This is a genomic window from Actinoplanes derwentensis (assembly GCF_900104725.1).
Taxonomy (GTDB): domain Bacteria; phylum Actinomycetota; class Actinomycetes; order Mycobacteriales; family Micromonosporaceae; genus Actinoplanes; species Actinoplanes derwentensis.
In genome coordinates, this window is record NZ_LT629758.1 from 3,879,867 (window position 1) to 4,290,000 (window position 410,134).

The 410,134-nt window shown below is 69.2% G+C and carries 362 protein-coding genes, 1 tRNA gene, 2 rRNA genes, 7 pseudogenes and 1 riboswitch (2 of these 373 only partly in view); of the genes and pseudogenes, 170 read left to right on the plus strand and 202 right to left on the minus strand.

Annotation, left to right across the window (positions count from 1 at the left end; genetic code table 11):
• Both BLU81_RS17175 and BLU81_RS50700 read left to right on the plus strand, forming a co-directional pair.
• Window positions 1-1,511: the 3' portion of a carbon-nitrogen hydrolase family protein gene (locus tag BLU81_RS17175; RefSeq protein ID WP_092545599.1), read on the plus strand. Its footprint begins 190 nt before the window's first position; only the last 1,511 of its 1,701 coding nucleotides appear in the window; its start codon lies beyond the left edge, outside the window; it ends in the stop codon at window positions 1,509-1,511.
• A 334-nt stretch (window positions 1,512-1,845) separates the two neighbouring features.
• A pseudogene (locus BLU81_RS50700) lies at window positions 1,846-2,159 on the plus strand (integrase core domain-containing protein); the annotation flags it as partial.
• Here the strand turns inward: BLU81_RS50700 and BLU81_RS17185 are convergent.
• The 4 genes from BLU81_RS17185 to BLU81_RS17190 form a co-directional block, all read right to left on the minus strand.
• On the minus strand, window positions 2,156-2,542 hold the full coding sequence (locus BLU81_RS17185) for a hypothetical protein (RefSeq protein ID WP_157751649.1): 387 nt from the start codon (window positions 2,540-2,542) through the stop codon (window positions 2,156-2,158). The pseudogene BLU81_RS50700 and the gene BLU81_RS17185 overlap by 4 nt on opposite strands.
• 280 nt (window positions 2,543-2,822) lie before the next feature.
• Window positions 2,823-2,951, minus strand: a tRNA-OTHER gene (locus tag BLU81_RS48345).
• A 99-nt stretch (window positions 2,952-3,050) separates the two neighbouring features.
• Entirely contained in the window at window positions 3,051-3,344 is a 294-nt protein-coding gene (locus tag BLU81_RS50705; protein WP_231954601.1) for a hypothetical protein, read from the minus strand.
• Entirely contained in the window at window positions 3,341-5,044 is a 1,704-nt protein-coding gene (locus BLU81_RS17190) for an elongation factor G (RefSeq protein ID WP_231954603.1), read from the minus strand. Before BLU81_RS17190 ends, BLU81_RS50705 begins: the two co-directional genes overlap by 4 nt.
• 205 nt (window positions 5,045-5,249) lie before the next feature.
• Here BLU81_RS17190 and BLU81_RS17195 point away from each other — a divergent pair, with 205 nt between their 5' ends.
• From BLU81_RS17195 to BLU81_RS17210, 4 genes are all read left to right on the plus strand, one after another.
• Entirely contained in the window at window positions 5,250-5,708 is a 459-nt protein-coding gene (locus tag BLU81_RS17195) for a hypothetical protein (RefSeq protein WP_092545601.1), read from the plus strand.
• A gap of 3 nt (window positions 5,709-5,711) precedes the next feature.
• Entirely contained in the window at window positions 5,712-6,974 is a 1,263-nt protein-coding gene (locus tag BLU81_RS17200; protein WP_269461106.1) for a putative acyl-CoA thioester hydrolase, read from the plus strand.
• 46 nt (window positions 6,975-7,020) lie between these two features.
• A complete protein-coding gene (locus BLU81_RS17205; RefSeq protein ID WP_092545603.1) occupies window positions 7,021-7,638 on the plus strand; it encodes an alpha/beta hydrolase family protein in 618 nt (205 codons plus the stop codon).
• A gap of 198 nt (window positions 7,639-7,836) precedes the next feature.
• Entirely contained in the window at window positions 7,837-8,259 is a 423-nt protein-coding gene (locus BLU81_RS17210; protein ID WP_231954607.1) for a hemerythrin domain-containing protein, read from the plus strand.
• Between the two features lie 71 nt (window positions 8,260-8,330).
• Here the strand turns inward: BLU81_RS17210 and BLU81_RS17215 are convergent, their stop codons facing one another.
• From BLU81_RS17215 to BLU81_RS17225, 3 genes are all read right to left on the minus strand, one after another.
• Window positions 8,331-9,152 carry a CPBP family intramembrane glutamic endopeptidase gene (locus BLU81_RS17215; protein ID WP_092545605.1) on the minus strand — a complete coding sequence of 274 codons (822 nt, stop codon included), beginning with the start codon at window positions 9,150-9,152 and terminating at the stop codon, window positions 8,331-8,333.
• Between the two features lie 78 nt (window positions 9,153-9,230).
• Complete coding sequence (locus tag BLU81_RS17220; RefSeq protein WP_197686261.1) at window positions 9,231-9,887, minus strand: response regulator; 657 nt, start codon at window positions 9,885-9,887, stop codon at window positions 9,231-9,233.
• The gene (locus BLU81_RS17225) at window positions 9,884-10,999 is read right to left on the minus strand and encodes a sensor histidine kinase (RefSeq protein WP_092545606.1); all 1,116 of its coding nucleotides are present in this window, start codon (window positions 10,997-10,999) and stop codon (window positions 9,884-9,886) included. The genes BLU81_RS17220 and BLU81_RS17225 overlap by 4 nt, the downstream gene beginning before the upstream one ends.
• Window positions 11,000-11,101: 102 nt before the next feature.
• Between BLU81_RS17225 and BLU81_RS17230 the strand changes: the two genes are divergently transcribed.
• Entirely contained in the window at window positions 11,102-11,803 is a 702-nt protein-coding gene (locus tag BLU81_RS17230) for a carbonic anhydrase (protein WP_092545607.1), read from the plus strand.
• 123 nt (window positions 11,804-11,926) lie between these two features.
• Here the strand turns inward: BLU81_RS17230 and BLU81_RS17235 are convergent, their stop codons facing one another.
• Entirely contained in the window at window positions 11,927-12,937 is a 1,011-nt protein-coding gene (locus BLU81_RS17235; protein ID WP_092545608.1) for a serine hydrolase, read from the minus strand.
• A gap of 141 nt (window positions 12,938-13,078) precedes the next feature.
• Between BLU81_RS17235 and BLU81_RS17240 the strand changes: the two genes are divergently transcribed.
• Window positions 13,079-15,733, plus strand: coding sequence for a TIM-barrel domain-containing protein (locus BLU81_RS17240; RefSeq protein ID WP_092545609.1), 2,655 nt, complete (start codon window positions 13,079-13,081; stop codon window positions 15,731-15,733).
• Window positions 15,734-15,758: 25 nt separating this feature from the next.
• On the opposite strand, the gene BLU81_RS17245 is transcribed toward BLU81_RS17240, so the two are convergent.
• The gene (locus BLU81_RS17245) at window positions 15,759-16,502 is read right to left on the minus strand and encodes a FadR/GntR family transcriptional regulator (protein WP_197686262.1); all 744 of its coding nucleotides are present in this window, start codon (window positions 16,500-16,502) and stop codon (window positions 15,759-15,761) included.
• Window positions 16,503-16,625: 123 nt separating this feature from the next.
• Here BLU81_RS17245 and BLU81_RS17250 point away from each other — a divergent pair, with 123 nt between their 5' ends.
• From BLU81_RS17250 to BLU81_RS17275, 6 genes are read left to right on the plus strand one after another with little or no spacing between them, the layout of a single operon-like run.
• Window positions 16,626-18,002: an MFS transporter gene (locus BLU81_RS17250; RefSeq protein WP_231954608.1), complete on the plus strand. Its 1,377-nt coding sequence runs from the start codon at window positions 16,626-16,628 to the stop codon at window positions 18,000-18,002.
• A 25-nt stretch (window positions 18,003-18,027) separates the two neighbouring features.
• Window positions 18,028-19,767 carry a dihydroxyacetone kinase family protein gene (locus tag BLU81_RS17255; RefSeq protein ID WP_092545611.1) on the plus strand — a complete coding sequence of 580 codons (1,740 nt, stop codon included), beginning with the start codon at window positions 18,028-18,030 and terminating at the stop codon, window positions 19,765-19,767.
• Window positions 19,768-19,775: 8 nt separating this feature from the next.
• Window positions 19,776-20,228, plus strand: coding sequence for a ribose-5-phosphate isomerase (locus BLU81_RS17260; RefSeq protein WP_092557226.1), 453 nt, complete (start codon window positions 19,776-19,778; stop codon window positions 20,226-20,228).
• Window positions 20,225-20,986 (plus strand): triose-phosphate isomerase family protein, encoded by a 762-nt coding sequence (locus BLU81_RS17265; RefSeq protein WP_157751650.1) that lies wholly within the window; start codon window positions 20,225-20,227, stop codon window positions 20,984-20,986. Before BLU81_RS17260 ends, BLU81_RS17265 begins: the two co-directional genes overlap by 4 nt.
• On the plus strand, window positions 20,983-21,768 hold the full coding sequence (locus tag BLU81_RS17270) for a sugar phosphate isomerase/epimerase family protein (RefSeq protein ID WP_092545612.1): 786 nt from the start codon (window positions 20,983-20,985) through the stop codon (window positions 21,766-21,768). The genes BLU81_RS17265 and BLU81_RS17270 overlap by 4 nt, the downstream gene beginning before the upstream one ends.
• A complete protein-coding gene (locus tag BLU81_RS17275; RefSeq protein WP_092545613.1) occupies window positions 21,765-22,613 on the plus strand; it encodes a phosphogluconate dehydrogenase C-terminal domain-containing protein in 849 nt (282 codons plus the stop codon). The genes BLU81_RS17270 and BLU81_RS17275 overlap by 4 nt, the downstream gene beginning before the upstream one ends.
• A gap of 3 nt (window positions 22,614-22,616) precedes the next feature.
• On the opposite strand, the gene BLU81_RS17280 is transcribed toward BLU81_RS17275, so the two are convergent.
• Window positions 22,617-23,678 carry a sensor histidine kinase gene (locus BLU81_RS17280; protein ID WP_092545614.1) on the minus strand — a complete coding sequence of 354 codons (1,062 nt, stop codon included), beginning with the start codon at window positions 23,676-23,678 and terminating at the stop codon, window positions 22,617-22,619.
• Window positions 23,675-24,334, minus strand: a complete 660-nt coding sequence (locus BLU81_RS17285) for a response regulator transcription factor (protein ID WP_092545615.1) — start codon at window positions 24,332-24,334, stop codon at window positions 23,675-23,677. The genes BLU81_RS17280 and BLU81_RS17285 overlap by 4 nt, the downstream gene beginning before the upstream one ends.
• A gap of 152 nt (window positions 24,335-24,486) precedes the next feature.
• Between BLU81_RS17285 and BLU81_RS17290 the strand changes: the two genes are divergently transcribed.
• The 3 genes from BLU81_RS17290 (at window position 24,487) to BLU81_RS17300 (ending at window position 26,505) form a co-directional block, all read left to right on the plus strand.
• A complete protein-coding gene (locus BLU81_RS17290) occupies window positions 24,487-25,356 on the plus strand; it encodes a S1 family peptidase (protein ID WP_231954609.1) in 870 nt (289 codons plus the stop codon).
• A gap of 25 nt (window positions 25,357-25,381) precedes the next feature.
• Window positions 25,382-25,810, plus strand: coding sequence for a VOC family protein (locus tag BLU81_RS17295; RefSeq protein ID WP_092545617.1), 429 nt, complete (start codon window positions 25,382-25,384; stop codon window positions 25,808-25,810).
• Between the two features lie 122 nt (window positions 25,811-25,932).
• The gene (locus BLU81_RS17300) at window positions 25,933-26,505 is read left to right on the plus strand and encodes a GIY-YIG nuclease family protein (RefSeq protein ID WP_231954610.1); all 573 of its coding nucleotides are present in this window, start codon (window positions 25,933-25,935) and stop codon (window positions 26,503-26,505) included.
• 55 nt (window positions 26,506-26,560) lie between these two features.
• On the opposite strand, the gene BLU81_RS17305 is transcribed toward BLU81_RS17300, so the two are convergent.
• Window positions 26,561-27,394, minus strand: a complete 834-nt coding sequence (locus BLU81_RS17305; RefSeq protein WP_092545619.1) for a transporter substrate-binding domain-containing protein — start codon at window positions 27,392-27,394, stop codon at window positions 26,561-26,563.
• A 12-nt stretch (window positions 27,395-27,406) separates the two neighbouring features.
• Window positions 27,407-28,060: a hypothetical protein gene (locus BLU81_RS17310; RefSeq protein ID WP_092545620.1), complete on the minus strand. Its 654-nt coding sequence runs from the start codon at window positions 28,058-28,060 to the stop codon at window positions 27,407-27,409.
• 218 nt (window positions 28,061-28,278) lie between these two features.
• Between BLU81_RS17310 and BLU81_RS48350 the strand changes: the two genes are divergently transcribed.
• Window positions 28,279-28,968 (plus strand): outer membrane protein assembly factor BamB family protein, encoded by a 690-nt coding sequence (locus tag BLU81_RS48350; protein WP_157751651.1) that lies wholly within the window; start codon window positions 28,279-28,281, stop codon window positions 28,966-28,968.
• 618 nt (window positions 28,969-29,586) lie between these two features.
• Here BLU81_RS48350 and BLU81_RS17320 read toward each other — a convergent pair.
• The gene (locus BLU81_RS17320) at window positions 29,587-30,414 is read right to left on the minus strand and encodes a DeoR/GlpR family DNA-binding transcription regulator (RefSeq protein ID WP_092545622.1); all 828 of its coding nucleotides are present in this window, start codon (window positions 30,412-30,414) and stop codon (window positions 29,587-29,589) included.
• Between the two features lie 298 nt (window positions 30,415-30,712).
• On the opposite strand from BLU81_RS17320, the gene BLU81_RS17325 reads away from it, so the two are divergent.
• The 6 genes from BLU81_RS17325 (at window position 30,713) to BLU81_RS17350 (ending at window position 36,866) form a co-directional block, all read left to right on the plus strand.
• The gene (locus BLU81_RS17325; RefSeq protein ID WP_092545623.1) at window positions 30,713-31,996 is read left to right on the plus strand and encodes an ABC transporter substrate-binding protein; all 1,284 of its coding nucleotides are present in this window, start codon (window positions 30,713-30,715) and stop codon (window positions 31,994-31,996) included.
• A 64-nt stretch (window positions 31,997-32,060) separates the two neighbouring features.
• Window positions 32,061-32,966: a carbohydrate ABC transporter permease gene (locus BLU81_RS17330; RefSeq protein ID WP_092545624.1), complete on the plus strand. Its 906-nt coding sequence runs from the start codon at window positions 32,061-32,063 to the stop codon at window positions 32,964-32,966.
• A gap of 3 nt (window positions 32,967-32,969) precedes the next feature.
• The gene (locus BLU81_RS17335) at window positions 32,970-33,812 is read left to right on the plus strand and encodes a carbohydrate ABC transporter permease (protein WP_092545625.1); all 843 of its coding nucleotides are present in this window, start codon (window positions 32,970-32,972) and stop codon (window positions 33,810-33,812) included.
• Between the two features lie 36 nt (window positions 33,813-33,848).
• Window positions 33,849-34,712 (plus strand): ketose-bisphosphate aldolase, encoded by an 864-nt coding sequence (locus BLU81_RS17340; protein ID WP_092545626.1) that lies wholly within the window; start codon window positions 33,849-33,851, stop codon window positions 34,710-34,712.
• A 1-nt stretch (window position 34,713) separates the two neighbouring features.
• Complete coding sequence (locus BLU81_RS17345; RefSeq protein ID WP_092545627.1) at window positions 34,714-35,922, plus strand: ADP-dependent glucokinase/phosphofructokinase; 1,209 nt, start codon at window positions 34,714-34,716, stop codon at window positions 35,920-35,922.
• Window positions 35,919-36,866 (plus strand): class I mannose-6-phosphate isomerase, encoded by a 948-nt coding sequence (locus BLU81_RS17350; RefSeq protein WP_092545628.1) that lies wholly within the window; start codon window positions 35,919-35,921, stop codon window positions 36,864-36,866. The genes BLU81_RS17345 and BLU81_RS17350 overlap by 4 nt, the downstream gene beginning before the upstream one ends.
• A gap of 6 nt (window positions 36,867-36,872) precedes the next feature.
• Here the strand turns inward: BLU81_RS17350 and BLU81_RS17355 are convergent, their stop codons facing one another.
• The 4 genes from BLU81_RS17355 to BLU81_RS17370 all read right to left on the minus strand — a co-directional run bounded on the left by BLU81_RS17355 (window position 36,873) and on the right by BLU81_RS17370 (window position 40,671).
• A complete protein-coding gene (locus tag BLU81_RS17355) occupies window positions 36,873-37,160 on the minus strand; it encodes a hypothetical protein (protein WP_092545629.1) in 288 nt (95 codons plus the stop codon).
• A gap of 240 nt (window positions 37,161-37,400) precedes the next feature.
• A complete protein-coding gene (locus tag BLU81_RS17360) occupies window positions 37,401-38,144 on the minus strand; it encodes an SDR family oxidoreductase (RefSeq protein WP_092545630.1) in 744 nt (247 codons plus the stop codon).
• Window positions 38,145-38,213: 69 nt separating this feature from the next.
• Window positions 38,214-39,008 carry an SAM-dependent methyltransferase gene (locus BLU81_RS17365; protein WP_092545631.1) on the minus strand — a complete coding sequence of 265 codons (795 nt, stop codon included), beginning with the start codon at window positions 39,006-39,008 and terminating at the stop codon, window positions 38,214-38,216.
• 52 nt (window positions 39,009-39,060) lie between these two features.
• Window positions 39,061-40,671, minus strand: a complete 1,611-nt coding sequence (locus BLU81_RS17370; RefSeq protein WP_092557228.1) for a lysyl oxidase family protein — start codon at window positions 40,669-40,671, stop codon at window positions 39,061-39,063.
• 161 nt (window positions 40,672-40,832) lie between these two features.
• On the opposite strand from BLU81_RS17370, the gene BLU81_RS17375 reads away from it, so the two are divergent.
• Window positions 40,833-41,975 carry a GH12 family glycosyl hydrolase domain-containing protein gene (locus tag BLU81_RS17375; protein ID WP_092545632.1) on the plus strand — a complete coding sequence of 381 codons (1,143 nt, stop codon included), beginning with the start codon at window positions 40,833-40,835 and terminating at the stop codon, window positions 41,973-41,975.
• Window positions 41,976-41,985: 10 nt separating this feature from the next.
• Here BLU81_RS17375 and BLU81_RS17380 read toward each other — a convergent pair whose 3' ends face one another.
• From BLU81_RS17380 to BLU81_RS50710, 4 genes are all read right to left on the minus strand, one after another.
• Complete coding sequence (locus BLU81_RS17380; RefSeq protein ID WP_092545633.1) at window positions 41,986-44,829, minus strand: DUF4132 domain-containing protein; 2,844 nt, start codon at window positions 44,827-44,829, stop codon at window positions 41,986-41,988.
• Between the two features lie 22 nt (window positions 44,830-44,851).
• A complete protein-coding gene (locus BLU81_RS17385) occupies window positions 44,852-45,583 on the minus strand; it encodes a GNAT family N-acetyltransferase (protein ID WP_092545634.1) in 732 nt (243 codons plus the stop codon).
• An 82-nt stretch (window positions 45,584-45,665) separates the two neighbouring features.
• Complete coding sequence (locus BLU81_RS17390; RefSeq protein WP_157751652.1) at window positions 45,666-45,902, minus strand: DUF4229 domain-containing protein; 237 nt, start codon at window positions 45,900-45,902, stop codon at window positions 45,666-45,668.
• Window positions 45,903-45,936: 34 nt separating this feature from the next.
• Window positions 45,937-47,418 (minus strand): family 43 glycosylhydrolase, encoded by a 1,482-nt coding sequence (locus tag BLU81_RS50710; protein WP_231954611.1) that lies wholly within the window; start codon window positions 47,416-47,418, stop codon window positions 45,937-45,939.
• A gap of 1,424 nt (window positions 47,419-48,842) precedes the next feature.
• Here BLU81_RS50710 and BLU81_RS48355 point away from each other — a divergent pair.
• Entirely contained in the window at window positions 48,843-49,649 is an 807-nt protein-coding gene (locus BLU81_RS48355) for a TRADD-N-associated membrane domain-containing protein (protein ID WP_157751653.1), read from the plus strand.
• A 301-nt stretch (window positions 49,650-49,950) separates the two neighbouring features.
• Here the strand turns inward: BLU81_RS48355 and BLU81_RS17400 are convergent, their stop codons facing one another.
• Window positions 49,951-50,670, minus strand: a complete 720-nt coding sequence (locus tag BLU81_RS17400) for a PP2C family protein-serine/threonine phosphatase (RefSeq protein WP_092545637.1) — start codon at window positions 50,668-50,670, stop codon at window positions 49,951-49,953.
• A 2-nt stretch (window positions 50,671-50,672) separates the two neighbouring features.
• Window positions 50,673-51,518, minus strand: a complete 846-nt coding sequence (locus BLU81_RS17405) for a GntR family transcriptional regulator (protein ID WP_092545638.1) — start codon at window positions 51,516-51,518, stop codon at window positions 50,673-50,675.
• A gap of 84 nt (window positions 51,519-51,602) precedes the next feature.
• On the opposite strand from BLU81_RS17405, the gene BLU81_RS17410 reads away from it, so the two are divergent.
• The 13 genes from BLU81_RS17410 (at window position 51,603) to BLU81_RS17470 (ending at window position 61,769) form a co-directional block, all read left to right on the plus strand.
• On the plus strand, window positions 51,603-52,481 hold the full coding sequence (locus BLU81_RS17410) for a hypothetical protein (protein WP_157751654.1): 879 nt from the start codon (window positions 51,603-51,605) through the stop codon (window positions 52,479-52,481).
• Window positions 52,482-52,535: 54 nt separating this feature from the next.
• The gene (gene ssb, locus BLU81_RS17415; RefSeq protein WP_092545640.1) at window positions 52,536-52,991 is read left to right on the plus strand and encodes a single-stranded DNA-binding protein; all 456 of its coding nucleotides are present in this window, start codon (window positions 52,536-52,538) and stop codon (window positions 52,989-52,991) included.
• The gene (locus BLU81_RS17420; protein ID WP_092545641.1) at window positions 52,991-53,329 is read left to right on the plus strand and encodes a hypothetical protein; all 339 of its coding nucleotides are present in this window, start codon (window positions 52,991-52,993) and stop codon (window positions 53,327-53,329) included. The genes ssb and BLU81_RS17420 overlap by 1 nt, the downstream gene beginning before the upstream one ends.
• Complete coding sequence (locus BLU81_RS17425; protein WP_092545642.1) at window positions 53,329-54,183, plus strand: FtsK/SpoIIIE domain-containing protein; 855 nt, start codon at window positions 53,329-53,331, stop codon at window positions 54,181-54,183. Before BLU81_RS17420 ends, BLU81_RS17425 begins: the two co-directional genes overlap by 1 nt.
• Before the next feature lie 72 nt (window positions 54,184-54,255).
• Window positions 54,256-54,642 (plus strand): hypothetical protein, encoded by a 387-nt coding sequence (locus BLU81_RS17430; RefSeq protein ID WP_092545643.1) that lies wholly within the window; start codon window positions 54,256-54,258, stop codon window positions 54,640-54,642.
• A 104-nt stretch (window positions 54,643-54,746) separates the two neighbouring features.
• Window positions 54,747-55,604, plus strand: a complete 858-nt coding sequence (locus BLU81_RS49880) for a DUF6197 family protein (protein WP_157751655.1) — start codon at window positions 54,747-54,749, stop codon at window positions 55,602-55,604.
• Window positions 55,601-55,897 carry a hypothetical protein gene (locus tag BLU81_RS17440; protein WP_157751656.1) on the plus strand — a complete coding sequence of 99 codons (297 nt, stop codon included), beginning with the start codon at window positions 55,601-55,603 and terminating at the stop codon, window positions 55,895-55,897. Before BLU81_RS49880 ends, BLU81_RS17440 begins: the two co-directional genes overlap by 4 nt.
• Window positions 55,894-56,559 (plus strand): hypothetical protein, encoded by a 666-nt coding sequence (locus BLU81_RS49885; RefSeq protein WP_197686265.1) that lies wholly within the window; start codon window positions 55,894-55,896, stop codon window positions 56,557-56,559. Before BLU81_RS17440 ends, BLU81_RS49885 begins: the two co-directional genes overlap by 4 nt.
• Window positions 56,556-57,056 carry a Pycsar system effector family protein gene (locus tag BLU81_RS17450; protein ID WP_092545645.1) on the plus strand — a complete coding sequence of 167 codons (501 nt, stop codon included), beginning with the start codon at window positions 56,556-56,558 and terminating at the stop codon, window positions 57,054-57,056. Before BLU81_RS49885 ends, BLU81_RS17450 begins: the two co-directional genes overlap by 4 nt.
• Before the next feature lie 13 nt (window positions 57,057-57,069).
• Window positions 57,070-58,428 (plus strand): hypothetical protein, encoded by a 1,359-nt coding sequence (locus tag BLU81_RS17455; protein ID WP_092545646.1) that lies wholly within the window; start codon window positions 57,070-57,072, stop codon window positions 58,426-58,428.
• A gap of 104 nt (window positions 58,429-58,532) precedes the next feature.
• Window positions 58,533-60,299 carry a replication initiator gene (locus BLU81_RS17460; protein WP_231954612.1) on the plus strand — a complete coding sequence of 589 codons (1,767 nt, stop codon included), beginning with the start codon at window positions 58,533-58,535 and terminating at the stop codon, window positions 60,297-60,299.
• 52 nt (window positions 60,300-60,351) lie between these two features.
• Window positions 60,352-60,540: a helix-turn-helix domain-containing protein gene (locus tag BLU81_RS17465; RefSeq protein WP_092545647.1), complete on the plus strand. Its 189-nt coding sequence runs from the start codon at window positions 60,352-60,354 to the stop codon at window positions 60,538-60,540.
• A gap of 2 nt (window positions 60,541-60,542) precedes the next feature.
• Window positions 60,543-61,769: a tyrosine-type recombinase/integrase gene (locus tag BLU81_RS17470; protein WP_092545648.1), complete on the plus strand. Its 1,227-nt coding sequence runs from the start codon at window positions 60,543-60,545 to the stop codon at window positions 61,767-61,769.
• A 1-nt stretch (window position 61,770) separates the two neighbouring features.
• Here BLU81_RS17470 and BLU81_RS17475 read toward each other — a convergent pair whose 3' ends face one another.
• From BLU81_RS17475 to BLU81_RS17495, 5 genes are all read right to left on the minus strand, one after another.
• Window positions 61,771-63,576 (minus strand): rhamnogalacturonan lyase, encoded by a 1,806-nt coding sequence (locus BLU81_RS17475; protein ID WP_231954613.1) that lies wholly within the window; start codon window positions 63,574-63,576, stop codon window positions 61,771-61,773.
• A gap of 138 nt (window positions 63,577-63,714) precedes the next feature.
• Window positions 63,715-64,257 carry a hypothetical protein gene (locus BLU81_RS17480; protein ID WP_157751657.1) on the minus strand — a complete coding sequence of 181 codons (543 nt, stop codon included), beginning with the start codon at window positions 64,255-64,257 and terminating at the stop codon, window positions 63,715-63,717.
• Window positions 64,227-64,610, minus strand: coding sequence for a hypothetical protein (locus tag BLU81_RS17485; protein WP_092545651.1), 384 nt, complete (start codon window positions 64,608-64,610; stop codon window positions 64,227-64,229). The genes BLU81_RS17480 and BLU81_RS17485 overlap by 31 nt, the downstream gene beginning before the upstream one ends.
• A gap of 189 nt (window positions 64,611-64,799) precedes the next feature.
• Complete coding sequence (locus BLU81_RS51545) at window positions 64,800-66,419, minus strand: acyltransferase (protein WP_092545652.1); 1,620 nt, start codon at window positions 66,417-66,419, stop codon at window positions 64,800-64,802.
• A gap of 14 nt (window positions 66,420-66,433) precedes the next feature.
• Window positions 66,434-67,138, minus strand: a complete 705-nt coding sequence (locus tag BLU81_RS17495; RefSeq protein WP_092545653.1) for an SDR family NAD(P)-dependent oxidoreductase — start codon at window positions 67,136-67,138, stop codon at window positions 66,434-66,436.
• An 87-nt stretch (window positions 67,139-67,225) separates the two neighbouring features.
• On the opposite strand from BLU81_RS17495, the gene BLU81_RS17500 reads away from it, so the two are divergent.
• Window positions 67,226-68,203, plus strand: coding sequence for a helix-turn-helix transcriptional regulator (locus BLU81_RS17500; RefSeq protein WP_092557232.1), 978 nt, complete (start codon window positions 67,226-67,228; stop codon window positions 68,201-68,203).
• A 4-nt stretch (window positions 68,204-68,207) separates the two neighbouring features.
• Here the strand turns inward: BLU81_RS17500 and BLU81_RS17505 are convergent, their stop codons facing one another.
• The 5 genes from BLU81_RS17505 to BLU81_RS17525 form a co-directional block, all read right to left on the minus strand.
• Window positions 68,208-69,569: a permease prefix domain 1-containing protein gene (locus tag BLU81_RS17505; RefSeq protein ID WP_092545654.1), complete on the minus strand. Its 1,362-nt coding sequence runs from the start codon at window positions 69,567-69,569 to the stop codon at window positions 68,208-68,210.
• The gene (locus BLU81_RS17510) at window positions 69,566-69,916 is read right to left on the minus strand and encodes a PadR family transcriptional regulator (RefSeq protein ID WP_092545655.1); all 351 of its coding nucleotides are present in this window, start codon (window positions 69,914-69,916) and stop codon (window positions 69,566-69,568) included. Before BLU81_RS17510 ends, BLU81_RS17505 begins: the two co-directional genes overlap by 4 nt.
• 107 nt (window positions 69,917-70,023) lie before the next feature.
• Window positions 70,024-71,397 (minus strand): cellulase family glycosylhydrolase, encoded by a 1,374-nt coding sequence (locus BLU81_RS17515; protein ID WP_092545656.1) that lies wholly within the window; start codon window positions 71,395-71,397, stop codon window positions 70,024-70,026.
• Window positions 71,398-71,524: 127 nt separating this feature from the next.
• Window positions 71,525-72,544: a glycoside hydrolase family 5 protein gene (locus BLU81_RS17520; protein WP_231954614.1), complete on the minus strand. Its 1,020-nt coding sequence runs from the start codon at window positions 72,542-72,544 to the stop codon at window positions 71,525-71,527.
• A 12-nt stretch (window positions 72,545-72,556) separates the two neighbouring features.
• Window positions 72,557-73,411, minus strand: a complete 855-nt coding sequence (locus tag BLU81_RS17525) for a glycoside hydrolase family 43 protein (protein WP_092545657.1) — start codon at window positions 73,409-73,411, stop codon at window positions 72,557-72,559.
• A 125-nt stretch (window positions 73,412-73,536) separates the two neighbouring features.
• Between BLU81_RS17525 and BLU81_RS17530 the strand changes: the two genes are divergently transcribed.
• The 3 genes from BLU81_RS17530 to BLU81_RS17540 all read left to right on the plus strand — a co-directional run bounded on the left by BLU81_RS17530 (window position 73,537) and on the right by BLU81_RS17540 (window position 77,419).
• The gene (locus tag BLU81_RS17530; RefSeq protein ID WP_172890566.1) at window positions 73,537-75,150 is read left to right on the plus strand and encodes a sensor domain-containing diguanylate cyclase; all 1,614 of its coding nucleotides are present in this window, start codon (window positions 73,537-73,539) and stop codon (window positions 75,148-75,150) included.
• A 115-nt stretch (window positions 75,151-75,265) separates the two neighbouring features.
• Window positions 75,266-76,042, plus strand: coding sequence for an NPP1 family protein (locus BLU81_RS17535; protein ID WP_092545659.1), 777 nt, complete (start codon window positions 75,266-75,268; stop codon window positions 76,040-76,042).
• 15 nt (window positions 76,043-76,057) lie between these two features.
• Complete coding sequence (locus BLU81_RS17540; RefSeq protein ID WP_092545660.1) at window positions 76,058-77,419, plus strand: family 43 glycosylhydrolase; 1,362 nt, start codon at window positions 76,058-76,060, stop codon at window positions 77,417-77,419.
• A gap of 65 nt (window positions 77,420-77,484) precedes the next feature.
• Here the strand turns inward: BLU81_RS17540 and BLU81_RS17545 are convergent, their stop codons facing one another.
• The 4 genes from BLU81_RS17545 to BLU81_RS17560 all read right to left on the minus strand — a co-directional run bounded on the left by BLU81_RS17545 (window position 77,485) and on the right by BLU81_RS17560 (window position 81,720).
• Entirely contained in the window at window positions 77,485-78,540 is a 1,056-nt protein-coding gene (locus tag BLU81_RS17545; protein WP_231954615.1) for a glycoside hydrolase family 26 protein, read from the minus strand.
• Between the two features lie 162 nt (window positions 78,541-78,702).
• Window positions 78,703-80,046, minus strand: a complete 1,344-nt coding sequence (locus tag BLU81_RS17550) for a sensor histidine kinase (RefSeq protein WP_092545661.1) — start codon at window positions 80,044-80,046, stop codon at window positions 78,703-78,705.
• The gene (locus BLU81_RS17555; RefSeq protein WP_092557236.1) at window positions 80,047-80,718 is read right to left on the minus strand and encodes a response regulator transcription factor; all 672 of its coding nucleotides are present in this window, start codon (window positions 80,716-80,718) and stop codon (window positions 80,047-80,049) included. It lies immediately after the preceding gene.
• A gap of 54 nt (window positions 80,719-80,772) precedes the next feature.
• A complete protein-coding gene (locus tag BLU81_RS17560; protein WP_092545662.1) occupies window positions 80,773-81,720 on the minus strand; it encodes an intradiol ring-cleavage dioxygenase in 948 nt (315 codons plus the stop codon).
• Window positions 81,721-81,839: 119 nt separating this feature from the next.
• Here BLU81_RS17560 and BLU81_RS17565 point away from each other — a divergent pair, with 119 nt between their 5' ends.
• On the plus strand, window positions 81,840-83,021 hold the full coding sequence (locus tag BLU81_RS17565) for a LolA family protein (RefSeq protein ID WP_092557238.1): 1,182 nt from the start codon (window positions 81,840-81,842) through the stop codon (window positions 83,019-83,021).
• A gap of 23 nt (window positions 83,022-83,044) precedes the next feature.
• Here the strand turns inward: BLU81_RS17565 and BLU81_RS17570 are convergent, their stop codons facing one another.
• Genes BLU81_RS17570 through BLU81_RS17580 form a run of 3 tightly spaced genes read right to left on the minus strand, consistent with a single transcriptional unit; the run spans window position 83,045 to window position 85,994 of the window.
• A complete protein-coding gene (locus BLU81_RS17570) occupies window positions 83,045-83,710 on the minus strand; it encodes an HAD family hydrolase (protein ID WP_092545663.1) in 666 nt (221 codons plus the stop codon).
• Complete coding sequence (locus BLU81_RS17575) at window positions 83,707-84,705, minus strand: tetratricopeptide repeat protein (RefSeq protein ID WP_172890567.1); 999 nt, start codon at window positions 84,703-84,705, stop codon at window positions 83,707-83,709. The genes BLU81_RS17570 and BLU81_RS17575 overlap by 4 nt, the downstream gene beginning before the upstream one ends.
• Complete coding sequence (locus BLU81_RS17580) at window positions 84,702-85,994, minus strand: ATP-binding protein (RefSeq protein WP_092545665.1); 1,293 nt, start codon at window positions 85,992-85,994, stop codon at window positions 84,702-84,704. Before BLU81_RS17580 ends, BLU81_RS17575 begins: the two co-directional genes overlap by 4 nt.
• A gap of 382 nt (window positions 85,995-86,376) precedes the next feature.
• Here BLU81_RS17580 and BLU81_RS17585 point away from each other — a divergent pair, with 382 nt between their 5' ends.
• Window positions 86,377-87,075, plus strand: a complete 699-nt coding sequence (locus BLU81_RS17585; protein WP_092557240.1) for a DivIVA domain-containing protein — start codon at window positions 86,377-86,379, stop codon at window positions 87,073-87,075.
• A gap of 25 nt (window positions 87,076-87,100) precedes the next feature.
• Here the strand turns inward: BLU81_RS17585 and BLU81_RS17590 are convergent, their stop codons facing one another.
• The gene (locus tag BLU81_RS17590) at window positions 87,101-88,159 is read right to left on the minus strand and encodes an epoxide hydrolase family protein (RefSeq protein ID WP_092545666.1); all 1,059 of its coding nucleotides are present in this window, start codon (window positions 88,157-88,159) and stop codon (window positions 87,101-87,103) included.
• 53 nt (window positions 88,160-88,212) lie between these two features.
• Between BLU81_RS17590 and BLU81_RS17595 the strand changes: the two genes are divergently transcribed.
• The gene (locus BLU81_RS17595; protein WP_092545667.1) at window positions 88,213-88,695 is read left to right on the plus strand and encodes a MarR family winged helix-turn-helix transcriptional regulator; all 483 of its coding nucleotides are present in this window, start codon (window positions 88,213-88,215) and stop codon (window positions 88,693-88,695) included.
• An 83-nt stretch (window positions 88,696-88,778) separates the two neighbouring features.
• On the opposite strand, the gene BLU81_RS17600 is transcribed toward BLU81_RS17595, so the two are convergent.
• From BLU81_RS17600 to BLU81_RS17610, 3 genes are all read right to left on the minus strand, one after another.
• Window positions 88,779-89,735 carry a C40 family peptidase gene (locus tag BLU81_RS17600; protein ID WP_092557242.1) on the minus strand — a complete coding sequence of 319 codons (957 nt, stop codon included), beginning with the start codon at window positions 89,733-89,735 and terminating at the stop codon, window positions 88,779-88,781.
• A 26-nt stretch (window positions 89,736-89,761) separates the two neighbouring features.
• A riboswitch (cyclic di-AMP (ydaO/yuaA leader) is annotated at window positions 89,762-89,891 on the minus strand.
• A gap of 123 nt (window positions 89,892-90,014) precedes the next feature.
• On the minus strand, window positions 90,015-90,926 hold the full coding sequence (locus BLU81_RS17605; RefSeq protein ID WP_092545668.1) for a M56 family metallopeptidase: 912 nt from the start codon (window positions 90,924-90,926) through the stop codon (window positions 90,015-90,017).
• Window positions 90,923-91,276: a BlaI/MecI/CopY family transcriptional regulator gene (locus tag BLU81_RS17610; protein WP_092545669.1), complete on the minus strand. Its 354-nt coding sequence runs from the start codon at window positions 91,274-91,276 to the stop codon at window positions 90,923-90,925. Before BLU81_RS17610 ends, BLU81_RS17605 begins: the two co-directional genes overlap by 4 nt.
• A gap of 73 nt (window positions 91,277-91,349) precedes the next feature.
• On the opposite strand from BLU81_RS17610, the gene BLU81_RS17615 reads away from it, so the two are divergent.
• Genes BLU81_RS17615 through BLU81_RS17630 form a run of 4 tightly spaced genes read left to right on the plus strand, consistent with a single transcriptional unit; the run spans window position 91,350 to window position 98,170 of the window.
• On the plus strand, window positions 91,350-92,783 hold the full coding sequence (locus BLU81_RS17615; RefSeq protein WP_092545670.1) for a cytochrome ubiquinol oxidase subunit I: 1,434 nt from the start codon (window positions 91,350-91,352) through the stop codon (window positions 92,781-92,783).
• A gap of 9 nt (window positions 92,784-92,792) precedes the next feature.
• A complete protein-coding gene (gene cydB / locus BLU81_RS17620) occupies window positions 92,793-93,773 on the plus strand; it encodes a cytochrome d ubiquinol oxidase subunit II (protein ID WP_092545671.1) in 981 nt (326 codons plus the stop codon).
• On the plus strand, window positions 93,770-97,585 hold the full coding sequence (gene cydC / locus BLU81_RS17625) for a thiol reductant ABC exporter subunit CydC (protein WP_092545672.1): 3,816 nt from the start codon (window positions 93,770-93,772) through the stop codon (window positions 97,583-97,585). Before cydB ends, cydC begins: the two co-directional genes overlap by 4 nt.
• A 21-nt stretch (window positions 97,586-97,606) precedes the next feature.
• The gene (locus BLU81_RS17630) at window positions 97,607-98,170 is read left to right on the plus strand and encodes a TetR/AcrR family transcriptional regulator (RefSeq protein WP_092545673.1); all 564 of its coding nucleotides are present in this window, start codon (window positions 97,607-97,609) and stop codon (window positions 98,168-98,170) included.
• 61 nt (window positions 98,171-98,231) lie between these two features.
• Here the strand turns inward: BLU81_RS17630 and BLU81_RS17635 are convergent, their stop codons facing one another.
• From BLU81_RS17635 to BLU81_RS48365, 3 genes are read right to left on the minus strand one after another with little or no spacing between them, the layout of a single operon-like run.
• Window positions 98,232-98,594, minus strand: coding sequence for a hypothetical protein (locus BLU81_RS17635; RefSeq protein ID WP_092545674.1), 363 nt, complete (start codon window positions 98,592-98,594; stop codon window positions 98,232-98,234).
• 47 nt (window positions 98,595-98,641) lie between these two features.
• Window positions 98,642-99,082: a hypothetical protein gene (locus BLU81_RS17640; protein WP_092545675.1), complete on the minus strand. Its 441-nt coding sequence runs from the start codon at window positions 99,080-99,082 to the stop codon at window positions 98,642-98,644.
• Between the two features lie 10 nt (window positions 99,083-99,092).
• Window positions 99,093-99,257 carry a hypothetical protein gene (locus BLU81_RS48365; RefSeq protein WP_157751658.1) on the minus strand — a complete coding sequence of 55 codons (165 nt, stop codon included), beginning with the start codon at window positions 99,255-99,257 and terminating at the stop codon, window positions 99,093-99,095.
• Between the two features lie 34 nt (window positions 99,258-99,291).
• Here BLU81_RS48365 and BLU81_RS17645 point away from each other — a divergent pair, with 34 nt between their 5' ends.
• Window positions 99,292-100,026 carry a class I SAM-dependent methyltransferase gene (locus BLU81_RS17645; RefSeq protein WP_092545676.1) on the plus strand — a complete coding sequence of 245 codons (735 nt, stop codon included), beginning with the start codon at window positions 99,292-99,294 and terminating at the stop codon, window positions 100,024-100,026.
• Window positions 100,027-100,036: 10 nt separating this feature from the next.
• A complete protein-coding gene (locus BLU81_RS17650; RefSeq protein ID WP_092545677.1) occupies window positions 100,037-100,699 on the plus strand; it encodes a hypothetical protein in 663 nt (220 codons plus the stop codon).
• Window positions 100,700-100,850: 151 nt separating this feature from the next.
• On the opposite strand, the gene BLU81_RS17655 is transcribed toward BLU81_RS17650, so the two are convergent.
• The gene (locus tag BLU81_RS17655; protein ID WP_172890569.1) at window positions 100,851-101,135 is read right to left on the minus strand and encodes a hypothetical protein; all 285 of its coding nucleotides are present in this window, start codon (window positions 101,133-101,135) and stop codon (window positions 100,851-100,853) included.
• 157 nt (window positions 101,136-101,292) lie between these two features.
• On the opposite strand from BLU81_RS17655, the gene BLU81_RS17660 reads away from it, so the two are divergent.
• Window positions 101,293-102,012 (plus strand): hypothetical protein, encoded by a 720-nt coding sequence (locus tag BLU81_RS17660; protein WP_092545679.1) that lies wholly within the window; start codon window positions 101,293-101,295, stop codon window positions 102,010-102,012.
• Here the strand turns inward: BLU81_RS17660 and BLU81_RS17665 are convergent.
• The 3 genes from BLU81_RS17665 to BLU81_RS17675 form a co-directional block, all read right to left on the minus strand.
• The gene (locus tag BLU81_RS17665; RefSeq protein ID WP_092545680.1) at window positions 101,970-103,166 is read right to left on the minus strand and encodes a GDSL-type esterase/lipase family protein; all 1,197 of its coding nucleotides are present in this window, start codon (window positions 103,164-103,166) and stop codon (window positions 101,970-101,972) included. The two genes, BLU81_RS17660 and BLU81_RS17665, sit on opposite strands and share 43 nt — an antisense overlap.
• 16 nt (window positions 103,167-103,182) lie before the next feature.
• Window positions 103,183-103,767 carry a TetR/AcrR family transcriptional regulator gene (locus BLU81_RS17670; protein WP_092545681.1) on the minus strand — a complete coding sequence of 195 codons (585 nt, stop codon included), beginning with the start codon at window positions 103,765-103,767 and terminating at the stop codon, window positions 103,183-103,185.
• A 79-nt stretch (window positions 103,768-103,846) separates the two neighbouring features.
• A complete protein-coding gene (locus BLU81_RS17675) occupies window positions 103,847-104,800 on the minus strand; it encodes a TIGR03557 family F420-dependent LLM class oxidoreductase (protein ID WP_092545682.1) in 954 nt (317 codons plus the stop codon).
• Window positions 104,801-104,913: 113 nt separating this feature from the next.
• On the opposite strand from BLU81_RS17675, the gene folP reads away from it, so the two are divergent.
• Entirely contained in the window at window positions 104,914-105,711 is a 798-nt protein-coding gene (folP, locus tag BLU81_RS17680; protein WP_092557244.1) for a dihydropteroate synthase, read from the plus strand.
• Window position 105,712: 1 nt separating this feature from the next.
• Here the strand turns inward: folP and BLU81_RS17685 are convergent, their stop codons facing one another.
• The gene (locus BLU81_RS17685) at window positions 105,713-106,261 is read right to left on the minus strand and encodes a TetR/AcrR family transcriptional regulator (protein WP_092545683.1); all 549 of its coding nucleotides are present in this window, start codon (window positions 106,259-106,261) and stop codon (window positions 105,713-105,715) included.
• Window positions 106,262-106,330: 69 nt separating this feature from the next.
• Between BLU81_RS17685 and BLU81_RS17690 the strand changes: the two genes are divergently transcribed.
• Window positions 106,331-107,758: a DHA2 family efflux MFS transporter permease subunit gene (locus BLU81_RS17690; protein ID WP_231954617.1), complete on the plus strand. Its 1,428-nt coding sequence runs from the start codon at window positions 106,331-106,333 to the stop codon at window positions 107,756-107,758.
• 13 nt (window positions 107,759-107,771) lie between these two features.
• Here BLU81_RS17690 and BLU81_RS17695 read toward each other — a convergent pair whose 3' ends face one another.
• From BLU81_RS17695 to BLU81_RS17705, 3 genes are all read right to left on the minus strand, one after another.
• Window positions 107,772-109,073: a WD40 repeat domain-containing protein gene (locus BLU81_RS17695; protein ID WP_197686267.1), complete on the minus strand. Its 1,302-nt coding sequence runs from the start codon at window positions 109,071-109,073 to the stop codon at window positions 107,772-107,774.
• A gap of 261 nt (window positions 109,074-109,334) precedes the next feature.
• Window positions 109,335-111,146 carry a LamG-like jellyroll fold domain-containing protein gene (locus tag BLU81_RS17700; protein ID WP_231954618.1) on the minus strand — a complete coding sequence of 604 codons (1,812 nt, stop codon included), beginning with the start codon at window positions 111,144-111,146 and terminating at the stop codon, window positions 109,335-109,337.
• A gap of 119 nt (window positions 111,147-111,265) precedes the next feature.
• Window positions 111,266-111,814 (minus strand): TetR/AcrR family transcriptional regulator, encoded by a 549-nt coding sequence (locus BLU81_RS17705; RefSeq protein ID WP_197686268.1) that lies wholly within the window; start codon window positions 111,812-111,814, stop codon window positions 111,266-111,268.
• Between the two features lie 49 nt (window positions 111,815-111,863).
• On the opposite strand from BLU81_RS17705, the gene BLU81_RS17710 reads away from it, so the two are divergent.
• Entirely contained in the window at window positions 111,864-112,784 is a 921-nt protein-coding gene (locus BLU81_RS17710) for an NADP-dependent oxidoreductase (RefSeq protein WP_092545685.1), read from the plus strand.
• Here BLU81_RS17710 and BLU81_RS17715 read toward each other — a convergent pair.
• Window positions 112,773-113,264: a TetR/AcrR family transcriptional regulator gene (locus BLU81_RS17715; RefSeq protein ID WP_092545686.1), complete on the minus strand. Its 492-nt coding sequence runs from the start codon at window positions 113,262-113,264 to the stop codon at window positions 112,773-112,775. The genes BLU81_RS17710 and BLU81_RS17715 overlap by 12 nt on opposite strands.
• A 91-nt stretch (window positions 113,265-113,355) precedes the next feature.
• Here BLU81_RS17715 and BLU81_RS17720 point away from each other — a divergent pair, with 91 nt between their 5' ends.
• A complete protein-coding gene (locus BLU81_RS17720) occupies window positions 113,356-114,081 on the plus strand; it encodes an SDR family NAD(P)-dependent oxidoreductase (protein ID WP_092545687.1) in 726 nt (241 codons plus the stop codon).
• A gap of 51 nt (window positions 114,082-114,132) precedes the next feature.
• Here BLU81_RS17720 and BLU81_RS17725 read toward each other — a convergent pair whose 3' ends face one another.
• The gene (locus BLU81_RS17725; RefSeq protein WP_092545688.1) at window positions 114,133-114,783 is read right to left on the minus strand and encodes a DUF4360 domain-containing protein; all 651 of its coding nucleotides are present in this window, start codon (window positions 114,781-114,783) and stop codon (window positions 114,133-114,135) included.
• Window positions 114,784-115,126: 343 nt separating this feature from the next.
• Here BLU81_RS17725 and BLU81_RS17730 point away from each other — a divergent pair, with 343 nt between their 5' ends.
• Complete coding sequence (locus tag BLU81_RS17730; protein WP_157751660.1) at window positions 115,127-115,744, plus strand: DUF4360 domain-containing protein; 618 nt, start codon at window positions 115,127-115,129, stop codon at window positions 115,742-115,744.
• 114 nt (window positions 115,745-115,858) lie between these two features.
• Entirely contained in the window at window positions 115,859-116,629 is a 771-nt protein-coding gene (locus tag BLU81_RS17735; RefSeq protein WP_092545690.1) for an LLM class F420-dependent oxidoreductase, read from the plus strand.
• A 224-nt stretch (window positions 116,630-116,853) separates the two neighbouring features.
• Here BLU81_RS17735 and BLU81_RS17740 read toward each other — a convergent pair whose 3' ends face one another.
• The 5 genes from BLU81_RS17740 to BLU81_RS17755 all read right to left on the minus strand — a co-directional run bounded on the left by BLU81_RS17740 (window position 116,854) and on the right by BLU81_RS17755 (window position 120,379).
• Window positions 116,854-117,213, minus strand: a complete 360-nt coding sequence (locus BLU81_RS17740; protein WP_092545691.1) for a hypothetical protein — start codon at window positions 117,211-117,213, stop codon at window positions 116,854-116,856.
• Complete coding sequence (locus BLU81_RS17745; RefSeq protein ID WP_092545692.1) at window positions 117,210-118,577, minus strand: M48 family metalloprotease; 1,368 nt, start codon at window positions 118,575-118,577, stop codon at window positions 117,210-117,212. The genes BLU81_RS17740 and BLU81_RS17745 overlap by 4 nt, the downstream gene beginning before the upstream one ends.
• Before the next feature lie 31 nt (window positions 118,578-118,608).
• Window positions 118,609-118,734 (minus strand): hypothetical protein, encoded by a 126-nt coding sequence (locus tag BLU81_RS51550; RefSeq protein ID WP_269461055.1) that lies wholly within the window; start codon window positions 118,732-118,734, stop codon window positions 118,609-118,611.
• Window positions 118,721-119,089 (minus strand): hypothetical protein, encoded by a 369-nt coding sequence (locus BLU81_RS17750; protein ID WP_092545693.1) that lies wholly within the window; start codon window positions 119,087-119,089, stop codon window positions 118,721-118,723. The genes BLU81_RS51550 and BLU81_RS17750 overlap by 14 nt, the downstream gene beginning before the upstream one ends.
• A 315-nt stretch (window positions 119,090-119,404) precedes the next feature.
• Complete coding sequence (locus BLU81_RS17755) at window positions 119,405-120,379, minus strand: SMP-30/gluconolactonase/LRE family protein (RefSeq protein ID WP_092545694.1); 975 nt, start codon at window positions 120,377-120,379, stop codon at window positions 119,405-119,407.
• 139 nt (window positions 120,380-120,518) lie between these two features.
• Between BLU81_RS17755 and BLU81_RS17760 the strand changes: the two genes are divergently transcribed.
• Entirely contained in the window at window positions 120,519-121,385 is an 867-nt protein-coding gene (locus BLU81_RS17760) for a helix-turn-helix domain-containing protein (RefSeq protein WP_092545695.1), read from the plus strand.
• Window positions 121,386-121,388: 3 nt separating this feature from the next.
• Here BLU81_RS17760 and BLU81_RS17765 read toward each other — a convergent pair whose 3' ends face one another.
• From BLU81_RS17765 to BLU81_RS17775, 3 genes are all read right to left on the minus strand, one after another.
• Window positions 121,389-125,477, minus strand: a complete 4,089-nt coding sequence (locus BLU81_RS17765; protein ID WP_092545696.1) for a hypothetical protein — start codon at window positions 125,475-125,477, stop codon at window positions 121,389-121,391.
• Window positions 125,474-125,872 (minus strand): hypothetical protein, encoded by a 399-nt coding sequence (locus BLU81_RS17770; RefSeq protein WP_092545697.1) that lies wholly within the window; start codon window positions 125,870-125,872, stop codon window positions 125,474-125,476. Before BLU81_RS17770 ends, BLU81_RS17765 begins: the two co-directional genes overlap by 4 nt.
• Window positions 125,873-125,961: 89 nt before the next feature.
• On the minus strand, window positions 125,962-126,678 hold the full coding sequence (locus BLU81_RS17775) for an LLM class flavin-dependent oxidoreductase (RefSeq protein ID WP_197686270.1): 717 nt from the start codon (window positions 126,676-126,678) through the stop codon (window positions 125,962-125,964).
• A gap of 41 nt (window positions 126,679-126,719) precedes the next feature.
• Here BLU81_RS17775 and BLU81_RS17780 point away from each other — a divergent pair, with 41 nt between their 5' ends.
• The gene (locus BLU81_RS17780; protein WP_197686272.1) at window positions 126,720-127,202 is read left to right on the plus strand and encodes a GNAT family N-acetyltransferase; all 483 of its coding nucleotides are present in this window, start codon (window positions 126,720-126,722) and stop codon (window positions 127,200-127,202) included.
• A gap of 21 nt (window positions 127,203-127,223) precedes the next feature.
• Here BLU81_RS17780 and BLU81_RS17785 read toward each other — a convergent pair whose 3' ends face one another.
• The 7 genes from BLU81_RS17785 to BLU81_RS17810 form a co-directional block, all read right to left on the minus strand.
• Complete coding sequence (locus BLU81_RS17785; RefSeq protein WP_157751661.1) at window positions 127,224-128,387, minus strand: serine hydrolase domain-containing protein; 1,164 nt, start codon at window positions 128,385-128,387, stop codon at window positions 127,224-127,226.
• 80 nt (window positions 128,388-128,467) lie between these two features.
• Window positions 128,468-128,818 (minus strand): hypothetical protein, encoded by a 351-nt coding sequence (locus tag BLU81_RS48370; protein WP_157751662.1) that lies wholly within the window; start codon window positions 128,816-128,818, stop codon window positions 128,468-128,470.
• On the minus strand, window positions 128,815-129,390 hold the full coding sequence (locus BLU81_RS17790; protein ID WP_092545699.1) for a hypothetical protein: 576 nt from the start codon (window positions 129,388-129,390) through the stop codon (window positions 128,815-128,817). Before BLU81_RS17790 ends, BLU81_RS48370 begins: the two co-directional genes overlap by 4 nt.
• Window positions 129,391-129,590: 200 nt before the next feature.
• On the minus strand, window positions 129,591-130,211 hold the full coding sequence (locus BLU81_RS17795) for a hypothetical protein (protein WP_157751663.1): 621 nt from the start codon (window positions 130,209-130,211) through the stop codon (window positions 129,591-129,593).
• 350 nt (window positions 130,212-130,561) lie between these two features.
• Entirely contained in the window at window positions 130,562-131,296 is a 735-nt protein-coding gene (locus BLU81_RS17800; RefSeq protein WP_092545701.1) for an SDR family NAD(P)-dependent oxidoreductase, read from the minus strand.
• Window positions 131,293-132,267 carry a DUF418 domain-containing protein gene (locus tag BLU81_RS17805; protein WP_092545702.1) on the minus strand — a complete coding sequence of 325 codons (975 nt, stop codon included), beginning with the start codon at window positions 132,265-132,267 and terminating at the stop codon, window positions 131,293-131,295. The genes BLU81_RS17800 and BLU81_RS17805 overlap by 4 nt, the downstream gene beginning before the upstream one ends.
• Before the next feature lie 78 nt (window positions 132,268-132,345).
• On the minus strand, window positions 132,346-132,834 hold the full coding sequence (locus tag BLU81_RS17810) for a hypothetical protein (protein ID WP_092545703.1): 489 nt from the start codon (window positions 132,832-132,834) through the stop codon (window positions 132,346-132,348).
• A gap of 787 nt (window positions 132,835-133,621) precedes the next feature.
• On the opposite strand from BLU81_RS17810, the gene BLU81_RS17820 reads away from it, so the two are divergent.
• Window positions 133,622-134,866 (plus strand): magnesium transporter MgtE N-terminal domain-containing protein, encoded by a 1,245-nt coding sequence (locus tag BLU81_RS17820; RefSeq protein WP_092545705.1) that lies wholly within the window; start codon window positions 133,622-133,624, stop codon window positions 134,864-134,866.
• Window positions 134,867-134,974: 108 nt separating this feature from the next.
• Window positions 134,975-135,580: a hypothetical protein gene (locus tag BLU81_RS17825; protein ID WP_092545706.1), complete on the plus strand. Its 606-nt coding sequence runs from the start codon at window positions 134,975-134,977 to the stop codon at window positions 135,578-135,580.
• Between the two features lie 43 nt (window positions 135,581-135,623).
• On the opposite strand, the gene BLU81_RS17830 is transcribed toward BLU81_RS17825, so the two are convergent.
• The gene (locus BLU81_RS17830) at window positions 135,624-136,883 is read right to left on the minus strand and encodes a glycosyltransferase family 39 protein (RefSeq protein ID WP_092545707.1); all 1,260 of its coding nucleotides are present in this window, start codon (window positions 136,881-136,883) and stop codon (window positions 135,624-135,626) included.
• A 168-nt stretch (window positions 136,884-137,051) separates the two neighbouring features.
• Between BLU81_RS17830 and BLU81_RS17835 the strand changes: the two genes are divergently transcribed.
• Both BLU81_RS17835 and BLU81_RS17840 read left to right on the plus strand, forming a co-directional pair.
• Window positions 137,052-137,816 (plus strand): VOC family protein, encoded by a 765-nt coding sequence (locus BLU81_RS17835; protein ID WP_092545708.1) that lies wholly within the window; start codon window positions 137,052-137,054, stop codon window positions 137,814-137,816.
• A 203-nt stretch (window positions 137,817-138,019) separates the two neighbouring features.
• Entirely contained in the window at window positions 138,020-138,358 is a 339-nt protein-coding gene (locus tag BLU81_RS17840; protein WP_092545709.1) for a DoxX family protein, read from the plus strand.
• A gap of 166 nt (window positions 138,359-138,524) precedes the next feature.
• Here BLU81_RS17840 and BLU81_RS17845 read toward each other — a convergent pair whose 3' ends face one another.
• From BLU81_RS17845 to BLU81_RS17855, 3 genes are read right to left on the minus strand one after another with little or no spacing between them, the layout of a single operon-like run.
• Window positions 138,525-139,976 carry a GntP family permease gene (locus BLU81_RS17845; RefSeq protein WP_092545710.1) on the minus strand — a complete coding sequence of 484 codons (1,452 nt, stop codon included), beginning with the start codon at window positions 139,974-139,976 and terminating at the stop codon, window positions 138,525-138,527.
• A 10-nt stretch (window positions 139,977-139,986) separates the two neighbouring features.
• Window positions 139,987-141,510, minus strand: a complete 1,524-nt coding sequence (locus tag BLU81_RS17850; RefSeq protein WP_092545711.1) for an alpha/beta hydrolase — start codon at window positions 141,508-141,510, stop codon at window positions 139,987-139,989.
• 57 nt (window positions 141,511-141,567) lie between these two features.
• A complete protein-coding gene (locus BLU81_RS17855) occupies window positions 141,568-142,239 on the minus strand; it encodes an SDR family oxidoreductase (protein WP_092545712.1) in 672 nt (223 codons plus the stop codon).
• 72 nt (window positions 142,240-142,311) lie between these two features.
• On the opposite strand from BLU81_RS17855, the gene BLU81_RS17860 reads away from it, so the two are divergent.
• Window positions 142,312-142,878 (plus strand): TetR family transcriptional regulator, encoded by a 567-nt coding sequence (locus BLU81_RS17860; RefSeq protein ID WP_092545713.1) that lies wholly within the window; start codon window positions 142,312-142,314, stop codon window positions 142,876-142,878.
• Here BLU81_RS17860 and BLU81_RS17865 read toward each other — a convergent pair.
• Both BLU81_RS17865 and BLU81_RS17870 read right to left on the minus strand, forming a co-directional pair.
• A complete protein-coding gene (locus tag BLU81_RS17865; RefSeq protein ID WP_092545714.1) occupies window positions 142,832-143,446 on the minus strand; it encodes an acyl-CoA-like ligand-binding transcription factor in 615 nt (204 codons plus the stop codon). The genes BLU81_RS17860 and BLU81_RS17865 overlap by 47 nt on opposite strands.
• A 59-nt stretch (window positions 143,447-143,505) precedes the next feature.
• Window positions 143,506-144,981 carry a DHA2 family efflux MFS transporter permease subunit gene (locus tag BLU81_RS17870; protein ID WP_092545715.1) on the minus strand — a complete coding sequence of 492 codons (1,476 nt, stop codon included), beginning with the start codon at window positions 144,979-144,981 and terminating at the stop codon, window positions 143,506-143,508.
• A gap of 170 nt (window positions 144,982-145,151) precedes the next feature.
• Between BLU81_RS17870 and BLU81_RS49235 the strand changes: the two genes are divergently transcribed.
• Window positions 145,152-145,310: a hypothetical protein gene (locus tag BLU81_RS49235; protein WP_172890570.1), complete on the plus strand. Its 159-nt coding sequence runs from the start codon at window positions 145,152-145,154 to the stop codon at window positions 145,308-145,310.
• A gap of 3 nt (window positions 145,311-145,313) precedes the next feature.
• Entirely contained in the window at window positions 145,314-146,132 is an 819-nt protein-coding gene (locus BLU81_RS17875) for a PfkB family carbohydrate kinase (RefSeq protein WP_092545716.1), read from the plus strand.
• 71 nt (window positions 146,133-146,203) lie between these two features.
• Here BLU81_RS17875 and htpG read toward each other — a convergent pair whose 3' ends face one another.
• The 4 genes from htpG to BLU81_RS17895 form a co-directional block, all read right to left on the minus strand.
• Window positions 146,204-148,039 carry a molecular chaperone HtpG gene (gene htpG / locus BLU81_RS17880; protein WP_197686274.1) on the minus strand — a complete coding sequence of 612 codons (1,836 nt, stop codon included), beginning with the start codon at window positions 148,037-148,039 and terminating at the stop codon, window positions 146,204-146,206.
• Window positions 148,040-148,152: 113 nt separating this feature from the next.
• Window positions 148,153-149,064 (minus strand): endonuclease/exonuclease/phosphatase family protein, encoded by a 912-nt coding sequence (locus tag BLU81_RS17885; RefSeq protein WP_231954620.1) that lies wholly within the window; start codon window positions 149,062-149,064, stop codon window positions 148,153-148,155.
• 38 nt (window positions 149,065-149,102) lie between these two features.
• Window positions 149,103-149,999 carry an alpha/beta fold hydrolase gene (locus tag BLU81_RS17890; RefSeq protein ID WP_231954621.1) on the minus strand — a complete coding sequence of 299 codons (897 nt, stop codon included), beginning with the start codon at window positions 149,997-149,999 and terminating at the stop codon, window positions 149,103-149,105.
• A 105-nt stretch (window positions 150,000-150,104) separates the two neighbouring features.
• Window positions 150,105-150,467, minus strand: a complete 363-nt coding sequence (locus BLU81_RS17895; RefSeq protein WP_092557258.1) for a hypothetical protein — start codon at window positions 150,465-150,467, stop codon at window positions 150,105-150,107.
• A gap of 163 nt (window positions 150,468-150,630) precedes the next feature.
• Between BLU81_RS17895 and BLU81_RS17900 the strand changes: the two genes are divergently transcribed.
• Window positions 150,631-150,912 carry a hypothetical protein gene (locus tag BLU81_RS17900; protein WP_092545717.1) on the plus strand — a complete coding sequence of 94 codons (282 nt, stop codon included), beginning with the start codon at window positions 150,631-150,633 and terminating at the stop codon, window positions 150,910-150,912.
• Between the two features lie 3 nt (window positions 150,913-150,915).
• Here BLU81_RS17900 and BLU81_RS17905 read toward each other — a convergent pair whose 3' ends face one another.
• The gene (locus BLU81_RS17905; RefSeq protein WP_172890571.1) at window positions 150,916-151,683 is read right to left on the minus strand and encodes a CDP-alcohol phosphatidyltransferase family protein; all 768 of its coding nucleotides are present in this window, start codon (window positions 151,681-151,683) and stop codon (window positions 150,916-150,918) included.
• Between the two features lie 84 nt (window positions 151,684-151,767).
• Between BLU81_RS17905 and BLU81_RS17910 the strand changes: the two genes are divergently transcribed.
• From BLU81_RS17910 to BLU81_RS17930, 5 genes and pseudogenes are all read left to right on the plus strand, one after another.
• Window positions 151,768-152,730: a zinc-dependent alcohol dehydrogenase gene (locus BLU81_RS17910; protein ID WP_172890572.1), complete on the plus strand. Its 963-nt coding sequence runs from the start codon at window positions 151,768-151,770 to the stop codon at window positions 152,728-152,730.
• A gap of 57 nt (window positions 152,731-152,787) precedes the next feature.
• Window positions 152,788-153,186: a 6-pyruvoyl trahydropterin synthase family protein gene (locus BLU81_RS17915; protein ID WP_092545718.1), complete on the plus strand. Its 399-nt coding sequence runs from the start codon at window positions 152,788-152,790 to the stop codon at window positions 153,184-153,186.
• Window positions 153,183-154,184: pseudogene (locus BLU81_RS17920) on the plus strand (glycosyltransferase family 4 protein); the annotation flags it as partial. The gene BLU81_RS17915 and the pseudogene BLU81_RS17920, both read left to right, overlap by 4 nt.
• A 252-nt stretch (window positions 154,185-154,436) precedes the next feature.
• Window positions 154,437-155,174, plus strand: a complete 738-nt coding sequence (locus tag BLU81_RS17925) for a class I SAM-dependent methyltransferase (RefSeq protein WP_231954784.1) — start codon at window positions 154,437-154,439, stop codon at window positions 155,172-155,174.
• A 57-nt stretch (window positions 155,175-155,231) separates the two neighbouring features.
• Window positions 155,232-156,338: a lysylphosphatidylglycerol synthase transmembrane domain-containing protein gene (locus BLU81_RS17930; protein ID WP_092545719.1), complete on the plus strand. Its 1,107-nt coding sequence runs from the start codon at window positions 155,232-155,234 to the stop codon at window positions 156,336-156,338.
• Here the strand turns inward: BLU81_RS17930 and BLU81_RS17935 are convergent.
• Window positions 156,314-157,024, minus strand: a complete 711-nt coding sequence (locus tag BLU81_RS17935) for a RibD family protein (RefSeq protein WP_092545720.1) — start codon at window positions 157,022-157,024, stop codon at window positions 156,314-156,316. The genes BLU81_RS17930 and BLU81_RS17935 overlap by 25 nt on opposite strands.
• Window positions 157,025-157,137: 113 nt before the next feature.
• Between BLU81_RS17935 and BLU81_RS17940 the strand changes: the two genes are divergently transcribed.
• Both BLU81_RS17940 and recQ read left to right on the plus strand, forming a co-directional pair.
• On the plus strand, window positions 157,138-157,806 hold the full coding sequence (locus BLU81_RS17940; RefSeq protein ID WP_092545721.1) for a GTP cyclohydrolase II: 669 nt from the start codon (window positions 157,138-157,140) through the stop codon (window positions 157,804-157,806).
• A 69-nt stretch (window positions 157,807-157,875) separates the two neighbouring features.
• Complete coding sequence (gene recQ / locus BLU81_RS17945; RefSeq protein WP_231954622.1) at window positions 157,876-160,005, plus strand: DNA helicase RecQ; 2,130 nt, start codon at window positions 157,876-157,878, stop codon at window positions 160,003-160,005.
• A 148-nt stretch (window positions 160,006-160,153) separates the two neighbouring features.
• Here the strand turns inward: recQ and BLU81_RS17950 are convergent, their stop codons facing one another.
• On the minus strand, window positions 160,154-160,831 hold the full coding sequence (locus tag BLU81_RS17950) for a YceI family protein (protein WP_231954785.1): 678 nt from the start codon (window positions 160,829-160,831) through the stop codon (window positions 160,154-160,156).
• A gap of 418 nt (window positions 160,832-161,249) precedes the next feature.
• Here BLU81_RS17950 and BLU81_RS17955 point away from each other — a divergent pair, with 418 nt between their 5' ends.
• Window positions 161,250-161,663 carry a DUF4259 domain-containing protein gene (locus BLU81_RS17955; RefSeq protein WP_092545723.1) on the plus strand — a complete coding sequence of 138 codons (414 nt, stop codon included), beginning with the start codon at window positions 161,250-161,252 and terminating at the stop codon, window positions 161,661-161,663.
• A gap of 58 nt (window positions 161,664-161,721) precedes the next feature.
• Here BLU81_RS17955 and BLU81_RS17960 read toward each other — a convergent pair whose 3' ends face one another.
• The 3 genes from BLU81_RS17960 to BLU81_RS17970 form a co-directional block, all read right to left on the minus strand.
• Window positions 161,722-162,126 (minus strand): VOC family protein, encoded by a 405-nt coding sequence (locus tag BLU81_RS17960; protein ID WP_092545724.1) that lies wholly within the window; start codon window positions 162,124-162,126, stop codon window positions 161,722-161,724.
• A 150-nt stretch (window positions 162,127-162,276) separates the two neighbouring features.
• Window positions 162,277-164,955: a pyruvate, phosphate dikinase gene (gene ppdK / locus BLU81_RS17965; RefSeq protein WP_092545725.1), complete on the minus strand. Its 2,679-nt coding sequence runs from the start codon at window positions 164,953-164,955 to the stop codon at window positions 162,277-162,279.
• A 297-nt stretch (window positions 164,956-165,252) separates the two neighbouring features.
• A complete protein-coding gene (locus BLU81_RS17970) occupies window positions 165,253-165,945 on the minus strand; it encodes a hypothetical protein (RefSeq protein ID WP_092545726.1) in 693 nt (230 codons plus the stop codon).
• A 119-nt stretch (window positions 165,946-166,064) separates the two neighbouring features.
• Between BLU81_RS17970 and BLU81_RS17975 the strand changes: the two genes are divergently transcribed.
• The 10 genes from BLU81_RS17975 (at window position 166,065) to BLU81_RS18015 (ending at window position 176,052) form a co-directional block, all read left to right on the plus strand.
• Window positions 166,065-167,525 (plus strand): FAD-linked oxidase C-terminal domain-containing protein, encoded by a 1,461-nt coding sequence (locus BLU81_RS17975; protein ID WP_092545727.1) that lies wholly within the window; start codon window positions 166,065-166,067, stop codon window positions 167,523-167,525.
• A 217-nt stretch (window positions 167,526-167,742) separates the two neighbouring features.
• Complete coding sequence (locus BLU81_RS17980; protein WP_231954623.1) at window positions 167,743-168,957, plus strand: FAD-binding oxidoreductase; 1,215 nt, start codon at window positions 167,743-167,745, stop codon at window positions 168,955-168,957.
• A 233-nt stretch (window positions 168,958-169,190) separates the two neighbouring features.
• Window positions 169,191-170,450 carry a (Fe-S)-binding protein gene (locus BLU81_RS17985; protein WP_231954624.1) on the plus strand — a complete coding sequence of 420 codons (1,260 nt, stop codon included), beginning with the start codon at window positions 169,191-169,193 and terminating at the stop codon, window positions 170,448-170,450.
• A 227-nt stretch (window positions 170,451-170,677) separates the two neighbouring features.
• On the plus strand, window positions 170,678-170,800 hold the full coding sequence (locus tag BLU81_RS51555) for a hypothetical protein (RefSeq protein ID WP_269461056.1): 123 nt from the start codon (window positions 170,678-170,680) through the stop codon (window positions 170,798-170,800).
• Between the two features lie 247 nt (window positions 170,801-171,047).
• The gene (locus tag BLU81_RS17990) at window positions 171,048-172,160 is read left to right on the plus strand and encodes a cellulose binding domain-containing protein (RefSeq protein WP_231954625.1); all 1,113 of its coding nucleotides are present in this window, start codon (window positions 171,048-171,050) and stop codon (window positions 172,158-172,160) included.
• A gap of 297 nt (window positions 172,161-172,457) precedes the next feature.
• Window positions 172,458-172,889 (plus strand): DUF1801 domain-containing protein, encoded by a 432-nt coding sequence (locus tag BLU81_RS17995; RefSeq protein WP_092557268.1) that lies wholly within the window; start codon window positions 172,458-172,460, stop codon window positions 172,887-172,889.
• Window positions 172,890-172,916: 27 nt separating this feature from the next.
• Entirely contained in the window at window positions 172,917-173,204 is a 288-nt protein-coding gene (locus BLU81_RS18000) for a hypothetical protein (protein WP_092545731.1), read from the plus strand.
• A complete protein-coding gene (gene smpB, locus BLU81_RS18005) occupies window positions 173,197-173,676 on the plus strand; it encodes an SsrA-binding protein SmpB (RefSeq protein ID WP_092557270.1) in 480 nt (159 codons plus the stop codon). Before BLU81_RS18000 ends, smpB begins: the two co-directional genes overlap by 8 nt.
• A gap of 26 nt (window positions 173,677-173,702) precedes the next feature.
• Complete coding sequence (locus BLU81_RS18010) at window positions 173,703-174,707, plus strand: LLM class flavin-dependent oxidoreductase (RefSeq protein WP_092545732.1); 1,005 nt, start codon at window positions 173,703-173,705, stop codon at window positions 174,705-174,707.
• 220 nt (window positions 174,708-174,927) lie between these two features.
• The gene (locus tag BLU81_RS18015; protein WP_092545733.1) at window positions 174,928-176,052 is read left to right on the plus strand and encodes a sugar ABC transporter substrate-binding protein; all 1,125 of its coding nucleotides are present in this window, start codon (window positions 174,928-174,930) and stop codon (window positions 176,050-176,052) included.
• Window positions 176,053-176,076: 24 nt separating this feature from the next.
• Here BLU81_RS18015 and helR read toward each other — a convergent pair whose 3' ends face one another.
• The gene (helR, locus tag BLU81_RS18020; protein ID WP_269461058.1) at window positions 176,077-178,179 is read right to left on the minus strand and encodes an RNA polymerase recycling motor ATPase HelR; all 2,103 of its coding nucleotides are present in this window, start codon (window positions 178,177-178,179) and stop codon (window positions 176,077-176,079) included.
• A gap of 200 nt (window positions 178,180-178,379) precedes the next feature.
• Between helR and BLU81_RS49240 the strand changes: the two genes are divergently transcribed.
• Window positions 178,380-178,535, plus strand: coding sequence for a hypothetical protein (locus BLU81_RS49240; RefSeq protein WP_172890574.1), 156 nt, complete (start codon window positions 178,380-178,382; stop codon window positions 178,533-178,535).
• 2 nt (window positions 178,536-178,537) lie between these two features.
• On the opposite strand, the gene BLU81_RS18025 is transcribed toward BLU81_RS49240, so the two are convergent.
• Window positions 178,538-178,990: an NUDIX domain-containing protein gene (locus tag BLU81_RS18025; protein WP_092545734.1), complete on the minus strand. Its 453-nt coding sequence runs from the start codon at window positions 178,988-178,990 to the stop codon at window positions 178,538-178,540.
• A 23-nt stretch (window positions 178,991-179,013) separates the two neighbouring features.
• Here BLU81_RS18025 and BLU81_RS18030 point away from each other — a divergent pair, with 23 nt between their 5' ends.
• Window positions 179,014-179,646: an L-threonylcarbamoyladenylate synthase gene (locus tag BLU81_RS18030; RefSeq protein ID WP_092545735.1), complete on the plus strand. Its 633-nt coding sequence runs from the start codon at window positions 179,014-179,016 to the stop codon at window positions 179,644-179,646.
• On the opposite strand, the gene BLU81_RS18035 is transcribed toward BLU81_RS18030, so the two are convergent.
• The 5 genes from BLU81_RS18035 to BLU81_RS18055 form a co-directional block, all read right to left on the minus strand.
• Window positions 179,627-182,410, minus strand: coding sequence for an AfsR/SARP family transcriptional regulator (locus tag BLU81_RS18035; RefSeq protein ID WP_172890575.1), 2,784 nt, complete (start codon window positions 182,408-182,410; stop codon window positions 179,627-179,629). The two genes, BLU81_RS18030 and BLU81_RS18035, sit on opposite strands and share 20 nt — an antisense overlap.
• 178 nt (window positions 182,411-182,588) lie before the next feature.
• The gene (locus tag BLU81_RS18040; RefSeq protein ID WP_092545737.1) at window positions 182,589-183,788 is read right to left on the minus strand and encodes an SGNH/GDSL hydrolase family protein; all 1,200 of its coding nucleotides are present in this window, start codon (window positions 183,786-183,788) and stop codon (window positions 182,589-182,591) included.
• 215 nt (window positions 183,789-184,003) lie between these two features.
• Complete coding sequence (locus tag BLU81_RS18045; protein ID WP_092557274.1) at window positions 184,004-185,074, minus strand: lytic polysaccharide monooxygenase auxiliary activity family 9 protein; 1,071 nt, start codon at window positions 185,072-185,074, stop codon at window positions 184,004-184,006.
• A 2-nt stretch (window positions 185,075-185,076) separates the two neighbouring features.
• Window positions 185,077-187,995 (minus strand): glycoside hydrolase family 48 protein, encoded by a 2,919-nt coding sequence (locus BLU81_RS18050; RefSeq protein WP_231954626.1) that lies wholly within the window; start codon window positions 187,993-187,995, stop codon window positions 185,077-185,079.
• A 69-nt stretch (window positions 187,996-188,064) separates the two neighbouring features.
• A complete protein-coding gene (locus BLU81_RS18055) occupies window positions 188,065-190,785 on the minus strand; it encodes a cellulose binding domain-containing protein (protein WP_092545738.1) in 2,721 nt (906 codons plus the stop codon).
• Window positions 190,786-191,097: 312 nt separating this feature from the next.
• On the opposite strand from BLU81_RS18055, the gene BLU81_RS18060 reads away from it, so the two are divergent.
• From BLU81_RS18060 to BLU81_RS18075, 4 genes are all read left to right on the plus strand, one after another.
• Window positions 191,098-192,462: a UDP-glucose dehydrogenase family protein gene (locus BLU81_RS18060; RefSeq protein WP_092545739.1), complete on the plus strand. Its 1,365-nt coding sequence runs from the start codon at window positions 191,098-191,100 to the stop codon at window positions 192,460-192,462.
• A 357-nt stretch (window positions 192,463-192,819) separates the two neighbouring features.
• Entirely contained in the window at window positions 192,820-194,187 is a 1,368-nt protein-coding gene (locus BLU81_RS18065) for an ABC transporter substrate-binding protein (RefSeq protein WP_092545740.1), read from the plus strand.
• Window positions 194,188-194,304: 117 nt separating this feature from the next.
• Complete coding sequence (locus BLU81_RS18070; protein WP_092545741.1) at window positions 194,305-195,282, plus strand: carbohydrate ABC transporter permease; 978 nt, start codon at window positions 194,305-194,307, stop codon at window positions 195,280-195,282.
• Window positions 195,282-196,199, plus strand: a complete 918-nt coding sequence (locus BLU81_RS18075) for a carbohydrate ABC transporter permease (protein WP_092545742.1) — start codon at window positions 195,282-195,284, stop codon at window positions 196,197-196,199. The genes BLU81_RS18070 and BLU81_RS18075 overlap by 1 nt, the downstream gene beginning before the upstream one ends.
• A gap of 236 nt (window positions 196,200-196,435) precedes the next feature.
• On the opposite strand, the gene BLU81_RS18080 is transcribed toward BLU81_RS18075, so the two are convergent.
• The 12 genes from BLU81_RS18080 to BLU81_RS18135 form a co-directional block, all read right to left on the minus strand.
• Window positions 196,436-197,878: a DHA2 family efflux MFS transporter permease subunit gene (locus tag BLU81_RS18080; RefSeq protein ID WP_092545743.1), complete on the minus strand. Its 1,443-nt coding sequence runs from the start codon at window positions 197,876-197,878 to the stop codon at window positions 196,436-196,438.
• Between the two features lie 90 nt (window positions 197,879-197,968).
• Window positions 197,969-198,772 (minus strand): hypothetical protein, encoded by an 804-nt coding sequence (locus BLU81_RS18085; RefSeq protein WP_092545744.1) that lies wholly within the window; start codon window positions 198,770-198,772, stop codon window positions 197,969-197,971.
• A 135-nt stretch (window positions 198,773-198,907) separates the two neighbouring features.
• Window positions 198,908-200,794, minus strand: a complete 1,887-nt coding sequence (locus BLU81_RS18090; protein ID WP_092545745.1) for a zinc metalloprotease — start codon at window positions 200,792-200,794, stop codon at window positions 198,908-198,910.
• 61 nt (window positions 200,795-200,855) lie between these two features.
• The gene (locus tag BLU81_RS18095; RefSeq protein WP_092545746.1) at window positions 200,856-201,497 is read right to left on the minus strand and encodes an immunity protein YezG family protein; all 642 of its coding nucleotides are present in this window, start codon (window positions 201,495-201,497) and stop codon (window positions 200,856-200,858) included.
• Between the two features lie 123 nt (window positions 201,498-201,620).
• Window positions 201,621-202,049, minus strand: coding sequence for a hypothetical protein (locus tag BLU81_RS18100; protein WP_157751664.1), 429 nt, complete (start codon window positions 202,047-202,049; stop codon window positions 201,621-201,623).
• A gap of 174 nt (window positions 202,050-202,223) precedes the next feature.
• Window positions 202,224-203,558 (minus strand): nitrate/nitrite transporter, encoded by a 1,335-nt coding sequence (locus BLU81_RS18105; RefSeq protein ID WP_092545748.1) that lies wholly within the window; start codon window positions 203,556-203,558, stop codon window positions 202,224-202,226.
• A gap of 2 nt (window positions 203,559-203,560) precedes the next feature.
• Window positions 203,561-203,857 (minus strand): Rieske (2Fe-2S) protein, encoded by a 297-nt coding sequence (locus BLU81_RS18110; protein WP_092545749.1) that lies wholly within the window; start codon window positions 203,855-203,857, stop codon window positions 203,561-203,563.
• Window positions 203,854-206,364 carry a nitrite reductase large subunit NirB gene (gene nirB, locus BLU81_RS18115; RefSeq protein ID WP_092545750.1) on the minus strand — a complete coding sequence of 837 codons (2,511 nt, stop codon included), beginning with the start codon at window positions 206,362-206,364 and terminating at the stop codon, window positions 203,854-203,856. The genes BLU81_RS18110 and nirB overlap by 4 nt, the downstream gene beginning before the upstream one ends.
• A 124-nt stretch (window positions 206,365-206,488) precedes the next feature.
• Complete coding sequence (locus BLU81_RS50725) at window positions 206,489-207,280, minus strand: sirohydrochlorin chelatase (RefSeq protein ID WP_092545751.1); 792 nt, start codon at window positions 207,278-207,280, stop codon at window positions 206,489-206,491.
• Window positions 207,281-207,728: 448 nt separating this feature from the next.
• On the minus strand, window positions 207,729-208,829 hold the full coding sequence (locus BLU81_RS18125) for a uroporphyrinogen-III synthase (protein ID WP_092545752.1): 1,101 nt from the start codon (window positions 208,827-208,829) through the stop codon (window positions 207,729-207,731).
• 129 nt (window positions 208,830-208,958) lie between these two features.
• Window positions 208,959-209,147: a hypothetical protein gene (locus tag BLU81_RS18130; protein ID WP_092545753.1), complete on the minus strand. Its 189-nt coding sequence runs from the start codon at window positions 209,145-209,147 to the stop codon at window positions 208,959-208,961.
• Between the two features lie 161 nt (window positions 209,148-209,308).
• Complete coding sequence (locus tag BLU81_RS18135) at window positions 209,309-210,775, minus strand: alpha/beta hydrolase (protein ID WP_092545754.1); 1,467 nt, start codon at window positions 210,773-210,775, stop codon at window positions 209,309-209,311.
• A gap of 200 nt (window positions 210,776-210,975) precedes the next feature.
• Between BLU81_RS18135 and BLU81_RS18140 the strand changes: the two genes are divergently transcribed.
• Complete coding sequence (locus BLU81_RS18140) at window positions 210,976-211,890, plus strand: DUF4253 domain-containing protein (RefSeq protein ID WP_092545755.1); 915 nt, start codon at window positions 210,976-210,978, stop codon at window positions 211,888-211,890.
• A 12-nt stretch (window positions 211,891-211,902) separates the two neighbouring features.
• Here the strand turns inward: BLU81_RS18140 and BLU81_RS18145 are convergent, their stop codons facing one another.
• Complete coding sequence (locus BLU81_RS18145; protein ID WP_092545756.1) at window positions 211,903-212,418, minus strand: hypothetical protein; 516 nt, start codon at window positions 212,416-212,418, stop codon at window positions 211,903-211,905.
• A gap of 96 nt (window positions 212,419-212,514) precedes the next feature.
• Window positions 212,515-213,408 (minus strand): AurF N-oxygenase family protein, encoded by an 894-nt coding sequence (locus BLU81_RS18150; protein WP_092545757.1) that lies wholly within the window; start codon window positions 213,406-213,408, stop codon window positions 212,515-212,517.
• Between the two features lie 56 nt (window positions 213,409-213,464).
• On the opposite strand from BLU81_RS18150, the gene BLU81_RS18155 reads away from it, so the two are divergent.
• The 5 genes and pseudogenes from BLU81_RS18155 to BLU81_RS18175 all read left to right on the plus strand — a co-directional run bounded on the left by BLU81_RS18155 (window position 213,465) and on the right by BLU81_RS18175 (window position 218,577).
• Window positions 213,465-214,160, plus strand: coding sequence for a TetR family transcriptional regulator (locus BLU81_RS18155; protein ID WP_092545758.1), 696 nt, complete (start codon window positions 213,465-213,467; stop codon window positions 214,158-214,160).
• Window positions 214,157-214,777, plus strand: coding sequence for a DUF4873 domain-containing protein (locus BLU81_RS51560; RefSeq protein WP_092545759.1), 621 nt, complete (start codon window positions 214,157-214,159; stop codon window positions 214,775-214,777). Before BLU81_RS18155 ends, BLU81_RS51560 begins: the two co-directional genes overlap by 4 nt.
• A 112-nt stretch (window positions 214,778-214,889) precedes the next feature.
• Window positions 214,890-216,272, plus strand: a pseudogene (locus tag BLU81_RS18165) (flavin-containing monooxygenase); the annotation flags it as partial.
• Window positions 216,273-216,862: 590 nt separating this feature from the next.
• The gene (locus BLU81_RS18170; RefSeq protein ID WP_092545760.1) at window positions 216,863-217,741 is read left to right on the plus strand and encodes an SDR family NAD(P)-dependent oxidoreductase; all 879 of its coding nucleotides are present in this window, start codon (window positions 216,863-216,865) and stop codon (window positions 217,739-217,741) included.
• Window positions 217,738-218,577, plus strand: a complete 840-nt coding sequence (locus tag BLU81_RS18175) for an alpha/beta fold hydrolase (protein ID WP_092545761.1) — start codon at window positions 217,738-217,740, stop codon at window positions 218,575-218,577. Before BLU81_RS18170 ends, BLU81_RS18175 begins: the two co-directional genes overlap by 4 nt.
• 314 nt (window positions 218,578-218,891) lie before the next feature.
• On the opposite strand, the gene BLU81_RS48375 is transcribed toward BLU81_RS18175, so the two are convergent.
• From BLU81_RS48375 to BLU81_RS49900, 3 genes are all read right to left on the minus strand, one after another.
• Entirely contained in the window at window positions 218,892-219,752 is an 861-nt protein-coding gene (locus tag BLU81_RS48375; protein WP_157751665.1) for a hypothetical protein, read from the minus strand.
• Window positions 219,753-220,234: 482 nt separating this feature from the next.
• Window positions 220,235-220,411 (minus strand): hypothetical protein, encoded by a 177-nt coding sequence (locus tag BLU81_RS49895; RefSeq protein ID WP_197686276.1) that lies wholly within the window; start codon window positions 220,409-220,411, stop codon window positions 220,235-220,237.
• Between the two features lie 1,610 nt (window positions 220,412-222,021).
• Window positions 222,022-223,365, minus strand: a complete 1,344-nt coding sequence (locus BLU81_RS49900) for a citrate synthase 2 (RefSeq protein ID WP_197686278.1) — start codon at window positions 223,363-223,365, stop codon at window positions 222,022-222,024.
• 67 nt (window positions 223,366-223,432) lie between these two features.
• Here BLU81_RS49900 and BLU81_RS18205 point away from each other — a divergent pair, with 67 nt between their 5' ends.
• Both BLU81_RS18205 and BLU81_RS18210 read left to right on the plus strand, forming a co-directional pair.
• Window positions 223,433-224,782, plus strand: a complete 1,350-nt coding sequence (locus BLU81_RS18205) for a citrate synthase family protein (RefSeq protein WP_092545764.1) — start codon at window positions 223,433-223,435, stop codon at window positions 224,780-224,782.
• 243 nt (window positions 224,783-225,025) lie between these two features.
• Window positions 225,026-225,661: a nitroreductase family protein gene (locus BLU81_RS18210; protein WP_092545765.1), complete on the plus strand. Its 636-nt coding sequence runs from the start codon at window positions 225,026-225,028 to the stop codon at window positions 225,659-225,661.
• A gap of 474 nt (window positions 225,662-226,135) precedes the next feature.
• Here BLU81_RS18210 and BLU81_RS18215 read toward each other — a convergent pair whose 3' ends face one another.
• Both BLU81_RS18215 and BLU81_RS18220 read right to left on the minus strand, forming a co-directional pair.
• Window positions 226,136-226,555, minus strand: coding sequence for a hypothetical protein (locus BLU81_RS18215; RefSeq protein WP_092545766.1), 420 nt, complete (start codon window positions 226,553-226,555; stop codon window positions 226,136-226,138).
• A 36-nt stretch (window positions 226,556-226,591) separates the two neighbouring features.
• Window positions 226,592-228,364, minus strand: a complete 1,773-nt coding sequence (locus tag BLU81_RS18220) for an ABC transporter ATP-binding protein (RefSeq protein WP_269461107.1) — start codon at window positions 228,362-228,364, stop codon at window positions 226,592-226,594.
• A 117-nt stretch (window positions 228,365-228,481) separates the two neighbouring features.
• Here BLU81_RS18220 and BLU81_RS18225 point away from each other — a divergent pair, with 117 nt between their 5' ends.
• Complete coding sequence (locus BLU81_RS18225) at window positions 228,482-228,892, plus strand: MarR family winged helix-turn-helix transcriptional regulator (protein ID WP_092545768.1); 411 nt, start codon at window positions 228,482-228,484, stop codon at window positions 228,890-228,892.
• Window positions 228,893-229,014: 122 nt separating this feature from the next.
• Here BLU81_RS18225 and BLU81_RS18230 read toward each other — a convergent pair whose 3' ends face one another.
• From BLU81_RS18230 to BLU81_RS18245, 4 genes are all read right to left on the minus strand, one after another.
• The gene (locus BLU81_RS18230) at window positions 229,015-229,776 is read right to left on the minus strand and encodes a hypothetical protein (RefSeq protein WP_092545769.1); all 762 of its coding nucleotides are present in this window, start codon (window positions 229,774-229,776) and stop codon (window positions 229,015-229,017) included.
• Window positions 229,773-230,468 (minus strand): RNA polymerase sigma factor, encoded by a 696-nt coding sequence (locus BLU81_RS18235; protein WP_092545770.1) that lies wholly within the window; start codon window positions 230,466-230,468, stop codon window positions 229,773-229,775. Before BLU81_RS18235 ends, BLU81_RS18230 begins: the two co-directional genes overlap by 4 nt.
• Window positions 230,469-230,684: 216 nt before the next feature.
• Window positions 230,685-231,527: a tetratricopeptide repeat protein gene (locus BLU81_RS18240; RefSeq protein ID WP_092545771.1), complete on the minus strand. Its 843-nt coding sequence runs from the start codon at window positions 231,525-231,527 to the stop codon at window positions 230,685-230,687.
• 249 nt (window positions 231,528-231,776) lie between these two features.
• On the minus strand, window positions 231,777-232,262 hold the full coding sequence (locus BLU81_RS18245; RefSeq protein WP_092545772.1) for a MarR family winged helix-turn-helix transcriptional regulator: 486 nt from the start codon (window positions 232,260-232,262) through the stop codon (window positions 231,777-231,779).
• A gap of 93 nt (window positions 232,263-232,355) precedes the next feature.
• On the opposite strand from BLU81_RS18245, the gene BLU81_RS18250 reads away from it, so the two are divergent.
• The 4 genes from BLU81_RS18250 to BLU81_RS18265 all read left to right on the plus strand — a co-directional run bounded on the left by BLU81_RS18250 (window position 232,356) and on the right by BLU81_RS18265 (window position 241,944).
• A complete protein-coding gene (locus BLU81_RS18250) occupies window positions 232,356-234,404 on the plus strand; it encodes an MMPL family transporter (protein WP_092545773.1) in 2,049 nt (682 codons plus the stop codon).
• Between the two features lie 136 nt (window positions 234,405-234,540).
• Window positions 234,541-235,113, plus strand: a complete 573-nt coding sequence (locus tag BLU81_RS18255; protein WP_231954628.1) for a molybdopterin-dependent oxidoreductase — start codon at window positions 234,541-234,543, stop codon at window positions 235,111-235,113.
• A gap of 145 nt (window positions 235,114-235,258) precedes the next feature.
• The gene (locus BLU81_RS18260; RefSeq protein ID WP_092545774.1) at window positions 235,259-240,031 is read left to right on the plus strand and encodes a diguanylate cyclase; all 4,773 of its coding nucleotides are present in this window, start codon (window positions 235,259-235,261) and stop codon (window positions 240,029-240,031) included.
• Window positions 240,028-241,944: a putative bifunctional diguanylate cyclase/phosphodiesterase gene (locus BLU81_RS18265; RefSeq protein ID WP_092545775.1), complete on the plus strand. Its 1,917-nt coding sequence runs from the start codon at window positions 240,028-240,030 to the stop codon at window positions 241,942-241,944. The genes BLU81_RS18260 and BLU81_RS18265 overlap by 4 nt, the downstream gene beginning before the upstream one ends.
• On the opposite strand, the gene BLU81_RS18270 is transcribed toward BLU81_RS18265, so the two are convergent.
• A complete protein-coding gene (locus BLU81_RS18270) occupies window positions 241,945-242,751 on the minus strand; it encodes an SAM-dependent methyltransferase (protein ID WP_092545776.1) in 807 nt (268 codons plus the stop codon).
• Between the two features lie 107 nt (window positions 242,752-242,858).
• Window positions 242,859-246,104, minus strand: coding sequence for a hypothetical protein (locus BLU81_RS18275; protein ID WP_172890576.1), 3,246 nt, complete (start codon window positions 246,102-246,104; stop codon window positions 242,859-242,861).
• Window positions 246,105-246,180: 76 nt separating this feature from the next.
• Here BLU81_RS18275 and BLU81_RS18280 point away from each other — a divergent pair, with 76 nt between their 5' ends.
• Window positions 246,181-247,200 (plus strand): hypothetical protein, encoded by a 1,020-nt coding sequence (locus BLU81_RS18280; protein WP_092545777.1) that lies wholly within the window; start codon window positions 246,181-246,183, stop codon window positions 247,198-247,200.
• Here BLU81_RS18280 and BLU81_RS18285 read toward each other — a convergent pair.
• From BLU81_RS18285 to BLU81_RS18295, 3 genes are read right to left on the minus strand one after another with little or no spacing between them, the layout of a single operon-like run.
• A complete protein-coding gene (locus BLU81_RS18285) occupies window positions 247,187-248,356 on the minus strand; it encodes a sensor histidine kinase (RefSeq protein ID WP_172890577.1) in 1,170 nt (389 codons plus the stop codon). The two genes, BLU81_RS18280 and BLU81_RS18285, sit on opposite strands and share 14 nt — an antisense overlap.
• An 8-nt stretch (window positions 248,357-248,364) precedes the next feature.
• Entirely contained in the window at window positions 248,365-249,039 is a 675-nt protein-coding gene (locus tag BLU81_RS18290) for a response regulator transcription factor (RefSeq protein ID WP_231954629.1), read from the minus strand.
• Window positions 249,036-250,424, minus strand: coding sequence for a ferredoxin reductase family protein (locus BLU81_RS18295; RefSeq protein WP_092545780.1), 1,389 nt, complete (start codon window positions 250,422-250,424; stop codon window positions 249,036-249,038). The genes BLU81_RS18290 and BLU81_RS18295 overlap by 4 nt, the downstream gene beginning before the upstream one ends.
• 116 nt (window positions 250,425-250,540) lie before the next feature.
• Here BLU81_RS18295 and BLU81_RS18300 point away from each other — a divergent pair, with 116 nt between their 5' ends.
• Window positions 250,541-251,422, plus strand: coding sequence for a phosphatase PAP2 family protein (locus tag BLU81_RS18300; protein WP_092545781.1), 882 nt, complete (start codon window positions 250,541-250,543; stop codon window positions 251,420-251,422).
• Here BLU81_RS18300 and BLU81_RS18305 read toward each other — a convergent pair.
• Together BLU81_RS18305 and BLU81_RS18310 are read right to left on the minus strand one after the other, a co-directional pair.
• The gene (locus BLU81_RS18305) at window positions 251,400-252,059 is read right to left on the minus strand and encodes a response regulator (protein ID WP_092545782.1); all 660 of its coding nucleotides are present in this window, start codon (window positions 252,057-252,059) and stop codon (window positions 251,400-251,402) included. The two genes, BLU81_RS18300 and BLU81_RS18305, sit on opposite strands and share 23 nt — an antisense overlap.
• Window positions 252,056-253,300, minus strand: a complete 1,245-nt coding sequence (locus BLU81_RS18310) for a sensor histidine kinase (protein ID WP_092545783.1) — start codon at window positions 253,298-253,300, stop codon at window positions 252,056-252,058. Before BLU81_RS18310 ends, BLU81_RS18305 begins: the two co-directional genes overlap by 4 nt.
• Window positions 253,301-253,389: 89 nt before the next feature.
• Here BLU81_RS18310 and BLU81_RS18315 point away from each other — a divergent pair, with 89 nt between their 5' ends.
• The 3 genes and pseudogenes from BLU81_RS18315 to BLU81_RS52075 form a co-directional block, all read left to right on the plus strand.
• Window positions 253,390-254,172 carry a DedA family protein gene (locus tag BLU81_RS18315; protein WP_157751666.1) on the plus strand — a complete coding sequence of 261 codons (783 nt, stop codon included), beginning with the start codon at window positions 253,390-253,392 and terminating at the stop codon, window positions 254,170-254,172.
• Entirely contained in the window at window positions 254,088-255,305 is a 1,218-nt protein-coding gene (locus BLU81_RS18320) for a glycosyltransferase (protein WP_092545785.1), read from the plus strand. Before BLU81_RS18315 ends, BLU81_RS18320 begins: the two co-directional genes overlap by 85 nt.
• 186 nt (window positions 255,306-255,491) lie before the next feature.
• Window positions 255,492-255,905 (plus strand): annotated as a pseudogene (locus tag BLU81_RS52075) (DUF998 domain-containing protein); the annotation flags it as partial.
• Window positions 255,906-256,517: 612 nt separating this feature from the next.
• Here the strand turns inward: BLU81_RS52075 and BLU81_RS50740 are convergent.
• Window positions 256,518-257,066 carry a glutathione S-transferase C-terminal domain-containing protein gene (locus BLU81_RS50740; protein ID WP_157751667.1) on the minus strand — a complete coding sequence of 183 codons (549 nt, stop codon included), beginning with the start codon at window positions 257,064-257,066 and terminating at the stop codon, window positions 256,518-256,520.
• Window positions 257,067-257,277: 211 nt separating this feature from the next.
• On the opposite strand from BLU81_RS50740, the gene BLU81_RS50745 reads away from it, so the two are divergent.
• Window positions 257,278-257,478 carry a hypothetical protein gene (locus BLU81_RS50745; RefSeq protein WP_092545788.1) on the plus strand — a complete coding sequence of 67 codons (201 nt, stop codon included), beginning with the start codon at window positions 257,278-257,280 and terminating at the stop codon, window positions 257,476-257,478.
• A 44-nt stretch (window positions 257,479-257,522) separates the two neighbouring features.
• Here BLU81_RS50745 and BLU81_RS18340 read toward each other — a convergent pair whose 3' ends face one another.
• Genes BLU81_RS18340 through BLU81_RS18350 form a run of 3 tightly spaced genes read right to left on the minus strand, consistent with a single transcriptional unit; the run spans window position 257,523 to window position 260,105 of the window.
• Window positions 257,523-258,191, minus strand: coding sequence for a response regulator transcription factor (locus BLU81_RS18340; RefSeq protein ID WP_092545789.1), 669 nt, complete (start codon window positions 258,189-258,191; stop codon window positions 257,523-257,525).
• Window positions 258,188-259,708, minus strand: coding sequence for a sensor histidine kinase (locus tag BLU81_RS18345; RefSeq protein ID WP_157751668.1), 1,521 nt, complete (start codon window positions 259,706-259,708; stop codon window positions 258,188-258,190). Before BLU81_RS18345 ends, BLU81_RS18340 begins: the two co-directional genes overlap by 4 nt.
• 22 nt (window positions 259,709-259,730) lie before the next feature.
• Window positions 259,731-260,105: a hypothetical protein gene (locus tag BLU81_RS18350; RefSeq protein ID WP_092545791.1), complete on the minus strand. Its 375-nt coding sequence runs from the start codon at window positions 260,103-260,105 to the stop codon at window positions 259,731-259,733.
• Between the two features lie 180 nt (window positions 260,106-260,285).
• Between BLU81_RS18350 and BLU81_RS18355 the strand changes: the two genes are divergently transcribed.
• The gene (locus BLU81_RS18355; RefSeq protein WP_092545792.1) at window positions 260,286-261,182 is read left to right on the plus strand and encodes a CPBP family intramembrane glutamic endopeptidase; all 897 of its coding nucleotides are present in this window, start codon (window positions 260,286-260,288) and stop codon (window positions 261,180-261,182) included.
• Window positions 261,183-261,329: 147 nt separating this feature from the next.
• Here the strand turns inward: BLU81_RS18355 and BLU81_RS18360 are convergent, their stop codons facing one another.
• Window positions 261,330-262,307, minus strand: coding sequence for a LysR family transcriptional regulator (locus BLU81_RS18360; RefSeq protein WP_092545793.1), 978 nt, complete (start codon window positions 262,305-262,307; stop codon window positions 261,330-261,332).
• A gap of 140 nt (window positions 262,308-262,447) precedes the next feature.
• On the opposite strand from BLU81_RS18360, the gene BLU81_RS18365 reads away from it, so the two are divergent.
• On the plus strand, window positions 262,448-264,451 hold the full coding sequence (locus BLU81_RS18365; RefSeq protein ID WP_231954630.1) for a prolyl oligopeptidase family serine peptidase: 2,004 nt from the start codon (window positions 262,448-262,450) through the stop codon (window positions 264,449-264,451).
• Here BLU81_RS18365 and BLU81_RS18370 read toward each other — a convergent pair whose 3' ends face one another.
• Genes BLU81_RS18370 through BLU81_RS18410 form a run of 9 tightly spaced genes read right to left on the minus strand, consistent with a single transcriptional unit; the run spans window position 264,452 to window position 275,008 of the window.
• Entirely contained in the window at window positions 264,452-265,681 is a 1,230-nt protein-coding gene (locus BLU81_RS18370; RefSeq protein WP_092545795.1) for an MFS transporter, read from the minus strand.
• Window positions 265,682-265,704: 23 nt separating this feature from the next.
• Complete coding sequence (locus BLU81_RS18375) at window positions 265,705-266,712, minus strand: L-histidine N(alpha)-methyltransferase (RefSeq protein WP_092545796.1); 1,008 nt, start codon at window positions 266,710-266,712, stop codon at window positions 265,705-265,707.
• Between the two features lie 37 nt (window positions 266,713-266,749).
• Window positions 266,750-267,862, minus strand: coding sequence for an LLM class flavin-dependent oxidoreductase (locus BLU81_RS18380; RefSeq protein WP_092545797.1), 1,113 nt, complete (start codon window positions 267,860-267,862; stop codon window positions 266,750-266,752).
• Between the two features lie 2 nt (window positions 267,863-267,864).
• A complete protein-coding gene (locus BLU81_RS18385) occupies window positions 267,865-269,139 on the minus strand; it encodes an NtaA/DmoA family FMN-dependent monooxygenase (RefSeq protein WP_092545798.1) in 1,275 nt (424 codons plus the stop codon).
• The gene (locus tag BLU81_RS18390; protein WP_092545799.1) at window positions 269,132-270,079 is read right to left on the minus strand and encodes an LLM class flavin-dependent oxidoreductase; all 948 of its coding nucleotides are present in this window, start codon (window positions 270,077-270,079) and stop codon (window positions 269,132-269,134) included. The genes BLU81_RS18385 and BLU81_RS18390 overlap by 8 nt, the downstream gene beginning before the upstream one ends.
• Window positions 270,076-271,608, minus strand: coding sequence for a nickel ABC transporter ATP-binding protein NikE (gene nikE / locus BLU81_RS18395; protein ID WP_092545800.1), 1,533 nt, complete (start codon window positions 271,606-271,608; stop codon window positions 270,076-270,078). Before nikE ends, BLU81_RS18390 begins: the two co-directional genes overlap by 4 nt.
• The gene (locus BLU81_RS18400) at window positions 271,605-272,453 is read right to left on the minus strand and encodes an ABC transporter permease (RefSeq protein WP_092545801.1); all 849 of its coding nucleotides are present in this window, start codon (window positions 272,451-272,453) and stop codon (window positions 271,605-271,607) included. The genes nikE and BLU81_RS18400 overlap by 4 nt, the downstream gene beginning before the upstream one ends.
• Before the next feature lie 3 nt (window positions 272,454-272,456).
• The gene (locus BLU81_RS18405) at window positions 272,457-273,371 is read right to left on the minus strand and encodes an ABC transporter permease (RefSeq protein ID WP_092545802.1); all 915 of its coding nucleotides are present in this window, start codon (window positions 273,369-273,371) and stop codon (window positions 272,457-272,459) included.
• Entirely contained in the window at window positions 273,368-275,008 is a 1,641-nt protein-coding gene (locus BLU81_RS18410; RefSeq protein ID WP_092545803.1) for an ABC transporter substrate-binding protein, read from the minus strand. The genes BLU81_RS18405 and BLU81_RS18410 overlap by 4 nt, the downstream gene beginning before the upstream one ends.
• 106 nt (window positions 275,009-275,114) lie before the next feature.
• On the opposite strand from BLU81_RS18410, the gene BLU81_RS18415 reads away from it, so the two are divergent.
• A complete protein-coding gene (locus BLU81_RS18415) occupies window positions 275,115-277,055 on the plus strand; it encodes a sulfatase-like hydrolase/transferase (RefSeq protein ID WP_269461061.1) in 1,941 nt (646 codons plus the stop codon).
• 64 nt (window positions 277,056-277,119) lie between these two features.
• On the opposite strand, the gene BLU81_RS18420 is transcribed toward BLU81_RS18415, so the two are convergent.
• Together BLU81_RS18420 and BLU81_RS18425 are read right to left on the minus strand one after the other, a co-directional pair.
• A complete protein-coding gene (locus BLU81_RS18420; RefSeq protein ID WP_092545804.1) occupies window positions 277,120-279,075 on the minus strand; it encodes an AMP-binding protein in 1,956 nt (651 codons plus the stop codon).
• A 153-nt stretch (window positions 279,076-279,228) separates the two neighbouring features.
• Complete coding sequence (locus BLU81_RS18425; protein WP_172890579.1) at window positions 279,229-279,828, minus strand: TetR/AcrR family transcriptional regulator; 600 nt, start codon at window positions 279,826-279,828, stop codon at window positions 279,229-279,231.
• Between the two features lie 140 nt (window positions 279,829-279,968).
• Between BLU81_RS18425 and BLU81_RS18430 the strand changes: the two genes are divergently transcribed.
• Window positions 279,969-281,132 carry an acyl-CoA dehydrogenase family protein gene (locus BLU81_RS18430; protein ID WP_092557282.1) on the plus strand — a complete coding sequence of 388 codons (1,164 nt, stop codon included), beginning with the start codon at window positions 279,969-279,971 and terminating at the stop codon, window positions 281,130-281,132.
• Window positions 281,133-281,315: 183 nt separating this feature from the next.
• A complete protein-coding gene (locus tag BLU81_RS18435; protein WP_092545806.1) occupies window positions 281,316-282,386 on the plus strand; it encodes a CaiB/BaiF CoA transferase family protein in 1,071 nt (356 codons plus the stop codon).
• 1,006 nt (window positions 282,387-283,392) lie between these two features.
• Here BLU81_RS18435 and BLU81_RS18445 read toward each other — a convergent pair.
• The 6 genes from BLU81_RS18445 to BLU81_RS18470 form a co-directional block, all read right to left on the minus strand.
• Window positions 283,393-284,772 carry a cellulase family glycosylhydrolase gene (locus tag BLU81_RS18445; RefSeq protein WP_092545808.1) on the minus strand — a complete coding sequence of 460 codons (1,380 nt, stop codon included), beginning with the start codon at window positions 284,770-284,772 and terminating at the stop codon, window positions 283,393-283,395.
• 146 nt (window positions 284,773-284,918) lie between these two features.
• A complete protein-coding gene (locus BLU81_RS18450; protein WP_157751669.1) occupies window positions 284,919-285,968 on the minus strand; it encodes a GGDEF domain-containing protein in 1,050 nt (349 codons plus the stop codon).
• Window positions 285,969-286,059: 91 nt separating this feature from the next.
• On the minus strand, window positions 286,060-287,118 hold the full coding sequence (locus tag BLU81_RS18455; RefSeq protein ID WP_092545810.1) for a GGDEF domain-containing protein: 1,059 nt from the start codon (window positions 287,116-287,118) through the stop codon (window positions 286,060-286,062).
• 135 nt (window positions 287,119-287,253) lie between these two features.
• On the minus strand, window positions 287,254-288,813 hold the full coding sequence (locus tag BLU81_RS18460; RefSeq protein ID WP_092545811.1) for a methyl-accepting chemotaxis protein: 1,560 nt from the start codon (window positions 288,811-288,813) through the stop codon (window positions 287,254-287,256).
• Between the two features lie 89 nt (window positions 288,814-288,902).
• Window positions 288,903-289,253, minus strand: a complete 351-nt coding sequence (locus BLU81_RS18465) for a UBP-type zinc finger domain-containing protein (protein ID WP_092545812.1) — start codon at window positions 289,251-289,253, stop codon at window positions 288,903-288,905.
• Window positions 289,254-289,265: 12 nt separating this feature from the next.
• Window positions 289,266-289,634, minus strand: coding sequence for a winged helix-turn-helix transcriptional regulator (locus BLU81_RS18470; protein ID WP_231954631.1), 369 nt, complete (start codon window positions 289,632-289,634; stop codon window positions 289,266-289,268).
• 174 nt (window positions 289,635-289,808) lie between these two features.
• On the opposite strand from BLU81_RS18470, the gene BLU81_RS18475 reads away from it, so the two are divergent.
• Complete coding sequence (locus BLU81_RS18475) at window positions 289,809-290,663, plus strand: SDR family oxidoreductase (protein ID WP_092545814.1); 855 nt, start codon at window positions 289,809-289,811, stop codon at window positions 290,661-290,663.
• 100 nt (window positions 290,664-290,763) lie between these two features.
• Here BLU81_RS18475 and BLU81_RS18480 read toward each other — a convergent pair whose 3' ends face one another.
• Window positions 290,764-291,225: an aminoacyl-tRNA deacylase gene (locus tag BLU81_RS18480; protein WP_092545815.1), complete on the minus strand. Its 462-nt coding sequence runs from the start codon at window positions 291,223-291,225 to the stop codon at window positions 290,764-290,766.
• A gap of 16 nt (window positions 291,226-291,241) precedes the next feature.
• Between BLU81_RS18480 and BLU81_RS18485 the strand changes: the two genes are divergently transcribed.
• From BLU81_RS18485 to BLU81_RS18495, 3 genes are all read left to right on the plus strand, one after another.
• Window positions 291,242-291,604 (plus strand): DUF427 domain-containing protein, encoded by a 363-nt coding sequence (locus BLU81_RS18485; RefSeq protein WP_092545816.1) that lies wholly within the window; start codon window positions 291,242-291,244, stop codon window positions 291,602-291,604.
• Window positions 291,605-291,669: 65 nt separating this feature from the next.
• Window positions 291,670-292,488 carry a MerR family transcriptional regulator gene (locus BLU81_RS18490; protein ID WP_092545817.1) on the plus strand — a complete coding sequence of 273 codons (819 nt, stop codon included), beginning with the start codon at window positions 291,670-291,672 and terminating at the stop codon, window positions 292,486-292,488.
• Window positions 292,489-292,491: 3 nt separating this feature from the next.
• Window positions 292,492-293,769, plus strand: coding sequence for an MATE family efflux transporter (locus BLU81_RS18495; RefSeq protein ID WP_092545818.1), 1,278 nt, complete (start codon window positions 292,492-292,494; stop codon window positions 293,767-293,769).
• On the opposite strand, the gene BLU81_RS18500 is transcribed toward BLU81_RS18495, so the two are convergent.
• A complete protein-coding gene (locus BLU81_RS18500; protein WP_092545819.1) occupies window positions 293,755-294,618 on the minus strand; it encodes a P1 family peptidase in 864 nt (287 codons plus the stop codon). The genes BLU81_RS18495 and BLU81_RS18500 overlap by 15 nt on opposite strands.
• 94 nt (window positions 294,619-294,712) lie before the next feature.
• Between BLU81_RS18500 and BLU81_RS18505 the strand changes: the two genes are divergently transcribed.
• A complete protein-coding gene (locus BLU81_RS18505; protein WP_092545820.1) occupies window positions 294,713-296,779 on the plus strand; it encodes a catalase in 2,067 nt (688 codons plus the stop codon).
• A 15-nt stretch (window positions 296,780-296,794) separates the two neighbouring features.
• On the opposite strand, the gene BLU81_RS18510 is transcribed toward BLU81_RS18505, so the two are convergent.
• Window positions 296,795-296,998: a hypothetical protein gene (locus BLU81_RS18510; RefSeq protein WP_092545821.1), complete on the minus strand. Its 204-nt coding sequence runs from the start codon at window positions 296,996-296,998 to the stop codon at window positions 296,795-296,797.
• Window positions 296,999-297,211: 213 nt separating this feature from the next.
• On the opposite strand from BLU81_RS18510, the gene BLU81_RS18515 reads away from it, so the two are divergent.
• The 3 genes from BLU81_RS18515 to BLU81_RS18525 all read left to right on the plus strand — a co-directional run bounded on the left by BLU81_RS18515 (window position 297,212) and on the right by BLU81_RS18525 (window position 300,999).
• Complete coding sequence (locus tag BLU81_RS18515) at window positions 297,212-298,090, plus strand: LLM class F420-dependent oxidoreductase (protein ID WP_092545822.1); 879 nt, start codon at window positions 297,212-297,214, stop codon at window positions 298,088-298,090.
• Window positions 298,091-298,232: 142 nt separating this feature from the next.
• A complete protein-coding gene (locus BLU81_RS18520; RefSeq protein ID WP_092545823.1) occupies window positions 298,233-299,837 on the plus strand; it encodes a substrate-binding domain-containing protein in 1,605 nt (534 codons plus the stop codon).
• A 124-nt stretch (window positions 299,838-299,961) separates the two neighbouring features.
• Window positions 299,962-300,999 carry a LacI family DNA-binding transcriptional regulator gene (locus BLU81_RS18525; protein WP_092545824.1) on the plus strand — a complete coding sequence of 346 codons (1,038 nt, stop codon included), beginning with the start codon at window positions 299,962-299,964 and terminating at the stop codon, window positions 300,997-300,999.
• Here BLU81_RS18525 and BLU81_RS18530 read toward each other — a convergent pair.
• The 3 genes from BLU81_RS18530 to BLU81_RS18540 are packed head-to-tail and all read right to left on the minus strand — an operon-like array spanning window position 300,964 to window position 304,092.
• Window positions 300,964-301,857: a carbohydrate ABC transporter permease gene (locus tag BLU81_RS18530; protein ID WP_231954633.1), complete on the minus strand. Its 894-nt coding sequence runs from the start codon at window positions 301,855-301,857 to the stop codon at window positions 300,964-300,966. The genes BLU81_RS18525 and BLU81_RS18530 overlap by 36 nt on opposite strands.
• A gap of 1 nt (window position 301,858) precedes the next feature.
• Entirely contained in the window at window positions 301,859-302,761 is a 903-nt protein-coding gene (locus BLU81_RS18535; protein ID WP_231954634.1) for a carbohydrate ABC transporter permease, read from the minus strand.
• A 17-nt stretch (window positions 302,762-302,778) separates the two neighbouring features.
• Window positions 302,779-304,092, minus strand: coding sequence for an extracellular solute-binding protein (locus BLU81_RS18540; RefSeq protein WP_231954635.1), 1,314 nt, complete (start codon window positions 304,090-304,092; stop codon window positions 302,779-302,781).
• A 257-nt stretch (window positions 304,093-304,349) separates the two neighbouring features.
• Between BLU81_RS18540 and BLU81_RS18545 the strand changes: the two genes are divergently transcribed.
• The 5 genes from BLU81_RS18545 to BLU81_RS18565 all read left to right on the plus strand — a co-directional run bounded on the left by BLU81_RS18545 (window position 304,350) and on the right by BLU81_RS18565 (window position 310,807).
• Window positions 304,350-306,689 carry a glycoside hydrolase family 3 N-terminal domain-containing protein gene (locus BLU81_RS18545; protein WP_373873366.1) on the plus strand — a complete coding sequence of 780 codons (2,340 nt, stop codon included), beginning with the start codon at window positions 304,350-304,352 and terminating at the stop codon, window positions 306,687-306,689.
• Window positions 306,690-306,716: 27 nt separating this feature from the next.
• Window positions 306,717-307,490, plus strand: a complete 774-nt coding sequence (locus BLU81_RS18550) for a PP2C family protein-serine/threonine phosphatase (RefSeq protein ID WP_231954636.1) — start codon at window positions 306,717-306,719, stop codon at window positions 307,488-307,490.
• 58 nt (window positions 307,491-307,548) lie between these two features.
• Window positions 307,549-308,985 (plus strand): gamma-aminobutyraldehyde dehydrogenase, encoded by a 1,437-nt coding sequence (locus BLU81_RS18555; RefSeq protein WP_092545827.1) that lies wholly within the window; start codon window positions 307,549-307,551, stop codon window positions 308,983-308,985.
• A gap of 88 nt (window positions 308,986-309,073) precedes the next feature.
• On the plus strand, window positions 309,074-309,529 hold the full coding sequence (locus tag BLU81_RS18560; protein WP_092545828.1) for an Lrp/AsnC family transcriptional regulator: 456 nt from the start codon (window positions 309,074-309,076) through the stop codon (window positions 309,527-309,529).
• 6 nt (window positions 309,530-309,535) lie between these two features.
• Window positions 309,536-310,807, plus strand: a complete 1,272-nt coding sequence (locus BLU81_RS18565; RefSeq protein ID WP_092545829.1) for an NAD(P)/FAD-dependent oxidoreductase — start codon at window positions 309,536-309,538, stop codon at window positions 310,805-310,807.
• Between the two features lie 4 nt (window positions 310,808-310,811).
• Here the strand turns inward: BLU81_RS18565 and BLU81_RS18570 are convergent, their stop codons facing one another.
• A complete protein-coding gene (locus BLU81_RS18570; RefSeq protein WP_092545830.1) occupies window positions 310,812-312,443 on the minus strand; it encodes a sensor histidine kinase in 1,632 nt (543 codons plus the stop codon).
• Between the two features lie 6 nt (window positions 312,444-312,449).
• Window positions 312,450-312,878 carry a response regulator gene (locus tag BLU81_RS18575; RefSeq protein ID WP_092545831.1) on the minus strand — a complete coding sequence of 143 codons (429 nt, stop codon included), beginning with the start codon at window positions 312,876-312,878 and terminating at the stop codon, window positions 312,450-312,452.
• Window positions 312,879-312,987: 109 nt separating this feature from the next.
• On the opposite strand from BLU81_RS18575, the gene BLU81_RS18580 reads away from it, so the two are divergent.
• Window positions 312,988-315,048, plus strand: coding sequence for a glycoside hydrolase family 3 protein (locus BLU81_RS18580; protein WP_231954637.1), 2,061 nt, complete (start codon window positions 312,988-312,990; stop codon window positions 315,046-315,048).
• 172 nt (window positions 315,049-315,220) lie between these two features.
• Here the strand turns inward: BLU81_RS18580 and BLU81_RS18585 are convergent, their stop codons facing one another.
• From BLU81_RS18585 to BLU81_RS18620, 8 genes are all read right to left on the minus strand, one after another.
• Window positions 315,221-315,472, minus strand: coding sequence for a hypothetical protein (locus BLU81_RS18585; protein WP_092545833.1), 252 nt, complete (start codon window positions 315,470-315,472; stop codon window positions 315,221-315,223).
• 196 nt (window positions 315,473-315,668) lie between these two features.
• Window positions 315,669-317,027 (minus strand): aspartate aminotransferase family protein, encoded by a 1,359-nt coding sequence (locus BLU81_RS18590; RefSeq protein ID WP_269461062.1) that lies wholly within the window; start codon window positions 317,025-317,027, stop codon window positions 315,669-315,671.
• 87 nt (window positions 317,028-317,114) lie between these two features.
• On the minus strand, window positions 317,115-317,900 hold the full coding sequence (locus tag BLU81_RS18595; RefSeq protein WP_092545835.1) for an ABC transporter permease: 786 nt from the start codon (window positions 317,898-317,900) through the stop codon (window positions 317,115-317,117).
• Complete coding sequence (locus BLU81_RS18600) at window positions 317,897-318,760, minus strand: ABC transporter permease (protein WP_092545836.1); 864 nt, start codon at window positions 318,758-318,760, stop codon at window positions 317,897-317,899. The genes BLU81_RS18595 and BLU81_RS18600 overlap by 4 nt, the downstream gene beginning before the upstream one ends.
• A 4-nt stretch (window positions 318,761-318,764) precedes the next feature.
• Window positions 318,765-320,015 carry a polyamine ABC transporter substrate-binding protein gene (locus tag BLU81_RS18605; RefSeq protein ID WP_092545837.1) on the minus strand — a complete coding sequence of 417 codons (1,251 nt, stop codon included), beginning with the start codon at window positions 320,013-320,015 and terminating at the stop codon, window positions 318,765-318,767.
• Entirely contained in the window at window positions 320,015-321,118 is a 1,104-nt protein-coding gene (locus BLU81_RS18610) for an ABC transporter ATP-binding protein (RefSeq protein WP_092545838.1), read from the minus strand. The genes BLU81_RS18605 and BLU81_RS18610 overlap by 1 nt, the downstream gene beginning before the upstream one ends.
• A gap of 3 nt (window positions 321,119-321,121) precedes the next feature.
• Window positions 321,122-322,552, minus strand: a complete 1,431-nt coding sequence (locus tag BLU81_RS18615; RefSeq protein ID WP_092557290.1) for a gamma-aminobutyraldehyde dehydrogenase — start codon at window positions 322,550-322,552, stop codon at window positions 321,122-321,124.
• A gap of 231 nt (window positions 322,553-322,783) precedes the next feature.
• On the minus strand, window positions 322,784-324,274 hold the full coding sequence (locus tag BLU81_RS18620; protein ID WP_092545839.1) for a CoA-acylating methylmalonate-semialdehyde dehydrogenase: 1,491 nt from the start codon (window positions 324,272-324,274) through the stop codon (window positions 322,784-322,786).
• Between the two features lie 58 nt (window positions 324,275-324,332).
• On the opposite strand from BLU81_RS18620, the gene BLU81_RS18625 reads away from it, so the two are divergent.
• Window positions 324,333-325,727: an aminotransferase class I/II-fold pyridoxal phosphate-dependent enzyme gene (locus tag BLU81_RS18625; RefSeq protein WP_092545840.1), complete on the plus strand. Its 1,395-nt coding sequence runs from the start codon at window positions 324,333-324,335 to the stop codon at window positions 325,725-325,727.
• A gap of 100 nt (window positions 325,728-325,827) precedes the next feature.
• Entirely contained in the window at window positions 325,828-326,394 is a 567-nt protein-coding gene (locus BLU81_RS18630) for a Uma2 family endonuclease (RefSeq protein WP_231954638.1), read from the plus strand.
• 91 nt (window positions 326,395-326,485) lie between these two features.
• Here the strand turns inward: BLU81_RS18630 and BLU81_RS49905 are convergent, their stop codons facing one another.
• From BLU81_RS49905 to BLU81_RS18645, 3 genes are all read right to left on the minus strand, one after another.
• Complete coding sequence (locus tag BLU81_RS49905; RefSeq protein WP_231954639.1) at window positions 326,486-329,170, minus strand: serine/threonine-protein kinase; 2,685 nt, start codon at window positions 329,168-329,170, stop codon at window positions 326,486-326,488.
• A 193-nt stretch (window positions 329,171-329,363) separates the two neighbouring features.
• Entirely contained in the window at window positions 329,364-331,610 is a 2,247-nt protein-coding gene (locus BLU81_RS18640) for an ABC transporter permease (protein ID WP_092545842.1), read from the minus strand.
• On the minus strand, window positions 331,604-332,329 hold the full coding sequence (locus tag BLU81_RS18645) for an ABC transporter ATP-binding protein (protein ID WP_092545843.1): 726 nt from the start codon (window positions 332,327-332,329) through the stop codon (window positions 331,604-331,606). Before BLU81_RS18645 ends, BLU81_RS18640 begins: the two co-directional genes overlap by 7 nt.
• Window positions 332,330-332,462: 133 nt before the next feature.
• Between BLU81_RS18645 and BLU81_RS18650 the strand changes: the two genes are divergently transcribed.
• The 3 genes from BLU81_RS18650 to BLU81_RS18660 all read left to right on the plus strand — a co-directional run bounded on the left by BLU81_RS18650 (window position 332,463) and on the right by BLU81_RS18660 (window position 335,086).
• The gene (locus tag BLU81_RS18650; protein WP_092545844.1) at window positions 332,463-333,614 is read left to right on the plus strand and encodes a sensor histidine kinase; all 1,152 of its coding nucleotides are present in this window, start codon (window positions 332,463-332,465) and stop codon (window positions 333,612-333,614) included.
• A gap of 93 nt (window positions 333,615-333,707) precedes the next feature.
• Window positions 333,708-334,385 (plus strand): response regulator, encoded by a 678-nt coding sequence (locus BLU81_RS18655; RefSeq protein ID WP_092545845.1) that lies wholly within the window; start codon window positions 333,708-333,710, stop codon window positions 334,383-334,385.
• Between the two features lie 281 nt (window positions 334,386-334,666).
• Window positions 334,667-335,086 (plus strand): phage holin family protein, encoded by a 420-nt coding sequence (locus BLU81_RS18660; RefSeq protein WP_092545846.1) that lies wholly within the window; start codon window positions 334,667-334,669, stop codon window positions 335,084-335,086.
• A gap of 94 nt (window positions 335,087-335,180) precedes the next feature.
• On the opposite strand, the gene BLU81_RS48385 is transcribed toward BLU81_RS18660, so the two are convergent.
• The gene (locus tag BLU81_RS48385) at window positions 335,181-335,756 is read right to left on the minus strand and encodes a hypothetical protein (protein WP_157751670.1); all 576 of its coding nucleotides are present in this window, start codon (window positions 335,754-335,756) and stop codon (window positions 335,181-335,183) included.
• Window positions 335,757-336,180: 424 nt separating this feature from the next.
• Between BLU81_RS48385 and BLU81_RS48390 the strand changes: the two genes are divergently transcribed.
• The 7 genes from BLU81_RS48390 to BLU81_RS18695 all read left to right on the plus strand — a co-directional run bounded on the left by BLU81_RS48390 (window position 336,181) and on the right by BLU81_RS18695 (window position 343,173).
• Complete coding sequence (locus tag BLU81_RS48390) at window positions 336,181-336,687, plus strand: hypothetical protein (RefSeq protein ID WP_157751671.1); 507 nt, start codon at window positions 336,181-336,183, stop codon at window positions 336,685-336,687.
• Between the two features lie 298 nt (window positions 336,688-336,985).
• The gene (locus tag BLU81_RS18670; protein WP_092545848.1) at window positions 336,986-338,014 is read left to right on the plus strand and encodes an autoinducer 2 ABC transporter substrate-binding protein; all 1,029 of its coding nucleotides are present in this window, start codon (window positions 336,986-336,988) and stop codon (window positions 338,012-338,014) included.
• A gap of 4 nt (window positions 338,015-338,018) precedes the next feature.
• A complete protein-coding gene (locus BLU81_RS18675; RefSeq protein WP_092545849.1) occupies window positions 338,019-339,521 on the plus strand; it encodes a sugar ABC transporter ATP-binding protein in 1,503 nt (500 codons plus the stop codon).
• Window positions 339,518-340,507 (plus strand): ABC transporter permease, encoded by a 990-nt coding sequence (locus tag BLU81_RS18680; protein ID WP_092545850.1) that lies wholly within the window; start codon window positions 339,518-339,520, stop codon window positions 340,505-340,507. The genes BLU81_RS18675 and BLU81_RS18680 overlap by 4 nt, the downstream gene beginning before the upstream one ends.
• Window positions 340,504-341,568, plus strand: coding sequence for an ABC transporter permease (locus BLU81_RS18685; RefSeq protein ID WP_092545851.1), 1,065 nt, complete (start codon window positions 340,504-340,506; stop codon window positions 341,566-341,568). Before BLU81_RS18680 ends, BLU81_RS18685 begins: the two co-directional genes overlap by 4 nt.
• Window positions 341,565-342,716, plus strand: a complete 1,152-nt coding sequence (gene rhaI / locus BLU81_RS18690) for an L-rhamnose isomerase (protein ID WP_092545852.1) — start codon at window positions 341,565-341,567, stop codon at window positions 342,714-342,716. The genes BLU81_RS18685 and rhaI overlap by 4 nt, the downstream gene beginning before the upstream one ends.
• Before the next feature lie 49 nt (window positions 342,717-342,765).
• Window positions 342,766-343,173 (plus strand): Hpt domain-containing protein, encoded by a 408-nt coding sequence (locus tag BLU81_RS18695; RefSeq protein WP_092545853.1) that lies wholly within the window; start codon window positions 342,766-342,768, stop codon window positions 343,171-343,173.
• Window positions 343,174-343,181: 8 nt separating this feature from the next.
• Here the strand turns inward: BLU81_RS18695 and BLU81_RS18700 are convergent, their stop codons facing one another.
• Entirely contained in the window at window positions 343,182-344,351 is a 1,170-nt protein-coding gene (locus BLU81_RS18700) for a response regulator (protein ID WP_092545854.1), read from the minus strand.
• Between the two features lie 194 nt (window positions 344,352-344,545).
• On the opposite strand from BLU81_RS18700, the gene BLU81_RS18705 reads away from it, so the two are divergent.
• Window positions 344,546-345,730 carry a GAF domain-containing sensor histidine kinase gene (locus tag BLU81_RS18705; RefSeq protein ID WP_092545855.1) on the plus strand — a complete coding sequence of 395 codons (1,185 nt, stop codon included), beginning with the start codon at window positions 344,546-344,548 and terminating at the stop codon, window positions 345,728-345,730.
• 70 nt (window positions 345,731-345,800) lie between these two features.
• The gene (locus tag BLU81_RS18710; RefSeq protein ID WP_092545856.1) at window positions 345,801-347,405 is read left to right on the plus strand and encodes a methyl-accepting chemotaxis protein; all 1,605 of its coding nucleotides are present in this window, start codon (window positions 345,801-345,803) and stop codon (window positions 347,403-347,405) included.
• On the opposite strand, the gene BLU81_RS18715 is transcribed toward BLU81_RS18710, so the two are convergent.
• The gene (locus BLU81_RS18715) at window positions 347,373-347,792 is read right to left on the minus strand and encodes an ATP-binding protein (RefSeq protein ID WP_092545857.1); all 420 of its coding nucleotides are present in this window, start codon (window positions 347,790-347,792) and stop codon (window positions 347,373-347,375) included. The genes BLU81_RS18710 and BLU81_RS18715 overlap by 33 nt on opposite strands.
• A 98-nt stretch (window positions 347,793-347,890) precedes the next feature.
• On the opposite strand from BLU81_RS18715, the gene BLU81_RS18720 reads away from it, so the two are divergent.
• From BLU81_RS18720 to pflA, 3 genes are read left to right on the plus strand one after another with little or no spacing between them, the layout of a single operon-like run.
• Window positions 347,891-349,861 (plus strand): hybrid sensor histidine kinase/response regulator, encoded by a 1,971-nt coding sequence (locus tag BLU81_RS18720; RefSeq protein ID WP_092545858.1) that lies wholly within the window; start codon window positions 347,891-347,893, stop codon window positions 349,859-349,861.
• A gap of 8 nt (window positions 349,862-349,869) precedes the next feature.
• Window positions 349,870-352,110 carry a formate C-acetyltransferase gene (pflB, locus tag BLU81_RS18725; protein ID WP_092545859.1) on the plus strand — a complete coding sequence of 747 codons (2,241 nt, stop codon included), beginning with the start codon at window positions 349,870-349,872 and terminating at the stop codon, window positions 352,108-352,110.
• Window positions 352,107-352,841, plus strand: coding sequence for a pyruvate formate-lyase-activating protein (pflA, locus tag BLU81_RS18730; protein WP_092545860.1), 735 nt, complete (start codon window positions 352,107-352,109; stop codon window positions 352,839-352,841). The genes pflB and pflA overlap by 4 nt, the downstream gene beginning before the upstream one ends.
• A 286-nt stretch (window positions 352,842-353,127) precedes the next feature.
• On the opposite strand, the gene BLU81_RS18735 is transcribed toward pflA, so the two are convergent.
• Both BLU81_RS18735 and BLU81_RS18740 read right to left on the minus strand, forming a co-directional pair.
• Window positions 353,128-354,765: a CocE/NonD family hydrolase gene (locus BLU81_RS18735; RefSeq protein ID WP_092545861.1), complete on the minus strand. Its 1,638-nt coding sequence runs from the start codon at window positions 354,763-354,765 to the stop codon at window positions 353,128-353,130.
• A 19-nt stretch (window positions 354,766-354,784) separates the two neighbouring features.
• Window positions 354,785-355,240, minus strand: coding sequence for a MarR family winged helix-turn-helix transcriptional regulator (locus tag BLU81_RS18740; RefSeq protein ID WP_092545862.1), 456 nt, complete (start codon window positions 355,238-355,240; stop codon window positions 354,785-354,787).
• Window positions 355,241-355,414: 174 nt separating this feature from the next.
• On the opposite strand from BLU81_RS18740, the pseudogene mraY reads away from it, so the two are divergent.
• Window positions 355,415-356,518 (plus strand): annotated as a pseudogene (gene mraY / locus BLU81_RS18745) (phospho-N-acetylmuramoyl-pentapeptide-transferase).
• Window positions 356,519-356,643: 125 nt separating this feature from the next.
• Here mraY and BLU81_RS18750 read toward each other — a convergent pair.
• Window positions 356,644-357,291, minus strand: a complete 648-nt coding sequence (locus BLU81_RS18750) for a response regulator (protein WP_092545863.1) — start codon at window positions 357,289-357,291, stop codon at window positions 356,644-356,646.
• 104 nt (window positions 357,292-357,395) lie between these two features.
• On the opposite strand from BLU81_RS18750, the gene BLU81_RS18755 reads away from it, so the two are divergent.
• The 4 genes from BLU81_RS18755 (at window position 357,396) to BLU81_RS18770 (ending at window position 361,600) form a co-directional block, all read left to right on the plus strand.
• On the plus strand, window positions 357,396-359,054 hold the full coding sequence (locus BLU81_RS18755; RefSeq protein WP_092545864.1) for a GAF domain-containing sensor histidine kinase: 1,659 nt from the start codon (window positions 357,396-357,398) through the stop codon (window positions 359,052-359,054).
• 73 nt (window positions 359,055-359,127) lie between these two features.
• Window positions 359,128-360,087 (plus strand): Acg family FMN-binding oxidoreductase, encoded by a 960-nt coding sequence (locus tag BLU81_RS18760; RefSeq protein ID WP_092545865.1) that lies wholly within the window; start codon window positions 359,128-359,130, stop codon window positions 360,085-360,087.
• Window positions 360,088-360,104: 17 nt separating this feature from the next.
• Window positions 360,105-360,845, plus strand: coding sequence for a cobalt ECF transporter T component CbiQ (gene cbiQ / locus BLU81_RS18765; RefSeq protein WP_092545866.1), 741 nt, complete (start codon window positions 360,105-360,107; stop codon window positions 360,843-360,845).
• A 5-nt stretch (window positions 360,846-360,850) separates the two neighbouring features.
• Window positions 360,851-361,600, plus strand: coding sequence for an energy-coupling factor ABC transporter ATP-binding protein (locus tag BLU81_RS18770; RefSeq protein WP_092557292.1), 750 nt, complete (start codon window positions 360,851-360,853; stop codon window positions 361,598-361,600).
• Window positions 361,601-361,674: 74 nt separating this feature from the next.
• On the opposite strand, the gene BLU81_RS18775 is transcribed toward BLU81_RS18770, so the two are convergent.
• Together BLU81_RS18775 and BLU81_RS18780 are read right to left on the minus strand one after the other, a co-directional pair.
• A complete protein-coding gene (locus BLU81_RS18775; RefSeq protein WP_092545867.1) occupies window positions 361,675-362,127 on the minus strand; it encodes a peptidoglycan-binding domain-containing protein in 453 nt (150 codons plus the stop codon).
• 210 nt (window positions 362,128-362,337) lie between these two features.
• Window positions 362,338-364,746, minus strand: coding sequence for a phosphoketolase family protein (locus BLU81_RS18780; protein ID WP_231954640.1), 2,409 nt, complete (start codon window positions 364,744-364,746; stop codon window positions 362,338-362,340).
• Between the two features lie 149 nt (window positions 364,747-364,895).
• Between BLU81_RS18780 and BLU81_RS18785 the strand changes: the two genes are divergently transcribed.
• The 3 genes from BLU81_RS18785 to BLU81_RS18795 all read left to right on the plus strand — a co-directional run bounded on the left by BLU81_RS18785 (window position 364,896) and on the right by BLU81_RS18795 (window position 368,943).
• Window positions 364,896-365,243 carry a hypothetical protein gene (locus BLU81_RS18785; RefSeq protein ID WP_092557294.1) on the plus strand — a complete coding sequence of 116 codons (348 nt, stop codon included), beginning with the start codon at window positions 364,896-364,898 and terminating at the stop codon, window positions 365,241-365,243.
• Between the two features lie 7 nt (window positions 365,244-365,250).
• On the plus strand, window positions 365,251-368,502 hold the full coding sequence (locus BLU81_RS18790; RefSeq protein ID WP_092545869.1) for an NACHT domain-containing protein: 3,252 nt from the start codon (window positions 365,251-365,253) through the stop codon (window positions 368,500-368,502).
• Window positions 368,503-368,646: 144 nt separating this feature from the next.
• Window positions 368,647-368,943, plus strand: coding sequence for a hypothetical protein (locus tag BLU81_RS18795; protein ID WP_092545870.1), 297 nt, complete (start codon window positions 368,647-368,649; stop codon window positions 368,941-368,943).
• Here the strand turns inward: BLU81_RS18795 and yicI are convergent.
• The 6 genes from yicI to BLU81_RS18825 form a co-directional block, all read right to left on the minus strand.
• Entirely contained in the window at window positions 368,930-371,191 is a 2,262-nt protein-coding gene (gene yicI / locus BLU81_RS18800) for an alpha-xylosidase (protein ID WP_092545871.1), read from the minus strand. The two genes, BLU81_RS18795 and yicI, sit on opposite strands and share 14 nt — an antisense overlap.
• Before the next feature lie 9 nt (window positions 371,192-371,200).
• Window positions 371,201-372,055 (minus strand): carbohydrate ABC transporter permease, encoded by an 855-nt coding sequence (locus tag BLU81_RS18805; RefSeq protein ID WP_092545872.1) that lies wholly within the window; start codon window positions 372,053-372,055, stop codon window positions 371,201-371,203.
• Complete coding sequence (locus tag BLU81_RS18810) at window positions 372,052-372,951, minus strand: carbohydrate ABC transporter permease (RefSeq protein WP_092545873.1); 900 nt, start codon at window positions 372,949-372,951, stop codon at window positions 372,052-372,054. The genes BLU81_RS18805 and BLU81_RS18810 overlap by 4 nt, the downstream gene beginning before the upstream one ends.
• A gap of 57 nt (window positions 372,952-373,008) precedes the next feature.
• The gene (locus tag BLU81_RS18815) at window positions 373,009-374,319 is read right to left on the minus strand and encodes an extracellular solute-binding protein (protein WP_092545874.1); all 1,311 of its coding nucleotides are present in this window, start codon (window positions 374,317-374,319) and stop codon (window positions 373,009-373,011) included.
• Window positions 374,320-374,425: 106 nt separating this feature from the next.
• Window positions 374,426-375,442 (minus strand): LacI family DNA-binding transcriptional regulator, encoded by a 1,017-nt coding sequence (locus BLU81_RS18820; protein ID WP_092545875.1) that lies wholly within the window; start codon window positions 375,440-375,442, stop codon window positions 374,426-374,428.
• Between the two features lie 297 nt (window positions 375,443-375,739).
• Window positions 375,740-378,646, minus strand: a complete 2,907-nt coding sequence (locus BLU81_RS18825; protein ID WP_092545876.1) for a glycoside hydrolase family 3 protein — start codon at window positions 378,644-378,646, stop codon at window positions 375,740-375,742.
• A gap of 174 nt (window positions 378,647-378,820) precedes the next feature.
• Here BLU81_RS18825 and BLU81_RS18830 point away from each other — a divergent pair, with 174 nt between their 5' ends.
• Complete coding sequence (locus BLU81_RS18830; RefSeq protein ID WP_092545877.1) at window positions 378,821-380,200, plus strand: FAD-dependent oxidoreductase; 1,380 nt, start codon at window positions 378,821-378,823, stop codon at window positions 380,198-380,200.
• Here BLU81_RS18830 and BLU81_RS18835 read toward each other — a convergent pair.
• Entirely contained in the window at window positions 380,197-380,955 is a 759-nt protein-coding gene (locus BLU81_RS18835; protein WP_092545878.1) for a DUF4037 domain-containing protein, read from the minus strand. The genes BLU81_RS18830 and BLU81_RS18835 overlap by 4 nt on opposite strands.
• Entirely contained in the window at window positions 380,952-381,563 is a 612-nt protein-coding gene (locus BLU81_RS18840; RefSeq protein WP_092545879.1) for a CG0192-related protein, read from the minus strand. The genes BLU81_RS18835 and BLU81_RS18840 overlap by 4 nt, the downstream gene beginning before the upstream one ends.
• Window positions 381,564-381,619: 56 nt before the next feature.
• On the opposite strand from BLU81_RS18840, the gene BLU81_RS18845 reads away from it, so the two are divergent.
• Complete coding sequence (locus tag BLU81_RS18845) at window positions 381,620-381,886, plus strand: sensor histidine kinase (RefSeq protein WP_092545880.1); 267 nt, start codon at window positions 381,620-381,622, stop codon at window positions 381,884-381,886.
• A 130-nt stretch (window positions 381,887-382,016) separates the two neighbouring features.
• Here the strand turns inward: BLU81_RS18845 and BLU81_RS18850 are convergent, their stop codons facing one another.
• Window positions 382,017-383,018, minus strand: coding sequence for an ornithine cyclodeaminase family protein (locus BLU81_RS18850; RefSeq protein ID WP_172890581.1), 1,002 nt, complete (start codon window positions 383,016-383,018; stop codon window positions 382,017-382,019).
• 34 nt (window positions 383,019-383,052) lie between these two features.
• Between BLU81_RS18850 and BLU81_RS18855 the strand changes: the two genes are divergently transcribed.
• A complete protein-coding gene (locus BLU81_RS18855) occupies window positions 383,053-383,349 on the plus strand; it encodes a hypothetical protein (protein ID WP_157751672.1) in 297 nt (98 codons plus the stop codon).
• Between the two features lie 57 nt (window positions 383,350-383,406).
• Complete coding sequence (locus BLU81_RS18860) at window positions 383,407-383,829, plus strand: hypothetical protein (RefSeq protein ID WP_157751673.1); 423 nt, start codon at window positions 383,407-383,409, stop codon at window positions 383,827-383,829.
• A 205-nt stretch (window positions 383,830-384,034) separates the two neighbouring features.
• On the opposite strand, the gene BLU81_RS18865 is transcribed toward BLU81_RS18860, so the two are convergent.
• Genes BLU81_RS18865 through BLU81_RS18875 form a run of 3 tightly spaced genes read right to left on the minus strand, consistent with a single transcriptional unit; the run spans window position 384,035 to window position 387,123 of the window.
• Window positions 384,035-385,192, minus strand: a complete 1,158-nt coding sequence (locus BLU81_RS18865) for an acyl-CoA dehydrogenase family protein (protein ID WP_092545884.1) — start codon at window positions 385,190-385,192, stop codon at window positions 384,035-384,037.
• A gap of 18 nt (window positions 385,193-385,210) precedes the next feature.
• Window positions 385,211-385,960: a 3-oxoacyl-ACP reductase FabG gene (gene fabG, locus BLU81_RS18870; protein ID WP_092545885.1), complete on the minus strand. Its 750-nt coding sequence runs from the start codon at window positions 385,958-385,960 to the stop codon at window positions 385,211-385,213.
• Between the two features lie 14 nt (window positions 385,961-385,974).
• Complete coding sequence (locus BLU81_RS18875; protein WP_092545886.1) at window positions 385,975-387,123, minus strand: acyl-CoA dehydrogenase family protein; 1,149 nt, start codon at window positions 387,121-387,123, stop codon at window positions 385,975-385,977.
• A gap of 86 nt (window positions 387,124-387,209) precedes the next feature.
• Between BLU81_RS18875 and BLU81_RS18880 the strand changes: the two genes are divergently transcribed.
• Window positions 387,210-387,833: a TetR/AcrR family transcriptional regulator gene (locus tag BLU81_RS18880; RefSeq protein WP_092545887.1), complete on the plus strand. Its 624-nt coding sequence runs from the start codon at window positions 387,210-387,212 to the stop codon at window positions 387,831-387,833.
• Between the two features lie 13 nt (window positions 387,834-387,846).
• On the opposite strand, the gene BLU81_RS18885 is transcribed toward BLU81_RS18880, so the two are convergent.
• Window positions 387,847-388,596, minus strand: coding sequence for a hypothetical protein (locus BLU81_RS18885; protein WP_092545888.1), 750 nt, complete (start codon window positions 388,594-388,596; stop codon window positions 387,847-387,849).
• 152 nt (window positions 388,597-388,748) lie between these two features.
• Here BLU81_RS18885 and BLU81_RS18890 point away from each other — a divergent pair, with 152 nt between their 5' ends.
• Window positions 388,749-389,507 carry a siderophore-interacting protein gene (locus BLU81_RS18890; RefSeq protein WP_092545889.1) on the plus strand — a complete coding sequence of 253 codons (759 nt, stop codon included), beginning with the start codon at window positions 388,749-388,751 and terminating at the stop codon, window positions 389,505-389,507.
• Here BLU81_RS18890 and BLU81_RS18895 read toward each other — a convergent pair.
• Entirely contained in the window at window positions 389,449-390,453 is a 1,005-nt protein-coding gene (locus BLU81_RS18895) for an LLM class flavin-dependent oxidoreductase (RefSeq protein WP_092545890.1), read from the minus strand. The genes BLU81_RS18890 and BLU81_RS18895 overlap by 59 nt on opposite strands.
• A gap of 69 nt (window positions 390,454-390,522) precedes the next feature.
• On the opposite strand from BLU81_RS18895, the gene BLU81_RS18900 reads away from it, so the two are divergent.
• Window positions 390,523-391,386, plus strand: coding sequence for a L,D-transpeptidase (locus BLU81_RS18900; RefSeq protein WP_231954642.1), 864 nt, complete (start codon window positions 390,523-390,525; stop codon window positions 391,384-391,386).
• 103 nt (window positions 391,387-391,489) lie between these two features.
• Here the strand turns inward: BLU81_RS18900 and BLU81_RS50750 are convergent.
• Window positions 391,490-391,729, minus strand: a pseudogene (locus tag BLU81_RS50750) (helix-turn-helix domain-containing protein); the annotation flags it as partial.
• Between the two features lie 196 nt (window positions 391,730-391,925).
• Here BLU81_RS50750 and rho point away from each other — a divergent pair.
• Window positions 391,926-392,945: pseudogene (gene rho / locus BLU81_RS18910) on the plus strand (transcription termination factor Rho); the annotation flags it as partial.
• 154 nt (window positions 392,946-393,099) lie between these two features.
• On the opposite strand, the gene BLU81_RS18915 reads toward rho, so the two are convergent.
• The 7 genes from BLU81_RS18915 to glnII all read right to left on the minus strand — a co-directional run bounded on the left by BLU81_RS18915 (window position 393,100) and on the right by glnII (window position 398,377).
• A complete protein-coding gene (locus BLU81_RS18915) occupies window positions 393,100-394,584 on the minus strand; it encodes a PP2C family protein-serine/threonine phosphatase (RefSeq protein ID WP_092545893.1) in 1,485 nt (494 codons plus the stop codon).
• Window positions 394,585-394,742: 158 nt separating this feature from the next.
• A complete protein-coding gene (locus tag BLU81_RS18920; protein ID WP_092545894.1) occupies window positions 394,743-395,024 on the minus strand; it encodes a TM2 domain-containing protein in 282 nt (93 codons plus the stop codon).
• A complete protein-coding gene (locus BLU81_RS18925) occupies window positions 395,021-395,764 on the minus strand; it encodes an alpha/beta fold hydrolase (RefSeq protein WP_092545895.1) in 744 nt (247 codons plus the stop codon). The genes BLU81_RS18920 and BLU81_RS18925 overlap by 4 nt, the downstream gene beginning before the upstream one ends.
• An 11-nt stretch (window positions 395,765-395,775) precedes the next feature.
• A complete protein-coding gene (locus BLU81_RS18930) occupies window positions 395,776-396,168 on the minus strand; it encodes an ATP-binding protein (RefSeq protein WP_092545896.1) in 393 nt (130 codons plus the stop codon).
• Window positions 396,161-396,490, minus strand: coding sequence for an STAS domain-containing protein (locus BLU81_RS18935; protein ID WP_092545897.1), 330 nt, complete (start codon window positions 396,488-396,490; stop codon window positions 396,161-396,163). Before BLU81_RS18935 ends, BLU81_RS18930 begins: the two co-directional genes overlap by 8 nt.
• 42 nt (window positions 396,491-396,532) lie before the next feature.
• On the minus strand, window positions 396,533-397,327 hold the full coding sequence (locus BLU81_RS18940) for an N-formylglutamate amidohydrolase (protein ID WP_092545898.1): 795 nt from the start codon (window positions 397,325-397,327) through the stop codon (window positions 396,533-396,535).
• 39 nt (window positions 397,328-397,366) lie between these two features.
• On the minus strand, window positions 397,367-398,377 hold the full coding sequence (gene glnII / locus BLU81_RS18945) for a glutamine synthetase (protein WP_092545899.1): 1,011 nt from the start codon (window positions 398,375-398,377) through the stop codon (window positions 397,367-397,369).
• 335 nt (window positions 398,378-398,712) lie between these two features.
• Here glnII and BLU81_RS18950 point away from each other — a divergent pair, with 335 nt between their 5' ends.
• On the plus strand, window positions 398,713-399,579 hold the full coding sequence (locus tag BLU81_RS18950) for a universal stress protein (RefSeq protein ID WP_092545900.1): 867 nt from the start codon (window positions 398,713-398,715) through the stop codon (window positions 399,577-399,579).
• A gap of 21 nt (window positions 399,580-399,600) precedes the next feature.
• Here the strand turns inward: BLU81_RS18950 and BLU81_RS18955 are convergent, their stop codons facing one another.
• Window positions 399,601-400,071, minus strand: a complete 471-nt coding sequence (locus tag BLU81_RS18955) for a response regulator (protein WP_092557298.1) — start codon at window positions 400,069-400,071, stop codon at window positions 399,601-399,603.
• Window positions 400,072-400,224: 153 nt separating this feature from the next.
• Between BLU81_RS18955 and BLU81_RS18960 the strand changes: the two genes are divergently transcribed.
• Window positions 400,225-401,148, plus strand: coding sequence for a siderophore-interacting protein (locus BLU81_RS18960; protein ID WP_092545901.1), 924 nt, complete (start codon window positions 400,225-400,227; stop codon window positions 401,146-401,148).
• On the plus strand, window positions 401,142-401,849 hold the full coding sequence (locus BLU81_RS18965) for a nucleoside/nucleotide kinase family protein (RefSeq protein ID WP_197686282.1): 708 nt from the start codon (window positions 401,142-401,144) through the stop codon (window positions 401,847-401,849). Before BLU81_RS18960 ends, BLU81_RS18965 begins: the two co-directional genes overlap by 7 nt.
• On the opposite strand, the gene BLU81_RS18970 is transcribed toward BLU81_RS18965, so the two are convergent.
• The gene (locus tag BLU81_RS18970; RefSeq protein ID WP_092545902.1) at window positions 401,794-403,293 is read right to left on the minus strand and encodes an alkaline phosphatase D family protein; all 1,500 of its coding nucleotides are present in this window, start codon (window positions 403,291-403,293) and stop codon (window positions 401,794-401,796) included. The genes BLU81_RS18965 and BLU81_RS18970 overlap by 56 nt on opposite strands.
• A gap of 155 nt (window positions 403,294-403,448) precedes the next feature.
• Between BLU81_RS18970 and BLU81_RS18975 the strand changes: the two genes are divergently transcribed.
• From BLU81_RS18975 to BLU81_RS18985, 3 genes are all read left to right on the plus strand, one after another.
• Complete coding sequence (locus BLU81_RS18975; RefSeq protein WP_092545903.1) at window positions 403,449-404,000, plus strand: hypothetical protein; 552 nt, start codon at window positions 403,449-403,451, stop codon at window positions 403,998-404,000.
• 224 nt (window positions 404,001-404,224) lie between these two features.
• The gene (locus BLU81_RS51565) at window positions 404,225-406,192 is read left to right on the plus strand and encodes a polysaccharide biosynthesis tyrosine autokinase (protein WP_172890582.1); all 1,968 of its coding nucleotides are present in this window, start codon (window positions 404,225-404,227) and stop codon (window positions 406,190-406,192) included.
• A 155-nt stretch (window positions 406,193-406,347) separates the two neighbouring features.
• On the plus strand, window positions 406,348-406,602 hold the full coding sequence (locus BLU81_RS18985) for a hypothetical protein (protein WP_092545905.1): 255 nt from the start codon (window positions 406,348-406,350) through the stop codon (window positions 406,600-406,602).
• 85 nt (window positions 406,603-406,687) lie between these two features.
• On the opposite strand, the gene BLU81_RS18990 is transcribed toward BLU81_RS18985, so the two are convergent.
• From BLU81_RS18990 to BLU81_RS19000, 3 genes are all read right to left on the minus strand, one after another.
• Window positions 406,688-407,125 (minus strand): CBS domain-containing protein, encoded by a 438-nt coding sequence (locus BLU81_RS18990; RefSeq protein WP_092545906.1) that lies wholly within the window; start codon window positions 407,123-407,125, stop codon window positions 406,688-406,690.
• A 385-nt stretch (window positions 407,126-407,510) separates the two neighbouring features.
• A 5S ribosomal RNA gene (gene rrf / locus BLU81_RS18995) occupies window positions 407,511-407,627 on the minus strand.
• A 160-nt stretch (window positions 407,628-407,787) separates the two neighbouring features.
• Window positions 407,788-410,134 (minus strand): 23S ribosomal RNA (locus BLU81_RS19000) (it continues 768 nt past the right edge of the window).

Genomic DNA, 410,134 nt, shown 5'->3' on the forward strand with positions numbered 1-410,134 from the left:
AAGACCTCGACGGAGAATTCGTCACCACCCTGCGCGCTGCCTGCGCCCGCCTCGGCATCTGGTGCGTCGCCGGCGTCGACGTCCGCGCCGAGGCCCCGGACGTGCACATCAGCTCGCTGCTCATCGACGACCGCGGCGAGTTGCGCCACGTGCACCGCAAGCACGTTCTCTGGGACTACGAGTACACCCTGTTCGTGCCCGGCGACGAACCGCTGACCGTCGTGCACACCGAACTCGGCCGTCTCGGGCTGCTCATGTGCGCCGACGGCATCGTGCCTGACGTGCCCCGTCTGCTCGCCCTGCAGGGCGCCGAGGTCCTGCTCAACTCACTCAACTCCCGCGGTCCCGACGAGATGCGTGTACACGTGCCGCTGCGCGCGATGGAGAACCGGGTCTGGCACGTCTCCGCCAACACCGTCGGCGGACCGGCCGACGCCTGGCCCTGGATGGGCGGCTCGCAGATCGTCGCCCCTGACGGCACCGTCGTCGCAGCGGCCGACGAGGAGACCGAACAGATCATCTGGGCCGACATCACCCCGGCTGTGGCACGCGACAAGACCGTGCCGGGACTCGCGGACGTCTTCGCCTGGCGGCGCCCCGACTTGTACGCCGACCTGCTGGCCGATCTCGCCGACGTGCCCGTGGCCGCGATGTACGGACCGGCGCCCGCCGATATGGCGCCGATGCCGCTCGACGTGGCCACCCTGCAGGTCTCCTGGTTCCACAACCGCGACTGGACGGTGACCCGTGCCCTGAGCCAGGTCAAGTACGCGGCCGGACGGGGCGCGAAGCTCGGCGTCCTGCCCGAGCTCTTCTGCTTCCGCCCCGGCGAAGTGGCCACCGACCCGGCCGCCGCGGCCCGGTTCTCCGCGCAGGTGCTCGCCCGGCTCGGCGAAGCCGCCGCCGAGCATGGCATCTGGCTCGTCGCGCACCTGGTCGAGAGCGACGGTGAGCGCTTCTACTCCACGGCGTGGCTGCTCGATGACACCGGCGCTGGCGCGCTGCGCTATCGGCGTACTCATCTGAGCGACGACGACCGGTCCTGGGCAACCCCCGGTGACGACCTTCCGGTAGCCGACACGACCATCGGCCGGATCGGCCTGATGATCGGCACCGAGGTCTGGGTTCCCGAGGTCGCCCGCGTGCTCGCCGTGCGCGGCGCCGAGATCATCGCGCACCCGTGCTCGTGGGACCGTCCCGAGGCCGCACATATCGCCGCCACAGAGCGCACCGAGGAGAACCGAGTGCACCTGGTGTCGGCAGCACGTCTCGACAACCCCGCCGGCGTGGGCAGCCAGATCCTGCGGGCCGACGAGTTCGGCCCCTACCAGCCCATCGCCCTTATGCGCTACCCGAGCGCGGTGTGGAGCCGCCACGGCTTTGAGGAACAACTCCTCGTCCGTCTCGACCGCCGCGAGGCCCACAGCAAGATGATGGGCCACCACCTCGACCCGGTTGCGTCCCGCCAACCGGCGATCTACGGACCCCTGGCGGGACTCAGTCTAAAGTAGACCCTCACTGGCGGTAGCCGGCTCACCAAGGGCCGTACGCGGCAGAGACGTCACGCCAGGCGATCCGATCCGGTGGATCAGCTGCCGCTTCTCTCACTTCGGCGGACGACCTTCACCCGACGCGGCAGGCAGATGACCACGGCCCTCCGACGTCCCGCACGCTGACGTCAGAGGGCCGGTCATGGCATGTCACGGCCGGGTCAGTCCCCGTCGGAAACGTAGATGTAGTAGCGCGCCGGGTCGGTTGCGGTGCCGTCCGCCAGGTGGCCGGTCACCGACAGGGTGTGGGTCTCGAAGTTCGCCGACGGGGTGTAGGTGATCGATGCCTTTCCGCATCACGATCATCCAGGTGCTGACCGACAACGGCTCCTGCTACAAATCCCGGCTCTGGGCACACCACCTGCGCCCAGCTCGGCGTCACCGTGAAGAAGACCCGGCCCTACCGGCCCCAGACCAACGGCAAGGTCGAACGTTTCCATCGCACCCTCGCCGACGAATGGGCCTACGCCAAGGCCTACACCAGCTGAAAACGCCAGAAGAAGAGCACTACCCCGGTTCCTGCACACCTACAATCACCACCGGCACCACTCCGCCAGCCGCGGCCCACCCGCCAGCCGCGTTCCCGACCTGTCTGGGCAGAACATCTAGGTCGTGATGGAGAATGACTGATCGAGGATGTTGTTTCCGTAGGTGAAGACCTTGACGCCTGGGTCGGTCTGTGTGCTGGCCCCGAACCGCGTCAGCGGCCACTTCAGCGGCTTCGTGGCATCAAAGATGGCCCACACCTTGATCGCGTAGGTGCCCGACGGGATGGTGGCCGCGATGCACTTGCCGGGCGCCGCGAGGTACGTCGCCTGGTATTCGAGCCCCCCTTCGAACTCGAGCCAGGACTGGTATGTCCCCTTGGAACAGATCTGCACCCGCCCCTTACCCATGGCCGCGGCGGCTGACCCGGGATTCACCACCACAGCGGCCGCGGTGAGCGCAACCGCTGTGGTGACAGCGCCGATTACCCGTTTCACCATGTTCAACGAAGCTCCAGAGACTCGATCCACCCGAACATTCCACGAAGGACGCTACTGACGCCCACTGAATAGGCAGTTGATGACCACTTGATCGCGACCCAGACATGACTGCCCAGTCAGGCGCCACGCAAGGCGTTCGGCGCCACCGACCCGGCGCAGAACCAAGAGACTCAAATCCCTCGGCCGCGAGGTTCGCCACAGGACCTCAAAACGGCGACCCGCCACCGATCAACCCCACCGCCACCACCGTGACGTGGGGTCTGGGGGCGCTCCCAGACCGGCAAAGGTGGGCCGCCGGGGACTCGAACCCCGGAACCTTCCGGTCCAGAAAGGAAGAAAAGGCGACCCCCGTGCCCGCGAGACGGAGAGCGAACGCGCTACCAAGCCCGATGCTCTGCCGTTGAGCTACGACCCGCGCAGATCATGGCACGCCCCTCTCCACCCTCGCCAACGGATCTCAGCGGGCTTTCAGCGAGCCACCGCCCGGCTGTTCAGCGCGGCGCCCCCGGGTCTTTCAGCGGGGCACCGCCCGGAAGTAGACCTCGCGGTCGGCCGGGTCGGGGCCGCGCCGGGGCAGGACCGGCGGTTCCTCGCCGGTGATCGGCGCGTAGTGGTCGAAGTGAGCGGTCAGCACCGCCTCGCCGCCGGTCAGGTCGGGCAGCGCGGCCACCACCGCCGGGATCCGCGCCGACGGCAGGGTGCCGCCGACCTCCAGATAGCCGCCCGCGGAGGTGGTGTCGTCGATGATCGCGCCGGCCCGGCCGAGCAGCCCGGTGACCGTGTCGGCGACGTGATCCGGCAGGTTCACGTCGAACCGTTCGACCGGTTCGCACACCCGGGTCCCGGCTTCCCGCAACGCCGCGGCCACCACCACCTGACCGAGGTTGCGAAGTCGGCGGCGATCGTCGAGACCGCCTTGTTGAACTTCTGGTGGGGGCGGCTCTGCCGGGGCCAGTACTGCGACGACGTCATGGTGATCACGCAGTCGGTGACCGGCCAGCCGTGCCGGCCCTGCCGCAGCGCCGCACGCGCCCCCTCTTCGGCGGCGGCGACGAACGCCGGTGGCAGCCGCCCGGGTTCGAGACCGGGCCGGAACTCGATGCCGTGCCCTACCGGGGCGGCTTCGATCCGCAGACCTAGCCCGGCCAGGTACGGGTTGCCGCGCTCCTTGACTCGTTCGTCAGCCAGCCCGGTGCCGGTGACCCGCTCGATGCAGGCGGTCAGCGTGCCGGAGAACCGCACCTCGACGCCGTACCGTTCGGCCAGCAGTGCCGCGATCACCTCTTTCTGCACCTCGCCGTGCAACCGGATCACCGCCTCCGCCCGCATCTCGTCGAGGCGCAGGTCGACCAGCGGGTCCTCGTCGGAGAGTTCGGCGAGCCCGGCGAAGAGGGCCAGCCGCCGGGCCGGGTCGACCGGTTCGACCAGGGCCTGCCGGGTCGGTGGCGGGAAGCGGTAGAGGTGCCGTCGCGGCGGGTCGCCGATGTGCTGGCCGATCCGGGCGGACAGGCCCCGGACCGCCACGATCTGACCGGCCGACGCGGACGGGCGCACCAGCACACCACCGGGTTCGCTGACCGCGATCTGGGTGATCGTCTGCGGGCGGGCCCCGCCGATCTCCACCCGGTCGCGCACCCGCAGCTCCCCCGACCACAGCCGCACCCAGGCCCGGCGGCCGTGACCGTCGCGGTCCACGGCGAAAACCGTGCCGGTCGGTGGGCCTGCGCGGTCCACTGCGAAAACCGTGCCGGCCGGTGGGCCGGCGTTCTCGGCGCAGCGTGGCAGCAGGTCGGCCAGGACGTGGCGCAACTGGGGGACGCCGGTGCCGGTGATCGCCGACCCGGACACCACCGGGGTGAGGTCGCCACGGCGGACCGCCCGCCGGATGGCCCGGCGCACGTCACGGGTCCGGGCCTGTTCGCCGGCCAGCCAGCGCGCGGCCACCGCGTCGTCGACCTCGGCCACGTTCTCCACGACCGGTTCGGCGTCCAGCGCGAGGGCCCGCACCCGGGCCTGCCGATCGCCCTGGCCGGTGACGGTGGTGAGCATGACCGGGCGGGCACCGAGCCGTCGCCGGATCTGGGCCACCACCCGGTCCACGTCGGCGCCCCGGCGGTCCACCTTGTTCACGAAGAACATCGTGGGTACGCCGATGCGGCGCAGCGCCCGCCAGATGACGACGGTCTGCGGCTGGACACCCTCCACACCCGACACCACCAGCACGGCGGCGTCGAGAACGGCGAGCGACCGCTCGACCTCGGCGATGAAGTCCGGGTGGCCCGGGGTGTCGAGCAGGTTGACGGTGAGGTCGCCGAGGCTGATCGAGGTGACAGCGGCCCGGATGGTGATGCCCCGGCGCCGCTCGAGGTCCATCGAGTCGGTGCGGGTGGTGCCGTCGTCGACACTTCCCGGCTGGGACACCGCCCCGGCCTCGAAGAGCAGCCGCTCGGTCAGGCTGGTCTTGCCGGCGTCAACATGGGCGACGATTCCGAGGTTCAACAATGACAAAGCAGGTCTCCACGGTCAGACGGTTCGGGGTCCGGAGCGTGGAAGCTGCTCGCATGGTCTCTCCTTGACGACAGGTGACAGGTCTACGGCCCACCCTGGCACCGCATCAGCCACTCCGCCACCGATTTTGCACACCGGCGGACTCGTGTCACCGGTAGCGGCGAGAACGGCGAAGGCGGCCACCGGCGGACCTAACCTGAGTGGCATGTCGTTCGTCCCCGCCCGAGACGGCCGTAAGAACCGCAGCGCCGCCACCCGGGCTCCCGCCATCCCTGACCGGATCGAGAACCTGCACGGCCACAGCCTCGGCGTCCTCGAAGTGCCGCACCACATGGCCCCCGGACATCCGAGCCGCCGCCGGTACGAACTCGACGACCCCGCCCAGTTACGGCACGCCTACGAGCAGGTGCTGCGCGAGGCGGCGGACCCGCACGAGGTGGAGGACCTGATCAACCCGGGCATGTTGCGCCGGGTGTGGCGGGACCTGCATCTGCCGTCCCGGATCCGGGAGGCCTGGGAGACCCAGCATCCGGGCCTGCGCCGCACCGTCAACCGCACCAAACCCGGCTCCGACGACGTCATCACCCGGTCCGGGAACTCCCGGCCGGCCGCGCCCGGGTTCGCCCGCCGCAGCCGACGGCAGATCGCTCGCGCGGTTTCTTGACGCATCGACGTTCTTCGAACCTATCATTCCTTCAGGAAAGCGCATTCCTGGAGGATGACGATGAGTCTCACCGCAGTCCTGACCGCTGTGACCCTGGCCCTACTAGCACCGGGTACCCCGGCGCGGCCGATCCTGTCGACAACAGAGGCCGCGCCGTTCGTACCGGCGAACTATCTGGGTTTCTCCGGCACCTACGCCGATCCGGTGGCCGACCCCTGGCGCCCCGCCCCGATCCGCACGCCCGCCCGGCCCGGGTTCACGGTCGGGCCGCAAGGCTTTGCCACCGTGCAGGACGCCGTCGACGCCGCCTACCGGGCCGGCGGGACGGCGCGGCGCTGGATCGCGGTTCGCCCCGGCACGTACACCGGCACGGTCTTCATCCCGGAGGGCTCGCCGCCGCTGACGATCTACGGCACCGGCCGCGCCGAGGACGTGAAACTGCAGTTCACCATCGACGCGACGGTCACTCCGGCCCAGTGGGCGGCCCAGGTCAACCCGGGCGGCCGTTACGCCGAGGGCGACCCCGCGTGGCCGATGTTCCAGTCCTGCGCGACACGCACCAGCGCCACCGCCGGGCTGTGCGCCACCGTCGTCTGGGCCCGCAGCACCGATCTGCAGCTCAAGAATCTGACGATCACCAACACCCTGCTGGATACGGTGGATCGTGGCACACATCAGGCCCTGGCTCTGCGCACCGACGCGGACCGCACCCAACTGGAGGGGCTGCGGCTGATCAGCCGGCAGGACACTCTGCTGACCAACGCCGACGACGTCGCCCGGATCGCCCGGGTCTCGGTGCGTGACACCTACGTCGAAGGCGACACCGACTTCGTGTTCGGCCGGGCCGCCGCCGTCTTCACCGGCTGCACGTTCCGCCTGGTGTCCAGTCGCAAGGATTCCGGCGGAGTGATCTTCGCACCGAACACCGCACCCGGTTTCCGGTACGGGTTCCTGGTCACGCGTTCGCGCATCGTCGCCGACGACGGTTACGTCACCGCGCCGACCGGCCGTCTCGGCCGAGCCTGGGACCAGGGCGCGAGCGCCACCGGCTATCTGCCCGGCATCACTCCCAACGGCCAGCTGGTGATCCGCGACAGCTACATCGGCGCCGGTTTCGACACGCTGGCCCCCTGGGCCCCGGCGGCCACCACGGCCCGCCCGTTCAGCGCCTCGGTCGCCGAGGGCCGCGACGTGAACGACGTCGACTTCAACCGCCTCTGGGAGTACGCGAACCACGGCCCCGGGTCAGCGCTTCAGCCCTGGTGACGGCCCGGTTGATCGATGGTCGGGAGGGAGGTGCGGAGAATCGGTCATGCGGCGTCGGGTCGTCGTCCTGGGTGTGTTGCTGCTCGTCGCGGCAGGGCTCGGCGGGCTGGCCGTCCGGGGCCACGACTTCGTGATGAAGGAGCAGGCGATCACCCTGCCCGGCCCGGACGGTGTGCTCAACGGCGTGCTGGCGCTGCCCGAGAAGCAGGCCGGCCCGGTTCCGGTGGTCGTCTTCGTGCACGGGGACGGGGCGGTCGACGCCACCCGCGACGGGCAGTACCGGCCCTCGTTCGAAGCTCTCGCGAAAGCCGGCGTGGCCTCGGTGTCGTGGAACAAGCCCGGGGTGGGCGGGTCCGCCGGGAACTGGCTCGAACAGAACCAGGCCGACCGTGCCCGCGAAGTGGCCACGGTGGTGACGAACCTGCGGCAGCGGGCCGAGGCGTTCGCCGCCCGCGAGCGGGTGACGCCGGTGCTGCTGATCCTGGCCGGTCACGACCGCGACGTGGACGCCCACGAGACGGAACACGTCTACCAGGCGGTCCTGGGGAGAAGCAGCTCACTGTGCGCTGGTTCCCGGACGCCGGCCACTGGATGGTCCGCTCCGACGTGGAGGACAACCGGGTCCGGTGGTGGCTCACCGCGCTCTTCACCCCCCGCGACCTGATGCCACCCGACTATCTGGAGGCCGTGGCGGCGTTCGCGGCGAAGTCGCGGTAGGGTCGTCCCCAGCGTCGCGTGCCGGTGGCAGACCGTGTCAGGCATGGAGGCGCCGAACCGAAGGAGACCGGCGTGCTTTCGTCGCGACCTTCGTCCGCGCGTGTCTGAGCGCGAGACGACCAGGCTGGTGGCCTGGAGCCAAGAGATGCGCGGAGTGCATTCCCGTCTGCGCAAAGCCCTCCGACTCGTCCAGCAGTCCCTGGACGACGCCGAATCAGACGGCGCTGATAACGCCCTGAGTGATCTGCTGCTGTACTGCCGTGGCTTCTGCGCGGCACTCGACGGCCATCACCGGAGCGAGGACCACACCCTGTTCCCGGCGATCGCCGCCGCCCACCCGGAGCTACGCCCGGTGCTGCGAAAACTGGAACAGGACCACTCCATGATCGCCTACCTGATCGGCACCCTGGAGAACGCCGTCCGGCAGAACGTCGATCCACGGCCACACCTCGACGGACTCGGAGCGATCATGGAAAACCACTTCCGATACGAGGAACGCCAGCTCCTGACCGTCCTGGAGACCCTCGACCTGACCGCTGACCCCGCCGACGCCCTCGGCCCCCTCTAACCGACAGCGTGGTGAGTTGCGGTTCGCATCGGAGCGCAAGTCACCACGCTGCTTCGGGTGCGGGCCAGGCGTCAGGCGGTGGGCTGCCTGGCCGGGCGGGGGCGCAGGTGGCCGCGGCTGCGGGCCAGGCGCAGGAACCACCAGGCCGCGGCCAGGCTGATCAGGACGGCGAAGACGCTGGCCTCGGGGCCGAACGAGCCGCCGGTCAGGATCGCCGGGCCGTCGAAGACGCCGCGCAGCAGGCCGAGCGTGGCGTTGTCGGAGCCGGACACCTCGACGCCGAACAGGCCGCCTTCGGCGAAGTTCCAGCCCAGGTGCAGGCCGATCGGCACCCACAGGGCGCGAGTGGCTACGTAGGAGGCGGCCACCATCAGACCGGCCGCGATGATCGCCACCCCGCCGAAGATCGCGGTCGGGTCGTTGACCAGGTGCAGCAGGCCGAAGATCGCGGCGGAGACGGCGAGTGCGGTCCAGGTGCCCCGGCGGTCCTCGATCATCCGGAACAGTAGTCCGCGGAACAGCACCTCCTCGACCGTCGCCACCGCCATCATCAGGCCGAAGACCGAGAGCATGCCGCCGAACGACCCCCACCCGTCGAGGCCGAAACCGCCGAAGATCGCGATGGCCAGTACGGTCGTGGTGAACAGCCCGATACCGCCGAGGGTGCCCCGGGTCAGGGCCCGCCACCGGCCCGCGCGGGGAACGTCGTCGGGGTCCCGGTTCTCGATACGGCGGGAGGCCCACCCGTACAACCAAATGGTGGCGACCGCGGCCAGAAGGCCTGCCGCGAGTGACAGGATCGCGCTGCCCGCGACCGCACTGACGACCGCGACCACCGCGATGTCGACGATCAGGAACAGTGGCAGGAGCAGAAAGGGCCGGATCGATCTCATGGGTACGACGGTAGAAAGAAAAGCATCACCGATCGTCGCCCCGCAGTGGACATTCGGGATGGCTCGCCCGGGGGATGGTCAAGAGACCAGTCCCGTCTGATAGGCGAGGATCACCGCCTGCACCCGGTCGCGCAGCGCGAGTTTGGTGAGGATCCTCGAGACGTAGGTCTTGACCGTCTCCGGGCTGATCACCAGTCTCGCCGCGATCTCCGCGTTGGACAGGCCCTCGGCGATCAGCCGGAACACCTCGATCTCCCGCGCGGTCAGCACAGCCAGCCGCTGATCGGAACCGGACGCCGACGGCCGCACCCGGTCACCGAACCGCCCGACCAGCCCGCGGGTGACGGCCGGCGCGAGCAGCGACTCGCCTCGGGCGATCGTGCGGATGCCCTCGATCAGTTCGGCCGGTTGCGCGTCCTTGAGCAGGAAGCCGCTGGCCCCGGCCCGCAACGCCTCGTAGACGTAACCGTCCAGGTTGAACGTGGTCACCACCAGCACCCGGATCGGCTGGTCGACGCCGGGCCCGGCCAGCCGGCGGGTCGCCTCGATGCCGTCGAGCAGCGGCATCCGGATGTCCATCACCACCACGTCAGGCCGCAGGCGCAACGCCTCCCGGACGGCCGCCTCACCGTCGGACGCCTCGCCGACCACGTCCAGGTCGTCCTGCATGCCGAACACGGTCACGAACCCGGCCCGGATCAGCGCCTGGTCGTCGCAGACCAGCACCCGGATCACGCCACGCTCCCACGGGGCAGGAACGCTCGTACCGTGAAATCGCCGTCCCGTTCACCGCCGGCGTCGAACGTACCGCCGAAGACCTTGACCCTCTCCCGGAGACCGGTCAGGCCGCGACCGGGCCGCACGTCGCCGCGCAACGACCCCGCCGTCACCACCTCGATCTCGGTGCCGGTGCCGCTGTGCCGCACCCGCACCCGAGTCGGCCGCCCACGGGCGTGTTTGACCGCGTTGGTCAGGCTCTCCTGCACCACCCGGTGCACGGCGAGGCCGAGGCCACCGTCCGGGCCGGGACCGCCCTGTTCACTGAACTCGACCGGCTGACCCGCGCGGCGCATGCGGTCCACCAGGTCGGCGAGGCGGCCTCCGGCCGGTTCCGAGGACATTTCACCGCTTTCCAGTACGCCCAACAAGAGCCGCAACTCGCTGAGCGCCTCCCGCCCGGCCCCACTGACCGCGGCGACCGCCTCGCCGGCTCGCTCCGGCTGCGGCCCGATCAGGAACCCGGCGGTGTCGGCCTGCACCACCATCGCGGTCACGTGGTGAGTGACGACGTCATGCAGCTCCCGCGCGATCCGGGACCGTTCCTCAGTGATCGCCGCGCCCACACTCGCCTGTCGTTTGCGCTGCTCCTCGGCCTGTCGTGCGCGGATCCAGGCACCGGCGCCCCAGCAGGCGGCGAGGAACGCGAAGAAGGTCACGAAGTCGACCGGCTGCTCACCGGAGCCGCGCAGGTGCAGCCCCACGGCCAGTCCGGTGTAGGCGGCCGTCACGGCGGCCACCACCGTCCATCGCTGCTGGTAGGCGCCCGCGCTGTAGAGGGCGACGACAAGCGCCATGGTGGCCACGTTCGCCGGGTAGCCGAGCAGTTGGTGAACCACGTACGCGCTGCCGACGATGGCCAGGCAGACGGCCGGCCAGCGGCGGCGCAGCGCCAGCCCACCGGCTTGGAGCAACAGCAGCGTCAGGCTGAGCGGGTCGTCGGCGCGCTGATGCAGTTCGCCGATCTCCAGCCCGAGTTCCGCGACCCCGGGCACGAACGCCGCCACGATCAGCAGGACCGCTCCGGCGGCGTCCCTGATCAGCGGGTCCAGGCTTCTCCACCAACGCACGCCGGGAGCTTAATGCCGACCCGCCACCAGCCATCGCCCGGCCTTTCGGCAGCCGCCATCGAAGGAGGATGATCCTACGGTCGTCAATGATTAGGAGACTCGATGATCGACGTTTCGCTCCGCCGTCGAGCGCTGTTCACCGCCGGAGGAGCCGTCGCCGGTTCGATCGCGATCGGAGCGGCACCCGCCGCCGCTTCCCTCCCGCCCGAACCGTCCCCCGCCACCCCGCGCGCCGCACTGAAGGCGCTGCTCGACGGCAACCGCCGGTTCGTCACCGGCCGGTCCCGGCACCCGCATCAGACGGTGGCCCGGCTGCACGAGGTGGCGGCCGGGCAGCATCCGTTCGCGGTCCTGCTCGGCTGCGCGGATTCCCGGGTGTCCCCGGAACTGTTGTTCGACCAGGGCATCGGCGACCTGTTCGACGACCGGGTGGCCGGCAACATCGTCGACGACCTGCTACTGGGCAGCATGGAGTACGCGGTCGAGGAGTTCGAACCGCCGCTACTGATAGTGCTGGGCCACGAGCGCTGCGGCGCGATAGCGGCGACGTTGAGCACGATCGCGAACGGAACCACCGCCCCCGGCCACATCCAGACGATCGTGAACGCGCTGACCCCGATCGTCGAGCCGTTCGTGAACGACCCGGACGCCGTGGAGAAGGCCGTACGAGCCAACGTGCTGGCCCAGGTGGCAGCCCTGAAAGCCGGCAGCGACATCATCCGGGAGCGTGTCGAACACGGGAAACTGGCAGTCGTCGGAGCCCGCTACGACCTGGACACCGGAGTGGTGACGCCGCTGTCATAACCCCGAGAAGAGCCGCCACCAGCGTGGTGACTTCGGGTTCGATTCGCACCCGAAGTCACCACGCAACTCGCGCACCCGGCATGCGTGCCGACTTACGGCTCGCACCCTGGGAAGGGCGGGTGGTCAGCCGCCGTTGACCGGGCTGAACGGCTTCGGCAGGGTGCGGGGCACCGACGACGTGCGGGCCGTCGACAGGGTGGCCGGGACGGCCGGAAGGTTGTCGAAGAGGGTCCGGCCGATCTTGGCGTGGGCCTCGACCGCCGGGTGGGTGGCGCCGTAGTTCAGCGGCTCGCCCAGGCCCTCGGCGAACATCGCGTAGGTCAGCAGCGGCAGCCCGTCTGCGCTGAACATGATGCCGGCCTCGTGCCGGGACTCGCCGAGGGTGTTGAAGTCGGCGCCGTACTTGGTGGCGACCCGCTCGCGCTCCTTCGACGACATGACGCGGCGGACCCCGTCGTGGTAGCCGTTGAGCCAGCGGGTGATGCTCAGCAGGAAGTCACAGGACTCCGGGCTGAGCAGGGTCTTGTTGGCGAGACGCCAGAGCATGTCGTGCGTCTCGCGCGGGGTGGTGGTGCCGAGGAAGAAGCGGTTCGGGTTGGCGACCGGCTCGACCCGGGTGTGCACGAAGCCCTTGGCGGCCAGGATCTCGTTGAGTTCCAGGGCGGGCACGACCCGGCCGCACATCCGGACCGCGGTGTTGTCGGAGACCAGCAGCATCGCGGTGAGGAAGTTCGCGACGGTGATGTCGTCGCCCCACACCCGGTGCAGGTGGTAGATGCCGGAGCCGCCGAGGATGATGCCGGCGGTGAGGTCGAGCTTGGTGCCGAGGGTCAGCTCACCCCGGTCGATCTTGTCCATCACCGCGGTGGCGACGAACAGTTTCTGCACGCTGTAGCCGTAGGTGACGTGGTCGGCGTCGTCCTCGATGATCGGCGCGATCGTTCCGGTGGCGTCGATGGCCGCGATGTGCGTGTGCCACACGCCGCCGGCCTTCACCTTCTCCTTGTTGTAGACCTTGCGGATAGCGGCCGGACCGGAAAGCGCGGCCTGGGCGGGACTACTCACTCCGGCTCCGGCGACAGCTGCTGCGGCACCGATCCCGAGGGCGGCGCGGCGGGACATGCTGGTAGACAAAGCTCCCCCTATGTGGATGGACAGTCGATCTCGCGGCAACGTACACCACATCCGCACATGCAGATCGATCATTGACTTCCGTTACCGGCGGATGACAGCTTGATCATCGTCAAGTTTCCTTACGATCGATGAGGTACAGGCGTGCGCCATCGCTTACTCCGGGGGCTCGCCGTCACGGCCGCCCTCATCCTGGTCGCGCCGGTCGCTCCGGCACAGGCCGCGGCCCGGGACGTCGTCTCGGGCAACGCCCGCTTCCAGGTCCTCTCCCCCACCCTGATCCGCACCGAGTTCTCCCCCACCGGGCGGTTCACCGACGCGGACACGTTCAACGTGATCGGCCGCGACGACTTCAAGCGGACCCCCTTCACCTCCCGGGTCTCGCGCGGCTGGCTGACCATCGAGACCAGCGGGGCGACGCTGCGTTACCGGGTCGGTTCCGGTCCCTTCAACCAGGACAACTTGCTGGTACGGGTGAAGAACGTGACCGCCTCCCCCTGGACCGGTGGTCCCGTCTGCACGCCCGGCGCCCTGTGTGAGGCCGAGTCGCTCACCCTCGACGGCCCGAGCGTCGCCACCAACCACCGGGACTACACCGGGCGTGGTTTCGCGGCCGGGTTCGAGAGCACCGGTGCCTCGCTGAAGTTCGCCGTCACCGCGGCGGCCGCGGGCGCTCGGCAGCTCAGCGTCCGTTACGCGAACAGCACCGGCGGGGACGGCCAGAACGTCACCCGCACCCTGACCGTGACCGTCGACGGTGTCGCGGCCGGCACCCTGAGCCTGCCGCCGACCGCCGACTGGGACACCTGGGGCCTCGCCGCGGTGCCGCTGACCTTGAGCGCCGGCCGGCACGACGTCACCCTGGTCCGGACGGCCACCGACTCGGGCAATGTGAACGTCGACAGCCTGGCGCTTGTCGCACCGGGCGCCGGTTACCCCGCGCCGACTCCGCCGGCTGCCGTGCCCTGCGTGTTCGCAGAGCTGTGCGAGGCGGAGAAGGGGCAGTTCAGCGGTCGCGCGAAGCTCGCCGACGACCACAACGGGTATGCCGGTGAGGGCTTCCTGGCCGGGCTGGAGGGCATCGGCGACGGGACTGCGTTCACCGTGACCAGGGTGCCCGCCGACGGCGTCTACCAGGTGCAGTTGCGGTACGCGAACGGGCCGGCCGGAAGTCAGCCCCTGCAGACCCGCACCGTGACCGTGGGGACGGCCACCGCCGAGTTGCCGCCGACCAGTGGGTGGGACTTCTGGCGTACCCAATCGGTGAAGTTGACCTTGAAGGCCGGAACGAACACCGTCGCGCTGGGCTGTCCCACCGAACAGAGCTGCCACGTCAACGTGGACACGATCGCCGTGACCGCCGCCCGCTCGAAGCTTCTCGCCCCGCACGCGCCGCTCGGTGGCTACCGGCGTGGCCTGGACGGCGTCGACGGCGGTGCGCGCACCTACGCGGGGCTGCTCTACCAGGACGGATGGTCGCTGCTGGACGATTCCGGGGATCATCAGGACGGTTACGTCTTCGCCTACGGGACGGACTACCGTCGGGCGCTGCGGGAACTCTCGGTGCTGACCGGGCCGACGAAACTGCTGCCGAAGTGGGCGTACGGCGTCTGGTACTCGCAGTATTTCGACCGCACGGCCGCCGAGTTCGACAGCATCGTGGCGCGGTTCAAGAGTGAGGGTGTGCCGCTGGACGTGCTGGTGGTGGACACCGACTTCAAGGCGCCGGACAAGTGGAACGGCTGGTCGGTCGACGAGTCCCGGTTCCCGGACTGGAACGCGTTCGCCGCCAATCTGCACAAGAAGGGCATCCGCACCGGGCTGAACATCCACCCGAGCATCTCCGAGTCCGACCCGCACTACGCGAGGGCGCAGGAGATCGCCAAGGGCAAACTGAAGCCGTCCAGCCGCGGTCGCGTCTTCGACTTCGACGACCCGGACCAGCTGAAGGCCTACTTCTGGTTGCACGAGCAGATGGGTGCCGACGTCGACTTCTGGTGGCTGGACTGGTGCTGCGACGACTCCCGCGGTTCCGACGCCCGGATCAACCAGGAGTACGCCGACCGCACCGGCTTCGCCTTCTCTCGCGCCTACGGAGCGTTGCAGACCGGCGGTTACGGCAACCCCGGCCCGGTCGCCGGTGGCCCGTGGGCCGACAAGCGCACCACGCTGCACTTCACCGGTGACACCATCTCCAACTGGGAGACGCTGCGGTACACCATCGGTTACACGCCCGCCGAGTCGGCGGCGACCGGTCTGGCCGCGATCAGCCACGACATCGGCGGGCACACTCGCGGCCTGCAGGAGCCGGGCGCCGAGCCGGGTTCCACAAAACTGCCCGACGATCTGTACGCCCGGTGGGTGCAGATGGGCACGTTCCAGCCGATCGACCGGCTGCACTCCGACCACAGTGACCGTCTGCCGTGGCAGTACGGCCCGGCGGCGAACGCGTCGGCGAAGAAGTTCCTGAACCTGCGCAAGAAGCTGCAGCCCTACACGTACGCGGCGGCCGCCGAGGCCACCCGCACCGGAACACCGATCGTCCGCGCCATGTACCTGGCGTACCCGAACGAACAGGAGGCGTACGCGACGGCCGGCAGCCAGTACCTGTTCGGCCCGGACTTCCTGGTCGCCCCGGTGACCACCCCGGGCACCACCGCGTCCACCACGGTGTGGTTCCCGCGCGGCAACACCTGGGTCGACTACTTCACCGGCAAGCGCTACAAGGGCGGCACCACCGCCACGGTCACCACGACCCTGGACACCATGCCGGTCTTCGTCCGGTCACCCGGACGCTGATCATCGCGCACTCCACTCTCCCCGGTCATTCACCACCGGGGAGAGTGGGCCGCAGCCGGGCTCCGGCGCTGTCCATGTGGCGGCTCATCGCCTGGGCGGCCGCCTCGGGATCGCGGGCTCGCACACCCTCCAGGATGGCCCGGTGCTCGGCGATCGTGATCTTGGCGTGGTCGGCGTCGTTCAGGGCGCGCTCGACCCAGACCCGAATCAGCGAGCGGACACTCTGGAGGATGTCCCGTAGCAGCTCGTTACCCGCGATGACGGCGAGTTCCTGATGGAACAGCATGTCCGCGGTGACGAAATGGTGGAAGTCGCCGAGGCTGTGCTCCATCGTGTCCAGATGGTCGGCCAGCCGGCGCAGCGAGCCGTCGGTGACGTTCCCGGCGGCTAGACGGGCGGCCTGGGTCTCCAGACCGTGCCGGACCTCGATCAGTTCGCGGGTCTTGTCCGCGTGCAGCAGGATGCCCCAGGACAGGGTCTGCGGCAGCAGCTCTGACGTGCTGCCGCGCAGGTAGGTGCCGGAGCCGGGGCGGACCTCGACGATGCCGAGGATCTCCAGAGCGGCCAGCGCCTCCCGCACCGCGGACCGGCCGACGCCCATCAGGGTGGACAGCTGACGCTCGGCAGGCAACCGATCACCTTCGGCCACGGCCCCGCTGTGAATGTAATCCAGCAGGCGGCGGGCCACCTCGGCCATCGCGGTCGGGCTCTTGATCGTGCCGCCGAGCGCGGCACTCAGCTCGGCGTCGAAAGCCGGGGGCGTCACCATGCGCTGAGCATACCAACTGGTCAACCAAAAAATTGGTCAACCGGTTGACAGGTGCGATGCAAATCATGACGATGGCGTTACCGCTTCGTTCCACCAGGAGTCATGTCATGTAAGGAGTTCCTCTTGACCAGCACGTCGACCGCCTCATCGGCGCCGTCCGCAGTCGAGAAATCAGCGATCCGCAAGGTCGCTGTTCGCCTGGTCCCCTTCGTTGCACTCATGTTCTTCATCAATTACCTCGACCGCACCGCGATCGGGTTCGCAGCACCCAACGGGATGAACGACGACCTGGCCCTCACGGCAGCTCAGTACGGTTTCGCCTCGGGTGTCTTCTTCATCGGCTACATCCTGCTGGAGGTCCCCAGCAACCTCGCGCTGCACAAGTTCGGGGCCCGGCGCTGGCTCGCCCGGATCATGGTCACCTGGGGCATCGTCGCGGTGCTGTTCACCTGGGTCGGGTCGTTCACCCAGCTGAGCTGGCTACGCTTCCTGCTCGGTGTGGCCGAGGCCGGCTTCTTCCCCGGCGCGATCCTGTTCCTCAGCCTCTGGGTCCCGGCCCGCTACCGCAGCCGGATCCTCGGCCTGTTCTACCTGGCACAGCCGCTCACCAGCGTGATCGGCGCACCGCTGGCCGGCTGGCTGATGAGCCACGACGGCGCCTTCTTCGGCCTCGAGGGCTGGCGCTTCATGTTCCTCGGCGTCGGCCTGCCGGCCATCGTCATCGGCGTGGTCGCCTGGTTCTACCTGGCCGACTCCCCCAAGCAGGCCAAGTGGCTCACCCCCGCCGAGCAGGAGTGGCTGACCACCGAACTGGCCGTCGAAGCCAGGAGCAAGGGCGCCGACGACACCGGCGGACACGGCCTCGCCGGGCTGAAGGCCGCGTTCAGCAGCGGCCGGGTCTGGACTCTCAGCTTCATCTACTTCGGCTTCATCTACGGCCTCTACACCCTCGCGTTCTTCCTGCCGACGATCATCGCGGACTTCCAGGAACAGTTCGGCGTGAAGTTCGACCTGATCGACAAGGGCCTGATCACCGCCATCCCGTACGTCCCGGCGGCGATCGCGCTCTACCTGGCCACCCGGCACGCCACCAAACACGGGGTCAAGCCCGGCCACATCGCCATCCCGGCAGCCGTCGGCGCGGTCAGCATCCCGCTCGCGCTGTTCGCCGGCTCGCCGACCCTGACCATCGCGGTCCTCGCGATCACCGCCTGCTCGATCTTCGCCGCTCTGCCCAACTTCTGGACCGTGCCCACGCAGTTCCTCGCGGGTGCCGCCGCGGCGGCCGGTATCGCCCTGATCAACACGATGGGCAACCTGGCCGGTTTCGCCGCCCCGTACATCACCGGCGAACTGGCCGACCTCAACGGCGGCGACTACAAGGTGGCGTTCTTCGTCGTCGGCGCGTTCATGCTGCTCAGTTCGGTGCTGATGGTGGCGCTGAGCCGCCGGGGCCGGATCGCCGCCGACGACCAGGCCCCGGTTCCGGCCGGGCACTGAACCCACTCCCCCTGGAAGGACCGTAATGACCCGTCTGTTCAACGACCCCGCGGCGTTCGCCGACGAGATGACCGAAGGCTTCGTGGCCGCCAACGGCCGCTGGGTGCGGCACACCTCCGGTGGAGTGGTCCGCAGCACGGCCACCCCGCCCGGCACCGTCGCGGTGGTCGTGGGCGGCGGGTCCGGGCACTACCCGGCCTTCGCCGGCCTGGTCGGCCAGGGCCTGGCCAGCGCCGCCGTGATCGGCAACGTGTTCGCTTCACCGTCGGCGCAGCAGGTCACCGCGGTCAGTAAGGCCGCCGACCACGGGGGCGGCGTTCTGCTGGCGTACGGAAACTACGCCGGCGACTGCCTCAACTTCGACGCCGCGCAGGAACGCCTGCGCGGCGCCGGGATCCGGGTGGAGACCGTCCGGGTCACCGACGACATCTTCAGCGCCCCCGACGCCGAACGGCACAAACGCCGTGGCATCGCCGGTGACCTGGTCGTCTTCAAGGTCGCCGGAGCGGCCGCCGACGAAGGGATGCCCCTGGAGGTGGTGTCCGCGCTGGCGAACCGGGCCAACGACCGCACCCGCAGCATGGGCGTGGCGTTCTCCGGGTGCACGCTGCCCGGCGCCGGCACCCCGCTGTTCACCGTGCCCGACGGCAAGATGGCGATCGGCCTGGGCATCCACGGCGAACCCGGATTCGCCGAGGCCGACCTGCCGACCGCCGACGAACTGGCCACCCTGCTCGTCGAGCGGCTGCTGACCGAACTGCCCGACGGTGTCGTGACGGCGTCCGGCGCCCGGGTGGCCGTCCTGCTCAACGGGCTCGGCTCGGTCAAACAGGAAGAACTGTTCGTGGTGTACCGCCGGGTGAACCACCTGCTCGGCGCGGCCGGCCTGACCGTAGTGGCGCCCGAAGTCGGCGAACTGTGCACCAGCTTCGACATGGCCGGTGTCTCGCTGACCCTGACCTGGCTGGACGACGACCTGGAACGGCTCTGGACCGCACCCGCCGACACTCCGGCCTTCCACCGGGGCGCGATCCACTCGACCGTCGCGGACACGACCGAGACGCTCTCCGAACTCGCCGCCGAACTACCCCAGGGCAGCCCCGCCTCGCAGGCGGCGGCCGCCCGTGTCGTCGCGGTCCTGACCGCCGCCCGGGACGTCGTCGACGCCAACGTCGACGACCTCGGCCGCATCGACGCGGTAGCCGGCGACGGTGACCACGGCATCGGCATGCAACGCGGCATCAAAGCCGCGGTCGACGCGGCAGCGGACGCCCAGCGGCGACGGGCCGGTGCCGGAACCGTCCTGATCGAAGCAGCCGACGCCTGGTCCGACCGGGCCGGCGGCACCTCCGGCGCGCTCTGGGGCATCGCCCTGCGGCGCATCGGCCAGGCCCTCGGCGACCAGGACCACCCCACGCCTGAGGTGATGGCCGCGGCGGTCCGCGCGGCCCGCGACGGCATCTGCGACATCGGCGGCGCTCAGCTCGGCGACAAGACCATGGTCGACGTGCTGATCCCGCTCGACGAATCCTTCGCCGCGGCAGTCGCCGACGGCGCGTCCGTGACCGGCGCCTGGGGTGTCGCCGCGGACGCCGCCGAGAGGGCGGCCGAAGCCACGAAGAACCTGCTTCCGCGGATGGGCCGGGCCCGGCCCCACGCGGAGAAGAGCCTGGGCACCCCCGACGCCGGCGCGGTCTCGATGAGCCTGATCGCCCGCACCGTGCACACCGTGCTCAGCACCCCTGCGACAACGACCGGAGAGTGAGCACCCCGATGAGCAAGTTTCGTATCGTAGTCGGCGCCGACGAGGCGGGCTTCGCCTACAAGGAGGCCCTCAAGGCGGACCTGGCCGCGAACGACCTCGTGGAGACCGTGGTCGACGTGGCCGACACGCCGGATCACTCGTACCCGAGCGTGGCGATCGCCGCCGCCGAGATGGTCGCCGCCGGTAAGGCCGACCGGGCGCTGCTGGTCTGCGGCACCGGACTGGGCGTGGCGATCGCGGCCAACAAGGTGGCCGGCATCCGGGCCGTCACCGCACACGACAGCTTCTCGGTCGAACGCTCGATCCTGTCGAACAACGCCCAGGTGCTCACGTTCGGGCAGCGTGTCGTCGGCCTGGAACTGGCCCGCCGGCTGGCCCGCGAGTGGCTGACCTACACCTTCGACGAGACCTCGGCCTCGGCCGGCAAGGTCGCGCTCATCGAGAAGTACGAGTGCGCATGACCCGGACTCTCGGTGTCAGCCTGAAGATGTACTTCGGGTACGACCAGACACTGCGCTGGTCCCGCACGGTCGCCGACCTGCTCGGCAACCACCCGGCCCTGGTCGCGGGCGACGTACGGCTGTTCCTGCTCCCGTCGTTCCCGGCCCTTCCAGCAGTTGCCGGCATCCTGCGCGGCACGCCGATCACGGCGGGCGCGCAGAACCTGGCCGCCGCCGACAGCGGCGCGTGGACCGGTGAGGTCAGTGGCGTCTTCCTGCGCGAGGCCGGCGCCCGCTACGTCGAGGTCGGTCACGCCGAACGGCGCACCCACTTCGGCGAGACCGAGGAGGTGGTGGCCGACAAGACCGCCGCCGCCCTGCGCGCCGGGCTGACCCCGGTGCTCTGCCTCGGTGAGCGGGATCGGATGCCGGTCGCCCAGGCCGTCACCGAGTGCCGTCGTCAGCTCATCGACGCACTGCAGACCAGCCGGCGGTTCGGTCTCGGCGGTTCGCTGATCCTCGCCTACGAGCCGTTCTGGGCGATCGGCGCTGCGCAACCCGCGTCGGACGAGCACATCACGGGGGTGTGCACGGCCCTGCGGGACACGGTGGCGCAGGAGTCGGCGCACCCGGACAGCTCGGTCATCTACGGCGGCAGCGCGGGACCGGGCCTGGCCACCCGCCTGGGCGGCGGCGTCGACGGGCTGTTCCTGGGACGGTTCGCCCACGACCCGGAGGCCCTGGTCAAGGTGGTCGAGGAGACGGCGGCCCGGGCATGACGATCGGGCTGAGCACGTACGCGTTCTTCTGGCAGTGGCACTCGACCGCCCCTGATCCGATCAGCCTGGACACGATGCTGGAGCGGACCGCGGCACTCGGCGTGGAACTGTTCCAGATCTGCGACTACCCGTTGATCGAGGAAGCCGACTTGGCCTCGGTCAAACGTACGGCCGATGGCCTGGGAATTGCTCTTGAGCTGGGAACGCGGGGCCTCTCACCGGAACATCTCCAGAGATATCTGGACATCGCGCAGCGGCTGGACGTCACCGTGGTCCGCAGCATGTTCAACACGGTCGGTCACCGGCCGAGCTTGGACGAGGCGATCGACCTGCTCGGCGCGGCGATTCCGGACTACGAGCGGGCCGGCGTGACAGTGGCGCTGGAGACCTACGAGCAGGTCCCGACGCCGACCGTGGTCGCCGCCGTCGAAGCCGTCGGATCGGCGAACCTGGGCATCTGCCTGGACCCGGCGAACAGTGTCGCCGCGCTGGAGCATCCGCGGGACACCATCGAGCGCACCAGAAATCACGTCAAGAACATCCACGTCAAGGACTTCTCCTTCACCCGTAGGAACGGCTGGGTCGGCTTCACGCTGGCCGGCTGCCCGCTGGGCGAAGGGCTCCTCGACTACGACCACATGATCGACGCGGTCCGCCCGGCGGACGGCGTCAACCAGATCATCGAGCACTGGGTGCCCTGGCAGGGCGACCCGGAGACCACGAGTCAGCTCGAGAACCGCTGGACCGACCACAACCTGGACTACCTGAGGAGCCGGAAATGAAGCTGACCATCGCTGTAGTGGGTGCCGGCGGCAAGATGGGCATGCGCGTGTCCAACAACCTGATGCGCAGCGAGCACACCGTCTTCTACGCGGAGAACTCCCCCGCCGGCCAACAGCGCACCGTCGACGCCGGCCGGGTCGTCACCGCGACCGACGAGGCCGTCAAGGACGCCGACGTGGTCATCCTGTCGGTGCCGGACATCGCGCTCGGCCCGGTCTCCGCCGCGGTCGTGCCGCAGCTTCGGCCCGGTGCGATCGTGCTGACCCTGGACCCGGCGGCCGCGTACGCGAACCTGCTGTTCCAGCGCGAGGACGTGGAGTACGCGGTGGCCCACCCTTGTCACCCGTCGGTCTTCCTGCAGCGCAAGACCAAGGCGGAGCTGGAGGACACCTTCGGTGGCATCGCCGCGCCGCAGGACGTGGTGGCCGCGCTGGAGTCCGGCTCCACGGAAGTCCAGCAGACGGCCGAAACGGTCATCAAGCTGATGTACGCGCCGGTCCTGGACGTGCACTGGGTGACCGTCAAGCAGCTCGCCTACCTGGAGCCGACCCTGGTCGAGGTGGTGGCCTGCATGATCGGTTCGCTGCTGAACGAGGCTCTGCGGGAGACCGTCGACACCGTCGGCGTGCCGGAGCCGGCCGCCCGCGCCATGCTGATGGGTCACGTGCAGGTGGCGCTGGCCAACGGCCTGCGCGGCGACAACCCGTTCTCGGACGCCTGCCTGATCGCGATGGACTACGGCCGCGACAAGATCATCAAGGACGACTGGAAGTCCATCTTCAACGACGCCGAGCTGGACAGCGTCCTCAAGAAGATGCTGCACCTGGACCACATCGACCGCTGATCTTTATTGGGGGAACGCGACCTCCACCGTCAGGCCGTCCCTGCCGGTGGAGGTCGCGGTGATCAGCCCGTCGTGGGCCTGGGTGATGGATCGGGCGATGGACAGGCCCAGCCCGGCCCCGCCGCTGTGATCGATACGGGTACCCGCCCGCCGCCGGAACGGCTCGAACAGGGCGGCCACCTCTTCCGGCGGCACGTCCTCACCGGTGTTGACCACGGCCAGGGCCGGATCGGCGCCGACCCGCACATCGATCGTTCCGCCCGGCCGGTTGTACTTGATCGCGTTCTGCACCAGGTTCGTGACCAGCCGTTCCAGCAGGATCCGCTCGCCGAGAACGGTCCGCGGCGTCAGCTCGCTGGTGACCGTCACTCCCGCCTCGGCGGCCCGGCCCCGGTGCGCCTTCAGCACCTCGGCGGTGATCTCGTCGAGCCGCAGCGGAGTCCGGGCCATCAGGCCGCGGTCGCTCTCGCTGAGCACCAGCAGGCCCTCGATCAGGCGTTCGTTGCGCACGTTGGTGTCCAGCAGCTGCCCGGTGAGCAGTTCCAGCTGTTCCCCGGTCAACTCCTCGGCCATGCTCACCTCGATCAGGGTGCGCTGCACGGCGAGCGGAGTGCGCAGTTCGTGCGAGGCGTCGGCCGCGAACCGGCGCTGCGCCTCGTAGCCGACGGCGATCCGGTCCATCATCTCGTCGACGGCCCGGCCGAGGGCCGCCAGTTCGTCTCGGCTCTTCCCCGGCCGCAGCCGGTGGCCGAGGTTCTGCGGCCCGGCGGCGGCGATCACCGGGACCAGGTCCCGCAGCGGGCGCAGGCACCACCTCACCAGCGGATAGCAGAACGCCAGGATCGCCGCGAGCACCAGCACCAGCAGGACCAGGCCGGGAAGACTCGGGAACCGGTAGAGCAGCGTGCACCCGAGTGGCGTGTCCGCGTCCGGCGCCCACAACGGTTCCGGGCAGGAGAAGGTCTGGTACTGGTCGAGCAGCCGCAGAAGCTGGTCCGCGGCCCACGGCGCGGCCTGTGCCACGACCAGGACGATCGCGCAGAGCAGCAGCACCCGCCGTCTCATGCGCCCAGCCGGTATCCGGCCCGGCGGACGGTGTGCAGCAGGGGCGGGTCGCCGAGTTTGCGGCGCAACGTCATCACCGTCATCCGTACCGTGTTGGTGAACGGGTCGGCGTGTTCGTCCCACGCCTGTTCCAGCAGGTCCTCGGAGCTGACCACCCGGCCGCCGACCCGCAGCAGCACGTGCAGGACCGCGAACTCCTTCGACGACAGCGCCAGCACCCGCCCGTCCCGCGACGCGGTGTGCCGGGTGCTGTCCAGCACGACACCGTCCTGTTCCAGGATCGGCGGCAGCGCCGGGGTGGACCGCCGGGACAGCGCCAGGACCCGGGCGGCCAGTTCCGCGAACGCGAACGGCTTGGTCAGGTAGTCGTCGGCGCCGAGCCCGAGCCCTTCGACCCGGTCCCGGATGCCGGCCGCGGCGGTCAGCAGCAGGATCTTGGTGGTCGCGCCGGAGTCGACGATCCACCGGCACAGCTCGTCACCGGTGCGGCCGGGCATGTCCCGGTCGAGCACGGCTACGTCATAGCGGTTCACCCCGAGACGATCAAAGGCCGCTTCGCCGTCGTACGCCACGTCAACGGCCATCGACAGCCGCCGCAACCCCTGCGCCACCGTGTCGGCGAGCAGCCGTTCGTCGTCCGCCACCAGCACCCGCATTCTCTCGCCCCCGTCGGCTCCCGGCTTCTCGCCGTCGGCCAGGTTCGCACACCGTTCGTCAACGGTGGATAAAGACGCCGATGACGGTCACCGGACACGCCGGTGGGAACTATGAGGCTGATTCTGCCCAGCGAAGGTACGGACGGTCCCCCTTGATCAAGAAATGTCTCCTGGTTCTCTTCGCGGCGGCGGTGGCCGTTCCCTGGGGAGCCCGGCCCGCCGCCGCGATCGCCAACGGCCAGGACGCCGCCCCCGGCGACTACCGGTTCTCGGTCCGGCTGACCATGACCGGCCTGCCCGCCGACGACGGCGGCAGCCGGGACAGCTCCTGCTCCGGGGCCCTGATCGCGCCGCGCTGGGTGATCACCGCGGGCCACTGTTTCCGCGACGCCGACGGCCGGCGGGTGAGCCGCACGGTGGCCGAGCGGACCACGGCGGTCGTCGGCCGGGCCGATCTGTCGAGCACCGACGGCGCCGAGACCGAGGTGGTCGCCGTGCACCAGGCCGACGACACCGACGTGGCCCTCGCCGAACTGGCCACCGACATCACCGGGATCACCCCGATCCGGCTCGCCACCACCGGACCGGTCGCCGGCGAGATCCTGCGCCTGACCGGTTTCGGCCTGGTCACCGGCGATTCCGGGTACGTGGCCCCGACCCGGATGCAGACCGGACTGTTCACCGTCGGGTCCGTCGGCACCACCCTGGTCGAGGCCTCCGGCCGCTCTCCCCGGCCGGACACCAGCCCGTGCCCGCACGACTCCGGCGGCCCGTACTTCCGCGAGTCCCCCGGCCGCGAACCCGTCCTGGTGGCACTGGTCAGCACCGGCCCCGGCTGCCCGCATCCCGGCCCGGACTTCAGCGCCCGCGTCGACAACCTGAACGACTGGGTGACCGCCACCATGTCCGGGCGCCCCACCGTCCGTGCTCTGGGGATGGCCGCGGCCGCCCTCGCCACCCTGACTGTCCTGGCCGTCCTGTTCGTCCGGCGGCGCGCCGCGACCGCAGCGGACAGGCGATGACCGCAATTGCGGGCACGCTGGGACCATGACTCCTGATCGCTCCGGGTCCCGTATCGACCACCTGAACGTCGCCGTTCCCGACCTCGCCGCGGCGGTGGCCTTCTACGAGCCGGTGCTGGCCAGCATCGGTATCACGAAGATGCTGGAGATCCCGCCGAACGCCACCCCGCGCCAGCCGACGGCCATGGTCGGGTTCGGGCTGGCCCAGGTCAAGCCGTACTTCTGGCTCATCGACGGCGGCACCGTGGGCACCAACATGCACCTGGCCTTCACCGTCGACACCCGTGCCGCCGTGACCGATTTCCACCGGGCCGCGCTCGCCGCCGGCGCCACTCCCCTGTTGCCGCCGGCGGTCCACCCGGAATACCACGACGACTACTTCGGGGCCTTCGTGCTGGACCCGCACGGCATCAACCTCGAAGCCGTCTGCCACCACCGTGCCTCCGACGGGTGAGACGGCGCCGAGTCCCGCGGAGTGGGCGCCGTCACGAGGTCGTTTGCGGCAGAGTGCGGGAAGGCGACCTGTGACGTCCCTGCCGCCCGGGCCCGATCAGGCGACGGCCTAGCATGGCCTCGATGACTAACTTCTCAGAGCGACCCGTGCACGTCTCCCCCGCCCAGGCTCGGGCGGAGGAGGCTCTGCGGCTGCTGTCCGGTCCGCCGTTCGCGCTCGACGTCGCCGCCAAGCGGCTCAGCCGGGGTGGCGGTGTCTACGCGTGGTGGGCCGGCCCGTCGGTCTTCCCCTGGCTGGACGGGGTCCCGAACGAGAACGTTCCGTCGCTGCGGATGCTGTACCTGGGGCGCGCGTCCAGTCTGCGCGGCCGGATCCTGCGTAACCATCTGCGGCGTTCCGGTAGCTCGACGCTGCGCCGTACCCTCGCCGGGCTTCTGTTGTCCGAGGGCTATCGGACGACCTGGACCGATCGGGTGGTCCTGGTGCCCGAGGACGAGGAGCGGCTGACCAGCTGGATGCACGCGAACCTGCGGCTGACCTGGGCCGAGGACGCGGAGCCCGGATCCATCGAGGCCGCCCTCGTCCAGCGCCTGCACCCGCCGCTGAACGTGAGTGGCGTCGATCCCGCGGACGTCCAGCCGTCGGTGGTCGAGGCCAAGAACGCGTACAACACGTCCAGCGGCCCGGACGCTTAGCCGCCAGTTCCCCGTCGCTTCCGGGCCGCCGCGACGCGATCGTGACCGGTCCGGGCTAGGACGGGACGGGCTTTTCGCACGGGTCGAGCGCCGCCGAGTTCGGTTTGCGGTCGGTCGGGATCACGTTCGGCAGGTTGTTCGTGAAGGTCTGGTCCCATTCCTCGTTGATGAACTTGACCAGCTTCTTCGACAGGTAATCGCACAGTTTCGGGCTGTTGTTGTGGATGCCGATTCCGTACCGTTCGCTGCCCACCCTGATGCCGGGCACCAGCCTGAGGTCGCGGGCGGTGTCGTGGGAGATGAAGCCCTCCAGGATGGCCCGGTCGGAGGAGACCGCGTCCGCCTCGCCGGCCCGCAACCTCTGCAGGCAGCGTTGCAGGGTGTTCTCCGACAGCGGATTGATGGTCATGCCGAACAGCCGCACCTCGGTGGTGGATCCGAGTGCCGTACAGATGGTCTTCCGCTCGATGTCCTCCACCTTCATGATCTTGCTGGTGGTGAGGGTCAGCAGACCCTGCGAGTCGGCGAAGTAGGGTCCCACCTGGTCGATGGTCTCGCGGCGCTTGTCGTTGATCGAGAAGTTGGAGATGACGAGTTTCACCTCGCTGTCCGCGTCCTGGAGTGCCGTGAGCCGTTCGTTGGTGGTGAGATTGACGTATCGGGGACGGAACCCGAGTTCCTCACCGAGCCAGTTGCTCAAACTGATGTCGAAGCCCTGCCACACGCCGTTCGCGTACTCGCTCCAGCCGGGCAGGTCCGTGTTGATGCCGATCAGAACCTCGCCGGAGAGATATTCGGCGGGATCGGGCTCCAGTTCGGAGTCCTGGCATCCGGCGGTCGTCATCAGGGTGGCAGCCAGGACGGCGGCCAGCAGCGGGCGAAAACGCACGTGTGCTCCCTTCTATCGGCGTAGCTCGCCGTGGCCGAACGTCGCCGACACCACACAGTTCTGATCGCCCGGAGCTTCGAGCTTCAGCCCGAGGTCGACGCGCCGGGTCCCGTCCGGGATGTTGATGGAGACCGGCACGTCGTGGCGGGCGGCGATCACCGTGCCGGACCGGCCGTCCAGTTTCGGCTCGACGTGCAGGACGGCCGGGATGACGCAGTCGCTCAGGTCGCTGAGCGCCGCCAGCGACGGTGTGAACACCAGCTCGCCGCCTTGCCATCCGGTCACGACGTCCGGGGTGACCGCGCTGACCTGGTCCTCTCGGACCTCGACCGCCGCCGGGAACCGGACGTCCAGGTCAGCGAACCAGCGGTTCCAGACCCACGCCGACGCCGGCACCAGCAGGGCGACGGCCAGCACCGCACCCGTCCAGAACTTGGCCGGCCCGCTCAGCTCGTAGTGCCGCCACGGCGACGCCGCGGCCTGCTGCCCCATCCGGTTCGCGGCGTGCACGGCGAGCGCCGTGCTCACGATCGTCAGGGTGAGGCTGAGAATCGCGGCGGTGTTGGCGCCACGTTCCGGATTCCAGAACAGGTAGACCGTGACCAGCACGGCGACCAGAATCGATCCGCCGATCCACTTGCGGGTGCTGCTCGGTAGCTCGTCCATGCACCCTCCCCATGAGTGACACGCCCCGCCGCGCCTACGCATCGATACTCATGCACGCGCCAAGGTCATAACCTCATCACACGAACAGCCCCTCGGAATCGGATGATCGGATATTTCCGGTCCAGCATGGACGGAGCGGGCGGTTCCCGTCGGTTATCGATCGACGTCTCTCCGGGTACGATGCCGTGTTCGTATCAGGCCAGCCAGGAGGTCGTGTCGTGTCGCGAGGCGGGATTCTGGCGCTGTCGTCTGTGCTGGTCGTGGTGTGTGCCGCCGCGGTGTTCGGGGTTGTCACGACCAGGCGGGGGACGACACCGGCGGGTCTCGACGGTGACGGTGGCACGATCGCCTGGACGCTGGACACCACGAACGGGAGCGGTGCCGCCCACGTCATCGGGGACACGGCTGTCGTTCTGGACAGCGAGTCGCTGCGGGGTCTGGACGTGGCCGACGGCAGCTCGCGGTGGCGGCTGCCGGTCCCGGACCAGGACAGTGTGCTCACCGTGGCCGGCGACATGCTGGCGGTACAGAAGGGTTCGGACGGGCCGGTCGACGTGGTCGAGGCCGCGACCGGGCGGATCGCCTGGTCGACGCCGGGGCCGGTGCACATGGTCGCCCGGCAGGACGCGCTCTACCTGGATTCGTGCCCGGATCGGCGTACACCGGCCGCGGTCTGTGCCACCGTCAAGCGCCGGGGCCGTCCTCTGGTCCGTCGACGAACCGGACTTCTATCTTCAGGACGACGTGATCGGTGGACAGCGGACGCTGGCAGCGGACGCGAGCGCGTTTCTGCCGGTCACGACCTCGTCCAGTGGCCCGGCGGCGGGTGCGCTGCTGGACACCGCGACCGGGCGGTTGCTCACCGGGCGGCTCACGACGCTGGGCTGGTACCTCGTCGCGGCCGGTGACACCCTGGTCGCCACCGAACACGACACACCCGGCCGGGACTGCGCGGTGACGGTCACCGCGGTCGACGGCCGGACCGGGACATCGGCGTGGAACGGCACCCTGTACAGCAGGCTCCGTGCGGACGGGGAATGCCAGAAGACCTTGGGCCGGCCGTACGACGGTGGGCCTGTGCTTTTCGGGTCCGGCAGTGCGGTGGCCTCGGTGACCCGGACCGGACGGACGACCTTGACCGACGTCACCACCGGGACGGTCCGCTGGACCGCGGATCAGGCCGGAACGCCGATCGCCGGTGACGATCGGCGTCTGCTCGTCCGGGACAACGCCGAGTCCGGGCCGGTCGCGTTGCTGGATCTGGCGGACGGCCGCCGACTCTGGACGGTGCCGGATCCGGGGCTGCCGGGGACGTCGGCGAGCTGGGACTCCGCGGTGGCGGGCGACCTGGTCGCGGTGATGGGCGCTACCGGTGACCGGCCGTACGTGCAGATCCACGACGCGGCGACCGGCCGGCAACTGGCCCGGCGCGGTGGGTGGCTGACCGGCCTCGGCGACGGCTGGGCCATGGTCTCGACCAGCGTGGATGCCGCGGCGGGCCGCCTGACCCTGCACATGCTGAGGTTCTAGCGCGGGCGGGGCGCCGACGACGGGGTGATCACTTCGACGCCGGCGGCTTCGAGGGTCTCCAGCAGTGGCGCCGGTGGGGGCGCGTCGGTGATCAGGTAGTCGGCGGCGCTCAGGTCGGACACCTGGGCGAACAGCCGGCGGTCGAACTTCGAGGAGTCGGCCAGTATCGCCACCCGGGCCGCGCGCGCGATCATCGCCTGCATCATGGCTGCCTCGGCGAGGTTGCTGGTGGTGAATCCGGCGTCGGCGGAGACCGCGCCGACGCCGATCAGCGCCAGGTCGCAGGTGATGTCCAGGTCGGCGCCGTCGGCGGTGCGGAAGCTGACCGGGCCGTATGTCGCGAGCGTCAGCTGGCGGACCGTGCCGCCGAAGAAGTAGATGTCGCGGATCGCGCTGATCGGCAGCGCCCCCGGGATCAGCAGGTTGTTGGTCGCGATGGTGAGATCGCGGTGCCCGCTGAGGCGGCGGGCGGTGGCGAGCGTGGTCGTCCCGCCGTTGATCATGATCGTCGAGGCGTCCTGGACCAGTTCGGCGGCCAGGGTCGCGATCGTCTCCTTCTCCTTCTCCATGAACGCGAGCCGCTGCTCGACGGCGCTGTCGACGCGGTAGGCGGTGGCGAGGCTGACGGCGCCCCCGTAGGTGCGCACGAGAGCGCCTTCGGAGGCCAGCCGGTCGAGATCGCGGCGCACGGTGTCGATGGAGACCTTGAAGCGTTCGGCCAGCTCGGCCACGGTGACCTGGCCGGCGTCGGCGACGAACGCCACCAGCTGAGCCTTGCGCCCCGCGGGCAGGTGACGCTGACGGTCATCTTTATCGACGGCCACGGTTCCCCCTTCGTCAGTGCGGCAGTATGCCACAACTTCGCACACGATACGCACACTACCCGCACAAAGCTGCAAAGAACCGCAACCTCAGGCGAGCGCCTGCTAGATACCGGTGCAGGCAGCACATATTGCAGCACAATGCCCCTATGTGGAAGCCCTGGTCAGGCCGCTTGACGCAGCAGTCTGCCGTACTCCGCAGTTTTCTGCAGTTCTTCTCTTGTTCTCGTCTGTAACACGCTGCTAACGTGGCGCCAACACAGCAGAGAACAGAAAGACTTAGATATAGAAGGAGCTGGCCATGGCAGTTCGTTCCACCCGGCTGAAGAAGCTGATGGCGGCGCTGGCAGTGACCACTTTGGTCGGGTCGGTTGCCGCGTGCGGCGGCTCCAGCGAGGAGAGCTCGGACGGCACCGTCACCCTCGAGTTCGCACAGTGGTGGGGAGCCGAGCTCCCAGCCGGAGATTTCGACAAAATCATCAACGACTTCACCACCGCGAACCCCAACATCAAGATCAAACTGCTGAGCGCGCCGTACGCGTCGACCAAGCAGCAACTCGTCACCGGAGCTGCCTCCAAGACCCTGCCCGACGTGGTGGGACTGGACGGCGCCTGGGTCAACGACTTCGCCAAACAGGGCGCTATCGCTGACATGTCCGCGCTGATGACCGAGGCCGGTTACGACCAGAGTCAGCTCGCGAGCCAGATTCAGCTCGACGGCAAGACCTACATGGTCCCGGTCGTCAACTTCGTCTATCCGCTCTTCGTCAACAAGGACCTGCTGACGAAAGCGGGAGTCACCGCGGTGCCCACCACGCGCACCGAGTTCTCCGACGCCGCCAAGAAGATCTCCGCGACCGGCTCCGACGTGAAGGGCTGGGCACTCCCACTCGACACCGCGGTCCCGAACGGAATCCAGAACGACGTGATGTCCTGGCTGTGGGCCTCCGGCGGCAGCATGCTGAAGGACGGCAAGCCGAACCTGACCAGTCCCGAGGTCAAGGCCACCGTCGAATACGTGAAGAGCCTCAACGACGCCGGTGTCATCGCCCCCGGATCGCTCACCATGAAAGAGCAGGACAAGGTCGAGAAGTTCACCAACGGGCAGGTCGGCATGATGATCGACTCGCTGGCGCACATCAACCTCATCAAAGAGGGCAAGCCGGACCTGAACTTCGAGGTCGCCGCCCTGCCGGCGGTGGACGGCTACACCGGCAAGCGCGGTATCCCGTACGCCTCCTGGGGCATCGGCATCTCCAACTCGACCGAACACAAGGCCGAGGCCTTCAAGTTCGTGTCGTACCTGATGAGCCAGGAGACCAACGCGAACCTCGCCACGATCGCGAACGCCTTCCCCGGTAACAAGAACGCCGAGCCGGACTTCAGTAACTCCGACCCGCTGTTCAAGAAGGCCTTCGAGATCTACCAGGCGGGCACCCCGGCGAACGAGTTCGTCGGCCTGCCGAAGTCCGAGGAACTGATGCGCAGCTTCGACGAGCAGCTCCAGCTGGTGCTGACCGGTAAGACGACGGTCGACGAGGCCCTGGCCAAGTCGCAGGAGAACTGGTCCTCGGTCATCGGTTAGGTAGTCGTTCGGGAGGGCGCCGTATCGCCGGCAAGCGGTGCGGCGCCCGATCTAGGAGACAGCAATGACAATGAAGGCCGCCCCTGCCGGGCCTCGTGCCGGCCGGTTCCGGAGCCTGATCCCGTACGGCTACCTGTCGCCGACCGTACTGCTGATCTTCGTCCTGATGGTGATCCCCATCGTCATGGTGATCAGCTACTCGCTGCGCGACAACGTGATCGTCAACCAGAACCCGGTCTTCACCGGCTTCGCCAACTACACCAAGGTCCTCACCGACCCCGACTTCCTGGCCGCGCTGAAGAACACCGCCGTCTTCATCTCGGTCAGCACCGCGGCCCACCTGCTCCTCGGGCTCAGTTTCGCGATGATGCTGAACACCAAGCTGCTCAGCGGCGTCACCAAGGCGATCTTCCGGATCGTCTACATCCTCCCGTGGCTGTTCACCATCGCGGTCATCGCGGTGATCTGGCGGCTACTGCTCGACCCGTCCGGCGTCGTCAACTACATCCTTCAGACCCTCGGCGTCGTTCAGGAGGGCGTGGGCTGGTTCAGTGATCCGGACATCGCGCTCTGGGCGGTCACCTTCGTCAACGTCTGGTCCGGCTACCCGTTCTTCATGATCAGCCTGCTGGCCGGTCTGCAGGGCATACCCGCCGACCTGTACGAGGCCGCCTCGGTGGACGGCACGACTTGGTGGCAGCGGTTCCGGCACGTGACCCTGCCCCAGCTGCGGCCGGTGATCATCAGTATGGCGGTGCTCGACCTGATCTGGACGTCCCAGCAGTTCGCCCTGATCTGGATGACGACCGGCGGCGGCCCGCTGAACACCACCGAGATGCTCAGCACCTACGTCTACAAGCAGGCCTTCAGCGAGTACGAGTTCGCGACCGCGTCGGCGGCCGCCGTGATCGTCCTGCTCCTGACCATGGTCCTGGCCTTCTTCTACGTTCGTTCACAACGGGAGCGGTGAGACATGGCCTCCGTCAAGACCCGCCGCACCCTCGCCAAGGCCGGCGTCATCACCGGGCTCCTGCTCGGCGGCCTCTTCGCCGGCCTGCCGGTGCTGTGGATGCTCTCCACCTCACTGAAGAGCAACGGCGAGGTCTTCCAGAACCCGCCGCAACTGATCACCGACAGCTTCTCGTTCGACGCGTACACCGCGATCCTGGGCGACCCCGCCCAGCTCAGGTTCTTCCTCAACAGCTACATCGTCGCCGGTTCGGTCACCGTCCTGACCCTGCTGGTGGCGATCCTGGCCGGGTACGCGTTCAGCCGCTTCACCTTCCCCGGTTCGAAGACCATCAACGCGATCATCGTCAGCGTCCAAGCGGTGCCACCGATCACCCTGGTCATCCCGTACTTCGGGCTCGTCGTCGCGCTCGGCCTGTACGACACCTACGCCGGACTGATCCTGACCCACATGGTGTTCACGCTGCCGTACGCGATCATCATGATCACCGCCTATCTGAACACCCTGCCGAAGGAACTCGACGAGTCCGTCAAGGTCGACGGCGGCAACGGCTGGACCGCGCTGTGGCGGATCCTGGTGCCGATCTCGGTTCCCGGCCTGATCGCGGTCGGCGTCTACACCTTCATGATCTCGTGGAACGAGTACCTGTTCGCCCTCTCGCTGACCAGGACCGATGAGATGCGCACCGTGCCGATCGGGATCCAGATGCTGATGGGCCAGCACTCGTACGAGTGGAACCAGATGATGGCGATGAGCATCCTCGGATCGATCCCCGTCCTGGTCCTGTTCCTCATCTTCCAGCGGCGATTCATCGGCGGCCTGACCGCCGGCGCCGTCAAAGCCTGACCCCACACCCCTTTAGTTCCAAGGAGAAACCCGAAGATGCTGACCACCGGCAAGGCGATCCTCGACGTCGCCAACGAGCACGGCTTCGCCGTACCCGCCTTCAACATCAGCGACTGGGCGATGTTCAAGGGCATCGTGGAGATCAGCGAGGAGACCAACGCTCCGCTGCTCGTCGCGATCCACCCCGACGAGGTCAGCCACATCGGCCGTGACCTGATCAAGGCCATCGCCGAGCGCGCCCACCGCTCGAGTGTGCCGATCGCGATCCACTGGGACCACGGCGCGACCTATGAGCAGATGCTGGAGGCGTTCCAGTTCGGCTTCACCTCGGTGATGATCGACGCCTCGATGAAGCCGTTCGACGAGAACGTGGCGATCTCGAAGAAGGTGGTCGACTCGGCGCACGTGCTGGGTGTCTCGGTCGAGGGTGAGCTGGGCACGATCGGCGCGAACGACAGCTACGCCGAGGGCGGTTCCGCCACCATCATCTACACCGACCCGGACGACGCGGTCACGTTCGTCGAGCAGACCGGCGTGGACAGCCTGGCCATCGCGATCGGCACGTTCCACGGCTTCTACCCGGCACACCTCAAGCCGGAGCTGAAACTGGACCTGCTCAAGGAGATCAAGAGCCGGGTGCAGATCCCGCTCGTCCTGCACGGTGGCTCGAACAACCCGGACGACGAGATCCGGGAGGCCGCCCGGATCGGCATCAACAAGATCAACATCTCGACGGACATCAAGGTCGCCTACCACCAGAAGATGCGCGAGATCCTCGGCGACGACCCGAAGACCCGCGAGCCCAACGCCATCCAGCCGGCCTGCATCGCGGCGATGAACGAGGTCGCCGCCCACAAGATCGAACTGTTCGGCGCCGCCGGCAAGGCCGCGCTGTACTGACATGACAGACGCGTCCCGTGTAGTCCTGGGCCTCGGCGGCTGTGTCGACTACGAGCTGAAACTGACCGCCGAAGTCCTGGAACAACTGGTCACCGAATACGGCGTCACCGCCGCGGAGCTGTCGTCGCCGGCCACGGTGACCAGTGAACGGGACCTCGTGGTGTCGATCCTCTCCTACGTGGCCCGCGGTGGCGGCGGCGAACACTACGTCGCCTCCGCCGCGTCGTGTGAGACCTTCGCCAACCGTTACCCGCACCGCGCGACACTCGGGGGCACGTCGGTGCGAGCCGGAATCCTGATGAGCAAGCTCGGCGTGCCGTCGACGTTGCACCTGGTCAGTGTCAACGACACCATCCGGCGGCTACTGCCCGCCGGCACCGAGTGGATCAACAGCGGCACCGCCGACACCACGTACCCGCACCTGATCGTGCAGTACGACCGGGACCTGCGGATCCGGGCCGGCGACATCGACGTCACCGCGCCCTTCCCGAACCGGCTGATCTACGTCAACGACCCGGCCAACAGCGCGATGCTGCTCACCGGCGAACTCGGCGACCGGCTGGCCCGGGCCGGCGTCTTCCTGATCTCCGGCTTCAACGCCATGCGCGACCAGCGTGAACTCGACACGCGGATGGCCGAGCTGCGCGACCACATGCGGCGGCTGCCGCCCGGGGCGGTGACCTACTTCGAGGACGCCGCCTACCACGTGCCGGCCTTCAGTCAGCGTGTCCGTCACGCTCTTCTGGACAGCATCGACGTCTACGGGCTGAACGAAGACGAAATGCAGGACTACCTCGGCCGTACGATCGACCTGCTCTCGCCCGTGGAGATCGCCGGAGCACTCACCGAACTGGCCACGCTCATCCCGGCACCGACCCTGGTATTGCACACCAAGTATTGGGCCCTCGCCTACGGCGACCATGCCGCCACCTGGGCGAACGCCCTCGACAGCGGCACGGTGATGGCCGCCGTCCGCTACCGCCACGGCGACGACTTCACCGACGACGACGTGGTCGAACTGCGCCGCCGGGCGCGCCGACCGGAATCGGTGGTGTTCGCCCGAGACCTGGAGAACCTGGTGGGCAACCGGGTCCACTGTGCTCCGGCATTCGCCCTGGACGTACCGAACCCGACCACGGTAGGCCTGGGTGACACGTTCGTCGGCGGATTCCTCACCGCCCTGGCCCGCTCGTCGGAGGACACCCTGTGACAGTCGTGAAACTGCCGGCCAACCAGCCCGAGACCTTCTACCGCGGCGCCGGCCGGATCGCCGCGTTCCGGGACGAACCCGGACTGCCGGACCGCCCCGAGGACTGGGTCGGCTCCACCACCGCCCGCTACGACCTGCACCCGTCCGGGCTGACCACGCTGCCCGGCGGTGACCTGCTCACCGACGCGATCACCGCCGAACCCGGCCGCTGGCTGGGCCCCGGCCGCACCGACACCGGCGTCCTGGTGAAACTCCTGGACGCCGGCCAGCGGCTGCCCCTGCACGTCCACCCCGGCCGGCGCTTCGCGACCGATCACCTGGCCAGCCCGTACGGGAAGACCGAAGCCTGGGTGATCGCCGACGCCAAGCCGGACGCGTACGTCCATCTGGGTTTCGCCCGTGACGTGGAACCGGAGGAGCTGGCCGGGTGGGTGACCGCCCAGCGGAGTGCCGAGATGCTGGCCGCCACCAACCGCGTCCCGGTCGCGTCCGGCGACGCCATCCTGTGCCCCGCCGGAGTCCCGCACGCCATCGGCGACGGCATCCTGCTCGTCGAGGTCCAGGAACCCACCGACTTCTCGGTACTGCTGGAATACCAGGACTTCGGCCTGACCGGCGGCCACCTCGGCCTCGGCTACGACCTGGCCCTGCAATGCGTCGACCGCAGCGCCTGGAGCCCCGCCCGCCTGGAAACCCTGCGCGGCACCGACCATCTGCTCCCACCCGACGCCGACCCGTTCTTCCGAGCCCACCGGTTCCACGACGGCGACCCGATCCCCCCGGGTTTCGCGGTCGCAGTGACCCTCTCCGGCCAGGGCCGCTTGACCGGCCCCCATGACAACCTGCAGATCAAGAGCGGAGACACACTGCTCATCCCGTACGAGTCAGGCCCTCTCCACGTGCACGGCCCCGTCGACCTGATCCACCTGTCCCACGCGGCCTGACCCGCACTACTGCACCGGCCAGAGATCCAGGCGCACGTCAGCCCACCCACCGATCGACTGCTCCAGGAAGCGGTGTAGTTCCCGGCCCTCCCGGGCATAGGCGGCGGCGTCCTCAGCCGTCTTCCACCCGTCCTCGTAGTGGAACCGCACTTCGAAATGCTCCTGCCACGCACTGATCCGGTCAGCGAGTCCCACCGGAAGATCGAAATCGGCCGGATCCATGGCGCCGTCCTCCCACAACGGCCAGCCGACGCCATAGTCACTCATCAGCCGAATCAGCCGCCGCTCCGTCACCCGGCCAGGCTATCGCCGCCACGCCCGCGCGGCGTCACCGAGTGGCATCCCGGCCGGACGGCTGAAGCCATCGAGACGCATGTGTCTTTACCGTGCCCACATGCGGCTTGCACCGATCCTCGCCGAGATCCTGGCCGGTCAGCGTGCTGATCACCAGGAGAGGATGCCACGCGGGTCCGGGGCCGGTGGGACCGCATCGGGGACTCCGGAGGGTCCCCCGGCCCTCGGTGACCCGGCTGGTCAGGCCGGGGCGAACGACTGCGCGGCGAGCCAGTCGCTGAAGGTGACCGTGCCACGGGGGCCCGGTCCGGTCGGCAGGAGACCGCCGCTGCTCATGCCGCCGGGGAGGTACACCGGCAGCACCGGGCGACGGCGGGCTCCACCGGCGGCGATCAGGCGGCGGGCCATGTCGGTCAGGGCTTCGGTGCGCGGTCCGGCCAGTTCGGGGGCCATTCCCTGGGGCCGATCCTGAGCGATGTCGGCCAGGGCGGCCGCTGCCTCACGTACCGCAACGGGCTGGATCTTGCCGGACGGGACCACCGCGACCGGACCGGGAACCCCGGCCAGAAGCTGCCCGGCGAAGTCGTGGAACTGGGTGGCCCGCAGGATCGTCCACGGCACCGGGCCGCTGCGGACGATCTCCTCCTGCCGCAGCTTGCCCGCGTAGTAGGGGTTCTTCACCCGGTCCACACCGACGATCGACAGGGTGATCAGGTGCTGGACCCCGGCCCGGTCCGCGGCGGCGAGCAGGTGGCGGCCGGCCTGGTCGAAGAAGGCGATCGCGGCGGCCTTGTTCATGGTGTTCACATTGCTGGCGTCGATGACCGCGTCCGCTCCGGCCAGTGCCGCGTCCAGCCCCGACCCGGTCTTCAGGTCGACCCCGGCGGCGCGGGCCAGTGTCACCGCTGTGTGCCCGCCCGCTTCGAGCGCCGCCACCACCAGCCGTCCGGCCAGGCCCGTGCCACCGGCAACCGCAATCCTCATGGTCGTTCCCATCCTCGTAGACGCTGTACGAGAAGAAGACGACGTGGCCCGCCGCATTGTGACGACGGTTTACGGCTTTCGCGCCACCACCCCGAACAGCGAGGCCTCGACCGGGGTCGGCTGCTCGTCGTCGGTGGGGTCGGGGCGCCACTCGCTGATCGCCGAGATGCCCGGTTCGACCAGTTCCAGGGCAACGACGAATTCTTCGACCTGGGTACGGGTACGCGGGTGTACGTCCGAACGCCCGGACCGTAACGCCTCGTCCCAGTTCGCCTTCAGTTCCGGCGTCAGCAAGTCGGTGGTGGCGAGTGTCATCACCAGGTGACTGCCGGACGGGAGGGCGTCGAGCAGAGTGCGGACCGCGGTGACCGCCTGTTCCTGCGACGGCAGGAAGTGCACCACCGCCACCAGGATCAGCCCGACCGGTTTCGACAGGTCGAGGATCTCCAGCCCGGCCAGGATCCGCTCCGGTTCACGCAGGTCCGCCTCGATGTACCGGGTCTGTCCCTCGTCCGCACTGGTCAGCAGCGCCCGCGCGTGCACCATCACCATCGGGTCGTGGTCGACGTAGACGATCCGGCTGTCCGGGGCGATCCGCTGCGCCACCTCGTGGGTGTTGTCGGCGGTCGGCAGCCCGGTGCCGACGTCGAGGAACTGCCGGATCCCGGCCTCGGCGGTGAGGTACCCGACGGCGCGGCGCAGGAAGGCGCGGTTGGCGCGGGCCGCGATCCGGGCCGCGGGGTACGACTTGGCCAGCAGGTCACCCGACTCGCGGTCGGCGGCGAAGTTGTCCTTGCCGCCGAGCCAGTAGTTGTAGCGGCGGGCCGGATGCGCCACTCCGGTGTCGAGCCTGTCGAAGGTCACGGCGGAGATCCTAATCAGACGGGCGGGGGTGTGAACCCCCGCCCGTCCACTACTAACCGTCGATGCCGTGGACCGGCGGAACCGTCAGGGTCCGCTGCTCCGGGGTGCCGCCGAGGATGACCTCACGCAGCGCCGTGTTGTTGGTGGTGCTCAGCTCGGCGAGCTTGCGCTCCGGGTTGGCCAGCACCTCGATGTAGTAGGTGCCGTTCGGCAGATCGGTGATCTCGAACGACTGGCCGGGACGATCCTGGGTGTACGTGTCACCGCTGCCGATGTCGAGCACCTCCCGGACCGCGACGACGGTGTCCGCGCCGCAGGACGTCTCGAGGGAGGTGTTCTCCGGCCGCCACTTCGCCCCGGTGATGGTGTAGTCCACCGAGTCGGTGTTGGCCAGGCAGAACGCCTCCTTGCCGCTGCGCACCGCGAGCACCTTGTCGGCGGCGAGCAGGTTGTACTGGGCGAAGTCGGTGAAGTGCCAGTGCTTGTGGCCCTCCCGCGCGTCCCACTCCATGGTGCCCGCCTGTTTCGAGCCGACCTGGTTGCCCTTGGCGTCGAAGAAGTACTGGTAGGCGTCCATCAGCCCGGCGTCGGTGCCGGACCGGCGGAAGCCGTCGACCAGCAGCGGGGAGGTTCCGGCGTTCCAGACGGTGGCGCCGAAGTTGATGAACGTCTTCCCCTCCTCCTCCGACAGCGAGATGCCCCAGGCCGGCAGTGACCGCAGGTCCGGCTTCGGGCCGGCGGCCGGGGCTGCCTTCAGGGTGTTCGCCGGGCGCTTCGCAGGCGCGCGGAACTCCGGCAGGTACGACGACACCTGGCGGGCGGCGTCACCCTGACCTGCGTGCAGGGCGTGCTCGTCCTCCAGCGGCGGGGCCGACGACGGCTCCTGAGTGGTGTCCGCCTTGCGGGCCGCGAGCAGGCCCGCCTCACCGGAACGGGACTCGTCGACGACCGTGACGGCCACGGTGGCGGTGGACGAGGCGGCCGGAATGCCGAACAGCTGCTGGTACGCCGGGTTCACGGTGGCCGTGGCGGTGTACTTGCCGGGCGCCAGGTCGAACTCGGGGATCTTGCCGTCGTACTCGGGCTGGTCCGGCACGTCGGAGCTCCAGCCGGCCTGCACACCCCAGACCTGGCCGAGCGTGAACGGGTTGTAGCCGCCGCAGCTGGTCGGGTACGGGTTGGTGGCCGGGGCGTCCGGCCGGGTGCGGGCGGACCCCCACGAGTTGCCGCAGAACGCCGTCGTGTACTCGGTGACCGGCTTACCGGCCTCGTCCACGATGGTGATCTTCGTGAAGTCCTTGAGACCCCAGAAGTCGGTGACGGTGCCGGCCGGCAGAGCCACCTTCTTCTTCTTGCCGTTCTGGACGACGGTCCGCTCGGCGGTGATCGGCTTGTCGTAGCCGGTGCGCTTGGCCCAGACCTCGAACGCGTCCTGGCCGGCGACCACGTGCAGGCCCAGGTTGAACGAGAGCCAGGTTTCGCCGTCGTACTCGTACCGTTCGGCGGTGACCGCGCTGGTCGCGGCCCGGAACTGCAGGGCCGGCGGGGCGGCGGCGGCCTGGGCCACGCCCACTCCGGCTGCGGTCAGAGCGAGTGTGCCGGTCACGGCACCCAAGGTCAGCAGGCGGGAACGTAGACGACGATGGTTCGTCGGATCGGTCATGCTGTCCTTTCGTCGGGCGGCCGGCGGTGACCCCGGCCGCTGACCGATCATCCAAATCGGACACCTATGAATTTCCTGTGAAATAGACACCCGTTGGCACGAACCCGGGAGAGACGTACGATTTCTGGGAGCGCTCCCACATCCCCTGAAGGAGCTTCCCCGTGAACCGTTCCCTCCACGCCCTGTTCGCCGCCGGCCTCCTCGCCACGGCCGGGCTCACCGCCCTCACCCTGAGCGAACCCGCCCGGGCCGACGCCCAGATCTGCGAGCAGTACGGCTACACCACCATCGGCGGCCGCTACCTCGTGATGAACAACCGCTGGGGCACCACCGCCGAGCAGTGCATCGACGTCACGAACACCGGCTTCACCATCACCAGCCAGCAGGGCACCGGCAACACCAGCGGCGCCCCGGTGTCGTACCCGGCGGTCTACTTCGGCTGCCACTACACCCGGTGCTCCCCCGGCACCAACCTGCCGCTGCGGGTCAGCGCGATCACCAGCGCCACCAGCAGCGTGAGCTACAACTTCGTCTCCGGCGCGACCTACAACGCGTCGTACGACATCTGGCTCGACCCCGCGCCCAAGACCGACGGGGTGAACGCCCAGGAGATCATGATCTGGTTCAACCGGCAGGGTTCGATCCAGCCGATCGGCTCCCGCGTCGGCACCACCACCATCGGCGGCAGGTCGTTCGAGGTGTGGCAGGGCAGCAACGGCGCCAACGCGGTGGTGTCCTATCTGGCCACCACCGCGATCAGCAGCTGGAACTTCAGCGTCCTGGACTTCATCACCGACGTTAAGAACCGGGGCGCGATCACCGACGCGTGGTACCTGACCAGTGTCCAGGCCGGTTTCGAACCGTGGATCGGCGGCGCCGGGCTGGCCGTGACGGACTTCTCCGCCGCGGTGAACGGCGGGGGCACCAGCCCCAGCCCGTCCACCAGCCCCAGCCCGTCGACCTCGCCCAGCCAGCCGCCAACCGGAACTGCCTGCCGCGTCACCTACGCCACCAACGTCTGGAACACCGGGTTCACCGCCACCGTGACCGTGGCAAATACCGGCAGCAGCGCCGTCAACGGCTGGGCCCTGGACTTCGCGCTACCCGGCGGGCAGTCCGTGACCGGGTCCTGGAACGCCGCGCTGAGCGGGACGTCCGGGGCGATCACGGCGCGTAATGCCGCCCACAACGGCAGTCTTCCGGTGGGCGGCAGCACGTCGTTCGGTTTCCAGGGCTCCTACAGCGGCACGTTCGCGCCCCCCGCGACGTTCGCGCTCAACGGAACGGCCTGTACCCGCGCTTGAGCCCCGGCCGTCAGCTGATCAGGAAGTGTAGGTCGCGAAGCACTTCCGAGACGACGAGCGGGGGCAGTCCGGCCAGGTCGGCGGGGCGGATCCGCTCCAGGGTCTGGGGCGCGTCCGGCTCCTGCCAGTGGTACCCGGGGCCGAAGTCGATCTCGACCCCGGGGCCGTCCGGCCCGTCACGCAGCAAACCCTGATGGCCGTCGTCGAAGCTCCAGCCACGGGCAGTGAGCGAGAAGAGTTTGCCCGACGGCACAGAACGGCCGGTGAAAGCACTGAAGTCGGCGTCAGCGACCTCGAACAGTTCCCGGCCCACCTGCGGGAACGGCTGGATGATCGCGTAGTCGGCGAAGATCGTCGACCACTCGGCCCGGTCGTTCCCCAGGTGCCAGGGGTGCGGCAGGCCGACCGTCGCAGCCGGGTCGAGGGTCCACGTCTTGTCGTCGATGTCGGCGAACGTGCGGTCCTCGGCCGGGCGGAACGCGGTGACCGCCGACCCGTCCGCGGCGAACGTGGCCCACAGCAGCCGCCGGGTCAGGTGCCAGGTCAGCGGGTGCTCGACGAACAGTTCGGTGAACTCCGCCGCGGTCCAGCGGCGCTGGGTGACCATCGCCAGCTCCAGGGCGTACCGCCGCTCGGTGATGATGGTCTTCAGGTCTTTGCGCAGTTCGGTGTAGCGGGCTCGGGCGGCCTCGGCCAGCTCCGGGTCGTCGGTCGCCGCGGTCCGGGGCACCCGGCTCAGACGGTTGCCGCGCTCGTCGTGCAGGACGGTCTGCACCTGGTCGTCGAGGGTGATGGTGAACCGGCGCGGGCCGTAGTCCAGCGGCGTCAGGTCCGGTTCGGGGACGAGACGGTCGAGGAGCTGCTGCACCGTCACGCCCCGGGCCGTCGCGACCATGACCAGGTTCTCCGAGGCGCAGAGCTGGAGACCGGCATTCGGCGCCTTGCGGCTGAGCCGCAGTAGTTCACGCAGCGCGACGTCGGTGCCGATCCCGCCCAGGGCCTGGATGGCGTTGCGCATCCGGGCGTTCGCCTTCTTCGCCCACTCCGGGAAGAACGCCGTCAGCGCCGCAACCGTGCTGTCGTCGCCGAGCACCCCCAGCGCCAGCATCGCGAAGTTGGTGCGGGTCGGGTATTCGGCGGCCCGCCACTGTTCGAAGACGGTCCAGGCCAGTGCGGCCGCCGAGTGGTGCGCGCGAACCTCGGCGAGGTCCGGGTGCGGCTCGCCGACCGTGGACGCGGCCACCAGCTCGCACACCGTCTCCGGGGCGAACCGGCCGACCGCGGGCAGCGCTGCCACGACCAGCCAGTTCGGCAGGGACCGGGTCTTGGGGCGGGGAGCCGCTCCGGCCAGCTCGGGGAAGGCCAGCAGATGATCGCGGAGCAGTTCGTCGGCGATCCCGGTACCGGTTCTGGCCCGGAGCGCGCGCAGGGCGATCTCCGGTCGTTTACGGGCGGCGGCCAGGAACGTACTCCGGAAGTGTTTGCGATCGACCCGGTCGATGATCAGGCCGAGCGCGCCCTCGAACGGGATCGCGGCGAGGGCGGTGATCGCCCGCTTCTCGTCGTCGGTGCCGGCGAAGACGTTGCGGTAGCGGGACTCCTCCTGATCGTCGAGCAGGGTGGCCCAGGCCGTGCCGAGCCCCGCGCCCCCACCTGCGACGATCTGTTCGGCCCGGGCCTTCGCCTCGACCGGTAGCCGCCGGTCGGTGACCAGGTGAGCGGCGAGCAGGTCGGCGTAGATCGGGAACCGGCCCTCGGCGTCGAGTTCGGTGAGCACCCGCACCGCCCGGACCGGGTAGCGGGTCAGGACTCCGGACTTGAGGAAGGAGCCGCTGCGGACCGACGTGCCCTCGAAACACTCCCGGCAGAGCGCGCGGAACGCCTCGTCGGTCGGGATCACCGACAGCAGGCGGAGGCCGTCCGGGTTGAGCGGGCGGACGCCTGGCCACCAGGGCGAATCCACCAGCCGCAGCAGTTTCGCGTAGAACGGCGTGGCGAGCAGCGCGCCCGCCTCCGGGCCGACGCCGTCCAGGACCGTGCCGACATTGCCGTGCTGGCTGTACGGAGACAGGTCGGCGACGACGTGGTCGCGCAGTTGTTCCAGGTGGGTGATCGTGCTCGCCGCGAACAGCAGGAGCACGCTCAGATGCCGGTGATCACCTTCGGACATCTCCTCGCCGCCGGAGTCGTCGGCCGCCCACTCCGCGGCCGCCGCGCAGTCCTCGTCGACCCAGCCGGTCTCGGTCGGGATCAGGAACGAGGCGAGGATCCGGCCGATCGGGGTGGTGCGGCCCGCGGCGAGGACGGTGCGGGCGTCGTCGTACTCCGCGTCCGGGGCGGTGGCCAGGCGCGCCCGGACGAACTGCGCCGCGTCCCGGAGCCGGCCCAGGTCGATGGCACGCCAGCCCTGCTCGTACGTCTCCGGGTTCGAGGGGTCGACCTCCCAGAGCGACCCGGTGGTGACGAACTCGCCCATCGCCGCCACCATCCGCACCCCGAAGCCGGTGCCGAAGTGGGCGACGGCCGGTTCCACGATCGACGCCTCGAGGATGGCGACGGTCAGCACCGCGACCGCGGCGCCCCGGGGGTCCGCCGGGCCGGGCTCCTCGGTGTCGAGCCAGGGCCGCACGAAACGGTCACCGGCCGCGGCGAGATCAGGGTCGTGGAGCACCGCGCGGTCGTCGGGCAGATAGCCGTTGCTCTCGATGTATCGCAGTGCCTCACGCAGCTCAGCGGCCGAGTCCTCCGGAGTCTCCGGCGGCGGCACGGCGAAGCCACCGCGCCGCGGCATGATCTCCTGCCAGTCCGTGGGCAGTGCCCAGGCGTCCTCGTCCGGCAGCACCAGCTTGCCCATCAATCTCCCCAGGTCGATCCGTCTAGGCGTGCGACGGATCCGCGTGCGGGAAGTCCCACAGCAGGTAGTCACCGACCGGGGCGAAGCCCATGCCGGTGTAGACCGGGACACCGGCCGGGGTCGCCTGCAGCACTGCCGTGACGGCACCCCCGGCCGCGCCGTCGCCGATCACCCGCGCGGTCACCGACCGACCGAACCCACGGTTGCGGGATTCCGGTCGCACCCCCACAAAATAGACGCCGATCGTACGGTCCTTCGGAACCGACACCCCCGCGGCCACCGCCACGACCCGCCCCTCGGAGCGTCCCAGGTACAGCTGGAACCGTTCGTCGGCGACCGTCTCCGGCCCGCAGATCGCTTCGAGAAGCTTCGGCTCGTACCCGAAACTGTCCGCCGCGCAGTCCACGAACTCCTGCACGTCGTCCACGGTCCGGGCCACCTCGACGACCAGGCCGTCGGCCCGTACCGCCGCGTCCTCGCTGGCGACGGCATCCCGGCTCATGATCGGGTACAGCGGTTCCCGCTCGACGCCGCGGACCGTGGTCACCGACGCGGGCCCGGAGCTGACGACCCGCCAGGGCAGGCCCCGTTTCCCGAAATAGCCCGCCGCCTCGGCGATCGACTCCTCGTCGTCAGCCCGGCAGTGCACCTGGTTGTAGGCGGCGCCGTCGATCCCGGTATCGACCATCACTCCACGGGGCAGCTTCCAGTAGGTGCCGCTGGTGCAGCGAGCCAGGTGAAGCCAGAAGGACAAATGGTTCGTATGTAGTTCCCGTAGCACGCCGCCATGCTACTGGCCGCCACTTACTTCTCCGCGGCCTCGGCCTTGGCGGGGCCTACTTCTCCGCGGCCTTGGCCTTGGCGGCGCGGCGGCGGTCGATCGAGTCGACCAGGGTCTCACTGACGTCGCGGCGGGCCTTGCGGAGCAGGAAGACCGAGAGCAGCATGCTGACCGCCATGGCGATGAGCGCCCGCAGGAAGATGTCCATCTCCAGCGGGAGCACGGTCAGCACGGCGAAGGCCGCCAGGAAGAGGCCCAGCCGGGCGAGAGCGAGGAACAACACGGAACGCATGGCTCCCATGATGACCGACCGGCTGGGCCGGACGTCAGGAGGTGCGGCGGAATGTGGCGTCGGCCTGGGCTGTCGCGGTGGTGATCGGGTCGATGCGGAGCACGTAGTCACTGTGCCTGATGTAGCGGTCCGGGAAGTTGTAGGACTGGAACGACTGCCACGTGGTGTCGGCGAGGCCGGCCACCTGACGGAACGTCGCGTCGGCGCGGTAGGTGGTGGTGCCGGTGTTCGGTTCCAGGCGCAGCACATAGTTGTTGTGGCGCAGGTAGTGGCCGGGGAAGTTGACCGACTCGAAGGACACCGCACTGGAGTCGGCGAGGCCGGCGACGATGCGGAACTGGGCGTCCAGGGCGGGTGTCACGGTCGGGTCGATGCGGACGGCGTAGTTGCTGTGGCGTACGAAACGGTCCGGGAAGTTGTAGGACTGCAGCCGTTGGACGGTGACCGCGCCCGGGTTGCCGAGTTCACCGGACGGCCCGGCCAGGACGGTGGTGCCGGCGACCGGGACGCCCAGGTTGGGGGTGCCGTCCGGGTTCCAGGAGATGCGCTGGGCCCGGCTGGTGCGGGTGGTGCCGCAGCCCTGCGAGGCCGAGTCGTTGGCGTGGTAGACGATCCAGTCCTCGGTGCCGTCCGGGGACTTGAAGAACGTGTGGTGGGCCGGGCCGTACGCGCCGTTGCTGTCGTTGCGCTGGAACAACGGGTTGGCGATCTTGGTCCAGTTGCCGCGGACCAGCGGGTTGGTGCCGGTGAGTTCCAGGCCGCCGATCTTGTAGTCCGGGGTGCCGCAATAGCTCGCCGAGTAGGTCAGGAAGGTGCGCCCGTTGCGCTGCAGCGGGTATGGCCCCTCGTTGACCGGGTTGCCCACCTTCTCCCAGGTGTACGTGGGCTCGGAGATGATCGTGCCGAGCGCCGCCGGCGTCCACGGGTTGGTCAGGCGGGAGATGAACAGGCTCTGCAGGCCGCCGTTCTCGAAACCGCTGTTGTTGTTGAACGCCGAGAACACGAAGTAGTTGACCCCGGCGACGGTCAGCACGCTGCCGTCGATGGACCAGCCGTTGTCCGGCATCAGGACCAGGGCGCCCTTGTACGTGTAAGGGCCCATCGGATCCGTGCCGGCGCTCTCCAGGACGTGCTGACGTTGCCCTCCGCAGCAGGCCGAAGGGCCGGCCGAGTAGTAGAGGTACCAGCGCTGCCCGTTCGGCCCGTCGAGCAGGTGCAGGCTGGGCGCCCACATGTTCGACACCGCGTTCGGCTGCGACATGGTGAACACGGTCGTCTCCGCCGCGGTGCGCAGCCCGGCGACGGTGGCCGACTTACGGATGTAGATACGGCCGGTCCAGGTGGTGGCGGCGTAGTAGTAGCTGCCGTTGTGGTAGCCGAGCCACGGGTCGGCGCTGTTCGGCGTACCGACGACCGGGTTTTGAAATGTCGCTCCCGGAGCGGCGCTCGCTGGAGCCGGGGCGACGAGAACGGCCAGCAGAAGCACGATCGCGGTCAGCATGCTGCGTAAGCGCATGAGGCTCCATCCCGACACGTTAACGCTAACATTGATGACCGGCATGTTACGAGAAGAAGTTCACGCTAACAAGGATCGATGGCTCGGCGCGCACGCGAACACACACGCCGAGCCAGGCTCAGCAGAACCCTCAGCCGATCGCGAAACTCGGGTGCGGGGGCTGGTTGTAGGCGGTGTTCTGCGGGGCCTGATCACGATCATGCTGCTAGGGGCGCTCTGGAACACCTCCCAGCTGGCGTTTAGAACGTCAGTTCTAGGTGATGCCGGTCAATGCCGGTCGGCGTCTGACGGCCCACTCGCGGCCCCGGACGGCCCCGGGACGGCCCGGCGGCGAGACCGGTTTTCCGTACCACGAGCACTGATTTCTGGAGTGGCATCCCGTCGCGCAAGCATCGCTCAGCCGGGCCGCGTCTGCCCGGTCCAGGTGGAGCGCCACGCCGGACGAACGACCTGGACCGGGCAGACGCGGTCTGGTCGCCTTCGGTGTGCGACGGGGTGCCCGGAAGTCGGCATCCCAGAGCAGCCCGGGTCCAGGGCGGGCAGCCCTGGCCGCCGGAGGCTGGCCCCGGGTGCAGGGCCGGGAAGGTCCTGCCCGCCGGAGGCACCGTTCTTGTAGCGAGACACCAGAAGCCCCGGACGTTTCCCGCGTGGGAATGTCCGGGGCTTCGTCGTGTCCGGCCGTCGTCGCCCGTCCGACTGCCGGGCCGCGCCGGTAGCGAAGCGGCAAGGCGCGGACGGCCGGCAGATTCAGGGCCAGGCGTGCGGGCCGAAGGCCCGCCTTGAAGATGTAGAGAAAGTTCTCACCGAATCCAAGTCCGGGTGCAGTCCTGCGTGGGTCTGGCCGATCAAAGTTTCTGCACGCCTTCAAGGCGGCCCGAGACGGGCCGCTCACGCCGCCGCCTGGGCGCGCGTCCGTCGCTTAGCTGGCGCACACGACGGCCCAGGCAGCCCGTCCGCTGGCGTGTACTGCGGGTCGGGCCGCTGCGACGACAGGGGACACGGGTTGTAGGGGAGGAGGTAGCCGGCCGCCGACCGGTGCGGCCTGGGCGACGCGGCCACGCTGCCACGCCAGTCCGGAGCGCGAGTCACGGCTGTCGGATGCCGGTCGTGGCGGCGCGCAGTATGTCCGTGCCGCTCCTCCGAGGTCAAGGGCGCTTCGCGTCGCAAGCGACGGCCGCAGGCGGCCGCCCTGGACCTCGGAGCCTCTGCGGCCTTGGCGGTCAGGTGGTCAAGCGGCAGGCCGGTGGCCTGCCCGCATCCGGCGCACGCCGCCACGACCGTCACCGACTTGCCGGTCACAAGCCAGTGTCAAGCGAAACTTGACACCGAATCGCCAAACCAAGGGATGCACATGGGCCGAGTCCCGGTTAGCCTTTGGCTAGCGTCGAACTGCCATTCTCGATCAAGCCGAGCTAAGGATCTTGATGGGGCCAGAGAAAAAGAAGCGATCGCAACCGCGCCTCCCCTTAAGTGACCTCGAATCGACCGATGAAGGCAAGGAGGTCGCTAGCCAAGGGCCTCAAGGAGAGCTGCTATCAGACAGTCGGACTGCGGCGGCCGCACCTATCCAGCGAGAGAAGCGGCGATCAGAGATATATGATGAACCAGTTGACGCTGGGGAAGTTGCTGTTGTCCGTACTGGAAGCACTACTGTTGAAGGTTCAGGCAGCGTCGCTGTTACTGGGATCAACTATGGGCAAATCCATATTTCAACGTTCCCGATAGCTGAACAAGAGAGTCTCGATCTGGCGCGCAAAATCTTCCGGGAATCGCTTCAGGACCGCGACGCTTTCATTAGTAGGTTTTTGCAGCAGGCGCTCAGGCAAGCAGGAATGACTTTTACGCTGAGCGTAATCTTCATGGCCATCGGCGGTGCGCTCGTACTATTTGCTGGTGTCATGGCCATAGTCAATGCTGAATCTACGCAAACGACCGATTACCTCCTTCTGGCGGCAGGTTTGGGAGGCTTGGTTGTCGGTGCGGCCGGCGCAGCGTTTGCCCGTCGCGCAGACGCGTCTAGAAAACATCTTGCAGCCCAGGCCGATGCGATGCACGAACAGCTCCTAGGCGAACGGAAGTTCGTTCAAGCGGCTGAATTGCTCGCTGGCATAAAGGATCCAGACCTTAATGACCAAACAAGAATCGCTCTGGCGTTGAAGCTTTTAGGAGCCGATCCGCCCGCTCACTGGAGTTCTGTAAGCCCGCGAGGCACTAATGGCGGTAGTCAGTGAGATATGCGAACCTAACGCGCCGGACGGCGACAGGAACGTCCGATCCGTGCATGCTGGGTGACTAACTGAGTGACAATCGCGAGCGACCGCGTTGGACGGCCATGGACGTCAAGGGACTGATATATGCAGGTCAGCCGCTTGTTGACCAAGCTAATTCAAGATCATGTATTGCCTGGGGGTCAAGCGCGCGTTTGGGATTCTGACCTGCCGCCCGTATCCGCGAGTAGGCAAGCCACGCGCCCACTTCGACCCAAACACTATCCCGCTTCGGCAGACTCCTAACCGGACTGCGAGTTGCCGCCTATCGGGCATCCAGCACGATGACGGTTACGTTGTCCTTACCTCCACCATCCAGTGCGAGAGCGATTAGCCGTTCGACGCAGTCCCATGGCGAGCACTTGGAGACGAGGGCTTCTTCGATCGCCTGAATCGGAACGTACGAACTCAGACCGTCAGAGCAGAGCAATAGCCGGTCGCCGGGGTACAGCTCAAGGAGGCTGATGTCCGGCGACCGGCCGTCCTTCCTGCCGTCGAGGAAACGCGTAAGCTTCTCGCCGAGTTGCGGGACTGCATCGACATGCGCTAGCAGATGCCGATATACGTGGTCCTCACTGATCTGCCGGAGGGTCGGCGCCTGGCCTCCCTCTCGCCGAAGTAGGTAGGCCCTGGAGTCGCCGATATTGGCCAATGCGACTTCACCCTCGGCCTGGAGGATCGCCACCACGGTCGTACCCATCCCTGCAAGTGCAGGCTCCGCAGCAATGCGTTGACGGATGGCGTCGTCGGCCGCGTATACGGCACGTCCCAATGCGTCCGCTACTTCGGATACCGAAACTGACCGGTCGTACTCCGCGAACGCTTCGACCGCAGTAGCGCTAGCGATGTCACCGGCGACATGGCCGCCCAGCCCATCGGCGACAACGAACAGCCGACGTCCCTGGTAGTAGCTGTCCTCATTGCGCTTGCGGACGAGCCCTACATGGGTTCCACTCGCCACCGTGAGTTCCAGGTGGTTGCCCATGCTCAGCTGCCCTGACTTTCGGGATCGGGCCAGGGATCATTAGCGTCGCCCTCGCGATGGAGGACGTGAAACGTCTCCACGCGGTCACTGGCAACGACGTATTCGGTGACCTCAACGGGCTTGTCATCGGCGCCCGACGTGCCCACCCGAATGATCTCCAGGACTGGGAGGCTTGTCGGGATCTCCAGGAGTGCGGCCTCGTCCTTGGTGGGCATCCGTGCCCGGTGGATCTCCATCCACTTGATGGGCCAGTGTCCCGCCTTCTCGATCTGGTAGAGCCACTCCCCCGCGCGTGGGTTGGCATCGACATGGGCGACGGCGTCGGCAACTCGGGGGTGGATCCAGGAGATGTTGATTTGGAACGGCGCCTCGGCCTGCGGTCCCGTAACGCGGAATCGACGGGGTACCTCGGTGCCGGGCTCGACGCCGAGGAGCTTCGCAAGGCGGGGGTCCTCCAGCCGCGCGGGAGTGTTGTCCGCCTTGCCGTGGCGCACCCATACTTCTTGGCTGCTGGCCGACGGGAACGAATACCCGGTGGCGTGCTCGTTGCGCTTGACTAGGTCACCACGAGGCCGGCGGGGGCGCATGGTGCCGTATCGAACGGCGATCCCTCTGCCCTGAACGGCCCATACGTAGCCCTCGGTCTCTAGGAGCGCGATGGCCCGGCCGACGGTGTCGCGGTTAGCGCTGTACTCCGTCGCTAGATCATCCAGCCGGGGCAGACGCGTCCCGGGCTCCCACTCGTTGGCCTCGATGCGTTGCCGCAGCTGTGCCGCGATGTCCCGAAACCGCGAATGAACAGGCACGCCGCACCCTCCCCCTGATTGTCCCAAGACAATCCTTGACATCTGAGCTCGATTGTCCCCACACTATCGCTGAGTGATTGTCCCAAGACAATCGCGTACACCCTGATTGGGCGTGGAGGTGAGGTAGTGGCAAAAGGGATGTTCAGTGCGGCTCCGGTGGGGGCGGTGACGCTGGTGGAGACGCCGGTGTCGCAGTGGTACGTGAAGATGGCGCGGCTGGCGTTCATCTGTGTGGGCCTCGGCTGCGGTGTTGCCGTGTCTGCGGTGGCGTCGGCGTTCGTGGCGCTGTGGATGGCGCTGGGGTTCGGCGTCGGCGCTGGTCTGGTGCTCGGCTTCGTATCGGCGCTGGTGGTGCGGGCGTGGCCGGTGTTGCGGGTGTTGTGGTGGTGGTCTCTGGAGATTGCTGTCGCATCGCTGCTGCTGGCTGGCGTGTCTCTGCTGGCCCGGGTGTGGCCGTGGTGGTTGGCGCTCGCGGCCGTGATGGTTCTGGTGGCCGGCGTTCTGCTTGTCGGTCCGGTGCGGCGGTTTGTATTCGCGTGGTCGTGGTGTGTGGTGGATCGTCACCGGCTGCGGCTGTGTTTCGCGCAGCTGGTCCGTGGGTCGGGTCAGGGTGGTTCGCGGCCGTTGCAGGTGCCGCTGATGTTGTGGGCGCGTCCGACTCTCGCTGGTGAGCGGGTGTGGGTGTGGCTGCGGCCGGGCCTGGCGCTGGAGGACTTGGACGGTAAGACGACCCGGATCGCGGTGGCCTGTTTCGGGGCCAGTCTGGTTCGGGTGTCTCGTGCCCGGCAGAACCTGTCGGCGCTGGTGCGGGTGGACGTGACACGTCGTGACCCGTTGACCGGCATGGTGCCGTCGCCGTTGTCCGCGCTGCTCGGCGGCTCGGACACGTACGACGAACTTGCGGATGTGCCGGTGTCTCCGGCCGTGCCGCTGGTCGGCCTGGACCTGGCCGACGTTCCCGAACAACCCGCTCCCGAACCGCCTCGTGGCGGTGGTCGCCGGTGACCGGCGTCCGGGTGTGGGTGGCGTATCCCTCTTTCCGTAAGGAGTAAGGCAGTCATGGCTGGAGAAACCCAGATCACCGTCATCGGCAACCTGACCGGTGACCCCGAGGTCACCTTCCTGAACAGCGGCCCGGCGCGGGCTAAGTTCACCGTCGCGTCGACGCCTCGGTACCTGGACCGTGAGTCCGGGCAGTGGAAGGACGGCGAGCCGCTGTTCCTGAACTGCACGGCGTGGCGGGAGCTGGCGTCGAACGTGGTCGCGTCGCTGAGCAAGGGCAGCCGGGTGATCGTTGTCGGCCGGTTGAAGCAGTCTCGTTGGGAGACCGACGAGGGCGAGAAGCGGTCGGCGTACGGCGTGGAGGTCGACGAGATCGGCCCGTCGCTGCGGTTCGCGTCGGCGAAAGTCGTCAAGGCGACCCGCTCGAAGGGCGGTGACGGCTTCGTTCCGGAGTCGGCGCCGGACAGCCCGTGGGACAGCACCAAGGTCGCGGTCGGGGCGGAGGGGTTCTGATGGACTCCACCCGCTACGGCGACATGTTCGCCGGTGGCTGCGACGGTGCGATGCTGACACCGATCTGGCGGGGCGCAATGCTCGCCACCACGGTCGACGACACCGAACCGGTGATGGTCGACTTCACGGCCGCGTGCCGGGCACTGACAGACCCGGACCGGGTGCCGGTGATGGAGCACGGCCCGTATCAGGGCTGGCTGCTGGTTCCGGCTCCGCGTGAATGTCCCCGGGACTCGGTGCTGCTGTCGCCGGACGGGCACGTCGCGATCCGTCTGGAGCTGGCCGATCTGCTGACGGCCCACTGGTCGCAGCAGGCGGACGGGCGGGAGGACCGCTGATGTCCGCGACGGTGCCGCATCCGACCGCGCTACGGCCGGGTAAGGCGCTGTCCATCTTCGACCCGGTGTTCATCGGGATCGACGAGTTCGGCCAGCCGGTGTACCTACCGATGATCTACCGCAACATTCTGATCGGTGGAGAGCCGGGGGCGGGCAAGTCGGGCCTGCTCAACGGCGTGGTGGCGCATGCGGTGTGTTCGATGGACTGCAAGCTGGTGCTGTTCGACGGCAAGCAGGTCGAACTCGGGCAGTGGCGTGACTGCGCGGACGTGTTCGTCGGTCCGAAGCTGGAGCAGGCGCTGAGCGTGCTGCGCAGGTTGCAGGTCATGATGGACCGCCGGTACACGTATCTGCTGGCGTGTAAACGCCGGAAGATCACCCCGCGTGACGCGTTCCTGCCGTACGTCGTGGCGATCGATGAGATCGCGTACTTCTCGGCCACGATCGGTAAAAAGACCGACCGTGAAGAGTTCGCGTCCCTGCTACGGGACCTGGTAGCCCGGGGCCGTGCCGTCGGGATCATCGTGGTCGCGGCGACACAACGGCCGTCGTCGGACATTATTCCGACCTCGCTGCGGGACCTGTTCGCGTGGCGCTATGCCGGCCGCTGCACCAACGACAGCTCGTCCGACATCGTGCTCGGACACGGCTGGGCGCAGAAAGGCTGGTCGGCCAACACCATCTCCCCGACCAATCCTGGTGCGGGTCTGCTGATCGCTGAGAACGGCAGCCCCCGCATGGTCAAGGTCGCCTACCTCGACGACAACACCTGTGCGCGGATCGCCCGTCACGCGGCCGACCTGCGCGCTGACGACCGGGACACGCCCGTGCGCCACCTGGCGTTCGCGGCCTGACCGTCGCCCTAGACCTCCCGAACTCTTCGGGACGGAAACCCTCATCCCTTCATCTCTGATGGGAGGCCTTCGATGGCCCGAACCAACCGCAACAACCTGCCGGTCCCGGTACCGGCTCCCCGGATCGTCTACATCCCGGACCCGACGATGCAGGCCGACCTGGAGAGGCTGACGACCAGCCAGCTCCACACCCGCCGCGCTCAGCAGGCCGCGATGTACCAGATCTGGAAAGAACGCAAGGACCGGATCGACGAGCAGGACCGTAAGGCCCGGCGCTTCTGGTCCAGCTTCGGCGCGGTGATCGGCTTCGCGTTTCTCGGCCTGGTCGGCCTCGTCGGCTGGTGGCTGTGGACCGTCGTCGGTCTCGGCATCCTCGCGCTCCCGGTACTGCTGGCCGGTGCCACGGCGACCGCTGTCGGCGGTCACCGCTGCATCACCATCGTGCAGCACATGCACTGACCAGCACTCAAGTCAAGCGGTCGACATCAGGACTCACCGACCAAAGCGATACCTGATGCCGCCGCCCTGAACACCCACCCGATCCATCGGAAGGAGTAGGCACGATGAACCCTACCCAAAAACAGGGCGGACACGTCCCTGAGCTCAACCAGCAGGACCGCTTCGAGCTGACCGAACAGGGTCACCGGTACCTGGACTACACGTCTGACGAGCTGGACAGGTTCCGGACGCTGTGCGAGAAGTACGACGCCGACCGGGCCGAGGGCCACGGCGAGCGACTGCTCGACGCGTACGCCGCTCACCACGAGACGGCGGACAGCCGTGAGGTTCTGGGCGACGGCGATGAGCCGGGTTCGGTGCCGAGCGTGCTGCGGTCGGCTGCTGTGTACCTGCAGCGGCACGGCTGGATCCAGGGTGCCTACTACGACGCCACGTGCGGGGTGTTCACCCCGCCGACGTGCATGGTCGGCGCGATCGGCATGGCCTGCTACGGCGGCCCGGTCGACGCTCCGGCGCAGATGTTCGACGAGCCCGGCTTCGCCGAGTTCGAGCAGGCGGTGCTGCACCTGGACCGGTACCTGCTGGTCCACCACGGCGTGGAGGCCTACGCCTTCAACGACACGCGGGGCCGCACCACCGCCGAGGTCATCGACGCGCTCCGCAGGGCGGCCGACGTGCCGTCCGGGGAGCTGATCGAGGCTCTGCGGGCGATCGACGAGATGGACGACCGCCTGGCCGAGTCCGGCCTCACCTTCGAGCAGGTCATCATCCTGCTCCAGAGTTCGGACGAGACCGTGCAGTCCAGCGATCTGCCGGATGACGACGGGCAGGCCGGGTTCAGCGAGTGCCTGCTCTGCGGGGCTCCCGGTGGCTACCCGTACTGCATGGGAGCCTTCGGCGGTCAGCTGCCCTGCGTTGCCGTGGTCGAGGCCAGCAACCTCGGTGGCGGTGACGTTCGATGAGTAAGAACACCGTCAAGCGTCCCTTGACGCACCAGCGCCGTACCCGGGGGTCGCGTCTGCGTCTTCCGGTCATGGTGGCGCTGCTGGTGTGGTTCCTGTCCGGTCGTCCGCTCGACGGGCGCCGTCACAGCGACTGCACGTTCTGGACTGCGGGAACCCGCCGTGTCGGCCGTCCCAGCTACCTGATCACCTTCCGGTGGTGGGCGCTGGCGGCCGGATGGCAGCGGCTCGGCCTGCGGCTCACCGCTGTCGCGGTGCTGTCGATGGCCGTGGTGGGGGTGGTCGCACGATGACCGGTAAACCCTCGACCCCGCGCAAGCGTGCCTCCCGGCAGACCGAGACCGCCGAGTTCGACGCGTTCGCGCGCCGGATCCTGCGGGCGTACTCCCGCCGCGTCGCCGCCGGTGACGTGGAGGCCCTGGCCTCGCTGAGCACCCTGGCCGTCGAGCTGGACGTCGTGACGCGTCTGGCCGTGGCCGGTCTGCGGGCTAAGCCGTACTCCTACTCCTGGGACGAGATCGCCCGTCGGCTTGGCGTGTCCAAGCAGGCTGCCCAGCAGCGCTACGGCGAACGAACCTCCTCCCGCAACGCCCTGGACTCCCGGCTTCTGCACGCGGGTTTGGGCGTGTCCGTGGCGACCCTCGTGCAGGTGTTCGCTGATCACCACCCTGGTAGCCCCGCAGCATCGTGCTGCCCGGGCTGCGGCTTCCGCTATCCCGACAACGTCCTCGACTGCCCCACGAACGCCACCGTGCGTCCGCTGCTGCTGCGGCGGCGTGGAGAGGACAAGACGGCGGTAGCCCGACTGTCCCCCGACCAACGCGCTGACCTGCACAACCCGAAGTCCCGCACCCGGCGGGCGACGGTTCGGCAGGCAGCCAACGACATGCCGAGTCCGAACCGGAACACAGCTCTACCCCTGTTCCCTATCCACGGAGAGGACCCGGCGCGATGACCGACACCAACATGACCACCTACGAGGACAGCAACACCGTCCCGGAGAAGATCGCCGAAGTGCAGACCCAGATCGCCCGGGCCGACACGAAGGCATCCATCCTGACCGGTCTGTCCCTCGGGGCACTGACCGGCGGTGCCGCACTGGCGGGCAAAGCCCACCTTCACGGACTCTCCCTGGCGGCTGCTGTCGCCACCGCCGTCCTGATCGGTGCGGCGACCCTGCTGCTCGGTGCGGCCATCCGGCCGGCACTCGGCGGCAGTTTCGGGTTCATGCACTGGGCGTCCGCGCCCTCGGCCGTACTCCTGTACGCCGAGCTGAACCGCGCGGCCTACGACGGCACGGATGAAGGCCGACGCTTCGAACAGGTCGCCTACCTCCGCCTACTGGCCCAGTCCGCCCGCCGCAAATACCAGCGGGTGCGTCTGGCCGTCGACCTGCTCGGCGTCGCCGTTGGCCTCGCCGTGCTCACCGCGCTCCTCTCGGCTCTGGACTGACGGGAGACACGCGGTGATCGACATCGACGACATCTCCGCTCTGGCGGAACGCCGCGAGGTCATCCTCGTCGGCCTGCTACTCGCCGTAGCCCTGCTGCTGTGGGTGGCCAAACGGGTCCGGAAGATCGCCCAGAGCGAACGTCCGGACGACACCCTGTCCAACGTGGTGATGTTGATCGGCCTCGGCTGGTCCTCGGAAGCGGTCTGGGAGATCGCCCGTGTCCGGCTGGGCTTCCCGCTCGGGCTCACCCTGCTGCTGTTCTTCATCTTCGAGTCGATGCTGACCCTCGCCATGATCCGCGCCAAGCGGCACATGCGAGACCACGGCTGGCCTGGCCGCTCCGGCACGACCGCATGGACCATCGCCGCCTGCATGGCGCTCGTGGCGCTGGCCGCATCCGACTCGTTCGCGGAGGCAGTTCTCCGGATGGTCATTCCGCTGCTGGTGGTCAAGCAGTGGTGGGACGGCCTGGTCGGCGGTGCCGCGAAACGACCCGCTGACGCGTCCACCTGGCGGTGGACTCCCCGCCGAGTGCTGCTCGCCCTCGGGGCGATCGAACCCGGCGACCGCGACGTGCAATCGGTGCACCGCGAACAACTCACGCAACAGATGACCCGCTTGTACCACCGGTATAAGCACGGCTCCGCCCGGCTGCAAACCCGTCGCGCTGCGCGACTGGCCCGGCTGAGCCTCACCGCGGACGACGCCATCATCACCGAAGTCCAACGACGTGGTGACCGCGCTCTCTGGTTCGAACAGAACCGGCCGCACCCCCTACCCGTCCCGGCCGCCCCGGACGTTCCCAACGTCCCGGCCCTGACCAGCACCACGACCCCGCCGAGTAGGCCGCCCGTCCCGATGGACGTGCTGCCGCCGGCCGTCGACACCCCAACGGTGAACCCTGCCCCGGCACTGCCGGTGGCGCAGGAATCGGCACGGCCGTCGGAACCTGACAGCAAAGCTGCCCCGACGCCCGATGTCATCGCTGCCCGGATCACCAAGCCGACCTCGACCAGCCCGGACCGATCGACCGCCACGTCTCTCCCGGTCGCCCCGGCACCTCGCCCGCGTCCCCACAAGTCCGACGCCCCGGCCGCAGCACCATTGCCCCGTCCCGCCACCGGCACTCCTGTCACAGAGCCGGACGTGGTGCAACTGGAACTGCCGACCGTAGCGCCTGACCTGCTGGAACGCGCCCGCGAGGCCGCCAGGCAGTACCGCGCCGAGAACGACGGCGAACAGATCAGCACCGGTCAACTCGCGGCCCGGCTTCGGATCAACTCCGAGCAAGCGGTAGACGCCCTGACGCACCTCATCTCGGCGCCGATCCCTGCCGTCAACGGCCGTCGCCCGAGCACGGCAACCCGGTAAGCGACTCGACAACCAGCGTCGTACCCGAAGCAACCCGCTTCGGGTACGGCCCCGGCCGCCGAGCCAACCCTCTCTCACCATCGCCGAAGGAGCAGACGAACCCCGTGACCCTGTCGACGCTTCCCGTCGCACCCGAGCCCACCGGCTCGGGCGCGCCGACGTGCGCCGACACACCGGCCGTTCCCGCCTGGTACCGCACTTCCACCGACCTGGCCCGCCAAGCGGTCGCCCGCGCCACCCGCGACGACTACCCGGCCTGGCTGTCGCACGTGCGCCCGGCCGCCGACTGCACCCGCCCGGTACAGCTCGCCGGAATGCTCGCCACCGTCGAAGCGGCCACCGGCCGTCTGCTGGCCGCCCGCTCGACGGCGGACATGCCCGACGGCGTCATCTACAAGCCGTGCGGAAACCGCCGGGCCGCAGTGTGCCCGGCCTGCTCGCAGCGCTACCAGAACGACGCCTACCAGGTAGTGCGCACCGGCCTGATCGGCGGCAAGGGCGTCCCTGAACAGGTCGCTCACCATCCGGCCGTGTTCCCCACCTTCACCGCCCCCAGCTTCGGCCAGGTCCACACCCGGGCCGTCCGACGGCACACCTGCACCCGGCGCAAGGACTGCGACTGCCGCCCGGAACCCTGCCACGCCCGCCGCGACCTGACCGTCTGCCCCCACGGAACCCGGCTGGCCTGCTTCGCCCGTCACGACGCCGAAGACCGGCGCCTCGGGACACCGCTGTGCCTGGACTGCTACGACCACGACGCCCAGGTCGTGTGGAACCACGCGGCCGGTGAACTGTGGCGGCGCACCACCATCGCCATCACCCGCCGCATCCACGCCCGATCCCGCCAGCTCGGCATCCCCGACGTCCCGGTCATCTCTGAAAACCGGGGCAAGACCCGGGTGCGATGGGTGCCACCGGTCAGGCTGTCGTTCGGCAAGGCCGCCGAGATGCAACGCCGTGGCGTCGCGCACTTCCACGCCATCATCCGCCTCGACGGCTTCGACCCCGACCAGCCCGACACGGTCCTCGCGCCCCCGCCCGGACTGGACGCCGCCGACCTGGTCGACGCCATCGACCACGCCGCCGCCACCGTCACGTTCACCACCGCCCCACACCCCGCCCGGCCCGGTGGCTGGCCGATCGCCTGGGGCGAACAGATCCTCACCAAAGTGATCACGGTGGCCGGACAGGGCGAGGTCACCGACGGCCAGGTAGCGGCCTACCTGGCGAAGTACGCCACCAAAGCCACCGAGATCACCGGCCACACCTCCAGCCGACTCACCACCGAGACCGTCGACCTGTACGCCAACCCCGACGGCACCCACACCGAACGCCTCATCGACGCTTGCTGGCGACTCGGCAACTTCCGCCACGACTCCACCCCACCAGCCCGCTGGACCGACCAGCCACTACGGGAACCGTTCCCCGTGGCGGGCTTCGTCCCAGCCTGGACCTGCCCGACCTGTCATACCCGCACTCGGTATCCGGCCTGCCCCACCTGCACCGCCACCGACCTGGCCACACCCGGCGAGCAGGCCGAGCCTCCGGCACGGCGCAACCCGTACGCCCGGCTGCGGCGCTGGGCGCACATGCTCGGCTTCGGCGGCCACTTCCTCACCAAATCCCGCCGCTACTCCATCACCTTCGCTCTGCTCCGCGACCAGCGGGTCGAGTTCCGCCGGGCACAGTCAGCCGGACCGGAGCAGACCGACACGGCTGGGACCCCGACCACGCTGGTCGTCAACTTTCTCGAATTCGTCGGCGCCGGATGGCGCACACCCGCAGACGCCATGCTCGCCACCACCTCCGCCGCGATGGCCCGAGAACACCAGAACGCCGCCAGGGACTACCTGACCACCCTGGCCGCGTGAACGGCCATCGACCGTCAAGAACGCCTTGACGGCTAACCGACGGAGAGGACCCATGGCAACACCTATCGAGGACCAGCGCTGGACGGTCACCGACGTGGCCGCGTTCCTTCGCGTGCCACCGGAGACGCTCTACACGTGGCGCAAGCGCCACTACGGTCCCCCGGCCGCCCGCGTCGGCCGGCACCTCCGCTACGACCCGGTGGCGGTCCGGACCTGGTTCCACGAGCAGGAGGCGGCGTAGCCATGGGCCACGTAGAAGACCGCTGGTTCAGGACCATCGAAGGTCCGGACGGCAAGGACCAGCGCGTAAAGACCGACCGCCACGGTGTGGGCCTGCGGTACCGCGTCCGCTACATCGCACCCGACGGGAATGAGCGCAGCAAATCCTTCCCCGACCGGGCGAAGAGGGCGGCGGACGAATTTCTCAGTGGCATCGAGACGGACAAAATCCGGGGTGACTACGTCGACCCGGCGAAGGGGAAGAAGCCCTTCGACGAGTTCGCCGGGAGCTGGCTGCTCACCCACCGGTTCGACGAGTCGACCAGGGTGGGGGTCCGATCGCGGATCCGTAACCACCTGGTCCCCTTCTTCGGCAAGCGGGCGGTCGCCGCGATCCAGCCCAGCACGGTCCGGGAGTGGCTTTCCTGGCTGGTCGGCCGAGGGCTGGCGGACAACACCCGGGTGGTGTTGTTCGCTCATCTGAGCGGGATTCTGACCGCTGCGGTCGACGATGGTCTGATCGCCAAGAATCCCTGTTCGGCCCGGTCGGTGGTGGCGCCGACGCCGGTGCTGCCGAAGCTGGTCCCGTGGACGGTCGAGATGGTCACGGTGGTGCGCGCGGCGGTCTCACTCCGGTACCGGCCGGTCGTCGATGTCGGCGCTGGCTGCGGTGCGCGACAGGGAGAGATCTTCGGTCTCGCCCCGGGCGATTTCGACTTCGAGGACGGCTGGCTGACGATCCGGCGACAGGTCAAGCGGGTCGGATCCCGGCTGGTGTTCGGGTTGCCGAAGAGTGACAAGGAACGTCAGGTGCCTCTGCCGCCTGGTGTCGGTGTAGCCGTCCAGGCTCATCTGAAAAGGTTCGGGGCGCATGCCGTGAGCCTGCCGTGGGAGGACCCGGTCCACGGCCGACAGGTCACTGTCCCGCTGGTGTTCACCACTCTGGGGCGGACGGCTATACGCCAGCAGGTTGCCGCCAACCAGATCTGGCATCCGGCGCTCAAGGCCGCCGAGATCGAGGTGGTCCGGGCGAACGGGATGCACGCCATGCGGCACTTCTACGCCTCCGCGCTCTTGGACGGCGGGGAGAGCGTCAAAGCGGTATCCGAGTGGCTGGGGCACTCGGATCCGGCGTTCACGCTGCGGGTCTACGCCCATCTGATGCCGGACAGTCCCCGCCGGGCGCGACGCATCCTCGATGCGCTGCTCGGCGGGGACGACGGCCCAGAGACGGCCCAGAACCGTGGTTGATCTACGAAATGGCAAACGAGGGGTGCGGCGGCTGGTTGTAGGCGGTGTTCTGCCACGCCACTGCCTCGCGGTACATCCGGTCCTGCATCAGGGACGGGCGGGAGATGCTCGTCGCGTCGGTCGTCGAGTAGATCCGCAGCGCGGTGTTGTTCGTCGTCGGCCAGATGACCTCCTCGCGCCAGTCGCCGAGGATGTCGGCCTGCAACGACGGGGTGGCCTTGGTGCCGTTGTTGGAGTGCACGTCGCTGGCGGTCAGCAGCCGGGTGTCGGCGCTGGTGCCGTACTTGTCGATGCGGGTGCCGTCGAGGAGTTCGCGCTGGGCGTCGCCGTCCCACCAGATGACGAAGTTGGCGCTGGACGGTTTGCGGCCGATGCTGGCGCCGCTGGTGTTGTAGAGGTTCGAGTACGCGCTGGACCAGGACTCGGCTCCGGCGCTGCCGGCGTAGATGTCGGCCGAGACACCGCGGCCGTTGTCGCAGCCACAGGTCGGGTTGGACCAGATGATCGCGCCGGTCCGGGCGTCGGCCATCCAGGCGGCCGGTTTGCTGGTGCTCTCGTTGACCTTGAAGACTTCCAGTCCGGCACGGCTGGGGATCAGATCACCGACGTGGTACGCGTCGCCGTGACCCTGCCCGTTGACCCACAGGCCGGAGCCGTTGTCGTCGATGGCCATCGCCCCGTACATGATCTCGTCCCTGCCGTCGCTGTCGACGTCGGCGATGGAGAGCTGGTGGTTGCCCTGGCCGGTCCAGGCGGACCCGTTCGTCGACGAGTTGCTGTCGAAGGTCCACTTGCGGGTCAGTGCGCCGTTGCGGAAGTCCCAGGCGGCGACCACCGAGCGGGTGTAGTAGCCACGGGCCATGATGATGCTCGGGTACGTGCCGTTGATGTAGGCGGTGCCGGCCAGGAACCGGTCGACCCGGTTGCCGTAACTGTCACCCCAGGACGAGACGGTGCCACGCGCGGGCACGTAGTCGGCGGTCGCCAGGGCCCGGCCGGTCTGGCCGTTGAAGACGGTCAGGAACTCGGGCCCGGTGAGGATGTAACCGGACGAGTTCCGGTAGTCGGCGCTGGAGCTGCCGATCACCACGCCCGCCCCGTCGGCCGTACCGTCGGCGGTCTTCATGGCGACCTCGGCTTTGCCGTCGCCGTCGTAGTCGAACACCTGAAACTGGGTGTAGTGCGCGCCGGCCCGGATGTTCTTACCGAGGTTGATGCGCCACAGGCGGGTGCCGTTGAGCTTGTACGCGTCGATGTAGACCGGCCCGGTGTAGCCGGACTGGGAGTTGTCCTTGGCGTTGGACGGATCCCATTTCAGGACGATCTCGTAGGCGCCGTCGCCGTCCAGGTCGCCGACCGAGGCGTCGTTGGCGGCGTACGTGTAGGCGACGCCGTCCGGGGTGGTCCCGCCGGCCGGGATCTGGATCGGCACGTCCTGGTACGCGGCGGCCAGCGCGACCGTCGGGGTGGCCGCGGCCAGGCTCTCGACGCCGCCGGTGATCGGGCGGACGGTGTAGGCCGCGCCGGCCGGGGCGCCCGCGTCGGTGAAGTTGGTGCCGCCGGTGGTGGTGATCCGGGTGTCGCCGCGGTAGACGGCGAAGCTCACGCCGGCCGGGTCGGACTTGAGCAGCCGCCAGGACAGGAAGTTGCCGGTGGCGGTCCGGAGACTGATCAGGCCCCGGTTCAGGTTCTCGGTGGTGGAGGTGGGGTCGGCGGCTACCGCCGGTGCCGGGTCGGTGGGGATGCCGACGACGGCCAGCGACACGGCGGTCAGGGCCGCGATGACGCCGGTGAACACTCTGGACATGGGGGATCCAAACGTGGACGGGGACTGGGGATGCGGGCGATTGAAAGCTTTCATTCTCGCTGTCGAATTAACCGTTCCGTAACATCGCCCGCGGCCGATGCTATCGATGCGATTCGATGGCCGCAACAGGCCGTGACGTCAGGCGGTCCACAGCAGCGCCATCACCGCCAGGTAGACGGCGGCGGCGACCGGCGGATAGAAGTCCCGGCTCGGCTCCCGCCGCCCGAACCCGGCAACAGCTGCGAACACCAGCAGCGCCAGCTCCGCCCACAGCACGATCGCCCGGCCGGTTGGCCCGAACGGCAGCGTGGGCAGCGAGAACAACATCATGAAGAGCGGCGTGGGTACGGCTACCGCAAGCACCCGCCAGACCCGCAACGGCTTACCGGCCAGCAGCAGTCGAGTCAGCAGCGCGGTCCCGAACGGGGCGGCGGCCGCGAAGATCACCGCACTGGTCAGTGGCACAGCACCGAACATCGGAGTGTTCGACGGTGCCGCCGGGTGCCACACCCACCAGCCCAGTCCCGGTCCGAGCTGGTCGAGGATCTCGTAGCCGACGTGGAACACCACCGCGACGCAGGCCGCGCCGATCAGCGGATGCCGCCGGTCCAGGATGCCGGTGCGCTGCAGGATCGCGTACGCCAGATAGGTCATCGCCGGGTAGAGCGCGACGATGTACAACGCAGCCGGTCGAAGAGGAACTGCACCGTGAACACGTTGTGCACGAAGATCAGCCCGACCTGGTCATCGAGCCCGAACCAGTCCGGGAAGTACAGCGGCGGTTCCAGAATCAGCACGTAGACGACGATGGCGAGCCACAGGCCGAGGTTCGACGCGTCGCCGCGCCGCCGCCACCAGAGGACCGCGTGCACCAGCGCGGCGATCGCGCCCGCGACCATCAGCAACTCCAGAACCGGCTGGGTCCAGCTGTCCAGTGCGGCCGGGTTCCGGATGGTGACCAGCGGGTTCGCGGTCGCGCAGTCGACGCCGGAGAGCGCCGTGAAATCAGGCCTCCGCGGCGGCCTCCGGATCACTGATTCGCGGAATGGCCCGCCGAGTGGAAGCCCCGATGAACTCTCAAAGGCCACAGCGATGATGCTGATCGCATTACACATCAGCCCGAACTTCGGATGGCTGGGCAGCCACTGAAACGGGGATGGTCTCCAGCCGAAAGTCGATCCGCCGGATCGGCAGCTCCGTCATCCCTGAAACTAGAACACGTTCTACATCGATGTCCATGGTTCGGGGCGGTGGACGCCTCGGGGGCGGTAGCCCAGGTCGTCGGCGGTGCCTGCCAGGTCGGCCAGGAACCAGATGCTGGCCAGCCACATCTCGGTGCCCTGCAGGCCGGGTGGGGTTCGGGACGGGTGGAAGCCGAAACCCTGGCCCGGGGCCCAGTGGCCGAGCGCGTCGGTCAGCAGCTTCCCGGCCAGGGCTCGCACCTCGGGTGTGCGGTGGCCGGTGGACTGGGTGAGCCAGAGCGGGTGGGCGATGTCGAGGATGTTGCAGGCGTTCTGCCGGTCCGGGCGGACCACACGGGTGTCCCCGGCGTGCGCGAGGACCGTGTCGATCACCCGCTCCGGGTAGGGCAGCGGCAGCCCGAACTGGGCGAACGTGCCCCGCGACGCGCGATAGAAGCCGTTCACGATCTGCAGCAGACCGTCGTCCGGGCGCGGCGAACCCCACATCCCGGTACGCGGGTCAGCGTTGAGCAGCAGCCAGCCGAACAACGCCTCGGCACCGGTGGGTTCGCCCATCCGGCGATTCCAGTGCAGGGCCGTGCCGAGGATGTCGACCCAGTGCCCGCCGTGCCACGCGCCGCTCTCCCAGGGCAGTTTCGCCAGCGCTTCGGCGATGCCAGCCGTCTCCACCAGCCGGATCGGATGTTGAAAGGAACTTCCGAGCAGGTCGAGCGCGTAGCCGACGGCCAGCACGTGATAGCCGGCGTCCGGATCAGTGAAGCCGGGCTGACGGAGGCCCAGCTCGGGGCCGGGGCTGCGGGAGGCGTCCGGCTGCAATGTTGCGACCAGGCCGGTGACCGGGTTCTGCCAGCCGCGCAGCCGGTCCCGCTGGGCCTCGGCGGGAAGCTGTGGTGGAGCCGTTCCCAGCAACAGGTCGGCGATCTCGACGGCGTCGCACTGGGCGCGGACCGTAGGCGCGGCGCCGGGCGTGTCCACGAATAGGTCACCGTCGAAGCAACGGTCCAGAATCCGGACCGCGTCTGCTTTGACGGCCGCCGCGAAGGTGGCGAGCCCGGACGGCCGGGACGCTTCCGGGTGGAACGTCGGCGGGACGCGCCATTTGATCACGCGGGCCGGGTTTCCGGCGACGACCGCGCCCGATGGCACGCTCTTGGTGACGATCGCGCCGGCCGCGAGGACAGCCTTGTCGCCGACCGTGACGCCGTCGAGCACTACCACGTGCGAGCCGATCCACACGTCGTCGCCGATGGTGACGCCCTTGCTGGTCAGCGGCTGGCGGAAGACCTCGACGTCCGGGTCGGTCATGTTGTGGTTGAAGCCGAGGATCGAGGTGTGGGCGCCGATCCGGACCGCGTCACCGATCTCGACGTGGCCGCGGACCACGGTGTAGGCGTTGATCGAGCAGTCCCGCCCGGCCCGGACCGTTCCGGTCAGGTAGGCGCCCGCCGCCACATAGGTGCGTGGGCCCAGGACCAGTGCGTCGTTGCGCACCGACGCCAACTCGGAGACGAAACAGCCCGTCGCGATCTGGTGGCCGGGCAGCGCGTTGAGCTGGTCCCGTACCAGATGTTGCCGGGTCTGCTCCTCCTCGCCCGCCTCGATCCAGAAGTCCCACGGTGAGTAGTCGAAGTCCCTCCCCATAGGAGCACCCTAGATCACCAGGTGACTGATCCATGCCTGTCGAAGAAGCCGCCGGTCGGGCCGTCGGCGCTGATCGTGGCCATCCGGACCAGGATCTCCGCGCCCTCCTCGATGGTCTGCGGGCCGGAATGGCCGTTCAGGTCGGTGGCGGTGTAGCCGGGGTCGACCGCGTTGAAACGGATCGCGGGGAAGGCCTTGGCATACTGCGTCGTGACCATGACCAGGGCGGTCTTCGACGAGGTGTAGTCCAGCACGTTGACCCGGGATTCGACCCGCTCCGGGTCGGTGCACAGGGCGATCGAGCCGAGGCCGCTGCTGACGTTGACCACCACCGGTGACTCGGCGGCCCGCAACAGGGGGAGGAACGCGTTGGTGACCCGGACCGGGCCGTAGAGGTTGGTGTCGAAGACGTGTGCCATGTCGGCGGCGGTGGTCTCGGCGATCCGCTCACCGAGTTTGCCGACCCCGGTGATGCCTGCGTTGTTGACCAGCACGTCGAGGCGGCCGCTGTCGGCACGCACGAACTCGGCGGCGACCCGGACCGAGTCGTCGTCGGTGACGTCCAGTTGGACGAAGCGGGCGCCGAGCTTGTCGGCGGCGACCCGGCCCCGGTCGGCGTCGCGGGACGCGGCATAGACGGTGTGCCCGGCCTCGATCAGCTGGCGGGCGGTCTCGAAGCCGAGACCCTTGTTGGCTCCGGTGATCAGTGTGGTCGTCATGCGATCCATGGTTCGTCGGCGGGGCGGGCTCAACCAGGGACTGCTGGTACCAGGCTATTCGCTCGGGACGAGGTGATACTGGATGACGTGAGCGGATCACCGGAACTCGGCCGGGCCCTGCGGAGCTGGCGGGATCGCACGACGCACCAGGAAGCGGGTCTCCCGTCGAGCGGGGTGCGCCGGGCGGCCGGGTTGCGGCGTGAGGAACTGGCACAGTTGGCGGGGCTGTCGGTGGACTACGTGGTGCGGTTGGAACAGGGCCGGTCCACGTCACCGTCCGTACAGGTGCTGGCGGCTCTTGCCCGGGCTCTTCGCCTGTCACCCGCCGAACACGAGCATTTGCATGTTCTGGCCGGTCAGGCACCACCCGGGCGGGGCCAGATCACGGCACACATCCCACCGGGCGTGCACCGTCTGCTCGACCAGCTCGACGGTGTCGCGCTCACCGTGTGCGACGCCGCATGGAACGTCATCCTGTGGAACCCGCTCTCCGCGGCCCTGACCGGCGATCTGTCGGCGTTGGGCGGGCGGGAGCGCAACATCGCGTGGCGGTCGTTCACCGCCGTACCGAGCCGGATCCGGCACACTCCCGAGCTGAGTGCCGCGTTCCAGACGGCGATGGTCACCGACCTGCGCGCGGCGGCCGCCCGTTATCCGGCCGACCCGGGCCTGCGGGCCCTGGTGACGGATCTGCGGATGGCCAGCGACGACTTCACCCGGCTCTGGGACAGCGGGGCGGTCGGTGTCCACGAGTCGAACCAGAAGACCGTCCGTCATCCCGAGGTGGGCACGTTCGTGGTCGACTGCGATCTGCTGACCGTGCCCGGCAGCGACGTGCGGATCGTCGCCTACTCGGCCGCGCCCGGCAGCGACGCCGCCGACCGGCTCCGGCTGCTGAACGTGATCGGCGTCCAGGGGCTATCCGGCAAAAGCGCGATGCCGGCGACAAGCGCAATGCCGTCGACAATGAGGCGGGCCGCTGGTGTTGCTCACGACGGCGGCGAAACGCCGGGCGGAGTGCCCAGAGGATCCTGGGCACTCGACGGTGAGACCGTCCCCTTCTGATCCGTCAGCGGAAGCTGAACAGCGGGGGCAGGACCAGGACGACGGTCCAGAACCAGACGGCGTACACCGGCAGGTATGCGGTCTGCCAGCGCTCGATGGCCGCGAAGCCGGTGCGGCGGCGGACGAAGCCCAGCAGCAGCCACGCCGACCAGGTCAGGTTGACCAGGAGAACGATGTTCTGGCCGAGTGCCGTCACGTTGTTCGGGGTGGTGCCGTACTCGGCGATCCGGCCGGTCATCATGTAGAGCACCAGCGCGTCGATGACCAGGGCGCTGACCACGAGGGCGAGCTGCATCACGTCGAACGGTCCGGGCGGCGCCTGCGGGTTCCGGGCCGACAGCGAGTACAGCAGCAGTCCCAGGACCACCGCGAGCAGCAGGTCGAACATCACCAGGGTCTCCCGGTCGATGTCGATGCCCCGGCCGTTCCAGCCGACGGTGACGAGGAAGACCAGCAGCGCGACGGTGAACAGCGGGGTGAACAGGCGGGTGAGCACCGGCGCGATGTTCTCGATGACACCCTGTTTGACCTCGACGAGCCATCCGGCGACGACCGTCGCGGCCACCATCCCGGTGGGCACGACCCATTCGCTGATCACCTCGTCGGCCTCGATGCCGATGGCGTTGAAGATCCCGTACAGGAAGGCGACGAAAACCCCACCACCGAGACCGATGAGTACGAGGTAGACGAACCACTCGCCGGTGAAGCGGATGAAATCCATCCGCCGTCGTGACGAGCGCAGGTCGTCGGACACGTAGGCCAGGCCCACCACCAGCCACAACGCCAGCGGAAGGTGGGTCATCACGATCCCGGCCGACTGGGAGTCCTCGCCGAGCGGGTAAGCGTTCGCCGCGACCGCACCCACCGCGAACAGGGCCGTCAGCACCCCGTACACCCAGGTGGCGGGGCGGCGGCGCCACAGCAGGAACGCCGCCAGCCAGGGCAGCGCGAGCAGGGCGGCGTTGGTGCCGTAGAACTCGTCACTCGCCCCCAACAGGATCGGAAGCTTGATCGTGACGGCGGCACCGGCCGCGCAGACGAGCATCGCGATCAGATCGCGCCGGGACCGGTTCTTCGTCGCCGGGTCGCCGGGTTCGCCGGTGAACATCAGCTGTTTCCACAGCCGTTCGGAGTGCTCGCGGGCGAACTCGCGGGACAGGTCGTCCAGGCCACCCATCCGCTTGACCGCGATGAGGAACGCCTCGTCACGGTCCAGCCCGAGAGTCGCCAGTTCGTCGACGGAGTTCCGGAGGTGGTCCTCCAGCTCGTCGGCGTCGGATTCCACCAGCTCCGGGCGGCGGCGGACGTACTCCCGCCACTGCGCGAACTGGGCCTCCAGTTCGTCCTTGCCGTTGGTGACGGTCACGCGATGCCCTCCCGAGGAATGAGCAGGGGCCAGACCTGTGTCAGCGCTTCGACGACGGTCTGCCACTGACGTTGCTGTTCGGCCAGTTCGGCCCGGCCCTGCTTGGTGATCCGGTAGTACTTGCGGCGGCGCTCCCCGGCCGCCGCGTGCCAGTACGCCTCGACGTGACCGAGACGCTCCAGCCGGTGCAGCAGGGGGTAGAGGAAACCTTCGGTCCAGTCCAGTTCGCCACCGGACAGGTCGCTGATGCGCCGCAGGATGGCGTACCCGTAGCTCTCGCCGTCGGCGAGGATGCCGAGCACGATCGGCGTCGCCGAGGCGGCCACCAGATCCTTGGTCACCCGCACGGGCGCCTCCTTCCATACCTAGAAGTACGAGGCATAGTAGTTCTAGGTATCAAGGGCGGTAAAGAGCCGCCCCACCGATCGGCGGGGCGGCTCTTCGCGGGCGGGGGTCAGAAGTCGTCGGGTGTGCGGATCCGGTCACGGATCCAGACGCCGGCCGGCTTCAGACGGGCCGTGCCCGCGTAGGCCCCGGCGGCACAGGTGCCCTCGGTGAAGACCGCGCCGGAGCGCATGTCGTCGGAGTAGTTCCAGTTCACCCAGCTCACCTTGGACTGCGCCATCAGGTCCAGGTACTGCTGGGCCCGGGCGAAGTCGTTGCCACCGTCACCGGTGGCCTGCTGAGTGCCGAACTCGGTCACGAACATCGGCAGCTTCGCGATCGCGTCCCGGAACGTGGTCAGGTAGTAGTCGTCGTGCGAGGCCGCGTAGAAGTGGAACGTGTACATGATGTTCGCGGCGTTCACCGGATTCGCCAGGATCCTCGACACGCCCTGCCCGTCGCCGGAGGCGCCCAGCGACGACCAGTCCTCGGTCCCGACCAGCACCACACCGTCCGGATCCTGGGCTCGGATCACCGGGATCAACTGATCGGCGTACGACTTGATCGAGGCCCAGTGGACGTCACTCGGCTCGTTCGCGATCTCGTACAGAATGTTGGTCTTGTCCTTGTGCCGTGCCGCGATCTGCTGGAAGAAGGTCTTGGCCCGCGCCAGGTTGAAGTTCGGATCACCGGGCGACAGCATGTGCCAGTCGACGATCGCGTACAGGCCGCGGGCGGTCGCCTTCTCGATGTAGTCGTTGACCTTGGCGGTGAACCCGGCCGGGTCGGTCTCGTAGCCACCCTCCTGGATGTACATCGAGATTCGCAGGACGGCCGCGTTCCACTCGTTCGCCAGCACGTTCAGCGAGGCGTCGTTGACACAGTTGGAGTACCACTGCAGGCCGTGCGTGCTCATGCCGCGCAGTTGGATCGCCTTGCCCTGCGCGTTGCAGAGCTGTCGGCCACACACCTTGAGCTGCCCGTTCCTGGCTACCGGGGTGACACCGGAAGGGGGCGTGGTGGTCGTCGGTGCAGTCGTCGGTGTGGTCGTACCGGTGCAGGACACACCGTTCAGTTTGCACCCGGCCGGGCCTCCGGAGCCGGTGCCGACGAAACCGAACGTGACCGAGGCACCGGGGGCGACGCTCGCGTTCCAGGACCGGCCGGTGAAGGTGTGGTGCTGCCCGGAACTGGTGAGCAGCGCATCCCAGTAGGACGCGAGCCCGGTGCCGGACGGCAGGTCGAACTCGACCCGCCAGGTGAGGGCGGACGTACCGCCGTTGGTGATCGTGTACTCACCCTGCCAGCCCGAGCCCCAGTCGGACACTTCGGCGAAGCTGGCAGTGGTGGCCGCGGCGCTGGCCGGGCTGACGGCGTGCAGGGTGAGCCCGGCGGCGACAACCGCCGCGACCAGGGACAGAACAAGGGAACGGGTGCGGCGCATGAGACTCCTCCGCGCGGGGATCGACGGAGGTCAAATTATTAAGGTCGTTAACAGTTATTGTCCAGTCCGCCGACGCAGCGGACAGCCCACCGCGGCGGGACGGCGCCCCGCCGCGGCGACGATCAGGTCAGAGGCCCCAGCCGTAGCGGAGGCGGTCCTTGCCCGACGTGTTGCGGACGGTCAGGTTCAAGTTGGTGCCGGAGCCGGACAGGGCGAACATCGAGTAGTAGTCGTACCCGGAGGTGCCGGTGGGTTTGCCGCCGATGGCCGGCCAGTACGTGCCGCCCATCTGGTTGTCCCGCATCACCTGGGTGACGGCGCGGATGTGGCGGACGAAGTTGTCGGTGCTGGCCGCGTCGGCGTAGTTGAGGCCGGTCGACATCGGGGCGCCGAACTCGGTCACCACCGCCCGGGACGCGCAGTTGCCGAGGCGGGTCTGTACGTGGGTGCGCCACGCGTCGTACGTCATCGCGGTGTAGAAGAACGCGTAGTGGTGGAACGAGAGGAGCGTGCCGCTGAACCGGCTGTCGTTGCACACGTCGCGCAGGTCCTGGCTGTAACCGGTGCCGCCGATCAGGGTGCGGGCCGGCACCGCCGAGTAGTGGTAGCTCATCCAGGCCGCCGCCACGTTGCGCCACTCGGCCGAGGTGTAGCCGTGCGGCTCGTTCATCGGCTCGAAGTAGACGTTGGTGTTCGCGCCGTACAGGTAGGTCACGTTGGACCACATGGTGTTCCACGCGGCGGTGTTGGTGATCCGGCCGCCGGAGGCCGCGCCGTCCTCCCAGTACGCCAGGATGACCTTGAAGCCACGGGCGGTGGCCGCGTCGATGGCACCCCGGTAGGCGCTCCACCACGCCGTACCGACGGTGTGGGTGTTGATCGGCAGTCGAACGGTGTTGACGCCGATGGTGGCCATGTCGTCGTAGAGCGCGTTGGCCTTGGCCTGCACCGTCGCGTAACTGTCCGACGAGCTGAGGCCGGAGATCACCAGCGGCCCGGTGCTGAAGTTGTCACCGAGCACCGCCCAGTTGACTCCACGGAACGAGTTGGTGGCGGCGGCCGCCGGGGACGAGGTGACGGCGACTCCACCGAGCGCGGTCAGGGCGGCTACCAGGGGGACGAGGAGAAGGCGGCGTAGCGGTGTCATGGGGATGTCCAATCAACGGGGGATGGCGGTGCCGTGCCGGCAGCCCGAGCAGCCGACCGCGCTCAGACCGGTCCAGGTGTTGAGGTCGGAGCTGGTCGCGGTCCACAGGCCGCCGTTGGTGTACTTGTCGACGTAGATGCGCCACCGGCCGTCGTCGAGGCGGACCAGGGACGGGCCCTCGTAACCGGACGCCCACAGGTTGCCCCGGTTGATCCAGCCGCCGGTGAGCCGGTCGGTGCTGGTCCAGTGCTCGATGTACTTGGTGGTCTCGTTCTTGACGAACGAGTGCCAGGTACTGCCGGACTTCACCACGTACGCGTCGATGTGGTTGGTGCCCAGACCCCACATCTGCTGCGGGCCGCTCCACGACGTGAGATCGGTGTTCTGCGCGGTGTAGACGTACGGCCGGAAGCACTCCGAGCACGTCGTCTGCGCCACGTTGGTGATCACGTAGACGGTGCTGCCCTCGATGTAGAACTCGGGCGCCCAGGTGAACTTGGTACTGCTGATCCCGGAGGGGACGGTGGCGATGTTCGTCCAGTTCAGCAGATCGGTGCTGCGGGCTACGGCGAAGTACGTCGAGTTCGTCGTCCACGACTGCCACGTGTAGGCGATGAAGTACGTACTGCCCCGCTTGATGATGCTGGGGTCCCGCAGGACTCCGGTCGGGCCGCGGAAGTTGGTGTCGTACAAGACGCTGTAGTTGAGGCCGCCGTCGGTGGACTGGTAGATCCACAGCTCCTGGTCGGCCGCCCCGTCGCCCTTGAAGGTGGCGTAGATCAGGGGCGTGGCCGCCGAGGCCGGCTGCGGCAGGACCAGCCCGCCGAGAAAGAGTGCGATCAACGCGACAAACACACGAGCACGCATGAGGTGAAATATGTTCACCGCAACGAAACAAGTCCACGAACCGAGCACGCCCGCTCAGACCCGTTCACAACCGAACATCGTCGAAAAAGTCTCAGATCGCGGCCCGGCCGTCGATGGATAGCTGTGTGGCCGACAAACAGCTGATGAAACCGGACGACCGGGACGCCGTACTCGCCGCCTTGGTGGCGAAGTATCCGGACGCCTTCATCTCGGCGATCGGGCCGACCGGGCTGTTCGTGCCGATGCCCCCAGAGGTCGACGAACTCGGGATGCGGCCCGTCGAGGGCGTGTCCTCGATGCTCGGGCTGGTCGTCGCCGAGGATCACCGGCTGGTCGTGGACTCCTGGACCCAGGCCGTCGTCGAAGGGGTGTCGGGCTGCCGGGTGCGCCTGAGCGCGGCACCCGACGACAAGACGCGGATCCATTTCATCGACGCCTCCCACCGGTTCGGCGTCTACCTCGGCATCATCAGCGGATCGACGCTCTCCGCCGAGCAGACGCTGCGCCCCGAGAACGTCCGGCCCCGGCACGTCACGATGGTCAAGAACCAGATCTCGGTGGTCATCGAAGTCGGCGACGAGATCACCGCCCTGCTCGGCTGGACCCCCGCCGAACTCACCGGCGAGCGCACCCTCGGCCTCGTCCACCCCGACGACCAGGAACGGGCCATCGCCAGCTGGGTCGACATGCTGGGCACCCCATCCGGATCAGCCCGCCGGGTACGGCTGCGCCACCTGCACCGCGACGGGCGCACCGTGTGGTTCGAGGTGACCAACCACAACTTCCTCAACGACCCGGACGATCCTCGGGTGGTCGCCGAGATGCTGGACATCTCCGACGAGATGGCGGCGCAGGAGGCGGTCCGGGCCGCCGAACAGCTGATGCGCCGGCTCACCGAGACGATTCCCCTCGCGATTCTGCAGGCCGGCCACGACGGCCGGATCACCTTCCTCAACGAGCGCGCCGCCCAGCAGGTGAAAGCCCAGGTCGGCGGCCCGCTCACGGAGGCGCTGCTGGATCTGGCCGAGCCGATGGACCGCCCGGTGGTCGCCGAGGCACTGTCCGGGGTCTTGACGGGCAAGGACACCGATTTCGAGTACGGGCATCGCGAACCGGGTGCCGGAAGCCGCCGGATCCGGGCGAACCTGCGGGCGCTGACCGACGACGCCGGCACCGTCACCGGCGCGATCGTCTGCCTGGCGGACGTCACCGAGGAGGCCCTGCTGCGCGAACGTCTGTGGCGGCAGGCCACCTTCGACGCGCTGACCGGCTGCCACAACCGGGCCGCGACGATGACCGCGCTCCGGGAGGCGTTGGACGCCGACGATCCGCACGCCGGCACCGCGGTGATCTTCCTGGACCTCAACGCCTTCAAACCGATCAACGACCGGTACGGCCACGCCGCCGGCGACCTGCTGCTCAGCCACGTGGCGGTCAGCCTGCGCAGCGCGGTACCGCCCGGCGCGATCGTAGGCCGGATCGGCGGCGACGAGTTCGTGGCCGTCTGCCGCGACGTGACCGGCCGCGACCACGCCGAACGCATCGGCGCCGACCTGCTCACGGCCTTGAGCACCGCCCGCGTCCGAATCGGCGGCAACACCCTGATCCCCCACGCCAGCCTGGGCGTCGCCTGGTCCCCTTACGGCTCCGGCGACTCCGACGACCTACTGGCCCAGGCCGACGCCGCGATGTACGCGGTAAAGCGCTCCCGCACCGGAGACCTCGCCACTCAGCGTTGAGGTAGATGGAATCTACGTAGACGGGATCTACATAACCGGCATATGAACCGGCTGCTCCCGGGTTCCGGAACCGGGGAGCATTGACCGATCCCTTTCGAGGCATTGAAGATCAGTCATGCTTCGCTTCCGTTCCCCAGCCCGGATCGGGGCCGTGTCCGGCCTCGCCGTGTTCCTTCTCGTGGTGTCGGGCTCGCCCGCCTTTGCTGATCCGCCGCCGAATCTGCCGCAGAACGCGGGTGGGCTGGAGCAGTCGTTCTCGCCGGCGTTCGACTATGACACCGACGGCTGTTACGCCACCTCCGCCATCGGGCCGGACGGGACGCTAGCCGGCGGGCTGAAGACCACCGGGGCGGTCAACGGCAGTTGCCGGGACCAGTGGGATCTGGACGCCTCGCAGACCTACGCGCGGTCGAAATGTGACAGCGGCTGGTGTGCGATCGTCTACGCCGGCTACTTCGAGAAGGACCAGGCGGTCGCCGGCAGTGGGCTCGGCGGGCACCGGCACGACTGGGAGCACGTCATCTCCTGGGTGAACCAGGCAACCAACCAGGTGGAGTACGTCAGCACCACTCAGCACAGTTCACAGAAGACCTACAGCCGCTCGCAGGTGCGTTTCGACGGCAGTCACCCGAAGATCGTCTACCACAAGGACGGCGCGTCGACCCACTTCTTCCGGCTCGCCAACAGCAACGACGAACCGCCGGAGAACCACTACCACAACTGGCGTTACCCGCCGCTCGTCGACTGGAACGGCTGGCCCAGTGTCGCGCTGCGGGACCGGCTGATGACGGCTGACTTCGGCTCGGCCACCATCAAGATCAAGGACGGCTCGTTCGAGTACCTGCTGAACGCCGCCAAACCGGCCGGCATCCCGTTCAATGCGTACGCCTGATCCCGGGGAGCTGTGATGATCCTGCGCATCGCGATCGGTCTGGCCCTGGCCGCCGGCCTGATCACCCCAAAGGTCACACCGAACGTCACACCGGCCGTCACGTCGGCCGCACCAACCGCCGGGCCGGTCATCGACCAGAACTTCGCCGATCCGGACGTCATGAAGTCCGGCCGCACCTACTACGCCTACGCCACCAACAGCGACGGCCGGAACATCACCTGGGCCACCTCCACCGACCTGGTCACCTGGGCGGTGCAGGGCACCGACGCGCTGCCCACGCTGGGCGCCTGGGTGGATCCCGACTGGTCGTTCCCGCCGGGCGGATCCGGTGACCGCGGGGTCTGGGCGCCGGAGGTGTTCGCGACCGGGCCGAAGAGCTTCGTGATGTGGTACACCGCGCACGACCGGGCCTCCGGTAAGCAGTGCATCGGTGCCGCCACCGCCACCGCGCCGGGCGGTCCGTTCACGCCCCGGGACACCGCGCTGGTCTGCACTCCGGAGACCGGCGGTGCGATCGACGCCTCCTCGTTCGCCGAGAACGGCCGCCGCTACATGCTGTGGAAGAACGACGGCAACTGTTGCGCCCAGGACACCTGGCTGCACCTGCAGCAGGTCAGTGCGGACGGGCTGCGCCGGACCGGTGCGGAGACCGCGCTGATCAAGCAGAACAAGCCGTTCGAGGGCACTCTGGTCGAGGCGCCGACGTTGTGGAAGCACAACGGGGTGTACGTGCTCTTCTACTCCGCCAACTTCTTCGGCAACGGCAGCTACGTGAGCAGTTACGCCACGGCGGCGAGCCTTCGGGGTCCGTACACCAAAGCCGCTGTGCCCTTGATGACGACCGACGCGTTCGCCGGATCGGTGCGCGGGCCCGGTGGGCAGGACGTGGTGACCGGTCCGGACGGCCGGGACCGGATCGTCTTCCACGGCTGGAACGCCGGTTTCACCTACCGGGCGATGTATTCGCAGCGCCTCGATTGGCAGGGCAGCCGGCCGGTCGTGGACGGCGCCAAGATCCGTTATGAGGCCGAGGACGCGAACTTCACCAGGGCCAACGCCCGGTACGCGGCCGGCGGCGCCAGCAACGGTGTGGTCGTCGGCGGGATCGACTTCGCCGACACCCGGGTGGCCTTCACCGTCCACGTGCCCAGGGCCGGCGACTACCGGCTGTACACCCGTTTCGCGAACGGCTCGGAACCGGCCACCCACACCCTGACCGTCAACGGCGCCGCGGCGGGAACCGTCGACTACCCGGTCACCGGCTGGGACAACTGGCAGATCAGCGAACGCCCGGTGACCTTGAAGGCGGGAACCAACACCGTCTCGTACGGCAAGGGCGCCGCCTTCGCCGAACTGGACGCGATCGACATCTCCTGACAAAGACATCGCCGACAAACGCGACGAGCCGCCACCCGGGGTCGGGATGGCGGCTCGTCGTCAGGTCAGCCGATCTTCACGTTGAAGATCGGGTTGGCGGCCAGCTTCTGGAAGGCGGCCAGCGAAGCCTTGGTGCTGTCGATGCTGATGTCACGGTTGCCCTGGTCGTCGTGCTTGGTGTCGAAGTGCACGATCGCCTTGATCGCCGGGCGCTTGGCCAGCTGCGACAGGACGCTGTTGTAGACGGCGGCCTTGTCGCCGGTCTTGCCGATGCGGTGGTAGCCACCCCACTCGGCGATCATCAGCGGCTTGCTCGCGTGCTTGGTGGTCGCCCAGTCGTAGAAGCCGAGGCCGCCGTTCTTGGGCTTGCGGTCGAGCAGGTCACCGAACGCGCCGTAGTGGTAGTAGCCCTTCTCGACCGAGACGTAGGAGTCCAGGCCGATCCAGTCGATGACGTCGTCGCCCGGGTAGAGGTCCTTCCACCAGGACTGCGCCATCCACTTCTCGTTGCCCATGTAGGCCAGCACGTTCACGACGTTGTCGGCACCCTGGGCGCGCAGCCGCTGGATGGTGTGGCGGTACATCGCGGCGAAGTCCTTGGCCTGCATGCCGGAACCCTTGCGCGGCTTGACGTCGTTCTCCGGCTCGTGGTTGAGGACCAGGAAGACCTTCTTGTCGTACGCCTTGATCCGCTTGGCGAACGTGTCGATCCGCTTGTCCTGCTTGCCGGCCGCGACCGCCGCCCAGTTCGAGCCGTACGCGATCTTCCAGTTCAGCAGCAGCACCCGGGGCTTGGCCGGGTCCTGGGTCATGGCGATCTCGGCCTTGGTCGGGAACGGCTCGTCGCCCTTGTGGTACGTGTGGAAGATCGTCGCGGTGCGGCCGCTCAGCTTCTCCCAGTTCTTGTGCTCCAGGTCCCGGGGCTTGCTGGTGAAACCGCCGGCCGCGCCGCCCCAGAGGACGCCACAGGTCGGGACGAGCTTCGCGTCGGTGGTGCACTTCGACTTAGCAGCCGGAGCAGCCGGAGCGGCCTGCGCGGCGGAACCCATCAGAGCAACACCGGCGCCGGCGAGTACGGCGGTCAGAGCTGTCAGGAACATCGGCAGCTTGGCACGTCGCAAGAAATTGTCTCCCCCGTTTGTCCGGCGTATGTCGGCCGGGCATGGGATAGAGATTCCAGGTCGGGGGTTGCGGGTCCAGTGCCCGTTCCGGTGCCGCTCGGTTGCGGGTTCCACGGACCTGTTCGACCCGGTTGATCGGCGGCCCGCGAGCCGATTGAAGAACTATTTCGGAAGACGTACCACCACTCGCAGGCCGGGGTGAGCGTCGCCGAGGGTGACCGAACCGCGATGCCTGCGCACCAGCTCACGGACGATGGCAAGGCCGAGTCCGGAACCGCCGGCGTCGCGAGCGCGGGCGTCGTCGAGCCGGGTGAACCGCTGGAACACGCGCTCCCGGTCGGCCTCGGGGATGCCGGGACCGTCGTCGGCCACCTCGACCACGAGTGCCGCGCCGACGTCGAAGACCCGAACACCGACTCGGGATCGCTTGTGCCGCTCCGCGTTGTCCAGAAGGTTGGTGATCACCCGGGCCAGGGTGTCCGGTTCAGCCAGCGCCGGCAGCGGTGTGCCGGGGTCGTCGAAGACCACGTCGGGATAGCGTTCGGCGGCCTCCCCGACGAACTGGGCCAGGTCGATCTCCTCCAGGCGGGTGGTGATCACGCCTTCGTCGGAGCGGGCCAGCAGCAGCAGGTCGTCGACGAGGCGGGACAGCCGTTGCACGTCGGCGAGCAGGTCCTCGGCGAGTTCCGGCCAGTCGGTGTCGTCCGGCAGGTGCTGGGCGACCTCCAACTCGGTGCGCATGTTGGTCAGCGGGCTGCGCAGTTCGTGGGCGGCGTCGGCGACGAAGGCCCGCTGCCGGGCGCGGGCCGAGTCCAGGCGGTGCAGCATGTCGTTGAGGGTCACCGCGAGGCGGTGGATCTCGTCGCGGCCGTCCGGAACGGGTAGTCGCCCGGCCCGGGTGCCGCCGGTGATCTCCTCGGCGCCGGAGCGCAGCGCGTCGACCGGGCGCAGTGCCGCGCCGAGGGCCCGCCACAGTCCGAGCGCGAGCAGGATGATCAGCAGCGGGAAGCCGATCAGCAGGGTGATCCGCAGGACACGGACGCTCTGGGTGACCTGGTCGGTGGACTGGGCGACGAGGACCCGCAGCGGGGCGGTCGGCGGGCCGGCGGTGATCTGCACGACCCGGGCCTCCCCCTGGTAGCCGATCCGCTCGCCGGGGATGCGGCGGCTGTCGCCGTCCGCCAGGCCGGCGAGTTCACGCTGGTACAGCAGGGGCACCAGGCGGTCGGCGGTGGCCGAGACCGCACGGACCGCGTTGTTCTCGTCGATGACCTGGACCTGCACGCCGGGGGGAACCGGAATCGGGTTGGGCAGCGAACCCTGATCGACCAGGGCCGCCACGCCGCGGGCGGTGGTCATCGCCTCGCTGTGCACCGAGCGCATCTGGGCGTACCCGAGGACGGTCACCAGCAGCACCCCACCGGCGGCCAGGCCGAGGGTGAGCCCGGCGGCGGAGACGAGCAGGAGCCGGGCCCGCAGGCTCAGCTCTTTGACCCGGCGCAGCATCTAGCCGGCCGGGGTGACGATGGCGAGGCGGTAACCGGCGCCGCGGACCGTCTCCAGGCGCTCGCGGCCGATCTTGCGGCGCAGGTAGCCGGCGTAGACCTCGACCGCGTTCGGTGCCGTCTCCAGGGCGGCGTCCCACACGTGGTCGAGCAGTTCGGTCTTGGAGACGACCTGTCCGGGGCGGCGCATCAGGTATTCCAGCAGGGCGAACTCGCGCGCGGTCAGGGTCACCTCCGCGCCGCCGACGAGGACCCGGCGCTCGGCCGGATCCAGTTCGACGTCACCGAACGCGAGGACCACCGGGCGGGCCTGGGCACCGCGGCGCAGCAGGGCCCGCAGCCGGGCGAGCAGCACCACGTACGAGAAGGGTTTGGTCAGGTAGTCGTCGGCGCCGCAGTCGAGGCCGTCGGCCTGGTCGTACTCCCCGTCCTTGGCACTCAGCATCAGCACCGGCAGCCAGTGGCGTTCGGCCCGGAGCTGCCGCACCACCCGGTAGCCGGACAGGCGCGGCAGCATCACGTCGAGGATCATCGCGTCGTACCCGCCGTGGCGGGCCATCTCCAGGCCGTCCTGTCCGTCAGCGGCGATGTCCACCGCGAAACCCTCGGCCTGCAGGCCACGCCGCAGCGCAGCGGCGAGCCGCGCCTCGTCTTCCACTACCAGCAACCGCACCCCCACACCTTGGCACGCGGATCATCGGCACCGACAGCGGCTCTCAGGCAGTTCTCAGCGGCTCGGCGGCGCACCACCGGGGCCACCGCTCGGTGGCATCCCGCCCGGGCCGCCGCTGGGCCCTCCCCCGCCGGGTGCCGCTCCCCCGCCGGAGGGTGTGGTCGTGGTGTCCACCCCGACCTCCAGGGAGGCGGCGAACCCACTGGTCACGTCCCCGGTGACGGTGGCCAACTGCAGGGCCCCGGAGTCCTCGCCGAACACGTTGTCGGAGTCGAGCGAGACCTGGGCGAGGTTGGTGACCGAGTCCTCGTACCCGGTCTGCTTGAAGACCTCGTCGCAGATGTCCTTCGGCAACGCCACCTGCGAGGTGGCGACGGCGTTCGTGGATTCGGTGATGCTCGCCTGGTCGGGGTAGACCTCGAAGTGGATGTGCGGCCACCGTCCGCTGTAGCAGGCCGGGAAGATGCTGGTGAAGGTCACCTTCCCGGCCGAGTCGGCGATCTGCACGCCGCGCAGGTAGTTCTCGGCGGTGATGCCGGTGGAGTAGAGGGAGTAGTCGCCGTCCCGGTTGCAGTGCCAGAGGTAGACAGCCACCCCCGCGAAGGCCGCCGCCGACTCGGCCAGGTTCTTGATGGTCAGCGTGATCGTCATCGGGACGCCCTCGGCGACGCCTTTGGCGTCACCGAAGCTGGACCGGATGTCACTGCGGACCACGCCGCTCTCGGTGAGCACGTTGGGGCCGTTCGACCCGTCACCGGGGTACGGGCCCGCGGTCTCGTCCGGGATCTCGCTGAGCGCGGTGCTGGACGTCCCCGCGGAGGTACTGGTGGTGGTGGGTGTCTCTTCCTCGCCACCGCAGCCGGCCAGGCCGAGCGCGACCGCCCCGATCCCGAACGCCCGCAGCACCTGCCGGCGCCGCATGGTCCCGAGGTCGAAGCCGAGGCCCTGGTCGAACACTTCCTCGTCGGGTTTGGGCAGCTCACGGCCCTCGTACATAGTCATCTGAATCTCCTTTTGTCCTGAATAATCCTATCTGCCGCTGATCCCCTAGGGGGAGCTCTCAGCCGGATCACAGCGGGCCCACGGCACGATGGGACACAGAGATTCGGGAGGTGGACATCGTGTCCGTACTGAGGTCCAGGCCTGCACTGCGCTGGCTGGTTCCGTCCGCTGCGGCGATCGTGGTCATCGGCGGCGGCGCGGCGGCTGGAACGATCGTGGCGAACGCCGAACCGGGACTGCCCGAGCGCAGTGCCGCTCAACTACTCGTCGACCTGCAGGGTGCCGAGATCGACGGGCTCTCCGGCACCGTGGTGCAGAGCTCCGACCTGGGGCTGCCGGGCATCGCGGGGCTGCTCGGGAACGTTCAGGGCTCCGGATCAGGCGGGCTGACCAGCCTGATCTCCGGCAGCAACACCGCCCGCGTGTGGTACGCCGGTGAGCAGAAGGCCCGGTTCGCGCTGCTCGGGACGAGCGGCGAGACCGACGTCATCCGCAACGGCACCGACGTGTGGGTGTGGGAGAGCTCGGCGAACACCGGCACCCATTTCAAGCTGCCGGCCGGCAAGGCAGGCGACAAGCAGGAAGCGCCGGCCAGTGAGGTGCCGACGACACCGCAGGCGGCCGCCGACGCGGCTCTCGCGGCGATCGACCCGACCACCGCGGTGACGACGACCGGCGCGGCCCAGGTGGCCGGACGGGACGCCTACGAGCTGGTGCTCAGCCCGAAGGACACCGATTCGCTGGTCGGGCAGGTGCGCCTGGCGATCGACGCGCAGGAGCACATCCCGCTGCGGGTCGACGTCTACGCGAAGAACACCACCAAACCGGCGTTCCGGGTGGCGTTCGAGCAGATCAGCTTCGACGTCCCGGCGGACGAGCAGTTCACGTTCAACCCGCCGCCCGGCGCGAAGGTCGAAGAGGGAACCGCTCCGGCCGCGGCTCTGGAGCACCAGGGCAAGCCGGACTCCGCCGAGGCCGAGAAGGCCCTCACGGAGGCCCGCAAGGGTGGTGACGGTCTCAAGGTCGTCGGCGAGGGCTGGACGACGATCCTGGTGACCGAGGGCGGCCCGAGCAAGGCCGAGCTGGAGAAGGTCACCGGCGACGCGAAGTCGGAGTCCGGTGAGGGCGCCGACGCCGCGAAGATGGCCGAGGACTTCCTGGGCACGTTCCAGAAGGTCAGCGGTTCCTGGGGCACCGGCCGGCTGCTGAGCGGTTCGCTCTTCACCGTGCTGCTCACCGACGACGGCCGGGTTCTGGCCGGCGCGGTGACACCGGAGGCGCTGTACAAGGCCGCCGCGTAACAGATTTCACCCCGGCGAGGCCCTCACCGCAGTGCGGTGGGGGCCTCGTTCAATGTGCGGATCGTCGGCACACCCGCGTCCGGGTGGGCGCCGTAGCGGTCCAGCAGGATCGCGGGCAGCCCGGCGGCCAGCGCGCCGTGCACGTCCTTCGCCAGCGAGTCACCGATCATCAGCGCCTGCTCCGGGGCGACGCCGAGCAGGGCGAGGGCATGGTGGAAGGCGCGCGGATCCGGTTTACCGGCGGGCAGGGCAGAGGACGCGATGAGTACGTCGACAGCGCTCGCGAGCCCGGTCCGCTCCAGCTTGTCGCGCTGCTGGTCCTCGTCCCCGTTGGTCAGCACGGCCACGATCCGGCCCGCGTCCCGGAACCGGTGCAGCGTGGGCAGAGCGTCGTCGTAGGCGGTCCAGCCGGCCTCGTACCGTTCCAGGTAACCGGCGAACAGCGCGTCGGCGTCGGCGTCGGACAGCTCCCGGCCGAGGAACTCCCGCACCCGCTCCCGGCGCTGCCCCTGGAACGTGATCTCCCGGCGCTGCCAGCGGGCGTAGTGCCGCTCCGAGACGGCGGCCCACCTGTCGTAGACCCCGGCGTCCTCGATGCCCTGGGCCGCCGCCCACCCGACAGCGGCGGCCCGGGCTGCGGTCACCTGGTCCACGAGGGTTTCGTCCAGGTCGAACAGCACGGCTCTCATTCGGCGGCTCCCGCGGTCAGCAGTCCGGCCAGCAGTCCGGCGGACAGGGCCAGAGTGGACCACTGCGGGTACACCGCGTACCAGCAGAGGACGTGGACCGATCCGCTCGCGGCGACCAGACCGGCACCGACCGCGCGGCGGGTGCGGGCCGGCAGCAGGCCCAGGCAGATCCACGGCAGGCGGCCGGCCGGGATCAGCACCCGCAGCGCCAGCCCGGCGGTGACCAGCGCCATCACCAGCGCCGCGCCGCGCGCCAGCAGCAGCGACGGCTCCCACCAGCGGCCACCCAGGGCGAGCAGCGCCACCAGCGGGACACCCGCCAGCAGACCACGGCGCAAGCCCGCCAGCAGACCACGGACCGGCCAGGTCAGGGCCGGTGCGCCGTACCGCTCGGGGTGGTCGGCGGCCAACTGCCGCAAGCCGCGCATCGCGTCCCGGACCTGCATCTTCTCGGCGTCGAGCAGTGCCATCATCCAGCGGCCCTCGGCGTCCTCCGGATCCTGCGCCAGGGCGCGGGAGGTGGCCGCGCGGGCGGCGTCCCGGCGGCCGGCGTTGCGTTCCACCTCGGCCAGGGTCATCAGGTCCGGCACCGAGTGCGGCGCGATGGTGATGGCCCGCCCGGCCGCTTCCCGGGCCGCACCGAAGTCCTTGCGCACGGTCAGGCAACGGGCCAGCACCCGGTGCGGTTCCGGCCGCCACGGGTCCAACCGGACCGCTTCCCGGGCCGCCGTCAGGGCCTCGGCCCAGCGGGCGAGCCCCAGCAGGCACTCGGCCCGTTCGATGTGGGCGACCGCGTGCCCGGGCGCCACCGCGACGGCCGCGTCCGCGAACTCCAGGGCGGCCCCGAAGTCACCCCGTAGCCGCCGTAGCCCGGCGAGCAGGCCCAGCAGCTCCGGGTCGGCGGGTGTCGTCACCAGACCGATCCGGACCGCCTCCTCGGCCTGGTCCAGCCGGCCCACGTCGGCGAGTGCCCGTGCCCGGGCGGCGGCACTCAACGGATCTTGCGCTTTTTGAGGTAGGCGGCCAGGTCGTCGTACTCGCCGCTCTCGTTGGCGAACATCGCCACGTTGCGGGCGGTGCTGAACCAGGCGTCCGTGGACGGGCGGACCTCCTTCGCCGCGGCCAGCATGTCCGCCTGGTTGATCATGCGGATCTCGCCGGAGGCGATCGAGTCGCGCATCGCGTACTCGGCGGCCGTCTCGCACAGGTGCGCCAGGTCGGCGCCGGAGTGGTGCTCGGTGGCGGCGGCGACCGCGTCCAGGTCGATCCCGGCGACCGGGCGGTCCCGCAGGTGGTACTCCAGGATGGCGGCGCGGGCCGGGCGGTCCGGCGGCAGCACCAGCACGGTCCGGTCCAGGCGTCCCGGCCGCCGCAACGCCGAGTCCACATCCCACGGTGCGTTGGTGGCGGCCAGCACGAACACGCCGTCGTTGCCGCCGTCCACCCCGTCCAGTTCGGTCAACAGCTGATTGACGACGGTACGCATGGACGACTGCAGTTGACTGCGCTTGTGGCCGAGGGCGTCGATCTCGTCCAGGAACAGCACACACGGCGAGTGCCCGCGCGCCGACTCGAACAGGTCGTGCAGGTTGCGTTCGGAACTGCCGATCCACATGTTGAGCACGTCGGTGATGCTCAGTGAGATGAACGAGGCGCCCATCTCGCCGGCGACCGCCCGCGCCAGGAACGTCTTGCCACATCCGGGCGGGCCGTACAGCAGCAGGCCGCCGCGCAGGCTCTTACCGAACAGCGAGCGCATCTTCGGGTTCCGCAGCGGGCCCAGGAACGACACTTCGAGGCGCTTCTTCACGTCGGTCATGCCGCCGACGTCGGCGAGTGTCACCGGCGGCCGTTCCACGTCGAAGACCCGGTCCTCGGTGCCACGAACCGGATCCGGTTCCCCGTCGCCTCGCGCGAACCGCGGCGGAACCACGTCCCCGAACTGCTCCTCCATCGCCGCCCAGTCCACCGGCTTGCCCGCGCCGGGCTTTCCCGCGCCGAGGTCGGCCGAACCGGCGTCCGACGCGGGCACGGTTGCGGGCGGTGTCTCTTCTTCCGGCCCCGATTGCGGTACGACCGGAGCAGGGCCGCCGAGAGCACGGCTCATCAACTGCTGCGCTGTGGTGTTTCCCGGCTCGCGGGCCAGGATCTGAGCGGCGTGCCCGATCGCCTCCGCACCCCGGCCGGCCGCCACCAGCATCTCGGCGAGGTGCAGCCGCAACGTGAGGTCGTCGGGCCGCGCCTCGACGGCGGCGGCCAGGCTGTTGATCAAGGCATCGCTCATGACACGCGATTATGCCCGCATCACGCCGCGGGCCAGCACTCCCGTCAAGCGCGGACCGTGATTTTCGCCTCCTGACGGGATCTGGCGTAGCCTCCGCAGGTCGGCCGGATTCCGTGACACCCGTCACAGGATTGCCGGACCGCCCAAGAAGTTGACCGACAGTCGCGTCCGATAGCCCCTGCCTGCGGTTATACGGCCGGAGCCGCCGGAGGACCCGGTACCGGCGACGCGGCCGGGGGTGCGGCCTCCGGTTACGCTCCGCGGGCGGCCGTCCAAAGCCGGAGGGCCGCCGGCCGCTGCGCTGGGTAATGTCGCCCGGCGGTGGTGCTGTCGTCAATGACGCCGGGTGAAACGGACGGACCCGGCGGGAAACGAGGAAACTGTGCCGATCACTCCCGCTGACATCCACAACATGGACTTCAGGAGGCCGCCGATCGGGAAACGCGGCTACGACGAGGAGGAGGTCGACGCGTTCCTGGACGAGGCGAGCCAGGAACTGGTCCGGCTGATCGAGGAGAACAGTGCTCTCTCCGACCGGCTGCGCCGCGACGGCGCTCCCGACCTGGCCGCGACGACCGTGCTGAACGGCGACGCGGCCGAACTGATGGAGCTGACCGCTCGCCTCCGTCAGCTCCGCGACGGCCTGTCCCGCGCCGAACACGACGCCCGCGACATGCAGGTGCAGCTAGAACGCGCTCGTGACCAGGCCCGCTCGGCGCCCCCGCCGAAGCAGGCGATGCCCGCCGACAACGACCGGGTGCTGATGATGGCGCAGCGCACGGCCGAGGAACACGTCCGCGACGCCCAGATGGAGTCGGACGTGCTGCTGTCCGACGCCCGCGCGAAAGCCGACCAGGTGACCGGTGACGCCCGGCGCACCGCCGGCGCGATCGAGGCCGACGCCCAGCGCAACCACTCGGACGCGATGGACGGACTGGCCCGTGACCGGGCGGCGGCTCTCGACGAGATCGACCGGCTCGGCCAGCTGGCCGTCGGTTACCGCTCCGCTCTGGACCACCACGTCCACCGTCAGCTGGAGGACCTGGACGGTTCCCCCGGCATCCCCCCGAACCAGCCCTGACGATCACGACCGGCCGCGCCACGGGTCAGCGGCCGGTCAGAGTACGGAAGAACGTCGTCACGTCGGCGGTGAACAGGGTGGGGACCTCCAGGGCCGGGAAGTGACCGCCCCGGGGGAATTCCGTCCAATGGTGGATGTCGTTGGTGCGGGCCGCGATCGGGCGGATCGACTGGACGATGTCGCCGGGGAGGACCGCTACACCGAGCGGGACCGGGAGCGGGGGCTGCGGTCCCGCCAGGGTGGATTCCTTCACGATGCGGGCCGCTGTGCCCGCGGTGCGGAACAGCCAGTGGTGGGCGACGTTCGCCACGATCCGGTCGTCGGGGACCGGGGTGGCCGGGTCGGCCCACGTGTCGAACTTCTCCGCCATGAACGCCAGCAGACCGGCCGGTGAGTCGGTCAGCGCGTAGGCCGGGGTCTGCGGGGTCGCCGCGAACAGGATCTGGTGCGGGTGCCGGTTCGCGGCCAGGTGCATGGTCTTCGCCAGCCGGGCCTCCTCGACGGGGGTCAGGTTCTCCGCGGTGCCCGGCGTCGGCAGGTAGTTGACGTGCACACCGACGACCCGGCCGGGGGCCAGTGTGCCGAGACTGCGGGAGATTCCGGAGCCCCAGTCGCCGCCCTGGGCGCCGAAGCGTGGGTAACCCAGCTCGGTCATCAGGGCCGCCCAGGCGCGGGCCACCCGGTCCACACCCCAGGATCGGGTGGTGGGGCCGGACAGCCCGAAGCCGGGGATCGCCGGGGCCACCACGTGGAAGTGCTCGGACAGCGGGCCGATCACGTCCAGGAACTCGACGGTGGAGCCGGGCCAGCCGTGCGTCAGCAGCAGCGGCAGCGCGTGCGGGTCGGTGGACCGGGTGTGGAAGAAGTGGACGCGGTCGCCGTCGAGCTCGGTGCTCTGGTGCGGTACGGCGTTGAGCTCGGCCTCGTGGGCCCGCCAGTCGAAGCGCTGCCAGTGGCTGGCGAGGGCGCGGACCCGGTCGAGGGTGATGCCGTAGCCGGCGGGGGCGTCGGCGGGCCAGCGGGTGCGGGCGAGGCGGTCGGTCAGGTCGTCGAGTTCGGACTGGGCCACCCGGATATCGTTCATGGCACTAACGTTAGTCGCATAAACGTTAGTGCGTCCAATGCTATTGTCGGCGGGTGGATCATCTACCGAGCTGGCTGCTGAACCAGGTCTCCGCACACGCGCAGCGGCTCATCGCCGAAGGGTTCGCCGCCACCGGGGCCCGGGGCTATCACTTCCGGCTGCTGGATTCGCTTGTCACCGACGGGCCCGCCAGTCAGGCGGCGCTCGGGCGGCGCACCGGGATCCACCTGAGCGATCTGGTGGGGGCGCTCAACGAGCTGGAGTCGGCGGGGTTCGTGCGGCGCGCACCCGACCCGGCGGACAAGCGGCGCAACGTGGTGTCGGTGACCGGGACCGGCCGGGAGCGGGCCGCCGAGCTGAGCGAGCGGGTGGCAGCGATCCAGGAGGAGCTGCTGGCGCCGCTGTCGCGGCCCGAGCGGGATCAACTGACCGGGCTGCTGCGGCGGCTACTGGAGCATCACGGGACGCCGGCGACGGACCGCTCACGCCCGGCGGCCGCGTCGCGGCCGGAAGGGGACGCCTGGCTCGCGGGGTAGTCCGGGACTGTCGGTAGGCGTACCAGAAAAAGAAAGAAGACCGCCGTCAGCGAACGACGGCGGTCTCCCCGGAGGGTTTCGATCTAGCCGGGCCGGCGGTAACCGGCGATCGGACCGCGATCGATGGTCGCCATCCGCACGTAGTCGCCCGTGTGCGGCGCGTGCACCACCATGCCACCACCGATGTAGATGGAGACGTGGTGCACGTCGGACCAGTAGAAGACCAGGTCGCCCGGCTTCAGCTCGTCCCGGCTGACCGGTGTCCCGGAACCGTACTGATCCTTCGTGTAGTGCTCGAGATGCACGCCGACCGAACCCCAGGCCTCCTGCGTCAAACCCGAGCAGTCGTAGCTGTTCGGGCCGTTGGAGCCGAAGACGTAGGGCTTGCCGATCAGGTCACACGCCTTCTGGGCGGCACGGCCACCCTTGTCGTTCGTGTAAGTGACCGGGCACGGACCGGTGCGCAGCGGGCCGTCGGACGCGTCCGTGTCACCGTAGGCGGCGAGACGGAGCTTCTGGAGCTTGGTGATCTCCTTCTCGATGTCCGTCTTCTTGCCCTGGAGATCGGTGTCGCGAACCGCGATCTCGGCTTCGATCTGGTCGATCGAGGCCTTGTCGGCGGCGTACTTGTCCCGCAGCTTCGAGACCTCCGCGATCGAGGCCTTCCGGTTGCTGGCGAGCTGGTCCAGCAGCGTGAGCTTGTCGGCCAGCCCGTCCGGGTCCCCGGACAGGATCGCGGTCGCCACTGTGGGCGGCCCCTGGATGTACGCGTCGACCGCCAGGCCGCGTACCTCCACCATCGCGGCGTCCACCTGCTTCTGCAGCGGGGCGAGCGTCTTCGCCAGTGACTTCTGCTGCTTGCGCAGTTTGGTCAGCTTGGTGTGGTTGCCGTTGTAGTCCTCGATGACGGGCTCGAGCGTGTTCCACGCCTTGTCGATCTGATCCTCGACGGCACCCGGAGAGGGTGCGGCGTAGGCGGCGGATGGCCCCGTGACGACGATGCCCACGGTGGCCACCACGGCCACCAGCAGGTTGCGCATGCGCTTCACGTCAGGTGCGTTTTCCTTTCTTCCCGTTCAGCCGCCGACCGGGTTAGCTGACGGGTTCGGGCGGGAAGTCTGCCCGGCCACTCAGTGGCTGCACCCCAGGTACTCGGTTCCCCGGCTCGCGACAACGCGATTAGGCGGTGGTCCGCCAGATCGGCCGGGTGACCGATGGGGGGCTGGTCGAACCGGGGTTCACCGTACTCGGATCATGGGCGCAAATGAAGGTCGCACAACCGGCCGAACTGTACGCACAGTGACGCTTGCGAAGAGTCACTAGAAGGGCCAGGCAGTCAATGCCCGCGCCAACCAGGGAACGACAACGATCACTGTGGGTAGTACCAGCAGGCCGGCGGCGGCGGTCGTGCCGGCCACCGTCCACGCCGCCGAGCTGACGGCCGGGCCGTCGGTCAAACGGGCCAGCCGACGGCGCCGGGATTCACCCTCCGGGTCGGCGGTCACCTCCTCCGCCAGGGGGACGGCGTCGGTGAGCCGTTCCAGCGCGGCCCGCAGCGGCCCGGAACCGGTCCGGCGGCGTGCGGCGTCGTCCGCGACCATCTCCAGCAGCAGGTGCACGGCGTCCAGCGGCACCTTGGACCGCAGCGGGCCGGGCACCGCCTGATAGAACGCGGTGAACGACTCCATCACCAGCTCGTGTTTGTGCCGCAGGTGGGCGCGCTCGTGGGCGAGGACCGCGTCGACCTGCGCCCGGTCCAGCACTCGCAGCACCCCGTCACTGAGGACCACCCGCGGGTCCCGGCCGGGCACGCAGTAGGCGAGCGGCAGCGGCGCGTCGAGCACCCGCACCTCTCCCCCGCCCAGGTCCTCGTGGCGTTCCACCCGGTCGAGGAGGTCGACGAGCATCCGGTGCCGGTCGCGGCGGGCCCGGGCCCGGGACGTGACCCGGACCAGCGAGACGATCAGCCGGATCACGATGGTGGCGGCCACCACCAGGGAGAAGAGCAGGGCCGCGACGGTCTCCGGATGCCGGGCTCCGGCCGCGCGGGAGGCCTCCTCCGGGGCGGCCAGGACCACACCCAGCGCGCAGAGCACGGCGGTCAGGGTCAGTGACTGCCACAGCAGCACACCGGCGACCGGGGCCCGATCGGTCCAGCGGGCGGTCGCCAGCAGCTTCGGCGCGAGCAGCGAGAGCGTCAACCCGAGGGCGCCGAGCAGAAGGGCGGTCACCGCTCGATGTTACGGGCCTTGTCGATCGCGAGCTTCAGGGCTTCGGGTGGTAATTGGCCGACGAAGTACGCCAGGGCGGCGTCGCGGTCGGGGGTGGAGCTGAGAGCGTCGAGCATCACACCCGCGGTCATCTCCTCGCGGGTCTGCGCGGGGGCGTACCGATAGGCGCGGTCGGCTTTCTGCTGGGTGACGAGGCCCTTCTTGGCGAGCCGGTCCAGGACGGTCATCACGGTGGTGTACGCCAGGTCGCGGTCACGGGTGAGCAGCTCGAACACCTGCCGGACGGTGAGGGCCTCGCCCGCGTCCCACAGTTTCGCCATGACCTCCCGCTCGAGGTCGTTCCTTGCCATGTGGGCCACTCTACTTCAAGTTGTCGTACTACACGTCGTAGTATCTACTACGAATCGTCGTAGAGGGGTTCCCATGGACGTGCTCGATCTGACCCGGCTGCAGTTCGCGGTCGTGACGATCTACCACTATCTGTTCGTCCCGGTGTCGATCTGCCTGTCCGCCACCGCGGCCGGCTTCCAGCTCACGTGGATGCGGACCGGCCGTGACAAGTACCTGCACCTGACCAAGTTCACCGGCAAGCTGCTGATCGTCACGTTCGCGGTCGGCGTGGTCACCGGCCTCGTGCAGGAGTTCCAGTTCGGGCTCGGGTGGAGCGCGTTCGCCCGGTTCTACGGTGACGTCTTCGGGCCGACCCTGGCGATCGAGGGCATGCTCGCGTTCTTCCTCGAAGCCACGTTCCTGGCCCTGTGGTACTTCGGCTGGGACCGGCTGCCGCGCCGCATCCACGCGGCCACCATCGTGGTCGTCGCGGTCGGGACGTTGCTGTCGGCGTACATCATCCTGGCCGCCAACTCGTTCATGCAGAACCCGGTCGCCTACGCCCTCGACCCGGAGACCGGACGCGCGCACCTGACCAGCTTCACCGACCTGATGACCAACGAGGTGGTACTCGCGGCGTTCCCGCACACCATGGGCGGCGCGGCGATGGCCGGTGGCGGGCTGCTGATGGCGATCGGGATCTGGCGCGCTTCAGCTGACACCGCGTTCCGCACCCTGTCCCGGGTCGGCGCGTGGACCGTGCTGATCGGCGGGGCCGTCACCGCGATCAGCGGCGACCACCTCGGCAAGGTGATGACGGCCGTGCAGCCGATGAAGATGGCCGCCGCCGAAGCGCTCTACGAGACCACCACGTCGGCGCCGTTCTCGGTCTTCGCCATCGGCGAGCTGGGGCACGACCGGCCGTTCTTCAGCATCGAGATCCCCGGACTGCTGTCGTTCCTGGGCACCGGGTCGTTCAGCGGCACCGTCCAGGGCATCGACGACCTGCAAGCCTCTTACACCGCGTTGTACGGGCCGGGAAGCTATGTCCCGATGATCCCGGTCGCGTTCTGGACGTTCCGGCTGATGATGGGCGCCGGGATCCTGGCGATGGCCCTCGCCGCCTTCCACCTGTGGCGGATGGAGGACACCCGATGGAACCGGGTCGTCCCCGGTGCCCTCACCCGGCTGCTGCCCGGCTTCCTCAAACCCGCCCTCGGCACCCCGGCCTGGCTGCGGCGATTCGTCCTGCTCGCCCCGGTCCTGCCCGCCGCGGCCAACACCTTCGGCTGGATCTTCACCGAGACGGCCCGGCAGCCGTGGCTGGCGTTCGGCATCTCCAAGGTGTCCGACGGCATCTCCCCCGGGCTCACCAGCCCTGAGGTGATCGCGTCGCTGGCCGGTTTCACGCTGGTCTACGGCCTGCTCGCGATCGTCTGGTACCGCCTGGTCGTTCACCTCTCCCGTCAGCCGCTGACACCTTCGGTTTCTTCTTCGGAGGAACCCGAGCCGGTCCCCTCGTACTAGGAGCACTCGGTGATCACGTTCTGGTTCGCGGTCCTCGTCCTCGCCTGGGTGCTCTACTTCGTCCTCGAGGGCTTCGACTTCGGCGTCGGCATTCTCGGTCCCGTCCTCGGGCGCGACGAGCACGAACGAGGAGCGATCGTCCGTACGGTCGGCCCGTTCTGGGACGGCAACGAGGTCTGGCTGGTGGCCGCCGTCGGGGTCACGTTCGCCGCCTTCCCCGACTGGTACGCCGCCCTGATGTCCGCTCTCTACCTGCCGATGGTGCTGATCCTGCTGCTCCTGGCGATCCGCGGAGCGGCCCTGGAGTTCCGCGGCAAACACGACTCGCCCTCCTGGCGGCGCCGCGCCGACCTGCTGCTGGCGTACAGCTCCGGCGGCATCGTGCTGCTCTGGGGCGCCGTCCTCGGCATCCTCGTCGACGGTCTCGCGCTGCGGGCCGACGGCGAGGTCACCGGCACCGGCCTGGCCCGCAGCCTCGGCCCACTGTTCTCCCCCGCCGCCGGCCTGGGCGCACTGGCCGCCCTGCTCGCCGCGATCCTGCTGGGCGCCACCTTCCTGTCGCTGCGCACCACCGGCCCGGTCCGCCGCCGGGCCCGTGACGTCGCCCGGCACACCGCGACCGGCGGGGCGGTCGCCCTGCTGCTGATCGGATTCGGTACCGGCAACCGGCTGGCGCTGGCCGCGGCCGCCCTGGTCTTCGTGGCCGGTCTGCAGGCCCGCCGCAACCGCGAGGCCACCTCGTTCGCGGCCGTCGCGGTCACCGTCACCGCCGCCGTGGTCGCCGTGTTCACGGTGCACGGCGACGTGGTCCTGCGCAGCACGCTGAACCCGGCCTGGTCGCTGACCCGCGAGTCGGCGGCGTCCGGCCCCGAGGCCCTGAAACTGCTCACCGTCGCCGGTGTCCTGATCCTGCCCGGGGTGATCGTCTACCAGCTCTGGTCCTACTGGGTCTTCCGCCGCCGCGTAGCCAGCGAACGAGTCGCCTCGTGACCACGACGCTCTCCCCGCCCGCTCTCGCCTCGCCGCCCGCCGCTACCGCGCCCCGCGTCGCCAAAGGCCCGATCGATCGACGGCTGCTGCGGCACGCCCGCGCCAGCCGGGCCGGAATCGCGGTCCTGGCGCTGATCGGAATCGGACAGGCCGCAGCGACGATCACGATCGCGGTGGCGCTCACCTGGATCGTGGCCGGAACCGGCTTCCTGACCGGTTCCGTCGGCGGTCCGCCCGGCACCGGCTTCTCCTGGATCGGCTTCTCCCGGATCGGCGAGAGCACGGCCGGTGCCGGAACGACGGGTTCGGCCGGCGGACCCGCGTGGGGCTGGGCGGTCGGTCTGCTGGCCGGAGCATTCGCGGTTCGAGGGCTGCTGGCCTGGGCCGAGCAGGTGGTGGCCCAGCGAACCGCCGCCCTGGTCACCGACGAACTCCGGCAGTCGCTGCTGGACCGGATCGTCGAACGCGGTCCGGCTTGGGTGGCGGCCTACGGCTCCGGGCGCCTGAGCACCGTCCTCGGCACCGGCCTCGAAGCGCTGCGCCCGTGGTTCTCCGGCTACCTGCCCGCCCTGGTGCTCGGCGTCCTGCTGCCCCCGCTGGTCGTCGTGATCATGGCGTTCGTGGACCCGGCGTCGGCGGTGATCGCCCTGTTCACCCTGCCGCTGATCCCAGTACTCGGCGCCCTGATCGGCTGGGCCACGAAAGCCCGCGCCGAACAGCGCTGGGCGGCCGACGCGCGCCTGGCCGGCCACTTCCTGGACGTGGTGCGAGGCCTGGCGACCCTGAAGATGTACGGCCGGGCCGAACGCCAGACCGGTGTCATCGCCGACCTGACCGACCGGCACCGGACCGCGACCCTGCGCGTCCTGCGGGTCGCTTTCCTCTCGTCCACCGCCCTGGACCTGGTCGGCACCCTGTCGGTGGGCCTGATCGCGGTCCAGGCCGGCTTGCGGGTGGCGGCCGGTGACATGCCGCTGGGCCCGGCCCTGCTGGTGATCCTGCTGGCCCCGGAGGCGTTCCGCCCGCTCCGCGAGATGGCGGCCCGCTACCACGCCTCCACCGACGCGGGCGCCGTGATCGCCGACGTCGACGAGATCCTCACCGCCCCCACCGGCCCAGACCCCGAGATCCTCGCTGTTCCTACTGGCCCAGACCCCGAGATCCTCGCTGTTCCTGCTGGCCAGGGCCCCGGGACGAGCGACGAGGTCGGGACGGTTCGCCGGTCGGTGCGACAGATCTTCGGGGACGCCCGCGGACGGTGGGGGGTTCGGGCCGTGGGCCTGCGGGCCCGCTATCCGGGAGTGACCGATGACGCGGTCCGGCTGGACGAGCTGACCGTTCACACCGGCGAGACCGTCGCCCTGCGGGGCGTATCCGGGGCCGGGAAGACCACCACGCTGCGAGTCCTCGCCGGACTGCACCCGGCCGAAACGGGAGCCGTCGCGGTCGGGCGCGTCTTCTATCTGCCACAACGGCCGGCGCTTCCGCATGCCCGCACCGCCGCCGAGGCCTTTCCGCCGGAGACCACCGGAGAACAGGTCCGCTCCGCTCTCCGGCTCACCGGGCTGGCCGAGGAGATCACCCCGGAGACCGCGCTCGGGGAGCAGGCGGCCGGCATCTCGTCCGGTCAGCGCCAGCGCCTGGCCCTGGCCGTACTGCTGCACCGGGCCGGACAGGCCCTGACCCAGCCGGGCGAACACGACTCCGCACCGGTGGTGACGTTGCTACTGGACGAGCCGACCGCCCACCTCGATCACAGCGCCGAACAGCTCGTGATCGGACGGCTGCGGGAGTTCGCCGCCCGGGGATGCGCGGTTCTGGTGGTGGCACACCGGCCCGCACTGCTGGCCGCCGCCGACCGGGTAGTCGAGCTGCGGCCACCGTCCGCCGGAATCCCGATCGGTGGCCGGGTCACCGCCACCGTCCGGCCTGACGACGAACTCCCGTCCTGGTCAGGCACCACTGAAACCGCCTGGGACGGTTCTCGGGCACCGCTGCCCCGACCCGTGCCACCCCGTTCCTTCGCTGTGGGAGCGTCATTCCAGATCGGCTCAGCTGACGCCGATCCTGGGACCGGCAAGACCAGGACCAACGCGGATGCCGGGCCCGAGGCCAGACCCAAAGCCGGACCCGGGACCGGGACCGAGGGCTCGGCGGGAACCGGGACCGCGGGCTCGGCCGGGCGGTGGGGGTGGCTGCGGCGGCCGGGAACAGCGGCCGCGCTGGGCGCCGGGTCGTCGCTGGCCGGGATCCTGCTGACCGGGGCCGCGGCCTGGCTGCTGGTGCGGGCTTCGGCGCTGCCGCCGGTGCTCAGCCTGTCGGCGGCCGTGGTGCTGGTCCGGGGCAGTGCGGTCGCCCGGCCGCTGCTGCGTTATCTGGAACGGCTCGTCGCGCACGATGTGGCGTTCGCGCGGCTCGGCAGGCGACGGGCCAAGGTCTACGCCGACCTGATTCCGCATGTTCCGGGACCACGGCTGCACCGGCGCGGGGATCTGCTGACCCGGCTCGTCGACGACGTGGACGCCCGAGTGGATGGGCTGCTCCGCGGGCGGCTGCCGGTGGCCTCAGCGGTCGGGACCGGGGTGGTCTGCCTGACTGTGGTGGGGTGGATGGCTCCGGCGGTGGCGATACCACTCGCGGTCGGACTGCTCGTCGCCGGGATGCTGGCTCCGGCGGTGGCCGCCTGGCACGCGGACCGGCAGGAGGCGGCGACCGGTGCCGCCCGGTCGGCGCTGCGGGACGCGATGGTCGAGACCGTCGACGGGGTCGAGGAGCTGGGTGGGGGCGGCGGGCGTCCCGGCGTACCCCGGCAGCGAAGCCGGAACCTCGCGAACCTGGAGGCGCGTGCCGCCAAAGAGGCCGGACTCGCCGCGGCGATAGCCCACCTCGGGTGGGCCGCCGCGGTCGCCGGGGTCGCGATCGTCCTCGCGCGGGGTGGACTGTCCGCCGAGTGGAGTGCGGTACTGCTGCTCGGGACGGTCGTACTCGGCGAGACGATCGTCGGCCTGCCGGAGGCCGCGGTCGCCCGGCGCCGGGCCGCCGGCGCCGAACACCGGGTGACCGCGCTGACCGAACGCCGAGTGACCATGCCAACCGCGAACACCACCCCGGCCGGTTCGAAAGCCGGACCGGGTGACGGGCGAGACGGCGGACCGGATGACGGACCGGAACGCGGACCGGATGACGGGCTGCGGATGGGCGAGGTCCGGGTCGGCGGGCTTGTCGCGGGCTGGAACCCGGACCGGGATCCGGTGCTTGACAGTCTTGAGCTACGGCTGGCCCCCGGTTCACGAACCGCGATCACCGGGACCTCGGGCTGCGGGAAGTCGACACTCGCCGCAGTGCTCTCGGGACTGCTCACACCCCGCGACGGCGACGTGAGCGCAGGCGGGCGGACGGTTCTGGTCGGTGAGGACACCGGACATGTCTTCGCGTCGACCGTACGAGAGAATCTCCGTCTGGCCGCACCCACCGCGACCGACCCGCAGTTGTGGCAGGTCCTGCACCGGGTCGGGCTGGACGGGCTGGACCTGGACACCTGGCTGGGGACCGCGGGCGCCACGATCTCCGGCGGGCAGCGACGGCGGCTGGCGACGGCGCGGGCACTGCTGGCCGATCCGGCGGTGCTGATCCTGGACGAGCCGACCGAGGGCATCGACGAGGCGGGCGGCCGGGAGTTGATGGCCGACCTGCTGGGGGCTGCCGACGGGCGTACCGTGCTGGTGATCGCGCATCGCGCGGAAGGTCTGGACCTGGTCGGCCGGATCCTGAACCTGGAAGCGGGCAAACTGCGAAATGTCCGAATGGACTGATCGGTCCGTTAAAGTGAACTTATGGCACGGACGCCCGCCCCGGGAACCCGGGACACGATCCTCACCGCGGCCGCCGGGCTCTTCTACGAATACGGCGTCCGGGCCGTCGGAATGGCCCAGGTCGTCGAGGTCGCCGGCTGTGGCAAGAACCTGCTCTACAAGCATTTTCCCAGCAAGGCGGACCTCGCGGCGGCCTACCTCACTCTAGCCCGCCGCGAGCGCGAACGTACCGTCAAAGAAGCCCTGCGCTGGGCCGGCACCCCCGCCGACAGCCTGCTCGCGCTGGTCAACGAGATCGCCGACTCGGTCACCCGCCCCGGCTACCGGGGTTGCGCGTTCCGCAACTACCTGACCGAGTTCCCCGGCGAGACCGACGAACCGGCTCAGGTCGCCCTGACGTTCCTCGCCGACGCCCGCGCCCAGATGGACCGCCTCGTCATCGGCGCCGGCGGCGACGACCTGCTCGCCGACCGCATCTGGCTGATCGTGAACGGACTGCACACCGGCCCGCCCGCACAGGCTCAGGTAGCCGTCGATTGGATCAAGGACATGATTTCTTCGGTACGAGTGACCGAAGCCCCGTAACGTCCGCGCGATGCAGGCGGCACTCCGGGCCGACCCGCGACCGCCGGGCCGAATGCGGTGGTCAACCCCACCACACCGTGACCGCCCGCGCCTTCTGCGCCACCGAGTCGGGCACCAGCTCGGCGACCCAGGCGTGCACATCCCCGGCCGGCGCGCTGGTGACCACCTGCACCCGATCACTGAACGGCCACTCGCCACCACCCGGAACCACACTGATGCCGACCAGCACATCGGTGACGTCGGCCCGGTCCCGCACCCGGCGCAGCGTGGCATAGAACGCCGGCACCCCCGGATGCTCGCTCAGGTTCCCACCGATCGAGCCGTGGTCGTCGTTGTCCTCGAAGAACAGTTCGAGGCTGACCAGCGGTTCCCGCCCGTCTCCCTCGTCCTGCCGTTCGATCTCGGTCAGCAGCTCAGCCAGCACCCCGACAGAATCGCATCCCGGCAGGCGCCCCGGACGGCGAACGCCGGTCACGGCCAGGGCGCGGGCTCCGGGCCGGCCGACGCCGAAGGCCCGTACGGGGTGTGCCCGGCCCGGAAATACCGCAGGTGCCGGACACAGGCGATCAGCACCCGCTCGAACATCTCCGGCTCGTCCTCCATCCGCCCCTGATACCGCTCGGGATGCTCCTCGACCTGCAGGTCACTGATGACGTCACCGGTGACGCGGGCCTCGTACACCTGAATCCCGGTCCACGACCGCCACAACCGCAGCACCCCACCGTCGTCCAGATGCGCCATCCAGCGGATGTCCATGTCGTACCGTCCCAGCCCGTCCCGCAGCAACCCGGCCGTGTCCGCGTCGAGCACCAGCCCCGGATCCACCTCCACCGGTTGCAACGCCAGAGCCGCCTGAGTCTCGGCCGCATCAGCCTCGGTGAACAGTGGACGCAGATCATCCTGAACGCTCATACCGCCATTCTCAGCCGCACAGCACCCCGAACTCACCATCGGCCGCCCCGGTTTCACCACCCCAGGTGAGTCCTGGCCGACAGCTCGGCCGGAAGGTGACGTCGCCGTCCTCGGTGCTCAGGGTCATGATGCCGTCGAGGTAGGTGTACGGACTCAGCTCCGGATAGAAAGTCACGGATATTCCTACCAGGAGTGCGACAGACTGCGGTATGCGTACGTTCGATGATCTCGTGGTTGACGGGCTTGCCGGAGAGGTCGGCGGCTGGGGTTTCGGCTGGCTGGACGGGCGGGCCACGGAGGAACGGCCACCGTGGGGTTACGCGCGGCGACTCGCCGGCCGGCTGCGACAGGCGACGGCGGCGCTCGACATCGACACCGGCGGCGGGGAGGTCATCGGCGAGATGCCGGTGCTGCCACCACGGATGGTCGTCACCGAGGGCTGGCCGCCGAACGCTGAACGGGCGCGGCGCCTGCCCGGAGTCGAGGTCGTCGAAACCGTGCCGGGCGAGCGGCTCCCGCTCCGGGACGGCGAGTTCGACCTGGTCAGCAGCCGCCATCCGGTGAAACCGGACTTCGCGGAGATCGCCCGGGTGCTGAAGCCGGGCGGCGTCTACTTCGCGCAGCACGTCGGGCCGGGGTCGGCGTTCGCGCTGATCGAGTGGTTCCTCGGCCCGGTTCCGGCACACGCGCGCGATCCGGAACGGGAGGCCGCCGAGGCTCGGACCGCGGGACTCGACGTCGTCCGGTTGGAGACGGCCCGGTGCCGGATGGAGTTCTTCGACCTCGGCGCGGTCGTCTGGATCCTGCGCAAGTGCGTGTGGTGGGTACCGGACTTCTCGGTCGAGCGTTACCGGCCGGAACTGGTGAAGCTGGACGCGTACATCCGGGCGCACGGCGTGTTCACCGCCCACTCCACGCGGACCCTGATCGAGGCCCGCGCGTAACGTCCCCGGCATGTCGATGCACGAGATCGAGGACCTGGTGCAGACCTCGGTCGAACTCCTGGACCGGCACCACCCGGCCGATGACGGGCGGCTGCGGGACTGGTTCACGGCGCTGTTCGCGTTCCAGAACGACTACGACTGTTCGCACACCCAGCACCGGGTGATGGAGATCCTGATCCGGCGCGGGCACACGGTGCGGTTCCCGATCGCGGAGCATCCGGACTACGCGGCGCGGAAGGACTTCTTCGACGGCATCGAGGAGTTCACCCCGCTGCGGGAGTTCGGCGCGGACGAACAGGAGTTCGCGGGCGAGCTGGAGGACGGCTATGTCGACCCGCCGTGGCTGTACTGCGAGGCGGCCACCGCGCTGTGGCAGCGGATGAACTGCCCGGCCACGACGGAGGCGCCGCTGTTGGAGGTGGTGGTCGCCGTGGCGGAGGCGGCCGAGCGGGACGGTGACGCCGAACTGATCGGCTGCTGGTGGTCACTCGGGTGGCAGGCGCTCGTGGGTGGCCAGCCGTTCTCACCGGAGGAACTGGCCGCGACGCCCGGGGTGGCCGAGTTGCGGGCGATCGTGCGGCGTACCGGCGCCCAGGGGTTCGGTTCCCGCCCGTCCGAGGAACAGCTGGAGCTGATGGGCGACGAACTCGAAACCTGGTGGTATCGGCTCTGACCAAACCCGGCCACTCGGCCTCGACGCCGATGTCCCGGCCGAGCACTGGCGGATCCTGCTGGATTATCTGACCGCGCCCGGCCCCGCCCCGGCGCTGACCCCACCCGGCCGCCTGACCGGCCTGCGCTTGACCGCCACCGACCTGGATTGGTCAGCGGGCGAGGGCTCCCTGGTCAGCGGCCCAACGGAAGCCCTCGGCATGGCCGCCGCCGGCCGCCCGGCCGCACTCAGCGACCTGTCCGGCCCCGGAGTCGAACTGCTCAGCGCCCGCCTCTGATCCGATCAGGATCTCCGGGGTGACGCCGGCGTTCTGGGAGATCGCCTCACGGACCTGCCAGGCCGGGTCGGTGGCCAGCGTCCGCACCGCGGCATGCGGCGCGCCCGGGCGGGCGGCAACGGCGACCCGAACGGTACGGGACGGGTCTGCCGCCGGCACCGTCAACTCCCCGGAACCCGTGTTCGGATCGTGGCCGCCTGCACCTTCTTTCTGATCATGGAGTGACGGTAGACGGCGTCGTTACATTCGAAACTGTGAGCACACCGGAACCGCCGGTCCTCCCCGGCCTGGTCCGGTCGACCACTGGAGGCCCGTGATGCGGCTGACCGAGATGAGTGCCACCGGGTTTCGGACGACGGTGGCCGAGTTCCGGCGGCCGGCGGGTGGGCTACGCTGGGTTGTCATCCCGACCATCCACATGGGGCATCCGGACTATTACTGGACGATCTGGCAGCGGCTGCAGTCGTCGCAGGCGGTGATCGCCGAGCGGTACGACGGGCCCAGTTCGACCGGTCTCGCCTACGCCAACGCCATGCGCCTGGCTCGGCAGCGGGCCAGCCGGGACATCGTTCACCAGGACATCGACTACGGCGCGCTGGGCGTACCGATCATCTTCCCGGACGCCCTGCCCGACCTGATCGCCGACCCGGACCGGGTGATGCCCCGTGACGAGCGGATCGGCGCGACGGTCCTGACCCCGTTCCTGGCCTGGGAGATGGCCAGGTCCGGGGACGACTGGCTGAGCGGCACCGATCTGAACATCCACGACCACACGGTCTTCGCCCGCGAACCGGCCGACGTCGAACGGGACGAACTGCTGATCGGGGTGATCCGCGAGATCGACACCGAGTTCGCCGCCGAGGACATGGAGGTGGCGATCGTCTTCGGTGCCGCGCACACTCCGCTCGTGGTCCGGGAACTGACCGGGAACCTCGGGCACCGGGTTCTGCCCGGTGCCCGATGGCTCACCGCCGTCGACTACGAGGAGGCTCCTTACCTGCGCAAACCTCCGTTGGACGGCTGGATGGACTTCTGAGCGAACCAGCCGTCGGGGCGCAGCGCGGCGAACCGCTCACCGATCAGCCGGTGGGTCTCGGCGTCGGGGTGCAGCCGGTCCGGGAGCGGGTGCTCGGCGGAGTCCGGCTCGCCGTAGAGGTCCAGTCCGTTCAGGAGGAACAGGTTCGGGTCGGTGGCGGCCCGCTGGGTGACGATGCGGGCCAGTTCGTCGCGGATGACCCGCAGGGTGAGCCGACCGGGCGCGGGTTCGCCGGTGGCGCGGAACAGCACCTCGCCCGCCCGCAACGCGTCCATGTCGAAGGCGCCGGGCCCCGGGGTGTCCTCGTGGATCGGGCAGTGGATCGGGGAGACGACCAGCAGCGGAGTGTCCGGATGCCCGTCGCGGATGGTGTCCAGGAAGCCGTGCACGGCCGGGCCGAAGGCGCGCAACCGCATCAGGTCCGCGTTCACCAGGTTGATGCCGATCTTGACGCTGATCAGGTCGGCGGGCGTGTCACGCATGGTCCGGGCGGTGAACGGGTCCAGCAGAGCGCTGCCGCCGAGACCGAGATTGATCAGCTCCAGGCCGGCGGCGGCGGCCGCCACGGCCGGCCAGATGCCGCTGGGGGTGGTGGCGTTGGAACCGTGGCTGATCGAACTGCCGTGGTGCAGCCAGACCGGACGGCCGGACGGCGGCACCGCCTCGACCGGAGCGTCGGTGCGGAGCGCGACCAGTTCGGTGATCTCGTTGTGCGGCAGCCAGATCTCAACGGTCTTGTCAGCGCCGACGCCGACGTCTGCGTCGGTCAGGCCGGTGAAGGTGACCGTCCCCGGCTGGCCGGGCTGGCGATCGGCGGCACCGGTCGCCAGGTCGACGGTGATGACCGTGGCGGTAGGCGCGCTCGCCTGCCCGGCCAGACGGCCGTCGATCAGCAGGTCGTAGACACCGTGCGGCCGCTCCGGCAGCCCGGTGAACGCCCGCCGGGTGGCGAGCGTGTCCAACTCGACGACGGTGGCGCGGGTACGGAAGACCAGCCGGACTCCGGACGGCTGGGCCTCGACCATGGCCAGCTGCGGATCACTGGTCTGGGCACGGGCCCAGGCGGGCAGCCGGTGCGGCAGCAGGCCGTGCTCGGTGGTCTCCAGCTCGGCGGCGCCGAACAGCAGGTCAGCGGTGATCGGGGTGGTGATCATGGATCAGCTCTCGTTCTCATCGGGGGCGTGGCAACGGGGCGGGCCAGGCGCGGAGTGCGACGTCCAGGGCGTCCAGCGCCCGGTGCCAGGACTCGGTGGACGCGGGCAGACTGTGGGCAAAGCCGCCGGCCGCCTCCAGGTCGATGTACCCGTGGATGACGCTGCCGATCAGACGGACCGCGTGGGTCTGTTCCGGATCGGTCAGCTGGTAACCGCGCAGGATGGCCCGGGTCAGTTGTGCGTGCCGGGGCCCGGCACTGGCGAGGGCGGTCTCGGTGTCCAGCCGCAGGCGGGTGGCGGCGTACCGCCCGGGGTGGTCCCGGGCGTAGTCCCGGTAGGAGCCGGCCAGCGCGACCAAGGCGTCCTTGCCGGACCGACCGGCCACCGCCAGCGCCGCCAGGTCAGCCAGCTCGGCCAGGGCCAGCAGTGCGACCCGGGTCCGGAGATCGGGGGTGCCGCCGACGTGCGAATACAGGCTGGGCACCTTGACGCCCAGGTGCCGGGCCAGGGTTGACGCGGTCAGCTCGGCGAAGCCGATGTCGTCGGCCAGCTCGGCACCCGCCCGCACCACACGGTCGGTGGTCAGCCCTGCTCGCACCATCACCGCCCCCTTTCCTCAAACCCATCATGATTTACCTAATTCAATTAGGCAAGTGTCGACAGGCGTAAGGAACAGCGGCCTACCCGATGAGCTTGCCGCGCAACTCCGAGGCGAAGAAGTCGAGGAACCCGTCCGGATCAGGGCCGGCGTTCATCAGGACCACATGATCAAAACCGGCCTTGGTGTACGACTGGACTGCCTCGACATACCCCCGCGGATCTGCCCCCACCACGAAGTTGGCCCGAATGTCGTCCTCGGTGACCGTCGCCGAAGCCGCCTCGAAGTTGACCGGGTTCGGCAGTTCGGCCATCACCTTCCATCCGGTGACCGCCCAGCGAGTGGTCCGGTGCGCCTCGGTGACCGCGACCTGTTCGGTGGGCGCCCACGCCACCGCCACCTCCGCGTACCTCGGGCCAGTCCCGCCCTTCTCCACGAACGTGCTGACCAGCTCGGGATCCGGATCGGTGGCGAACAGCCCACTGCCGTGGGTGGCAGCCAGTTCGGCGGCGCGACGACCCCCGGCGGCGACCGCGATCGCCGGCAGTTCCGGCGGCAGGTCGAACACCCGGGCGTCCTCCAACTGCAGATACTTCCCTTCGTACGACTGATAGCCGCCCTGCCACAGCAGGTTGATGATGTCGAGGGCTTCGGTCAGGCGTTCGTGCCTTTCCCGGACGCTGCCGAAACCCTGGCCGACGACGTGCTCGTTGAGGCGTTCGCCCGAGCCGACACCGAGGGTGAACCGCCCGTCGGACAACAGGGCCAAGGTGGCGGCGGCCTGCGCGATGATCGCCGGGTGGTACCGCACGGTCGGGCAGGTCACCCCGGTCGCCAGGCCCAGCGTCTCGGTGCGGGCGGCGATGGCGCTCAGCACGTTCCACGCGAACGGCGAGTGGCCCTGCACGTCCAGCCAGGGGTGGTAGTGGTCGCTGATCTCGACGAAGTCGAACCCGGCCTGCTCGGCACGGATCGCTTGCCGAACGAGTTCCTTGGGGCCGAAGGCTTCGGCCGCGAGCTTGTACCCGATCTTCATATGGCCCCGGTTCCCAGCGGTGAGCGGGGCAAACGCCCCTGTTAGGGTCGGTGGTCGTGAACGAGCGGATCATCGGTGGACAGGCCTACGACTTCTCCCGCCGGGTCGTGGTGATGGCGATCGTGAACCGGACTCCCGACTCGTTCCACGACAAGGGCCGCACGTTCGCGCTGGAGAAGGCGACCGAGGCCGTCAAGCGGGCCGCTGACGACGGTGCCGACTGGATCGACATCGGCGGAGTGCCGTTCGCGCCCGGCCCCGAGGTGTCCGCAGCCGAGGAACTGGACCGGGTGATGCCGGTCGTGGAGGCCGCCCGTGGTCTGGCCGTCGTCTCGGTCGACACGTTCCGCCCCGAAGTGGCCCGCGCGGTGATCGAGGCGGGTGCCGGGGTCGTCAACGACACGTCCGGCCTGCGGGATCCGGCGATGGCCGACGCCGTGGTGGGCACCAGCGCGCAGCTGGTGATCTGCCACAGCCTGGCGGCGCCGCGGACCACCTATCCGAGCCCGAAATACGGTGACGTGACCGCCGAGGTCGGCGACTTCCTACGGGCCCGGGTGGATCTCGCCCTGTCCCGGGGTGTCCGCCCGGACCAGATCATCATCGACCCGGGCCACGACCTGAACAAGAACACCCACCACTCCCTCGAACTGACCCGGCGGCTGGACGAGATCGCGGCGATCGGTTACCCGATGCTGGCAGCGCTCAGCAACAAGGACTTCATCGGCGAGACCCTGGACCGCCCGCAGCAGGAACGGCTGGCCGGCACCCTGGCCACGGCGGTCTTCGCGATCCTGCGCGGCGCCCGGATCCTGCGTGTCCACGACGTCCGCGCCCACTTCGACGCGATCCGGATGACCGAGGCGATGCTGGGCTGGCGCGAGCCGGTTTACACCAGGCACAACCTTTAGATCATTGCCGGTACGGCAGGGTGCCCAGTAAATCGATCATCCACTGCGTCGGCGGCACGGCTTCCGGGCCGAGCACCCGCATCGCCCCCAGGACGGTGATCAGCATGCCGTGCGCGAAGAAGTCCCGAGCCTCCTCCGCTGAGCAGCTGGTCAGCACCTGGACCAGCAGGAACAGCTCGCCGTAACAGTCCCGGACCGCGTCGCCGAGACCCGGGTCGGACGCGGCGGCGAAGCCGTGCAGCAGCACCACGAGCAGGTCCCGCTCGTCGAGCAGTGTCTTGTAGGCGGCGCCCAGGCCGGCCAGGGTCGGGTCGGCCACCGCCGCGTCGCGCCAGATCTGCCCGACCCGGCCACCGGCGTGCCGCAGCGTCGCCAGGAACAGTTCCTGCTTGGTGCCGAAGAGGCGGATCACGTACGGCTGGGAGACCTCGGCTATCCGGGCCACCTGGTCGGTGGTGGTGCCCGCATAGCCGCCCTGGGCGAAAGCGGTCACGGCGGCCCGCACGATCTGAGCGTGACGTTCCTGAGCGGTGAGACGGGTCCGAACCATGTTGACAGGTTATCAGTTGATGCTTAGCTTCTTTAGTTATCAGTCGATAACAACTTACCGGGGGAACACGTGTCCACCACCACCAGACATCGCCCGTTCGGGCTGGTGATCGCCGCCGTCGGCATCCCGGCCTTCATGGGCGCGCTCGACAACCTGGTCGTCAGCACCGCGCTACCGGTCATCCGCACCGAACTCGGGGCCTCGATCTCCGACCTGCAGTGGTTCGTCAACGCGTACACGCTGCCGTTCGCCGCCTTCCTGCTCACCGCCGCCGCACTCGGCGACCGCCTCGGCCGCCGCCGGGTCTACCTGGCCGGCATCGCCCTGTTCACCGTCGCCTCCGCGGCGGCCGCCCTGGCCAGCGAACCGTGGCAGCTCACCGCGGCACGCGCCGTTCAGGGCATCGGCGGCGCCGCCATCGCACCGCTCTCGCTGACCCTGCTGGCCGGAGCCGTACCGGACCGGCTGCGCAACGCGGCCGTCGGCATCTGGGGTGGCATCACCGGCCTCGGCGTCGCGGTCGGGCCGGTGGTCGGCGGCGCGGTCGTCGATGGCCTCACCTGGAACTGGATCTTCTGGGTCAACGTGCCGATCGGCGTCGTCGCACTGATCCTGGCCGCCGTGGTGCTCGACGAATCCCGCGGCGGAGCCCGGCGCCTCGACCCGCTCGGCCTGCTGCTCTCGGCCGGCGGCATGCTGCTGCTGATCTGGGGCATCGTCGACGGCCCCGACCGCGGCTGGACCACCGGCCGGGTGCCGGTCATGCTCGTCGGCGGCGTCACGCTGCTCGCCGGATTCCTGCTCTGGCAGGTCCGCAACCGCACCCCGATGCTGCCGTTGACTCTCTTCCGTTCCCGTTCGTTCAGCCTGGTCAACGTGGTGTCGCTGACGTTCTCGGCGGGAGCGTTCGGCTCGGTCTTCCTGCTCGCGCAGTTCTTCCAGGTCACCCAGGGTCTGAGCCCTCTCGAATCCGGGCTGCGCACCCTGCCGTGGACCGCCGCCCCGATGATCGTGGCACCGTTGGCCGGAATCTTCGGGGCCCGGCTGGGCGTCCGCAATCTGGTCGTCGCCGGTCAGTTCCTGCTGGCCGCCGGCCTGCTCTGGGTCGGCCTGGTCCTCTCCACCGACGCGGTCTACATCGACTTCATCGGCGCGTTCCTGCTGGCCGGCATCGGGATGGGCCTGACCTTCGCACCGATCAGCACGATCACCCTGGCCAGCGTCTCCGCCCAGCAGCGGGGCGTGGCGTCCGGCACCAACAACACGGTCCGCGAGTTCGGGGTGGCGGCCGGAGTGGCGGCGCTGTCGTCGGTCTTCAGCACGTACGGCGGGTTCGCGAACCCGCAGGACTTCGTGGACGGCGCGGTCCCCGGGGTACTGGTGGGCGCGGCGATCCTGACGGTCGGCGCCCTGGTCGCGGTCCTGCTCCCCCGCGACGCGGCGATCCCGGCGGCCGCCCCGGCGGAACCGATCGCCGAGCCCAGCCCAGCGCTCTGAGCCACGCGTTCGGTCAGTGTGGGCTGATGCGCCAGCGCAGGAGGTGGCCATCGGTGAGGGCGGCCAGCTCGCCGGTGCCGCGGTGGTGATGGCTCGGGGTGAAACCGGGGATACGGCCGGTTCGGGCGCCGGTGAACGGATCCCAGATCTCCAGGCCGTCGGGGCCGGCGGCGTACAGCCGCCGGCCGGAACTGAACAGAGCGCCCCGCGGGCCGGCGAACGTCTGCACCTCCCGGCCGCTGGTCGCGTCGAAGATCCGCACCCCGGCCAGGGCCTCGGCCTCGTCGCCGATGCCGCTGAGCGCCAGCAGATCGTCGCCGATCCAGCGCATCGGGGTGTTCCAGTCGAACCGCTGGCACAGCCACTGGCGACTGGCGCCGGTGTCGGACTCCCACACGTCCCGGCTGAGCCACCGTTCGAGATCCCACAGGTACGGCACACCGAACGGACTCCACGCCCAACTGTCGTCGGCGATCCACCGGCCGCCCGCCGAGACGGCCAGGGCGCCGCGGTAGAGGCCGGCGAACTCCGCCGGATCCCCCGCCGGTTCCCGGGCGGTGAGCAGGCGACCGGTGGCCGCGTCACTGATGTCGAGCCGGTTCCAGGAGGTGCGGTGCACCACGACGGTACGGCCCGCGTGCTCGGTGAAGGCCAGCGAGAACGGTACGTGCTCGGCCCGGTTGCCGGTGTTGTCCAGCTTCAGTGTCACCTTGCCGGCGGTCAGGTCGATCACCTCGCCGTACCGGCCGAAGTCGTTGACGACCGCCGCGAACCGGCCGTCCGCGGAGGTGTGCAGGCGCGGGCGCACCTTCGTGTTGTCCCGTTCCCTGGGCACCCGCGTCCGCGCCAGCCACTGGGACGGCCCCGGCCAGCGGGACGACGGGTTGTCCGCGTCGAAACTGATCAGCCACCGGGAGTCGGTGAGCAGCAGCCAGACCGATCGCTGGTCGCCGGTCGGCAGTGGTGCCATCGCCGGCACGGTGTGCAGGAAACCCGGCAGCCGGGTGGCGACGACGGCCGGATCGACGGGTTCCGGCCGGTCGACGATGCCGGGTTCGCCACGCCAGCCGGTACAGGAACCGGCCTCGGCGTCGTCGTACGACGCCACGCAGCCCTCGCAGGCGACCGCGAGCCGCACCGGGGTGCCCTGCTGCCGGGCCAGGTCACAGGGTTCGCAGCACAGATCCGCCTCGATACCCCGGCCGGTCAACAGCCGGATGTAGTCGATCTCGTCGTCCTCGCCGGGCGACAACAGGTGGGGACAGAGGCGACTGCGGCCGGCGTACGCGGCGTGCCCGCAAGCAAGGGTGTCCACGGTGGCCATTGTGCGGGGCGGCGGCCAGCGGGCCCGGAAAACAGCCTGTTGCGCGTCGGCAACATGGCTGCAACGATGGCCTTCGATTCTGCGCCGTCCGGTCAGCGCGAGTCACCGGCCTCCGTCCTCGGCCGATGATCCACGCATCGCTCTCCCCGGTCCGGACGACGACGAATCCCGCCGGCCTCCCCCGGCGCAGCTGTACGAACGTGTGCCGGCCTTCCGACCGGCACACGTTCAGCTGTGATGAGCCAGCCAGCTTTAGCCAATCTGCACCCAGACGTCGTCCAGGGTGCCGTGGAACTGGTCGTTGTTGCGGCCTACGCCCTTGCCGCCGATGGTGATCGGGTGGCTGGTGTCCACGGACAGGGCTTCCGGGATCGTCGTCGTCGATTCGGTGCGGCCGTCGACCAGGATCGTCAGGGCCGGGCCGATGCGGCGGCACTCCAGACTGTGCCATCGGCCGTCGGCCACCGTCGTCCGGCTGTGGACCACGTGCACTGTGCCGGCCACGTCGCTCATGCCGCAGCTGGGCTTACCGGACAGACCGTCGACCTGCAGTTTGTACTGTCCACCCCCGGTCGAGTAACCCTTCTGCAGGATGTTCTCGCCCCGTCCGGTCTCGGTGGGTGAGAGCAGGACTCCGGCCCCGTACCGCAGCGGTCCGGTCCCGGGGTTGAGACCGGTGGCATCGCCGGCCCGGAGGACGAGGCGCGGGCAGTCACCACCGGCGCATTTGGCGGGGAAGCCGATGGCGTGCCCGCGGCCGTGCGGGACCATCCGGGGCGTGCCGCCGTTGCGGGTGACCGCGCGCAGCAGGTGCCCGTGCCCGGATCCGTCGTCGTAGGTGCCGTCGGCGACGGTGCTGTCGAAGTTGTACGCCGCGACGTGACCGGGCGAGGCCTGCCGGTACGCCGGGGCGTGACCGGCAGCGGTCCTCTCCAGGGGTGGGGTGACGCCGTGGAACTCGACGTACCGCTTCCGGATCAGGCCGCTGACCAGGGTGAAGTCGCCGACCGCGCTGACCGATCCGAGCCGGGCGCTGGCGGCGAGCTGACGGGTCCCGGCCACCCCGTTGGCCTGGGGTGCCCAGCCGAGCAGGTTACCGTCGCGGTCGACGGCGGCGAGTTTGCCCCGCGCCACCGAACCGTCGGTGCAGATGCCGCGGGCCCCGTTGTTGGTGGTGGTGCAGGCCTTGTCGAAGTGGCCGCCCACGTAGATCGTGCCGTCGAGCACAGTGATCGCCTGGGCGTCGCCGTCGAAGACCCGGGTCCAGCGGGTCTGGCCGTCCCGGTTGTAGGAGACGGCCCGCCCGCCCTGCCCGCCGAGTGCCGCGTAGACACCGTCGTCGTCGGCGGCCAGCGCGAACACCTGGGACACCGGTTTCGGCTGGAAGCGCCGGTCCAGTTCGCCGGTGACCGGGTGCACGGCGGTGAGCCGCAGACTGGAACTGACGTCGTTGGTCTTGTGGAAACTGCCGCCGACGTAGATCCGGTCGCTGCTGACGGCGAGCGCGTTCACGGTGTCGTCGGTGGCCGGGCGCCAGGCGGGGTCGAGGTTTCCGGTGGTGGCGTCGAAGGCGGCGAGGTTGGCACGTGGCACGCCGTCGACCGCGGCGATCCGCCCGCCGAGGTAGATCCGGCCGTGCCCGGCGGCGATGGCGTTGGGCTGGCCGAACACGGTGTGGCGCAGTGCGGTGACCCGGCCGTCGGTGCTGTTGATGCCGGCTACCGCGTCCCGGGACTCGCCGTTGATCATGTCGAAGTCGCCGGTCGCGTAGACGACGCCGTCCGCCACGGCGAGCGCGCGCACGTTGGCGTCGGCGGTGGGCCGCCAGTCCTTCAGGGCTCCGGTGCGGGCGTCGAAAGCGGCGAGCCGGGTACGCGGGCTGTTGCGGCCGTTGACCGAGGCGAGGGTGAAGTCGCCGCCGACGTAGACGGTGTCGTCGGCGTAGGCGACCGCGTACACGGGGCCGTTGAACGACGGGGACGAGGACGGTTCGGAGGACACGACCTCGGCGGACGCCGTACCCCCGGCGGCGGCGATGATCGTCGCGACCGCGGTGGTCAGCACACGGCGCAGCGCTTTTTTACCAATTCTGGGGATATGTGCCACATCGGGGACTAACTTCCGAGATCCGCAAAAGTGGCGGCGGGACTATGCTCCCCCGTACGCCATCGAAGGTGTTGATCTCAGGGTCGAAAGCCCTGGATGGCCAGGGCGGCGAAGCGGCGGGACTCGTCCGGGCGCAAGCCGCTGTTGGCCCGCATGACCAGCACGAAGTCCTCGACGGTGAAGTCCGGGCGCAACTCTCCCGCGGCCTTGGCGCGGGCGGCGAGAACGGCGACTCCACGGTAACCGTGCTCCATAGCGGCCGCCCGGTCGATGGCCTGCGGATAGGCGGCCAGGAACGCCGCGGTGAACCCGCGGTCCCGGGCGTGCAGCTCGAAGATCTGCTCGATCAGGCCGCGGAAGCCCCGCCCCGGATCGGGGTCGGCGAGGGCCCGGTCCACCGCCTGGGAACAGGCCTGGTTCTGCTCCTCGAACGCCTCAGTGACCAGCGACTCCTTGGTGGGGAAGCGCCGGTAGAGCGTGGCCGGGCCGACGTCGGCTCGACGGGCGATCTCGCGCATCGGCACGTCGAGGCCCTCGGCGGCGAACAGCTCCCGGGCCGCCGCCAGGATCCGCTCCCGGTTGTCGCGGGCGTCGGAGCGCAGCGTCTGAATCATCTTCACCGTCACGACTCTCACTTTAGCCAAGTGGACGGGGTGTTCCGGATAGTGTCCGGGCATGAGAGCACTGCAGTTCTTCGAGTACGGGCCCGCCGACGTGCTGCGGGTCACCGAGATCCCCGAGCCGCACCCGGGACCGGGCGAGATCCGGATCGCCGTCCGCACGTCCGGTGTCACCCCGGCGGACTGGAAACTGCGCTCCGGCGCCCTTCAGCACCGCCTCCCCCTGCCGCTGCCGCACGCCCTCGGGGTCGACGCGGCCGGTGTCGTCGACGAGATCGGTGCCGGGGTGACCGGGGTCGCGCCCGGCGACGAGGTGTACGGCATGACCGACCTGGCCCGGCTGGGCGGCGCCAACGCCGAGTACGCAGTCCTGAACCTGTGGGCGGCCAAACCGGCGGCACTGAGCTGGGAACAGGCCGGTGGCGCCGCCGCCAACACCGAGACGGCGGTACGGGTACTCGACCTGTTGACGATCACCGGCGGTGACACTCTGCTGGTCGAGGGCGCCGCCGGTGGGGTCGGCACTCTGGCGATCCAGCTGGCCCGGGCTCGCGGCGCGCGGGTGATCGGCACGGCGAGTGCTCACAACCACGAGTTCCTCGCCGGGCTCGGTGCCGAACCGGTCACCTACGGTCCGGGTCTGGCCGGGCGGCTCGGTGGTCCGGTGGACGCGGTGTTCGACTGTGCGGGTTCCGGGTCGCTGGCCGAGCTGGTCACGGTCGCGGGCGGGCCGGGCCGGGTGGTGACCATCGCCGACTTCACCGCACCGGAGCACGGTGTCCACATGTCGCGATCGGCCGGGCCGGGCGCGGACCCGCAGTCCCGGGACGCCCTGTCCGTCGCCGCGCGGCTGGCCGGCGAGGGGCGGTTCACAGTGCCGCTGGCCGGGGTCTTTCCGCTGAACGAGGCGGCCGCGGCACACCGGCTCGGCGAGACCGGCCACGCCTGCGGCAAGATCGTCCTGTCAGTCGGCTGACCGGCGCTCGACCAGGGTGCGCAGGTCAGCCTCGGTGACCTCCTCCAGCAGGAAGACCACCCGGTAGACGACGTAGCCGAGCCAGGACTGGGCGGTGACCGTGTCGGTCACCGCGGTCAGGGCCTGCTCCCACGGGTGCAGGATGTCGCGCAGGTCGGCGCGGCCGGCCTCGCCGCGGGAACTCATCGCGGCGGCGACCACGCTGGCGTCGCCGTAGCGGGTCAGCGCCGCGGTAAGCTGCGCCAACACGGTCAGGGCGTCCCCCATCGGCTCTTGCGCCGGGGCCAGTTTGCCGCGGACCGCGTCGGTGACGACGGCCGCCTTGTTCGGCCACCATCGGTACAGCGTCATCTTGGCGACGCCGGACCGCTCGGCGATCTTCTCCATGGTGACCCGGTGATAGCCGATCTCGATCAGCAACTCCTCGGCCGCGGCCAGGGCCGCCCGCTGCGCCTCGGGGTCACGCTTCCGGCCAGCCATCGGTCTCCTTCGTGGTCATCGCGCAGATCACAGGGTACTCATAACTATACGAGACGTATCGTTTAGTAATTGTTCCCCTAGGAGGATTCTGATGGCACGACTGACAGGCAAGACGGCACTGGTTACCGGGGCGGCCGGCGGCATCGGCAAGGCGACCGCGGAGCGGATGGCGGCCGAGGGCGCGACCGTGATCGTCGCCGACGTGCAGGACGAGCTCGGCGCGAAGACGGCTGCCGACCTCGGCGGCCACTACCTGAGCCTCGACGTCACCAGCGAGGCCGCCTGGGCACAGGCCGTGACGACCGTTCAGGAGACGTTCGGTGGGCTGGACATCCTGGTCAACAACGCCGGCATCAGTGACCGGGACGTGCTGGAGGACACCGCGCTGGCCACGTACGAGAAGGTCGTCGCGGTCACTCAGACCAGCGTGTTCCTCGGCATGAGGGCGTTCGCGCCACTGCTCAAGGCAGCCCCCGCCGCCTCGGTCGTGAACATCAGCTCTATCTTCGGGGCGTCCGGCGGTTTCGGTTCGTCCCCCGCGTACCACGCCGCCAAGGGCGCGGTACGGACGCTGACGAAGAACATCGCCATCGAATGGGCGCCGATCGGGATCCAGGTCAACAGTGTGCATCCCGGTTTCATCGAGACGCCGATGATGGGCGACACCGACCGCACGCCGCTGGCTGAGGTAACCCCGCTCGGCCGGGTGGGCCGGGCCGAGGAGGTCGCCAACGCGGTGCTGTTCCTGGCCAGCGACGAGGCCTCGTTCGTCACCGGCGCGGAACTGTTCGTCGACGGTGGATACATCGCTCGCTGAATTGCTTTTGATGAGGCGATGACAGCTTTCACTGTCATCGCCTCATTCTTTTTAATTACACCGCATCCAGTTGAAGTGGTAGATCGTCTCGATGCTGCCGTCGGTCGAGTCCATCGTCAGGTAGCTGACGTCGGTCGAGCTGCCCCGGGTGACCCGGAGTTCGGTGTTGATGTTGAGGTTGCGCTGCTCACCGCACGGCCGGAAGACCTGCGACGCGATCGGGATCTGATCGGTGGCGATCCAGTTGTCGTCCAGCGGCGCGGCGATCGCGTGGTTGGCGTAACTGCCGACCGTCATGCCCTGGAAGTAGTAGTTCGCCCGCTGCTGAGCGGTCGCGCCGGGCCGCAGGTAGCCGTAGCCGCGGTAGTCCACCTTGGCGATCGCGAAGGTGAAGCCGGCCGGCGCGTGCACCAGCACGTTGAGCTGGCAGTTCTTCCGGTTCTCGGTCACCGGGATGTTGGGGCCCGCCTGCGCCAGGTAGGCACTGTAGATCGCGGTGAACGCCGAGTTGTCCGGCGAGATCGCCACGTCCGCGGTGCCCGGCGAGCAGCCCGAGCCCGCCATCGCGACCAGCTCGATGGACATCTCACCGGACGGCGGCGGGTCGACGATGACGATGATCGCCGACGCCGGTGTCCCGACGAGCAGCGTCGACGCCAGGAGCGCCAGCACCACGCCGCAGCGGGTTAACAAACTTTTCATCTTTATCCCCTTCGGGATCGGGAACGGTCGGCTCAAGCTATTGATGGACTTCAATAGAAGTCAACACTCGTAAACTGCGTCTTGTTGCCCGCCGCTAAAGAGGAATGCAAGGCAGGAAGCCGACAAAAGCCGCCTCCACGACCCTTATGCGGTGTTTTGACCGGCAGTCGGCGCGGGTTTCGCTGTTTCCTGGAGATCAATAGCAGATTCATGCTTGTAAATGCGAGGTGAACGCAACTACGGTGGTCGCCGAATGACTGCGTTCTTCCCGTTCCGCCTGCTCTCCCCGTTCCACTCGTTCCCCGTTCCGTCCGTTCCCCCCGTTCTTCCCGGAAGGAAGTCCATGAGAAACAGCAATCGCGTGATCGCGGCCGTGCTGGGCGCGGCCCTGGCACTCCCGCTGGGCGCCGCCCCCGCCCTGGCCGCGGCCCCCGCCATCACCGTCGAAGTGATCGCCGCCAGCGGTTCCGGCTGCGCCCCCGGCACCGCCACCGTCGTGAGCAACAGCGACAACACCGGATTCCGGGTCCGCTACCGGGACTTCACGGCCACCGCCGGCGGCGGCGCCGACATCGTCGAACGCCGCAAGAACTGCCAGCTCGGCGTCCTGGTGTCCATCCCCGACGGCTGGACCATCGCGATCGCCTCCGCCAACTACCGCGGCCGGGCCACCCTGAAATCCGGTGCCACCGCCCTCCAGCGCACCAGCTACTACTGGCAGGGCGCGTCCACGACCGAACGCAAGGACGCGACGTTCACCGGCCCGTACTCCGGCCTCTGGACCACCTGGGACGTAGCCCCCGTGCTCACGTACGCCGAATGCGGCTCCCAGAGCGTCCTCAACATCAACACCGAGCTGCGCATCGACGCCGGCACCTCGACCAGCACCAGCACGATGTCGATGAGCAACACCGAAGGCGACGTCGACACCCTCTTCAACTACAGCCTGTCCTCCTGCTGACCCCGGCCGTCACTGCCGCCTCCCTGGACGGCGGTGACGGTCTCCACCACCACGATCGGGCTTCCCCGCCCTCGTCGGCGCGCTCCGAAGCCCGCCGGCACGTAGGCTCAGTCCATGATCGATAGGCCGGTTCGCATCGGGTTACAGCTACAGCCACAGCACATGGACTACGCCACCATCCGCCGCACCGCCTCAGAGGCCGAAGACCTGGGCGTGGACATCCTGTTCAACTGGGACCACTTCTATCCGCTTTCGGGCGAGCCGGACGGCCTGCACTTCGAGTGCTGGACCATGCTGGCGGCGTGGGCCGAATCCACCTCACGGGTCGAGATCGGCGCGCTGGTGGCCTGCAACAGCTACCGCAACCCCGAACTGCTCGCCGACATGGCCCGCACCGTCGACCACATTTCCGACGGCCGCCTGATCCTCGGCATCGGCTCCGGCTGGTTCGAACGTGACTACACCGAATACGGCTACGAGTTCGGCACCGCCGGCGGCCGCCTCGACGACCTCGCCGTCTCCCTGCCGCGGATCGAATCCCGCTGGGAGAAGCTGAACCCGAAGCCGACCCGCGACATCCCCGTTCTGATCGGCGGAGGCGGCGAGAAGAAGACCCTGAAGCTGACCGCCAAACACGCCGACATCTGGCACAGCTTCTCCGACACCGAAACCCTCGAACGCAAACTCGGCATCCTCGGCCAGCACTGCGCCGACATCGGCCGCGACCCGAACGAGATCGAAATCTCCGTCATGGGCAAAACCGAAGACCGCGACAAGATGTACGAACTCGGCGCCCGCCTCTTCACCATCCACACCGGCGGCCCCACCCCCGACCTCACCCAGCTCCGCGAGTTCATCGGCTGGCGCGACAAACTCAACGCCTAACACTCATGGCAGGGGGCTGAGCTATCGGTTCCGAAGTTCAGTCCCTGCTCGCGGGTCCTCGGGGTGCCATCGGAGGATCGCATCGAGCTGGCGGCTGTCTCTCGTACGCGTCGATGCCCGCAGTCGAACCTCGGACCGACCACCGAACGGATCTTCAAGTTCGCGCCTTGGGCCCTGTGTGGCGCATCCGACCGGGATGTCGAATCGCCCGGCCGGATGTGCCGCTAACCAGGGACTTTCACGTTGGAGCAGAACGTTCCGAGCCCCACTCGGGCGATGAGCACCGCCAGTAGCGCGGCCTTCATCGGATCCTCGGCCGCCTCCGGCAGTAGTTCGAAGATAGCGGCGGCGTCGACGATGCGGTCGGAGCCGGTGGTTCCGAGGAGGGCACGGGCCCGTGGTTGCAGGCAGACGGTCTGCTGCAGTCGGTGGTACCGATCGGCGAACCACCGCCGTCCGTAGTCCGAGGCGCTGTCGCCGTCGTCGGGAGAGATGCCAAGGCCATCCCCGAGCAGGTGGCGGCCCAACTCGGCGTACAGCGTCTCCTCGTCCAGGTCCGCGTAGGCAGCGACGGGGTGTGTCATGTGGTGGTTTCCTCTCTCATCCTCAGTTCGGTCAGCAGCGCGAGCCGGTCAGTAACGGGCTGGACGCCGAGGCGCGGCATGCGGTGGGCGGGCAGGGCACGCTCGATTTCCCGGCGAAGCGCGCTGAAGCTGATCGGTACAGCCGGATCGGCGACGCGGGTTAGGAATGTGTCAGCGGCACCCCAGGATCGCAGTGCTGCCGCAGGCCCCGCCTGGAAGAGATCGGTCAGGCCGAGCACCACGGTGGTGTCCTCGCCGCTGAGGTCGACGGCCCGGACGACCATCGCCGCCACGTCCTCGGACTGCATCCGGTCCCACGCAGCCATCTCGTCCAGAAACGCCAGGCTGAACGGGTGGCGATGAATCTTCGGATCATCGCGGAGCCGTTGCCACGGTAGGGCCGGATCGCTGCCCGGCGCGAACAGGTTCGCTCGTGAGGTGGCAGCGGCCATGACCCGGCCGAACATCTGGACGTGCCCCCGCGCCGCGAACGGAACAACCTGAAACAGGTGCTCCATTCGTTGTTCGGCCGACGGGTGGGAGGTGCCGATGCGAGCGAACTGGGACGATTCGACGGCGTACAGGGCCATCATCGCCGCCACCATGCCGAGAACGGCATGCAGCAGAAGATCACCTCGGCCCCGGTAGATCGTGAGTACGGCCCGGAACGCCAGGTCATCGGCTTCCCGCTCAGCCGAGGCGTCACCGGTGCACGCGGTCACGCCCGGCTTGTCGTGTGCCTGTTGGCCCAGCGCGTGGTGAGCCAGTTCGTGTGCCAGCACGAGGCGGATGCCGTACTCGGCGAACCTGTCCGCTTGGATCTGCCGGGCGAAATCCAGGTTCAGCAGTGGCGTGGCCGGAAGAGCCAGAATTCGGCAATGGATCATGTGAACCCGCAGGGAGAGGGCGAGCAGTTCCTCGTCCAGTTCGGCCCGCCCGGTCCGGAAACGGCGGAACGCGACGCGAAGCCCGGCCCGGAGGTCGTCCGGGACCATCGCCGGTGTGAGGTGCCGCGCATACATGTCGATCAGGCCGGTGAGTGTGTCCGAGACGCGCACCATGGCGGATCCGTCCAGGAACCCGACGATCGCCGCCGTGTGGCTGATGCCCGGGATACCGCCGACCTCGACGAGCCGCAGCCGGGCACGGTCCTGGCCGAGACTCGCCATCGCGTCGACGACCTGGGAACGGCACTGGTCCAGGATGTCCTCGACCGGATCGTGGCCGGTGGACTCGAACAACTCGACGATGTGCTGCTGGTAGTCGGCGGCCTCGGCGTCACCATTCGCCCGCATGTCGGCGAGTGCCCTCCGCGCGATGGCGATCCGCTCGATCCGAAGGTCGTCGAGTCGCCGCCGCGCCATGCTGGCGCTCTGTTCCAAAAGACGGTTCCTATCAGCGCAGTTCGGTGAGTGCGGACTGGATCTCTGGGGCCTTGCGGGTGCCGAGAAGGTCGAGCACCAGAGTGACGAGCGGTATCGGGTGCGTGGCCAGTTCTCGCGCGGCCTCAGCGACGGGCATTCGGTCCACCGTGTCCGCGAGTTGCTCCCCGGATGTCGCCCTCGGCACGCCACTGTGCTGAGGCCATCCGCTCGGCCTCCCGGCGTGCCCGGCTCTGGTTCAGTTCGCCACGCAGAATTCCGAACGCCGTGAAGAACGGACCGCCCTGTACGGCGTATCCACTCCCCCACGAGACGTCCGCCCCGTAGTAGGCGAAGGCAGTGACGACGATGTCGGTGTACGCCGTCTCACCGCCCTGCATCACCAGCGGCGGCGCGATCGGGGCCAGCTGTCCGCCTGCCCGCAAGTGGTTGGCGAGTTCGCGGGTGGCCGCCGCCGGGGAGCCGCCGCGGTCGCGTTTCTTGAGCCACGCCATGGTCCGATCATCTCGTCGCGCGGACGGCCCCGGTAGCACCCGACCCGCCCGCAACCTGGGTCCGTTCCTCCGATGCCGAACCCACGTCCGGTGCTATGTGGACTCGGCTTCCTCAACGAACAATCCGACCGTATAGCGCACGTGCGGAGCCCACCTCCCTGCCCTGTCGGTTATCCGGCCTTCACCGGCCCACCGTCCGTGCCGTGAACGGGCGGTGTCACGCCACTGCGGCGCCTTCGAGCTCGACGACCAAGTCGGGGAGCGCCAGCGTCGTCACGCCGAGCAGCGTCATGGTCGGTACCGCGCCGGCGGTCGTCAGTCGCGGAGGGTGGCGATCAGCAGGTTCGGGTCGTGCTGGGTCAGGTAGGCGGCGCTGGGCACCAGGATGGTACGGCCGCGGACTGCGACCGAGGTGGGGTTGGACAGGCCGTCGGCGGCGGTGAGCAGGACCTCGGTGTGACCCTTGGTGACGCGGACTACCTCGCTGGCGGTGTTGAGGGTGGCTACGATCTCGTCGCCGCGGCCGGTGAACGCGAAGTCGTCGATACCGGTCAAGCCGGAGGCAACCACGCGAGCGGGGCCCACACCCCCGGCGCCGAGCGGCAGGCGCAGGATCGTGCCTTTGTCGAGGTTGGAGACGTACAACGCCCGGTTATGGATCTTGATGCCGTTGACCCCGAGCAGACCGGCGGCGGCCAATGCCGGGCCGGAACCGACAGTGCGGACCGTGCCTCGGGGCGAGACCGTGTAGATGACTCCCTTGACCGAGTCCGTCACGTACAGCAGACCGGTCCTGGGGTCCTGTGTCATACCGTTGGGCAGTCCGCCGGCGGGCAGTGCGGCGAGGAGCCGGGGACTGCCGCCCTCGGTGAAACTCCAGACGCCGGTTTCGGTGGAGCCGGTGGCGTAGGCGACGTAGAACGTCCGACCGTCCCGGACCAGCCCGGTGACCAGGGGGAATCCGAGCACCGGAGTCGTCGCGGCGGGATCTGCGGGGGCGGGCAGGGTGGCCAGGACGGTGATCGCGCCGTCGGCACCGATGCGGGCGACCTGCCGGCTGCCGGCGAAGGTGACGTCGACGCTGCCGTGGTGGTCGAGGACGATGTTCTCCGGCATCTGCCCGGCGGCCAGGTCGAAATGCACTGCGACATGGGCACCGGAGACGCCGGCCCGGCTCACCGTGCTGATCGGCGTGGCGGCGAAGGCGGGTGCGCCGAAGGTGACAGCGCTGCCGAGGACACCGGCTAGGGCGGCGGTCGCGAGGGCTCGACGGGTGAGAGCGATGTTCACGAGGGTGATCTCCTGCTTCGAAGGGGCTTGCCGAGACGAGACTGCGCCCGGTCCCCGGTGCGGCGACAGCCCCGGTCGTGGCTACCCCTGGCAGGGTCAGGCAGCCGGAGCACCGGTGGCGCATACTCGATTCGTGAGCATGACCGGATGGCCGCTGGGTGATGTCCTGCAGGCGTGGCGGGCCCGGATGACGCCCGGGGACGCCGGGCTGGCGACCTACGGCGACCGGCGTCGTGTCACCGGACTGCGCCGGGAGGAACTCGCCCTGCTGGCCGGGGTCAGCGCTTCGTACTACACCCGGCTCGAACAGGGCCAGTCCCGCAACGCCTCGCCCGAGGTCCTCGACGCGATCGCCCGTGCCCTGCAGCTCAACGACGCCGAACGCGCCCACCTGCACGTCCTGTCCGCCGCCGGTCAACCCCGACGGACAACCCGGCTGCCGTACGTGGAACGAACGGATCCGCCCCTCGCCGACCTGCTGGCGGCGCTCGGCGACGTGCCGGCGCTGGTGCTCGGGCGGCGCTCCGACGTGCTCGCCTGGAACGCCAGCGGACACGCTCTGCTGGGCTTCGGCATCGCCCCGGAGGCTCCGGCGGATCCTGGCACCCGTCCCAACATGGCCGAGTTGGTGTTCACCGACACGTTCCAGCGCGACCTGTACGTCGACTGGCCCGCGAAAGCACGTGCCGTCGTCGGCAACCTGCGCCTGGTCGCCGGCGAGCATCCCGACGACGCCGTGCTGGCCGCGCTCATCGGCCGGCTGTCGATGCGGAATGCCGACTTCGCCACGTTCTGGGCCGACCGCAGCGTCCAGGCGTGCGCCAGCACCGACTACGACCTGCACCATCCGCTCGTGGGCCGGCTCACCACAACCCAGCAGTCGTTGCGTTCGCTGAACAGCCCGGACCAGACCCTGATCACCTGCACCGCACCCGCGGGCACCGCCTCCGCCGAGGCACTGAAGCTACTGACGCTGCTGACCGCCCCGACGCGTACCGCAGCCTGAGGTTCACCGTCCTTTGCGGACCGCCTGCAGGGCCGTCTCGATGGCGGCCTCGGTGTCGGTCCGCTGCGGGTTCAGCGTGTTCAACAGGGCTCGCAGGTCGACGCCGGGGTCTCGGGTCAGGATGCCGGCCAGGGTGTCGGGGTCGGCGGGGCGGGTGGAGCGGAAACCCTGCCGGCGTGGTTCGTCGCGGGCCGCCGTCACGGCTCGGGCCGCCTCCGTCGCGTCGCCGGTCAGCGTGTAGAGGACCGCGGCGGCGATCCGGTGCGCCACCCGCACGGACACCGCGGTGTTGGTCGCGCGCAGGTGGTTGGCGTAGTTGACGTGCAGGCGAGCGGCGGCGCCGGGATCGCGGGCGGTGTAGGCCGTGCGCAGGGCCGCGCGTTCCCCGGCGAGTGCCGCCGCCGGGTCGCCGCGCCGGGCCGTCAGCAGACCTCGCGCTCTGGTGACCGCTTCCACCATGACGGTGTCGTCGTGATGGGCGAAGATCGGTTCGATGCGGTCGAGCAGCAGTTCGCACTCGCGGAATCGGCCCAGTTCCATCAGGGCGGCGTTGTCGCTGAACCAGTAGTAGACCCGTTCATGCTCGTCGGCGCCGATCGCCGCCAGCAGGTGCAGGATCTGCTCGTTGAGCTGCAGGGACAGTTCCCAGTCACGGGTGGCTTTGGCGGAGCCGACGGCGCAGTGCAGCAGCGACACCCGCAGCCGGTCGGGGTCCTGGAGGTCGGTGGCCCAGCGGTCGACCTGGGCGAGACCGTCCCGGACCGCGGCGCCGACCTCGTCGTGCCGGCCGAGCGCGTACAGCCCGCGGGCCCGGCGATCGAGCCACCGGGCATGGTCGGCGCCTTCGGTGCGACCGGCCCACGTCTCGGCGAGTCTCAGCGCGTCGGCGGGCCGGTGGGCGGCGAGCATCTGTTGGTGGATCTCGGCGGCGATGGCGTCCTGGAGTTCGGGAGGTCCGTCGTCGTCCAGCATCGCCAGGGCTTCGTCCAGTCCTCCGGCGGCGGCCACCAGGTATTCCGCGTACCGCTCGGAGCTGGCGCCGCGTATCGCCACCTCCCGCATCAGGCGCAGTGTCTCCCGGTTGTCGCCGAGTCCCGCGGCGATGGGAAGGGTGTCCTGCAACACTTCCCAGGCGGTGTCGAGGTCGGCTCGTTCCATCGAGTAGATGGCGATGCCCAGCCCGGCGCGCTCGGTGACCCGGGTCGGTGCGGCCCGGCCGGCCATGAAGACCTGGGCCCACGCCGCCGTCATCAGCTCGTTGACCAGTTCGCGGCGTTCGGCGCTGACGGCATCGCGGGCCATCGGGCGCAGCGCGGGTTCGGTGAAGGAGTATTTGACGACGGGCCCGACGTCGGGTGTCTGTTCGGTGACCGCTTCGATCAGACCGGTCCGGATCAGGGCCGTGGCGGTGTCCGGGAAGGCGGGCTGGGGGCGGCTCGGGAACGCGTGCTCCCACAGCGGTTCCCAGACTCCGGCGACCACGTAGGAGTAGGCGTCGTTGACGTGCACCAGTGCCAGCAGGTCGAGCAGCAGCCGGGTGCGGGGAGCGAGCGCGTCCAGCCGCTCGCGGACATCCCGCCGGTCCCGTTCGAGGTCGGCGAGCGTCTCGTCGAGGGGGCCGAGGTCGCCGGGGCGGGTCGCGGCGACCTCGGCGCGGACCTCACGCAGCATCTTCTCGCCCAGGGCCACGGCACCGGATTCGATGTGCAGTGCCGCGAGAAGCATCACCGCGTGCGCGTGCAACGGCCGGTCCTCGGTCTGTTCCAGGCTGTCCGCCGCCAGGGCCAGGAACCGGGCGGCCTCCAGCGGGTCCCGGGTCTCGATCAGCAGGCACCCGCGCAGGTAGCGACACAACGCGACGCCGTAATCGGACTTCAGGTCGTGATAGGCCGTGTCCGCCAGGTCGAGCCACCGGGCCGTACCCGGGAAGTCGCGCCGCCTCAGTGCGACGGAGGCCAGGCCGCGCAGCGCGTTCGCCACGCCCAGCCGGTCGCCGAGGCGCTCGTAGTCGGCCCGCACAGCACCGAACGCCGTCTCCGCCTCCGCCGGGTCGCCGTCGTCCGCGGTCAGTTCGGCGAGCCGGTAACGGCAGTTGGCCGCGCCGAGTTCGTCGCCGAGAGTCACTTTGATCAGCTCGGCGGCGCGCAGACGGGTCCGGGCCGCGTCGTTGTCGCCGGCCTGCCGGTCCACCTGGCCGAGCGCGATGTGCGCCTCGGCCTGGCCGCTGCGCCGACCGGCCTGGACATAGCGGGTCAGTGCACCGGTGAGATGGTCGCGGGCCAGAGCGATTCTTCCGGTACGCAACACCAGCGTCCCGAGGGAGAGCAGCGTGTTCGCCTCCCCGACCGGGACACCGCCCTGCCGGTAGGCGGCGATCGCCGCGCTGAAGTGCCGTTCAGCCTCCCCCGGTTCGCCGGCCCGCAGGCTCAGATCGCCGAGCAGGTCGTGGGCGTTGCCGATCCAGATCGGCAGGCCGAGGTCGTCGGCCAGTCGCAGGGCCACCCGTGCCTCGCTGATCCCGTCGGCGATCCGGCTGTCCCGCAGCGCCAGCCGGGCCCGTTCCGCGGCGACCGCGCTGAGCGCCTCCTGGTGGCGGAAGCGTCCGGCGAGCCGTTCCACCTCGTCCAGATGGGCGGCCGCCTCACCGGGCCGGTCGGTGTAGCGGCACACCACCGCGGAGGTCAGTTCGCCTTCGACGACCGCGACGGGATCCACCGCGAGCAGCACACCACGTTGTTCCGGGGCGAGGACCAGGCCGAGCGCGGTACGGGCGCCCGCGAAGTCGGTGGCGGCGACCGCGTCCGCACACCACTGCCGCCAGCCGGCCACCGCTGCCGGGTCCCGCAACGCGAGCCGGTGGTACAGCTCCTCGACCGGCGAACCGGTACGGGCGAAGTGGTCGCGGGCCCGTTCGTGCAGGCGGGCCAGGGTCTCCGGGTCGTCGCGCCGCAGACTCTCCAGCAGCGACGTGCGCACCAGCGGGTGCAGGGTCCGGGTCATCTCGCCGTCGCGGCCGGGTTCGGTGCGCACGAACGCGTACCGGTCCAGTGCCGTGAACCAGCCGTCGCCTTCGGGCACGTCGTCGAGCAGCGCGGCAACGGTGGCGCGCCCGAGCGCCCGGGGCACGGCCGCCGCGGTCACCACGGCATGGGCCGCCGGTGGCAGCCGGTCCAGGAACACCTCGGGCAGCCAGCGACGAACCGGATGGACCGCGGCCCGGCGGGCGATCTCGGCGGCGGTCAGGCCCACACCGGACTCGCGGGCCGCGTCCACCGCCGCCGCGGCGAGGTCGACCCAGCCGGGCAGGCCACCGCAGGTCCGGTGGATGGCCGCGGCGAGTTCGGGGTCGTCGAAACCCCGGGACGCGAGCAGCTCCGCGGTGTGGCCGGGTGCCCACTCCTCCAGGGGCAGGTGAACGGTGCCGGGCCGGCCCGGTGGCACCTCCCGTCCGGCCAGCACCACCCGCAGGCCGGCCGCGGTCAGGCGGGGTAGCAGCATGGAAAGGAACCAGGTGGACTGCCCACCGGGACCGGACACCTCGTCGAGGAAGGGCAGGCGCTCGACGCTGTCCAGGAGCAGGACCCGCCCGGCCGGACGGTGCGCGGCCAGGTCGTCGGCGAGGGCCCGGGCCAGGTGGTCACGGTGCTGCGAGCGGATGCCCGAGGCGCGGACCGCCACCGGGTCGGTGACCACGGTGACCGTCACCTGGTCGAGCCGGGCCCCGTCCCGGGCGACCAGGCTGACCGTCGGCACCTTCGCGTAGGCCTCGGCGAGCGCGGCGTCCGCCCGGTCGCGGGCCGCCCGGTAACGCTTGAACCGGGCACCGGTCCATTCCTCGGCCACCGCGGCGACGGCATCGGTCAGTGTGAACGCGACGTCGGCGTGCTCCCCCGGCGCTGCCTCGACCAGGGTTTCCAGGTCGAGGATCCGAGCCTTTCCCGATCCGGTACGCCGGGCCAGCTCGGCGAGCAGATAGGACTTGCCGAGGCCGGACATGCCGGAGAAGGCCAGCACCTCGCCGGGCGGTCCGAGGAGGAACCTGTCGTACGCCGCCAGCGCGTTCTCCCGGTCGACGAAGACCGCCGCGGTCATGCCGGGCCGGGTCCGCGTGGCAGGGACGGCCCGGCCGGTGCCGGTGGGGTCTCGGGATGCGACCGGATCACGATGCTGCTGCCGGTGATCTCGCCGCCGTCGCGGGCTTCCTGCCGGGTGCGGGCGGCGGTGCCGGGCCCGACGTCGACGTGCGAGTCCTGGATGCGGCCCCGGTCGGCGAGTTGCACGTGGTCGGTGCCGTCCGGAGCGGACGGCTCACCGGCGCGCGTCAGCAGCACGGCAAGTGTCACCGCGACCCCGACGGCCACCACGAGTCCTCCAGCGACGGCCGGTCCGGGCCGTTCGGTGACGATGTTGGTGAGCAGCCCGACGGCAGTGCCGGCCAGAACGGACAGGGTGGTGAGAACAGCGGTCCGGCGGCGCGCACTCCACATCGAACCATGATAGTGCCGTCGGCGTTCCCCGGGCGTCCCCCCGCCGCGCGGCTATCCGCCCTCAGGTGACCAGCCGAGGTGCGGAGCGATCAGGGTCGCGGTGTCAGTGAGGATCTGTTCGTAGTCGTCGCGGTCGAACTCGTAGGGCAACTCCAGGCGCAGGGCGGTCGCGGCGGCCACGACCGGTCGGCGTGCAGGCGCTCGACGATCTCGGTGGCCGTGCCGACCAGGTCGGGGGCGAACAGGGTACGCCGTTCGCCGTGCGGCTTCAGGGTGCGATCGTGCCGGGACCGGGCGTACTCCAGGTAGCGCTTACGGGTGCGGCGGTCGGCACCGTCCAGTGGGACGATCATCCGGCCGACCGCGATCGGGCCGGCCTGCTCGAACGCGGAGAACTCCGCGATGAGCTGCGACTGGGCGGTCACGAAGTCGTCGCTGTGCTCCCCCGACACGATGTTGCCGGTCAGCAGGCCCAGCCCGTGCTCGCCGGCCCAGCGGACCGAACGGGAGCTGCCACCGCCGTACCAGATCCGGTTCGTCAGTCCCGGGCTGTGCGGCTGGAGCCGGGGCCGCTGGGTGTTGCCCGGCGAAGCGATGACCGTGCCGGGGTCGCCGAGGTAGTCGCCGCGCAGGTTGGCGAGCAGGCGCTCGATCCGGCCGTAGCCCAGCTGCCGGATCCAGGCGCCGTCGAAGCCGAGCCGTTCGCCATAGACGAACAGGTCGAGGGTGGCGTCGAGACCGCTGAACGGGTCGTCGTCGGGATAGTTGCCCGGGGTGAGAAACGCGAGGGATCGTAGAGTGCCCATGCGATTCACTCTATTGCCCATGGACTGAATAGGATATAACCGTGACCTACACCATCAAGTCCGTGAGCTGGGACGACCCGGCGGGCGAGGCACTACGGGCCGCGATGCGCGCCGAGATGCGCGAACGTTACGCCGACCGGATGCCACCCGGCCGCGACGAGCCGCAGATGGTCGTCACCGGCGAGGGCGTGGTCTGGGTGGGCCTCGCGGTCACCGGCGACACCACCCCGATCGGCCACGCCCTGCTGCGCCGCCATGGCCCCGACCTGGAGATCAAGCGGATGTACGTCGCACCCGCCTGGCGCGGCCACGGCGTCGCCGCCGCACTCCTGGACGCCATCGACGCGGAGGCCCGGCGACTCGGTGCGCCTCGCGTCATCCTGCACACCGGAGATCGCCAGCCCGACGCCGTCGCCCGTTACACCCGGCACGGGTACCAGCCGATTCCCGTCTACGAGCCCTACCTCGGCATGCCCGGCGCGCATTGCTTCGCCAAGGCCGTCACCGCTCTCCCACATCGCTGAGCGGTGTCCGGCCTCGGCCGGCTACTTCAGTGCCCGGCAGATGACGACGACGCTGGCGTCACCGGCGGTCCTGGCCAGGTTCTCCGCACCCTTGTTGGGCTCCAGGTCGATCACGGCGGTGTTGAAGTCGCTGATCGCGGTGCGTTTGCCGTCGGCGGTGCCGACCGCCCAGCTCTGGTGACCGAGAGTGCCGCCGTCGTGGCCCCACACCGTCCCGCAGGGGAAGTCGAGGCGCAGCAGGCCGAGACCGTAACCGCCGGTGATCGAGCCGCCGGCGGGCAACGCCACCGTGGTCTGCATCTGCCGGAGCTGCTGTACCGAGAACAACTTCGCGGTCAGCAGCGCGGTGACGAACCGGGACATGTCGGAGGCGGTGGAGATGATCCCACCGGCCGCGCCGGCCCAGGCGCCGACCGCTCCGCCGCTGGTGTCGGTGTAGGACGGTTCCGCGCCCGCGAACGTGACGGTGTAGCCGTGCGCGTAGCCCCGGCCGGTGCGGGTCGCCCGCGGGTCGGCGAGATAGGTGCGGGTCAGGCCGAGCGGCTGGGCGATACGCTGCTGGACCAGGTCGGGCAGGCTGGTGCCGGTCAGTTTCTCGGCCAGCAGACCGGCCACGATGTAGTTGGTGTTCGAATACGACCAGTCCGCGCCGGGAGCGAAGAGCGGCTCATGAGCGAACGCGACGTCGAGCAACTCCTTCTCGGTGTGGGCGTAGCCCGGGTCCTGCAGCACCGACAGCATGAACTCCGGGTCCTCGGTGTAGTTGAACAGGCCGCTGGTGTGGTTGAGCAGCATCCGCACGGTGATGTGCGCACCGTTCGGGACGACACCGGGCAGGTAACGCTCGATCGGCGTGTCCAGCCGGACCCGCCCACGGTCGACCAGTTGCAGGATCAGGGTGGCGGTGAACATCTTGGTGTTGCTGCCGATCTCGAACTGGTCGGTCGCGGCCAGCCGGCGGTGGGTGCCGAGGTCCGCGAACCCGGCGGCCGCGGTCTCGACCCGGCGGCCGTTGTCGACCCGCGCGAGATAGCCGGGCGCACCGGCGTCGACCACGCGCTGGGCGGCCTCCTGGACGGCGCGGTCCCCGGCTACTGCCGCGGTGCCCGTCACCCCCACCCCGGCCAGGGTGAGTGCGGCGGTGAGGGTGAGCGCGGTGATCCGCTTCGACTTGGTCGCTGTCATGCATCGATCATTCCGAAGGCGGCCGCTGATGACATTGGTGCCAGCACCCGGTTCCGGGGTGGGGTTAGCCGTACCGGGAGCTATCGCGGCCACACGTACATGGTCACTCCGCTCGGCTGGATGCCCGGCGGAACCCATCCGGGCACGGTGTGCCGGCTCTCCCCCTGGGGGTACTCGTCCGTCTCCTTCTCCGGCAGGTCCGACTCGATGCCTTGGCCGAACGTGTAGGTGCGGTCGATGAACCATCCGCCGATCAGCCGGCCCTCAGGCGATCGGAAGACCATCCCATAGTTCGGCTTGCTGAAGAAGAAGCCGGGATTGTCCACGCCGAACGACACGCCCTTCGGGAGGGTCCGGGGCTGGACCTTGTCGACCCGGACGGGCAGCAGCACGGACGGCTGCGCCGGTTTCCCGTCCCCGATCACACTCACCACGATCCGCGCGACCCGGCCCGCTTCCGCCAATTCGAACTGCTGGATACCCCGGCCTGCCGCGCGGGCAGGTAGGCGAAACCCTCGTTGAAGACCATCGCCCAGTAGTTCAACTCCTCGGAACGCCACCCTCGCCCGGTCTCGTCCACGAGGGAGAACCGGACGGGGACGAGCGTGTTGACGAGGCTGCCGACCGTCCACTCGTCGTTGGTCTTGGCCCGGTCGTGCTGCATCAGGTCCCGCGCCCGGGTCAATTCGGCAGCCGCGATGTCGTCCTCGTACATGAACCTGTTGAGCGCGGTCTCCAGCCCCTGGGCCGGCTCCGCCAGGTTGTCGCTGGTCTCGCCGGTAGCGGTCCAGACGACGTCGCGCAACTGCGTCCAACTGTTCCGCAGCGCCGGAGATCCGAAATAGCCGGGCCGGTCGAGTTTGTCGTCATGGCTCGCACTGGTCTCACACGCGTTGCGAATCTGCGCGTACTCATCCGCCAGCCGTGGCAGATCGACACGGGCGGCTTGGCGTAGTCGTTCGAGCGGACCACCGAAGACAACGCCGTGCATCTCATCGCTCATGATTCCCCCGCGAGTGGATCGCACCGCACCGCAAAGGCGACCAGGAGCAGAATCGTATAGTCCCCGAAAAAATCATCTCAATCGATGAGAACCATCCTGGATTCACGGCGACTTCGATGATCGAAACCCGGATCCGGACTTCCCGTGCCGCGAGAGCGCGAAGTCCGCGCGAGTCACCGCCGACACGACGACCAGCGGGGTCAGTTCAGGAGCCGCTGCGCCCAGTAGACCTGTCCGTCAGGACCGACACAGATCAGTGCTACCAACAGATCTTCGATCGCCATGGGCCCGGACAGCACCAGTGACTCCGGCTGAGCCTCTCGCAGTACCGTCTGGAACGTCACCGGTGACGCGTCGATCGACGAGACCGTGACGACACTGCCGGCCCACATCGTGTCGGCAGACTCCCGCGCTGGTCCCAACCACGGATACCGGGAACGGGCCGTCTCCAGCGCCGAGTCCATCCCGGTGATGACCTGATCGGGTTGCGCCGATGTCACCGCGATGAAGCCCGGCAGGAGACCGTTGCGTTTGTCCGCCAGGACGATCCGGAGGCTGCCGTCCGGCTGCGGATGCGGCGGCCGGTTCCAGGCGACACGACCGAGAACGATCTGATCCTCGGCCCCGTTGGCGTAGACCGCGTTCACCGGAGCGAGAGCGGCGTTCGCAGTCGCCTGATCGACGAATTCCACGGTGGCCCGGGCTCCCAGCGCCTCCGGCCCGTACGGCGCACGCCCCTGCCACCACCGCCATCCGGCCACCCCACCGACCCCGGCGAGCACCATCACCACACCGAGAATCAGCCCCACCCGCTGCCGCACACCAGGCAGTACAGCACAGCCCCGCCACTCAGAAGACCAACGACGAAGTTCAAACCCCGGCTCTGGTACGCCTCGACCGCCCCGCCGAACCACACCGCCCGTGGCGATCAGCGCGAGGTCCGCGCGGCTGACGGCCGACCGGGCGACCGCCGGGCCGAATGCGGTGGTCGCCGACTACCAGCCGCGATCCCGGCATCCGCCGGCGAGAACATCGCGAAGCCGGCCACTCCCGCCAGCGACCGGGCCGCCCGGATCCCCCGCACCGCGCGATCAAGACCAGACCGACGGACCGGCCGGACTCCCCCGCCGCGCTATCACGACCAGCCGGCCGGATTCGCCGCGTCACGCGTTCACGGGCGGGCCTCCGGGTCGGGGCCGTTGACCGACCGGCCGCCGTCGACCGGGATGATCGCGCCGCTGACGAAGCCCGGCGCGAGCAGGAACGCAACCGCGTCGGCCACCTCACGAGCGGTGCCGGGGCGCCCCAGCGGGTGCAGCGCTGCCATGTCTGCGTCGGCGCCGGGGTGTGCGGCCCGGTACTCGTCGTAGCGCCCGGTCACGATCGAACCGAGCGCGACCGCGTTGACCCGGATCCCGTCCGGCCCGTGGTCGACGGCGACCGCCCTGGTCAGGCCTTCGATGGCGGCTTTCGCGGTGGCGTAAGGCAGTGCACCGCGCACCGGCCGCTGCGCCTGATGCGACGAGACGTTGACGATCGCACCGGGCCGCCGGTGGGCCAGGAAATGGTTCACGGCCGTGTGGCATCCGGTCACCGCCATCGCCAGGTTCGCGGTGATCAGTTCCAGGATCTCCGCCGCCGGGCTGCCGGCCAGCCCCGCGTCCCGGAAGATCGCCGCGTTGTTGACCCATCCGGCCAGCGGCCCGGCGCTCTCGGCGAGTTCAGCGGCCCGCCGCGCGGTCCCCGGATCGGCGGCGTCCCCGCTGACCAGCGTGACCCGGTCATGTTTCCAGTCCAGTCGACCGGCGACGTCGAGAACGATCACCGGCCCGTCCTCGGCGAGCCGTTCGGCCACAGCCCGCCCGACACCTTGAGCGGCCCCGGTCACCACATATGACGCAGTCATCGCACCATCGTCCGGCGCAGGGCCGGGCGTTGCCAGCGGGTCGCCCATCGCCACAGCCATTCGGCCGGTCCCTGCCGGAACCTCCGCAGCCACCACACCGACCAGATCCACTGCGTGACCAGGACCGATGTGGCGACCAGGACCACGGTTCCGGCACCCCAGTACTCGGAGTCCCCAGCGACACCGGAGATCACCAGCACCAGCATGGTGGCGGTCAGATAGTTGGTCAGCGTCATCCGCCCGAGCGGCCGGAACACCATGGTCAGCACCCCGGCGGCCCGGGTTCCGAGCAGCGCGACCATCCCGCACACGTAGGCGCCCGCGGTGAGCAGCCCCGCGACCGGATAGACGATGAACTCCGAGCCGGGCCCGAGTTGCATCACGATGAACGGCACAGCGGCAACCGCGAAGATCAACCCCACGACCGCGGCGGTACGAGTGAGCTGTCCCGTCGCCAGCCGGTCCACGATCTCGTACCGGACGAGCGCCGACCCGAGCAGGAACAGCCCCGGAAACAGCGAGTAGTAGCCACCGAACAACGTCACCGACGCCACGATCAGCACTCCTGCCGCGATCGCGACGACGTTGCGTGGCAGCCGCCCCGAGGGCAACAACACCACCAGACCAACGATCGCGTACGCGGTGAGCACGTCACCACGCCACAACAACAACAGGTGCACCAGCCCGAAGACCAGCAACGTCAGCAGCCGCCGCATCAGCACCGGCGTCGACCCGGCCGACCGGCTGAGCAGCGCGAACCCGACCCCGAACAGCAACGCGAAGATCGGAAAGAACCGATTGTCGACAAGCAGGTGCAACACGGTTCCGGCAGCCGTGGCCGGCGCCTGATCCCCACCGAGCACACCACCCCGATGCGAGATCGGTTTGACGTTCGCGAACAGGATCCCGCACAGAGCGAACCCCCGCAGAACATCAAGCGCGACGATGCGCGCCCTCAACAACTCAGTCATGCCCCGAGCGTGCCGTCCAGTCCCCTGTGGAACCTCTGCCCACAGGCCACTCCCGCTGCCACTTTCAGCCGACCCCGGTCAGCAGGCCTCTGCCAGTTCCAGCGGCTCGGTCTTGATGGTGCGCAGTTCCTCGTCGAACCGCCGGGGCAGTTCCGGAACGCTGAGCGTGCGCCGTATCTCGTCGAGCGCGGCTCGGGCGGCATGGTTGGTGAACTGCTTGGCCGACACGTCCGGTAGCCGCCACGCGTTCGCCAGCAGCAGCACGCCGTCCTGGGCGATCGCCACGTATGCGTCCCGGCCGTGCCGCGGCCGCAGCCAGTCGGCCAGCGCGTCGGGCCGGTCACGATAGAAGTCGTCCAGCTCGGCGGCGGTCAACGGCACGTACACCCACAATTGCTGGGAATCGTCGGCGCCCTGAAGCATCCACGCCAGCACCGGCATGTCGTCGATTTCGAGCATCAGCAGGGTCGGGCGCCCGTTGTACTCGGCCAGCACCACGGTGTCGGTGCACGCCGACGAGGCGATGTGCGCGTAATGGCCGCGAGTCGGAACGTGCGTCAGGTGCATCCCGAACCCTCCTCCTTGAAGCAAGATTCGTATGCCTTTTCCGTGTCATCGTCCCACGGAACCGACCCGTCGGGCAGCGACACGCAAACGTGAGCGGCATTCATCGAGCGGGGATCCGATGTAACAACGAACCCGGCCGCCCGGAGTTTCTCCGCTGTGGTGTACCGCACCCGGTCGCGACTCTGGGCAGGCCGGCGCTGCACGAGGCGGGCCATCTCCTCCACCGTGCGGCAGCCGGCGAACATGCTCTGATAGTGATCATGGTCCGGGCGAGGTCCGGATCGGAACGTCGGCCTACCGGGAGCCTGCCGTCCGTACTGGCTGAGCACGGTGTCGTCATCAATCGGGCGCGCCGGAGTCGATGCGGGTCGCTTCAGGGCCACGTCGTTCCTCTGCTCATGCGATGGCTGTCGCTCCTCCCCCGCGACGTCCGAAAAGGACGGAATCGAAAGCGGCCCGACCGGCGGTCCCACTTTCACTCAGTCGGGGGAGGCGATTTCAGGCTTGCCGAACTGTTTCCACCGAAGTTCGTCAGAGTGGAGGCACCTTTATGTTCATCCCATGGAGAAGGATGACGACGGACAACTAGTCCGAGGTCGATTGACCACCGAAAACCCCATCGGGCGCGCCGCCGAACACACCCACCCCCCGAAACAGGTTGTTCAGAGAGTGAGAATGTGGCCGAGCGCAAGCATTGAGTCGCGGGGACGACAGGGGGACGGAATTCTTCAACCCATCAGAGTGAATCGGAAGTACAACCCCGGACAGTGTCGGTCACCATCGGACAATGGTCGCCACGAAATTCGTCCCGGGAGATCGCCCGGATCCCCGCTCGATCCGCACTGTCGAGGACCTCGCACACCGGCTGGCACAGTTGCGGCGTACCGCCCCCAGGGAGCACCTGGAGCAGGACCAGCCGACGATCCGCCAATTGTCCGACGCCACGGGACTTCCACGGAGCACGCTCAGTGACGCCGAATGCGGGAGATCATTGCCGAGCGTGAAAGTCGTCTGCCGGATCGCCTCCGCATGCGGGATCCCTGACGACGAGCTGGTGATGTGGGTCGAGGCCCGGGACCGGGCCGCTCAGCACGCCCGTTTCACACGCCGGGGATCGGGATATCCGGACGCGGTCGAACTCGCACGACTGGTACCCGACGACGAGGTACGCCGCCCGGCCCTCGCCGCCGTCGCGTACCTCCGGTCCCAGTCCGTTCCGGTCGACGGCGAACTCGACGTGGTGCTGGACGCGCTACCCATCACCGTGTGCGCCGGCCACCTGTCCCGGATGGATCCCGACGCCGCGGCCGAGTGCCTGAACCTGCTTCCGCTGGAGAAGGGCGTGGAGTGTCTGCGCCGGCTGAACCCCGAGGTCTCGGCCGGTCTCCTGCGACGGGAGGCGCCCGCGATCGCGGCGGAACACCTCCAGATGCTGCCACCGCCGGATTCTCGTCGTCTTCTCCACCGCCTGCCGCTGATCGAAGCCGGCCGGCTGCTCCAGGCGATGCCCCGAGTCGCGGCGACGAAGCTGATGGAGTCGATGCCCCCCGGCTGGATCCGAGACCTGATCACCGGCCGGGACGTGGCATCGTCGCTCGCCGCCGATCTCATCTTCACCATCGGATACCGGCAGAGCCTCGTCCTGCTCACCAGCCTGCCCCAGCCCCGCCTCGTCGGAATCCTCGCCGCCATGGATCACGAGTCCGCCGCCGGCGTGCTCGGCCATCTGCATCCGGTCCGGGTACGCAAGATTCTCGCCATCTTCCAGGACGGCCGCGTCCGCCAGATCCTCCTCCACCTCGCGGAGACCGATGCCGCCGCCGCGCTGGCCGGTATGCCGGGCAAGAGAGCCGCCGGCCTCGTCGCGGAACTCCCCCCGGACCGGGCCGCCGACATCCTGCACCACGTACCCACCGACCGCCGCGCACAGATCGTCACCGCCGTACCCGGCGATCGCCAGCACCGCCTCCGATTCGCGATGAGCCTGCTGGCCAACCGCGGCGCATGGCTTCCCACCCCCTCGCCGAAGTAGGCCGCCCCGCGCCCGCCGGGCCGAATACGGTGGTCGCGGCCACCTCCGGGCGCTGTTCGAAACGGGCTGGAGCATAGTTTCCGATTCCGGTGGCTATGATCGGCGGCCGTGTCACTCGCCTACGAATCCGTGCTGGTTCTCGGCCCGTATCTCAAGCTGCGCAGTGTGCTCGCGCGGCACCGGAAACGGGCCGTGGTCATCGAGGTGGGCGTGGACCGCTGGGTGGTGGTGCCGGAGCCCGTCTGGCATCGGATGGAGATCACCGACAATCTGGCGAGACTGTTCGGTGAGGCCACCGAGAGCTGGACCGCGGCCTTTCAGGTGTCGTCGGAGCCGGATCAGTACACGGTGGTGATCCAGCACAGTGGCCGGAGATTCCACCTCTACCACTCCGAACAAGGGCACACGTTCACCAACCGGAACGAGGACGACGAGCCGATTGTCATCGACGTGCGGGGGCGCCGATACCGTCCGGGCGATCCCCGGCCCACCGGCCCTTACGGCGCTGACCCGGAGATGTTCCTGCCGCTCGCCGCCGGTCCGGTCGACCGGGCCGGTCTGGCCGCCGTGCTCACCGGCACCGCTGAGCCCGCGACCCGGCACCTGGGCGTGCTCCACCACCTCGGCATCGACCCCGGCCCGCTGCGGATGACCTTCGAGGAAGCGGTGCAGTCCAGGCTCGGCCGGGTCACGCCCGGACCGCGCCCGTCCTAGGGTCCACTCGACGGCTGAGGTGCCGCGGGCCGCTGCCGCGTTCTCAGATCGCCTGACCCGAGATGAACGGTAGCCAGCCCGCATACCAACCGGAGAGCAGGGCCAGGGCGGCCAGGACCACGCCGATGTCGCGATTCTTGAAGCGGGCCAGGGCCAACGCGGGGACCAGGAGGATCGGGAACGCCGGAAGCAGGTGACGGCCGGCCATCGACATGTGGGCGTGGCCGCCGATCGACAGGACCAGGGTGACGCCGGCGAAGACGACCAGGGGCCAGGGCGCCCGGTTCAGCAGCAGCACGAACATCACCACGAACGCGGCCATGAACAGGAACGACAGGACCCGGATCGGCTTGGCGGCGTTGTCGTCGTCGACACCGATCAGGATGTCGGTGATCATGTTCCAGTGGTTCTCGCCGTAGTCCCACCAGGCACCGAACGTCTGCTCGTGGATACCGAAATACTCGTCGACGCCGCCCAGCCGGGACGAGGCGAACGCCAGATAGGCGAGAAGACCCGAAGGAGCCAGGACCATTGCGGCGTACGGGCGCCAGCCGCCGCGCCGGGAGAACGCCGCCACCAGAGCCGCCAAGCCGACGGTCCCGATCAGGGCGGCGGCGGTCGGGCGGCTGAGTCCGCTCACGCCGGCCAGCAGTCCGGCGATCAGCCAGCGCTCCTTGAGGACGGCGTAGAGCGCCCATGCCGCCAGCGCGGTGAACAGGGATTCGGTGAACGCGCCGTTCTGGGTCATGGCGGCGGGGGCGACCGCCCAGATCGCGGCGAGCAGGACACCGACGCGGTGGCTGTGCACGTGGCGGCCGATGGCGTACAGGCCCCAGGCGGCGGCGATCGCGGACACGAACGAGATGAACAGCAGCGCGGCGACCGGCGAGACGAACGGCAACTGCGCGAGCGGCCGGGCCAGCATCGGATAGAGCGGGAAGAAGGCCAGGCGCAGCTCGTACGGCACCCCGTCCTCGTCGACGGCGCCGATCGGGCCGCCCAGCCCGCTGGTGGCCAGCTTCGTGTACCACCGGGCGTCCCAGGACAGCAGCGCGTCGGTGAACGAGGTGAACTTGCGCCACTGGTTGCCGATCGACCCGTCCGGGAAGACGTCCCGGTCCGGTGCCAGCACGTGGGCGTGGGCGGCGAGGACGTACATGACCTGCAGGCTGATCATGCGGATCAGCAGGTACAGCCCGATCGCCGGGGCCGCCGCGACGGCAGCGCCGCGCAGCCGGGTCAACGGCTTCGCCGGAGTGTCCTCCTCCACCTGATCGGTGGTGCTGGCGATGACGTCGGCCATGAGCGTCCTTCCTGGTCCCGATAGGTGACCCCACTGTAGAGGTCGCGCCGTCCCCGGATGATCCCGCACAACCAGGCCAGTGCCGGTTCGTGCCAACCCATGTGTGCTGCGATCGGCACTGCCCCAGACTCGGCCTCGACCGATACGCCGAGTGACGAGGTGCCGCCGATGAGCGATCAGACGACCATGCCCAACGAGACGATCGTGCCGCTCCTACCCTGCGCCGACCCGGAACGGACACTGGCCTTCTGGCGTGCGATGGGCTTCGCCGTGACCTGGGAACAGCGTCGCCCCTACCTGTACCTGGCCTTCGAATGGAGTGGCTTCGCCCTGCATTACGGCCCCGCCCCGGAGGGCCTCGACCCGGCCCGCGAAGACAGCGGCGGCTGTCTGGTGCTGGTCGACGCGGTCGCCCCGTACCACGCACGGTTCACCGCCGCGATGCGCGAAGCCCACGGCAAGGTGCTCGCCAAGGGTCTGCCCCGGATCACCCGGCACCGGCCCGGGGCGACCCGGTTCACCGTGATGGACCCGTCCGGAAACTCGATCATCTTCATCCGGCGCGGCGAGCCCGACCCCGAATACGGCGGATCGAAGAAGCTCACCGGCCTGGCCGAGGTCATCGACAACGCCCGGGTGCTGCGCGAGTTCAAACTCGACGACCGGGCCGCGTTCCGGGCACTGAACTCGGGTCTGCGCCGGCACGCTGCCGGGGCCACCGCTGTCGAGCTGGCGACCGCTCTGGCCGCACTGATCGAGCTGTCGGTCGTGATGGACGAGCCGGAACGGAAGCCGGAGGGGGGTGCGCGACTGCGCGAGATCGAACTCGGCGCCGCCGAACGTGACCAGGTCACGGCGTTCGTCGCCGACTCGTCCCTGATCACACCGTGGTTCTCTGCACTGCGAGACGCCGGATCACCGGCAGCGGGATGACCCCGGCCAGGCCTCTCGATCGTCGCGGGGGCGGCTCAGTCCTTCTCCCCGCAGGCGCCGGCGTCGGCGACCTTTGCCAGCAATCGCTCGAGTTGCTCGCGCTCGGCGGGTGACAGCGCGGCGAAGAGCTCGTCGTCGGCCTTGTCGAGGACCTCTTCGACGGTGCGCAGCGCGCCGGACCCCGCCTCGGTGATCAGGACGATGTGCCGGCGGCGGTCGGCGGGGTCGCGCTGGCGAACATCGGCAGCGGCACCGCGAAGATCCGCCGTGCCGAGCCGTCCGTCTCCGGGATGATCGGCGTCGGCGTGCCGGAGTCATGGTTCGTGCCGCTGGCGTTGCTGAACTTCGCCGGTGCCGCCGGTCTCCTGATCGGGATCGGATGGCGGCCGCTCGGTATCGCCGCTGCGGTCGGTCTCGTCCTCTACTTCGCCGGTGCGCTGATCGCCCACCTGCGGGTCAAGGACTTCAAGGGCATGGCGCCGCCGGCGGTGTTCTTCGTCGTCTCGGCGGCGGCTCTCGTGCTCGGCATCGTGTCGGCCTGACCGTTGCCGAGAACCAGCCGGGCCGGACCATCACGTCCGGTCCGGACCGGGATCACCACGTGCGGCCCGGGCCGGGATCACCGCATTCGGCCCGGCGGCCGCGCGTCGGCCTGGTGTCGCGCCCGTCTCGCGGGGACGAGGCGGGGCCGTCGACGAACGTACGAGATCAAAGGAACAAGGAGAGGAGCATGACGCAAGCGAATCCGACCACCGAGATGATCGTCTCCATGACCGACCAGGTCTTGATGGTCTGGCCGACAGTCATCCCGAAGTATTCCTTGACCAGCCAGAAGCCGGCGTCGTTGACGTGCGAGAAGAACAGCGAGCCGGCGCCGATCGCCAAGGCCAGCAGGGAGACCTCGGGGCGGTCCAGGGTGGTGGCGAGCGGGGCCACGATGCCGGCCGCGGTGATGGTGGCGACGGTGGCGGAGCCGGTGGCCACCCGGATGCCCACCGCGATCAGGAAGCCCAGGACCAGGGCGTTCATGTTGGCGTCCTGAGCGGCGCCGGCGATCACGTTGCCGACGCCCGCGTCTACCAGGACCTGTTTGAAGCCGCCGCCGGCCGCGACGATCAGCAGGATGCCGGCGATCGGCGGGAGGGCGCCGCCCAGTACCGCGTTGGTCTCCTTACGGTTGAAACCGGCTCGGCGGCCCAGCGCCCACATCGCCACGAAGACGCCGGCCAGCAGGGCCACCACCGGCTCGCCGATGACTTCCAGGATGTCGCGGGCGGTGGCGCCTTCGGGGAGGAAGATCTCGGCGATGCCGCGGGCGAGCATCAGGACCACCGGGAGCAGGACGGTCAGGACCGCGGCCCAGAAGCCGGGGTTGCGGCGCGGGCCGAGCTGAGCGTCGACGGACTCGCCGGGAGCGACCGGGTCGGCGATGTCGTCCCGATCGACGAAGTCGCGGCCCGCCGAAGGGAGTTCGGCGGCCGGTTCGTTGCGGGAAGAGCCGGCCAGAGCGGGCACCGGCAGGGGGACTCGCTTGGCGATGAAGTTGCCGAAGACCGGGCCGGCGATGATCACCGTCGGGATGGCGCAGGCCAGGCCGAGCATCAGGGTGAGACCGAGGTCCGCCTGCAGGCTTTCGATGGCGACCAGCGGGCCGGGGTGCGGCGGGACCAGGCCGTGCAGAACCGACAGGCCGGCCAGTGCGGGAATGCCGAGGCGCAGCAGACCGACGTCGGTACGCCGGGCCACCAGCAGCACGATCGGCACCAGCAGGACGACGCCGACCTCGAAGAACAGTGGCAGTCCGATCAGGGCGGCCACCCCGGCCATCGCCCACGGCAGGGCCGCTCCGGAGACGCTGTTGACGATCCGGTTGACGATGCCGTCGGCGCCGCCGGATTCGGCGAGCAGCGCGCCGACCATGGAACCGAGTGCGATCAGGACGCCGACACCACCGGCCGTGGTGCCGAGGCCGGTGGTGAACGATTCGACGGTGTCCGCCGGGGCGGCGCCCGCGGCCAGGCCGAGGACGGCGGCTCCGGTGATCAGGGCCAGGAACGGATGCCATTTGGCCCACGCGATGAGCAGGACCACGGCCGCGATGCCGAGCACCGCCGCTAGGACGAGCTGGGCGGTGCCGGCATCGGTGATGGTCTCCGTCATGCGGCCGCGTTTACCCCTCGGTGACACCTCTCAATCCCGGGGTGAGCGGGTACTGGGTGCCTGACTTGGCGGTGAGCGATGACGGTGACGTCGGGAAGACCGCCGGGCAGTGGCTGCCTTTGGCGGGAGTGCGCCGTTCGACCAGGTAGGTGTCGATCGCGGCCTGGGCGCACGGGCTGAGCCAGTAGGTGCCGTGGCCGACGCCGTCGTAGGTGAGGAAGGTGGCGCTGGGCAACTGACTCGCCAGGCTCTGACCCCACTGGTAGGGGGTGGCGACGTCGTAGCGGCTGTTGGACAGCAGGATCGGCGGCAGTTTCGGCGACGCCTTGAGCTTGTGCGGCGGGTTGGTGACGCGGTACGGCCAGTTCTGACAGCCGGTCAGGTCGGTCCACGCGAGCGGGTTGAGTCTGGTGTGCGGCGCGAGCCTGTTCTGGGCCTTCTCCAGGGCGCGCAACTGGGCGTAGGAGCCCAGTTCGAAGCGGAAGTCCGAGCACATCACCGGCAGGTAGCCGTTAGGGACGGGCTCGCCCCGCTTACTACGGGCGGAGTCGGTGTCGCCGCCCACCCAGAGCAGGTCCTCGGCCAGGAAGAACCAGCCGGCCGGGTCGTAGAGGTAGCCGAAGATCAGGTTGAGTAGTTCCTCGGGCTTGACCTGCCAGCCGTCCACCACGAGGTCACCGTCTTCGGCCCGCGCGTACAGCGCGTCGTAGTAGGCCAGCGCCCCCTCGTCGTGCAGCGCGCAGGCGGCGGTGCGATCACACCAGGCGGTGAACTGGAGGAACGAGTCCTCCATCGCGAGTGTCTCCCACTTCTGGTAGCTCGCGATGTTCTGCGCGTGATCCATGTTCGAGTCGAGGGTCATCGCGCGGATCCGGCCGGGGAACAGCTCGGCGTACTGCTGGCCGATCATGGTGCCGTACGAGACGCCGTAGTAGCTGATCTTCGGCACGCCGAGACCGGCCCGGATGGCGTCCATGTCGCGGGCCACGCTCGCGGTGTCGGCGAACTTCACCAGCGGACCGGACAGGGCGCTGCACGTCTGCACCAGGGCCCGGTTGGCCTCGCGCAGGGCGCTGAACTCGGCTCCGCTCTTCGGGTAGAGCAGAGCCGACTGCGCGATGATCGCGTCGAGATCACAGTTGATCACGTTGCTGCGGGCCTGGCCACGAGGGTCGAAGCCGATGATGTCGAAACGGTCGGTGATCGCGGTCGAGAAGGCGTCGGCGGCTCCGTAGGCGAAGTTCACCCCGGATCCACCGGGCCCGCCCGGGTTGATCAGCAGCGGGCCGAGGCTGCGGGCCTGGTCGGTGGCGGGCAGTTTGGCCAGGGCGATGGTGACGGTCGAGCCGTTCGTTTTCGACCAGTCGACCGGCACGTCGATCTCGGCGCAGACGACCCGTTCCGGGGCCTCGTCGGCGGGATCACACGGACCCCACGCGATCGTCGGCGCCGGCCGGGGCGTCTGCGCGGTGGCGGGTTGCGGCAGGGCGAGGAGCATCAGCGGTACGGCGAGAAGTGCTGCGGTGCGTCGCACGGGCAAACCTCACGGGTCGGCAACAGTGACCCGCCCATTCAAGACCGACGATGCAACCTATGTCGACAGTCCGGCCTTGACGGTGGCGCTCACCTCGTCGCCGAGCACCTCGGCGTCGCCCCGCTCGACCGCCTCGAGGGCGAGTCGCGCGACCACCGCCGGGTCGGCTTTGCGGTCCGCCGGGACGTCGGCGGCCATGTCGGTGTCCATGAAGCCGACGTGCAGACCGGTGACCGCGATACCGCTGGGTGCGAGCAGTTCCCGGCTGGCGTTGGTGAGCGCCCAGGCCGCTGCCTTGGCCGCCGAGTAGGAGCCGAACGGGCCCGGGTGCAGCCAGGACAGCGCGGACAGCACGTTGAGCACCGCTCCCCCGCCGTTGGCCGCGAGGACCGGCGCGAACTCCCGGGTGAGCAGGAGCGGCCCGAAGTAGTTGGTCTCCATGTCGCGCCGGATCCCGGCCAGGTCGCCGTCGATCAACGACTCCCCGGCGGAGATGCCGGCGTTGTTGATCAGCAGGGTGGCGTCGGCGGCGGTCGCCGCGGCTTTGGCGATCGACTCGGGGTCGGTGACGTCGAGTGCGAGCGGGATCGCGCCGGGCAGGTCGACCGAGTGCGGGTCGCGGGCGGCGGCGTAGACCTTGGCGCCGCGTTCGAGCAGCTGGGCGGCGAGGTGGCGGCCGAATCCACGGTTGGCTCCGGTGACCACGGCGACTGCGTTGGTGAGTTCCATGCAATTTAGATTACGTACGTCATCTAAAAAGCGCCAGGTAATAGATGACACACCTCATCTATAGTCGACGGCATGGGACGGGTGTCGCAGGCGCAGGCCGCACAGAACAGGGACCGGATCGTCGCCATCGCGGCCCGGCTCTTCCGCGAGCGGGGCATCGGCGCGGTCAGCGTCGCCGACGTGATGGCCGAGGCCGGGCTCACCCACGGCGGGTTCTACCGGCACTTCGCCTCGAAGGACGCGCTGGTCGCCGAGGCGGTGACACTGGCCTTCACCCGATCGGCCGGGGTGATCCTCGACGACTACCTGTCGGCGGCGCACCGCGACGACCCCGGTGGCGGCTGCCCGACCGCAGGATTCGGCGGCGACGTGGCGAAGGAACTGGGTGGAGACGCGACGCGGGCGGCGTACGCGCAAGGGGTCGAAGGTTTCGCCCGCGCGCTCGGCACCGGCGGCGACCCGGACCTGGTCGCCCTCAGCACCATGGTCGGCGCCCTGATCCTGTCCCGGGCGACCGCCGGGACCGACCTGTCCGACCGGATTCTGGCCGCGGCCCGCACCGCCCTGGAACCGGCGCCCCTGGAACCGGCGGTCAGTCCGGTGGCCGGCTCAGCGGCAGGCCCTGCTGGAGCAGCGTGAGCGCCTGCTCGATGCGCTGGATGTCGGCGGGGTTGACGACCTCGACCGGCCCTCGGCGGGCCGGCAGCACGGACAGCATCGCGCCGACCGCCGCCCCCGCCGTCACCCGGGCCGAGAAGTCGTCGGCCGGCAGCCCGGCCCGCTCGGCGAGCACGTCGGCGACCAGGTCGATGGCATCGGTCATCTGGTGCAGCATCCGGGCTCGCAGTTCCGGGACACTGAACAGCAGCGCCTGCCGGCGCCGCTCGAACTCCCACGTCTGCGGCTCCATCTCGGCGAACACCGTGCGCAGCGCCCGCAGGATCGCCTCGATCGGCGGCACGTCGGCGGGCTGCGTGCGGATGCCCTGAATCAGCACCGAGTCCACGTCGTCGACCAGGATCACGTCCTCCTTGGCCGGGAAGTAGCGGAAGAACGTGCTCGGCGAGACCTCGGCCGCCTCCGCGATCTGCTCCACGGTGGTCGCGGTGAACCCCTGCTCCTCGAACAGGCGCATCGCGTTCTCGCGGATGGCGGCCCGGGTCTTCGCCTTCTTCCGTTCGCGCAGGCTGGTCGGGGGTGCGCTCATGGCACCTCACGCAAGCTGATCAGGGATGCGCTCATGGCACCGATTCTGCCAGCACCGATTCATTCCGCCGCCGTCGCGGCCTTCCCCGGCAGCACGGTCAGGGCGAGGACCACCCCGGCTGCCGCCACCGCGCCGGCGACCGTCAGCGACACGTCCATACCGTGGGTGAACGCCGCCCGCACCGCGTCGAGCACCGCCGGGCTGCCGGCCCGCGCGACTCCCGACGCGACACTGTCCCGGACCTCCGGCGGCAATCCTGCCCCGTCGGCACTGTCGCGGTAGGCGGCGTTCAGCACCATGCCGAGCACGGCCACCCCGATCGCGGCGCCGACCTGCCGGATCGCCTGGATCAGCGCGTTGCCGGCCCCGCTGCGCTCCGCGCCGAGAGTGCTGATCGTGACGTTCATCGAGGTCGGCAGGGTGAGGCCGAGCCCGATCCCGGTCACCGTGATCCAGACTGCGAGCCATCTGTAGCCGGTCTCGACGGTGGTGGTCGCCGCCCCGGTGAACAGGCTCCCGGCGATCAGCGCGAGACCGGCGGCGATCACCGCCCGGGCCCCGAACCGCGCGGCCAGCTTCTCCCCGGTCCGGGCTCCGATCATCAGGCCGCCGATGATCGGCAGCAGGCGCAGGCCGGTCCCGAACGCATCCGCCCCACCGACCGCCTGGAAGAACTGCGGCAGCGCGAACAGCAGGCCGAAGAAGGCGAACCCGGCGATCGTGGCGAGCAGGGTACCCCCGGCGAACGACCGGTTCCGGAACAGCGCCAGGTCGATCAGCGGCGCGGCGGCCCGCAACTGCCAGAGAACCAGCGCGCCGAGCGCGACCACCCCCAGGACGATGGTCGCCAGGGCGGGCCGGTCACTCCAGCCCTTCTCACCGGCTTCGATGATTCCGTACGTCAGCGCGACCAGTCCGGTGGCCGACAGCAGGATGCCGGGCACGTCGAATCGGCGCCGCCGGTCCCCGTAGGACTCGGTCATCAGCACCGCCACCGCGATCAGCCCCAGTCCGACGATCGGCAGGTTGATCAGGAACACCGATCCCCAGTGGAAGTGATCCAGCAGCCAACCACCGAGCAGCGGCCCCAGCGGAATGCCGAGCGAGTTCGCGGTGATCCAGATGGTGAGCGCCCGGGGCCGTTCCCGGTCGTCGAAGAGCACGGTGAGCACCGCCCCGATCAGCGACATGATGATCGCCGACCCCAGCCCGAGGGCCGCACGCGCCGCGACGAGTTGCTCGGCGGTTCCGGCCAGCGCACAGGCCGCCGACGCCACCCCGAAGATCACCAGAGCGACCAGCAGCAGCTTCTTCCGCCCGTACCGATCCCCCAGCATCCCGGCCGGCAGCAGCGTCGCGGCCAGCACCAACAGGTACGAGGTGGTGATCCACTGCAGGTCGGCGGTGCTGGCGCCGAGGTCCCCCGCGAGCGTCGGCAAAGCCACGCTGAGCACCGTGGTGTCCAGCCCGATCACCACCGTGCAGAGCGCCAGCGCAGCCAGCACCCACCACCGCCGCCGACCCGTTCCATCCATGACGTCTTGCTGAGAAGTAGCCATGTTTTGACAGTAACTTTCAAAAGCTATTCGCTGTCACATTGCTCAGCCGCATCTCAGGCGGCGAGCCGACCCACACCCCGTTGCGGCCCTGTGCCACGATCTTGGATGGCATTCCCGGACGGCGGCATGTGGAGGATCAGAACCCGATGAAGAAGGTCCTGGGCTGGATCCTGCTGTTCCTGCTCGTCTTCTGGATCGGCACCAATCCCGGCCCCGCCGCCGAGGTGGCCCGAGGCCTGGGCCAGGGCGTAGCCGACATCTTCCGCAACATCGGAACGTTCTTCACCGAACTGTTCAACGGCTGACCCGTGCGCCTGCTCTTCGTAGGCCTGGCCACAGTCGACCTGATCCAGCGGGTACCACGAGTCCCCGGCGTGAACGAGAAGATCCAGTCCGACTCGGTGACCATGGCCGCCGGCGGCCCAGCCACGAACGCCGCGATCACCGCCGCCGCCCTGGCACCCGACTACGACGTGGCCTTGATGAGCGCCGTCGGATCACACCCGCTAGGTGCCTTGATCAAGGCCGACCTGACAGCTCACGGCGTAACGCTGATAGACGCCACTCCCGATGCCACGGATCCCCCACCGGTCTCCGCAGTGACAGTGCTGTCCACAACCGGCGAACGAACCATCGTCAGCCACAACGCGGGCACCAGAGCTGTCCCCGTACCAGAAATGCCGGAAGCCGACCTGACGCTGGTAGACGGACACCATCCCGCGCTGGCCCGAGCCGCAGCCCGCACAGCCCGCCGCTTACTGGTCGACGCCGGAAGCTGGCGCCCCGTCTTCACCGAGATCTTCCCACTGGCCGAGGTGGTGGCCTGCTCAGCCGACTTCCGCCACCCGTCCGCCACCGCCCCGGCCCAGGCCATCGCCGCCCCTTACGTGGTGGTGACCCACGGCCCCGCCCCGGTCCAGTGGTTCACCGCAGAAGCCAAAGGCGAAGTCCCGGTCCCCCAGGTGAAGGCGGTGGACACCACGGGAGCCGGCGACGCTTTCCACGGCGCCCTAGCGGTAGCCCTGACCACAAAAGAGCTGCCGGAAGCCATCGCATACGCCGCCCACACAGCAGCCATCCGGGTATCCCACGCAGGCCCAAGAACCTGGCTGACCCACCTGAGGTAACAAAAGGTTTTGGGGCGGCGGTGGCCACCGCCGCCCCAAAACCGACCCCCGGCAAACCCGGAGGAAAAATATCAAACTGTCTGAGCAAGCCGATCAGCCAAAAGCTTGGCAAACCGAGCAGGATCCTCAAGATCCCCGCCCTCGGCAAGCAGAGCAGTCCCGTACAGAAGCTCAGCAGTGTCCGGCAGAGCGGAATCCTCAGCCCCCCGCTCGTGGGCGGCACGAAGACCGGACACCAGCGGATGGCTGGGGTTGAGTTCGAGGATCCGCTTGACCCGGGGCCCGTCCTGGCCCATCGCCCGGTACATCTTCTCCAGCGCCGGAGTGATGTCGTCGGAGTCGCTGACCAGGCAGGCGGCCGAGGTGGTCAGCCGGTGTGACAGCCGAACCTCCTTGACCTGCTCCTCCAGCTTCGTGCCGAGGAAGGAGAGCAGCGGACCGAAGTCGCCTTCAGGCTCCGGCTTCTCCTCGTCCTTGGGCAGATCGACGGACCCACGCGCGATGGACCGCAGCTTCTTGCCGTCGAACTCGGGAACCGCGTCGGTCCAGATCTCGTCGACCGGGTCGGTGAGGATCAGCACCTCGTACCCCTGGGCCTGGAACGCCTCCATGTGCGGCGAGTTCTCCACCTGGGAGCGGCTCTCGCCGGTCAGGTAGTAGATCTCCTCCTGCCCGTCCTTCATCCGTTCCACGTAGGCGGCGAGCGTCGTGGGCTCGGTCCCCTCGGTGGTGGCGAACGACGCGATCTCCAGGATCGGCTTGTGGTTGTCGGGCTCGGCGAGCAGACCCTCCTTGACGGCCCGGCCGAACTCGCGCCAGAACGTCGCGTACTTCTCCGGGTCACTGCCCATCAGTTCCTTGATGGTGGACAGCACCTTCTTGACCAGGCGACGCCGGATCATCTGGATGTGCCGGTCCTGCTGCAGGATCTCGCGGGAGATGTTCAACGACAGGTCGGCCGCGTCGACGACACCCTTGACGAAGCGCAGGTAGTCCGGGATCAGCTCTTTGCTGTCGTCCATGATGAAGACGCGCTTGACGTAGAGCTGCAGACCACGGCGGGCGTCCCGCTGGAACAGGTCGTGCGGGGCCCGCGACGGGATGAAGAGCAGCGCCTCGTACTCGAAGGTGCCCTCCGCCTTCATCGTGATGATCTCGAGCGGGTCGGACCAGTCGTGGCTGATGTGCCGGTAGAACTGGTGGTACTCCTCCTCGGTGACCTCGCTGCGCGGGCGCGCCCACAGTGCCTTCTGCGAGTTGAGGACCTCGTCACCGGCGCGGATCGGGAACGAGATGAAGTCGGAGTACCGCTTGACGATCTCCTTGATCTTCCACTCGTCGGCGTAATCGAAGAGGGCGTCGTCCTCGTCCTTGGGACGCAGGTACAGCGTCACCGTGGTCCCGACCGGCGCGTCCTCGGCGTCCTCGATCGTGTAGGTGCCGGCGCCCTCGGACTCCCAGCGGGTGCCGTGGCCCTCGGTGCCGGCCTTACGGGTCACCAGTGTGACCTTGTCAGCGACCATGAAGGTCGAATAGAAGCCGACGCCGAACTGGCCGATCAGCTCGGGGCTCTCCTTGGCCTCCTTGAGCTTGCCGAGCAGCTCCGCCGTGCCGGACTTGGCGATCGTGCCGATCAGCTCGACGACCTCTTCACGAGTCATGCCGATGCCGTTGTCACGAACGGTAAGTGTGCGTGCCTCGGCGTCGCTCTCGATCTCGATGTGCAGGTCGGAGGTGTCCGCCTCGAGGCCGTCCTGCAGCTTCGCCAGGCGCAGTTTGTCCAGCGCGTCGGAGGCGTTCGAGATGAGCTCACGCAGAAAGATGTCCTTGTTCGAATAGATCGAATGGACCATCAACTGCAGCAGCTGGCGCGCCTCTGCCTGGAACTCCAACGTCTCCATCGTCACCCGTCTCCATCATGTCCGGTGTACCTCCCCGATCGTAGGACGCCCGCCGGTGGGACCGGTCACCCGGCGTCGAACCACCCCTCGTCAGGGCCGGATATCCGCATTTTTCACGATCAAGAACCGCGCAGGTGGGCGACGATCGGGAGGTGGTCGCTGGCGGTGCGCCCGAGAGTGCGGACCGCGGTCACGGTCAGGCCGCGGGCCATCACGTGATCGATGCGGGCGATCGGGAGACGCGCCGGGAAGCTGAAGGCGAAGTCGGCGCCGGCGGTGGTCAGCAGCGCGGTGACCGGCTTCAGGCCACGGTCGGCGGCGGTGGCGTTCAGGTCGCCGAGCAGGATCACGCGTACGGCTGGATCGGCTTGTAGCGCGGTGCCCAGGCGGTCGGCGCTGTCGTCGCGGTTCGCCGAGCCGAGGCCGGACGGGCCGAGACGCACCGACGGCAGGTGGACGACGTAGACGGCGATGGCACCGTGCGGGGTGTGGGCCACGGCGCGCAGGCCACGGTTCCAGTCGGGGCCGAACGCGGCGGGCCGGATGTCCAGCGTGGCGGCCTCGGTGAGCGGATAGCGGGACCAGAGGGCGACGGTGCCGTACGCGACGTGGTGCGGTAAGTGGCCGGTGAACGCGGCGGCGTAGACCGGCAGTGCCTCCGGGGTGACCTCCTCGAGGGCCACCAGGCCGGGTTCGGCGGCGAGGAGCGCGCGCACGGTGCCCGCCGGGTCCGGATTCTCGTCGCTGGCGTTGTGCTGCACTGCGACCACGTCGTACGGGAGGTCGTCGTCCGGGATCAGGTGGCCGCCGAAGACCGTCAGCCAAGCGGCCAGCGGCAGCACCGTCGCGATCAGGACAGGCCGGGAGCGGCGCCGGACGGCGAGGGCGAGCAGCACGGGGACGGCCAGGCCGAGCCACGGCAGAACGGTCGGCAGCAGACTCCCGCCGGGGACGGCACGGTGGAACAGCAGGAGGACGGCCACCAGGACCGCGGCGGGCACGAGGAGGAGCCGGTCGAGGTTGGTGTCCACACCGCGCGATACTCGCAGAACCGATCAAGCCGCTCGGGTCAGGCGGCCAGGATCTCGTTCAGGACCTGGCCCCAGACGGCGCGGGGCGGGAACTCGTGGCCCACACCGTCCAGCCAGACCAGGCGGGCACCGGGGATGCTGCGGGCCAACTCCTCCGGATGGTCGGCGGGGAACCGCTGGTCCAAGGTGCCGTGCAGCACGACCGTCGGGGTCTCGATGGTGCGGAGCAGGTCGCGGATCGGGGGGCCGTAACCGGCGAGTTGATGGTTCAGCCGGGTGGCGGCCAAGTCGGCGGACCGGTCGAAGATGCGCTCGGCCAGCCGGCGCAGCTGCGATTCGCCGGGCGTGAACGGGCCGCCGCGGGCGCGGACCTCGTCGATCATGCGGGACACCGCGGACCGGCGGTTCGACCAGTCGGTCTCCTCGGTGGCCAGCCGGGCTTCCACCGTACCGACGCCGACTTTGATCTTCGAGGTCGAGACCGGGAGTGGGCCGCCCAGAGCGACCAGCGGGCTCTCCGGTGTGGGGGCGGCCAGCGGGCCGTCGACGGCCGCGGCGATCAGGGCGAGGCTGAGCACCCGGGACGGATAGTGCACGGCGATGCGCTGGGCCAGTGCGCTGCCGAAGGAGAAGCCGACCAGGTGCGCGGCTGGTAGGCGGAGGGCGTCCAGGACACCTACCGCGTCGTGCATGAGGTCGGCGGCCGAATAGTCGGGCGCACCGGCTGGGTAGGACGTGGAGCGGCCGGTGTCGCGATGGTCGTACCGGATCACGAAGCGGTTCCCGGCGGCCAGCCGTCTGCAGAACTCGTCGTCCCACCAGTCCATCGAGCTGGCATCCCCGGCCAACAGCAGCATCGGGGGCTCGGTGGGTTCGCCGAAGGTCTCCACGCACATCTCGATGCCGTTCACCGGCATCATCGTCTCGTGCACCACGCAGTCATTGTGGCCAGGCTCACTGACAACGAGGTTACGCCGACATCACATCGGATGACCGGCCCGCTGAGAAGTTCCGGCCATCCGATGGACGACGAGGTGCGGTCAGGCGGTCGTCACGGCCGCGGCCTGGCGGGCCTGGTTGCGGACCACACGGAGGGAGACCGCGGTCAGGCCCAGGGCGACGGCGAACAGGGTCAGGTGCAGGTAGGGGTTGGCGATCGGCACGAAGCCGATGATCGCGACCGGGATCTGGACGACCCCGATCAGAGCCGCGAGCAGCCAGCGACGGCCGCCGGCCCAGAGTAGAGCCGTCCACACCGGCGCGGACGCGACCAGCAGGGTCAGCCCGTCGAGGACCGTGTGCAGAGCGGGGTTGTGCACCGCGTTGTGGGCGAAAGCCTGGGCGGGCGCGGCGACCAGCAGGCCGGCGAGAACGAGGGCGAGGACGACGGCGGCACGACGCATGGGATCCTCCAGCGCAATCACAGGGTTGCTGCGAGTAATCAAAATAACACCATCAGGGTGCCTCACGTCTATTCATTCGCCCTGTCGATCATCACTCAGCGTTGTTGATCTCGGCCGAACGGCCCACTGGCCTACCTTGAGTGATCATGACTAACCTGCGTTGGTGCGTTTGATCGAGCTTGCCATGACCAGTGCCATCACCGTGAGTATCGGCGGTATTTCTTACGCTGCGTTAAACCCCAGGGAGTTGGAGTCGCGCGCCCAGACAGTCGCCGACCAGGCCACCTGCCGGACCGTGGACACCGCGATCGTCGGGTACCTGATGAACAACGGAGAGGAGCCGACCGCCATCAGTCAGCTGGACAGCTACGTGCGCGGTGACATCTCGAAGTACCGCATCGTGAACGGCATCGCCGACGGGCCCGGCTGCGCCGACCTGCGTTGAGGATCAGCGGGTGGCCAGGGCGCGCGCCCGCGGAGCCGGGCGACGGCTGCCGGCCACCTGGCGGACCCGGGACACCTGGTGGAGCCAGACGATGTCGCGGCCGAACGACCAGGTCAGACTCGCCAGGGCGACAGCCAGCGCGAACACCGCGAACGCGGTCGGCAGCAGGCCGCTGACCACGACGGCGAGCATCACACCCTGCTGAGCGGCGACGACCTTGCGGCTGAACTTCGGCGGCAGCGCGGCGTTCATCCACGGCAGCGCCCACGACGCGACCACGAACAGATAGCGGAAGGCGCCGATCGCGAGCGCCCACCAGCCGAACTCGATGGCGGCGGCACCACTGAGGACCAGGATCAGGAACGCGTCGACCTCCATGTCGAACCGCGCACCGAGCGCCGAGGTGGTGCCGGTGCGGCGGGCCACCTGGCCGTCGACCCCGTCCATGGCCAGGGCCACCGCGGCGACCGCGGCGATCAGCAACGGCGAGGCGTCCGAGCCGACGATCATCGCGGTGACTCCACCGGTGAGGATCGCCCGTCCGAGCGTGACCGAATTCGCCCAACCGAGCGTGGTCATGCCGGCACGATGTAACGCCACTTTCAGCAGCCCGCACAGAACGGCCCCGAAGACCACCCCGGCGAACCAGGCCCACGTGCTGAGACCGACAGTGAGCGCGAGGGTCGTCAGCAGGAGGAGCTGGGCGGTGAACCCGGCCAGCGGAGCCCTGGACTGGCTCATCGTGGTCGTGGCGGTACTGAAGGTCACCATTCCTCCTGCACGTAGGGTCTAGCTGCTGTCCCCGATCAACACGCTCTACGGGGAGTTTTGGTTCAGCTGTGGAAGGACGAATCCTTGGCGAAAGCGTTCTGGTTGACTTGCCCGGGAACCGGGGAACTACGCATCGAACAGGTGCCGGATCCCTCCGACGGTGAGGTGAGGGTCCGCACACTGCACTCCGGAGTGAGCCGCGGCACAGAGACTCTGGTGTTCCAGGGGCGGGTTCCGGAGAGCCAGTGGGCGGCCATGCGGGCGCCGTTCCAGGAGGGCGACTTCCCGGCGCCGGTGAAGTACGGATACCTCAACGTCGGAGTGGTCGAGGCCGGCGTACCGGAATTGATCGGGAAGACGGTCTTCTGCCTCTACCCGCATCAGACTCACTACGTGGTGCCGGCGTCGAGTGTGACCGTGGTGCCTTCGCAGGTGCCGGCCGCCCGGGCCGTGCTCGCCGGGACGGTGGAGACCGCGGTCAACGCCGTCTGGGACGCCGCGCCGCAGATCGGCGACCGGATCACTGTGGTCGGTGCGGGCATGGTGGGTGCTTCGGTGGCCGCGGTGCTGGCCGGCCTTCCGGCGACCGACGTCCAACTGATCGACGTCGATCCCACCCGGGCCGAGGTCGCCGCCGCTCTCGGGGTGGGGTTCGCCCATCCCGCCGAGGCCGCGGGTGACCGGGACATCGTGATCCACGCCAGCGCTACGGAGAGTGGGCTGACGACAAGCCTTCAACTTCTTCGATACGAGGGTACGGTCGTCGAGCTCAGTTGGTACGGAGATAACGCCGTTTCTGTGCCGTTGGGCGAATTCTTCCACTCGAAGCGGCTGACGATCCGGAGTTCGCAGGTGGGTGGCATCTCCCCGACCCGGCACCGGAGTTACGCCGCCCGCTTCCAAACCGCCCTGGAGCTGCTGAAAGACTCACGCTTCGACGCACTGATCACCGGGCACAGCGACTTCGACGAACTGCCGTCCCTGCTCCCGGCACTGTCCGACGGCAGTCTCAAGGCCCTCTGCCAGGTCATCGACTACCCGATTTGATCTTTCCGGGGCGGGTACCCGTAGTACGCCACGAACCACACATGAGGAGATGAGCTCTTGTTCAGCGTCACCGTCCGCGACCACATCATGATCGCGCACAGCTTCTCCGGCGATGTCTTCGGCCCGGCGCAGCGTCTGCACGGCGCCACGTTCGTCGTCGACGCCACGTTCCGCCGTCCGGAGCTGGACGACGACAACATCGTGGTGGACATCGGCCGCGCGAGCGAGCAGCTGCACACCATCTGCTCCGGGCTCAGTTACCGCAACCTCGACGACGATCCCGAGTTCACCGGGATCAACACGTCCACCGAGTTCCTGGCCAAGGTCATCACCGACCGGCTCGCGGTCCGCGCGCAGGCCGGCGAGCTGGGGCCCGGCGCGACCGGGCTGACCGGCATCTCGGTGACTCTGCACGAGTCGCACATCGCATGGGCGAGCTACGAGCGGACCCTGTGAGTCGTCCGCTGTACGCGGTGCTGCCGGGTGGTCTCGACGACCCGGCGGCACCGAGCGGCGGAAACCGGTACGACCGCGAGATCCTGCGACGGCTCCCCGCGGAGGAACACCTCCTGCCCGGCTCCTGGCCGCATCCCGGACCCGCGGCCCGGCGGGCGCTCACCGATCTTCTGACGGCGATCCCGGACGGTGCGGTCGCCCTGCTCGACGGACTGGTCGCCTGTGGTGTCCCGGAGATCCTGGAACCACACGCCGTCCGCCTGCGCCTGGCGATCCTGGTCCACCTGCCGCTCAGCGACGAGACCGGGCTGCCCGCCGACGTCGCCGCGGAGCTGCGCGGCCACGAGTTCCAGGCCCTGCACCTGGCCGCCGCAGTCATCGCCACCAGCACCCCCGCGGCTCGCCGCGTCGAGGAGTTGCACGCGCTCACCGGGGTGCACGCGATCCCGCCGGGAGTCGACCCGGCCCCGCCCGCGGTGCCCTCCCCCGGTGGTCATCGCTTCCTCAACGTCGCGTCGCTGACTCATCGCAAGGGCCAGGACGTCCTGCTGGCGGCGCTGACGCTCATCACCGATCCGGGCTGGACCTGCACCGTCGCCGGAGCCGGCGAACCCCCGGGACCCGCAGTGCCCGGCGTGCGGTTCGTGGGACCACTGGCCGGCGCCGCGCTCGACGACGCGTACGCGAACGCGGATCTCTTTGTTCTGCCGTCGCGGGCAGAGACCTACGGGATGGTGATCACCGAGGCGCTGGCACGGGGCATTCCGGTGGTGGCCAGCGACGTCGGAGGTGTGCCGGAAGCGCTCGGCGCGGCGCCCGGCGGCGGGATCCCCGGCCGTCTGGTTCCGCCGGACGATCCGGACGCCCTGGCCGGAGCCCTGCGCGACTGGCTCACCGGCCCGGAACTGCGCGATCGCTGGCGGGCCGACGCGCTGGCCCGCCGCGAGACACTGACCGGTTGGGACGAGACCGCCCGCCTGCTGGGCGAAGTCCTGCAAACATTGGTCGCTGACGTGTCGCACCGCGACAACGACGCCGAGGAGGCACACATGACCGAGGTGCACGGCAAGATCGAGACCATGCCGGCCGACGACCTGTTCACCGGCGCCGGACGGCTCAGCGGTCCGCTGCCGGGGGCGGGCCCGGTCCCGGCTGCGGCCGCCCGCGGGGAGCTCGGGACGTTCAGCGAGACCGGTCCGGCACCCGGGACCACCGGCGACGACACCAACGGCGAGTTCAGCGCCACCTGGCTGGGCCTGCGGGAACCCGCCGACGCCGCCGCCCGTTCCCTGGAGCTGGTCGAGCAACTGCCCGACGAGGTGCGGACCGTCCGGGACCTGGGTTGCGGCACCGGTTCGCTGGGGCGCTGGCTCACTGGGCACCTGTCCGGCCCGCAGCACTGGATCATGACGGACCGGGATCCGGAGCTGCTGCTGCGCGCGGCGGCGGGCATGCCGGCCGGTGTGACGGTGAGCACCCAGCGGATGGACGTCGCCGACCTCACCGCCGCCGATCTGGCCGGCACCGACCTGATCACCTGTTCGGCGCTGCTGGACCTGCTGACCGCCGAAGAGGTGCGCAGACTGGCCGCGGTGTGTGCAGAGGCGAAGACGGCGGTGCTGTTCACCCTCTCGGTGACCGGTGAGGTGCAACTGGCCCCGGACGACCCCCTCGATGCCGAGGTCGAGGCCGCTTTCAACACTCACCAGCGGCGCGAGGAAGGTGGACGGCGCCTGCTCGGGCCGGACGCCCCCGGTGTCGCGGCGGCGGCTTTCGAGGAGGTCGGGGCCCGGGTGATCGTTCGGCCGAGTCCCTGGCGTCTGGGTCCGGCGAGCCCGGCACTGACCGCCGAGTGGCTGCGCGGCTGGGTCGGCGCGGCCCGCGAGGAGCGCCCTGACCTCGATCTCGACGAATATCTGACCCGGCGTCTGGGTACTCTTCCGCATGCCTCGGTGGGACACCAGGATGTTTTAGCGATCTTCGAGTGAACCCTGGAAGACCGGTTGGGCGTACTAGTCCTCGAGAGCTACGAGGGGACTACGGACGTGAACCGATCGATCTGGGCCTGGCTGCGACTGCTGGGTGGCGCCGCGATCCTGGCGCTGGTGCTCTGGCGCCTCGGGACCGGCGCGTTTGTCGACGGGCTGCGGGTGCTGGACATGAGCACGCTGGTGGCGGCGCTGGGGATCGGCGCCGCGACCACGGTGCTGAGCGCGTGGCGGTGGTGCCTGGTGGCCCGAGGCCTGGGTATGCGGCTGACGCTGAAGGACGCGACGGCCGACTACTACCAGGCGCTGTTCCTGAACGCGGCACTGCCGGGCGGGATCCTCGGCGACGTCGGGCGGGCCGTCCGGCACGGCAAGGACGAGGGTGACCTGGGCCGTGGGGTGCGGGCGGTCGTGCTGGAGCGGACCGCGGGGCAGCTCGTGCTCCTGCTGGTCGGCGCGGCGGTGCTGTTCTCCGTACCCTCGCCGGTCCTTGATCTGCTGAAGGCGCACGGACCGCTGGTCGCGGCGGTGACCGCAAGCATCGCCGCAGCAGGCGTCCTGGTTCTGTTCGTCGTGCGGAAGCTTCGGGGCGGGCACTCGAAGGCGGCGGGCGCGGCCCGGACCGGGCTGGCGGAGATCCGTTCCGGTCTGCTGTCGCGGCGCAGCGGCCCCGGTGTGCTGCTGGCGTCGGCGGCGGTGCTGGCCGGGCATCTGGCGACGTTCCTGGTGGCGGCGAAGGCGGCCGGGAGCGTGGCGACCGTTCTGGAGCTGGCCCCGTTGCTGCTGCTGGCGCTGATCGCGATGGGCCTGCCGGTCAACATCGGCGGCTGGGGGCCGCGCGAGGGCGTGATGGCCTGGGCGTTCGGCGCGGCCGGCTTGAGCGCGGCGCAGGGCCTGACGATCGCGGTGGCTTACGGCATTCTGGCCTTCGTCGCGGCGGCCCCGGGTGCGGCGATTCTTGTCGTACGAATGATCGCGAACCGTCGAACGTCGGCCCTTATCGTGGCGCCCGTTCCGGCCCCTATGGTGGCGCCCGTTCCGGCCCTTACCGCGGCACCCGCACCGGCCGTTTTCGTGTCGCCCGCACCGGCCGTGGCCGCGCTTCCGGTCATCGTGCCGCTTCAGGTGCGGCAGCCCGCTTACTCCGGTGGAGTCGCGGCTTGACGTTCGAACCGCTCGGACAAGGCGTAGCGCAGCAGCACGACGTCACCGATCTGGCGGACCTCGGCGAGGGTGGCCCGATCACCGGGCCCCCACGGGAAGACCCCGTCGTGGACGAAACGCGGCGCCCGCGGGTCACCGACGAAGAACGGTGCGACCACCAGCTGCAACTCGTCGGCGAGCCCCGCCGTGAGGAACTGGGTGTGCATCTGCCCGCCGCCCTCGACCATGAGCTTGCGCACCCCTCGCGCGCTCAGGTCGGTGGCGATCAGGCGCACGTCGACCGGCTCGCCGCCGTCGACCACGGTGGCACGGTCACCGAGCAGCTTCCGGGTGCCGTCCACGGCCGTAGTCGAGCAGTAGACGAACCGGTCGGCCTCACCCGTGGTGAAGAACGACGCCTCCGGGTCGAGGTCACCGCGGCCGGTCACGGTGACCTTCACCGGATCGGGCGCCTCGCCGCGGGCGATCCGGGCGGCCCGGCGTGCGGCGGACCGGATCAGCAACCGCGGATTGTCCTGACGGATCGTGCCGGCACCGACCAGGATCGCGTCGCACTGCGCGCGGACCGCGTCGACCCGGTCGAAGTCCGCGTCGTTCGACAGGAGCAGCCGCTCCTCCGTCGCGTCGTCGAGATAACCGTCGATGGACATGCCACAGCTCAGCAGGATGTAAGGACGCTCAGCCACCGATGACTCCTCCCGAGATCGGACCTCACCATAATCCCCGTGTGCGGGGGCCGATCTCGGGGCAGTGGATGAACCGGTGCGCCGAGTTCGGCGGGAACCAACGAGGAGGACCGATGTTCGAAGCCCCGGCAGTTACGGCAGTCACCAAGGCCACCATCCGCCGGCAGGTGACCGTGCCGTTGCGTTTCCCGGACGGCTACGCGACCACGGCGCGGGTGATGACGTTCGACGGACTCGACGATGGCAAGGAGCATCTCGCGCTCGGCCTCGGTGACTGGCAACGGGCGCTCACCAAGTCGGCCGCGGGAGGCCGGGCTCCACTGGTCCGGCCGCACAGCGAATGCCTGACCGGTGACGTCTTCGGCAGTCAGCGCTGCGACTGCGGCCCGCAGCTGCGCGAGGCGGTGGAACGGATCACCGACCAGGGCGGCTTCCTGCTCTACCTGCGCCAGGAAGGGCGGGGCATCGGCCTGTACGCCAAACTGGACGCGTACGCGCTGCAGGACGACGGCCTGGACACCTATCAGGCGAACGTGGCGCTGGGCCGTGGCGAGGACGAGCGGGATTACACCGCCGCCGCGCAGATGCTGCTCGGCATCGGTGTGGACCGGGTGCGGCTGCTCACCAACAACCCGGACAAGGCCGGACAGCTCGCCGATCTGGGCATCGACGTGACCCAGCAGATCCCGACCGGGGTGCACCTGTCAGCGGCCAACGTGCGGTACCTGAGCGTGAAAGCGTCGCACACCGCGCACACGATCGACCTGCCTCTGGCGGAGTGACGTTCGACCGGCCGCCGTCATCCACAGGGCTTACGGCGGCCGCCCGAACGGCTCTCTAGACTTCGCGGGGTGACTGACGCCCCTCCGATCTCCGTGTCCAGTGCCACCGACGCTCTTAACCGTGTCTTCGGCTATCCGTCGTTCCGCGGGCAGCAGGGCGACATCGTCGATCACGTGATCGACGGTGGCGACGCGCTGGTGCTGATGCCGACCGGTGGCGGCAAGTCGCTGTGCTACCAGATCCCCGCGCTGGTGCGGCCAGGCACCGGGGTGGTGGTCTCGCCGCTGATCGCGCTGATGCAGGATCAGGTCGACGCTCTGCGGACGGTGGGGGTGCGAGCCGGCTTCCTCAACTCCTCGCAGGACCTCGACGAGCGGCGGGTCGTCGAGGCCGAGTTCCTGGCCGGCGAGCTGGACCTGCTCTACGTAGCACCGGAAGGCCTCGGCACGGCCGGAGTGCAGCGGCTCCTGGACCGCGGCAAGATCAGCCTGTTCGCGATCGACGAGGCGCACTGTGTCGCCCAGTGGGGGCACGACTTCCGGCCCGACTACCTGGCCCTGTCGATGCTGCACGAGCGCTGGCCCGACGTGCCCCGGATCGCGCTGACCGCCACCGCCACCCCGGCCACCCGCGACGAGATCGCCGAGCGGCTGCAGCTGACCGAGGCACGGCATTTCACGGCCAGTTTCGACCGCCCCAACATTCAGTACCGGATCGTCGGCAAGAACAGCCCGTCCCGGCAGCTCCTGGAGCTGCTGCGCAGCGAGCACGCCGGCGACTCCGGCATCGTCTACTGCCTGTCCCGGGCGTCAGTGGAGAAACACGCCGAGTTCCTCAGCCAGAACGGGATTCCCGCGCTGCCGTACCACGCTGGTCTCGACGCCCGGACCCGGTTCACCAACCAGTCCCGGTTCCTGCGCGAGGACGGCCTGGTCATGGTCGCGACCATCGCCTTCGGCATGGGCATCGACAAACCGGACGTGCGGTTCGTCGCCCACCTGGACCTGCCGAAATCCCTGGAGGGCTACTACCAGGAGACCGGCCGGGCCGGGCGCGACGGGCTGCCGTCGACGGCCTGGCTGGCGTACGGGCTGCAGGACGTCATGCAGCAGCGCAAGATGATCGAGAGCTCAGACGGGGACCTGGCGTTCCGGCGCAACGCCGGACAGCATCTGGAGGCGATGCTCGCCCTGTGCGAGAGCGTCACCTGCCGGCGGGCGCAGATCCTGTCGTATTTCGGCCAGCCCTCCGAGACCGCCTGCGGCAACTGCGACACGTGCCTGACCCCGCCGTCGTCGTGGGACGGGACGGTTCCCGCGCAGAAACTGCTGTCGACGGTGGTCCGGCTGCAGAAGGAGCGCGGGCAGAAGTTCGGGGCCGGGCAGTCGATCGACATCCTGCTCGGCAAGCGGACCGACAAGGTCAGCCGGTTCCGGCACGACGAACTGTCGGTCTTCGGGATCGGCGCCGACCTGAAAGAGACCGAGTGGCGGGGCGTCGTCCGGCAGCTTCTCGCCGGTGGGTTCCTCGCCGTCGAAGGGGAGTACGGGACGATCGCCCTCACCCCGCGCAGCGCGGAGATCCTCAAGGGTGAGCGGAAGGTGATGATGCGGCGGGAAGTGCCCTCGCCACGGACTTCCTCGTCCCGCTCCGGTTCGGCCACCGGCAAGCCCCCGGCTGCCGCTCCCGCCGACCTCTCGCCCGAGGGCGCGGACCTGTTCGAGCGGCTGCGAGCGTGGCGTGGAGCCACCGCCAAGGAGCAGAGCGTGCCCGCCTACGTCATCTTCCACGACGCCACGTTGCGGGCCATCGCGGCGCTGGCCCCGCAGACGCTGGACCAGTTGGGGACGGTGAGCGGAGTCGGTCAGAGCAAGCTGACCAAGTTCGGTGACCAGGTGCTGGCGACGGTCCGCGGCGAAGCCGTTCCGGAGTCCTCGGCTGAGGCGCCGGCGCTCCTGCCCAGTGCCGACCCGGCTCTTTCCACCAGGTCCGCCGTCCCTGCTTCGCCCGCGCGGTCGGCCGCCTCCGCCGCGCCCGCCCGGTCCGCAGCTCCGGCTCGGACCAGCCGTTCACAGGCGGCGGCCGCTGGGCCTTCCCGGTCAGGCCGTTCGCAGCCTGCGGTCGCCGGGCCGGACGATGCGATCCCGCTGCCGCCGGAGCCCGACTTCGACGAGGATTCGGGCGCCTACGAGTTCTGACACCCGCTGTTCACGGCCGGGATGGCCAGCGCTTTCCCGGCCGGCCGCGCCTTGCACGGCCGGTCCGGCCGCGCCTTCGCACGCCTGGTCTCCGGCTCTTCGCGCGGCCGGTCCGCGATGTGGCGGACCGGCCCGCCTTCGCCGAGGGTCAGGCGCTGCGGATCGCCTCACCGGCGATCTCGATGCGGATCTTCTTGCCGACCAGGACGCCACCGGCTTCCAGGACGACGTTCCAGACGAGGCCGAAAGCCTCCCGGTCGACTTCGGCGGAGGCAGAGAAGCCGAAGATCTCGCGATCGTACGGATCTCGCCGCGCCCCACCGAACTCCATGTGCATGTCGACCGGCCGGGTGACGCTCTTGACCGTCAACTGGCCGTTGATCACGAACCGGCCGGAGGCACGGGTGGCCGCCGGCGGCAGATCGGCGACGGTGCCGCGCCGACTGAGCGGATTGTTGCGCAGCCGCGCCCAGTTGAAGATCGGGTCGCTGTCGGCTTCCCAAGTGATCCCGGTACTGCGGTACTCCAGTGTGGGATAACGGCTGACGTCCAGAAAATCCGGACTCGACAGGTGCGCGTCCCGTTCCGGATTGTGAGTGTTGATGCTGTCCGCGCGAATGGACGCGCTGATCGACGACTGCAGCGGATCAGCTCCTACCGCTATCGTCGCCGCGCCTTTCGCGAATTCGCCCCGAACCGGGCTGACCATCATGTGCTGTGCCACGAAACCGATGCGTTTGTGGGCTTCGTCCAGGGCGTAGACCCCGGGATCCGGAATGATCAATCCTTGCCACTCACGGACCGGTCGTTCGACCGTCACGTAAATCTCCCCCTCGGCACCATCGTTGCCGCAACGCGGCACACGAGCCCCCCTGGCTCCGATGCTGATTGGTCGAGATTCTATGCAGGAGTCTGTTCGGACAGTCACCCCCGATAATGCAGCATGTGCCCGCCACCACAGTCGAGCCGACACTTCAAGATCGACCATTCACTACAAAACAGACGAGAGCCCACCGGGGGTCTGGGCCACCATGTCGTAATTGCTTCAACAATTCGGAAACGCGGCACAAAGCGGTCCACCCGTAGACGTCGGAAGACCGACACGCAAAGTAAGGACGTGCTTATGAACACTCCGTGTTCGGTGTCACCCCGATGAACCGTCCGGCGGTGCCGCACGATCCGGATTCACCGATGTGTGATCATTTCGTGGGTGCAACCACCCAGAAGCCACCGGAGGGACACGAATGGGCACCTGGGATTTCGGGCCGTTCGACAACGACAACGCCGCCGACTGGAGCGGAGAGCTTCAGGACGCGGGACCCGAACGGCGTGTCGCCCTCATCCGGCAGACCCTCAGTGAAGTGCTGCACCGCGGCGAATATCTGGACAGCGACCCCGCCAACCGGGCCGTGGCCGCCGCGGCAGTCGTCGCGTCCCTCCAGCCCAGCGGCAGCACCCTGACCACCGCGTACGCTCCCGACTTCCTGACCGGCGGCGGCACTCTCGACATCCCCGCCGACCTGCCGGCTCTCGCCCTGCGTGCCCTGGACCGGATCGTCGGCGACGACTCCGAATGGCGCGACACGTGGGAGGACGGCCTGCCCAAGGCGCTGGCCGCTCTCCGGCCGATCCGCGACGCCCTGGAATCCGACGAGTAGACCTCCTCGCCGTTGGTGGCCCGGGGCGCATTTCGCGCCCCGGCGCCGCAACAGTTGATCAGCCGCCGATGTTGACCATCCACGGGACGCCGAACCGGTCGGTGAGCTGGCCGAACTCGTCGCCCCACATCTGCTTCTCCAGGGGCACACTGATCTGCGCACCCGCGGACAGCGCCTCCCAGTAACCGCGCAGAAGATCACCGTCGTCGCCGCTCAGGCTCACCGTGATGTTGGTGCCCGGCTTGTACTCCATCCCGGGCGGGGTGTCGGACACCATCAGCGTGTAGCCCTGCTCGGTGTCCAGCTGACCGTGCATCACCAGGTCCTTGATCGCCGGCTCGGGCGCGCCGAACTCGCCGAACGTGTTGACCTTCAGCTCACCGCCGAGGACCGTGCGGTAGAACTCGACGGCCTCGCGGGCGTTGCCGTCGAACGACAGGTACGGGTTGAGGCGGGACGTCATGGCTAGCTCCATCGTCGTCGTTGACTCCGTCCCCTCGGACGCTAGACCCCACCTCCGACGTTTTCGGCCCGATCGGCCGGGCTCCACCCGCCCGGCGCTACCCGCCCCGCTCCGTTCCACGCGCCCGGCTCCACGCGCCCGGCGGCGGGGTCAACGATGATCAGAGTCTTCCGCGGTGACGGCGGCCCTGCCAGCCTCCAAGCGGGCGATCGGGACGCGGAACGGGGAGCAGGAGACGTAGTCGAGGCCCACTTCGTGGAAGAAATGGACGGAATCCGGGTCGCCACCGTGCTCACCGCAGACACCCAGTTTCAGGCCGGGACGGGCAGCGCGGCCTTCTTCGGCGGCGATCCGGATCAGGCGGCCGACGCCGTCGGTGTCGATGGATTCGAACGGGGAGATGCCGAAGATGCCGAGTTCCAGGTAGCGCCAGAAGAAGGCGCCTTCCACGTCGTCGCGGGAGAATCCCCAGGCCATCTGGGTGAGGTCGTTGGTGCCGAAGGAGAAGAACTCGGCGGCCTCGGCGATCTGGCCGGCGGTCAGGGCGGCCCGCGGCACCTCGATCATGGTGCCGATCAGGATCTCCACACCGCTGGAACCGACGATCTCGGCGATGATCCTCTCCGCCTCGGTGCGTACGGTTTCCAGCTCTTGAACGGCTCCTACCAGCGGGACCATGATTTCCGGGCGCGGGTTGCCACCTTCGGCGGCCAGTGCGACGGCGGCTTCGGCGATGGCCCGGACCTGCATGGCGAAAAGACCGGGAATGACCAGCCCGAGGCGTACGCCGCGCAGCCCGAGCATCGGGTTCTGCTCGTGCATCCGGCGGACCGCGGCGAGAAGCTGCTCGTCGTGTTCCACCCGCCGCCCGTGTTCGCGCTGAACGGCGACCTTGACCGCGAGTTCCTCCAGCGACGGCAGGAACTCGTGCAGCGGCGGGTCGATCAGCCGGATCGTGACGGGCAGCCCGTTCATCTCCCGGAATATGTCCAGGAAATCAGCGCGCTGCAGCGGCTGCAAAGCCGACAGAGCAGCGTTCCGTTCAGTCTCGTCGCGCGCAAGAATGAGGCGTTCGACCAGTTCCCGACGGTCGCCGAGGAACATGTGCTCGGTGCGGCACAGCCCGATGCCCTGGGCGCCGAAACGTCGGGCGCGGGCGGCGTCGGTGCCGGTGTCGGCGTTGGTGCGCACGTTGAGACGGCGTTTCCCGTCGGCGTGCGTGAGGATCCGGTGCACCGCCGCGACCAGCGGATCGTTGGCCCGCGCCGGGTCGAGATCGCCTTCGAAATACTGCACGACCTCACTCGGGCGTACCGGCACCTCACCCGGGTAGACCCGGCCGGAGGTGCCGTCGATGGAGATCATGTCGCCTTCGCGGACGGTGTGCGAGCCGATCGCGAACGACGTCGCGGACACCACCATCTCGTCGGCGCCGCAGACGCAGGTCTTGCCCATGCCACGGGCGACGACGGCGGCGTGTGAGGTCTTGCCGCCGCGGCTGGTGAGAATGCCGTTGGCGGCGATCATGCCGGGCAGGTCGTCGGGGTTGGTCTCGCGCCGGACCAGGATCACCGGCGCACCGGAGGCGGCGACTTCGACCGCCTGTTGCGAGGTGAAGACGACCTGGCCGTAAGCGGCGCCCGGAGAGGCCCCGATTCCCCGCGTCAACGAGTCCGGACTTCCCGCCAGGTCGAACCGCGGGAACATCAACTGCCCGAGTTGCGCGCCGGTGACCCTGTTCAGCGCCTCGTCGAGATCGATGACGCCCTCGTCGACGAGCTGAGCGGCGATGGTGAACGCGGCGGCCGCGGTCCGTTTCCCGACCCGGGTCTGCAACATCCAGAGTTTGCCGCGTTCGATGGTGAACTCGATGTCGCAAAGATCCCGGTAGTGGCCTTCCAAGGTAGCCATGATCTGCATCAGCTCGTCGTAGGAGCGTTTGTCGAGCCGTTCCAGGTCGGCCAGCGACAGCGTGTTGCGGATGCCGGCGACCACGTCCTCGCCTTGGGCATCGGACAGGTAGTCGCCGTAGACGCCCTGTTCACCGGTGGCCGGGTCGCGAGTGAAGGCGACGCCGGTGCCGGAGTCGGCGCCGAGGTTGCCGAAGACCATGGCGACCACGTTGACCGCGGTGCCGAGGTCGGTGGGGATGCGTTCCTGCCGGCGGTAGAGGACCGCGCGGTCGGCGTTCCACGACCCGAAGACGGCCTCGACGGCTTGGTCGAGCTGTTCGCGGGGATCCTGCGGGAAGTCGTGGCCGGTGTGCTTGGCGAACACTTTCTTGTACGCGCTGACGAGCGCCCGCAGGTCGGCGGCGTCGAGCTGCACGTCGTCCTGGACGCCCTTGGCCACCTTGGCCTGGTGCAGCGCGTCCTCGAACTCGTGGCCGGGCACCTCGCAGACGGTCTTGCCGAACATCTGGATGAGGCGGCGGTACGAGTCCCAGGCGAACCGGTCGTTGCCGCCGGCCTGCCGCGACAGCCCGGCCACCGAGTCGTCGTTGAGCCCCACGTTGAGGACGGTCTCCATCATCCCCGGCATGGAGAACTTGGCACCGGACCGCACCGACACCAGCAGCGGGTCGTCCGGGTCACCGAGGCGGCGGCCCATCGCGGACTCCAGGGTGGCGAGATGCTCGTCGATCTCCGCGGCGAGCCCGTCGACATGCGTACCGGCGCTGAGGAACTGCTGGCAGGCCTCGGTGGTGATGGTGAATCCGGGAGGCACGGGCAGGCCCAGGTTGGTCATCTCCGCGAGATTGGCGCCCTTGCCACCCAGCAGGTCCTTGAGATCCTTGTTTCCCTCGGCGAAGTCGTACACGAACTTCATGCCCTACCTCCGGTTATGAATCCGTGGTGGATACCAGTTCCTGCCCTGGGATTCGTAAGGCTAAGCACGACCGGAGTGAATAGTTAACAGTCGGTGGCTTTTTCCACACAGCTACGACCATCACTGAGCGGTACGCGCTCTCTTCGCGCAGTAACGAGCACGTGTGCCACGGATCGCGTGGTGTGAGGGGGTCGCCGGGACGGTTCACGGCGGAAATTAAGAGCGCCGCTGCGAATTCCACGGGGGAAGAACTCGCAACGGCGCACCGCGAACATTAGACGACGAACGTCGACATGTCTATCCCACGCGCTGCACGACCGAGCCGACGAGACGCTTCCAGTCCGCTTCGAAGCCCGCCGACGGCGACGAGTTCTCCAGGCGGTAGACGGCGTAACTGTCCACAAGCACCACATTGCGGGTACGCAGCACGGCCACCGCGGTGTCGGCGGTGCCGGGGTGCTCGGACTCGTACAGCTTGTGGCGAATGATCACGAACCCGTTCCAGCCGTTCTCGTCCAGCTCACGGATCTCGACCGACTCGTTGTAGGCCGGCTCGTTGCGGTCCGACGTCACCGTCGCCGGGACCTCGGCCGTCGCCGGGCACTGGGCGGCGACGGTCCGCAGCAGCGTCAGCCCCGCCTCGGCGCTGGCCAGGTCGGCGTAGACGAGGGCGGACTGCTGAAGCGTCTGCGCGCCCTTCTCGCCCTCGTCGGCGGCGTTCGACGCCACGATCTCGGCACCCGGCGGGATCTCCGGGGCAGGACTGGCGCCCCCGCAGAAGCTGACGAGCTGCGCCGGGGCGGCACTCTCCAGCGGGGCGACCCAGGCCGGGCCGATCTCCGCGGGCTGCAGGAAGGCGCCCCGCATCGTGGTGACGTTGACCAGGTCACCGTCGGGCGCGGCGTCGTCGGAGGAACTGCACCCGGCCGCCAGCACCAGGGCGCAGACGGCGCCCACAGCGGCACGGAGGGTTCTGGCGGTCGAGAACATCCGGCCATCCTGCCAGACCGCGCCGGCCGGGGTTATCCACAGGACGGCGGTTCCCCGTCGCGCTCGGCACCGAACGCGATTAGCGTGACCACCAGGCACCGGCGCCGAGGAGGTCCACGATGAGCGTGATCGATGCGCTGGCCGCACGCTTGCGGTCCGAGCTGGGCTCCGGCCAGGTCCTGACCGACAGACAACAATTGCGGACGTACGAATGTGACGGCCTAGCCCAGTACAAGGTCGTCCCCGCCCTCGTCGTCCTGCCCCGCAGTGCCGCCCAGACCGCCGCGGTGGTCCGCGCGTGTGCCGAGGCGAAGGTCCCGTTCGTGGCCCGCGGCTCCGGCACCGGCCTGTCCGGCGGGGCGCTGCCGCACGCCGAGGGTGTCCTGATCGTCACCGCCCAGCTGCGGTCGATCGTGTCGCTGGATCCCGCCGACGAGCGGGCCACCGTCCAGCCCGGGGTGATCAACCTGCAGGTCAGCGAGGCCGTCCGAGACTTCGGCTACTACTACGCGCCCGATCCGTCCAGCCAGCAGATCTGTTCGATCGGCGGCAACGTGGCGGAGAACTCGGGCGGTGCCCACTGCCTGAAATACGGCTTCACCACCAACCACGTCACCGGCATCGAGATGGTCACTCCCGCCGGTGACCTGGTCCGGCTCGGCGGGGCCGCCCCCGACACCCCCGGTTACGACCTGCTCGGCGCGTTCGTCGGCTCCGAGGGCACGCTCGGCATCGCCACCGAGGTGACCGTCCGGCTGACCCGGCTGCCGGAGACCGTCCGCACGCTGCTGGCCGCCTTCCACAGCACCGACCAGGCCGGGGCCGCCACGTCGGCGATCATCGCGGCCGGGGTGGTGCCGGCCGCGATCGAGATGATGGACGCGCTCGCCATCGAGGCCGCCGAGGCGGCCGTCCACTGCGGTTACCCGGCCGGCGCCGATGCCGTCCTCGTCGTCGACCTCGACGGCCCGTCCGCCGAGGTGCGGTCCCAGTTCGACGAGGTGACCCGGCTCTGCGCGGAGCACGGGGCCTTCGAGACCAGGGTGGCGGCCGACGACGAGGAGCGGGCGCTCATCTGGCGGGGGCGCAAGTCGGCGTTCGCCGCGGTCGGCCGGATCAGCCCCGACTACATCGTGCAGGACGGCGTGATCCCCCGGACCGCGTTGCCCGAGATGCTGCGGCGCATCGCCGCGGTCGCCACCGAGCACGGCGTGCGGGTCGCCAACGTCTTCCACGCCGGCGACGGCAACCTGCACCCGCTCGTCCTCTTCGACGACGCGGTGCCCGGTGAGGCCGCCCGCGCCGAGGCCGTCTCCGGCGCCATCCTGGACCTGTGCGTCGAGTTCGGCGGCTCGATCACCGGCGAACACGGGGTCGGCGCCGACAAGACCCGTTTCATGCCGCGCATGTTCACCGACGACGACCTGGACACGATGCAGCTACTCAGATGCGCTTTCGACCCTTTCGCCCTGGCCAACCCCGGCAAGGTCTTCCCCACACCCCGCCTGTGCGGCGAACGCCCCGGCCGTCACCAGGGCGCCCACCCACTCCAGGTGGCCGGCGTGGCGGAGGTCTTCTGATGAGCCCATGTTCCGCCCCTCCCTGCTCTTCGCCTCCGCGCTCTTCGGTTCCCCGCTACCGGTCTCCCCGCTCCTCACCTACCTTGACCTCGGCCTTTCCAGGGCCGCCCATTTCACACAGCACCGGTCTGAGCCGGTCCTTCCCACCGATTCCTTCGCGGGTCATTCGACTTCCGCGCGCCCGACCCCTTCCCACCGGGATTCTCGGAGGGCGGCAGTGAGTGCCTTGGACGATCTGGCGGTCAAGGCCGGGGATGACGACGTCGTCGGGGGTGTCCAAGCTCGACTGGTGGCGGCGCCGGCATCTACCGCCGAAGCGTCCGCGCTGATCGCCGCCACGCCGGGGCTCAACGTGGTGATCCGGGGTGGTGGCACGAAGCTGCAGCAGGGGCCGCCGCCGCGGGAACTGGATCTGATCATCGACACCCGGCGGCTGGCTGGAGTGGTCGAGCACGCCGCCGGTGATCTGATCACCGTGGTCCGGGCCGGAACACCGATGGCCGAATTGCACCGGCTGCCCGGTCAGCAACTCGCGCTGGACGCGCCGACCGGGGCCACGGCCGGTGGCACCGTCGCGGCGAACGGGAGCGGGCCCCGGCGACTGCGCTACGGCACGGCCCGCGACCTGCTGATCGGCGTCACGGTGGTCCGGCCCGACGGCCGGGTCGCCAAGGCGGGCGGCAAGGTCGTCAAGAACGTCGCCGGGTACGACCTGGGCAAGCTCTACACCGGTTCCCTAGGCACGCTGGGCCTGATCACCGAGTGCGTCTTCCGGTTGCACCCGGTCCCGGTCGCCACCTCTTTCGTACGGGCCCTCGCCCCGCCCGAAGCCACGGCCCGAATTCTGGCCGGCCAGTTCGCACCCAGCGCCGTGGAGATCAACGCCGAGCCCGGCGCCGAACCGGAGATCGCGGTCCTGTTGGAAGGCACTCCCACCGGAGTCCACGACCGCGCGACGGCACTCGCGGCGCTCCTGGACGGCGAGATCACCACCACCGCGCCGCCTTGGTGGAACAGCCCGCCGTGGCCATCCGGCGGTCTGGCCCTGAAACTGACCGCGACCCTCTCCCGGGTCCCCGCCCTGGTCACCGCAGCCCTCGAAGCGGGCCTCACCGTCCGGGGCTCAGCCGGCACCGGCGTCCTGTACGCGGGCGGCCCAATACCGGCCCGCCCCGCTCTTCCCGGCACCGCCCTTCCTCCCGGTACCGCTCGCCCATTCAACGGGCCGGCGCCAGTCGGCATCGTCGAGGCGCTGCGGGCTGCGGCCACCGCCGCTGGTGGGCATGCGGTCGTGGTGGCCGTGCCGGAGGGAATGGCTGACGGGATCGACATGTGGGGGCCGGTTCCCGGAATCGAACTGATGCGCCGGGTCAAGGAACAGTTCGATCCAGACCATCGGTTCGCGCCGGGGCGTTTCGTGGGAGGCATCTGATGCCGGAAACCAGAGCCACTCCAAACGACGACGTCCCCAGCATGAACGCCACTTCTGAAGACGCCACTTCGGAGAAGGGCTTGGCGGAAGACGGTATGGCGGAAGATGCCCGTCGGCCTGGGTTGCCGTCAGGCGACGAGGCCAGGACTGCTCCGCGGGATGCGCTTCGGGCTGCGGAGCGTGGGGTGATGGTCACCGCCTTTGATGGGGATCGGCCGCCCAGTGCAGATCTGGTGTCTGATTGTGTTCACTGTGGGTTCTGCCTGACCACCTGTCCCACCTATGTGTTGTGGGGCGCGGAGATGGACTCGCCGCGGGGGCGGATCCATCTGATCGGGCAAGGGCTGTCCGGGGAACCGCTCAGCGACTCGATGGTCGGGCACTTCGACCGTTGCCTCGGATGTATGGCGTGTGTCACCGCCTGCCCGTCGGGAGTCCAGTACGACCGGCTCATCGAAGACACCCGGGCACAGGTCGAGCGACGGCACGTTCGGGGAGTTCGGGAGCGGGCGCTGCGGGCGGCGATCTTCGCGCTGTTTCCGTACCCGCGGAGGTTGCGGCTGCTTCGGGGGCCACTCCGGGCGTACCAGAAATCGGGCTTGCAGAAGCTGGTGGGCCGCACCGGTCTGCTTCGGCGGCTGGCGCCGACCATCGCCACCCTCGAGTCTCTCGCACCGCGGCTGCACGGTGTGCCGCGGCCACCGGCCCGGGTGCAGGCCCGTGGTGAACAGCGCGCCGTCGTGGGGATGCTGACCGGTTGTGTTCAGTCGGCGTTCTTTCCGGACGTCAACTCCGCGACCGTGCGGATCCTCGCCGCCGAGGGGTGTGAGGTGCTGATTCCGCCGACGCAGGGCTGTTGCGGCGCGCTCAGTGTGCACAACGGGCGGCGGGCGGAGGCGCAGCGGTTCGCACGACGGCTGATCGACACGTTCGAGCGGACCGGGATGGACTATTTCGTGGTCAACGCGGCGGGGTGCGGGTCGTCGCTGAAGGAGTACGGAGAGTTGCTCGCCAACGATCCGCGTTATGCGGGGCGAGCTGCCGGGTTCGCGGCCAAGGTTCGTGACCTGAGCGAGCTTCTGGTGGAACTCGGGCCGGTCGCGCGCCGGTATCCCCTACCGATGTCGGTGGCCTACCACGACGCCTGCCATCTCGCGCATGCGCAGGGAGTGCGGACGCAGCCACGGGCGTTGCTGCAGGGCATTCCGGGGCTGGAGGTCCGCCGGATCGCCGAGGCGGAGATCTGCTGCGGTTCCGCCGGCGTATGGAACGTCCTGAACCCCGGCCCCGCCGCCGACCTGGGCGACCGCAAGGCGAAAGCGGTCCTGGCCACCGACGCGAACCTCCTGGTAACCGCCAACCCGGGCTGCCTGATGCAGGTCGCAGCCGCCGTCCGACGCCAGGGCGGCACGATCGCCCTGGCCCATACCGCCCACGTCCTCGACGCCTCGATCCGCAACCTGCCCCCAGACACCCTCCTAACGCGAAGCTAGCCCACGTCCTCCGGCATCGCGCCGCTCAGCGACCCAGAACGGCACGGCGCGGCACGGCACGGCACGGCACGGCACGGCACTGCGCGGCACGGCACTGCGCGGCACGGCACTGCGCCAGAGGTTCCTGCTGGAAAACCGCGGCTTCCGCAAGGGCATGCCTGGGGTAGGCCGCGACCACAGCGTGGACAAACCTGGCTAGGAGACCACGACCGTAACGAGTACGGACCTTGCGGGAAGGGCGGACCGCGGTCGGGGTCGCGGCGCCGGATGTCGGTGGGGTGGAACGCGGGGAGACGGGCCCCGTAGCGGCCGGTCTCCCCGCGCTCTCCCAGCCGGTGGCCGCCGAGTGAGGTCGTGGCGCACCAGCGCTTTTCGGCCTCACCCTCCACCGCGGCCGGCCGGCCCGCGCGGCACCCATCCCATCGCGCCGCACGTCTCACCCAGCACCTCTTCGGCGCGGCGGCGACGGGCCCGGCGGCGTAAAAACGCCGGACGGGATAACCGTTCTCCAATCATGCATCGATGTGCGTTAATTGGGAGCGCTCCCAGCGTGCGCCGTCCCCGCACGCCCGTCAAGCACATCCCCGGAGGCATCCCGTGCAAAGACGTAAATGGGCCGTCCTCGCCCTGTCCACCACTCTGCTCACCGGCACCGCCGTCGCGGCCGCCACCAGTGCGAACGCCGCCGCCGGCTGTTCGGTCAAGTACACCGTGTCCAGTCAGTGGCCGAGTGGCTTCGGTGCGGCCGTCGACGTCACCAACCTCGGCGACCCGATCACCTCCTGGTCGCTGGTGTTCACGTTCCCGGCGGGTCAGACCATCACCCAGCTGTGGAGCGGTTCCGTGACCCAGTCCGGGTCCACCGTGACCGTCCGCAACGCCGCCTGGAACGGTTCCGTCGCCACCAACGGCACTGCCTCGTTCGGCTTCAACGGATCGTGGACCGGGTCGAATCCCGTACCGGCGTCGTTCGCCCTGAACGGGGTGACCTGCACCGGTGGGACCACGCCGACATCGTCACCGACCAGCTCGCCGTCCACCTCGGCGTCTCCGTCGCCGTCGAGCTCACCGTCCACTCCGCCGACGTCGCAGCCGCCAGCCGGCACCCCGGTCAAGATCATGCCGCTGGGTGACTCGATCACCGGCTCGCCGGGCTGCTGGCGGGCCTTGCTGTGGCAGCAGCTCCCGGCCGCCGACGTCGACTTCGTGGGGACGCTTCCCGGCGACGGGTGCGGGTTCGCGTACGACAGTCAGCACGAAGGTCACGGCGGGTACCTGGCGGTCAACGTGGCCAACCAGAACCTGCTGCCGGGCTGGCTGAGCGCTAGCGACCCGGACGTGGTGCTGATGCACTTCGGCACCAACGACGCGTGGAGCAGCCTGTCCACGGCGACGATCCTGAGCGCCTACACCACGCTGGTCGGGCAGATGCGCGCCGCCAACCCGAACATGAAGATCATCGTTGCGCAGATCATCCCGCTCAACCCGTCAACATGTACGGAGTGCGGGCAACGTGTGATCAATCTGAACGCCGCGATCCCGGCCTGGGCCGCGTCGCTGTCCACGGCCGCGTCCCCGGTCACGGTGGTCGACCAGTGGACTGGGTTCAACACGTCAACTGATACATACGACGGCGTCCACCCGAACGACGCCGGCAATGTGAAGATCGCCGCCCGCTGGCTCCCCGCCGTGCAGGCCGCCATCGCCTGATCCCCGGAACGGCGCGGCAGGCGTCTCCCCCCAGCGCCCGCCGCGCCAGCCCTGGAGGTACGGATCCGAGAGAGAGAACAAGGCCGACGTCACCGTTTCGCGGTCCGGGTTGCGTGGTGATTCAGGGTGCGAATCGAACCGCAAGTCACCACACCGGAAGGCGGTCGCGCCTTAACCGCGAGGCCGCGAAGCCCCGAGAGTGCGAAGCCGCGCGAGGCCGAAAGGCCGCGCGAGCGCGAAAGGCCTGGTGGGATGTTCGCATCGCCGGGGGTGAGCGGCGAGGCCTATGGTGGTGGGATGGCGGAGCCGAAGACGAGCCGGACCGAGCAGAGTGTCGCCACGTTCCTGGCCACCGTCGCGGATCCGAGGCGACGGGCCGACGCGGAGGCCGCAGTCGCGCTGTCCGCCGCGGTAACCGGGGCCGAACCGGTCATGTGGGGCACGGCGATCGTCGGTTTCGGCGCCTACCACTACCGATATGCCTCCGGCCGTGAGGGCGACTGGCCCGCGGTCGGTCTCTCCCCGCGCAAGCAGGCGCTGACGTTCTACATCGTGCCCGACTTCGACGGCTACGACGAACTGCTGGCGAGACTGGGGCCACACACGCCCGGCAAGTCGTGTCTGCTGCTGAAGCGGCTCGACGATGTCGATCGATCCGTCCTGTCGGACCTGATCTTGCGGGGTTTCCGGCACCTGGACGGGCAGACGGTGGGCGCGGGGGCGCAATAGGCCGATTCGGGCGGCATAATCGGCGGGGTGAACAACTGGGAGTACGCGCGACTGGAATATCGCGCCGCGGGCACGCTCGGGTCCGACCGTTTCATGGACTGGACCGCCACCTTCAACCATCCGGGTGGGGTGCTGCGCTGGGGCACCGACGAGCGGTTCGACGATCTGCGGCATCTGAACCGGGCGGGGGCGGCCGGCTGGCAGGCGTACGACCGGGCCGTCATCCATGTCAAGGATGAGCCGCACCGGTTGAGCAGCGTGACGTACTCGATGCGCCGCCCGATCCCGGATGATCTGGCGGATCACGATGCCTAGGGAGACCGGGGTCAAGCTGATCGCCTCGAACAAGAAGGCGCGGCACGACTACGCGATCCTGAAATCGTACGAGGCGGGGCTGGTGCTGTCCGGCACCGAGGTGAAGTCGCTGCGGCTGGGGCGGGCGTCGCTGGTCGACACGTTCGCGCAGGAGCACGAGGGCGAGATCATGCTCTACGGACTGCACATCGCGGAGTACGGGTTCGGTTCGTGGACCAATCACGCGCCGCGGCGGACCCGGAAACTGCTGTTGCACCGGGTCGAGATCGCGAAGATCCTGAACCAGCTCAAGGAGGGTTCGGGGCTCACGCTGGTGCCGCTGTCGCTGTATTTCAAGGACGGCTGGGCGAAGGTCGAGCTGGGTCTGGCGCGCGGTCTCAAATCGTACGACAAACGGCAGGTCATGGCCGAGAGGGACGCCAAGAAGGAGATCGCCCGGGAGTTCGGCCGACGGGTGAAAGGCCGAAGGTGAAATTCCAGAGCCGGTAAGATCTTCAGGTGGAATTCGGACTGGATACTTTCGGCGACGTCAACGGCAAGCCTTACGCACAGGTCATCCGGGATGTGGTCGAGCAAGGGGTGCTCGCCGACGAGGTCGGTCTCGACTTCTTCGGGGTCGGCGAGCATCACCGCGATGATTATGCGATCTCGTCCCCGGAGATCGTCCTCGCGGCGATCGCCGCGAGGACCGAGCGGATCAAGCTGGGTACGGCGGTCACGGTGCTGAGTTCCGATGACCCGGTCCGGGTCTTCGAACGTTTCGCCACCTTGGACGCCGTCTCGCAGGGCCGTGCCGAGATCATTCTCGGGCGTGGTTCGTTCACCGAGTCGTTCCCGTTGTTCGGGTTCGACCTGGGCGACTACGAGAAGCTGTTCGCGGAGAAGCTGGACCTGATGGCCGAGCTGCTCGGCGAGGGCCCGGTGTCGTGGGAGGGCACGATCCGCCCGCCGCTGGTGGAGCAGCAGGTCTATCCGAAGACGGAGTCGGGTTCGATCCGGACGTGGATCGGGGTGGGTGGCAGCCCGGAGTCGGTGGTGCGGGCCGCGCAGTACGGTCTGCCCCTGGTTCTGGCGATCATCGGCGGCGCTCCGGCCCGTTTCGAGCCGTACGTGGACCTGTTCCACCGCGCCTTGAAGGAGCTGGAGCAGGAGCCGCAGCCGGTGGCCGTGCACTGCCCCGGTTTTGTGGCGGCCACCGACCAGGAGGCGATCGACATCCTGTGGCCGCACGCCCGCCGCAACCTGGACCGGATCGGCCGCGAACGGGGCTGGCCGCCGGCGACCCGGGACCGTTTCGAGGCGGACGTGGCCGAAGGCGCCTGGCATGTCGGTTCACCGGAGACGGTGGCGCAGAAGGTCGCCGCTACGATCAAGGCGCTGGGCATCGATCGTTTCGACATGAAGTACGCGCACGGCCCGCTCCCCCACGAGCACTTGATGACGTGCATCCGGCTCTACGGTGAGCAGGTCGTCCCCCGGGTGCGGGAGCTGCTCGCCGAGTAACGGGTCTGTCGAATTCGATCAGTGCGTCTCGGGTCCCGGAGTCGGACTTCTGCAACGATTAAGTCACTGGCCGTGAATATTGGCAGCAACCCGGCGAAAGTGAATAATCTTGGGCTTCGGCCCCCACCCGAAGTTGCGGCCGTGGAACGCTGGCCGATACTTGGCGGACCGTTCAGCGCTTCACGCAGCTCGGGTACCACCTGAGAGGACACTAATCGCCATGCGCAAGTCTTTACTCGCCCTGGTAGCCGCCGGCCTCCTGACGTCGGCAACACTCACGGCTTGTGATGGCGGGACAGACGGTGCTACTGGTAGTGACGCCGCTACCATCAGTGGTGGCAGTGAGAAGGTGACCGGAACTGACGGTATCGCCGTGATCCTGCCGGACACCACGACCGACCGCTGGGTCAACGACGACCCGAAATATCTTCAGGCCCAGTTCGACAAAGCCGGCGTCCCCGCGCAGATCTTCAACGCCGAGAGCGACGAGGACGAGTTCAAGCGGATCGCGAAAACCGCTCTGGACAAGGGCTTCAAGGTCCTGATCATCGCGAACCTCGACGCGGCCAGCGCCAAGGCCGTCATCGACGACGCGCACTCCCGCAACGTGCCGGTGATCGACTACGACCGGCTCACCCTCAACGGTGCCGCCGACTACTACGTCAGCTTCGACAACGAGAAGGTCGGCCAGTTGCAGGCCGACGGGCTGCTCGACTGCCTGCGGCGCAAGCGAGTCAGCAACCCGGTGATCGCCGAGCTCAACGGCTCCCCGACGGACAACAACGCCTTCCTGTTCAAGGCGGGTTACGACACGGTCCTCAACGAGCGTTTCGACAACGCCACCGCGGTCAAGGGCCCGGACCAGTTCGTGCCGGACTGGAAAGAGGACAACGCCCGCGAGATCTTCGAGCTGATGTTCAAGCAGTACCCGAACATCAACGGTGTCCTCTCCGCCAACGACGGTCTCGGCAACGCGGCGATCGAGGTGCTCAAGAAGAAGGGCAAGAACGGCAAGGTTCCGGTCACCGGTCAGGACGCCAGCATCAAGGGCCTGCAGAACATTCTCGCCGGTGACCAGTGCATGACCGTCTACAAGGACACCCGGATCGAGGCCGAGGCCGCTGCCGAACTGGCGATCAGCCTCTACAAGAACGAGAAGCCGGTGGTCGCGGACAAGTTGAAGGACCCGGAGTCCGGCCTCTACATCCCGTTCAAGCGGCTGGAGCCGAAGGCCATCAACATCCGCAACATCAAGTCGGTCGTCGACGGTGGTTACGTCAAAGCCGCCGACCTCTGCATCGCGGCGGTCCGCGAGGCCTGCCAGACCGCCAAGATCATCGATTAAGCACGTCGCACCACCGGCGAGCCGTCAGGTCAGGACGACCAGGCGGCTCGTCGCGCGTGTCATGGCCACATAACGGTCGACGGCGCCCTCGATGCCGGCGCCGAACGACTCCGGTTCGATCAGGACCACCAGATCAAATTCCAGGCCCTTCGCGAGTACGGGGGTCAGAACCCGTACACCAGACCGGTCTTGATCGCGCTCTGCCCTGATCACGCAGGCGGTGCCCTCGGTGTGGCCGTCGAGGATCGCGTCCAGCTCGGCGAGCGAGCCGTGGTGCACTCCGATACCGCTGCTCCGGATCGAGGTGGGCACGTTGGCGTCCGGCAGGACGGCCCGGATCACCGGTTCCGCCTCGGCCATCACCTCGGCCGGCGTCCGGTAGTTCACCGTCAGCGACGCCGTCGTGATCCGGGCGACCCCCACCCGTTCCAGCCGCTCCCGCCACGACTCGGTGAAGCCGTGCCGGGCCTGGGCCCGGTCGCCGACGATCGTCAGGCTCCGCGACGGGCACCGGGACAGCAGCATCTGCCACTCGGCGTCGGTCAGCTCCTGCGCCTCGTCCACGACCACGTGGTCGAACGTCTTCTCCATCGAGTCACCAGCCGGCTCGTCACCGGCCAGCACCTCCCGCAGATCCTGCTGCCGAAGCATGGTCATCAGGCCTTCGCCGTCGTCGTACTCGCTCGAGGCGATCAGATCGTCGACGACCCGGTCCATGCCGGCCTGCCGGACTCCGGCCGCGGCCTCCCGGCGGCGCCGGTCGCTCGCCGCCGCGGGATCACCGAGTCGACGCCGCACCGCGTCGAGCAGCGGCAGGTCGGCGTCGGTCCAGGCCAACGGATCGGCCCGCTGCAGCGTGCGGATCTCGCCGGCGCTCAGCCAGGGCGCGCATCGGCGCAGGTAGGCGGGCACCGACCAGAGATCCGCGACCAGGTCGGCGGCCTCCAGCAGCGGCCACGACCGGCTGAAGGCCCGCCGCAGGTCCCGGCTGCGGGCCAGTTCCGCCTCGCCGGTCCCGGACTTCGCCGCCAGGATCGCGAGCAGTTCGGCCCAGACCTGGTCGCGGGCGTCGTTGTGCGGGGTGCCCGGGTCCGGGGCCTCGAACGCCGCCGCCCAGTCCGCCACGCTGACCGGGACGTCCTCGTCCTCGGTGCTGACCACCATGGGCTTGCCGGGTGGTTCCTGATAGAACCGGACCGCCGTCTCCATCGCCGCCACCAGGTCCTTCGAGGATTTCAGCCGGGCCACCTCCGGGTCGGTCTCGGGGACCGCCGTCGCCCCTTCGGCGACCAGGCCACGGATGGTGCAGGTCTGCACGTCGTCCTCACCCAGGTTCGGCAGCACGTCGGCGACGTAGGCCAGGTACGGCTCGTGCGGGCCGACGAACAGCACCCGCTTGAGCCGGGGATCGGAGTAGCGCAGGTAGGCGGTGCGGTGCAGGGCCACCACGGTCTTGCCGGTGCCCGGCCCGCCGTCCACCAGTAGCGCGCCCGCCGAACCGGCCCGGACGATGGCGTCCTGGTCGGCCTGGATGGTGCCGAGCACGTCCCGCATCCGCGGCGACCGGCTGCTGCCGAGACTGGCGATGAACGCTGACTGGTCGTCGAGGGCCACGTGCCCCCGCAGACCGTCGGCGGTGAACACCTCGTCCCAGTAGTCGGTCACCCGGCCGCCGGTCCACCGGTAGCGTCGGCGGCTGACCAGGCCCATCGGGTTGGCGTGGGTGGCGCCGAAGAACGGTTCAGCGGCCGGGGAACGCCAGTCCACCAGCAGCCGGCCGCCCTCGGAGTCGGTCAGCCCGAACCGGCCGATGTAGATCGTCTCCCCGTCCGCCCGGACCATCCGCCCGAGGCAGAGGTCCAGGCTGAACCGGCGCAGCGCCCGCAGCCGGCCGGTCATCCGGCGGACCGCGTCGTCCCGGTCCACGGCCTGCCGGCCCTTACCGGCGGGCGCCTTGCGCTCGGTGTCGAGCCGCTCGGACAGTTCGGCGATCGACCGTCCGAGGCTTTCCGCGATGCCGCCGAAATGCTTGTCGTCGGCGGCGATCATGGCCGTCTCCGCCTTGGCGGCGAGCCGGTCCGGCAGCGCGAAGGCCGTGGTGAAGGCACTGGTGGTGGACAGGTTCAAGGCTTCCCCGCTTCGCCGGATCGTGTCGTCGAACAGCGATTCTGCGCCCGCACCTGGGTCTTGCGGCAAGACCCCCTACGTGCTATACGTTAGAAGTGGCGACGAGGTATTCGCCCTTTTTTTCTGCGCCAACCTGTCAATAAGCTGCGTGTTGACGCGCGACAGGTGTCGATTCCGGCCCCGCTGGGCACACTGGATGCATGGCTTCCATCACGCAGCGTATCCAGGCCTTCCTCAACAGTCCCAAGGGCCGTCAGCTCGCCGAGCAGGGCCGCCGTCAGCTGGCCAAGCCGGAGAACCAGCAGAAACTCAAGGGCCTCCTGGCGAAGTTCCAGGGACGCGGCAGCCGCCGCTGAGGTCAGCCCCAGGTGCGGAACTCCCTGACCAGCTCGGGCAGGGAGGGTGGCTCCAGGCGGTCGGGCAGAGCGGTCAGCGCGGCCGGGTCGACCCACCGATGGGCGATCAGTTCATTCTGCTCGTACGGCAGCAGATTGTCCCGGACCAGCGGCGGCCGCACCGTGGGGAAGAACGCCGCGAAGAACTGCTCGGCCCCGGTGTACCGGACGCCTTTCCAGACGCTGCCCCGTTCCACGTCGGCGAACCGCTCCCCCACCAGGGACGCATCGAGCCCGGTCTCCTCGGCCAGTTCCCGTCGCGCCGCCTGCCACGGTGTCTCCCCCGGATCGATCCCGCCACCCGGCGGCTCCCAGAGCCGTTCGCCCGAGACCGGGTCCTCCCAGTTCAGCAGCAGGACCCAGCCGCTGGCGTCGAAACAGAGCACGCGAACTGCCGGTCGGTGAACGGACGTCATGCGGGAAGCCTAAGCTGTCGAAAGTGGCCAAGTACTTCGACGTGCACCCGGACAACCCGCAGCCCCGCAGCATTCATCAGGTCGTCGACCTGATCCGCGCTGACGGGCTGATCGCCTATCCGACCGACTCCTGTTTCGCCCTCGGCTGCCGGATGGGCAGCAAGGACGCCCTGGACCGGATCCGGGCGATCCGGCATCTGGACGACCGGCACCATTTCACGCTGCTGTGTCATGACTTCGCACAGCTGGGGCAGTTCGTGACGGTCAACAACGCGCTGTTCCGGGCGGTGAAGGCCTCGACGCCGGGGCCGTACACGTTCATCCTGCCCGCGACCAAAGAGGTGCCGCGACGGCTGCTGCACCCGAAGAAGAAGACCGTCGGCGTCCGGATCACCAGTCACTCCACGGCCCAGGCGATCCTCGCCGAGCTGGGTGAGCCGCTGGTCTCGTCGACGCTGTTGCTGCCCGGCGAGCTGGAGCCGATGACACAGGGCTGGGAGATCAAGGAGGCCCTGGATCACGTGATCGACGCGGTGATCGACTCCGGGGAGTGCGGCACCGAGCCGACAACCGTGATCGACCTGTCCGAGGGCACGCCGGAGATCCTGCGGGTCGGCGCAGGCGATCCGGACCGGTTCATGCCGAGCGGAGTTTGACCGCCAGCTCCGCGGCCCGTGGGTGGTCGATCCGCTCCAGCAGGGCGAGCGCCTCCCGCCACTGAGCCGCCGCCTCCGCACTGTCACCGGCCCGGATCAGCGCATCACCCAGGTGCTCCCGGATGTCCGCTTCCCGGAACAGGTCGGTGATCTCCAGGCCGAACTCCAGCGCCTGGCGGAAGGCGGCGATCGCCTCGACGTGGTCGCCGAGGTTCATATGCGCCCAGCCGATGCTGTCCCAGGTCGAGGCACTGCCGTGCCGGTCGTTCATCTCCTGGTGTAGCACCAGGGCGTCGCGAAGGTACCCCAGGGCCAGGTCGTGGCGTCCGTCCCGGGCCGTCGACCAGCCCAGCGCGCTGAGGGCCCGCGCCTCGACGACCTTGTCGCCTGCCTCCCGGAAGAGCGGGCGGGACAGCAGGATCAGCTCCTGGCACTCGGCGTGGCGGCCCTGCTGGTCGCGCATCCAGGCGAGCCCGAACAGCACGTGGGCGCGCCCGCCCGGATCACCGATCCGCTCGTAGATCCGGGACGCCTCGGCGTACTGCTTCTCGGCATCGTCGTACTGGCCGACCTTGATGTGGCTGCGCGCCAGCGACCGGCGGGCGGCGGCCTCGGCGACCGGCTCGCCCCGGCGGTGGGCGGCGGCGACGGCGATCCGCTCGACCGCGCTCCAGTCGTCCCAGTGGCCCTGCCGTTCCAGGAAACCGGACATCTCCCAGGGCATCTGCCAGCCGTAGTCGTCGATCTCGGCGGCGAACCGGAGGGCCGCCATCAGGTTCGGGATCTCGGCGGCGAACCAGGTGAAGCACTCGGCCTCCCCGGCGAGCCGCTCGGGCCGCACCCCCGCCGCCGGTTCGCTCGCCGCCCGCCGCGGGCGATGCGGCTCCCGGAGCGCGGCGGCGGCTCGCGCGGTGTGCAGCAGGTGGTCCAGGAGGCGGCGCGCCGCCGGGTCACGTTCGGTTTCTTCCAGCAGATCAGCGGCGTACGCCCGGAGAAGGTCGTGCATCACGTACCGACCCGGCCGCTGCTCGCTGATCAGGCTGGCGGTGACGAGTTCGGTCAGCGCCGCCCCGGGCTCGTCACCCACGCCCGTCAAGGGCCCGGTCACGCCGTCCGGGGAGCCGGTCGCGCCCTCCAGGGAGCGGATCGTGGCCGCTGAGATGTCCGGGCCCGGGTTGACGCCGAGCAACCGGAACAGCCGGGCCCCGGCGGGGCTGAGTGCCCGGTAGGACCAGGAGAACACGATCCGTGGATCGGTCTCGTCGTCGCCGTCGCCGAGTCCGTCGAGCCGGGACGCGGCGAGTTCGGCGGCGAGTTCGGCGAGTGGCTGCCCGGTGCGCATGGCGGCCCGGGCGGCCACCGTGACGAGGGCGAGCGGCAGGCCCGCGGTGGCGGCGACCAGGGCGGCGACGGTGTCCGGTTCGGCGGTGAGGCGGACCCGGCCGAGGCGTCCGGCGAGCAGTTCCCCGGCCTGTCCGCCGTCCAGGACGGCGAGCGGCACCGGCAGGGCGCCGTGCGAGGCGACCAGGCCGCTGAGCCGGTCCCGGCTGGTCACGATGACGGCGTTGTCCCCGGTGCCGGGCAGCAGCGGCCGGGCGTGGGCGGCGTCGCGGGCGTTGTCCAGCACGATCAGCAGTCGCCGCCCGTGGAGCAGGCTCCGCAGCAGCCCGATCCGGGCGTCCAGGCCGGGCGGGATCGGGTGACCGGGTGCGAGTGCGGTGACCAGGTTGTGGGCCGCCTCATCGGGGGTCATCACCTCCTCCCGGCGGTCGAAGCCGCGCAGGTTGAGGTAGAGCTGCCCGTCCGGGAACCGCTCGCGGGCGCCGTGTCCCCAGTGCACGGCCAGCGCGGACTTGCCGACGCCGGGCGGGCCGGTGACGACGGCGATCCGGGAACCACCGGCGAGGATCCGGTCGAGTTCGGCGGCCTCGGCGCGGCGGCCGGTGAAGGCGATGGCGCCGGCCGGAAGCTGGGCGGGCGCGGCGGGACGAGCAACCGGGGCGGGTGCAGGCGACGTCGGCGCAGGAACTGCGGAGGCGGGCGATGCGGAGGCGGCGTCGTCGCGCAGGATGCGGGTGTGCAGGCCGGTGAGTTCCGGGCCGGGGCCGGTGCCGAGTTGGTCGGCGATGGCGTCACTGGCCCGGGCGAACGTCTCCAGGGCCTGCGCCGGGCGGCCGGCCTCGACCAGGGCTCGCATCAGCACGGCGGCCAGGCTCTCGGCGGTGGGGTGTTCGGCGGCCACCGGGGCCAGGATCCCGGCGGCGTCCTCGGCCCGCCCGGCGCGCAGGACGGCGCGGCCCAGCCGGGTGTGGACGTCGAGACGTTCCCGGGTCAGCGAGTCCCGGACCCGGGCCGCCCAGGAGCCGGGCACTCCGGCGAGGGCTTCGCTCTCCCAGCCGTCGAGGGCGGTACGCAGCAGTCCGATGGCCTGCTCGTGGTCACCGGTGTCCTCGGCGGCACGGGCCTCGGTCACGTGGCGGCGGGCCCGGTGCAGGTCGACCAGTTCGGGGTCGCAGTCGATCAGGTAGCCGCCGTCGGTGAACCGGATGCTGCCGGGACCCAGGACCGGGTCGAGGACCCGGCGCAGGCGGGTGGCGTACGGCGCGAGCGGGGTGCCCGAACGCGGTGGCGAGTCGTCCCAGACCCGGTCGATCAGGGTGCCGGCCGGGATCACCTGGCGTGGGCTGAGCAGCAGGGCGGCGAGCAGGCAGCGTTGTTTCCCGGGGCCCAGATCGATGTCGTTCCCGCCGGTCCGCAACCGCATCGGCCCCAGTAGCCGCCAGTGCATTGGCCGTCTTCCTCCGGTCGGTGTGATCAGCCCGAGAGATAGACGATTCCGCACGTGCAAACCATTTGCAAACGAAGATCGTCACGATGGAACGGCGTCCACGACCCACGGGGGGTCGTGGGCGCGATACCCGCTGCTCAGACGCGCGGATCGCTCAGCGGAACAGATCCAGCGGGATGGCCGCCGCGAGCGCCGCCGTGCCCAGGTCGTTGGGGTGCAGTCCGTCGCCGGAGTCGTACCGCGCCTGCATCCGCTCCGGGGCGGCCGGGTCACGGACCGCCGCGTCGAAGTCGACCACCGCGTCGTACTCCCCGCCGACCTTGATCCAGGTGTTGAGGGTGTGCCGTTTGATCAGGTTGGCCGGGTTGTTGTAGCGGGCCGAGGCGGCGCCGAACGGCAGCAGGGTGCCACCGACCACCAGCAGCCCGGCAGACCTGGCCCGCAGGATCAGCTCCCGGTGCCCGGCGATCAGCTGGGCCGGTGTCACCGACGGGTTGTTGGCCAGGTCGTTGACGCCGATCAGGGTCACCACGTAACGCACGCCGGGCTGGCCTAGCACGTCCCGGTCGAACCGGCGCAGCGCCGCCGCGCCCACCGACGCCTCCTCCGCGGCCTGCCCGGTCTTGTCCTCATAGCCGAAGAGCAGCCGGTTGCCGCTGAGACCGACGTTGAGCAGCCCGCGCGGCACCCGATCGACGCGGAACCGGGCGGCCAGCAGGTCGGGCCAGCGGTGATTGGTGTTGTCGGTGGTCTCGGTGCCGCACGTGATCGAGTCACCGAGGGCCACGATCGAGGCCGCGTTACGGACCGTGCGCACGCTGAGCCCGGTGATCCACAGGTAGCGGGTGACCCGTTTGCCGGTGCCGGGGCCGTCCACTGCGGTGGCGTCGCCGGCGACGATCAGGTTCGACTGCTTGGAGCGGGGGCTGACCGTGCCGACGATCGTCGGGTCCGGCAGGTAGAGGCTGATCACCAGGTCCATGCCGGCCCCGATGATCATGTCGGCGACGTCACTGACCACCGTCTCGCCAGGCGGGATGACGACCTCGGTCGCGCCGTCGAAGGTGAGCGGGCGGGCGCTGCCGGGGACGGTGTTGCTGGACCGGCCGGTGCCGGAGCGCACGGCGATGCTGGCGGCGCCGATCCGGACCGGCTCCGCGCCGTACTCGTTCGACAGGGTCAGGCGGGGCAGGTCACCGCCGACGCTGGTGTGCACCACCTGCCGGACGGTCTTCGCGGCGAGCGTGAGAATCTTCTCGGTCGGGACCGCTGTCGGCGCGGCGGCCCAGGTGCCGACCCGGGCGGGCGCGCGTGCGATGCTGTCGCGCTGACCGGCCTCACCGGGCGTGCCCATGACGACGGTCGCGCCGGCGCCGCCCAGCAGGAGGCCACGGCGGGTGACCCCCCGGGCGAAACCACGCCAGCCCGAAGATCCGATAAGAGATGTTTTCTGCTTTATGGGGGCAATGTAGGGATACTCCCACTGCCTCGTCAAGTTACCCCTCCGATAACGGGCGCCCCCGGCGGCGCGACCTCGATCACACTGCCGGGGGAACCGTCACCGGAGCGTCATCCGGTGGAGCACGTTAGGTTCTGAACCTGTGGCGCGGCTGTGCCGGAGGCCAGGAAACCGAATGTCACGTAACCGTTGGCCGGGACCGTGGCGTTCCAGTTCTCGTTCGTCACCGACACCAGCGAACCGCTGCTGGTGCCCTTGCCACTCCAGACCTGGGCGAGCGTCTGACTACCCGGCCACGTCCAGGAGGTGTTCCAGCCGTTCACCGCGGTCGCTCCGGCGTGCACCATGATCTCTCCCTGGAACCCGCCGGTCCAGGACGAGACGATGCTGTACATCGCCGTACAACCGCTGGGGTTGGGGTTGGGGGTCGTCGAAGTGGTGGGTGAAGGGCTCGTCGACGGTGACGGACTGGTGCCGCCGCCGACCCCGGTGACCTCGCCGTTGCCGCCGTCGAAGATCACGTCGGAACAGCCGTAGAAGGTCTCCTGGCTGTCCGAACGCGCCCACACCGAGTAGATCAGGTGCTTGCCGGTCTTGCCGGCCGGGAGCGTGCCGTTCCAGTAGTAGTGGCCGTCGTCGGTGCCCGGCCCGCCGGTCTCGGCCGGGTTGGTGACCGCGTCGAACGCCACCGGCTCCAGGTCACTCCAGGCCAGCGTCTTGGTCGGGTCGTAGCCGTTCTTGGTGATGTACAGCGAGAACGTGCCCGGGTGGCGGGCCCAGTTGTTGTACTTGAACTGCACGTTCGCGCCGGACGTCAGGTGGGTCAGCGGCCAGTCGTTGCGGGCCAGGTTGAATCCGGTGAAGTTGTACGGCCCACCGGTCCCGCCGCTGCACAGCTGCCCGTCCGGGAGGAAGCCGTTGACCCGGCCCGCCCCGTCCGAGCGGAGCACGGCGAACCAGTTGTAGAGCGAGTTGACGCCACTCGCCGCGACGGCCGCGGCGCAGGCGGCGTTCTTGGGCTCGATCGCGCCGGTCGACGGGTTACGGCCGTCCTGGTAGCAGAGCCAGGTACGGCTGCCGGGCGCCTGGAGCGCGCCGTGTGCCTGGGCGGGACCGGGCAGAGCCAGGATCCCGGCCGCGGCGGTGAACAGGACCACCGCGGCCATCTTCAGCAAACGCATGATCACCCCTGGGGGAACAGCCGGGCGTATTCGGCGTAGCCGGTTGCCACGTCGACCTGCGCCCAGAACCGGTGGTAGTTGAACGTCGGCGCGGCGCCGCCGTTCAGGTACGCCTGGACCTTCGGGAAGTCCGGGTCACTGCGGTAGAAACTGCGGATGTCCAGGAACGAGACACCCGGCTTGATCACGTCACCGTTGGGCATCTCCCCGGTCCAGCCCGGCGGGATGTAGAGACCCTGGCCGGTCGAGGCGTTGTAGACGTCGTCGAACCGGTTGTAGTCGGCGCGGGTCTCGGTGCTCGACACGCCCTTGCCGTCCTTGAACGCCCAGATCGCGTCGAGCAGCCCCTTGGCCGCCGTCTTGGCCTGCGCGTTACCGGACTTGGCCGCGTAGAACGTGAGCAGCTTGGCGAACGAGCCGGCCACGCCCAGGTCCTGGCTGTGGTTGCTGACCGTGACGTGCAGGTTGGTGTTGGCCGCCGGACTGGACGGATTCCAGGTGGCCGGCGCACCCGACCAGGCCAGGTCGGACGGGATGGCGAAGGTGGTCGTGCCGATCGTGGTGTTGGCCAGCGCCCACGGCACCCACTTGTCGAGCACCGCCTTGGCCTTGGCGTTGCCGGTCACGTAGTACAGCTCGGCGAGCCGTTCGAGGGACCAGGTCTGCATGCCGAACCAGCGGTTGGACGGCGGGTCCTCGTAGACCGGGGCCTCGACGTACGACAGCCCGTAGAACTGCGGAACGTTCGTGGGCCGGGCCGAGTAGTCGCCGTTCCAGCTGTTGGTCGCGCCACCGGCGATGGCCCCCTCGGACGACTGCAGCCACTGGTAGAACTCCAGCTGCCGGTCGAGGCTGGTCTGCCAGTCGGCCTTCGCGGTCGGTGACTTCGGGTTGAAGGCGGTGACGTTGGACAGGATGTAGGCGGCCATCGGGTTCTGGTAGCCGAAGTGGCTGGTGCTGGAGCCGATCCGCCACGCCCAGCCGGCACTGGTGTCGTAGGCGCCGCCCCAGGCGTAGTACCAGGACATCAGGTTGCTGGAGGCGTTCTTGCCGGTGCCCGCGGGACACGAGGTGGAACCGCAACCGGGCTGCTTGAAGTACTTGTCGTAGAACGAGTAACGCAGGTAGTCGCCCATCTTGGCGGCGTTGGTGACGGCCGACGCGACCTGGGACGCCTTGCCCTGCTCGGTGGCCCACTGCAGCGCCCAGTAGGCGACCTGCACGACCCGGGCGTCCGCGTCCGGGGCGTTGGTGTACTTCCACTGCTTGGCGTACGACGCGTCCTTGGTGAACAGGTCGAGGTAACCGTTCGGGCCGCCGTGCGCGAACGTGTCGCACGCGGGCTGCGGGACGGTCTCCCAGGTCGATTCCTGCGGGCCGCGCTGGAAGGTGTTGATGTAGGCGACGCGGGTGGTGCCGTCACCGCAGTGGCCGAAGCCGTACGTGTTGTCCACGTCCAGCAGCCAGTGCATGCCGTAGATGTCATCGGTGCCGTACGCCGTCTTCAGCTCCGCGGCGAGCGGGTCGGTGCCGACGCTGACACTCGTGTCGAGCTGCGACGGGTACTGCGACGGCAGCGGGTGTTCGGCCGCGTACGTCGCCGGTTTGGCGGGGTTGTAGTTGGCGTTGGTCGGCTGGTCGGCGTGCGACGGGATGATGTACTTCTCCATCGTCGCCCAGGCGCTGTTGAACGCCGTCCAGCTGCCGCTGATCCGGGCCTGCGAGGCTTCCAGCCACAGCCAGTAGCTGAAGGCCTCGCTGGTGGTCTCGTGGCCGTGGTCGGGCGCCTCGTCGATCAGCGTCTCGATCGAGTGGTACGGCACGCCCTCCGGGCTGAAGTACCCGTTGGCCGGGCTCTTCAGGTCGTTGTAGAGCTGCGTGAACCGGGCGTCGACCGAACCCTGGTCGGCGACCGTGACCCCGAGCTGGGCGGCGGTGTAGCCGCTGCTGGTGGCCGAGATCGTCGCGGTGGCCCCGATCGCCGCGGCGGTGGAGGCGGCGACCGTGACCGCCTGGCCGGTGCCCCAGTTCGACGGGGTGAAGGTGAGACTCGCCGGGGTCACGGTGACCGCGGTCGACCCGGCGCTGCGGGCGACGGCCACCGTGACGTTCGCGGTCGGCGCCTTGCTCAGCGACACCCGGAACGCGCCACTGGCACCCGGTGAGATCGCCAGCGAGGTGGCGTCGGCGACGATCGCCGGGGTGGTCGACGCGTCCACGAAGACCGGCACGTCGGCGGTGCTGCTGCGGGTGCCGGCGTTGTCGAACGCGACAGCCTGCAGGTGGTAGGCGGCGGACTGCGCCGGAACCCCGTCCCAGGTGTACGCGTACGGCGCGGTGGTGTCACTGCCGAGCAGCAGGCCGTCGTGGTAGAACTCGACCCGGCTGATCGTCTGCCCGGTGGCCGCGGTGGCGGTGGCCGCGATCGGGATGGACGCCGGAGCGGTGTACCTGGTGTTCGCCGCCGGGCTGCTGATCGCCACGGTGGGCGCGTTCGCCGTCTGGTTGCAGGTGGTGCCGTTCAGGGTGAACACGGTCGGCACCGGGTTGGCCGTGGTGAACGTGCCGTTGAAACCGGTGCCCACGGTCGCGCCGGTGGCCAGCGCGCCGTTCCAGGCCGCGTTGTCGACGGTGACCCGGGTGCCGGACTGGCTGTAGACGCCGCTCCAGCCCTGTCCCGCCTTCTGATTGGCGTCCGGGAAGTCGAACTGCAACTTCCACGTACTCAGCGGGTCTCCGGTGTTCTTGATCTGGATGTCGCCGGTGAACCCGCCGGTCCACTGGCTCTGCACCTTGTAGACGACGGTGCAGCCGGCCGCGGCATAGGCCGGGGCGCCGGCCGCGAGGACCGCGCCGGCGCCGAGAACGGCGACGCCGGAGACGGCCAGCCTGCGTCGCAGGCGTTGTCTGAAGGGACTCACGGGGGATGTTCCTCTCCGCCGGGGTTTCTCCGGTGGCGCCCGGTCGGACCCGGGCGCCACCGGACCGGCCTACGGGGTGGTGGAACAGGTGACGGGGGACGGGATGGGGTTGGTGGTGCCGGTGGTGCTGCCGAGGAATCCGAAGGTGGTGGAGGCCCCGGACGCGAGGGTGCCGTTGTATCCGGCGTTGACGACGCTGACGGCGGTTGCGGACTGGGTCGCGGTGCCGCCCCAGCTCTGGGTGACGGTCTGGCCGGCGGTGTAGGTCCAGCCGACCTTCCAGGCGTTGGTCGTGGCGGTTCCGTTGTTCCTGACGGTGACCTCGCCCTGGAAACCGCCCGACCAACTGCCGGTCAGCTTGTACGTCGCCGAACAGCCGGCGGACGGGCTGACGCTGGTACTAGGGCTGACGCTGGTACTGGGGCTGACGCTGGTACTGGGGCTGACGCTGGTACTAGGGCTGACGCTGGTACTAGGGCTGACGCTGGTACTAGGGCTGACGCTGGTACTGGGGCTCGCGGGCGTGGACGGGGTCGGCGAAGCCGGGCCTCCGGTGCGGTCGGCGTAGAGGATGCCGCGGCCGTTGGTGCCCAGGTAGACCCGGCCGTAGACCCGCGGGTCACCGGCCAGGGCGTCACCGGCGTTGCCGTACTGGTGCTTGTCGTCGTTGATCCGGACCCAGTAGGCGCCGCTGTTGTCGGAGCGGAACACCCCGTCCACGCCGTCGACCGTGCCGACCAGGAACACCGCGGGGACGGTCGCGCCGGGAGCAGCCTTGCCGAACGCCACGTTGATCCCCTCGGAGACGCCGCCGCCGACGGTGGTGAACGTCTGACCGGAGTCGGTGGACCGGAACAGCCCGTTCTTCGCCGCCACCCATACCTGACCGGCGGCACCGGGGACGGCCTTCACGTTGACCCGGCCCTCGGTGGGCAGGACGACCGACCGGGCGGTGAACGTGGCCCCGCCGTCGGTGCTGGTGTAGAACTTTCCGGCGGCGTACGCATAGAAGGTCCCGGGGTTGACCCGGTCGCTCTCGACCTTGGCCCCGGCCGGAATACCGGTGGAGGCGGTCCAGGTGCTGCCGCGGGTGGTCGAGTAGTGCACGCCGACACCGGCCGGGGCCCAGACCACGTTGTTCGCGTCCGCGCCGACCGCGACGGTGCCGCCGCCGGTCACGCCGGCCGGTTCCTGACCCTGGTACCAGTTCTTGCCGCCGTCGTTGGAGATCCCGATGTGCGGGGCCGCGTCACCGTTGCCCACCCGGACGAAGAACGCCGGGCTCAGTTCGGCGAAATCGAGGCCGGTGTTGCTGCCCAGCGAGGGGGTGTCGTGGAAGTTCGGCGGCACCGTGTCCAGGTCGGCGTGGTGGAAGCCGCCGACGTCACCGAGTGCGCTGACCAGCGGGGCTCCCGACGGCGGGCTGGCCAGGTCGAGGACCGCGGTCTCCTCGATGCCCTTGGCGTACGGCTTGATGGTGAACGTGGTGTTGCTGTCCCAGTTGGTCAGCTGGGTGGTCCCGTAGACGGTCGCGCCGGTGCCGTAGAGCAGCCGGTTGGAGTCGAACGGGTCGATCGCCAGGGACTCGTTCATCCAGCCGAGTTTCGGGCTCTCCTCGGGCGCCTGGGCGGTGCTGTTGAAGTCCAGCCACGGGTTGGCCGAGATGTCCATGGTGTAGCGCTTGGTCCGGCTCGGGTAGCTCGTCCAGTCCCAGGCCCGGGTCCAGGTGGCGCCGTAGTCGGTGGAGCGGAAGAAGATCGCGTCGGGCCACCAGGAGATCTGGGTGGCGACCATCAGGGTGCCGGGCTTCTGGGCGTCCACGGTCAGGCCGGAGTAGCCGTAGTAGCGGTCGGCGACCGGGGTCGGTGAGATGTCGGTCCAGACGCCGGTGGTGGTGTCCAGGCGGGCCACCTGACCGGCGGCGCCGTCGTACGGTCCGCCGGTGTCGCTGGTGGCGATGAACAGGTATTTGCCCTGGATCACGCCCTTGTGTGCGAGATATCCGGTCGGTTGCCCGGCGACGCGCTCCCACGTGGCGCCGGAGTCGAGCGAGCGGTAGACCGGGTTCTCCTTGTCAGCGACGCCGACGTATACAGCGGGTGACGCCGGATCGAATGTCACCCATGTCAGCCCTTGGTTCTGGTTCAGATAGCCGTTCGGGTCGGACGGGTCGGCGACATAGTTACCGGCGTTAGGGAAGTTGGTCACTTTCCCCCACGTGACGCCGTAGTCGGTGCTGCGCCAGAGCCCGTTTCCGCCCTCGGCGGCGAAATAGACCTTCCGGCTGTCCCTGGGGTCGACGGCGAGGCGCTCCCCCATGCCGCGACCGGGCATGTTGCCGCCGACCTTGAACGGCAGAGCCGTCCGTGACCAGGTGTTTCCCTTGTCGGTCGACCGCAGGATCGCGCCGTTGTTGGGGTCCCAGGAGTTGGTGTACATCCCGACGGCGGCGTAGACCCGGCTGGTGTCGACCGGGTCGGGAGCGATGCTCAGCACACCGTTGTGACCCCAGTCGTCCTGGCCGACCCAGTCCAGCAGCGGGGTCCAGCTCTGCGCGGACTGGCTCCAGCGGTAGGCGCCGCCGATGTCGGTCCGGCTGTAGATGAGGTCCTTCTCGCCCGGGTTGAAGACGATGCCGGGCACGAAACCACCGCCGTCGATCCGGACGTTCTTCCAGGTGTAGGGCTCGGCGGGGGCGGCGGTAGCGACGTGGGGGCCGGCGGCGACGGCGACCGCGGTGGCAGCGGTCATGAGGGCGGCGACGATCACGCCGCCGGTGGACCTTCGCATGGGGGATGACCCTTTCATTGACGCACATGAGTGGGAGCGCTCCCAAAGCGTCTGCCGATGTCATCTTCATGTCAAGAGCCGGAAACTTCACGGTGACATCAGGGCGACAGTGGGCTACTGGTCGGCAACCATCCGATGGAAGTGGACAATCAGTGACATTTGACTGCTGGAAAGGCTGTGTATCATTCGGCCGGAACACGCAGGTCGGCGTCATCCGGGGCGCGGGCCGGCCGGCCCGGCGAGAGGCCGGTTAAACCACGTTCCGCATACGTGGCGTAACCGCGGGTACGGCGTAGCGGTGGAGGAGATTGCATGAAGGTTTGCGTTGTCGGTACCGGCTATGTCGGCCTCACCACGGGCGTCAGCCTGGCCTTCCTCGGCCACGAGGTGACATGTGTCGACCTCGACCAGGCCAAGGTGGACATGCTGCGCGGCGGCAAGTGCCCCATCTACGAGCCCGGGATGGAGGAGCTGCTCGCCGAGGCCGAACCGAACCTGACGTTCACCACGTCGTACGAGGAGGCCATCCCCGGCGCCGACGTGGTCTTCGTGGCGGTGCAGACCCCGTCGGCCGCGGATGGCAGCCCGGACCTGCGCTACCTGCGCAGCGCGGCGGAGAGCGTGGCGCAGTCCCTGAACCACGACTTCACCGTCGTGGTCAACAAGTCCACAGTGCCGATCGGCAGCGGCAACTGGGTCGACGCGATCCTGCGTGACTCGTTCGCCACCCGCGAGGACCGGCCCGAGGGCGTCGAGTTCGCCGTCGCCTCGAACCCGGAGTTCCTGCGCGAGGGCAACGCCATCTCGGACACGCTCTACCCGGACCGGATCGTCATCGGCTCGGACAACCCGCGCAGCCTCGAGGTGCTCAACCACCTCTACCGGCCGATCATCAACCAGACGTTCACGCCGCCGACGTTCCTGCCCCGGCCCGAGGACGCCACCGCGGTCCCGCTGGTCTCCACCGACCTGGCCTCGGCCGAGCTGATCAAGTACGCGGCCAACGCGTTCCTGGCCCTGAAGATCAGCTACGCGAACGAGATCGGCCAGCTGGCCGCGAAGGTCGGCGCCGACATCACCGAGGTCGCCCGCGGCATGGGCCTGGACCAGCGGATCGGCTCCCGGTTCCTGCAGCCCGGCGTCGGCTGGGGCGGCTCCTGCTTCGGCAAGGACACCAAGGCCCTGATCGCCACCGCCGCCGAGTACAACCTCGAGATGCCGATCGTGCGCGCCGCCCGCGAGGTCAACACCCGCCAGCGGGCCATCGCCGTGGAGCGCCTGCAGGACGAGCTGCGGATCCTCAAGGGCCGCAAGATCGGCCTGCTGGGTCTGGCGTTCAAGCCGAACACCGACGACCTGCGCGACTCGCCGGCGCTGGACATCGCGAACTCGCTGATCGCCCGGGGCGCCCGGGTCAAGCTGCACGACCCGGTCGCCTCCGAGCGGTTCCGGGTGGAGCAGCCGGAGCTGGCGCCCTACCTGAGCACGACGATCGACGACGTGTTCACCGACTGTGACGCCGTGGTGCTCGTGACCATGTGGTCGCAGTACCTGGAGCTGGACTGGTCGAAGTTCGTCGGCCTGATGCGCACCCCGATCCTGCTCGACGGCCGGCACGTGCTGGACGCCGACCGGATGCGCCGGCTCGGGTATCGCTACGTCGCCGTCTCCGGCTAGACCTCGTTACGCTCGTTACCGCCGTGGCGGCCCGCTGGGCTGCCGCGGCGGTTTCCTTTTTGCGCTGTACCGCCGGATTAGCCCTGTCCAGCAAAACCGACTCACACCATACCGGTGAGGCGTTTAGTCCGGATAAATATGGGCATCTACCTACGAAAAGGTTCGGATACCGATAGGCTCTTCCACCAATCTTCTTAACCGGTTAAGGTGCCGGAGGGTCGCAGCGATATCGTTACCGACTCGATCGCGCCGAAATCATTGCGCAACTTGCTGGTTACCTCTTGACTGTTGGTCAAGAAGCGCTTCGGACGGCGGCGTCGCAAGACGCCGGAGGCGCTATATGACATAGGGAGCGGTATGTTCGTTCAACGTGGGAGTTCGCGATCACGGGTCGCGGTCGCCGGTGCCCTCAGCGTGGGCCTGGTCTTCGGTCTCAGCGCTTGCGGCGACAGCAGCGAAACGGACAGCGGGACCACCGGGAGCTCGGCGGCAGCCATCGACTGCACGCCCTACACCGCCTTCGGTGACATCAAGGGCAAGACGGTCACGATCTACACCGGCATCGTGACCCCGGAGGACGCCCCGCACAAGGAGTCCTACAAACCCTTCGAGCAGTGCACCGGTGCCACCATCAAGTACGAGGGCGACAAGGCCTTCGAGACCCAGGTGCTGATCCGGGCCGAGGCCGGCAACCCGCCGGACCTCGCGTTCGTGCCGCAGCCGGGTCTGCTGCAGCGCCTGGTCGCGACCGGCAAGGCCAAGGAAGCCCCGGCCGAGACCGCCGCCAACGTCGACAAGCACTTCGGCAAGGACTGGAAGGCGTACGGCACGGTCGACGGCAAGTTCTATGCCGCACCGCTGGGCGCCAACGTGAAGTCCCTGGTGTGGTACTCGCCCAAGGAGTTCAAGGACAGCGGCTACGCCGTCCCCACCACCCTGGCCGAGCTGAAGACCCTCAGCGACAAGATGGTCGCCGACGGCAAGAAGCCGTGGTGCGCGGGTATCGCGTCCGGTGAGGCGACCGGCTGGCCGCTCACCGACTGGATGGAGGACTTCTTCCTCCGTCTCAGCGGCCCCGAGGCGTACGACAAGTGGGTCAAGCACGAGATCCCCTTCAACGGCCCCGAGGCCACCGCGGCCCTCGACGCCGTCGGCGCCTACCTGAAGAACGACGCCTACGTCAACGGCGGCCTCGGCGACGTCAAGAGCATCGCCGGCACCACCTTCCAGGACGCGGGTCTGCCGATCCTGGACGACCAGTGCTCGCTGCACCGCCAGGCCTCGTTCTACGCCGCCAACTTCCCGAAGGGCAAGACGGTGGCCGAGGACGGCGACGTCTTCGCCTTCTACCTGCCGGGCGAGACCGCCGACAGCAAGCCGGTCCTGGGTGGTGGCGAGTTCGTCGTCGCGTTCGCCGACCGTCCCGAGGTCAAGGCGTTCCAGACCTACCTGTCCAGCGACACCTGGGCCAACGCGAAGGCCAAGCTCTCCTCGGGCTGGGTCTCCGCCAACAAGGGTCTGGACCCCAACAACCTGACGAACCCGGTCGACAAGCTCTCGGCTGAGATCCTGCTGGACCCGAACGCCACGTTCCGCTTCGACGGCTCGGACATGATGCCCGCCGCCGTCGGTTCCAACGCGTTCTGGAAGCAGACCACCAACTGGATCACCGGCCAGGACACCAAGAAGACGCTCGACAACATCGAATCGGCCTGGCCGAAGTAATCTGCGAGTAACAATGGGCCGGTCGGGTATCCCCCGGCCGGCCCTAGCAGTCTCTCGCTTTCTGTTCTTCACTTAACCTCCTCTCTCGCTTGGAACAACCAAGGAGGAACGGGCCGCGTGTTCACCACCGCCTCCACCACCGGTCATAAGATCGGTCAGATGTTCGCGGCGATCCTGCTGTTCGCCGCCGTCGTCGGCCTGATCCTGTTCATCGCCGGGCGTTTCACCGGCAAGCGCGACCGTGCCATCGCCGCGCTCTATCTCGCACCGACCGTGCTGCTGCTCAGCGTCGGGCTGCTCTACCCCGGACTCCGCACCATCTACCAGTCGTTCCTCGACGCGTCGCTGACGAACTTCGTCGGGCTCGACAACTACCAGAAGATCTTCACCGATCCGGAACAGCTCACGGTCCTGCGGAACACCGCGTTCTGGGTGCTGCTCACGCCGTTCGTCGCAACCGGGATCGGCCTGCTCTACGCCATCCTGGTGGACAAGGCCCGGGTCGAGTCCTTCGCCAAGGCGCTGGTCTTCCTGCCGATGTCGATCTCGTTCGTCGCGGCGTCGGTGATCTGGAAGTTCATGTACGAGTACCGCCCCGACCAGCGCAACGTGAACCAGATCGGCCTGGTCAACCAGATCATCGTCGCGATGGGCGGCAAACCGGTCCAGCTGTGGATCGAAGCCCCGCTCAACACGTTCCTGCTGATCGTGATCCTGGTGTGGATCCAGGCCGGCTTCGCGATGACCGTGCTGTCGGCGGCCATCAAGGCGATCCCGGACGACATCATCGAGGCCGCCCGCCTCGACGGCGTCGGCCCGTGGGGGATGTTCCGCTTCGTCACGCTGCCGGCGATCCGCCCGGCCGTCGTGGTCGTGCTGACCACCATCGCCATCGGCACGCTGAAGGTCTTCGACATCGTCCAGACCATGACCGGCGGCCGGTTCGACACGAGCGTCATCGCCAACGAGTTCTACAGCCAGACCTTCCGCAGCGACAACCGTGGCTTCGGCGCGGCGCTCGCGGTGGTGCTGTTCATCCTGGTGATCCCGATCGTCGTCTACAACATCCGCCAGCTTCGCCGTTCGGAGGCGTGATGACCACCGCTGCACCCATCACCACCACGCCAGGGGCGAAGGCCGAGGGCAAGAAGCTGTCCGCCGCCGAGACAGCGAAGCGGAAACTCACCTCGCCGTGGGCGTCACTGGCCGCGATCGTCATCGCGGTGCTGTGGACGATCCCCACATTCGGTCTGCTGGTCTCCTCCTTCCGCCCGGAGGAGCAGATCAAGAAGACCGGCTGGTGGACGTTCTTCTCCGACCCGCAGTTGACGCTGGACAACTACAAGGCCGTCTTCGACTCGGAGAACGGCGTCAACCTGGCGGACTACTTCCTCAACTCGATCGTCATCACGATCCCCGCGGTGCTGATCCCGCTCTGCCTCGCGGCGCTCGCGGCGTACGCGTTCGCCTGGATGAACTTCCCGGGGCGCAACTTCCTCTTCATCGCGATCTTCGCGTTGCAGATCGTCCCGCTCCAGGTGACCCTGCTGCCGCTGCTCCAGCTCTTCGTCAAGCTCGAGATCGACGGCACGTTCTGGACGCTGTGGCTGTCGCACTCGACGTTCGCGCTGCCGCTGGCGATCTACCTGCTGCACAACTTCATCAAGGAGGTCCCGGCCAGCCTGATCGAGGCGGCCCGGATCGACGGCGCCGGGCACGTGTCGATCTTCTTCCGGGTGCTGCTGCCGCTGCTCACCCCGGCGCTGGCGGCGTTCGGCATCTTCCAGTTCCTCTGGGTCTGGAACGATCTGCTGGTCGCGCTGACCTTCACCGGCGCCCCGGAGATCTCCCCGATGACGGTGCAGTTGTCCAACCTCAGCGGCACCCGGGGCACCGCCTGGTACCTGTTGTCAGCCGGCGCCTTCGTCTCGATCGTCGTGCCGGTCACGGTGTTCCTGCTCCTCCAGCGTTACTTCGTCCGAGGTCTGCTCGCGGGCAGCGTCAAGGGCTGATCTGTCAAGCAAGGGGGCCGCACCGGTTTGATCCGGTGCGGCCCCCTTGCTGTCTCATACAAACGTCTCAGCCGGGCGTCTCAATCACGGGTCTCAATCAGCCGTCTCAATCAGCCGTCTCAACCAGGCGTCTCAACCAGGCGTCTCAACCAGGCGTCTCAACCAGGCGTCTCAGCCGGGCGTCTCAACCAGGCGTCTCAACCAGGCGTCTCAACCAGGCGTCTCAACCAGGCGTCTCAACCGGGCGTCTCAACCGGGCGTAAAGCTCGGTATGCGATCAGCAGGCTTGTCGCCAGCAGCAGCGCCGGGATCAGGTAGGCGCCGCCGACGGCCGCCGCTAGTTCCGGGCGCAGCGCCTGGCGGGCCGCCGGATCCAGGGTGAGCATGCCGCCCACTCCCCCGGCCTCCGGCGCGCGCGCCGTGACCAGGAGGCTGAGCGAGACCGCGACGATCGCGCCGCCGGTCGCCGAGGAGAGCTGGTTGACCAGGGTCAGCAGGGTGGTGCCGCGGGGCGTCTGGTCGTGGTCAAGATCCCGCATCGCGACCGTCATGGCCGGCATCAGCGTCGCGCCGGAGCCGGCGGCGAACAGCATCGCCGCCGCGATCAGCCACGGATAGCCGGCGTCGGCGGTCATCGCGGTGCCCAGCGCGAGAACCCCGGCCGTGCCGAGGGCGGTCCCGGTGAGCACAATCCGCCGGGGCGGGATCCGGTCGACCAGTCGGGTGCCGACCTGCGCGAACACCGCCACCACGATCGCCTGCGGCAGCACCAGCAGCCCGGCCACCGCAACCCGGTCGCCGCCGACACCCTGGACGAACAGCGGCAGCACCGCCATGGTGCCGAAGTAGGCCGCCCCGAAGCAGGCCATCACCCCCAGCCCGGCCCGGAACGGCCGATGCTCCAGCAGCCGCAGGTCCACCAGCGGTTCCGGGATCCGGCGGGACCGCCTGACGAAGGCGGCCAGCAGCCCGAGCCCGAGGGCGAGCAGCCCGAACCAGCCGAGGGAACGTTCCAGGAGCGTGCCGCCCAGGACCACGGTGGTGGATCCGCCGGACAGCAGCGCCAGCCCCACCAGGTCGATCGGACGGCCCACGGCGGCGGGTTCGTCCAGCGGGAGCACCCGGCGGCAGACGGCGAAGGCGAGCAGGCCGATCGGCAGGTTGATCAGGAAGATCCAGCGCCACGAACCGGCGTCGACGAGCCAGCCCGCCAGTGGCGGCCCGAAGACCGGGCCGATCGCCAGCGGCAGGACCAGCAGGCTCATCAGACGGCCCCGCGCATGGCGAGGCACCGCCCGCAGTCCGATGGCGGTGCCTACCGGAGTGAGCAGGCCGCCGCCCAGCCCCTGGACGAAGCGGAAGAAGGCCAGGGAGAACACGTCCCAGGCCAGCCCGGCCAGTAGGGACAGCACGGTGAAGACGATCATCGCGCTGAGGTAGACCCGGCGGGCTCCGAACCGTTCCACGGCCCAGCCGGCCAGCGGGATCACCGAGACCAGTCCGAGGAGATAGCCGATGGTCACCCACTGGGCGGCCGGCAACGACGTGTGCAGGCCGGCGACGATCGCGGGCAGGGCCACCGCGGTCACTGTGGTGTCGACGACGACCAGGAGGCCGCCGAGAGCGAGGGTGAGGCCGAGGACACGGATACCGCGGCCGGCGTGGGCGATGTCGGTCATGATGGCCAGCGTCGGTCCTCAACCGCGCTTGAGGTCAAGACGAAGGGCCGTACCGGAAACCGGTACGGCCCTTCGTTCAGAACGCTGGTGTCACTGCTTGCCGGAGCGGACGCTCATGCTGTCGTCCCGGCTGATGCCGCAGTAGCGGTCCGGCGGGCAGAGCTCGGTCCAGGTCGCGCGCTTGGTGAACAGGTACCGGCCGGTGCTCGGCATCTTCAGGGACGCCGCGCCGCTGGTGCCGTTGAACTTGAAACCGACCGCGGTCTCCTTGCCGAGCAGACCGCACGAGTAGTTGTCGCCGCTCTTCTCCTTGAGCCCGTTACTCGCCACCCACAGGCCGGCGGCCTTGAGCGGGGAGACCGGGATCGGCAGGCCGGTCACGAACTTGACGGCGCCGACGACCGAGAGCTTCGACGGCTTCTTGGTGCAGACGGTCGGCTGGAACACGATGGTGTTGGCCTTGGTGACGCCCTTGATCATGACCCCGAAGCCGTGGTCGCCGTTCGCCGGATTGGCGTCGACCTTCGAGCCGCTCTTGACGAGTTTGAGGTCCTTGAGATTGGTGTTGACCGAGTACTGGTACACCTTCCAGGCGGCCGTTCTCGTCTTCTTGCAGGAAATGATCTTCACTGCGGAGTAGCCGTTCTTGGTGTTCTTCCGGAAGTAGAACGGCGGGTCGACGACGACCTGATTGCTCTGGGTGAAGTGGGTGACGAACTCGTATTCGTTGGAGACGCTGTTCAAGTAGACCGTCGAGGTCTTGATCTTGTAGCAACCGGCCTGGGCGGCAGCGGCCGAGGCGGGCGGCGAGCCGGCGAGCAGCACGCCCGCGGCGACACCGGTGGCCACGAGACCGGCCAGAACCCGTACGCCGATGGAATTGAAGTTTTTCATTTCTCCCCGTTTCTCAAGAGACCGATCGATCTCTCGATACGGGGACCTTACCGACTCCGGGCCCTTTGAGAACTGACCGGATCTTGACAGAGAACGGGGCCCCGGAATTTCTCCCGGGGCCCTATGGAAAACCGTTTACGGCTGGCTGCGCGGGCTGTCCGGCGCCAGGGTGTCGATGAACTCGTGCGGCTCGTGCACCTTGCTGCTGCTGCGGGCCTGCTCGGCCTCGGCCTTGAGCGTGGCCGCGACACCGGCCTCGTCCACGCCCGGGATCGCCTTGACCTTGTCGTAGGCCTTCTCGGCCAGCGCGTACGCCGCCCGGTAGTCGTGCGCGGCGAACGCCTTGCTCGCGCCGCCCAGCAGCAGGTCGGCGGTCTTCAGCGCGGTCTTGCCCTTACCTGCCGGAACGGTCGCGGCGAGCCGGTTCGCGGCCTCCCAGTAGGCGGCGGTCAGGAACCGGTCGCTGTTGTCCCGGTCGAACTGGCTGAAGTCCCAGTTGACGTCGATGTAGCTCATCATCGAGTTGTTCTCGTCACCGGCGTTGGCGTAGTAGAACTCGCCGGCCCCGCCGTAGTCGACGCCGCTGGCGCTGTCGTAGCCGTCGTGCGGGTGGCTCATGCCCAGGTGGTGGCCGACTTCGTGGATCTGCGTGGTGGTCAGCCCGTACCCGGCGGCGACCACTTCGGGCGAGATGAACGAGAACACGTACGACTGGGTGCCGTCGGTGTAGTTGTCGTCGGCGAAGCCGAGCGCCGGAACCCCGACACCCGCACCGACCGCGTAGTTGAACAGCGGGATCTCGTAGTCGACCTTGCCCTGGTCGTCGAGGGCCCGGTCCAGGTTCTCGTTGTTGTAGAGGTAGAGGTTGCCGATCGGCGGCAGACCGGTCTCCGGGTAGCACGACTCGCCGGTCAGCACCCCGAGGTAGCACTGCTCGGCCTTCGTGTCGTACGGCAGGTCCTGGAAGTCCTGCGAGAACCGGTTGCGCCAGCGCAGTTCGGACAGCTCGCCGACGAGCAGTTCCGGAGTGATGTACTCCTTCGACGCGTCGACGCCGGGCCAGCCCTCGTAGGTGTTGTTGTCGATGTCCAGGGTCTTCGGCGGGTTGGCCGTCGGCAGCTCGACCGGGTACAGCGGCGACGTGGTGAACAGCAGGTTCAGTGCCACGTAGCGGGTGATCTTGCCGAGGTCACCGGCCAGAGCGGACGGGGCACGGTAGCCACCGGCCACGTACTCCCAGGTCGGCGGCATCCGGTAGTCGGGCACGCCGTCACCGTCGACGTCGGCGTTGTCCACGTCGTAGTTGGCCGTCCACGACTCGGGGCCGGCCGACAGGTCGTGGAACCAGACCCGCCGGGTGGCGCCCAGGCCGGTCTCCTCGTCGTCGGCGGTGGTGCCGCCCCAGGCGATCAACTTGCGGCTGTCCCGGTTGGCGCCGAAGTCGTAACCGGTGTCCGGGTCCGGCTCACCGATCTTGGTGTAGACGTGGTGCTTGAAGTCGGGCCGGCCGAACCAGTTGACGAAGAATACCGTGTTGCGGCGGGTGTCCACCCCGGACGGCGGGTTGAAGGCCAGCCACTTCTCCACGCTCGGCGCGTCGATCGTGGAGTTGTCGGCGATGTCCAGGACGTTGTTGGCCTGGTCGTTGTAGGCCTGCTGATAGGCCGTGAGCGGGGCCGGTTTCGCCAGTTTGCCGAGCTGCTTGAAGAACTTGTTCTCATAGCTCTGGTTGGCGTACGTCAGTTTGTAGTCGTACTTGTAGGTGATGCCCAGTTTCTCGGTCTCGCCGTACCAGAGGCGGGACCGGACCACCGGCTCGTAGTTCGTCGCCAGCTCGCCGAGGAACGCGCTCTTGGCGACCTGCGACGGCTCGTAGCCGACGAACACCACGTTGACCGGAACCTTCTCGACGAGGCGCGGCTGACCGCCGGGCTTCAGGTAGCCCAGTGACGGCGCGGCCGCGGCGGAACCGGCGGGTCCCGCCGAGGCGCCGACGAGGACCGCGACGACAGCCACGGCCATAGATCTCTTCCATCCCATGCGGACACGCTGCCATCAACGCCGACCGATGGGAACCCTTGACTCAGTCCCGAGGGCGAACCAGCGGCTCGTAGGAGAAGTTGACCTCGAAGGTGTCGTCGCGGCGGACGGTCATGGTGATCCCGTACCAGGGGTCGTCGCCGTCCTCCGTGGTCGACTCCCAGAGGTCGATCAGGTAGTCGGCGATGTCGTCGAGTGACTCCGGGGCGTCGTCCCAGTCGATGTGGTACGAGGTGCCGTCCGCCCGGTACATGGTCAGGTCGTGGCTCGACCAGTCCTCGTCCAGCTCGCCGTCGAGGACGATCTTCACCGCGTCGTCCGGCAGGACGTCGCGCAGCACCACGGCCAGGCTCTCGATGATCTCCTCGGTCTCGGGCTCGACAGGCGTGAACGTCACCTCGGGCTCGCCCTCACGGCCGACCGTGACGGTGATCTCGTGCCACGGGTCGCCGTCGCCGGCGTCGTCGGCCTCCCACAGCCGGATCAGCAGCGCGCTGATCTCGTCGGCCTGCTCGGGGTAGTCGTCCGGGCCGAGGCCGAACTCGGTGCCGTCCGGCCGGCGCACGGCAAACGACGCGCTGGAGTAACCCTCGTCGGCCTCGCCTTCGAGAACGATCTCGGCGGCCTCGTCCGGGAGCATCTCCCGCAGAAGCGATGCGATCTTGCTGATGACGTCGTCGCCCACGACGCGGGAGCCTATCGATCACGCGCAACGCCCGGCGCGCAGGGCCTCCCCATGACGGAGACGGCCGAGGGCCGCACCCCGTTGCGGAGGTGCGGCCCTCGGCCGATCGAGCCGGGTTCAGCTCTAGCGGGTGCCCTTGTAGCCGTAGCCACCGCCCGGGTGACCGCCGTAGCCGCCGCCCGAGTGGTGACCGCCGTAGCCACCACCCGGGTGGTGACCACCGTAGCCACCGCCCGGGTAGCCGCCGTAGGAGGAGACCCGCAGGGCCCAGTCGCTGCCGTAGCCGCGGTTGACCCGGACGCAGGAGTACCGGTTCCACTGCCGCTTCCACTGGCCGACCTTGCCGATCCGGTCGCAGGTCCGCAGGCTGCGGTAGACCCCGACGACGCGGTCCCGGCGCGGGAAGGCCTTCTGCTGGGTCGCGACCCGCTTCTCGCCGACTGAGGGCGCGGCTGACGACGACGGAGCCGCCGAGGCCGGACCGGCCGCCATGGTCACACCGGCGGCGACTGCCACACCGGACATGACGATGGCACGAACAACCTTGTTCATACGATCACCTTTTCCGCAAGAAGGGTTATTTCTGGACGGGGAGAATCGTATGGTCACGGAAGGTCTTAAATCATGGCAAAACTGGACACTTTGGAGTGAATGATCGAGTGTTAACTGTCTAAACTCATACTTTCAGCCAGAAACGTGCTCCCCGTTCAGGGGAGCACGGATCGGTCAAACGGCGATCTTGGTACGGGCTGACGGCCGAAGGTAGACCACCCACGTGACCAGCACACAGAGCGCGTAGAAGCCGATGAAGCCGATGTACGCGGCGTCAGCGTCCTGATAAGTCAGGAACGACTGACGGAACGCCAGGTTGACCAGCACACCGCCGACGGCGCCGATCGCCCCGGCGATACCGATCACCGCACCGGAGATCCGCCGGGCCGTGTGCTCGTCATCCGCGAACTTCTGCTTGAAGATCGCCGGGATCATCTTGTACGTCGACCCGTTGCCCAGTCCACTGAGCACGAACAGGCTGATGAAACCGACCAGGTAGAGCGGCAGCGACCGCTGCTGGGCCGCGACCAGCACGATCGACGCGCCGGCCGCCATCGCGATGAAGTTGACGAAGGTGACCTTCGCGCCCCCGAACCGGTCCGCGAGAGCCCCGCCGAACGGCCGGATCAGCGAACCCAGCAGCGGGCCGATGAAGGTCAGGTACGCGGCCTTGACCGGAGTGTCGAAGGTCTCCGCGAACTGCACCTGCAGCACCTGGCCGAACGCGAACCCGAAACCGATGAACGAACCGAACGTGCCGATGTACAACACCGACATGACCCAGGTGTGACCCTGCCTGGCGGCGTCCCGCATGCCGCGCTTCTCGTTGCGGGCCTGCGTCAGGTTGTCCATGTAGAGCGCCGAGCCGACCGCCGCGAGCACGATCAGCGGGATGTAGACCCCGGCCACCAGACCGGGACTGCCGGCACCGACGACCGCGAGCACGAACAGGCCGACCAACTGCACCGCGGGGACACCGATGTTGCCGCCACCGGCGTTGATGCCGAGCGCCCAGCCCTTGAGCCGGTCCGGGTAGAAGGCGTTGATGTTCGCCATCGAGGAGGCGAAGTTGCCGCCGCCGACACCGGCGAGAGCGGCCAGGATCAACATCGTCTGGTACGAGACCCCGGGCTCGATCAGGATCGCCGCCAGAATCGACGGGATGAGCAGCAGGGACGCGCTGACGATGGTCCAGTTGCGGCCGCCGAACCGGGCGACGGCGAAGGTGTACGGGATCCGCAGCCCCGCCCCGACCAGGGTCGGCACCGCGGTGAGCAGGAACTTCTGTGCCGGGTCGAAGCCGTAGGCGGGCCCGAGGAAGAGCACCATCACCGACCAGAGCGACCACACCGAGAAGCCGATGTGTTCGGACAGGATCGAGAAGATCAGGTTGCGTTTGGCGATTCGCTTGCCACCGTTGTCCCAGAACTCCCGGTCCTCGGGCCGCCAGTCGTCGATCCAGTGGCCGCTGATGCTCTTCGCGGCCGGCCGTTCCAATGTAGCGGTCATCGTCAGACTCCCAGAATGATGTGTCCGTCGTCGACCCGCACCGGGTAGACGTCGATCGAGGGCTGGCCGGACTGGGAACACCCGGTGGCGAGGTCCCATGCGTACAGGTGCAGCGGGCAGACGACGACGCGGTTGTCGATCTGCCCGTCGGCGAGCGGGCCGCCCTTGTGCGGGCAGACCGCGGAGACCGCGCGCAAGGAGCCGTCACGGAGGCGGAAGACGGCGACCATGTCGTCGTCGACGCTGTAAGTGCGCCCCTCACCCAGGGGGATCTCTTCGAGCGGACCGAGAAGTGTCATGCCCGCACCGGAACCTGCGGGAGGACGGTCAGCGGCAGGCTGGTGCGGAACTGGCCGGGCGTGGCCGGCACCGCCCGCTCCTTCCACGGGTCCCGATAGGACTGCACGGCTTCTTCCACCGCGGCGTCCAGGGCTTGCGCGATCCCGTCCGAGTCGTCCACGACGATCTCCCGGATCCGGTCGATGCCGATCCGCGGGACGAACGCGTAGGTGCGCTCCAGCCAGTTCGCGTTCTCGCGGTAGTACTGCAGGAACCGGCCGGTCAGGCGGATCACCTCGTCGGCGGTGCCGACCGTGGTGAGCAGGTCACCCTTGCGGATGTGGGCTCCGGCGGCGCCGCCGACGTAGATCTCCCACCTACCGCCGTCGATAGCGACGACACCCAGATCCTTGACGTACGACTCCGCACAGTTGCGCGGGCACCCGGAGACGGCGAGCTTCATCTTGCCGGGGCCTTCCAAGCCCTGATACCGCTCTTCCAAGGCGATGCCCAGGGCTGTCGAGTCACCGACGCCGAAACGGCAGTAGTCGGAGCCGACACACGTCTTCACGGTGCGGAAACTCTTCGCGTAGGCGTACCCGGACGGCATGTCCAGGTCCGCCCACATCGCCGGCAGCTGCTCCTTGGGCACCCCGAGCAGGTCGATGCGCTGGCCACCGGTGAGCTTCACCATCGGCACGCCGTACTTGTCGGCCACGTCGGCGATCTTGCGCAGCTGGTCCGGGGTGGTGACGCCGCCCTTCATCTGCGGGACCACCGAGAACGTGCCGTCACGCTGGATGTTGGCGTGCACCCGGTCGTTGATGAAACGGGCGTCGCGTTCGTCGATGTATTGATCAGCCCACATCATCTTGAGCAGAGACGCCAGGCCCATCTTGCTCTTCGCGTCGTGTTCGCCACCCGGCACCAGTTTGTCGAAGACTGCCGACACACTCTTCAGTTCGTACCGGCGGATGACGGCCATCAGCTCCTGCTTCGGCATCGGGACACCCGGCACGTACCAGGACGCGGCCGGATCCTCCTCGGCCTCACCACCGGCCGCCCACTCGACGATCCGCTGCACCAGGGGCTTGCAGGTGCCGCAGCCTTTGCCGGCGCGGGTCTTCTCCATCACCCCGCTGACCGTCTTGCAGCCGCCGTCCACCACACCGCAGATCGTCTGTTTGTCGACACCGTTGCAGTTGCAGACCTGGGCATCACCGGGCATCTCCGCCGGCGTCACCTCCTGCCCCGGGCCTCCGAGATCAAAAAGCAGCTCAGCGCGTACGTCCGGAAGGATCTGTGCTTTGTCGAACGCCTGGATCAGACCGGCCGCCTTGCTGTTGTCACCGACCAGAGTCGCGCCGACCAGCACCCCGTCCCGGATGATGACCTGCTTGTAGAGGCCCTTCTTCGGCTCGCTGTAGACGATCACCTCGTCGTCGTCGCTCGCCGGCTCCTTCAGGCCCATCGCTGCCACGTCGATGCCGGCGACTTTCAGCTTCGTGTGCAGTTTCGAACCCTGGTAGGCGGCCTCCGGATTCCGGCCGGTGAGGTGGTCGGCGAGCACCTTCGCCTGCTCCCACAGCGGCGCGACCAGGCCGTACATCTCGCCACGGTGCTGGGCGCACTCCCCCACCACGTAGATGTCGTCCTCGCCCACGGCACGCATCTGGTCGTCGACCACGATGCCGCGCTCCACGATGAGGCCACTGTCCGCGGCGACCTGGGTGTTCGGGCGGATGCCCGCGGCGACCACGATCACATCAGCGTCTATCACCGTGCCGTCGGCGAGTTTCACACCGGTGACCCGGTCCTTGCCGAGGACCTCGGTGGTCATCGCGTTCAGGATCACCCGGATGCCGAGGCGGCTCTCCACACTGTCCTTGAGCATGGCGCCGGCCCGCTCGTCGAGCTGCACGTTCATCAGGTGACCCGCGGCGTGCAGCAGGGTCACCTCGCTGACGTGGTTCTGCAGCCCGCGGGCCGCCTCCAGGCCGAGCAGGCCACCGCCGATCACGACCGCGCGCTCGTGATCCCGGGCGTACCGGATCATCCCCCGCGTGTCGTCCAGCGTCCGAAACGCGAAGACGCCCTGGTGGTAGCCCCGCTTCGGGTTGTTGATGTTCTTGATCGGCGGCGTCCACGAGCTGGATCCGGTCGCGATGATCAATTTGTCGTACGGGGTGGCGGCCCCGTCCCCCGCGACGACCACCTTCGCGGCGCGGTCGATCCGCTCGATCCGGGTGCCGGAGTGCAGGGTGATGCCGTTGTCTGCGTACCAGCCCAGATCATTGAGGAAGATCCCGGACTCCTCCTCCACCCCGGCGAGCAGGTTGGAGAGCATGATCCGGTTGTAGTTGCCGTAGGGCTCGTCCCCGAACATGGTGATGGTTCGCTCTTGGTCCCGGTCTCGGGTTTGGTCTCGGGTTTGGTCTCGGGTTTGATCTCGGTCTCGGGCGAGGATCTCCTCGACCGTGCGGGCCCCGGCCATGCCGTTGCCGATAACCACCAAGCGTTGCGTCATCAGATCTCCAGCAGTCCGGGCGTCTGGTCACCGGTGATGCTTCCGGCCCGCCGTTTCCCGCCGGGGCGCCTGGCGGTGACGCTGCTGTACAGGAATCCCTACAACCCACTCGCCCCCGTTGTGACTACAACCGGCTACCGGCCGTTGTGAGAAGCGCACTGTCGAACCGCTGCAACACCAGATCCGCCACCGCCGGCTCATGACACAGCGGCGGGGTCACCGAGTCCGCACCGGCACTGTGCAGAGTGCGATAGAACAGCCCCTCAGCCAGCAGATACGCCGCCACCGCCACCGTGCGCGCCCCTTCCGCCCGCAGCCGGTCGACCACATCATTCACCCGCGGCCCACTCCCCGACGTGTACCCGAGCTCAACCCGCCGCCTACCATTCCCGGCCCACCGCCCATCACCACCGCCGGCCCCCACCGCCAACCGCCTACCGTCGCTGCCAGCGTCCTTCACCCGCTGCCCGCCATCGCCGCCGGCGTCCCGCACCGACCGCTCACCACTGGAGTCGGAGAGCTGGGCGGCCACCTCGCGGATACCGGCCACCCAGAGCGGGTCCGAGGAACCGGCCGAGGCCAGCACCACCGCGTCGGCGTCCGGCAGATTGCGTCGCATGCTGTCCAGGAAGACCGGGTCCGGGCCGAGCGGCGCGGTGACCGGAAAATGTGTCGACTTGACCGCATCGGCGATATCAACACGGACGTGATAGCCACAGGACAACAGCAACGGCACCACCACCGCGTCCCGGACGGTCGGCACCACGTCGGCGACCTTCGGTTCCTGCACGTCCACATAGCAGAGCCGAACGTCCAGACCAGGCCGCCGACGGGCAACAGCAGCGGCGAGCCGCTCGATCTGCCGCCGCCCGTCCGGCGACCGGGTGCCATGGGCAACGGCGATCAGAGTCGGCAAACCAGCCCGCGCAGGGAAACCGGTCTGCGCAGGGAAGCCCGTCGGGGCAGGAAAGTCGGTCACGGGCGTCTCCTCAGGCTTCAGCGCTCCCGTACGCCTTCGGCGCGAGGGAACTGTCGTCGTGCGCAATGGGAGCGGCCCGGCATGGCATCAGGCTCGCGATTTCCCGGTACGGGTATCCGGTCCCGGCATGGACATCGGGATCTTCCGGATCCGGCCTCGTCGCCGGCACTGCTTCGTATTGACGTGACTCGACTCGTCTTAACTTTGATTCGAGCTACATCATCTTGAATGACACATCTTGACCAGCACGCATTGACTAGCTCGATTTGCCCCGCACGTCTTGATTAGCTCGTCTTGCCGGGCATGTCTTGACTGGCATGTCTTGACTGGCATGTCTTGGGCGGCAGGCGCCGGGCTGAGTTGAGTTGAGTTGAGTTGAGTTGAGTCAGGCTGCTTCGTCTATGCGTAAGCGGTAGCCGCGTTTGATCACGGTCTCGATGTGTTTTCCGGATCCCAGGGCTGCCCGGAGACGGGCGACCGCCACGTCTACCGCATGGCCGTCGTTGCCCCGGGGCAGGGACATCACCAGCTGTTCCTTCGACACCACGGCTCCGGGGCGGCTGGCCAGGGCGGACAGGATCGCCATCGCCGCGGGCGCGAGCGCGTGGGTCACTCCGTCGATGAGGACCGCGTGTCCCCGTACCTCGAGAATGGTTCCGGCGACGTGCAGTCGCAGCGCCCGGCGGGGAAGCTCGTCGGTGACCGTCTTGATCAGGGCGCCCAGCCGGTACCGCTCCGGCATCACCACTTCGACACCCCGCTCGATCAACGGCGCGGCGGTGACCGGCCCGACACATGCGGCCAGGGTGCCGCGACCGAACGCGGTGGTCACGTCCGCCCCGGCGTCTTCCGCGATCATCAGGAACGCCTTGACCGCAGGCGCGCTGGTGAACGTGACAGCGTCGATCTGACCGGCGACGACCTGTTCGGCGAGGCGTTTCACCGGCGCGACGTCGGGTGGGAGCGCCCATCGGTAGACCGGTACCTCGACGACCGCTGCACCGGCCGTACGCAGCGCTTTGACGAATTCGGTCTGGGGTTCGCCGTGTTCTTGCACCACGATCCGGCGGCCGGCGACGCCTTCGGCGAGCAGGCGTTCGAGCACCTCTTCGGAGGCCTCGGTCTTGGCCGCCCAGTCCTCGATGAGCCCGGCCGCGCGGATCGCCCCGCACGGTTTCGGGCCACGGGCGATGATCCGCGCGTTGCGCAGTGATTCGCGCAGCGATTCGGCCAGACCCCAGCCTTCGGCCGCTTCCAGCCAGCCGCGGAAGCCGAAGCCGGTGGTGGCGACGACCAGGTGCGGTTCGAGTCCGATGCAGGCGGCGGTCGCCGCATGCAGCGCGGCGTCATCGACGAGCGGGACGATGGTGATCGCCGGTGCGCTGATCACCCGCGCCCCACGCCGTTCCAGTAGAGCCGCCATCTCGCTGCGGCGCCGTTCCGCGGTCACCGCCACGGTGAAACCCGCCAACGCACCCTCGATCATCCGGTCCCCATCCTGTGCCGCCTGTCCGGTGCAAGAGTCCTGATACCTGATTTCGGGACCGGCAAAGCAATGTTTCCGCCAGAATAACGGCTGGTCACATGCTTCTCAGGGGGACATGTGAGCGGCCGATCACGCGTCGTCCGGGTCGTCGAGGAACGACCGCAACTCCCGGTTCAGGTGGTACGCCGCGATCCGGCCGTCCAGCAGACCGACCCGGTAGTCGGGGCCGACCTCCGGATCCTCGGCGATCTGCGGATCCCGGAGTCCGGCGGCCCCGTCCATGCGGCCGGCGTTGTAGGCCACCAGGGCGTCGTCCATCGAATCCTCTCCCGAGTATCTCTCCCGCCGCGTGATGATCTTCAACGCGGAACGTCGCGACAATCTCGCACGTGGTGAGGCTCCGGCGACCCGGCTGATGGTGCCGATCCGGCCGCCGGAAGGACACCGCAACCTGACCGAAACCGTTCAGCACCCGAAGTTCAGCTGACGCAGTGGATGTCTCCGGTGGGGAGGACACCGTCGAGTAGATACCGGTTCACCGCACCGTCGACGCATCCGTTGCCGGCTACCAGGTACTGGCCGTGACCGAACCGGCCCCGCAACGTCACCATCCGCGACCCCGCGAGCGCCTCATGCATCACCTGTTGCCCGGCGTACGGGGTGGCCGGGTCTCCATCGGCTCCGACGACCAGCGCGGGCCTGCGGTTACCGATCACGGTGGCCGGCTCGGCGGGGCGGGCCGGCCAGAACGCGCACGGGCTGATGTTGCGGGTCAGCGGACCGAACAGGGGCTCGGCGGCCCGGTGACGCTGGATGTCACGGTAGTAGGTCGCCGGGTCGCGGGAGACGGCCCGGTCAGCGCAGAGGATCGGCGTGCCCGCACGGTCGGAGGCCGGCCCGGAGCCGGTGAACAGCATGGTCAGGAACTGCGTCAACGACTCGTCCGGGGTGCCGGTGCGAAGCGCCCGGAGCTTGCCGGCGAGAGACGCGTACACCTCGGGGCCGTCGTCGTAGAGGCCGGTGAACAGCAGCAGCGGCAGAACGTGTGCATCCACCTCGTACAGCCCCGCGGTCGTCGTCTTTTGATCGAGTCTCTCGACGGTCGTCAACACGTCGTTCCGAGTCGCACCGAGGCCGTATTCGGCATGGTGTTCGGCCGCCCAGGACGCCCAGTTCTCCAGCGCGGCCTGGATCGCCGGGGCGCTGCGGGCGAACAGGCCCGGGCCGTAGATCGACGGGTCGACGGCGCTGTCCAGCACCACCCGGTCCGCGTGGTCGCCGAACATCTGCAGGTAGACCGCCCCCAGATAGGTGCCGTAGGAGTAGCCGAGGTAGGAGATCCGGGACTCGCCGAGTGCCCGCCGGACCCGGTCCATGTCGCGGGCCGTGTTGCGGGTCGACGCGTGCGGCAGCAGGGTCCGGTCGGCGGCGCATCCAGCCGCCAGGTCTCTCGCCAGTGTCACGCTCGCGGTGAAGGTGCTCCGGTCCGGGCCGGCCCCGCGCAGGAACGTGTCGGTCTTCCAGCGGCAGTCGATCGGGTTGCTGCGCCCGACGAAACGCGGATCCATCGCCACCAGGTCGTAGGCGGCGGCCACCTCCGGCATCAGCGGACCGGCGAGGACCATCTCCAGCGCGCTGGTGCCCGGTCCGCCCGGATTGAGCATCAGGACACCCCGGCGCCGGTCCTGGTCGGTGGCCCGCTTCCGGGTTACCGCGACGGCGATCGTACGGTCGTCAAGCTCGCGATAGTCGACCGGAACCGTGACCTCGCCGCACTCCGCACCGGCCGCGTCCAGGACCGGCCCGGCCTCGTCGGACGGCCCGGTCGTGCAGCCGTGCCAGGCGATCGGCGGGATCGGGACGGCCGAGGCGGAGACCGGGGCGGACAGCCCGGACAGGGCCAGCGCGGCGACGGCCAAGGGCGCGGTGACCCATGTGATTCGCATGTGTCGAACCTAGGAATCGGCGCTCGCGATCGCGATGGTGCACGGCCCACCTTCGCGGGATGGTTTCCACTACCGCCGGGGTATGCCCAGCACCACCTTTGGCCCGTTCCCCCACCTCTGGCCTGTTCCCCGGCTCGGCCCGCTCCCCGGGTTCGGTCGTTCCGGCGGCGGCGGTCCCGGGCCGGCCGGATACTCGGCTCATGGCCGCTGACGCCGACACCGTCCGGAAGGTTCTGAGCACGACGATGCTCGCCGATCTGCCGATCACGCCGGTGTTCGGCGACTGTCTGCTGATCAGCGGGGTGGATCCGGCGGACGTGTTGCCGGCCTGGCGGACGGCGCGCGCGGTGATGCCGTCGACCGGCCGCCGCCCGGTCTTCCTCGACGGCGACGCGCCCCTCTTCGACGATGTCGCCCTCCCCGGCCCGCCGCTCCCGTCTCTCCCTGATCTCCCTGATCTCCCTGATGAGGACTTGGACGACGACTTCGAGGCGGACGCGTGGTCGGGGCCGGAACTCACCGAGCTGGACCGGCAGGCACGGGCCGGCGACCCGTGGCAGGCCTTGAGGCGGCCGTGGTGGGACCTGCCACTCACCGATGACGCGTTCCGGGCACAGGTGCCGGCTTTCGACATTGATTTCAACATTGATTCGGTACGGCACCAGGTCCCCGATCCGACCTTGCAGGCCGTGAACCGTTGTCTGTTCGACCGGATCCGGGGCGATCCCGAACTGCTGGCTCAGGTGCCGCCGTACCGCGACCGTCTCACCGGGCTCCACAACTGGTACCGCCCCGATCGGGTGGAACTGCTGCTGGCGCCCACCACCGAGGCCCATCTGCTCGCCGCGTGGGCCGGCTTCCACGGCACGCTCGGTCAGCACGAGGTGCTGGCCGGTGTCCTGCTGCACTGGCACGACCGGTGGCAGGCCGATCTGGTCGCCGGCTGGGAGACGATGCTCCAGTTCGTCGTGGGCCGGCGTCCGGAGACCGCCGATGACGCGTGCGAGCTGGCGTACCAGATCACGCTGCTGGCCGGCAACCTGGAGATGAACCTGTGGGAGACGGCGCTGGCCGTGACCCGCGGCGACGAGTGGTTCCTGCACGACCGCCCGTGACCCGGCCCCTCATCAGTCGCTGGTGAAGTAGTCGACGGGTCGCGGCCGCTGCAGATCGACGCCGAGGGCGCGAAGCTCGTCCGCGGTGAAGGCATGATGGGCCCGGTCACCGAGGAACAGCCCGACGAGTTCCTCGAGGATGATCAGGTGATCCTCACGGGACTCGTTGTTACGGGACCAGATCCGATCACTGGCGGCCATCACTTTCGTGCCCGCCTCGCCGGCCCGGTCCAGTCTGAGGTGCAGAAGCCCCGCCTCCAGGAACCCGGACCACGGATCAGTAAGCGCGAGCACCGACTCCACAGTCGACCGGAACAGCATGTGCAGCACCGGATCCGGAATACCCTCCGGCGTCAGCCGCACCTCGAAGAGCCGCTCCAGCCCGTCAAGCATGCCCTGGTGGTGAGCCCGGAGCGCGGCATTGAACGCTCCGGCCTCCCGCCGATAGCCGCCATACCGCTCCCCGTCTCGACAGCCCAGATAGGCCTCGACGAGTTCACGCCGCCCGTACCATCGCTGCTCGCTCATGATCTTGAACTTATCCCGGCCGCACGGTCCGCCGGCGCCCTCACCCGGCGCCCATGGAAGCCGTCCGTCACCTGGCGCCGCATGGGAGCCGTCCGGTCAGCTGCCGCTGCTCGGGAGCAGGCCGGAGGCGTGCCAGAGGGTGATGCCGGGGCCGCCTATCAGGTTGAGGCTGGACAGGAACGTGACCACCCGGTCGCCGGCCCAGCGCAGCGTCTCGCGGTGGTGCGGGTTGGCCCGGGCTGCCCGGCGGCCCTCGTCCGGGTCGATGCCGACGGCTCGGTACACACGCGGGTCGATCAGGCGGGTGCCAGTCAAGTAGGCGGCTCGGGCGATCACCAGTCTGTCGAAGTGGAGGCGGGAGCGGCCGGCCGTGCGGATCTGCCGGGCCAACTCCTCCCGGGCGTACCGGACATGTCTCGCCTCTTCGACGACGTGGATGCGGGAGACCATCCGGACCAAGGGCTGCACATCGCTGTGGCTCATCGCCTCGCGCTGCAGGGTGTCCAGGATCTCCTCGGCGATCAGGATGGCGGCGTACATACGCGGGCCGGCGCCGGTGTGGGCGATCCACTTGCCGAGCCACTGGTTGACGCCGGTGGGCTGGTAGACGGGGGTGCCGAGGCGGGCGATCATACGACCGAACATGACCGAGTGGCGGCATTCGTCGCCGATCTCGGTGAGGGCGTACTGGGCGTGCGGGGCGGTCGGGTCCTGATTGAAGTAGTCGCGGATCAACAGTTGCATGAGGATCGTCTCGAACCAGACGCCTAGACCAGCGATGCTGGCGACCTCATGTCTAGTCAAGTCAATACGTTGCTCCTCGGTCATCCGCTCCCAGAGTGCGGTGCCGTAGAGGCTGGAGCGGTGCGGAGGGACGAAATACCTCCCGGGCACGAACGGGGCCGCCCAGTCGATCTCCACCTCAGGGTCGTAGGAGTGTTCGGCCGACGCGTGGAGCAGTCGTACAGCGGTGCGGTCTCGGTCAGTCATCCCGGCCCTCCCGGAAAAGCTTGACGTTACCGGCGGTAACAGTTACTTCTTGTACTATGAGCCCGGTCACTCCACCCGTCAATCCCGGCAGCTCCGGCGACGGCCGCCGCGGCCGCTGGGACGGTCATCGTGCGCAACGACGAGCCGAACTGACCACGGCGGCCATCGAAGCGATCCGGCAGCACGGCCCGGACATCGGCATGGAGGCGATCGCCGCGCACGCCGGGGTCAGCAAGCCGGTCCTCTACCGCTACTTCGCCGACAAGTCCGAGTTGTGGCTGGCCGTCGGGCAGGCGGCCGGCCAGATGGTCCTCGACGACATGATCCCGGCGGTCGCGGCCGTCCGGGAGGAGCGCGCGATCGTCGCCGCTGCCATCGACATCTACCTTGCTCGTATTGAATCCGACCTCAATCTGTATCGCTTCGTCGTGCATCAACCCGACATCGCCCGGCGCCGGGACGTGGTCGCCGACGTGATGGACACGGTCGCCAGCGGCCTGGCCCGGATATTCGGCGACCTGCTGCGCGCCCGGGGCCTCGATTCCGGGGCGGCGTTGCCCTGGGCGTACGGCGTGGTCGGCTACGTCCAGGCGGTCGGCGACTGGTGGCTGCGACAGCAGCAGCCGATCAGCCGAGAGGCTCTCGCCGACTACCTGACGACGTTCCTGTGGAGCGGCATCGCCGGCATGCGCCGCGCCGCCGACATCCCGGGCGGCTTGGCCGCCCACGAAGAGTGGGCGCAGGAGACATGACCACCGCCCGGCACAACAACGCCCCCGGGAGCGGTCGCCCTGGGGGCGATGGCCACGGCAGCGATGACTACGGCAGCGATGGCCACGGAGAGAACAGCCTCGACAGCTCTGGCCCCGGCAGTGCTGACCGCGGTGATGACGGCCGTGACGACTCTGGCGCCGGCAGTGATAGCCGTAGTTGTGATGACCTCGACAACAGCGACCCCGGCAGCGATGGTGACGATGGCCTCGACAGCAACGACTTCAGTGGTGACCAGGGGCTCGGCGGTGACCAAGGGCTCAGTGGTGACCAGGGGCTCGGTGGTGGGAATGGTCGCGGTGATGGGAACGCGGGGTATCGGGGGCCGGCGACTCTGCGGCTGGATGACGGACCGGTGCCGGTCGAGGTTCGGATGTCGGTGCGGTTCGAGCCGGTCGAGGGACGGTTTCGGTGGGCCGGGCGCACCGGGCCGCACGACATGCTGCGTGAACGGGTCGGCGCCGGACTCCGCGCGGCCACGATCGTGGTGCCCGGTTCGCCGGAGACCACGGTCAAGCTGAGCGATCCTGATCCGTGGGGTGGTGTCCGGATTTCGGGTACCGGAACTCCGCCGTGGTTCACACCGGGAGACTCATGAACCTCATATGCACCAACCTCACATGCACAAACCCCATACTCGCCAGGTTCATATGCACTGGCTTCATTTGTAGCCGTCTCACATCTACCGACTTCACATGCATGGACTTCACATGTTGACTGGACACTTCGACGTGTTGATCGTCGGCGCCGGCCTGTCCGGGATCGGGGCCGCCTGGCGGTTGCAGCGGCAACGGCCCGGTGACACCTACGCCATTCTCGAGGCCCGCGACGCGATCGGCGGCACCTGGGACCTCTTCCGTTATCCCGGCGTCCGATCTGATTCGGACATGTACACGCTCAGCTATCCGTTCCGGCCATGGCGCGAACCCGAGTCCCTCGCCTCCGGCGCGAAGATCCGCCGCTACATCCAGGAGACCGCCGACGAAGCCAGCATCACCGACAAGATCCGGTTCGGTACGCGGGTCACGCGCGCCCAGTGGTCGTCGGCGGAGTCCCGCTGGACCGTCCACACCAACTCCGGCGATCAGATGACCTGCGATTTCCTGTACGGATGTGCCGGCTACTACGACTACTCCCACGGGTATCAGCCAGACTTCCCCGGCCTCGGTGACTATGCCGGGCGGCTCGTGCACCCGCAGTCCTGGCCGGATGATCTCGACTGGTCGGGTAAGCGGGTGGTGGTCATCGGCAGCGGCGCGACGGCGGTCACCCTGGTTCCGGCGATGGCCCCGGCGGCGGCTCACGTGACGATGTTGCAGCGGTCCCCCACGTACGTCACACCGCTCCCGGATCGGGACGCGGTCGCCGTCCTGGCCCGGCGCCTGCTCCCGCCGAAGGCCGCCAACCGGGTGGCGCGTGCCAAGAACATCCTGCTCACTCAGGCCTTCTACCAGCTCGCCCGGCGACGGCCCCAGTTGGTCCGGCGGGCGCTGCGCGGGATCGCCGTCCGGTTCCTGAAGGATCCGGGATACGTGGACAAGCACTTCAAGCCCCGCTACGACCCGTGGGATCAGCGGCTCTGTGTCATCCCGTCCGGTGATCTATATCGGTCGATCACCGAGGGGCGGGCTTCGGTGGTGACCGACCACATCGACACGTTCGTGCCCGAGGGCATCCGGCTGAAGTCCGGGACGGTCCTCGAAGCCGATGTCGTGGTGTCCGCGACCGGGCTGTCGTTGCTGCCGGTCGGAGGGATCGAGCTGACCGTCGACGGATCGCTGGTCGACGTCGGCGGGACCGTGTCGTACCGGGGCCTGATGCTCGGTGGGGTGCCGAACTTCGCCTACTGCATCGGGTACGTCAACGCCTCGTGGACGCTGCGCGCCGATCTATCCCACCGATACATGTTGAAGCTACTTGACCACATGGATCAACACGACCTGGCGGCGGCGACACCGGTCGCACCGCCCGGGACCGGACGGCCGTTGCTCGACCTGTCGTCCGGGTACGTCCAGCGCGCCCTCGACCGATTCCCCCGTCAGGGCGAACGCGATCCGTGGATCATCCGGCAGAACTATCTGCGCGACGCACTCACCACCCCGCGAGCCGACGTGACCCGCGACATGACCTTCACCCCCCGCCCGACGCGAACCCCCGACTTCCCCGCCCCTTCCTCGTCCGCTCCCACCTCACCGGTCGCCGCGCCGCCCGGCCCTGCTTCGCCCGGTCCTGAGCCCTCCGCAGCCACCTTGCCCAGCCCTGCGGCGCCCAGCCCCGCGGCGCCCAGCCCCACGTCACCCGGTCCCGAGTCTCCCGCTCCTATCCCGCCCGGCCCTACGGCGCTCGCAGCCTCCTCGCCCAGCCTCACCTCTTCCGCCGCCGCGTCGTCCGCTCCGACTTCGCACAGCGCCGCGGCGACCGCTCCTACCTCGCCCGGCACCGCGGCGACCGCTCCAATCTCGCCCAGCACCGCGGCGACCGCTCCAATCTCGCCCAGCACCGCGGCGACCGCTCCAATCTCGCCCAGCACCGCGGCGACCGCTCCAATCTCGCCCAGCACCGCGGCGACCGCTCCAATCTCGCCCAGCACCGCGGCGACCGCTCCAATCTCGCCCAGCACCGCGGCGACCGCTCCCTCATCGTCTGTTCTTCCGTCGCCTGTTACCTCGTCAAAGGTGGTCTGATGTCCAGTCGTCTTCCCGAGTACCGGTTCGCCGGACGCACTGCCGTCGTCACCGGAGCGGCCAGCGGCATCGGCGAACACCTCGCCTACGGGCTGGCCTTCCAGGGCAGCGACCTGGTGCTGATCGACGTGACCGAGGGTCGGCTCAGCATGGTCGCCGAGCGGATTCGTACCGCCAATCCGTCGTTGAATGTGCAGACCCTCGTCGCCGACCTCGCCGACCGGGCCGCCGTCGAATCCGTCGCCAGCCGTGTGCTCGCCGACCACCCAGCGATTGGGCTGCTCGTCAACAACGCCGGCATCGCGCTCGGTGGCCGCTTCGATCAAGTGACAGTTGACGAGTTCGAGCACGTCATGAACGTCAACTTCAGGGCGCCCATGCTGCTAACCCACGCCTTGCTACCCGCATTGACTGCATCGCCCGGCGGCCATCTGGTCAACATGTCAAGTCTGTTCGGGTTGATCGCGCCGCCCGGGCAGAGCGCCTACAGCGCCAGCAAGTTCGCGTTGCGCGGGCTCAGCGAGGCGCTGCGCGGCGAACTGATCGACGACGGCGTGGGAGTGACGACGGTTCACCCCGGAGGCATTCGGACCCGGATCGCCGAGTCGGCACTGATCGGGTCCCACGTACCAAAGGATGAGATCGAAGGCCAGATGAAACGCTTCGCCGCGCTGCTCAGCTTCCCCCCGGCGAAGGCCGCGGAACTGATTCTGCGCGCCGTCACGAAACGCAAGGCCCGGCTGCTCATTGCCACCAGCGCCAAAGCACCCGACCTACTGGCCCGGCTGCTGCCCGTCGGGCACGCCGCCGTCGTCCGCGCGGTCACCGCCGCCACCACGCGCGGCACACGCCCGGCGGGCACGGTTCTCAAAAGATGAGATTCGCGGTGGTACGGGGAACACGCATCCGCCTCCACGAGACCGGTGATCCGGCTGCGCCACCGGTCGTCCTGCTGCACGGCATCGGGCGCAGCCTCGAGGATTGGGAGCTGCAGCATCCACTGCTCGATGACGGGTACCGGGTGATCAGTATCGACATGCCCGGCTTCGGGATGTCCCAGCGCATGCCCGAACCCGCCACCCTCGAGGTGCTCGCCGACGGCCTGTGGGCGACTCTCGACGCGATCGGCGAGACCCGGCCCGTTCACCTGATGGGAAATTCGCTCGGCGGTGCCGTGTCGATGACGATGCTCGCCGGCGCGCCCGGCCGCGTGTCCAGCTTGACCCTGGTCAACAGCGCCGGCTTCGGCAAGGAGGTGACCGCCGCGCTGCGTTTCCTGGCCGTACCCGGACTCGGCCGGCAGATGCTGCGCCGCATCGACCGGGCCACCGCGGCCCGGATGGAAAGCCTGCTCTTCGCCGATCGTGACCTGGTCACACCGGCTCGCGTCGAGACGGCGATCCGGATCGCCCGGCAGCCCGACTTCGCGCCCGTCTACCTGGAGATCGCCAAAGCCCTCGGCGGCGTCCGCGGTATCGCCGCCACCTGGCGAACCGAACTCCTGGCCCAGCTGGCCGGCACCGCTGTTCCCACCACTCTGGCGTGGGGCGACCGCGACCTCATCCTGCCGAGCCATCACCTGGAGGCGGCGCGGGCCGCGTTTCCGCACGCCCGGGCACACCTATTCCCGGAGACCGGCCACATGCCCCAGATCGAACGCCCAGCCGAATTCGCCGGATTGGTCCGCCCGATGCTGTCCCAGGTGACCACTTAGTTCCCTCACCGTCGCTACCGGGCCGTCTGCATCGGGCCGCCCGCGCCGAGCCGTGAGCGCCCGCAGGCATCGCCCGACCGCATGCATCGGGCCTTGAGTTCGGCCGCAGGCACCGCACCGTGCCCGCAGGTAACGTTCGATCGCATCGCACCGCACCGCACCGCACCGCACCGCACCGCACCGCACCGCACCGCACCGCATCAGCGCGCTGCCGCGCCCGCCTCGCCGCGCATCTTTTGGCTGCGCGTTCCTCTGCTTAACTCCCTTGCCGGTGTCGTGTCGCGCCACGGTTCCCGGCCTGAATACGGGGCCGGTTACCCCGCCGCACGACGAACCGTGACCTCGCTGCGGGCCAGGCTGCTGGGAAGTGTGTCGCGGGACTGTCCCACGCTCAACGTCCGAGCCGTCGCCGGGTCGACGACGACCACCGCCAGCTGGAACGTGTCCTCGCCGCCGCTCTCCAACCCGGCCGGACCGCAGGTGAAACTCCAGCCGCTCGGGCAGGCACCCACCACCTGGTAGGCGGTACCGGCACCGTGCCTGCGCAACAGCCATACCTGATGGTCGTCCGGAAGGTCGGCGCTGCCACTGACGGTGGCGGCCGCAGTGATCGTGTCACCGTCGCGGGGTTGACTGAATCCGATCGATGCGGTCCGCTCCACCGTCCCGGTAGCGGTCAACCCCGTGGCAGTCGGCGCGGGAACACCACCCGGAGTCATATTCGCCGATGGCGCACTCACGCCCGGACCCGCTGGGGACGGGGCACTGACGCCGGACGGCGACGCCCCGATCCGGCGATCCACCGACGACGACGGACGTGCCCCTGGTCCAGGGTGACTCCCGCTGGTGGCGGCCGGTTCGTAAGGCGCCAGCCCGGAATAGACCGCGGCTGCGGACACTTCGGACGCAGGCGCTCGGGCCGCCGCCAGCGGAGGCATCCGGAACTCCGGCCCCGACGGCACCATCCCGAACGCGGAGGCGGCGACGGCGCCCACCCCCACGGTCACCATCCCGATGGTGAAAGCCGGCCGTCTCCGCGCCTCCCGACCCAAAACTTCAACAGCCCCGCCGAGTACGGCCACAGCCTGCCCGACCAGAGCCACCCCACGCCCCGACACGGCGACGACCTGCTCGAGAACAGCCTTGGCCTGCCCCAGGGCAACCGCCCGATCCATCAGTCCCACGGCGTATCCCGGCCCACCACCAATACGTTCCAGTACAGCCGTCGACGCCCCTTGCCCGCCACCGGTCCGGCCCAGCACAGCCGTCGAAGATCCCGGCCGTTCCCCCACCCGCATCAACACCACTGTCGAGGGACAGAGCTGGCCGCTACGGCGCTCCAGCACAGCCGTTCCCCGCCCCGCCACGCCCAGACCATGCCCCAAATGACCACCGCCCAGCCCAACCCCATGCGGCCCGGCCGCATACGACCCACCACCATGCAGCCCGGCACCGCGCAGCCCGGCACCGTACTTCCCACCACCGTGCAGGCCAACACCGTTCGACCCCGCACCGTCAAGCCCGGCACCACCAGCCCGAACCGGTACACCACCCTGCACATCGGCAACCCCCGTCAGCACAGCAGTGACAGCAGCCGAAGCCCGAGAAGCATCAACCCCTACCAAGCCCAACCCGCGAGTTGTTCCCCCTACACCCGTCAATACAGCAGTAACAGCGGCCGACACCTGAGAAGCATCAACCCACTTCCCCAGCGCAGTACCAGTACCAGTACCAGCACCAGCACCAGCACCAGCACCAGCACCAGCACCAGCACCAGCACCAGCACCAGCACCAGCACCAGCACCAGCACCAGCACCAGCACCAGCACCAGCACCAGCCTGATGATCACCCACACCCGTCAACAAGGCGGTCACAGCAGCCGACGAGCGAGTTGCATCGACCCCTGACCGCAATCCAGATCCCGAACCCGCGCCGTCATGCGCGCTGCCCACACCCACCGTCGCCGGAACAGAGGCCCGCGCAGTCTCACCCCGCGCTGCTGAGATGCCACCCGAAAGACCGGACTCCGCACCCGGAATCGCAGAGGCACCACCAGAAACTCCATAAAGCCCGCCGGGCACCGGAAAGTGATCCCCGGTCCCCGGCCGAACCTGGCCCGCCACTATGCCGGCGGCCATGACGGCCTCGCCCAGAACCGCGTCCGGGATCCCTGGGGCTGCGGCAACCTGCGGCGCCGAGACACCTGACGTTTCCGGAGCACGACCAGAAACCGCCGCGCCGTAGATCCCTGAACCTGTGTCATGCCCGGAAGCCCCAGACACGTCATGCCGCGTCCCGTCCACGAGCCGCGTCCCGTCCACGAGCCGAGCGCCGTCGACTCGTTGCGCATTCTCGGCTCCGCGCTGGGACGTTGGGGTAACCGCCGTGGTCGAAGCGCCGCGTCCTCGAATGTCAGCAATACCGACGGATTCCAAAACCGACAGGTTCAGCACCGGTTGAATCGCTGTTGATTCCGTCAATGTTGATCCAGGACATGTTGAACCGGGGCATGTTGATCCAGAACATGACGATTCAGATGACCCTGATTCAGACGACGTCGATTCGGGTGATGTTGGATCCGTTGATGTTGAATCCGGCGATGTTGAGACAGGTGATGTTGATTCGGAGGACGGCGATCCGATCAATGTGGGCTTTTCAGGCGTCAATATTGCAGGCGTCAGTGTTAGCGACGGCTGTGTTGATGACGGTTGTGTTGATCCTGTCGCCCGTGTGCCAGGCCGATCGTGATCGGGGCCGCGGGCGAGAAGCGGATGTTGCCGGGTGGGTGTCCTGGGCGTGGAATCGGACGATTTCTCGGGCGTGCCGTCGGATGCGGATCCCTGGGAGGTGACAACCATCGAACGCCTTCCGCATGATCGGAGGCCGCCGGTGAACCGCCGGCCGGAGCGCCATTCTCAGCGACGCCATCCGACCCGATAACCCAACTGACACCCATTTAGATGCGGTTGTCCGTAGTGACACTATTGTGGCGATCCTCTCTCGCGATCCGAATCATGACTTCACGATTCCCGCGCAACGGCAATGCAACGACAAAAAACAGACCCGCAAACCCGCATCCAGGCAGGAACAACTCGCCCGGCCACCGAACGGCGATCGCCCTACCACCGCCCAGTCGGCAACCACCCGGCCGACGACCGGCGATCAACCAGCCCACGATCAACCGGCGATCAATCGGGGGGAGCCAACCGACGATCAACCGGTAGGCGACCGGTTGATCGTCCGGTGAGCGGTCGGCGAGCGACCGGATGAGCGACCGGGTGGGCGGTCGGCGAGCGACCGGATGAGCGACCGGGTGGGCGGTCGGCGAGCGACCGGATGAGCGACCGGCGGGCGCACAGCCTTACGAACTTCAGGCCGAGAATCCAGCAGAACCCATACGTCAGGGCCGAGGTTAGGAACACGGAACAAGAACAAAGGCAGCGGTCAGGCGCTGGGGGGTACGACTGCGGGCGGGGGCCAACCGGCGACTTCCGTGGCGTCGCGTTCGGCGGGTCCGACGTAGTCGGCGGATGGGCGGATGATTTTGCCCAGGCGCTTCTGTTCCAGGATGTGGGCGCTCCAGCCCGCGGTTCGGGCGCAGGTGAACATCGCGGTGAGCATCTCCGCTGGTACGCCGGCGAAGTCGAGGACGACTGCAGCCCAGAATTCGACGTTCGTCTCCAGGATTCGGTCGGGTTTGCGTTCCCGGAGTTCGGCCAGTGCGGCCAGTTCCAGCTCACGGGCGACCTCGTAGCGTGGGGCCGCCAGCTCACGGGCGGTCTCCCGCAGGATCCGGGCGCGGGGATCCTCGGCACGGTAGATCGCATGTCCGAAACCCATCAGGCGCTGACCGCTGTCCAGGACCTGCCGGACGTACCGCCGGGCGTCCGCACCCCGCTCCACGTCCTCGATCATGCCGAGGGCCCGGGACGGCGCCCCACCATGCAGCGGGCCGGACAGCGCGGCGATCGCGGCGGACACGCATGCCGGCGCGTCGGCTCCGGTGCTGGCGACGACCCTCGCGGTGAACGTGGAGGCGTTCATGCCGTGCTCGGCGGCACAGATCCAGTATCGGTCGATGGCAGCCACATGCCGCGGGTCCGGCTCCCCCTGCCAGGCGATCATGAACCGTTCGGTCGCGGTCCGCCCGGCGTCGACCAGTCGTTGCGGCACCGGCGAAAGCCCGGCCGCCCCACCAGAACTCGCCCTGCCGAAGCCCGCACCACTGAAACCCGCACCATCGAAGCCTGCCCCGCTGAAACCCGCCTCACCGAACCCCATTTCGGCAGAGCCGGCCGGAGACCCGGAAGTCCCGAACGAGACCGAGGTGGTCGCCGGATTCAGCAAACCCGAACCGTCGAAAGATCCGGGTTGGGAAGAAGCGGCACGAACGGCGACCGACGACGGGGGAAAGGCGACTCGGGCGGCTCGGGCTACGTAGTCCAGGACCGCGGCCGACGTGGTGGCCAAATCTTCGCGGGCCCGATCGTCGGGGATGTCGATCAGCTGGCGCAGCGACCACCGTGGGGCCAGAAGCGACACCGCGGCTTGTACGTCGGCACGGATGTCGCCGGTGTTATCCACAGGCGGGAGGGGTTCGGCTGGCGGCAGGCCGCGGCGGAAGTCACCATCGACGAGCAGGCCCCAGACATCACCGAACGAAGCTCGCCCGGCCAGGGAGTTGATGTCGACGCCGCGGTATCGCAGCGCCCCGCCGTCCCGGTCGGGTTCGGCGATCTCGGTGTCGAAAGCGACGACACCGGCAAGCCCAGGATTGACTGTCAACATGACCTCAATGTGGGTAATCAACATGTTGATGTCAATGTTGATCCAGTCAATATGAGAGGATGGCAACATGACCCCTCAACCACTGCTGACCACCGAGGAAGTCGCTACTCTGCTGGGCGTCAAACCAGCGACGGTGTACGCGTACGTCAGCCGTGGTCTTCTCGCCAGCCAACGCAACGGCGACGGCAAGAACAGCCTGTTCACCAGGTCCGACATCGATGCTTTTCGGGCCGGCCGCAAGCGGACCACCACCCCGGGCATCCAAACCGGCATCACCCTGATCAAGGACGGCCGCCTCTTCTTCCGCGGTCACGACGCCACCGTCCTGGCTCGCGAGACCTCCTACGAATCCGTAGCCACCATGCTGTGGACCGGCCCCCAGAGCAGCGACCCGACCAACACGCAAAGCAGCGCCCCGGCCAGTACGCAGAACAGCAACTCAGCCAGTACGCAGAAAGGCGGCCCGCCCAGAACGCAGAACAGCAACCCGACCAGAACACAAGGCGGCAACCCGGCCGGTACGCACAGCAGCGGGCAAGCCAGTACGCAAAGCAGCGACCTGCTGTTTCCCGTCCATGCTGAGCTGCGTGACCTGGCCGTCGAGGTGACGGCGAAGCTGCCGGCGACCGCTCGGCTCACCGACCGGCTGCGTGTCATCGTCGCCGCCGCGTCCGCCGCCGACCCGCTCCGGTTCGACACCACGCCCACGGCGGTGATCGCCACCGGCCGGCTTCTTCTCGCCACGATGGTGCACAGCCTGCCGCCCCGCACCGGCATCCCGGTCAAATCGATCCCCCTGGCCGAGGCGCTGTGGCACCGGCTGACCAGTGTGCGCGCGACAGATGACGGGCTGCGGGCGCTCAACGCCGCCATGGTTCTGCTGGCCGATCACGACATCGCCGCGTCAACACTTGCGGCAAGGGTTGCGGCGTCAACACGTGCCCATCCATACGCGGTGGTAAGCGCCGGGCTCGCCGCCCTCGACGGGCCGTTGCACGGGGCGGCGAGCGGTCTCGCGTACCGCCTCTTGATCGAATCCTCCAGTGGCCCCGGACCGGCGGCGACCATCTCGGAACGCCTGCGCACCGGAGTGCCGGTTCCCGGTTTCGGGCATTCGTTGTACCCCGGCGGCGATCCGCGGGCGACCGCCCTGTTCGACCTGCTCGACGACGGCGCGGCGAAAAGGGACGCGATGCGGCTGGACGAGACCATGCGTACCAGATCGGGCACCCCGGCAAACATCGATCTGGCGCTCGCCGCACTCGCTCTGGAGTACCGCATGCCGGCGGAGGCCGGCGAGGTGATCTTCGCGGTGGCCCGGACCGCGGGCTGGCTGGCACACGCGCTGGAGGAGTACGGCGACCGCCCGCTGCGTTTCCGCCCGTCCGGCACATACGCGGGCCACCAGCCGACGTGAACCCCGGCCGGCATCGGCTGCCGGCCGATGTAAACCCCAACCAGCTCGCACGCGCCATCAGCCGACGTGAACCCCAACCGACCGACGCACGCCACTGGCCGATTTGAAACCAAACCGGCCGACATAGGCCCGACCGGCCGGCACCGATCGGCCACTGCTGGCCATCAGGGCTGACGTGAATCCATCCCGCAGACGCGGGCCGCCAGCCGACCTGAGCCGCTACCGGCCAGTAGGCTCGCCGGCATGACGGACCCGAACGCTCTACCTCTGCTGGAGGCGTTGCACTCGACGCCGGCCCGCCGCTACCTGTCCACCGAGCCGGTCGGCGACGATGTGATCCGCGCGATTCTGGACGCCGCGATTCGGGGTCCGTCCGCCGGCAATGGTCAATTCTGGACATGGATCGTGATCCGCGAGCCGGAGACGAAGAAGCAGATCGCGGGCTGGTACCGGGAGGGCTGGGAGCGTCACTACGGTTCCCGTCGCGAGCAGATCCTCGGTGCGCCCGACGGTGGGCCGATGAGCAAGAAGAGCTTCCTGGCCGCTGATCACCTGGCCAACCACTTGGAGGAAGCGCCCATCTGGATCATCCCGGTCATGCTGGGCGCCGCGAAGTCAACCAACCCGCGCCTCGGCTCGTCGATCTACGGGGCCGTCCAGCACCTGATCCTGGCCGCCCGCGCGCACGGCCTCGGCGCCACCCTGACCACCCTGCACATCGGGCACGAGGAGGACGTCCGCACGCTGCTCGGCCTCCCCGACGACGCGCTGACGATGGCCCTGATCCCGATCGGTCACCCGAGCCGGGGCCGCTGGTCCGAGCCGAAACGGCGCCCCCTCGACGAGGTCGTCCACTTCGAAAAGTTCAAGACCACCTGATTGTCGTACGCCCGAAGCGCCGGCCCGTTCCCCCACGGGCCGGCAACGACCTCGATCGGACGACGGCCCGGCCGCACCGGGTTTCCCGAGCACCCAGGCTTGGAACGAGCACCCAGGCTTGGAAGACGTTTCGCGGTAGAGGTGTGAGAGCCCTTCGACGTAGTGGGTTCGGGTGCGAATCGAACCAGAGATCACCACACACCCCTGACCACAAAAGGTCTCGGGAGACCGGCCGACCACGAGAGAGCCCAGACCAGGAAGGGCCTCGGAAACGATCGAGAAGGGTCTCGGGACCACAAGGCCCGAGGACCGCGAGAGCCGAAATCCCGAAGACCGCGAAGGCTCGAGACCCGCCGAAGGCCTGAGGACAGCCAATGTCCGGGACCCGCCGAAGGTCTGGGGACCGCGAAGGTCCGGGACCCGCCGAAGGTCTGGGGATCGCAAAGGTTCAGGGCTGACTGGGGCTTGGCGGGTTCAGTTGGGCTGGATGGATCCGCTGGCGAAATGGAAGATGTCGATCTGGGTGGCGTCGTTCTCCTCGCGGATGTGGCCTCCGTAGCCGGCACCCGAGACGTGGGGTTCGATGAGTTCGAGGAACTCGTGGATCTCGCCCATGCCCTCGTCAGGGACCAGCACCCGGACGTGGAGGCCCCATTCGACGATGTCGCCGTGCGGGCCGAAGCCGCGCTTCTGCTGCTGGAACAGGGCCAGGTCGCCGCCCGGAAGGCGGCTGGCCGGGTCCGGGTCGAAAGTCTGGTACGGGAAGGTGTCGTCGCCGAGATGCCACGGCCGTTCATCGGTGAGGCCCAGCAACCAGAAGAGCGTGTCCAGAACAGTATCCGGAGTGTGTGCTTCCAGGAAGCAGCTGACAACGACCTCGTAATGAACACTCACGGGCGCCGACGATAGGGCCCGGCCGAGCGCGGATGATCAGCGGGTCAGGGTGGCGTAGTGGCCGTTGTCGTGGAGCAGGGACTCGTGGGTGCCGGACTCCAGGATGCGACCATGGTCGATCACCGCGATCTGGGCGGCGTTGCGGATCGTGGACAGACGATGGGCGATCGTCACAGTGGTGCGGCCCGCTGCCAAGGAGTCGAAAGCCTGCTGGACGGCACGCTCCGTCTCGTTGTCCAAAGCGCTGGTGGCCTCGTCCAGAACCAGGATGCGAGGGTCCCGCAGCAGCGTGCGGGCGATCGCCAGGCGCTGTTTCTCGCCGCCGGAGAACCGGTGGCCACGGGAACCGACCATCGTGTCGTAGCCGTCGGGCAGTGCCGCGATCAAGTCGTGGATCTGGGCGGAACGGGTCGCGCGCTCGATCTCGGCGTCCGTCGCGCCGGGTTTCGCGTAGCGCAGGTTCTCCCGGATCGTGGTGTGCAACAGGTACGTCTCCTGGCTGACCACGCCGACCAGACCGGCCAGATCGGACAGTGACAGGTCGCGGATGTCGACGCCGTCGATCGTGACCCGGCCGGACGTCGGATCGTAGAGGCGAGCGATCAGGGCGGCGATGGTGCTCTTGCCGGAGCCCGTCTCACCGACCAGGGCCAGAGACGTGCCGGCCGGGACGTCGAAACTGACGCCGGCGAGGGCTGCGGTGACGCCTCCCCCGTACGCGAAAGTCACGTCCTCGAATTTGAGGTGCCCCCGCGGCTCGGGCAGCCGGACCGGATCGGTGGGCTCCTGGATGTCGACGGGTAGGTCGAGGTACTCGAAGATGCGCTGGAACAGCGCCAGCGACGCGGTCAGCGTCACTCCGACGTCGAGCAGGCTCATCAGCGGGCGGAACAGGCCCGCCTGCAGACCGGTGAACGCGACCAGGGTGCCGATGCTCATCGCGCCAGCGGCGAACGGCAGCCCGGCGGCCAGGTAGATCACCGCCGGAATGACGGCGAAGACGATGTTCATCGTGGCCATCCGCCAGCGGCCGGCCAGCTCGGAACGCAGCTCCAGGTCGATGAGGCGTGACGACGACGCGGTGAAACGGTCGGTCAGCGCGCCGGTCGCACCCATCGTCTTGGCGAGTTGCACGCCACTGATCGACAGGCCCTCGTCGATGACCACGTTGAGGTCGGCCAGCTCACGCTGCCGCTGGGCGGTGATCGCCTGGCGCATCCGGGCGACCCGGCGGGTCCAGTAGATCGCCGGTGGCAGCGCGACCAGCGACACCAGGGTGAGCTGCCAGGACAGCGCGGCCATCGCGACCAGGGTGGCGACGACGGTCGTCAGGTTGGCGGCGACCGAGGTGGCCGTCGAGGTGACGACCTGCTGCATGCCGCCGATGTCGTTGGTGATGCGGGACTGGACCTCGCCGGTGCGGGTGCGGGTGAAGAACGCCACCGACTGCCGCTGCAGGTGGGCGAAGACGTCGGTGCGCAGCCGGTGCATGACCCGCTGGCCGACGGTCGTGGAGATCCAGGTCTGCACGACACCGAGCGCGGACGTGGCCGCGGCGACACCGACCATGCCGGCCACCAGCAGCGACAACAGCCGCAGATCGGACTCGGGCAGGGCGACGTCGATGACCTCGCGCAGAAGGAAGGGCGAGGCCATCGAGATGATGGACGAGACGAAGATGACGGCCACGACGACGGCGAGCTGCCGGCGGTGACCGATGAACAGGGCGCCGATGCGGCGCAGCGACACGGCGCGGGCCTGCGCCTTCTCCGCGGGGGTCGACGTGCGTGCCGCGCCGCGACGGGGGATTTCTGCCAAGAGCGGTGCCTTTCTGGTACGGGTGGGTCGGGTCGTTTGATGACCCGGCGATATGCTGAGGTTACCTCAACGTGAGGGAACAACGGTAGTCGCTGGTAGTTTGTTCCCGTGGAGGACAACCTGCTGGAGACGTTCTGGGCGGTGTCCCGGAAACTTCGCGAGCACACCAGGATCACCCTGGAGCCGTGGCACGTCTCGCCGTCGCAGTCCCGCGCCGTCATGGTGCTCTCCAAACACGGCGAGATGCGTCTCAGCGCCCTGGCCGAGCACCTGCGGATCGCGCCGCGCTCGGCCACCGAGGTGATCGACGACCTCCAGGGCCGTGGCCTGGTCGAGCGCCGCCCGGACCCGTCCGACCGGCGCGCCACCCTGGTCGTGCTCACCGACCAGGGCGCCGGCATCTCGCAGGCGATCCGCGAGGCCCGCGCCACCGAGGGCGAGCGCCTCTTCGCCGGCCTCGACCCCGCCGACCGCGCCGAGCTGTCCCGCATCCTCCGCGAACTCCGCGACAGCCGCTGACCGAAGACCGGGCCGCGCGCGAGACAAGCGCGACCGGGCGAGGGGCCGGCCTGACCGGAAACGACCACCGGCCGTCCCGAAGGACGGCCGGTGACAGACGAGCGCGAAAAACAGAAAGAGCGTCAGGGCAATTCGGAGGGACGGTACGAGGTGGTGCGGTCGCCGGCGTGAACGGTGATGGTCATGCTGTCCACCTCGCCGCCCTCGGGTCCCGGCCACCAGGCCGCCCACCAGCCGGACTTGACGCTGGCCTGCAGGAGCGCCCCGCTGTCGAGACGGACCTCGACAGCGGTGACCCCGGGACCGGCCAGCCCGACGATGTTGGACCACTGGTCGTCGCCGTCGCCGTAGGAGCTCATCGTCTCCAGGTTGATGGTCCCCTCGGCCTGAGGCGGCGGTCCACCGGCGTCGGTCAGTGCCATCGAGGCGGCCCGGTCGACGTCCCCGACCATCAGGCATTCGACGATGCCGTCGTCCTTCCGCATGATCAGCAAGGTGGCGTCACCGCGCTGCTCGGCGAGGAGCACGTCGGACGGCTCCGCGGTGGAGTTTCCACCGACGCCGTTGGCGGCACACGCCCGAGCCTGCGGCATCACTTGTTCACCGGCGCGGGAGGCCGGCATCGCGGTCCACGACGCGATGGCCTTCTCGGCGTCCCCGGGAACCAGGGCCGGGACGGCGATCGCGGCGACCGCACCGGCGGCCATCGCGGCCGCACCGGCGACGGCCCAGCGCCGCGCCATCGGAGCCGGACCGGAGGTGGAGACGCGGGCGGTGCCGTCCATCACACGCTCCACGAAGGCCTCCGAGCGGGTCCATTCCATGGCGCTGGGTTCACGGCCACGGGCGGGGTCGAGAACAGCGAGACGATCCAGGTCATTCATGGCTGCGGCTCCTTGACGATCATGGCGGCGGCCGAGGGGGTGGCTGAGGAAGCCGGACCGCGGGGAGACGAGACGGGGACAGACGCGGCAGCGGCACCACGGGCCGACAGGAGGGCAGCGGATCCGTGGGTGGAGGAGGCGGACCGAAGAGAGGAGGCAGAAGCGGGAGCGGCGGAGCCCGCGGCGGAAGAGGCTGGCGCGGCGGAGGCCGAAGTCACCGGTTCGAGGGCTGTCTGGAGCCGTTTGCGGGCCCGGGTGAGGCGCATCGCGAAGGTGGACCGACGGCAGTTCAGCACGGTGGCCGCCTGTTCGGAGGTGAGGCCGTCGAAGGCGATCAGCGCCAGGACCTCACGATCTCCGGAGGAGAGGGTCTTCCAGGCCCGTTCCAGGTCGACACGGGTGGCGGCGCCGGGGGCTCCGTCCGGTTCGTGCGACTCGGCGCCGCCCAGCCGTACGTCCAAGGCCTTCCGCCGCAGCCAACCGCGGGTCTGGTTGGCCATGGTGCGCCGGGCCACCGCGAACAGCCAGGGCCGCGCGTCGTCCGGGATGTCGCCGAACCGGCGCCAGGCGGTGAGGAAGACGGTGGACACGATGTCCTCCGCCTCGTCCGCCGGTACCCGTCTCTCGACGAACCGCAGCAGATCAGCGTAGGTGTCCCGGTGCAGCGCCCGGAACCGCTCTTGTTGGTCCATGCCCCCTACCTGTCCGGGAGCCGGAAGGCTGTCACACCGGAAACCGAGAAATCGTCACGCCCCGGCGACGGAAAGCCCGGGGAGGCAAGACTGCCACCCCGAGCGCCGAAGAGCCCAGCCGGAAAGCGGCCTCGGGCAGCGGAAACCCCGAGGGACCGCCCGGCGGGAAACCGATGGCCGGGCGGAGAAGGGTCGATGAGACGGGAGGACCCGGTGCTACCTCGCCGGTCCGGCCAGGGCGGAGACGCAGCCGGCGGTTCCGGCCGCGCACAGCAGGGCGAAGTACAGGCTGGACGGCACGGTGAGCAGGCCGGCACCGTCGAGGAGACCGGCGCCGATCAGCACCGCCAGGAACCACAGCAGGGCCACCCGGGCCACGTGACCGGTCGCCGACCGGGCCGCACCGGGACGGCGGTGGGGCTGACGGCCGGGGTGGATGCGCAGCGTCTCGCCGTACTCGTCGGCGGCCAGCGCCAGGGACGCGGCATCGATGGCGGTGCTCATCGCCCTCTCGAACGCCTGCAGGGCGGCCCGCGCTCCGGCGTGACCGAAATCGATCGCGAGTGCCCGGCCGACGGCCTCCCGTGCGCTGAGGGGCCGGCCGATGGCGAACAAGGCCATCGCGTACGTGACCATCAGGTCGGCGTCATAAGCGGCCATGTCGACGACACACCGGAGTCCCTCGGCGGCGTCGGTGGGCAGGCCGGCGGCCAGCTGGGCCTGGGCGAGGCGGTTGTGCAGACGCGGGTTGCCCGGATCCTCCCGGCAGGCGGCGGCCGCGGCGGCGATGGCTTCGGCGTGGTCGCCCAGGTGGGAGTGGGCGGCGCTGAGCCAGTGCAGCGATTCGGTGCCCCAGGGGTCGAGGTGCCACGCGGCCTGGGCGGCGAGCAGCGCCTCGGCCGGGTCGCCGAGATCGAGGCGGGCGCGGGCCATCCGCTGCCAGCCGCCGACGTTCTCCGGTTCCCGGCCGACGAACGGGGCCAGCAGCCGTGCGGCGTTGTGGGCACGCCCGCGGGCGAGCAGGGCGTCGGCCTCGGCGAGGAGCAGATCGGTGTGCACGAAGCTCCCGATCGGCAGCGACCGTGCCGGGTTGGGGCTGCGTCCCGGTGCACGTGCGTTGCAAAACCTTTGGCTGCCGTACGGCCGCAAGCTCGGTGAGACTCACCACCCGCAACGCGCGTCGCGGCCGTAAGAAACGCCGGGGCCGCGTGGCGCAACGCAAAAGCGGAACCGCACCAGACGCCGGGCAGCGCGACACGCCGAACCGCAGGAACCGCCGGGGCCGCAAAGAACGATGGAAGGCGGGCGTCAGGAGTTGCGCAGTTCGTCGCGGTAGGCGACCAGTGAGCCGATCATGCCGTTCAGGAATTTCTCGATGGTCTCCAGCTCGCCGACGCTGAAGTCGTTCATCACGGCGTCGGTGCGGGGCGCGAGCGGCGTGAAGAACGCCAGCGCGAGGGCCATCCCGGCGTCCGCGTAACGCAGGTGCACGACCCGCCGGTCGGCGCTCTCCCGGGATCGGCGCAGGTGACCGCCGCGTTCGAGCCGGTCGATCAGGGCGGTCGTGGCGCCGGAGGTCAGGCCGATGGACTCCCCCAGCTTGCCGGGGGTGAGTGGGGTGCCCCGGCGCTCGGCCTGCATGACGGCGAGCAGGGCGTGCATGTCGGTGTTGTGCAGCCGGTGCTGGCTGGCGAAGGCGTGCCCGATGTGCTGCGCCTCGCCGCTGTACGCGTTCAGCAGATCGACCAGTTCCCTGCGCAATCGCCCCCGTTCACCGGACTCTGATCCTTTCACGGGAGTAAGTGTTGCAGATGCGGCCCGCGTCGTGAACAATCTCGATCGTAAAGATTCTCAACCTTGAAGATAAAAAGATGCGAGGCTAGGTAGATGAAGAGAGCATGGGCGACGCTCCTGCTGGCCCTGCTGCTCGGCGGGCTCGTCTTCGGGCTGGCCGGGGCCACCGAGACGGACAACGACCCCACCTCGTCACTGCCGTCGTCGGCCGAGTCGACCCGGGTCGCCGAGCTGCAGCGGGAGCTGCCGTCCGGCCGCACCAACCCGGCGCTGATCGTGGTCGCCAAGGGCGGCGCGGCACTGGCCGACGCGGACCTGGTCACCGTTCAAGGGCTGGGCCAGCCGATCCTGTCCGCGGACCGCAAGGCCGCCATCGTGAGTGTGCCGCTGCCGGCCACCGGTGACGCCGCCGCCAACAGCACGGCGGTGGAGGAGCTGCGGCAGAAGGTGTCCACCGGGCTGCCCGCCGGAGTGACCGCCGAGGTCACCGGTGGCGCCGGTTTCAGCGCAGACCTGTCCAACAGTTTCAGCGGCGCCAACACCCGGCTGCTGATCGTCACGGTCGTGGTGGTCACGATCCTGCTGCTGATCACCTACCGCAGCCCGATCCTGTGGATCGTGCCGCTGTTCGTCGTCGGGTTCGCCGACCAGCTCGCGGCGAAGGTCATCGCGATCCTGTCGCAGCACACCGACCTGGCGATCAACGGTTCCACCACCGGCATCGTCACGGTGCTGGTGTTCGGCGCCGGCACCAACTACGCGCTGCTGCTGATCTCCCGTTACCGGGAGGAGCTGCACAAGTACGAGGACCGGTTCGAAGCCATGAGCAAGGCGCTGCGCGGGGCCGGCCCGGCCATCGCCGCCAGCGCGGGCACGGTCGTCCTGGCGCTGCTCACCCTGATCCTGGCCAGTCTGCGGAGCAACACCGCGCTGGGCCTGACCGCCGCAGCCGGGGTCACCATCGCCGCGGTCTTCGCGCTGGTGGTGCTGCCGGCCGCGCTCGTCGTCTGCGGTCGCGGCCTGTTCTGGCCGCTGATCCCGCGGGTCGGCCAGGCCGGACCGGAGGACGGCAAGGGCTTCTGGGCGAAGGTGGGCCGTGGTGTGGTGCGCCGCCCGGTCATCGTGGCCTCCGCCTCGGTGCTGGTGCTCGGTCTGCTCGCGCTGGGCGGGCTCGGCACCAAGGTCGGCCTGTCGCAGGCCGAGCAGTTCCGGGTCGAGGCCGAGTCGGTGCGGGGCCTGGAGACGCTCAGTAAGTACTTCCCGGCCGGGGCCGCCGGTCCCGCGGTGATCCTCACCGACCCGGCCAAGGCCGAGCAGGTCCTCGCCACCGTCTCCGGCACCGAGGGCGTCGCCCAGGCCCGGGTCGCCGAGCAGACCGCCACCCAGGTCAGCGTCAGCGCCGTCCTGGTCGCCGCGCCGGACACTGCCGAGGCCTTCGACACCATTCGTGACCTGCGGGAGCGCCTGGACGGCGAGGCCCTGGTCGGCGGCACGGTCGCGACCGCGCTGGACACCCGGGACGCCGCCCGCCGCGACCTGACGGTGATCGTCCCGGTGATCCTGCTCGTGGTGTTCCTGGTGCTGGTCGCGCTGCTGCGGGCACTGGTCGCGCCGGTGCTGCTGATGGTGACGGTGGTGGTCAGTTTCGTGGCGTCGCTGGGCGCCGGGTCGTGGCTGTTCCGCAACGTCTTCGACTATCCGGCGCTGGACAACTCGGTGCCACTGTTCTCGTTCCTGTTCCTGGTGGCGCTCGGGGTCGACTACAACATCTTCCTGGTCACCCGGGCCAAGGAGGAGGCGGCCAGCCGAGGCACCCGGGATGGCATGGTGCACGCCCTGGCGGTGACCGGCGCGGTGATCACCAGTGCGGGCATCCTGCTGGCGGCGGTCTTCGCGGTGCTCGGGGTGCTGCCGGTGGTCACCCTCACCCAGATCGGTGTCATCGTCGGCATCGGGGTGCTGCTGGACACGCTGCTGGTGCGGACCGTGCTGGTCCCGGCCCTGGCGACACTCACCGGGGACCGGTTCTGGTGGCCCGGCCGCCCACAGCTCGCCACCGCCGGCGACGGACCGGCGGTGGCCCGTCCGGAGACCGACTGGGACGCGGTCGACCGCGCCAAGGTCGACGAGCCCACGACGTAACCCGCCGTCTCCTGCCGGGCGGTCCCGAGAAGACCGCCCGGCAGCTACCGCGACCGCGGGTTGCGGGCGACAGGCGGCGGTTACCGCGACGACAGGCGACAGGCGGCGGTTGCCGCGACGGCGCGTTGCGGGTCGGGTGGTCGGTTACCGGGACAACGGGATTCCGGCGAACGGGATCGCGGCCGGGGCGGGGCCGCCGCTGCCGGCCGATCACGGTTTCCCGGTGCGGGCCGTCGTCCCCGGCTGGGTCGGCATCGCCTCGATCAAGTGGGTCGGCAGGATCGAGGTGTCGGCCGAGCCACTGTTCTCGCCGTGGAACACCCAGTTCTACCGCCTGTTCGGCCCGGACTTCCCGGCCGAGGGCCAGCCGTTCGACCGGCAGGTGATCAAGAGCGCCTTCGAACTGGACCCCGGCACCACGTTCCCGGCCGGGGTGCGGACCCGGCTGACCGGGCGTTCCTGGTCCGCCGACGGCCCGATCCGCGAGACGAGGGTCAGCACCGACGGCGGGGTGACCTGGCGGCGGGCCCGCCCGTACGGGGCGACGCCCGGTGGTGTGTGGCAGCGCTGGGAGCTCGACTGGACCCCACCGCGGGCGATCACGTGCTCCAGGCCCGCGCCACCGACGTGCGCGGCAACACCCAGCCCGAGGTGGCCCGGTTCAACACCCTCGGTTACCTGTTCGACGCGGTGCTCCACGTCCCGGTGAACGCGGCCTGAGGTCCCGGTGACCCGCGGCCCCAGACCCGCCGGCCGGGGCGTGAGCACGTCCCGGCCGGCGGGGCACGATCCCGGCACGGTGGCAGTCGGGTAGCAAAGCTCAGCCACGGGCGGGCCGGGACGATGGGCAGCCCGTGACTTCTGACCGCGCCGAAGAGCTGCTCTACGACAGCGACCGCACCCGGGTCGCCCGGATCCGCCTCACCGACGGCTCCTTCATCGTGCGCAAGCAGCCGCTCGGCCCGGACGCCGCCGACCGGCTGCGCAACGAGACGGCGGTGCTGCGCCACCTCGACGGGCTCACCGGTACGCCGCGGCTGGCCGGAGACGGCGAGGGGTCACTGGATCTGCGGGACCTGCCCGGCCGTACCCTCGCCGATCTGTATGCGCCCTGGGAACCCGGCGCATTGCTGGAGCTGGCCGGGAACCTCGCCGGGATCCTCGCCGGGATCCACCGGCGCGGGGTGGTGCACCGTGACCTGAGCCCGGCGAACGTGCTGGTCGACGCGGACAGCGGCCTGCCCACCCTGATCGACTTCGAACTGGCCACGCTGGAGGCGCAGACCCCGGACGCCCCGGAGGCGGGTTTCGCCGGCACGCTGCCCTACCTGTCGCCGGAGCAGACCGGCCGCACCGGCCGCCCGGTCGACAACCGCAGCGACCTGTACGCGCTCGGCGCGACCCTCTACGAGCTGGCCACCGGGAAGCCGCCGTTCGGCCGGGACCGGGAGCCGCTGAGCTTGATCCACGACCACCTGGCGAAGGTGCCGGTGCCGCCGGCCGACCTGAACCCGGCGATCCCGGCACTGCTGTCACAGATGATCCTGCGGCTGCTGAACAAGGAGCCGGGCCAGCGGTACCAGAGCGGCGAGGGCCTCGCCCACGACCTGGAGCGGCTGCGGTCCGGCGCCGACTTCACCCTGGGTGAGCGGGACTTCCCGATGCGGCTGGCGGCTCCGGCCCGGCTGATCGGCCGGTCCGCGCCGCTGGCCGCCCTGCACGGGCTGTTCGCCGAGGTGGTCGCCGGGCGCAACGTCCTGGCCCTGGTCACCGGACCGCCCGGAGTCGGCAAGACCGCGCTGGTGGACCGGCTGCGCCCGGCGCTGGCGGCAGCCGGCGGCCGGTTCGTGACCGGCAAGTTCGACCAGTTCCACTCCGACACCGGCGGTGGTGCCGTCCGGCAGGCGTTCATCCAGCTCGGTGAACTCCTGCTGGCCGCACCGGACGACGTGGTCGCCGCGACACGCGAGCGGCTGCTCGCCGCGCTCGGCGCGGACGCCGCCGTGGTCGCCGGGATGATGCCGTCGTTCGCCGTGCTGCTCGGGGTGGAGCCGGACGAGTCGGCGGCCGACGACCCGCGCGATCACTTCGCGCGGCTGCGCACCGCCTCGATGACCCTGCTGCGCACGGTGGTGAGCGCGGACCGCCCGGTGGTGTTCTTCCTCGACGACCTGCAGTGGGCGACCGGGACGGCGTTCTCCTTCCTCGACGACGTGCTGGACCGGGCGGATCTGCCGGGTCTGCTCGTGCTGGGCGCGTACCGGGAGGAGGCAGTCGACGCGGCGCACCCGCTCAGCGCGGTGCTGGCCCGGCTGCACCGGGAGCGCGGCGACGACGCCGAAGTACGCCTGGACAACCTGAGTGCCACCGATCTGGGGGTGCTGATCGCCGAGATGCTGCGGCTGCCGGAGGCGGAACGGCTGGCCACGGTGCTGGCCGAGCGGACCCGGGGCAACCCGTTCGACACCGTCGAACTGCTGGGGGCGCTGCGCCGGGAGGGTGTGCTGGTGCCGGAGGGTGGTGGCTGGCGCTGGGACGCGGCCGCCGTGCGGGACTTCGTCGGCCACGGTGACGTGGTGGCGCTGCTCGGCACCCGGATCGCCGGCCTGCCCGCGGACACCCGCGCCGCCGTCGACCTGCTGGCCTGTCTCGGTGGCGAGGTCGGCCTGGACCTGCTCGGCGACGCCCTGACCCCGGCCGTGGACGACGGTCTCGTGGTGATCGAGGAGGACCGGGCCCGGTTCCGGCACGACCGGGTGCAGCAGGCGGCGTTCGAGCGGCTCAGCCCGGACGAGCGGGCCCGGCTGAGCCTGGCCCTGGCCCGGCGGATCGCGCCCGCCCCGGCGGCGGCCGGTCTCTACCTGGCCGCGATCGATCTGCTGGGGTTCGCCGAGCCCGGCGAGCGGCGAGCGGCGGCCGGGTTGCTGCGCCGGGCTGCGGCCTCGGCGCGGATGGTCGCCGACCACGCGATGGGCGAGGCTCATGTCGCGGCCGCGCTGCGCCTGCTGACGAAGACCGATGAGGAGTACGCCGACACCCGGGCCGAGTGGCACGCCTCCCTGTTCGGGCTGGGCCGGTTCGACGAGGCCGACGTGGTCTTCGCCGAGTTGTACACGCCCGGCCGGGACCCGGTGTGGCTGGCCGGCCCGGTCGGTTTCCAGCTGGGTTCGCTCACCCACCGCCGGATGCTGCCGGAGGCTCTGGCGCTGGGTCTGGACATGCTGGGCCGGCTCGGTGTCGACGTGCCCGGTCCCGCCGAGATCGGCGCGCGCATCGGCGCCGGGGTGAGCGCCTTCCACAGTTGGCTGGCGTCCGTCGGCGACGAGACCGCACTGACCGAGATCACCGACCCGGTGATCCTGGCGGCCGCGCTGGTGATCAACCGGATGTCTCCGGCGGCGTTCTTCTCCGACAAGACGCTGATGGCGTGGCTCGGGGTTCAGGCCGGCGAGTTGTGGTCCGGGCACGGCGTGTCCGCGCACCTGGCCGGTTCACTCGGCAACATCGGTGCGGTCACCATCGCCGGTGGTGGCGACTTCGCGGCCGCCTACCGGGCGACGTCGCATGTGCTGGCGGTTGCCGAGCGGTTCGGTTTCGAGCCGGCCACCTCGCAGGTGAAGTTCCTGCACGCGCTGGCCGGCGTGCCGTGGTTCGAGCCACTGGAGAACGCGGTCCGGCTGGCGCACGACGCCCGCGACGGCCTGCTGCGCGGCGGGGATCTGCGCAACGCGCTCTACACCTACTACACGTCGGTGCCGCAAATGCTCGACGTCGCGGCCGATCTGGAGGCGTTCAACCGGGAGGCGCAGGCCGCCAGCGCGTTCGCCGAACGGATCGGGGCCGGTCACGACAACGCCATGTTCGGCACCGTCGGCCGGTTCGTCCGCGGGATGCGGGGCCTGGAGGCCTTCGACAACGACGAGTTCTTCGACGGGCTGGCCGGCAACGACGCGGCAGCCGCCTTCTACGCGGTGGTACGGGCCCTGTCGGCGGCGATCCACGGCGACGACGAGGACCTGGTCCGGTTCAGCCGGCACGCGCTCGAGCTGCTCCCGGCCACGCCGGGCGTCTACCTGCTCGCCCCGGGTCACGTGCTGGCCGCGCTCGGTGCCGCGGTGACCGCCCGGACCTCCACCGGCCCGGAGCGTGACGAGGCCCTGGCGGTGCTGGACCGCAGCCGGGACTTCCTGGCCGCGCGGGCGGCCGGGCAGCCGGGCAACTTCCGGCACCTGTTCCGGCTGGTCGAGGCGACCCGGGCGGCCGTGCACGGCGACTTCCCGGGGGCCGTGGCCGCCTACGACGCCGCGATGGCCGACGCGGCGACCGCCGGCCGGTCCTGGCACGCGCCGCTGATCACCGAGCTGGCCGCCCGGTTCTACCTGGAGCACGGCATGGAGCACGTCGGCGCCCGGCTGCTCGGTGAGGCGCTGCCCGGTTACGCCGCCTGGGGTGCCGCCGGGAAGGTGCACGCTCTCAAACGGGCGCATCCGTCGCTGCGGACGGTGTTCGGGCAGTCCGCCGGGTCGCGGACCGCCACCAACAACGCGCACAGCATCAACCTGTCGACAGAGGTCATCGACTTGATGGCGGTGCTGGAGGCGGCACGGGCACTCAGTTCGGAACGCGACCTGGATCAGCTGCGGATCCGGGTGCAGCACGTCCTCGGCCAGATGACCGGGGCCACCGCCGTGCACCTGGTGACCTGGGACGAGCCGACCGGGCGGATGATGCTGCTGGGCGACGGCGGACGGCCCGCGATGGACGTCGAGGAGGCGGGCGAGCGCGCGTTGCTGCCGCTGACCGCGATCCGGTACGCCGAACGCACCCGCGAGACGATGCTTGTCGATGACGTGACGCTGGACGACCGGGTGGGGAAGGATCCGTACCTGGCCGGTCTTGATCATTGTTCGCTGTTGATCGTCCCGATCGGGCAGGGCCAGTCGCGGGCTGTACTGGTGCTGGAGAACCGGCTGAGCCGGCGGGCGTTCTCCGGACGGCTCGACGCGGTCGACATGATCGCCGGTCAGCTCACCGTCTCCCTGGAGAACGCGCAGGTCTACGCGTCGCTGGAGCGTAAAGTGGCGGAGCGGACCGAGGAGTTGAACGAGGCGAAAAACCGCCTGGAAGTGCTGACCGTCACCGATCCACTGACCGGGCTGCCGAACCGGCGCAAGCTCAACGCGTTCCTGGACGAGACGTGGCAGCGTTCGCAGCGCTCCGGTGAACCGGTCGGCGTCGCGATGATCGACATCGACAACTTCAAGAAGTACAACGACCACTTCGGCCACCAGGGTGGTGACGTCTGTCTGCGGATGGTCGCCGACGCGCTGCGCACGAGCGTCCGGGCGACCGATCTGGTGGCCCGTTACGGCGGTGAGGAGTTCTGCATCGTGATGCCCGGAGCCAACGACGAGAACGCCCTGGTCGTGGCGGAACGCGCCTGCGAGTCGGTGGCTCTGATGGGCCAGCCGCACCCGCTGGCGGACAGCGGCGTCGTCACCATCAGTGTCGGGGTGGTCTCCGGCACGCCGGTCACCAACGGCAGCCCGGAACAGCTCACCAAACTCGCCGACGAGGCGCTTTACGAGGCCAAGAACGCCGGGCGCAACCGGGTCGTGGCCGGATGAACCGGCGGACTCGGCGGTGGGCGGTCGGGACGCTCGTGGTGTCCCTGGCTCTGCTCTCCGGGTTCTCTCTGGGCGAGAACTGGCGGCACGCCGACATCGTCGGAACCCTCGTCCGCGACGGCGACACCATGGCCGCCTACGACCAGGCCGCCTACCTGTCAGCGCGGGAGATGGCGCTGATCGAGGCGACCGCTGCCGAACCGGACGGCTCGGAGCGGGGGCAACTGCTCGACGCCGATGACCGCACCTACCGTGCCACGCTGGCACTCGCTGACGTCGTCGACGATCACGGTGACGCCATGGAGGCGGGCACCATCGCCCAGCGGCAGATCAACCTGCGCCAGGACATCAACCTGTACCTGGGGATGCTGGACCGGGGTGAGACCGCCAAGGCGAAGAGCCATCTGGAGACGGTGATCGAGCCGTCGTACGCGCGCATCTCGACCCGGCTGATGCAACTGCGCGACCAGCACTCGGAACGGTTCCATGCCAACCAGGACATCGCCGAGGCCAACTCCGACCGGCTGGTCTGGGCCGGGCTGATCTCGTTCGGGCTCACCCTGATCGTGCTCGCCCTGTTCGGTTTGTCCATGCGCTCGCACCGGCGGCAGGTGGAGGCGATGGCCTCCACCGATCAGCTCACCGGGCTGCCGAACCGGGCCGCGTTCACCACCCGCCTGCACCGGGAGCTGACCGCGGCACGGCCGGTGCACAGCCTGCCCGGCATCACCGTGCTGACCGTCAACATCAACGGGTTCCGGCACGTCAACGACCAGCTCGGCCCGCACATCGGGGACCGGCTGCTGGCCGAGGCCGGCTGGCGCCTGGCCGGGGTGGTCCGCGACACCGATCTGGTCGCCCGGATCGGTGGCGACGAGTTCGCGATCCTGCTGCGCGACCTGGACCCGGCGCGAGCCGACGTGGTCGTCACCCGGCTGCGCGACGCCTTCGACCAGTCGTTCCACCTCGACGACATCACCGTCGACCTGGAGGTCAGTGTCGGGGCGGCGACCGCTTCCGCCGACGACGACGTCAGCACCCTGCTCGGGCACGCCGACAGTGCCCTGCACGACGCGAAACAGCAGCACGACAGCTTCCGCCGGTTCGACGGCACCACCGCCCCGGACAGCAACGACCGGCTCACCCTGCTCGGCGACCTGCGGCGAGGCCTGACCGACGCCGGCCAGTTCACCCTGCACTATCAGCCGAAGATCCGGCTCTGCGACGGCACGCTCGCCGGGGTGGAGGCGCTGGCCCGCTGGAACCATCCGGACCGCGGGCCGGTGCCCCCGGGACAGTTCGTGCCGGTGCTGGAGACCACCAGCCTGATCCACCCGTTCACCGAGCGGGTCCTGGATCTGGCGCTGCGGCAGGCCCGGGACTGGCTGGAAGCCGGCCACCGGGTGCCGGTGGCCGTGAACGTCTCGACCCGCAGCCTGCTGGACGCCACCTTCCCGGGCCGTCTGGCCGCCCTGCTGAAGTCCACCGGTGTGCCCGGTGAGCTGCTGTGCATCGAGATCACCGAGTACACCGTGATGTCCGACCCGACGACCACGATCGACGCGCTGCGCAGCATCCGCGCCCTGGGGGTGAAGACGTCGATCGACGACTTCGGCACCGGGTACTCGTCGCTGTCGTACCTGAAACTGCTGCCGGTCGACGAGTTGAAGATCGACCGGTCGTTCGTGACCGACATGGTCGACGACAACAGCAGCCGCGCCCTGGTCGCCTCGGCCGTCGACCTGGCACACAACCTGGGCCTGACCGTCGTCGCCGAGGGTGTCGAGGACGTCTTCACCGCGCAGGCCCTGATCGGTCTCGGCTGCGACACCGCCCAGGGGTACCACTTCGCCCGGCCGACTCCGGCCGCCGACCTCGACGCCCGCTTCCTGCAGCCGGAACCGGTGGTGTGATCAGGGCTTGCGGGCGACCGCGCCGAACTCGTCGACCTCACGCAGGTCCTCGCCCGCGGCGTCCGGCGCCGGACGCCACCGGGAGCACGGGACCAGGCCCGGCTCCAGGACCTCGAGGCCGTCGAGGAAGCGGGCGATCTCGTCCGGGTGGCGCAGGTGGTAGCTGAGGGGGGCGTTCGCGTTCCACACGCCGATCGCCTCCTCGAAGGCCGGGCCGTCGATCACGTTGGTGCCGTCCGCGGTGAGGAAGTAGCTGCCGGACGGCAGCTCGGCCAGCAACGCCTCGACGATGGTGACGGCCTGCTCCAGGTCGGGCACGTGACCGAGGATGTTCATCAGGATCAGGCCGACCGGCTGACTGAAGTCGAGCGTCTCCTTCGCCGCCGCGATGATCTTCGCGGGCTCGTGCAGGTTCGCGTCGACGTAGTCGGTCTTACCCTCCGGCGTGCTGGTCAGCAGCGCCCGCGCGTGGACCAGGACGAGCGGGTCGTTGTCGACGTAGACGATCCGCGCGTCGGCGGCGGCGGCCTGCGCGACCTGGTGGGTGTTCTCCGCGGTCGGCATGCCGGTGCCGATGTCCAGGAACTGGCGGATGCCCTGCTCCTGCACGAGGAACGTGACGGCCCGTTTCAGGAATGCCCGCGAGTGCCGCGCCACCACGGTGATGTCCGGGTAGAAGCCGGTGAAGTCGTCACCGACCGCCCGGTCCACCGGGAAGTTGTCCTTGCCGCCGAGCCAGTAGTTCCACACCCGCGCCGAGTGCGGAACATTGGTGTCGAGCTTCGCGGTTTCGTCACTGTCGGTCATGGCGGCGGCTCCGTCGGAGGGCGTCAGCGGGTGGCGCCGAGCATACGCCGCCGGTCACCGGAGCCCACGGGCGGTCCACACCGGACGGTGGACCACCCGGGCGCCGGTCAGCGCAGAGTCATGTCCACGTCGTACGCGGTCCCCCGTACCGCCGCGTCGGGGTGTGCTCGCAGGGTGAGCAGCAGCGACCGCCAGGGGCCCGCCCAACCGTGCGTGCCGCCCCGCTCGGCCAGCGCGGTCGCGAACAGTCCGCCGGCCAGGTCACCGCGCGTGGCCATTCGCCCGGCCGTCGCCAGGACCTCGGCCGGCACGTCGTGGTCCCGGTCCCCGGCGACGTCCCGGACCGTGCCGGCGAGACCGGCCGCGAGAACCGGCTGGCCGGCGCACCGGTCGGCGACCTCGTCCAGATGCGACAGCCAGCCCAGATGCAGCAGCATCCCGGCGGCCGGCCGCAGCAGTCCGGGCCGGGCCGCCAGCTCCCGTGCCGCGGCGATCTCCACCGACCAGTCCACGGTCCTCGGGAGGCGCGCGCGGTCGGCGGTGAGGGTCAGAATCAGGTTCAGGCGGCGGTACGCCGGACGATCGGAACCGGCGTCACCGGGCCGTTCGTCGGCCGCGTCGAGGTCGGCCAGCCGCAGCAGCACCGTGCGGAGGTCCGCACCGTCGAGCACCCGCAGCAACTCCCCCGCCGCGACCGGCGGCTCGTCCAGATCGGTCAGGGACTCCAGCGCCAGCGCCCCCACCTCGGTGGTCCACGACGCCCACAGCGGCAGCCGCGCGAGGGCCTCCCGGCGGAGTTCCCGGTCCTCGGAGCGGCAGGCCGCGGCGATCAGCGACGCGAATCGTTCCCGGTGCCGTTCGGCGATCCGCCACGGGTCGGCGCCCAGCACCGCCCGCCGTTCCTCCCGGCTGCCGTCGGCTGCGCCGGAAAGGATCGTCCAGCTCGCCGTGACCGCCAGTCGCTGCCGGGCCGCCGACACGATCGCCGCGCGCACGTCCCGGTGGGCCGACGGGTCCGCCCAGGCGTCCCGGAGCACCGCCATCACCGCCGGTTCGCCGTACTGGCCGAGCAGCCGGGCCACCTCCTTCCGGCTGGTGACCTTGACCCCTTCGGTCGCGGTCAGCAGCGGGACCAGCAGTGCGGTCAGCCGGGACGGCGGCACGTCGGCGGCGGACCGCCCGGCCGCGTAGAGGGCGACCCGGGCCCGGTCGTCACCCGCGCGGGCGAGCAGCGTGACCAGGGCGCCGGCCGGGTTGTCGGTCCAGACCAGTTCGGCGAGCGCGGTCTCGGCGAGGACCACGTCCGGCGAATCCACGTACCGCAGCAGCATGTCGCGGCCGGCGACCGGGATGCGGGCGGCGGTAGCGAGTGCATGGGCCCGCTGCCCCGCCGTCAGCCCGGTGTCGTCGACATCCCGGCGCAGCAGTTCGGCGTAGCGGGCCTGCTGGCGGGGCAGCCACCGCTCGGGCCGGGACTCGCGCGGCAGCCAGTGGCCCTCGTCCCCGACGAAACGGCCTCGCGGTGGTGCGTCGAGGACCCGGTCGAGCAGGTCCGTGCGGTTCCCGTCGATGGTGTTCCACACCGTGTCGATGGTGACCGTGGACGGGTCGGCGGCCAGCAGCGTCTCGACCCGGTGCGGCCGTTCGCGCGGGTCGTCGAGCCACAGGGCGATCGCCTCGCGGGCCACCGACTGGACCTGTGGTGGTTCGGTGGCCCGGCCCAGCAGTTCCTGCAGCTCCGGGACGAGACGGGCGCGCTTGCCCAGGGCCCGGGTGAGCGCGAACAACGGCCGGACGTCGCCCCGGTCGAAGGCCGCGGTCACCCAGCCGCGCAACCGGTCGAAGACCATCGTCTCCTGCCCGCGCCGCAGCTGAGGGCCGAACCGGCGCAACGCCGGAACCTTGGCGGTGGTGGTCGTCAGGTCGATCGTCAGCAGCGCCCACTCCCGCAGTTCGGGGACGTCGACGTGCAGCCGCAACGTCTCGGTGGCCAGGGCGGACAGCGCGTTCATCACGGCCTGGTGGGTGTCGCGGGCCTCGACGGCGTCGGTGACCACCCGGGTCAGTGCTCCGGCGCCGAGCGGGCGGAGGAGGTGCGCCGCCCCGGCCAGGGCGGACAGGGCGGCGAACCGGACCGGGTCCTGTTCGTTGCGCAGCCGCGGCAGCCCGGACAGCACCTCGGCGACGGCCTGCGGATCACGGGACCGGCGGGCCGCGGAGATCAGCACCGTCCAAGCCTGCGCCCGCTCCACCGCCGCGCCCGAGCGCAGCCGGGCGCTGGCCGCCGCGGACGCCTGCGGCCAGGCCAGGAAACCGCTCCAGGCGAGCGCCATGGTCTCGTGGTCGCGCACCTGCGGCAGGGTGAGCACGCGGGTCGCCTCGCGGATCCGGACCGCGTGCGGCAGCACCTCGATCAGATCGGTGGAGGGGACGTCCACCGCGGACAGTCCGGCCGCGTCGTACAGTTCGCCGCGCCGGGCCGGGGGCAGATTCTTCAGCAGGAGGGTGAACTGCCACGGGCGGTCCCGGAGACGGACCGCGATCGGTGCCAGGCCGGCGGCCGGCAGCACGGCGAGACGGCGCAGGACCGCCCTGGGCAGCGGGTTGCGGGCGGTCCAGGCGGCCCGGCCCGGTGCGGCGATCAGGTGGGCGAGGCGGGCGGGGTCGACCGCGGCGATCCGGCCGTACCCGCGGATCCGGCCCGGCAGACGGTCCTCCGGGCCGAATCGTTCCAGCAGGTCGAGCACACCGGCCGGGTCGCAGTGCAGCAGCGCGTCGGCGACCAGGGTCCAGATCCGGTCCCGGACGTCGGCGGTCGGCGCCTGGTCGAGACGATCGGTGACCCGCTCCAGGAACGGGCCAGGGTGCCGACGGGCGAGAGCCGACAGGTTGACGGCGTGTTCCAGGACCGGAAGCGATCGGCGTACGACATCGGGTCCGCAAGCCGTCAGCAGCATGGCGGCCTCCGCGTCCCCGTGCGCCGCGGCGACCCGGGTGATCAGCTCGTCGGCGACGCCGGGCGCCTCGACCAGCCGCAACGCGTGGTAGATCCGGCGCCGGTCGGCGGCCGGCAGATCCTCGTGCCAGACGTCCAGGCCGGCGCGTAGAGCGGCCCGGAACGCCTCGCCCCGGATCGCCGGTGTCTCGTCGCCGCACGCCGCCCGGATGCCCGCCTCGTCCCCGGTGGTGATCGCGGCGACCAGGGCGAGCCGGCGTTCGTACGGCCCACCGGCGCGCAGTTCGGCGGTGACCTCAGCCCGGTTCGCCGCCGTCCGCGCCCAGACGGCGACGTGGCTGAGCCGCTGCCGGAAGGACAGCGGATCGAGGACGGCGAGCAGTTCCGCGGTGATCATGCGACCGATTCTGCCCGGTCGACTAATTCTCAAGCCACGGCATTTCCCGCCGAAACGTACAGTCGCCAGTTCCGACATGAATCCCGAGGTCAACCGCATGTCCCTTGCCACCCGGCCCGCCGTTCTACTCGCCACCGCCACCGTCGCCGCGAGTCTGCTCGTCGCGCCCGGCGCGGCCTGGGCCGCCGACACCACCACCACGCTGACCGCTGCCGAGATGCGCACCGCCCTGCGCACGGTCGGTACCGCGTCGACGTCGGCCGGTGCGGGCGGCTGGCGTGCGGTGACCGACTTCTCGCTGTCCGCGGCCGGTGAGACCATGACGATCAAGGACACCGTGATGGTCGACCCGGTGCTGGGCCGGTTCGGCGAGGTCACCGCGGTCTCCGGGTACGGCACCGAGAGCTCGTTCGCCGCCGAGGGCCAGGGCGTCTGGACGCAGGCCGACACCGAGCAGGTCAAGGCGCTGCGGATGATGGGCAAATCGGCGGTCAAGTACGTGTTCGCCGCCGACAAGAAGCTGAAACTGGCCGAGTTCGTCAAGGACAGCGCCTTCGACTCGGCGTCCCTGGTCGAGTACTACTCGATCCCGGGCACCAAGACGGTCCACGACGACGGCACCATCGACTACAAGGTGACCGAGAACGACCAGAAGGTCACGGTCCTCATCCACACCACCGCAGCGTCGGTCCTGACCGGTGTCGAGCTGTCCTCCACCAGTTCGAAGGCCACCGTCGGTTTCACCTACGCCGCCCAGACGGTGACCCTGCCGGCCGCCGCCACGGTTCTGGACGTGGCCACCGTGAACCGGGGGGTCGCCTACCTCGACATGGCCGCCACCGTGAAACTGGCCGCCACCAAGGGCGCCGCCAGCACTCGGGCGGCCGCGAAGGGCCGCACCGTCAAGGTCGCCAGCCTGCGCAAACTGGTCCGCAGGGACGTGACCACCGCCAACCGCGCGGCCGGCGTCACCATGGTCAAGGTCAAGGACGTCTCCGGCGGTGTACGGGTGTCGGCGACGAACCCGTGGACGAAGTCGACCGTCACGTACTCGGTGAAGGCCTCCGGCCGCAAGGTGCTCGTCAAGAAGCTCTGAGCGGCAGATGCAGCACGACGGCCCCGTGGTCACCTCGCTGGATGTGGACACGGCCGTCGTGCCGCCGGGTGATCTCCGCGACGATCGCCAGGCCCAGGCCGGAGTGGGTGCCGCTCTCTCCGGCCGGCCGGCCGGTCACGAACGGTTCGAAGGCGTGTGCCACCAGGTCCGGCGCGAATCCGGGGCCGTCGTCGACGACGCTCAGCACCGCGGTCCGGCCGTCGGCGTCGATCCGGACGGTCACCCGGGTCGACGCGAAGTCGAGCGCGTTCGCGACCAGGGCGGTGCAGAGCCGGGCGACGGCCGCCCCGGAACCGCGGATCACCGCTGGTTCCGCCGTTCCGGACCTGGTCAGCGTGATCTGGCGGGCGTCCGCCTCGTCGCGCATCGCGTCGATGACCGCATCCGTGGTCGCGACCAGATCGACGTCCTCGGTGCCGGTCTGGTCGCGTGGATCGGCGGCGACCAGGAGATCGTCGAGGATCTGGTTCAACGTGCGGGTGTCCCGGGTCATCTCGTCGAGCGACGCCGACAAGCCGGCGGGCAGATCGTCGCGGTACCGGTGGTTCAGCAGTTGCGCACGCGTGCTGAGCAGTGTCAACGGCGTCCGGAGTTCGTGACTCGCGGCCGCCACGAACCTTCGTTGACCGGCCAGGGCCTCAGCCAACGGCCGGATCGCGCGCCGGGCCATCACGTACGAGGCGAACGCCGCGATACTCAGGGCGGCGACCCCGGACCACAGCAGCACGAACGCCAGCCGCCGGAGGTTCGCCTCGTTCCGGTGCTCCTCCGCGGTGACCTGAACGACCAGGTCACCGCGCCGTGTCGTGCGGGTGGTGTAGTCACGCCCGCCGACGGTTCGCTCCCGCAGGACCGGCCCGGCCCCGCCGGACACCCGCCTGGCCGTCTCCCGGTCGACGAGTCCGTCCGGCTGGCCGTTCGGCACCGTCACCGTGCCGCCCCGGATGACGGTCACGAAGATGCCACTCGGGGCGATCTGCGCGGTGGTGAGCCGGGAGGCGTCCCGCAGATCCTTCTCGGTCGTCGCGTCGGTGCTGATCTTGAACAGCACCAGGACCAGACCCAGCACGGTGATCAGCAGCAGTGTCATGAGCGCCGCGAACTGGACCGTGAGACGGGCCGACGCACTCCTCACCTCGGGATTCATCCCACTGGGCCCAGCCGGTAACCGAGGCCGCGGACGGTGTGGACCGCGTTTCGGCCCAGCTTTCTCCGCAGATAGTGGACGTAGGTGTCGACCACCCCCGGATCCGTCGCGTCGGGGAAGACCGTGGCCAGCAGGTCGTCCCGGCCGAAGACCTGCCGGGAGCGCCGCGCCAGCCGTTCCAGCAGGCGCGCCTCCCCTTCGGACAGGGCGACCAGCCCGGTACCGGTCGTCACCGTGCGGGTCTGGGTGTCGAAGGCGCCGCCCGGCACGGCCAGCACCACGGCGGTGGTGTCGTGCCGGCGCACGAGGGCCCGGATCCGGGCGAGGAGCTCGGCGATGTCGAACGGCTTCGGCAGATAGTCCTCCGCACCCCGGTCCAGGCCCTCCACCCGGTCAGCCGGGTTGCCCAGGGCGGAGAGGACCAGCGCGGGAGTACGGACCCCGCGGCTGCGCAGCCTGGTGAGGACGTCGAGTCCCTCGATCGCGGGCAGTCCACGATCGAGCACCAGGACCTCGAACTGCCGGGTGAGCCCCTCGTGCAGCGCGCGCTGACCGTCGTTCGCCTGCACCACGTCGTAGCCCTCGGCGGTGAACAGCTCGGCGAGCATCGCCGCGAGCCGGACGTCGTCCTCGACGAGCAGTAGGCGTGGGCTCTCCGGCACAACGTTCACCAGTCAAATCTCTCGATGTGGATCTGTGCGGGCGGCAGACCGGCTGCACGCGCGTCCCGGACGACCACGTCCGCCCAGGCCGGCGGGCCGCACACGTACAGGTCGGAGTCCATCAGGTCGGGGAACAGATCCTCGATCGACACCCCGCGGCGTACGGCGTCAGCGGACATCCACGTGCCGGCATCCTCCGGCCGGGGTCCCGACATCTCGATCACGGTACTCTCCGAGGCCGCGGCCAGGGTCTCGACCTCGTCCCACAGGTAACGGTCGTCGGCGCCGCCGCCCCGCAGGACGATGGTCGCCTCACCGGCGCTCAGCGGCGAGTCCTCCAGCATCGCCCGCACCGGCGTGACGCCGACACCCGCCGCGACCACCGCCAGCCGGGGGCGGCTGCGGGCCGCATCGGTGAAGATGCCGAACAGCCCGGCGAACCCGACCCGGGTGCCCGGCCGGACCCGGCTGATCCGGGCGCTGCCCGCACCGAGTGCCCGCACCGTGATCCGGGCCGTGGTCGCGGTCGGTACCGCCGACAGCGAGACCGGGTGCCCGTGGAACCACGTGCCGAGTGTCCAGAAGCGCCAGATCGCGTACTGCCCGCCCGCGGCGCGCAGCCGGTCCAGGCGCCGGCCGGACAGGTGGATGGACACCACGTCCGGGGCGATCCGCTCGACACTCGTCACCCGGATGCCGTGCCGCACGCTGCGGACGATCGGCACGACGACCCGGAAGACGAGCATCGATCCGAAGGCGACGGCGTAGAGGGTCAGCCAGTAGACGCACCGGTTGGACTGCGGGTCCAGGACCGCGCCGTCCATGCTCTGGTGCGGGAGCGCCATGACGATCCCGAGGTAGCTGAGCGCGTGGACGGCGAACCAGACCTCGTGGCTGAACCAGCGCCGGATCGCCGTCACCGCCGAGGTCACCACGACGACGACGAACACCACGAGGCCGATGTAGGCCAGACCGGTGTCCTCGGGACCGCCGATCAGCGCGAGGGTCTCGGCGACGACATCGTGACCGTTCTCGATCGAGCGGCCGGTGGTCAGCAGGGCGAAGTGGGCAAGGATGAGGTAGAGCGCGGGTTCGCCGAGTCTCCGGTGATGGGCCAGTGCGACGTCGTGGCCGATGATCCGGTCGACGAGCGGCACCCGGGCCGCGAGGAAGACCATGACCAGCACCAGGTCGGTGCCGAGCAGTCCGGCCATGGTGCCCAGCGAGGTCAGGGCCGTGCCGGCGGTGAGCCGCTGCGGGCCGCCCCAGATGGCGAAGAGGACGAACGTCATCACGACCGTCAGCCAGAAGGCGGCCGTCAGTGCGGTGGCCGCCAGGGCCCGGCGTTCGGATCGGTGGCGGCGGGTGCTGTCCGGCAGGGTTTGCGTCGACATAATCGTTCCTTTCGATCACCGCCGACCCTGCCGATCGAATCTTCGAGGTTTCTTGGAAGCCGTTTTGCCCGGACCGTTTATGATCGGCCGCTCGGCAAGCTTGGAGGCACGCTCGGATGACCATGGTTCGTCAGCGGCCCGGTGCCGGGTATCTCCTGGCACCGGTAGCCGTCGGGCTGCTCGCGGCCATCGGGACGGTCGCGACCTATCACGTCTTCGTCCGGACCATCTCCGGGCAGTGGCTGGACACCGCCGCCATGCTCGGCACCGACGTGCAGCATCCCCGGGTGGAGGACATCCTCAGCCGCACCATGGACGCCACCACCCTGACCAGCCTGGTGCTGGTCTGCATCGTCGCCGCGGCGATCGGGGTGTTCCGGAAACGGGCCGACCTGGCGATCGGGGCCGCCGTCCTGGTGCTGACCGCCAACGCCACCAGCCAGATCCTGAAGAGCTGGCTGCCCCGGCTGCCGTTCGACGGGACGAGCTATCCGAACTCGCTGCCCAGCGGGCACGTCACCGCTGCCGCGTCGGTGGCGTTCGCCCTGGTCCTGGTGTTGCCGTCGGCACTGCGGGGGACGGCCGCGCTGATCGGCGCGAGCTACACGGCCGCCATCGCGATCGGCACCGTGTGGGCGCAGTGGCACCGGCCCAGTGATGTCATCGCCGCTCTGCTCGTGGTGCTGGGCTGCGGTGCGCTCGCCGTCACCGGCATCCGGTTGGCCCGCTGGCGGATCGCCGGCAGACCGGAGCGCCCGAGCCGGATCGCCGGTCTGCCGCTGCTGGTCACGGCGGCGATCACGGCACCGGTCACCGTGCTCGGCCTGCTCCTCGGCAAGACCTCGGAATCCATGACGACGCTGCCGGAGCCCAGCCGGCTCACCTTCCTGACCGGCGCGGCCGGGGTCGCCGCCGTGGTGGCGATCGGTTTCCTGACCTGGCTGTGGCTCACCACCGACGACGATCCGGGCCCGGTCACGCCCGGCGACCCGGACTGACCAGGCCGTTCTCGTAACCGAAGACGACCGCGTGCACCCGGTCCCGCAGGCCCAGCTTGTGCAGGATCCGGCTGACGTGGGTCTTGATGGTCTGCTCGGCGATGAACAGTTCCCTGGCGATCTCGGCGTTGGACATGCCCATCGCCACGTGCACGAGGACTTCGCGCTCCCGGTCGGTCAGGGCGTTCACCGCGGTGGACGGTGCGGCCGGCTGGGTGCCGATGAAGTTCTCGATCAGGCGGCGGGTGATCCGTGGTGACAACAGGGCCTCGCTGTTCGTCACGACCCGTACCGCCCGCATCAGTTCTTCGGGTTCGCTGTCCTTGAGCAGGAAACCACTCGCGCCGGCCCGAAGCGCCTCGTACACGTAGTCGTCGATGTCGAACGTGGTGAGCATCAGCACCCGCGGCGTGGGGCCGGGCGCGCCCAGGATCTCCCGGGTGGCGGCCAGCCCGTCCAGTTCGGGCATCCGCACGTCCATCAGCACCACGTCCGGCCGCAGGCTGCGGGCCCGGCCCACCGCCACCCGGCCGTTCTCGGCCTCCCCGACGACCGACATGTCGGTCTGCGAGTCGAGGATCGCGTGGATCCCGGCCCGGATCATCGGCTGGTCGTCGACCACGAGCACACGGATCATCCGGCCTGTTCCTCTGTCATCTGCTTCTCCGCTGCCCGTTTCTCCACTGACCGTTCCTCCACTGCCCGTTCCTCCAGCAAGGGGAATCGGGCGGTCACCCGGTAACCACCCTCCGGGCGGGCCTCGGTCCGCACGGCGCCGCCGGCCAGGCGAGCCCGCTCGCGCATGCCGAGCAGCCCGTGGCTGACACCGCCGCCGTCCTCGATCGGCCGGGGCGTCTGCGTGGGAAGGTCGTTCACGACCTCGACGACGAGTTCGCCGGCCTGTTCCGAGACGATCACCCGGGTCGGGGCGCCCGGAGCGTGCCGGACCACATTGCTCAGGGACTCCTGCACGATCCGGTACGCGGCCAGGCCCACCGTGTCCGGCAGGTCCGTGCCGCCCAGGTCACCGGCGACGTCGAGTTCGACCGGGATGCCGCCGCGCCGCGCCGAATCGGCCAGCTCGGCCAGATGCTCCAGGTCCGGCATCGGCTGCAACTCGTTCTCCGAGTCCTCCTCGCGCAGCAGCGCCAGCAGTTGCCGCATCTCACGCAGCGCCCGCCGGGTGCCGGCGGCGATCCGGACGAACTCGTCGCGGGACTCCGGGTCCAGGTTCTTGATCCGGTACTCGGCGGACGTCGCCTGCATGTGGATCACCGACATGCTGTGCGCGACCACGTCGTGCAGTTCCCGGGCGATCCGGTTGCGCTCCTCCACGAGAGCCCGCTGCGCCTGCTCCAGCTCGACGTCCCGCTGCGCCGCGGCGAGCTGCCGGCGGGCGGTCCCCCGCTGGTTCCAGGCGATCACCGCGAACAGGGTGAGCACCGAGATCATCGCGTACAGGACCAGGGAGACGTCGCCGTCGTCCAGCGGCCGCTGCCGGGGGTCGGCCAGCACCAGGACGATCGCCGCGAGCGCGGTGCCCCACCAGGTCAGCACCGCCTCCCGCCACGGCCGGGTCGCCCCGACCAGCCCGACGTGCGCCACCAGCAGGATCATCACCGGCCCCGGCAGCGGCCAGAGCCCCGCTCCGACCGGCTGCACCCAGGCGAACGTCATGAACCCGCCGAGCTGCAGCACCAGCGCCGGCCACGGCCGCCACAACGCCATCGGCAGCGCCACACACTGGGCGGTCGCGGCGGCGTACGACACCAGCAGCGGCACGTCGTAGATCGACGTCATCAACAGTGACGTGACGACCAGCAGGAAACCCGCGGACGCGCCCACGATGAGCACCCAGAGCCGTCGCGTCCCGTCCACACCAGCGAGGCTACCGACCGGACATCGTCCGGGGCGTCCCTCCGCGGAGCCACCGGACCCCCTACCACGGAGCTACTCTCGTGGCCTCCGTGGAGGGACGACGCGGGCGTGACCTCCGCCCGAAGCTGTCCGGCATGGATCCCTACCTGGTGCTGGGGCCTCTCGTCCTGGTCGAGGGGCCGGCCGCGACGATCACCGCGGGTTCCCTGATCGGTGCGGGCGCCGCCGCGTTCTGGCCGGTCTGGGGCATCGTCGTGGCGGCCGAGGTGCTGGGCGACAGCCTGCTCTACCTGGCCGGCCGGTCAGCCGCCCGGCCCTTTGCGCGCGGCCCGGCCTTCGCACAGCAACGATCCGCCCGGCCCGCGACACCCGCCGATCCGGCGGCGCGGCCACAGCCCGACCACCTCACCGTCCGGCCGGGGCAACGGTCCTGGATGGCTCGGCTCATCGACCGCCCGACGGTGACCGCAATGCTCGACCGGCTGGCCGGGATGCCGCTGCACCGGCTGGTCATCACCGCGAAACTCGTCGACGTCGTCGCGCTTCCGGCGTTCGTCGCGGCGGGGCTGGCCGGGGTCCCGTACCGCCGGTTCCTCGCCTGGGTCGTGGCCACCGCCGCCGTACGCGGCCTGGTGTTGATCGGTCTCGGGGTCCTGATCGGCGACCGGCTGGCCGGCCTGCTGGCGCTGCCCGGCGGAATCCTGCTGCTCACCGCCGCTGTGGCGGTGCCGGTACTGACCGGCCACCTCCTGTTGAAGCGATACCTCCTGCGAAAGGGAAGACTCCCATGCGTGTCCTCATCGGCGCCGACACCTACGCACCCCACGTCAACGGGGCGTCCTATTTCGCCCAGCGCCTGGCTGTCGCCCTGACTGCCCGGCACGAGGTGCACGTGGCCGCGCCGTCACTGGGTCTCCGCAGCCACACCGTCCGGACCGCGACCGGCGTGACCGAACACCGCGTCCGTTCCCTGCCGATCCCCGGCCACCCCGGCTACCGTTTCTGCCCACCCTGGACCCCGAGCGCGACCGCCGGGCGAGCCGGTTGGGGGCTGCGGGCGGAAGCCGCCCGGATCCTCGACGAGGTCCGGCCGGATGTCGTCCATGTGCAGAGCCATTTCCCGCTGTGCCGGGCGCTGATCGAGGCGGCCCGCGAGCGCGGCCTGTTCGTCATCGCGACAAACCATTTCATGCCGGAAAACCTGCTTCATTACCTGCCCATCGGTACGGCTGGGCGAGCGAACCTGCACGGCTGGGCGTGGCGGGACGCGGCCCGCGTGTTCACCGGTGCCGACATCGTTACCGCGCCCACCCCGTACGCCGCCGCCCTGGCTACTCTCTCCGGCATCCCCGGCCCGGTCCTGCCCATCTCGTGCGGCATCGATCTCGCCCGTTTCCGCACCGAGGCCCCCACCGCCGACTTCCGGCGTGCCCATGGCTTGGCCGCCAACCCCGTCATCACGTATGTAGGACGACTTGACGCCGAGAAACATATTGACGTGTTGATCCAGTCGTTCGCATTGATCCAGCGGTCCACCGGCGCGAAGTTGCTGCTGGTCGGCACCGGCGCCGAACACCGCGCACTAACCACTCTGGCCGGCGACCTGGGCGTCGCCGAACACGTCGTCTTCACCGGTTTCCTGCCGGACGAGGAGCTTCCTTCCGCGTACGCCGCGACAACGGTCTTCGTCAACGCCGGAACCGCCGAACTCCAGAGCCTGGTCACGCTGGAGGCGATGGCCAGCGGCCGCCCGGTGATCGGCGCCGACGCCGCGGCCCTACCCCATCTGGTGCTGGACGGCGAAACCGGCTACTTGTTCCCGCCAGGCGACCCGGCGGCTTTGGCCGACTGCCTGACCAGGCTGCTCAGCGACCCGGTGCACGCGGCAGCCTTGGGCCGCCGAGCCCGAGAGGTAGCCGAACAACACGACGCAACCCACACGACAGCCGCGTTCGAACACCTCTACGCAATCCCCCAGCCGACCCCCGCCGAGGTCGCGGCATGACACCCCACCATCAACATGTACGACACCACGCCAAAACGTCCCTCCACATCAAGATGTACCGCAAAACGCCACGCCTACCCGCAACCGTCACCATGGTCTGCATCGCCGGCCGGCGGCCGGCCGAATCAACATGCACGAAGTCACGACGCGACGATCGACCGGAATCAACATGCACGGAGACACGACATGACTTTCGGCCGAAGTCAACATGGACGGCGACAAGGCGCGGGCGACCGCTGGTATCTCGGTGTGTGTCTGGGGCTGGGGCTGGCTGCGGTGGCGGGGACCGCGCTGCTCCTCGTCGGTGATGTCGACCCGATGGATCAGATGCTCAGTGACTCGGTTCAGACCTGGCCTGGCGCCGTGCTACTGGCAGTGGCGGCATGTTCTCTGGCCGCGGCTGGTGCCTGGCTGCTCGTGGGCGCGCGCCGGGTCCTGCCGCGGACCGGGCCGCTCGCGGTGATGCTGACCGTATGGTGTGGGGCTCTGCTCGCGGTGGCGGTCTTTCCCACCAACCTGCCAGGCACCGAACCCGGCCTCGCCGCGGTGATCCATCGTGTCGGCGCGGCCCTGGTCGCCGCGCTACCTCCGCTGTTCGTCCTGCTCATCGCTACCGAAACCGAGGCCGTCAGCCAAGCCGACAGGGCTCGCGAGACCGAGCTGGTCCGACAAGGCAAGTCGGACCGCGAAGAACAATCCACCGGACGAGGTGAGGCGGCCAGGCAGGGTGAAGCCGCAAGGCAGAGTCAAGCCGCCGGACAAGGTGGAACCGCCAGACCAGGTGAAACCACCAGCCGAAGTGAAGCCGCCAGACCAGGTGGAACCGCCGGACGAAGTGAAGCCGCCGCACAAGGACGAACCTTCGGGCTGGGACAAGCTGCCGGACGAGGGCAACCCGGCGGGCCGGCTGAGACGGACCGCGCCGGTGTGGAAACGGGGCGGAACCCGAAGGCGGGTGGAGGGCTGCCCGTGGAAGGAAACCCGGTGGCCGGGGGTGGCCGGGCGCGCATCGACGACGGACTGGTGAAGGGCGGGAGCCGGCTGCTGCGGGTGGCGGGGTGGGGGATGCTGGGGGTCTGTGGACTGTTTGCTGTGGTCAACGGGCCGGCGGTTCTGGTGGGGCGAGGGCTTCCGCCGTACGCGGGGCTGCTTGAACGGGTTTTGCTGGTGCTGGTGCTGGTGGCTGTCGGGGGCTGTGGGCGGGTGCTGGTGTCAGTTCCAAGGCGGGATCGTGGCGCCGGGAGTGGTGAACGAGGCGAAACGGGTGGTGTCGGCGAAGGCGGGCCGCCGGTAGAGGCGGCGGGCGTAGCGCCACAGGTTCGGGTAAGTGTGCAGGCCGGCGCTGAGGGTGCGGTCGAAGTCGACCGTCACGTCGAAGCGGACCAGGGTCACCCATAGGCGGATGTCGGCTTCGGTCAGTGCGCCGCCGATCAGGAAGTCCGTGTGTGCCAAGCGGTTGTCGAGTAGGGCGAACGCCTCCAGCAGTGCGGCCCGCGCCGTCGGGTCGGTGCGGGCCTGGGACACGTTGATGTTGACTGCGGGGCCGATCCATTCGTCAAGACGTTCGATCTCGGTGCGCAGGTCCGGTGGGTAGGTGTCGACGGCGTCGGTGGTCAGGTGCCGGAAGCGGGTGGCCAGGCCGATCGCGATGCCGGTGGCGTCGGTGCTGACCACCCGGGATGACAGGCGGCCCCACCGGGCCGGCACGGCCACATGCCCGTCGAAGCCCTCCTCGGTCGCCTCGTAAACCTGCCGGAGCAAGGTGAATCCGTTCACCGGGTCGGGGCCGTGCAAGCCCAGCCCCGGGCATCCCGGTGGTCGTCGACGTACGACATGGTGACCAGGTCCTGCAGTCCGGCCAGTGCCCGGGTGATCGCCACCCGGTGTGTCCTCCGGGCGAGGCGTGCGAGTAGCAATCCGCGCGAGACGTCTGACTAGAAGTCCGAGCGAGGCGATCCGAGTAGGCATCCGGGTGAGGCGTACGCGTCAGGCTGAGGCGACCGAGACCCGCCGGTACTGGGTGAAGTCGGTACGTTTGCGCAGGGCGAAGCCGATCGACTCGTACAGCCTGCCCCGCACCGGCATCGCCGCCGGCGAACTACGGGGCCTCCCCGAGTTCGCCGCCTTGCGAGCCGAGGTGGGCCACGCGATCCGAGACCGCGTCACGGTGTGAGGCGAAGCCCCCCGCCCGCCTTCACCGGCGGGCGGGGCACGACGTCAGGAATCGCCGTCCAGCAGCCCGGCGCGCTGGGCGAGCATCGCGGCCTGGACCCGGTTCTCGCAGCCCAGCTTGGTGAAGATCCGGTAGACGTGGGTTTTGACGGTGCCTTCGGAGACGAACAGTTGCCGGGCGATCTCGGCGTTCGACAGGCCCTGGGCCAGCAGGATCAGGATCTCCCGCTCGCGGCCGCTGAGCCCGTCGGCCTTGGCCCGGTCCCGGTCCGGGCGGGCGGTGGCGGCGGGCAGCCGGTCCAGCACCTGCCGAGTGATCTTCGGGGAGAGGTAGGCGTTGCCGGCCGCGGCGGCCCGGATCGCGTACGCCAATTCCTCGGCCGCCGACTCCTTCAGCAGGAACCCGGCCGCGCCGGCGGCGAGGGCCTGCGCGACGTACTCGTCCTGTCCGAAGGTGGTCAGCACCACGACCCGCACGGCGGGCGCCACCAGGCGGATCTCCCGTAACGCGGCCAGTCCGTCCAGCACCGGCATCTGAATGTCCAGCAACGCCACGTCCGGCCGGTGCCGCACCGCCAGTTCGACCGCGGCCCGGCCGTCGGCGGCCTGGGCGACCAGTTCGATGCCGTCCACCGGCCGCAGGATCGCGTCGATCGCGGTACGGATCAGCGAGTCGTCGTCGGCCAGCACCACCCGCAGGGGCTCGCCGGTCAAGACGGCACTTCCCGAGCTTGCTTGCCCACCAGCACCCCGTCCCGGAAACAGAATCGGTAGATCATCTCACCGCTCTCGACACGCAGTTGGTCCAGTAGGCCCGCCTGATAGTCCACGCAGCCGCCGGGTGCTCCGGTCAGGGCGACGTCGGCGTCCGGCAGCAGTTCGCGCACCTCGGCCTCCGGCTGACCGATCCGGATCGCGTCATACGTCTCCCGGTCGACCGCCACCAGCGCCGCCGTGAGCCAGGTTCCGGCCGCGCACAGCACCAGGAATCCGGCGATGGCGAGGCCGGTGAGGGCCAGCGCGATCCGGGACCGGCGTCCCTGCCGGTCGACGATCGACACGAAGTCCGGGCCGTCGGGAAGGTCCGGGAACGGCTCCGGAGCGAACGGGGTGGTGTAGCCGAGGGTGGCCGCCAGCCGGAACCCGCCGTCGGGTGTCGGCCCGTGGTACAGCATCCCGTTGGCGACCCGGACCCGTTCGGTCAGCCCCAGCAGCCCCTGACCGGAGGTGACCGACACCGTCCGCCGGCCGGGGGTGTTGGTCACCCGGGCGATCAGCGCGTCCGATTCGTACCGCAGCATCAGCACGATCGACCCGCCGTGCGCGTGCCGCAGCGCGTTGGTGAGGCCTTCCTGGATCACCCGGTACGCGGCGTGTTCGGTCATCGCCGCCAGTGGGCGCGGCTCCCCCTCCCGCACGATCTCCACGTCGGCGCCGGAGGCCCGTGCCTGGTCGGCCAGCTCGTCCAGACCGGTCAGCGGCCGGACCGACGGCTGACCATCGTCCGGGGCTAGCAGGCCGAGGATCTGCCGGAGTTCGGTCATCGCCGCCGACGACGTCTGCCGGATGAGGTCGGTCTCGTCGGTGCGCGCCATCCCGGCGTACAAGGAGATCAGGGTCAGTTTGTGGCCAAGGGAATCGTGCAGGTCGCGGGCGATGCGGGTGCGTTCCCGGGCCTGCGCCTGCCGGGCGATCTCGGCCTGCCCGTGGTGCAACTGGACGTTGCGCCGGTGCATGGCGGCCAGCAGCGTCCGGCGGCGGCGCACCAGCCGGGCCACCCCGGCCGGTGCGCAGGCCAGGAACGCGAACAGGGCCGAGGTCAGGACGGCCCACTCCGGGGTCAGCGGTTCCTCCCAGTGCATCGTGACCAGGAAGCAGACCCAGCCGGCGGCCAGTCCGGCGCCGACCTGCCACGCCCGGGCGGCGCGGTAACTCAGCGACGCGCTCAGCACCACCGTCACCACAGCGCTCTGGCCGCCGGTGCCGAGGCCGAACAGTGCCGCGGCGACGTACGCGCCGAGCGGGTGGATCAGCCGCAGCACCATCAGCACCGGTGTGGCCAGCCCGACCAGCCACGGCACCGCCGGGTGTTCGGCGGTCACCGCGGCCGGCACCGTCGCACCGGCCGTCACCAGCACGATCAGGCCGGCCTCGTAGACCAGGCGCCAGGCGCCGGCCGCGGCGATCCGTTCACGCCACCCGGACATCGGTACCTCCTCCACGACAGTCACCGGTAGATCCTGCCGGATCGATTCATTGCTGCGCGGGAATGGCCACGGCACTCTTCTCCGCGAGGGCACCGTCGACGAAACAGAAGCGCCACAGATCCGGGCCCTCGCCGGTGAGCGGGCTGATTCCGTAGTAGACACACGACGCTCCGGCCGGCGCTCCCTGACGTCCCGGGTCGCCGGGGTAGAGCTCCTGGTCGGTGACGTCACCCAGTGGTGTGGGCAGTGCGGCCAGCACCTGGCTCCGGGCGGTGCCCTCCTTCTGCGCGTCGAACTGTTCGCGGGTGATGCTGGCCTCGGCCAGTTCCTTACCGAGGCCGATCCATTGGTAGACGGTCCAGCCGAGGCCGCCGCAGATGACCGTGAGAACGATCGCGATGACGATTCCTGCCTTGCGCATGCCGATTCCTCCGTGACGCTGGAACTGTGGTGGGGACGCCCTGAAGACTTCCGGGAATCGGCACGGGAATCGTCAGTCCATCGTGGGAACGGCGACGCCCCGGATGTCAACGAAAGTCAGAGGACCGATTCGGCCGTACGACAGACGAAACGGTCCAGCAAAACCGGGACGCTCGTAGCCATGACGACAACGACCCCGTTCCACCGGCTCGCCCGCACCGACCGGCACCGCTGGTGGCGGCCCCTGCTCGGCAGCCTGCTGATCATCATCGGTCTGCCGGTGGCGCTCGCCGGCCTGTTCGGCGCCGCCGCGGCGGTCGTGCACGCCGTCGACGGCCCGGCCGACTTCCTGACCGCCGGCCCCCTGGCCGAACTCGTGGTCACCACCGTGGTGCTCGGCATGCTGACACCGTTGTGCCTGCTGGCGGCGGCCTGGGTGCAGCGGCGTCCGGCCGGGACACTGTCCTCGGTGGCGGGCCGCCTGCGGTGGGGCCGGCTGGGCCGCTTTCTGCTGCTCGCCGCGCCGGTGGTGGCGCTGATGACCGGCGTCACGATGCTGCTGCCCGGCGAGAACACGACGTTCGTGGCGTTCGACGGCTCACAGTTGGCGCTCGGCCTGGCCGTCGTGCTGCTGCTGGTGCCGTTGCAGGCGGCCGGTGAGGAGTACCTGTTCCGCGGCTGGATCCTGCAGTCCTTCGGGGCCTGGTTCGCCTCGCCGTGGCCCGGGATCGTGGTGTCGTCGCTGCTGTTCGGGCTGGCGCACGGCATCGGCTCGGCCTGGCTGCTCGCCGACGTGATCGTTTTCGGCCTGCTGACCGCCGTGCTGACGGTCCGGACCGGCGGCTTGGAAGCGGCGATCGCCCTGCACGTGGCCAACAACGTGGCCGGTTTCGGCCTGGCCCTGGCCACCGGGACCCTGGACGACACCGGCACCCCGTCCGCCACGGTGGCCCTGGTCAGCATGGCGTCGATGACGCTCTACACCTTGACAGTCCTGTTCGTGACCACCCCCAAGACCCGCACCAGGCTCCGATCCCGCCTCGCCGACGGCATCGACTTCCTGATCGCCGCCCTCTAGCTCCCCGCATGCCCCTTCCCGCGTGGTGACTTGGGGTTCGATTCGAACCCGAACTCACCACGCCAGGTGGCCCCACCGACAGCATGGTGACCTGCGGTCCGGATCGAACCCGAACTCACCACCCCGAGCGGGTGGGCACGGACGTCGCTAGTCGGGGACCTCGGTGGTCTCTTCTACCGGGTCGGACGGGCCAGAAGGGTCGGGCGGGTCGGGGGTGGAGCGGTGGGTGGGGTCGGGGCGGGGGCCGGCCAGTTCGACCAGGTGATGGCGCAGCGACTGGGCGGCGGCGGACAGCGGCCGGGCCCGGTGGTGCAGGACGCCGATCGGTGGGTGTACCGGCGGCGGGTGCAGGTGGCGGATCTCCACCGGGGAACCGCACGGGCTCTCCGCCGTCGAGCGGGGCAGCAGCCCCACACCGAGACCGGCGGCGACCATCTCGCGGATGCCGGCCGGGCCGTCGGTCTCGTACTGGACGCGCGGGGCGAAGCCGGCCGACCGGGCCGCGTCGTCGAGGATCCAGCGCAGGCCGGCGCCGTGCGGCATGGACACGAACGGTTCGTCGCGGGCTTCGGCGAGGGTGAGGCGCCCGGCGCGGGTCAGGCCGTGGCCGACCGGCAGCGCCAGGATCAGGTATTCGTCGACCAGGGGCAGCGCGTCGAAACGGGGTGGCACGTCGGCGTGCAGCGGGCCGATGACGAGGTCGAGTTCGCCCAGGTCGAGGGCGCCGAGCAGGCCGGTGATCAGGCCGGAGCGCTGGCGCAGGGCGATGCCGGGGTGGCGTTCGCGGAACCGGGCGAGGGCTTGCGGCAGGTCGTAGACGCCGAGGGAGGCGGTGGCGCCGACGGTGACGCGGCCGCTGACGACGGCGGTGATCTCGGCCATCTCGGTGCGGGCGCCGTCGAGTTCGGCCAGGACGCGGCGGGCGCGGGCGACGAACATCTCCCCGGCGGGGGTGAGGGCCACCTTGCGGGTGGTCCGGGCGAACAGGGTGACGCCGAGTTCGATCTCCAGGGCGCGGATCTGTGCGGACACCGCCGACTGGGCGATGTGCAGGCGCTCGGCCGCGCGGGTGAACCCGCCGTAGCGGGCCACCGCCTCCACATAGCTGAGCTGCCGCAACTCCACCCGGAGATGGTGACGGCCGGAGCCGGGCGCCACGCCCGACTCGGGCGTGGATCACCTGTTAGTGGCACGCCGCGGATATTCCCCGACCGGCGCCACATCGACCTTGGCAAGTACCGACCTCGATGAATAGGGTCGATCCCGTGACCGAGGATGCTTATCGCTGGCTTGAGGACCTGGACACCCCCGCGGCCCTGGAGTGGGTGACGGCCCGCAACGCCGAGACGACGGCCACGCTGTCCGGCGAGCGTTTCGCGCGCACCAAGGACGCGATCCGGGAGGTGCTGGACAGCAAGGACCGGATCCCGTACCCGAGCCGCCGCGGTGACGGTCTCTACTACGACTTCTGGACCGACGCCGACCATCCGCGGGGCCTGTGGCGGCGGACCACTCCGGAGCGGTTCCGCACCGACTCGCCGGAGTGGGAGGTGCTGCTCGACGTGGGCGCGCTGAACCGGGCCGAGGGCGAGAACTGGACGTGGAACCGGGTGAGTGTGCTGCGCCCCGGTTATGAGCGCTGCCTGATCAGCCTGTCGCGGGGTGGTTCGGACGCGGCGGTGGTCCGCGAGTTCGATCTGACCACGCGGGCGTTCGTCGACGGCGGGTTCACGCTGCCCGAGGCGAAGAGTGACGTGACCTGGATCGACGCCGACCAGTTGCTGGTGGCGACGGACTTCGGGCCGGGTGCGCTGACGTCGTCGGGATACGCGCGGGTGGTCAAGCGCTGGCGGCGCGGCACCGCGTTGTCCGAGGCGCAGACGGTGTTCGAGGGTGCGGCCGACGACGTGCTGGTCACCTCGTCCTACGATCCGACGCCCGGTTTCGAGCGTGGCCTGGTGACCCGGCTGGTGACGTTCTACCGCAGCGAGCAGTGGCTGTACCGGCCCGGCGGTGACCTGGTGCGCATCGAGGTGCCGGAGGACGCCGTCATCGACCTGCACCGGGAGTGGCTGCTGGTGACGCCGCGGTCGGAGTGGACGGCCGGTGGGGTGACGTACCCGGCCGGTGTGCTCCTCGCCGTTGATCTGGAGGTCTTCCTGGCCGGCGGGCGGGACCTGACCGTGTTGTTCGAGCCGGACGAGCGCACGTCGCTGAGCGGCTGGTCGTGGACCCGCAACCATCTGCTGCTCGCCACGATGCGCGACGTGCGGTCCCGGATCGAGATCCTGACCCCGGAGCATCAGGTGTGGCGGCGCGAGCCGTTGCCGGGGGCCGGCGAGTTCGACCACACGACCGTTCTGGACACCTGCCCGGCGCTGGACGACTCCTATCTGCTGTCGTCGGAGGGGTTCCTGCGCCCGGCGACGCTGAGTCTCGGCACGGTCGGCGGCACGATGGAGACCCTCAAACGGGGCCCGGAGTTCTTCGGCACCGACGGCATGTCGGTGCGGCAGTTCTTCGCGGTCTCCGCCGACGGCACCCGGGTCCCCTATTTCGTGGCCGGCGGATCAACCCCCGGACCCACGATTCTGTACGGGTACGGCGGCTTCGAAGTCACCATGACACCGTCCTACAGTGGACTGATGGGCCGCGGCTGGCTGGCCCACGGTGGCACGTATGTGCTGGCCGGCATCCGTGGTGGCGGTGAGTACGGCCCGGCCTGGCATCAGGCGGCGCTGCGGGAGAACCGGCTGCGGGCGTACGAGGACTTCGCCGCTGTCGCCGCCGATCTGGTCACCCGGGGCATCACCACGCCGGGGCAGCTGGGGATCTCCGGTGGCAGCAACGGCGGTCTGCTGATGGGGGTGATGCTGACCCGCTATCCGGAGCTGTTCGGGGCGGTCGTCGCCCGGGTGCCGTTGCTGGACATGCGCCGGTACACGAAACTGCTGGCCGGCAAGTCGTGGATCGCCGAGTACGGGGATCCCGACGTGGAGCAGGACTGGGCGTTCCTGCGGGAGTTCTCGCCCTATCAGAACGTGCGCGCTGATCGGGCGTACCCGCCGCTGCTGCTGTTGACCTCCACCCGTGATGACCGGGTGCATCCGGCCCACGCCCGCAAGATGATGGCGCTGCTGTCGGAGCTGGGTCACCGCGCGGCCTATTACGAGAACGTGGAGGGTGGCCACGGTGGTGCCGCCGACAACGAGCAGGCGGCCCTGTTGTGGGCGCTGACGTTCGAGTTCCTCCGGCGTGAGCTGGACTGATCAGGCGACGGCGGGCGGGGCGGGCGCCGGTTCGACGGTGAGCCGGCGCACCTCGGGAACGGTCAGCACGGCCGCGCAGGACAGCGCCATCGTCGCCGCGCCGAGCAGCAGCGGGAACGCGGTCCCCCACTGGCCGGCGAGGACACCGACCAGGGTGAACCCGAGTGGCAGGGTGATCAGCGAACCGAACCAGTCGTAGGCGCTGACCCGGGACAGGACCTGGGTGGGCACGTTGGCCTGCAGGACGGTCGCCCACAGGGTGCCGAAGACGCCGATGCCGATGCCGGCCAGGAAACCGGTCGCCATGATCACCGCGAGCGGCGCCTGCAGGGCCAGGGCGATCGAGGCGGGCACGAACCACAGCATGCCGAGGGTGGCGACCACCATCGGGTGGCGCGGGGTGAACCGGACCATCAGCAGGCCGCCGGCGACCGACCCGGCACCGAAGCAGCCGAGGATGAAACCCCAGCTCTGGGCGCCGCCGAGGGAGTCGGCGGCGATCTGCGGGCCGAGCACCAGGTAGGCCGGGACGGTGGTCAGGTGGACCAGGCCGAACTGGGCGACGACCGACCACACCCAGCGCCGGGACCGGAACTCGGTCCAGCCTTCCCGCAGGTCGGTGAGCATGCCCGGCCGGTGCGGGCGCGGGGTGGGCACGTCGCGGGGGACGGCGAACAGGAACAGGGCGCTGACCGCGTAGGTCGCGGCGTCGATGGCGAAGACGGTGGCCGGGTCGGTGAAGGCGACCAGCAGGCCGCCGAGGGCCGGGCCGGCCAGGCTGCTGAAGGAGCGGCCGAACCCGATCAGCGCGTTGGCCCGCTGCAGGCCGGACCGGTCGGTCAGCGACGGGACGAGGCCGACCAGGGCGGGGCGGAAGAAGGCGTTGCCGAGGCCGTCGACGGCGGCGAACAGCATCAGCACGACCAGGGGCACGTCGCCGGTGAACAGCCAGACGGCCAGGACGGCCTGGCTGGCACCGCGGGCGGCGTCGGTGATCAGCATGACGGTGCGGCGCGGGAGACGGTCCGCGAGGACCCCGGCGACCAGCACGAACGCGACGGTGGGCAGGCGGCCGGCGGCCAGCACCAGGCCGAGACCGGCGGCGCCGTGGCCGCTGGCGAGCACCGCGAAGGCCAGGGCCACGGTGGTCATCTGGGAGCCGAACAGCGAAGTGTAGAAGCCGGCTAGAAGGTTACGCATCGGGCGGCTGATCGGCTGCTGGCTCCCCATGACGTGGAGTCTGCCATAGATAACTACCGCTTAGTCATATTAGTCCCTTGTGTCCCTGTGATATCGCTGGATGACACGATCATGGCGACATCAGAGACTCGTCCTATTTGGAACAGACTAGTGCGCAGCCCGGCCCCGTGGAGCAGGGCGTCCACCGCCGTCCGGTCCAGGAACAACTGCCAGTAGAGCCGCAGCAGGTCACCGGTGTGCAGGTCGACGGCCCGCCGGCCGTGGGCGCCGTCGAGGTGCAGGGTGACCGGCCGGTTCAGGCGGGCGCCGCTCCACACCTCGTGGCGGGCCGGGTCGAAGCCGCGTTCCGGGTCGTACCAGTCCGGGTCGATGTTGAGCAGGTCGAGACCGAGCCGGTGGCTGGGCGGCAGCGGCGGGGCGGCCTCGATGGCCCGGAACGGCGCCCGGCCGAGGGTGTCGAACCGCGCCGTGATCACCAGCAGGTCACCGGGGCCCAGGTGCGCGGCGAGGTGGCGCAGCAGCAGACCCGGGTCGGCGGCGTTGAACAGGGTGCCGCCGGTCAGCAGCACGAGCCGGGCACCGCCGGCCGGTACGGTCTCCCGGAAGTCGCCGTGGGTGAAGGTCATCCGCCCGGCCTCGGCGGGGAAGGCCCGGGACAGCCGGGCGGCGGTCATGGCGAGCAGTTCCGGGCTGATGTCGATCGCGTGGTAGCCGCCGAACCGGCCGGCCGCGAGAAGCCCGGTCAGCAGCCCTTCGGCGGGGCGGCCGGTGCCGGGCCCGAGGTCGAGCACCGGGACCGGGCCGGGCGGCAGCAGGCCCAGCAGTTGCGGCACGTGCTCTTCGAGGAGCAGGTCGCTGGCACGGGGCCGGCTGAACCGCGTCGAGCCGGTGTCCTCGGTGACGGCCCGCCACAGTTCGGCGCCGTCGCCGAGGAACGTCAGCTCTTGCGGGAACTCACGGCGCTGGATCAGGGCGTCGGCCACGGCATCCGCCTGAGCCCGCGAAAAGGTGTGCTGGAAGCGCTGGTCGGGCGCGACCACACGTACATCGATGCCGGTCACTCACGAGATGATAGGTGACCGGCATCGATGGCCGCGATCAGGCTGACCAATGTTTGGCGAGCAGCTCGTAGGAACGGACCCGGTCGGCGTGGTCGTGGGCGATCGTGGTGATCAGCAGCTCGTCCGCGCCGGTGACCCGTTGCAGGGTGTTCAGCCGCTCGACCACGGTCTGCGGCGACCCGGCGAACTGGGTGTCGACCCGGTCCGCGACGATCGCCCGGTCCTGGTCGGTCCACGCGAACACTTCGGCTTCCTCGATGCTCGGGTACGGGACTGCACCGAGGCCGGTGCGGATGCTGCGGACCCAGACGCCGAACGGTTTTGCCAGGTGCCGGGCGGTGGCGTCGTCCTCGGCCACCAGCACGTCGGCGGAGACCATCACCCGCGGCTGTTTCAGGGCGGCGGACGGCACGAACGACGCCCGGTACGCCGCGACGGCCTCCAGGATCTTCGCCGGGGCGACGTGATAGTTCGCGGCGAACGGCAGCCCGCGGGCACCGGCCGTGCGGGCGCTCTCGCCGCCGGAGCTGCCGAGCAGCCACACCTGGAGGTCGGCGCCGGCACCGGGGGTGGCGACCACCTCGTTGCCCTCGTCGTCGGCGACCGGCCCGGCCAGCAGAGCGTCGATCTGGTCCAGGGCCTCGGTCAGGCCGAGCGGCTGCGCGCCGGGCTGGGTGAGGAAGCTGCCGGACAGCTGGCTGCGCTTGGAGGCGAAGATCGGCGCCCAGTCGAAGTGCTTCGGGATGAGCAGCCCGTCGACGATGTGGTCGCCCACCTCCGCCTGCGGTTTCGCCGCGGCCTTCTCCACCCGTGCCTGCCCGGAGCGGCCCAGCCCGAGGTCGAACCGGCCCGGATACAGGGCGTCGAGCAGCCCGAACTGTTCCACGATCGACAGCGCGGTCAGGAAACCGGTCTGCACGGCGCCGGAGCCGAGCCGGATGTGTTCGGTGACGGCGGCGATCTGGCCGAGCAGCAGCGCCGGCTGTGAACTGGCCACGCCCGGGGTGAAGTGGTGTTCGGCCACCCAGTAGCGGTGGTAGCCGAACTGTTCGGCCCGTCGGGCCAGATCGAGGGTGCGGCGCAGGGCGTCCGGCACGTCACCACCGGAGACGAGCGGGGCCAGATCGAGGATCGAGAGTGGTACGGGCATGGTTACCGCCCTTTCAGGCCGAGGTTGTCGCGCAGGGTGCCGCCGGAATACTCGGTCCGGAACACACCGCGCTCCTGCAGTAACGGGACCACCTGGTCCACGAAGTCGTCGAGCCCGGCCGGGGTCAGGTGCGAGACGAGGATGAAGCCGTCGCAGGCGTCGGTCTGCACGTATTCGTCGAGTTGCTCGGCGACCCGGTCGGCGGTGCCGATGAAGTTCTGCCGCCCGGTGACCTCGATGATCAGGTCCCGGATCGACAGGCTCTTGGCCTCGGCCCGGGCCCGCCACTCGTCGGCGGTCTTGAGCCGGTCCGGGTACATGCCGGCCCGGCCCTTGATGATGGTGTCGTCCTCGTCCAGGACCGGATCGATCTCGGGAAGCGGCCCTTCGGCGTCGTATCCGGACAGGTCGGTGTTCCAGAGTTGCTCCAGCAGCAGGATCGCGGTCTGCGGGCTGACCTGCTGACGCCGGATGTAGTGGGCCTTCTCCTGGGCGTCGGCGTCGCTGTCGCCGAGCACGTACGACACCCCGGGAATGATCTTCAGGTCGCTCTCGGCCCGGCCGTACCTGGCGAGCCGGTCCTTGATGTCGCGGTAGAACAGGCGGGCGTCGTCGATCCGGTGGTGCCGGCTGAAGATCGCGTCGGAGTGCTGCGCGGCGAGTTCCCGGCCGCTGTCGGAGTCACCGGCCTGCAGGATCACCGGGTGGCCCTGCGGGCTGCGCGGCACCCCGAACCGGCCCTTGATGTCGAACTGCGAGTTCGTGATCGCGAAGTCGCCGCCGTCGGTGTCCCACAGGGCGCGGGCGGTCTGGATGAACTCGGCGGCCCGCACGTACCGGTCGGCGTGGTCGAGGAAACCGCCGCGCCGGAAATTCTCGCCGAAGAACGCGCCCGGTGAGGTGACCACGTTCCAGGCGGCCCGCCCGTTCGACAGGTGGTCGAGGGTGGCGAGTTGCCGGGCCAGTTCGTAGGGCTCGTGCCAGGTGGCGTTCAGTGTTCCGGCGAGCCCCAGACGGGTGGTGACCGCGGCCAGGGCGGTCAGCACGGTCAGGGTGTCCGGGCGGCCGACGACGTCCAGGTCGTGGATGAGGCCACGCTGTTCACGCAGCCGCAGGCCCTCGGCGAGGAAGAAGAAGTCGAACAGGCCGCGTTCGGCGGTCTTCGCCAGATAAACGAACGAGTCGAAGTCGATCTGGCTGCCGGCCCGCGGGTCGCTCCACACGGTGGTGTTGTTCACGCCGGGGAAGTGCGCGGCGAGGATGATCTGCTTAGGCAACGGACGCCTCCTGGGCGTAGCGGTTCACGGCGACCGGTAGTCCCAGCCGTTCGCGGAGGGTCTTCTGGTCCGACGTCCGGAAGAGTCCACGGTGGCGCAGCTCCGCCACTGTCTCCGATATTTCGGAGATGTCCGAGATCCGCAACCGGAAGCCGTCGACCCCGGAGACCGTCCACCAGTTCTGGATCAGGTCGGCGAGTTGCGTCTGCGTGCCGGTGAAGGAGGCCGCGTCAGAAATGCCCCCGATCGTGATGTCCGCGAAGATCTTCTTCGACGGCCCGATCTGGCGGACCTTTCGGGCGGCGTCGTCGGCGTCCGACGGAGTGATGAAGAACAGGTCGGCGTCCAGGTGGTCCCACACCTCGGGCGCGTGCGCGAGCGCGGCGACCACCGGCTGCCCCTGCGGCGACCGCGGCACGATCGACGGCCCCTTGACCGAGAAGTGCTCCCCCTCGAAGTCGATGTAGTGCAGTTTGTCCCGGTCGATGAACCGCCCGGTGGCGACGTCCTTGATGATCGCGTCGTCCTCCCAGCTGTCCCAGAGCCGCCGCACCACCTCGACGGCGTCGGCTGCCTCGCCGATCAGCGTCTCCACCGGCAACGAGGAGCGCCGGCCCAGCAACGAAGCGGAGGCCGGATCGGGTGAGACCCGGACCTGCCACCCGGCCCGGCCCCTGCTGATGTGGTCCAGGGTCGCCAGGGACGTCGACAGGTGGAACGGCTCGGTGTGGGTGGTGGTGGCGACCGGGACCAGACCGACGTGCCGGGTCAGCGGGGCGACCAGGGAGGCGACCAGGACCGCGTCCGGGCCGTGCCGCCCGAAGGCGTCGTCGAAGGTGACCAGGTCGAGACCGGCGTCGTCGGCCTGTCCGACCTGGGTGATCCAGTCGCCGGCGGCGAACGAGTCGCCGCTGAGGGCGACGGCCAGGTGCAGTGTCATCGGATGACCTCCAAAGTGGGCACCGCGTCCAGCAGTGCCCGGGTGTACTCGTGGCCGGCGTGTTCGAAGACGGCGCGGACCGGTCCCTGTTCGACGACACGGCCGTCGTGCATGACCAGGACCCGGTCGGCGATGTCGCGGATCACGCCGAGGTCGTGCGAGATGAACAGCAGTGCGGTGCCGTCGTCCTCGCGGATCTTCGCGAGCAGGTCCAGGACCTGGGCCTGCACCGACACGTCGAGGGCGGAGACCGGTTCGTCGCAGATGATCAGACTCGGCCGCGGTGCGATGGCGCGGGCGACCGCGACCCGCTGCCGCTGGCCACCGGAGAGCTGACGGGGATACCGGTCGAGGACTTCCGGGCCGAGGCCGACCCGTTCCAGGACCGGTTCCGGGTTCTCCCCCTTCGGCAGGGCCTCGCCGACGATGCGGCGCACCGTCCAGCGCGGGTCGAACGCCGACAGTGGATCCTGCGCGATCAGTTGCAGGCGGCGGCGGATCGGGCGGCGGGCCCGTTCCGGGACGCCGCTGAACTCCTGGCCCTCGAACCGGACGTGACCGGACGTCGGGTCGGTGAGCCCGAACAGCAACTGGGCGACGGTGGTCTTGCCGGAACCGGACTCGCCGACCAGGCCGACGATCTCCCCTCGCCGGATGGTCAGGCCGAAGTCCTTGACGACCGTGCGGTCGCCGTACACCTTGCGCAGGGCGGTGGCCTCGGCCACGACCTCACCGGGTTCGGCGGCGCTCTCCCGGCGGCGGCCGGTGACGGCCGCGATCAACTCCCTGGTGTACGGGTGACCCGCCCCGGACAGGATCGAGCGGGTGCCCCCCGACTCGACGATCCGGCCGTCCTTCATCACCAGCACCCGGTCGGCGAGTGCCGACACCACCGCCAGGTCGTGACTGATCAGCAGCAGCGTCTCCCCGGCCGCCCGGCGTTCGGCGAGCAGAGCCAAGATCTGGGCCTGAACGGTGGCGTCCAGGGCGGTGGTGGGTTCGTCGGCGATCAGCAGTCGCGGGCCGCCGGCGATGGCCGAGGCGATCAGGGCCCGCTGCCGCAGACCACCGGAGAGCTGGTGCGGGTACTGCCGGGCCCGGCGTTCAGGCTCCGGCACGTGCACCGCGGTCAGCAGGTCCTGGACACGGCACGGCCGGTCCCGGCGGTCGCCGATGTCGTGCACCCGCAGCACCTCGGCGATCTCCGCGCCGACGGTGCGCATCGGGTCCAGCGAGACCAGAGCGTCCTGCAGGACCAGCCCGGCGAACCGGCCACGCAGCCGCCGCCAGTCGCGGGCCGCGAACCGCCGCACGTCCCGGCCGTCGACGGTGAACGTGCCGGCTTCGACGTGGGCTTGCGGACCGGCCAGTCCGACCAGGCTGCGAGCGGTGACACTCTTGCCGGAGCCGCTCTCCCCGACGAGGGCGACACACTCGCCCTCCTCGATGCCGAAGCTGACCCCGCGGACGGCCTCCACCCGCTTGTGGCCCAGCCGGAAGGTGACCCGCAGGTCCTCGACTTCGATCATTGGTGGCGCCCTTCGAACCGGCCCTGCAGATGCCGGCCGATCACGGTGAGAGAGATGACGGTGGCCGTCACCGCCGCACCCGGCAGCAACGACGCCCACCAGGCGAGGTGCAGATAGCCGCGGCCCTCCGACAGCATCGCGCCCCATTCCGGGGACGGCGGCTGCGGACCGAGGCCGAGGAAGCTGAGCCCGGCCGCGATCAGGACCGCCTCACCGAGCCCGATCATCGCCAGGACCGGGATCGGGCCGAGTACGTTGGGCAGCACGTGCCGCAGCACCAGGCGGGTGCGCGACGCTCCGAACGCGACAGCGTGCGTGACATACGGCGCCTGCCGCACCACCAGGGTCTGCGCCCGTACCACCCGGGCGTGATGCGGAAGGGTGGCGATGCCGATCGCCACGATCAGACTGGTCGTTCCGGTTCCGGCGATCGCGATGAACAGCAACGCGAGCAGCACCAGCGGAAACGCGGCCAGGGCGTCGAAGCCACGGCTCAGGGCCTCGTCGGCGTACCGGTGGGTGAGCCCGGCGAGCAGGCCGAGCAGGATGCCCGCGCCGACGGCGATCACGGTGGCGGCCACCCCGATGCTCAGCGAGTGCCGGGCACCGTGCACGACCCGGTCGAAGACGTCGCGGCCGAGCTGGTCGGTGCCGAACCAGTGCGCCGCCGACGGTCCCTCCAGCACCCGCAGCGGGTCGGCGGCGAGCGGGTCACCGGCGAACAGCGACGGCCACACCACCGCGGTCGCGACCAGGGCCAGCACGATCACGGCAGCGGCGATCCCCGGACGGGGCCGTCGCAGGGTCAGCCGGCGCACCTCGGGCCGGGGCAGGGCGATGGTCATTGCTCAGCTCCTTCGCAGGCGCGGGTCGATGAGCAGGTAGGCCAGGTCGGCCGCGGTGTTGATGACGACGAACGCGGCCGCCGCGAGGACCACGACGGCCAGCACGACCGGCATGTCGCCGTTGCCGACCGCCTGCAACGTGACCTGGCCGAGGCCGGGACGGCCGAAGACCTGCTCGATGATCACCGAACCGCCGATCAGGACGCCGGACAGCCAGCCGAGCAGGGTGACCGCCGGAATCAGGGCGTGCCGCAGCGCGTGCCGGACCAGGACCGCTCGTTCCGTCAGGCCCCGCGCGCGGGCGGTGACCGTGAACGGCTCGTCCAGAGCCCGGTCGATGCCGTCGCGCAGCACCTGGGCCAGCACCCCGGCGATCGGCAGCCCGAGCGTCACGGCCGGCAGGACCAGAGCGGCCCAGCCCTGATCGCCGGAGACCGGGAACATCCCGAACCGGAACGAGAAGACACTCAGCAGCACGATCCCGATCAGGAACGGCGGCGTGGACACGATGACCAGCTCGGCGGTCGAGCTGACCCGGCGCGCCCACCGGTTCCGGGTGGTGACCGCCAGCACCAGCGCCAGAGCCACCCCGACGACCGCAGCCGCCAGGGCGAGCTGGACCGTCGGCAGGATCTGCTCGCCGATCACGTCGCCGACCGGGCGCTGCAGCAGGTAGGAACGGCCCAGATCCCCCTGGGCCGCCCGGAACAGGTAGTCGAGGTACTGAACGATCGCGGGCCGGTCGAGGTGCCACTCGGCGATGATCTGGGCACGGATCTGCGGGGTGTCGGCGCCGTCGCCGATGATGCTGTCCACGATGTCGCCGGGGGCGGCCAGCAGCGCGAGGTACGCCGCCGTGGCCGCCGCCCAGAGCACGATCACTCCACTGGCGACCCGGCGCGCGACCGCCGTGATCACTTACTCAACCAGACGTCGTAGGCGTTACCCGGAACCCCGGCGGTCGGTTCGAAACCGAGCCCGCCGACGCCGGTGCTCGCGGCGACCTGGTCGGCCGGGGCGTAGAGCGGCAGGATCAGCGCCTGATCGGTGATCGTCGACTTCTGCACCTTCCGGTACGCCTCGACCCGCTTCGCCTGGTCACTGCTGGCCTGCGCCTGCTCCAGGAGCCCGTCCAGAGCCGGGTCCTCGAGGCCGGTCCGGTTGATCGCGCCGCCGGAGTGCAGCAGCAGGTTCAGGGCGGCACCGGCATCGGTGTCGGCGCGGGAGTTGTCGAAGACCTCGTAGGCGCCGTCGGCCAGAGCCGTGGCGGCGGTGCCCTGGTCGACCAGGGCCACGTCCAGGTTGATGCCGGCGCTCTGCTTCACCGCGGCCTGCACGGCCTGGGCCAGCACGTCGCGGCGGTCCCGCACGAACGGCGCCGACTGCACCAGTCGTACCGTCAATCGTTTTCCGCCCTTGGTCCGGAAGCCCTCGGCGTCGCGCGTGGCCCAGCCTGCCTCGTCCAGCAACCGGTTGGCCTTCGCGGTGTCCCCGCTGTAGGTCTTCTCCAGAGTCTTGTCGTAGAACGGGCTGGTCGGCCCGATCACACTCCACGCCCGGGTCGCGCGGCCCCGGTAGACACCGTTGAGCACCGCGTCGACGTCGACCGCCTCCCGGAACGCCCGCCTGACCTTGACGTCGTCGAAGGGAGCGTTGGCGGTGTTGAAGTAGTACGAGTACGCCGAACCGGAGTTCAACCCCCGCGCCAGCGTCAACCGGCTGTCTGCGGTGATCAGCGCCTCGTCGGTGGCCGGCACCCCCTCGACGATCTGGACCTGGCCGGAGGTCAGCGCCCCGACCCGCACCGACGACTCCTTCAGGAAGCGGTAGGTGATCTCGTCGAGATAGGCCGGCCCGGTGTGCCCGGCGGTCGACGGCGCCCAGTCGTAGTCCGGGTTCTTGACGAAGTGCACCTCCTGCCCGGCGGTGTAGCGGTCCAGCACGAACGGGCCGGTGCCGGCCAGCTCGGGGCCACCGAACTTGAGGTTCTTCGCCTCCTTCAGCGACTTCGGCGAGACCTGCGCGCCCTGCGGGGTGGAGAGGAAGTCGAGCAGCAGCACGTCCGGCTGCTCGAGGTGGAAAGCGACGGTGGCCGGGTCGACGACCTCGACGGAGTCCAGGTGACGCAACTGCACGGCCAGCACCGACGGGTTGTAGCCCTCGACCCGGAACTGGTCGAGGTTGGCCTTCACCGCCGCGGCGTCGAACTTCGTGCCGTCACTGAACGTGACGTCCGTACGCAATTTGAAGGTGTAGGTTTTTCCGTCCGCTGAGACCTCGTAGCCGGTGGCCAGCCACGGCACGAAACCGCCCTGGCTGTCGTGGGTGAGCAGCGACTCGAAGGTGTTCCCGACCAGCAGGCGGGCTTTGGCCTGCGCGTACTGATGGGGGTTGAAGGTGATCGGCTCGGTCTCGATCGCCCAGGTCAGCGAGCCGCCGCTGACCGGCTGCCCGGCCGCGGCGGCACTGCCCGCCCCGGACGAACCGGGCGAGCAGGCGGAGGTGAGGACGAGAGCGAGAGCGGTGACTACGACTGCCGGCCGGATACGGCGCATGAGTGGTTCCTCCTCTCCATCATTCCTATAGTTCCGATAGGAAATTGGCAACAGCCTATGATCCCGGACACGCCAAGTTCTCGATCAGCATCTGAACCATCTCGGCATGGTCTGCGTTCCCCATGACGTGCAGCCGACAGACCTCGCCGATCCGCAGCAGAACCCGGATTCCGACAAAACCCCCGCTCCCGCTTCGCCCGAGAATTCGGAGCCCGCGGCGGAGGTCGCCACCCCTGCCCCCGCGCCGGAACAGGCCCCCGCGCCAGAGCCGGCATCGGAGCCGGCATCGGACACCGTCGAAGCTGCTCTTTCGGAAACCGCTCCTCCGGAAACCGCTCCTTCGGAAAGCGCTCCCGAGGTCGTCGAGGCCGTCGCCGTCGATCCCGGCGACAAGATCAAGACACCCGGCCGGGTACGACGATTCCTGAGCTCCCCGTGGATCTCCCACGGACTGACCGTCCTGGCATGCGCGATGGTGCTCGGCGCCCTGCTCTACCCGAACGTCCTGCGCCGGCTCACCCTCGGCAGCTTCGCCCGCATCCCGATCGAAGCCGCCGTCCTCATGCTGGTGCTGGTCGTGCTCCCCCGCCGCCCCCGCATCGCCGTCGGCTCCGTCGCCGGGGTACTGCTCGGCTGGCTGATGATCCAGAAGAGCCTCGACATGGGCTGGTTCAAGACCCTGGCCCGCCCGTTCGACGTGGTCCTCGACTGGGAACTGTTCGACGACACGTACAGCTTCATCCGCGACTCCTACGGCCAGCTCGGCGCGTACGCCGCCGCCGCCGGTGTCGTCCTCGGCGGGGCCGCCGCCATCGCCGCGATGGTCTGGGCCGTCCTGCGCGTCGCCGACCTGCTCGCCCGGCACCAGCGCCGCTCGGCCCTCGCCGCCACCGGCATCGCCTCGGTCTGGATGCTGACCCTCGCCCTCGGCGTGCAACTGGTCCCCGGTGTCCCGATCGCCGCCCGCACCACCGCCACCTACGCCTGGGACCGCGCCTGGCAGGCCCGCGCCGGCCTGGCCAACGAAGCCGCCTTCGCCGACGAGGTCAAGGTCGACGCCTTCCGCGACACCCCGCCCGACCAGCTGCTGAGCGCCCTCAAGGGCAAAGACGTCATCTTCACCTTCGTGGAGAGCTACGGCCGCAACGCCGTCGAGGCCCCCGAGTTCGCCGAAGGCACCGGCGCGGTCCTGGCCGAAGGCGACGCCAAACTGAAGCAGGCCGGGTTCGGCGCCCGCAGCGGCTGGCTCACCTCACCCACCTTCGGCGGCAACAGCTGGCTGGCCCACTCCACCCTGCTGTCCGGGCTGTGGATCAACAACCAGTCCCGCTACCGCAACCTGACCGCCAGCGACCGCCTCACCGTCACCAGCGCCTTCAAGAAGGCGAACTGGGACACCCTCAGCGTCATGCCCGGCGCCACCCGCGCCTGGCCGGAGGGCAAGTTCTACGGCTACAACCGGGTCTGGGACTCCCGCAACCTCGGCTACCAGGGCCCCAAGTTCAGCTGGGCGCAGATGCCCGACCAGTACACGCTGAAGAAGTTCACCGAACTCGAGTACGCCAAGCCCGGCCGCGAGAAGCTGTTCGTCGAGATCCCGCTGATCTCCAGCCACACCCCGTGGGCGCCGATCCCGTCGTTCTTCCCCGACTGGAACCAGGTCGGCGACGGCTCGATCTACAGCGAGGTCGCCGCCCAGGGCGAGCAGAAGGCCGACATCTGGACCAGCTCCGAGAAGGTCCGCACCGAGTACGGCCGGTCCATCCAGTACACCTTGACCACATTGATCGACTGGGTGCAGAAGTACGGCGACGACGACCTGGTCCTCGTCTACCTCGGCGACCACCAGCCGTCCAGCGTCGTCACCGGCGACAACGCCAGCCACGACGTACCGATCACCCTGATCGCCAAGGACCCGGCCATCCTGGACAAGATCGACTCGTGGGGCTGGGCCGACGGCCTCAAACCCCAGCCCACCACCCCGGTCTGGCAGATGAACACCTTCCGCGACCGTTTCCTGACCGCCTACGGCGCAGGCGAACACTGACCGCGGTGTGCGGCGCCGGTCCCGGTCATTCCAGGCGCCGCACACCGCCCCACTCCACCGTTGATCAGCGTGGTGTCCGCAACACCGGGCGCAGCGCCTCCAAGACGGCCGGGTCCTCGATCGTCGCGGGGACCGGCTCCTCGCGGCCGTCGGCGACATCGCGCATCGTGGCGCGCAGGATCTTGCCGGATCGGGTCTTCGGGAGTGCCGCCACCACGTCGACCCGGCGCAGGGCGGCCACCGCGCCGATCCGTTCACGGACCCGGGCGACCAGTTCCGCCTCCAGTACCGCCGGCGGCGTGCCCACCCCGGCCCGCAGCACCACGAACCCCCGGGGAATCTGCCCTTTCAGCAGGTCACCGACCCCGATCACGGCACACTCGGCGACCGCCGGATGCTCGGCCAGCACCTCCTCCATCGCACCCGTCGACAGCCGGTGCCCGGCCACGTTGATCACGTCATCGGTGCGGCCCAGCACGTACAGATAACCGTCGGCGTCGAACATCCCGCCGTCCCCGGTCAGGTAGGCACCCTGGAACGCCGACAGATACGACCGCACATACCGCTCGTCGTCCCGCCACAACGACGGCAGACAACCCGGCGGCAACGGCAGCCCGAGCACGATGACGCCCTCCACCCCGGCCGGCACGTCCACCCCGTACGGGTCGACCACCCGCACCCGGTAACCCGGCATCGGCACCGACGGCGAGCCCGGCCGGGTCGGCAACTCCTGCAGACCGCGGGGGCTCGCGGCGATCGGCCAGCCCGTCTCGGTCTGCCACCAGTTGTCGACGATCGGGATGCCGAGCAGGTCACCGGCCCACTCATACGTCCGCGGGTCCAGTCTCTCCCCCGCCAGGAACAGCGTACGCAGACAGCTCACGTCCCGGCCGGACAGCAGTTCGCCCTCCGGATCCTCCTTGCGGATCGCCCGGATCGCGGTCGGCGCGGTGAACATCGCCGACACCCGGTGCTGCTCGATCACCCGCCAGAAAGCGCCCGCGTCCGGAGTGCCGACCGGCTTGCCCTCGTACAGGATCGTGGTCGCCCCGGCCAGCAGCGGGCCGTACACGATGTACGAGTGGCCGACCACCCAGCCGACGTCGGAGGCGGCCCAGAAGACCTCGCCCGGCCGTACGCCGAAGATGTTCTCCATCGACCACCGCAACGCCACCGCATGGCCGCCGTTGTCGCGGACCACGCCTTTGGGCCGTCCGGTCGTGCCGGACGTGTAGAGGATGTAGAGCGGATCGGTCGCCGCCACCGGCACACAGTCCGCCGGGGTCGCGTCCAGCACCGCGTCCGCCCAGCTCAGATCGCGGCCCGGCACCAGATCGGCGGGCGCCTCGGGCCGTTGCAGGATCACGCACCAGTCGACGACGTGCGCCGACTCGGCCAGGGCCGCGTCGAGCATCGGCTGATAGCGCACCACCTTGCGGCCCTTGATGCGGCCCTCGATGCCGCCCTCGATGCCATTCTCGATGCCGCCCTCGAAGCCACCCTTGAAGCCACCCTCGATGCCGCATGAGCTGGCGATCACCAGGCGGGGCTGGGCGTCGTCGATGCGGGCGGCAAGCTCCCGGGCCCCGAACCCGCCGAAGACCACCGAGTGCACGGCACCGAGGCGGGCACACGCCAGCATCGCGATCACGGCCTCCGGCACCATCGCCATGTAGATCACGACCCGGTCCCCGCGTTCCACCCCGAGACGGCGCAGCGCACCGGCGAAGACGGCGACCTCGTCGCGGAGTTCGCGATAGGACCAGGTGCGGGTGATCCCGGTGACCGGGCTGTCGTGGATCAGCGCCGGCTGGTCGCCCCGGCCACTGTGGACGTGCCGGTCCAGGGCGTTGTGGCAGGTGTTGAGGGTGGCGCCGGGGAACCAGCGGAAGATCGGAGCGGTGCTGTCGTCGAGGATCCGGTCCGGAGGGTCGATCCAGTCGATGGCCTCGGCGGCATGCTGCCAGAAGCCGGCCGGGTCGGTGATGCTCCGCTGATAGGCCTCACGATACGAACCCATGCCCTGACACTGTGCCCCCGGTCACACCTTGTCCAGCATCCTAGGAGGCCAGCCTGAAGGCTGGACCAGCGCTTCGACTACCGGCGGACCAGTCGGTCCATCATGGAGGAACGGACCGGACCGTCCGTCGCACGGACAGTCCGGTCCACAAATTCAGGAAGCTTGCGGGAACACCCGTTCCACCATCGCGATCAGCGACACGGTGAGCAGCGAATGCACCTGATCCCGGGTCAGCACCCCCCGCTGCAGCCACTCCTGCGCCGTCCAGATGGCCAGCCCGACGTACGACCGGGTCATCGCCCGCAGCGCCGGAGACGGATCGTCACTCCCGAGCGCACGCAGCACTCCCGTCGCAGCGTGATCAACCGCCTCGGCGATCACTTCGTGCACCTCGGCATCAGCCATCCCACCGGCCCCGGTGGCCGCTAGCCAGGAGGTGCTGTGCCGGGAGACGACGTCCAGGAACCAGTTCACGATGAAAGCGGCCCGTTCGGGCAGTTCGCCCTGGGGAAGCTGCTCGAAGGCGACTTCCGGCACGGTAAGCATTATCCTTACCACTTCGAGGTATAAGTCCTTTTTTGTCCCGAAGTAGTGGTTGACGAGCCCTCGCGCCACTCCGGCGTCGCGCGCCACATCGGTCGTGGACACCTCGGCGTACGGTTTCGCCCCGAACAAGCGGATCGCCACCGACAGGATCTGTTCACGCCGGGCATCCGGTTCCAGCCGCCGCCGGCGCACGGCCTCCACACTCACCCGGCCGACACTACGGCACATCGATCCATAGGTTGATGAGATGGGCAATATGTCGATGTGTTGAGCGTGATTCCCGATGGATGACGGTTATTCATATCAAGCTTATTGACACATCGCCAACAGTGTTCGATGGTGTGTCGATGCCGACGCCTGGACTGGACGGTTACGTCGAACCGTGGCGCAAGCCGGAACACGACGACCTCGCCGACCTCGCCCGCACCTTCTTCACCAAGGAGGTGCTTCCGCACGCCGCGCGCCTCGAACAACAGGGGCACCCGGACCGGGAGCACTACCGCCGGGCCGGCGAGCTGGGCCTGCTCGGGCTCTCGATCCCGGAGGACTTCGGCGGCGGGGGCGGCGACTTCACCCACGAGGCCACGCTGTTACACGAACAGACCCTGGCCGGCGAGGGTAGCCTCGGGATCGCCGTGCACAGCGGCATCGTCACCGGATACATCAACGACTACGGCACCGACGAGCAGAAGCGGCGCTGGCTGCCCGGCCTGGTCAGCGGCGAGCTGATCGGCGCGATCGGGATGACCGAACCGGACGGCGGCTCGGACGTCCAGTCGATCCGGACGAAAGCCGTCCGCGACGGCGACGACTATGTGGTCTCCGGTTCGAAGACGTTCATCACCAACGGAATCCTTGCGGACCTGTTGGTCCTGGCGGTGAAGACCGACACGTCCGCACGCGCGCACGGCATCTCCCTGCTGGTCTGCGAACTGACCGGCGACCCCGACGGTTTCCGCCGCGGCCGCAAGATCGAGAAGATCGGCTTGCACTCGAACGACACGGCCGAACTGTTCTTCGACGACTTCCGGGTGCCGGCCGCCAACCTGCTGGGCACCGAGGGCTCCGGATTCATCCAGATGATGCGACAGCTCCCCCAGGAGCGCCTGGTCATCGGGGTCGGCGCGGTCGCCGCCATGCAGCGGGCCCTGGAGCTGGCGACCGCCTACGCCAAGGAACGCACCGCTTTCGGCAAGCCGCTGATCGGTCACCAGAACACCCGGATGGTCCTGTCCGAGGTGGCGACCAGAACCCGGGTGTCGAGGGTGTTCCTGGACGACTGCATCCAACGGCACACCCGTGGTGAGCTGGACGTGTCCACCGCCGCGATGGCCAAGCTGTACCTCACCGAGGGCCAGTGCGAGGTAGTGGACCGCTGCCTGCAGATCTTCGGCGGCTACGGCTACACCACCGAGTACCCGATCTCGAAGATGTACGCGGACGCCCGAGTCCAGAAGATCTACGGCGGCACCAACGAGATCATGAAGGAGCTGATCTCCCGTGCCCTCTGACCCCCTCACCCACGACAACGCCCGCACTCACACCTATGCCCGCAGCCTCGCTCTCTTCTTCGCCCGCGGCAACGGGAGCGGAAATGAGAGCGGAAGCGAGAACGGAAGCGGACCCGGGAGCGGAAACGTCGGAGGCAAGACCAACGCGGGCAGGTGGCCGGTGCCGCAGCGAGGTGCGACCGGATGACAGCGCTCAGCGGCATCCGCGTCGTCGAACTCGCCGGCCTGGCCCCGGCCCCGTTCGGCTGCATGATCCTCGCCGATTTGGGCGCCGACGTGATCCTGGTGGACCGCCCCGGCGGCACCGGACCGGTCGGTCCCCTGCAACGCGGCCGCCGCCGGATCACTCTCGACCTGAAATCCGACGACGGCAGAGATCAGCTGCTCAGCCTGATCGCGAAGGCCGACGTCCTGGTCGAGGGCTACCGCCCCGGGGTAGCCGAACGGCTCGGCTTCGGCCCGGAGGACTGCGAAAAGATCAACCCCCGGCTGGTGTACGCCCGGATGACCGGCTGGGGCCAGGACGGCCCACTGGCGAACCGGGCCGGTCACGACATCAACTACATCGCGATCGCCGGAGCCCTGGAGCCGATCGGCCGACCCGGCGAACGCCCACACGCCCCCCTCAACCTGCTGGCCGATTTCGCCGGCGGCGGCATGCTACTGGCAGTCGGCGTACTGGCCGCTCTACTGGAACGAGCAAGTTCCGGCCGCGGTCAAGTCGTCGACACGTCAATGGTTGACGGCTCGTCAATGTTGATGACGTTCCTGCACGGCTTCTTGGCGGACGGCAAGTGGCCCGGCGGCCGAGGCGCGAACCTGCTCGACGGCGGCGCCCCGTTCTACGACACTTACGAGACCGCCGACGGCGGTTTCGTGGCGGTAGGTTCGCTGGAGCCACAGTTCTACGCGGCCCTGTTGCAGGGCCTAGGCCTGAACGACGACCCGGACCTGCCGGCCCAGTTCGATTTCGCGGCCTGGCCGGAGTTACGCCGCCGCTTCACCGAACGATTCCACCAGAAGACGCGCGCCGAATGGGAAGCGATATTCGAGGGCCGCGACGCGTGCGTGAGCCCGGTGCTGTCCCCGACCGAGGCGCCATCCCACCCTCACAACGCGGCAAGGTCAGCGTTCATCGAGGTGGACGGCGTGACACAGCCCGCACCAGCCCCACGCTTCACCCGCACCAGAAGCGAAACCCCGCCCCCCATGCGACTGGCAACCGTAGCCGAGGTCCTAACCACCTGGTCCTAGATCTTTTCCGGTACGAGCAACAAAAGCCGCCGTGACCACCACGCAAGGAGGGCCCGGGGCAAAGGCCGCGCCGCGCCAACCGGGCTTGAGCGTCGGGTCACCGCACAGAAAGCCACCGCACGCGTCGTCACGTGTCGCCATGCCACGCCACCGAACTTGAACCTGGGGTCACCGAACTTGAGCCTGGGATCACCGCACGAGGAAAGCCCCGCGCACGAGGAAAGCCCAAAGCCATCGCCGCCCCACGCCGTGAACAACGACCTTAAGCCCATGGCCGCCGCGCACCGCGTCAACACGAGTCCGGTCAGCACGATGCCCGATCAACATCGGCAGCGTCGACCCGAACCGAATCAACATGGGCCCAGTCAACATGGGCAGCGTCAACCCGAACCGCGTCAACAATGAGCCTGATCTACATCAGCAGCGTCAACGCGGATCGGGTCAACATGAGCTTGATAAACAGGGACTTGGGGATGACGCCCCGGGGCAGGTGACGTCTCCGCACATCCTGACATGGGAGCGCTCCCAGAGCAACAGTTCCGGCCGGGCGGGACGGTGGCGCCCGCCCGGCCGAAACCGCCGAATCAGACCGCAGTCACGACGGCGCCCAGAACGCGCAGGCGGACCCCGGCCGCGCGACCTTGGCCGCGCGCAACCTTGGCCGCGCGAACCCTCGCCATCCGAAAGTCGCACACCCGCAGTCGCGAGCCCGTCACAAGGCGGGCGCGAGCAGACCGCGAGCAGACCGCGAGCAGACCGCGAGCAGACCGCGAGCAGACCGCGAGCAGACCGCGAGCAGACCGCGAGCAGACCGCGAGCAGACCGCGAGCAGACCGCGAGCAGACCGCGAGCAGACCGCGAGCAGACCGCGAGCAGACCGCGAGCAGACCGCGAGCAGACCGCGAGCAGACCGCGAGCAGACCGCGAGCAGACCGCGAGCAGACCGCGAGCAGACCGCGAGCAGACCGCGAGCAGACCGCTTATTTTGGCCGGGATCGGGCGGGGATCAGGCTGCGGCGCAGGTCACCGTAGGCACCGCGTTGGTACCGGCCCAGGAACCGAGGAAGCCGAAGTTCGTGGAGGCGCCGGCTGCCAGAGCGCCGTTCCACGCCGCGTTGCGGCCCGTCACTGTGGAGCCGCTGCTGGTCACGGTGGCGCCCCAGGCATTGCTGACGGTCTGGCCGTTGGCGAACGTCCAAGTCACGGCCCAGCCGCTGATCGCCGCGCTGCCTGCGGTCACCTTGACGTCACCCTGGAATCCGCCCGGCCAGCTGCCGGTGACGGCGTAAGTAGCGGTGCAGGCCCCGACCGGCGGGTTCGACGTGCTCGGGGACGGCGAGCTGGGCGAGGGAGACGGCGAGCTGGGCGACGGCGACGCTGACGACGGGGTCGGTGAGCTGGGCTGGACGCCGCTGAAGATGGTGGCCTCCTTACTGGTGGCCTTCAGACCGTTCGGACCGTTGACGATTCGCTGGCCCCAGGTGGTGAGCGAGGTGGCGTCGAAGTTGTTGGTCATGTCCAGGATCGGGTCGGTGTTGCCGGCCCACGACCAGCCCAGGTAGCCGATTCCCCGGGCCTGCGCCTCGGCCATCAGTGTGGTGTCGTCGACCTCGCCGGAGGCGAACTGCCAGCCGAACTCGCCGATCACCAGGGGCCAGTTGTTGTTCTGGAAGACGTCCAGGTAGTTGCGGATCGACGCGGCGGTGTTGAACACGGCGTACATGTGGATGGAGAGCACCGTGTTGGCGCGGGTGTCGGCGTTCAGGACGGTCTGCGCGTTGTCTCGCATCGTGTACTGCCAATCTTGACCCCAGTTCGGGGCGTCGATCATCAGCAGGTGCTCGAAGCCGTTGGTGCGCATCTTCTGGATCGCGGCGACCGTGGCTGCCGTCCACTGGCCGGGGTTGGTGTTGCCGATCGGTTCGTTGCCGATGTTGATGACTACGTAGTTCTCCTGGCCCACGAGCACACTCTTGAGCCCGATCCAGTAGTTCACCGCCTGGTCCAGGGTGTAGGCGGCGGAGTCTTCGCCGTACCCGGTGGTGTCGTGGTTCTCCAGTACACAGATCAGCTTGTTGGCCTTGCACAGGCTGATCACGTTGGTGACGTCGGCGGCGGTGTTGGCGGTCCAGCGGCCGCCGCTGAGCACGACCCGGACGGTGTTCGCCCCGGCGGCTTTCATGTCCGCGAACGACTGGGTCTGTCCGGCGTACCAGGTGTGCATGTGGTTGATGCCGCGCATCACGAACGTCGAGCCGTTGGCCTCGACGATGTTGCGACCGCTGACGCGTAGGCCGGTGGCGGCCCAGGCGGGGTTGACGACGGTGAACACCGCGGCGGTGAGGGTGATGAGGACGGCGGCGATCGTGGCCAGTCTTCTCTTCATGACCTGCCTCTTCGGGGAGGTGGAACCGGGGGATGTGAACAGCGCGTGTCGACGCGTTCCACCCGCCCCGGGCAGTCCCCTGTGACGTCGTTACCGACGTGTTAACGAACCTACCCGCCGAAACGATTCATCGCAATGAATCGATCTCAGGCGGCCCGGCGGTCACGCTTGTCCCGGTACATCGCCGCGTCCGCCTCCGCGGTCAGCGCGTCCAGTCCGGTGCCGGTCCCGGCCGGGCGCAGCGCCGACCCGGCACTGACGCCGACAGTCACCCGGTGGCCGCCGATGTCGATCGGCTGCCTGACCGCTGAGCGGATCCGGTCGGCCACCGGGCCGATCGCCTCGGCCCGGGCATCCGGCAGCAGCACCAGGAACTCGTCGCCGCCCAGCCGCCCGACCATGCCCTCGTCGCCGAGCACCAGGGCCAGCCGGGTGCCGATCTCATGCAGCAGCACGTCCCCGGCCGCGTGCCCGTAGGTGTCGTTGACCTCCTTGAACCCGTTCAGGTCCAGCAACAACACCGCCAGCGGACGGCCGGTGCAACCGTCCGCGTAGGCGGCCAGCCGCGCCCGGTTCGGCAACCCGGTGAGCGGGTCGTGGGTGGCCTGGTGTTGCAGGGCTCGCCGGGTCTCGTTGAGTTCGGCGAACTGCCGGGCGAACGCGGACGACTGCGACCCGGCCATGATCGCGGTCATCACGTTGGTGCCGAGAACGAACGCGAGGTCCGGCGAGTCCGGTACCAGCAGCACGAACGCCACCGATGTGATCGCGAAGGTGAGCACCGCGCCGAGGAGCTGGTGCCGGATCGCGGCGATCGAGATGCTGAGCGCCAGCAACGGCCATGTGGTCTGGGTGAAGTCCCGCTCGGAGACCACCACGAACGCGATGATCGTGACCGTGTCGAACAGCACCTGTACCGCGCTGAGCAGCGAATACCAGCGTGACGCCGGTCGCCGCCGGGCCAGTACGGCCAGCACGTTCGCCGCGGCGATCAGCCCGAGGGCGAGCCAGGACGCGATCATCATGTCGTTGCTGAGCTGGGCGGGCGCCAGGTCGGTCACACCGCTCATGTAGACGGCGGTCAGCACGAACCCGACGGAACGTGACGCCATCCCGGCCGTCTCCACCGCCCGCCGCCGCGACCGCAGCGAGTCGTCGACCGGCGGCGCGGTCCGCCTGCCGGTCACCTTGCGCATGGCCCTCTGATCGGCAGCAAACCAGGCAGGCATGAGGAGCCGAGTCGGCAGACATGAGGAAGTCGAACCAGGCAGGGCAGGCACGAGGGAGTCAGGCCACGGTTCGGCCGCGCTTCTCCCGGTACATGGCGGCGTCCGCCTCGGCCGTCAGCGCGTCCAGGCGAGTGTCTTCACCGGCCGCCCGCATCGCCACACCGGCGCTGATCCCGACCCGGACCGTGCGGCCGTCACCGAGAGCGACCGGTTGCCGGACATGGTCCCGGATCCGGGTCACCGTCCGGGCCACCACCGCGGTGTCCGCCTCCGGCAGCAGGACCAGGAACTCGTCCCCGCCCAACCGCCCGACCAGACCTTCGTCGCCGAGCGCCCCCGCCAGCCGGGCCCCGATCTCGTGCAGCAGCACATCCCCGGCCGCATGCCCGTACGTGTCGTTGACCTCTTTGAACCCGTTCAGGTCCAGCAACAACACCGCCAGCGGACGGCCGGCGCAGGCGTCCGCGTAGCCGGCCAGCCGCGCCCGGTTCGGCAACCCGGTCATCGGATCATGGGTGGCCTGGTGCTGCAGCTCCCGCCGGATCTCGTTGAGTTCGGTCAGGTGATGGTCCAGCGACGACGACTGTGCCCCGGTGATCACCGCGATCAGAAGACCGACACCCAGGACAAAAGACGATTCGCTGGTGTACGGCGTGAAATACGTGAAGCCGGCCGAGGTCGCCGCGAAGACCAGCAGCGCGCCGGGCAACCGGTGCCGCAGGGCCGCCACCGCGATCGCCAGGGACAGCAACGGCCAGGTGGTGGTGCCACTGTCGAGCGTCGAGATCACCACGATGCCGAGGATCGTCGTGGTGTCGAGGACGACCTGTCCGGCGCTGAGGGGCGTGTACCAGGGTGACGCCGGACGGCGCCGGCTGACGAAGGCGAACACGTTAGCCAACGCCATCAGCACGACGCCCGCCCAACAGGCGAGCCGCATGTGGTCACTGTTCATCACCGTCGACACCGATCCGGCGCCGATCCCGGCCGCGGCCAGCGCGGTGGAGACGATCCCGAGACCGCGCGACACCAGGGCCGCGGTCTCGATGGTGCGCCGCCGTTTGAGCAGGGCGCCATCGTCCACGGACACCGGCGAGCGGCGGAGCAGCTTACGCATGAGCCTTCCATCGGCCACGCCGCACCGGTCCTGAGCTGATCACGGAAACGGGGCCGGTCAGTGACGACCGGCCGCTGATCACGGAAACGGGGCCGGTCAGTGGCGACCGGCCCCGTACCAGAAGAGGAATGTGCTTTAGAACTTGAACGCGCCGACCAGGTTGCGCAGTTCCTCGGCGGTCCGTGACACCTCGTTGCTGGCCTCGCGGGTCTGGTTGACACCGCCGACGGTGGCGGCGCTGGCCGCCGAGACGTCACTGATGTTGGTGGCGATGCGCTGTGAACCGGCGGCCACCTCGGCGATGCTGCGGCTCATCTCGCCGGTGGTGGCGGTCTGCTCCTCGACTGCCGAGGCGATGGTCGTCTGGAAGTCGTTGATCTGGGCGATCACCTCGGAGATCCGGTTGATCACATCGACCGCGCCGCCGGTGTCCTGCTGGATGGCGGTGACCCGGCTGCCGATGTCCTCGGTGGCGCGGGCGGTCTCCTGGGCCAGGTCCTTGACCTCGGAGGCGACCACCGCGAAGCCCTTGCCGGCGTCCCCGGCACGAGCGGCTTCGATGGTGGCGTTCAGGGCGAGCAGGTTGGTCTGTTCGGCGATCGAGGTGATCAGCTTGATCACGTTGCCGATCTCGGCGGACGACTCGCCGAGCTTGCGGATGGTCTCGGTGGCGCTGGCGGCCTCGGACACCGCGATCGAGGCGACCTGTGCGGCGTCGGCGGCGTTGCGGGAGATCTCCCGGATCGACAGGCCCATCTCCTCCGAGCCGGCCGCGACGGTCTGCACGTTGCGGGAGATCTCGTCGGCCTCGGTCGAGGCGGAGCTGCTCTGCCGGTCGGTGTTGTCGACGGCCGAGGCGATCTCACCGGAGACGGCGGCCAGCTCGGTCGAGGCGGCGGCGAGGGTGTCGGCGTCGTGGGCGATGGTCCGCATCGAGTCGCGCATCTTGTCCAGCGACCGGTCCAGGCCGGCCGCCATCACGCCCAGCTCGTCCTGGCTGGTGATCTCGCTGCGGATGGTGAGGTCACCCTTGTCCAGGGCGCCGATCACGGTGGCGAGTTGCCGGATCGGGCCGAGGATCGACCGGACCAGCGGGATCGCCATGCCGATCAGCAGGGCCAGGCCGAGCCCGGCGACGATGAGCGCCCACATCCGGGTGCTGGAGATGGCCGTGTCCATCTCGGCCTTCTGCTGGTCGATGCCGGCCTGCACCTTCTCGGTGAGGACGTCCAGCTCGCCGTCGGTCTTGTCGTTCTGCTCGGGGATCTGGTCGATGTCGTCGAGAACCGACTTCGGGTTCGCCACGCCGTTGGTGACGAACGTCGTGATGAAGGCGTTGAAGGAGTTGAAGTCGGCGCGGTACCCCTGGAACTCGGTGATCAGCGCGCTGGGCATCCCGCAGGACTCCACCGCGTCGCCGGCCTCGACCGCGGACTGCACGTCGTCGACCACGTCCTGGCTGACGTCCTGGCCGAGGGCGGACCGGTAGGCGTCCACCTTCAGTTCGCTCTGCCGGTTGTTGAGGTGATTCAGGGCCGCGAGGCAGGCCTCCAGCTTGCGGACGTCCTCGGCCTGTGTACTCAGCGTGGCCTGGCTGGTCAGGGCGATCGCCGCCAGTGCGCCGAGCGCGACAGCGCCGCCCACGACGATCGCCGCCAGCCGCTTGGCGATACCGATGTTCTGTAACGCGCCCATCCGCCCCCCTCAAAAATCCGACGTACGGTCCATCGGACGTGACGGCCCTCACCTGAGGGAACCCGCTTAAAGGGCACATGACGGATATTTCAGCGATTGAGGTGACGCGTCCAATCCGACGGTACCGCGCCTGCGGGGCCCGGCGCGGGCTGCTCGGCCGGATGGCTGGCCGGCGGCGCGAGCACCGGCCCGGAACCGGCCGTTTCGCTGCGGAAATCCCAGAACCAGTCCTCACCCGGCTCGAACGACTGGATCACCGGATGCCCGGTCGCCTTCCAGTGCGCGGTGGCATGCTGCGACGGCGAACTGTCGCAGCAGCCCACCTGACCGCACTCGGCGCACCGGCGCAGATGGAACCACCAGCCGCCGGCGGCGAGGCACTCGGCACACCCGGTGCCGGAGGGCGGGACATCGGTCCGGATCGGAGCTTCATCAGTCACCCCGGAAAACTATCAATGCGAGCGGTCGTACGCCGCACGCGCCGCCTGTGCGGCCGGGACCTCACTCTCGACCAGCTCGATCAGCTCGACGAGTTTGGCGGCGGCCCGCGCGCCGAAGTCGGTGAGGCTGTACTCCACCCGGGGCGGGATGGTTGCCTGCACCTCGCGCCGGACCAGACCGTCGCGCTCGAGCGCCTGCAACGTCTGGGCCAGCATCTTCTCGCTCACCCCGTCGACCCGGCGGCGCAGGGCGTTGAATCGGTAGGACCCCTCGTGCAGCGCGGCCAGCGCCAGCCCGCCCCACCGGCCGGTGACGTTGGCCAGCACGTCACGGGAGGCACAGTCACGTGCGAACACGCTGGGGATCAGGTCGTCGTCCACACCGTCGACAATACCAGCGCCTTCGAAAAGTTTGCACTTTCAAAAAGTTAGTGCCATTGTTCTGGACATCGCCACCGAGCTGGTAAGAACCGAGTCGAGCCGGGAAGAACCGGGTCGATCCTGGGAACCACCGAGCCGGGCCGGGGAAGCCGAGCTGGAAACTGAGGAGTCACCATGACCATCGCCGTCACCGGAGCCACCGGACACCTGGGCGCTCTCGTCGTCGAGGCGCTGATCGCCCGCGGCACCGCCCCGAGCGACATCGTCGCCGCGGTCCGGGACACCACGAAGGCCGCCGGCCTGGCCGCCCGGGGTGTCCAGGTGCGCGAGGCCGACTACGAGCGACCCGAGACCCTGGCCACCGCGTTCGCCGGGGTCGACAAGCTGCTGCTGATCTCCGGCAACGCGGTCGGCCAGCGGGTGCCCCAGCACACCGCCGTGATCGAGGCCGCCAAGACCGCCGGCGTGGGCTTCCTGGCGTACACCAGCATCCTGCGCGCCGACACCAGCCCGCTCGGCCTCGCCCCCGAGCACCTCGCCACCGAGAAGCTGATCGAGGCGTCCGGCATCGAGTTCGCCCTGCTCCGCAACGGGTGGTACATCGAGAACTACGCCGGTTCGTTCGGCCCCGCGATCGCCCAGGGCACCCTGTACGGCAGCGCCGCCGACGGCAGGATCGCCGCCGCCACCCGGGCCGACTTCGCCGAGGCGGCCGCCGCCGTGCTGATCAGCGGCGAGACCGGTGTCTTCGAGCTGGCCGGTGACCAGCCGTTCACCCTGGCCGAGCTGGCCGCCGAGGTGGCGAAGCAGTCCGGCTCGCCGGTCGCCTACCAGGACCTGCCGGTCGCCGACTACGCGGCCGCGCTCGTCGGCGCCGGCCTGCCGGAGGGCTTCGCGGGCCTGCTCGCGGACACCGACACCAAGATCCGCGACGGCCACCTGGACGACTCGACCGGCACCCTCGCCCGCCTGATCGGCCGCCCGACCACCCCGCTGGCCGACGCGGTAACCGCCGCCCTCAAGAACTGAAACGCCGCTCTCAAGAACTGACGCCTCACCGAAGAGGGCCCGAGAGCCAACCCGCGTGGTGAGTTGGGGTGCGAATCGCACCCCAACTCACCACGCGGGTTCAGGGGGTCAGGTCGGTGACGTCGGCGAACGTGCCGCCCAGGCACTCCACGGCGGCGTCGGCGGCGACCCGCAGCGCCACCCCGTGCTCGCCCGCCCCCAGGCTGACGGTCCGGCCGCGCAAGGTCGCGTCGGCGATCACCGGCCACGCCCGCAGCGAACCGAACGGCGTGATGGTGCCCCGCTCGTACCCGGTGGCCCCCTTGGCGGTCGCCGCGTCCGGCATCGACAGCCGGTTCACCCCGAGCAGGGTGCGTAGCTTGGGCCAGGAGACGGCCCGGTCCCCGGGGACGAGCACGAACAGAAAGTCCCCGTCGGCCCGGCGCACGACGAGCGTCTTGACCAGGTCACGGATCTCCATCCCACGGGCGGCCGCGGCCTCGGCGGCACTGTTCACCGGCCCGTGCCGGATCACGTCGTACTCGATCCCGGTGGCCTTCACGGCCTCGACGGCGCTCGACATGGGTAGTCTCCTCGATATGTCCAAGCCTCGTCTGCATCCAGGCCCGGAACATCCGATCACGATCACCCCGACCGGTAAAAGGGTGACCATCACCGTCGGCGGGACGGTGATCGCCGACACTCCGAACGCGCTGACGCTGCAGGAGTCGAACTACCCACCGGTGCAGTACGTGCCGCTCGGTGATGTCGACCCGGCGGTGCTGACCCCGAGCGACAAGCAGACGTACTGCCCGTACAAGGGCGACGCGAGCTACTGGTCACTTCCGGACGCGGCGGATGCCGTGTGGGGCTATCCGGACCCGTACGACGCGGTCTCGGAGATCAAAGGTTTTGTCGCCTTCTATCCGGACCAGGTCGAACTGGTGATCGACGAACGCTGACGGCCGGTCCGCGGAAACAAGTGGTTGACTCTGACACGGTGTCAGGGCGTTGAGTCGGAGCCGACATGTTCACCATCGGAGACTTCGCCCGCCATGGCCGCGTTTCGGTCCGGATGCTGCGTCACTACGACGCGACCGGACTGCTGCGGCCCGCCCACGTCGACCCGGCCACCGGTTACCGGCATTACACCGCCGGTCAGCTGGCCCGGCTCAACCGGATCATCGCCCTGAAAGACCTCGGTTTCACGCTGCAGAAGGTGCACGACATCGTCGACGGCAGCCTGAGCACCGAGGAGTTGCGGGGCATGCTCCGGCTGCGCCGGGCCGAACTGGAGGCGGCGATGACCGCGGCGGCCGCCCGGCTGACGCAGGTGGAGGCGCGGCTCCGAGCCATCGAGAGTGAGGGCCACATGCCCACCAACGACGTCGTCGTCGTCAAGAACGTCCCGTCGCTCCGGGTCGCCGAGCTGACCGCGGTCGCCGCGAGCTACCAGCCGGAGGACATCAGCCCGGTGATCAGCCCGCTCTACGCTCAGCTGTTCGAGCGGCTGGAGGCGGCCGGGGTGCACCCGTCCGGTCCCGGGGTCGCCTATTACGAGGACACGGTGGACGGCGGCATCACCGTCCATGCCGCGATCCAGGTCGCCGGTGGCCCGGAGACCACCGACTTCTCGGTACGTGATCTCGCCCCGATCGCGCAGGCGGCCACGATCGTGCACCACGGGTCGATGGACTCGGTGGTCCCGACCGCGCAGACCCTGGCCCAGTGGATCGACGCGAACGGTTACCGCGCCGACGGCTACGCCCGCGAGATCAACCTGGAGTGCCCGGAGAACCGCGACGACTGGGTGACCGAACTCCAGGTCCCGATCACCAAGCTCTGACGCGTGCCGTCCCTGGTCGCTCCCGCGGTCCGGTTCTCCGCTTCGATTCTCGTGGGGCTGCTGGCCGGTCTGGTCCTGCATCTGTTCACGCTGGCGTTCCTCGGCCGGCTGGGTGGTGACGCGCTCTATGTGCGGGCGATCTTCACCCCGGTCGGGTTCCTGATCCTGGCGGTCACCGAGGGTCTGGTGGTCGCGGCGCAGGTGTCGGCGGGGATAGCCACCCGCTCCGGTCGGCACGACGTGCTCCGGCCACTGCCGACGTTCCTGGTGCTGGGTGGCGGGGTGCTGCTGCTGATCGCCGGGGTGTTCGCGGCGTCCGCGGGCCCGATCATGGACGCGCTGCGGGTGCGCCCCGCGCAGCGGCCGGAGGTGCTGGCGTTCGTGGTGACGATGTGCCTGGCCACGATCGTGAGCCTGGTGCCGTACGGCGGTGCCGCACTACTGCGGGGCACCGGGCGGACCGGCAGGTCATCGGCTCTGGCGGTCGGATTCACGGTGCTGTCGATGGCGACGATGGTGGCGCTGGGCGCCGGGACCGGACTCGGGGTGCTCGCGGTGCCCGCCGCCACGCTGATCGCCGGTGTGGTCGCGGGTGCCGTGACACGAGGGCTGCTGCGCGGGCACACCGCCGGCGGGCCCTGGTTCCAGCGGGACGCGGCGGTCCTGCTGTGGGCTCTCGGCGCTCCGGTGGCGGTGACGTTTCTGCTGCTGTCGACGGTGAACTTCGGTTTCCTGTGGGTGTTGCGCAACGCCACTTCGGCCGACGTCGCCGGATTCAACCTGGGGCAGGGGGCGAACACCTTCTTCATGGTGGTGGCGCTGGCGGTCGGCTCGGGTGCGGCCGTCGCGGCGAACCTGCGGCCCGGTCCGGTCCGGCAGCCGATCGAGGTGTCCGGCCTGAGCGCGGCGGTGCGGATCGCCCTTCCGGCGTACGCCGTGATCAGTGTCCTGATCTTCCTGGTCCGGGACCCGGTGAGCCGGATCCTCACCTCGGATCCGGAGGTCGCGCGGACGACGGCCGAATATTTGATGTGGATCGGCCCGACGTTCGTGGTCTTCGGCGGGACCCTGGCCGTGCTGACCTATCTCGAACAGGTGGGTCATGCCCGGACGGCTCTGCTGCTCAACGCCGTCTACTTCGCGGTGCTGCTGGTGATCGCCCTGCTGTTGCCGCAGCCGGTCACCAGTCTCACCCTGACGAAACTGCTGGCGGCCGGCAACGCCCTCGGGTTCCTGACATGCTGGCTGAGCGCCCGGTACCTGCTGTCACGCCCCAGCTGACGGTGTGACGGCTGAGCGGATGGCGGTGGCCATCACCTCAGCGGTGACCGCGCGCAGCAGGTCCAGGTCGGCGCCGGGGACCTCGCCGGTGGCGAGTGCGACCACGGCGTCGCCGTCGTAGCGGGAGTGGGCCGGGTGCAGGGCCCGGGCGAAACCGGTGTGGCCGCTCTGGGCCAGCAGGTGGCAGTCGAGTTTGCTGAGCTCGGCGTCGGTGAGAACCACGGCGATGGTGGTGTTCTCGACGCCGAGTCGCACGGCCGGGTCGGTCACCGGGGCGCCGCCGAAGACCGGGCGGCCGTCGGTGCCGATCACGTCGCCCCAGGCGTTGACCACGACGATCACCTCCACCCGGGCGGCGCCGGCCCGGCCCGCGGCGTGACCCAGACCGCCGGGGGACGTCTCGGGGCGCCATCTTCCGCTGCGGGCTCCGGTGCCTGCTCCGACCGTACCCACGCGAAAGGGTTTGCCGGTGAGCGCCGCCAGCGCCGCCGCGCGTCCCTCATCCGGGCCCGGCGGCCGCGTCGCGATCGACGCGTCGAAGACGGACATGCCGACGACGATCGGCACCGGGCCGAACGGGGTCGGATAGCCCCGGCCCTGTTCGGCCAGCAGCCGCAGCACCCCGTCGCCGGCGGCCAGGCCGAACGCCGAGCCGCCGGAGAGCACCACGGCGTCGACCCGGTCGACCAGGCGGCCCGGTTCGAGCAGGGCGAAGTCGCGGGTCGCCGGGGCGCCGCCGCGGACTTCACCGGAGGCCACCGTGCCGGGTGGCGGGAGGATCACGGTGACGCCGGTGCCGTCGCCGGTCCAGTGACCTCCGAAGGCCGACATCAGCTGCGGGGTGATCATGGAGCAAACGTACCCGTGACCCACGTTCTGACCGGAGTTGTCGGGGTAAGCGTTCTAGTAAGCCCTTCAAAATTCACAGAACGGATTAATATTCATGAAACCGACTGTTCCTGGCCCGGCGGCGAAGGAACCCGCCGAGACCAGCCCGGTCGCGGAGTCCCTGGCGACTGCCCGGGGACTGCAGAGCGGACCGGATCTGACCACCTCGCAGGGTGTGCGCCTGCCGGACACCGACCACTCCCTCAAGGCCGGTCCCCGCGGGCCGACGTTGCTGGAGGACTTCCACCTGCGGGAGAAGATCACTCACTTCGACCACGAACGGATCCCGGAGCGGGTGGTCCACGCCCGGGGTGCCGGCGCCTACGGGACGTTCACCGCGTACGGGAGCGCCGCCTCCGTGACCAGCGCCGGTTTCCTCGCCGAGAAGGGCCGGGAGACCGAGGTGTTCGCCCGGTTCTCCACAGTGCTCGGCTCACGCGGGTCGGCCGACACGGTCCGTGACGTGCGCGGCTTCGCCGTGAAGTTCTACACCGCCGAAGGCAACTTCGACCTGGTCGGCAACAACATGCCGGTCTTCTTCATTCAGGACGCGATCAAGTTCCCGGACCTGATCCACGCCGCCAAATGGCATCCGGACCGGGAGATCCCGCAGGCGCAGACCGCGCACGACACGTTCTGGGACTTCGTGTCCCTGCACACCGAGGCCACCCACATGGTTTTGTGGGCGATGTCCGACCGGGGCATTCCCCGCTCGTACCGGACGATGGAGGGTTTCGGCGTCCACACGTTCCGTCTCGTCAATGTTGACGGGACGAGTTCACTCGTCAAGTTCCACTGGAAGCCGGTCGCCGGGGTGCACTCACTGGCCTGGGAGGAGGCCCAGCTGACCGCCGGATTCGACCCCGACTTCCACCGCCGGGACCTCGCCGACTCGATCGACGCGGGACTGTTCTTCGAATACGAACTCGGCATCCAGGTCCTGCCGGACACCGACGACGAGACGTTCGAGGGCATCGACCTGCTCGACCCGACGAAACTCGTACCGGAGGAGCTGGCACCGGTCCAGCCGGTCGGGAAGCTGACGCTGAACCGGAACCCGGACAACTTCCACGCCGAGACCGAGCAGATCGCCTTCCACATCGGCAACCTGGTCCCCGGCATCGAGGTCACCAACGATCCGCTGCTGCAGGGCCGGCTCTTCTCCTACCTGGACACCCAGCTCAGCCGCCTGGGCGGGCCGAACTTCACCCAGCTGCCGGTCAACCGCGCGCACGCCCCGGTCAACGACAACCTCCGCGACGGCATCCACCAGAGCGTCGTGCATCAGGGCATCGCCCCCTACCTGCCGAACAGTCTCGCCGGTGCGGACGGCCCGGTCCCGGCCGGAGCGCAGTCGGCCGAGGCCAGGCCGGGCGGCGAGGCCGGCGGCGGCTACGTCAACCTGCCGGAACCCGTGGACGGCCCCAAGATCCGGGCGAACCCGGTGTCGTTCTCCGACCACTACTCGCAGGCGGCGCTCTTCTACGCGAGTCTCAGCCCGATCGAACAGGGTCACGTCGCCGAGGCGATCACCTTCGAGCTGAGCAAGCTCTACGAGCAGCCGATCCGCGAACGGGTGCTGGAGGTCCTGGCGAACGTGGACACCGAGCTGACCGAGCAGGTCGCGGCCGGACTGGGGCTGCCGGCCCCCGTCGGGAAGCCGCCGGCCGAGGTCACGCCGTCACCCGCCCTGGCCCAGATCGACGGCCGGACATGGCCGGTCGCGGGTCGGATCGTCGGTGTGATCGGCACCGCTGACACCGACGTCTCGACTCTTCAGCGGGACCTGAAAACCCACGGCGTGGTGGTACGCCTGATCGCGCCGACCGGGGGTGACGGGGTGGAACGCACCTTCCAGACCGCACGATCCGTCGAGTTCGACACCGTCCTGGTCACGTCGGCCACCACTGACCCGCGGGTGGCGGTCCTGCTGCAGGAGGCCTACCGGCATGCCAAGCCGATCGGCGTCTCCGGCGACGGCGTGCGCACGCTGACCGCGGCCGGCATCGACGCCACCGCCCCGGGCATCCTGCCCGACCCGGGCGCCGACCAGATCGTCACGGCGCTGGCCGCCCACCGGGTCTGGGACCGGGTACCGCTGCTGAAGCCGCCCGTCTCCTGAGGTTCGGCCGCCTTCTCAGTACCGGATCTGGGCCAGTGCCAGTCCGGCCAGACTGCAGAAGGCGGTCATCCAGGCCAGTGGCAGCAGGGCGTAGACCACCATGCCGGCGATTCCCGCGGGCGAAAGGCTAAGGGCCAGCAGTCCGGCGCCGATGAAGACGAGCGCGGCCACGGCCGCCACCTGGACGAAGGTGCGGTTGGCAGGGGCCTGGTCGAACAAGACGACCTCCGGGGAAGCGACGCGAGGGGAAGCCGCAACCTTCCCTCACCACCCGGGTTCCGAACACCGTACGCCCCGCCGGTTCCGGCGGCCGTCCGTCGCCGGACGCCGCCCGTCCGTCCCCCGTCACGCATCCAGCCGGGGTTCCGGCCGGCCCAGCGGGTGACCGGGCGGCAGGCGGCGGCCGGGGCGAGGTCTCGGTAGGTTGATCTCATGAGCATTGGTTTCGGGGTATTCGTGCCGCAGGGATGGCGGATGGACTTGGTCGAGATCGCCGACCCGGTCGAGCAGTACGAGGCGATGACGGCTGTCGCGAAGGTCGCCGACGCCGGTCCCTGGGACAGCATCTGGGTCTACGACCATTTTCATACGGTTCCGGAACCCACCATCAACAGCACCTTCGAGGCGTGGACCGTCACGTCCACGCTGTCGCGCGACACCAGCCGGGTGAACATCGGCCAGATGGTCGGCTGCAACGGCTACCGGCACCCGGCGCTGTACGCGAAGATCGCCTCGACCGTCGACGTGGCCAGCCACGGCCGGCTCTACGCGGGTCTCGGCGCGGGCTGGTACGAGCACGAGTGGAAGGCCTACGGCTACGAGTGGGCCGAGGTTCCCGAGCGGATGGCCGCCTTCCGGGAGGCCGTCGAGGTCGTGCACAAGATGTGGACCGAGGAGCGCCCGGTCTTCGAGGGTAGGCACTATCGGATCGATCAGCCGATCAACGAGCCGAAGGGGGTCCGCAAGCCGCACCCGTCGTTCTGGCTCGGCGGCGGTGGGGAGAAGGTGACGCTGAAGCTGGTGGCGAAGTACGCCGACGGCGCCAACTTCGGCAACGGCGACCCGGAGCTGTTCCGGCAGAAGGCGGCGGTGCTGCGCGCGCACTGCGACAAGCTGGGCCGCGACTACGACCGGATCAAGAAGTCGACGAGCATCCACCTCGATCCGGCCGAATCCACCGCCGACACCATCGCCCGGCTGGAACGCCTGGCCGAGGCGGGCGCGAACTACTTCATCATCTACATCCCCCGGGTGGCCTACGACCACGAGCCGTTGCAGCGCTTCGCCGAGGAGATCATCCCCAGGTTCTGACGGACGATTCGCGGGTACGGGTCACCCGTACCCGCGAATCCGCAGTTGACGTGGGGGTTAACTGTTGCCGTAGACGTCCCGAACTCCCTTGTGGATCGGCGCCCGCGCTGGTCAGCCTGAGAATTTCAGGACGCGGGTGGACATGACGCACTGGGAACTCGAACCGATCATCGCCGTCCTGAGCGTGGCGGTCCCGTTCATCGCGTTCGTGTGGGAGTTCGCGATCGTCCGCCGCAAACGGCTCGGCTATCGGGTGCAGATGGACACTCCGGCCACCAGCCCGGCTCATCCGGCGAACGCCGCAGCGCTGGCCCAGTTGCACGAGAACGGCAGGCCGCTGCACGACCCGTCGTTCGTACTGCTGCGGGTCGAGAACGCCGGCTGGACCGAGATCGTCTCCGGCGACTATCTGGCCGACGACCACGACCGGGCCGGTATCCGGGTCACCTTTCCGGGCCGCCGCGTGGTCGATGTGGCGCTGAGCGAAACAAGTCAGGACGAACTGGCCGACTTCTTCTTCACCGACGAGGGCGGGCACACCACCACGGCCGCCGGTTTCGGGATCGGCAACGAGAAGGACGCCGGTCTGGTCCGGCTGCCGAAGGTGAAACTGAACCCGCGCGCGTACTACAAGGTCCTGGTGGTGCTGGAACGCCAGGAGGGCAACGTCCGCAAGGAGTTCGACGATCCGTCGTTCCGCGCCGATGTCAGCGGCCGGCACAACCGATGGATCGACCGGCTCGCGAAGGTCCGGCTGGATCGCACCGAGAGCCACACGTTCGCGTCCCGCCCGGCGCTGGTCGGTATCGGTCTGCTGGTGGCGGCGGTACTGGCGCAGTCCGGGCTGATCCTGTTTCGTGACGACAGCCGGCCGCCGCTGGACTGTGTGGGCGGCACCCTGTACCTGCACGGTTCTACCGCGTTCGCGCCGTCGGTGACCGCTGCCGCCGCACGCTACGAGGAGCAGTGCCGTGGTGTGAAAGCCCGGATCCCGATCGGCGATTCGACGTTCCAGGGCAGCGCGGAGGGTGTCGGCGAACTGGAGGCGGCGGGCCGGGCCGTCGACCTGAGCCGGGTTCCTGGACTCGGCACGCACCTCGCGTTCACCGACGGGTACGCGGAGGGCTCCCACCCGCAGGTACTGCCCCGGCCGATCGCGTATTCGCTGTACACGTTGATCGTCAACAAGGACGTCGGTGTCCGTGACCTCAGTCTGCGGCAGATCCGTGACATCTATGCCCGGAAGATCACCGACTGGTCCCGGGTCGGCGGGCCGCCGATGCCGATTCAACTGGTGAACCGGCATCCCGGCTCGGGGACCCGGACCGCGCTGGTGAACCGGGTGCTGCAGGCGGACATGCCGAACGCGACAGTCAACGACTGCGCCGCTCTCGAACCGGGCACGGCCGGTGTCTGTGAGGTGGGCAGCACCCAGCGGCTGCTGGAGAAGGTCGCCGCCACGCCGGGTGCGCTCGGCTACAGCGAGGTCAGCAACGCGGCCAAGGACAGCCGGATCCTGAAGGTGCACATCGACCACGATCCGGCGACGCTGGCCGGGGTCGAGGACGGCGGCTATCCGTACTGGCAGACGGAGTACGCGTACACGTACGGCGAGCTTCCGGCCGATTCGATCGGTGCGGCGTTCCTGCGGTACCTCACCGATCAGGAGGGCAAGGACATCCTCCGCGAGCACGGAAACCGGCCGTGCGCGGAGACGGAGTACCCGCTGGAGTGTGAACCGCGCTGAAAAACTCAACTGGGAGCGTTACCAACGCCACCAAGCATTTGTCGGCGGGGTGTGGCATGACAGAATTCCGGTGCCGGTTTCCGAAAGTTCCAGCCTAGATGGGCCGGCGTGAGGAGCTTTCTCCGTGGCGTCTGGCAGAGGACGAGTCACCATCGCGGCCATCGCGGAAGCGGCGGGCGTGTCCGTGCCGACGGTGTCCCGGGTGCTCAACGGACGATCCGATGTCTCGCCGAGCACGCGGGAGCAGATCGAGCGGCTGTTGCGAGAGCATGACTACCGGCCCCGCAACTCTCGGCATTCCGGGCGAGCCCGCCTGGTGGATCTCGTTTTCAACGACCTGGACAGCCCATGGGCGATGGAGCTGGTGCGCGGTGTGGAGGACGTGACCCACGCCGCCGGGGTCGGGACGGTGGTGTCGCAGGTGCACCGGCGCAGCAGCGCCACCCGGCAGTGGCTGCAGAACCTGCGGGCGCGCGCCTCCGACGGGGTCATCTTCGTGACGTCGGACGTGGCCGAGCCGGTGCACAGTGAGCTGCACCGGCTGAAGGTCCCGGTGGTGATCATCGACCCGGCCGGTGGGGTGGCCGCCGAGGTGCCGACGATCGGGGCGACGAACTGGTCGGGTGGCCGCACCGCCACCGATCATCTGCTGGAGCTGGGGCACCGGCGGATCGGTTTCGTGGCCGGGCCGCGGGAGCTGCTGTGCAGCCGGGCCCGGCTGGACGGTTACCGGTCGGCGATGGAGGCCGCCGGGGTCCGCGTCGACGAGCAGCTGATCACGACCGGCAACTTCCTGCACGAGGCCGGGTTCATCGCCGGCAATCAGCTGCTCGATCTGGCCGAGCCGCCGACCGCGATCTTCGCGTCCAGCGACCTGATGGCGCTGGGGGTGTGCGAGGCGGCGCGGCGGCGCGGGCTGCGGGTGCCCGACCAGTTGAGTGTGATCGGGTTCGACGATCTGCCGGAGTCGCGGTGGGCGTCGCCGCCGCTGACGACGGTGCGGCAGCCGCTGGCCGAGATGGGGGCGCTCGCCGCGCGGACCGTGTTGCGGTTGTCGCGCGGCGAGAGCATCGAGACTCCCCGGGTGGAGCTGGTCACCAAGCTGATGGTGCGGGAGAGCACCGCCTCATTTACCGAAGCCCGCGGTCAGGCCGCTGAGTAGCTGACGGCGGCCGATCACGTACAGGGTGAGGATCGGCAGCGTGGTCAACACGACCGAGGCGAGTACGGCGGGGATGTTGACGCTGTACTGGCCCTGGAACTCCCAGAGCGCGAGCGGCAGGGTCCGCTGCTCGGGGCTCTGGGTGAGGATGAGCGGCAGCACGAAGCCGTTCCACACGGTCAGTCCCTGGTAAATGGTGACCGTGACAAGGGCGGGCCGGGTCAGCGGGAAGGCCAGACGCCACAGGGTGCCCCATTCGGTGGCGCCGTCCATCCGCATCGATTCGAAGAGTTCCTTCGGCACGTCGCGGATGAAGTTCGCCAGGACCAGCACCGACAGCGGGATGGCGAAGGCGAGCGAGGGCAGGATGATCGCGCCGAGGGTGTCGTACATCTGAATCTTGATGATGATCAGATAGATCGGGATGATCACCGCCTGCAGCGGGATCGCCAGGCCCATCAGGAACAGTCCGTTGACACCGCGCAGGAACCGGCTGGCGGCCCCGCCCCGGATGATCGCGTAGGCGGCCATGAACGACATCAGCACCGCCGGGCCGACCGCCCCGACCGTGACGATGGTGCTGTTCATGAAGTACTGGACGAAGTTGTTCTCCAGCACGAACCGGTAGTTCTCCAGCGTCGGTGACGTCGGCGGCGCAAGCGGGTTGGTGGCGTAGTAGTCGCCCGACACCTTGAGGCTGGTGATGACGATCCAGTAGATCGGCATGATCACGACCGCCAGCCACAGCCAGCCGGCCAGGCCGCCGAGGAGGTTCCACTGCTTCGGATGGAAACGCCGGCGGCGCGAGGCGGGAGGCCGGTCCACCACAGGCGGAGGAGGAGACAGCACGGTCGTCACGTCACATTCCTTCCAACTGGCTGTCGGCCTGGTTGCGGCCGCCGAGCCGGCGCAGCCCGAGCGCGAGGACGAGGCCGCACAGCACCAGGATGACGGCGATCGCACTGGCCGGGCCCATCAGGTTGGCCTTGAATCCGCGCTGGTACATCTCGACGGCCAGGGCGCTGGTGGCATCGCCGGGGCCACCGGCGGTGAGCACCCAGATCAGGTCGAAGAAGGTCAGCGACCCGACGACCATCAGCGTCGACGAGGTGATGATCGTGTACTTGAGCTGCGGCAGGGTGATGCTGAAGAACTGCCGGATCCGGCCGGCCCCGTCGATCTGGGCGGCCTCGTACATGCTGGCCGGGATCTGCCGCACCCCGCCCTGGTAGATCAGTGAGTGGAACGGGATGAACTGCCAGGACACCACGAAGACCACGACACCCAGCGCCAGTACGGGGTCACCGAGCCAGTCCTGCTGCAGGAACTCGATCCCGAGGCTGGCGCCGAGTCCGAAGTTCGGGTCGAGCAGCGCCTTGTAGGTGATCGAGATGGCGGCCTGACTGAGCAGCAGCGGGACGAAGTAGAGCACCGCGAGAACGGCCCGGTACCGGTGCTGGGCGGCCAGGAACACGCCGATCAGGATGGACAGCGGCGTCTGCACCAGCCACGAGAACCCCATGATCAGGAAGGTGACCCAGAGCGAGTGCAGCAGGTCGGGGTCGGCCAGCACGGTGCGCCAGCTCTGAAGCCCGGCGGGTTTGATGTCGCCGGAGATGTTCCACGACGTGAAGCTGAGCAGGAACACGCCGACCAGCGGGACCAGCCCGAACAGGGTGAACGCGATCAGGGCCGGCCAGGCCATCCAGGAGACGGACCCGCTCCCCCCGGCGTTGTTGCTGCCGGGAGGAGCGGTCCGCACCACAGGCGGAGCTATCGTCATTTTCCGATGACCGCATTCATGTTGTCGGCGAACTGCTGCGGCGCGATCGACTGGGTGAACAGCTTGGCGATGTTGTCCAGCAGGGCCTCTGCCGCGGTCGGGCTGAGCGCCTGGTCCCAGGACTGGGCGAACACCTTCGCGTTGCTGGCCACGCCGTAGACGAACTTGAGGAAGTCGGCGTCCGGCGAGGCGGCGAGCTTGGCGTCGGCGCCCTTGATGATCGGCACACCACCGGTCTTGATCCAGTCGGCCTGCTCGGTGTCGTCGAGCAGACTGGTGAAGAACTTCTTGGCGATGTCCTTCTGCGCGGTGGTGGCGTTCGAGGAGATCGACAGGTACTGCCCGGCGTTGCCGACGGTGTCGTTGGGGTCGCCCTTGCCGCCGTCTACGCCGGGGAAGTTGATGTAACCGAGCTTGCCGTCCTTGACGAAGGTGCCGCCCTCGGCCTGCTGGATGCCGTAGGACCAGGAGCCGTGCAGCATCATCGCGGCCTTGCCGCGGTACAGCAGCGCCTGGTCGGCGTTGGAGTCCGCGGTGATCGAGTTGAAGCCCTTGATGAAACCGTCGGCCTTGATCAGGTCCTGCATCTTGGTGAGGGCGTCGATGGCGGCCGGGTTGCTCCAGGCGCCGGCCTTGCCCTCGAAGACGTCACCGAAGACCGACTGGCCGCCGATCCGGTCGAAGAGGAACTCCAGCCACATCATGTTGGTCCAGCGGGACTGGCCGCCGAGCGAGAACGGCGCGATCTTCGCGGCGTTGAACTTCGGGACCAGGTCCATGATCTCGCCCCAGGACTGCGGCGGAGTGACCTTGAGGTTGTCGAACACCTCTTTGTTGTAGAAGAGGACGATCGGCTGCACGGTCTCGGCCGGCATCGCGTAGATCTTGCCGCCGATGGTGGCCGGGCCGAACGAGGACGGGAAGAGCCGGTCCTTGACCGGGGCGTTCTGCGCGAACCAGTCGGTGAGGTCGTCGACCTGGCCGGCGTCGACGTAACTCTTCAGGCCGCCACCGCCCCAGCCCCAGACCACGGTCGGCTGCTGACCGGCGCCGAACGCGGTCTTCAGCTTGTCCTTGTAGGCGTCGTTCTGGAACAGGTTGAGTTTGATCTGGCCGTCCGGGTTGGCCTTGTTGAACCGGTCGACGGCACCCTGCCGCACCGATTCTCCGGGCGGCCCGCTGAGGGTCCAGTAGCCGGCCTCCCCCGCTTTGGCGGGGGTGGTGCCGGCCGGACCGGAACTGCCGCACGCGGCGAGGGCGGCACCGGCCGCGGTACCCGTGGCGAGGGTCAGAAAATTCCTGCGCTTCACGCTGATCTCCATAAGGGGGACGCAAATAGCCGAATGAGGAAGCAGACAGCAGAGGAACAGCCGCCGAAAGTTTCGAGCGACGGCTGCAAATTAACGAGAGGTTTCGTTAACGTAGGGTTTCGGCGTGATGAGTGTCAAGACTCTTGCCTGAACCGTGCTTGACGCGCGAGAGTTGGCAAGGTCGGCCGGCCGCGTCACCGTCCGGCGCGGCCGACCGGACCCGGTTCCGGGGGTACCGAAACTTTCGGAGGTTTTCGTTGACTGCACAATCTTGGCGGGACGCCTCGCTGCCGATCACCGAGCGGGTCGAGGCGTTGCTCGCCACGATGACCCTCGAGGAGAAGGTGGCTCAGCTCGGCAGCCGCTGGCTCGGCAAGGACAAGGGGGCCACCGGTTCCGCCGCGCCGGAGCTGGAGGAGGGCCACCAGGTCGCTCCGATGGAACACGAGTTCGCGTCCGGGCCGGCCCTGGAGGACGCCAGCCGGCACGGGCTCGGCCATCTCACCCGGGTCTACGGCAGCTACCCGCTCACCGTGGCCGAGGGCGCCGCCGAAGTGGTCCGCCAGCAGCGCATCGTGATGGCGTCGTCGCGGCTGGGCATTCCGGCGATCGTGCACGAGGAGTGCCTGACCGGGTTCACCGCGCACGGCGCCACCGTCTACCCGGCCGCCATCAACTGGGGCGCCACCTTCGATCCGGAGCTGATCGAGCGGATGGCCGCCGCGATCGGCCGTGACATGGCCGCCCTCGGCGTGCACCAGGGCCTGTCCCCGGTGCTCGACGTGGTCCGCGACTACCGGTGGGGCCGGGTCGAGGAGTCGATCGGCGAGGATCCCTACCTGGTGGCGACCGTCGGTTCGGCGTACGTCCGCGGGTTGCAGTCCTCCGGGGTGATCGCCACCCTCAAGCACTTCGCCGGTTACTCGGCCTCCCGGGCCGCCCGCAACCACGGCCCGGTGTCGATGGGGCGCCGCGAGCTGCTGGACGTGATCCTGCCGCCGTTCGAGACCGCGATCCGCGAGGGTGGCGCCGACTCGGTGATGAACTCCTACTCGGAGATCGACGGGGTGCCGGCCGGCGCCGACCCGTGGCTGTTCACCGAGCTGCTGCGCGACGAGTGGGGTTTCACCGGCACCGTCGTCTCCGACTACTGGGCGATCCCGTTCCTGATCAGCAACCATCGGGTCGCGGCGGACGCGGCCGACGCGGGAGTGCTGGCCCTGACCGCGGGCATCGACGTGGAACTACCGGACACCATCGGTTACAGCACCGAGATGGCCGCCCGGATCGACGAGTCCCTGGTGGACCGGGCCGTGCGCCGGGTGCTGGCCCAGAAGGCCCGGCTCGGCCTGCTCGACGAGCAGTGGACCCCGGAGCAGTCGGTGGCCGGCGCCGACCAGGTCACCCTGGACTCCCCCGGCAACCGCGAGCTGGCCCGTGAGCTGGCCGAACGTTCGATCGTGCTGCTCGACCCGGGTACCGCGCTGCCGCTCGCGCCCACCGGCCGGATCGCCGTGGTCGGGCCCTGCGCCGACGACGCGAGCACGTTCCTGGGTTGCTACGCCTTCCCCAACCACGTGCTCCCCCGCTATCCCGGGGTCAGCCCGGAGATCGATCTGCCGACCGCGGTCGACGCTCTGCGAGCGGAACTTCCGGACATCGATTTCTCGTACGCCCAGGGCTGCACTGTGGACGGCGACGACCGGTCGGGTTTCGCCGCGGCCGTGACCGCCGCCGAATCGGCCGACGTGGTCCTCGCGTTCGTCGGCGACCTGGCCGGGCTGTTCGGCATGGGCACCTCGGGTGAGGGCTGCGACGCCCCCGACCTGCGTCTGCCCGGCGTCCAGTCGGAGCTGTTGGCGGCCCTGCTGGCGACCGGTAAGCCGGTGGTCGTGGTGGTGGTGTCCGGCCGGCCGTACGCACTCGGTGACGTCGCCGGGCGGGCTGCCGCCCTGGTCCAGGCGTTCATGCCCGGTGAGGAGGGCGGCGCGGCCATCGCCGGGGTGCTGTCCGGCCGGGTCCAGCCCAGCGGCCGGCTGCCGGTGCAGATCCCCCGTGATCCCGGTGGCCAGCCCGGTACGTATCTCCAGCCTCGCCTGGGCGCCGACAAGATCGGCACGAGCAGTCTCGATCCCACGCCGCTGTTCGCGTTCGGGTACGGCCGGTCGTACACCTCGTTCGCGGTCGACGACCTGCGGCTGTCGGCGGGTTCGGTGCCGACCGACGGCGAGTTCACCGCGACGGTCCGGGTGACGAACACCGGTGACCGGGCCGGGTCCGAGGTGGTGCAGCTCTACCTGACCGACCTGATCGCCCAGGTCACCCGTCCGGTGCTCGCGTTGACCGGCTACCAGCGTGTCGAGCTGGCCCCCGGTGCCGCGGCGGAGGTCGTGTTCCGGGTGCACACCGACCGGACCGCTTTCACCGGCCGGGACTTGAAACGTATCGTCGAGCCCGGTGAGCTGCGGGTTCTCGTCGGCACGTCGGCTGCCGACCTGCCGTGCGAGGCCACGGTCGAGCTGACCGGGCCGGTGCGCCCGGCCGGGCCGGAGCGTGTCCTCTTGACACCGTCCGAGGTGCGCCGGGCCGATTCGTGACACCCCCCGGGCCACTAGGCTGACCCCGTGGCAGGCATCAACGAGGATCTTGACGAGCTGCTGGGCCAGGCCACCGCCCTGGCCCTGCAGCGCAGCCTGCTGCCCGACCGGTTACCCCAGGTCACCGGCGTCGACCTGGCCGCCCGGTACATGCCCGGGCACGCCTTCGGCGTCGGCGGCGACTGGTACGACGTCTTCCAGTTGCCCTCCGGCTGGCTGGGCGTGGTGATCGGCGACGTCTCCGGGCACGGGCTGGCGTCGGCGGTGGTGATGGGCCGGGTCCGCAGCGCGCTCCGGGCGTACGCGCTGATCTGTGACGACCCGGCCGAGGCCCTCACCCTGCTGAACCGCAAGGTGCACGCGTTCGAAGCGGGCAGTCTGACCACCGCGTTGTACGTGATGGTCAGCCCGTCCCGGGACCGGGCGCTGCTCTCCTCGGCCGGGCATCTGCGCCCGATCCTGGCCGCTCCCGGCGCCCCGGCGAGGCTGGCCGACATCCCGGTCGATCCGCCGCTCGGGGTGGCCCGCCCGGTACGGGCCCGCCGCACCACCACGCTGCCGTTACCGCCGGGTGAGCTGCTGTTCTGCTACACCGACGGGCTTGTCGAGCGCCGCGGTGAGGTGATCGACACCGGGCTGAGACGGCTCGTCGACATCGTCAAGGCCGACACGGCCGAATCGGTCTGCGCCACCGTCATGGCTGACGCCGCCGCCGAACTGCCCACCGACGACGTAGCAGTGCTGGCGGTCCGCCGACACCCCGCGACACCGTACGGAAATATTGGTCCACCCTCTTGTTAGCGACGGATTCAGCGGAAAAGATGGGGCCCGATTCGCTGATACCACAGCTGGAGGCCGGATGAGCGCGAAGACGGTGCTGCACAACCTCATCGGGGGCGAAGCCGTCGCTCCCGTCGAGGGGCGCTACGACGACCTCGTCGACCCGTCCACCGGGGAGGTGTTCGCCTCCGCCCCGGTCTCCGGTGCCGAGGACGTCGACCGGGCCATGACCGCCGCGTCCACCGCCTTCCAGCAGTGGCGCGACACCACCCCGTCCGACCGGCAGCGGGCTCTGCTGAAGTTCGCCGACGCCATCGAGGCCCGCTCCGGGGAACTGGTCGCCGCCGAGTCGAAGAACACCGGCAAGCCGCTCGGCCTGACCGCCAGCGAGGAACTGCCCCCGGCCATCGACCACCTGCGGTTCTTCGCCGGTGCCGCCCGGGTCCTGGAGGGCCGCTCCGCCGGGCAGTACCTGAACGGGTTCGAGAGTTACGTGCGTCGCGAGCCGATCGGGGTCTGCGCCCAGGTCACGCCGTGGAACTATCCGCTGCTGATGGCGATGTGGAAGATCGCACCGGCGCTGGCCGCCGGTAACGCGGTGGTGCTGAAGCCGTCCGATACCACCCCGGTCACCAGTGTGCTGCTGGCCGAGATCGCCGCCGAGTTCCTGCCGGCCGGACTGTTCAACGTGGTCCTCGGCGACCGGGACACCGGCCGCGCCCTGGTCACCCATGCCACGCCGCGGATGGTGTCGATCACCGGTTCGGTGCGGGCCGGCATGGAGGTGGCCGGCAGTGCCGCCGCCGATCTCAAGCGCACCCACCTGGAGCTGGGCGGTAAAGCCCCGGTGGTGGTCTTCGACGACGCCGACGTGGAGGCGGCGGCCGCCGCGATCGCCGAGGCCGGCTACTTCAACGCCGGGCAGGACTGCACCGCCGCGACCCGGGTGCTGGCCCAGGCCGGTGTCCACGACGACTTCGTGGCCGCGCTCGCCGCGCAGGCCCGGGGGATCCGGACCGGCCCGCCGGACGACGAGGACGTGCTCTACGGCCCGGTCAACAACGCGAACCAGCTGGCCCGGGTCAGCGGTTTCATCGACCGGCTACCCGAGCACGCGGTCCTGCAGGCCGGTGGCGCCCGGGTCGGCGACCGCGGTTTCTTCTACTCCCCCACGGTCGTCTCCGGGCTGCGGCAGGACGACGAGATCATCCAGAGCGAGGTGTTCGGCCCGGTCATCACGGTGCAGAGGTTCACCGATGAGGACGAGGCGGTCGGCTACGCCAACGGCGTGGAGTACGCGCTGGCCTCCAGCGTCTGGACGAAGGATCACGGCACCGCGATGCGGATGACGCAGCGCCTCGACTTCGGCTGTGTCTGGGTCAACTGCCACATCCCGCTGGTCGCCGAGATGCCGCACGGCGGGTTCAAGCACTCCGGGCACGGCAAGGACCTGTCGGTGTACGGGTTCGAGGACTACACCCGGATCAAGCACGTCATGCACAACGTGCAGGGCTGAGCGTGCCCGCCCGGACGGCTGCGGTGTCGGAAACCTGTCACGGGTGACCCCTTTGCCTACGACAAGCGGCTCAGGGAAGAATCGCGCCGTGACGGACGTGACGCTGGACGAGACGAACAAACTGATCATCGAGCACCTGCAGCGTGACGGCCGCATGTCGTACGCGACGCTCGCCAAGACGATCGGCCTGTCCGAGGCCGCGGTGCGCCAGCGCGTGCAGCGGCTCCTCGACAACGGGCTGATGCAGATCGTCGCGGTCACCGATCCGCTCACGCTGGGTTTCGCCCGGCAGGCGATGGTCGGGTTGCGGGTCAACGGCGATCTGCGGGCCATCGCGGACCGGCTGGCCGAGATCCCCGAGGTCGACTACGTGGTGATCTGCGCCGGGCGGTACGACCTGCTGGTCGAGGTGGTCTGCACCGACGACGAGCACCTGCTCGACATCCTCAACGAGAAGGTCCGGGCGATCGAGGGCGTCACCGCCGCCGACACGTTCATGTACCTGCGACTCGCCAAACAGACCTACGCCTGGGGAACACGGTAGAAGCCTATGAACAGCCCCTCCTTCTGGCTCGACAGTCTCGGACCGATCGAGAGGCGCCCGCCGCTCGCCGGTGACATCGAGGCCGACGTGGCCATCGCCGGAGGCGGGTACTCCGCGCTCTGGACCGCGTACTACCTGGCCACGGCCGCGCCGGAGAAGCGGGTCGTGATCCTGGAGGCGGAGTACTGCGGGTTCGGCGCGTCCGGCCGCAACGGCGGCTGGGTGTCCGGCCAGTTCCCGGTCGCCGAGGCGAAACTGGCCCGCCGGTTCGGCGCGGCGGCGGCCACCGCCATGCAGCACGCCCTCGGCGAGACCGTCGACGAGGTGGGCCGGGTCGCCGCCCGTGAGGGCATCGACTGCGACTATGCCAAGGGCGGCACACTCTCCCTGGTCCGCAACCCGGAACAGTTGCGCCGGGCGCGCACCGATCCCGGCTTCGTCGGTGCCGGCGAGGCCAAGGCGATCTGCGGTGCCACCGATGTGCTCGGCGGCGTCTACAGCGAACACTGCGCGGTCCTGCACCCGGCGAAACTGGTCCGTGGTCTGGCCTCGGTCGTCGAGGGCCTCGGCGTCACCATCCACGAGGGCACCCGGGTCGAGCAGATCAAAACCGGGCAGATCAAAACCCGGCTGGGTACGGTCACCGCCGGCACCGTGGTCCGCGCTCTGGAGGGCTACACGTCCGGCCTGGCCGGGTACCGCCGGGAGCTGGCGCCGGTCTACTCCCTGATGATCGTCACCGAACCGCTGCCCGGGGAGTTCTGGGAGCGCGTGGGCCTGGCCCGGCGGGAGACGTTCAGTGACGAGCGGCGCATGGTCATCTACGGTCAGCGGACCGCCGACGACCGGCTCGCGTTCGGTGGCCGCGGTGCGCCCTACCACTTCGGGTCGCGGGTCCGGCCGGAGTACGACCAGGTGCCCGAGGTGTTCGAGGCGCTGCGGGCGACCCTCACCGAACTGTTCGGGATCGATCCGCCGATCGCCTACCGCTGGGGCGGCCCGCTGGGCATCCCCCGGGACTGGATGCCGTCGGTCGGGCTGCGGGACGGCCTGGCGTGGGCCGGGGGCTACGTCGGTGACGGGGTGGCCGCGGCGAACCTGGCCGGGCGTACCCTAGCTGATTTGATCTTGAAGAAGGACACCGCGCTGACCACCCTGCCCTGGGTGAACCACCGCTCCCGCCGCTGGGAACCGGAACCGGCCCGCTGGGTCGGCATCAACGTCGGTCTGAAGGCCACCGCCCTGCTCGACGCCTGGGACCGCCGCAGAGCCGCCTGACCCGTCAAGGCGGCGGGCCGCTCAGCGGCAGGCGGACGCAGACGACGGTGCCCGCCGGGCGGTTCTCGGCCAGTTTGATGGTGCCACCGTGTTTCAGCACGATCGCGCGGGCCAGGCTCAGGCCCAGGCCACTGCCGGTGGTGCCCTGGTGGCGCACGTTGCTGCCGCGGAAGAACCGGTCGAAGACCCGGGCGTACTCGCCGGCCGGCATCCCGATGCCGCTGTCGGCGATGCACAGGTCCGCCACCGTGTCCTCGGCGCGCAACGTGACGTGCACCGGCGCGCCTGGCGGGCTGTAGCGGACCGCGTTGGTCAGCAGGTCGTCGACGACCTGGCGCAGCCGCTGGGCGTCGCCGGGCAGGTGCAGTTCGGCCGGCAGTTCACTGACCAGGGTCAGCCGGACACCGGTGTGCCGCAGCCCGGTCACCGCGTCGCCCACCAGGGCGGCCAGGTCCACCTCGTGGACGTCCAGTTCCAGGTGGCCGGAGTCCAGGCCGGCCAGGTCGAGCAGGGTGTCGGCGATCTGCTGCAGGGCGGCCGCGTTGCGGGCGATGGCCTGCACCATCTGGCCGACCTCCGGATCGAGATCGGTCTCCTCGGCCAGCAGGGTGGCGTTGGCGGTGATCGAGGTCAGCGGGGTGCGCAGCTCGTGCCCGACCAGGTTGACGAAGTCGCCCTGGGCGCGGGCCAGCTGCCGGGACAGTCCTTCGGCGCGGCGCTGGGCCACGAAGATGCCGATCTGGGCGGCCACCCCGTCCAGGAGCACGGTGAGCAGGTCCGGCTCGTACTCCTGGGTTCCGGCATAACAGGTCAGCACGCCCAGCAGGGAGCCGCCGTCGCGCACCGGCACCGCCAGCGCGGTGCGCACCCCGCGGCGCAGGCAGATCTGCACCCGTTCACGTTCGTGGGCGGTCCGCAGGTCGGGGCTGAGTCCCAGGTCCGGCACCCAGATCGGGCGGCCGCTCTCCCAGACCCGGCCGGTGATGCCCTGGCCGCGGACCGGGGTGTGCCCGAAGAAGCCCTCGGTCTCCAGCCCGGAGGAGTCCCAGTGCCCGGCGGACAGGAGCAGCCCGGTCGCGTCGTCGATGAGGAACAGTTCGGCGGACGGCCAGCCGAGTGTGGTGGTGACGGCACGCAGCACCTCGGGGGTGGCCTCGATCGCCGACCGGTGCTTCTTGAGGACGTACTCGACGGCGATGTGACAGTTGCGGAACCGTTCGACCCGGCGCAGGGCGGTGACCTCGTGCGCGACGGCGACCGCACCGATCCGGTCGCCGACCGGCCCGAGGATCGGCTGGGCACTGGTGTCGAAGACCCGCTGCCGGTGGCCGGGCCGGCGGATCAGCACGTCCTCGCCGTCGACTAACTCGCCTTGCAGCGCTCGGGCCAGCGGCGTCTCCGAACGGCTCATCGGCCGCAGGTCGGGCGTGGTGAACAGACGGTGGGCGTGCTCGGCGAACTCGATCGGCAGCGGGCCGTCCAGGACGAACCCGGCGATCTCCCGCATCGCCCGGTTGGCGAAGACGACCGTCCCGTTCCGGTCGCAGGCCATCACCCCGGCGTCCATGCTCTCCAGCAGCGCCCCGAGAAAGGCGCCGTTGTCCAGGGAGGTCGCCGCCTCGCCCAGTACCACCATAAATGTCTACACCGTCACCGGCAGATCGGCCGGGCAGAGGTTGTCGGCGGCGTCGTGGCCGTGCGGGCCGACCGAGACCAGTTCCTCCATGGTCGCGAGCAGCTGCTCGTTGGGGCAGGGCTTGAGCATGATGGCGCAGACCTGCGCCTGGCCGGCCCGAGGGTCGCCGGGCCGGAGGTGGCCGCTGAGGATGGCGATCGGGACACGGCGGACGTCGTCGTCGGGGTGGGCCCGGATCGCGTCGATCAGCTCCCAGCCGTCCATGTGCGGCATGCCGAGGTCGGTGAGGACGATGTCCGGGCGTTTCTCCAGAATCGCCTCGAACGCCGCCCGTCCGTCCGATGCGCGGAACACTGTCATTCCGGTTCGCTTGAACACCCTGACGAGAACCAGGGCGATGTCCTCGTCGTCCTCAGCGATCAGCAATACGGCCATGTCAGCTCCGTCAGAGAAGTCCGTTGTCCCAGCATGCGCCAGCCAGGTGCTCGCGGGGGCGAATACCGGACAATTACCCGCGACGACAGCGGCTCACCAGGAGGACACCGTGCAGATCCGCCGACGCTGGGTGGTGGCCGGGGTGGTGCTCGCGCTCACCGCCGCACTGATCCCCGTTTCTGTTCTCCGCCTGGGCACCGGGCAGCCCGTCTACCGGGATGCCGGGCAGTCCGTCGCCGCCCGGGTCGCGGACCTGCTGCCCCGGATGAGCCTGGCCGACAAGATCGGCCAGATGACGCAGGCCGAACGCAAGGCGGTCACCGGGGATCCCGCACTGGTCACCGGCCTGCGGCTCGGCTCGGTGCTGTCCGGTGGCGGCTCTGCGCCGACCCCGAACACCCCGCAGGCCTGGGTCGACATGATCAACAGCTTCCAGGCGGCGGCCCTGGCCACCCCGTTGAAGATCCCGCTGCTCTACGGGGTCGACGCCGTTCACGGCAACGGCAACGTGCACGGCGCGACGATCTTCCCGCACAACGTGGGTCTCGGCGCCGGACGGGATGCGGCACTCGTCGAGAAGGTGTACCGGGCCACCGCCGTGGAGATGCGGGCCACCGGCATCCCGTGGAACTTCGCACCCTGCCTGTGCGTGTCGCGTGACGAACGCTGGGGCCGCGCGTTCGAGAGCTTCGGCGAGGACCCCGCCCTGGTCACCCGGCTCGGTGGGGCCGCCGTCGACGGGCTGGAGCGCAACGGGGTGGTCGCCACGGTCAAGCACTTCGCCGGGGACGGCGGCACCGTTTACGGCACCGGCGATCACGGCTACGCCATCGACCAGGGCGTCACCGTCGCCAGCCGGGACGACTTCGCGCGGATCGCCCTGGCGCCCTACGTGGCCGCTGTCCGCGAGCACGGCGCACGGAGCGTCATGCCGTCGTTCTCCAGTGTCGACTTGACCGAAGACGGCACCGGCAACCCCGTCAAGATGCACGCCGATCAACAGTTGATCAGCGGATATCTGAAAGGCGAACTGGGCTTCGGCGGTTTTGTGGTCACCGATTGGGAGGGTGTTCAGCAGTTGCCGTCGACCGAGCCGGCCGGCACTCCGAAACCCACCGCCTCCCAGGTGCGGACCGGGGTGAACGCCGGCATCGACATGTTCATGGAACCGGACACCGCACCGGTCTTCCAGGCGAACCTCACCGCCGAGGTGCAGGCCGGGCGGGTATCGATGTCGCGGATCGACAACGCGGTGCGGCGGATCCTGCGGGTCAAATTCGAGCTGGGCCTGTTCGAGAAGCCGTACGCCACCGTCGGCCCGATCGGCACGGACGCCCACCGCGAGCTGGCACGGGAGGCGGTGGCCAAGTCGCAGGTGCTGCTCAAGAACGACGGCGTGCTGCCTCTTCGGCCTGACACCAAGATCTACGTGGCCGGCCGCAACGCCGACGACATCGGCAGCCAGGCCGGCGGCTGGACGATGGACTGGCAGGGCGCCAACGGCGACACCATCCCCGGCACCACCATCCTCGACGGCATCCGGTCGACCGCACCGGACGTCACCTTCAGCGCCGACGCCGCCACTCCGATCGGCGACGCCGAAGTCGGCGTGGTCGTGGTCGGCGAAACCCCGTACGCCGAATGGTTCGGCGACGTAGGCGGCCCCGTCCTCACTTACGGCACCGCCGAACAGCGAGAACCCAAGCTGCTCACCCTGCAACCGTCCGACAAGGCGGTGATCACCAAGGTCTGCGCCGCGGTCCCGCACTGCGTGGTCCTGATCGTTTCCGGTCGCCCCCAGGTGATCACCGACCAGCTTGCCTCGATCGACGCCCTGGTGGCGTCATGGCTGCCAGGCAGCGAGGGAGAAGGGATCGCCGACGTACTCTTCGGCCGCACACCCTTCACCGGCAAGCTCTCGATGTCCTGGCCGCGGTCAGTCCCCCAGGTCCCGATCAACACCGGAGACAAGACCTACCAGCCCCTTTTCCCGTACGGGTGGGGCCTGCACCCCGGCACACCCGTCTCCACTCGCGACGCCGCCTCGTCGGCTGTCGTCGCCGGAGCCGCCCGCCCCGGCTGGGAGAGGCTTTTCGCCGATGCCGAAGTGGCCGCCGACACCGGCGACCTCGCCCGCGCCGATTCCCTGTACCAGCAGGTCAGCGATTGACCCGGCGCACGGCCTCCTGATGGTCGGTCCGCGTCTTCATCGTGGAGCGTCCGGAACGCACCGTCGAGACACAACCGTCGTCGATCCACCGTCGCGATTCGACCGTCCGATCTGGCACTCCGAGGCGCCCTCCGGTAAGCCGTTCTCGCGCGCGTCGCCCCGTTGTAGCCGCCTACTCCGGAGCAGGTAGTCGCCCCGGTCGACCGTCCCAGGGAGGTGCCGGCCGCCAGTCACGGGAGGTGAGGCCGCCGGGGTCGAGAAGAATCTCCGCGCCGCCCCGGAACGGCACGATCGACGCGGCCGGAAGCTCACGCGAGAAGACCGGGCAGTCCTCGGGGGACGCCGACTCCAGTGCCCCGGTCAGAGCGGCCGGGTCAACGGTGCGGCGCCCGCCGGAGGCGTTGTACGTCCAGAGCTGAATCACGGCGCCGATCCTAGGACCAGCGAACCCGGCACTAGCAAACCCGGGACCAGCCGGATCTAGGAACGGCTGGGTCTGGGGCGGTGCGGGGGTCGGACCTTGGCCATCGCATTCGGCCCGGTGGTCGCGGGTCGGCCTGGGGCTTCGCCTGCTTTGCGGGGATGGGGCAGGGCCGTGGTTCGGCGTACCGGAAAAGTGTTTAAAGGTGGTTTTGGGCTTCGGTGAGGACTGACCTCAGGATTTGTTCGATTTCGGCGAACTGGGTTTCCGTGGCGGTCAGCGGTGGGGCCAGCTGGATCACCGGGTCGCCTCGGTCGTCGGCTCGGCAGTAGAGGCCGGCCTCGAAGAGGGCGGTGGACAGGAAACCTCGGAGCAGGCGTTCGGATTCGTCGGCGTCGAAGGTTTCCTTGGTGGTCTTGTCCTTGACCAGCTCGATGCCGAAGAAGTAGCCGTCGCCTCGGACGTCGCCGACGATCGGCAGGTCCAGCAGGCGTTCCAGGTAGGAGCGGAAGAGCGGGCTGTTGTCGCGGACGTGCTGGTTGAGGCCTTCGCGTTCCATGATGTCGAGGTTGGCGAGGGCTACCGCGGCGCCTACCGGGTGGCCGCCGTAGGTGATGCCGTGGGCGAACCAGTTGGTGCCGGTCAGGAACGGTTCGGCCAGGCGGTCGGAGGCGATCATCGCGCCCAGCGGGACGTAACCTGAGGTCAGGCCCTTGGCTACGGTGATGATGTCGGGCTGGTAGCCGTATTTGTCGGCGCCGAACCATTCACCCAGGCGGCCGAAGGCGCAGATCACCTCGTCGGAGACGAGCAGTACGTCGTAGCGATCGCAGATCTCGCGGACCCGCTGGAAGTAACCGGGTGGTGGTGGGAAGCAGCCGCCGGCGTTCTGCACCGGCTCCAGGTAGACGGCGGCGACCGTGTCGGGGCCCTCGAACTCGATCATCTCGGCGATGCGGTCGGCGGCCCACACGCCGAACTGCGAAGGTGTCATGTTCTCGTCGGGGCGGCGGTAGTAGTTGGTGTTCGGCACGCGCATCGTCGACGGGACCAGAGGCTCGAAGTCCTGTTTGAACGGCGGGATGCCGGTGATCGACAGGGCGCCCATCGAGCTGCCGTGATAGGCGACCGCGCGGGAGATCACCTTGGTCTTGAGCGGTTTGCCGACCCGCTTGTAGTACGAGCGGGCCAGTTTCCACGCCGACTCGACGGCCTCCGAACCGCCGGTGGTGAAGAAGATCCGGTTCAGGTCGCCGGGGGCCATCGCGGCCAGACGGCCGGCCAGTTCGATGGCTTTCGGGTGAGCGTAGGACCAGATCGGGAAGTAGGCCAGTTCGCCGGCCTGTTTCGCGGCGGCGTCGGCGAGTTCGTGGCGGCCGTGGCCGGTCTGCACGACGAACAGTGCGGAGAGACCGTCGAGGTAGCGGCGGCCGTTGGAGTCCCAGATGTAGCAGCCGTCACCGCGGGTGATCACCGGGACCGGGGCGTCCTGGTACGAGGACAGCCGGGTGAAGTGCATCCAGAGGTGGTCGCGGGCGGTGGCGGACAGATCTGTCACGGGTATCTCTCCTACTGGTTCCAGAGGTAGATCCGATCCTGCCCACGGATTCCGTGGCGCACAAGAGCAATCGCTGCTAATTCCTTCTCAGGCAGCCTTCTTGGACCGCGATCGCACGCTGGTGATCACCGCGAACAGCACGCCGGCCGCGAAGATCATCGTGCCCATCACATTGACCTGTGGTGGCAGGCCGACCCGGGTGGCGCCCCAGATCCACAGCGGGAACGTCTCGGTCGTACCGGCGGTGAAGTTGGTGATGACGAAGTCGTCGATCGACAGTGCGAACGCGAGCATCACGCCGGACATGATCGCCGGCAGGATGATCGGGAAGATCACCTTCCAGAACGTGGTCCAGCCGTTCGCGCCGAGGTCGGCCGCCGCCTCCTCCAAGGACCGGTCCAGGGTGACCACCCGGGCCCGGACCACGATCGCGACGAACGACACCGAGAACATCACGTGGGCGATCGTGATGCTGGTCAGGCCGAGCGGCAGCCCGGTCGTCACGAACAGGCTCAGCAGCGACGAGCCCATCACCAGCTCGGGCGACGAGATCGCGGCGAACATCAGCAGGTTCAGCGCGCCGGCCCCGCGGAACCGGAAACGGCCCAGCGCGTAACCGATGCCGGTGCCCAGCGCGCCGGCGATCAGCGCGGTCAGCACCGCGACGATCAGCGACGTCACCAGGGCGCCGGTGAGCGCTTCCAGGGCGAACACGTCCTTGTACCACTTGAGCGTGAAGCCCTGCCAGGTCTGGTTGTACCGGCCGTTCGGGTTGTTGAACCCGAACAGGATCATCACCGAGATCGGCAGGATCAGCCAGGCGATCAGGAGCCAGGTGTAGGCGTGCAGCAGGCGTCCGCCACGGCCGGTCATCGCGCCGCCACCTTCATCACGTCCTCCGTGCCCAGTGCCCGGGCGTAGGCGAAGACCCCGATCAGCAGCACCGCCATCAGGGTGAACGACAGTGCCGACGCCGACGGGTAGTCGGAGTTGGACAGGAACTTCGCCTGGACGACCTGGCCGATCATGGTGGTCTCCGAGCTGCCGAGCAGTTCCGAGTTGACGTAGTCGGAGCTGGCCGGCACGAACGTCATCAGCACACCGGCGAAGACCCCCGGCAGCGCCAGCGGGAAGATGACCTTGCGGAAGCTGGTGAGCGGGCCCGCGTACAGGTCCCGGGCCGCCTCGACCACCCGCGGGTCGATGCGTTCCAGGGCCACGTAGATCGGCAGCACCATGAACGGCAGGAAGCTGTAGACCAGTCCGGCGATCACCGCCGCCGGGGTGCCCAGCACCTGGAAGTCGGCCGGCAGGATCCCGGCCTCCTTCAGCGGGTGGAACAGCACGCCGTCGTCGGTGAGCAGCATCCGCCAGGAGATGGTGCGCAGCACGAACGACACGAAGAACGGCAGCATGATCAGGAACAGGTAGGTCGACTTGCGCCGGCCTCCGTAGAAGGCGATCCAGTAGGCGACCGGGAACGCCATCACGATCAACACGAACGACGTGATGGCGCCGTACACCAGCGAGCGGATCAACTGGGTCTGATAGTCGGCCAGAGACTCGGTGTAGTTCTGCCAGTGACCCGTGAAGACGAACCCGTTGACGATGTCGCCCTCCTGCAGCGACAGCGACAGCATGGTCACCATCGGCACGGCGAAGAAGAGCAGAAGCCACAACCCGCCGGGGAGTACGAGCAGGTAGGGCGCGAGTGTACGTTTGACCCGGTCCATGTGGTTACCCCAGCACGATCGGCTGGAACACCCGCTCGAAGTCGTTCTTCTCCTCGGCGGTGTTGAAGTTGACGTAGTAGTGCAGCCGCTTGTACTCCGACTCACCGGGGAAGACCAGCGGGCTGTCGGCCACCGAGAGCAGGAATTCCTTGTCCTCGCCGGAGGCCGCGGCCGCGTGCTTCTTCATCTGGGCCTGCGCACCGGGCACCGGGCACACGTAGTTGATGTACTCGGCGAGCGTGGTGGCGTTGTCCAGCTCGTAGAGGAAGTCCATCAGCATGATGGCGTCGACCGGGTTCTCGGCGGTGGCCGGGATGGCCATGTTGTCGGTCCAGATGGTGCCGCCCTCCTCGGGGATCACGAACTTGAAGTTCGTGCCGTCGGAGACGTTCTTCTGGAAGATGTCACCGGACCAGGCCTGGGTGATCCAGACCTCGCCCTTGCCGAGCGCGTCGACGTAACTCTGGTCGTAGTAGTTGCGGACCAGTCCGGCGTCCTTCTGCTCCTGGAGCTTGGCCGCCGCCTTCTTCCAGGCCGCCTCGTCCGACTTGGCCGGGTCCAGACCGGCGGCCATCAGACCGAAGTTGCCCAGTTCCTGAAGATCCTTGAACATCCCGACCTTGCCCTTGTACGCCGGATTCCACAGGTCGGCGAGCTTGGTGATCGGTTCCTTGATCTTCGACGGGTCGTAGGCGATGCCGGTGATGCCGGACGCGTACGGGATGCTGAAGGTGTTGCCCGGGTCGTACGTGGAGGTGGCGTACGAGGCGGCCGCGTTCGCCGCGTAGTTGGGCAGCTTGGAGTGGTCGAGCGGGGCCAGGAATCCGGAGTCACGGAACTGGCCGAACTGGACCGAGTTGGTGATCACCATCAGGTCGTAACCGATCGACTGTCCGGCGGACAGCTGCGGCTGGACCTTGGCGAACCACGGGCCCATCTCCTGGATGACCTCGTCGTAGGTCACCTTGATGCCGGTCTTGGTGGTGAACTTCTTGAGTTCCGGCTTCTTCGGGTCCATGTAGAGCGGCCAGTTCGCGAAGTTCAGCGAACCGGACTGGGTCTTGCCGGCCCAGAACTTGGCGACGGCGTCGGGCGCCACACTGGCCTGCGGCTTGCCCTTGCCCTCCACGCCACACGCGGCGAGGAAAGCGCCCATCGCTGACAACCCACCGAGGCGGAGCGCGTCCCGGCGGCCGAGCCGGGACTTCGTCATGCCCCGGAGAAGGGCGGGGTTCGGCTGGTTGGTCGGGAACATCAGACTCCGATCGGGTACGAATGCTGCGGGGCCCAGGAGAGGTAGACGCGCTCACCACGAGACGCGACGTCCTCTGCGTCGTGTGCGTTCTGATCGAACACCACGAAGTCCGTTCCGGCGGTGGTCGCCACTGTGTAGTTCGTCGATGTGCCGTGGTAGACGACCTCGGAGACGGTGCCGGCGAGCACGCTGCCGGTGAAGTCCGCGGGCATCGTACGGTGCAGGTCGATCTTCTCCGGGCGCACCGACACCTCGATGCCGTGGCCCGCCTGGACACCGTCCGGGACCCGCACCACGACCCGCTCGCCGGCGCCCTTGTCGATCACCGCGAGCCCACCGTCGATCCGGTCGACGGTGCCGTCCACGATGTTCGAGGTGCCGATGAAACCGGCCACGAACCTCGTCGCCGGGCGTTCGTAGATCTGCCGCGGGGTGCCCAGCTGCTCGATCAGGCCGGCGTTCATCACCGCGATCCGGTCCGACATGGTCAGCGCCTCACCCTGGTCGTGGGTGACGTAGACGAAGGTGATGCCGACCTCGCGCTGGATCCGCTTCAGCTCGACCTGCATGTGCTGGCGCAGCTTCAGGTCCAGCGCGCCGAGCGGCTCGTCGAGCAGCAACGCCCGCGGATGGTTGACCAGCGCCCGGGCCAGGGCGACCCGCTGCTGCTGGCCACCGGACATCTCCTTGGGCTGGCGCTTCTCCATGCCGGTCAGCGAGACGATCTCGAGCATCTCGCCGACCCGGCGCTTGACCTCGGACTTCGCGACCTTTTTGCGCTCCAGCCCGAACGCGACGTTCTGCTGGACGCTCAGGTGCGGGAAGAGGGCGTACGACTGGAAGACCATGTTGACGTCACGCTTGTTCGGCGCGACCCCGGTCACGTCCTGGCCGTCGAGGAACACCTTGCCCTCGGTCGGATCCTCGAAGCCCGCGATCATCCGCATCGTGGTGGTCTTGCCACAACCGGACGGCCCGAGCAGTGAGAAGAACTCCCCCTGCCCGATCGTCAGGTCCAGGCTCTTGACGGCGGGCACTGACTCACCGTGCGACAGGTAGTCCTTGCGCACACCGGTGAACTCAATAGCCGGGGAACTCGTCATCCATCACCTCTGCGCGGGGGTGTCATTGAAGCTCATCACGTGCTTGATACGGGTGTATTCCTCGAACCCGTACATCGAGAGATCTTTTCCGTAACCGGAGTGACCGTATCCGCCGTGTGGCATCTCGGAGACGAAGGGTAGGTGTGTGTTGATCCATACCGCGCCGAAATCAAGGCGGCGCGACACGCGCATGGCCCGGCCGTGGTTCTGCGTCCAGACACTGGCGCTCAGGCCGAACCGGACGTCGTTGGCCCAGCGGATCGCCTGTTCCTCGCCGGTGAAGGTCTGCACCGTGACGACCGGGCCGAAGATCTCGTCCTGGATCATCTCGTCGCTCTGGCGCAGCCCGTTGACCACGGTCGGCTCGAAGAAGTAGCCACGGTCGCCGATCCGGTGCCCGCCGGCGGCCACCTCGGCGTGTGCCGGGGTGCGGTCCAGGAAACCGGTGACCCGGTCCAGCTGGTGCACGTTGTTGACCGGGCCGAAGAACGCCTCGGTGTCACTGGGCGGGCCGGCCTTCGTGCCCCGGGCGGCTTCGGCGAGCGCGGCGGTGAAGTCGGCGGCGATCCGCTCGTGCACCAGCACCCGGGTCGCGGCGGTGCAGTCCTGACCGGCGTTGAAGTAGCCGGCCCCGGCGACCGCGGCGGCGGTGGCGGCGATGTCGACGTCGTCGAAGACCACCACCGGGGCCTTGCCGCCCAGCTCCAGGTGGACCCGCTTGAGGTCGGGCGCGGCCGCGGCGGCGACCTCCATCCCGGCCCTGGTCGAGCCGGTGATCGACACGAACTGCGGGATCGGGTGCGCGACCAGGGACCGGCCGGTGTCCCGGTCGCCGCAGACCACGTTCAGCACACCCGGCGGCAGGAACTCGGCGGCGATCTCGGCGAGCAGCAGAGTGCTGACGGGGGTGGTGTCCGACGGTTTGAGGACCACCGCGTTACCGGCCGCGACGGCGGGCGCGAACTTCCAGACCCCCATCACCATCGGATAGTTCCACGGGGTGATCTGCGCGCAGACGCCGATCGGCTCACGGCGTACGAAAGAGGTGTGGTCCCGCAGGTACTCCCCCGCCGACCGGCCCTCCAGGACCCGGGCGGCACCGGCGAAGAACCGCAGTTCGTCCAGGATCGGGGCCATCTCCTCGGCGCGGGTCGCCTCCACCGGTTTGCCGGTGTTGCGGACCTCGGCCTCGATGATCTCCTCGGCGCGGGCCTCGATCGCGTCGGCGATCCGCAGCAGGGCCCGCTGGCGTTCCGCCGGAGTGCTGTCCCGCCAGACCTCGAACCCCTGTGCGGCGGCGTCCACGGCCTTCGCCACGTCACGCGCCGAGGAGATCGGAGCCTGCGCGTAGGTCTCCCCCGTGCTGGGGTCGATCACCGCGGACGTGATGCCGTCCTCGGTGCCGGTGTAGGACCCGGCGACGAAATTGCGCAGCACGGGAACAGGTGTGCTCACAGGGTTTTTGGCCTTCCGGTAACGGCGATCTCACCCGGACTGGAGGGACCTTGTCACACCGGTGAGTGAGTCAGCAAGGGAATCCGAAGTAATTTCCATAGCCGAAACGGAATCAGAACTCCCGATCCCGTTCCAGCTACGTTTTCCAACGTTTCAGGCGGTGTATTTGCCGACCCGTTTCACCCAACCCGTATATCCGATTTTTCTGATTTATCGGGTTTGCGGGAAGCCGAGGTCGATCGACGACGTGCCCGGGTCGGGCCAGCGCGACGTGACCACCTTGCCGCGGGTGAAGAACTGGATGCCGTCCGGGCCGTACATGTGACTGTCGCCGAAGAGCGAGGCCTTCCAGCCACCGAACGAGTAGTACGCCACCGGAACCGGGATCGGCACGTTCACCCCGACCATGCCCGCGTTCACGTCGAACTGGAACTGCCGGGCCGCGCCGCCGTCCCGGGTGAAGATGGCGGTGCCGTTGCCGTACTCGTTGGCGTTGACCAACTCGACGGCTTCCGCATATGTATCAACACGGACCACACTCAACACGGGACCGAAGATCTCGTCCGTATAGACGGTCATGTCCGGGGTGACGTTGTCGAGCAACGTGGCACCCAGGAAATAGCCCTTTGACGGCAGATTGTCGGCATTGCGCCCGTCGGCGATCACCGTGGCGCCCTGCGTGACACCGGACTCGATGTATCCGGTCACCTTGTCGCGGTGTTGTGCGCTGATCAGCGGGCCCATCTCCGAGGCGGGATCCGTGCCATCGCCGATCTTGATCTGGGGAAGTCGCGCAGCGATGGCCTCGACGAGCGGCCCGGCGATCTCACCGACCGCCACCACCACCGAGATCGCCATGCAGCGCTCGCCGGCCGCGCCGTAACCCGCGCTGATCGCCGCGTCGGCGGCCGCGGCCAGCTCGGCGTCCGGGAGAACGATCATGTGGTTCTTCGCCCCGCCCAGAGCCTGCACCCGCTTGCCCTGCGCGGTGCCGGTCTCGTAGATGTACTTCGCGATCGGGGTCGAGCCCACGAAGCTGACCGCGGCGACGTCCGGATGCGCCAGGATCGCGTCGACCGCCTCCTTGTCCCCGTTGACGACGGTGAACACCCCGGCCGGCAGACCAGCCTCCCGCCACAGCTCGGCCAGCCAGAGTGCTGCCGACGGGTCCTTCTCACTGGGCTTGAGCACGAACGCGTTACCGGCGGCGATCGCGGTGGCGCACATCCACAGCGGAACCATCGCCGGGAAGTTGAACGGGGTGATGCCGGCGACCACACCGAGCGGCTGACGGATCGAATAGACGTCCACGCCGGTCGCGGCCTGCTCGGAGAAACTGCCCTTCATCAGGTGCGGGATGCCGGTGGCGAACTCCACGTTCTCCAGGCCGCGGGCCACCTCACCGGCGGCGTCGGCGAGAACCTTGCCGTGCTCGCGGGTGACGATCGCGGCCAGTTCCTGCCGCTTGGCCGCCAGCAGCTCACGGAAGGTGAACAGGACCGCGGAACGCTTCGACAGGCTCGCGGTGCGCCAAGCCCTGGCCGCCTCCTTGGCGGTCGCGACGGCTGCGCTCACCTCCTCGCCGCTGGCCAGATCGACCTCGGCGATCTGCTCGCCGGTCGCCGGGTTGTAGACCGGTCCGACCCGTCCTGACGTGCCCTTTTGCTCGGCGCCGCCGATCCAGTGCGCGATGTGATTCATGGATCGACATTATGTGACGACCATAGACCGAACAAAGCATCGATTGTACTGTCACAAAATGTTTTACGTGGCGGTCATGGACCGGCTCTCCGACGCCAGCGCCCGAGGACTGGCCGAAGCGGTCAGCCGCGCCGTCGGCGACGGCACCCTCCCCGGCGGCACCCGGCTCCCACCGGTCCGCGCCGTCGCCACCCAACTCCAACTCTCCCCCAGCACCGTCAACGCGGCATGGCAACTCCTGCGCCGCGCCGGAACCATCCACACCGACGGCCGCCGCGGCACCGTCATCGCCACGCCCCGTACCGGCGGCCCTGGTCGTTATCGGGCAGCGCTCCGGCGGACCAGCGGCTTCGGGCTCGACCTGTCGACCGGAATGCCCGACCCGGCGCTGCTGCCGTCCCTGCCCGATCTCGGTGGCCGCTCCCCCGCATCGAGCGGTTACGGCGGCTTCTCTCCCACGCCGAGCGGTTACGGCGGCCTCTCCCCCGCGCCGAGCAGCTACCTCGACGAACCGGTGCTGCCCGCCCTCGGCGCGTTGCTGCGCTCCCGGTGGCCCTATCCGCCGGAACGGCTCGCGATCTTCGACGGGGCGATGGACGCCGTCGACCACGTGGCCTCCGCACTGCTGCGCCTGGGGGACGTCGTCCTCGTCGAAAACCCCTGCTTCCCACCGCTGCTGGACCTGCTGGACACCCTCGGCGCGCGGGTCACCGGCGTCGCCACCGACGAGTCCGGGATGCTGCCCGGCCCGTTGGCCGCCGCTCTCACCTGCCGTCCCGCCGCCGTCTTCGTCCAGCCCCGGGCCCTCAACCCCACCGGCGCGTCGTGGTCACCGTCGCGGTCCGCCGCCCTCGCCGCGGTCCTTTCCCAAGCCCCTGGTTCGTACGTGGTGGAAGACGACTCCGCCGGCGAACTCTCCTCCGGGCCGCTGCTCTCGATCGGTGCCCACCTTCCCCGGCAGACCGTGCACGTACGCAGCTTCTCCAAGTCACACGGCCCCGACCTGCGACTGGCTGCGATCAGTGGCCCCGCCACCGTGCTCGACCCGATCCTCGAACGGCGCCTCCTCGGCCAGGGCTGGACCAGCCGCCTGCTCCAGCACCTACTCCTGACCCTGCTCACCGACCCACCGTCGATCAGCGCGGTAGCGGCCGCCCGCGACGAGTACGCCCGCCGCCGTCATCTGATCACTTCCGGTCTGGCCGCCGCCGGGATCGAACTGCCACCCGGCGAGGGCATCAACCTCTGGCTCCCGGTAGCCGACGAACAGGCGGCCCTGCTGAGCCTGGCCAGCGCCGGAATCGGCGCGGCAGCGGGCACCGCCTTCACGGTCGGCCCCGGCACCCCACCCCACCTGCGGATCACCGTCGGCCTGGTCACCGACGACCACGCAGCCGTCGCCGACCGCCTGGCAGAAGCGGCCCGAGCAGCCACCCCGCGGATCCCCCGGTGATCCACACTCCACTTTCGATACCTCTAGACCCATACAATCTTGACCCGCGACACGTGCGCATGCGACGGTAATCGCCATGACCGCATGCGACACTCTGCCTATGAGCATGGGGACGCTTGACGACCACGAAGGGCCTTGGACCGAGGCGGATTTCCTGGCACTCGGCGAGACCAGTCACCGCATCGAGCTGCTCGACGGGAGTTTGTTGGTGTCCCCCTCACCAAACGACCACCACAACGAGATTCTGGGCAACGTCCGGGACTCCCTCCGGCCGGCCGCCCGAGCGGCAGACCTGCGGGCACCCCTGGTTCCCAACGTTCGCCTCCACACGGATCTGGTGCTCATCCCGGACCTGGCCGTCAAGAAGGGCCCCACCGAGAAATCCATCAGCAACGCGGCCGAGGTCGTCCTGGTCTGCGAGGTCACCTCGCCGAGCAACTCCGCCATGGACCTCAGCTACAAGATGCAGGTCTACGCAAAAGCAGGCATCCCGTGGTACTTGGTAGTCGAACCCGACTTCGTCGACTACGCGTCGGTGACACTGCACCTGTTCCGCCTGGAGGGCGACGTTTACGTCGAACACGCCACCGCGGCCCAGGGCGACACTCTGGTGTCCGACCTGCCGTTCCCCCTGTCGATCAGCACCGATTTCCTCCTCGACTACTGATCGCGCACCCTGGCGCCACCCCCATCCGCCCCACGATTCACCGACGGATGGCCTGGCATTCCGCCCGGGCGAGTCGCCTAACCCATGCGGGTTACTTCGCCGGCTGGAAGCTGTCGAAGACCAGTTTCAGGTCGTCGAGGGAGTCGGCCCAGACATCGTCGTTCGTCTCCCAGTAGAAGCCGTAGGCCTTGTCATCGGCGACCACCGTGCCCCGGTTGTTGGTGTGCCGCCGGGTGCCGTCGCGGTTGAAGGTGAACTCCCAGTCGGCGGCCTTGCGGAAATAGGCAACCGACTTGATCTTGATCTTCTTGTATCCCGGGAAGTCACCACGGGACACCCGATAGTCGGCCTGGGTCTCCCAGTCCTTGACCGGGTTCGACTTGGGCGTATCGGTCTGGTCGATGCCGAGGATCTTGTTGTCCCCGCGGAAGTAGACGATCGTCCCCTTCTGGGACTTCTTCCAGCCCTCCGGTACGTACACCGAGAACCCGGTCTTGTCCTTGTACAACTTCCACCCGGCCGGCCGCACAGGCCGCCCGCCCGCCGACGCACCCGGAACAGCGCTGGCCGAGACACTCGTTCCCGGGTCCGCCGCCGCGCTCGCCCCGCCACTCGACACGCCGGGCTGCGGAGCCTGCGCCGCGTCCGGTCCCGCCGACACATCCGGTCCCGCCGACGCCTGCGGATCCACACCGGCCCCGGCCGACGGCTTCCCTTCCGCCTCCGACTTCCCCGAATCGGATCCGGAACTGACAGCCCATGCGGTCCCCGCGGCAAGAACGAGAGCAAGCACCACGCCGCCCATCAGAACCGCCCGCTGAGGCCGGCCGCGCCGCTTCTCAGCCCCACGCCGCGGCGACTCCGGAACCACACCGAGCCCCAACGCCACCGGCCGGCCGTCCCGCGCCGCCTCCACGTCAATCCGCGTCGCGGCCCCAGCAGTCCGAGAACCATCGCCCGCTGCAGCGGCCCCGCCCGATCCGGCTCCACCAGTGCCTCCGGTGCCTCCGATGCCTCCGGCCGACCCAGATTTCCCGGCCGATTCAGCGCCCCTGGCCGCCGCAGCCTTCCCGCTCGCGATGTCGGAGTCCCCGGTAACCGCAGCCCTCCCGCTCGCGATTTCGGAGTCCCCGGTAACCGCGGCCTTACCGCTCGCGACGTCCGAGTCCCCCGTCGCCGCGGCCTTACCGCTCGCGATGTCCGAGGCCTCATCCACGTCAGCCTTGCCGGTCACGACGTCCGAGACCACGGCCGCCTCGGCCTTAACCCGCGCGGCTTCGGGGTTCCCGGCCTCCTCAGCCTCCCCGCTCGCGGCGTCAGGGCTACCGGCTACCCCAGCCTTGCCACTCGCGGCGTCAGGGCTACCCGTCGTCCCCCTGTTGTCGGTCGGGTCCGCCGCTCCAGCACCGCCGATTTCGGCGACGTCGCCTGACGAATCGTCGACATCCAGCTGGTCGTCTACGGCTCCGCTCGCATCAGCGTCAGCGTGTCCACTGGCATCGACACTGCCGGCAACGCTCTCACTTCCGCCGGACGCACTTCCCCGGTCCTCTGCCATGGCCGACCCGGCATCACCCGAGTCCCCGGCGGCCTTCGTCCCCGCAACAGCCCCCGCCACGGCTTCCGCGGACTCATCCGCATCGGCCTGCGTCGGCTTGCCCGCAACAGCCTCCTCTGGCTGCACCGGGACAGCGGCCCTTCCCGGCTTGACTGCGGCGGCCTTACCCGGCTTGCCCTTAGAGCCGGAACGGCTGGCATCGCCGCTGCCGGAACCGGTGGTCGAGCCCGATTTCGGGCCGGCCGGACGAGGTCGGGGAATCCGGAACGCCGCAGCGAACCCGGCCAGCCCACCGACCGGCTTCGGGGGATTCGGGTCGCCGCCTTCGTCGAGACCCGTGAGGATCGAGCGAGCGAGGCCTTCGGCGTCCTCGGCGGACATCCGGGCCACCGGGTCCTTGCGGAGCAGCCCGTCCAGGAGAGGCCGCAGGACTCCGGAGTGCTTCGGCGGGTCCGGTTCCTCGGTGGTGAGCGCGGTGAGAGTCGCCATCGTCGAACCGCGCTGGTAGGGGGCCCGGCCCTCAATCGCCGCGTAGAGCGTGGCACCGAGCGACCACAGGTCGGCCTCGGGTCCGCTGACACCGTTCCGCGCCCGCTCGGGAGCCATGAACTGCGGCGACCCGACCAGGATGTCCGACCGGCTGATCACTGCGTCGTCGTCGACGGCCGCGATGCCGAAGTCGGTGAGCAGCACCCGGCCGTCGTCAGCGAGCAGCACGTTCGCCGGTTTGACGTCCCGGTGCTCGACCCCGAGGCGGTGCGCGGTCCGCAACGCTCCCAGCAGATCAAGACCAATGCGAGCGACTCGGTACGGGTCGAGAGGCCCCTGTTCGGCGATCTCCTCCCGAAGCGACCGGCACGACACATACTCCATGACGATCCAGGTCCGGTCGTCGAGCTGAAGCACGTCGTAGACCTGGACGACGTTGGGATGGTTGATCCGGGCAGCCGCACGCGCCTCCCGGATCGTCCGCCGGGCCGAAGCCGCACCATCACTGCCGAGCGGCTGGTCCAGTTCCTTGATCGCGACGTCCCGTTCCAGGGTCTCGTCCCGCGCGAGCAGGACCTGACCCATCCCGCCTCGGCCCAGGCTCTCACCGAGCCGGTACCGTCCAGCGAGCAACACGGGCGCATCAGGCATGCGCAACGTTATACCCGCTTGGCGCTCCCATAATGCGAACCCCCACCCGCGCCATGCCGCAAATCGGGCACCCACCATCCCTCCACACCTCCATCCACTAGCCAGTCGTTACACATCTCGCTGGTGTTCGGCCCGGTAGGTCACTCGCATCCGGCTCTGCGCCTCACCCCGCCCCATCTCTGGAGATCGAATGCCTCCGGGCACTCCCAACGGGTGGATCTGGGGTGACCCGGCGGCGCCCACTGGTCTACCGGTCAGCGGCTGGTCGGCTCTACCGGTCAGCGGCTGGTCGGCGGATGAAGCGGCTCGCCGGGATCGTCGCCGCGGCCACCGCGAACAGGAGGCAGGCAAGGATCGTCCCGGCGGTCATCGGCCAGGAGATCAGAACCGGGACATCGTGGCCGATCTGTTCGCTGAGGGCGCGGGCCGACCCGGCGATGGCGATCACCCCCGCGATACCGCCGAGCAGGGACCCGATGGCCACCGCCAAGGCCGTCTCCAAGGCCACCGCGCGGAGGACCTGTCCACCGGTGGCCCCGGACAATCGCAGGACGCGATGATCCGGACCACGCCGGCGAGCCGTCATGAGCAGCGTGTTCACCACCGTGACGGCACCAGCACCGGCTGAGACCACAAGCAGCAGAACGGTGAACGTACCGATCAATTGGTCGTCATCGGCCTCGGTCTGCCGGGCCAGATCCTCCGGCCCGGTCTTGACCGCACCGGGACCTGCTGCGGCCGCCGGAGCCGGATAGACCGCCGGAACCAGGGCCGACGGATCGTGCCGTCGGGCAGCGTCCCGGTTCACCACCAACTCGGCGGTGAGTGGACCGGGCGGAGCCAGGCCCGCTACGCGCAGGGTCTCGGTCGCACCGTCGCTCCAGGTGACAGTGATCGTCTCGGCCCGCGGATGCGGAACGGATGCGGGGTTGGATGGCAGTCCCGCGACCAGGGCGGTCCCAGGGCTCACCTCATCCGTGCCGCTCGCCGTGAGTGCTCTGCCGTCGATGTAGACGACGCTGTCGAGCGGTGCTCGACCGGCGATGCCGTCGTGCAGGCCCGGGGTGCCGGCCGGCATCAGAATCGCGCCGGGCGGCATGATCGCCCCACGTTCGGTATCCCAGGCGGCGGCGGAGGTCTGCACCGTTCCGGTGACGAAGACCGCGAACGCAACGGCGAACAGGACCGGGGTCGCGGTGGAGGCGGTGCGGCGCACCGCAGTGCGCGCGCTCTCCCGGGCCAGGGTCGCGATGATGCCGCGCAGCGGAGCCAGGAACAACCGGATGAGCGCGGGTACGACTGCTGGAGCCAGCAGGGCGGCCGCCACGATCAGCGCCATGGCGCCGAGCAGGGCGTACGACCCCAGATCCCGCATGCTTCCGGAAGCCGCGGCACCGGCACCGGCGGTCATTCCCGCAACAGCCGCGGCCGAGCCGGCAAGCCACCTGATCCGGCTCATCGCGCGCGGCTCCAGCTCGGCGGTCCGCAAGGCTTCGACGGGACTGATCCGGGACACCCCTCGGGCAGCGATAGCCGCGCCGAGCAAGGCGATCAGCGGGCCGGCGGCCAACGAGACGCCCAGCACCCATGGTTCCCAATGCACGGTGTAACCCGCTGGTTCGAGACGCTCGCTCATCAGGATCGAGGACAGCGGATTGGCGAGCAGGGCACCCAGGAGCACACCGACCGCCGAGGCGACGGCACCGAGCAGCAGGGCCGACCGGAACAATATGGCGCGGACCTGACCCGGGGTCGCCCCGACGGCACGGAGCAGCCCGATCTCACGGCGGCGCTGGTTCACCTCGTAGGCTGAGGTTGACGAGACCAGGAAGACGCAGGCGAAGGCGGCGATCGCGGCAGTCGCGGTGAGCACCTGCGTGCCGATCCAGCGGAGTCGTGCGTCGTCGCGGGGCTCGGCCAGCCCTCTTCCGTCACCGGTCAGGACCGTACCCTCGGCACCGATCGCGGCTCGCAGCGCGGCCGGATCAAAATCGCCGGAGACTCCCAGATGACGGACGCCCGGAGCGAGTGCGGTAGCAGCCGCCTCCGGCAGGTGGACACCCGGCAGATCGGTGTGCCCCGCCACCCGCCATCGGACCTCCCCGGACCCGGTCATCAGCGTGATCCCGCTTCCGATCGGGTAGCCGAGGTCGTCGTCCACCATCGCGCCGGCCTGGTCCGGCCCGTGCCAGGCGTGCCCTCGTGTCACGCCTGGCACCGGTTGCCCGTCTCGCAGCGGTTGAGCGTAGAAGTCGCGATCCACCATCACCGAGGTCACGCCGGGGACCACTCCGATTCGCTCGGTCAGGGCGATCACGGTCGCAGCCGGCCATGGCACCGGCTCGGCGAACTCATCGGGCCCGTTCGCGGCGGCAGGGCTCTGGATCACTGCAGTGAAACCGGCGAAGCGGTCCGGCACCTTTGGCCGCGCCGATGTGAGAAGGAGCAGAAACGTGGTGACGATGACGCTGCCGACCAGAACCGCGACGAACGTGCCGGCCCGGTCGCGGGTCAGCACGACCGCTCCAGTGCGGTCATCCGGTCGGCGATCACAGGCGCGTCGGCACCGGTCAGCTCGTCGACGATCCGGCCGTCGACGAGCAGCACCACCCGGTCGGCGACACCCGCGGCGACCGGGTCATGGGTCACCATCACCACGGTCCGCCCGTGCATGTCGACCAGCTCCCGGAGCAGGGCCATGACCTGCCGGGAGGCACGACTGTCCAGTGCTCCGGTCGGCTCGTCGGCGAAGAGGACCGCCGGTCGGGTGAAGAGAGCCCGCGCGATCGCGACCCGCTGCTGCTGACCACCGGAGAGCTCCCGTGGACGGTGGCCGGCACGGTCGGCAAGACCGACGTCGGCCAAGGCCACCCGTACCGCCGCGGCGTCGGCCTTGCGCCCGGCGAGCCGCAACGGCAAGGCGACGTTCTGTGCCGCCGTCAATGAGGAGACGAGATTGAAGTCCTGGAAGACGAAGCCGACCCGGTCGCGGCGGAATCGGGTGAGCCTGGTCTCGCTCAGGTCGCCGAGGCGTGTCCCCTCGATGCTGACCTGTCCCGCCGTGGGCTGCTCCAGCCCCGCCGCGCAGTGCAGCAGAGTCGATTTGCCGGACCCGGACGGGCCCATCACCGCGGTGAAAGTGCCGTCGGCGAAGCCGGTGGTCACGCCGTCCAGCGCGGACACCGAGCCGGCACCGCCGTCGTACGTCTTGCTCAGTTCGTCCAGTTCGACTGCCATGCGACGACGATCCCGCCGGCCGCACCGAGTTGTCATCGAGCCTGAGTACGTCTTCGAAAAGGCCCACGCCATACCCAGGTCTGACTACTGTGGTCTGACGCCGCCGACACACCCGATCGCTAGTCTCGCCGGTATGCCCGTGCAGCTGCTCCTGGTGCAACGTCTGGGCCCGGCAACGCAGCGGGCTCTGGACCTGACCATCGCCCTCGCCTCCGGCGCCCTTTGCTGGTATGCCGCCGCCTCGACCCCGCCCGTTCTGGTTCCCGAGCCCTCATGGCTCGCGGTGTTCACCGGAGTTCTGTTCGGTGCGCCGATACTCGTCCGCCGCCGATGGCCGATCACTGTGGCCGTCGTGATCGGCGTGGCGACGGCGGCCGTCCTCGCGCTAGGAGTAATCCCCGACTACGCGTCCCCCGCTCCAGTGGCGGTCGCCGGTGCGGCCGCGTACACGGTGGGACGCGTCGCGGACGGCGGAACCGGCGCCAACGGTGTCCTCGTCATGATGGTTCTCCTGGTGGTCGGGACGGCGTTCAGCAGCGGCTCGGCGGAGTCGCCCGGATTGGCCGGGATGGCGGTCGCCTTGATGGTGGCCGGAGCCGGCTGGTCGATCGGGTGGGCTCTGCGGGAGCGCCGCCACCAGGCGGAGGAGACCGTCAGGCAGAACACCCTGCGTGCCGTGGCCGAGGAGAGGCTACGGATAGCTCGCGACATGCACGACACCGTCGGCCACAGCCTGAGCCTGATCACGGTGAAGTCGGCCATCGCCAACCATGTCGCCCGGCAGCGGCCCGAGGAGGTCGTCGCAGCCCTCGCGGTGATCGAGGCGGAAAGCCGTAGTGCACTGGCCGAGCTTCGTCGAGTGGTCGGAGCCCTCCGGACCGAACCTGGTTACGAGCCATCGCCCACGCTGGACGATCTCCGGAGGCTGGCCGACAACGCCGAGTCCGCCGGGGTGTCGGTGCACTTGGAAGTGCGCGGCTGTGACGACCTACCGGAGCCTGTGGCGCTGACGGTCTTTCGCCTCGTGCAGGAATCCCTCACCAATGTGGTCCGGCACGCCGCGCCCACCTCATGCCAGGTCGACGTGGAGAGCACCGGACACGAGTTACGGATCTCGATCACTGACGACGGCACACGCCGTCCGCCGACGGCGGCTCGTGACGGGACCGGCCTGGTCGGGATGCGCGAGCGGGTCGTGGCTTATGGCGGCACCTTCACCGCGGGCCCGCGGTCCGGCGGTGGCTTCGCCGTCGTCGCCACGATCCCTTTCGGGACCGTCTCATGATCACCGAATCCGCGGTTCCGGCCCCCACCGCTACAGGCGTGCCGGCGGCCGACTCGGGTTTCCCGGCGTATCACGTGATGAGTAGGTGCAGGTATGGCTGAGGCTGACGACATCCGGGTGCTGATCGTGGATGACCAGGCTCTTCTACGAGCCAGTTTCCGGCTGTTGATCGAGACGTCTCCGGGGCTGGTCGCAGTCGGGGAGGCGAGTTCCGGTCATGAGGCTGTCGCGCTGGCCCGGCGCGAACAACCGGACGTGATTCTGATGGACATCCGGATGCCGGGCATGGACGGCATCGAGGCGACGCGGCAGATCTGTGGTTCAGTCCAGACGCGGGCGACGCGGGTGCTGATCCTGACGACGTTCGACTACGACGAGTACGTGTTCGGGGCTCTGCGTGCCGGTGCCAGCGGGTTTCTCCTGAAGGACGTCGCCCCGAGTGACCTGATCACCGCCGTGCAGGTGGTAGCCGGTGGGGACGGCCTGCTCGCACCCGGGATCACCCGTCGGCTGATCGCCCACTACGCCACGCTTCCCGAGGAACCGGCCCGCTTCGCCGCGATTCTCCACAACATCACCGATCGCGAGAGGGAGGTTCTCACACTTGTGGCCACGGGCCTCTCCAACACCGAGATCAGCGAGTATCTGCGGGTCACCCTGCCGACCGTGAAGACTCATGTCGGACGGCTGCTAGCCAAGCTCCAGGCACGCGATCGGGCCCAGCTCGTGATCGTCGCCTACGAATCAGGACTTGTCACACCTACCCGCTGAGGAGCACATCCACATCGACTCGATTGCCTCGAAGCGGGGTGGGCTGCTCCGTCGAGGCATCCGCGGGCCAGCGAGGGCCACGAATCGGCATGGCAGAGCCTGTCCGGGGCGGCATCCGAATCCCGGCGGAGACGTTGAAGGGGCGGCGGTGTGCGGATCCCCCGGCGGTGGCGCTGCAGGTGAGGGGCGTCTTTGCGGCAATCTCGGATAGTAGGTGGGGCGATTAGTCAGGATTGGTGGGGGTACGTCTGACGGGGATGACGTGCAGGACGGAGGGGACGATGGCCCACACAGACTCACGAACCGATGATGCCTCGACCGCTGAACTGGTGAACCGGCTCAGCGAACAGGTGACGACTTTGGTTCGGGACGAACTGGATCTGGCTCGCCGCGAAATGGTGGAGAAGGGTAAGAAGGCCGGAAAGGGTGCAGGGCTGCTCGGCGGGGCCGGGGTGGTGGCGCTGTACGGGGCCGGGGCTCTGATCTTCACTGCCGGCGCGGCGCTCGCGCTGGTCGTGCCGGTGTGGGCAGCCGCCTTGGTCACGGTGACAGTGCTGCTCGCCGCCGCTGGAATCGCCGCGGTCGCCGGGAAACGGGAGGTCGGGCAGGCCATGCCGCCTACCCCGGAAGCCGCGATCGCCAGTGGGCGCCGCGACGTGAACGCTGTCATGATCGCGGCCCGGCGCGGGACGAACCCATGAGCGCCCCGAACCGCGACCGGTCCGAGGTTCGCCGCCCCTCACCCGATCGACCCAAACCCGGCCCACCCGCGGTAGCCCGCAATCCGGCCAAACCTCAACCGCCCGAGGTACAGCCGACAGTTCCGAAAAAGCACGATCCCGGAACCTCGCCGTCGCCATCGGCATCGGCATCGGCATCGGCATCGGCATCGGCATCGGCATCGGCATCGGCATCGGCGAACGCCAGCACACCAGGTAGCTCGGGAGGTCCGAAACCAGCTCCGCCCCCGACAACTGCGGTCGGTAAGTCAGCACGGCCACCAGGCGGAACACCGACCGAGACGTCCAGCAGAACATCGAGCACACCACCCGGCGGAGCAGCGGACGGGACGTCCGGCGGAGCAGCGGACGGGACGCCGAAAGTAGCGCCCAGCAGCGCGACAGGTGCCGGAACCGGCAAGCCGGAGACCAGGATGCCGAAACCCGGGCCGCCTGCCGCAACGGTTATAAAGCCGGGCGGACCGGGCGCTACAACGCCCAAGGCATCAGCACCGAAACCGGCACCGGCACCGAAACCGGCACCGAAGGAGGTGGCACCGGAAGCAGCTGCGCCGAAACCGGCGCCGCCGGTTGCCACGGTGAACCGATCGGGAGGTTCGGCGACGCCGAAACCGGCACCTACCGGCGCCAAGACCGCCAACGAGCCGGCGGCGGCGGGTACTGAACACGGCAAACCGTCACCTCATCGGAAGCCTTCGACGGGTGACACCGGCAGCCCGGACAGCGGCCGAACCGAGCCTGATGGACAGGCGAAGCAAGGAAGCACATCGCCTGAGAAGCCGAATCCGAATCCGAATCCGTCAGCGGAACGCGCGCACTCCACCAAGCCAGGCGCTGCCGATTCAGGCAACGGCGAGGCTGCGGATTCCTCGGCTGAGGGCGGCTCGGTACGCAAGGCCCCCTCAGCGGGTGGCGATGCAGTCGGCTCAGAACAAGCGGGCGCCACAGAACAAGCGGCTGTCACCGAACAGATGGCTACCGCAGGACGGACGGCTACCGGTGAACGGACGGCCGCTACCGGACGCGCGACGGTTCCGGCGCCGGGGACGAGGCTCTTGAGCGCGCCAGGTGTCGGCAAGGCAGCAGCGAACGCTGGGAAGGCCGAAGGCAAGGCCGAGGAGAAGGCCGAAGAGAAGGCCGAAGGCAAGGCAGAGAAAGAGGTCGCGGGGAAAACCGACGGCAGAGCTGAACCGGAATCTCGCGGGAAAGGCTCTGAAGCCGAGACCGGTCCGCGCGGCGTGAGCGGGAATGCGGGCGGGGACGGGGTTCGGCGGAGCGTGGCGGGCGGGAAGGTTGATGCTGCGGAGATGCGGCAGGCTTCCGCTGAGGCTGGGGTTCGGCTGGGTGAGACTGCCGCTGATGTGGCAGAACGGGCCACCACGGTGATCGGCACGCTCCCGGAACGGGCCACCGTTGCTCTGGACGTCGCCAGGGAACGTGCGTCGGCCGCCATCCGTGCGCTGCCGGATCGGGCGGCCGATCAGCGGCGGCGTTATGCCCTGATCGGAGCGGCGATGGCCGTCGCCTCGGTCGCGGTCGTTCTGATTCGCAGACTTCGCTGATACCACCGCCGATTGTGGGCCTCGCCGCTACCGCGGTGAGGCCCTTCGAGTTTTCCGGGAGGTGGAGCGGACAGACCGAGCGCGGCGGTAGGCCACAGGCCCGGACGGCTGGGGAGCTGCGGGGTGGGTGAAACCCTGATCGTTTGAAACGTCTCAGGCGAGTGGGGCTGGGCGGCCGGGCGGTGGAGAAACAAAACAGGAGGGTCATCAGGGCCAACTCTTGACCCTGCGCTAACGGGATCGTAACGTGAGTCACATCTCGGGTAGAACGTTTCAAGAAGACCTCTCAGGAGACGTCATGCGTCCTCGTTTTGCCGCCGCCGTCGTGCTCACCATGACAGCCGCTATAGCTCTGTCCGGCTGTACCAAGAAGAACGAGACGGATACTGCCGCGTCGGGTGATGCGGGGAGTAAGACGTACAAGGTGGCGTTCGTTCCGAAGTTGCAGGGGGTGCCCTACTTCGAGGCGATGAACGCCGGTGGTGAACAAGCGGCTGCGGCGTTGGGGAATGTGCAGTGGCTGTATCAGGGGCCGACGCAGGCGGATGCGGCGGCGCAGGCCGACATCGTGCGGTCCTACATTCAGCAGAAGGTCGACGCGCTGATCGTGGCCCCGAACGACCCCGATTCGATGGCGCCGTTGTTGCAGCAGGCCAAGGATGCCGGGATTCATGTGGCGACCGCGGACACCGACGCGCCGTCGAGTGTGCGGGAGGTGTTCGTCAACCAGGCCACCGCCGAGGGCATCGGCCAGGGCCTGACCGACAGTCTGTTGACCGCGATGGGTGGTAAGGGCAAGTACGCGATCGTGTCGTGCGGGCAGACCGCGGAGAACCTGAACTCCTGGATCGAGGTGCAGAAGGCGTACACGAAGGAGAAGTACCCGGACGCGCAGATCGTGGACATCGTGTATGCCGGTGAGGATCAGGCCAAGGCCACGCAGATGGCCACCGACCTGATGAACGCCCACCCCGATTTGACCGGTCTGGTCGGCGAGTGCACCTCCAGCGCGCCGGGGGTGGCGCAGGCGGTCAAGGACGCCGGGAAGATCGGCAAGGTGTTCACCGTGGGTCTGGGCACGCCGCAGGCGATGAAGCCGTACCTGACCGACAAGTCGTCGACCGCCGCGATCCTGTGGGACGTGGAGAACCTGGGCTTCCTGACCGCGTGGGCCGGCGCTCAGATCGCTCAGGGCAAGACGCCGGAGGCCACCAACAACGTCTCGGCCGACCTGCCCGCGGTCACCTACGACAGCACCTCCAAGATGCTGCTCCTCGGCCCGGCCCTGGCGATCACCGCCGAGAACGTCGACCAGTTCAACTACTGAGCAGATGACAGACGACGCGACGCCCCGGCTGCGCCTGACCGCGATCTCCAAGCGGTTCGGCGCGGTTCGGGCCATTCAACATGCCGATCTGACCGTACGAGCGGGTCAGGTCCACGCCCTGGTGGGTGAGAACGGGGCCGGTAAGTCCACGATGATCAAGATCGTGGCGGGGGCGGTGATCGCTGACACCGGGGAGATCGAGTTCGAGGGTGAGCCGGCGCGGATCACCAGTACCACCGACGCCATCGGGCGCGGGATCGCCACCGTCTACCAGGAGCCGCAGCTGTTCCCGGAGCTGACGGTCGCGGAGAACGTCTTCCTGGGCCGCGAGATCAAGAAGGCCGGCCGGGTCGACTGGGCCGCTCAGAACGCCAAGGTGGTCGAGCTGCTCGACCTGCTGGGCCTGCCGGAGCGGTACGCCACCGCCGAGGTCGGCACCCTGTCGGTGGCCGATCAGCAGCAGGTGTCGATCGCGAAGGCCCTGGCCGCGGACGCGAAGGTGCTGATCCTGGACGAGCCGTCGGCGATCCTGACCGACGCCGAGATCGAGGTGCTGTTCGGCGTCGTGAAGAGGCTCACCGACACGGGAGTGAGTGTCATCTACATCTCGCACCGTCTCGACGAGCTGTTCCGGATCGCGGACGAAGTGACCGTGATGCGGGACGGGCGCACGATCGGCACGTACGACATCAAGGATCTGACCGTGCGGCAGATCGCCCATCTGATGGTCGGCGAGGAGCTGTCCGACGCGCGCCCGCACCGAGAGGTCCCCCCGGGGCCGGCGGTGCTGGAGCTGCGCGATCTCAGCCGGACCGGCAAATTCAAGAACGTCGACGTCGCGGTACGGGCCGGCGAGATCGTGGCCCTCTACGGCCTGGTCGGCTCGGGCGTGTCGGAGATCGCGGCCTGCGTCTACGGCATCGACCGGGCGACCAGCGGCGAGTTGATCATCGCCGGGGAGAAGACGACCCTGAAGAACCCGCAACACGCCCAGCGGCTGGGGATCGCCCTGCTGCCCGCCAACCGCAAGGTCGAGGGCATGTTCGGGTTCCAGTCGATCGCTTTCAACATCTCAGCCGGACACCTCAGGAAGATGTCCCGGTTCGGCACCATCATCGACCGCGCCCTGGAGAAGTCGAAGGCGCAGGAGCTGATCAAGCGCCTGGCCGTCAAGACCCCGCACGAGCGCCAGGCGATCAACGCCATGTCCGGCGGCAACGCCCAGAAGGTGGTCCTGGCGCGGCAGCTCGTCGAGCGCCCGAAGGTCCTGGTGCTGGCCGAGCCCACCCAGGGTGTCGACGTGGGCGCCAAGGAGGAGATCCACCGCTTGATCACCGAGCTGGCCGAGGAGGGCACCGCGGTGCTGGTGGTGACGTCGGATCTGCCCGAGGCGCTGCGGATCGCCGACCGCATCCAGGTGGTGCGCGGCGGCACGACGACCGACGAGTTCGGTCCTGACGCGAGCCAGGTCGATCTGCTGGCCGCGGCGGCGGGAGGCCGGGAATGAGCACCGCGACCGCGACGAAACGCAACATATTACCGAAACCGGTCACCGGGCAGGAGTTCGTGCTGGTCGGCGTGATCGCGGTGGTGTGGGCGGCTCTCGCGTTCAGCACCCCGGCGTTCCTGACGGCCGGTTCGATCCAGCCGCTGCTGGTGGCGACCGCCCCGATCGCACTGATCGGTGTCGCCATGACGATCGTGATCATCACCGGCGGTATCGACGTGAGTGTCGGCGGCGCGATCATGGTGTGTTCAGTGCTCACCGCGAAGGCGCTGGTCGGCTCGGAGGTGAGCCTGGGGGTCGCGGTTCTTCTGTCGGTCGCGGCAGGCGGTGCGCTGGGCCTGGTCAACGGTCTGCTGATCGCGTACGGCCGGGTCCACGCGATCATCATCACCTTCGGCACGGCGAACCTGTTCATGTTCCTCGGCCTGCAGATCTTCGGGTCGGGCACGGTCAACGGCATCCCGGGCACGCTCGCGTTCTTCGGCCGCGGGCCGGACGGCCGCACGCTCGGCGTCCCGCACGCCTTCCTGATCACGGTGCTGATCACCGCGGCGGTCTGGTGGTACCTGCGTAACACCGCGGGTGGCCGGCACTTCTTCGCGATCGGCGGCGACGAGCAGGCGGCCCGGCTTGCGGGTGTCCGGGTGCAGCGGCGGGTGCTGCTGGCCTATGTGTTCACCGGTCTACTGGTCGGCCTGGCCTCGTGTTTCGTGATCGCGCAGGGCACGTCGACGCTGGATCAGTCGGTCGGCTCGGGCAAGGAACTGGCGGTGATCGCGGCGGTCGTGATCGGCGGCACGTCGATCATGGGCGGCCGGGGTTCGGTGCTGGGCACTCTGCTCGGCGCGCTGCTGGTGCAGTCGGTGGCGTCCGGGGTGACCCAGTTGGGCTGGCGGTCGCAGCTCGCCGACCTGTTCGTCGGCATCTTCATCATCGTGGCGGTCGGCGCCGACCTGCTCCGTGCACGGGCAAGGAGAAGCCGGTGACGACAACCGCAGAAAAAGCGACAAATACCGAGAAATCCGACTGGCTGAAGATACTACTGACGCAACGGATCGCCCTCCTCGCGGTACTCATCGTCATCATCGTCGTCACGTTCTTCATCAACGACGCCGGTGGTTACCTGACGGCGCCGTACGACTTCGACTACATGTCGGCGAGCCTGATCAACGCCGTCCCCCTGGCCATGCTCGGCCTCGCGGAACTGCTGGTCATCCTGTCCGGACGGGGCGGCATCGATCTGAGCGTCGGCGCCATCGTGTCGCTGGCCGGCATGGGCTTCGGTTTCGCGTACGGCGAATGGGGCTGGCCCTTGTGGTTGGCGATCCTCGGCACGGCGGCCTTCGGTGCGCTGCTGGGAGCGGTGAACGGCTTCCTGGTCTCCTACATCGGCTTCCCGGCGCTGATCGCCACGCTCGCCACGTTCTACGCTTACAAGTCCCTCGCGATCGTGATCAACAACCAGCAGCCGATCAGCACCGAGCCGATCCAGGAACTCTTCTCGCTGAGCAAGCCGGTCGAGTTGCCGCTGATCGGGCAGTACCTCCCCGACGTACCGCTGGGGATCTTCACGTTCCTGCTGCCCACGGCGGTGGCGGTCTGGCTGTTGCTGGCCCGCACCACCTACGGGCGGCGTCTCTACGCGATCGGCACCAACGACGTCGCCGCTCGCTGGGCCGGGCTCCCGGTCCGGGACACGCGCTTCAAGGCGTACGTCTACGCGGGTCTGATCTCCGGTCTGGTGGCCGTGGTGACCGTGGGACAGTTCGCCTCGGCCCGCCCGGACGCGGGCGTCTCCGGCAACGGCATGGCCCTGCCCGCGATCACCATCGCCGTCCTCGGCGGCGTGGCGATCACCGGTGGCATCGGCCGGGTCGCCGGAGTCGTGCTCGCCACTCTGCTCATCGTCTGGCTCAACGCCGGCATCCTGCTCGCCTTCGTCGGTAACGAGGGCTCGCAGTACCAGCTCCTGGCTCTCGGCGCGGTGCTGGTCTTCGCCGCCCTGTTGAACGGGCTCACCAACCGCAAGTACGGAGGCACTTCATGAACCTGGACGGCCTGGACGGCTTCACGATCGAGGTCCCGAGCTGGGCGTACGGGAACTCGGGCACCCGGTTCAAGGTGTTCACCCGTCCCGGTGGGCCGCGCGATCCGTACGAGAAGATCTCGGACGCCGCGCAGGTCAACCGCCTGACCGGGCTCGCCAACCGGGTCTCGCTGCACATCCCGTGGGACCTCGTCGACGACTGGAGCGCCCTCAAGGCGCACGCCGACAAGTTGGGCGTGCAGATCGGCGCGATCAACTCGAACGTCTTCCAGGACGACGACTACCGTCTCGGTTCGCTCTGCAACCCGGACCCGGCGATCCGCCGCAAGGCGATCGACCACCACAAACAGTGCCTGGACGTGATGCGGCAGACCGGTTCCACGGATCTGAAGATCTGGCTGCCGGACGGCCTCAACTACGCCGGCCAGGACTCGCTGCGCGGCCGTCAGGAGCGCCTGGCCGAGTCGCTGCGGGAGATCTACGACGCCTCCGACGAGGATCACCGGATCCTGCTGGAGTACAAGTTCTTCGAACCGTACTTCTACTCGACCGACATCCCGGACTGGGGCACGTCACTGCTGCACTGCCTGGCCCTGGGCGAGCGCGCGCAGGTGGTGCTGGACACCGGGCACCACGCGCCGGGCACCAACATCGAGTTCATCGTGATGCAGCTGATCCGGCAGAAGAAGCTCGGCGCGTTCGACTTCAACTCCCGCTACTACGCCGACGACGACCTGATCGTGGGCTCGGCCGACCCGTTCCAGCTGTTCCGGATCCTGTCCGAGATCGTGGCGGTGGACGCGCACCGGCCCGGGTCGGGGGTCAACTTCATGCTCGACCAGTGCCACAACATCGAGGAGAAGATCCCGGGCCAGATCCGCTCGGTCCTCAACGTCGAGCAGGCCCTGGCCAAGGCGCTGCTGATCGACCAGGAAGCCCTGGCCACCGCGCAGCGGGCCGGTGACGTGCTCGGCGCCAACGAGGTACTGATGGACGCCTACGAGACCGACGTGCGGGCGGTTCTCGCGGACCGGCGGGAGGCTCGCGGTCTGCCGCGCAACCCGGTCAAGGCCTTCCAGGCGTCCGGGTACGCCGAAACCGTCACCGCCGAACGGGTGGGTGGCACCCAAGCGAGCTGGGGGGCCTAAAACGCGCGAATCGGCCCGGAGAGTACGGGGCCGGGCGCACGATGGGCGGATGGAGACCGCCACGCAGCCGGAGGACGAGGCCCGGGTGGCCGGCGTCCGGGCCCGTCTCGCTGATCTGGTCGAGGCGGATCCGTCGCCGGCCGAGCTGGCACTGGTGGCCCGGCTGCTCAACTCGTTCGCCGCGAAGGCTCCCGCCGCGTCGGACCTGCTGCTGCGGCTGATGTACCAGGGTGACGCCGGGCTGGTGCGCGAGCAGGCGCACAGCCTGAAGGGGTCGGCGGCCAACATCGGCGCGACCAGGCTCGCCGCGCTCTACGCGGGAGTCGAGGAGCAGGCCAGGGCCGGGATCGTCACCGACCCCGGCACGCTGACGGCCCACCTCGAACTCGAGGTGGGCGGTGCTGTGCGGGCGGTTCTGGTCTTGGCCGGCGAGTACGAAAGGGCTTGTTCGGCGTGAACGCTGGGTCAGGCCGCGGTGAGCACCGGCTCGACCAGACCCACCACGCGGGAGAAGTTGGCGAGCCGGTCCAGCATCACCTCGGTCACCACCGTGCCGCGGCCGATCAGCACCAGGCCGTTGATCGCCGTGACATCCGACGCCAGCCGCATCCCGATCTGCAGGTCGGCGATCGCGCACGCCCGGGTGGTGTTGCGGGCCGAGATCTCCACCCCCTTGACCAGGCGCAGAGCGTAGAGCACGTGCGGCGCCAGCCCGCCGTGCTGGTCCAGGAAAGCGATGGCGACACCCGCGTCGTGGGTACGGGCGAAGACGGTCTCGAACTCGATGGCGGTGCGGATCACGCTGATCGCGCCCTCGACCAGACCGGACCAGCCGCCGGGTGGGGGCGCCTCACCGGCCAGCCCGCGGACGATGGAGACGACGTTCTCCATCATCGGGATCTCCTTGATCAGCGGAAGCACCATGCTGCGCATCCCGCGGACCAGTGCCTGCTCGTCCGGATTGAGGGTGTTCCCGTCGCAGAGTTTCTTCATCACCTCGGCCGGCAGGGTGACCGCGCCGAGCTGGGAGGCCATCGTGGCCGCCTCCAGCTCCCAGAGGCCGTCGAGTTCGAGGGCGTCGGTCAGTTCGGCGACCAGGCCGCGGATCCGGCCGGCCCGGGCGAAACCGAGCGGGCTGGACATCTCCAGGATGCCGAAGAGGGCGTGCAGGCTGGTCCGCAGCGTGGTGTCGACCATGTCGCGCTCGGCCATCACGTGATCGTGCTTGGAGACCGCCGAGTGCACCACGTCGAGGATGTCCTCGCGGGTGGCCGGCTTCGGCACGTACCGGTAGACGCCGCCGGAGTTGATCGCGGCGATCGCGGTCTTCATGTCGCCGAATCCGGTGTGCAGGATCCGCATGACGTCCGGGTAGTCGTCCTGGATCCGGCCCAGCAGCTCGATGCCGTCCATGCCGGGCATCCGCATGTCGCTGATCACCGCGGCGACCGAGCCGTCGTCGGCCAGCAGTTGCAGCGCCTCGTCGGCGTTGGCGGCGAGCAACAACCGGTGGTCCCGGCCGAGCTGCATGGAGAGCGAGTCCAGCACGCTCTCCTCGTCGTCGACGAGCAGGAGCGTCGGCAGCGTCTTGGCCCGGGCTTCCGCATCACCAGACCGGTACAGCTCGGTCCGCATAGCAGTCTCCTTCGTCTGACCGGTCATGGCGGTACGTGGTCACCTATCGCCGGATCCTCCGAATGCCTGAGCCTTAGGCGGAGCAGGATTTCTCCTGCGCCGAACTCCTCAGGCGGCTCCCACGGACGACCGAATGGCGATCCACGAGGCACAGCGGCGAAACCACCCGCGGTACTGGAAGAACGGACACAGATGTGAGTGCGGTAGGCGAGGACGCCCGCCTGGCGGCGGTAGACAGCTATCACCTGCTCGACGCCCCCCGGCCGGTGGTGCTGGACGAGCTGACCAGGCTGGCCGGCGCGGTCTTCGACGCACCCATGTCGGCGGTCACCCTGGTCGGCCGGGACCGTGAGTGGTTCGTCGGCAAGACCGGTGTGCCCGGGGACGGCGGGCCGCTGGCCACCTCGTTCGCCGAACGGGTGGTGCAGGAGCGGCGCCCGCTGGTCGTCACCGACACGCTCACCGAGTCGCAGTACCGGGCCTGGGACAACGTGCAGGGCGCGCCGAACATCCGGTTCTACGCCGGCGTGCCGCTGATCGACGAGGACGGGCACACCCTCGGCAGCGTGTGCGTGCTCGACGACAAGCCGCGCGAGACCGCGGAGAAGCAGCTCGAACTGCTCTGGACGATGGCCGGGCAGGCCGCCGGGCATCTGGCCGCGCTGCGCAACCGGCAGCTGCTGGCCGAACTCGGCGACGAGCTGTCCCGGGCGATCAGCCGTGAGGAGGATTTCGTGGCCACCGTGTCGCACGAGCTGCGCACACCGGTCACCACCATCCAGGGATATCTGGAGCTGCTCGTCGACAACGAGGATCTGGCCCCGTACCGCCGCCTGATCGACCCGATCCAGCGCAACGGTGAGCGGCTCGTCCGCATGGTGGACCACCTGCTCGCCGGAACGCGGCCGGCGGCCGCGCCGCTGCCGCTGCTGCGCTCGCTGACCGACCTGGTCGCGGTGGCCGAGGCGGCGATGGCCGCCTGCAAGGCACAGGCCACCACCCGGGACGTGCCGATCGTGATCGAGGCACCGGAGGGCAAGGCGACCGTGCCCGGCGACTTCACCCGGCTCAGCCAGGCCGCCGAGCACCTGGTCCGTAACGCGGTGCTGTTCAGCACGACCGGACAGCCGGTGATCATCCGGATCGAGGGCCGCACCATCGAGGTGATCGACACCGGTGCCGGGATCCCGGCCGACGAGGTGCCGCACGTGATCGAGCGGTTCTATCGCGGCCAGTACGCCCGGGAACAGGCGGTTCCCGGTGTCGGTCTGGGCCTGAGCATCGCCGAGCGGATCATGCGGGCGCACGACGGGCGGCTCACCGTCACATCGGACGGGCCAGGACGCGGCACTATCGCCCGGATGTCCATTCCGGGGTGATCAGACCTCTCATCACCGGTGTTCGCTTGCCGATGCTGGGTTCACATCCACTGGGCTAGCGAGGGAACCAATGGCGATTCTGCGGCGTATGCGACTGGCCGGGCGGCTCGGCACCGCCTTTCTGATCGTGCTGGTCCTGCTGGGTGTGGCCGTCGGGATCGGCGCGTGGGGCCTGACCCGGCAGGCGGCGTCCGCGGACGAACTGCAGAAGCTACAGCATCTGATGCATCAGGTGGATGAGCAGAAGTATTACAACGGCGACATCTCGGGCTGGCAGGTCGCCTATGTGTGGGACACCCGCCGGCTCGGGCCGAAGGAGGCCGTCGACCCCGCGAGCGACAACCGGGCCGGCTTCCTGGCCGACATGGAAGTGCTCCAGAAGTTGCTTGCCGAAACCGACACGTCGGTCATGACGGATGCCGAACGGGCGCTCTTCGCGTCGATCCGGAGCCTATGGGCCGATTACAAGACAGCCGACGACCAGATGGTCGCGCTGTACGAGGCGGGCCGGATCGAGGAGGGCGACAAGGCCCTGCTCGACATCAGTTACGCGGTCTACTTCAAGATCAACGAGGCTACCGCGCCCCTGGTGGCTTCGGTCACCGACCGAGCGGATCAGGCCGCCGAGAGCGCCCGGTCCGAGGCCTCGACCATGCGTACGATCATGGTGGTCGTGTTCGTTCTCGCGGTCGTCGTCGCGGTGCTGTTCACCGTGGCGGTGACCCGCAGTGTGACCGGCCCGGTCGGGCGGCTGGTCGACGTGCTGCGCGGCATGGCCCGCGGGGACCTGACCGTGCAGGCGGACACCAGCGGCGCCGACGAGATCGCCGCGATGGGCCGCGCCGTTGACGAGGCCGTCGCCGGGGTCCGCGCCACGGTCGCCGAGATCGTCGAGAACGGCGGCCGGCTCACCATCGCCTCGGAGACCATGCACCGGGTCAGCCGGGAGATCGACACCTCGGTCGCCGAAGCCGACCAGCAGGCCGGGATGGCCGCGGCCGCCGCCGGCGGAGTCTCCGGCAACGTGCACACCGTCGCGGCCGGTTCCGAAGAGATGGGCGCGGCGATCTCCGAGATCTCCCGCAACGCCGCCGACGCCGCCCAGGTCGCCAGCGACGCGGTCGCCGCGGCCCGGGCCACCAGCGAGACGATCAACCGGCTCGGTGTCTCGTCGGCGCAGATCGGCGACGTGATCAAGACGATCACCGCGATCGCGTCGCAGACCAACCTGCTCGCGCTGAACGCGACCATCGAGGCGGCGCGGGCCGGCGAGTCCGGCAAGGGCTTCGCGGTGGTGGCCAGCGAGGTCAAGGACCTGGCCCAGGAGACCGCGCGGGCCACCGAGCGGATCTCCCAGCAGATCGCCGCGATCCAGTCGGACACCGGTCAGGCGGTCACCGCGATCGACGAGATCAGCCGGATCATCGAGCAGATCAGCGACTTCCAGACCACCATCGCGTCGGCGGTCGAGGAGCAGAGCGCCACGACTGCCGAGATGAACCGCGGGGTCACCGAGGCCGCGAACGGGGTCAGCGACATCGCCGGCAACATCGCCAGCGTCGCGCACGGCACCGCCGCCAGCCGGAGTGCCGTCGGTGAGGTGGCGCGCACCGCCGAGGACGTGCGGGGACTTGCTGACAGCCTACGGGCGGCGGCCGGCCGGTTCTCCATCTGAACCGGCGCCCGGACACGCGAGCAGTTCGACCCGGACCCGTTTGCCGCCCTGATAGTTCTGCACCGACCAGCCGGCCGACAGGGCTTCGATCAGGGCGATCCCCCGGCCACCGATCCCGTCCGGGTCGCGGCGGCGCGGCACGACCGCCGAGCCGTCCGCCACCGACACGACGACCGTCGCGTCATGGGCCTCGAGTTGCAGTTCGAGGCAACCGCCGCCGTGCCGGACGGCGTTGGTGACCAGCTCGCTGACCACCACAGCGGCGGCGTCGAGCCAGTCTTCGTCGCGGAAGCCCCATCCGGTCAGCACCGCGGTCGCGGCCCGGCGCGCCGAGCCGGGAGCACCACGGTCCAGTGGGACGTCCAGGTGGGCCGTGAGCTCACTCATGCATTACCCCGCGAATCGCCTGTGTGCGGGGCGGACAGTACCCCGGTTCCGGCCCGGACAAAACCTCTGCCGGATTTATTATGATTTAGGCTGACGGCATGGCTTCAGTGCTGGTCGTGGAGGACAACCCGGAACATCAGGCGGTCATCGCCGAGGTGGTCCGGCGGCTCGGCCACCGGGCCACCCTGGCCTCCGACGGGCGGGACGGGCTCGCCGCCGCCCTCGCCAGCCGTCCCGACCTGGTCGTCGCCGACGTCGACATGCCGCACCTGGACGGCATCCGGATGTGCCGGGCCCTGCGTGAGAACCCCGGCACCGCCGACGTCCCGGTCGTGCTGATCACCGCGTACCTGCCGCCCGGCGACACCACCCTGGCCGAGGCACAGGCCCTGGCCGTGATCCCCAAACCGTTCAGCGTCAAAGAGCTGACCGAGACACTGCGCGCCTGCATCGAGGTCCCGGCCGGCGCCCGGCACGACCCCGCCTTCACCGAGGCACTGCTGCGCAGCCTGGACGCCGGAGTCGTCGCCTGCGACATGGAGGGCCGGTTGGTGGTGGTCAACCAGGCGGTCCGGGACCTCTTCGGCGACGAGAGCCTGGGCGTGCCGGCTCGCGACTGGGCCGAACGGTTCGGGTTGCGCCGCCCGGACGGCAGCACCCTGCCGCCGGAGGAGGTCGCACTCTACCGCTCCCTCGCGGGCGAGGAGATCCACCACGACGAGGTGCTCGCCCACGACCAGCAGGGCCGGCGGCGCTGGTTCGCGATCAACGCCCGGCCGGTCCGCGACGACAGCGGGAAAATCCTGGGCGCGGTCGCCGCGGTGCACGACGTCACCCCCGAACATCAGCAGCGGCAGTACGAACACTGCACCACCGAAGTCCTGAAAGCTCTCGTGCAGGCGCCCGACACCGGACGGGCCGGAGCCGAGGTGCTGCGTGCGATCTCCGCCGAGCTGGGCTGGCCGTACCTTCGACTGTGGCTGGTCGACGGGGTCACCGACCGGCTGCGCCCGGCCGCCACCCACCTGGCGCCCGGCTCTCCCCCACTGCGGCTGCCGCCCACCCTGAAACGCGGTGAGGGACTGGCCGGATCGTGCTGGGAGTCCGGCGAGCCGGTGTGGGTGCCGAACCTGCGGGCGCCGGACGTGCCGGTGATGGCCGAGGCCGAGCACTACCGGGCCGCGGTGGCCGTGCCGGTACTCAGCGCCGAGAAGGTGATCGGGGTGCTCGCCTTCTTCACCCTGGAACCGGAGGACCCCGACCCGGCGCTGACCGTGCTGCTCAGCGGCATCGCCGGGCACATCGGCTCATACCTGGAACGCCGCCGCTCCGAAGAACTGGCCGACCAGCTCGCGGCGAGTGTCGGCGAGTACATCGCGCTGGTCGGCCACGAGCTGCGCACCCCGCTGACGTCGATCGGCACCTACACCGATTTGATCAACGAGGAGCCGGACGGCACCACCGTCGGCGAGATCCGCGACCTGCTCGGGGTGATCGAGCGCAACAACGCCCGGCTGCGCTCACTGGTGGAACGGCTGCTCGACCTGGCCGCCCTGGAGGCCGGGCACGCCCAGCTCACCCTCGGTGACGTGGACCTGGCCGCAGTGGTGACCGCGGCGCTGGCCGGTACCCAGGTGCACGTGGAGGTCCCGGATCGGCTGCCGATCCCCGGCGATCGGGCCCGGCTGCGGCAGGTGGTGGAGAACCTGGTCGGCAACGCGGTCAAATACAGCCCCGACGGTACGGCGGTGCACGTCACGCTCACCGCCGACGACGACGCGGCGGTGCTCTGCGTGACCGACAACGGGATCGGGATCCCGGCCGGGGAGCAGAACCAGCTCTTCGCCCGCCTCTACCGGGCCTCGAACGCCCGGCACAGCGGCATTCCCGGCGCCGGGCTGGGCCTGGCCCTGAGCCGGGCCATCGTCGAACTGCACCGCGGCACCATCACCCTCAGTGAGAACGACGGCGGCGGCACGGTCGCCACCGTCCGGCTGCCCCGGCGATCCGGGACTTCCGACCCTGCCCGCCCGGCACACCGCAACGCGACCCTGGGAGGGAACCACTAGGAGGGGTCATGCCGACAGGCAACAAAGACGCGTGGCACGGTTTCACCGGCTCGACGTGGCGCACCGGGATCGACGTGGCCGCGTTCATCCACGACAACGTCACGCCGTACGACGGTGACGCCGCCTTCCTCACCGGGGCCACCGAGCGCACCACACACCTCTGGGACACGCTGTCCCCGATGTTCGCCGAGGAGCGCGCCAACGGCATCTACGACGTGGACGCCGAGACACCGTCGACGATCACCGCGCACGCCCCCGGTTACCTCGACCGGGACCACGAACTGATCGTCGGCCTGCAGACCGACGCGCCACTGCGCCGGGCGATCATGCCGTTCGGTGGACTGCGGATGGTCGAGAACGGGCTCCAGGCGTACGGCCGGGAACTGGGCCCTGAGATCCGGAAGATCTTCACCGCGTATCGCAAGACCCACAACGCCGGGGTGTTCGACGCCTACCCGGCCGAGGTGCTCGCCGCCCGCCGCTCGCACATCATCACCGGGCTGCCGGACGCCTACGGCCGGGGCCGCATCATCGGCGACTACCGCCGGGTCGCGCTCTACGGCGTGGACCGCCTGATCGCCGACCGCAAGCAGATCACGACGACGCTGAACGCGCGACTGTCGGTGGCCGACGTGATCCGCGACCGGGAGGAGATCGCCGAGCAGACCCGGGCGCTGGGCGAGTTGAAACAGATGGCCGCGTCGTACGGCTTCGACATCTCCGGACCGGCGCGCACCGCGCAGGAGGCGGTGCAGTGGCTGTACTTCGCCTACCTGGCCGCCACCAAGGAGCAGAACGGCGCGGCCATGTCGCTCGGCCGCACCTCCACGTTCCTCGACGTCTACCTGCAGCGCGACCTCACCGAGGGCCGGATCACCGAGGAGTTCGCCCAGGAACTGATCGACGACTTCGTGATCAAACTGCGGATCGTGCGGTTCCTGCGCACGCCGGAGTACGACGAATTGTTCTCCGGCGACCCGACCTGGGTGACCGAGTCGATCGGGGGCATCGGCGCCGACGGCCGGCCGCTGGTGACCCGGACCAGCTTCCGGTACCTGCAGACGCTCTACAATCTGGGGCCGGCGCCGGAGCCGAACATGACGGTGCTCTGGTCGCAGCAGCTCCCGGCGGGGTTCAAGCGGTTCTGCGCACAGGTCAGCATCGACACCAGCAGCATCCAGTACGAGAACGACGACCTGCTCCGGCCGTACCTCAGTGACGACGCGGCGATCGCCTGCTGTGTGTCGGGCATGCGGGTCGGCAAGGACATGCAGTTCTTCGGGGCGCGGGCGAACATCGCGAAGGCGTTGCTGTACGCGATCAACGGTGGCCGGGATGAGATCAGTGGTGCGCAGGTGGCGCCTTCTTCTCCTTCACTGGGCGGCGACATTCTGGACTACGACCAGGTTCTCGACGCTTATGACAAGACCTTGGACTGGCTCGCCGAGACCTACGTGGACGCTCTGAACGTCATTCACTACATGCACGATCGGTACGCCTACGAACGCCTGGAGATGGCCCTGCACGACTACCCGGTGCACCGTTTCATGGCCACCGGCATCGCCGGGCTGTCGGTCGCCGCGGACAGCCTGTCGGCCATCAAGTACGCCCAGGTCAAGCCGGTACGCGACGAGAACGGGCTGGTCGTGGACTACGAGGTGGACGGCGACTACCCGACGTTCGGTAACAACGACGACCGGGTGGACACGATCGCGGTGGACCTGGTGGACCGGTTCATGGCGAAGATCCGCCGGCAGCCGATGTACCGGGGCGCCGAACCCAGCCTGTCGGTCCTGACGATCACCTCGAACGTGGTCTACGGCAAGCACACCGGCAACACCCCCGACGGCCGCCGTCTCGGTGAGCCGTTCGCACCGGGCGCCAACCCGATGAACGGCCGGGACAAGCACGGCCTGGTCGCGGCGGCCCTGTCGGTGGCGAAACTGCCGTACCGCAGCGCCCGCGACGGCATCTCACTGACCATCACGTCCACCCCGGACAGCCTCGGGCACACGCCCGCCGAACAGGCCGGCAACCTGGTCGGGGTCCTCGACGGCTACACCGACGGCGGCGGCTTCCACATGAACGTCAACGTCCTCGACCGGTCGACTCTGGAGGACGCCATGGTCAACCCGTCGAAGTATCCGCAGCTCACCATCCGGGTCTCGGGTTACGCGGTCAACTTCGTGCGGCTGACCAGGGAGCAGCAGCGCGACGTCATCTCCCGGACGTTCCACGGCTCGCTGTGACCGTCACCGGGAGTGTGCACTCGTTCGACGTCTCCACCGGCGTCGACGGGCCGGGGACGCGGTTCGTCGCGTTCCTGGCCGGGTGCCCGCTGCGCTGCCTCTACTGCCACAGCCCCGACACGTGGTACCGGCGCAGCGGGCAGCCGACGACCGCCGACGAACTGATGGCGGAGATCGCGCGCTACGAGCGGTTCATCAAGGTCGCCCGGGGCGGCGTCACGCTCAGCGGTGGTGAGGCACTTCAACAGCCCGATTTCGTACGGGAGATCTTCTCCCGTTGCCACGAGCGGGGACTGCACACCGCCCTGGACACCAGTGGCGCTCTGGGAGCGAAGGCCGACGACGCCCTGCTCGACGTGACCGATCTGGTCCTGCTGGACGTCAAGTCCGGCGACGAACAGACGTACCACGAGGTCACTCGTACCGGCAGCCTGGAACCGACGGTGACGTTCGCGCACCGCCTGGCCGACCGCGGCATCCCGATCTGGATCCGCTTCGTCCTGGTCCCCGGCCTGACCGACAGCGAGGAGAACGTCGAGTCGGTGGCCGCCATCGCCGCATCGATCCCGACGGTGGAGCGGGTCGAAGTCCTCCCGTTCCACCGCCTGGGCGCCGCCAAATACGCCGCCCTGAACCTGCCGTTCCCCCTGGCCGACACCCCGGCCCCCTCCCCCGAACTGCTCGACCGGGTGCACACCCAGTTCCGCGCCCACGGGCTGACCGTCTACTGACACCGCAAACCGTCGTACCGCAGCTGTACTCTCCCCGCATCACGTGGGAGAGGTGCCGACTGAAGAAGGACCGTTGGACGATCAGACCCGGCCAGTTCGTGCATCGAGGGGAGCTTTCCCAATCCTTCGGCCTTCCTCCGCAGTACGGGATATCGTCCTCGCCTCGAAGCCAACATGTCGCGTTGCATGTCTCGTCGGCAACCAGCTGGCTTCGAGATCTGTGATGCCGACCTGCGAACAGAAGAGCCGGTAGGCGAGGTGTACCGGACGGCCATCGCCGAGACGGTCACGACGGCCACACCGGTAGCTCGACGAGGGACGGGTGGGCCGGATCGTGGGAGATCTCCTGGGTGGCCTCGTGCAGGGTGGACGCCGTCGCGGCCAGCTCGCCCGAACCCGGGTTGCGGGCGTACCGCGGGTGGGCGCCCGAACTGACCTGCACGCTGATCCGGTGCCCGGCGGCGAACCGGTGGAACACCGGCCACAGCTCGATCGTCACCTCCGCGAATTCTTCGGCTTCACCCTCGACGCGGCGGATCGCGTCGCTGACGGTCATCGAACAGCCGTCCGGGTGCACGTCGGTGATCCGCACGAACACATCGGCGCTCGGCCGGGAGGAACGGAACCGGATTCGGGCCACCGGCGTTCCGGCCAGGGTGACCGCTTCCTCGAGGACGTCACCCCGGAAGACCACTACGTCGGTACGGGACTCATGGGCCGCGTTGTCGACCGGCCCCTGTTTCGGCTCCAGACTCGGGCCGCCGATCGCCGGGGTGGGGTCGGCCGGGTCGTAGGCGTACGAGGTGATCCCGCCGTCCGGAAGTCCGGGGTGCAGCCGTCCCGTCTCGTACAGGTGCCAGGACGTCGTCTCGCTGGCGGGCGGCGGCCAGGACGGCAGGTCGTGCCACTGATCAGCACCGGTCAGGTAGGCGCGAACGGGCGAGTTCCGGGACTCCCCCTTCAGGAACGCGGTGCTCTCGCCGACCGCCGTCGCGCCCATCGCCGGAGCCGAATGCCCCCACGGGCCGATCGTCAGCCGGGGCGCGCGGCCTTCGGCGGCCAGCTGGGCGTAGGTGCGGATCTGCCAGGGCAGGAAGATGTCGTACCAGCCGGTGATCATGTAGACCGGGGCGGTCACGTCCGGCACCGAGGCGGTGTGTGACTGCTGCGTCCAGTACTCGTCGGTCAGTTTCTCGTACCCGACCCAGTCCTGGTACCAGTGGACCGGGTGCCCGGTAGCGGCCGTGTCACCGGCACTGAGCGGGAGTGTGCCGAACCCCCGTTTGAGCTTGCCGTCGGGGCGCAGCATGCCGAGGAACAGCGCAAGGAAGTCGCGGCGGATCATCCGGTCCATCATCTGCGTCCAGCCCAGCGCGTTACGCAGCGAGAACGTGCCGTTGTCCCAGGTGACCGCACCGAAGTCGGGCATCGTCACGAGTAGGCAGAGGGCGTCCGGGGCGTTCTCCGGATCGGTCCGCTGCAGGTGCCCGGCGACGGCCCACTGGGTGAACCCCATGTAACTGGGACCGAACGTGGCCACGGTGCCGGTGAACCACGGCTGCTGGCGTACCCACCGGTGGGTTGTCGCACCGTCCCGCTGCTCGTCGATCTGCGGGGTGAAGACGCCACCGGAACCCCAGGTGCCGCGGCAGCTCTGGAACAGCACGGTGAACCCCTCCCGAGCCAGTGCTTTCGCTTGGCCCGCCACCCCACCACTGCGCCCGTACGGTCCGCGGATCACGATCGTCGGCAGTGGCGCCGCCGGAGCGCCCACCGGCGTGATCAGGTCGGCGAGCAGTTCCACCCCGTCGTCCATCGGCACACGCAGGTTCTTGCGGATCTCGACCTCGTAAGGGCCGGGGGTCAGTCCGGGCAGAGTCCGCGACTGCATCCAGCGGGAGAACCGCTGCCGGAACGTACTCATGGGGTGGCTCCTTCGGGATTCACTGATGTGCGGCGAGGGCGTCGCGCAGGCGTTCCAAGGCGGGAAGGGCAGCGGCCAGAACCTCGCGGTCACTCGGGGTCAATCTCTGGGCCGCGGCGGTGATCAGGTCGCCGCTGGCCCGATCGAACCGTTCGAACAGGTCCAGGGCACTCTCCGTGGCGAGGACCTCGACGTGCCGGCGGTCACCGGGGCGCGGGCGGCGTTCGATCAGGCCACCCGACTCCATCACGGTGAGCAGGTTGCTGACGGTCGGGCGGCTCAGGCCGAGCCGTCCGGCGAGCTCACCGGGCGAGGCCACGGCGCCCCGCGGCAGCGCCCGGATGATCTCGATCTGCGCGTCCGGGATCTCCGGCAGCCGCTCGGCGGCCCGCGCGATGGCCAGCAGGTTCCGTCGCAGCGGCGAGATGACCGCAGCCAACCGTGCGGCGTCCAGCACATCCGGTCGTCGATCCATGGTCCGATAGTTTTGCCACAAAACTATTGGGTGTCAATGTCGGAGGACAGTCGCCGCCCGGGTCTTCGTGGTGTGTCCGGGCCACTCCGTCCACTGCCGGATGACAGACTCACTTCCCATGATCGATGCCTGCACCGAACACCACCCGGTCGGCCGGCTCGTGACGGCTCGTCCGTGAGGGCGGTGATCGTCGCGACGGTGATCGCGTTCGTCATCTCCCTTCTCGGCACGCCGGTGGCGATCCGCGTGTTCACCGCGCTCAAGGCCGGACAGCCGATCCGCTCCCTCGGGCTCGCCTCGAACGAGGGCAAGAGGGGCACCCCCGCGATGGGCGGTGTGGTGTTCATCGTGGCGACTCTCATCGCCTACGTCGCCGGGCATCTGGCGCTGACCACGCTGCCCGAACGGCAGATCGCACAGGAGAAGCCGACCATGACGGCTCTCGTCCTGCTCGGCCTGTTCGTCTTCTGCGGCGCGGTCGGCTTCCGCGACGACTGGATCAAGGTGCGCCAGCGTAACTCCGACGGCCTGTCCGCCAAGGGCAAGCTGCTCGGCCAGGCGATCGTCGGCACCGGGTTCGGTGTCGCCGCGCTCTTCTGGGCGAGCACCAACGGCCAGACCGTGGCCAGCGAGAACATCTCGTTCATCCGGGACATCAGCTGGCTGGACGTCGGCAAGGTCGGCTCGGTGATCGTCTTCGTCTTCGTGATCACCGCGATGTCGAACGGCGTGAACCTCACCGACGGCCTCGACGGCCTCGCCACCGGAGCGTCGACCCTGGTACTCGGCGCGTACGCGGTGATCGGGTTCTGGCAATACCGGCACTGATGCGCCGACGCCGGGTACACCCGGGTGAACGAGTACTGCTACCAGGTCCGGGATCCCCTGGAGGTCGCCGTGATCGCGGCAGCGGCAGCCGGCGCCTGCCTGGGTTTCCTGTGGTGGAACACGTCGCCGGCGCGGATCTTCATGGGCGACGTGGGCTCGCTCGCGCTCGGTGCTCTGATCGGCGGGCTCGCGGTGGCGACCCGCACCACGCTGCTCTCGATCTTGATCGGTGGGCTCTTCTTCATCATCACGGTCACCTGGGTGATCCAGATCATCTCGTTCAAGACCACCGGGAGACGTGTCTTCCGGATGGTGCCGCTCCACCATCACTTCGAGCTGGCCGGGTGGAGCGAGGTCAACATCGTGGTCCGGTTCTGGACCATTGCCGGTGTCTGTGTAGCGGTCGGCCTGGGACTGTTCTACTCGGAGTACCTGGCGGCCGTCGGATAGGGGCGGTGCGGACGCGCGCTGAACAGCGGTGACCACCGCATTCGGCCCGGCGGCCGCGAGTCGGCCGGGACCCCGGCGGACCTCGCGGGGTGACTACGGGGCTGTTCGCCGGGCGTACCGAGAAATCAGGTTTTGGACGGGTGGTCGCCGAGCAGTTTGGTGGCCAGGACGGCGGCCTGGGTGCGGCGTTCCAGGCCCAGTTTGGCCAGCAGGCTGGAGACGTAGTTCTTGACGGTCTTCTCGGCCAGGAACATCCGGCCGGCGATCTCGCGGTTGGTCAGGCCCTCGGCCACCAGCTCCAGGATGCGGCGTTCCTGGTCGGTCAGGGAGGCCAGTTCGCGGGGTTGTTCGACGCCGTTGCGGATACGCTCCAGGACACGCTGGGTGACCGCCGGGTCGAGCAGGGACTGGCCGGCGGCGACGCGGCGGACGGCGTCGACCAGGTCGGTGCCGCGGATCTGTTTCAGCACGTAACCGGAGGCACCGGCCATGATCGCGGCGAAGAGGGCCTCGTCATCCTCGTAGGACGTGAGGATCAGGCCCTTGATCGACGAGTCGACGGCGCGCACGTCGCGGCAGACGTCGATGCCGTTGCCGTCCGGCAGCCGGGCATCGAGGACGGCGACGTCGGGACGCAACGCGGGGATGCGGCGGGCCGCCTCCTGGGCGGACCCGGACTCGCCGACCACCTCGATGTCCCCGCCGGCCTGGAGCAGGTCGATGAGACCACGGCGGACGACTTCGTGGTCGTCGAGGAGAAAGACTCGGATCATGTCTCCATTCCTACCCTGAGATGTCCCGGTCACCTAGGGACCAAAGTCCCGCGCGGCGCGAGCGGCCCGAGTTGCGGGGGCCCCGGCTCCGCTAGCCTCGACACGTGGCTGACGCATCGACTCCCTCGCTAGGGCTGAGCCCTCTCTCCAGAGTCCGTCTCGATGAACTGCTGCAGGAGATGCAGAACCGGGTCGGCGACATCGTGACCAGCCGGGAGCGGCTGCGGGCGCTGCTGGACGCGGTTGTCGGCATCGGCACCGACCTCGATCTGAACAGCACGCTGCAGCGGATCGTGAAGGCGGCGTGCGCGCTGGCGGGGGCACAGTACGGCGCTCTCGGTGTGCTCGCGCCGGACCGGGCCAGCCTGTCCGACTTCGTCACACACGGCATCGACCCGGCGGCGCACGCGAAGATCGGTGACCTGCCGCACGGCCGGGGTGTGCTGGGCCTGCTGATCACCGAGCCGCGACCGGTGCGGATGCCGGACATCAACGAGCACCCCAATTCGTACGGTTTCCCGCCGAACCATCCGCCGATGCACAGTTTCCTCGGTGTTCCGGTGCGGACCCGGGATCAGATCTTCGGCAACCTGTACCTGGCGCAGAAGCGGGATGCCGACGAGTTCACCGACGACGACGAGGAGATCGTGGTGGCACTGGCCGCCGCGGCCGGGGTGGCGATCGACAACGCCCGGTTGTACGCCCTCGCGCAGCGCCGCCAGCGATGGCTGGCCGCGGCCTCGGAGATCACCAGCGTGCTGCTGGGGACGGTGCGCCGGACCGAGGCGCTGCGGCTGATCGCCCGCCGGGCCCGGGAGGTGGCCGACGCCGAGATGGTGCTGGTGCTGCTGCGCGAGAGTGACAGCGACCGGTACCGGATCGAGGTGGTGGACGGCGCCGACCCGGCACTGACCGGGACGGTGGTGCCGGCGTTCGACGCCGACGACGATTACCGCCTGGTGGAGAACCTGTGTGACGCCGCCGAGTGGCCGGTCCCGGTGCCGGACGGCCCGGCCCTGGTCGCGCCGTTGAAAAGCGACCCGCCGGGTGTGCTGATCGTGAGCCGCCCGGCCAGCACCGACGACGCGGCGCTGCTGTCGACGTTCGCCGGGCAGGCGGCACTGGCTCTGGAGCGGGCGCGGGCGCAGGAGGAGCGGGAACTCCTCGCCGTGCTGGAGGACCGGGAGCGGATCGCCCGGGACCTGCACGACGTGGTGATCCAGCGGCTGTTCGCGACCGGCATGCAGTTGCAGGGTGCGATGGCGCCGGGAGTGCCGCCACAGGTGGTGCAGCGGATCAACACGGCCGTCGACGACCTGGACGCCACCATCCGGGACATCCGGCGGTCGATCTTCGAACTGCGCGCGCCGGTCGGTGCGACGTTGCGGACCGAACTGCGGGACACCTGTGACGCGGCGCTGGACACGCTCGGGTTCCGGCCGACACTGGAGACTACCGGGCCGGTGGAGAGTGCGGTGCCGGACGACATCGTGCCGGAGCTGATGGCGGTGCTGCGGGAGGCCCTGTCGAACGTGGCCCGGCATGCCCGGGCGAGCAGTGTCCGAGTGTCGGTGCGGGTCGCCGACCGGCAGTTGGTCCTGCAGGTGGAGGACGACGGAGTGGGCATCGACCCGGCCCTGGCCCGCGGCGGTGTGGTGAACATGGGCGAGCGGGCCCACGATCTGGGCGGCGGTTTCGAGATCGGACCGCGATCGGACGGCCCCGGCACGCTGCTGACCTGGCGCGTTCCGATCGGCGGTTGACCGGGACCTTCGGCCCTTATCGCCAGGCGCCCGCACGGGGCACGGTGTCAGGGGACAGTGAAGGAGAATCGCCGTGAACCGCTACGACTCGTCCGACCTTCGGCGCGCCGCCGCGGCCGGGATCCAGGCCCCCTCCATGTACAACAGTCAGCCGTGGGCGTTCGGTCTGCGCGACGGCGCGATCGAGGTGCTGGCCGATCCGGGCCGGCAGCTCGCGGTCGCCGACGGCGGTGGTGGCTGGGCGATGCGCCTGGCACTCGGCGCGGCCACCTTCAACGCCCGGCTGGCCCTGGCGTGGGCGGGTACGCCGGCTGACGTGCTGCTGCTGCCGGACAGTGGCCGGCCCGAGTTGATCGCCCGGCTGACCCCGGCCCGGCGCCGGCCGCCCACCTACACCGAACGGGATCTGTACGCGGCGATCGAGCGCCGGTACAGCAACCGGGAACCGTTCTGGCCCGATCCGGTGCCGGCCGACGTGCGGGTGCGACTGATCGAGGCGGCCCGGGTCGAGGGCACCTGGCTGGACCTGCTGGTCGGGATGACCGCGCTGACCGGGTTCTCGGAGATCGCGCACAGCGCCGACCGGGTGCTGCGCCGTGACATCCGTTACCAGGCCGAACTGATCACCTGGACCGGCACCGAGTCGTCGATCGACGGCATCCCGGCGGTGGCGGCCGCGTCGGTGGCCGAGGCGCAGGATCTGCTGCCGCAACGTAACTTCGGCGACCGGCGGCGGCCTCCCGGACGCGACTACGAGCCGGAGCCGCTGGTCGGGATCCTCGGCACCGGCGGGGACCGCAGACTCGACCAGTTGATGGCCGGGCAGGCGCTGCAGCACGTGCTGCTGACCGCCACCGACGCCGGGCTGGCCAGCTCGCTGATCTCCCAGCCGATCGAGGTGGCCCCGGCCCGGGACCAGTTGCGGCGGTCGCTGGGGCGGTCCGGGTTCCCGCAGATCGCGTTCCGGATCGGATACGGCCAGCCGGGACATCCGTCACCCCGGCGTGACGTCGATGAGGCGCTGCTCGGGTAGCCCTTTAAGCTGGCCGCATGAAGGTCCTGCATCTCGACCGGGAGAGCCCGGTGCACCGGCTCTCCCCCGAGGTGAAGATCGCTTCGGTGCTGCTGTTCACGATCGTGGTGGTGCTCACGCCGCGGGAGGAGTTCGCCGCGTTCGGCGGTTTCGCGGTGCTGATCGCGATCGTGGCGGTGCTGGCCCGGGTGCCGGCCCTCTGGCTGCTCCGGCGGGCCACCATCGAGCTGCCGTTCGTGCTGCTGGCGGTGGCGCTGCCGATCTTCGGGCAGGGCGAGCGGGTCGACTGGCTGGGTCTGTCACTCTCGGTCGACGGCCTGCACGGCGCGTGGAACATCTTCGCCAAAGGCACCCTGGGTGTCCTCGCCTCGCTCCTGCTGGCCGCGACCACCCCGATGCGGGACCTGATCACCGGACTGGACCGGCTGCGCTGCCCGGCGGTGATCACCGAGATCATGATGTTCATGCTGCGCTACATCGACGTGCTGATCGACGACGCGCGGCGGATGCGGATCGCCCGGATCTCCCGCGGTTACGACCCGCGGTTCCTGTGGCAGGCGAAAGCGTTCGCGATCGGAGTCGGTTCCCTTTTCCTGCGATCGTACGAGCGGGGCGAGCGTGTCTACCTGGCGATGCTGTCGCGCGGCTACACCGGCCGGATGCCGAACTCCGGCGGGGTGCGGGCACCGGCCCGCGAGTGGCTGGTTTCGGCGGTGCTGCCGGTCGCGGCGGCCGGGATCGCCCTGGCTCTAGCATGATCGACATGACTCCGGCGCTCGAGATCAGCGGCTTGACGTTCGCCTATCCGGACGGGCGGCAGGCGCTGTTCGGCGTCGACCTGCGTGTCGCCGCCGGTGAACGGGTCGCCCTGCTCGGGCCCAACGGCGCCGGCAAGACCACCCTGGTGCTGCACCTCAACGGCATCCTGCACGGTGGCGGCGGTCAGGTGACGATCTCCGGCCTTCCGGTCACGCCCAGTGACCGGAAGGCGATCACCGAGATCCGCCGCCGGGTCGGTGTCGTCTTCCAGGACCCCGACGACCAGCTGTTCATGCCGTCGGTCGCGGAGGACGTCGCTTTCGGTCCTGCCAACTTGGGCGTACGCGGGACCGAACTCGAATCACGCGTCACCGAAGCCCTGACCGCGGTCGGCATGCTGGAGCATCGCGATCAGATCCCGCATCACCTGTCGTTCGGCCAGCGCCGCCGGGTGGCCGTGGCGACCGTGCTGGCGATGCGGCCGGAGATCCTGGTCCTCGACGAACCGTCCTCCAACCTGGACCCGGCCAGCCGACGCGAACTCGCCGAGATCCTCCAGGCCCTGCCGGTGACGGTGCTGATGGTGACCCACGATCTGCCGTACGCGCTGGAGCTCTGCCCCCGCTCGGTGATCCTGGACGCCGGCCGTATCGTCGCCGACGCCCCTACCGGCGACCTGCTCGCCGACGGCGCCTTGATGGCCACCCACCGTCTGGAACTCCCGTTCGGCTTCGACCCGTCCTTCCGCCGCTGACCCCGGGCGCCGCACTCCGCCCGGCGTGGTGACTTCGGGCGCGGAACGCACCGTAAGTCACCACGCTGTGAGGGTCAGGCTGCCTTGCTGAGAGGGGCCGTCTCGCGCAGGCCGCTGATGAGCGCCTGCCAGGTCTGCGGGCCGGCCACCCCGTCGACCGAGATGTCGGCGCCGCTGGCGCGCAGTGTCCGCTGGAGGTCGCGGACCGCGGCCTCGGTCTTCGGGCCGTAGACACCGTCGGTGGAGTCGAGGGCGAACTCCTCCTGGAGGCCACGGACCGCGTTGCCGGTGGAACCGGGGTGCAGCTCGATGAGCAGCGCCCGCCACGTGGCCGGGTCGACCACGCCGTTGTCGGGCAGGCTCTTGGCCCACTGGACGGCGCGCACCGCGGCGCCCGTCTCGGAGCCGAAGACACCGTCGACGGTGACCGTGTGACCGTGGGCGAGCAGCAGATATTGCAGCGTCTGCACCTGATGGTCGGTGGATCCCTGCCGGGTCGTCGGCCAGGGGTTCAGGGTGGCGGTCATACGGGGGCCCCTTCCTCATCGTCGAGCGACGGGTGTTGTGCTCCTCCCACTTTCGGGTAACCGGCCGATGAATAAAAGGGTGAGACATGTCTCGACGTCAGATTCGCAAGAATTGTTTGGTTCTTGCTGAGCGATTCGTGACCGCCGATACGCGAACCGCGCGCGAATCCGTTGATTCGCGCGCGGTAATGCGCAGAAACGATCAGGACCTCAGTGTTCGGCCCAGTCGCCGAGTGACCAGTCGCGGACCTCGGGCATGTCCTCCAGGTTCTCCACGACGTACTTCTCGTGCTTCTCCAGCTTCTTCTCGCACCAGGCCTTCAGCTCGGAGGCGCCGGCCGGCAGCCGCTTCGCGTTGTTGATCGCGTCCATCACCAGGTGGTAGCGCGACGCCCGGTTGCGGACCGTCATGTCGAACGGTGTGGTCGTGGTGCCCTGCTCGATGAAGCCGCGCACCCGGAACCGGTCGGCGTCCGGCCGGCCGTGCACCAGCTGGTGGATGGCGCCCGGGTAGCCGTGGAAACTGAACACCACGTCGACATGATCGGTGAACAGCTCCCGGAACAGGGTCTCGCTCAAGCCGTGCGGGTGGTCCTTCGGCCGGGGCAGAGTCATCAGGTTCACCACGTTGACCACCCGGACCTTGAGCTGCGGCAGCTTCTCCTTGAGGATCTGCGCCGCCGCCACCGTCTCCATGGTCACCACGTCGCCGGCGCAGGCCAGGACGATGTCCGGGTCGCTGCCGCCGTCGTCGTTGCCGGCCCAGTCCCAGATGCCCGCGCCCTGCTTGCAGTGCTCGATCGCCTGGTCCATGGTCAGCCATTGGAGCTGCGGCTGCTTGTCGATGACGATCAGGTTGACGTACGACCGGGACCGGAAGCAGTGGTCGGCCACCGAGAGCAGGGTGTTCGCGTCCGGCGGCAGGTAGACGCGGGCCACGTTGCCACGCTGGTTCAGCACCACCGAGAGCAGGCCGGGGCCCTGGTGCGAGAAGCCGTTGTGGTCGTTACGCCACGCCGTCGAGGTGAGCAGGATGTTCAGGCTCGGGACCTTGGCCCGCCACGGCAGGTGCGAGGCCTCCTGCAGCCATTTGCCGTGCTGGACCGTCTGCGACGCGCTGACCATGGCGAACGCCTCGTAGGTGGCGAACATCCCGTGCCGGCCGGTCAGGTTGTAGCCCTCCAGCCAGCCGTGACAGTTGTGCTCGGAGAGCACCTCCATCACGCGGCCCTTGTTGCTGATCTTCACGTCGTCGGCGGTGACCGTCTCCATGAAGCCGCGGTCGGAGACCTCGAAGACGGCACCGAGGCGGTTGCTGTTCGTCTCGTCCGGGCAGAACAGCCGGAAACTGTCCGGGTTGCGCGAGTAGATGTCGCGCATCATCTCGCCCAGCTTGCGGGTCGACTCGGCGTGCTCCACGGCCGGCTGTTTCACGTCGATCGCGTAGTCCCGGAAGTCCGGCAGGTCCAGGTCCTCGGTGAGCAGTCCGCCGTTGGCGTGCGGGCTGGCGCTCATCCGCAGGTCACCGGGCGGGGCCGCGTCACGGATCTGCCGCACCGGCGCGCCGGTGGCGTCGAACAGTTCCTCCGGCCGGTACGACTTGAGCCACTTCTCCAGGTCGGCGAGGTGCTGGTCGTTGCCCTTGACCCCAGAGAGCGGGACCTGGTGCGAACGCCACGTGCCGGTGACCGTGATGCCGTCGATCTTCTCCGGGCCGGTCCAGCCCTTCGGTGTACGCATCACGATCAGCGGCCAGTTCGGTCGCTTTCCGTCCCACGTACCGCCGCGGGCCTCGTCCTGAATGCTCTTGATCTTGCCCCAGGCCTCGGCGAGCGTCTGGGCGAACCGGTGATGCATGCCCGGCAGGTCCTCGCCCCCGACCTCCAGGACGTCGTAGCCGTGGCCCTCGAAGAACTTGCGCACCTCGGCCGGGTCCTTGCGGGCCAGCACCGTCGGGCCGGCGATCTTCGCACCGTTCAGGTGCAGGATCGGCAGGACCGCGCCGTCGTGCTCCGGGTTGATGAAGGAGACACCCTTCCAGGAGCCCTCCAGCGGCCCGGTCTCCGCCTCACCGTCACCGACCACCGCGATCGCGAGCAGGTCCGGATTGTCCATCACCGCGCCGAACGCGTGCACCAGGACGTAACCCAGTTCCCCGCCCTCGTGGATCGAGCCGGGCGTGGTCACCGACACGTGGCTGGGGATGCCGCCGGGCGAGGAGAACTGGCGGAACAGGGTGAGCAGACCGTCCTCGTCCAGGCCGACCTTCGGGTAGACCTCGGAGTAGGTGCCCTCCAGGTAGCCCGCGGCGACGAGCGCCGGCCCGCCGTGGCCCGGGCCGGCCAGGTAGATGGCCTGCTGGCCGGTCTCCTTGATGAGACGGGAGACGTGGGCGTAGACGAACGACAGACCGGGGCTGGTGCCCCAGTGTCCGAGCAGGCGGGGCTTGATGTGCTCCGACGTCAGCGGCTCCCGCAGCAGCGGATTGCCCTGCAGGTAGATCTGCCCGACGGTCAGGTAGTTGTTGGCCCGCCACCAGGCGTCCAGGGCGGCGACCTCGATGTCGTCCGGGGCGGCGAGCTTGCGCACGAGTTCCTGCTGGCCGAGCGTGGCGGTCACGATCATTCCTCTCGACTGAAGTCTTTCGAGTTCCTGACTTGTCACGATCAACGTATCGGCGACGCGAAACACCGGCACGGGTCTTTGGTCCCCTCCCACCGGGACGTTAACCCCGCCGGGATGAGTATCGGCGCGGGATGATGGAAGCGATGGCAACTCACCCTGATCCGCACATCCACGTCGAAGCCGGCCTCAGCGCCTCCGGCCGCACCCGCGACATGCTCGCCGCCACCTTCGGGCTGGTCGCCGAACTACCGGCCGAGGTGACGACCGGCTGCGGCAGCCGGGTGCCGCTCGCCATGACCTCCCACCTGCCGGAACGCGTCACCTGCCTGCCCTGCCGCGATCACGCCAGCGACCGGCACCGCCGCTTCGCCGACCAGGTGGCGTTCCTCGGCCCGATGCCCGGCTCCCCTCTCGCCGGCACCGACGCCGCCCGCGCGGCGGCCGAACACCGGGCGATGGCCCGCCGCTTCGCCGGCGAGGACGGTCCATGATGGTCTGATGCCACGGTCGCTCAGTTACGCCGACGCCGCCCGCCTGCTCGGCGGCCAGCACAGCAGGATCGTCACCGCCCTGGAGAAGTCGGCCGGCTGGCTGATGCTCGGCACCGTCCCCGGCGCCGGCGAGGTCCTGAGCTGGTTCGACGCCAAAGGTGAGTTGGTGCGCCTGAGCCACGACCTGGTCCGCGACCTGTCCGAACGCCGCAGCGGCCTGTCCCGCTACGACCGCACCGAACGGCTCGAAGCGGCACACACCGTGATCGCCGTGGCAGCGTTCTTCGAGGCCCTCGACGACGCCGACCTGCCGTCCCGATTCAGCGAGCTGATCCCCACCCGCCCGGAACGACTCACCCTCGCCGGTGGCGGAGCCGTCACGCTGGAGGAACAGTTGATGGAATCGCTGCGGAGCATCGGTGATCTGTTGCCGAATCCGCAGCGATCCCCCGAGAAATTCCTTCAACTGCTCCATCTCCGGTACGCGGAACTAGGGTCCCGGGTCAAGTGGTTCACTCGCGGGCTGGCGCACTGGGAGAGGCTTCCGGCCACCGACCAGGAACGGTTCGACGCGCTGCTCGAAGCACTTCCCGAGCGGGCCTGCCGCAGATATGAGGAGTCGTTCCGGCGGCTCGTCGCCGAGTTCCCGGAAGTGGCGTGCTGGGCGGGTGCCCGCGAACACCGGGCCACCCGGGCCGCCCTCGCCGACATGGAGGAACTGCTCCAGCGGATCTCCAGCGGCCGGCTGCCCGACGAACGACGGCAGAGTCTGGCCGCCGCCAACCGGGCCGAGTTGAACCGGCGGGTGGCGGAGTCCGGCGAGGTGCCGGACGGCATCCGGATGCCATCGCTGGGCGAGGCGTACGTGCCGCCCCGGTTCCGGGCCTCGAACGTCCTGACCAGTGATCGGATCAGTGCGGAATCCTGGTGGGCCGGGCTGCCGGCTCGAGCCGATCTGGAGGACTTCCTGATCGGCCATCTCACGTCTCCGCAGGCGGTGCGGGCTCCGCTGCTGGTCCTCGGTCAGCCCGGCTCCGGGAAGTCGGTGCTCACCCGGGTGCTGGCGGCCCGTCTGCCGGCCGCCGACTTCATGCCGGTCCGGGTGGTGCTGCGCGACGTCCCCACCGCCGACGAGCTGCAACTTCAGATCGAACACGCGATCCGGCTGACCACCGGCGAACGGATCGAGTGGCCGGCGCTGGCCCGATCTGCCGGTGGCGCGCTACCGGTCGTCATCCTGGACGGCTTCGACGAGTTGTTGCAGGCGGTCGGGGTGACGCAGACCGACTACCTGCTCAAGGTCGCCCGTTTCCAGGAACGCGAGGCCGAACTGAACCGTCCGCTCGCGGTCGTCGTCACCACCCGGACCGCCGTGGCCGACCGGGCACGTCCGCCCGAGGGCACCGTGGCTATCCGCCTCGACCCCTTCGACGACGGCCAGGTGACCACCTGGCTCGACATCTGGAATCAGGTCAACGCGGCGAACTTCGCCGCTCAACAATTGCGCCCGCTGCCCGCGAAGACCGTGCTGGCGCATCGTGCGCTCGCCGAACAGCCGCTCCTGCTGCTGATGCTGGCGCTCTACGACACCAACGCCAACACGCTCCAGAAAGCCGAGAACAACCTTCAAGCTCATGAGCTGTACGAGGAACTATTACGCTCGTTCGCCACCAGGGAGATCCTCAAGCATCGACCAGGCCTGTCCGCTCGCGAACGTCAGACGGCCGTCGAGAGCGAGCTACGCCGGCTGTCGGTGGTGGCGTTCGCGATGTTCAACCGGGCCGCTCTCTGGGTCACCGAGGCGGACCTGGACCGCGATCTCGCCGCGCTGCCGTTCGGCGGTCCGCAGCATCACTCGGCCGGGACGGATCTGCGGACACCACTGGGCGCCGCCGAGTTGACGCTCGGCAGGTTCTTCTTCATTCACCAGGCAAGAGCCTCACAAGATCAAGAAAACTTGCTGACGTACGAATTCCTGCACGCCACTTTCGCCGAATATTTCGTGGCGCGACTGACGTGGCAGGTGGTCAACGATGTAGCGGCCCGCCAGTCGGCGTCCATGATGTCGTTCGATACCGGTCCCGCTGACGACGACCTGCTTCGAGTGCTGTTGTCGTTCGAACCACTCAGTCTCCGGGCGCCGGTCATGGAGTTCCTGCACTCCCTGGTGGAATCCGCTGACGAGACCGTCCGGGACGGAATCCGGAAAGTAGCGTTGCGGCTCTACCGGTCGGTCAATCACACTCCGCCCACCGCTCGTTTCGCCGACTATCGACCTCAGCGGCTCAGCGAACCCGCCCGGTACGCGACCTATGCCGCCAACCTCCTGCTGATCAGCCTCTGCACCGGGGTGGTGCACGGCCGCGAGCTGTACCCGGAACAGCGAGATCCGGTCGACTCCTGGCACGCGCAGGCGCTGCTCTGGCGGTCACAACTCTCCACGGACGGCTGGACGAGCCTGGTCTACACCGCCACACTCGAACGGATCGGGAGCGGGCCCGACCGCGACATCCGGCTCGGTACCCATCTGGACCTGCTCTCCTGGGACATCGATCCGGCCTGGACCTTCAGTCTGGACCCACAGGCCGGCGGTACCCCCTTCATCCCGAGCGACCTGGACTACCTGGCCGTCCGCCGGAAGGCACACTTCCAGTGCGGGGTCCTCGACGACATGATCCATCACGCGATCGGGCAGGTGCCGCCGCGGCCCGGTGCGGCCGTCGATCACTTCGCCCTGGACGGGAACAGCAGATATCTGTCGACGATGGCGGCCATGCTCCGGATCACGACGGCCCGGGAAGACGTCGACTACATGGCGGCCGCGGACTTCGCCGGAAAGGCATTCCAGCCCTGGGATGTGGGCGAATACACGGACTTCGTCCGGGTGCTTCTGACCCGGCTCTCCACCGACACCGCGGTCGACGCGGCGACAGCGATGGGGGTTCTGCGACGGATCGCGGATCAGAGCAACGCGACTAACGGTGTGTTCGACTCGTTCCTCCAGGTCGTGCTGCGGTTCCTCGGCCAGGACCGGAACTGGGACCGCGGCCTGGTAGCAGTGCTGAACTGGGTGGCGGCGACAAATGACCCCTTCGTGGATCCCGTCCTGCTCATCGATGCCGAGGTGCGCGCCTTCGAACTGGATCTGCTGACCTCGCGGCCGCCGGGCGCAAACGTCCGGCTCTTGGACAAGATCAGATACATCCGCCCTGACCTGGTCGTCCGCTACCAGCGACTCCTCCAGGAACTGCAGGCCTGACCGTCACGGCGTGACGCCAGTCGATGCACTGACAGCCCGCATCGCGATGCCGATGGACGCCGGTAGGTCGTCTCGGCTCGCCCTACTCAAGTCATAGACCTTTGCCAACTGCGGTGACCGCTGCCGGGTTCGTAGGGTCGGTGCATGCGGATCGGTCCCCTGGAGCCAGGGGACCGGGCTCTCGGCCCGGACCTCGCACGCGGCTTCATGCTCCTGTTCATCGCCCTGGCCAACACCCACTACTTCGTGCTCGGCTCCGCCTACCTCGGCGGCTACCCCGAAGGCGGCACGGTCGCGGACCGGATGCGCCGGGCCGGGCGGCGGGGCCCGTTCGAGACGCTGACCCGGCGAGTCGCCTACGGCCGGTCCGCCGGCAGCGGGGAGCGCCCGGCCGCCGTTGGTGGGCGGGGCCGGGCGCTCGGGGCTGCTAACCCAGGGTGAGGGTGCAGCTGTCTTCGTCGGCGGCCAGTTCGGTGATCGTGTCGCCGAGCCGGACGCGCCAGGGGAGGGCGTCGCCCATCCGGCCCACGGTGATGGTGCCGTCGTCGACCGAGACGGTGAAGACCGTGTCGGTGGCGGTCTGGCCGGGGACCACTACCGCGGTGCGGCCGGGCTGAGGGTGGAACAGGTGCAGGGTGACGCCGTCACGGAAGTCGTAGTCGGGGCGGTCGTGGCGGGCTCCGACCGGGATCACCGCGCCGGGGCGGACCAGCAGCGGGGCCGTGGCGAAGCCGTGCGTCTCGGTCACCCAGCATGGGCCCTCGATCTCCGACGCCTCGCCGGTGGCCGGGAGGTAACGGGTCCAGCGGCCGGACGGGACGTAGTAGGACACCTCTCCCCCGGCGGAGAAGACCGGGGCCACCAGCAGGTCCGGGCCGAGCATGTACTGGCGGTCCACATAGGTGGTGCCGGGGTCGTCCGGGAAGGCGATCGGCATCGAGCGCATCACCGGCAGGCCGGTGCGGTGGGCTTCGACGGCGGCGCCGAAGATGTAGGGCATCAGGCGGTACTTGAGGTGGGTGAACGAGCGCAGCACGTCCACCGACTCCTCGTCGAACAGCCACGGCACCCGGTAGGACGAGCTGCCGTGCAGGCGGCTGTGCGACGACAGCAAGCCGAAGGCGATCCAGCGCTTGAAGACCGCGGGGTCGGGCATCCCTTCGAAACCGCCGATGTCGTGGCTCCAGAAACCGAACCCGGAGGACGTCAGGGACAGGCCGCCGCGCAGGCTCTCCGCCATCGATTCGAAGGTGCTGGAGTTGTCGCCGCCCCAGTGCACCGGGAACTGCTGGCCGCCGACGGTGGCCGAGCGGGCGAACAGCACGGCCTCGCCTTCGCCTTTCGCCTCGCGGAGCACCTCGAAGACGACCTCGTTGTAGAGCTGCGTGTAGTAGTTGTGCATGCGTTCCGGGTCGGAGCCGTCATGCCACACCACGTCGGTCGGGACGCGTTCGCCGAAGTCCGACTTGAACGAGTCGACACCCATGTCGACGAGGCGGCGCAGTTTCCCGGCGTACCACTCCCGGGCCTCGGGGTTGGTGAAGTCGACCAGGCCCATCCCGGCCTGCCACAGATCCCACTGGAAGACGTCGCCGTTCGGGCGTTTGAGCAGGTAACCCTTCGACGCGCCTTCGGCGAAGAGCGGCGAGCGCTGGGCGATGTACGGGTTGAGCCACAGGCAGGTGCGCAGGCCCCGGTCGGCGAGGCGTTTGAGCATGCCCTCCGGGTCGGGGAAGACCCGCGGGTCCCATTCGAAGTCGCACCAGTTGAATTCGCGCATCCAGAAGCAGTCGAAGTGGAACACCGACAGCGGCAGGTCCCGGTCGGCCATGCCGCCGACGAACTTGTTGACCGTCTCCTCGTCGTAGTCGGTCGTGAACGACGTGGTCAGCCACAGTCCGAAGGACCAGGCCGGCGGCAGCGCGGGACGGCCGGTCAGCGCGGTGTACTTGCGCAGGATGTCGGCGGGCGTGGGACCGTAGATGACCAGGTACGACAGGCTCTGCCCGGCGACGCTGAACTGGGTTCGGGTGACCATCTCGGAGGCGACTTCGAAGGACACCTTGCCGGGGTGGTCGACGAGGACGCCGTAACCGCCGTTGGTGAAGTAGAACGGGACGTTCTTGTAGGACTGTTCGCTGCTGGTGCCGCCGTCCTCGTTCCAGATGTCGACGGTCTGGCCGTTCTTGACGATCGGCCCGAAGCGTTCACCGAGGCCGTAGACGACGTGCCCGACGCCGAGGTCGAGCTGTTCGTGCACGTAGTCGCCGTCGGGGCCGGTGACGACGCCGATGCCCTTCCAGCCGCTGCCGGTGATCCGCCGTCCGTCGGGGTCGAGGAAGTCGAGCCCCCACTTCTCCCCCGGCGTGAACCTCGCGGTCAGGGCGCCGGACGTCAGAGAGTACTGATCGACGCTCACCTCGACCGGCGAGGAGGAGATCTCGAAGTTGGGGGTGCGCGGCCGGCCGCCGGTGTAGTTCGAGACCGTGACCCGGATGACGTCGGGGGCCGGGGCGGAGCACTCGATGGTGAGCAGCGCGGAGTTCAGCGTGTCACCACGGTGCGTGATCGGCCGGGTGGCGGCCCAGACGGTCAGCGTGTCCGATGTGGTCGCGGTGTCCTGGAGGTGGGCGGGGTGCAGGACGGTGATCCCGGCGCGCTTACGCCAATAGCCATCGGTGAACTTCATGGAGATCCTTTACTTGATGGCGCCGGCGGCGATGCCGCGCGTGAGGGTCCGCTGGAAGATCAGGAAGAAGAGGATCGCGGGGACGATGCCGATCAGGGCGGAGGCGCTGGTCGTTGTGGCGTCCATCATCCGGTCGCCCTGCAGGACGCCGAGGGCGACGGGAACCGTCTGGTTGTCGTTGGACACCAGGAAGATCAGGGGCAGGAAGAACTCGTTCCACGTCCAGATGAAGAAGAACGTGAACAGCACCGCGAGGGTGGGTCCGCTGACCGGCACCACCACCCGCCAGAGGGTGCGCCATTTGCCGGCGCCGTCGATGGACGCGGCTTCCAGCAGCTCGCGGGGGAACTCGGTGTAGACCGAGGTGAGCAGATACGTACCGAAGGCGCTCTGGATGACGGTGAAGATGATGATGACCGCGAACAGGCTGTCGTAGAGGCCCGCTTCTTTGGAGATGTAGTACAGCGGGTAGACCAGCACCTCCTGCGGCAGCAGGTTCGCGACCAGGAAGAACACTAGGAACCAGACGCGGCCCTTCACCCGGCCGATGCCGAGGGCGTACGCGTTGAGGATCGACAGGACGACACCGAGGACGGCGACGGTCAGGCTGGTGATGAAGCTGTTCCAGAGTTTCTGGCCGAAGTTCACCCGGTTCCAGAAGTTGACGATGCCGTCCCAGTACAGGCCGGTCGGCAGCGACAGCGGGCCGTTGGCGGCGTAGTCGGCCGGGCTCTTGACCGCGTTGAGAGCGATCACCAGCAGCGGCCCGACCAGCAGCAGTAGCAGTACCAGCAGGCCGGCGAGGACGAAGAAGCGGACCGGGTCGCGGTGGCGCAGAGAGGCCGGTGGGGTGGTGACGGTCATCGCAGTTCCTCCGACCGGTGCTGGAGTCGCAGGAACAGGAACGCGAGGATCACGATCAGGATGGTCAGTACGGTGGAGATCGCCGACCCGTACCCGACCTGGGCCTTCTCGAAGTAGTTCTTGTAGGCGAAGTACGACGGCACCAGTGTGGAGTTGCTGGGCCCGCCCTTGGTGAGCACGAAGACCTGACCGAAGATCTTCAGCGCGGCGATCGTGGTGGTGATCATGACGACGTAGAACTCGGGCCGGATCATGTAGACAGTGATCTTGCGGAACCGCTGCCACCAGGTCGCACCGTCCAGATCGGCCGCCTCGTAGAGCGACGGATCGATCCGCGACAGGCCGGACATGAACATCACGACCGGGTAGCCGAGCTGGAACCAGATCATCACCAGCATCACGCTGTAGAGCGCGTAATCGGGGTCACCGAGCCAGTTCTTGGCCAGCCCACCGAGCCCGACCGCTTCCAGGATCCGGTTGAGCGCGCCGTAACTCGGGTGCAGGATCCAGCTCCAGATGATGCCGGTGACCGCCACCGGAATCACCTGCGGCAGGTAGTACCCGGACCGGAAGAGACCTGCCCACCGATCACCGAAACGCTTGCCCACGTAGTCGAAGAGCACGGCGGCCAGAACCAGGCCGATCAGTGTCGGGATCACCGCCATCGCGAACACCAGCAGACCGATGTTCCCGAACGACTGCCAGAACAGGGTGTCGCCGAACAATCTGGTGTAGTTGTCGAAGCCGACCCAGCGCGGATCGCCGACGCCGGACCATTTGGTGAAGCTGTAGTACACCGTCATCACCAGCGGCACGACGATCACCGCGAGTGAGGCGAGCACGCCGGGAATCAGATAGACCGCGTAACCGCGGTCCCGGGTAACACGACCGGCCATGCCGGGCCCCTTCCGTTCGCGGCGCGGGCGGTGGTCACCGCCCGCGCCGCGCGCTGCTCATTTGCCGAGGTCTGCCAAGTTCTCGTTGTACGGCTTGGCGATCTCGTCCAGGAAGGCGTCCGGAGTCTTCGAGCCGTTGATCAGGCCTTGTGTTCCGGCCACGAGTACGTCGTAGTAACCGGGCGCCGGCCAGTCGGGGTAGAACGCGAGCCCGTCCGAAGTGGAGATCTTGTTGAAGGTCTCGACGAGTTCCTTGTTCTTCGGGTCGGTGATGGCCGACGGGTCGGCCGCGACCGGGACACCGCCGGAGTTGCCGAGCAGCGCCTGCACCTCGGGCGACATGGTGATGTCGATGAAGTCGTACGCCAGGGCCTTGGCCTTGCTCTTCTCCGGCACCACCCACAGGTTGCCGCTGGAGCCGGGGTGCAGGGTGTTACCCGGGAAGAGGAAGGTGCCCCACTCGAAGTCCTTGATCTCCGAGGCGAACCGGCCGTACCACCAGGAGCCGGAGATCAGGATCGGGAACTCGCCCTTGGTGAAGGAGACGCCCATGTCCTCGGCCTTGATGCCGGCCGAGTCCTTGCCGACGTAGCCCTTCGACACCCAGTCGGCGAACGTCTGCGCGGCGTAGGTCAACTGCGGGCCCTTGAAGTCGACCTTGTTCTTGTAGAGCTGGTAGTCGTCGACGAACGCACGGTCGGCCTTCGACAGGGCCAGTTCGTAGACGATCTGCTGCGCCGGGTACTCGGCGCCGCCGACGGCGAGCGGGGTCACCTTGTTCTGCACGAACGTGTCCATCACCTTGGTGAACTCGTCGAGCGTCGTCGGGACGGCCAGCTTGTACTTGTCGAACAGCTTCTTGTTGTAGTAAACGGTGACGAACTCACCGTAGTTGGGCACCCCGAAGACCTTGCCGCTGCCCATGATGCCGTCTTCGTCGTACTTGGCAGTGGTCTGCAGGCTGGCACTCAGTTTCTTGTCCCAGCCACGCTTGGTGAACTCGTCGGAGAGGTCGGTGAGCAGGCCCTGCTTGGACAGCAGACCGGCGGTCGCGTTGCCCTTGTTGTACTCGAGGATGTCCGGGGCGCTGTCCGAGTTGAGGATCATCTGGGCGTTCTGCTGGATCTGCTCGAAGCCCTTCTCCTCGAACTTGACCTCGACGCCGGGGTGACTTGCCTTGAACAGTTCGATCGATTTGTTCCAGGCGATGCCCATGGCGCTCTCAGGGCCCTCGTAGTGCCAGAGGTTCAGGACTTTCGCGTCAGCGCCCTCCTCCGAGGAGGACTCGTCGCCGCCGCAGGCGGTCAGGCCGAGGGAAACCGCAAGTAAGAGTGCACCGGCCGCCAGGCCGGAACGTGATCGGAACATAGCCGTCCTCCCAGAGGGACTGGTCGAGGAAAGTAAGCGAAACAACTCGTCGAAGCGCTTCGACGATGGCTCTTGTCGAGACGCTATTGATTCAGCCTGGCTCGTGTCAACGGTGTGACGCGGAGATTTCGCGGCAGCTGTCCCGCTCGACCAGACTCGGCGCGAGCAGGCGGGTGTACTCGACACTGCGACCGTCCAGCAGCCGCATCGCAGTCTCCACGGCGAGGGTGCCGACATCGTGCGCCGGGATGTCGATCGAGGTCAGCGCGACCGGCATCGCCGTCGCCACGTCACGCGGGCAGACCGCCACGACCGAGATGTCCTCGGGAATCCGGCGGCCGGTGGCGTGCAGCAGGTCCAGCAGCGGGCGCAGCGCCTCCTCGTTGTGCACCACCAGCGCGGTGATGCCGTCGAGCTCGGCGTCCAGGTCGGCCATGCAGGACCGCACCCCCTCGGCGCCCGGCTCGCACGGGTGCGTCACCGTGCGCAGACCCAGGTCCACCGACGCGTCGAGGAACCCGGTGAGGAACCGGTCCGCGTACGTCGTCTGCCGCTTGTACACCGCCGGGGACGGGCCGACCAGGCCGATCCGGCGGTGACCGTGCCCAGCCAGGTGCGACAGCGCCTCCCGGGCGGCCGCGCCGAAGTCCAGATCGACACAGGCGATGCCGGTGTGGTCGGCCGGCAACCCGATCAGCACCGACGGCTGCTTCAACCTCCGCAGCGCCGGAATGCGCAGGTCGTCGCGCTCCAGATCCATCAATATCAACGCGTCGACCATGGTGCTGTGGGCGACCCGCTCCAGGCCGGCGGTGCCCTCGTCCTTGGTCAGAAGCAACACATCATGGTTGTACGACCGGGCCGCGGTCACCACGGCCGTGGCGAACTGCATGATGACCGGCACGTTCACATCCACCCGCAGCGGCGCGACCAGCGCGATCACGTTCGTCTTGCTGCTCGCCAGGGCGCGGGCGCCGGCGTGCGGGTGGAAACCCAGCTCCGCGATGGCGGCCTGCACACGGGCGCGGGTCTCGGCGGAGATCGGGCGACGGCCGGACAGAACATACGACACCGTGCTGGGCGACACCCCGGCCGCTTTGGCGACGTCGTTGATCGTCGGCACTGAGCCTCCCCAAGTCACCAAGCAACTCCTTTCGTCGATCCTACTGATCACCGGCTCAGCACCCGAGCCCCGGTGACGCTCCCCTCACCGTCCGGTGAGCCGGGATACAACCCGCAACACAGCCGCCCCGCGGTGACTTCGAGCCCGAACCGAACCCCGAGTCACCACACCTCAGCGGCCCACACACCGCGTGCCGACTTGGGGCGCGGAGCGAACCCCAAGTCGGCACGCCTCAGCGGCCCACACACCGTGTGGTGCCTTCGGGTGCGGAGCGAACCCGAAGTCACCACGTCCGGGTCAGCCGATGCTGAAGGTGGCCAGCCGGAGGCCCGGGCTGGGCACCAGGTAGACCGTCGACCGGCCGCTGAACCTCGCCAGCGGGGCGGTCACCGTGCGGTAGGTGTAGACGCCGCCGGTGTCGGTCAGCGTCGCGGTTCCGAGTAACCGGCCGGCCGGGGAGCCGAGACGGACCTGGACGGTGCCGGTGCCGGACGCCGTGGCCGTGACGGTCCTGCCCCCGCGCAGGGCCGCGTCCTTGAACGCCAGCCAGTCGCCGGTGGCCACGGCGCCGACCACGGTTCCGCTGGAGGTGGTCTCGTCCAGGAGCCTCACCCCGGCGTACGCGTCGAAGGTCTCCGCTCTTGTCGGTCGTGAGAGGTCCCGGGGCGGGATCACCGAACCCTTGACGGCCAGGGTGGTGCGGGCGCGGATGTCGTTCGCGGACGCGCCGAGCAGCACGTCGTGGACCGAGGTCTCGACCACCCAGCGCTGCCGGGTCTGATCCCAGCGGGCGAGATCGGACTGCGCGAGCGGAATCGAGACGGTCGCCGAGCGGCCGGGGCGCAGCGACACCTTCTGGAAGCCGCGGAGCTGTTTGACCGGGGTGGCGTCGCGGGAGGTGCGCTGGTGGGTGTAGAGCTGTACGACCTCGGCCCCGGCCCGTTTGCCGGTGTTGGTGACGGTCACCGTGACCATTCCCTGTCTCACCGACGGCTGGCCGTAGGTGAAGGAGGTATAGGACAGGCCGTGCCCGAACGGGTAGAGCGGTTTGGCGGAACTGTAGAGATAGGTCTGCTTCGACCGGATTATGTCGTATTCGAGCATGTCACCGGGCAGTTGATCAGCCGACCGGTACCAGGTCTGGGTCAGCCGGCCGGCCGGGTTGACGTCGCCGTACAGCACGTCGGCGACCGCGTGCCCGGTCTCCGCCCCGGCATGCGTGGTCCACAGGATGCCGGGCACGTGCGCCTGTGCCCAGTTGATCGTCTGCGGGTAGCTGCTCTGCACCACCACGACGGTCCGCGGGTTGGCCGCCCGGACCGCCTTGATCAGGGCTTCCTGACGGGCCCCGAGACCGAGCCCGGCCCGGTCGTGGACCTCACGCCCGGCGACGAACGGGTCGGTGCCGACGACGACCACCGCGGTCTTCGCCTTCTTGGCCTGGGCGGCAGCCGTCGCCACCCCGTCGACCAGGAGTTCCCTGGTGAAGCGGGCGGCTCCGGCCGCGCCGGCGGCACCGAGGGTCAGGTTGCCGTCGGCACCCACGGTCACATAGTGGTTCGGCGGGAACCAGGACTCCTGGGTCTCGTAACCGACGTAGTGCAGAACGAACGTTCCGTCCGCCTGCTGCTCCTGCCGGAACTGCTGCTGGACGAACCAGCCGCCCGGCTCGTCGGCGTTGGCGGCGAACGGACCCCAGTTGTAGCTGACCAGCTTGCCGTTGGCGACATTGCGCAGCGTCGAGACACCGTCTCCCCAGTCGACGGTGTCGAACTGGGCGGCCGGGGTCGGACTACTCTCGGTGACACCGACGCCGGTGGCACCGGCGGTCACGTAACGGCCGGTCGTCACCTCGCGAAGGGCGATCCGGTCGGCGCCGGTGCCGGTGGAGACCGAGGAGGCGCGTTCGGTGAGGCCGTCGAGGATGCTGACCCGGTACGGGAGCTGTCCCCCGTACCAATCGCTGTAGAGCTTGTCGGCGGTGGGACCGACGACCGCGACCGAACCGCCCGCCTGCAGCGGCAGGATGCCGTCGTTCTTGAGCAGCACCGCGGCCTCGGCGGCGGTCTTCCGGGCCAGCGCGCGGTGGGCCGGACTGTCGATCACCGACGGTGAGATGCCGGCGTAGGGGCCGCCGTCCGGGTCGAACTCGCCGAGCCGGAAGCGAATGCTCAGCGCGTTGCCGACCGAGGAGTCCACGTCGGCCTCGGTGAGCAGGCCTCGCTCCAGTGCCTGTCTGATCGCGGTGGTGGTCGGCTCGGCGTTGGTGTCGTTGACGGTGAAACTGTCCAGGCCGGCCTTGATGACGGCGGCGTTCGCCTCGGCCTGGGTGGCGAAGTAGGCCTGCGAGCCGGTCAGGTTGGTGGGTGCCCAGGCGTCACTGACGTTGAAGAGCCGCTGGTCACTCCAGTCGCGCAGCAGTGTGCCGAGGTCCGGGTCGACGGTGGCGGGCCGCCCGTTGATCAGGTTGTAGGCGGCCATCACGCCGGTCGCGGAACCGTTCTTCAAGGCGATCTCGAACGGTTTGCGGTCGTATTCGTTGAGGACCCGCTGCGGCACGTTCGACGACGTCCGGTCCCGCAGTGTCTCGTTGTTGTAGGCGGCGTAGTGCTTCAGCGTCGGCGCGACCTTGAGATGGTTCGGGTCGTCGCCCTGCAAGCCGTCGCCGTAGGCGGCGGCGATCGCGCCGGTGAGCAGCGGATCCTCGGAGTAGCCCTCCTCGTTGCGGCCCCATCGCGGGTCGCGCAGCAGGTTGACGACCGGCGCCCAGGCGTTCAGGCCCCAGATCTCCGGGTTCTGCCGGTGGAAGCCGCGCAGTTCGTCGCCGACGGCTGAGCCGACACGTTCGATCAACTCCGGGTCCCAGGTGCTGGCCAGGCCCACGGCCTGCGGGAACACCGTCGCGGTCGCGTCGATCTTGGCGGAGTTGTTGCGATGGTCGTTCGACCAGGCGACGCCGTGCAGGGCTTCGGTGCCGGACTTGAACAGGCTGATTCCGAGGCGGGGAATGGCCGGCTGGTATTGGTGCAGCAGCGAGATCTTCTCGTCGAGAGTGAGCCGGCTGACCAGGTCGTCAACGCGTGCGGTCAGTGGCAGGGACGGGTCGCGGAACTCCAGAGCGGGTTCGGCCTGAGCCGCGTCTGGCAGCAGTGGGACCAATAGGACGGCGACGGCAATCGCCGCGAAACCACGTCTGATACGCATAGAATTCTCCCCATAAAGAATCCGTCGAAGCGCTTCGACGATGGCTTATATGAATCGCCCGGGATATGACGCCTGCGGTGAAGTCACCATAGAGCCACGCCGATGTGGTGGGCAACCACTCCGCGCAGCTTTCCGGAAATCTGCCGGCAACACAGGCAGAATGGGCCGGTGCGAATGATTGTCATCGGTGGAGATGCTGCCGGAATGTCCGCCGCCTCCCAGGCCCGGCGCCGTCTCGGGCGCGACGAACTGGAGATCCTCGCGTTCGAGCGGGGCGACTTCACGTCCTACTCGGCGTGCGGCATCCCGTACTGGGTGGGCAGTCTGGTCGACGGCCCGGACGAGCTGATCGCCCGCGACCCGGCCACGTTCCGCAAGGACGGGATCGACGTCCGGACCGGCCATGAGGTCACCGGCATCGACCTCGGCGCGCGGACCGTCACCGTCCGCAACTCCGATCGGACCTTCACCGAGGGCTTCGACCTGCTGATGTACGCGGCCGGGGCCCAACCGGTGCGCCCGCCCTGGGCCGACAACCCGGCGAGCGGCATCTTCGGCATGCAGACCCTCGGTGACGGCGCCGCGCTCAACGCCTGGCTCTCCTCGTTCGAGGGCGGCGGCAGAGGCGGTGGCGGCGAGGGCCGGGACGCCGTGGTGATCGGTGGCGGCTACATCGGCGTCGAGATGGCCGAGGCCCTGGTCCGGCGCGGGCTGCGGGTCACTCTCGTGGAACGTTCCGGGCAGCCGATGTCCACCGTCGACCCGGACATGGGCGCGCTGGTCGCCGACGCGGTCCGCGGGCTCGGTATCGAGCTGCGCACCGGCGTCACGGTTCAGGCCCTGGAGACGAGCGACGACCGGGTACGGGCGGTGGTCACCGACGACGGCACGATTCCGGCCGACGTCGTGGTGCTGGGATTGGGGGTACGCCCCAACACGGCACTCGCCGACGCCGCCGGAATCCCGCTCGGCGTCACCGGCGGTCTCGCCACCGATCTGCGGCAGCGGGTCACCGGCCCGGACGGGGTCGTCGACGGGGTGTGGGCGGCCGGCGACTGCACCGAGGTCACCCATCTGGTCAGCGGGAAGACGATGCACGTGCCGCTCGGTACCCACGCCAACAAGCAGGGCCGGGTCGCCGGGATCAACATCGGCGGCGGGTACGCCACATTCCCCGGCGTGATCGGCACGGCCGTCACCAAGATCTGCGATCTGGAGGTGGCCCGCACCGGACTGTCGTCGCGGGAGGCCGAGGCCGCCGGGTTCCGTTTCGTGACCGCCACGATCGAGTCGACGAACCGGGCCGGCTACTTCCCCGGCGCCGTCCCGATGACCGTCAAGGTCCTCGCCGAGAAGGACACCGGACTACTGCTGGGTGCGCAGATCGTCGGCCGGGCCGAGGCGGCCAAACGGATCGACGCCTTCGCGGTCGCCGTCTGGAACCGGATGACCGTCACCGAGATGACCGCCCTCGACCTGGGTTACGCACCCCCGTTCGCACCGGTCTGGGACCCGGTCCTGATCGCCGCCCGCAAAGTCGCCGACAAGATCTAGGCTCGGCCGGTGAACCGCGACAGTCTCGCCAGGGCGGTCGCGGCACCGGCGTCCGGCAGGTGGCGCGCGATCAGGATCAGGGTCTCACTGATCAGGGCGTCGGCGGCCGGGACCGAACTGGCGGGGGTGGCGGTGAACAGCGCGTCCAGGCGGGCCGGCAGACCGGCCGGGGCCAGCGGCAACGACTCGGCCAGCCGGCTCACCCCCGCGAAACCGGGGTGCGCGAACCAGATCCGGTTGAGGCCGAACAGCACCAGCAGCACGTTGCGGGCGGTGTCCAGACGGTCCTGGGCCAGGGGCAGCAGGTCGCCGCGCTCCAGCATCCGGCTCCGCTGCCCGGACGAGCGGAAGTTCAGGTGGGCGCGGACCATCGCGGACGCCAGCTCGTCGGGGTAACGGCCGGTGCGGGCCGTCCATGCCGGGATCAGGCCCGTGTCGTGCAACACGACACCGTCACGGATCGTGGCGATCAGGTGCTGCTTGACGAGGTCCGGGTCGGCGCCCCCGATCACGTCGGCGATCCATTGGTCGACGGTGGCCACCCGCCGGTGCGTGATCCGGAACTCCACACCGTCCAGCAGTTCGTCCTCGTCACCGGCGGGCGGTTCGGTGTCCCACAGGACCAGAAGACCGGCGTCATCGTGCGCGGCTTCATCGTGCGTGAGCAGCACGGATCGTACCCCCGCCAGGCTCTTGATCTTGTCGGTCAAGCGCTCGCCGGACGCGCGGGACCGGGCCTGGTGATCGGCGCTCATCGCGGGGTCAGCGCGGCCAGAACGGCCGGGGAACCGGCACCGTCCCAGGCACCGGTGAGCGTGGCACCGGGCAGGACCGGGCCGAGAACCCGGATCACGCTCAGTTCACTGCCACCCAGCACGATTGTCGCGGGATCACCGTCGGTCACCGCGGTCACCTGGCCGGCAGCCGCCTCCGGCGCGCCGGAACCCCGCAGAGCCAGATCCGGTACGCGGGACTGGCGCTCCCCGTCGACCTCGAACTCCTCGACGGCCTCGCGCCCACCCGACCGGACCGCCTCGAGCAACTGCGCCGCGTAGACCGGATCGCCGACGGCGTCGTAGACCCAGCGCGCCCCCAGCACCGAATGCTCGGTGGTGCCGACCAGCCACTGCTCCGCACCCTCCAGCGGCGCGCCCCGGTAGGTGAGCGGCACGTGCAGCAGCCGCCCGTCCCCGTCGCGCAGGATCAGCGTCTCGATGCCCACCGCACCGGCCGGGTCGTCGAACCTGGCCGCGGCCACCCGCTCGACATCGCCGGAAACACCGGACCAGGGGCGGGCGGGCAGCCAGTGGTTCAGCATTTCGAGCTTGCCCGGGACGATCTGCGCCTTGTGGAGAAGAGCCATCCCGGCAGCCTATGCGGAACACCCGGCCACCCATCCGCGGGACTCACACGTTTCCGGTGGATGCGGCGCACGGCGAGGTACAGCAGGAGCACGGCGACGGTCACGGGCTCGGGTCGGCCATGGTGCGCGCCGTCGCCGACGCGCACGCCGCGACCATCACCGGCCGCGCCCGGCCCACCGGCGGCCTCGATCACGCTATCCACCTGGATCTGCGCAATCCCTTACTCGGCCTGATGTTGCGGCTGACCAGAAAACGAGCGCTCGGCACCGATCTCGACTTGCTCAAGAATGCTCTGACAGAGTTCTACGGACCAACGGCTTGAATGGGTTGGTTCCGGCTTCGTGGATCGGCGGACGTGTGGTCGCGCGCGACAGAGCGATCCCACCGGTCACCTCGACCAAACCTGACAGGGCTGCGGTCGTACTCCAATGAGACATCCGGAATCCGTCAGGTCAGAAGGTGACTCGTTGGCCTCGGCCTGTCGACAGGGCCTGTTCGTATAGGTAGCGGGCCACGATCACGTCTTCGATCGCCAGGCCCAGGGACTTGAAGACGGTGATCTGTTCCGGACTTGTTCGGCCGGGGAGGCGGCCGGTCAGGATGTCGCCGAGTTCGCCGTGTACGTGGTCCGGGCCGATCAACGGGGCCGCCCGCAGGTAGTCGCCGGATTCGGTGAGCAGGGATTCGCGGCGGTCGGCTACCAGGACGGCTCGGGCCAGGAGTTCCGGGTCGAGTTCGGCGGCGGTGGGGATCGAGGAGCCGACGGCGTTGACGTGGGTGCCGGGCTCCACCCAGCGGGCCATCAGGATCGGGTCCGGCGCGGTGGTGGCGGTGACGATCACGTCGGCTCCGGCTACCGCTACGGCCGGGTCGTTGAACGGGCGGGCCCGCTCATCGAAACGGAACGCGGCGTCGAAGGTGCGGCCGACAACCCGAACCTCGTCAAAGCCGGACCGCGAGCCGGAGTCGGAGCCGGACCGCGAGCCGAGTCTGAGGCCGGAATCGGGGCCGGTCAGGGCGTTCAGGTGGGCTCGGGCCTGTACTCCGGTGCCGAAGATCGTCAGGACCCGGGAGCCGGGGCGGGCCAGGGCCTCGGTGGCCAAGGCGGAGACGGCGGCGGTGCGGATCTCGGTGACGGCGGAGGCGTTGACGATCGCCAAGGGCTCGCCGGTCTCGTGGTCGAAAAGGGTGACTACTCCCTGGTGGGCGTCCTTGCCGAGCAGTGTGTTGCCGGGGAAGACCCCGACCGATTTCAAGCCGAACGCCGGTTCGGGCCCGGCCAGGTGCGCGGTCATCAGGCCGAGCAGGCCGCCCAGTTCCGGTGGCCGGATCACCGTGCGCAACGGCAGGAAGACCTGCCCGTCGGCGACCGCCGTCAGGGCGGCGCGCATCAGGTCACGGCACACCGCCGGGGTGAGCAGGTCGTGCACGTCGGCTGCGGAGATCACCAGCATGGCGATCATCCTAAGGAGACGGCAGGCTGAATGGATGAAAGTGCTCTGGGCTCTACCCGTGATGGTGGTCCTGGTCCTGGTTCTGCTGCCGGTCAACGACGGGCTCTACGAGTTACTGGTCAACTATGACCCGCAAGGTGACGGGCAGCACTGGGAGCGGCGCTACTACCAGGAGGTCATGCGGCGCACGTCCGGGATGCTGGCCGGGCATCTGCTGGCGTTCGGGGTGGGCGTGACGCTGGCCGGGACGGAGCGGACGGAGCGGACGGAGCTTCTGGCGGTGGCGGCCGGGACGGTTCTGGGTACGGTTGCCCTGGTCACGGCCCGGTGAGCGGGTGGTTCACGCCTGCGGGTGGGCGGTGACGGCGTCCCGTTGTGGGAGCCCGCGGTGCCGCTGGAGGAACCGCGCTACTGGGCGCTGCTCCTGGCTTTCCCACTGGTCGCGCTGGTAGGCGTCGGAGTGGGAACGCTGGTCCGGGGCTGGCGGGGCCGGACGCTGATCGTGCTGGCCGTGGTCGGCGGCGTCGGCTGGCTGATCCTGACGGCGTCCGGGCTGATGCTGGACGGGCGGCCCGGGCCGCCGGTGGGGTGGCTCTGGTTGCTGCCGCCGCTGGCCGCGGCCCGGGTGATCGGGATGGCCGCTCTGTCGGTCAACGCCGAGCACATCCCGCCGTCCGTCAGCGGTGACTGGGGGCAGGCGGCGGCGTTCGCCCTGGTCGGCGGCCTCACCGGGTGGGCGGTGCTGCTCCAGGTCGCAGCCTGGCGGCGAGCGGGATCCAAACTGCGGCGGTACGACGGCACAAAGCCCTGACCGCGGCGGACCAAAGCGCAAAAGCCCTGACGAGCGCAAAAGCCCGGACCGTGACGGCGGCGGCACCACAGGCGTGGGAAGCCCCGATCACCGCATTCGGCCCGGCGGTCGCGGGTCGGCCCGGTCCACCGCGCAGCTCGCGTGGTGGACCGGGGACCCGTCGACTGCGGCGGGGCCACGCAGACCCCGTACCGGAAGAAAGTTCTTAAAGGCCCATGTCCTTCGCGATGATCATTTTCATCACCTCGGACGTGCCGCCGTAGATCCGGTTGACGCGGTTGTCGGCGTAGAGGCGGGCGATCGGGTACTCGTTGATGAACCCGTAGCCGCCGTGCAACTGGAGGCAGCGGTCGATGACCCGGTGCGCGACCTCGGTGCAGAAGAGTTTCGCGGACGCCGCCTCGGCTGCGGTCAGTTCGCCCGCGTCGAGGGCTTCCAGGGCGCGGTCGGCGACTGCCTGCGCGGCGTCGACCTCTGACTGGCAGGCGGCAAGTTCGAACTTGGTGTTCTGGAAACTGGCGACGGTCTGGCCGAAGACCTTGCGGTCCTGCACGTACTGTTTGGCGAACCGGACCGCCGCTGCGGCCTGCGCATATGCGCCGTAAGCGATGCTCAGGCGCTCCTTCGGCAGGTTCTTGCCGAGGTAGTAGAAGCCCTGGTCCTCCTCGCCGAGCCGGTCCTCGACCGGAACCTTCACGTCCACGAACGCCAGTTCCGCGGTGTCGGAAGTCCGGAGCCCGAGTTTGTCGAGTTTGCGGCCGACCGAGTAGCCGGGCAGCGTGGTGTCCACCACCAGCAGCGAGATGCCGAAGCGGCGGTCGTCGGGCTTGGCCGGTGACGTGCGGGCGCAGACGATCACCCGGTCGGCCAGGACACCACCGGTGATGAAGGTCTTCGCGCCGTTGAGGACGTAGTGCGTTCCGTCGTCGGACAGGCGAGCCGTCGTGCTCATGCCGGCCAGGTCGCTGCCGGTGCCGGGTTCGGTCATGGCGAGCGCGTACATCGTGTCGCCGGAGACGAAGTCGGGCAGCCAGCGCTGTTTCTGCTCAACGGTGCCGAGGTCCAGCAGGTAGGGCAGACCGAGCGCGACGTGGGCACCGGCCGCACCGAAGGAGACGCCGGCGCGCATGGTCTCCTCGGTCTGGACCGCGGCGAACTTGAAACTGTCGATGCCGGCGCCGCCGTATTCCTCCGGCACCTCGATGCCGAACAGCCCCAGCTCGGCGAGCTGCTTGTAGAAGTCCCGCGGCACCTGGCCGTCCTGGAACCACTGGTCGTAGCGGGGAACCACCTCGGTCTCGATGAAGTCCCGCAGAGTCTGCCGGAACGCCTCGTGGTCCTCGTTGAATACGGTACGGCGCATAACTCGGTCCGATCCTTTCTAGAGACGACGTCCGCCGTCTACGTAAATCGTCTGCCCGGTGATGAAGGAGGCTCCGTCACTGGCCAGGAACGCGGCCACCCGGGCGATGTCCTCCGGCCGGCCCACCCGCCGCAGCGGGGTGATCTCGGCGGCCTTGGCCCGCATGTCGGCAGCGGAGATCCCGACCCGGGCGGCTGTCGCGTCGGTCATCTCGGTGACGATGAACCCGGGCGCCACCGCGTTGACATTGATGTTGAAGGGACCCAACTCCATCGCCAGGGTCCGGGTCAACCCCTGGATCCCGGCCTTCGCGGCGGCGTAGTTGGCCTGACCCCGGTTACCCAGGGCGGACACGCTCGACGTGTTCACGATCTTGCCGGAGCGTTTCGGGACCATGTGCCGCTGCGCCGCCCGGCTGCACAGGAACGCGCCGCGCAGGTGCACGTTCATCACGATGTCCCAGTCGGTCACCGACATCTTGTGCAGCAGGTTGTCGCGGAGCACCCCGGCGTTGTTGACCAGCACGTCGACCCCGCCCAGCTCACCCGCCACCTTGTTGATCACAGCGTCGACCTGGGTCTCGTCGGCCACGTCGCAGCCGAACGCGACAGCCGTCCCCCCGGCCGCGGTGATCCGGTCGACGGTCTCGGCACACGCCTGCTCGTCCAGGTCGAGCACCGCCACGGACGCCCCCTCACGGGCGAACTGCAGTGCGGTCGCGGCGCCGATACCCCGCGCGGCCCCGGTGACGACGGCTACCCGGCTCATGTTCACTCCCTGAATTAGAAGGCGCTGATTCCGGTCAGCGCACGGCCGATGAGCAGTTTCTGGATCTGGCTGGTGCCCTCGTAGAGGGTGGTCACGCGGGCGTCACGCATGGCCTTACCGACCGGGAACTCGTCGACGTAGCCGTACCCGCCGAAGATCTGAATGGCCTGGTTGGCGGCTTTCACCGCGGCTTCGGTGGCGAACAGTTTGGCCATCGACGCCTCGGTCCGGTACGGCAGACCGCGATCGACCAGGTCGGCCGCCCGCCACACCAGCAGTCTCGCGGCGTCGGTCTCAACGGCGATATCAGAGATCATTTCTTGTACGAGTTGGAAGCTCGCGATCGGTTTGCCGAACTGCGTTCGTTCTTTCGCATAGCCGATGGACGCTTCCAGGCAGCCGCGCGCCAGTCCCACCGAGCCCGCCGCGACCGCGATCCGGCCCTTGTCCAGGGCGGCCATCGCGATCTTGAAGCCAGCGCCCTCGTCACCGAGCCTGCAATCGTCGTTCAGCCGCACCTGGTCCAGGGTGATCGACGCCGTGGCCTGGCCACGGAGACCGAGTTTGCCCTTGATCTCGGTTCGGACGAATCCCTTGTTGTCGGTCGGCACCAGGAACGCGGTGATCCCTTTCGGCCCCGGTCCGCCGGTGCGCGCGAAGATCAGCGCCACCCCCGCCCAGGTGCCGTTGGTGATGAAGACCTTCTCGCCACTGATCACCCAGTCGTCACCGTCGCGGACCGCCTTGGTGATCAGGCTGCTCGCGTCGGAACCGGTGCCCGGCTCGGTCAGCCCGAAACAGCCGACCGTCTCGCCCTCGCACAGCGCGGGCAGCCAGCGGGTCTTCTGCTCCTCGGTCCCGTAGGCCTGGATGCTCTTGGCCACCAGGCCCAGCGACACCGAGACGATGCCCCGAACCGACGTGTCGCCACGGCCCAGTTCTTCCATCATCAGGCAGTACGTCAGGAAGTCGCCGCCCGAACCGCCCAGCTCCTCGTCGATCCCGAGGCCGAGAAAGCCCAGCTCGGCGAGCTTGCCGACGATCTTCGGGTCGACCTGCTCGGCACGGTCCCACTCGGTGGCGTGCGGCACGACCTCGCGGTCCACCCACTCGCGGGCGAGCGCCCGGAACTGCTCCTGCTCCTGGCTCAGGCCGAGGTTCATCGCGGCTCCCCTAATTGAACGCTGTCAGGTTTCTCGCCGCATGCTAACTTAACGCCGTTAGTTAAACCAAGTATTCGGAGGCTCGCATGCCCCGGCCGACAACGCCGCTGCTCAGCCGGACCGGCATCCGCGATTGCGCCCTCACGATCATCGACCGGGACGGCCTGGACGGCCTGAGCATGCGCAAGCTGGCCGCCGCGCTGGGGGTGTCCGCGCCCGCGCTGTACTTCCACTTCCCCACCAAGGAGCAGCTCCTCGACGACGTGGCCAGCGCGATCATGGAGAAGGTGGACGTGTCCGCGTTCACCCACGGCTGGCGCGAGGGCCTGCTCACCTGGGCCCGCTCCTACCGGGCGGCCCTCGCCGAACACCCCAACATCGTCCCGTTCCTGGCGCGCGGCCCCGGCCAGCGCGACGCCTCACTGCGCCGGGCCGACACCATCCACGGCGGCCTGGTCGCCGCCGGCTGGCACCCCCGCGACGCCACGATGATCGGCGCCTCGACGAAATACCTGGTCCTGGGCGCGGCGATGGGCTCGTTCTCGCGCGGTTTCACCGATGACGTGCAGGTCTACCTGGACCGCTACCCGGCTCTCGGCGACGCCCACCGCTTACGGGAGAACGCCGACACCGTCGACCGCGACAGCTTCGACTTCGCCCTGACGATGTTCGTCGACGGCCTGACGTCCCGGCTGTCCCAGCGGCTTTGACACCCCGCCACTTTCAGTGCCGCGCTGTCAGCTCGGCGATCTGTGGAATGCCCTGGAACCGGGCCAGCTCCTCCGCGGTGCCGATCGCTGAGCGCAGTTCGGGCCGGTTCGCATACTCGTGGATCGCACGGGCCAGCAGCTCAGCGCTCACCCCGGCGGCCGGCAGCATCGCCGGATCACCGAGACGCAGCCCCCGCTTACGAATCCGGCCCGGTTCGGCAACGGTCAGCGTGACCTGCTCCGGCGTGTAGGCGAACGCCGGCCGGGGCCCGCCCAGCGCCTCCCACGGGATGAAGACGGAACCGAGTAACTCCCGGCTGACGATCCCCTCCGAGTAGAGCCGCACCCCGAACCGCCCCAGCGCCGCACGCCAGACCAGCGCCAGAAGCGCGAGCCAGACCGTCACGAGCCCCACCGGCCACCAGATGTCCCCGTCCATCAACAGGTCCCAGGCCAGCGCCCCTGTCGCGTGCACACCCAAGGTGTAGGCGACCGCCAGCAGAACCATGCCCGGGTTCGGCGGCACTTCCAGGGCGGGCACCTCGGCCCGGGCCACCAGCACCGCCGGGTGATGATCCCGGACGGTCAAGGACGCCACCAGCAACAACCCGAACGGCAGCAGCACTTGCAGCACCAGGGAGACCACCCACCCGAAGTCATGTCCCAGAACCCGGCGGCCGACCTCAAAAGCGGCCGAAGCCACCAGGGCCCCGACCAGCAACCACAACCGCCACCGGACCACCCACCCCAGAACCCTGCCCATGATCGCCAGCCTAGGCCGTCACCACCAGGCCGGAAACGTGAGTAACGCCGGGCCGGAAACCCGCCGACAGGCGGTAGGGGGCGGATCCGAAAGCGAGTAGCCAATGACGCGAGCAATTGCTCATAATTATCCTCTGAACAGGGAGGACACACATGGTCACACTTCTGGAACGACTCAGCCGGCGGGCCACCGTCAGTGCGGTGAGCCCGGTTACGCCGTGGATCACCGGTGTTCGGATCGCCGGGCCGAGGCTGCGTGATCTGAAGTGGACTCCGGGGCAGCATCTGAACGTGATGCCGACCGCGCCGCACAACTTCGCCCAGGCGCTGCGGGACGGCTGGCGCAAATACACCGTGTGGGATCACGACCCGGCCGGGGAGCTGGAGTTGCGGGTCGTGACGCGGGGGCACGACGGGCCGGGTGCCCGGTGGGCGGCCGGCGCGGCCGTGGGTGCCGACGTGGCGGTGTCCAGCACGGAGGGGCGGCTCACCGCACGGCCGGGCGCCGCGTACCACCTGGTGCTGGGCGAGGAGACCGGGTCGGTGGCGATGGGGGCGATCGCACGGGCGGTTCCGGCGGATGAACCGGTCCTCGGGGTGATCGAGGTCGATACTCCGGAGGACCGGCCGGACATGCCGCGGGCACAGGGGCTGACCTGGGCGTACCGGCACGGTGCCGCCCCCGCTTCGACTCCGGTGCTGCTGGAGGCGTTGCGGGAGTTACGGCTGCCGGACGAGCCGGGGATGGCTTACGTCGCCGGTGAGGCCCGGACCTGTCAGCAGGTCCGGGCGCACCTGATCCGGGAGCGGGGCTGGCCGCGCGCAAACGTGCTGGTGCACGCTTTCTGGACGGTCAGCCGGCGGCGGGTTTCCAGCCCAGCGCCGGTCCCAGGTGGCCGGCCATATCGGTGAGGATCTGCACGTAGTCGTCGTGGTCGAAGGTGAACGGCAGCGCGAACGCCACCTCGTCGATCTCACGGAACGCGGCGTTCGACTCCAGTTTCTCGGCGATCTCAGCGGACGTGCCGACAAGGTCGGGGGCGAACATCATCCGGGCCGGGCCCTGCGGGGTGCGGGTGCGCGGGGTGCGTTTCTCGGCGTACGCCCGGTATCTCGCGATCTGCGACGGCGAAGCGCTGTCGGTCGGGATCACCACCAGCCCCTGCGAGACCCGGGCGGCGGCACCGGACGGGTGGGCGGCGCGGAACGCCCGGATGTGTGAGAGCTGGATCTGCTCGAAGTCCTCCGACTCCTCGGCTTTCACGACGCTGCTGGTCAGGAAGTTCATGCCGTGCGCGCCGGCCCACTGGGCGGAACGCAGTGAACCCCCGCCGTACCACAGGCGGGACGCCAGACCGGCCGCGTGCGGCTGGACCCGGTCGGAGAACTGCTCGAAACCCTGGTAGCCGCGGTACGAGGTGACTTTGTCCCCTCGTACCGCCGCGAGGAATCTCTCGACCCTCGCGAAGCTGAAGTCCTCCGCATCGGCCGTGCCGGGATAAAGCGCGTCTTTGACGTGCTCCCACTGCATCGGCGGGCCGACGCTGACGCCGGGGTTGATCCGGCCGCCGGACAGCAGGTCGACGGTGGCCAAATCCTCGGCGAGGCGCAGCGGGTTCTCCCAGCCGAGTGGGATCACCGCGGTGCCGAGCTCGATGCGGCGGGTGCGCTGGGAGGCGGCGGCCAGCACGGCGACCGGGGAGGAGATGCCGAACTGCAGGTGCCGGTGGCGCAGCCAGGCACTGTCGAAACCGAGGCTCTCACCCAGTTGGATGATCTCCAGGGTGGACTCGTGGCCGCGGCGCGGGTCCGCCTCGTCGAACAGGCCGATGGTGAGGAAACCCAGCTTGCTCAGCATGCGATCACCCTAACTCCGGCAATCCCCCGTGCGTCAGTGGGAGTTACCGAGACCACTACCCTGAGGAACATGTCGACGATCCGGTCCCGTCCGTACCTGTGGATCATGGCGGTCGTCGCCCTCGTCGCCGGGCTGGGCGTCACGGTGCTGCTGAACCGCGGCGCCGGTGAGACCTCCCGACCGGCCGCGATCGCCGATCCGGGGACACCGCCGGCGACAGCCGCGCCGACCAGCGAAGCACCTGTCGCCGCAGCGAAGGCCCCACCCGCCGACCTGCCGGTGGTCGCCTACGCGAAGGGCCCGCGTGGTCTGCCCGACGACCCGGCCCCGGAGTCGGTCGTGCCGATCACCGAGGCGATGCGGCCGGCGACGAAGACCGCCCTCTACGACGCTCCCGGCGGTGAGCCGCTGGCGTTCCTGCCGCCGCGGATCAGCGGTCTGGCCACCGTCGTCCCGATCGTGGCCCGGGCGAACGGCTGGGCCGCCGTGCTGGTCCCGGCCACCAACCGCAAGGTCGGCTGGGTGCCGACCGCCGGCTGGCAGGCCGAGACGCTGCGCGACCAGCTGATGGTCGACCTGAGCGAGCGCAGCCTGATCTGGCTGCGCGCAGGCGAGGAACAGGCCCGCTGGTCAGTGGCGATCGGCACGAAGCGGACACCGACACCGCTCGGCCGGACCTACGTCATGGGGATCACCGGCACCAGCGGCGCCGCCTTCGCCGGGCTGGACGCGCTGGTGCTCGGCTCGGTCCCGGAGGACCCGGAGAAGATGGCGGCCAGCCTGCAGAAGGCGCACACCGGCATCCACGCCTGGTCGAACAGCGCAGTCTTCGGCCGCAACGTCTCCAACGGCTGTGTCCGCATGCCGCCGAAAGCCCAGCGCAAGCTGCTCGATCAGGTCGCCCCGGGCACTCCGGTGGTGGTCACAGCCTGACGGTGGCCACGGTCCGCGCGCAGACCATGGTGCGGCTGATCGAGACCCGCGGGCCCTGACCCCGCTGAACCGCGAGCGCCGTCCGGAACTGGGACCGGCCGGCCGGCTGGGCCGCCAGCAGCATCTCCCGGCGCACCTCGTCGAGCAGGTCGGGCATGGTCAGCCGCAGTGCCCGGCAGATCGCCGCGAGCACTTCCGACGAGGCTTCCTTGGTGCCGCGCTCGACCTCGGACAGGTACGGCAGCGACACCCCCGCCTCGGCCGCCACCTGCCGTAACGTCCGCCCCTGGCCCAGCCGCACCTTGCGCAGCACCGCCCCGATCACCCGCCGCAACAGTGGCATCCCGATCTCCTTCCCCGCGTGTGGTCCGTTGCCATCATCGCCGGTTTCGCGGCACGGTGCTAAGGTGGGCTCACCGGAACCCGGATGCAGGCGGATTGAACGCCCCCGGCAGTTCCACTTCTCCCCTACCGCGTCACGCGGCTTCCACGGCCTAGTCTGCCGTCGTTTCGAATCGAGAACCATCATGTCCACATCCGTACCCGTCGACGGTTTCGTCGACATCGTCAACGACCGCGCCTGGCTGCGGACCAGCGGCTACGCGCCCTCCCCCACCGACATCCCACTACCGCGCGGAATGCGGCTGCGCCGCGGTGACCACGTCACCGGCACCCTGGACCGGCCGCGGATCAACGGCCGCGAACCCGGCCCGCGCCCGGACTTCTACCAGCTCACGTCGGTGCACCCGCACGAGCGGCTGCGGCTGGAGACCGAGCCGCATCTGATGACCACCCGGGTCGTCGACCTGTTCATGCCGATCGGCAAGGGCCAGCGGGCGGTGATCGCCGCGCCGCCGAAAGCCGGGAAGACCACGGTCCTGGAGGACCTGGCGACCGGGATCGCCCACAACCATCCGGACTGTCACCTGATGATGCTGCTGGTCGACGAACGCCCCGAAGAGGTCACCCACCTGCGCCGCACGGTCAAAGGCGAGGTGATCGCGTCGACGTTCGACCGCCCGCCGCAGGAGCAGACCGCGGTCGCCGACCTGGCCGTCGAGCGCGCGAAACGCCTGGCCGAACAGGGCGAGGACGTGATCCTGCTGCTGGACTCACTGACCCGCCTGGCCCGCGCCCACAACCTGATCGCCCCGGCGCGCGGCCGGACCCTGACCGGCGGCCTCGACCCGATCGCGCTCCAGCCGCCGAAACGCCTGCTCGGCGCGGCCCGCGCGCTGGAGGGCGGCGGTTCGGTGACGGTGATCGCGACGGCCCTGGTGGAGAACGGCTCCGCCATGGACACACTGATCTTCGAGGAGCTGAAGAGCACCGGCAACGCCGAACTGAAACTGGACCGCCACCTGGCCGAGTCCCGGATCTTCCCGGCCGTGGACATCGCCGCCTCCGGCACCCGCCACGACGAACTCCTGCTCCACCCGGACGAGTTGCCGCTGGTCGCACGCCTGCGCCGAGCGGTAAAACTTCAGCAACTACTGCCTCAGCTCCGCGCGGCACCGTCCAACGCGGCGTTCCTTCACAAGATCAAAACCACGCTTTAGTACGCCTACCCACAGTCCCGCCCCCACCCCCGCGGGGCAGGCGGCCCCTCCCGGCCGCACCGCGCCCGCCGGGCGTGAGCGACCCGTTCCCCTCCAGCGCCGCGCCACTCCTGAACAACGGTCGTCAGCGACGGCCACGACAAACTGTCGTCGGCTAGGGCGTCACTCGTACGGCCAGGGTGCAGGTGTCGTCGTCGGGGCTCGGCGTGTGCAGCACACTCGGCGTCGAGAAAGTCGAGAAAGGGGCCGCCGCCAGGTGCTCGCGGATCTCGGCGAACCGGCCCTCCGGCAGGCCGCGGCGTTCCACCAGGCCATCGGTGAAGAACAGCACCAGATCGTCCGGTTCCAAGAAGGCCCGTGCGATCGGGAAGTCGACCTCCGGTTCGGCGCCCAGCAGCAGACCCGCCGGGCGTTCCATCTCGGTGACCGTTCCGGCCCGGCCAAGCAGCGGCGGCAGATGGCCGGCCCGGGCCCACGGCAACTCCCGCGTGTGCGGGTCGTAGAACGCCACCAGTGCCGTGCCGGTGATGCCGAGTTGCAGGCACAGCCGGTTCATGTGGCGCAGCAGTTCCCCCGGGTCGCGGATGCCGATCGACAGCCACGCCACCAGCGCGAACCGCAGGTGCGCCATTCCGCTCGCCGCTTCCAGGCCGTGCCCGGCTACGTCTCCGATCGCCAAAGCCACCAGGCCGTCCGGCAGGGTCTGCGCGTGGTACCAGTCGCCGCCCACCTTCGTGGTGCTCTCCGCCGGCAGGTAGCTGACCGTCACCTCCAGGCCGGCCAGCGCGAGCGGGGCGGCCGGTACCGGCTGGATCAGGTTCTGCAACTGCCCGGCCAGACGGTGCTCGGCGAGGGCGGTCATCTCCCGGGTCCGCAGCCGGTCCGACAGGGATTCGATCTCGGTACGGGACTCCACCCGCGCCGACACGTCCTGCACCACCGCGTAGATCTTCACCGGCACGCCCGACGCGTCACGTGCCACGTCCGACAGAATCCGCAGATGCCGGACCTCGTCGTGCACCCGGAAACGGATCGTCACGTCCGAGGTGGCCCCGCTGTCCAGGGTCTGCCACACGGTCTCGGCGATCCCGCGGTCCTTCGCCAGCATCAGCCGTGCCTGGTCCGGGCGGGACAGCGGTCCCTGTCCGGGGTCGCGGCCGAAGAGCCGGAACATGCCCGGGGACCAGTCGGTACGGCCGGACGCCAGGTCGTACTCGGTCCAGCCCAGACTGCCCAGCACTTCGGTGTGTTCCAGCCGCCGCTGATGCTCGTCGACCCGCTCCCACCAGACGAGGATCCCGCCGAGCACCCGGGAGGCGCTGATCGTGAAGCGGGATTCGGCGACGATCCCGGACCGGTTCTCCGCGTACCGGAAGTCGTTCATCCGTTCCGGGGTGCCTGTCGCGAGCACCCGCAGGTACATGCTCCACAGCGGACTGCCCGGCAGGCTCGGGTACAGCTCGGCGAGCCGGCCGTCGATGCGCTGGGTACCGCGCCCGAAGATGTCCCGGATCCGGTCGCTGGTGGCCGCGATCCGGAAGTCGGCGATCCCCCCGTCGTCGTCCGGCACCGGGGTCATCCAGGTGCACCCGACCGGAACCGCGGCGAGCAACTCCCGCACCACCGCCTCGTCCACCATCCGAGCAGCCTAACCGTGGCGTACCCGGTCCCGGGCCGAGTAGGAGACCCGGGCGGCCCGGCGTTTCGCGATCAGAATTCGCGTGGTGACTCAGGGTGCGAATCGAACCCCAGGTCACCATGCCGGAACGGCGCTCGCGCCTTGATCGCGGAAGCTGTCTAGCCGTCGACGAAGCCGTACCCGGCCATGATCTCGGCCCGGCGGGCGCGGTTGACGGCTTCGACGCGACGGGCGATCAGGAACACGTCGGCCAGGGTCCACAGGCCGAGGCCGCCGAGGGTGAACAGCATCGCGATGGACCGGCCGGTGTCGCCGAGGTAGAAACGGTGCCCGCCGATGATCCCGGTCAGCACCCACAGCAGGTACGCGGTGGGTGCGTCCTTCTTCACCGACTCGTAGGCGAATTCGGCCCGCTGAATCCGGTACTGGAGGTCGTTCACCAGCGCAGTGCCTCGGCGAACGCTTGCGGCGCGGTGTGCGAGGCGAAGTGCGACTGCCCGGCCAGGACCACCCGGGAGGCTTTCGGGAGGGCGACGCCGAGCGCGTCCATGGTGGCCGGCATCGGTTCCCACGTCGTCGCGCCCTGCACGATCCGCACCGGCACCCCGATGCCGGCCCAGCGGGCGACGTCGGCGCTGTCGGCGGCGAGAGCTTCGAGGTCGTGCAGCATGCCGGCGGCCTCGTCCGGGGCGGCGGCACCGACGTCCATCGGGAACCGGGCGACATCGGCGGCGAAGATCCGGTTGGCGGCGAGCAGATCCCCGCCGGTGAGTGCGGCCCGATACCGGTCGAGCGCCACGGTGTCGGCGGCGGCGAAGAGCGGAGGTTCAAAAACGGTCAGCGTACGGATACCGGCCCCGTCCGCCAGGGCGGCGTGCAGGCCGACCGTGGCTCCGTAGGACCCGCCCACGACCCGCGCCTCGCCACCGGCGGCCATGATGACGGCCCGCAGATCGGCTACGTCGTCGGCGAACGTCTTGGCCCGGGTGCAGCCGTCGCTGGGCGCATAGCCCCGCCGGGCGTACACCCATGTCTGGAATTCTTCGGTGAGCAGCGGCAGCACCGGGTCCCACGAGTCCAGCCCACCGGCCGACCCGTGCACCAGGACGAGGGGTTCGCCGCGCCCGTGCCGCCGGACCGCGAGCCGCGTCCCGTCCGCCGATTCCACTGTCGTCTCCACCGTGCGCGTCCCTACAGGTCGAGGCGGATCCGGACGAGGGTGCCGCCGGGCACCGTCGCGGTGTCGACGGAGTCGCAGACGCGTTCGACGATGGCCAGGCCGCGGCCCCGGATCGCTTCGGCGGACGGCATCGAGCGGCCGAACGGGCGGTCCTCGCCCCGGTCGACGACGTCGCAGACGAGCTGGCCGGCTTCGGCCCAGACCCGGATGTGGCCGCCGCCGGTGGTGTGCTGCAGGGTGTTGGTGGTCAGCTCGCTGACGGCGAGGGTGAGCACGTCGATCCGGGCTTCGGACAGACCGAGGGTGAGGGCCCGTTCGGTGACGAAGGCACGGACCCGGCGCAGGTCGTCGGGGACCGCATAGGACATGCCGTCGGTGCTGGTCTCGGTGGTCTGCTCAGGCATGACGGTGTTCTTCGGCCGGGGCGCGCAGCAGGGTGTCGAGGCCGGTGATCTCCAGGACGCCGGCGACCGGGCCGTCGGCGTTGATGAGGTAGACGTGCCCGCCGGTGTGCTTGGCCGCGTGATGGGCGGTGATCAGGCTGTGCACCCCGCTCGAGTCGATGAAGGTGAGCTGGGCCAGGTCGACCAGGACGATCGGTGCGCGGTGCACGGCGTCGAGCAGGACCGCGGTCAGGTGCTCCCGGACGGCCAGGTCGCACTCACCGGTGAGGGACACGGTGATCCGGCCGCTCGTGGCGGAGGTTCTCGCCTCGAAGTTCGCCATTGATCGTCGTACCTTTCCCGCGGCTCGTGTTCGCCAGGGCCATCATGTCATCCCGGTCGCGGGATCGCCGCCACCGGCGGGCACGCGTCCGGGGACGGTTTCGACGAGCCGCGCCAGTGCCGCGGCGATAGTGGCGATCCCGGGGGTGGGCGGCCCGCCGGGCTCGGTCATGTACTGGTCACGGCGGATCTCGATCATCAACGCGTGGACCGCCGGGTCGTGGTGGTAGTGCTTCAGCGGGACGTAACAGCCGGCGAACGGGGTGTCGAGCGCGGTCTGTGGGAAGGCGGCCCGGGCGGCGCCGATCAGGGCCGGTGGGGTGTGGAAGTCGTCGGTGCCGAGGCAGACCGGCGGGCGGGGGCCGCCGTGCAGTTCGTAGGGCAGGCGCACGGTCGGATAGGAGTGGACGTCGATCACGCAGGCCTGCCCGGTGGCGGCCAGGCGCTCGTCGACGAGACGGGTCATCGCTGACGCGTACGGCTGGAAATGATCGTGGAGAAGGGCCGCGTCGCGGACCGGATCGTCGGCGCGCAACCGTCGCCCGGTGTGTCCGTGCGTGTAGACCGGCCCCATGCCGACGGTGACCATCTCGTCGTCGGTGAAGCGCTCCGGGTCGACGACCAGCCGGGAGAGCCGGTTGATGAAGACCCACGGTTTCCGTTGCACCAGGTCAACGGCTTCAAGAGCGATCACGTCCGTGTACGCGTCGGTAAGGTGATCCAATTCCTCGCCGACAATGTCCGGGGACAACCCGGAATCGACGAGATCGCGCGACGCGTGTGGCACGTGCAGGATCACCGGAGAAGCCGGATCACCCGGCAGAACGTCGAAGGCCACCGCACGAACGATACGCGCGGTGGCCTTCGAGTCAGTCGATCAGTTGTCGCCGGCGGCTGCACCACAGATGGTGTCGATGAGCAGGCGGGTCACCACGTACGGGTCGACGTTGGCGTTCGGGCGACGGTCCTCGAGGTAGCCCTTGCCGTCCTTCTCGACCTGCCACGGGATACGCACCGACGCGCCACGGTCCGAGACGCCGTAGCTGTACTCGGTCCACGGGGCGGTCTCGTGCAGACCGGTCAGGCGCTGGTCGATGCCGGCACCGTAACCGTCCACGTGCTCCTGACGCTTCTTGCCCAGCGCCTCGGCACCGGCGATGATCGCGTCGTAACCCTCGCGCATGGCCTTGGTGGAGAAGTTGGTGTGCGCACCGGCACCGTTCCAGTCGCCCTTGACCGGCTTCGGGTCGAGGGTGGCGGAGACGCCGTGCTTCTCGGCGATGCGGTAGAGCAGCCAGCGGGCGACCCACAGCTCGTCGGCGACCTGCGGCGAGGCGACCGGGCCGATCTGGAACTCCCACTGACCCGGCATGACCTCGGCGTTGATGCCGGACAGGTGCAGGCCGGCCGCGAGGACAGCATCCATGTGCTCTTCGACGATCTCGCGGCCGAAGACCTCGTCGGCGCCGACGCCGCAGTAGTAGCCACCCTGCGGGGCCGGGTAGCCACCACCGATCGGGAAGCCGAGCGGGCGGCCGTCCTTGAAGAAGGTGTACTCCTGCTCGATGCCGAAGATCGCCTCCTGGTCGGCGTACTTCTCGGCGACGGCCCGGAGCGGGGCGCGGGTGTTCGTCGGGTGCGCGGAGCCGTCGATCAGCTCGACCTCGCACAGCACGATGATGTGGTCGTCACCACGCAGCGGGTCGGGACAGGTGAACACCGGGCGGAGCACACAGTCCGACTTGTCGCCGGGCGCCTGGTTGGTGCTCGAGCCGTCGAAGCCCCAGATGCCGGGCTCTTCGCCGGCGGCCAGGATCTTCGTCTTGGACCGCAGCTTCGCCGTGGGCTGGGTGCCGTCGATCCAGAGGTATTCGGCCTTAACCGCCATTGTTCTGTCTTCTCCTCGAAAAAGGGGCACTCGGTGCGTACTCCGCTCATCCCTGAAAAAAGTGGTTTATCGTCACTTAATCCAGGTGGAACGCGAGGATGCTATCGACCCCAGATAAAATCCATGTTTCCGTTCCCGACCTTCGGACGCGTGATCCCGGTAACGTTCAGTGGCTTTCCACCGCTTTGAGCAGTGCCGTCCGCACCTTTGTGACCAGCGCCTCGCCCACCGGACGCCGATCCGGTCGTGACAGTCCCGCAACGCTGACCAACGACTCTTGCCGCCGGGACTTTCGCCGACCACGATCAGGGGAGTCGGCGTGAGGAGACGGCACCGTGGCCACTCAGAGGATCGTCGTGGGCTATGACGGATCGCCCGACGCGCGAAAGGCCGCCCGCTGGGCACTGGACGAGGCACAGCGCACCGACCTGGTCGTCGAGCTGCTCTACGCGTACGAATGGCCCAGTTATGTCCCGGCCGCCGCGATGATGCCGGCCGCCGCGGTCTACCCGGACGCCGACACCGACGACGCCGTCGGCGAGATGCTGGGCCGGGCCCTGGAAGCCGCCGGCGCGAGCCATCCGGGAGTCCGGTTGTGCACCAGAGTGGAACACGGCACCGCCGCGGTCGCCCTGGCCCAGCGCAGCGCAGACGCCGCACTCGTGGTGGTCGGCGGGCCCCGGCACTCGATGATGCGGGCCCTGCTCGGTTCCACCAGCGCGTCGGTGAGCGCACACGCCCGCTGCCCGGTCGTGGTGGTGCGCGGCGAGCCACGCGACACCGACCCGGTGGTGGCCGGTGTGGACGACTCCCCCGCCTCCGGACTGGTCCTGGGTTTCGCGTTCGAGCAGGCCGCGATGCGGGGCGTGCCGCTGCGGGCGGTGCACGCCTGGCCGGTTCCGGCCGGGCGCGACCTGCTCTGCGACGTCAACCTGGCCGCGGTCGCCGCGGAACGCGACCGGCTGCGGTCGGTGGTCGACTCGTGGCGCCGCCGCTTCCCGCAGACGCCGGTGACCAGCGAGATCCTGATCGGCGGGCCGGGCGAGGTGCTGGCCGAGGCGGCGGCCGGCGCGCAACTGGTGGTCGCCGGCGCGCGGGTGCGGCGGGCCCTGCGGGTGGCGTTGCGGCCGTCGATCGGCCGGCATCTGCTGCACCGGGCCCGGTGCAGCATCGCCCTGGTCCACGAGACCCGCGCCCGATGAGCCGGTCACGGGTGGAGCCGGTCACGGGTGGTGAGCGGGCACCAGATTCTGCACCCGGCGCAGCAGCTCGGCCGAGCTGAACGGTTTGATCAGGTAGTCCTCGGCGCCGACCGTGTGCCCGAGCGCCACGTCGGCGGGCCCCCCGCGCCCATTGATGATGATCACCGGGATGTTTGCGGTCTGCGGCGACGAGTGCAACTCGTAGCAGAAACCGATGCCGTCGAGTCCCGGCATGGAGACGTCGAGCAGGATCAACTGGGGACGCTCATGCACCGCCAATGACATCGCGGCGCGGCCGTTGTCGGCTTCCAGGATCCGGTAACCGGCCACCTGCAGCTTGACCGCGATCAGGTCCCGCACGTCACCGTCGTCGTCGGCGATCAGGATGGTCGGCGGCTGGAGCGCCGTCTCCCAGTCGCCCGCGAACCACGGCAACACATCGGAGTCACTGAAAGTGATAGCCGTGGTCGGAACGGAATGGGTGTACGGCATGTCATCTCCTTGCGGCTTGCTGGGACCGTACTGATCGGCGCACCCGGTGGTGACCGCAGGAAACAGCCGGTTGCCGTTCGGGTGTGACGGGGCCGGTGGTGACAGGGCCACACCGAACGGTTAGGTTTGGCTTACCTAAAGAGGGAGGCGACCATGACCCAGACCGCAGTGCCCACCAAGGCCGTCCCGTTCCGGTTCTTCCCGGTTCAGGTCGCCCGGACCGAGCGCCTGAGCCCCAACTTCCTGCGCGTGACGTTCACCGGCAACGAACTGGCCCACTTCGCCGACAACGGCTGGGACCAGCGCATCAAGCTCATCCCGCCGCTGCCCGGCTCCGGTTTCGAACACCTGCCGACCGGCCCGGACTGGTACTCCCGCTGGCGCGAACTGCCCGACGAGCAGCGTAATCCGATCCGGACGTACACCATCCGCGACGTCCGCGCCGCCGACCGCGAGATCGACGTCGACATGGTCCTGCACGGCGTGAACGGCCCGGCGTCGCGCTGGGCGGTCGCCGCCGAACCCGGCTCGCCGATGACGATCCTGGGCCCGAACGCGCAGTACGACGGCCCGTCCGGCGGCATCGACTTCCACCCGCCGGCCGCCACCCGCCGGATCCTGCTGGTCGGCGACGAGACCGCGGTCCCGGCGATCGCCTCGATCCTGTCCCGCCTGCCCGCCGACGCCGTCGGCCACGCGCTGCTGGAGGTCCCCGAGACCGGCGACCACCTGCAACTCGCCGCACCGCCGAACTTCACGGTCACCTGGCTGCCCCGCGACGGCGAAGTCCACGGCGTGAAGGTGATCCCGGCGGTCCGCGAGGTCGCCGCGAAACTGATCGGCGACTGCACCGCCCCCGCGACACCCACCGCCCTGGAGGACGTGGACATCGACGAGGGCATCCTGTGGGAGGTCCCGGAGGTGTCGGTGGGCACCCCGGACGGCTTCTACGCCTGGCTGGCCGGTGAGGCCGGCGTGATCAAGACACTGCGCCGCCACCTCGTCTCCGAGTGCGGCGTCGACCGGCGCTCCGTCGCGTTCATGGGCTACTGGCGCCTGGGCCGCGCCGAGTGCTGACCGAGACACGGTCCCGGCTTCTGGAGCAGATCGCTGACGCGATCATTGCGGACCCGGCTGTCGTACGGGTCGGCGTGGACGGTCCCGACGGTTCCGGCAAGTCGATCCTGGCCGGTGAGCTGGCCGGGGTCCTGCGTGCCCAGGGCCGTCCGGTGGTGCACCTGTCGATCGATGACTTCCACCAGGTCCGGGCGATCCGCTACCGCCGTGGCCGGGACTCGCCGGAGGGTTTCTGGCTCGACTCCTACGACTACGACCGGTTCCGCGCCCGGGTGCTGGCGCCGTTCGCGCCGGGCGGTTCCCGGCTCTACCGGCACGCCTGCCATGACCTGGAGTCCGACGAGATCGTCGACCCGCCACCGCGCCAGGCCCCGGCCGGAGCGCTGCTGCTGGTCGACGGCCTGTTCCTACACCGCGACGAACTGGCCGGGGCCTGGGATCTGTCGGTCTTCCTGGACGTGCCGTTCACCGAGACGGCCCGGCGGATGGCGTCCCGCGACGGCACCCAACCCGACCCGGAACATCCCGGCATGCGCCGGTACGTCCAGGCGCAGCGGATCTACTACGCCGCCTGTGACCCGCACCACAAGGCCACGTTCGTGGTCGACAACCGTGACGTGGCCGCCCCGGTGTTCAAGAATCCGGCTAGATCCGGTGCAAGCCGGGCCGCCCCGCCTCCACCTCGAACGACGCGCGAGTAGAGACACTCGCACCCCGTCGCGTGACCTGCGGCAGCGTACGAAAATCGGCTCGGTATCGGTCTTTGCCGAGGGTCACCATCGTGTAGCCGCGCCGCTCGGAGTAGAACCGGAAATGCGGATTGGTGGCCCGGTGCGGCAGCGCCTCCAACGACGTCCCGTTGCCGTTGGAGGTGAGCGACGTGCAGATCAGTTCGGTGCCGACGGTCGCCGACCCGGGATCCCGGTAGTCCAGTTTCAGATCGTTGGCGAACGCCGCGTGCACATCCCCGGTCAGCACCAGCGGGTTACGCACCCCGCGGTTCACCCAGCCGCGCTGCAGCCGCTTGCGGGCGTCCCGGTAGCCGTCCCAGCCGTCCATGTTCGCACCCCCGGCCGCATCCATGAACTGGGCGAAGAACACCTGCTGACCGAGCACGTCCCAGGTCGCGGCCCGCTGGGCCAGACCATCCAGCAGCCACTTCTCCTGCGCCGCTCCGGTGATCGTGCGACCGGCCCGGTCCGCCGCCGCACACACCTTCCAGTAGTCCCCGCACGGCTGGTCGTCACGGAACTGCCGAGTGTCGAGCATGTGGAACGTCGCCAGCCTCCCCCAGGGCACCCGCCGGTGGAACGTCTTCGACCGCAGCGGCGTGTTCTCCCGGAACGCGCGGTAGGCGGCGGCCCGCCGGGTACGCCAGCGGGCCGCCGTCATCACCGGCGTGTTCCCGGCTCGTACCAGCTTGGCGTAGTTGTTCTCGACCTCGTGGTCGTCCGGGATCACCAGCCACGGCGCGGCCGCGTGCGCCGCCCGCAGATCCGGGTCGGTCCGGTACTGCGCGTACCGCCGCCGGTAGTGCGCCAGCGTCACCGCCTCCCCACCGGCGTGCGCGCGCACCCGGCCCGGCAACCCGCTGTCCTCGTAGATGTAGTCGCCGAGGAACAGCACCAGGTCCGGCCGTTCCTCGGCGATCCGCCGGTAAGCGGTGAAGTAGCCGGCCTCCCAGCTGGCACAGGACGCGACGGCGATCCGCAGGTCGGGGCCGAACGTGCCGGTCGCCGGGCTGGTCCGGGTCCGCCCCACCGCCGAGATGTGCCCACGCGCGCGGAACCGGTAGTAGTAGACCCGCCCCGGGCTCAGCCCACCGGCGATGACGTGGACCGCGTGTGCCTTCGCGTGGCGGGCCGCCACCGTCCCCGAGGAGACGATCTTGCTGAACGACGAGGTGGTGGCGACCTGCCACTGCACCGGCACATCGGCCGTGGACATGCCGCCGTGCCCGTCGGCGTTCAGCGGCTGGACGGCGAGACGGGTCCACAGCACCACACTTGTCTGAAACGGATCACCGGAGGCGACCCCGAGACGAAACGGGTTGGCGGCGGCGGCAGCGTTGGTGGACGGCAGTAGCAGCGATCCGGCGACGGACAGCCCGCCGAGGACGAAGTAACGCCTGTCGATGCGTTGCATGATTCGTACGATCGGGGCGGCACGTGAATATCAGGCGTTCCCTACCCGAACCGGCAGATGACGCGAGCCGCAAGAAATCGGAAGCAATCCCGGAACATCACATTGCCGCCCGCTTTCCCCTGCATTGCCGCCCGGCCCTGCCGAACGTGACTCCCATGACGGCTTTCCGGTACGCGCTGAGATCCGCCTCGTTCGCGACGGCCTATCTGGTGGTCTACCTGACCTGCACCGTCCTGCCCTGGTTCCCGGTTCCCGCACTCGCCGTCGCAGCCGTCTGGCTCACCGCCCAGACCGGCTACGGCAACCGCCGCCTCGACGTGGTCATGCTGGCCACCGTCGCGATGGTCGGCGCCACCCTGAACGGCGCCGGACTGCTCCTCTGCGCCGTCGCCGCCATCGTCGCGGTACTGCCGGCCCTGCTCTTCGCCGTCCTGATGCAACGACAGCTACCCGGCTTCTGGCAGGGACACGGCGACCGATTCCGCAAACCCCGCGCCGCCCTCGTCCGGCTCGCCGGAATCGCCCCGCTCGCGGCCGCCACCGGCATCGTCCTGGAAACCGTCGCCGACACCGGATTCGCCGCCGCCCCGGCCGCCCTGCACTTCGCCATCGGCACCGCCACCCTGTTCCTGGCACCCCTCGCCGTACGCGCCACTCGCACGCACAGTGACGGCCCCGGCCGCCCCACCCTCACCGTGGTCCGCTGACCACACCTCGCTGACCAGGGGAGATCCTCGTCATATCCACCGACCAACCAGCGCTGGACGCCGTAACAACGAGACACACATCGCCGGAATGATCGACGCGCCGGAACCCCGTTCGATGGAAGAATCCTCGGCTTGAGATCTGAACGACGGGGAGGCCACCAGCGATGACGACCTACGGACGATCCGCGCGACTATTGCGCCGATACGGTCCCTGGACACTGGTGGTGACGACGGCGACCATCGCCGCCGCCTACGCCCTGAACCAGCAGGCGCCATCCGTCTACGAGTCCGAGGCGACGATCCTGGTCGAAGCCCGCCGCACCGCGACCACAGCCGTTCGTGACGCCATCGGCCCCGACGTCGCCACCGAACGTGAGGTCGCCCTCTCCGACCTGGTGCTGCTGCCCGCCGCCGGACGGGTCGGCTCCTCGATCGACGACTTCACCCGTGACCTGAGCGTCGAAGTCGTCCCCGGCGCCAGCGTGCTGCGGATCGTCTACACCTCCGACAACGGGCTCAGCGCCCAGATCCGCGCCCGCGCCCTCGTCGAGGCCTACGTCGGCTACCGTGCCCAAGGCCCCGCCGACGTCACCGTCCTCAGCGAACCCACCCTGGCCGGCGAACCCGACACCCGCCCGCTCGCACCCGACCTGGCCGCCGGACTCGCCGCCGGTCTGCTCCTCGGCCTCGGCACCGCCTTCCTGCGCTCGCGCACCCGCGGACTGATCCGCTCCCGCGACGACCTGGCAACCCTCGCCGGCACCCCGGTCATCGCAACCATCCCTCGTTACCGGCGACCCGGCGGTACGGCTACCGGCGCGCCAGTGGTGCTGCGCGCACCCGAATCGCCGGCCGCCGAGTCGTACCGCTACCTCCGGTCCCGTCTCCAGACCGCCATGCGCCCGACCACCACCACCACGATCCTGGTGACCAGCCCCGGCGACCGGCAGGGCCGCACCACCACCGCCGCGAACCTGGCCGTCACCCTCGCGCAGGCCGGCCGCACCGTCGTCCTCGTCGACGCCGACCTGCGCAACCCGCAACTGCACCACGTCTTCCAGGTCACCGGCGACTACGGCCTGACCACCCTCCTGGACGGCGACACCGGCGTTTCCGAGGTCATCGAGGAGACCCGGGTGCCCCGGCTGTCCCTGATCCCCGCCGGTCACCGCGATGGCGACCACGTCGACCTGATGGACAGCGCCCAGCTCGCCCGGGTCCTGCGAGCCGTCCAGAAACACGCCGACGTGGTCGTCATCGACACGTCCGCGGTCCTCAGCGCCGCCGACGCCATCGCCCTCGCCGCCCTCAGCGACCTGGTGCTTCTCGTCGCCGACTACCGCCGCACCCGGCGCGAGACGGTCCGGCGGGCCCTGGACGAGCTGGCCGAAGTCGTCCACGGCAACGTCAGTCCGGTCCTGGTCAACGTCCCGAAGAGCGCCGGTGCCCTGATCCCGCGTGCCCGCGTCCACTCGGCGATCGTGGACCACGGCCCCCTCACCCGCGAACGTCTGGTCTCCGACGCCGACGACGTGGCACCGCCCGGGGTGACGTCCCACTCGTACGTCGAGGTGGAAGCCTCCGACGAGCCGGAGAACAACGACCTCGCCGACTACTACGCCCGGACTGCGACGGTGGCCGTCCCGGTGATCTACGGCTCAACCCAGACCGCAACGGTCTACGCCTCCACCAACGCAGCCGCCACCGCCACCGCCGACGACGACCTCAGCGCCGAGGAGCAGCCCGAATCGGTCACCCCCGCTTCCGCGGCTTCCCCGGTCGCCCCCGCTTCCGCGGCTTCACCGGTCGCCCTGACCTCCGCGGCCGAGGCGTCCAGCGACGGGTCCTCCACCGACGCACTCTCGGACGCACCCGCCGCTGACGACGAGCCCTCCACTGGCACGCCCTCCTCCTCCGAGATGTCCTCTGCTGACGGCGCGTCGTCTGCCGGTTCGTCGTCTGCCGAGGGGGCCGGTGACTCTGCGGACGAGGATCTCGAAGACCTCGCCGCGGTGTCCACACCCGCCGACATCGCCGGTCTCCAGCCCACCGCCGACGCCACCACGGTCGTTCCCACCGCGACGGTCACCGCGTCGTCTTCCGCCACGCTTCACGACGCCGATTCAGCCGCGTCATCGCCCACGTCAGCCCAGGCGGGAACCGGCAAGGACACCGCCCAAGCCCGAAGCTGACCGGCTGTCCTGTCAGTTCATGGACAACATCGACCGCACTGTCCGATTAGTGTCGGTCCTGGAGCGTGAACGAACCGCATCACCGGGTTGGACTCTCGTCTTGAGGGGACTCAACAGACAGGCCCAACCCGGCGAGTCTCCTGGAGAGGTGTGCGATGACCACGAACCAGACCACGATCGAAACCGCCCCCGACAAGATCCAAGCTGTCACTGAGGAAGCCGGCCAAAAGGCGATCAAGGCCCGATCCAGGGCCACCGCGGCCGTACGCCGAAATCCCAAGAAGTCAGCAACCGCAACCACCGTGGTCCTGCTAGCGGCAGCGGCGGCAGCCGTCCTGCTGACCCGCCGCCGCTCCGCAAAGGCCACCGCTCAGAACCGCAGCCGCCTGGCCCAGCTCCTGAACCGCTGACCTCCGGCCGACGCCACCGCCCACCCAAAGGGCGGTGGCGTCACCGTTCCCAGCCTCGCCCCGTTCCCCGCCTCGTGCCGTTTCCTCAGGCCCGGTCGCCGGTGATGTATTCGGTGAGCGTGCTGCGTTCGGTCTCCAACTCCCCGATCCGGTTCTTGACGACGTCGCCAATGCTCACGACACCGCACAATGCCCCGTCCACCACCACCGGCACATGCCGGAACCGCCCCTGAGTCATCAACCTCTCCACATCCTCGAGCTGCGCTTCCGGTGTCACGGTCCGCACTCTGGTGGTGGCGATGGCACTGACGGGTTCCGCCAGCACGCCGGCCCCCCGCTGAGCCAGGGCCCGCACGACGTCCCGCTCACTGACGATCCCGTCCACCACGGAACCGTCCCGGGAAACCACCGCCGCCCCGATCCGATACTCGGCAAGCACTCCCAGCAGCCGTTCGGTACTGGTCTCCGGCGTCACGGTCACCACCTGCTCCCCCTTGACCCGGAGAATGTCGCTGATCCGCATAGTCCCTCCTCGCACTGGTCCGACGTTGGTCCCCGCTGTGGTTCGACTCGCGTACCACCTCTATGCCCAACGCACCCCACCGCTGTCAAGAAGAACAACTCCCACGGACCAACCAACCACCACCCACCGCGGACCACCCACCACCCCAGGCAGCTTCCGGCCCCGCCCTTCACCGGGCTTTACCGGGCTTCACCGGGCTTCACCGGGCTTCACCGGGCTTCACCGGGCTTCACCGGGCTTCACCGGGCTTCACCGGGCGAGTCTTGCCACAGCCAAGGTGCGAAAGATGGCCTCCCGCCGGCGAAAACGGCCCGAAATTCATTCCGTCCCGGAAATGCAGAAAAGGCCCACCCGGTCACCCGGGTGGGCCTTTCCATACGTTTGAGTCCGGCGGCGTCCTACTCTCCCACACCCTCACGAGTGCAGTACCATCGGCGCTGGAGGGCTTAGCTACCGGGTTCGGAATGTAACCGGGCGTTTCCCCTCCGCTATGACCACCGAAACACCTGTCAGCACAGCGAAAAACCAGCAACCTGACATCCTTTTCTCCGGCCCAGCCGGCACCGACATAAAAAGTCGGAACCAACCAGAACCCTCAAAAAATCAGGGTGGTTGTTCGTTTGCTGTGAATCACACAGTGGACGCTAAGCACAAAATTTAGGGTGGTTAAGCCCTCGGCCTATTAGTACCGGTCAACTCAACACGTTACCGTGCTTACATCTCCGGCCTATCAACCCAGTAGTCTAGCTGGGAGCCTTACCCACTCAAGGTGGTGGGATACCTCATCTCGAAGCAGGCTTCCCGCTTAGATGCTTTCAGCGGTTATCCCTTCCGAACGTAGCCAACCAGCCATGCTCCTGGCGGAACAACTGGCACACCAGAGGTTCGTCCGTCCCGGTCCTCTCGTACTAGGGACAGCCCTTCTCAAGTATCCAACGCGCACGGCGGATAGGGACCGAACTGTCTCACGACGTTCTAAACCCAGCTCGCGTACCGCTTTAATGGGCGAACAGCCCAACCCTTGGGACCTGCTACAGCCCCAGGATGCGACGAGCCGACATCGAGGTGCCAAACCATCCCGTCGATATGGACTCTTGGGGAAGATCAGCCTGTTATCCCCGGGGTACCTTTTATCCGTTGAGCGACACCGCTTCCACTCGCAAGTGCCGGATCACTAGTCCCGACTTTCGTCCCTGCTCGACCCGTCAGTCTCACAGTCAAGCTCCCTTGTGCACTTACACTCAACACCTGATTGCCAACCAGGCTGAGGGAACCTTTGGGCGCCTCCGTTACCCTTTAGGAGGCAACCGCCCCAGTTAAACTACCCACCAGACACTGTCCCTCGACCCGATCAGGGCCGCAAGTTAGATACCCAAACCCAACAGAGTGGTATTTCAACATTGCCTCCACCCGAACTGGCGTCCGAGCTTCACCGGCTCCCACCTATCCTACACAATTAAATTCAGATACCAATGTCAAGCTATAGTAAAGGTCCCGGGGTCTTTCCGTCCTGCCGCGCGTAACGAGCATCTTTACTCGTACTGCAATTTCGCCGGGCCTGTGGTTGAGACAGTGGGGAAGTCGTTACGCCATTCGTGCAGGTCGGAACTTACCCGACAAGGAATTTCGCTACCTTAGGATGGTTATAGTTACCACCGCCGTTTACTGGCGCTTAAGTTCTCCGCCTCGCCCTCACGGGCTAACAGGTCCCCTTAACGTTCCAGCACCGGGCAGGCGTCAGTCCATATACATCGTCTTACGACTTGGCATGGACCTGTGTTTTTAGTAAACAGTCGCTTCCCCCTGCTCTCTGCGGCCATACCACGCTCCACCAGCAAGTGGCTTCACGCGTCCGGCCCCCCTTCTCCCTAAGTTACGGGGGCAATTTGCCGAGTTCCTTAACCACAGTTCACCCGTCGCCTTGGTATTCTCTACCTGACCACCTGTGTCGGTTTAGGGTACGGGCCGCTCAAAGCTCGCTAGAGGCTTTTCTCGGCAGCATAGGATCAATGACTTCACCAGAACGGCTCGGCATCACGTCTCAGACTATATGCACCGCGGATTTGCCTACGGTACGTCCTACACGCTTACCCCGGCACAACCACCGGCCGGGATCATCTACCTTCCTGCGTCACCCCATCGCTAAACTACTACCCGCTGAGGTCCTAGACTCCACACCCTAGGTCCGAAGACCGCCGGCGCTTTGCGTAGTTAGTACAACGAGGTTCGTCTTGGGCGCTTCTTTGCGGGTACGGGAATATCAACCCGTTATCCATCGACTACGCCTCTCGGCCTCGCCTTAGGCCCCGACTCACCCAGGGCGGATTAGCCTGGCCCTGGAACCCTTGGTCATCCGGCGGAAGGGGTTCTCACCCTTCATTCGCTACTCATGCCTGCATTCTCACTCGTATGGCGTCCACGGCTGGATCACTCCGCCGCTTCACCCGCCATACGACGCTCCCCTACCCATCCACACACCTGCACAACACTCACGAAGAGTGAAGCGAAGTAAAGTATGAATGCCACAGCTTCGGCGGTGTGCTTGAGCCCCGCTACATTGTCGGCGCGGAACCACTTGACCAGTGAGCTATTACGCACTCTTTAAAGGGTGGCTGCTTCTAAGCCAACCTCCTGGTTGTCAATGCGATCCCACATCCTTTTCCACTTAGCACACGCTTAGGGGCCTTAGCTGGCGATCTGGGCTGTTTCCCTCTCGACTACGAAGCTTATCCCCCGCAGTCTCACTGCCGCGCTCTCACTTACCGGCATTCGGAGTTTGGCTGATTTCAGTAAGCTTGTGGGCCCCCTAGACCATCCAGTGCTCTACCTCCGGCAAGAAACACGCGACGCTGCACCTAAATGCATTTCGGGGAGAACCAGCTATCACGGAGTTTGATTGGCCTTTCACCCCTAACCACAGGTCATCCCCCAACTTTTCAACGTTGGTGGGTTCGGTCCTCCACGCAGTCTTACCCACGCTTCAACCTGCCCATGGCTAGATCACTCCGC

Coding starts and splice junctions, on each gene's coding strand:
- BLU81_RS18035 (WP_172890575.1), bottom strand. CDS start 182,410: ATGCGGTTGCGGACCGGCGGGAACGACATCGATCTGGGCCCCGGGAAA.
- BLU81_RS17970 (WP_092545726.1), bottom strand. CDS start 165,945: ATGTTCTCGACCGCCAGAACCCTCCGTGCCGCTGTGGGCGCCGTCTGC.
- BLU81_RS18170 (WP_092545760.1), top strand. CDS start 216,863: ATGTCCAGTCGTCTTCCCGAGTACCGGTTCGCCGGACGCACTGCCGTC.
- BLU81_RS17195 (WP_092545601.1), top strand. CDS start 5,250: ATGTCGTTCGTCCCCGCCCGAGACGGCCGTAAGAACCGCAGCGCCGCC.
- BLU81_RS48355 (WP_157751653.1), top strand. CDS start 48,843: ATGGGGCCAGAGAAAAAGAAGCGATCGCAACCGCGCCTCCCCTTAAGT.
- BLU81_RS49880 (WP_157751655.1), top strand. CDS start 54,747: ATGAACCCTACCCAAAAACAGGGCGGACACGTCCCTGAGCTCAACCAG.
- BLU81_RS18085 (WP_092545744.1), bottom strand. CDS start 198,772: ATGAAAAACTTCAATTCCATCGGCGTACGGGTTCTGGCCGGTCTCGTG.
- BLU81_RS18565 (WP_092545829.1), top strand. CDS start 309,536: ATGAACAGCCCCTCCTTCTGGCTCGACAGTCTCGGACCGATCGAGAGG.
- glnII (WP_092545899.1), bottom strand. CDS start 398,377: ATGGCGGTTAAGGCCGAATACCTCTGGATCGACGGCACCCAGCCCACG.
- BLU81_RS17750 (WP_092545693.1), bottom strand. CDS start 119,089: ATGGCGTGGCTCAAGAAACGCGACCGCGGCGGCTCCCCGGCGGCGGCC.
- BLU81_RS17960 (WP_092545724.1), bottom strand. CDS start 162,126: ATGACGTCCCGCCTCAACCCGTACCTGTCGTTCGACGGCAACGCCCGC.
- BLU81_RS18930 (WP_092545896.1), bottom strand. CDS start 396,168: ATGCCTGAGCAGACCACCGAGACCAGCACCGACGGCATGTCCTATGCG.
- BLU81_RS18625 (WP_092545840.1), top strand. CDS start 324,333: ATGTTTTACGTGGCGGTCATGGACCGGCTCTCCGACGCCAGCGCCCGA.
- BLU81_RS18400 (WP_092545801.1), bottom strand. CDS start 272,453: ATGACCATCGCCCTGCCCCGGCCCGAGGTGCGCCGGCTGACCCTGCGA.
- BLU81_RS17430 (WP_092545643.1), top strand. CDS start 54,256: ATGGCCCGAACCAACCGCAACAACCTGCCGGTCCCGGTACCGGCTCCC.
- BLU81_RS18810 (WP_092545873.1), bottom strand. CDS start 372,951: ATGGCCGGTCGTGTTACCCGGGACCGCGGTTACGCGGTCTATCTGATT.
- BLU81_RS51550 (WP_269461055.1), bottom strand. CDS start 118,734: ATGCCCGTCGCTGAGGCCGCGCGAGAACTGGCCACGCACCCGATACCG.
- BLU81_RS18835 (WP_092545878.1), bottom strand. CDS start 380,955: ATGAGCGCCGATCACCAGGCCCGGTCCCGCGCGTCCGGCGAGCGCTTG.
- BLU81_RS18680 (WP_092545850.1), top strand. CDS start 339,518: ATGAGCACCGCGACCGCGACGAAACGCAACATATTACCGAAACCGGTC.
- BLU81_RS18105 (WP_092545748.1), bottom strand. CDS start 203,558: ATGACCGCTACATTGGAACGGCCGGCCGCGAAGAGCATCAGCGGCCAC.
- BLU81_RS18390 (WP_092545799.1), bottom strand. CDS start 270,079: ATGACACTGCACCTGGCCGTCGCCCTCAGCGGCGACTCGTTCGCCGCC.
- BLU81_RS18060 (WP_092545739.1), top strand. CDS start 191,098: ATGAAGGTTTGCGTTGTCGGTACCGGCTATGTCGGCCTCACCACGGGC.
- BLU81_RS17845 (WP_092545710.1), bottom strand. CDS start 139,976: ATGACGGAGACCATCACCGATGCCGGCACCGCCCAGCTCGTCCTAGCG.
- BLU81_RS18915 (WP_092545893.1), bottom strand. CDS start 394,584: ATGGTGGACGAGGCGGTGGTGCGGGAGTTGCTCGCCGCGGTTCCGGTC.
- BLU81_RS17340 (WP_092545626.1), top strand. CDS start 33,849: ATGCTGACCACCGGCAAGGCGATCCTCGACGTCGCCAACGAGCACGGC.
- BLU81_RS18570 (WP_092545830.1), bottom strand. CDS start 312,443: ATGGTGGTACTGGGCGAGGCGGCGACCTCCCTGGACAACGGCGCCTTT.
- nikE (WP_092545800.1), bottom strand. CDS start 271,608: ATGATCGAAGTCGAGGACCTGCGGGTCACCTTCCGGCTGGGCCACAAG.
- BLU81_RS18100 (WP_157751664.1), bottom strand. CDS start 202,049: ATGAACAAGGTTGTTCGTGCCATCGTCATGTCCGGTGTGGCAGTCGCC.
- BLU81_RS17615 (WP_092545670.1), top strand. CDS start 91,350: ATGGACGTGCTCGATCTGACCCGGCTGCAGTTCGCGGTCGTGACGATC.
- BLU81_RS18015 (WP_092545733.1), top strand. CDS start 174,928: ATGCGCAAGTCTTTACTCGCCCTGGTAGCCGCCGGCCTCCTGACGTCG.
- BLU81_RS18450 (WP_157751669.1), bottom strand. CDS start 285,968: ATGCGCAAGGTGACCGGCAGGCGGACCGCGCCGCCGGTCGACGACTCG.
- BLU81_RS17370 (WP_092557228.1), bottom strand. CDS start 40,671: ATGACCGATCCGACGAACCATCGTCGTCTACGTTCCCGCCTGCTGACC.
- BLU81_RS17205 (WP_092545603.1), top strand. CDS start 7,021: ATGCGGCGTCGGGTCGTCGTCCTGGGTGTGTTGCTGCTCGTCGCGGCA.
- BLU81_RS17535 (WP_092545659.1), top strand. CDS start 75,266: ATGCTTCGCTTCCGTTCCCCAGCCCGGATCGGGGCCGTGTCCGGCCTC.
- BLU81_RS18110 (WP_092545749.1), bottom strand. CDS start 203,857: ATGACACTTCTCGGTCCGCTCGAAGAGATCCCCCTGGGTGAGGGGCGC.
- BLU81_RS18660 (WP_092545846.1), top strand. CDS start 334,667: ATGGCCCACACAGACTCACGAACCGATGATGCCTCGACCGCTGAACTG.
- BLU81_RS18595 (WP_092545835.1), bottom strand. CDS start 317,900: ATGACCGGCCGTGGCGGACGCCTGCTGCACGCCTACACCTGGCTCCTG.
- BLU81_RS17800 (WP_092545701.1), bottom strand. CDS start 131,296: ATGACTGCGTCATATGTGGTGACCGGGGCCGCTCAAGGTGTCGGGCGG.
- BLU81_RS17450 (WP_092545645.1), top strand. CDS start 56,556: ATGACCGACACCAACATGACCACCTACGAGGACAGCAACACCGTCCCG.
- BLU81_RS18575 (WP_092545831.1), bottom strand. CDS start 312,878: ATGGCCGTATTGCTGATCGCTGAGGACGACGAGGACATCGCCCTGGTT.
- BLU81_RS17540 (WP_092545660.1), top strand. CDS start 76,058: ATGATCCTGCGCATCGCGATCGGTCTGGCCCTGGCCGCCGGCCTGATC.
- BLU81_RS18150 (WP_092545757.1), bottom strand. CDS start 213,408: ATGACTGACCGAGACCGCACCGCTGTACGACTGCTCCACGCGTCGGCC.
- BLU81_RS17860 (WP_092545713.1), top strand. CDS start 142,312: ATGGGACGGGTGTCGCAGGCGCAGGCCGCACAGAACAGGGACCGGATC.
- BLU81_RS18620 (WP_092545839.1), bottom strand. CDS start 324,274: ATGAATCACATCGCGCACTGGATCGGCGGCGCCGAGCAAAAGGGCACG.
- BLU81_RS17865 (WP_092545714.1), bottom strand. CDS start 143,446: ATGAGCGCACCCCCGACCAGCCTGCGCGAACGGAAGAAGGCGAAGACC.
- BLU81_RS17785 (WP_157751661.1), bottom strand. CDS start 128,387: ATGACAGCGACCAAGTCGAAGCGGATCACCGCGCTCACCCTCACCGCC.
- BLU81_RS18935 (WP_092545897.1), bottom strand. CDS start 396,490: ATGGCGAACTTCGAGGCGAGAACCTCCGCCACGAGCGGCCGGATCACC.
- BLU81_RS18155 (WP_092545758.1), top strand. CDS start 213,465: ATGAGCCCGGTCACTCCACCCGTCAATCCCGGCAGCTCCGGCGACGGC.
- BLU81_RS18065 (WP_092545740.1), top strand. CDS start 192,820: ATGTTCGTTCAACGTGGGAGTTCGCGATCACGGGTCGCGGTCGCCGGT.
- BLU81_RS17425 (WP_092545642.1), top strand. CDS start 53,329: ATGTCCGCGACGGTGCCGCATCCGACCGCGCTACGGCCGGGTAAGGCG.
- BLU81_RS17525 (WP_092545657.1), bottom strand. CDS start 73,411: ATGCGTGCTCGTGTGTTTGTCGCGTTGATCGCACTCTTTCTCGGCGGG.
- BLU81_RS17405 (WP_092545638.1), bottom strand. CDS start 51,518: ATGTCAAGGATTGTCTTGGGACAATCAGGGGGAGGGTGCGGCGTGCCT.
- BLU81_RS17285 (WP_092545615.1), bottom strand. CDS start 24,334: ATGCGGGTGCTGGTGGCGGACGACGAACGGCTGCTCGCCGACACGGTG.
- fabG (WP_092545885.1), bottom strand. CDS start 385,960: ATGAGCCGGGTAGCCGTCGTCACCGGGGCCGCGCGGGGTATCGGCGCC.
- BLU81_RS51560 (WP_092545759.1), top strand. CDS start 214,157: ATGACCACCGCCCGGCACAACAACGCCCCCGGGAGCGGTCGCCCTGGG.
- BLU81_RS18280 (WP_092545777.1), top strand. CDS start 246,181: ATGAATCCCGAGGTCAACCGCATGTCCCTTGCCACCCGGCCCGCCGTT.
- BLU81_RS17550 (WP_092545661.1), bottom strand. CDS start 80,046: ATGCTGCGCCGGGTCAAAGAGCTGAGCCTGCGGGCCCGGCTCCTGCTC.
- BLU81_RS18420 (WP_092545804.1), bottom strand. CDS start 279,075: ATGGGTTCGTATCGTGAGGCCTATCAGCGGAGCATCACCGACCCGGCC.
- BLU81_RS18805 (WP_092545872.1), bottom strand. CDS start 372,055: ATGACCGTCACCACCCCACCGGCCTCTCTGCGCCACCGCGACCCGGTC.
- BLU81_RS18750 (WP_092545863.1), bottom strand. CDS start 357,291: ATGATCCGAGTCTTTCTCCTCGACGACCACGAAGTCGTCCGCCGTGGT.
- BLU81_RS17765 (WP_092545696.1), bottom strand. CDS start 125,477: ATGACCGCGGCGGTCTTCGTCGACCGGGAGAACGCGCTGGCGGCGTAC.
- BLU81_RS18275 (WP_172890576.1), bottom strand. CDS start 246,104: ATGATCACCGCGGAACTGCTCGCCGTCCTCGATCCGCTGTCCTTCCGG.
- BLU81_RS18700 (WP_092545854.1), bottom strand. CDS start 344,351: ATGCGGACCGAGCTGTACCGGTCTGGTGATGCGGAAGCCCGGGCCAAG.
- BLU81_RS18455 (WP_092545810.1), bottom strand. CDS start 287,118: ATGCGTAAGCTGCTCCGCCGCTCGCCGGTGTCCGTGGACGATGGCGCC.
- BLU81_RS18485 (WP_092545816.1), top strand. CDS start 291,242: ATGTCCAAGCCTCGTCTGCATCCAGGCCCGGAACATCCGATCACGATC.
- BLU81_RS49235 (WP_172890570.1), top strand. CDS start 145,152: ATGAAGAAGGTCCTGGGCTGGATCCTGCTGTTCCTGCTCGTCTTCTGG.
- BLU81_RS18130 (WP_092545753.1), bottom strand. CDS start 209,147: ATGGACGACGCCCTGGTGGCCTACAACGCCGGCCGCATGGACGGGGCC.
- BLU81_RS17940 (WP_092545721.1), top strand. CDS start 157,138: ATGTTCGAAGCCCCGGCAGTTACGGCAGTCACCAAGGCCACCATCCGC.
- BLU81_RS18865 (WP_092545884.1), bottom strand. CDS start 385,192: ATGCGCCGTACCGTATTCAACGAGGACCACGAGGCGTTCCGGCAGACT.
- BLU81_RS17955 (WP_092545723.1), top strand. CDS start 161,250: ATGGGCACCTGGGATTTCGGGCCGTTCGACAACGACAACGCCGCCGAC.
- BLU81_RS18880 (WP_092545887.1), top strand. CDS start 387,210: ATGCCCCGGCCGACAACGCCGCTGCTCAGCCGGACCGGCATCCGCGAT.
- BLU81_RS17725 (WP_092545688.1), bottom strand. CDS start 114,783: ATGAAAAGTTTGTTAACCCGCTGCGGCGTGGTGCTGGCGCTCCTGGCG.
- BLU81_RS17645 (WP_092545676.1), top strand. CDS start 99,292: ATGCGTACGTTCGATGATCTCGTGGTTGACGGGCTTGCCGGAGAGGTC.
- BLU81_RS17675 (WP_092545682.1), bottom strand. CDS start 104,800: ATGAAGATCGGGTACAAGCTCGCGGCCGAAGCCTTCGGCCCCAAGGAA.
- BLU81_RS18885 (WP_092545888.1), bottom strand. CDS start 388,596: ATGGGCAGGGTTCTGGGGTGGGTGGTCCGGTGGCGGTTGTGGTTGCTG.
- BLU81_RS49905 (WP_231954639.1), bottom strand. CDS start 329,170: ATGGTGGGTGCCCGATTTGCGGCATGGCGCGGGTGGGGGTTCGCATTA.
- BLU81_RS17735 (WP_092545690.1), top strand. CDS start 115,859: ATGATCGATAGGCCGGTTCGCATCGGGTTACAGCTACAGCCACAGCAC.
- BLU81_RS17665 (WP_092545680.1), bottom strand. CDS start 103,166: ATGATCACCACCCCGATCACCGCTGACCTGCTGTTCGGCGCCGCCGAG.
- BLU81_RS18645 (WP_092545843.1), bottom strand. CDS start 332,329: ATGGCAGTCGAACTGGACGAACTGAGCAAGACGTACGACGGCGGTGCC.
- BLU81_RS17760 (WP_092545695.1), top strand. CDS start 120,519: ATGACCGGATGGCCGCTGGGTGATGTCCTGCAGGCGTGGCGGGCCCGG.
- BLU81_RS18040 (WP_092545737.1), bottom strand. CDS start 183,788: ATGGGCACGCCCGGTGAGGCCGGTCAGCGCGACAGCATCGCACGCGCG.
- BLU81_RS18675 (WP_092545849.1), top strand. CDS start 338,019: ATGACAGACGACGCGACGCCCCGGCTGCGCCTGACCGCGATCTCCAAG.
- BLU81_RS17820 (WP_092545705.1), top strand. CDS start 133,622: ATGGTCGCCACGAAATTCGTCCCGGGAGATCGCCCGGATCCCCGCTCG.
- BLU81_RS18830 (WP_092545877.1), top strand. CDS start 378,821: ATGATTGTCATCGGTGGAGATGCTGCCGGAATGTCCGCCGCCTCCCAG.
- BLU81_RS18135 (WP_092545754.1), bottom strand. CDS start 210,775: ATGCGAATCACATGGGTCACCGCGCCCTTGGCCGTCGCCGCGCTGGCC.
- nirB (WP_092545750.1), bottom strand. CDS start 206,364: ATGACGCAACGCTTGGTGGTTATCGGCAACGGCATGGCCGGGGCCCGC.
- BLU81_RS17855 (WP_092545712.1), bottom strand. CDS start 142,239: ATGGAACTCACCAACGCAGTCGCCGTGGTCACCGGAGCCAACCGTGGA.
- BLU81_RS18895 (WP_092545890.1), bottom strand. CDS start 390,453: ATGCTGAGCAAGCTGGGTTTCCTCACCATCGGCCTGTTCGACGAGGCG.
- BLU81_RS18655 (WP_092545845.1), top strand. CDS start 333,708: ATGGCTGAGGCTGACGACATCCGGGTGCTGATCGTGGATGACCAGGCT.
- yicI (WP_092545871.1), bottom strand. CDS start 371,191: ATGAAGTTCACCGATGGCTATTGGCGTAAGCGCGCCGGGATCACCGTC.
- BLU81_RS18475 (WP_092545814.1), top strand. CDS start 289,809: ATGACCATCGCCGTCACCGGAGCCACCGGACACCTGGGCGCTCTCGTC.
- ppdK (WP_092545725.1), bottom strand. CDS start 164,955: ATGAAGTTCGTGTACGACTTCGCCGAGGGAAACAAGGATCTCAAGGAC.
- BLU81_RS17520 (WP_231954614.1), bottom strand. CDS start 72,544: ATGACACCGCTACGCCGCCTTCTCCTCGTCCCCCTGGTAGCCGCCCTG.
- BLU81_RS18875 (WP_092545886.1), bottom strand. CDS start 387,123: ATGAACCTCGGCCTGAGCCAGGAGCAGGAGCAGTTCCGGGCGCTCGCC.
- BLU81_RS18350 (WP_092545791.1), bottom strand. CDS start 260,105: ATGCGCAAGGCAGGAATCGTCATCGCGATCGTTCTCACGGTCATCTGC.
- BLU81_RS17255 (WP_092545611.1), top strand. CDS start 18,028: ATGACCCGTCTGTTCAACGACCCCGCGGCGTTCGCCGACGAGATGACC.
- BLU81_RS17275 (WP_092545613.1), top strand. CDS start 21,765: ATGAAGCTGACCATCGCTGTAGTGGGTGCCGGCGGCAAGATGGGCATG.
- BLU81_RS17440 (WP_157751656.1), top strand. CDS start 55,601: ATGAGTAAGAACACCGTCAAGCGTCCCTTGACGCACCAGCGCCGTACC.
- BLU81_RS17685 (WP_092545683.1), bottom strand. CDS start 106,261: ATGGTTCGGACCCGTCTCACCGCTCAGGAACGTCACGCTCAGATCGTG.
- BLU81_RS17260 (WP_092557226.1), top strand. CDS start 19,776: ATGAGCAAGTTTCGTATCGTAGTCGGCGCCGACGAGGCGGGCTTCGCC.
- BLU81_RS18355 (WP_092545792.1), top strand. CDS start 260,286: ATGACGACAACGACCCCGTTCCACCGGCTCGCCCGCACCGACCGGCAC.
- BLU81_RS49885 (WP_197686265.1), top strand. CDS start 55,894: ATGACCGGTAAACCCTCGACCCCGCGCAAGCGTGCCTCCCGGCAGACC.
- BLU81_RS18890 (WP_092545889.1), top strand. CDS start 388,749: ATGGTCACACTTCTGGAACGACTCAGCCGGCGGGCCACCGTCAGTGCG.
- BLU81_RS17215 (WP_092545605.1), bottom strand. CDS start 9,152: ATGAGATCGATCCGGCCCTTTCTGCTCCTGCCACTGTTCCTGATCGTC.
- BLU81_RS18415 (WP_269461061.1), top strand. CDS start 275,115: ATGGTCTGCGTTCCCCATGACGTGCAGCCGACAGACCTCGCCGATCCG.
- folP (WP_092557244.1), top strand. CDS start 104,914: ATGGCGATCGTGAACCGGACTCCCGACTCGTTCCACGACAAGGGCCGC.
- BLU81_RS18505 (WP_092545820.1), top strand. CDS start 294,713: ATGAAACCGACTGTTCCTGGCCCGGCGGCGAAGGAACCCGCCGAGACC.
- BLU81_RS18795 (WP_092545870.1), top strand. CDS start 368,647: ATGCGGATCGGTCCCCTGGAGCCAGGGGACCGGGCTCTCGGCCCGGAC.
- BLU81_RS18080 (WP_092545743.1), bottom strand. CDS start 197,878: ATGACCGACATCGCCCACGCCGGCCGCGGTATCCGTGTCCTCGGCCTC.
- BLU81_RS17400 (WP_092545637.1), bottom strand. CDS start 50,670: ATGGGCAACCACCTGGAACTCACGGTGGCGAGTGGAACCCATGTAGGG.
- BLU81_RS18850 (WP_172890581.1), bottom strand. CDS start 383,018: ATGCTGGTGATCTCCGCAGCCGACGTGCACGACCTGCTCACCCCGGCG.
- BLU81_RS17670 (WP_092545681.1), bottom strand. CDS start 103,767: ATGGTGCGAGCAGGGCTGACCACCGACCGTGTGGTGCGGGCGGGTGCC.
- BLU81_RS18670 (WP_092545848.1), top strand. CDS start 336,986: ATGCGTCCTCGTTTTGCCGCCGCCGTCGTGCTCACCATGACAGCCGCT.
- BLU81_RS18055 (WP_092545738.1), bottom strand. CDS start 190,785: ATGCGAAGGTCCACCGGCGGCGTGATCGTCGCCGCCCTCATGACCGCT.
- BLU81_RS18825 (WP_092545876.1), bottom strand. CDS start 378,646: ATGCGTATCAGACGTGGTTTCGCGGCGATTGCCGTCGCCGTCCTATTG.
- BLU81_RS17360 (WP_092545630.1), bottom strand. CDS start 38,144: ATGAGGATTGCGGTTGCCGGTGGCACGGGCCTGGCCGGACGGCTGGTG.
- BLU81_RS18410 (WP_092545803.1), bottom strand. CDS start 275,008: ATGCGCCGTATCCGGCCGGCAGTCGTAGTCACCGCTCTCGCTCTCGTC.
- BLU81_RS18435 (WP_092545806.1), top strand. CDS start 281,316: ATGACAGCGCTCAGCGGCATCCGCGTCGTCGAACTCGCCGGCCTGGCC.
- BLU81_RS49240 (WP_172890574.1), top strand. CDS start 178,380: ATGGCTTCCATCACGCAGCGTATCCAGGCCTTCCTCAACAGTCCCAAG.
- BLU81_RS17310 (WP_092545620.1), bottom strand. CDS start 28,060: ATGGACGAGCTACCGAGCAGCACCCGCAAGTGGATCGGCGGATCGATT.
- BLU81_RS17975 (WP_092545727.1), top strand. CDS start 166,065: ATGAGCGTGATCGATGCGCTGGCCGCACGCTTGCGGTCCGAGCTGGGC.
- BLU81_RS18235 (WP_092545770.1), bottom strand. CDS start 230,468: ATGGACCAACAAGAGCGGTTCCGGGCGCTGCACCGGGACACCTACGCT.
- BLU81_RS18265 (WP_092545775.1), top strand. CDS start 240,028: ATGAACCGGCGGACTCGGCGGTGGGCGGTCGGGACGCTCGTGGTGTCC.
- BLU81_RS18605 (WP_092545837.1), bottom strand. CDS start 320,015: ATGTTCCCGACCAACCAGCCGAACCCCGCCCTTCTCCGGGGCATGACG.
- BLU81_RS18490 (WP_092545817.1), top strand. CDS start 291,670: ATGTTCACCATCGGAGACTTCGCCCGCCATGGCCGCGTTTCGGTCCGG.
- BLU81_RS17720 (WP_092545687.1), top strand. CDS start 113,356: ATGGCACGACTGACAGGCAAGACGGCACTGGTTACCGGGGCGGCCGGC.
- rhaI (WP_092545852.1), top strand. CDS start 341,565: ATGAACCTGGACGGCCTGGACGGCTTCACGATCGAGGTCCCGAGCTGG.
- BLU81_RS17905 (WP_172890571.1), bottom strand. CDS start 151,683: ATGGTGACCTTCAGTACCGCCACGACCACGATGAGCCAGTCCAGGGCT.
- BLU81_RS48375 (WP_157751665.1), bottom strand. CDS start 219,752: ATGGATCGGGCGGTTGCCCTGGGGCAGGCCAAGGCTGTTCTCGAGCAG.
- BLU81_RS17560 (WP_092545662.1), bottom strand. CDS start 81,720: ATGACTATGTACGAGGGCCGTGAGCTGCCCAAACCCGACGAGGAAGTG.
- BLU81_RS18430 (WP_092557282.1), top strand. CDS start 279,969: ATGCCGACGCCTGGACTGGACGGTTACGTCGAACCGTGGCGCAAGCCG.
- BLU81_RS17280 (WP_092545614.1), bottom strand. CDS start 23,678: ATGAGACGGCGGGTGCTGCTGCTCTGCGCGATCGTCCTGGTCGTGGCA.
- BLU81_RS18785 (WP_092557294.1), top strand. CDS start 364,896: ATGGCAACTCACCCTGATCCGCACATCCACGTCGAAGCCGGCCTCAGC.
- BLU81_RS17390 (WP_157751652.1), bottom strand. CDS start 45,902: ATGCGTTCCGTGTTGTTCCTCGCTCTCGCCCGGCTGGGCCTCTTCCTG.
- BLU81_RS17265 (WP_157751650.1), top strand. CDS start 20,225: ATGACCCGGACTCTCGGTGTCAGCCTGAAGATGTACTTCGGGTACGAC.
- BLU81_RS17810 (WP_092545703.1), bottom strand. CDS start 132,834: ATGCACCTGACGCACGTTCCGACTCGCGGCCATTACGCGCACATCGCC.
- BLU81_RS18985 (WP_092545905.1), top strand. CDS start 406,348: ATGACCACGAACCAGACCACGATCGAAACCGCCCCCGACAAGATCCAA.
- BLU81_RS17230 (WP_092545607.1), top strand. CDS start 11,102: ATGATCGACGTTTCGCTCCGCCGTCGAGCGCTGTTCACCGCCGGAGGA.
- BLU81_RS17770 (WP_092545697.1), bottom strand. CDS start 125,872: ATGTGGAGTGCGCGCCGCCGGACCGCTGTTCTCACCACCCTGTCCGTT.
- BLU81_RS17730 (WP_157751660.1), top strand. CDS start 115,127: ATGAGAAACAGCAATCGCGTGATCGCGGCCGTGCTGGGCGCGGCCCTG.
- BLU81_RS17210 (WP_231954607.1), top strand. CDS start 7,837: ATGCGCGGAGTGCATTCCCGTCTGCGCAAAGCCCTCCGACTCGTCCAG.
- BLU81_RS18230 (WP_092545769.1), bottom strand. CDS start 229,776: ATGAATGACCTGGATCGTCTCGCTGTTCTCGACCCCGCCCGTGGCCGT.
- BLU81_RS17380 (WP_092545633.1), bottom strand. CDS start 44,829: ATGGGCAAGCTGGTGCTGCCGGACGAGGACGCCTGGGCACTGCCCACG.
- BLU81_RS17295 (WP_092545617.1), top strand. CDS start 25,382: ATGACTCCTGATCGCTCCGGGTCCCGTATCGACCACCTGAACGTCGCC.
- BLU81_RS18270 (WP_092545776.1), bottom strand. CDS start 242,751: ATGACCGACAGTGACGAAACCGCGAAGCTCGACACCAATGTTCCGCAC.
- BLU81_RS17245 (WP_197686262.1), bottom strand. CDS start 16,502: ATGGTGACGCCCCCGGCTTTCGACGCCGAGCTGAGTGCCGCGCTCGGC.
- BLU81_RS18300 (WP_092545781.1), top strand. CDS start 250,541: ATGACCATGGTTCGTCAGCGGCCCGGTGCCGGGTATCTCCTGGCACCG.
- BLU81_RS18520 (WP_092545823.1), top strand. CDS start 298,233: ATGACGCACTGGGAACTCGAACCGATCATCGCCGTCCTGAGCGTGGCG.
- BLU81_RS17710 (WP_092545685.1), top strand. CDS start 111,864: ATGAGAGCACTGCAGTTCTTCGAGTACGGGCCCGCCGACGTGCTGCGG.
- BLU81_RS18815 (WP_092545874.1), bottom strand. CDS start 374,319: ATGTTCCGATCACGTTCCGGCCTGGCGGCCGGTGCACTCTTACTTGCG.
- BLU81_RS17470 (WP_092545648.1), top strand. CDS start 60,543: ATGGGCCACGTAGAAGACCGCTGGTTCAGGACCATCGAAGGTCCGGAC.
- BLU81_RS18125 (WP_092545752.1), bottom strand. CDS start 208,829: ATGATCGAGGGTGCGTTGGCGGGTTTCACCGTGGCGGTGACCGCGGAA.
- BLU81_RS18140 (WP_092545755.1), top strand. CDS start 210,976: ATGGCCGCTGACGCCGACACCGTCCGGAAGGTTCTGAGCACGACGATG.
- BLU81_RS17475 (WP_231954613.1), bottom strand. CDS start 63,576: ATGTCCAGAGTGTTCACCGGCGTCATCGCGGCCCTGACCGCCGTGTCG.
- BLU81_RS51545 (WP_092545652.1), bottom strand. CDS start 66,419: ATGGGGAGGGACTTCGACTACTCACCGTGGGACTTCTGGATCGAGGCG.
- BLU81_RS18500 (WP_092545819.1), bottom strand. CDS start 294,618: ATGATCACCCCGCAGCTGATGTCGGCCTTCGGAGGTCACTGGACCGGC.
- BLU81_RS18175 (WP_092545761.1), top strand. CDS start 217,738: ATGAGATTCGCGGTGGTACGGGGAACACGCATCCGCCTCCACGAGACC.
- BLU81_RS17790 (WP_092545699.1), bottom strand. CDS start 129,390: ATGAGCGATGAGATGCACGGCGTTGTCTTCGGTGGTCCGCTCGAACGA.
- BLU81_RS17835 (WP_092545708.1), top strand. CDS start 137,052: ATGAGCGATCAGACGACCATGCCCAACGAGACGATCGTGCCGCTCCTA.
- BLU81_RS18380 (WP_092545797.1), bottom strand. CDS start 267,862: ATGCCCGTACCACTCTCGATCCTCGATCTGGCCCCGCTCGTCTCCGGT.
- BLU81_RS50710 (WP_231954611.1), bottom strand. CDS start 47,418: ATGCGCTTACGCAGCATGCTGACCGCGATCGTGCTTCTGCTGGCCGTT.
- BLU81_RS18650 (WP_092545844.1), top strand. CDS start 332,463: ATGCCCGTGCAGCTGCTCCTGGTGCAACGTCTGGGCCCGGCAACGCAG.
- BLU81_RS17640 (WP_092545675.1), bottom strand. CDS start 99,082: ATGAGCGTTCAGGATGATCTGCGTCCACTGTTCACCGAGGCTGATGCG.
- BLU81_RS17570 (WP_092545663.1), bottom strand. CDS start 83,710: ATGAGAGCCGTGCTGTTCGACCTGGACGAAACCCTCGTGGACCAGGTG.
- BLU81_RS17740 (WP_092545691.1), bottom strand. CDS start 117,213: ATGACACACCCCGTCGCTGCCTACGCGGACCTGGACGAGGAGACGCTG.
- BLU81_RS17660 (WP_092545679.1), top strand. CDS start 101,293: ATGCGGCTGACCGAGATGAGTGCCACCGGGTTTCGGACGACGGTGGCC.
- BLU81_RS18305 (WP_092545782.1), bottom strand. CDS start 252,059: ATGATCCGTGTGCTCGTGGTCGACGACCAGCCGATGATCCGGGCCGGG.
- BLU81_RS17515 (WP_092545656.1), bottom strand. CDS start 71,397: ATGCGCCGCACCCGTTCCCTTGTTCTGTCCCTGGTCGCGGCGGTTGTC.
- BLU81_RS18370 (WP_092545795.1), bottom strand. CDS start 265,681: ATGGGGAGCCAGCAGCCGATCAGCCGCCCGATGCGTAACCTTCTAGCC.
- BLU81_RS18610 (WP_092545838.1), bottom strand. CDS start 321,118: ATGACGAGTTCCCCGGCTATTGAGTTCACCGGTGTGCGCAAGGACTAC.
- BLU81_RS17610 (WP_092545669.1), bottom strand. CDS start 91,276: ATGGCAAGGAACGACCTCGAGCGGGAGGTCATGGCGAAACTGTGGGAC.
- BLU81_RS17650 (WP_092545677.1), top strand. CDS start 100,037: ATGTCGATGCACGAGATCGAGGACCTGGTGCAGACCTCGGTCGAACTC.
- BLU81_RS17600 (WP_092557242.1), bottom strand. CDS start 89,735: ATGCGCAACCTGCTGGTGGCCGTGGTGGCCACCGTGGGCATCGTCGTC.
- BLU81_RS18975 (WP_092545903.1), top strand. CDS start 403,449: ATGACGGCTTTCCGGTACGCGCTGAGATCCGCCTCGTTCGCGACGGCC.
- BLU81_RS18900 (WP_231954642.1), top strand. CDS start 390,523: ATGTCGACGATCCGGTCCCGTCCGTACCTGTGGATCATGGCGGTCGTC.
- BLU81_RS18480 (WP_092545815.1), bottom strand. CDS start 291,225: ATGTCGAGCGCCGTCGAGGCCGTGAAGGCCACCGGGATCGAGTACGAC.
- BLU81_RS17745 (WP_092545692.1), bottom strand. CDS start 118,577: ATGGCGCGGCGGCGACTCGACGACCTTCGGATCGAGCGGATCGCCATC.
- BLU81_RS17300 (WP_231954610.1), top strand. CDS start 25,933: ATGACTAACTTCTCAGAGCGACCCGTGCACGTCTCCCCCGCCCAGGCT.
- BLU81_RS17805 (WP_092545702.1), bottom strand. CDS start 132,267: ATGACTGAGTTGTTGAGGGCGCGCATCGTCGCGCTTGATGTTCTGCGG.
- BLU81_RS17870 (WP_092545715.1), bottom strand. CDS start 144,981: ATGGATGGAACGGGTCGGCGGCGGTGGTGGGTGCTGGCTGCGCTGGCG.
- BLU81_RS17345 (WP_092545627.1), top strand. CDS start 34,714: ATGACAGACGCGTCCCGTGTAGTCCTGGGCCTCGGCGGCTGTGTCGAC.
- BLU81_RS18555 (WP_092545827.1), top strand. CDS start 307,549: ATGAGCGCGAAGACGGTGCTGCACAACCTCATCGGGGGCGAAGCCGTC.
- BLU81_RS17495 (WP_092545653.1), bottom strand. CDS start 67,138: ATGACGACCACACTGATCACCGGAGCCAACAAGGGTCTCGGCTTCGAG.
- BLU81_RS18720 (WP_092545858.1), top strand. CDS start 347,891: ATGGCTTCAGTGCTGGTCGTGGAGGACAACCCGGAACATCAGGCGGTC.
- BLU81_RS18770 (WP_092557292.1), top strand. CDS start 360,851: ATGACTCCGGCGCTCGAGATCAGCGGCTTGACGTTCGCCTATCCGGAC.
- BLU81_RS17830 (WP_092545707.1), bottom strand. CDS start 136,883: ATGGCCGACGTCATCGCCAGCACCACCGATCAGGTGGAGGAGGACACT.
- BLU81_RS17775 (WP_197686270.1), bottom strand. CDS start 126,678: ATGGGCACTCTACGATCCCTCGCGTTTCTCACCCCGGGCAACTATCCC.
- BLU81_RS18600 (WP_092545836.1), bottom strand. CDS start 318,760: ATGGACCGGGTCAAACGTACACTCGCGCCCTACCTGCTCGTACTCCCC.
- BLU81_RS17465 (WP_092545647.1), top strand. CDS start 60,352: ATGGCAACACCTATCGAGGACCAGCGCTGGACGGTCACCGACGTGGCC.
- BLU81_RS18320 (WP_092545785.1), top strand. CDS start 254,088: ATGCGTGTCCTCATCGGCGCCGACACCTACGCACCCCACGTCAACGGG.
- BLU81_RS18045 (WP_092557274.1), bottom strand. CDS start 185,074: ATGCGTTTGCTGAAGATGGCCGCGGTGGTCCTGTTCACCGCCGCGGCC.
- BLU81_RS18855 (WP_157751672.1), top strand. CDS start 383,053: ATGAAAGTGCTCTGGGCTCTACCCGTGATGGTGGTCCTGGTCCTGGTT.
- BLU81_RS18210 (WP_092545765.1), top strand. CDS start 225,026: ATGACGGACCCGAACGCTCTACCTCTGCTGGAGGCGTTGCACTCGACG.
- BLU81_RS18515 (WP_092545822.1), top strand. CDS start 297,212: ATGAGCATTGGTTTCGGGGTATTCGTGCCGCAGGGATGGCGGATGGAC.
- BLU81_RS18445 (WP_092545808.1), bottom strand. CDS start 284,772: ATGAAGAGAAGACTGGCCACGATCGCCGCCGTCCTCATCACCCTCACC.
- BLU81_RS18715 (WP_092545857.1), bottom strand. CDS start 347,792: ATGAGTGAGCTCACGGCCCACCTGGACGTCCCACTGGACCGTGGTGCT.
- BLU81_RS18970 (WP_092545902.1), bottom strand. CDS start 403,293: ATGCAACGCATCGACAGGCGTTACTTCGTCCTCGGCGGGCTGTCCGTC.
- BLU81_RS18630 (WP_231954638.1), top strand. CDS start 325,828: ATGAGCATGGGGACGCTTGACGACCACGAAGGGCCTTGGACCGAGGCG.
- BLU81_RS17895 (WP_092557258.1), bottom strand. CDS start 150,467: ATGCGTCGTGCCGCCGTCGTCCTCGCCCTCGTTCTCGCCGGCCTGCTG.
- BLU81_RS18735 (WP_092545861.1), bottom strand. CDS start 354,765: ATGAGTACGTTCCGGCAGCGGTTCTCCCGCTGGATGCAGTCGCGGACT.
- BLU81_RS17330 (WP_092545624.1), top strand. CDS start 32,061: ATGACAATGAAGGCCGCCCCTGCCGGGCCTCGTGCCGGCCGGTTCCGG.
- BLU81_RS18025 (WP_092545734.1), bottom strand. CDS start 178,990: ATGACGTCCGTTCACCGACCGGCAGTTCGCGTGCTCTGTTTCGACGCC.
- BLU81_RS18840 (WP_092545879.1), bottom strand. CDS start 381,563: ATGGCTCTTCTCCACAAGGCGCAGATCGTCCCGGGCAAGCTCGAAATG.
- BLU81_RS17590 (WP_092545666.1), bottom strand. CDS start 88,159: ATGAACGATATCCGGGTGGCCCAGTCCGAACTCGACGACCTGACCGAC.
- BLU81_RS18205 (WP_092545764.1), top strand. CDS start 223,433: ATGACCCCTCAACCACTGCTGACCACCGAGGAAGTCGCTACTCTGCTG.
- BLU81_RS17630 (WP_092545673.1), top strand. CDS start 97,607: ATGGCACGGACGCCCGCCCCGGGAACCCGGGACACGATCCTCACCGCG.
- BLU81_RS18775 (WP_092545867.1), bottom strand. CDS start 362,127: ATGACCGCCACCCTGAACCCCTGGCCGACGACCCGGCAGGGATCCACC.
- pflB (WP_092545859.1), top strand. CDS start 349,870: ATGCCGACAGGCAACAAAGACGCGTGGCACGGTTTCACCGGCTCGACG.
- BLU81_RS18460 (WP_092545811.1), bottom strand. CDS start 288,813: ATGGGCGCGTTACAGAACATCGGTATCGCCAAGCGGCTGGCGGCGATC.
- BLU81_RS18990 (WP_092545906.1), bottom strand. CDS start 407,125: ATGCGGATCAGCGACATTCTCCGGGTCAAGGGGGAGCAGGTGGTGACC.
- BLU81_RS49900 (WP_197686278.1), bottom strand. CDS start 223,365: ATGTTGACAGTCAATCCTGGGCTTGCCGGTGTCGTCGCTTTCGACACC.
- BLU81_RS18695 (WP_092545853.1), top strand. CDS start 342,766: ATGGAGACCGCCACGCAGCCGGAGGACGAGGCCCGGGTGGCCGGCGTC.
- BLU81_RS18740 (WP_092545862.1), bottom strand. CDS start 355,240: ATGGATCGACGACCGGATGTGCTGGACGCCGCACGGTTGGCTGCGGTC.
- BLU81_RS17580 (WP_092545665.1), bottom strand. CDS start 85,994: ATGAGCGATGCCTTGATCAACAGCCTGGCCGCCGCCGTCGAGGCGCGG.
- cbiQ (WP_092545866.1), top strand. CDS start 360,105: ATGAAGGTCCTGCATCTCGACCGGGAGAGCCCGGTGCACCGGCTCTCC.
- BLU81_RS17420 (WP_092545641.1), top strand. CDS start 52,991: ATGGACTCCACCCGCTACGGCGACATGTTCGCCGGTGGCTGCGACGGT.
- BLU81_RS17335 (WP_092545625.1), top strand. CDS start 32,970: ATGGCCTCCGTCAAGACCCGCCGCACCCTCGCCAAGGCCGGCGTCATC.
- BLU81_RS18955 (WP_092557298.1), bottom strand. CDS start 400,071: ATGCCGTACACCCATTCCGTTCCGACCACGGCTATCACTTTCAGTGAC.
- BLU81_RS17715 (WP_092545686.1), bottom strand. CDS start 113,264: ATGGCTGGCCGGAAGCGTGACCCCGAGGCGCAGCGGGCGGCCCTGGCC.
- BLU81_RS18090 (WP_092545745.1), bottom strand. CDS start 200,794: ATGGCCGTGGCTGTCGTCGCGGTCCTCGTCGGCGCCTCGGCGGGACCC.
- BLU81_RS18790 (WP_092545869.1), top strand. CDS start 365,251: ATGCCACGGTCGCTCAGTTACGCCGACGCCGCCCGCCTGCTCGGCGGC.
- BLU81_RS18145 (WP_092545756.1), bottom strand. CDS start 212,418: ATGAGCGAGCAGCGATGGTACGGGCGGCGTGAACTCGTCGAGGCCTAT.
- BLU81_RS18075 (WP_092545742.1), top strand. CDS start 195,282: ATGACCACCGCTGCACCCATCACCACCACGCCAGGGGCGAAGGCCGAG.
- BLU81_RS17325 (WP_092545623.1), top strand. CDS start 30,713: ATGGCAGTTCGTTCCACCCGGCTGAAGAAGCTGATGGCGGCGCTGGCA.
- BLU81_RS18250 (WP_092545773.1), top strand. CDS start 232,356: ATGAAGAGAGCATGGGCGACGCTCCTGCTGGCCCTGCTGCTCGGCGGG.
- BLU81_RS18295 (WP_092545780.1), bottom strand. CDS start 250,424: ATGTCGACGCAAACCCTGCCGGACAGCACCCGCCGCCACCGATCCGAA.
- BLU81_RS17995 (WP_092557268.1), top strand. CDS start 172,458: ATGGCGGAGCCGAAGACGAGCCGGACCGAGCAGAGTGTCGCCACGTTC.
- BLU81_RS18960 (WP_092545901.1), top strand. CDS start 400,225: ATGACCCAGACCGCAGTGCCCACCAAGGCCGTCCCGTTCCGGTTCTTC.
- BLU81_RS17270 (WP_092545612.1), top strand. CDS start 20,983: ATGACGATCGGGCTGAGCACGTACGCGTTCTTCTGGCAGTGGCACTCG.
- BLU81_RS18710 (WP_092545856.1), top strand. CDS start 345,801: ATGGCGATTCTGCGGCGTATGCGACTGGCCGGGCGGCTCGGCACCGCC.
- smpB (WP_092557270.1), top strand. CDS start 173,197: ATGCCTAGGGAGACCGGGGTCAAGCTGATCGCCTCGAACAAGAAGGCG.
- ssb (WP_092545640.1), top strand. CDS start 52,536: ATGGCTGGAGAAACCCAGATCACCGTCATCGGCAACCTGACCGGTGAC.